The following is a 398,503-nucleotide window of genomic DNA, read 5'->3' as shown; positions in this document are numbered from 1 at the left end:
GCTCGCCCCGCGGAAAGCGAAGTGATCTGAAACGGAGATCCGAACTAGTCAAAGGTGTTTTATGTGAAATAAACAAATCTCATCAGAATTACTCATTTAGAAAACGCTTTCAAAAACATCGTTGATTTTAATGATGAAATAGCACAGACATGATAAAATGAAAGACGAAGGCTATAATCAGACATCTGTCTGCTAAATCACGAGTATGTAGCGCACAAATCAGCGGAAAATAAACTTTTTTATTTTGCTATTTTACTATATACTTTTCAAAGTGAAATTAATGAACAGAGTGGAAACCGTGAAGGGGAGAAACGATGATGAAGTATAAGTCCGTATTTGATATTATTGGGCCCGTTATGATAGGTCCTTCTAGCTCACACACTGCTGGTGCAGCACGCATCGGACGCGTAGCTAGAATCCTTTTTAATAGAGAACCGAAAAAAGTAGTCGTTTCGTTGTATGGATCATTTGCTGAAACATATAAAGGTCATGGAACAGACGTTGCGCTAATTGGAGGAATCCTAGACTTTGATACATTCGATGAACGCATTCCTCAATCGCTAAAGATGGCAGAGGAACGCGGAATGGACGTAACATTTATCGAAGAAACGGCGATAACGGATCATCCGAATACGGCTCGTTTAAAATTAATAGATGAACAGAGTGAATTAGAAGTAGTTGGAATTTCAATCGGGGGAGGAAAAATTCAAATTACCGAGCTCAACGGATTTGAACTAAAGCTCTCAGGCGTAGATCCAGCTATCTTAATTGTGCACAACGATCGATATGGTGCAATCGCTGGTGTAACGAACGTTCTTATGAAGCACCGTATTAACATCGGACATATGGAAGTATCGCGTAAAGAAAAAGGTCAGGTGGCACTAATGGCCATTGAAGTTGATCACAACATCGAAGAAAGCGTATTGGATGAACTGCGAACGCTACCAAATATTATTCAAGTAACACGTATGGTTGACTAACAAGAACGAGAAAGCGGGGAACAAATATGTTTCGTAATGTGGCTGAGGTTGTAGAATTAGCTGAATCAAAAGGCGTTAAAATAGCGGAGATTATGATTCAGCAGGAAATGGAAGTAACAGGTCGATCACGCGAGGAAATTATTACGCAAATGGATCGCAATTTAACAGTGATGGAAGAAGCGGTAGAACGTGGCTTAAACGGCGTGAAGTCTGTATCAGGACTTACAGGTGGAGACGCTGTACTTATTCAAAACTATATTAAAAGCGGAAAATCGCTTTCTGGTAATTTAATTCTAGATGCGGTAAGTAAAGCTGTAGCAACCAACGAAGTCAATGCAGCAATGGGAACGATTTGTGCAACACCAACGGCTGGATCAGCTGGAGTAGTACCTGGAACGCTGTTTGCGGTAAAGCACAAGTTGAATCCGACGCGCGAAGAAATGATTGAGTTTTTATTCACATCTGGTGCATTTGGTTTTGTGGTGGCAAACAACGCGTCTATTTCTGGAGCAGCAGGTGGCTGTCAGGCTGAAGTAGGATCTGCATCTGGTATGGCTGCGGCTGCAATTGTTGAATTAGCAGGAGGAACGCCGAGTCAAGCTGCTGAAGCGATGGCCATTACGCTTAAAAATATGCTTGGATTAGTGTGTGATCCTGTTGCAGGGCTCGTAGAGGTACCGTGTGTCAAACGTAATGCAATGGGGGCTGCAAACGCCATGATCGCGGCAGATATGGCTCTTGCAGGTGTAACAAGTCGAATTCCATGTGATGAGGTTATTGATGCGATGTATCGAATTGGTCAAACGATGCCGGTTGCTTTAAAAGAAACGGCTAAGGGAGGTTTAGCGGCAACGCCAACAGGTCGTGCGCTAGAAGCGAAGATCTTTGGTATTCCGCTAGCACAAGGTGAGTAATTTAACTCAAATACCCATTACTGAGCTAAAAGGAATCGGGAATGAAACGGCCTTAACACTGCACGAAATGGGAATTCAAAATGTGTATGACTTGTTGGAGCACTTTCCTTATCGATACGAAGATTACAAGCTAAAAGATTTAGCTGACTGCAAGCACGAAGAGAGAGTAACGGTAGAGGGAAAAGTACACGGACTCCCAACTCTTACTTATTTCGGAAAAAAACGTTCTCGCTTAACGTTCCGCCTGCTAGTTGGACGTTACCTTATTACGGTCACGTGCTTTAACCGTCCGTATTACAAGGATAAGCTGAAGCTAGATGAAACGGTGACGGTTTCTGGGAAATGGGATCAACATAGGCAAACTGTTACTCTTCAAGAGCTGCACTTTGGCCCTTTTCAGCGTAAGCAGGAAATTGAGCCTGTGTACTCTGTTAAAGGAAAAGTGACCGTAAAGGCGATGCGCCGTTATATGGCGTCTGCTCTTCACAGCTATATTGATCAGCTTGAGGAGGTACTTCCGCCGTCTCTTCAGGCCCGGTATAAACTTTTGTCTCGACAAGAGGCGCTAAAGGTCATGCATCTACCACCTGATCACGATAGTCTGAAGCAAGCAAGAAGACGTTTCGTATACGAAGAATTTTTATTGTTTCAACTAAAAATGCAGGCGCTTCGTAAAATGGAGCGGGAGCAGGCACCGGGTGTTCAGCAAGCATTTGATTCAAGTAAGCTTGTGGAATTCACGAATATGCTTCCCTTCCCCCTTACAAACGCTCAGAAGCGAGTTGTAAATGAAATTACGTATGACATGAAATCGCCCTATCGAATGAATCGACTGTTGCAAGGGGACGTAGGATCGGGGAAAACGGTCGTCGCTGCCATTTCTCTTTATGCGACCGTTCTTGCTGGTTATCAAGGAGCTTTAATGGTTCCAACTGAAATTCTCGCAGAGCAGCACGTAGATTCGCTACAGGAGATGCTCTCAAAAGTAGGAATTCACGTTGGACTGCTGACAAGCTCTGTTAAAGGAAAAGCACGCCGTGAAATGCTCGAGCGAGTAAAAAACAATGAAATACAAGTTCTTGTAGGAACACATGCGCTCATTCAAGATGAAGTCGTCTTTGAAAAGCTCGGCCTCGTTATTACAGATGAGCAGCATCGCTTCGGCGTTGAGCAACGACGTGTGCTCCGCGAAAAAGGAGAAAGCCCGGACGTTCTTTTCATGACGGCGACCCCTATTCCAAGAACCCTTGCGATTACGGTGTTCGGTGAAATGGATGTCTCCATCATTGACGAAATGCCCGCGGGACGTAAAGTCATTGAAACGTATTGGGTGAAGCATGATATGCTTGAGCGCATTCTGCAATTTATTCATAAAGAGCTTGAAGAGGGACGTCAAGCCTACGTTATTTGTCCGCTGATTGAAGAATCAGATAAGCTGGACGTGCAAAATGCCATTGATGTTCACGCGACATTGACTCACTATTTTACTGGAAAATGCAACGTTGGCCTCATGCACGGTCGTCTTCATTCTGATGAAAAAGACGAGGTGATGAAAGCTTTTAGTGACAATGAAGTACAAATCCTTGTGTCGACAACGGTCGTGGAAGTAGGGGTAAACGTACCGAATGCAACGATCATGCTTATTTACGACGCAGAGCGTTTTGGGTTGTCGCAGCTTCATCAGCTGAGAGGACGCGTTGGTCGTGGAAGTGCACAATCATATTGCGTTTTAATGGCTGATCCAAAGTCAGAGGTTGGGAAAGAGCGCATGAAGGTCATGACTGAAACAAATGATGGGTTTGTATTATCGGAAAAAGATCTTGAGCTTCGTGGGCCAGGAGACTTTTTTGGGAAAAAGCAAAGCGGGATGCCCGAATTCAAAGTAGCTGATATGGTACATGATTACAGAGCGCTAGAGACGGCGCGTGATGACGCAACAAATCTCGTGAACTCCGACGCTTTTTGGCAGAGCGATGAGTATAAGCCTTTACGCTCATATTTAAAGGAAACAGGGGCGTTAAAAGGAGAAAAGCTTGATTAAAGACAATGTAGTCGGTAGGATGTTAAAAGAGTTTCTCTCTTTAACATCCTTTTTAATTTTGCAGAGCAATTCGAGTGGGAAATAGGTAGTAGGAGAGAGCACTATTAGTGATAAAGGTGATGATAAACCCTATTGCAACGCCTTTTCTTCATAGCTATTTCTGATATAATGGTTGCAAAATATTTTTAATGATTATATACTGCTGTTAGTACCTAGTAATAAAAGTCCGGATGGTGAATAATGAAGCGAAATAAAAAAGAACGGCAGCGCTTATTGAAAATCACAATTGATGAAAACCCCTTTATTACAGATGAAGAACTAGCGGATCAATTCGAAGTAAGTATTCAAACGATTCGATTAGATCGTTTGGAACTATCAATACCTGAATTACGTGAACGAATTAAACACGTTGCATCAAAACAGCTTGAGGACGAAGTTCGATCACTGCCGATTGAAGAGGTAATTGGTGAAATTATTGATATTGAACTTGAACATTCAGCTATTTCTATCTTTGATGTTCGCGAAGAACACGTGTTTAAGCGAAATCAAATTGCACGAGGCCATCATCTCTTTGCACAAGCTAATTCGCTTGCAGTTGCACTAATTAACGATGAATTAGCACTAACAGCTGATGCGGCAGTCAAATTTCTGCGCCAAGTGAAGGTGAATGAACGAGTAATTGCCAAAGCAAAGGTAACAGAGATTGAACTCAGTGGCCGTACAACGGTAGAAGTGAACAGCTACGTGGGGCAGGAAATCGTGTTCGCAGGCATGTTCAAAATGTTTCGCTCAAATTATGATAAAAAGGATGAGGAACATCATGAAAATAGCCATTGATGCAATGGGAGGAGACAACGCGCCAAAAGCGGTGGTAGAAGGAGCCGAAAAGGCGATTAGTCATTTCCCGAATTTACATATTACCCTAATGGGAAAAGAAGAAGAAATTAACCAGTACTTAACGAATCGTGAGCGCATTACGATTGTACATACAGATGAAACAATTGACGCGATGGACGAGCCTGTTCGTGCTGTGCGTCGTAAGAAAAATGCTTCGATGGTGTTAGCGGCGAAACAAGTGGCAGACGGTGAGGCCGACGCTTGCATTTCTGCTGGAAATACAGGGGCATTAATGACAGCTGGGCTGTTTGTTGTTGGACGCATTGATGGCATTGAGCGACCAGCGCTTGCACCGACGCTTCCAACGCTTGATGGCAAAGGGTTTTTACTGTTGGATGCGGGAGCTAACGTTGACGCGAAAGCTTCTCATTTGCTGCAATATGCAATTATGGGATCTATTTACGCTGAAAAAGTTCGTAACATTGCATCTCCGCGCGTAGGATTATTGAATGTCGGAACCGAAGATAAAAAGGGAAATGAGCTTACAAAGCAAACGTTCCAATTATTAAAAGAAGCAAATCTTAATTTTATTGGAAATGTGGAATCAAGAGATCTGTTAGAAGGTGTAGCAGACGTTGTTGTGACGGATGGTTTCACGGGAAACATCGCGTTAAAAACGATCGAAGGAACGGCTCTTTCTCTATTCTCTATGCTTAAAACAGAGCTTACAAGCACGTTCAAAAGTAAAATGGCAGCAGCCGTTTTAAAGCCCCAATTAAAAGGCTTAAAATCAAAGATGGATTATGCTGAATATGGTGGAGCTGGATTATTTGGTTTAAAAGCCCCGGTTATTAAAGCACACGGTTCATCAGATGCTACCGCTATTTTCAGTGCTATTAAGCAAGCTTTCACAATGGTCGAGCATGAAGTGAGTTCAACTATTAAAGCAGCGATTGAAGAAGAACAAACCGAAACGAATTAAAAGGAGGAAACTTCTATGGGTAAAATTGCATTTGTTTTTCCAGGGCAAGGTTCACAGGCAATTGGAATGGGAAAGGATTTCTTTGAATCCTATGAACAAGCAAAAAACATCTATCAACAAGCAGATACAGCCTTAGCATTTGATTTATCAGGGCTCATCTTTGAAGGAAATCAAGAGGAGCTAACGCTCACATACAACGCTCAGCCTGCACTTTTAACGACAAGCACGGCGATGTTACGTGTTTTTGAGGAATCGGGTATTTCAGCTGACTACGTAGCAGGACATAGCCTTGGGGAATACAGCGCGCTTGTTGCCGCAAATGCGATGACGTTTGAAGATGCGGTTGTAGCCGTGCGCAAACGCGGTCAGTTTATGGACGAGGCAGTTCCTGCAGGCAAAGGGACGATGGCAGCTGTATTGGGCATGGAAGCCTCACTTTTAGAAGAAGTGACAAATGAAGTAACAGCAGAAGGACATCCTGTTCAATTGGCAAACATCAATTGCCCAGGACAAATTGTTATTTCAGGAACGGTTGAAGGCGTAGAAAAAGCATCTGCTCTAGCAAAAGAAAAGGGAGCAAAACGTGCGATTCCTTTAGTTGTAAGTGGCCCTTTCCATTCAAGCTTAATGAAACCAGCAGCAGAGAAGCTAAATGACACACTACAAACGCTCCAATTAAAAGATGCTTCTATTCCAGTCGTATCAAACGTAGTCGCACAACCGATCACGTCAAAAGAAGAGATTCAGCAAAAGCTTGTTGAACAACTTTATTCACCGGTAAGATGGCACGAATCAGTTGAAACGTTGATTGAAAACGGTGTGGACACATTCATTGAAATTGGACCAGGTAAAGTATTAGCGGGTCTAGTAAAAAAGGTGAACCGTTCGGTAACGATTCATTCTGTTTATGATCTTGAATCAATGGAAACAACTATAAAAGCGATTAAAGGGTGATTGGTATGTTGGAAAATAAAGTAGCGCTTGTAACGGGTGCTTCTCGTGGTATCGGAAAAGCGGTCGCGCTTGAGCTTGCTAAACAAGGTGCAAAAGTTGTTGTCAACTATGCAGGAAGCGAAGCAAAGGCTCTCGAAGTAGTAGATGAAATCAAAGCACTTGGAAGCGAAGCGGTCGCAATTCAAGCGAATGTAGCAGAGGCAGACGCTGTACAATCACTTGTGAAGCAAACGATTGAAACTTTCGGCTCGCTGGATATTTTAATTAATAACGCTGGGATTACGCGCGACAACTTGTTAATGCGTATGAAGGAACAAGAGTGGGATGATGTGATAAACATCAATCTAAAAGGCGTGTTCTTATGTACAAAAGCGGTAACTCGTCAAATGATGAAGCAGCGCCAAGGAAGAATTATTAACATTTCTTCAATCGTTGGTGTGAGTGGAAATCCTGGACAAGCGAACTATGTCGCAGCAAAAGCAGGTGTTATTGGTTTAACCAAAACAACGGCAAAAGAGCTTGCTGCGCGTAATATTACGGTGAATGCCATCGCACCAGGCTTTATTACAACTGATATGACGGATGAGCTTCCTGAAGAGGTAAAAGCAGAAATGCTAAAACAAATTCCACTTTCACGTTTCGGTGAGCCTGAGGACGTCGCGAAAACCGTTGTATTCCTAGCATCTGAATCTAGCCGATACATTACGGGGCAAACGATTCACGTAGATGGCGGAATGGTCATGTAATTAGAAAGATTTCTAGTATTTTTAACTAGAATACTCTATAATACCTTGAGGGGAGGTGAAAGGCAGTGGCAGAAGTAGTAGAACGTGTAACAAAAATCATCGTTGACCGTTTAGGTGTTGACGAGAGCGAAGTTAAATTAGAGTCTTCTTTCAAAGACGATCTAGGTGCAGATTCTTTAGACGTAGTTGAGCTTGTAATGGAGCTTGAAGATGAATTTGATATGGAAATTTCAGATGAAGAAGCTGAAAAAATCGCAACAGTAAATGATGCTGTTACGTACATACAGAGCAAAATCTAATCTGTATTTCCTTTTTGACAAGTCCCGTTCTTTAGCGGGGCTTTTCCTGCTTTTTCGCTTCATTATGAAGAAAAATGAGCGAAATGGTAAAAAAAACGAAAAAGATGTACATTTTTTGAAAAGATACTGTATCTTTTTTTTTATCCCGTTTTATAATGAAGTATGTTATGGTAAAAAATTAGAAAATGTATGTGGTATTATTGGAGGTACCTATGTCTAGACATTATGCAGGAAGAGAAAGACGAATTAGTAGCAAGATGAAGCAAGGATTTCAAGAGTTTCAAGAGATGATTGGCTTTCATTTTGATAATGAATCATTACTGATCCAAGCATTTACCCATTCATCTTATGTCAATGAACATCGTCGTCGTCCTCATGAGGACAATGAGCGACTTGAGTTTTTAGGTGATGCGGTATTGGAATTAACCGTATCTCAATTTTTATTTAAAAAATACCCGATGATGAGTGAGGGTGAGTTGACAAAGCTTAGAGCTGCGATTGTGTGTGAACCTTCTCTTGTAACGTTTGCCAATGAGTTGTCATTTGGGCACCTAGTGTTACTGGGCAAAGGGGAAGAAATGACGGGTGGTCGAACACGCCCTGCATTGCTTGCCGATGTGTTTGAAGCATTCATTGGAGCATTGTACCTTGACCGAGGGATAGAAGCTGTAATGCAGTTTCTCGACAGAATCGTGTTTCCTAAGATTCATGACGGTGCGTTTTCTCATGTGATGGATTTCAAGAGTCAGCTTCAGGAATTAATCCAACGAGACGGACATGGACAATTAGAATACAAGGTCTTACAGGAAAAGGGGCCGGCGCATAATCGGGAGTTTATGTCACGGGTATCGTTGAATGGTGAAGAATTAGGGGTTGGAGTTGGCCGTTCGAAAAAAGAAGCGGAGCAAAAAGCAGCACAAGTAGCGATCACAAAGCTGAAATCCAACTCGAACTTATAAAAGAAGCCTGGCTGCTTTTTCATTATGTGAGGAGGCTTGAGTAGAATCGTATGAATCTACCGAGCTGTCATGGATGAAGAGGTTGATTTATAGGCAACAAATCCCCCTTTTTCATTTAGAGGGGGATTTGCTACGAAATGAGTCAAAAAAGAATACCAGAAAGTGAGGGGATTTCTATGTTTCTCAAACGGTTAGACATTGTAGGGTTCAAATCGTTTGCTGAAAAAATGTCCATCGACTTTGTCCCCGGAGTAACGGCAGTCGTTGGTCCGAACGGCAGCGGGAAAAGTAATATAACAGAAGCTGTACGTTGGGTAATGGGAGAACAATCAGCAAAATCGCTTCGCGGTTCAAAGATGGAGGATATTATCTTTGCCGGTAGTGATACGAGACGAGCGCTGAACCTTGCTGAAGTCACCCTGACCTTAGACAATGAGGATCAGTTTTTACCACTTGATTATAATGAAATTAGTATTACAAGAAGGGTCTACCGTTCTGGAGACAGTGAATTTTTAATTAACAATCAGTCATGTCGTCTAAAGGACATCGTCGATTTGTTTATGGACTCCGGTTTGGGGAGAGAAGCTTTTTCAATTATTGGACAAGGTAAGGTTGAAGAGATCCTGAGCAGCAAAGCAGAAGAACGACGGAAAATCTTTGAAGAAGCTGCGGGCGTCTTAAAATATAAAACGCGTAAACGAAAAGCCGAGCTCCGCCTGATGGAAACACAGGAAAACTTAAATCGTGTGATGGATATTCTTCATGAAATTGAAGGGCAGCTGGAACCGCTTAAAATTCAAGCCTCTGTTGCGCGCGATTACCTTGAAAAGAAAGAAGAGCTTGAAAAGGTAGATGTCGCAGTAACCGCCTTTGAAATTGAGGAGCTTCACGAGCGCTGGGAGAAATTAAAAGCGCTTATTGCTGAACATAAAGGCTTAGAAGAAAAGCTGACGGAAAACATTCAATCTCATGAAGCAAAGATTACAGGTATTCAAGCGCAGGTAGAGGAACTAGACCGAGGCATCGAACAGCTTCATCAATCCCTTCTTACGACAAGCGAAGAGCTTGAAAAACTTGAAGGAAAAAAAGAAGTATTAAAAGAACGTAAAAAAAATGCCAAGCAGAATCAGCAGCAGATGGAGCGACTTGTATTAGAGTATCAGCACAAGCTAGAAGAGCTCTGTCTGGCAAGGGACCAAGAAGTTGGCCATTTGGTTACATACCGAGAAGAAGTAGCACGCATGAAGGAAGAGCTTAAGAAAAAGCAAGAGCTGTTTGCTATTTACAATGAAAATCTCGAAGAAAAACTTGAAGAACTGAAAAGTGAATACTTTGAGGTCGTGAATAACCAAACAACGTTTAAAAATGAACGTACTTTTTTAGAAAATCAGCTCGTACAAAATAGTGACAAACAGCGTCGTTTAGATGAGACGAATGAGCGCTATGTTCGTGAACGAGAAGAACTTGGTGTGCGAAAAGAAGCGGAAGATGAAAAGCTACAAGCATTTTCAAATGATCTTGAGAAAAAGTTACGTGCTCTTAAGGATACACAAGCATCTCTTGAGAAGCTTCGAGAAGACTATCGTAAAAAAGAGTCTACATTATATCAAGCCTATCAATACGTGCAGCAAACAAAGTCCAGAAAAGATATGCTAGAAGAGATGCAAGAAGACTATGCGGGCTATTTTCAAGGTGTAAAAGAAGTGTTAAAAGCACGTGATCAGGAACTTTCTGGTATTGAAGGCGCTGTGGCAGAATTAATCGTTGTGCCAAAGGAATACGAAACAGCGATTGAAATTGCGCTCGGAAGCGCCACTCAGCACGTTGTGATGAAGGATGAACAAAGCGCGCGTACAGCGATCAGTTTTTTAAAGCGCAATGGGCACGGGCGAGCAACGTTCTTACCGATGACCGCAATAAAAGGGAAAGAAGTTTCATCGTATCATGAGCAAACGCTACGCAATCACAGTGCGTTTGTTGGAATTGCGGCAGAGCTTCTTCAGTATGATCGAAAATATCATCATATTTTAACGAATCTTCTAGGAACAATTGTCATTGTGAAAGATTTGAAATCTGCCAATGAGCTAGCTAAGTCTGTACAGCACCGCTATCGTTTTGTCACGCTTGACGGAGACGTAGTAAATCCAGGTGGATCCATGACGGGTGGAGCTGTGAAGCAGAAAACCAATTCGCTTCTTAGCAGACAGCGTGAATTAGAAACGATCACAGCAAAACTTGCTGATATGGAAGAAAAAACGACCATTTTAGAAGAGCAGGTTAAAAAGCTAAAGCAAGCCATCGAGCGTGGAGAAGTGAAAGTAGCGGACGAGCGCACAGAGGCTGAAGCGCTTAAAGAGCAGGAGCAGGAGCTGCGAGCAACGATTCATAAACTTAGCTTAGAAGAAAAAGCACTAAATGATCGACTATCGATTTATGATCAAGATATTGCCAGCTTTGAACAGGATAAGGAAACGATGCATCAGCGCATTTCTGAGCTTAACCAATCGTTAGCTAACCACAAAGAGCAGCTTATGCTACTTGATGAGCAAATTGCTGATGTGACGGCTCGTAAAAATGAACAGAAGTCATCCAAGGAAACGGTTCAAAGTGAGCTAACCGAGATTAAAGTACAGCTTGCAGGGAAAGAACAAATTTTAACGAATCAAGAAGAAAAGCAGGAGCGCTTAACATTTGAGATCGATCAAACAACGAAGCGTCTTCAAGAAGTAAAAGAAGACCTATCTCTCTTAACAACTGAAATGACGTCTAACGACTCAGGTGAGCTCACACTTGAGGATGCGGCAAAGCAGAAGCTAGAAGAGAAAAACGAAGTGGCAAGCCTTCTGCAAAAGCAACAGGATCATCGCCTTGCTTCACAGCGTCAGCTTGATGAGGCTGAGGGTGTGCTGAGGGAGATTGAGCGTCAGTACAAGCAGGTAGCAAATTCTCTAAAAGATGAAGAAGTTCAAGTGAACCGTATGGAAGTGGAGCTTGATAACCGTCTGCATCAGCTCCGAGAGGAATACGGCTTAAGCTTTGAAGCGGCGAAAGAGAAATATCCGCTGACGATGGATATCCTAGAAGCACGTAAAAAAATTAAGCTCATAAAAATGGCACTGTCTGATTTAGGTCCTGTTAATGTGGGGGCAATTGAAGAGTATGACCGTATTCACGAACGCTATACGTTCTTAAATGAACAGCGTGAGGATTTAGACGAAGCGAAGCAAACGCTGTATCAAATCATTGAGGAAATGGACGAAGAAATGAAAAAACGTTTTTCTCAAACGTTCCAAAGTATTCGAGCTGAGTTTGATGCGGTATTTACGAGTTTATTTGGCGGAGGACGAGCTGATTTACGATTAACAAACCCAGATGATTTATTAAACACAGGGGTGGATATCGTTGCACAGCCGCCAGGTAAAAAGCTACAAAACCTAGGTCTTTTATCAGGGGGAGAGCGGTCACTAACCGCAATTGCGCTTTTATTCTCTATTCTAAAAGTACGTCCTGTTCCGTTTTGCGTACTTGATGAGGTGGAAGCAGCGCTTGATGAAGCAAACGTACAACGCTTTGCTACTTACCTGCAAACCTTCAGTGATGAAACGCAGTTTATCGTCATTACACACCGTAAAGGGACGATGGAAGAAGCGGACGTGCTGTATGGGGTGACGATGCAGGAGTCGGGCGTATCAAAACTCGTATCAGTTAAACTTGAAGAAACGAAACAACTCGTGTAAAAAAAGAAAGGAAGTTGATGAATGAGCTTTTTTAAACGTTTAAAAGAAAAAATCACTCAGCAAACGGATTCCGTAACGGAGAAGTTTCGAGATGGATTAACAAAAACAAGAACGGCATTTAGCGGCAAGATGAATGATTTGTTTGCCCGCTATCGCAAAATTGACGAAGATTTCTTTGAAGAGCTTGAAGATATTTTAATTAGCGCGGATGTTGGCGTGAACACGGTCATGGAATTAATTGATGAGCTGAAGATGGAAGTGCGTCGCCGTAATATCCAAGACCCACGTGAAGTACAGGACGTGATTTCAGAAAAGCTTGTTGAAATCTACGAAAAAGGTGAAGAAAATCTTGCAGCGCTTAATATTCAACAAGAAGGTCTAACGGTTCTTCTATTTGTCGGGGTTAATGGCGTAGGGAAAACAACGACGATTGGTAAGATCGCAAATCAGTTCAAGCAACAAGGCAAAAAAGTGGTCATGGCAGCAGGCGATACGTTCCGTGCAGGTGCGATTGAACAGCTTGAAGTATGGGGCGAGCGCGTAGATGTTGATGTCGTGAAGCAGGCGGCCGGTTCAGATCCTGCAGCGGTTATGTTTGATGCGATTCAAGCAGCGAAAGCACGCGGCGCAGACATTCTTCTTTGTGATACGGCAGGCCGTTTGCAAAATAAAGTAAATCTAATGAAAGAACTTGAAAAAGTGAAGCGTGTGATTGAACGTGAAGTTCCAAATGCACCGCATGAAGTACTGCTCGTATTAGATGCAACAACAGGTCAAAATGCTCTTAGTCAGGCAAAAACATTCTCAGAAGCAACGAATGTATCTGGAATCGTACTGACAAAGCTTGATGGTACCGCAAAGGGTGGAATTGTCATTGCAATTCGTAATGAACTAGGATTACCCGTCAAATTTATTGGCCTTGGCGAGAAAGTAGATGATCTGCAAACATTTAATACGGAACAATATATTTACGGTCTGTTTGCGAATCAAGTTGATGACGAAAGCATGGCTGAAGAAGAATAAAATAAGCTGTTAAGAAAAAAACTTGACAACCGTTGTTAGAGTCGATAAAATAGCACATGTAAAGTGATTTCACTTAACAAGGAGGAGTAGTCAGATGCTGGAAAAAACGACGAAAATAAATTTTTTATATGATTTTTATCAATCGTTGTTAACTCCAAAGCAGCGAAACTACATGTCACTCTATTACTTAGATGACTATTCCTTAGGTGAAATAGCTGAAGAGTATAATATTAGTCGTCAAGCAGTGTATGACAATATTAAACGAACAGAACAGATGCTTGAACAATATGAAGAAAAGCTATTACTGTTTCAACGGTTTCAAGAGCGACAACAATTATTCAAAAAAATTGAAGAGAAATTACGCGCTCATCATATTGAAGATGAGGAGCTATATTCTCTTTTAAAATTGCTTGAGAAATTAGATTAGGGGGCGGCGTATATGGCATTTGAAGGATTAGCCGACCGTTTGCAAAGTACCATTCAAAAGTTAAAAGGTAAAGGGAAAGTTAACGAAGCAGACGTAAAAGAAATGATGCGTGAAGTTCGATTAGCTTTACTAGAGGCAGACGTAAACTTTAAAGTAGTTAAAACGTTTGTAAACCGTGTGAGCGAGCGAGCTGTAGGACAAGAAGTGTTGAAAAGTTTAACACCAGGTCAGCAGGTTGTAAAAGTTGTTAAAGAAGAGCTCACAGAACTAATGGGTGGGGAGCAAAGTAAAATTGCGACTGCGTCAAAGCCACCAACTGTTGTAATGATGGTAGGTTTGCAAGGTGCAGGTAAAACAACCACGACAGGTAAACTAGCTAACTTCCTACGCAAAAAGCATAATCGTAAACCTCTTTTAGTTGCAGCGGATGTGTATCGTCCAGCGGCAATTAAACAGTTAGAAACGCTTGGTAAACAGTTAGATATGCCTGTGTTCTCACTTGGAGATCAGGTGAGCCCAGTGGAAATTGCAAAGCAAGCGATTGAGCATGCGAAGCAAGAACATCATGATTATGTCTTGATTGATACTGCTGGTCGACTTCATATTGATGAAAATTTAATGGATGAGTTAACGCAAATCAAGGAACTGTCGAATCCACAGGAAATTTTCCTTGTGGTAGATGCAATGACAGGACAAGACGCTGTAAATGTAGCGGATAGCTTCAACAAACAGCTAGGTCTGACTGGAGTTGTACTTACAAAATTGGACGGTGATACACGTGGTGGTGCGGCCCTATCCATTCGATCTGTAACCGATACACCAATTAAATTCATCGGGATGGGTGAAAAGCTCGATGCTTTAGAAGCATTCCATCCGGAGCGAATGGCTTCTCGTATTTTAGGAATGGGAGATGTGCTGACGCTTATTGAAAAAGCACAGGCTTCTGTTGACGAGGAGAAAGCGAAGGAACTTGAGCAAAAGATGAAGACTATGTCCTTTACGTTTGATGATTTCCTAGATCAGCTAGGTCAAGTTCGTAAAATGGGACCAATCGATGAGCTGTTAGGAATGCTTCCTGGGGCGAATAAGATTAAAGGTCTGAAAAACGTTCAAGTAGATGAAAAACAAATTGGTCACGTTGAAGCGATTATTCAATCAATGACGAAAAAAGAAAAAACAAATCCTGAAATCATCAATGCCGGTCGTCGTAAACGCATTGCAAAAGGAAGCGGTACGTCTGTTCAAGAGGTAAACCGACTGCTCAAGCAATTCGAAGACATGAAAAAGATGATGAAACAAATGTCTGGCATGGCGAAATCAGGTAAGAAAAAAGGGATGAAATTTCCGTTCCTACCGTAATAAAAACGGTGAAATTTGAAACGTGATACTTGCATTTTGGGCCTGTACAACGGCAACGGAACAGAAAAGAAGATTCTGTTAAGAAAAAAACCTTTACAGTGTCCATAATGTTTGCTAATATATTATTCTGTGTGAAACAATTTCGGAGGTGCTTTTAAATGGCAGTAAAAATTCGTTTAAAACGTATGGGAGCAAAAAAGTCTCCTTTTTATCGTATCGTAGTAGCTGATTCTCGTTCACCACGTGATGGACGTTTCATTGAAACTGTTGGAACTTACAATCCTGTAGCTCAACCAGCAGAAGTAAAAATCAACGAAGAATTAGTTCTTAAATGGCTTAAAGATGGTGCAAAACCATCTGATACAGTGCGTAACCTTTTCTCTAAAGAAGGTATCATGGAGAAATTCCATAACGCTAAACTAGGTAAATAAGTAGGACGAAATGAAAAGCCTACTTGAGACGATCGTCAAGCCACTTATTGATAATCCTCATGAACTAAGTGTTCGTGAAGTGTTAGAAGATCATAGTGTTACCTACCTTGTAACGGTTCACCCTGATGATATGGGGAAAGTAATCGGCAAGCAAGGTCGTATTGCCAAAGCGATTCGTACTGTTGCGTATGCAGCAGGATCTCAACTAGATAAGAAAGTGTATGTGAAGTTTGATCAATAAGTTGTCGAGTAAGATAACGTTATGAGGCAACGTATGATTCATTCCTCACAATTCCTCTTCTTTTATGCAAATAAAAATGAGGGGTGTGATAGGGCGACTCACAAGGAGGAATTCTTCCTTTTGGGTCGTCCTATTTTTGTCTCTTAATTGCTTTCTCGATCATTGGATAAAAGGAAAAGGCTTATGCTTGTGTGAGCGAGAAATCGATATCATATAGGTACCAACTGTCTGATGAAGGAGAAAATAGTATATACTTTGTATAGGAAGGGGAATGGTATGGAGATTATTCAAAAAGTAACGGTGAAACAAATTTTAACGGATACTAGCAGGCAGAAGCTGCTCGATCGTTTTAATGAACGAAAAAGCTTTCTTCAGCAGGAGCTCCAGCAATTGTCGTTTCAGCTTAAAAGGTTAGAAAAAAACCAAAAAAGTCATTCTGTGCTCCTTGAGCAGCAGTTTGAAAAAGAGCGTGCGGCAAGAATAGAAAAAATGAAAATACTTGATTTTCAAATTGAGCAGCTTCATACATTGCCGATTGGCAGTGAGTTAATGGAAAAAGAAATAGAGGGACTTGTACCTGTGCACGTTGGAGATGTATGGGAGAGTGTTCAGCAAGAGAAATCTATCATCGTAAAAGATGGGATTATAGTAGAGATTCGATAGAGGTGAGCGAATAATGGAAAATTGGTTTAACGTAGGAAAAATCGTCAATACACATGGTATTCGTGGAGAAGTACGCGTCATTTCCAAAACGGACTTTGCAGATGAGCGCTATGAAGTAGGGAACAAATTGTACATATTTAAACCAAACAGCACAGAGCCAATTGAAGTGACGATTTCAAGTCACCGCGAGCATAAAACTTTTAACTTACTAACATTTGAAGGCTATCATAACGTCAATCAAGTGGAGCAGTTTAAAGATAGTCTTGTGAAGGTTCCTGAGAGTGCGTTAGGTGAGCTTGAGGAAGGCGAATTTTATTTCCATGAAATTATTGACTGTGAGGTCTATACAATGGCTGGGGAGAAAATCGGTAAGATTAAAGAAGTATTAACACCGGGTGCGAACGATGTGTGGGTTGTGCAGCGTCCAAAGGGAAAAGACGCGTTAATTCCTTACATTGAATCAATTGTAAAAGAAGTGGATATTGCAAATAAAACGGTTAAAATTGACGTAATGGAAGGACTTTTAGACTGATGAGAATTGATGTGCTATCACTGTTTCCAGAGATGTTTTCAGGGGTGCTCGGAGAATCAATTGTAAAAAAGGCTCAGGAAAAAGAGGCCGTTGAAATCCATACGGTGAATTTTCGCGAGTATTCCACGAATAAGCATCAAAACGTCGATGATTATCCATATGGTGGTGGTGCAGGAATGGTCTTAACACCGCAGCCTATTTTTGATGCGATCGAAGAAGTAACAAAAGAAGCCGTTAAGCCACGCGTCGTGCTTATGTGTCCACAAGGTGAACGTTACACGCAAAAAAAGGCAGAAGAGCTCGCTAAAGAAGACCATCTTATTTTTATCTGTGGTCATTACGAAGGGTACGATGAGCGAATTCGAGAACATCTAGTAACGGACGAAATCTCCATTGGGGACTACGTGCTAACAGGGGGCGAGCTTGGGGCGATGGTCGTGATTGACAGCGTCGTACGTCTACTTCCTGAAGTGTTAGGGAACGAAGACTCTGCAATGAAGGATTCGCACAGTACAGGGCTCTTAGAGCATCCTCACTATACAAGGCCTTCGGATTTCAGAGGAATGAAAGTTCCGGACGTTTTATTATCAGGCGATCATAAGAAGATTGCCGAGTGGCGGGACAAGGAGTCTATTAGACGAACGTTTGAGCGTCGTCCAGATATGCTTGAAACGCACGAATTGACGCCGGTGCAGCAAAAGTGGCTTGCGGAAATTAAGGCAGAGAGCAACGAAAAGAAATAACGGCCTTTTTTCATGAGAGTCGTTATCCTCAATTTTACAAACCGAACGAAAGCGATGTAAAAGTATGTGATGTTTTTAAAAAATCATGTTGCATCCCATATTTATATATGCTAAGATAGTGCTTGTGGCTTGAGTTCAGAAGAACTTGGCCCTTAAAACGGTGTTCCGCTGCAATGAGCATTTATGCCGGCATGAGCATTTGTTGGAAGGAGTTGAAAGAGACGATGCAAAAACTTATTCAAGAAATTACGAAAGAACAACTAAGATCAGACCTTCCTGAGTTCCGTCCTGGTGACACTGTACGTGTACACGTAAAAGTTGTCGAGGGTACTCGTGAACGTATTCAGGTATTCGAAGGTGTTGTGATTAAGCGTCGTGGTGGTGGAATCAGCGAAACATTTACAGTACGTAAGGTATCTTACGGTGTAGGTGTTGAACGTACATTCCCTGTACACACACCAAAAATCGCGCTAATCGAAGTTATTCGCCGTGGTAAAGTACGCCGTGCGAAACTTTACTATCTACGTAACCTACGTGGTAAAGCAGCGCGTATCAAAGAAATTCGATAATAAAGCGGAAAGGAGCTTGGAGACAAGCTCCTTTTTTTCAAATTTTAATACGATTTTAATGAACATAGAATCTAGAATCCTTTACAATAAAAGAAAAAGCAGTTGGGGGATTTATAGATGGCTCGCAAAAAGAATGAATTATGGGAATGGATTAAAGCGATCGCAATTGCCGTATTGCTGGCGACTGTTATTCGCTATTTTTTGTTTGCCCCGGTTGTTGTAGACGGCTCGTCTATGATGCCTACTCTCCAGGATCAAAACCGCATGATTGTGAATCAGCTTTCGTACAAATTTAGCGAGCCCAAACGATTTGATATTTTAGTTTTTCATGCTCCAGGTGGTCAAAACTACATCAAGCGTGTAATCGGCTTACCAGGAGATCATATTGAATACAAGCGAGATGTGCTTTATGTGAACGGTCATGCTGTACCCGAACCGTACTTAGATACGTATAAAAAACAGGTGATGGATGGACATTTGACGGAAGATTTCACGCTTGAGACAATCATCGGACGCAAAACGGTTCCAAAAGGAGAGCTGTTCGTGATGGGTGATAACCGCCGCTACAGCAAAGATAGCCGTCAAATTGGTACCATTCCTCTTGCGAAAGTAGTAGGGAAAACGGGGGCTGTATATTGGCCAATCCGTGAAGCACGTTTTGTAAAATAGCGCGTAGATGAAAGGCGCAGTGAGGTTATGTGCTTTTTAATACGTCTGAATAGAATGTAAGTAGGTGAAGAATATGACGATTCAATGGTTTCCAGGGCATATGGCAAAGGCCCGTCGTCAAGTAACAGAAAAGTTAAAGCTAATTGATATTGTTTACGAGCTTGTTGATGCACGTATCCCTCAATCTTCACGCAATCCAATGATTGATGAAATTGTGACAAACAAGCCGAGAGTGGTGCTGTTAAATAAAGCAGACAAAGCGGACAAAGCGATTACGAATGAATGGCTTCGTTACTACGAAGAAAAAGGTATTGCAGCAATTGCGATTGATGCACAGTCTGGTAAAGGACTCAATCAAATTTTGACCGTTTCGAAAGAGCTGCTTAAGGAAAAATTTGATCGTATGCGTGCGAAAGGTATTAAAAATCCTCGTGCGATTCGTGCCATGATTGTAGGTATTCCAAACGTAGGGAAATCCACGTTGATTAACCGCTTGGCACACAAAAATATTGCTAAAACAGGCGACCGTCCAGGTGTTACGCAAGCACAGCAATGGATTAAAGTGGGCAAGGAGCTTGAGCTTTTGGATACGCCAGGAATTTTGTGGCCAAAGTTTGAGGACGAACTTGTGGGCTACAAGCTTGCAACCACTGGTGCAATTAAAGACACGATTCTTAACCTTCAGGACGTTGCGGTGTACGCGCTGCGCTTTTTAACAGCAAGCTATCCAAACCGTCTACAGGAGCGCTATGATCTGCCACATATTCCAGAAGAGATTGTGGATCTGTTTGATGAGATTGGAAAGCGAAGAGGCTGTCTATTATCAGGCGGGATCATCGACTATGATAAAACAGCTGAGCTTGTACTGCGCGAAATTCGTGGCGATAGACTAGGCGTCTTAACTTTTGAGAAGCCTTATGAAGAAAAGGTAGAAGCAGAGTAAAAAAGCAGGCGTTCGCGCTTGCTTTTTTCTTTAGAACCAAAAGATAAAAGCCGATATATGTGCTAGAAAGAGTGAGAAGATGTCAAAAACGATTCAAGAAATCAAACAAGAATTAACAGAGGTACGAAGCGAACACGATGCTTTTTATCAAGCATGTTTGAAAGATGAGCGAAAAGGCGTTCAAACGCTTATAAAGCAAAAGCAAAAGGAATTTGCGAAAGAGGCGCAATTAAAACAGCAATTTGATGACATGATGCGCTATGAAAATGACCTATATGCACAAGGTGTAACGCGTATTGCCGGCATTGATGAAGTAGGAAGAGGTCCTTTAGCGGGTCCTGTTGTTGCGGCGGCCGTTATATTGCCAAAAGAATTTTATTTAGCAGGATTAACGGATTCAAAAAAACTGTCCGAAGTAAAGCGTGACGCATATTATAATTATGTCATGGAGCATGCAGTAGCTGTAGGGATAGGCATTCAATCCGCTAGGGTGATTGACGAGGTTAACATTTATGAGGCCACCAAATTAGCAATGCAAGAAGCGATTGCAGAATTAGGTATGGAACCTCAACATCTATTGATTGATGCGATGAAGTTACCCATCGATATTCCGCAGCAATCCATTATCAAAGGTGATGCGACGAGCATTTCGATTGCCGCAAGTTCCGTTGTAGCAAAAGTAACGCGAGATCGCATGATGAAGCAGTTAGCAAACGAATATCCACAGTATGGCTTTGAAAAACATATGGGATATGGGACGAAGCAGCATTTAGATGCAGTGGAACAGCATGGCATTCTGGACGAGCATCGTAAATCGTTTGCGCCGATTAAACATTATGTAACACATGTTTAAACGTGTGAAGGTTTGGGAACGGATTGGTTCTCAAACCTTCATCCTATTTTTTAAAAAAGAGGTGATACGCTATGCAAATATCTGCTTTTCAACAATTGATGAAACAAATAGCGCCTTCAGCCAAAAATTTACCCTTTCATTCTGGGGATTTAGTAAAAGGAACGATTCAAAAATTGTTTCCCAATCAACTCGCTCTTGTGAATATCCATAATGTGACGGTGCTTGCAAAACTAGAAGCCCCGTTAGAAGCGTTTCAGAGCTATTGGTTTGAAGTGCAACCTAAGAACGGGGACAAACCCTACTTGAAACTTTTACAGCCTCAAACAGCCTCTCAAGGCTCACAGGACCTATTTACTCTGACCGGAATGTCTTCTTCTAAGACAAATCGGGCACTGGTGGACTTTTTTCTTGAACAAAAGCTTCCCATACCGAAAAACATTGGAGACGTTTCTGCATGGATAAAAGGAGACGCTCCTACCCCATTAGACAAACAAGTGCTTCAGCTCATTGCGCAGCGCGAGCTTCCTTTTACAAAAACGGTATTTACCTCTCTTGCAGCCGCCTTAAAAGATACCTCCATTTCAGCAGAAGCGAATCAGCTCTCAGCTCTCCTTGCTGAGGGTCCTGACGTGAAAGGAGAGCCTATCCAGCAACTGGCGAGGTTATTAACGACAATAGCTGGAAATGAAAAGGTTTTCTCCTCTGTTGAAGGGTCTCAGTCTTTAAAGGAGCTTAGTCAGCTTATGTTAACTGATATTAAGCAAAGTCGAGTAGCTCCTACATCAATCCTAGCTGATTGGCTATCAAGAGGGAACGCAGAGAGCTTGAAAAGACCGTGGACAGAGATTCTAGCGGCTTTGGAATCAGAAAGCGACCGCTCTATTTTAGAAAATCAATTAAAAACCTTAGATGAAAAAGGTCAAAATCAGGTTTTTAGGGACGTGTTATCCTCCAATAAGCCAGAATTCATAAAAGGACTCACAGAGCTGTTTCTGAATGATGTGAGTAAAAAAAGTGTTCTCTCTGCATCCATGATTTTAGATTGGGCTGAAAGTTTGCAAGGCGAGGAAGGGAAAGCGCTTCTACTTCGTTTTTTAAACGACTCTCATGCAACAGGTGATCTAGAAAAACTACATCAGCTTCAAACGTTTGTGGATCGTAAGGGAAGTTTGATTTCCGCTGATAAGCCTTTGATGGATAATAAAAATCGTACGGCTGATCTCTCGCAAGGCGCAGACACATTGAAGCCGAAAGTTATGCAACTGCTTACTGATTTACTTTCTAGACAGCAAGTGACTGCTAAAGAAATAATGGAGGTCCTAATTGGAGCAAATAAAATGAGCACTCCAAATACTGTATCTTCTCAGGATCAATCAGATGCACAAGACATTGTGAAAAATCTAAAAGCAATCATTCAGTCTCTCGGTATGAGTCATGAGCACGACGTCAAGAATGCTCTCAATATGTCTAGCTCTCCTCACCAGGTCGAGGAACTGCAAACGTTAAAGGCTCTATTAATGAAAAGCGAAGCGCTGATCCCACCTCAAGGGAAAGAAGTAGCGGAAACGCTGCTACAAAAAATTACGGGATTTCAACTCCTATCTCAAGATAACGGTCCTGTAACGTCTTTGTATATGCAACTTCCTCTTCCGCTCGGTGAAACAACAAAAGATGTAACGATTCAATGGAGCGGAAAAAAAACAAAGAACGACCAAATTGACCCGGCGTATTGTCATATTCTCTTTTATCTCCGCCTGGATCATTTAGAGGATACGATTGTCGATGTGCGGGTGCAAAATCGCGTTGTAACGATTGGAGTTATCAACGATCATCCCGCCACAGGAGCTCTCATTGGTGTAAAAAAACCAGAGCTTCAAGAGGCGCTAGCACAGCTAAATTATCGGTTGACAGAGGTAAAAACGGTCCCTAGTCACGGGAGCGCTAAAAAGCAAGGAACGCTGTTTCCGAGCGCTTCATCATCACAAAGCTATACGGGGGTGGATTTTCGAATATGAACGAACGTGATGCGAAAAAACGAAAAAACGCCGTCGCTCTTTCCTATGATACGAACGCGGACGAAGCTCCAAAAGTAGTTGCGACAGGAAAAGGGTTTGTGGCGGAGAAGATTATTGCAGAAGCGGAGAAAAATCACATTCCGATTCAACACGATGCCTCTTTAGTGGAGCTATTAGGACAGTTGAATATTAACGAGAAAATTCCGCAAGAATTATACGGCGTGGTCGCCGAAATTTTTGCTTTTATTTACCGAATCGACCAAGGCGTAACACCACCTAAAAAGGATAAATAGTTTCCTAATCTAATAAATACGGCGACTTTTGGAATAAAAAGGATAAATTATTTTTTCGAAAAAATATGACAAAAAACCCGATATATCGGGTTTTTTTGATAAAAAAATGAGGAATATTCAAATTTTTTTGTAGAATAGTAGACAACAGCATCATTACTCTTATAAAATGAAAGCGCAGTCTATTTTATTTCTTACATACGTTAGGAGGATGGGGAATGAATATTCATGAGTACCAAGGAAAAGAAATCCTCAGAAAATACGGGGTAGCAGTCCCAAATGGTCGAGTAGCATTCACAGTTGAAGAAGCGGTAGAAGCTGCGAAAGAATTGGGATCAAATATTACAGTAGTAAAGGCACAAATCCATGCAGGTGGTCGTGGTAAAGCGGGCGGCGTTAAAGTTGCCAAAAACCTTGATGAAGTGAAAGCGTACGCAGGGGAAATTTTAGGTAAGACGCTTGTAACACATCAAACAGGTCCAGAGGGGAAAGAAGTAAAACGTTTACTAATCGAAGAGGGCTGTGATATTAAAAAAGAATATTACGTAGGCCTTGTATTAGATCGTGCGTCTTCCAAAGTCGTGTTCATGGCTTCTGAAGAAGGCGGAACAGAAATTGAAGAAGTAGCAGAAAAAACGCCTGAAAAAATCTTCAAGGAATATGTTGATCCAGCTATTGGATTACAAGGCTTCCAAGCTAGAAGATTAGCATTTAATATTAACATTCCAAAAGAGCTTGTTGGTCAAGCGGTAAAATTCATGATGGGTCTTTATCAAGTGTTCACTGAAAAAGACTGCTCAATCGCTGAAATTAACCCACTTGTAACAACAGGTGACGGTAAAGTAATGGCACTTGATGCGAAGTTAAACTTCGATTCAAATGCGCTTTATCGCCATAAAGATATTCTAGAATATCGTGATCTTGAGGAAGAAGATGCAAAAGAAATCGAAGCATCTAAATACGACTTAAGCTATATTTCATTAGATGGAAACATTGGCTGTATGGTAAACGGTGCAGGGCTTGCAATGGCTACAATGGACATTATCAAGCATTACGGCGGAGATCCGGCTAACTTCCTTGACGTTGGGGGCGGTGCGACAGCTGAAAAGGTAACAGAAGCATTTAAAATCATATTATCCGACCAAAATGTAAAAGGTATTTTTGTTAACATTTTCGGTGGAATTATGAAATGTGATGTAATCGCTTCAGGTGTTGTAGAAGCAACAAAACAAGTTGGCTTAAATTTACCACTTGTCGTTCGTCTTGAAGGTACAAACGTCGACCTTGGTAAAAAGATTTTACAAGAGTCAGGCCTTAACATTACGGCAGCAGAATCTATGGCAGACGGTGCTGAAAAAATCGTTTCACTAGTGAAATAGAAAGGCAGGGGATAGGAATGAGCGTATTTATTAATAAAAACACAAAAGTCCTTGTACAAGGTATTACAGGTGGAGTAGGCCTTTTCCATACGAAGCAAATGCTTGAGTATGGCACACAAATCGTAGGTGGCGTAACGCCAGGTAAGGGCGGCACTGAAGTTGAAGGGGTTCCTGTATTCAATACGTTAGCAGAAGCAAAAGAAACAACAGGTGCAAACGCTTCAGTTGTTTACGTTCCGCCAGCATTTGCTGCAGATGCAATCATTGAGGCAGTAGATGCAGATCTAGACTTAGTTATTTGTATTACAGAAGGTATTCCAGTGTTAGACATGGTGAAAGTAAAGCGCTATATGGAAGGCAAACGTACTCGCTTAGTAGGACCTAACTGCCCAGGCGTTATTACACCAGAAGAATGTAAAATTGGAATCATGCCTGGTTACATTCACAAAAAAGGTCATGTAGGGGTTGTGTCTCGTTCAGGAACGCTTACATACGAAGCTGTTCATCAATTATCAGAAGCAGGGATCGGTCAATCAACAGCGGTTGGTATTGGTGGAGACCCTGTCAACGGTACAAACTTCATCGATGTATTAAAAGCATTTAATGAAGATGAAGACACGTATGCCGTTATTATGATCGGAGAAATCGGTGGAACGGCTGAAGAAGAAGCAGCTGAGTGGATCAAAGCAAACATGACAAAACCGGTTGTTGGCTTCATCGGTGGCCAAACAGCACCTCCAGGAAAACGTATGGGCCATGCGGGTGCCATCATTTCTGGCGGTAAAGGAACAGCTGCTGAAAAAATTAAAACAATGAACGCATGTGGGATCCAGGTAGCAGAAACACCATCTGTTATGGGTGAAACACTAATCTCTGTTTTAAAAGAAAAAGGTCTATACGAGTCTTGTAAAACGCATTAATAGAAGTAAGAGATGCCTCTGCTCTTGGAGGCATCTTTTCCATATCAATAATTAGGAGGTTTAGCAATGGATGAATACAAACAAAAACTCATTCATTTAACGCACTGTGAGCACGTAGGGCATAAGTCAATCGAACGTATGCTAAAGGTAGATCCTTCTCTTTCTTACCTCTATTCCTTTTCCTCAGCGGAATTGCAACAAATCTTTCAGCTCCCTTCCCAAAAAATAGAACGAATTAAAAATGATTTGCAAACCATTCCTATACAAGATATCCTAGAGAAATACAAAAAACAGGGCATCTCTTGTATAAGTCTGAACGAAAGAGATTATCCTATGTTATTAAAAAACATCTACGATCCGCCGTGGCTCTTATATGCATATGGACACTCAAAATTATTGCATCACGCTAAAATGCTTGGTGTAGTGGGGACACGTCAGCCAACAGAATATGGATACAAAGCTCTGCAGGCCATCTTAGAGCCACTTGTAAAGAAAAAATGGCTCGTAGTCAGCGGCCTGGCCACCGGAATTGATACGGCTGCTCACAGGCTTGCTATTGAGTGCGGAGGTCAGACAGTTGCAGTTTTAGGATCGGGCTTTTATAATATGTATCCTAAGCAGAACCAGGAATTGGCTTCTTACATCGGGAAGCATCACTTACTCCTTTCTGAATATCCACCGCCTCAAAAGCCCCATCCATGGCAATTCCCGTTTCGAAACCGAATCATTAGTGGATTGACGAGAGGGACGATTGTAGTAGAGGCAAAAACGAGAAGCGGTTCTTTTATTACCGCCGATCAGGCCCTTCATCAAGGTCGAGAGGTTTTTGCGGTGCCAGGATCCATTTTAAGTGAGCATTCAAAAGGTACACACTCACTCATTCAGCAGGGAGCGAAGCTCATTACATCTGCTGAGGATGTTGAAGTAGAGTTTTCTATGTAACCATAGGAACACTCATACTTCATACATGCAGGCGGATAAAATTAGAAAATTAGGATAACATTACAAAAAATATTAATTCTTGTTTGACAAAGTGTATATGAATATTTAATAATAATGAAGATTTTATTTTACCTCTTGAGGAGGAACAGTGGAATGTCTGACTACCTAGTTATTGTGGAATCGCCAGCAAAGGCTAAAACCATCGAAAAATACTTAGGAAAAAAATATAAAGTAAAAGCATCAATGGGACATGTTCGAGATTTACCAAGAAGTCAAATGGGTATTGACATCGAACACGAATTTGAGCCCAAATATATTACGATTCGAGGAAAAGGGCCTGTTTTGAAAGATTTAAAAACAGCGGCTAAAAAAGCGAAAAAAGTCTATCTCGCAGCCGATCCGGATCGCGAAGGAGAAGCAATCGCATGGCATTTGGCACACAGCCTTAATATAGATGTCCACTCAGATTGTCGAGTTGTATTTAACGAGATTACAAAGGATGCCATTAAAGAATCTTTTAAGTATCCCCGCCCAATTAACATGGACTTAGTAGATGCACAACAAGCGCGACGGATTCTAGATCGTCTTGTAGGTTATAACATTAGTCCATTATTATGGAAGAAAGTAAAAAAAGGGTTAAGTGCAGGTCGTGTACAATCAGTTGCAGTTCGGCTTATTATCGAGCGTGAAAAAGAAATCAACCGATTTAATCCCGAAGAATACTGGACGGTAAACGCAACGTTCCAAAAAGGCAATGACCAATTTGAAGGTAGCCTGATGGAATACAACGGCAAAAAGCTTGATCTGAAAAGCGAAGAAAATGTAAAAGAAGTACTAGCGCATATTGATGGAAATGAATTTGCCATTACAAAGGTAACGAAAAAAGAGCGCAAACGTAATCCAGCTACACCTTTTACCACGTCTTCTCTTCAACAAGAAGCGGCACGTAAGTTGAATTTCCGTGCAAAGAAAACAATGATGATCGCACAGCAATTATATGAAGGAATTGATTTAGGGAAAGAAGGCACCGTCGGTTTAATTACATATATGCGAACAGATTCAACTCGTATTTCAGATTTGGCGAAGGAAGAAGCGTTTGGATATATTAATGATTCGTATGGTGAGGAATACACGCTGAAAGAAAAGCGCAAAGAAAAGAAAAATGCGAAAGCACAAGATGCGCATGAAGCGATTCGTCCGACATCCGTTCTTCGTAAGCCAGCTGATGTAAAATCCGTATTATCTCGTGATCAGCACCGTTTGTACAAACTCATTTGGGAGCGTTTCGTAGCAAGCCAAATGGCGCCTGCTGTAATGGACACAATGGCGGTTGATTTGGTGAACTCAGGTGTGATGTTCAGAGCAAATGGATCTAAAGTGAAGTTTCCTGGGTTTATGAAGGTATACGTTGAAGGTAACGACGACCAAGTAGAAGAAAAGGAAAATATGCTTCCAGCGCTAGTAGAGGGAGAAAACGCTTTCTCTAAAGACGTAGATTCCAAGCAACATTTCACGCAGCCACCACCACGGTACACGGAGGCACGACTTGTTAAAACTCTTGAAGAGCTCGGTATTGGCCGACCTTCTACGTTTGCACCGACGCTCGATACCATCCAAAAACGCGGCTATGTTTCCTTAGATAACAAGCGATTTGTTCCAACAGAGCTTGGTGAAATCGTTTTAGAATTAATGGTGGAGTTTTTCCCTGAGATTATAAATGTGGAATTTACAGCCAATATGGAAACAAGTCTTGATGAAGTAGAAGACGGTAAAATACAATGGGTAAAGATCATTGATGATTTCTATAGTGATTTCGAACCGCGACTTGATAAGGCGGAAAAAGAAATGAAGGAAGTCGAAATCAAAGATGAGCCTGCTGGTGAAGATTGTGAACTGTGCGGCTCACCAATGGTATTTAAAATGGGCCGATATGGCAAATTTATGGCTTGCTCTAATTTTCCAGAGTGTCGTAACACAAAGCCGATCGTCAAACAAATCGGAGTGAAGTGTCCGAAATGTGAGAAGGGCAATATCGTGGAACGAAAATCAAAGAAAAAGCGCACGTTTTACGGATGTGATCAATTTCCAGAATGTGACTTCCTGTCGTGGGATAAACCAATTGCGCGTAAATGTCCAAAATGTGATAATCTCTTAGTAGAGAAAAAACAGAAAAAAGGAACACAGGTTAGCTGTATCAACTGTGATTACAAAGAAGAAACACAAGAATAAGTCGTTTGAGTGCTCATACAAATTGAGGTTGTGAGATGACATCGCCTGATGGGAATAGATGGTTAACCTATTCCGCGGGCGATGTTTGTCTGTTTGTATCCATATCAAACCAAGAAGCAGATGGAGGAAAAATAATGACTGAAAAATTTATTAATGTAATTGGAGCAGGTCTTGCTGGTAGTGAAGCAGCATGGCAAATTGCGAAACGAGGAATTAAGGTTCATCTATACGAAATGCGTCCTGTTAGACAAACAGCTGCGCATCACACAGATAAGTTTGCGGAGCTAGTTTGCAGTAACTCACTTCGAGGCAACTCGTTAACAAACGCGGTTGGTGTATTAAAAGAAGAAATGCGTCGATTGGATTCTGTTATTATTCGTTCTGCAGATGAATGTGCGGTACCGGCAGGAGGAGCACTTGCGGTTGACCGCCATGAGTTTGCGGCTCTTGTAACGGAAAGTGTTAAAAATCATCCAAACGTAACGGTATTTACAGAAGAAATTACGGAAATTCCAGAAGGACCAACAGTGATCGCAACAGGTCCCCTAACATCAAAAGATCTTTCTGAGCAACTTCGTGTTCTTACTGGCGAAGAATATCTGTATTTCTATGATGCGGCAGCGCCAATCATTGAAAAAGAAAGCATTGATATGGACAAAGTATACTTAAAGTCTCGTTATGACAAAGGAGAAGCAGCCTACCTAAACTGTCCAATGACAGAAGAGGAATTCGATCGCTTTTACGAAGCGCTTACGACAGCTGAAACGGTTCCCCTTAAAGAGTTTGAAAAAGAAATTTACTTTGAAGGCTGCATGCCGATTGAAGTAATGGGGCAGCGCGGGAAGAAAACAATGTTATTTGGCCCGATGAAACCAGTAGGATTAGAAGATCCAAAAACAAATAAGCGACCATATGCAGTTGTGCAACTTCGTCAAGATGATGCTGCAGGAACGCTTTATAATCTTGTTGGTTTCCAAACACATTTAAAATGGGGAGCACAAAAAGAGGTTCTTCGTTTAATCCCAGGCCTTGAGAACGTAGAAATTGTGCGTTACGGCGTTATGCACCGCAATACGTTCATTAATTCACCTAACTTATTAAAACCAACGTATCAGTACCGTGAACGTGAAGATCTATTCTTTGCAGGTCAAATGACAGGCGTTGAAGGGTATGTGGAATCTGCTGCAAGTGGATTAGTAGCAGGAATGAATGCGGCGAAGCAACTTCTTGGGGAGGATCTTGTTGAATTCCCGCAGGAAACAGCAATCGGTAGCATGGCGTATTACATTACCCATACAAACGCAAAAAACTTCCAGCCAATGAATGCCAACTTTGGGATTTTTAAAGAGCTTGAAGTGCGTATTAAGAACAAACAAGAACGGTATGAGGCCTACGCTAACCGAGCATTAGAAACTATTCAGAATTTTATAAAAAAATAAGATTAATTTGTTTGCAAGGGCTACTAAATTGTGATAATATTTAGTAGCCCTTGTGAGGTGATAAGAGTGCAAAATGTTAAAAGTTTTTTAAATTCCTTTCTGGAATATTTACAAATTGAAAAAAACTATTCAAAATATACAATTGTTTCTTACACAAAAGATATTGAGTTTTTTCTAGCGTTTATGGAAGCAGAAGGTATTGAAACATTAAAACAAGTTACATATGCTGATACTCGATTGTTTTTAACGAAACTTCATAAGGAGCAATATTCAAAGCGATCCATTGCTCGAAAAATTTCGAGTTTACGCAGCTTTTACAGATACTTACACCGAGAGCAACTGGTAGAACAAAATCCGTTTGCTCTAGTTTCTTTGCCTAAAAAAGAACAAAAAACACCTCGGTTTCTGTATGAAGAAGAACTACAACAAGTATTTGAAGTGTCTGATTTAACGACACCGCTTGGGCAACGAAATCAAGCCATATTAGAATTGATGTATGCAACCGGTATTCGCGTTAGTGAATGTTCAAATATTCAGCTTCAAGATTTAGAACTTTCTTTTCAGACCGTACTCATTAATGGAAAAGCCAAAAAGCAGCGCTACGTCCCGTTTGGAAAATACGCGCTGCACGCTTTAGAAGCTTATTTGGGCGACGGTCGTCTCACTTTACTTCAAAAAGGTAAAGCTGATACCAAAACACTATTTCTAAATGCAAGGGGAGGACCCCTTACGAATCGCGGCATTCGCTTAATCATCAACAAAGTGATGGAGCAGACCGCTGATCATATTCGTATTAGTCCGCACGTTTTACGTCATACTTTTGCGACGCACATGTTAAATCATGGAGCAGATTTGCGTACGATTCAAGAGCTATTAGGTCACGAAAACCTATCTACAACGCAAATCTATACCCACGTTTCAAAAGAACGATTAAAAAGTGTTTATATGGATGCACATCCCCGGGCATAAAAAGGAGGAGTTATTATGTCAACCTTTCATGCAACAACGATTTTTGCGGTTCAACATAAAGGGAACTGCGCAATGGCTGGTGACGGACAGGTAACGTTCGGTAATGCTGTTGTGATGAAACATACAGCCCGAAAAGTTAGACGACTTTATCAAGGAAAAGTGTTGGCAGGTTTTGCAGGTTCCGTAGCGGACGCATTTACGCTATTTGAAATGTTTGAAGGAAAGCTCGAGGAATACAACGGCAACCTTCAACGTGCAGCGGTAGAACTGGCAAAACAGTGGAGAAGTGATAAAGTTCTTCGGAAATTAGAAGCCATGCTCATTGTAATGAATAAAGACGTTATTCTGTTAATTTCCGGAACGGGTGAAGTCATTGAGCCTGATGACGGTATTTTAGCAATTGGTTCAGGTGGGAACTATGCCCTTTCTGCTGGTCGTGCTCTTAAGCATCATGCAGGAGATCATTTAACAGCACGTGAGATTGCAAAAGCAGCTCTAGACATTGCAAGTGATATTTGTGTTTATACAAATGGAAATATTATCGTAGAAGAGTTGTAGGAAAGGAGAGTTCATAATGAATACTCATTTAACCCCTCGTCAAATTGTTGAAAAGTTGGATCAGTATATTGTCGGTCAAACAAAAGCTAAAAAAGCAGTTGCTGTTGCTCTTCGTAATCGCTATCGTAGAGGCTTATTAGGTGAGCAGCTGCGTGATGAAGTGGTGCCTAAAAACATTCTAATGATTGGCCCAACAGGTGTCGGAAAAACGGAAATTGCGAGAAGACTTGCTAAGCTTGTCGGTGCACCATTTATTAAAGTAGAAGCAACTAAATTTACTGAGGTGGGCTACGTAGGGCGCGATGTCGAATCAATGGTTCGTGATTTAATGGAAACGTCCATCCGTCTTGTAAAAGAAGAGAAAATGGAAGCAGTACAAGAAAAAGCGAAAGAACAAGCAAACAAGCGATTAGTAGAATTACTTGTTCCATCGTTGAAAAAGCAACAGTCTTTTAAAAACCCATTCGAAATGCTCTTCCCTGGCAACAACCCTTCTGAAAGCTCTGAATCGGAGTCAGAAGATGATACAATTCGAACAAAGCGCAAGCAAATTGCCCATCAGCTCGCATTAGGAGAGTTAGAAGATCACTATGTAATGGTTGATGTACAAGAGCAACAGCCGCAAATGTTTGATATGTTGCAAGGAACGGGTATGGAACAGATGGGCATGAATCTTCAAGACGCATTAGGTGGTTTAATGCCGAAGAAGACGAAAAAACGTAAATTGACTGTAAAAGAAGCGCGAAAAGTTTTAACGAGCGAAGAAGCGCAGAAATTAATTGATATGGACGAAGTAACACAAGAGGCCATTCAGCGCGCTGAGCAGTATGGCATCATTTTTATCGATGAAATTGATAAAATTGCAAGCAAAGGTAATGGTAACGGATCAGCGGAAGTTTCACGCGAAGGTGTACAACGCGATATTTTACCAATTGTTGAAGGGTCAACGGTAGTAACAAAGTACGGATCGGTGAAAACAGATCATGTATTATTTGTTGCAGCAGGGGCATTTCACGTCTCAAAACCGTCAGATCTAATTCCTGAATTGCAAGGTCGTTTCCCAATCCGTGTCGAGCTAACAAAGTTGACGGTTGATGACTTTGTTCGCATCCTTGTTGAACCAGATAATGCCCTTTTAAAGCAGTACCAGGCCTTATTAGAAACAGAAGGTATACAAATTGAATTTTCTGACGATGCTATACGTAAGATTGCAGAAGTGGCGTTTCATGTAAACCAAGATACGGATAATATTGGCGCACGCCGTCTGCACACAATTATGGAGCGTCTGTTAGAAGATCTATCGTTTGAAGCGCCGGACGTTACGATGGAAAAAATCACAATTACTCCTCAGTATGTAGAAGAAAAGCTAGGAGAAGTTGCACGTAATAAAGATTTAAGTCAATTTATTTTGTAACATATTTAGAGAGAGATCTTATCAGGAGGCACAATAATGGATTTATTAACAAAAACAAGAAAGATTAACGCAATGCTGCAAAAGGCAGCTGGTAAACCAGTAAACTTTAAAGAAATGGCTGAAACGTTAGGTGAAGTCATCGAGGCAAACACATTTGTAGTGAGCCGTCGTGGTAAGCTATTAGGAATTGCGATTAAACAACAGATCGAAAACCAACGCATGAAAGATATGTTAGAAGAGCGTCGTTTTCCAGAAGAATACACGAAAAACCTTTTCAACATTAACGAAACATCTTCAAACCTTGACGTAGAAAGCGAGTATACGGCTTTCCCTATCGAAAACAAAGAGCTTTTCAAATCAGGTTTGACGACGATCGTACCAATTATTGGCGGAGGAGAACGCCTAGGTACACTTATTTTAGCTCGTTTGGATGAGAAGTTCCATGACGATGATTTGATTCTTGCTGAGTACGGTGCTACAGTGGTAGGAATGGAAATCTTACGTGAAAAAGCAGAAGAAATTGAAGAAGAAGCTAGAAGCAAAGCAGTTGTTCAAATGGCTATCAGCTCATTATCATATAGTGAACTTGAAGCAATTGAGCACATCTTTGAAGAGCTTAACGGCAATGAAGGCCTTCTTGTGGCAAGTAAAATTGCAGATCGTGTCGGAATTACGCGTTCTGTTATCGTAAATGCTCTTCGTAAGCTTGAAAGTGCTGGTGTTATTGAATCTCGTTCTCTAGGAATGAAAGGGACATACATTAAAGTCCTGAATGACAAATTCCTTGTTGAGCTTGCGAAACTAAAATCAAATTAATCCATAAAAAAAGCGCTACTTGTAGCGCTTTTTTTTATGGATTTTCCTCGTACAATAGTCATACATTCTCGCCTAGGAAGTATACTTTTAGAAGTGGTTTTGTGTGATAATTGTCACGATAACAGATTGCTAACATCAAAGAAATTTGTTACAAATGGTCCTCAGATAAGTCTATAATACGTCAAAATATCTTCATAATTTTGTAAAAAAAATAGGTTTAAAGTAGTGAAGTATGTAAAAAAAAACTAAAAAACATAGACATTTCCATTAACCTTCCCTAAAATGTTAGGTAGCAAGGTAAGTCGAATTTTGTCAAAACAATAATACTTTACAAATGAGGGATTTTCGTGAAGTTATTCTCAACGACATTTGATGCTCTAGAACAAGGGCTAAACTATTCTTCACTAAAGCAAAAAACGATTGCTGATAACATTGCAAACGTTGATACACCGAACTACAAAGCGAAAAACGTATCGTTCAAAGGTGAGCTAGACCGTGCCTTACATGAATCGCTAAAAGCTCATCGTACAAACCCTAGACATTTTGAATTTACTCCTTCATCCTCTTTTTCAAACTCTGCAGTTGTAAGCCAGACAAATGATTATCAACAAAATGGCAACAGTGTTGATATGGATTTGGAAATGTCAGAGCTTGCTAAAAATCAAATTTACTATCAGGCCTTGTCTGATCGATTAAGTGGGAAGTTTAGCTCAATGAAAATGGTTATAGGAGGCGGGAGATAATTATGTCGATGTTTGACAGTTTAAATAGTTCATCCTCTGCTTTGACAGCACAGCGCCTTCGAATGGACGTTATTTCATCAAATATGGCAAATGCTGATACAACAAGAGCAAAGCTTGTGAACGGAAAATGGGAGCCATACAAACGGAAAATGGTGGAGGTTCAATCTGGTAGTGATTCCTTTCATTCCGTGTTTAACAAATTTTTAGGTGGGAAGCACAATAGCATAGGCGATGGAGTAATAGCATCAAAGATCGTAGAAGATCAAACTCCGTTCAAGCTTGTCTATGATCCGACCCATCCAGACGCGGATGCCCAGGGGTATGTCAAAATGCCGAACGTAGATCCGTTAAAAGAAACGGTAGATCTGATGAGCTCTACGCGCTCATACGAAGCAAATGTAACGGTTGTAAATGCTACAAAAGGAATGCTGTTAAAAGCTTTGGAAATCGGTAAATAGGGGGAATTTCATTGATTAATTCTGTTGCAGCACAATCGCCTTTTCAGATGTTACCAGCTCAAACGAATACGCCTATAAAAAATAGCGGCAGTGAAAGCTTTGGCACTCTTTTAAAAGACGCGATTGATTCTGTGAATCAATCACAAGTAGTAGCTGATCAAGCCACACAGAAGCTCGTAAACGGAGAAGATATCGATCTACATGAAGTAATGATTACTTCTCAAAAAGCGAGCATTACGCTACAAACGGCTGTAGAAGTTCGTAACAAAATGATTGAAGCTTACCAAGAAGTTATGCGCATGCAAGTATAATGAATGAATTATGCGATTCGCGTTTAACGGTTATTAAGAGATAAGAAGAGAAAGAAATAATAACCGGAGGAGTAGAATGAACGAACGACTGTTGAAATATAGACAAAAAATCACTGAATACTGGACAAACAAATCAAAAAAACAAAAGAGCTTTTTAATAGGTGGTCTTGTTGCACTCATTCTCGCGATTGCCGCCGTTTATATATTTACAACGAGAGTCAACTATGTTCCGCTTTATAGTAATTTGTCGGCACAAGAAACAGGACAAATTAAATCAGAGCTTGACTCGAGAGGCGTGCCTTCTGAAATTTCACAGGATGGTCAGACGATCTCAGTGCCCGGCGATCAGGTTGATACACTAAAAGTGGAGCTTGCTGCACAAGGTATTCCGAAAAGTGGCACAATTGATTATTCATTCTTTAGCCAAAATGCAAGCTTTGGAATGACGGATAACGAGTTCAACGTGTTAAAAGTCGCTTCTATGCAGACGGAGATAGCGAACTTGATTAAGGGAATTAGCGGCGTGAATGATGCGAAGGTTATGATCACTCTTCCACAAGAAAGTGTATTTGCGAGCGATAAGGGAAGCGAAGCGTCAGCATCTGTCGTGCTAAACACAAAACCAGGATATGAGTTCGACGATAAGCAGATAAAAGCACTTTATCATTTAGTATCTAAAAGTGTACCGAACCTTCCTACCGATAATATCGTCATTACGAATCAATATTTTGAGTATTTCGACTTGAAAAAAGACGAAGACTCATCAAGCTATGGAACGTTTATGGCACAAAATGAAATTAAAAAGCAAATTGAACGTGATTTGCAGCGTCAAGTTCAAACGATGCTAGGGACGATGATGGGGAATGACAAAGTGATCGTTTCTGTTTCAACAGACTTGGATTTCACAAAGGAAAATCGTGATGAACAGCTTGTGGAGCCAGTTGATAAAACAAAAATGCAGGGGCTTGCTGTAAGCGCAGAACGCATTACGGAAACGTATACGGGAAAAGGTGCTAAAAATGGTGGAACAGCTGGTACTGGCCAAAGCGACGTATCAAACTACACGTCCACCACGACAAGCGATGATGGGGACTATGAAAAAACGGAAGAGCGACTGAATTATGATGTAAATCGGATTCATAAAAAAATCGTCGAAAGTCCTTATAAAGTAAAGGATATCGGTATACAGGTAATGGTCGAACCACCTAAGCCAAATAATCCATCTTCATTGTCACAGCAGAGTGTTCAAGATATTCAACAAATCCTAGGAACGATTATTCGAACAAGTATCCAGCAGGACCCAGGCACACCTGCTTTAACAACTGCGCAGGTGGACAGTAAAATTGCCCTTTCCGTGCAAAAATTTAATGGGAAACAGGCCACTGTCGCCTCTACTAGCTCAACGATTCCGCTTTGGATGTATATTGTAGGCGGAGCGCTAGTAGTCATTATCCTATTATTACTATTTTTATTGTTTAGAAGAAGAAAAAATAGAGAAGCAGAATATATTGAAAATGAAGAGGAAATCGTTGAAGAGTTTTCTCCAACTCTTGACCGAGTTCTTTCTACAGAACAGCAACGCCGTAAAAAGCTTGAGCAATTAGCCAAGGATAATCCTGAGGAATTTGCGAAATTGTTGCGAACATGGCTCGCTGAGGATTAGGGGGGAAAGCATTGGCTAAATTAGAGAAAAAAGGAGAGCTGACGGGTAGGCAAAAAGCAGCGATTTTACTTATATCGCTAGGTCCTGACGTCTCAGCCTCTGTTTACAAGCACTTAAGCGAAGAAGAAATTGAGCGATTAACGCTTGAGATCTCAAGCATGCGAAAAGTAGAAACCGATGTAAAAGAAGATATTATAGAAGAATTTGAGCAAATAGCCCTAGCGCAGGACTATATTGCTCAAGGTGGAGTGGGGTACGCCAAAACCATTTTAGAGAAGGCACTAGGAGCCGAGCAAGCATCGATGATCTTAAATCGCCTAACTTCTTCTTTACAAGTAAAACCATTTGATTTTGCTAGAAAAGCAGACCCGATGCAAATCTTGAATTTCATTCAAAATGAGCATCCGCAAACGATTGCTCTCGTCTTGTCTTATTTAGATCCTGCGCAGGCGGGGATGATTTTATCATCGCTTCCTCAAGAGCGTCAAGCAGATATTGCAAGACGTATTGCGACGATGAGTAGTACTGCACCAGAAGTCATTAACGAAATTGAGCAAATTCTGGAACGGAAGCTTTCCACAACTGTTACCCAAGATTACACGCAGACAGGTGGAGTTGAAGCGGTCGTTGAAGTGTTAAGCGGAGTGGATCGTACGACAGAAAAGCTTATTTTAGATACGCTTGAAATTCAAGATCCAGAGCTGGCAGAAGAAATCAAGAAGCGGATGTTTGTATTTGAAGACATTGTCACCCTTGACAACAGAGCTATTCAGCGCGTCATTCGTGACATCGAAAATGAAGACCTGCTGCTGAGCCTAAAGGTGGCAAGCGAAGAGGTCAAATCTGTTATTTTCCGCAATATGTCACAGCGTATGGTTCAAACATTCCAAGAAGAAATGGAGTTTATGGGACCGGTACGCTTGAAAGATGTCGAAGAGGCGCAGTCACGTATTGTGGGTGTTATTAGGCGTTTAGAGGACAGCGGGGAAATTATGGTAGCCCGCGGCGGTGGAGATGATATTATTGTCTAACGTAATTAAGCATAATCAAACAAACGAAAATGCAGCAAAAAGAACCATTGAAATTCGTTCGTTTCGTTCCTATCAAGATGTAACGTTAGAAGAAGATGAGCAGAGCGAGCATTCGTCATCAGGAATTATGCTTCAACAAGCGGCTGAACAAGCAGAAATGCTCCGAACACAAGCAGAGGATTACGTGGCTACAAGCCGTCATGCCATTGAGCAAGAGAAGCAACAATGGCTCGAGGAGCGCAGTCGTTTCGTAGAGCAGGCACGAGAAGAAGGCTTTCAGCTAGGTATAGAAGAGGGGAAGCAGGCGGGATTTGAGCAGTATCAACAACTTATTCAACAGGCGAGGGAGATCGTGGACCAAACAAAGGTAGAATATAATCGATATTTGGAATCCTCTGAAGAAGTGATTTTGAATTTAGGCTTTGCACTGGCAGAAAAGATTTTGGCACAGCAGCTTGAATTAAATCCTGATATCTTTTCATCTGTTGTAAAAAAAGCGATTAAAGAGGTTCGTGACCATAAGAATATCCAAGTCTATTTATCACCAGAGTACTATCCACTTTTGCTAGAGCGAAAAGATGAATTAACGGTGCTTTTAGCGGGTGAAGCGAGTCTATTCTTATACCCTAGCGATGATCTTCAGGCAGAGGCTTGCTACATTGAATCTTCTTTCGGGAAAATTGATATTAGTATTGATGTGCAATTGAAGGAGTTAAAGCAGCAGCTGATGGAACTTTTAAAGGATGTTGAAGGAAATGAAGGTTGAACAATTAATCAGTGAAATTCCCTATTTGTCTTCGTTCAAGCGTTACGGAAAAGTCACTAGAGTAGTCGGGCTTATGATTGAATCACGAGGACCAGCCGCATCCATTGGGGATTTGTGCTATATCTATGTCGGTGCAAGAGAGAATAAACAACAGCGTATATCAGCGGAAGTAGTCGGATTTAAGGAAGAATTTGTGTTGCTTATGCCTTACACGTCTGTTCGCGATATTGCTCCCGGCTGTATCGTAGAGGCGACTTCTAAACCTCTTCAGGTAAAAGTAGGACCGGATTTAATTGGCCATGTTTTGGATTCTCTCGGTAATTCGTTAGATGGAAAAGAACTTCCAGTTGGAATGACGCCAGTGTTGACTGATCAGAACCCTCCAAATCCTCTCGAGAGACCACCTATTGATGAACCATTAGAAGTAGGGGTGCGTACAATAGATAGTCTACTAACTGTTGGTAGAGGACAACGGATTGGTATTTTTGCAGGAAGTGGCGTTGGAAAAAGTACGCTTATGGGAATGATCGCACGTAATACGACTGCGGACTTAAATGTCATTGCGCTTATAGGAGAACGCGGACGAGAAGTGCGTGAGTTTATTGAAAGAGATCTAGGGCCTGAAGGATTAAAACGATCTATTGTTATTGTGGCGACTTCTGATCAGCCGGCTCTTTTACGTATTAAAGGCGCCTACACCGCGACAGCAATTGCCGAATATTTTCGCGATCGCGGCCTAAACGTCATGTTCATGATGGATTCTGTTACGAGGGTAGCAATGGCACAACGGGAAGTAGGATTGGCCATCGGAGAGCCTCCTACCACAAAAGGATACACACCTTCTGTCTTTTCTATTCTGCCACGCCTTCTTGAACGTACGGGAACAAATAAGCACGGCTCTATTACTGCCTTTTATACGGTTCTAGTAGATGGGGATGATTTTAATGAACCAATTGCTGATACGGTGAGGGGAATTATCGATGGCCACATTGTGTTGGATAGAGCACTTGCTAATAAAGGACAGTATCCCGCTATTAATGTATTAAAAAGCATTAGTCGGGTGATGAATCAAATCGTTACAACACCTCATAGACAAGGCGCTGATCGTTTGCGAGACTTGCTCGCAACGTATATTAATTCAGAAGATCTTATTAATATAGGAGCGTACAAAAAGGGATCTTCAAGAGAAATTGATGAAGCCATAGATTACTATCCGGCCATTCTGTCTTTTTTAAAACAAGGTACGGATGAACGTATTTCCATTCAGACGAGCGTTGAGCAACTGACTAATATAGCTGGAAAGGGTGAGTAAATATGGTGTATCAGTTTAAGTTTTCTAAAATTATGTCGATTAAAGAAAATGAAAAAGAGCGAATTTTAAACGAATACAATGAAGCAGTAGAACGATTTGAAACGGTCGGACAGCGACTTTACGATGCATTGAAACACAAAGAGCAACAAATAGAGGAATACAATCGCAAAATGATGAACGGCATGTCCATCACCGAACTGAAACAAGTGCAGGCTTTTCTAGATCGAACCGAGCGATTAATCGAAGGGCTCCAAAAAGAAGTTATTTCAGCCCGCCAGTACATGCAAACAAAGCAGTTTTTGCTACAAGAGAAAAATATTGAAATGAAGAAATATGAAAAAATGAAGGCAAACGATTTTCATATTTATCAAGAAATTCAAAAGTCAACAGAAGCAAAGCAAATGGATGAAATATCACTGCAGCAATATATGTTGAAAGAAAAATAGGTGACGAGATGAGCAAGAAAAAATCACAGGTTGTAGAAGAGGAAAACACCAAAACGAGTAAAGTTCAGCTCTTTTTCTTTGTCTTTTTGATCCCTACTATTTTTACGTTAGTTATTATGTATATTATCTTGATCGTTGCGGGTGTGGACGTGAATAAAAAAATTGGAGAAATTGCTCAAAATACTCCGATTTTAAATAAAGTGGTCGATAATAAAGGTGAATCTGCAGCACAGCTTCCGGAAGCAGAGAAACAAAAAGAGTTTGATCGCTTGAAAAAAACGTTAGACAAGCAAAATAAAAAAATGACGGAAGTGCAGCAGGCAAGCGATCAAAAAGATACAACCATCGGGCAACTGAAGGCTCAGATTGAAAAATTGCAGCAAGAGAAAGAAGATGCGGCAAAAGCGGGTCAAAAATCTTCAGCTGATGATCAAAAGCTTTTAAGTACATTTCAAGATATTACACCTAAAAAAGCTGCCCTTATTTTTGCGCAGCTGAATCAGCAGCAGGCGCTGACCCTAATGAAAAAGTTAGACAGCACTCAGCTTGCTTCCATTTTAGAAAAAATGGATCCGGCTGTTGCCGCCAAGTATGTTAATTTATTAGCTTCTTCAACTTCATAATAAGGAGGAGGTGAGTGTATGGAGATTAATGGAACAATGTCCATTTTGACAAATGGACAAATGGGAAGTTCAAACGACACGTCAAAAGCACCTTCTAATCTATTTCAAGGGCTGTTGTTGAATGCCACTTCTTCCGAACAAGATGGAAAAACGGACGCACTGGCCAAAGCAATAAAAGGATTCGTGATTCACTCAGGTCAAGCAGTAGAAGTCCCTTCTCAGGTGTTTAGTGATACCGTCACAGAGGGATTGAATATGGATTCTTTAACGGAAAAGCAACAAGTTGCAAATAGCGGAAAAGATCAGCAAGAGCTCGCTCAGTTTTTAGAGGCATTGAAAAACGAACCCGTGGAAGATGAATCTGTATCACCAACTGATAGTGCAGCCTTATTACAAATGATTAGCGTGCTTTTTTCACAGCCAGAAAGTACAAAAGAAGTATGGTCAAAGGTGGAGCAAAAGCTGAGTTCATTAAATGATAAAGAAGTTATTAAAAACGTATTGAACGTTTTACGAACATTTACAGAATCCAAAGACCCTAAGAAAATGTTAAATATTTTACAGGGAGAAGTTAAGGACTGGGTGAGTGGAAACGGAGATACGCTTTCAACAGATCAAAAGCGAGAAACAATGGCTCTCTATTCCGTTATGAAAATGATTGAAACGCCACAAGAAGCTCAGCAATTGTTAGAGAGAATAACAGCGCAACCGTTTAAACAATCTCCAACCACCGACACTACGGAACAAAGTCAAGGGACACTAAAACAGCTTTACCCGAAAAATTCAGGTTTTAAAACATGGCAAGAACAAGTCTCAAGCGCTATAAAAGTGCTAGAAGAAAAGATTATGCCAAGCAGCCCGGTTAATTCGAGTCAAGTACTACAAAATAAGCTTTTATCTAAGTCGTTTCGTATGCCAACAATTGTGACGAACATGTCAGCCAGTGAGACAAAAAATGATGTAAGCGAAACGCCTATTCTGCAAGGGGACATGAGTAAAGTGCAACAGCTCGTTCTTCACGTTGGAGCAAACGCCACTAAAAGTGAGGGAACAGTTGCGGAGTTCGTAAAAGATTTTGAAGCGATTTTATCTAAAGGTGCGTTAACAACGAATGGACAGTCTTCACGATTATTAATTAAATTGAACCCTGAACATCTTGGTAATTTACAGATTGAGCTGGTGAAGCATAATGATCAGCTAGTTGCACGCATTCTGACATCAACATCTGAAGCAAAAGAGTTAATTGAATCTCAGCTTCAGGCACTAAAGCAAACGTTTCAACATCAGCACCTAGCAGTCGATAAACTAGAAGTACAGCAACAATTCCAGCCTTTTACTTCAGACCAGACATTTAAAGAGGGGCAGAATCCTTCACAGGAAGGCAAGCATCAGCAAAGTGAACCTCAGCAAGAAGAGGAATCGCTTCTAGAAGAGTTCGAAGCGACTTTTCAGGAGGCTCTTTTAAATACGAAAGTGTAGGTGATAAACGTGGCAAATACGATTGATCCAACATCTTATCTATCAAATTACCAAAAACAAACTCCTACGACGGGGAATAGTGCGCTAGGAAAAGATGATTTCTTAAAAATTCTCATTACCCAGCTTCGAAATCAAGACCCAACAAGTCCGATGGAGGATAAAGATTTTATTGCTCAGATGGCGACTTTTTCAACGCTCGAACAGATTACCAACATGAGTAAATCATTTGATAAATTTGCCGAGCAGCAGGATCAAATCGCACTCATTCAATATCAGCAGTTTATTGGCTCAGAAATTGCTTATGAAAAAGTGACGAAAAACGATGATGGAACGACGAATTCGACAAAAGGAACGGGCGTCATCGAGGGTATTCAATATACGAGTAGCGGCGTTGTTTTTCAGCTCATGAACGGAGAGCAAATTAATGGTAATGACATTACACAAATTAATGAAAAAGCCGACGAATCGTATATGATGCAAGCGAGTCAGCTTATTGGGAAAACCGTTACGTGGAAAGACAGCGCTGATGAAGAGCATACCGCTGTCGTAGGGTCTGTATCGTTTCAAGGTGGAAAGGCCTCTTTTCACATAAACGACGGTGCTGATACGACGTTTACGGCCGCTCAAATTATAAAAATTAGTGGATAAGGATGGGTGATGTGGAAGTGGAAAAGCCTTTCATTAGACCGTTTCACACACCGCCTGCATATCTGACAGCTCAGACAAAAAAAGTAGCCACTTCTTTTAAAGAAGAGCTAGAGTCAGTGGTTCAACCAGTAAAAATTAGCAAGCACGCCGATCAGCGCATTCAAGCGCGCAATATTCAAATTCAGCCTGAAGAGTGGCAGCTTCTTGAAAAAAAGATGGCAGAAGCGAAAAAAATGGGCATTACCGATTCATTGGTTTTAATGAAGAACGCAGCGCTCATTGTTAGCACGAAAAATCATGCCGTTATAACGGCGCTGGAACGTAAAGAGGCGTCTTCTCAAATATTTACTAATATTAATGGAACAATTGTCATCGACTAATCGCTGGACCTTGTAGAGGAAAGCACGGACTGCGGACTGACAGAAGCAGTTTACTAAAACATCTATTTTATAAAAGGGGAAATGAAAGAATGTTACGTTCAATGTACTCGGGAATTAGCGGTATGAAAAACTTTCAAACAAAATTAGACGTAATCGGAAACAACATCGCCAACGTAAATACGTACGGATTTAAAAAGGGAAGAACGACGTTTAAAGACTTAGTAAGTCAACAAATCTCTGGTTCTAGTGCTCCGACAGCTACACTTGGGGGAACAAATGCCAAGCAGATCGGTTTAGGTTCACAAATTAGTACAATTGATACGGTGAATACACAAGGAAGTCTGCAAACAACAGGGAGAACGTTAGATTTAGGGATTTCTGGAGATGGATTTTTTACTTTACTAGACGGCAATGGACAAAGATATTATACGCGTTCAGGAAACTTTTATCTCGATAAAGGTGGAGACGTTGTAAATAGCGATGGTCTCCATATTCTCGATACAAATGGAAATAAAATTAATATTGATCCCAATTCCCAAAGTTTTAGTATTGGTGCAGACGGGAGTGTAACAACAGTTCCAGCGAGCACTGCAGCCGTCTCAATTGGTTTGACAAAATTCCCTAATAGTGAAGGCTTAGAAAAAGCTGGTCAAAATTTATATCGTGCTTCTAATAACTCAGGTACCCCTACTACCACTAATCCAGTTAAACCAGGAACAGGCGGAACAGGTTCACTTGTAGCAGGAGCGCTCGAAATGTCGAACGTCGACCTATCTGAGGAATTTACCGATATGATCGTTGCTCAGCGTGGTTTCCAAGCAAATACGCGTATTATTACGACATCTGATCAAATTTTAGAAGAGCTTGTAAACTTAAAACGATAGAGTAAGGAGGGAGGGTACTAAGTAGCGGACAGTTGCTTAGTACCCGCATATTGATGATCCAAGTGACAAGATTAAATGGGAAATTATTTTCATTAAATGCCTTATACATAGAACAAGTAGAGGAGTTCCCAGACACGACCATCACTCTATCAAACGGAGATAAGTTTATTGTAAAAGAAAGTTTGGAAGAAGTCGTAAAACGAATCACCAATTTTTATCGGGAGATTAATATAGTAGCAACACGGAAAGACATGGAGGGATAAGCAGTTGTTCAAAAATAAATTAGTTAATATTATGATCATTATTTTATTGTCTTTAACATTAGTAGGAACGGCAGCCGTGATCATTATTATGAAAATGTCAGGAGATGAGGGTCCAAAAGATCCAAACATTGACGAAATTGTCGATGCATCTGTTGATGTTACTGATATTACAACCAATCTATTAGATGACAGCTTTATTCGCATTTCATTCAAGATTCAAACGGATAGTAGCGATGCGAAAGATGAGCTAGCGAAGCGTGATTTTCAAGTGCGTGATATTATCATTAAAGAATTATCAAATATGAAGTCTGCTCAGTTTCAAGGAAGCCGTGGCGTTGTCCAATTAGAAGATCGTATTAAAGCAAAAGTGAATGAATTAATGCAGGATGGACGCGTGGTAAAAGTTTATACAACCTCCAAAATGTTGCAATAAAATAATGAGAAGGAAAAAAGCAGGAGGTGAACAAAATGGCGGGCGATGTTTTATCGCAAAATGAAATTGATGCTCTTTTATCCGCGCTGTCTACCGGTGAAATGAACGCAGAACAGTTAAAAAGCGAAGAGGCGCAAAAAAAGGTTCGGGTGTACGATTTTAAGAGGGCCCTCCGCTTTTCCAAAGATCAGCTTCGAAGCTTAACGCGTATTCATGAGCATTTTGGACGACTGTTAACAACGTATCTGTCTGCTCAGCTACGGACATATATTCAAATGTCTGTTGCGACAACGGATCAGCTTCCTTACGAGGAATTTATTCGCTCCGTTCCGAAAATGACGATTTTAAACGTTATTGATGTGCCACCACTTGATGGAAAGATTATTATGGAAGTCAATCCAAGTATTGCTTATGCAATGCTCGATCGCATTTTAGGTGGGCAGGGAGAATCTGGTGCGAATGTGAGTAGCTTGACGGAAATTGAAACGAGATTGCTAACGAATCTCTTTGATAAAGCCATTGATAGCTTTCAAGAAGCATGGGAAGAGATTGCTAGCATTGACCCTATCTTATCGGATCTTGAAATTAACCCTCAATTTTTACAGGTTATCTCACCGAATGAGACAGTTGTGGTGATTACGTTAAACGTTCAGATTGGTGATGTGTCAGGAATGATCAATATTTGTATTCCTCATGTCGTCCTAGAGCCAATTATTCCGAAATTATCTGTTCATTATTGGATGCAGTCGGCCAAAAAAGAACCAACTTCTGAGGAAATGGCTACGCTTGAAAAGAAAATTCGTTTCGCAACGCTCCCTCTAGTAGCAGAGCTAGGAAAGACGGATATTTCGATTGACGATTTCCTTCAGCTTGACATAGGGGATGTGATTTCGCTAAATCAAGATATTCAAAAACCGTTAACGATTAAAGTAGGGGAGACACCTAAGTTTATGGGGCAGCCAGGAATGAAGGGGAAAAAATTAGCCGTACAAGTAATAGAAGAATGGAGAAAGGGGGAATCAGATGATGAGTGAGGATAATATGTTAACACAGGATGAAATAGACGCGTTGCTAAACGGATCGGCAAACGATGATAACTCTGAGAACAGTAATGGAGAAGAGGTAAATGTGAACGAATATTTCTCCGATATGGAACTTGATACGTTGGGTGAAATTGGGAATATTTCCTTTGGTAGCTCTGCTACCGCTCTATCAGCATTACTTAATCAAAAGGTCGAGATTACGACACCAAGCGTTGACTTAATCATGCGCACGGGATTAGCTGAAGAGTTTCCCAAACCATATGTAGCTGTTGAAGTCCAGTATACGGAAGGATTCGCTGGATCAAATCTTCTTGTTATCAAGCAAAGCGATGCAGCCATTATCGCTGATTTAATGCTTGGAGGCAACGGTCTTGCCGCAGCAATGGAACTAAATGAGATTCAAATTAGTGCCGTGCAAGAGGCGATGAATCAAATGATGGGATCAGCAGCAACGTCGATGTCATCCATCTTTCAAAAGAAAATTGATATTTCGCCGCCCAATTTAGATTTGCTTAATTTATTAGAAGGAGAAGGCGCTCATATCATTCCACAGGACGATATTTTAGTTCGAATATCGTTTCGATTACGAGTTGGTGAGCTGATCGATTCGTCCATTATGCAACTTTTTTCGCTTCCATTTGCGAAAAGTCTCACAAAAGATTTGTTAAATAATGATGAAAATTCTGTCGAATCTAGTTATAATAATACAGCAGAAAGTTCCAGTTCGACTAGCAATAGCCAAAAAACAGAGCCTGAAGCTTACGTGTCTTCAATGAATGAATCTTATGATGCGCATGCGCCGGTTTCGGCACCAGTGACCTCCTATCAAGAAAAACCAAAAGCTCCACCTCGTGACGTTAGCGCTGCAACATTTTCATCTTTTGAACCAACGATGAATCTACCAGAAAAAGAATCACGTAATTTGGATATGCTGCTTGATATTCCGCTTCAGGTGACAGTAGAGCTTGGGCGAACGAAAAAGACCATTCAGGAAATTTTAGAGCTAGCGCCAGGTTCAATTATTGAATTGGATAAATTAGCGGGGGAACCTGTTGATATCTTAATTAATAACAAGCTAATTGCAAAAGGTGAAGTAGTGGTCATTGAAGAGAATTTTGGTGTTCGTGTAACGGATATTGTCAGTCGCCGCGAGCGAATAAATAAACTACGCTAGTTATAGGGGGAATTCAACATGTCAAAACGTATATTAGTTGTTGACGATGCAGCATTTATGCGCATGATGATTAAAGATATTTTAACGAAAAACGGTTACGAAGTAGTAGCTGAAGCAGCAGACGGTGCACAGGCGATTGAGAAGTATCAAGAGCACAACCCGGATCTAGTGACCATGGATATTACGATGCCAGAAATGGACGGTATCACAGCCCTAAAAGAAATTAAAAAAATGAACCCAAATGCAAAAATCATTATGTGTTCAGCAATGGGCCAACAGGCAATGGTCATTGATGCCATTCAAGCAGGTGCGAAAGACTTTATCGTGAAGCCTTTCCAAGCAGACCGTGTGCTTGAAGCAATTGGAAAAACGTTAAGCTAAGGCCAGAATAAAAGAGGGTGAGACAAGTATGCGTATAAAAAAAATAGTCATACTCATCCTCTCCTGCCTGCTTTTGATTACACCTCGGGTTGCTTTTGCGGAGGGAAATCAAACGGTGAAGGAATGTGTGGAAGCGAAAGATAAATGTCAAGATAAGAAAACTCCCGACAGAGAATCGAACGAAGTCTCATCTAACGAGATGGTCTCTGGTTGGGATTTTTTTAAGATGTTTCTCGCTTTTGCGTTTGTAATCGCGCTGCTGTATTTATTGCTTCGCTTTTTAAACAAACGTCAGCACGGGTTACGATCCAATAAACTCATTCAGAACTTGGGAGGAACGGCTCTTGGAAGCAATCGTTCCATTCAAGTGGTGAAGGTTGGTGAACGCCTTCTTGTGCTAGGTGTAGGAGAGAGTGTCCAACTTCTATCAGAGGTGACGGGCGATGAGAAAGAACAGTTGATAGAGTTACATAGTCAGCTAAATCAACAGACAATAGAGCCAAGTAAAATGTTAGGGCAGTTCAAATGGCCGTTTCTGAAAGAAAAGCCGGAACAAACGCCTAAGTTTAACCAAGTGCTCAAAAAAGAAATGAACGAGATGATCAAAAAGCGTAAGCAAACATTTGAGCATGTAGAAAAGGACGAGAACAAGTATGAATGATGTAATGCAACTTTTTAATGGAAGCGATCCAGGAAACGTATCGACAACAGTTAAGCTGCTGCTACTGCTCACCGTCTTCTCTCTTGCTCCAAGTATTTTAATTTTAATGACGTGCTTTACCCGTATCGTGATTGTTTTATCATTTGTAAGAACGTCCTTAGGGACACAGCAAATGCCGCCTAACCAAGTCATTGTAGGGCTTTCATTGTTTTTAACCTTTTTTGTGATGGCACCAACGCTCTCACAGGTGAATAAGGAGGCACTGCAGCCGTTATTCGATGAAAAAATCACGCTAAATCAGGCCTACGACCGAGCTGCTGTACCGCTCAAGGAATTTATGAGTAAAAATACAAGGCAGAAGGATTTAGCTTTATTTCTTGATTATGCAAAATTAGAGCGACCAAAGTCTGTAGAAGATATTCCGCTTACGGCTCTTGTACCGGCATTTGCGATTAGTGAGTTAAAAACCGCCTTTCAAATTGGTTTTATGATTTTTATTCCGTTTTTAGTCATCGACATGATTGTCGCAAGTGTCCTTATGTCGATGGGGATGATGATGTTACCGCCTGTTATGATTTCATTGCCTTTTAAAATACTTTTATTTGTTTTAGTGGATGGGTGGAACCTCGTAGTGAAATCACTATTACAAAGCTTTTCGTAGGTGAGATAAATGAGTGGAGAATTTGTAATTTCAATTGCCGAAAAGGGCATTTACACTGTGCTAATTGTATGTGGACCGCTATTATTGATCGCGCTTGTAGTAGGTTTGATCGTCAGTATTTTTCAGGCGACCACACAAATTCAAGAACAGACGCTTGCGTTCATTCCGAAAATCGTGGCGGTTATGCTTGGTATTGTGTTATTTGGTCCTTGGATGTTATCAAAAATGATTAGTTTCACACACGACATATTCGCCAATCTGTATCGGTATATAGGGTAGAAAATGGAGCAGATTCTACAGATTATTCCCGTCTTTCTTTTAGTATTGGTTCGAATTACGTCTTTTTTTGTGACGGTACCGCTTTTTTCGTATCGAAACATTCCCACATCGCACAAAATTGGCCTGTCTGTTTCACTATCGTTTATTGTCATTAATGTTGTAAAGCTTCCTAACATTCAGCTCGATGATCTTTTTATCATGCTTGTTGTAAAGGAATGCTTAGTTGGTCTAAGTATTGGCTTAATTGCTTACCTTGTTATGATGGCCATTCAAATTGCTGGGGGTCTTATCGACTTCCAAATGGGATTTACCATTGCCAATGTAATCGATCCTCAAAATGGAACACAGAGCCCGCTTATGGGTCAATATTTATACATCATTGCCCTTCTATTTCTATTATCGGTTAACGGTCATTATTTATTAATAGATGGGATCTATTATAGTTATCAAATGATAAAGGTAGATGAACTAAGTATTCATATAGGAAGTGGCCTTTTTGCGAAGCAATTTATCACTGCTTTTTCAACGATGTTTTTAATTGCTGTTCAGATGTCACTGCCAATTGTCGGATCCATTTTTCTCGTGGACATCGCGCTCGGCATTGTCGCTCGAACGGTACCGCAGCTTAATATCTTTGTTATTGGTTTTCCAATTAAGATCATTGCTTCTTTTGCGCTACTCACAATCGTAATGGGAAGTATGATGATGGTCGTTCAAAAGATTTTCGAGCAAATGCTAACATTCATGCAAGGCTTGATGAGGGTTTTAGGAGGAATGTGACATGAAGCAAATCAAACTTGATTTGCAGTTCTTTGCCGGAGAAAAAACAGAAAAAGCGACACCGAAAAAAAGGCAGGACTCCAGAAAAAAAGGCCAAGTAGCCAAAAGTCAGGATGTTACAACAGCGATCATTCTTCTTCTTTCCTTCCTATATTTTAGTTTTGGTGCAGGGAATCTATTTGAACAATTGCGAATGCTCCTTATTCATAGTTTACAAGAGTATCTTGCAAAAGATGTAACGGAGTCAAATGTCTTTACGATTTTAATGGAGTTGCTTCCAAAGATTGCTCTTGCAGTAGGTCCTATTTTTCTCGTTGTCATTGTAGGAGCTCTCATTGCAAACTTTATGCAAGTAGGATTTTTGATTTCAGCTGAATCGTTGAAACCAAACTTGAATAAAATTAATCCAATTAGCGGTGCCAAACGCATTTTTTCCATGCGCGCTATTGTTGAACTATTAAAGTCATTACTAAAGGTTGGTTTGATAGGTGTTGCAACCTTTTCAATTTTATGGATTAACCATACGGAAATTTTACTTTTATCACAAAAGACGGTAGGAGCAGCGCTTGTGACGATCTCGAAATTAGTGCTTCAAATGGGTTTAACAGGCTCTGCTATTCTATTATTTTTAGCATTTCTTGATTATCTATATCAGAAATTTGACTTTGAAAAAAGTATTAGAATGTCTAAGCAAGACATTAAAGATGAATACAAAAATATCGAAGGAGACCCTCATATAAAGGGGAAAATTAAGCAGAAGCAGCGCGAAATGGCCATGTCAAGAATGATGCAGGAAGTACCGAATGCAGATGTTGTCATTACAAATCCAACTCACTATGCAATTGCACTAAAATATGATGAAGCGAAGATGGATGCTCCTTATGTCATTGCAAGCGGAGTGGACTTTATGGCGCAAAAGATCAAGTCGATTGCTAAAAGTCATGAGGTCGTGATGATTGAAAATCGTCCACTTGCGCGGGCTCTCTATGATCAAACGGATGTTGGCGATGCAGTCCCCGAAGAATTTTTCAAAACGATTGCTGAAATTTTAGCGTATGTTTATCGATTAAAGAATAAAGTATAAAAAACGTTTATAGAAGGATGAATTGAAGTCTAGTGAATGTGTAAGGAGAGAATAACAGATGCAAGCAAGAGATTTTCCCGTTATTTTAGGTGTTGTATTAATCATCATTATGCTCGTCATTCCATTACCGACGTGGTTATTAAGTATTTTAATCATGTTAAATATTTCTCTTGCGCTTTTAGTATTGCTGGTCTCTATGAATATGAAGGAACCGCTTGAACTCTCCGTGTTTCCGTCACTACTATTAGTGTTAACTCTTTTTCGTCTCGGGTTAAATGTCTCTACTACTCGAGCCATTTTAGGGACGGGGGAAGGTGGAGGCGTTGTTGAAACGTTCGGTCACTTCGTTATTGGCGGCAATGCGCTCGTTGGTTTTGTTGTTTTTATCATCTTAATTATCATTCAATTTATTGTTATCACAAAAGGTGCTGAGCGCGTATCGGAAGTAGCAGCGCGCTTTACGTTGGACGCGATGCCTGGGAAACAAATGAGTATTGATGCGGATTTGAACGCTGGCGCCATTTCTGAGCACCAGGCTATTGAGCGACGGGAGAAAATTCAGCGTGAAGCAGACTTTTACGGCTCCATGGACGGAGCGAGTAAGTTTGTAAAAGGGGACGCAATTGCCGGCATCATTATTACCATTATCAACGTCTTATTTGGAATGATAATTGGAATGGTGCAAATGGATATGTCTCTAACTGAAGCTTCGCAAACTTTTACTCTCTTATCGGTAGGGGACGGTCTTGTGAGTCAAATTCCAGCCTTAATGATTTCAACCGCAACAGGAATTATTGTCACACGAGCGGCATCAAATGGAAATCTTGGCCAAGATATTACGAGCCAATTGTTTGCATTTCCAACCATGCTATATGTAACAGGTGCAACCATCATATTATTAGGTCTTGTCACACCGATTAACGATATTATTACGCTACCAATTGGTGGTCTTTTAGCTGTGGGAGGTTATTTTATCTCTAGAGCACGTAAGCCAGCTGATCCTACGGATACGGCAGAAATGGATGAAGAAATTCAAGCTGATGAAATGAAGAGTCCAGAAAGTGTAGTAAACCTCTTGAGTGTTGATCCCATTGAATTTGAATTTGGTTATGGATTAATTCCGTTGGCTGATACGAATCAAGGGGGAGACCTTTTAGACCGGATCGTCATGATTCGTAGGCAGCTCGCTCTTGAAATGGGACTGGTTATTCCGGTTGTCAGAATTCGAGATAACATTCAGCTACAGCCAAATGAATATCGCTTGAAAATTAAAGGAAGTGAGATGGCCACAGGTGAATTGTTGCTCGATCATTATTTAGCCATTAGTCCAGGAAATGATGATGATCTTATCGAGGGAATTCCAACAGTCGAACCAGCGTTTAACATGCCGGCAAAATGGATTACAGAGTCGGTGAAAGAGGAGGCTGAGATGATGGGCTACACGGTTGTCGATCCGCCGTCGGTCGTTTCGACTCATATTACCGAAATTATTAAAGCATACGCACATGAGCTACTTGGTCGTCAAGAAACGAAGCAGCTAATTGATCATATGAAAGAAACGTATCCAATTATTGTTGATGAAGTCACGCCATCGCCTCTATCGGTAGGAGAGGTTCAGCGCGTGTTAGCGAATCTTTTAAAAGAGAAGATATCGATTCGGAATTTACCGGTTATTTTTGAAACGTTAGCTGACTACGGGAAGATGACAAATGACACCGACTTACTAACGGAATATGTACGACAAGGCCTTTCACGCCAAATTACAAATCAGTATATGACAGATGAGCAATCGTTGAAGGTTGTCACACTATCGGGTCGTGCCGAAAAAATACTTGCTGAAGGTGTACAGCAAACGGAGCATGGAAATTATTTATCTCTAGATCCACAGTCGTCACAGGCGCTTCTTGAAAATATTGCGCAACAGGTAGAACAAATGGCTATTCATGCACAAACGCCGATTATTTTATGTTCGCCGGCTGTTCGGATGTACGTAAGACAGTTAATTGAACGGTATTTGCCACACGTGGCTGTTCTATCATATAACGAATTAGAAGCAACAATCGAAGTGCAAAGTGTTGGGGTGGTGAACGTAGCATGAAAATAAAACGATATGTAGCACCGTCTATGCCAGAAGCGATGAGGCTGATTCGTAATGAACTCGGTTCACAAGCCGTTATTCTAAATTCAAAACCCCTTCGTATGGGAGGGATTTTAGGATTATTTGCTAAAAAGCAGGTAGAAGTAGTAGCAGGTGTTGATGTCACACCTGCTTTTCAAAAGAAAGAAGCGATGAAAGCAGAAGTAACGCCATCGCCAATGACAGAGGCTGTGACGTCAGATGAATTAGGTATCATGAAGCAGCTAGATGAACTAAAAAGAAAGCGAGAAGCAGAGGAAGCCGAGCGAAGCAAATCTTCGCGCGCAACACCTGCTTTACAACATTTGCTTCAATCACTTCGAGAACACGAAGTGGCAGCTTCAGTTTTGCAACATCTAGAAAATGATTTAGCAGAAACAAATCCTTCAGAAGTCTATCAAAAAGCAAATGAATGGATTCAGCAGAAAATCGCGCCTTATGTAGAAGAAAGGCGATTATTTCCCAAAAAATATATTATGCTTGTTGGTCCTACAGGAGTGGGGAAAACGACAACGCTCGCTAAAATTGCCTCAAAGTACGTCATCGAGCATCAAAAAAAAATCGCGTTTATTACAACGGATACGTACCGTATTGGCGCTGTTGAACAGCTTCGGACATATGCGTATATTTTAAATGTTCCTGTAGAGGTTTGCTACAATCGCGATGATTTTAAAGAGGCGATCCGCAAATTTCAGGACTACGATTATGTGTTTATTGACACTGCTGGTCGTAACTTTAAAGAAGAAAAATACATCGATCAGTTGAAAGAAATTGTTCATTATGAAAACGAGGTTGAAAAAGTACTCGTCTTAGCGCTAACAGCTAGGTATCGAGATATGGTTCGTGTATACAAACAGTTCCAGACGATTGGCGTGGATTCTATTATTCTCACTAAATCAGAAGAGACGGATATTTTAGGAGCAGCGCTTAATTTTACGTTTCATCATCAACAACCACTTGCCTATATTACAAACGGACAAAACGTGCCGGACGATATTTTTGCACCAAGTGCTTCATACATTGCTAAAACTCTATTAGGAGAAGAGCGAGATGCATGATCAAGCGGAGCAATTAAGAATGCAAATGCAACAAATGAGTGAACGTTCCCCCCTCAAAACAATGGCTGTTGTTAGTGGAAAGGGAGGGGTAGGAAAGTCAAATTTTTTACTCAATTTTGCTTTAGCACAGTGTAAAAAAGGGAAAAAAGTGCTTCTTTTTGATTTAGATATAGGCATGGGTAACATTGACATGCTACTAGGAACCACCTCTTCAAAAACCATCGTTAACATGTTTGAAAACGGAGATCGTCTCGAGGCACTTATTCAAAAGGGACCGCATAACCTCTCGTATGTAGCAGGAGGAACGGGTCTTGTGAATATACTAGAGTTTACGGCTGAAAAAATTCATTACTTGATTCAAGAAATGGAAACAATCGCTCATGACTATGACTATTTTATGTTTGATTTAGGAGCAGGAATGTCAGAGAGTTATGTTCGTTTTTTGAAAGCTGTGAGCAAAATTGTTGTCGTAACAACTCCAGAGCCGACGGCCCTTATGGATGCCTATGCTGCAATTAAGCTTTTTTCAGCGAATAGGGTGACGGGAAAGATTGATATTATCGTCAATCGAGCCGATACAAAGCAAGAGGGCGTTCTTACATTCAACCGATTAGAAACCGTCGTGAACAAGTTTTTGGGTAAGGACATTAAATTATTGGGGATTATCCCCAATGATCGGTCGGTAAGTCAGGCGGTGATGGCTCGTACGCCTTTTATCCTTTCCAGAGTTGCTTCTCCTGCTAGCCGCTCTATTCTGAAGATGGCGTACGAGGAGGATCTACAAAGGGAAGAAGGTCTCGAAATACAGGGGGGCTTTTTAAAACGCTTAAAACAATTTTTCCTAGAAAGGTAGGAAATGATTTTGAAGAAGATTAGGGTGCTTATTGTTGATGACTCAGCATTTATGAGGAAGTTAGTAACGGATTTTTTAAGTGAAGACGAACGTATTGAAGTGGTCGGAACAGCGAGAAACGGAGAAGATGGATTAAAGAAAGTCGCCTCGTTGCACCCTGATGTTGTGACGCTTGATGTCGAGATGCCTGTTATGAATGGACTTCAGATGTTAGAAACGTTAATGAAGCATAGCCCTGTTCCCGTGATTATGCTCTCAAGCACTACATATGAAGGGGCTTATAATACGATTGTTGCGATGCAATACGGAGCGATCGAATTTATTGCCAAACCGTCAGGCTCCATTTCATTAGATCTTCACAAGATAAAAGAGGAGCTCATTTCAAAAGTAATATTGGCGAGTCGGGCGAACATCATTTCAATGAAGCAAACAATTGACCGTACACATAAACAAGATAGTGAGAAAACGGAAATTAATAGTAAAATAGAACTATCTAAAGAGTTAAAAAAGAGTACAATTAGTTTAAAGCCGATTGTGTGTATAGGCTCATCAACAGGAGGACCAAGAGCGCTTCAAGAAGTGCTAACAAAGCTTCCTCAACATTTTCAGGCACCGATTGTAATTGTGCAACATATGCCCGCTGGATTTACGAAGTCACTCGCTAATCGTTTGGATAGCCTATGTCAAATTCACGTAAAAGAAGCGGAAAATGGTGAAATTCTAAAGCCGGGGGTCGCCTATATTGCTCCGGGTGGTTTTCATACAACCGTTAAAAAGATGGGTACGACTCTTGCGATTACAACGGATGAAACCCCACCGCTAAGAGGACATCGTCCAGCTGTGGATGTCTTATTTGAAACCGTCAGCTTGATTCAAGGTTACCAGAAATTAGCGGTTATTTTAACTGGTATGGGATCAGATGGAACAGAAGGAATGAAAAAGCTAAAACAAACAGGCCATACAAAGGTGATAGCTGAGTCAGAAAAAACATCAGTTGTGTACGGCATGCCCAAAGCAGCGGTAGCAACTAATCTTGTTGATGAAATCAAAGATCTCCACGATATTGGAGAGGCAATCGTTCATACTGTCGTACAGTGGAACAGAGGGGGCAATTAAAATGGAGTTAAATCAATATCTAGAGGTATTCATTGAAGAAAGTAAGGAGCATCTGCAAAACGTTAACGATCAACTGCTAGAATTAGAAAAGCAACCCGATAATTTAACGATCGTCAATGAAATTTTCCGTTCCGCTCATACGCTAAAAGGAATGTCCGCAACGATGGGCTTTGAAGATTTAGCGAATTTGACACATAAAATGGAAAATGTATTAGACGCCATTCGAAATCACAAGCTACAGCCGTCATCGCAAATTTTAGACGTGCTGTTTGCTTCTGTGGATGATTTAGAGGCGATGGTGGAATCAATCTCATCAGGAGGCGACGGCAAGCGAGATGTAAGCATAGTAGTGGCTCAGCTTCATGCGATTGAGACGGGAGAGTCGATACCTGCCGCTAGCGCGGAAAGCCTAGAGCAGGAGGCTGTGGTTCAAGAAGGACCGATGACATACGATCCGTTCGAACGTACAGTAATGATGCAGTCAATGGAGCAGGGGTTTGTACCTTATGAAATTGTTGTCCGTCTTAGCGAAGCTTGTTTATTAAAAGCAGCCCGTGTGTACATGGTATTTGACGTACTTGAGCAGGTCGGGGAAGTTATTAAATCGGTTCCTGAGACACAAAAGCTTGAGGAAGAAAAGTTTGGGCATGAATTTACCGTAACGGTTTTAACAAAAGTAGAAAAAGAAGAACTAAAAAAACGAATTTTAAAAGTGTCCGAGGTGGAGGATGTTCGAGTTAACATCGTTCAAATCGAAACAGAAGAATTAACGTTTGTAGAAGAAGTTCAAGAACAGCTACAAGCAATTGAAGTAGAGCCGCAACACGAAGAAGCAGCGAATCCGAAAAAAACATCTGTAGGAAAGCAGCAGGGGCAAAAAACCATTCGTGTAAATATTGAGCGCTTGGATAGCTTAATGAATTTATTCGAAGAGCTCGTCATTGACCGAGGGCGTCTAGAGCAAATTTCAAAGAATCTTAACAATAGCGAACTAAATGAAACGGTTGAACGTATGTCTCGAATTTCAGGCGACCTTCAAAGTATTATTTTAAATATGCGCATGGTTCCGGTTGAAACCGTCTTTAATCGTTTCCCACGTATGGTGAGACAGCTTGCGAAAGATCTAGGCAAAAAAGTAAACCTTGAAATTGTCGGGGCAGAAACAGAGCTTGATCGCACGGTTATTGATGAGATTGGAGACCCGCTCGTCCACTTATTGCGTAACGCTATCGACCATGGGGTAGAAATGCCAGACGTTCGAAAAGAAACTGGAAAACGTGAAGAAGGCACAATTCGCCTGAAAGCCTATCATAGTGGAAATCATGTATTTATTGAAATCGAAGATGATGGTCATGGTATTGATCGTGAAAAAGTATTAAATACGGCGATTCGAAAAGGATTAGTCACCGCTCAAGCAGGAGCAGCGATGACGAACAGCCAGGTATACGATTTGATTTTAGCATCTGGTTTCTCAACGGCTGACAAAATCTCTGATATTTCAGGACGAGGCGTTGGCCTTGATGTGGTAAAAAATACGATTGAGTCGCTTGGCGGGAGCATTACGATTGAATCAACGCTCGGAAAGGGATCGGTTTTCTCTATTCAATTACCGCTTACGTTATCCATTATTTCCGTTCTTCTTGTTGAAATGGGAACAGAAAAATATGCGATTCCATTATCATCGATTATTGAAACGGCCATTGTGAAAAATGACCAAATATTATATGCGCATAATCAAAAGGTGATTGATTTCCGAGGGAAAATTGTCCCTCTCATTGATTTGAAACGAATCTTTGAAGTGCCAAATGTTGAAGAAGATGAGCTGCATTCGGTTGTCATCGTTCGCAAGGGAGATAAAATGGCTGGACTAATGGTGGACTCCTTCATCGGACAGCAAGAGGTTGTGTTGAAGTCACTAGGAGATTACTTGTCTACTGTGTTTGCCATCTCCGGTGCTACGATTTTAGGAGACGGTCAAGTGGCGTTAATTATTGACTGCAATGCACTGATTAAATAATCGCATAGATAGAGAGGAGACGATGACAAAGATGGATATGAAAGTAATTGTGTTTCAGCTTCACAATGAAGAATACGGAATCCCTGTGCAACAGGTCAGAGGAATTGAAAAGATGCAGCACATCACTCGTGTTCCCCGCACGACTTCCTATATAAAAGGAGTTATTAATTTAAGAGGAGTCGTAACGCCTATTATTGACCTTCGCGCACGATTTGACCTAGAAGAAATTCCTTATACGGATCACACGCGCATCATCATTGCAGCCGTAGGTGAAATTGAAGTGGGACTTATTGTGGAAAGTGCGAACGACGTCATTGATATTGATTCAAGTACCATTGAGCCTGCACCAGAAATTGTCGATGGCATTGAAGTGGATTATTTGAACGGCGTAGTAAAAGTTGAGCAACGTCTACTAATCCTACTAAACCTGCACAAGATTTTAGAGATTGACGCTGCAGAAGTGGAAGGATAAGCGTGATGAATTATGGGTCTCTTGAACCTCATCACATTGATTTATTAAAAGAAATTTGTAATATTGGCGCTGGTCATGCTGCAACAGCTTTATCAACGCTTTTAAGTAGACGAATTGATATGCAGGTTCCTCATGTGAAAGTCGTAACGTTTGAGGAAGGAATGAACTTAATGGGGGGCTCTGAGCAAGTTGTCTCAAGCAGTTTTTTGCGGTTTGAAGGCGATGTTTCTGGCGGGATGTTCTTTTTGCTGTCCATTGAAGATGCGACAACATTTGTGCAAGAGCTTCTGCAGGACCAGAAAATTACGTTTCAGCAATTTCCTTACAATGAAATGGCGCTTTCTGCATTAAAGGAAATGGGAAATATTTTAGCGGGTTCGTATTTGTCATCCTTCTCTGATTTTACCAAACTGCGACTTTCTCAGTCTGTTCCAAGTATAAGCATTGATATGGTAGGCGCAATTTTAAGCAACGGTCTATTACAGGCCTCCTATGAAGGCGATATGGCGATCATGATTGATACCGTTTTAACAGACGGCGATAAAAATAACGTACATGAACTGAACGGTCACTTTCTATTAATTCCAGATCCTGAATCTATCCCGAAAATCTTTTCGTCTCTTGGAGTTCAATAGAATGCTATATGACACGAACGTCATCAAAGTAGGAATTTCAGATATGAATATTGTAACCGCGCCTGACCATATTCGAACATCAGGACTAGGTTCATGTGTGGGCGTGGTGATTTATGACCTTCATAACCGAATTGCAGGCTTAGCGCACATCATGTTACCGGATTCTTCATTAGCAAAACTAAATGAGCTAAATGTTGCGAAGTACGCCGATACAGCGGTGAAGGCATTAGTAGAAGAGTTGCTTCGAAAGGGTGCAAGAAAGGCGTTCTTAAAAGCGAAATTAGCAGGAGGAGCGCAAATGTTTCAATTTCACTCCTCAAATGACTTAATGAGAATTGGTCCACGTAATGTCGAAGCGGTGGAAGCGGAGCTGATGAAGTTACATATCCCCATCCAGGCAAAAGACGTGGGCGGGAACAATGGGCGAACAATTGAATTTGACCCTGCAAGCGGAATGCTTCAAATCCGGAAGGTTCATCAAGGAACATTTGAAATTTAATGATTGTACGAATCGCCCAATGTTTATCACATTTCACTTCCTGAAATGAATGAGCAAAGGGCGATTAGTTTGTATATTTTAATTGTGTAAGCTGGTAAAAAACCATGACCAAGCGTATTTTGTCGAAAAACGCCTAGTTCTTTTGGCTCAACTATTGGAAAAAGGCTCCTCGTTTTCATAAAGAAGTTAAAAATTTGTTATAATGCAAGAACAAGCAAGTGATCGAAAGCGTACATTTTAAAGGGGGGATTATGTTGGTTAACAAGGCATCAAATGAAGAACTTATCTACTGGCAGAAATGGATTCATTCACGTGACCCTCATGCAGGTGATGTACTCGTTAAAAAATACATGCCGCTCGTGTACTATCACGTTCAGCGGATTTCCATCACATTACCGAAAAATGTGAACAGAGATGAGCTGATTAGCTTAGGTCTATTAGGTTTGTACGATGCCCTAGAAAAGTTCGACTACGAGCGAGAACTGAAATTTGATACGTACGCGTCCTTCCGAATTAGAGGTGCTATCATAGATGGCCTACGCAAGGAAGACTGGCTGTCTAGAAGTGCCAGGGAGAAATCAAAGAAAATCGAAGCAACGGTTGAAAAGCTTGAGCAAAAATATTTGCGTAACGTAACAGCAAGAGAAATCGCATCAGAACTTGAACTGCCGGAAGAGGAAGTCGTTCAAACGATGAACGAAGGATTCTTTGCGAACGTTCTATCGATGGAAGAACAACCGAAAGATTCCGAGGAAGGGGAATTTCAATCATATACGGTACGCGACGAAAAGGGCCTCTCGCCGGAGGAAGCCATTATTAAGGAAGAAGTCTACCGAGAGCTTGAAACGATGATCGGAGACCTTAATGAAAAAGAGCAGCTTGTTATCTCCCTTTTTTACAAAGAAGAGCTAACGTTTACTGAAATTGGTCAAATCCTAGGTTTATCCACGTCGAGGATTTCCCAAATCCATTCAAAAGCGATCTTTAAATTACGAACAACATTAAGTAAAGTGATGTGACACGTTCATTATGATGAGTTTTGCTCTTATAATTAGTTTTATCTTACATGCTATTACCTTCTTTATTATCGTGATCTTATATTCCCACGTCACGCGGTTAAAAGAGACGGAAATGCGTACAAAGGCGCTAGTCGAAGAAGCCGAATCATTTATGACGAGTGCGCTTGTCGAAATGAAAGAACAAAACGAACTTCTGTTAAAGCAAATAAAAGAAGAGCGTGCCAAAGTGTCACCACGCACAAAGGAAGCTGTGGTTCAGCAACGAAAAGAGATCTCACCGGTAGAACACGACAAGCAACAGAGTGAACCGGTAGAAAAACAGAATCAGCTAGGTAGTAAACAGGAAAAGCAGCAGGAAAGACCGAAAACCATTAACGTGGTCAGTGAACCCACAAAGGAAGATCTGAAGGAATTACTTCGAGTGGAGGAGAACGAATCGTCTCATACGAGAAGTTCGCTTACTCCAAAAGAAGTGGCCAAGCTTTCTGTTGAAGAGGTAGAAGAGGTAGCGATTTCGTTACAAAAGGAAGGTTTAACTTTGGATGAAATTGCTAAATACTTACATAAAGGGAAGACCGAGCTTGAATTATTGTTGAGATTTCGACAAGAAACAAGAAAATAGTCTTGCTTGTAATAGTTGATTATGCTATATTTGTTTTTGGTGTTATCACACACGTTTGTTGATTCAATCATTGGTGCTGCAATTTTGTGGTTTTGGTTGAAGATGAGACGAACGGAGGAAACTAAAAACCATTTATCTAGGAGGAAAAACACATGTCAGTAATTTCTATGAAACAATTACTTGAAGCTGGTGTTCACTTCGGTCACCAAACTCGCCGTTGGAACCCAAAAATGAAACGTTATATCTTTACAGAGCGTAACGGTATCTACATCATCGATCTTCAAAAAACAGTGAAGAAAGTTGAAGAAGCTTACCAATTCGTAAGAGAGCTAGGAGCTAACGGTGGCACAATGCTTTTCGTTGGTACAAAAAAACAAGCTCAAGATTCTGTTAAAGAAGAAGCTGAACGTTCAGGCATGTACTTCATTAACCAACGTTGGTTAGGTGGTACTTTAACAAACTTTGAAACAATCCAAAAACGTATCAAACGTCTTAAAGACATCGAAAAAATGCGTGAAGATGGTACTTTCGAAGTATTACCTAAAAAAGAAGTTGTACAACTTAACAAAGAATTAGCTCGCCTTGAAAAATTCCTAGGCGGAATCAAAGATATGAAACAACTTCCTGATGCTTTATTCATCATCGACCCTCGTAAAGAGCGTATCGCAGTGGCTGAAGCTAGAAAATTACACATCCCTATCGTAGGTATCGTTGATACAAACTGTGATCCGGATGAAATCGACTACGTAATCCCTGCAAATGATGACGCAATTCGCGCAGTTAAACTATTAACTGGTAAAATGGCGGATGCGATTCTTGAAAGCAAACAAGGTGAAGAAAACGCACCTGTTGCTGAAACAGAAACTGAAACAACAACTGCTTAATGAGCGAAAGGTGATAAGAGGGAAAGCCTTTTATCACCTTTTTTAAAAAAACGATATTTATTTTAAATATACATATCTTACTAAGGAGGATATTAACATGGCAATTACTGCTCAAATGGTTAAACAGTTACGTGAAAAAACTGGTGCTGGTATGATGGACTGTAAAAAAGCTTTAACAGAAACTGATGGGGATATGGACAAAGCAATCGACTTCCTACGTGAAAAAGGGATTGCGAAAGCTGCTAAAAAAGCTGACCGTATCGCTGCTGAAGGTTTAGCTGCAATCGAAGTACAAGGGAACGAAGCGGTTATCTTAGAAGTTAACTCTGAAACTGATTTCGTTGCAAAAAACGAAGGTTTCCAAAAGCTTACAAAAGAACTTGGTGCTTATCTTTTAGCTGCAAAACCTGCTAACGTTGAAGAAGCATTAGCTGGTAAAATGGAAAGCGGTGCTTCTGTAGAAGAGCACATCAACTCTGCAATTGCAACAATCGGAGAAAAATTATCTCTACGTCGTTTTGAAGTAGTAAGCAAAACTGATGCTGATGCATTCGGTGCTTACCTACACATGGGCGGACGTATTGGTGTATTAACAGTTGTTGAAGGTACTACTGATGAAGCAGCTGCTAAAGATGTTGCTATGCACATCGCTGCAATCAACCCTAAATACGTTTCACGTGATGCTGTATCTGCAGAAGAAACAGCTCATGAGCGTGAAGTATTAACACAACAAGCGTTAAACGAAGGCAAACCAGCTAACATCGTAGAAAAAATGGTTGAAGGTCGTCTAAGCAAGTTCTTCGAAGATATCTGCTTATTAGATCAAGCATTCGTTAAAAACCCTGACCAAAAAGTACGTCAATTTGTTGAAAGCAAAGGCGGTACTGTAAAAGGCTTCATCCGTTATGAAGTTGGGGAAGGTATTGAAAAACGCGTTGATAACTTTGCTGAAGAAGTTATGAACCAAGTTAAAAAGTAAAACCATGAATGAATAGGGAACACATTGTGTTCCCTATTTTTGAAATAAAGTTCGTAAATGCGATGATGGAGGTTTATCATGAGTAGCGCAAAATATGATCGTATCGTTTTAAAATTAAGTGGAGAAGCATTAGCAGGAGATCAGGGGTTTGGGATTAACCCAAGCGTCATCAAATCAATTGCAGAGCAAGTGAAGGGTATCCATGAGCTAGGGATTGAGATCGCGGTAGTTGTTGGTGGTGGAAACATCTGGCGTGGTAAGATCGGTAGTGAAATGGGTATGGACCGAGCTAATGCAGATTATATGGGAATGTTAGCTACAGTGATGAATTCCCTCGCGCTTCAAGATAGCTTGGAAAACTTAGGCGTAGAGACACGTGTTCAAACATCCATTGAAATGCGTCAAGTAGCAGAGCCATACATAAGACGAAAAGCAATTCGACATCTTGAGAAAAAGCGTGTGGTTATTTTTGCAGCAGGTACAGGAAATCCATATTTCTCTACAGACACAACAGCCGCGTTACGTGCAGCTGAAATTGAAGCTGACGTGATCTTAATGGCGAAAAATAATGTAGATGGCGTATACAGTGCCGACCCTACTAAATTCCCTGATGCGGTGAAGTATGAAACGTTATCTTACATCGATGTATTAAAAGACGGATTAGCTGTGATGGATTCAACAGCATCCTCTTTATGTATGGACAACGATATCCCGCTTATCGTCTTTTCCGTTATGGAAGAAGGCAATATTAAGCGAGTAGTAGAAGGCGAAAATATTGGAACAATTGTGAGGGGGAAATAATATGCCGAAACAAGTTATGCAAAGTACAAAAGAAAAAATGGAAAAAGCTGTACAAGCTTATCAACGTGAACTAGCTACAGTACGTGCAGGCCGCGCTAGTGCATCACTTTTAGACAAAGTAACGGTTGAATACTATGGTGCACCAACACCTGTTAACCAACTAGCACAAATTAGCATTCCAGAAGCTCGTATGCTTGTTATTACACCTTATGATAAGTCACAGTTAGGTGAGGTAGAAAAAGCGATCCTTAGAGCTGATTTAGGTCTTACACCAACAAACGACGGTTCAATCATTCGTCTTAGCATTCCAGCTTTAACAGAAGAACGTCGTCGCGACTTAACAAAAGTTGTTAAAAAATATGCTGAAGAAGCAAAAGTAGCGGTTCGTAACATCCGTCGTGATGGAAACGAAAACCTTAAAAAGCTTGAGAAAAACGGTGAAATCACTGAAGATGACTTAAGAAGCTACGGTGATGATATTCAAAAGTTAACAGATGAGTACATTGCTCGAGTGGAGTCCGTTACAAAAGATAAAGAAAAAGAAATTATGGAAGTATAAGCCTTTTCACTGTAAAATATATTGTAAAAGACCCTCTATGTTTACAGGGGGTTTTTTTGTTAATAATGTCTAGTAACATGGATTACTAAAGGGCACAACGGGGGACCTTTTGATGTTTAAAAAATTTCAACGTTGGAAGAAAGATCAATCTGACGCTGTACGTAACCTTTCAGAAAAAAAACGTGAGCTACTCAAATCCGAAATTCCAGATCATGTGGCCATCATTATGGATGGAAACGGACGCTGGGCTCAAAAGCGTGCCTTACCACGCATCATGGGTCACCATGAGGGAATGAAGGTAGTCCGACACATTACCAAAACAGCGAATGAGCTAGGGATAAAAGTTCTAACCCTGTATGCTTTTTCAACAGAAAATTGGAAAAGACCAAAGCCAGAAGTGGAATTTTTAATGAAGTTACCTGTGGAATTTCTCGGCACGTTTTTACCTGAACTGATTGAAGAAAATGTACAGGTGCGAATTATGGGAGATGCGACTGCTTTACCTCCTCATACATTAAAAGCTGTGAATCAAGCAATTGATGATACAAAGCACAATACCGGTCTCATTTTGAACTTTGCATTAAATTATGGAAGTCGCTATGAGATGATGGAAGCAATGAAAGCAATGATGAAAGATCATCAAGAAGGCCGTGTGAAGGAGCCTTTGTCAGAAGAACTGTTTTCGACCTATCTGATGAGTGGTGGGCTTCCAGATCCAGATTTACTCATTCGAACAAGTGGAGAATTACGCGTAAGCAATTTTATGCTTTGGCAGCTTGCCTACACAGAGTTTTGGTTTACAGATGTTTTATGGCCTGATTTTACAGATGCCCTTTTTGTTCAAGCCGTTGAAGATTATCAAAATAGAGGACGCCGCTTTGGTGGAGTATAAAAGGTGTTGAATTTATGAAACAACGAATTATTACGGCCATAATTGCCATTGCAATCTTTGTGCCAGTAGTATATTTAGGTGGAATACCATTTGCCACTGTTATCTATCTTGCAGGAACAGTCGGTTTATATGAATTATTACGAATGAAAAAAATGAGTATCGTATCAGTGCCAGGACTGCTAAGTTTTCTATTGCTGTGGCTTTTACTGGCGCCGCATACATGGCTCATTCATGCATACAAAATGGAAGGAATTGTAGTCGCTGTACTGCTGTTCCTAACTTATTCGGTTTTAACAAAAAATCGTTTTACGTTCGATGAAGTCGGATTTGCGCTCTTATCGACGGTTTATGTCGGGATGGGCTTTTGCTACATGCTTGAAATTAGAAGCGGTGGCCTCGTCTATTTATTGTTTGCCCTCTTTATTATTTGGGCAACGGACTCAGGCGCTTATTTTGTGGGACGCGCAGTTGGAAAGAAAAAGCTATGGCCGGAAATTAGTCCTAATAAGACGATTGAAGGCGCGGTAGGTGGAGTCGTATGTGCTTTAGTAGTGGCCGCATTGTTTTTCTTCTTTGCGCCGCTCGACCAATCGCTTATCTATTTACTGTTAATCGGATTGGTTATTTCCATTTTTGGACAAATTGGAGATTTAGCTCAGTCAGCCTTTAAACGTCATTACGGGGTAAAGGATTCAGGGAAAATATTACCTGGTCACGGAGGCATTCTCGATCGTTTTGACAGTTTGTTGTTTATTTTACCTATCCTGTATTTCTTAATGATGGCATAATAGAAAGATAGAAGAAACAGGAGGAATTACGATGAAGCATATTTCACTGCTCGGTGCGACAGGTTCCATTGGGATCCAAACACTAGATGTTATTCGAAACAATCCAGAAGATTTTCGTCTTGTTTCAATGTCAGTTGGTTATAATATAGTAGAAGCAAAAAAAATTATTCATGAATTCTCTCCGAAGCTAGTATCAGTCCTAAAAAAAGAGGATTGTGAGGCATTAAAAGTAGAATTCAGCAATATTAGTGTTGTATATGGTATGGAGGGCTTAATTGAGGTAGCGACGCATCCACAAGCAGATGTTGTTGTGACTGCAGTGGTAGGAAGTGTTGGTTTGATGCCAACGCTTGAAGCGATCCGAGCTCGTAAAACCATTGCCCTTGCAAACAAGGAGACGCTCGTAACGGCAGGGCATATCGTCATGAAAGAAGCAGAAAAGTATGGAGTTAGCATTCTACCGGTAGATAGCGAGCATTCGGCGATTTTTCAGAGTCTACAGGGAGAAAAGCGTGAAAGCATTGAACGCTTAATTTTAACAGCCTCTGGTGGTAGTTTCCGTGATAAAACGCGAAGTGAGCTAAGCGGCGTAACGGTGGAGGATGCTCTAAATCATCCAAACTGGTCAATGGGAGCAAAAATTACGATTGACTCAGCAACCATGATGAACAAAGGGCTTGAAGTAATTGAAGCGCACTGGTTGTTTGATCTTCCGTATGAACGAATTGATGTTCTTCTTCATAAAGAGAGCATCATTCACTCTATGGTTGAATATAAGGATACAAGCGTCATTGCTCAGCTCGGTACGCCAGATATGCGTGTACCGATTCAATACGCACTTACTTATCCGAATCGTATTCCGTTAGCTGGTTCCAAGCAGTTAAAGCTGTGGGAAATTGCCACGCTTCATTTTTCACAAATGGATTTTGAGCGCTTCCGTTGTTTAGACCTTGCTTATCATGCTGGAAAAGTCGGGGGTACGATGCCAACGGTCTTAAATGCAGCAAATGAAGAAGCAGTAGGAGCATTTTTGGCAAATAAGCTGTCGTTCCTGCAGATCGAAGACATCATTGAAGAAGCACTATCTTCTCACGATGCTATTCAACATCCAAGTTTGCCGACGATACAAGAAGTAGATTCGTTTACAAGAGATCATGTAAAATCTTTAATTACTAAAAGGGGGTAAGACCCGTTGCATCTGAATACCATTATCGCATTCATTGTTATTTTCGGAGCTTTAGTATTCTTTCACGAGCTTGGTCATCTGGTTTTCGCTAAACGTGCAGGTATCATGTGTCGAGAATTTGCTATTGGATTCGGTCCGAAAATTTTATCCTTCCGCAAAAATGAAACCGTCTATACGATTCGTCTCCTACCATTAGGAGGATTTGTGCGAATGGCGGGTGAAGATCCAGAAATGATCGAAATTAAGCCAGGACAAGTCGTTGGCTTGAAATTTGATCAGGACGGTAAAGTAAACCGCATCATTATAAATAATAAGGATCAGCATCCAGATGCGAAAAGTATTGAAGTAGAGCAATCAGATCTTGAACATCAAATGTTCATTACCGGTTATGAATCGATGATGGATGAACAGTTAGAGCGTTTTGAAATCAGCGAGGAGAGCTACTTCGTAATGGACGGCGAAGAAGTCCAGATTGCTCCGTATAACCGTCAATTTGCTTCTAAGACGCTCGGTCAACGAGCAATGGCGATTTTTGCTGGGCCGCTGATGAACTTTATTTTAGCGTTCGTCATCTTCTTAGTAATTGGGCTAGCGGCTGGCTATTCGATTGACAAACCTATTATGGGAGAACTTACGAAAGATGGCAGTGCGATAAAGTCAGGTCTCCAAACAGGTGATAAAGTTCAAACGATTGATGGCAGTGCGATGAAATCATGGACAGATGTGGTAAAAACCATTCAAAAGCATCCTGAAGAGGAGCTGTCTTTTAAAGTAGAACGCGACGGGAAAACAAAGGATATTTCTGTTACGCCAGAAAGTAAAAAAGTTGGCAATGAAACCATTGGAATTATCGGTGTCTATCAGCCTGTCGAAAAGTCAGTGCTAGGCGCAGTGAAAAATGGTTTTGTTGAGACGTATACGTTCACAAAAGAAATTATTACCGGTTTAGGGAAACTAATAACTGGCCAATTTTCAATTAAAATGCTTTCTGGTCCTGTTGGGATTTATGCATCAACGGATCAGGTCGCTCAATCAGGCATCTATTACTTAGCTAAATGGGCAGCACTTCTTAGCATCAACCTTGGAATTGTGAACTTACTTCCACTTCCAGCCCTTGACGGAGGTCGCCTTGTATTTTTCTTAGTAGAAGCAGTACGTGGCAAGCCTGTCGATCGTCAAAAAGAGGGACTTGTTCACTTTATTGGTTTTGCGTTATTAATGTTGTTAATGCTTGTTGTAACGTGGAATGATATTCAACGTTTCTTTTTACAATAGCGCTAGGTAGTAAAGTTAACAGATGGTACAAAGAAAGTGACGGAGAAGAATTTATTTTCTTTTCCGTCACTTTTCTTTTGATAGTTTTTACGATGAATTTATACTATAATAAAACTTACTGTGATAAAACAAGTACATAAATCATGACTCGTCATGATGATAATAAAGAGGTGCAAAAGAATGAAGCAAAGTGCTGTATTAATTCCAACTTTACGTGAAGTTCCAGCTGATGCGGAAGTGAAAAGTCATCAATTACTTTTACGTGCTGGTTTCATGAGACAAAATGCAAGTGGGATCTATAGCTTTTTACCACTTGGAAAACGCGTATTAAATAACATTGAGAAAATTGTACGTGAAGAAATGGAGCGTGCTGGTTCAGTTGAAATGCTTATGCCCGCTCTTCAACAAGCTGAGCTTTGGCAAGAGTCAGGTCGCTGGTATACATATGGACCTGAGCTTATGCGTATGAAAGATCGTCATAGCCGTGAGTTTGCATTAGGAGCAACACATGAAGAGGTAGTAACAAGTCTTTTACGAGACGAAGTAAAATCGTACAAGCGTCTACCATTAAACGTGTATCAAATTCAAACGAAATTCCGTGACGAAAAGCGTCCTCGCTTTGGTTTACTTCGTGGCCGTGAGTTTGTGATGAAAGATGCTTACTCTTTCCATGCAACAGCAGAAAGCTTAGATGACGTATACCAAAAGATGTATGATGCATACGGTCGTATCTTTGAGAGATGTGGCCTAAACTTCCGTGCTGTTATTGCCGATTCAGGCGCAATGGGTGGGAAGGACACGCATGAATTTATGGTATTATCGGAAATCGGTGAAGATACGATTGCTTATTCAGATACATCTTCTTATGCGGCAAACGTCGAGATGGCACCAGTTGTAGCCACATATGAAAAACCATCTGTTCAAGAGGGCAAACTTGAGAAGGTAGCTACACCAGAGCAAAAAACGATTGAAGAAGTGGCTGCTTTCTTTAACACAGAGGCGTCTCAGTGCATCAAGTCACTTTTATTTAAAGTCGATGACCGCTATGCATTAGTGTTAGCACGCGGCGATCATGAAGTAAACGACATTAAAGTGAAAAACTACTTTGAAGCTTCTACAGCAGAGCTTGCTTCTCCTCAAGAAGTCAAAGAAGTCATGAACTGTGAAGTAGGATCTCTTGGACCAATTCACTTGCCAAATACGATTGAAGTCGTAGCAGATCATGCCGTAAAAGCGGTAGCAAACGGTATTGCGGGTGCAAATGAAGAGGGACACCATTTTACAAACGTAAACCCTGAGCGTGATTTCAACGCAACGTATACAGACCTTCGTTTTATTGAAGTGGGTGATCCATCTCCAGATGGTGAAGGAACAATCAAGTTTGCAAAAGGAATTGAAGTAGGTCATGTCTTCAAACTAGGTACGCGTTATAGTGAAGCAATGGGTGCTACGTTCCTTGATGAAAACGGACGTTCACAGCCAATGATCATGGGCTGTTATGGCATCGGGGTTTCTCGAACAGTTGCTGCAGTAGCAGAACAGTTCAATGATGAAAATGGACTAGTGTGGCCAAAGAATGTTGCACCATATCACATTCACTTAATTCCAGTGAATATGAAAAACGATGACCAAAAAGAAGTAGCTGAAAAGCTGTACGAAACGCTTCTAGATAAAGGCTATCAAGTGCTAATGGACGATCGTCAGGAACGTCCTGGTGTAAAATTTGCCGATTCTGATTTAATTGGTCTTCCTGTCCGTGTAACGGTTGGAAAGCTAGCTGCAGAAGGCATAGTAGAAGTGAAAGTACGTGAAACAGGGGAATCAATGGACGTATCAATTGATGAACTTCAAGATAAATTAGCTGCATTACTCGGCTAATCACAAGCAAGGTACCTCTTTGGTTTGGGGTACCTTGCATTTATGTTACAATCAAAACCGTATTGTTAGAGGGAGGGGGATTACATGGAGCGATTTAGTCATGATCAGAAACATCGATTTCAGCTGCTTTTGCAACAGCTTGAAATGACGGATGATCAATATATGAATTACTTTGAAGGAGCAGCAATTGAAAAGCTGACCATCCGAAAAGAACAAAAGGCGTGGCATTTTCATTTATACATGCCGCGAATTTTGCCGTTTCGTGTATATGAAATCTTGCTCACGCGATTGACGACAACGTTTGCCCATATCGCACAGGTAACATTCTCAATCGAAGCAGGTGACAAGCAGTGCACAGAAGAAGACGCACAGTCTTATTGGCGTCACTGTGTAAGTGAATTGCAGGGGATTTCTCCTATGCTTCTATCACTTTTACAAAATCAGATGCCTACTTTACAAGGTGTGAAGCTACAAGTTCAAGCACGTAATGATGCAGAAGCAACGTCTGTGCGACAAAAATACGGTCAGCTCATTACGGATCAGTATATGCAGTACGGCTTCCAAGCTCTGCAGTTTTTAACCGAAGTTAAGCAATCAGAAGAAGCATATACGAAATTTTTAGAACAGAAAAAGCAAGAAGATGAAGAACGTGCATTTGCAGCCCTAACGGAAATGAAAAACAAAGAAAAAGAAGAAGCGAGTGAACTTCCTTCAGGACCGCTTACGGTTGGATATACGATCAAAGATGACGTTGTACCAATCGAGCAAATTGTGGATGAAGAAAAGCGAATTGCGATTCAAGGGTACATTTTTCATTCCGAAACGAAGGAACTTCGCAGTGGGCGCACGCTACTTACATTTAAAATTACGGACTACACAAATAGCCTTATGATAAAAATGTTTTCTCGTGATAAAGAAGATATTCCATTGCTGCAAGCTGTTAAAAAAGGCATGTGGGTAAAAGTACGAGGAAGCGTTCAAAATGACACGTTTGTTCGTGATCTCGTTATGATTGCCAATGATGTGAATGAAATTAAAGCACAAGAGCGTGTGGACGAAGCACCAGCAGATGAAAAGCGTGTCGAGTTACATCTTCATACGCCGATGAGCCAAATGGACGCCGTATCATCTGTAGCGGCATTGGTTGGTCAAGCGAAGAAGTGGGGACATCCTGCTATTGCTATTACGGATCATGCCGTGGCACAGTCATTTCCAGAGGCGTATAGTGCGGGTCAAAAAAACGGCGTGAAAATTTTATACGGACTTGAAGCGAATCTTGTCGATGACGGCGTGCCGATTGCGTATAATCCAACAGACAGATCGCTTGCGGATGCTACATACGTCGTGTTTGACGTTGAAACGACGGGTCTTTCAGCTGTTTACGATACGATTATTGAGCTTGCTGCCGTAAAAATGCGTGAAGGGGAAATTATTGACCGCTTCGAATCCTTTGCCAATCCACATCACCGATTATCAGCGACAACCATCGAGTTAACGGGTATCACCGATGATATGGTACAAACTGCTCCTGAAATTGGAGAGGTGTTACAGAAGTTCAAAGACTGGATTGGTGACGATATTTTAGTGGCCCACAATGCAAGCTTCGATATGGGGTTCTTGAATATTGGATTCCAAAAAATTGGTTTTGGAAAAGCAGAAAACCCTGTTATTGATACGCTTGAGTTAGGTCGCTTTTTATATCCAGAGATGAAAAATCATCGTTTAAATACGCTCGCGAAAAAGTTCGATATTGAGCTTGTTCAGCATCACCGAGCGATTTATGATGCGGAAGCAACGGGATATTTGCTTGCAAAAATGCTGAAAGATGCAATGGAAAAAGAGATTACCTCTCACAATCAGTTTAACGATTATATGGGGCAAGGAAACGCCTATCAGCGTGCAAGACCGTATCACGTAACGATCCTAGCAAAAAATGAGACAGGACTTAAGAATTTGTTCAAACTAGTGTCCATTTCTCATTTAAATTATTTCTACCGTGTACCGCGCATTCCGCGTTCTAAGTTGCAAAAGTACCGCGAAGGATTGTTAATTGGGACGGCTTGTGATCGGGGAGAAGTATTTGAAAACATGATGCAAAAATCAGCGGAGGAAGCGGAGAAGGTCGCAGAGTTTTATGATTACATCGAAGTCCAACCTCCTGCAAACTATCAGCATCTCATTGAAATGGAGCTTGTTCGTGACCAAGTCGCTCTTCGTGACATCTTAACAAAGATCGTTCAAATGGGAGAGAAGCTTGAAAAGCCTGTCGTTGCAACTGGAAACGTGCACTATTTAAACCCGACTGATAAAATTTATCGTCAGATTTTAGTTAGCTCACAGGGTGGGGCAAATCCGCTTAATCGTCATTCACTTCCAGACGTCCATTTCCGGACAACAAATGAAATGCTCGATTGCTTTGATTTTTTAGGTAAAGAAAAAGCAAAAGAGATTGTTGTAACGAATACACAAGGATTAGCTGATAGCGTTGAAGACGTAAAACCGATTAAGGATGATCTTTATACGCCGCGCATTGAAGGTGCGGATGATGAAATGAGAGCGATGAGCTATGCGAGAGCGCGAAGCATTTACGGTGACGATCTTCCAGAAATCGTCGAAGCGCGTTTGGAGAAAGAGCTAAAAAGTATTATCGGACACGGATTTGCCGTTATTTACTTAATTTCTCATAAGCTTGTAAAAAAATCGCTTGATGACGGCTACCTAGTAGGTTCGCGTGGATCTGTCGGTTCTTCGTTTGTTGCGACGATGACGGAGATTACAGAGGTAAATCCATTGCCGCCTCACTACGTTTGTTCAAAATGTAAGCATTCCGAGTTCTTTGATGACGGCTCGGTCGGCTCAGGATTTGACCTTCCTGATAAAAACTGTCCGAACTGTGATATTAAATATACAAAAGATGGACATGACATTCCGTTCGAGACGTTCCTTGGATTTAAAGGAGATAAAGTTCCCGATATCGATCTGAACTTCTCAGGGGAATATCAGCCCCGTGCCCATAACTATACGAAAGTACTGTTCGGTGAGGACAACGTATACCGTGCAGGAACGATTGGTACCGTAGCGGAGAAAACGGCTTATGGTTATGTGAAGGGATATGCAGGTGATCATAACTTGCATTTAAGAGGTGCAGAAGTTGATCGTCTCGTTTCAGGCTGTACAGGCGTCAAACGGACGACAGGACAGCATCCAGGGGGAATTATCGTAGTTCCAGATTATATGGACATATTTGATTTCTCACCGATTCAATTCCCTGCCGACGATCGTAATTCCGAGTGGAAAACAACGCACTTTGACTTCCATTCTATCCATGATAATCTCTTAAAACTTGATATACTTGGGCACGACGATCCGACGGTTATTCGTATGCTGCAGGATTTAAGCGGAATTGATCCAAAAACAATTCCAACCGATGATCCTGAAGTGATGAAGATTTTTAGCGGAACAGAATCGTTAGGCGTAACGCCTGAACAAATTATGTGTAAAACAGGAACGCTTGGTATCCCAGAGTTTGGTACACGATTTGTTCGTCAAATGCTAGAGGATACGAAGCCGACAACATTTTCAGAGCTCGTTCAGATTTCCGGACTTTCACATGGCACAGACGTATGGCTTGGGAATGCGCAAGAATTGATTCATAATGCGATCTGTACGCTGAGTGAAGTAATTGGTTGTCGTGATGACATTATGGTCTATTTAATTTATCAAGGGCTTGAGCCATCACTAGCGTTTAAAATTATGGAATCGGTACGTAAGGGTAAAGGGTTAACGCCAGAGTTTGAAGAAGAAATGCGTAAAAATGATGTACCGGAATGGTATATCGATTCATGTAAAAAGATTAAATACATGTTCCCAAAAGCCCATGCTGCTGCATATGTATTAATGGCGGTAAGGATCGCTTATTTCAAAGTTCATCATGCACTTATGTACTATGCCGCATACTTCACAGTTCGTGCCGATGATTTTGACATTGACACAATGGTGAAGGGCTCAACAGCTATTCGCGCAAAAATGGAAGAGATCAACGCAAAAGGTCTCGATGCATCACCAAAAGAGAAAAACTTACTAACGGTGCTAGAGCTCTCTCTAGAAATGTGCGAACGTGGATTTGGCTTTAAAAAGGTAGATCTATACCGATCTAGCGCGGATGAGTTCATTATTGATGGCACAGAGTTAATTCCGCCGTTCAACTCCATTCCAGGACTTGGAACAAATGCGGCGATTAACATCGTTAAGGCAAGACAAAACGGTGAATTTTTATCCAAGGAAGATCTTCAGCAGCGTGGGCGAGTTTCCAAAACCATTCTTGAGTATTTAGACAACCACGGATGCTTAGAATCACTGCCAGATCAAAACCAGCTATCGCTATTTTAATTTGCATAAAAAAAATGGTTATGGTATAGTAAATATGGAAACGCTAAGGATAACGGACGGAAAAGAGTGGGGAAACCCGCTCTTTTCTATTGATGGTAGGTTTACTTAGCACGTCTTTTATTTCGTAAAGTTGTAGAACCGATAGTTTTTTAGCTGATCTGACCGACTTTACATAAATACAAGGCAGTAAAGCTAAGCACTCACTTGAACAAACCTTTCCTGAGCCCTGCTAATTTAGCAGGGACTTTTTATCAGGAGAAAAAGTGAAGGTTGTACAGCTTTTATTGATTGAAGCACATGCATCATTCAAAGGACATTAGGGACTGCTATTACGCAAACGGTGAAGGTGTCGAACATGATTGAAGGAGGAATAGGATGGCTAGAAAAGTAACAGAAATCGTCGAAGAACTAGTGACGCCTATTGTAACAGAATTGGAAATTGAACTAGTTGATATTGAATATGTGAAGGAAGGAAAGGATTGGTTCCTGCGCGTATTCATCGACACAGAGAATGGCATTGACATTGAACAATGCGGAATTGTGAGCGAGCGTTTAAGCGAAATAATGGACGAAATTGATCCGATTCCTCACAATTACTTCTTAGAGGTGTCTTCACCAGGTGCGGAACGTCCACTGAAAAAGCCAGAGGATGTTGAAAAAGCAATTGGGAAAAATGTATATATTAAAACGTATGAACAAATCCAAGGTGCAAAAGAGTTTGAAGGTGAACTCGTAGCCTTTGATGGACAAACTATTACAATTACCGTGAAAATTAAAACAAGAAAAAAGGATATCGAGATTCCATACGAAAAAGTAGCGCTTGCAAGATTAGCGGTCGTTTTTTAAGTGATAACTCGTGATTTTTATTAAGGGGGACTTAGGTAGATGAGCAGCGAACTTTTAGATGCTTTGACTCTGTTAGAAAAAGAAAAAGGCATTGGAAAAGATGTAATAATTGAGGCAATTGAAGCTGCCCTTATTTCAGCATATAAACGCAACTTTAACCAAGCACAAAACGTGCGCGTGGATATGAATCTAGGAAAAGGTACAATGCGCGTATTTGCTCGTAAAGATGTGGTTGACGAAGTATACGATCCACGTTTAGAAATTTCGGTAGAAGAGGCACAAAAAGTGAACCCGAACTACCAAATTGAAGATGTGATTGAAATTGAAGTAACACCAAAAGATTTCGGTCGTATTGCGGCACAAACAGCGAAGCAAGTGGTAACACAGCGCGTGCGTGAAGCTGAGCGTGGTATCATTTACTCTGAATTTATTGACCGTGAAGAAGACATCATGACAGGGATTGTTCAGCGTCAAGATGCAAAATTCATCTACGTGAGCTTAGGTAAAATTGAAGCATTGCTTCCACAAAGTGAGCAAATGCCAAATGAACAATACAAGCCACATGATCGTATTAAGGTGTATATTACAAAAGTAGAAAAGACAACAAAAGGCCCTCAAATTTACGTATCACGTACACATCCAGGTCTGTTAAAGCGTCTTTTCGAAAAAGAAGTTCCAGAAATCTTTGATGGAACAGTTGAAGTGAAATCTGTCGCTCGCGAAGCGGGAGATCGTTCTAAAATCTCGGTTCATTCTGAATTCCCTGAAGTGGATCCAGTAGGTTCATGTGTAGGACCAAAAGGTCAGCGCGTTCAAGCAGTCGTGAATGAATTAAAAGGTGAAAAAATTGATATCGTTCGCTGGTCAAAAGATCCAGTTGAGTTTGTTGCCAATGCACTGAGCCCTTCAAAAGTAGTAGAAGTGATGGTGAACGAAGAAGCAAAAGCAACAACGGTAATTGTACCAGACTATCAATTATCACTTGCGATTGGTAAACGTGGTCAAAACGCACGTTTGGCAGCAAAATTAACAGGTTGGAAAATCGATATTAAAAGTCAATCAGAAGCAGAGCAAGAAGGCATCTATACAGGCGAAAAAGAATCATTAATCGACCGTGATGCTTTTGACTTTGATGAAGCTGATAGCGAATAAGAGGTGATACCAGGTGAACAATCAAAGAAAAGTACCGATGCGTAAATGTATCGCGACACAAGAAATGAAACCCAAAAAAGAGCTAGTGCGTGTAGTTCGCTCCAAAGAAGGAGAGGTTTCGATTGATTTAACTGGTAAAAAGTCTGGAAGAGGCGCCTATTTAAATAGAACAAAAGAGGCCATTCTTCTAGCCAAAAAGAAAAACATCTTAGCAAGTCATTTAGAAGTGGCGGTAGACGATCACATCTATGATGAGCTACTTGCACTAGTCGAAGGGGAGACAAAAGCCAATTGATGAAACAAGAAAAATGGTATTCCTTTTTAGGCTTAGCAAATCGAGCACGTAAAGTCATTTCTGGGGAAGAGCTCGTGATTAAGGAAGTGCGTAAGCAAAGCGCTAAACTAGTCATTCTTTCTCAAGATGCATCGGAAAACACCACGAAAAAGGTTCAGGACAAATGCGCTTATTACAAAGTGCCCATCAAATACGTATCGGATCGACACCGCTTAGGGGAAGCAATCGGAAAAGAAGCTCGGGTTGTGATTGCGATCGTTGACGACGGATTTGCGAAAAAGATGTCTACCATGCTCGATTAAATTTTCTTGCGGGTGGAAGTGTTGAGCAAAATTCGTGTATATGAGTATGCTAAGAAACATAATGTTTCAAGTAAAGATGTCATTACGAAATTGAACAATTTGCGTATTGAGGTTTCTAATCACATGACAGCTTAAGAAGAATTAGCTGTGAGATAGTTAGATGAACTGTTTGCGAACGAACAGTCGAAAGAAACAGTACAGGAGAGTGCTTCTTCTGTTCCGAGTAACAAAAATAAGGATTATGAAGAGGATGAATATATTAGCGTGAATAAAGATAAATCGTCAAACAAAAACCAACAAACAAAAAAAAATAATCAGCCAAATAAAAACAAACGTAACAACACTAAGCCAGCGGCTCAAAAACCGCCTGTAGCTCCGAAGAAAAAAGAGCTTCCAGAAAAAATTACGTTTGCAGGTAGCTTAACGGTTACTGAATTAGGGAAAAAATTAGGCAAAGAGCCTTCTGAAATCATTAAAAAATTATTCCTTTTAGGCGTTATGGCAACAATCAACCAAGAGCTTGACAAAGATGCTATCGAGCTAATCGCAGGCGAATATGGCGTAGAGGTTGAAGAAGAAGTCATCATCGACGAAACAGAATTTGAAACTCTTGACGTAGAAGATGATGCAGCGGATTTAGTAGAACGTCCAGCAGTCGTTACAATCATGGGACATGTTGACCATGGTAAAACAACGCTTCTTGACTCAATCCGTAACTCAAAAGTTACAGCAGGCGAAGCTGGTGGGATTACACAGCATATCGGTGCTTATCAAATTGAAGCAAACAACAAGAAAATTACGTTCTTAGACACACCAGGACATGCTGCGTTTACAACAATGCGTGCACGTGGAGCACAAGTAACGGACATTACCATTCTAGTTGTTGCAGCAGATGATGGCGTTATGCCACAAACGATTGAAGCAATTAACCATGCGAAAGCGGCAGAAGTTCCAATCATCGTTGCCGTGAATAAAATGGATAAAGAAGCAGCAAATCCAGATCGCGTGATGCAAGAATTAACAGAATATGGTCTTGTATCTGAAGACTGGGGCGGAGACACAATTTTCTGTTACCTATCTGCATTATCTGGAGATGGAATTGACAACCTATTAGAGATGATTCTACTTGTAAGTGAAGTAGAGGAATATAAAGCAAATCCTTCTCGCCGTGCACTTGGAACAGTTATTGAAGCCGAGCTTGACAAAGGACGCGGTTCTGTAGCGACTCTACTTGTACAAAACGGAACGCTTCGCGTAGGTGATCCAATTGTAGTAGGAAACACATTTGGTCGCGTACGTGCGATGGTCAACGATGTAGGTCGTCGTGTAAAAGAAGCATTGCCGTCAACACCTGTTGAAATTACAGGTCTTAACGAAGTCCCATTAGCGGGTGACCGTTTCATGGTATTTGAAGATGAGAAAAAAGCGCGCCAAGTTGGGGAAGCTCGTGCTCAAAAGCAGCTTGAAGCACAACGTGGGGAAAAAAGCCGCGTAAGCTTAGAAGACTTATTTGAGCAAATCAAACAAGGTGAAGTAAAAGATATCAATATTATCGTAAAAGCAGACGTACAAGGTTCTGTAGAAGCAATGGCTGCTTCTCTTCAAAAAATTGAAGTAGAAGGCGTGAAGGTTAAAATTATTCACACAGGCGTTGGAGCAATCACAGAATCAGATATCATCTTAGCATCTGCTTCTAATGCAATCGTAATTGGGTTCAACGTTCGTCCAGATGTGAACGCAAAACGCGTAGCAGAAGCTGAAAATGTTGATGTCCGCTTACACCGCATCATCTACAAAGCGATCGAAGAAATCGAAGCAGCGATGAAAGGGATGCTAGATCCTGAGTACGAAGAAAAAATCATCGGTCAAATGGAAGTTCGTCAAACGTTCAAAGTATCAAAAGTTGGAACGATTGCCGGAAGCTATGTAACAGATGGTAAAATAACTCGTGACAGTGGCATTCGTCTTATCCGTGACGGCATCGTTATTTTCGAAGGTGAAATCGATGCGCTTAAACGCTTCAAAGATGATGTGAAAGAAGTAGCACAAGGGTACGAATGTGGTGTAACAATTAAAAACTTTAACGATGTAAAAGAAGGTGACGTAATCGAAGCATACGTAATGGAAGAAATCACTCGTCAATGATTGGATACGTCGAATGTGAATGTATCATTTATGACGCACAGTCCTTAAAGGATAAGCGATCTGTCTTACAGCGCATTACGACAAGGGTGAAACAGCGTTATAATGTATCCATTTCGGAGATTGATTTTCAGGATCAATGGCAGCGAACCAAGTTTGGAATTGTTGCCATTTCCTCCAATTCAACGGTCACAGAAAAAGAACTGAACCGTGTTCTCGAAATGATAGATTCCTTTCCAGAAATTGAACGTACGCTTACGTCGTTTGATTGGCTATAGAGAAGAGGTGTTTCAAAGATGAAACTACGTGCAAACCGTGTGGGCGAGCAAATGAAAAAAGAACTAGGCGACATCATTGGCCGCAAAATTAAGGACCCACGCATTGGCTTCGTGACAGTAACAGATGTTCAAGTAACGGGAGACCTGCAGCAGGCAACAGTCTTTATTTCAGTGCTTGGTGATGCAGAACAACGTGAAAATACGTTAAAAGGACTAGCAAAGGCGAAAGGATTTATTCGCTCTGAAATTGGTCAACGTATTCGCTTACGTAAAACTCCAGAAATTACGTTTGAATTTGATGAATCCATTGATTATGGAAATCGAATCGAAACGTTACTGCACGAAATTAAAAAAGACGATCACGAAGAGTAAGCGAGTCTTACTTCGTTGATATAGAAAAGGCATTGCCCCAGTAGAAATGACGATGGTGAAATACCCATTAACAGGGGGAATGCCTTTTTTTGTTGCAAGTGTATTGCCAAAGCAAGATTGAAAGGAAGGAAACAGTACAATGGACGGCATCTTAGTTTTAAATAAACCAAAAGGTCTTACTTCACATGATTGTGTGTTTAAAATTAGAAAAATTTTACGAACGAAAAAAGTAGGTCATACCGGTACGTTAGATCCTGATGTAACAGGTGTGCTACCGATTTGTATCGGTCGTGGAACGAAGGTTGTTGAATATTTGACCAACCATTCCAAAACCTATGAAGGAGAAGTAACGCTAGGCCTCTCGACGACAACCGAAGATGCTTCAGGTGATGCGGTAGAGCAGAAGAAGGTAACGCACACATTCTCTCGTAAGCAGGTATTAGACATGCTCGCATCTCTTACAGGCACAATTCAGCAAACTCCACCGATGTATTCGGCTGTGAAAGTAAACGGGAAAAAGCTCTATGAATACGCACGTGCAGGAATTGAGGTCGAGCGACCAAGTCGTGACATTACAATTCATGAGCTTACGCTTTTAGATGAACGAGAAGAGTTCTCCGGTGAAACGATCTCCTTCCGATTCCGCGTTCATTGCAGCAAAGGGACATACGTTCGAACTCTCGCCGTTATGATGGGTGAACGTCTAGGTTACCCCGCGCATATGTCAGACCTTATCCGTACAGCTTCAGGTGAGTTTACACTGCAGGATTGCTTAACGTTTGAGCAAATTGAGCACTCTATGGAAGAAGGAACGATTCAAGAGCATTTGCTACCAATTGAGAAGGCGCTCAATCATTTGCCGAAATGGGTAATTAGTGATACATTAGCAGAGAAAGTGAAAAATGGCGCTGTTCTTTCAAAGCCAGATGAAATAACAGATGCCGAACAACTGATCCGAGTGATGGATGAAAGAGGACAAGTTCTTGCGATTTATCAAGTTCATCCAACGAAAGAGGATAAAATCAAGCCTGTAAAAGTATTAGCAATTCATACCGAAGATTGACATAGAAAAAGGTGAACGAACTGTGGAAGTAATTGAAATTCAACATCCGCACCATTTTCAGCAAGACGCAATGCCACAAGCCGTAATGGCACTCGGTTATTTTGATGGCGTGCACTTAGGACATCAAGAAGTAATTAAGATGGCGAAGAAAATAGCTGATGAGAAGGGAATCAAAAGTGCGGTCATGACCTTTGACCCGCACCCATCGGTCGTGCTCGGTAAAAATGTTCAGCACGTTGACATGATCACTCCTCTGCAGCAAAAAATAGAAATCATTGAACAGCTTGGAATTGATCGACTGTATTTAGTGCATTTTGATCTTGCTTTTGCTAGCCTGCTTCCGCAGGAGTTTGTCGATCAGTATATTATTGGATTACATATTAAACATGTAGTAGCGGGGTTTGATTATTCGTATGGGAAAATGGGAAAAGGGACGATGGAAACTCTCCCATTTCATTCAAGAAATCAATTCACGCAAACAATTATTGATAAGCTAACGTTAGGCGAAGAGAAAATTAGCTCTACCTTTATTAGGAAGTGTTTAAAAGAAGGGAATGTAGACGCATTGTCGGATTTATTAGGAAGAGAATATTCAATTAAAGGTCATGTTGTCCACGGTGACAAAAGGGGCAGACAAATTGGTTTCCCAACCGCAAACGTAGAGTCAGACGATGCTTACCTGATTCCATCGACAGGCGTGTATGCAGTAGAAGCACATGTTCTAGGGCAATGGTACCAAGGTGTATGCAACGTAGGCTATAAGCCCACGTTCAACAAAGAGTCGGATGGAAAACCTACGATCGAAGTTCATTTATTTCAATTTGATGAGCAAGTATATGATCAGCCAATGGAGGTTCGCTTCTATCAAAAGCTTCGCGGCGAGCAGAAATTCAATGGCATTGAGTCTCTAGTCGCTCAAATTGAAAAGGATAAACAAGAGGCAATTCGCTATTTTAATAAGAAATAATGAAATTTCCTAGAGAAAGACTTGCATTTAGTTGCTAGAAATAGTATTATAACAAATGTATTTAACCATTGCTTGGCGTTGCGCTTCACCAACGTACTGCTAGGTAACTGGGGTTTTTATTAATGAGGAGGTGACTCGGATGGCTATCACACAAGAGCGTAAAAATGAACTAATCGCTGAGTATAAAACTCACGAAAGCGACACTGGTTCTGCAGAGGTACAAATTGCTATCCTTACTGAGCAAATTAACAACCTAAACGAACATTTACGTACACACAAAAAAGATCATCATTCACGTCGTGGTCTTTTAAAGATGGTTGGTAAACGTCGTAACTTACAAACTTATCTTCGTAACAAAGATATCACTCGTTACCGTGAGTTAATCAACAAACTTGGTTTACGTCGATAATCTACAAAAAGCGGGAGCATTCCCGCTTTTTTAGTATGTTAAATTTGATACACAATTAAATTTGTACATATAATTGAAACATATATGTTTTCTTTCGTTTTCGTCTATACTAGAATTAAGTAGGCTAAGCGGGATTTTACATAATAGAGAGGGGTATTAAACTAATGGAACACAACAAACAAGTGTTTTCTATCGAATTAGCTGGTCGTGAGCTAGTTGTCGAAGTTGGGCAGTTAGCAAAGCAAGCGAACGGCGCTGCATTAATTCGTTATGGCGACACAGCAGTATTAAGTACGGCAACAGCTTCTAAAGAGCCAAAAGATGTCGACTTTTTCCCATTAACAGTTAACTATGAAGAGCGTCTATACGCAGTAGGTAAAATTCCAGGAGGATTTATCAAACGTGAGGGGCGTCCGAGTGAACGCGCAATTTTAGCAAGTCGTCTAATTGACCGTCCAATTCGTCCTCTTTTCGCAGACGGTTTCCGTAATGAAGTACAAGTAGTCAGCGTTGTAATGAGCGTAGACCAAAACTGTTCTTCAGAAATGGCTGCTATGTTCGGTTCATCATTAGCACTATCTATTTCTGATGTTCCATTCGAAGGACCAATTGCTGGTGTTACGGTTGGACGTATTGAAGGCAAATTTGTCATTAATCCGACAGTAGAAGAAATGGAAAAGAGCGATATTAACCTTGTTGTAGCAGGAACAAAAGATGCAATTAACATGGTAGAGGCTGGTGCACAAGAAGTACCAGAAGAAATTATGCTTGAAGCGATCATGTTTGGACATGACGAAATTAAGAAACTAATCGCGTTCCAAGAAGAAATTGTAGCTGCAGTTGGAAAAGAAAAAGTAGAAGTTTCTTTATATGATGTGGATGCAGATCTAAAAGCTCGCGTAACGGAAATGGCTGAAGCTGACATGAATCGTGCGGTTCAAGTACAAGAAAAGCATGCGCGTGAAAATGCAATTAGTGAAGTCAAATCTGCGATCGTAGCGAAGTTTGAAGAAGAAGAAACAGATGCTGCAACGCTTAAACAAGTGAACGAAATTTTAGGTAAGCTTGTAAAAGCAGAAGTACGTCGCCTAATTACAGAAGAAAAAGTACGTCCAGACGGTCGTAAAATCGATGAAATTCGTCCACTTTCTTCTGAAGTTGGTCTTTTATCACGTACACACGGATCTGGGTTATTCACACGTGGACAAACTCAGGCGCTAAGCATTTGTACACTAGGAGCTTTAGGCGATGTGCAAATTCTTGATGGATTAGGCGTAGAAGAATCAAAACGCTTTATGCATCATTACAACTTCCCGTCCTTCAGCGTTGGTGAAACAAGACCAATGAGAGGTCCAGGACGTCGTGAAATCGGTCACGGTGCACTAGGAGAGCGTGCTCTTGAGCCAGTTATTCCTTCTGAAAAAGACTTCCCTTATACAGTACGTCTTGTATCAGAAGTACTTGAATCAAATGGTTCTACTTCACAAGCAAGTATCTGTGCAAGTACGCTGGCAATGATGGACGCGGGTGTACCACTTAAAGCACCAGTTGCTGGTATCGCAATGGGTCTTATCAAATCTGGTGAATACTACTCTGTATTAACAGACATTCAAGGAATGGAAGATCACCTTGGAGATATGGACTTTAAAGTAGCAGGGACATCAAAAGGTGTAACGGCACTACAAATGGATATTAAAATTGACGGATTATCACGTGAAATTTTAGAAGAAGCATTAGAGCAAGCGAAAAAAGGCCGTATGCAAATTCTAGAACACATGATGACAACGATCAACCAACCGCGTACAGAGCTTTCACGCTACGCACCTAAGATTCTAACAATGTCTATTAACCCTGATAAAATTCGCGATGTTATTGGGCCAAGCGGTAAGCAAATCAATAAAATCATCGAAGAAACAGGCGTTAAAATTGATATCGAGCAAGATGGTACAATCTTCATCTCTTCTATTGAGAGCGAAATGAACCAAAAAGCGAAGAAAATCATCGAAGACCTTGTTCGTGAAGTAGAAGTTGGTCAAATGTACTTAGGGAAAGTAAAACGCATTGAGAAATTCGGAGCTTTCGTTGAATTATTCAGCGGTAAAGACGGATTAGTACACATCTCAGAACTAGCTGAAGAACGTATTGGCAAAGTAGAAGATGTTGTTTCAATGGGCGATGAGCTTCTTGTAAAAGTAATGGAAATCGACAAACAAGGCCGTGTAAACCTCTCTCGCAAAGCGATCTTAAAAGAACAGCGCGAAGCGGAGCAAAAAGAACAACAACAATAAAGCCAGAGCTGGGATGTCCCAGCTTTTTTTTTAGCCAGTCTTTTGGTTAAATGCGATGAAATGGCTTCTATTAGGGTTCTTCTAAGCTGTACAAAAAGCGTGTGAATGAAGGCTGATTTGTTTAGGGTTTTACGAGTGCCACAAAAAAAGACCGGAACGAAAGATGCGACACTCCTGCAGGATCAACAAGCCAGATGAGACCCCGCAGAAAGCGAAGCGACGAGGAGGCTCATTGCTTGTCCTGCGGAAAGGGAGCAATCTGAAGTGAAGGTCGGTCTCATTCAAGTGCCCACTTGTGCTACGAGGAAAAGACCGAAACGAAAGATGCGACACTCCTACAGGATCAACAAGCCAGATAAGACCCCGCAGAAAGCGAAGCGACGAGGAGGCTCATTGCTTGTCCTGTGGAAAGGGAGCAATCTGAAGTGAAGGTCGGTCTCATTCAAGTGTGCACTTGTGCTACGAGGAAAAGACCGAAACGGAAGATGCGACACTCCTGCAGGAGCAACAAGCCAGATGAGACCCCGCAGAAGCGAAGCGACGAGGAGGCTCATTGCTTGTCCTGCGGAAAGAGAGCAATCTGAAGTGAAGGTCGGTCTCATTCAAGTATCTACTTGTCTCAACATTTCGGTGACTTTAGTCGCAAGGCCAGTTCTACCTTGTCCTCTCTTAACATATTTTTTATGATAAGGGAGGGAATAGAATTGAAGAAATCTACGCTACAACTAATGGCATTCGTTTTTTTATTTATCTTTACATATAAGATGGTCCAAAACCCATTTACGGATGAATACATTCAAGTCATGAAATCGAAGGACACACCACATGATCGGCTTTATGAAGAGATCACTCAAAAAGCACAAAAGTATGAAATTCCACCACAAAATGCTAAAGTAGATACCGTGTGGAAGCTCATACCTGGATATAACGGTTTAAAGGTGGATATTAATGCTTCCTATCAACATATGAAAAAAACGGGTGTCTTTCAGCGTAACAAACTTGTTTATACGCAGGTACCACCAACCGTTCATTTGAATGACTTAAAACCAGCACCTATTTACCGAGGAAATCCAGAGAAGCCGATGGTCTCTCTGCTCATTAACGTTGCCTGGGGAAATGAATATATTCCGTCTATGCTTGAAACGCTCAAAAAGCAGCATGTCAAAGCAACTTTCTTTTTAGAAGGAAGATGGGTAAAAAATAATCCAGAAATGGCTAAAATGATTGTAGATGCAGGTCATGAAGTTGGAAACCACTCCTATACGCACCCTAACATGGCGGTATTAACAGCTGCGAAAATCAAAGAGCAGCTAGAGAGCACAAACCAAATCATCGAATCAACGACAGGTCAAAAGGTGAAGTGGTTTGCGCCACCAAGCGGCAGCTACCGAGATGAGGTCGTAACCATTGCAGCAACGCTTAAGCTACATACGATTATGTGGAGTGTGGATACAATTGATTGGCAAAAACCAAGTCCTGACGTTTTGCTTAACCGAGTGATGGGCAAAGTTCACCCAGGAGCGATGGTTTTGATGCATCCTACAGAATCTACTGCTGGCGCATTAGACCGTTTAATTACGCAAATAAAAGCAAAAGGATATACGCTTGGAAATGTGTCAACATTACTTAATGAAGAACGAGTGATGAAAGATCAATAGGTGATTGACAAAAGAGGAGGCAATAGCTTGATTAACAGATATACTTGCAAAAATGGAGTACGAATTGTATTAGAAAACATTCCAACGGTGCGTTCTGTCGCAATTGGTGTATGGATTGGAACAGGATCACGAAATGAAGATCCTACTATTAACGGTGTGTCTCACTTTTTAGAGCACATGTTTTTCAAAGGAACAAAAACACGCTCAGCGCGCGATATTGCGGAAAGCTTTGATCGTATCGGAGGACAAGTGAATGCGTTCACGTCAAAAGAGTATACGTGCTATTATGCAAAAGTTCTAGACGAGCATGCAGATCAAGCGCTAGATACGCTTGCAGATATGTTCTTTAACTCAACGTTTGATGAAGAAGAGTTAAAGCGCGAGAAAAATGTTGTGTACGAAGAAATTAAAATGTATGAAGATGCGCCAGATGACATTGTTCATGATCTTCTAAGCAAGGCTTCTTTTGGTAACCATCCATTAGGATATCCGATTTTAGGAACAGAAAAGACGCTTGATACATTCAACGGAGATTCAATGCGCGATTATATGAGCAAAACATATATTCCAGAAAACGTTGTGATCTCTGTGGCAGGAAACATCGATGATTCGTTTGTGCAAGAAATCGAAAAGTATTTCGGTGACTATACGTCACCACACAAACCACAGCAGGCAGAAAAGCCAGCGTTCTTTACGGAAAAACTAGCGCGCAAAAAAGATACGGAGCAAGCACATCTATGCTTAGGTTTTGAAGGTCTTGCGATCGGATCAAAAGATGTGTATAGCTTAATCGTGTTAAATAATGTGCTTGGTGGAAGCATGAGTAGCCGTTTGTTCCAGGACGTGCGTGAACAGCGTGGTCTTGCTTATTCGGTCTTCTCTTATCATTCTTCTTACCGCGACAACGGGCTTGTGACGATCTACGGAGGAACAGGAAGCAATCAGCTAGATGTTCTGTATGATACGATTCAAGACACGTTAAATGAGTTAAAAGATAAAGGAATTACCGATAAAGAGCTAAACAACAGTAAAGAACAGCTAAAAGGAAATCTAATGCTGAGCTTAGAGAGCACGAACAGCCGTATGAGCCGTAACGGTAAAAATGAGTTGATGCTTGGTGAGCATCGTTCACTAGATGAAATTATTCAGCTTGTTAGTGATGTAACAAAACCAAGCGTGGATGAATTGGCACGTCGTATTTTTAAAGACGACTTTGCGCTTTCATTAATCAGTCCATCAGGTGATCTTCCAAAAAGCTTACGAAAATAATAGGCATGTTTTTCTTTTCCCCTTTTATATATGATAGTAGAACATTGCGAAGGGGTGGAAAAGATGCGGTTAAGTGAGCTTAGTGGAAAAGAAATTGTGGATATAAAAAAAGCGGAACGCCTCGGCATTTTAGGTCAAACGGATTTGGAAATTAACGAGCAGTCAGGACAAATCAATGCATTGATCATCCCGACTGTAAAATGGTTTGGCTTTAAGCGCCAAGGAAACGAAATTCGAGTTCCGTGGAGTCATATTCAAAAGATCGGTATGGATATGATTATTGTGGATATTGCCGAGTATGAGCTAAGCGAATGAGAAACCTCTCTGACAGTTGTCAGAGAGGTTTTTTTTTATGAAAATAATCCCCTAAACGTTTAATAGGGAGATACATAGTAGATGAAGAAGTTTATATTCTAACTAATAAAACTATGTTCTAAATAATAAATAAGAAAAAAGATACAGTTTCAATAAGAAAGCGAAGAAAGATTCACCCATTACCGCCCTAGAACATAATATGTTGGAGAAAAAGGTCGTTAGGCAAAAGGTATGATTTCAATAGAATTTATGGCAGCCTTTTTTAATACCCCACAAAGCACGCATCTTAGGAAAAGAAGGTGAACTAATAAGATGTTGACTGATTTGCATATCGCTGTCATCGGTGGTGATGCGAGACAGTTGGAAGTTATTCGAAAACTAATTGAATTAGATGCCAAAGTATCATTGATAGGATTTGATCAGCTTGATCACGGGTTTGCAGGTGCAACCAAATATCAAATTACTGAAGTAAACTTTTCAGATGTGGATGCGATTATTCTTCCAGTCCCGGGCACAAACCACGAAGGGCAAGTCGATACCATTTTTTCAAATGAAAAAGTAATACTTACTCAAAAGATGGTCGAACAAACACCATCTCACTGTGTTTTATACTCAGGCATCACCAATGATTATCTAAACACGCTTGTGAAAAACACGAAGCGTCGCTTAGTACAGTTGTTTGAACGCGATGACGTGGCCATCTACAATTCAATTCCGACGGTCGAAGGAACAATCATGATGGCGATTCAGCACACGGATTTCACGATTCATGGCTCAAATATCCTCGTTTTAGGATTAGGGCGAGTCGGAATGAGTGTTGCCCGCTCCTTCGCTTCATTAGGGGCACATGTGAAAGTAGGCGCAAGAAAGTCAGAGCATATCGCTCGTATTACGGAAATGGGGCTGACTCCGTTTCAGTTAGCTGATTTGGCACAGCATGCGACGAACGTTGATATTTGCATTAATACAATTCCGTATCCAATCTTAACGACCGGTGTTATTTCGAAAATGCCGTCTCATGCATTCATTATTGATTTGGCATCCAAACCGGGCGGTACTGATTTTAGATACGCTGAGAAACGCGGTATTAAGGCAATACTCGCACCAGGGCTTCCAGGTATTGTTGCTCCTAAAACAGCGGGGAAAATTTTAGCGAACGTTTTGGCGCAGCTATTAACTGAGGAAGCAAAGAAAAGAGAGGAGAAAAAACCTTGACATCATTTAAAGGAAGACGAATTGGCTTTGGCTTGACTGGTTCTCATTGCACATATGAAGAAGTGATGCCTCAAATTGAAAAGCTCGTCTCGCTAGGTGCAGAAGTGATTCCAGTTGTGTCATATACTGTGCAAACAACGAGCACACGATTCGGAGAGAGTGAAGAATGGATTAAACGCATTGAGGATATTACAGGAAATCCGGTTGTCGATACGATCGTAAAAGCAGAGCCGTTAGGACCGAAGCTTCCACTCGATTGTATGATTATCGCACCGATGACAGGAAACAGCATGAGTAAATTTGCGAATGCAATGAACGAATCACCTGTTTTGATGGCAGCGAAAGCGACCATGCGTAATCATCGTCCAGTCGTACTTGGTATTTCAACAAACGATGCACTTGGATTAAACGGTGTGAATTTAATGAGGCTTATGGCAGCTAAAGACATTTATTTCATCCCATTTGGTCAAGACGATCCGATTGGCAAACCAAGCTCAATGGTCGCTCGGATGGAGCAACTCGTCGATACGGTGTTAGCAGCCTTAAAAGGCGAGCAATTACAGCCGGTTATTGTCGAGAAATTCCGTGATAGCGAAAAATGAGGAAAATTGATAGAATGGGGAAGAGAAGATTTTATAAAATCTTCTCTTCTTTAGCGTAATAGTATGATAAAATAATAGCTATTCATTTATCCCGCATAAGCAGGATGATGACGTCATATCAGACGCCAAAACCCTGTCAAAGCTCGATAAAACATAACAATCCTTACTTAATAATAACAAGTACAAAGATGAAATGGGAATTGTGAACCGAATTTGGAGGGAACGAATATGTCAGAGAATGGATTACACGTAGCAGTAGTTGGAGCAACAGGAGCAGTGGGGCAGCAAATGCTTGCCACACTTGAAAAACGAGATTTTCCAATTGGTAAACTTACACTTCTTTCATCTGCACGTTCAGCAGGTAAAAAAGTTTCTTTTAAAGGGCAAGAATATGAAGTGCAAGAAGCAACTCCTGAAAGCTTTGAAGGCGTTCAAATCGCACTGTTCAGCGCAGGTGGTAGCGTATCAAAGCAATTTGCACCTGAAGCAGTCAAACGTGGTGCAATTGTTGTGGACAACACAAGTGCATACCGCATGGATCCGAACGTACCTTTAGTTGTACCAGAAGTGAATGAAGAAGATATTAAGCTTCACAACGGAATCATTGCAAATCCAAACTGTTCAACGATTCAAATGGTTGTCGCACTAGAACCGATCCGTCAGGCATTTGGCTTAGATAAAGTAGTCGTATCCACTTACCAAGCGGTATCAGGTGCGGGTGCAGCTGCAATCGACGAATTAAAAACACAAGCACAGGCTATTTTAAATGGTGAAGAGTTCACACCTGAAATTCTTCCAGTGGGTGGCGATAAAAAGCATTATCAAATTGCGTTTAATGCGATCCCACAAATCGATAAATTCCAAGACAATGGATTTACGTTTGAAGAGATGAAAATGATCAATGAAACGAAGAAAATTATGCATATGCCTGAACTTTCAGTAGCAGCGACATGTGTTCGTCTTCCAGTTGTCACAGGACACTCTGAATCTGTATATATTGAAATTAACAAGCAAGGTGTTTCAGCGCAAGAAGTAAAATCACTACTTTCAACTGCACCTGGTGTAGTATTACAAGACGATCCAGAAAACCAAGTATATCCAATGCCGGCCGATGCTGTAGGGAAAAATGATACATTTGTCGGACGTATTCGTAAAGATTTAGATAAGGATACAGGTTTCCATCTATGGGTTGTTTCTGATAATCTATTAAAGGGCGCTGCATGGAACTCTGTGCAGATCGCTGAATCTTTACTGAAGCTTGGACTTGTTAAATAACAACACGATCTGAAGCAACGAACGAGGTGGAAGTATGAAGATTATAGTCCAAAAATTTGGAGGTACTTCGGTCCGCGATGAACGCGGACGCACCATGGCTTTAGAACATATCAGACATGCGTTAAACGAAGATTACAAGGTGGTTGTTGTCGTTTCAGCAATGGGACGTAAGGGAGAACCTTACGCTACTGACACACTGTTGTCCTTAGTCGATGCAAACGAAGCGCTTCTAAATAAGCGTGAACTAGATATGCTCATGTCATGCGGAGAATTAATTTCTTCCGTTGTATTTACCAACATGTTAAATACGAATGGAATGAACGCGACAGCACTTAGCGGTGCTCAAGCTGGATTCCAAACGAACAACGATTTTACAAATGCCAAAATCCTTGAGATGAACTGTGACCGCGTGCTACAAGAGCTTGAAGCGCATGATGTAGTCGTAGTTGCAGGGTTCCAGGGGGCTACCATGAGCGGTGATATTACAACACTTGGCCGTGGCGGCAGTGACACGTCTGCTTCAGCACTTGGAGCAGCGCTTGAAGCTGATTTTATTGACATTTTTACCGATGTAGAAGGGGTTATGACTGCAGATCCACGTATTGTGGAAGATGCGCGTCCTCTTTCGGTATTAACGTACAATGAAATTTGCAACATGGCTTATCAGGGAGCAAAAGTCGTTCATCCACGTGCAGTTGAAATTGCCATGCAGGCAAAAATTCCAATGCGCGTTCGCTCTACGTACTCTGAGTCTGAAGGAACACTTGTCACCTCTCTTGGTCATGCAAAAGGCCATGGTAGTGATATTCAAGAGCGTCTCGTAACAGGGATTGCCCATGTTTCAAACGTGACACAAATTAAAGTAAAAGCCAAAGAGGGTCACTATGATCTTCAATCGGAAGTGTTCCGAGCGATGGCGAATGAAGAAATTAGCGTTGATTTTATTAACATTTCTCCAAATGCCGTCGTGTATACAGTTACAAATGAAGCGACAAATCGTGCCATTGAAGTTCTGAATGAACTTGGTCATGATCCAGTCGTAACACGTCATTGTGCGAAAGTATCAACAGTAGGAGCGGGAATTGCCGGAGTACCTGGTGTAACCGCAAAAATTGTGACCGCTTTGTCACAAGAGGGAATTCAAATTCTTCAATCAGCTGATAGCCATACAACGATTTGGGTATTAGTAAAAGAAGAAGATCTAAAACAAGCGGTTAATGCACTTCATAATGCATTTGAGCTTTCAAAAATGAATGTATAAACAAGTATTAGGAGTGAAAGCATGATTGATTTTGGGAAAGTTGCAACTGCAATGGTCACCCCTTTTGATAATAAAGAAAACATTGATTTTGCCAAAACGACCGAACTGATTAATTACTTAATCGATAATGGTTCTGATTCCCTTGTTATAGCAGGGACTACTGGCGAATCACCGACTTTAACAAATGAGGAAAAGCTTGCTCTTTTCCGCCATGTGGTAGAAGTTGTCGATGGACGTGTTCCTGTTATTGCGGGGACAGGAAGCAACAATACGCGTGCATCAATTGAGATGACAAAGAAAGCAGAAGAAATTGGTGTAAATGCAGTAATGCTTGTCGCACCGTATTACAATAAGCCGAGCCAAGAGGGCTTGTATCTTCACTTCAAAACGATCGCAGAAAGCACAAAGCTCCCTGTAATGCTTTATAATGTGCCGGGGCGTTCGATTGTAAGTCTTTCAGTTGAGACGGTTGTGCGTTTGTCACAACTTCCAAATGTGGTCGCAATTAAAGATGCAGGCGGAGATCTCGATACAATGACTGAATTCATTGCCAATACACCGGATGATTTTGCTGTATATAGCGGCGATGACAGCTTAACATTACCTTCTTTAGCTATTGGAGCAAATGGAATTGTATCTGTTGCCTCACACGTAATTGGAAACGAAATGCAGGAAATGGTTCGCTTATTTGAAAGCGGCCATTATCCACAAGCAGCGAAGCAGCATCAGCGCTTAGCACCTGTCATGAAGGGGATGTTCGCAGCACCGAGTCCAACCCCAGTGAAGACAGCTCTTCAATTAAAGGGACTAGATACAGGACCTGTGCGCCTTCCATTAATTCCTTTAACAGAAACTGAGCGTACAACGCTTGTACAACTTCTTGAAACGTTATAAAAAAGGAATCCTATGTCACATCGGCATAGGATTTTTCTCTGTATGAAAAGGATAATGATGAAAGAAGGGGAATATACAATATCAAAAGGGATAGGAAAGAGGGAGGAAAAATGAAAAAGCTGTATACCGATTTCTTTTTGTTTTTTGATATTTCCGTTTTGATTTTATGTTTGGTATCAGGTGTTGTATTTTTAAGCGTACAGGGAATTACATGGTGGCTGTTGTTGCATGTTAGTATCGGACTAATTGTATTTATGTTCAGTGAATATTTCACGCACCGATTTCTGTTTCATTTAAAAGCACCGAAAAATCCTTTTTTTCTAAATATATTAAAGCGCTTACATTATGACCATCATACAAATCCAAATGATTTGCACCTGCTCTTTTTGCCTATTTGGTACAGCATTCCAAACTTTGCGATCTTAAGCAGCATTTATTATGTAGGGGTTGGGAGCTTCACATCAACGATCGCATTTGGAACGGGGCTAATCGCAATGCTTTTGGCGTATGAATGGAAACATTATGTTGCTCATCGTCCTCTTAAACCAAAGACTCGTCTAGGTAAGTGGCTAAAAAAAACCCACATTCTTCATCACTACAAAAATGAAAATTATTGGTTTGGCGTATCAAATCCGTTTATGGATGTTTTGTTTGGAACGTTAGAAAGTGAAAAGAAAGTACAAACGAGTGAAACGGCTAAAAACTTAGAAAATAGCCGCTAAAGAGAGAGCAGGAAAACTTGAAAGAAGTATTTTACGTATAACAAGAGGATGACCTAAAAAGAATTGTTCGCACGTTATTCTGTTGAAAAATGGTTTCCAGTCAAGGAAAATCATTGTACAGCATTTTCTACATCAGTTATAATACTAGTAAGTGACTTTGAGCGGCTTTATATGATGTAGGAGGAACTAGGTTGAATATGAAAAAGACAGAAAATATCAAAATCTTCGCTCTAGGAGGAGTAGGAGAAATAGGCAAAAACATGTATGTAGTAGAATTGGATGACGATATCTATGTAGTAGACGCAGGTCTTATGTCTCCAGAAACGGGAATGTTCGGTATTGATGTCGTCATTCCAGACGTTTCATACTTACTAGAAAACAAGCATCGAGTGAGAGCGATCTTCCTTACTCACGGGCACGATGAAAATATCGGCGGTTTACCATTTATTTTGCGTAAGCTAGATGCGCCAGTTTACGGAACAAAATTCACGATTGCGTTAGCGAAAGAAAAGCTCTCAGAAGTTGGCGTGAACAAAAAGCAATTATTATATGTCATTGATACGGATAAAACGATTCGCCACGAGCGAACAAACGTTACATTCTTCTCCACAAGCCATAGCATTCCAGGCTCAATTGGGATCGCATTTCACACGTCGGAAGGGGCAATCGTCCATACAGGAGATTTTAAATTTGATCAAACACCTGTTGGCAATCAGCGTGCCGATATTGGGAAGATGGCAGCGCTTGGAGAAGATGGCGTACTGTTTTTATTATCAGATAGCACGAATGCTGAGCGACCAGGTTATACGGCCTCTGAAGCTTCTGTAGCAAATGAGATGATGAAATCATTCCGTCAAGCAAAACAGCGAGTAATTGTTGCTACAACTCTCACTCACATGTACCGAATTCAGCAGGTAATTGACGCAGCCATAGAAACAAATCGGAAAGTAGTCGTGTTAGGTCGTACGCTTCAGCGCATGGTTGACATAGCAAGTGACCTCGACCAGTTGTCTGTGCCAGAGGAACTGTTTGTTTCTCCTCAGGAGATGAGCAAATATAGCGATTCAGAGATTGTCGTTTTGACAGCAGGAACGCATCAGGAACCACTTCTACCATTCGTTCGTATGCTACGTCAAAATGATAAATTTGTTGGAGTAAAGCAAACAGATACGATTATTATTTCAGTCGTTTCTGCACCACGAAATGAGCTACCTTTCTCGAAAATTATTGATCAATTGTTCCGTACGGGAGCAAAAGTAATATATGGCCGCCAGCCTGTGACGGTATCAGGAAACGGAAGTCAAGAAGAGCTAAAGTTCATGCTTAATCTTATGAAACCGACCTATTTTATACCGATTCAGGGCGAATATCGCATGCAAATGGCTCATGCAAAGCTCGCAGCAGAAGTAGGACTATCAAAAGACCGCATCTTTATCGTTGATAAAGGGGACGTAATTGATTATAAAAAAGGAACACCGTCTGTTTCCACAAAAGTACCATCTGGAAACACGCTCATTGATGGATTAGGCGTAGGAGACGTAGGAAACATCGTGTTACGTGATCGCCGTCTTCTGTCACAGGACGGAATTCTACTTGTAGTCGTTACCATTGACAAGGCAAATCGAAAAATTGTGACAGGTCCTGAAATTATTTCAAGAGGGTTCGTATATGTTCGAGAGTCTGAGCAGCTATTACGTGAGGCTACAGAACGAGTAGAGCAGCTGCTTGTAGACTCTATTCGTGAACGCACAATCGAATGGTCCTCCCTTAAATTAGGAATGAGAGAGAGCCTCAATCAATTTTTATATGAAAAAACAAAGAGACGCCCAATGATTTTACCAATTATTATGGAAATATAAGCACAACAGCTCAAAGTCAAATAGTCGTAGAAAAGCAAAAGGATGGATTAGTGCCCTCACAGGTTCTAATCCGTTCTTTTTTTTGTGAGAGAAGAATGAAGTTAAAAAAGGAAAGTAAGCATGAAAATGAACAGAGCGCTCATACTAACAATATTCCACTATCGAAAGGAGCGGGAGCGCATTGACAAATGAAAATCAATACCAGTCTGCAGAAGCAGCTCCTCAACAAGACGAACAAAAGCAAAATAAATCAGATCTAGTAAATAAAATCCAACAGCTTGGTCAAACAAATGTTGCTCAGATGACGCCAGATACGAAGATTCACTGTCTAACAATCGTCGGTCAAATTGAAGGGCATATGCAGCTTCCACCACAAAATAAAACGACAAAGTATGAGCACGTTATTCCACAAATCGTAGCAATTGAACAAAACCCAAATATTGAAGGTCTTTTAATTATTCTCAATACAGTCGGTGGAGACGTTGAGGCAGGCCTTGCGATTTCAGAAATGATTGCGTCTCTCTCCAAACCGTCCGTATCGATCGTACTAGGTGGTGGGCATTCCATTGGGGTTCCTATTGCTGTATCAACGGATTATTCGTTTATCGCGGAAACGGCTACGATGACAATTCATCCGGTACGACTAACGGGTCTTGTTATCGGGGTACCGCAAAGCTTTGAATATCTTGATAAAATGCAAGAGCGCGTCATTAATTTTGTAACGAAGCATTCAAATATTCAGGAAGAAAAATTTAAAGAGCTGATGCTTTCAAAAGGAAATTTAACGCGTGATATCGGTACAAATGTGGTCGGAGCAGACGCGGTAGAGTACGGCTTAATTGATGAAGTAGGCGGAATCGGGCAAGCTCTTCGTAAGCTAAATGAGTTGATTGGTCACGAAGATCAGTCCAATGAGGAGCATCTTCTTCAATGATTTTATACACAATGATGCCGCAAGAGCTGATTTTTCCGACTGAATCAGTTACGGAGGCAGAACAAAAGGTTGTAGAATACAACGGAATTCCGTTTGTCGTTACGCAAAATGAGAATGGACAACATCAGATTGTCCGTATGCTAAGCACAAATCCACAAGATTACCTAGATAGTCGCTATCAGCCTGGCGAAACGGTGATGTAAGGCTTAAATTCATTAGCATATCATAGAAACTGAAAGAGAATATGGTATAATAGGATACATCGAAAGCACGTCGAACGTGTTCTTGAGGCATCGCTCCTTGTCTAATTGGCGTGAGAACGCACGATCATAAAAGACAATGGAGAGGTGTCTTTTTGAAGTTTTTAAGGGAACAAGCAGGGGATTGCAAAGAAATGGTGTACTTTTTGTATAGGATCATTTTTACAGCGCAATCTGTGTCGGGTGATTGGAGTGAAAGAATGGCTAAGAAAAAACAACGAAAACGAAGTGAAGCAAAGAAAGAAGAATGGAAGAAAATTTTACAGTATGAATTAATTGGGCTGTTTCTATTTGCACTTGCATGTATTGGAATGGCTGAGCTTGGAGTAGTAGGTGAAACGCTTGTGCTGTTTATCCGATTTTTTACAGGTGAATGGTACATGCTCAACCTCATTGGCTTATTAATTGTTGCTGTGTATATTATCTGGAAGAGACAGCGTCCAAGTTTTGTCTCAAGACCGTTAATTGGTATTTATATTGTTATACTCGCCATCCTGTTATTTAGTCATGTGACCTTATTTCAAAATTTATCACGAGACGGAATGTTTCAAGATCCATCCGTCATTATGAATACGTGGGATTTATTTTGGCTTGAGGCACAAGGCAAGGCGACAGGCAGCGATCTCGGTGGTGGGATGATTGGTGCAGTGATGTTTGCCGCTTCTTATTACTTATTTGATCAGCTTGGAACGGAATTAATGGCCTCTATTTTAATCATTGTGGGAATTATTTTAATTACAGGTCGTTCGTTGCAAGAAACCTTGTTTCGTATCATTAAGCCAATTGGTTCCTTTATCGTAAATGAGGTGCAAGAAGGCATTGAGGATATGAAGGATTGGCTGAATGAAAAGAAGAGTCAGCCAAAACAAGCACGAACACCACGTCCAAAGCGTAAAAAGGTGAAAAATGTGGAGCCTCCACAGGAAGAGGAAACTAATGAGCAGCAAGAGGCACCAGCGCCGATACCAACACCACGAACAGCAGGGGGACCACAAATTATTGCACACTTTGATCAAGAGGAGGAAGACGCGGCGATTTCGGCTACTCCTCCAGTGCTAAAAGTGGAACCGCCTGTGAAAGCTTCAGCTACACCTAAGGAAAAGGCAGAGATAGAAGAGAAGCCGGCACCGATTATGAATTTTGTTGAGCAGGAAAATACATCTTATGAGCTTCCTCCTGTCACGCTTCTTGCTGTACCGAAGAAAAGTAACCAGGCGAAAGAGCATAAAAATATTTATGCAAACGCTGAAAAACTGGAAAAAACGTTTCAAAGCTTTGGCGTAAAAGCAACAGTGGAGAAAGTTCATCTCGGTCCAGCCGTTACGAAGTATGAAGTGCATCCGGATGTCGGAGTGAAGGTAAGTAAAATCGTGAACTTAAGCGATGATTTGGCGCTAGCACTTGCAGCAAAAGATATTCGAATTGAAGCGCCAATTCCTGGGAAATCAGCTGTTGGAATCGAAGTACCGAACGAAGAGGTTGCAATGGTATCAATCCGTGAGGTGCTTGAGACAAAGCAAAATAAACGACCAGACTCAAAACTTTTAGTTGGATTAGGTCGTGATATTTCTGGTGAGGCGGTTCTAGCCGAACTGAATAAAATGCCCCATCTTCTCGTTGCAGGAGCAACGGGTAGTGGGAAAAGTGTTTGTATCAACGGAATTATCGTCAGTATTTTAATGCGTGCAAAGCCTCACGAAGTAAAGCTGATGATGATCGACCCTAAAATGGTTGAGCTGAACGTGTATAATGGAATTCCTCATTTACTCGCTCCCGTTGTAACGGATCCGAAAAAAGCATCACAGGCATTGAAAAAAGTAGTAAGTGAAATGGAGCGCCGCTATGAGTTATTCTCTCATACGGGCACAAGAAATATTGAAGGTTACAATGAATACGTAACGCGACATAATGAAGAAGAAGAAGCAAAGCAGCCGCACTTGCCTTACATTGTGGTGATTGTTGATGAGCTTGCTGATTTGATGATGGTCGCTTCATCAGACGTAGAAGATGCGATCACACGATTAGCGCAGATGGCTCGTGCAGCTGGCATTCATTTAATCATTGCCACGCAGCGTCCGTCTGTTGACGTCATCACTGGGGTCATTAAAGCGAATATCCCTTCACGTATCGCGTTTAGCGTATCGTCCCAAACCGATTCAAGAACCATTTTGGATATGGGGGGAGCAGAGAAGCTACTCGGCCGTGGGGACATGCTCTTTATGCCTGTAGGGGCATCAAAGCCTGTACGTGTTCAAGGTGCATTCTTGTCAGATGATGAAGTAGAAACCGTAGTAGATTTCGTTATCTCGCAACAAAAGGCTCAATATCAGGAAAGCATGATTCCAAGCGATGAGCCTGAGCAAACAGATGACTTTGATGATGATTTATACGACGAAGCTGTGCAGCTTGTCGTTGAAATGCAGACGGCTTCTGTCTCGATGATTCAACGTCGATTCCGCGTGGGCTACAACCGTGCAGCGCGATTGATTGATGCAATGGAGCAACGCGGTGTCGTAGGACCATATGAAGGAAGCAAACCACGAGCTGTTCTCATCTCACAATACGGAAATGAAGAAGTAGGCTCATAATACAGAGAATATACAAAAAAGAAGAGTGAATTCCATTCATTCTTCTTTTTTTATCGATTGGACATGCATATTAAGGAATAAATATTAAAATGTTTGTGAGTAAATAGTAATAGTAATCGTTTACGTTTTAAAACCGATGAAAAAAGAAATGAAAATAAAGGAAACCGACAAGATTTATCTTCTTTTTAAAGTGGAGGATTTCTAGCTACAGATAGTGCAAAATAGGCTATGGAAAAGAGTACAAATAAATAAAGGAAATAAAATAGCTACTAATTTTTTCTATATAGAGATAGAAGAAATTAACTAGGTAAAATGGATTAAAGATATACAAATATAATGTAAAGTTCGGTTATTGTAGCACTTTATTAGAAAATTAATAAATTTTTAAAAGTTTTTTAATAAAATTAATATAACCTATTTATTTATTTGTCGAAAAATGATATATTATTTTCGGTTATGATAGGCGTAAAACATCAGATGTCTGATGACAGATATTTTTGTATGGGGGAACCGATATGTCTATAAAAGTAGATAGTCGACATCTGTATTTGCAAGTAATCGATAACATTAAGCAGAAGATTGCAGAAGGTGTCTACAAAGAAAAAGAGCGTCTTCCATCTGAGTTTGATTTATCGAAACAACTAGGTGTCAGTCGCGCAACGTTGCGTGAGGCTCTTCGAATTCTTGAAGAAGAGAATGTAATTATTAGACGACACGGAGTCGGTACATTTATTAACAGTAGACCGACGTTCAGTTCGGGAATTGAACAGCTAAGCAGTGTCACAGATATGATTAAGCAAGCAGGAATGAAGCCGGGAACAATCTTTTTATCCACTCAAATTCAAGAAGCAACGGAAGAGGATAGAGAGCGATTTCAATGTGAGGAAGGCGATTTAATTTTAATGATTGAGCGCGTTCGTACTGCGGATGGACAGCCCGTTGTGTACTGCGTAGACCGAGTACCGAGGAAATATCTACCAAACTATTTTTCTGGTGAATTAGAATCATTACTAGACGTATTAAACTTGCAGGCTGGGAAAAAAATCTCATATGCGATTGCTCATATAGAGCCGATCGGTTATCATGAAAAAGTGTCACCAGTCCTAGAGTGCAACCCAGAAACAGCACTTTTGACACTAAAACAAATGCACTACGACGTACAAGACGATCCTATTCTTTATTCATTGAACTATTTTAAAGCGGATCAATTCAGCTTCCACGTTTTGAGAAAAAGAACTTAATAGTTTGCGTTAAATTTTCAGAAAATTTTTTATTGGTTTTGGAAACGCTTTTGAGGAGGTGAATGTAAAAAAAGGTAATAAATAGGTTACTTTTTTTAGCATATCCATCATTCTTAGAAAAAAATTGGGGGTCATTTATCAATGAAAAAGGTTAAAGCAGGTTTAGCGTTATCATTAGTGTTAGCGGCAGGAACAATTTTGGGTGCTTGTGGTTCTGACAATGCTGAAAAAGCAGGCGGAGACGGCAAAAAATCAAACTTTAAAGTAGGTATGGTTACAGATACAGGTGGGGTTGATGATAAATCATTTAACCAATCCGCTTGGGAAGGTTTACAAGCATTTGGTAAAAAGCATGGTCTTGAAGAAGGCACAGGCTACAAATATCTTCAATCTACAAAAGCTGACGACTATCAGCCAAACTTAAGCAAATTTGTAGAGGCAAATTATGATTTAACATTCGGAATCGGCTTCTTAATGGAAGATGATATTCAAAAAGCAGCAGAGCAAAATCCGAAATCAAACTTTGCGCTAGTTGACAGCATTTTAACAGATGCAAAAGGAAATCCTGTTACATTAGATAACGTAGCGGCAATTACTTTCAAAGAAAACGTTGGTTCTTTCTTAGTAGGTGTAGCTGCAGCAAACCAGACGAAAACAAACAAAATTGGCTTCATTGGTGGAGTAGACTCTCCGTTAATTAAAAAATTCGAAAGCGGATTTAAAGCGGGTGTAAAATCAGTTAACCCTAAGGCAGAAATAATTGTTCAATACGCTGGTGATTTCAATGCGCCAGAAAAAGGTTCATCAATCGCAGCAACAATGTACGAGCAAGGCGCTGATATTATTTATCATTCAGCTGGTGGTACAGGAAACGGTGTGTTCACTGAAGCGAAAAACCGTAAGAAAAAAGGTCAAGATGTATGGGTAATCGGTGTTGACCGTGACCAACATGAAGAAGGTATGCCTGAGAACGTAACGTTAACTTCAATGATCAAACGTGTAGACGTAGCGGTTCAAGAAGTAACACAAGAAGCAATGGATGGGAAATTCCCTGGTGGTAAAGAAGTAGTATTCGGTCTTGAAGAAGATGGCGTTGGAATCGCCCCAACAAAAGACAATCTTACTGAAGAAACGTTAAAATTAGTAGACGAGTACCAACAAAAGATTCTTAAAGGCGAAATCAAAGTACCAGCAACTGACGATGAGTACAAAGAATTTGAATCAACTTTAAAATAAACGTGAGCATAGGCTCATAAAGTAATGACGTATGTAATGTTTGTATTAGGGTGACTCCTGCTCCTATGGAGTCACCCTCTTTGTGAATAAAGATAACCTTCTAGTTTCATAGAGAACGTACAGGTAGAAGGAGGGTACATTGTGGAATATGTAATTGAAATGCTAAATATCCGAAAAGAATTCCCTGGTATCGTAGCAAACGATAATATTACGCTTCAGGTACAAAAGGGTGAAATACATGCGCTTCTAGGTGAAAATGGAGCGGGGAAATCCACGCTCATGAACGTGCTATTTGGATTATATCAGCCAGAAAAAGGCGAAATTAAAGTCCGTGGTGAAGAAGTAAAGATTACGAACCCGAATGTGGCAAATGGCCTAGGGATCGGGATGGTTCACCAGCATTTTATGTTAGTTGAAAAATTCACGGTAACGGAAAACATCATTTTAGGTAGTGAGCCAACAAAGGCGGGGAAAATTCAAATTAAAGAATCCGCACAAAAAATTGAGGCGCTATCCAAACAGTATGGTTTATCCGTTGATCCTTATGCCAAAATTGAAGACATCTCTGTAGGTATGCAGCAGCGGGTTGAAATCTTAAAAACGCTGTATCGCGGTGCCGATATTTTAATTTTTGATGAGCCGACAGCGGTACTAACACCGCAGGAAATTCAGGAACTCATTCAAATCATGAAAAACTTGATTAAAGAAGGAAAATCCATCATTTTAATTACGCACAAATTAAAAGAGATTATGTCTGTTTGTGATCGCTGTACGGTTATCCGTAAAGGAAAAGGAATCGGTACTGTAACGGTAGCTGACACAAACGCGGACGAGCTTGCTTCTTTAATGGTTGGACGTGAAGTGCATTTTAAAACAACGAAAAAAGATGCCGTTCCACAAGGAATTGTGCTAGATATTCACGACTTAGTCGTGGAGGACTCTCGCGGGGTTTCCGCTGTGAATGGCCTAAATCTTGAAGTGCGTTCCGGCGAGATTGTAGGGATTGCTGGAGTGGAAGGAAACGGACAGACAGAACTTATTGAAGCCATTACAGGACTTCGTAAAGCAAAATCAGGTTCTGTTAAGTTAAAAGACCTTGATCTGACACCGCTTAGCACGAGAAAAATCACGGAAGCGGGAGTAGGACATATTCCTCAGGATCGACACAAGCATGGTCTAGTGCTTGATTATACGATCGGAGCGAATACAGCTCTTCAAACGTATTACAAAAAGCCGTTCTCAAAAGGCGGAATTTTAAACTACAAAAAAATCTACGAAAAAGCTCGAACATTAATTAAAGAATTTGACGTTCGTACACCGAGTGAATATACGCCAGCACGTGCTCTTTCAGGGGGAAATCAGCAAAAGGCGATCATCGCCCGTGAAGTGGATCGGAGCCCTGAATTACTCATTGCGGCACAGCCTACTCGTGGTCTAGATGTGGGGGCTATTGAGTTTATTCATTCTAAGCTAGTCGAAGAGCGTGACAAAGGACGCGGCGTTTTACTCATCTCACTAGAGTTAGATGAAGTGATGAACTTAAGCGATCGTATTGCGGTCATCTATGAAGGAAAAATTGTTGCCGTTGTTGATCCAAAAACAACGAACGAACAAGAGCTTGGCTTATTGATGGCTGGTGGAAAGCAAGAGAAAGTTGGTGCATCATCATGAAGATATTAAGAAATGAGCGTTTTATCAATATTCTCATTCCGATCGTAGCAGCGATCTTAGGGTTGTTAGTGGGTGGTATCATCATGCTAATCGGCGGCTATGATCCAGTGTTTGGCTACCAGTCGCTGTTTGACGGGATGGTCGGAGATCCGAAGGCGCTTGGAGAAACGGTACGTGCGATGACTCCCCTTATCTTAGCTGGGATTGCCGTGGCGTTTGCGTTTAAAACGGGGTTATTCAACATCGGAGTTGAAGGTCAGCTTCTTGTAGGCTGGTTTGCTGCCGTTTTTGTTGGATACAAATTTGATTTACCGGCGGTTATTCATATTCCGCTCTCGCTTTTAGCAGCAGCAGCTGCAGGAGCTCTTTGGGGATTTGTACCAGGCTTCTTAAAAGCACGCTTTCGCGTAAATGAAGTAATCGTTACCATTATGATGAACTACATCGCGCTATATACAACAAGCTTCTTAATTAAGACGTATATTTATGGTGGAAACGAAAAGTCATACAACATTAAAGAATCAGCTTCACTTGCATCACCGTTCTTTGCATCGATTACGGATAATTCTCGTATGCACTACGGAATCTTTGTTGCACTATTAGCTGCAATTGTCATGTGGTTTTTATTATCGAAAACGTCGAAAGGTTATGAACTAAAAGCGGTTGGTTACAACCAGCATGCTTCGCAATATGCAGGGATGAGTGTAAAAGGAAACATTATTCTTTCCATGGTTATTTCGGGTGCGTTTGCAGGTCTTGCCGGTTCAATGGAAGGGTTAGGAACATTCCAATACATGAACAGCTTATCATCCTTTACAGGAACAGGGTTCGATGGAATTGCGGTAGCTCTTTTAGGTGCAAATAGCGCCATCGGTATCGTGCTTGCTTCGTTTTTATTCGGTGGTTTAAAAACAGCGGCACCAGAAATGAACTTTATGGCGAATGTACCATCTGAGCTTGTTGGTATTATTATCGCACTGATCATTTTCTTTGTAGCATCTAGCTACGTTGTTCGCTGGTTTTTAACTCGACTCGGCAAGGAGGGAAAATAAATGAGCTTTCTTGACATTCTTGCGCTAATCACACAGGCTGCGCTTTATTCAGCGGCACCGCTCATTTTTACAGCTCTAGGAGGCGTATTTAGCGAACGATCAGGGGTTGTAAATATTGGATTAGAAGGTCTTATGCTTTTTGGTGCTTTTACAGGTATCGTTACAACACTAACGTTTCAGGATTCACTCGGTGCAGCTGCTCCTTGGTTAGGGATAGGATTAGCGGCACTTGCAAGTATGATTTTTGCACTTATTCACGCCGTTGCCACAATCACATTAAAGGCGGATCAAACCGTCAGCGGTGTGGCACTGAACTTTTTAGCAGCGGGTCTATCTGTCTTCTTAATTAAAAACATTTACGGAAAAGGTCAAACTGATTTTATCCAAGTTCGTATTGATAAAATCGATGTTCCGGTTCTATCCAAAATTCCGGTCATTGGCGATCTATTCTTCAAATCTGTACCAGTTACTTCGTACATTGCGATTGCTCTTGCGTTTTTGGTTTGGTACATCATTTATAAAACGCCGTTCGGTCTTCGTCTTCGCTCAGTTGGGGAACATCCAATGGCAGCAGATACGATGGGGATTAACGTTACGGCTATGCGCTATGTAGGAGTTATGCTTTCTGGTTTGTTTGCAGGAATTGGTGGGGCTGTGTATGCAACATCTATTGCAACAAACTTCTCAGGCACGACAATTGCTGGACAAGGTTTCTTAGCGCTAGCAGCGATGATTTTCGGAAAATGGCATCCGCTAGGAGCACTAGGTGCTGCATTATTCTTCGGTCTTGCACAGTCACTTAGTATCACGGGTGAACAAATTCCATACATTCAAGAAATTCCGAATGTGTTGCTAAAAATCGCGCCATATTTATTAACCATTTTAGCGTTAACTGGATTTGTTGGACGTGCAGATGCACCGAAAGCACTTGGTACACCGTACGAAAAAGGTAAGAGATAAAGTCACAATTTAAGCGGTGTACTCACCGCTTCATGAAAGGAAGTGCCCTTCTTCTTTATAAAAGGTGGAGGACATTTCCTTTTATTTTGTTGACAAAGGGATTTTAACATTACTATAATTAATCTCGTAAGTCGAAAAATTTTGCCAATTACATAAATTTATAGTTACCAAAAATAAAGATGCGAAATCGCTTAAAAGGGAATGTGGTGAAATTCCACAGCTGCCCCCGCAACTGTAAGTGTGGACGAAATGATGGAACCACTGTTGAAAGTAGACGGGAAGGAATCAAAGTAGGCTGATACACGAGTCAGGAGACCTGTCTTTATTTTGAATGTTTCAATTTTTCGGGGATGGAAAGTTCGAGGCGTTGGTGCGGTGAAGAAGTCTATCCTTCTTCCCTTATTAACGATGCTCGGCCAAATTCCTTGGCGGAGTTTTTTTTATGTTCACTACAAATTGAATATTCGTTATGACGGTGTGCAGCTTCAAAAAGGAGCTGCGCTTAAAAGGGAAGATGGTGAAAATCCATCACGGTACCCGCCACTGTAAACGGTGAGTTTTATTGCACAATGCCACTGAATGCTCGGGAAGGCGCAATAAAATGATGAACCAAAGTCAGGAGACCTGCCGTCACAACAACTACTTCGTCTACGGGACTATAGACAGAAGTGCAGGCGTATGCTGATGTAATCTGTCTATTATTCTGCACCTCTATCTATTGATAGAGGTGTTTTTTTGTTTTAAAGCTTCACCAGTTAAAAAATGTGCCAAAAAGAATGGAGTGTTCATATGACAACCTGGAATTTAGAAGGAATGAAAAAACACGTACTAATGTGCAATGGATCAAGCTGTATGCGTAAAGGAGGAGAAGAGGTTACGGTGGCGATCCGCGATGAAATTAAGACGCTTGGCTTGGACGAGCACGTGCATACATCTCGTACAAGATGCAACGGTCGCTGTAAGGATGCGTGTGTAGTCGTTGTCTATCCTGAAGGCGCTTGGTATGAAGGGATGACACCAGACAAAGCTCGTTTGATGGTGCAAAGTCATCTCCGTGATAACGTACCTCTGCAGGATTCTCTCGTCTACCAATTTGAAGAGGGACAGCTTGCTCGTACGAGTCATACAGAAGCCATTAAAGGAATTCAAAAAAATAAGGATGAAAAGAAAGAGTCTGTTAAGTTGTAAAACCTTAGAAAGGAGTGGAATAGGAGATGAGCGGAAAAGTACTGGTTGTAGGATTTGGACCTGGAAGCTTTGAACATATTACGGAGCGTGCAAAAGAAGCCATTCAAGAGAGCGACATGGTCATTGGATACAAAACGTACGTTGAGTTGATAAGCGGCCTGCTTGGGGATCAACAAATCATTAGCACCGGAATGACGGAAGAAGTAAGTCGGGCACAAGAAGCAGTGAAGCAGGCAGAGCAAGGTAAAACAATCGCTGTTATTTCAAGCGGAGATGCGGGCGTATATGGGATGGCTGGACTTGTCTACGAAGTATTAGTTGAAAAAGGCTGGAAACCGACTGATGGAATAAAAGTGGAGGTTGTCCCAGGAATTTCAGCCATTAATTCCTGTGCGTCACTGCTTGGGGCCCCTGTTATGCACGATTCGTGCACGATTAGTTTAAGTGATCACCTCACACCGTGGGAGCTTATTGCAAAACGGCTAGATGCTGCTGCTCAGGCAGATTTTGTCATCGCACTTTACAACCCTAAAAGTGGGAGACGAACACGTCAAATTATGGAGGCGCAGCGAATTCTACTAAACTATCGCTCCCCTGATACGCCAGTAGGACTTGTGAAGAGCGCTTATCGAGATCGTCAGGAAATCGTTAAAACAACGCTAGCTGACATGCTTCAACACGATATCGGGATGCTGACAACGGTTGTCATTGGAAACTCGTCCACGTTTATGTATGAGGACTTAATGATTACACCAAGAGGCTATCAGCGTAAATACACGCTTAATCAAACGACACAGCCATTAAAGCCTCATCAGCGATTAAAAAAAGAAGCGGAGCCGTGGGCACTCGATCAAGAGGTCGAAGTTAAATCTTCTAGAACGTGGGCAGAGGAGGCACTGCAAGCTGCAAGCGGTGAGGCGGCTTCGACCATCGTTCAACAACAGGTGGAAACGATCTTTGAAGTGGCCGTTAGTCCAGGTGTAGTAGAGAAAAAGTTTACTCCAACGCAGCTAGCGACTCTTGCTGCAATTGCGGGAGAAAAAGGAAGCATTGAATATACAACGGACCACTATATGAAGCTATCAATTCCAACTTTATCTCCTCACGAAATAACAGAAGAGCTAGAAGCGAAAGGATTTTTACTTTTTCCGGTTGGCTCGGTTGTCACCGTAAAAGCATGTGACTTTTGCGAAGGAGAAAAGGATTCTTCCATTCCCCAGGTTCAGCAGCTGCAACAGCTTCTCGGTGGGATGGATGTTCCTAAGGAATTGAAAATTGGCTTTAACGGATGTGCGATGGCTTGTTACGGCGCGGTAAACGAAGATATTGGCATTGTGTTCCGAAGAGGGAAGTTTGACTTGTTTTTAGGAGCGAAAACAGTTGGTCGAACGGCACATCCCGGCCAACCTGTTGCAGAAGGTATTTCCCAGGAAGAAATTGTAGAGATGGTGACAGGCATCGTGCACGAATACAAAGAACAAGGACATGCGAATGAGTCCTTTTATAAATTTTTTAAACGTGTCGGCGCAGTCGGAGGATTTATTCATCGTGATGTCACACCAAAAATCAAATTAGAACCTGTTCCATGTGGGGACGATTAAGAGGAGGAAACATAGATGAAGGCAGTTTTATTTATTGGCCACGGTAGTAGAGATTCAGAGGGCAATGAGCAGGTGCTCGTTGTGACAGAGCGTTTGAAGGGAAAAATGGGAGCGGACATTTTGGTTGAAACGTGTTTTTTAGAGTTCCAGCATCCAACTATTACAGAGGGAATTCAGAACTGTATTGAAAAAGGCGCAAGCCATGTTCATCTTATTCCAATCATGCTTCTACCAGCAGGGCACTCGAAAATCCATATTCCAGCTGCCATTGATGAAGCGAAAGAACAGTATCCACATATCGGTTTCACGTACGGACGTCCAATTGGCATTCATGAAGAAACGTTTGAAATTTTAAAAACGCGCCTTCATGAGCTAGGAGAAAGCACGGAATCACCAGCAGACGACACGGCTATTCTGCTTTTAGGAAGAGGTGGAAGTGATCCGGATGCAAATAGTGAACTTTACAAAATTAGCCGTCTTCTATGGGAAAAAACAAATTATAAGATGGTCGAACCTGCTTTTATGGGAGTGACGGATCCGCTTGTCGCACAAGGTATTGAACGATGTGTGAAATTAGGAGCGAAACGAATTATCATTTTACCGTATTTCCTCTTTACAGGGATCTTAATTAAGCGATTAGAGGGAATGGTCGAACAGTTTAATAATCAGTGGAATGGAACGGTGGTGTCACTTGCTGGCTACTTCGGTTTCCATGAAAAACTGGAGACGATCCTTCTTGACCGAGCACACGAGGCGTTAGAGGGAGAAGTGAAAATGAACTGTGATACGTGCGTGTATCGTAAGGAAGCTATGGAGCACATAGATCACCATCATCATCACGACCATGATCACCACCATCATGATCATAGCCACCATCACCATGAGCTTGAAAAGGCAGGGAAATAAGATGATTTTATGCTTAGCTGGTACGAGTGACGCACGTGAATTAGCACGCAAGCTAAAACAAGCCGAGCATTCCGTGCTTGCAACAGTCGTAACTGAGAATGCTGCCATTGAGTTGAAAAACGAGAAAATTCCGGTAAGAGTCGGCCGCTTAACGGCAGAAGAGATGGAGAAAATCATTCAAGACCTCAAGATTACGTTAGTAGTAGATGCGAGTCATCCGTTTGCAGAAGAAGCTTCTAAAAATGCCATTGCAGCGGCCGCCAATACGTCCATTCCGTATATCCGCTATGAGCGCGCGCACCACGTTATTGATGATCCGCTTCTGCAAGTTGTCGAAAGCTATGAAAAGGCGGCAAAGCTTGCAGCGCTTCGTGGAGGGACCGTCATGCTTACAACCGGAAGCAAAACGCTCCAGGTGTTTACAAATGAACTGCTGCATTTGCCAAATGTAAAGCTTATCGCTCGCATGCTTCCTCGTAAAGACAACATGGAAAAGTGTGAGCAGCTCGGTTTGCCACAGAAGCACATTATCGCGATTCAAGGGCCGTTTACAAAAGAATTTGATCAGGCTCTTTATAAGCAGTACGGCGTCACGACGATGATTACAAAAGAAAGCGGGAAAGTCGGATCAGTCGATCAGAAGCTTGAGGCCGCAAAGGATTTAGGGATCCATGTCATTGTCATTAAGCGTCCTGACATTTCATATGGGAACGTGCATCAAACATTTGAGGACGTGCTAACAGCCGTACATCAGTTATCTAAGGGGGAGAAGTAATGGATTTTCGTACAGAGTTTAAACCGTTAACCGTTCAGCCACAGCAAATTGAAGGGAAAAGCTTTGAAATGATTACAGAAGAAATCGGAGAGCATCCCTTTACAGACGAACAATATCGTGTTGTTCAGCGCGTTATTCACGCTTCAGCCGATTTTGAGCTTGGGCGAAGCATGGTGTTTCATCCTGATGCTATCGAAGCAGGGATCAAAGCGATCAGAAGCGGAAAACGAGTTGTGGCAGATGTGCAAATGGTACAGGTTGGCGTAAGTAAACAGCGCATCGAGCAATTTGGCGGCGACATTCGCGTGTATATTTCAGATGAGGATGTAATGGAAGAAGCAAAGAGATTGGATACGACTCGCGCCATTATTTCAATGAGAAAGGCGATAAAGGAAGCAGACGGCGGCATTTTTGCCATTGGAAATGCACCGACGGCTCTTTTAGAGTTAATTCGCCTTATTAAAGAAGGAGAAGCAAGACCAGGACTCGTCATTGGTCTTCCGGTTGGCTTTGTGTCCGCTGCGGAATCAAAAGAGGAGCTCGCAAAGCTTGATATTCCGTTCATCACAAACATCGGTCGAAAAGGTGGTAGTACGGTAACGGTTGCGGCGTTAAACGCGATTTCGCTTTTAGCAACGGCCGTTCAGTGAGATGGAAGCAAAGAAACAAACGGACGGAAAGCCGCTTCGCCAAGGGTATACGACAGGAGCATGTGCGACTGCTGTCACAAAAGCGGCTCTAACAGCGCTTATTACCGGTATCCCTCAAACAGAAGCAACCATCTATTTACCGATCAAGCAATTTGCTACGTTTCAGATGGAAAGCTGTGAATGGCTAGACGGTGCTGTCAAAACCTCGACGATTAAAGACGCTGGGGATGATCCCGATGCCACGCACGGTGCACTCATTGAAGCGACCGTAAGCTTTCAGCCTGAAGGCATTACGCTAGACGGTGGGGTAGGCGTTGGGCGTGTGACGAAGCCTGGACTACCTGTTTCGGTAGGAGAAGCGGCTATCAATCCCGTACCGAGGAAAATGATTTTACAGGTGGTCGAGGATGTACTAACGGAACACGGGATAAAAACGGGCGTTGCAGTCATTATATCGGTTCCAAGAGGAGAGGAAATGGCTGAAAAAACGCTAAACGGTCGCCTCGGTATTATTGGCGGTATATCTATTCTAGGCACAAGAGGAACCGTTGTACCGTTTTCTACTTCTGCTTATATGGCAAGTATCGTTCAAGCGATCAGCGTTGCAAGAGCGTCTAATTGTGAGCACGTTGTCATTACGACAGGTGGGAGAAGCGAAAAGTACGCAATGAAGCAGTATCCACATTTGCCAGAGGAAGCGTTTATTGAAATGGGTGATTTTGTTGGATTTACGCTAAAGCAATGCAAAAAGCAAGGTGTAAAAAAAGTATCAATGGTCGGGATGATGGGGAAATTCTCAAAGGTTGCACAGGGCGTTATGATGGTTCATTCTAAGAGCGCTCCTGTCAGTCTCACATTTTTGTCCGAAGTGGCGTCCCAATCAGGAGCCTCTGATTCACTTGTAGAAGAGATTAAGGAAGCAAATACAGCATCACAGGCAGCCGAAATCATGGCGGGAAACGCATCCTTTTTTACAAAGCTTTGTACATATTGCAATCAATCAGCGTTAAACGAAGTAAAAGGTGATCTAACGATTGAAACGACGCTGTACACGATGAAAGGTGAACAATTAGGAAAGGCGATGGTCGAGAGTGGGGATTAAGGTAATTGGAATAGGAGATAGTGGTGTAGCTAGTATTCTTCCAACCTATCAGCAGTGGATTGATGAAAGCGAACTGCTCGTTGGAGGGGAGCGGATGTTAGACTTCTTCCCAAATTTTCAAGGAGAGAAACGCATCATTACAAGTGGTTTGTCCTCTCTTGTAGAAGAATTAAAAAATGAAACGCGCCAAACGGTCGTATTGGCATCAGGTGATCCGCTTTTCTACGGAATTGGTAGCTACTTATCTAAAAAACTACCAATAGAGCTGTACCCTAGCGTGAGCTCGATTCAGCTTGCTTTCGCTAGAATAGGAGAAGGGTGGCAAGATGCAACGATGATTAGCGTACACGGTCGCTCGATGACGGGACTGGCGCAAAAGATAGATGGACAGAAGAAGGTCGTGCTTCTTACCGATCATGAGAACTCTCCTTCAGTCATTGCCAAATATCTGTTGTCATATGGGATGGACGAATATGAAATGTTTGTTGGGGAAAATCTTGGTGGAGAAGAGGAGCGCACAGGCTGGTGGACGTTAACGGATGCATGCGAACACGCCTTTTCTCCTTTAAATGTGGTCGTGTTAAAACAAGTAAAGAACGGTCCCGTTTGGTCACTTGGTATTGACGATCATGAATTTTACCAGCGTAAGCCTGAAAAGGGTCTCATTACGAAAAAAGAAGTGCGAATATTAAGCGTAAGTGCACTAGAGCTAACGGATACAAGCGTTGTGTGGGATGTTGGAACATGTACAGGCTCAGTAGCGATTGAAGCGGCACGGATTAGCCGTTACGGCAGCGTATATGCGATTGAAAAAAATGAGGGAGACCTTGCCAATTGCTACCTCAATATGCACAAGTTTCGCACCGACTTTACAGCTGTGCTTGGAAAGGCACCTGATCGTCTTCAAGAGTTTCCTGATCCTGATGCCGTATTTATTGGAGGAACCGCAGGAGATATGAACGGAATTTTGGATCAGAGCTGCGAGCGCTTAAAGCCAAACGGTCGTATCGTACTAAACGCGGTGACGATTGAAAATATGATGGACGCAGTGAGAGGATTTAAAGAGCGAGGGTTTGCTGTTGATATTATGCTCATTCAGGCCTCTAGAAGTAAGCCTATTTTAAATCTTACTCGTTTTGACGCACTAAATCCGATTTATATTATTACAGCAAGACGAGAAACGGAGGAAAAAAAATGATTGGAACGTTATACGGTCTTGGTGTTGGTCCTGGAGACCCAGAGCTTATTACCGTGAAAGCCTTCCGAAGATTGAAGGAATCTCACGTAATCGCGTACCCCAAAAAGCGTCAAGGAAGTAAAAGCTATGCCCATAAAATTATTGATGTGTACGTGAACCCGGCAGAAAAGGAGATGCTTGGTCTTGTGTTTCCGATGACAAAAGATCCTGCCATTTTAAACGAGCAGTGGATGCGAACGGTCGAGAAGGTATGGGAGAAGCTTCAGGAAGGGAAAGACGTTGCATTTGTCACTGAAGGTGATCCTCTTTTATACAGTACCTTTATTCATATGATGAAAATGATGCATGAAGAGCATCCAGAAGTAGAGGTACAGGTTGTCCCTGGTATTTCCTCCTTTAACGGTGCTGCATCACGATTAGCTCTTCCACTTGCGGATGGTGATGATCATGTAGCGATCATTCCGGCAACGGGCAATCGAAAAAAGATGAAGCAGGCACTCGAACAGCACGACTGCGTGGTCTTTATCAAAGTAGCAAAGGTGATGGATGTGATGATCGATGTCTTAAATGAGCTTGGGCTTGCAGAGAAAGCATCTGTCATTACGAAGGTTACGTCTGATGAAGAAGTCGTTTGGAACATAAATGAATTACATAACGTTGATCTCGAATATTTAACATTAATGGTGGTGAGAAAATGAAGCTATATATTGTTGGCGCAGGACCAGGAGATCCAGATTTAATTACGGTAAAAGGCTTAACACTCCTACAAGAAGCAGATGTGGTGCTTTATGCAGACTCTCTTGTCAGTGAGGAACTGATTAAAAAAGCGAAGCCGAAGGCAGAAATTCTTAAAACGGCCGGCATGCATTTGCAGGAAATGGTCGACGTAATGGTGCAACATGTAAAAGCGGGCAAAAAGGTCGTTCGTGTTCACACGGGTGACCCTGCTGTATACGGAGCGATTATGGAGCAAATGGCGTTACTTAAAAAAGAAGGCATTGAAACGAAGATTATCCCAGGTGTGAGCTCTGTATTTGCGGCTGCAGCGGCTGTTGGAGCAGAATTAACGATTCCTGACTTAACACAGACCCTTATTTTAACAAGAGCGGAAGGACGAACGCCTGTCCCAGAGTTCGAAAAACTACGTGATCTCGGAAAGCATCAATGTACCATTGCGCTCTTTCTGAGTGCGACGCTGACGAAAAAAGTGATGAAGGAATTTATAGCGGCCGGTTGGAGTAAGGATACTCCGGTTGCTGTCGTCTATAAAGCTTCATGGCCCGATGAAAAAATTGTCCGAACGACCGTTGAACACTTAGATGAAGATATGAGGAAAAATGGGATTCGAAAGCAAGCCATGATTTTAGCAGGCTGGGCACTAGACCCGGATATTCATGACAAAGAGTATCGCTCAAAGTTATATGACCAAGCCTTCACTCATGGGTATCGTAAGGGAGTGTCAACAAGATGATTTCATTGCAAGAGTCGATGATACCGGACGTTCAAGTAGACGGCGATTATGCGCTTGTTGCGATTACAAAGCATGGGGTGGAGCTTGCCAGAAAATTACGTGCCACCTTTCAACATGCCGATCTTTACTACATGAGCAAGTTTGGTAAAGGAGACGAGTCAGAAAAGCAAATTCAATTATTTGAGGGAAGCGTTCGTTTATTGCTTCCTTCTCTTTTTCAACGATATAAAGGGATTATTTTAATTATCTCGTTAGGAGCCGTTGTGCGAATGATTGCTCCCCTTTTAAAAGATAAAAAAGTGGACCCAGCGGTTGTCGTGATCGATGATAAAGGCGAGAACGTGATTAGCGTTCTTTCTGGTCACATTGGAGGAGCGAATGAGCTAACGCGGGAGGTCGCGGCTCTTTTGCAGGCACATCCGGTGATCACAACGGCATCAGACGTTCAGAAAACCATTCCCGTTGACTTATTTGGAAAGCGTTTTGGCTGGGTGTGGGAATCAGCAGAGAACCTGACTCCCGTTAGTGCGTCAGTCGTAAACGAAGAGAGAGTGGTGATTGTACAAGAGTCGGGTGAACGTAGCTGGTGGAACTATGATCATCCATTGCCTGCTCATTTTACTTATACATGCTCAGCTAGAGAAGCACTAAATGAAGATTTTCAAGCGGCACTTGTTGTCACACATCGTATCTTATCCGAAGACGAAGAGGTGCTGCTACATAATGGTGTTCTTTATCGGCCAAAAACAATTGCTCTTGGAATTGGATGTAATAGAGGAACAACGAAGGAAGAAATCGAAGCAGTAATAGAGAAAACGTTAGATGAACTCCGCTTCTCGATTAAAAGCGTCAAAGCGATTTGTACGATTGATTTGAAAAAAGACGAGCAGGGACTCATTGAGCTCGTCAATCAGCACGGATGGGAATTTGTTTATTACACGCCCGAACAGCTGAATGAAGTGGAAATCAACGAACCGTCCGATACGGTTTTTAAATATACGGGTGCTTACGGGGTAAGTGAGCCTGCCGTTCGTTTGTATAGCGGAGCAAAATCTCTTGAAGTAGAGAAAAAGAAGTCAGGAAATGTGACGATCTCTGTTGCAGTAATTCCATTTTCGTAAACGAAAGGAAGATGTTTCATGACAACACGACGTATTGTCATTGCCGGAACAGGAAGCGGCGTTGGAAAAACAACGCTGACGATCGGATTAATGTCCGCTTTTAAACAAAAAGGATACGAGGTTCAAGGATTTAAATGTGGTCCTGATTACATTGATCCGACCTACCATAGCGCAGTGACAGGAAGAAAGGCGCGTAATCTAGATACGTGGATGCTTCCTCATGAAGTCGTAAAAGAGATTGTAGGTAGAGGAAGCGTCGGAGCTGATTTGTCTATTATCGAAGGCGTGATGGGATTTTATGATGGAAAGAATCCGTTAACAGATGAAGGAACAACGGCGGAAATTAGCGTGATTACGGAAACGCCTGTTATTCTAGTGGTCAACGGAGCAAGTATGGCAAGAAGCGCAGCGGCAATCGTAAAAGGATTTCAAATGTTCTCTGATCAGCCGACGATTATCGGGGTTATCGTGAATCAGGTAGGAAGTCAAGGGCACTATGAATTAATTAAAGCGGCAGTTGAGCAGGAATGTAACCTTCCCGTTTTCGGTTATTTGCAAAAAAATGCCGTACCGTCCATTCCTGAGCGACATTTAGGGCTTGTTCCGTCTATTGAGCGCGGAGACTTAGATTCTTTTTTCGAACAGCTTGGAAAAGCGGTAAGCGAAACGGTGGAACTTGATGAAATTTATGCGCGGTCCATTGCCCCTTCGTTATCCTCTACTCAGCCGCTATTCATAAATAAAGGAGAAAACCGGGTGAGGATTGCGGTAGCGAGAGATGCGGCCTTTAATTTTTATTATGAAGAAAACTTGGAATTGTTAGAAGCATACGGAGCGGACTTAGTCTACTTTTCACCGTTAAAAGGAGAAAAGCTTCCACCTGGCGTAGATGGTTTGTACATAGGAGGCGGTTTTCCAGAAGAATTTGCACGCGAGCTTTCACAGCAAACAGAAGTCAAACAATCGATTAAAGAAGCAATTGAAGATGGACTTCCAACGCTTGCTGAATGCGGAGGGTTTATGTATCTGACCGATGCCATCGTCACAAGGGAAGGAACGTCTTATGAGATGTTAGGGCTTATTAACGGCAAAGTGAAAATGCAAGATCGCCTGGCAGCCCTCGGGTATCGTGAAATTCGCGGTGGCGAAGGGAACTACCTGTTAATGGACGGGGATGTGGCGAGAGGACACGAGTTTCACTATTCGACGTTTGAAGCAGTAAATGAACACCCACACGCTTACGAAGTAATTGCCCGCCGGAAAGTGTCCAATGAGGGGACGATTTTGCATAACGTAATTGCTGGCTATACCCATATTCATTTTGCGTCATGTCCAAAATTAATTGAAAACTGGATAAAGCGCTGTGAGGAGCGAAACGATGACTAAATCTCTTCCGTTAATGTTTCAAGGAACACACTCTGATTCTGGTAAAAGTACGCTTGTAACGGCCTTTTGTCGCATTTTCGTACAGGACGGCTATCAAACAGCTCCGTTTAAATCACAAAATATGGCGCTAAATTCGTACATTACATATGACGGCAAGGAAATTGGGCGTGCACAGGGCGTACAGGCAGAAGCAGCAAACGTTCAGGCTACGACGGATATGAACCCGATTTTAATTAAGCCCAATCGTGACAATGAATCGCATGTGATCGTTCACGGAAAATTCTATGCAAACATGCAGGCGAGTAAATATCGCAGTGATTTCTTTTATGAAGGGCTCGCACTCATTGAAAAATCGCTGAACGCATTAAGTGGATCATATGAGCGAATTGTCATCGAAGGAGCCGGAAGTCCTGCAGAGATCAATTTGAACGACCGTGAGCTAGTTAACATGCGCGTAGCGAAGCTTGCAAATGCGCCCGTTATTTTAGTAGGAGATATTGAAAAAGGCGGCGTTTTTGCTAGCTTGGTAGGAACACTTCAGCTTTTGTCAGAAGAAGAGCGTTCAAGAGTCATTGGGGTCATTATTAACAAATTTAGAGGGGACGTCGAACTGTTAAAACCGGGTCTTACTTGGTTTGAAGAGTATACGAACAAGCCTGTTCTTGGCGTTATTCCATATCTAGATCATTTGAATATTGAAGCAGAAGATTCAGTAGTGCTTCAGCAATATAAAAGTGACCATGACGGAGAAAAGGAGATTGATATTGCCGTTATTCAATATCCCCGTATTTCAAATTTTACGGACATAGATCCCTTTTTTGCCGAGCCTGACTGTGACGTACGCTTTGTCAGACAGCTGAAGCAGTTAAAAAATCCAGATGTCATTATTTTACCAGGAAGTAAAAATACGATTGAAGATCTTTTGTTTTTAAAGCAAAGCGGGTTGTATGAACAAATCTCCTCCCTATATAAAAGTGGGGAAGTAACCGTTGTAGGTATTTGCGGGGGCTATCAAATGCTCGGTGAGAACATTCAGGACCCTTACCAAATTGAATCCGAGTACGGGCAAATACAAGGTCTACAGCTTATTCCGATGCAGACGGTAATGAACAAGGAAAAAGTGACAACATGGTCAGAGGGAGAGACAACGGGAGAGAATCTGTCTGTAAAAGGGTACGAGATTCATATGGGCGAGTCCACGTTTTCAACGGAAGAACGACCTTTTATTACATTAAAAGACGGTCGTAATGAAGGGTTCATTTCTGGAAATAATGGTTTGCTAGGAACCTATTTTCACGGTATTTTCCATAACGATGCGCTTCGGGAACGCTTCTTAAATGAGGTCAGAAAAAGAAAACATTTACCGCCTATCACTGGTCGTGTAAACTTTAATGAGATGAGAGAACAGGCCTTTGATCGATTAGCAGATCATGTTCGATCTCATGTTGACGTTCAGTGGATTACGGAACAAATGGAACAGTTTCAAAAAGGAGAGACTTCATATGAGCATACGCATCGAAATACCGGAATTGAATAAAGCAGTGAAACAAGATACGTTAAAATACATAGATACATTAACAAAGCCACCTGGAAGTTTAGGGAAACTTGAAGAGCTTGCAGCCGAGATTGCGGCGATGACAGCCAAGCCATTTCCCATTGTCACGCCACCTGGAGTGCTAATTTTTGCTGGTGATCATGGAATTGTCGAAGAAGGAGTATCAGCGTTTCCGCAGGAAGTGACTGCCCAAATGGTTCAGAACTTTTTGACAGGTGGAGCGGCCATTAGCGTGTTTAGCCGCCAAATCGGAGCGAAGCTTGAGATTGTAGACGTTGGCGTAGCGGCTGAGATTGCATCACATGCAGATCTTCACGTGGAGAAAGTAGGCTTTGGAACACGGAACTTTTTAAAAGAGGATGCAATGACTGGCAGTGAGGCAGAAGCGGCAATTGCTATTGGGATGAACCGCGCGTTCGTCATGATTGATCACGGTGTGAAATGCTTGATTGTCGGTGAGATGGGGATTGGCAACACAACGCCGAGTACGGCTATTTTAGCGTCTCTCAGTGATGCGCCGATTGATAAAATTGTTGGGGCAGGAACAGGTCTTTCTAATGATGCTATTGCTGTAAAAGCTCGCGTTATTGCCGAGGCAATTTCAAAAAGACAGCCAGATCGTCATGATCCTCTAGACGTGCTTTCAAAAGTGGGAGGTTTTGAAATTGCTGCGATGGCCGGGGCAATGATGGCGGCTGCTTCGCGCCGTGTTCCGGTTTTGGTGGACGGATTCATTAGCACAGTCGCAGCACTTGTGGCAACCCGACTAGAGCCAAATTCAAATGATTACATGATTGTTGGACATGCATCGGCAGAACGAGGTCACGAAACGGCCGTTAAAATGCTGAATAAGACGCCTCTTTTACAATTAGGGTTTCGATTAGGAGAGGGAAGTGGCGCAGCCGTTGCCTTTCCAATTGTACAGGCAGCAACGCTCATGCTAAACGAAATGGCCACGTTTGAAACGGCAGGCATTGCAGAGAAAACAGTTAGAAAGGAGGAAGTACGATGACAAAAGGACACGTTTATCTAGTAGGGGCAGGGCCTGGAGATCCGAAGCTCATTACGGTATACGGACTGGAATGCATTCAAAAAGCGGACGTTATTTTATATGACCGCCTCATTAGTCAAGAGCTTTTGATGCATGCAAAAGAAGGGGCAGAGCTTATTTTTTGCGGAAAGCTTCCTGGTAAACACGAATTAATTCAGGAGGAGATCCACGCTCTTCTCGTACAAAAGGCGAATGAAGGAAAAGTGGTCACACGATTAAAGGGCGGTGATCCAGCGGTTTTTGGTCGAGTAGGAGAAGAAGCCGAAGTATTAAAAGACAATGACATTAAATATGAAATCATACCAGGTGTCACATCAGGAATTGCAGCGGCAGCTTATGCAGGAATTCCCGTTACCCATCGTGACTATGGTTCATCGTTTGCGATGGTGACCGGACATGGTCGAGCATCAAAGGGTGCTGATCACCTCAATTGGGATGCGCTCGCAAACGGAATTGATACCATTGCCTTTTATATGGGAGTTGGGAATTTAACGCATATCTGTCAGCAGCTAATTGCTCACGGTCGTTCCGCGCATACACCCGTTGCGGTTATCCACTGGGGAACAACTACAAAGCAGCGCACGGTCACTGGGACGCTTTTAACGATTGAAGAGGAAGTGAAAAAAGCAGCAATTATTCATCCCTCTATCGTATTAGTTGGGGACGTTGTAAATCTGCGTGAAAAGCTTCAGTGGTTTGAAGAAGCACAAACGCCACTTTTGCAGGAAGATTAATATGATCGCTCAGTGTTCAAAAAGCACTGGGCGATTACTGTATATAACACGACTCATGAAGGAAAGAGGAGATTGAGAAATGAAGGACAAAGGACGTCTTCTCGTCTACACAGGCGACGGAAAAGGGAAAACAACGGCCGCGATGGGGCTTGCGATTCGAGCAGCTGGAAGAGAAAAGCGTGTACTCATTATTCAATACATCAAATCCAGAACAACCGGCGAACAGGCCTCGTTAAAAAAACTAGGCATCGATATGTATCAAACAGGAATCGGCTTTACATGGACAAAAACACCCCAAGAGCACCGCGACGCTCTTCAAAAAGCATGGGCACTCACAAAAGATAAAATCATGTCGGGTGGTTATGACGTAGTCATCCTAGACGAACTAAACAACGCCCTTGCCATTGAGCGTTTTCCTATCGATGACGTGCTTTCACTGCAAGAAGTGCTGCACCTAATCAAAAATCGTCCCGAGCACATGCACCTCGTCATCACAGGCCGCTCAGCCAAACAACAACTCATCGACCTAGCAGACCTCGTCACCGAAATGAACCCAATCAAACATTACTATGATGAAGGAGTTCCGGCGATTGTGGGGATTGAGAAGTAATCATTTTAAATTACAAAGTGTAACTTTTATCTGTATGTGAGGGGAGACAATTGCATGAACTTTATTGAATTTTTGAAGAATAGGCATCTGATAATTGAGAACGCTAGAAAATTAAAAGATATTTCTGCAATTCAGTACAATAATAGGCTTGAAAGTATGATGAAGAAAAAGATTTATAATGGCGAACATCAACTAAGTGAACAGATAGAAGAGAAAATTAATGCGATATATGCAAATAAGTCTAATGAGTATGAAAGAACTCTAAAATACTACATTGAGTACAAACAATACTTAGAACAGCAATAAAATGTAATTTAATTTAAAAGAAGCTGTTTAAATAAATATCGAGATCGTCTAATATATGCATTCTAAGTGATGAAGGTTATTAATTCGTCCAATGAACATCGTCTCGAAATGAAAGACACGCTTCTCTTGAACGTTCCCATTCAATGAAAAGAGGTCTGAAGTGGAAGATGCGAGACTCCTACGGGATGAGCGAGACAGGTGAGATCCCACAGGAACGGAGTGACGAGGAAGCTCAGCGCTCGCCCCGTGGAAAGCGAAGCAATCTGAAACGAAATACCGGACTATTTGAAACAGATGATCCAGCTCGACTCAGAATCTTATTTTTCAAGTGAATCAATGAAAGACAGGAAACGGTAGTTATTTTTTATCCAATGAAAAAAAGTCTGAAATGAAAGATGCGAAGATTCCTACGGGACGAGCGAGACAGGTGAGATCCCTTATAAACCGAGTGACGAGGAAGCCAATCGCTCGCTCTAAGTAAAGCGGAGCAATCTGAAATGGAGGTCCCAATCAGTAGAAGGTTTTTCGTTCAATAGTACGTACAAAAGGAGAAATGACGCCATTTCTCCTTTTTCTTTTCTAGGTTAAGCATGCGCTGAATAGAATAAATGAATGAATAAAGTTGCATTTTCTTGAAAATCTTTCCGAACTTTCGATATAGTAGTCTTAAGACTAGAATTTTTGTAAAAGCTAACAATAAGCAGATGAACCTAATTTGAACTGTACATAAAAGGAGGGTATCCATCCCAATGAAATTGCTAAACGAAGAAAAACATTCGCTTAGTGGCGTAACCGTTCATACGATTGAAACAACAAAGTACAAAACGAATACGCTCATTTTAAAAATGACAGCTCCATTGAAAGAAGACACGTTCACACTTCGTGCACTGCTTCCTTACGTGCTTCAAAGCGCAACCGAAACACACCCGAGTGCAACGAAGCTTAGAGCTTATCTTGATGAACTCTACGGAGCTACCCTTCAAGTTGATTTAACAAAAAAGGGTGAAAATCAAGAAATTACGTTCCGTATTGACATCGCCAACGAAAAATATTTAAAAGACTCCACGCCCCTTCTTAAAAAAGCGATCACGCTTTTATCAGAAGTGTTGCTAAAACCGGCGACAGAAAACGGTGCGTTTGTGAAAAGTACCGTTGATAAAGAAAAACGTGCGCTTCGTCAACGAATTCAAGCGGTATTCGACGATAAAATGCGCTACTCAAATCTACGCCTAGTAGAAGAAATGTGTAAGGAAGAACCATACCGTTTGCACGTGAATGGTCGCATTGAAGATATCGAGGGAATTACGCCTGAGAGTCTTCATAACTACTATCAAGAAGCGCTGAACAAAGACGATATTCATCTATACATTATTGGTGACATTGATGTAAGTGACGTTGTCGCAACCGTTAAAAACGAATTTCCACTCAACGAGCGTGAGCGCCTTGCTCATGATCCACTCGTTCACAAGAAAGTATCTGACGTCAATGAAGTGATTGAAGAACAAGATATTAAACAAGGAAAACTTAATATTGGCTACCGAACAAACGTAACGTATAGCGACAAGCAATACTTTGCCCTACAAGTGTTCAATGGCATTTTTGGTGGATTCTCTCATTCGAAGCTTTTCATTAACGTTCGTGAAAAAGCAAGCCTTGCTTACTACGCGGCATCTCGTGTTGAAAGCCATAAAGGACTTTTAATGGTTATGTCAGGAATTGAAGTGAATAAATACGATCAGGCCGTAACGATTATTAAAGAGCAAATGGAAGCGATGAAAAAAGGTGACTTTACGGATGAAGAAGTTGCTCAAACGAAGGCAGTCATTCATAACCAGCTTCTTGAGACAGTTGATACAGCGCGCGGACTTGTTGAAATTATGTATCACAACGAGTTAACGAATCAAGATATTTCAATTGAAGAGTATTTGAAGCGTATTGATGCGGTATCAAAACAAGAAATCATCAAAGTAGCAGAAGGTATTGATCTAGATACCATTTATTTCTTACGTGGAACGGGCGGTGAGTAAGATGGAAAAAATCCCATTTACACAATTAAAAGAAGAGCTCTATCATGAGAAGATGGATAACGGCTTGCGCGTGTATATCTTGCCAAAGCCTGAATTCAATAAAACGTTTGCGACGTTTACAACAAACTACGGGTCCATTGACAATCAGTTTGTGCCACTTATGCAAAACGATATGATTCGCGTGCCGGACGGCGTGGCTCACTTTTTAGAGCACAAGCTGTTTGAAAAAGAAGATGGAGATGTGTTCCAAGATTTCAGTAAGCAAGGTGCTTCTGCTAATGCGTTCACATCTTTCACGCGTACAGCGTACTTGTTCTCATGTACGTCAAACTTTGAACAGAATTTAGACACGCTGATGGACTTCGTACAAACGCCTTATTTCTCTGAAAAAACGGTGGAGAAAGAAAAAGGAATTATCGGACAGGAAATTACGATGTACGATGACAATCCAGACTGGCGCTTGTATTTTGGAACGATTGAAAACATGTACCATAATCATCCAGTGAAAATTGATATTGCAGGTACAATCGACTCCATTTCAAAAATTACAAAAGACGACCTTTATACGTGCTACGACACGTTTTATCATCCGAGCAACATGCTGCTGTTTGTTGTAGGTCCTGTAGATGCTGAAAAGGTCATGAAGCAAATTCGTGACAACCAAACGAAAAAAGACTACAAGCAGCAAGATGATATTAATCGTCATTTTGACGATGAACCAACAAGCGTCGCGAAGAAAAAACAGGTTATTCCGATGACCGTTCAAACATCTAAATGTCTTGTAGGAGTAAAAGCAAAATCACCAAATCGTTCAGGTAAAGACTTACTTACGCACGAACTAGCGATGAACGTCGTACTTGATTATTTATTTGGCCGAAGCTCCGAGTACTATGAAAAATTATATGATGACGGTTTGATTGACGAGACGTTCTCGTACGACTACACGGAAGAAGGCGGATTTGGCTTTGCGATTATCGGCGGTGACACGGACCGTCCTGACGAACTAGCAGAGCGCCTGCAAAAAACGCTTTTAGAAATGAAGAGTGTAACAATGACGGATGAAGAGCTAGATCGCATTCGCAAAAAGAAAATTGGAGCCTTTTTACGCTCATTAAATTCACCTGAGTTTATTGCCAATCAGTTTACGCGCTATGCGTTTAACGATATGGATTTGTTTGGCGTGGTTGGTGCGCTTGAAGAGCTTCGAGTAGCTGATATTCAAAAAGTGGTAGAAGAAGTAATCGATGAAGAAAACTTCACTGTCTGCCAGGTTGTACCAAAAGAACAAAAGGCATAATATGAGCAAAAGCCCTCTATTCGAAACGATAGGGGGCTTTAGATATGAAAAGGAAAGTAGGAGAGCGAGTTGGAACGTTACGTACTCATTACAGGAGCAAGCGGGGGAATAGGACAGGCCGTAGCGCGTGCAATGGCTTCTGAAGGCTATTCACTTGTCCTCCATTACCATCAAAACGAAGAGGCCATTAATCAGCTAAAAACAGAGCTCAACACCCCTATATTGACTGTAAAAGCGAATTTGGCGAGCGATGAGGGAGTAGAGGAACTGATTAGTCAGCTTTCAGTTCCGATCCACACGATCGTCTATATTAGTGGAAATAGCTATGTGGGCCTTGTGACGGATATGACGGACGTTGAAACGAAAGAAATGATGAATCTTCACGTCACGTCTCCGTTTAAGTTATCGCAACGTCTGTTACCGAATATGATCAAAAATCAAAGCGGAAATATTGTAATGATGTCATCTATTTGGGGATTAACGGGAGCATCTTGTGAGGTGCTTTATTCTACCGTTAAGGGGGCGCAAATTTCGTTTGTTAAGGCGCTTGCAAAAGAAGTAGCACCAAGTCATATTCGAGTCAATGCGATTGCACCAGGTGCGATTCAAACCAACATGATGAGCCATTTTACAGAAGAGGACCTGCAAATGATAGCGGAAGAGATTCCGCTTGGGCGTATTGGGGAGCCTGAGGAAGTTGCAGATACCGTCGTTTTCATTACGTCACCGAAAGCCTCGTACATCACCGGACAAGTGATTTCCGTAAACGGCGGCTGGCATACGTAAAAAAGCACAAACATTTTTCCATTATGACGCATAAAACTGTCTGACCTGAACAAAATAAGCTATGAATCAACCTTAAGGAGGGTCATTCATGTCTGTTATTGAAAACTGGGAAAATTGGAAAGGCTTTTTAGGTGATCGTTTACACCATGCGCAAAACCAGGGCATGGATAACGGAGTAGTATCAAATCTTGCATACCAAGTAGGAGACTACTTAGCGAAGCAAGTAGAACCAAAAAACCATCAAGAGCGCGTATTAGCGGATCTTTGGAGTGTTGCATCTCCTGAAGAACAACATGCGATTGCTAACATGATGGTAAAATTGGTTCAAAACAACGGTACTGCACCTAATGGAGCACAACAACAAGCCCCAACAGAAGAAACGAAGTAATAGTGTAAAAAGCATTGTCTTATGCCTGAACCTTGTTTAGGCAGCGGACAGTGCTTTTTTATTGTGCAAAATCCTAAAAGGTATGAGGTGGTTAAAACGACTCCGTTAATATCCTTAAAAAGGAAGAAGAAAACGTATTCATTCTCATTTTTTTGCTTTCTTTTTCAAAACATAGAAATAGTTAGGTTTCAGGGTTTATTAATCCTAGCAAATCCTTTATATTTATTAAGAAGGGGAGTTCCTCTCAACAATAACTGTCTTGATAGGGAGAGGGTTTTATGTCTAAAATTGAGTGGTATCTAGAATATGAGATTCAGAAAAATCGCCCAGGTCTATTAGGAGATATCTCTTCTCTGCTTGGAATGCTATCAATAAATATTGTGACGATAAATGGAGTAGATGATCAACGTAGGGGGCTGTTATTGCGCTGTGATTCGAACGAGCAAATTGAGCGACTGGAATCGATTTTAAAAACGATGGATCATATCAAAGTAACAAAGTTGAGGGAGCCAAAGCTGCGCGATCGTTTAGCGGTAAGGCACGGACGTTATATTCAGCGTGATGCAGACGATAAAAAGACATTTCGGTTTGTGCGCAACGAATTAGGGGTATTAGTAGACTTTCTTGCGGAATTATTTAAGCAAGATGGACACAAGCTAATTGGAATTCGTGGCATGCCTCGTGTAGGAAAAACAGAGTCCATTGTTGCCTCTAGCGTATGTGCGAATAAAAGATGGCTATTTGTTTCGTCCACCCTTTTAAAACAGACGATACGCAGTCAGTTAATTGAGGAAGAATACAACGAAGATAATGTATTTATTATCGACGGCATTGTTTCAACTAGACGAGCTACGGAGAAGCACTGGCAGCTTGTAAGGGAAATTATGCGTGTTCCTGCTACAAAGGTGATTGAGCATCCTGATGTTTTCGTGCAAAACTCCGAATATACGTTAGAAGACTTTGATTACATCATTGAATTGCGAAATGATCCTGATGAAGAAATTACATATGATGCAGTAGATGGTACTCAAATCTTTCAAGACAACGGGTTTTCAATGTTTGATTTTTAAGATAATTGGTAGGTGTTTTCGTTGACAGAGTTAGGCAAACGTTTAAAAGAAGCTAGAGAGCAACAAAATATTTCATTGGAAGATTTACAAAAGTTAACGAAGATCCAAAAGCGTTACTTAACAGGTATTGAAGAAGGAAATTATGATTTAATGCCTGGAAAGTTTTATGTTCGAGCTTTTATTAAGCAGTACTGTGAAGCTGTTGGATTAAATGCAGATGAAATCTTTGAAGAATACAAAGCGGATATCCCTCGTTCTCAAAATGAAGATATCCCAGAGCAATTGTCCCGTGTAAAAACGCGTAAACAGGAAGTGACGGCAAAACAGCCATCATCGTCTAAGCTGTTGGATTTACTTCCTACAATCATTGTTGTGGTTGTTATTATCGGAATCGCAATGCTAGTCTGGTTCTTTTTACAAAATCATGATACAGACAAACAATCCGGTAGCGCCACACCGAAAACAGGTGCTGAAATCGAACAGTCTGATAACGCGAGCAAAGATGCTTCTACAAAGTCTTCTGCTACAAACACAGGCACTGATGATAAGAAAGAAAAAGCAGACAAGTCCGATGATAAGAAAAAGACGGACAAAAAAGATGATAAAAAAGATGAGCAAAAGGACGATGCGAAAAAAGAAGAGCCTGCAAAAGATCAAACGATCACAGAGGTTCAAAAGAGCGGGAAGACGGCTACGCTACAGCTGCAAAACGCAGATGCGTTTAAAGTGGAAATTACCTCTTCAAACGATACATGGCTAGGTGTTCAAAACGCGACAGGAAAGTCTTATTTCAATGCCCTTTTAGCAAAAGGTACGACGCAATCATTTGATTTTTCACAAGAAAAAGAAGTGCGATTTAACATCGGATTTTCTCCTGGCGTACAGTTGAAAGTAAACGGAAAGCCGTTAGCATTACCGTTTGACCCGAGCCAGAAAGTACAACAAAAAATAACCATTCAATATCAGCCTGCAGTAGCTCAATAAGACTGCGAAGGTAGTATATAATAGGGCTTATGCTCTTGTGAAGATGGGTGATTCGAGCGGAGATATGTTTATCTTTGAGAATCGCCCATTTTTCCTGTAAACTATGTAAGAATGGAATGTTATACATACGACACTTAGGGGATACTAATGATATCCTTTTGAGTACATATTAATTGGTTTAATGGAGGAATAAAAGTGAATATACCTAATAGAATAACGATTTCAAGGATTTTTCTTATCCCCGTTTTCCTTATTTTTATGATGGTGCCATTTGGATGGGGAGATTTGCATGCAGGTAAGACTGTTATCCCTGTCGCTCATCTTGTTGGAGCACTTATCTTTATCTTTGCCTCAACAACAGATTGGGTAGATGGTTACTATGCACGAAAATACAACATGGTAACGAATTTAGGGAAGTTTTTAGATCCGCTTGCTGACAAATTACTCGTATCTGCAGCATTAATCGTACTAGTGGAGCTACAAATAGGAGCTGGAATCGGTCTTGCTTCAATTATTATCATTAGTCGTGAGTTTGCCATTACAGGACTACGTCTAGTGTTAGCTGGGGAAGGCGAAGTAGTTGCAGCGAATATGCTTGGAAAAATTAAAACATGGACACAGATTATTGCGATCTCTGCCTTGTTACTACACAACATTCCGTTCTCTTTCATTCCATTCCCGTTTGATGATATTGCCCTGTGGGTATCAGTATTCTTTACCGTACTATCAGGATGGGATTATTTTGCTAAAAACAGCAAAGCATTTGTAAACTCTAAATAAGAACGAAAAGAGATGAGCGCTATGAACGCAGAAATTATTGCCGTTGGATCTGAGCTATTGCTCGGGCAAATTGCTAACACAAACGCCCAGTTCCTTTCCAAGCAGCTAGCTGAAATCGGAATTAACGTTTTCTATCATACAGTAGTAGGAGACAACGAACAGCGTTTAGAAGATACCATCTACCAAGCAAGTAAGCGCGCTGATTTAATTATTTTCACAGGTGGTCTTGGACCAACGAAGGATGATCTGACTAAAGAAACCATTGCAAGAGTATTAGAAAAATCGCTTGTAACAGATGAGCAGGCAATGAGAAGCATTGAGATGTATTTCGAAAAAACAGGACGAACGATGACGCCTAACAATCGCAAGCAGGCGCTTGTACTAGAAGGTGCTGCTGTTTTAACCAATGATTACGGAATGGCACCCGGAATGGCTATTGAAGTGAGTGGTAAACGCTATATGCTGTTTCCCGGACCGCCGAAAGAATTACAGCCAATGTTTTTAAATCATGGTCGTGCGTACTTACTCAACCAGCTAGCGGTTAAGGAGCGCATTGAATCACGTGTGCTTCGCTTCTTTGGAATTGGTGAGTCACAGCTAGAGACAGAAATTGAGGATCTGCTAGAGGCCCAGACGAATCCAACGATTGCTCCTCTTGCGGGGGACGGCGAAGTCACGCTACGGATTACAGCAAAGCACGAGTCACTGACAGAAGTAAACCGTTTAATCAACGAATCGGAAGCAGCGATTATGGCACGCGTGGGCGAATTTTTCTACGGATATAATGAAACAACGCTTCCCTCTGAGCTAGTAAGAGAGCTCGAAGCACAGAAGCTAACCATTGCATCTGCTGAGAGCTTAACGGGAGGTCTTTTCTCCGAACGCTTGACGGAAATCCCAGGAACATCGCAAATTGTAAAAGGAGCGATTATTTCCTATCAAACAGAAGTAAAGAATCAGGTGTTGAACGTTCGCTCAGAGACAATTGAGAAGCACGGCGTTGTAAGTGAGCAATGTGCGATTGAAATGGCTGAGCAGGTGATGAGCAAACTAGATTCCGATATCGGTGTAAGCTTCACTGGGGTTGCAGGACCAGGTACCCAAGATGAGCAACCGGTCGGGACTGTGCATATTGCCATTGCCCGAAAAAATGCGAAAACGAAGGCGTATCTGCTGCAATTATCAGGCGGTCGCCAGGCGATTAGAATGCGTTCTGTTCGCTATGCATGTCAGTATTTACTAAAAGAATTACGCGCATAAAACGAAGACCATACGAGCCTAGGGGATTTCCCTAGGCTCGTATTGTTTTGATTAAAAATGAGAAGAGGCTCATCTTTTTCAAAACAAAAAAAACGAATAAATGTTCGATTTTTTACTTGGCAAACGACTGAAAAAAAGGTATAGTATATATAGAAAGTTAGTAGCAAGTACGCAACTTAAGAACGTTTCGCGAAACGTCTTTGAAGGTATAAATAATTCATACACTTTTATAGAAATAGATAGAGGAGGAAATTGAGTGAACGATCGTCAAGCCGCATTAGATATGGCATTAAAACAAATTGAAAAGCAATTTGGTAAAGGATCAATCATGAAATTAGGTGAGCAAACAGATAGAAAGATTTCCACTGCATCAAGTGGATCTTTAGCTCTTGATATTGCTCTAGGCGTAGGTGGATACCCACGTGGCCGTATTATTGAAATCTATGGTCCAGAAAGCTCTGGTAAAACGACTGTAGCACTACATGCGATTGCTGAGGTTCAGCAAAACGGTGGACAGGCTGCATTTATCGATGCTGAGCATGCACTAGACCCTGATTATGCACAAAAGCTAGGCGTTAACATTGATGAGCTTCTATTATCTCAACCAGATACTGGTGAGCAAGCTCTTGAAATTGCTGAAGCTCTTGTTCGAAGTGGAGCTATTGACATTCTTGTTATTGACTCTGTAGCTGCATTAGTACCAAAAGCAGAGATCGAAGGAGAAATGGGTGATTCACACGTAGGTTTACAAGCCCGCCTAATGTCTCAAGCGCTTCGTAAGCTTTCTGGTGCAATCAACAAATCGAAAACGATTGCTGTCTTCATTAACCAAATTCGTGAAAAAGTTGGGATTATGTTCGGGAACCCTGAAACAACACCAGGCGGCCGTGCGCTTAAATTCTACTCGTCTGTACGTTTAGAAGTAAGACGTGCTGAACAATTGAAGCAAGGTAACGACGTTGTAGGTAATAAAACAAAAATTAAAGTCGTAAAAAATAAAGTAGCACCACCATTCCGTGCTGCTGAAGTAGATATCATGTACGGAGAAGGAATTTCAAAAGAAGGTGAAATTCTAGATATCGGTTCAGATCTTGATATCGTTCAAAAGAGTGGAGCTTGGTACTCTTACAATGATGAACGTTTAGGTCAAGGACGTGAAAACTCTAAGCAGTTCTTAAAAGAGAACAAAGACATTCGTCAAACAATCTCACAGCAAATCCGTGAGCACTATAAGCTTGATGAACCTGTCGATGCACCAGAAGAAGATGACAAAGAAGAGTTTAATCTCTAAGCCGATCTTCATCGAGTGATGTTGATGTTTTACTAGTAAAGGCGAAGCAATTCTCGATTTTTTAGAGTTGCTTCGCCTTTTTATCATGTACATAAAAGAAATGAAACCGACTCTTTTTAAGAATAATGAAGGGAAATATTGGTTTGAAATTCAGCGTTTCTGTGAACAATAGAGATGGACAGCGCAAAGCTGTTGGTTAAAACGTTTGAGAGAAGGACAAAATGCTCTTTTATCTCACTCATAACCCCATTTTTTAGGGTGAGAAATGCTTAATTGTTCGGTAGTTGATAGATATTTCTGTTTCTACAATCTGACAGGCTTGACAATAAAATTTAGCAGCCTTACAATTAGGATGTATATTTTCCCTTTTAAGTGGATTTTAACTTTAAAAGCCTTAGTGTGTATTTAAGATACTAGTATCTATGAATGCATGCCGACATGAAACTTTTACCGCAAGTATATAGCAAGGGGAGGTGAAATAATGGGAACAACTTTAACAATCATCTCCGCTTTGCTCGGCCTAATCGTCGGTGCAGTTGTTGGCTTTTTTGTTCGCAAATCGATTGCAGAGGCTCGTATCGCTGGTGCAAAGTCGATTGCAGATCAAATTGTTGATGAAGCGAAGCGTGAAGCAGAATCTTTGAAAAAAGAAGCCTTGCTAGAAGCGAAGGATGAGATTCACAAGCTTCGTACAGACGCTGAGCATGATATTCGTGATCGTCGAACTGAACTTCAAAAACAAGAGAATCGATTAATGCAAAAAGAAGAGAATCTTGATCGAAAAGATGAGACACTAGATAAGCGAGAAACAATGCTAGAGAAGAAAGAAGATTCTCTCGCTACTAGACAACAGCATATTGAAGAGATGGAAAGCAAAGTGGAAGACATGATACGTGTCCAACAAGCAGAACTTGATCGTATTTCAGGATTAAGTCGTGATGAGGCAAAACAATTTATCCTAGAACGTCTGGAGAATGAGCTTTCCCATGACTTAGCAGTGATGGTGAAGGAAGCAGAAATTCGTGCAAAAGAAGAGGCTGATAAAAAAGCGAAAGAAATTCTCTCTCTTGCAATCCAACGTTGTGCAGCGGATCACGTTGCAGAAACAACCGTTTCTGTCGTGAACCTGCCAAATGATGAAATGAAAGGTCGTATCATTGGTCGTGAAGGTCGTAATATACGTACTTTAGAAACACTAACGGGAATTGACCTCATTATCGATGATACGCCAGAAGCCGTTATTTTATCAGGATTTGATCCGATTCGCCGTGAAACGGCGAGAATCGCGCTTGATAAGCTTGTACAAGATGGACGTATCCATCCGGCTCGTATCGAGGAAATGGTAGAAAAATCTCGTCGTGAAGTAGACGAGTATATCCGCGAAGTTGGTGAACAAACTACTTTTGAAGTAGGTGTACACAGTTTACATCCGGATCTAATTAAAATCTTAGGTCGCCTTAAATTTAGAACAAGCTATGGTCAAAACGTACTGAAGCATTCAATGGAAGTAGCGTTCTTGGCTGGATTGATGGCTGCTGAATTAGGTGAAGATGAAACTATGGCTCGTCGTGCTGGTTTACTACATGATATCGGAAAAGCGATCGATCATGAAGTAGAAGGTAGCCACGTTGAAATCGGTGTTGAGCTTGCGACAAAATACAAAGAACATCCGATTGTTGTGAACGCGATTGCGTCTCACCACGGTGATACAGAACCAACATCGGTAATCGCTGTATTAGTAGCAGCAGCAGATGCCCTTTCAGCAGCGAGACCTGGAGCTCGAAGCGAAACGTTAGAAAACTACATTCGCCGCTTAGAAAAGCTAGAAGAGATTTCTGAATCCTATGAGGGTGTAGAAAAATCATTCGCAATTCAAGCTGGTCGTGAAGTTCGTATCATGGTAAAACCAGATACAATTGATGACTTAGAGGCACACCGTCTAGCTCGCGATATTCGTAAGCGAATTGAAGAAGAGCTGGATTATCCAGGACATATTAAAGTAACAGTTATTCGTGAAACACGAGCGGTAGAATATGCAAAATAAAAAGAAAGCGACGATTTCGTCGCTTTCTTTTTGTTTAAGTGGATGTAAATGACTTTGCTTTTTTTTTGTATTTATGACAAACTTATAAAGAAGTTGATTGTAGAAGGAGTTTGTAAATGAAAATTCTATTTGTTGGAGATATCGTAGGCTCTCCAGGTCGTGACATGGTTCAAGACTATTTGCCTCGACTAAAGCAGAAATATAACCCAGAAACGATAATTGTAAACGGAGAAAATGCAGCGCATGGAAAAGGAATCACAGAAAAGATTTATCGCCAGCTGCTGAATGCGGGAGCAAATGTCGTAACGCTTGGCAACCACGCGTGGGATAAAAAAGAAATCTTTGACTTTATTGATGATGCAAAACAAATGATTCGTCCGGCAAACTTCCCAGAAGGAACGCCTGGTAAAGGGATCACCTATTATACATATGGTAATCAAACCGTAGCAGTGATTAATCTTCAAGGAAGAACATTTTTACCACCTCTTGATTGCCCGTTTGAAAAAGCAGATGAGCTTGTCGAAGAGGCACGTAAGAAAACGTCCATTATCTTTGTTGATTTCCACGGTGAAGCAACAAGTGAAAAGCAAGCGATGGGCTGGTATTTAGATGGACGCGTATCAGCAGTAGTTGGAACGCATACACACGTTCAAACAGCCGATAATCGTGTTCTTCCAAAAGGAACGGCCTACATTTCAGATGTTGGAATGACAGGTCCTTACGATGGCATTTTAGGCACAGACCGTCACGCGGTTATTAAAAAGTTTAAAACATCTTTGCCTGTTCGTTTTGAAGTGGCGGAGGGACGCACACAGCTAAGTGCTGTAGTAGTGGACATTGACGCAAAAACAGGGAACGCAAAGAAGATTGAACGCATCCTTATTAATGACGATCATCCTTATTTTGATATGTAATACGCAATGTGGTAGAGCAAATGATGCTCTACCATTTTTTATTTGTTCATGATTGTGCAGAATTTGGAATATATTTCTGATAAACGGGAATGAGTTACTATACCCTCCGGTTTTGAAAATTTAGATAGACCAAGCAGGAATACCTTTACAAAATCGTGAATATAGTATCAATGAAATGAATTAGGCCATTTTTCTACTGAACTTGAACATACCTTGTAAAAGATAGGGAGGAACTAGATGTGGAAATCTTAAAAGTTTCAGCGAAATCAAATCCTAACTCTGTGGCTGGTGCCCTAGCGGGAGTTTTGCGTGAAAGAGGTGCAGCTGAAATCCAGGCAATTGGGGCTGGTGCCTTAAATCAGGCGGTAAAAGCCGTGGCAATTGCTAGAGGTTTTGTCGCTCCTAGTGGTGTTGACTTAATTTGTATTCCAGCTTTTACAGATATTCAAATAGATGGCGAAGAACGTACAGCGATCAAGCTTATTGTAGAGCCCCGATAAAAAACACCTATAAATGCTTAGTGACCTGTGTGCGACATGCGACAGGTCCTTTTTGTACATGTTGGTCAGTCAGCATGGGAAGGAGAACGTATGACTCGAATTTTTGACATGCACTGCGATGTATTAATGAAGTTATGGTGGAACCCGCACCTATCCTTCAACAACTCCAATGCGCTTCATATCAACTACAAACAGCTAAAAGAAACGGGTGCAAAGGTCCAGCTGTTTGCCATTTACATTCCTGAAGCTGTCAAAGCGTGTGACCGTTTTGACGTGGCGCTTGAAATGGTCGAGCTTTTTCACAGCCATATTTTATCAAACCCTCATATGAAAATGGTAAAAACAAAAAGGGATATAGACATGCTCAAGGCGAACGAAATTGGCGCGATGCTAACTATTGAAGGATGTGACATGATTGGCGATCAAATAGCCCGTTTAAAGACGCTTTTTCGTCTAGGCGTGCGCTCCGTTGGTTTAACATGGAATTACAGCAATGCGGTCGCAGATGGCATTTTAGAGGAACGAGGAGCAGGGCTCTCAAGCTTTGGTAAGAGAGTCGTACAGGCCAACAACGAGGCAAAGGTCTGGACAGACGTTTCGCATCTCTCAGTTAAAGGGTTTTGGGATGTAATCGAGCATGCCCGCTATCCGATTGCCTCGCATTCAAACGTGTATGATCTGTGCAAAAATCCAAGAAATCTAAACCGAGATCAAATTGAGGCGCTTCTTCAGCATGATTCCGTAATTGGCATTACGTTTGTACCAGAATTTTTATCAAAAAATCAGCCATCTATTACGGATGTAATTCGACATGTGGAATACATTTGTATGCTAGGAGGAGAGCGTAATATTGGATTTGGCTCTGACTTTGACGGCATTGATCAAACAACAAGCGGATTGGCCTCATATAAAGGATATGAAGCCCTTATTAACGAACTAGTAAAGTATTATTCTACAGAAGTCGTAGAGGGGTTTTTGTTTGGAAACTTTTATCGTGCATTACCTGTATAAAGAGCACAACACTATGCATAAATAGCGAAAAATAATCGTGAAGGTACCTAGTGATTTAAAACAATAAATGCTAAACTTATAACCGAAACGGTTGTTGATAATCGTGAGATTCGCTATTTATCTATTTAAAGGGGTGTAAGACATGACAAAACAACTTTCATGGAAAGTTGGAGGCCAACAAGGTGAAGGTATTGAAAGTACGGGGGAGATTTTTGCTACGGCCCTAAACCGACTTGGGTATTACCTCTATGGTTATCGCCATTTCTCATCACGTATTAAAGGCGGACACACTAACAATAAAATTCGTGTAAGTACAACAGAAGTACGTGCAGTATCGGATGATCTTGATATTTTAGTAGCATTTGATCAAGAGACAATCGATGTAAATGTGTCAGAACTTCACGATCAAGGAATTGTCATTGCAGATGCAAAGTTCAAACCGACGATGCCTGAAGGATCTGTCGCAAAAATGTATGCGGTCCCATTTACTGAGATTGCGACTGAGCTTGGTACGTCGCTTATGAAAAACATGGTGGCAGTAGGAGCATCTAGTGCGATTATTAACGTCAGCCTAGACGCTTTTCAAAGCGTAGTACAGGAGATATTTGGACGCAAGGGGCAGCAAGTAGTTGATAAGAATATGGAAGCTATGAAACGTGGCTTTGATTATATGCAAGAACAGCTCGGTGGGACAATTGAATCCATGAGCCTCGAGAAAGCAGACGGCAAAAAAAGAATGTTTATGATTGGAAACGATGCAATCGCCCTTGGCGCATTAGCAGGCGGTGCACGCTTCATGCCGGCATATCCGATTACCCCAGCTTCTGAAATTATGGAATATTTAATTAAAAAGCTACCGAACTTTGGTGGAACCGTTATTCAAACCGAAGATGAAATTGCTGCTTGTACGATGGCAATCGGTGCCAACTATGCAGGTGTACGTTCACTAACAGCCTCAGCTGGACCAGGTTTATCACTAATGATGGAATCAATCGGTTTAGCAGGTATTACGGAAACACCTGTTGTAATCGTAGATACACAGCGCGGAGGTCCAAGTACGGGGCTACCAACTAAGCAAGAGCAGTCAGATTTGATGGCGATGATTTACGGAACGCATGGTGAAATTCCGAAAATTGTGATGGCGCCAAGTACAGTGGAAGAAGCGTTCCACGATACGGTTGAGGCCTTTAACTTAGCGGAGGAGTATCAGTGTCCGGTTATCTTATTAACTGATCTTCAGTTATCTCTTGGGAAACAAACGGTTGATCCGCTTGATTATCAAAAAGTAGAAATCCGTCGCGGAAAACTTGCGCTTGGACAAGAGCTTCCTGAGCTTGATAGCAAAGCGTATTTTAAGCGCTATGAAGCAACAGAAGATGGTGTTTCTCCTCGTGTTGTACCAGGGATGGCGAATGGAATTCACCACGTAACAGGAGTCGAGCATGATGAAACGGGAAAACCGTCTGAAGTGGCGTCAAACCGTAAAATCCAAATGGATAAACGTATGAGAAAGTTAAACAAGATTAACTTCGAAAATCCAATACATACAAATGCTCCTCATGAAGAGTCGGATGTATTATTTGTTGGATTTAACTCAACGCGAGGTGTCATTGAGGAAGCAATGGAACGATTTGAAAAAGAGGGTGTAAAAGCCAACCATGCGCATATCCGCTTGCTTCACCCGTTCCCAGCTGATGAGCTTCTACCACTTGTGGAGAATGCCAAAAAAGTGGTTGTGGTGGAGCACAATGCGACGGGCCAACTTGCAAATATTTTAAAAATGAATGTTGGGCATGCAAAGAAAGTGAAAAACCTTCTGAAGTATGATGGAAATCCATTTTTACCACACGAAGTGCATTCCAAAAGCAAGGAGCTGTTATAAATGGCAACGTTCAAAGACTTTCGTAACAATGTAAAACCAAACTGGTGTCCAGGTTGTGGGGACTTTTCTGTGCAAGCAGCCATTCAGCGCGCTGCTGCAAATGTGGGTCTTGAACCAGAAAATTTAGCCGTTATTTCTGGGATCGGCTGTTCTGGACGTATTTCCGGCTATATCAATTCCTATGGATTCCACGGTATTCACGGACGTTCTCTTCCGATCGCTCAAGGCGTTAAAATGGCGAATCGTGATTTAACGGTCATCGCATCTGGTGGTGACGGAGACGGATTTGCGATTGGAATGGGTCACACGGTTCATGCCATTCGTCGTAATATCGACATTACGTATATTGTCATGGACAACCAAATCTACGGATTAACAAAAGGTCAAACGTCGCCTCGAAGCGACGTTGGTTTTAAAACGAAAAGTACGCCTGAAGGATCGATTGAATCAGCGCTTTCTGTGATGGAGCTAGCTCTAACAGCAGGGGCAACGTTTGTCGCTCAAAGCTTCTCAACGGATCTAAAAGAACTAACGTCACTCATTGAGCAAGGGCTTAATCATAAAGGCTTCTCCCTAATCAACGTATTCAGTCCGTGCGTAACATATAATAAAGTGAACACGTATGACTGGTTCAAAGAGAACCTAACGAGCCTATCGACGATCGAAGACTACGACGCAAGCGACCGCTCTCAGGCGATGCAAACGCTAATGTCCCACAATGGTCTTGTAACGGGGCTTATTTACCAAAACAAACAGCAGCCATCTTATCAAGAACTCGTTCACGGCTATCGTCAAGACTCGCTCACAAACGCAGACCTAACGCTAGAAGAAGAACAGTTCACTAAATTAGTATCCGAATTTATGTAAATGCAAACTCCTTTCCTTTAAACGTATGAGGAAAGGAGTTTTTTATTTAAGAGAATGAGGGGTTGTGTGTATAAACCAACCCGCTTGTAAAAGAAATGCATGGCACGAACGCACCTTATTTGGAACACGCATTCAGACAATAAGTCCCATAGTCCCTACTCCAACAACAAGAGGAAGGAAGTGAAAGATGCGGAGACTCCTACGGGTGAGCGAGTCAGGTGAGATCCCGCAGGAGAGAAACGACGAGGAAGCTCAGCGCTCGCCCCGAGGAAAGCGAAGCAATCTGGAGATGGAATCCGACTAAGTAAAGAGTGTTTCATATGGAATGAACATAGCTTATCTGAAATACACATTCCAAAAAGCAGGCTACTAAATAGTCCCTAGTCGAAAAACCAAAGGAAGGAAGTGAAAGATGAGAAGACTCCTACGGAACCAGCGAGTCAGGTGAGATCCCGCAGGAGAGAAACGACGAGGAAGTTCAGCGCTCGCCCCGAGGAAAGCGAAGCAATCTGGAACTGGAATCCGACCAAGTAAAAGGGGTTGCAAGTAGAATGAACAAAGCCAATCGAAATCACTCATTCAGAAAAGAAGGGTAATAAATGCTTCCTAGTCGAAAGACCAAAGGATGGAAGTGAAAGATGAGAAGACTCCTACGGGATGAGCGAGACAGGTGAGATCCCGCAGGAGAGAAACGACGAGGAAGCTCAGCGCTCGCCCCGAGGAAAGCGAAGCAATCTGGAGATGGAATCTGACTAAGTAAAGAGTGTTTCATATGGAATGAACATAGCTTATCTGAAATACATATTCCAAAAAGCAGGCTACTAAATAGTCCCTAGTCGAAAAACCAAAGGAAGGCAGTGAAAGATGAGAAGACTCCTACGGAACCAGCGAGCCAGCTGAGATCCCGCAGGAGAGAAACGACGAGGAAGCTCAGCGCTCGCCCCGAGGAAAGCGAAGCGATCTGGAACTGGAATCCGAACTAGTAAAAGGTGTTTCGTGTGGAATGAACATAGCTTATCTGAAATACACATTCCAAAAGGAAGGCTACTCAATAGTTCCTAGTCGAAAGACCAAAGGAAGGCAGTGAAAGATGCGAAGACTCCTACGGGATGAGCGAGACAGGTGAGATCCCGCAGGAGAGAAACGACGAGGAAGCTCAGCGCTCGCCCCGAGGAAAGCGAAGCGATCTGGAGCTGGAATCCGAACTAGTAAAACACTCCTAACAACTACCTTTACAGAGACATTCTCATCCAATAGCGTTCACATAAAACCACATCCAAAATAAGGTGATCTTGTTGTATTCTTGCTTTTTTCCTTTTATACTGAATAGGGTGCACTCCTTTATGCTGAGTTAAGCTGTACAGCATAAAACGAGTTGAAAGGAGAATGAATAGTATGAACGAAGAGCAACGCTTAGAAAACACGCAGGTAAAGTCAGCGGACAAAAAATCCGAAAAAGACTACAGCAAATATTTTCAAACGGTGTATATGCCACCTTCCTTAAAAGATGCGAAAGCACGTGGAAAAGAAACAGTCGCTTATCATAAAGATTTCGCTATTTCAGAAGAATTCCGTGGAATGGGACAAGGTCGTAAGTTCTACATTCGTACATACGGCTGTCAAATGAACGAACATGATACAGAAGTAATGGCAGGGATTTTTCTTGCGCTTGGCTATGAGCCTACAAATACAGTAGAAGATGCTAATGTGATTCTATTAAACACGTGTGCAATTCGCGAAAACGCGGAAAACAAAGTGTTTGGTGAATTAGGTCACTTAAAGCCGTTAAAACAGCGCAACCCTGACGTCTTAATCGGTGTATGTGGCTGTATGTCGCAAGAAGAATCCGTTGTAAACAAAATTCTTCAAAAACATCACCACGTAGACATGATCTTCGGTACGCACAATATCCACCGTCTGCCAAACATCTTGAACGAAGCATACTTATCAAAAGAAATGGTCATTGAAGTATGGTCAAAAGAAGGGGACGTGATTGAAAACCTTCCAAAAGTTCGTAAAGGTGAAATTAAGGCATGGGTGAACATCATGTACGGATGTGATAAATTCTGTACATACTGTATCGTCCCTTATACGCGCGGAAAAGAGCGCAGCCGTCGTCCTGAAGACATCATTCAAGAAGTTCGTCATTTAGCAGCACAAGGCTACAAAGAAATTACCCTTTTAGGTCAAAACGTGAACGCATACGGAAAAGATTTTGAAGATATAAAATATGGACTTGGCGATTTAATGGATGAAATCCGCAAAGTAGACGTGGCGCGCATTCGCTTCACAACGAGTCATCCACGTGACTTCGATGATCACTTAATTGAAGTACTTGCCAAAGGCGGAAACCTTGTCGACCACATCCATCTTCCTGTACAATCAGGTAGCAGTGACGTCTTAAAGATTATGGCGCGTAAATATACACGTGAGCAATACCTAGAGCTTGTTCGTAAAATTAAAGAAGCCATTCCAACAGCGTCACTCACGACAGATATTATCGTTGGATTCCCGAATGAAACGGAAGAACAGTTTGAAGAAACGATTTCTCTTTACAAAGAAGTTGGTTTCGACAGTGCTTACACGTTCATTTATTCTCCGCGTGAGGGAACACCAGCGGCAAAAATGCAAGATAACGTACCGATGGAAGTAAAGAAAGCTCGCTTACAGCGCTTAAATGCAGTGGTAAACGAATTTTCTGCGCAAAAAATGCAGGAGTATGTAGGGCAGGTTGTCGAAGTATTAGTAGAGGGCGAAAGTAAAAACAATCCTGACGTCCTTGCGGGATATACAGCTAAGAGCAAACTTGTTAACTTCAGAGGTCCGAAGTCCGCAACTGGCCAGCTCGTGAAAGTGAAAATTACAGCAGCGAAAACATGGTCATTAAACGGAGAAATGGTAGAAGAGGCTGCAGAGGTGAAATAATAATGACTGTTTATTCAAAAGATGACATCGTAGCACGAGCTCGTGAGCTTGGTAAAATGATGTCAGACACGGAAGAAGTCGATTTCTTTAAGCGTGCAGAAGCACAGCTTAATGGAAACGAAAAAGTAAAAGATACCATTGCGAGAATTAAAAGCTTACAAAAGCAAGCGGTTAATTTTCAGCACTATGGCAAGCACGAAGCGTTGAAAAAAGTGGAAGCACAGATTGATAAGCTTCAAGAAGAGCTTGATGAGCTTCCAATTATTCAGCAGTTTAAAGAATCACAAGTCGTTGTGAACGACTTATTACAGCTTGTAGCAAGTACGATCTCAAAGCAAGTGACTGATGAAATCATTGAGTCAACGGGCGGAGATTTGCTGCAAGGCGATACAGGCTCTAAGATGAAAGCCGATCAAAATAGTGGTATGGGCTGTCATTAAAGAGAAAAAAGAGTGTGTGATTAGAACTCCTAATCATGCACTCTTTTTACTTTTTTGAATAAATTGAAAGGATAATGGCAAATTCTTGGGCATGCGTGCATACAATGAATCATAGCAGCTTTATGTCAGCTAAGCTGTTTTTCAAGACTCATTCAGATAATATTTAACTTCCCTGTGAAGTGATCCTGGAGGAAAACAGCGGATAGTTTTTACAAATAGTTTGCAAGCGAGTGATACAACCTGCATAGGATTAAATGAAGAGAGTTTGAGGAGGGTTTGCGCGCATGTCACAACAACACTATAGAGAAATTATTACGAAAGCAGTAATAGGAAAAGGGCGTAAATTTACGCAATCGTCTCATACGATTACCCCGCCAAATCGGCCGACAAGCATTTTAGGGTGCTGGGTCATTAACCACGAGTATGATGCCAAAAAGGTAGGCAATACGGTTGAGGTTGACGGCACGTATGATATTAACATTTGGTATTCGTATAACGATAACACGAAAACAGAAGTTGTAACGGAGAAGGTGTCGTATCGAGACATTATCAAGCTTCGTTACAAAGATGATGATGCAACAGGTGAGGATTGTGAAGTGATTGTACGCGTTCTTCAACAGCCAAACTGCTTGGAAGCAACCATTTCACCAAATGGAAACCGCGTCATTGTCCAGGTAGAAAGAGAGCTTTTAGCAGAAGTTATTGGAGAAACAAAAGTATGTGTAGCCGTTAATCCAGAAGGATGCATTGATGAAAACGAGTTTGACTTAGACGTCGACGACGATGAGTTTGAGGATTTGAATCCCGACTTTATCTTAGGAGATGAAGAATAAGAGAGAACTAGGAAGAAATTCTTCCTAGTTTTTTTGCGTAAAAAGGAAAATTGTCAGTCATGAACAAATGCGCAAACAATGTTATAATAGTGAAAACAAAGAATGTGAGGAGGCATCGATGAGGTGCCTCCTTGACTATGTCCTAACCTTTAGACAGATACAGGAAATGAAAAAATAGATATTACATGCAAGATGGAGGATGAACATGGCAGGATATACGCCGATGATGCAGCAATATTTACAAATTAAATCAGACTATCAAGATGCTTTTGTGTTTTTTCGATTAGGGGATTTTTATGAAATGTTTTTTGAGGATGCGCTAAAGGCCTCTCAAGAGCTTGAAATTACGCTTACAGGTCGAGAAGGAGGCGGAAATGAACGCATTCCGATGTGTGGTGTTCCGTATCATTCCGCACAAAACTACATTGATCGTCTTGTGGAAAAAGGCTATAAGGTAGCCATTTGTGAACAAGTCGAAGATCCGCGCACGGCAAAAGGAGTCGTAAAGCGTGAAGTGGTGCAAGTCATTTCACCAGGCACGCTTATGGATCAAACGGGTCTTGAAGAAAAGGAAAACAATTTTATTAGCTCTGTGACGAACTTTGAGGATGGTACATACGGATTAGCGTTTACAGATTTATCAACAGGAGAAAGTCACGTGACGCTGATTTCGTCTTGGCAGGAAGTGATCGCAGAGGTCTATGCACGAGAATCAAAGGAAATTGTGATTGATCCTGATTTTTCACTTGAGAAGCTGAACGAAATGCAAGAACGTAGACCTATTACTGTTTCCCATCAGGTGGGCGCGGAGCTTCACGAGGAATATGAGCTACTTGTACAGGATCTACAGCAGGACAAGCTCATTACAACGTTTGCTAGACTTGCCCACTACTTAGGGGGAACGCAAAAACGTTCCCTTGATCATCTGCAGCCTGTGCAGCTTTATCAAATTAATCAATTTATGAAAATTGATTTGTTTTCAAAGCGCAATCTAGAGCTGACGGAAACGATTCGCTCAAAAGGGCGTAAAGGATCGCTTTTATGGTTACTTGACCAAACGGTGACGGCTATGGGTGGTCGTATGCTGAAACAGTGGATTGACCGACCGCTTTTAAGCAAAGAAGCAATTGAAAGCCGCTTGGACATGGTCATGACGTTCATTAATCAGTTCTTTGAACGCGAAGAGCTTCGTGAATTGTTAAAAGAAGTGTATGATCTTGAGCGTCTAGCGGGTCGAGTGGCGTTTGGAAACGTGAATGCAAGAGATTTAATTCAGCTAAAACGTTCTCTAGAGCGCGTTCCTGGAATCGTTGAGGTGGTGAACCGTTTACACCATCCGTATGCTGAAAAGCTAGTGGACCAGATTGATCCGTGTGAACGATTAACGAACCTTCTAGATCGTGGATTAAAAGAAGAAGCACCGATCTCAATTAAAGAAGGAAACATCATGAAAGATGGCTATCACGAGCAGCTTGATGTGTATCGTGACGCAAGTCGTAACGGAAAAACGTGGATTGCCGCTCTTGAAAAGCAGGAGCGTGAACGAACAGGAATTCGTTCATTAAAAGTCGGCTACAACAAAGTATTCGGCTATTATATTGAAGTAACGAAGGCGAATTTACATCTGTTGCCGGAAGGGATGTATGAGCGCAAGCAAACGCTCACGAACGCCGAACGCTACATTACGCCAGATTTAAAGGAAAAGGAAGCACTCATTTTAGAGGCAGAAGAAAAAATTGTGCAGCTTGAGTATGATTTGTTCATTCAGCTTCGTGAGGAAGTTCGTACGTATATTCCACGCTTACAGGCGCTAGCGAAAATTATTAGTGAGCTTGACGTGCTTCAATGCTTTGCGAAAATTAGTGAAGAGCGCCACTATACGCGCCCAAGCTTTTCGGATCAAGGTGAGATTAAACTTACAAACGGACGTCACCCGGTCGTTGAGAAAGTGATGAATTCACAAGAATACGTGCCGAACGATTGTCGTATGTCAGATGATCGCTCTATTCTTCTTATTACAGGGCCAAATATGTCCGGTAAAAGTACGTACATGCGCCAAGTGGCGTTAACATCCATTCTTGCGCAAATTGGCTGTTTCGTCCCAGCAGACGAAGCAACGCTACCGATTTTTGACCAAGTGTTCACGCGTATTGGCGCAGCGGATGATTTAATCTCTGGTCAAAGTACGTTCATGGTCGAGATGCTTGAAACGAAAAATGCCGTTACCAACGCAACGCAGTCAAGCTTAATTTTACTTGACGAAATTGGTCGCGGAACGTCCACGTATGATGGAATGGCGCTAGCACAGGCAATTATTGAGTACATTCATGAGCATATCGGGGCAAAAACGCTGTTTTCGACCCACTATCACGAGATGACGTCGATGGATCAGCATCTGCCAGGGGTGCACAACGTCCACGTTAGCGCAATTGAACAAAGCGGTAAGCTTGTGTTCCTTCATAAAATTAAAGAAGGAGCAGCAGATAAGAGTTATGGTATTCACGTGGCCGAGCTTGCTGACCTTCCGAAACCACTTATTGAACGAGCGCGTGTGATTTTACACGACTTAGAGCAGCCTGAAGTAGCGAAGCCTGTTCTTGCGGTGAAATATGAAGAAGAGCGTCCCGCTGTTGTAAAAGAAGAGCCTGTGAAGGTAGAACAAACAGAAGAGGTCGCGTCTGTCCCATCTTCTGATGATCAGCAGCTATCGTTCTTTACCGATGCAAAGAAAAATGATGGGCCGCTGAAAGGCAAGGAAAAGCAAATTATCGATAAGCTAAAAGGGCTTGATATTTTAGATATGACGCCGCTTGAAGCATTAAATACATTGTATGAGCTGCAAAAAACAATGAAGAAAAAATCGTAAAGAATGTGAGGTGAGTCGATGGGGAAAATTGTCCAGTTAGCCGATGATTTATCAAACAAAATAGCGGCAGGGGAAGTAGTTGAGAGACCTGCCTCTGTCGTGAAGGAACTTGTGGAAAATGCCATCGACGCAAACAGTACGGTTATTGAAGTAGAAGTAGATGAGGGTGGATTGTCCCGCATTCGCGTGTTAGACAACGGAGACGGCATTGAAAATGACGACTGTCTTACAGCGTTCCGTCGTCACGCGACGAGTAAGATTAAAACGGAAAACGACCTGTTCCGCATTCGTACGCTCGGATTTCGAGGAGAGGCACTTCCGAGTATTGCCTCTGTTTCTGAACTGGAGCTGAAGACGAGTACAGGTGAAGGGCCTGGGACTCACTTAAAGCTTAGGGGCGGCGAAATTCTGATTCATGAATATACGTCGAGCCGAAAAGGGACGGATTTGACGATTGAGAATTTATTTTTTAATACGCCCGCTCGCTTAAAGTATATGAAGACGGTCAATACCGAGCTTGGGAACGTGACTGACGTGATGAACCGCCTAGCGCTTGCTCATCCTGACGTTTCCTTTAAGCTTACACATCAAGGAAGACAGCTTCTATACACAAACGGAAAAGGCGACGTACGACAAGTTATGGCTGCGATCTATGGCATGGCCATCGCGAAAAAAATGATTCCGATTTCCATTGAGTCACTCGATTATGAGGTGACAGGATATATTTCATTGCCTGAAGTCACACGTGCGTCTCGTAACTACATGTCGACGATCATTAACGGTCGCTATGTAAAAAATTATGGCCTCGCAAAAGCTATTCAACAAGGCTATCACACGCTGCTACCGATTGGTCGTTATCCGATCGTACTATTAAACATTCAAATGGACCCACTTCTTGTCGATGTGAACGTTCATCCGGCGAAGCTTGAAGTACGTTTAAGTAAAGAGGCGGAGCTATTTGAACTGGTTGAACAAACGATTAAAGCGTCCTTTAAAAAGCAGCGCTTAATTCCAGAGGTGGAGTCGCCGTCTTATTCAGCACCCCGCGTGAAGCCTGTCGATGAGCAGCAGCAATTTTCATTCGATCATCGAAACGAACCACAGCGCTCAGTGATGACAGAGCGTGAGGAGCCCCCTCAAGATCAACGGCTTTTAAAAGAATCAAATGAACGCTTTCAAGCAGAGCAAAACGCCGTGCTTTTTTCACTCGTTGAAGGGGATGAGCAAAGAGATTGGAACGATCAGCCGTTTTCAGCTCCGTCTGTACAAGAGTCTCCTACGCCTGAGCCCGTTGATCCGATTGAGGATGCGATTCGTGATTTTGAAGAAAAAGAAGTGCCAGAGGGGGAGACGCGTGTACCAGCAATGTATCCCGTTGGTCAAATGCACGGAACGTACATTTTTGCGCAAAATGAAAAAGGGCTTTATATGATTGATCAGCATGCGGCACAGGAGCGCATTAAATATGAGTATTTCCGTGACAAGCTTGCGGAAGTTGAAACGGAGGTACAGGAGCTTTTGCTGCCAATCACGCTTGATTTTTCAACGAACGAATGCTTGCTTATTGAGGAATCACGCGAGGAGCTTGCGAGCGTTGGGGTGTTTTTAGAGCAGTTTGGTCAAAATAGCTACATCGTTCGATCGCATCCGCAGTGGTTCCCAAAAGGAGACGAACAAAAAATCATGGAAGAAATGATTGAGCAGGTGCTAAAGCAAAAGAAAATTAGCATCTTAAAGCTTCGAGAAGAAGCGGCCATTATGATGAGCTGTAAAGCGTCCATTAAAGCCAATCATCATCTGCGCAATGATGAGATATTCGTTCTTTTAGAAACATTACGTAAAACAAGTGATCCTTTTACATGTCCACACGGACGTCCGATCATTATTCACTACTCGACGTACGAGATGGAGAAGATGTTTAAGCGGATTATGTAGAGGTTATAGAACGTACAAAAAAGGGAAAGACACATGTGTCTTTCTCTTTTTTTATGCATACACATCGTTATTTTTCGATCGTTAAGAATTGTTAAGATTATTCCTCATGATCTCTTAAGATTTTCCCCATAATATAAAAACCAACAACTTACCTATAGGTGAAGGGAGTACGGACAATGAGTGCTGCTAAACATACGATATCAACGATTATATCTGTTCTTTTTATGGGAGGAGTCATTACGTTAACAAGTGGATTTATTTACATCCTAAATCTGCTAAAAGAGATAGTTGCTCCGTAAGTAATTCGTAAAATGATTTTCCCTTCGGAAAATTTCGAAAAAGGTAAAGTGAACATTCGTATGATATTTGATATAAATCACAAATAAAAATGAATCGTATTTTACAATGAGAGGACACAACAAGATCTACTGAAGGTGGAGGCAGCCTGACTAAAAAATTTATCAGAGACAAGAAGGTTAGTTTATTTATTTTAATTTTAGGAAACTTCCTGTACTTAATTAGTGAAACCTATCATGGATATGGAATTTAAACCACTAATTTCCATTATACTGTGCTAAAATAAAGCTAGCATGCAAGAATAGGAAGTGAAAAGAGATGAACGAAGCGGCAACACAGTATTGGGACGACTATTGGAAAGTAAGAGGTAAATCCAAACCCTCTAGCGTAAACGCTTGGCAATTTGGAAGCGATCCTAATTACTTGGCTCAGCTTGTCATTGACGGATTAAAAACGGCTACGTGCTCAGGGGTTGTTTTTTATGAGCACGAACAAGAGCCGTTGCCATGCGTGGGAAATTACAACATTGTGTTGAACAGTGAGGACAATCCCGTAGCAATTATTCAAACTGTTGATGTTCAGGTTTTACCTATGAACGAGGTGTCAGAGGAGTTCGCTATTGCGGAAGGAGAGGGCGATCGAACCTATCGTTATTGGTGGGATGAACACGAACGTTTTTTCAAAAAAGAACTCGCACGCCTGAAGCTTCCATACACAGAGGATATGATGCTCGTCTGTGAACGATTTACGTTAATAGATGTAAAATGATAGCCTATGCTTGGACATTGTCTGGGTATAGGTTTTTTCTAGTTTAGAGGTGGGATACTCATTCAAGTAACCGCAAGTATTTATTTGTTTTAATTTTTTGAATATATTTACTATTATGTTAAAATGAAAGCGTATAAAAGAGATGGGGGGATTATGAATGGTTACCTTTAATAAACCAGGCGTTGAACAGTTTTTTCAAACGATTGCAGTGACGAATTTTACGGTAAGTCCAGATGAAAAACAGCTGATTATGAATACAAACTTAAACGGGCAATTTAATCTTTGGGGGATGGATTTACCAAATGCGTTTCCGTATCCGCTAACGTCAAAAAATCAAAGTGCTGAGGCGTTGTCCTACGCAAAAACGGGCGAATTTGTGGTGACGGCATTTGATCATGACGGAGATGAAAATACGCAGCTTTACGCTCTTTCTCCCAGTGGTGGAGAGCTTGTCCCGCTCCGAACTAAGGAAGGAGAACGTTTTTTCTTCAGTCATTTAACGGAAGATGGAAAACGACTTTATTATTCTACAACGGACGGCAACCCTACATATTTGAATAGTTTTGTGTACGATCTTGAAACAGAAGAAGAAACGCTTCTGTTTGAAGGCGCAGGTGCCTCGACTTTTTTAGCAGGAGTGAGCCCTGACGAAGCCTCAATTATTTTACTAAAAAGCTTTGGAAATACCCATTCACTTGCATATGTGCAGCACGGAGGGGAGCGTTTCCTATTAACCCCTGAAACAACGGATCAGCACACGACAACAGACGTTGTGTACACGTCTGAAACAGATATTTACTTTTTAACAAACTATCAATCCGATTTAACGTATCTCGCAAAATTTGATCTAAACACCCAATCATTTCAAAAGGTGTTAGAGGTGGAGAATGAAGATTTCTCAAGCCTTTCTTTCTCAAAGCATGATCATACGCTCTATTTGCTGGGATCGTACGGAGTTGAAGATCGATTGTATCAATATGATTTAGAAAGCGGAGCGCATAAAAATCTCTCTATCCCAACAAGCGTTGTCGAGAAGCTTCTTGTGATGCCAAGTGGTCATCTCTATGCACAAGGCCGATCCGCAACGAAGCCAAATAACATCTTCGTTTCAAAGAACCAAGGGAAATCTTGGGAAGAACTAACGAATTTACGCGTACCGGGCGTTCGTGAAGAAGATCTTGTAGAGCCAGAGGTCGTCACATATCCATCTTATGACGGCTTGAATATTGAAGCACTCTTTTTTAAGGCCAAGCAAGAAAATGATAACGGACATGTCATTTTGTGGCCACATGGTGGGCCGCAGTCGTTAGAGCGTAAATGGTTCCGTTCAATGTTTCAAGTGCTTTTAAACCGAGGCTACTCTATTTTTGCGCCAAACTTCCGCGGTTCTTCCAATTATGGGCTAAAATTTATGAAAATGGTTGAAGGTGATTGGGGACATGGTCCACGCCTTGATAACATTGAAGGCTTAGAATGGATCATTGGAAATGGATACGCAGACCGAGAGAAGATTTTGCTGTTAGGTGGTAGCTATGGTGGGTACATGGCGCTTTTATTACACGGACGTCACGCTGACTATTTCAAAGCAGTCATTGATATTTTCGGCCCAAGCAATCTGTTTTCATTTATCGACTCGGTTCCAGAATTCTGGAAGCCATATATGAACCAGTGGGTAGGTGACCCTGTTAAAGACAAGGAACGCCTAACGAAAGACTCACCGATTACGTATTTAGACGGGATGACAAAGCCGATGGCCGTCGTACAAGGAGCGAACGATCCTCGCGTTGTTAAACAAGAGTCTGATCAAATCGTCGAAGCACTCCGAGCAAAAGGCCGTGACGTTGATTATCTAGTGTTTGAAGACGAAGGGCATGGGTTCTCGAAGAAGGAAAATGAAATTGCAGCCTATAAAAAGCTGATTGAGTTTTTTGATCAAAACCTATAAAAGAACAGCCAGCCTTGCTAACGAGGCTGGCTGTTTTCGAAGGGAGAGCGTGAAATGAAGACAATTGGACTGATTGGAGGCATGAGCTGGGAATCTTCTCTTGCTTATTATCAAACAATAAACGAGGAAGTCAAAAAGCGATTAGGTGGGCTACATTCAGCGAAGTGTATATTGCACAGCGTAGATTTTGCGGAAGTAGAGAGATTTCAAAGAGAAGGAGAGTGGGAGAAAGCGGGTGTGATATTAGGGGAAGTAGCACAGTCGCTTGAAAAGGGCCGAGCAGATTTTATTTTGCTTTGTACGAATACGATGCACAAAGTCATTCATCACATTGAAGACGCTGTTAACATTCCCGTGCTGCACATTGCAGATGCGACGGCTAACGAAATTCGAGGAGAAGGGTTAAGTAAAGTTGGTCTTCTCGGAACCACCTATACGATGGAACAGGATTTTTATAGGAAGCGATTAAATGCTCATGGCATCGATGTAATTGTGCCTCCTTCACCCCAGCGTAAAGCCATTAACCGGATTATTTACGAGGAGCTTTGCTTAGGTGTCATCCAACCTTCATCGAAACAGCAGTATGAGCTTGTTATTCAAGAGCTCGTTGATCAAGGAGCAGAAGGAATCGTATTAGGGTGTACCGAAATTGGCTTGCTCATTAAGCAGGAAGACATAGCAATTCCTCTATTTGATACGGCTTTGATTCATGCCGTTGAGGCAGTAAAAGAAGCGCTAAACGCAAACGAACGGGCATAAAAAATGTGGCTCCTAAAAGAGCCACATTTTTTATATTAATAGCTTCGACGTGAATAACTCGCTTTCGGTTTAGAAGAAGCGGGTTTTCCCATCTTTCGCTTCATGACTTCAAAGAGATAAGGCTGACCAGATGGATTTTTCTTTTGCAATAAATCAAGCGTTGCCTGCACGTCGTCAAGCGCACGATGAGCATGCTCACGGCTAATATTGTGTCCGTCTAATAAAGTCGTTAATTTTTTATTGAAAAATCCGTATTCCTTCCACTTTACAGACCGCATCGAGCAGTGCCAAGGCTTGTCCGCAAGCTCTGGATAGCGCTGAATGAGAAAACTTCTGTCGAACGAAGCGTTGTGAGCGATAATACCTGAAGCGGATCGGAAAATATCTCGTATTTTATCATCATCAAGGTGTTGATTGTGAACCATTTCATTTGTAATACCGGTTAGTCTTGTAATATGTGAGTTGATCGGTGCACTAGGCATCTGAAACCCACAATATTCATCGATAACTTGAAATACTTCTCCTGTGTTTGGGTCGTAGGAGAAGAGGATGGCGGCTAATTCAATGATGTCAGAACTATAAGCGCTTAAGCCGGTGGTTTCTACATCGACAATGGCTGCATATTTTCGGTCATTTGTCACAAAGCAACTCCCTTTCTTTCTCTCTCTAGTGAACTTTCTCCTTATAAAATAACATTCTTTTCAAGCTTACCATAGGTACGATCGAATGCACCACTCTTTCTCATCGACAAAGAGAACATACAATAGTACGAAAACACGTATGAGAGTAGGTTTTTGATTGAAAATTACTGAAAGAAATGATAGGTTTAAACAGGTTACCATTACCCAATAAATTTTTGAATATGACACCGATGAAAATTGCTTCTTTACGAAAAAGCTAGTGTACAGGCAGTTCCTTAAAAAATGTTGTACCCTCTTTTTATCAAAAGCAGCAGCGCATCCTAGAAAGCAGGAGGGGATTAGATGTTTAAAAAGATGCTGCGGTCCTATGATTATGCATTTATAATAGCCGTTTTACTATTATGCTGTTTTGGGCTTGTCATGGTATACAGCTCAAGTATGGTCGTAGCCGTTTCAGTCTATGGAAAGGCAAGTGATTTCTTTTATCAAAAGCAAAAGATTTTTTTAATCCTATCAGTAGTGGTCTTTTTTATCTTTGCTTTTTTTCCATACAAAGTCTATGCACACAAACGATTTCAGATGACCGTTATGCTTGGGGTAATCGGAAGTCTGATCTTAATTCTCATTTTCGGTCACGCTGCCAATAATGCACAGAGTTGGTTCCGTATTGGTCCGATAGCCGTGCAACCCGCTGAGTTCGCGAAACTAGGCGTTATTATGTATATGGCCGCGATGCTTGCGAGAAAGCAGCAGTATATTAATGAAGTGAAAAAGTCCATCACGAAGCCTGTTGGAATGCTCGTCATTATTATCTTTTTGATTATGATGCAGCCAGACTATGGATCGGCGATGATTATTATCGCCATTGCGATGACGATCATTTTTTCATCAGGATTATCGTTTAAAACGATTGCGAAGCTTTCACTGCTAGGGCTGATAATGATAGGGATTATATTAGGAATTCTACAGATTACCGGAAATATGGATCTGTTATTATCAAAAGGTCGATTGTCTCGTTTTACAGGATTTATGCATCCATTTGATGATGTACAGCACTCAGGCTATCAGCTCGTTAACTCCTTCATCGCCATTGCGCAAGGAGGAATGAAAGGGCTAGGTCTTGGTCACAGCATTCAAAAAACGGGTTACCTTCCGGAGCCCCATACTGATTTTATTAGTGCGATTATTTCCGAAGAACTTGGAACTGTAGGGGTATGTATCTTTTTATTCCTTTTATTCTTTATCGTTGCCAAAGGTCTTCGAATTGCTCAGCGCTGTCCAGATGCATTTGGTAGTTTACTAGCGATTGGAATTTCATCAATGATTGGGATTCAGACGGTGATTAATCTAGGAGCCGCTATTGGGTTACTCCCGATTACAGGAGTTACGCTTCCGTTCATTAGTTACGGAGGATCGTCGTTAATCTTACTGATGCTGTCCGTAGGCGTACTTGCTAATATTTCTATGGTTTCAAATATGAAGCGCAAATACGCGGCTGATATTGCGAGCTTGAAGAACAACTAAGTAGCTAACAAACAAGAGTGAATGATAAATCAAAACCATTTTAGATGAATAAATACATAGAAACGGGACAAACTGAGTAGATGTACCGAGCTATGTAAAAGCGAAAGTAGTGTTGAGAAGTGGGAGAGAAACAAAAACTAGTCGTACTAATAGGACCTACAGCAGTAGGGAAAACAAATTTGAGTATCTCGTTAGCAGAAGCGCTGAACGGAGAAATTATTTCGGGCGACTCGATGCAAATTTATCGTCAAATGGATATTGGTACAGCAAAAATTAAACGCGAAGAAATGAAGGGAATTACCCATCATTTATTAGATATTAAAGATCCTGATGAAGCATTCTCCGTGGCTGATTTTCAAACCATTGTAAGAGAGAAAATTAGCGAGATTGCGAGTAGAGGAAAAGTTCCGATGATTGTAGGCGGAACAGGATTGTATATTCAATCAGTGATTTATGACTATCAATTTGCTGAGAAGGAAGAAAATAGGGAAATAAAGCAACGTTTGGAAGCCCTTTTAGATGAAAAAGGAATTGAATATCTGTATAATAAGCTCAAAGAAGTAGATCCAGCTAGCGCCGAGCGTATTCATATCAACAATCATCGTCGCGTGATGCGTGCGCTTGAAGTATATGAAGCGACCGGAAAGCCATTTAGTGATAACGTAAGCGAGCAGTCGTATGAGCTGCTGTATGACGTTACGTTAATCGGCTTAACGATGGACCGCGATAAACTATACGAGCGCATTAACATGCGAGTAGATATGATGGTTGACGAAGGGTTGCTAGATGAGGTGAAGCGTCTTTATGATGGGGGCATCCGAGATGTCCAATCCATTCAAGCGATTGGGTACAAAGAAATCTATGAGTACCTAGATGGCCACGTCACGCTTGAGAAAGCTGTTGAACAGCTAAAGCAGAATTCGCGTCGCTACGCGAAGCGTCAGCTTACGTGGTTCCGCAATAAAATGACCGTTACGTGGTTTGATGTAACAGGTGCATCACAGCGGGAACTGTTCGACGAAATTTTTACATATGTGGCAGGAAAGCTTGAACAAGAAGCGAATAACTAGTACTAGAGAGAAATGAGGAGGCCGAATAATGAAACAATCGATTAACATTCAAGATCAGTTTTTGAACCAACTTCGTAAAGATAACGTATACGTAACGGTATACCTACTAAATGGTTTTCAATTAAGAGGCTTAGTAAAAGGCTTTGATAACTTTACGGTATTAGTTGAATCAGAAGGCAAGCAGCAGCTTATCTACAAGCATGCGATTTCAACGTTCATCCCAAATAAAAACGTGAACGTTGACTTAGAATAGAGTGGTAAAATCCCGTACATGGCGTACGGGATTTTTTTTATGCCTAAGCGAGATGTTTTCGTCTTTTTCTTGAGAAGACAACATACACTTTTATGTATAAGAAGGGTACATTTGTTTCTTATAAAAAGCATCGGATACCGAAAATAGACAAGAGGTGATCGACCTTGGATCAACCCATGACTTTAAAGAACAACGGACAAATCAATATCATACTGAATAATGAGCCCGTAAAACCAAAGCCAAAGAAATTTTCCACCACGATTCCAAACCCGGTTGTACAGCCGAAACCGGTCATTCATCACCAGCCATTAAAGGAAATTGAAGCGGAATTAAAATCGCTCGTTGGGATGGATGATCTCAAGAAAATTATAAAAGAAGTGTATGCATGGCTCTATGTAAATAAAAAACGAGAAGAGCAAGGACTAAAAGCAGGCAAACAGTCGCTGCATATGATGTTTAAAGGAAATCCAGGGACCGGGAAAACAACCGTTGCGCGTCTGATTGGAAAGCTATTTCACAGTATGAACGTATTATCAAAAGGACATCTTATCGAAGCAGAACGAGCGGATTTGGTCGGTGAATATATCGGTCATACCGCACAAAAAACAAGAGATCTGATTAAAAAGGCAATGGGCGGTATTTTGTTCATTGATGAGGCGTATTCTCTCTCAAGAGGGGGAGAAAAGGATTTCGGAAAAGAGGCAATTGATACACTTGTAAATCATATGGAAGCGAAGCGAGAGGATTTCGTGCTGATCTTAGCGGGGTATTCAAAAGAAATGGAGAATTTCCTCACGTTAAATCCAGGTCTTCGCTCACGATTTCCCTTTGTGATTGATTTTCCAGATTATGAGGTGGAGGAGCTACTAGAGATTGCAGAGCAAATGATTGCGGAGCGAGAATACCACTTGAGTAAGGACGCGTATTACAAGCTGAAGGAGCATTTTCTCGATATCAAATACAACCGCTCCTTAAAAGACTTTAGTAACGGTCGATACGTGCGAAATGTCGTTGAGAAATCAGTTCGTGCACAGGCGATGCGGTTATTAATGGAGGATCGCTATCAGCGGGAGGAATTATTGACGCTGACCATGGAAGACATTTCATTTTCATAAGAACGAACTAAGCTCTTCGTTTAGGCGGAGAGTTTTTCTTGTTTTGTTAAAGTACAGTTTAACCCTTGGAGTGCGAAAAAAGGCAACTTAACAGGTAGGTTTAAGTAGAAAAAGAATGGGTAAACATCAATCATGAGCAAAAAGAGATAAGAAAAACCGTATGTTTACAGACTTCCAGAGGAGTAGAAAAAGAAATAAAAATTTCTTTTGAAAAATCCTTGCGTTCAAGTTTACTTGAGGGATTAGTCTATTGGTGTAGCAAATAAATACACGAAAACGACGGAGCAGCTTCCGTTATTTTCGAAAAAGAAAGTAACAATGATGAATATGTCTAATACAAAAGATAAAGTAGTGATTATTACAGGTGCTTCTAGTGGAATTGAAGAAGCAACAGCAAAAAATCTAGCTGAAAAAGGTGCAAAACTTGTTTTAGCAGCACGCCGTGAGGATCGTTTAAAATCCCTGCAAGAAGAAATTACAAAGAATGGTGGACAAGCCATCTACAAAGTAGTAGATGTAACATCACATTCTCAAATGGAAGAGCTGGCGCAAGCGGCACTCGACGAATTTGGCCGTATCGATGTACTAGTAAACAACGCAGGGCTTATGCCATTATCATTACTACGTAACCAAAAAGTAGATGAGTGGAACACAATGATCGACGTAAACATCAAAGGTGTATTATACGGGATCTCTGCTGTTCTTCCAACGATGAGAGAACAAAAATCAGGTCACGTCATTAACCTTTCATCTGTTGCAGGTCATGCAGTTGGTGCTGGAAGTGCGGTATATAGCGCAACTAAATTTGCGGTAAAAGCCATCACTGAAGGTCTTCGTTTAGAAGAATCTGCAGGCGGCAGCAACATCCGTGCGACAAACATCTCACCAGGTGCTATTGCAACTGATTTAAAAGAAACGATTACAGATACAGATTTAAAATCAGGCATCGATGAGTTCTACAAAGGAGCGATCGAGGTAGAAAGCATTGCACGTGCCATTGCGTTTGCAATTGACGAGCCTGGCGATATCGCAGTGAACGAACTAATCGTTCGTCCTGTTCACCAAGAATGGTAAGAAGAACATGACGCATAAAAAGCTGTCCTTTTCAGAAGTCCACTGAAAAACTTTGGATTTTTTAGATGATCAGTAGAACGTAAGACAAAAAAGCTAGATCCATTCCGTTTTTTTGGAATGGATCTAGCTTTTTCTTTATTTTAAAGGAAAAAACAGCCAAGTTCCTTTTGAAATGGAAATTTGGCCCTTACGTCTGATGCAGTCGCTCTAGGTTGTTTGGAACGGAAGGTGCGAGACTCCTGCGGGATTAGCGTGACAGGTGAGACCCCGCAGAGGAGCGAGGAGGCTCACCGCACGCCCCGCGGAAAGCGAAGCGACCTGGAGTGGAGATCAACCGACTCCATTATGAACGCAACCCTCTAAGGACTTTTTCGTTGCCCTCCTTTTCATGGCAGCTTTTTTCTTTTTACAATGATTTAATTGGCAAACGCCAGTGATACATATACGAACAAACGCGTAGCACCACAATTCCGAAGAATAGCGTATAGAGTTCAAGAGGTGAGACGATTACTTTGAAGCCGATTAGAAGACCGGCAACAATTGCCCATACGGCATAGATTTCGTCTTTTAATACGGTTGGCTTTCGTCCTGCAAGGACATCACGGAGCATTCCACCGCCGCTCCCTGTGAGAACAGCTGCGACAATGACAGCGCTGAGCGGATGATCCATTTTGACCGCGTAGAGCGCGCCTTGAATGGCAAACGCGGACAAACCGATAGCATCAAAGAAATTCCCCCAACGCTTCCAGTGACGAAGCAGGTTATGTGGAAACACGAACACCGCCGTCATCGCTAAAAAAGCGATATAGAAGAGAATGCTTTGGTCCCACAGTGCGGATACAGGAACCCCGATTAACAGGTTTCGAATGGCACCACCACCAAACGCCGTGACGATTCCTAATATGTAAACGCCTAAAATATCGTATTTTTCTTCCATTCCAATAATGGCCCCGCTTATCGCAAAGGCAATGGTTCCAATGATGCTTAATACTTCCCATGTCATCGCTGCATTTCCTCTTTCGTCAATAATTTACAATCCTATCCTATTGTAGGAAGGGAGCGGAGAAATTTCAATCCTTTTTTTAAACTTTCACATAAAAGATGAAATGTTGTAAGAAAGCGCTATCTTGCTAGAGATATGAACGGTTTTCTGTTAGAATAAGAATGATTTTTACTAATTTCGTTCGTAAAGGAAGGAACGCTCATTGACCATTGAAATGAAGAATGAACAAGAAAAGGTTATTTTAGTCGGTTGTCAGCTACAAACAGAAGATGATGACCGCTTTCAATATTCCATGGATGAACTCATCTCTCTAACCGAAACGGCCAACGGAAAAGTTGTTGTCTCTCTTACGCAAAAAAGAGATCGCGTTCACTCAGCCACATACATTGGAAAGGGAAAGGTAGAAGAGCTTGTTCAGCTTGAAGAAGAGCTAGAGCCGGATCTTATTATCTTTAACGATGAACTATCCCCGAGCCAAATCCGCAATTTGTCTGCACAGCTAGACGCAAGAGTCATTGACCGCACACAGCTTATTCTAGACATTTTCGCACAGCGTGCACAAACAAAAGAAGGAAAGCTGCAGGTTGAACTAGCGCAGTTAGAATACCTGCTTCCACGACTAGTTGGTCAAGGAGCATCATTATCACGACTCGGCGGAGGAATTGGTACGAGGGGACCGGGTGAGACGAAGCTTGAGAGCGATCGTCGTCATATCCGCCGCAAAATTGACGACATTAAGCAACAGCTAAAAACTGTCGTCGAGCACCGCAACCGCTATCGTGAGCGCCGCAAGCGGAATCAGGCGTTACAAATTGCCATTGTTGGCTATACGAACGCTGGGAAATCCACGTTATTTAACCGTATGACGGAAGCGGGGATCTACGAAGAGAATCAGCTGTTCGCAACGCTTGATCCGACGACAAGACGTCTCGCGTTACCGTCAGGCTTTCAAGCGCTGATCACGGATACGGTAGGATTCATTCAAGACTTGCCGACAACACTCGTTGCATCATTCCGCTCAACGCTTGAAGAGGTACAGGAAGCAGACTTAATTTTACATGTCGTTGATTCCAGTAATCCAGATTACTACAACCACGAGCAAACGGTTCATGACCTGTTAAGAGAACTAGATGTATCAGGCATTCCGATGCTGACGGTTTATAATAAAAAAGATTTACAGCTTTCAGACTTCGTGCCGCACACAAACCGCTCTATGAACGTGAGTGCATTTGTAAAAGAAGACGTAAACGAACTTCTTGAAACGATTGAACGTTACGTAAGAGAAGAGATGAAGTACTACGAGCTGCACGTATCACCGAGTGAAGGAAAGCTTCTTGCCTCGTTGAAGCGCGATACGATTGTTGAAAAAATGACCTTTAACGAAGAAACGGATCTGTATGAATGCGCTGGCTATGCACCACAGCATCATCCAATTCACGTCGAAAAAAATAGTGAGAACGAGTAAGAAAGGAATTACAACATGCTAGAACAATTGCAACACGGACAGAAATTAGCACCACTTGTAGAAGAAGTAGAAAAACAAATCCGACCGATTCACGAACAGATCGATCGTAACATTGAAACGAATCAATATCGCGTATTAGAAAGCTTCCGTAAAAACCGTGTCAGTGATGCGCACTTTATTCCTTCAACAGGATACGGGTACGATGACATGGGAAGAGATACGCTTGAGACCGTATATGCAGATGTATTTGGAACGGAAGCGTGTATCGTTCGTCCGCAAATCATCTCAGGTACTCACGCCATCAGCATTGCTCTGTTCGGGGTACTTCGCCCTGGCGATGAGCTTGTCTATATTACAGGAAAACCATATGATACGCTTGAAGAAATTGTCGGCATTCGCGGTTCTGGCGTCGGATCGCTAAAAGAATTTCACATCGGTTATCAAACCGTCGATTTAACTCCGGAAGGGCAGGTAGACTTTGAAGCGGTCAAATCAACTATTTCAGAGAAAACGAAGATGGTTGGCATTCAGCGTTCAAAGGGCTACGGCGTTCGTCCGTCCTTTACAGTTGCTGAAATTAAGGAAATGATCGACTTTGTAAAAGGAGTTAATCCGGAGATTGTCGTGTTCGTTGATAACTGTTACGGTGAGTTTGTGGAGCTTCAAGAACCGAGTCATGTCGGAGCAGATCTCATTGCAGGGTCACTTATTAAAAACCCTGGTGGTGGTCTTGCGAAAATTGGCGGCTATGTAGCGGGACGTAAGGAACTTGTAGAAGCGTGCTCGTACCGTATGACTACTCCTGGTATTGGAGCAGAAGCAGGAGCATCATTGTACAGCTTGCTTGAAATGTACCAAGGCTTCTTCTTAGCGCCTCATGTTGTGGGTCAAGCGTTAAAAGGAGCGGTCTTTACGTCTGCATTGCTTGAAAAGCTCGGCATGAAAACTGAGCCAAAGTGGAATAGCACAAGAACGGACTTAATTCAGTCTGTGCAGTTTGACGATCCGAAATTAATGGTTGCGTTCTGTCAGGCGATTCAATATGCATCACCAATCAACTCACATGTGACGCCGTACCCAAACTATATGCCAGGTTATGAAGACGATGTAATTATGGCAGCAGGTACCTTTATTCAAGGTGCAAGCTTAGAACTAACGGCAGACGGTCCGATCCGACCACCTTATATCGCTTATGTGCAAGGTGGATTAACGTATTCACACGTCAAAGTTGCCGTATGCTGGGCGATTAATGACCTCATTGAGAAGAACTTTATTACCATTTGATAAATAGTGTGTAGAAGAGGCTTTTATGTCATAATAAAAATAAATTCTCCCCATTTATTTTTCATCCACTTCGCCCCTAAAAGGTGGTTTTAAGAAGGTCGGATGTATGGCATGACGTGCTTTTTTACCAAATGTTGACGTCATTTTGCCTATTTTACCTCGCTCAGTTTGGTATGACAGTAACCCTCAGCTACTGTCATATCAACGGTTTGAGGTCCTATTTTAATTCCATGTAAGAAAAACTAACATTTAGTTGACAGATAAACTAACATAGCATACAATAAAAATGTGTTAAGAAAAGGAGGAGCGAGATATGAGTGACAACATTCGACGTAATACTCCACTGTTTCCAATTAGCATTGTGATGCAGTTAACAGAGTTGTCCGCTCGTCAAATCCGTTATTACGAAGAACATGATCTAGTAACGCCTGCTCGAACAGAAGGAAAAAGACGTCTTTATTCATTCAACGATATTGATAAACTATTAGAAATTCGTGATTTGATTGAACAAGGCGTGAACCTTGCAGGAATTAAAGAACTTTTTAAAGTGAAAGAAAATGAAACAAAGCATGCGCCAAACGAGCCTGTAACCGTAAAAAAACCGGATCTTTCAGACGAAGAGCTGCGTAAAATTCTTCGTACGGAATTGATGCAAGCCGGACGTTTTAATCGTGCAGCACTTAATCAAGGTGACATGTCGCGTTTCTTTCATTAAGAACATTTCGTTTTAGGTATTTGCGTGCTTCACTAAAGAAGTAGCTTATATATACTTTTCTATTTATGTTTAGGGGAGGATTCATGATGGCAAAATTTACAAAAGAAGATATCGTATCAAAAGTACAGGAAGAGAACGTAAAGTATATTCGACTACAGTTTACGGATATTTTAGGGACAATTAAAAACGTTGAAATTCCAGTAAGCCAATTAGAAAAAGCGTTAGACAACAAAATGATGTTTGACGGCTCTTCAATCGAAGGTTTCGTTCGTATCGAAGAATCTGATATGTACTTATATCCAGATCTTGATACATTCGTTATTTTCCCTTGGACGCCAGAAAAAGGAAAAGTAGCTCGTTTCATCTGTGATATTTACAATCCAGACGGAACACCATTTGATGGAGACCCACGCAACAACTTAAAACGTGTTTTAAAAGAGATGGAAGAACTAGGATTCACAGACTTTAACCTTGGGCCTGAGCCAGAATTTTTCTTATTCAAGCTTGATGAAAAAGGTGAACCTACATTAGAACTTAACGACAAAGGTGGTTACTTCGACCTTGCCCCTACTGACCTTGGCGAAAACTGCCGTCGTGACATCGTTCTTGAGCTAGAAGAAATGGGCTTTGAAATTGAAGCATCTCACCATGAGGTAGCTCCTGGTCAACATGAGATCGACTTCAAATATGCAAGTGCTCTAAAAGCTTGTGACGATATTCAAACATTTAAATTAGTGGTTAAAACAATCGCTCGTAAGCATGGTCTTCATGCAACGTTCATGCCAAAACCATTATTCGGTGTAAATGGATCTGGAATGCACTGTAACCTTTCTTTATTTAAAGAAGGCGTTAACGCATTCTACGATACAAAAGGTGAGTTAGAGTTAAGTGAAACGGCACGTCAGTTCATCGCTGGTATCGTGAAAAACGCAACTAGCTTCACAGCTGTTACAAACCCAACAGTTAACTCTTACAAACGTCTAGTACCAGGATACGAAGCTCCTTGTTACGTAGCATGGTCTGCACGTAACCGTAGCCCATTAATCCGTATCCCAGCTTCTCGCGGCGTAAGTACACGTGTTGAAGTACGTAGCGTAGACCCAGCTGCTAACCCTTACTTAGCAATGGCTGTTCTACTTGCTGCTGGTCTTGACGGAATCAAAAACAAATTGGAAGCTCCAAAACCAATTGACCGTAACATCTATGTAATGTCGAAAGAAGAGCGCGAAGCTGAAGGAATCGTTGATTTACCAGCTACACTTGCTCAAGCATTAGTAGAGTTCAAAAAGAACGAAGTAATGGTTGGTGCACTTGGCGAGCACATCACAGAACATTTCTTAGAAGCAAAAGAAATCGAGTGGGATATGTTCCGCACACAAGTTCATCCTTGGGAACGCGACCAATACATGAGCATGTATTAATAGAAATAGCCCTTGACGCTGTAGGCGTTGAGGGCTTTTTTTGTTTAAATTAATAATTATTTCTGTGTAACTCAATAGTTTTTAAGGTTGCCTATAGAATAATTAATTTTTTATTTTTTGTTCATCTTTTTTGAAATTGGATGAAGTTCATTATTGTTGAAAAATAACAAGCATCTTTTTGGAATTATTTTGATAAAACAAAAAGGAGAGTATGAACATAAGTTATTCATTAAAGTCTAAATTGACCGGCATACTTGGCAATATACTTATTTTCTTGGAGAGATCGTTCATATCTACTTACCCAAATCTTTCCCATCCACATTAGTTGAACACCTAACAAAATCAATGAACTCTCATCAGGTATATCTGTAACAAATGAATAAGTACGCCAATCCGTTGTGGCTTTAATACCGTCTTCATGTAAGTTATTAAATGCTATCAGATCAACGTATAAATCATTAACTAGAAGCCATACTTTACACCTTGATATTTACTCTATTTTCAAATATAAAGACACTTTTATTCATCTATTATCTTCTTTCAAGATCAAGTTTAGAGTGGTGATGCAAAAGCGTTTCTTACCCCTATTTTAACAAGTTTTCCCCATGATTTTTTGATCAATCTGGCTAATGTCAAAATCTTTTTTAGAAATGTCTTCGCATACATAGAAATGAAGCCATCAAATTCCTAAACATTATCAGAATTCGATGGCTTCAAAGATATTCAAATGCTTGTCTTAAAAGTAAGGAATAACTCTTACTTTTAAACGTGTTTTATTAAATCTCAATTCTTTGGCTCTTTTTAAGAACGAGTGCAAGAAGTACGATCAGTGTAAAAAAACCTATGGCATACTGCAGAAATGTCAGTGGGTTTGAGCCGACCATAACTGGATAAAAGTATCCTGGAAAGTTTTCAATAACGTTTGAAAGGACTGTGTTATGGCTGCTCTCTAATACATTTCCTAAAATGTTATGGAAGAATAGCAATGACGCTGTTAAAATCCCATAGACGGCACCACTTCTGAAGCCAAATAGTAATAAGATATATCCGAACAAGAAAAACGTTAATACTAGCAGAAAAACGTTAGCAGAAAATCCTAGAATGAAGGAAGGCTTTAATTCTCCAGGAACTCCAAGTTGTTTGGTAATTAAAAGTAGGACAATACCAATGGCTGCATAGATCAAACTGACAACTAGTGCGATGACAACATTGGCTAATACATAGTTTTTTCTATTTTGTTTTGAGTTGTTAATCAATGAGATGGTCTTTGATGAATAATCTCTGTTTACAAAATACAGGGGGTGTAAGACAGCGGTGAGCATTCCTAACATACAGTAAAAGTTTGAGACATGTTTAATGGTAAACTCTGTTTTTCCTGAGAGAATGAAGTAACTAATAAGCAGTGCTGGTCCTAAGGCAGCTATAATTCCTATGAACAAGTAGCCTTTCTTTAACAGTTCACTTAAGTTGTAACTAACATAATTTTTAATATCAATTACCATGATATCCACCTCCAAGTTTACTCATATACACATTACGAAGCGTTCTCTTTTCTGTAGTAAAATCAATTAATTTTATATCCAATTGATTTAAAAATTGAAAAACATCAGCATTTTCTGCCTCTGTTTCAACTTCAACTGTGTTTTCACTAGAATAAATAATTGTTCCGAATTCTTGATGATGGATGAATTTTGCTAATTCGATAGGGGTATTAAAAACTAATTTTAGTATGTGGTGACGTTGATTATTAACTTGTTGTTCGTCAACAATATTGCCTTTTTCTAAAAATAAGACACGATTACAAACGTTTTCGATATCTTCTAGCTTATGACTAGAGATTAAAATGCCTACGTTTCGTTCTCTAGCCATCTTTTTTAATTGCTCCAACACCTCAAGAGATGTTTCAATATCCATACCGTTTGTTGGCTCATCTAACACAACGTAATTGGGGTTATTTAATAAACTAATTACAATCCCCAATTTCTGTTTCATCCCTAAGGAGTATTGCTTTACTTTTTTATTCAATACATCAAATAATTGCAGCCCTTTTAGCAACTGCTCATATTCACTCATTTCAAATTTATTGCCGTAAATCCTAGAGAAATAGGATAAATGCGCTAACCCCGTCTTATTACTAAATAGTTTGGGTTCCTCAATCAAGTATCCGACACGATGATTATCTTTAACAGATCCATCAAATTCCTGAATAGTTTGAGAGATTATTTTCATAAGCGTACTTTTTCCAGCACCGTTATTCCCAATTAAACCCACAATTTCCCCTTGCTTAAAATTAAAAGATAGTTTATTTAAAGCTACAGTTCCTTTGTATTTCTTAGTAATTGAGTTAATTAACATGTTCTAATCCTCCTGAGTAGGGCAGTTGTTTTAGAAGCCCTTTTTATATTGAACAGCTAGATATACTCCAGAAACCAAGAATGCTAAAGAATATTTGAACAAAAGAAAAATTTGCCACATATATCCCTTTGGGAAAATCAAGTCGAATAAAACAAAACCACCTAACATGATAAAGGCACTTTTTAAATATATTGGACTTGTTCTTTCGTCTGTTTCCCCGATCTTGTTTCGAAGCACAAATAGTAGGATTGCTCCTACTAGAAGCAAAACAAAACCACTAACAATAAGCATGTTCCAATTTCCATTTGATTTTTCCGCCCAGATCTTCAAAGGGGAAAAAATAGTATTTGATATTGATTCAGACGTCATGTTGATCAATTCCTTTCACGTAGGTAAAAATATCATTCACATCAACTTTGAAGAAATTGGCAATACGAAAAGCTAATAGCGATGAAGGGACATAATTTCCCTTCTCCATGACCAAAATCGTTTGCTTGGAAACACCAACTTCTTTTGCCAAATCTAGCTGAGTCATTTTGGCAAGAACTCGATATTCGTAAACTTTATTTGATATGGAATCGCCAAAATCCTTCTTCATAACCCTCACCTCACAAGCCGATTATAAATCAAACTTTTCTAAAGGTAAAGTAAACTTTGCATTTTTCTAATATTAGTATCCTTATATTCGGAAAATTCCGTTGACGGGGTGGTTTTGTGAGTGGTAAAAATTAGTAGAGCAATACTTTTGCTACTTTATGGAAAACGAGGGGATCGTAATGAAAAATGAAGTGAGTAAGCAAGAACAAGTTACTTGGTTTGAAGAGGTTGTAGATCAGCAATTTGATGATGACGTATTTGGAGCTTGTACGACAAACACATTTTCTCTTAGTGATTACTGGGGGAATAAGGGTGGCTGGTGTACAGCAACTCATGAATGTATGTCATGGTGTAAATAATTCTTGAAATAGTTTAATTGAATGTAAATGGATTTTAAAAACTTTTATATTGAAGAGGAGAATGGATATGAATAACAAAACGAATGCTCTTAATAAATCAGAAAAAGAATTAGAACTTGGCAAATACTTAGAATCAGATATGATCGCATTAACTGAGGACGATGTTGCTGGAGGAATTACACCAACGATTGTTATTACAGCAGTTACGGGTTACATTTCAACTAATACTTGTCCAACTACTTCTTGTACACGCGCTTGCTAATAAAGGGGAGATAATTTTATGATTACCTACAAAAAACAGTTTTATCCAGAGTTGGAACAGTCAGATTTCGACGAGCATATTGCACCACTTTTACATTATATTGATGAGCTGTCTGTGCATTCTCAAGATAATCTTAGTAATGTGGATACTTTCAAGTCCCAGGAATTTTACCCTTTTCATAACCCTTGTAGGATGATCGCGAAAAATGCCTGGGAGAAAGTATGGGACCCGAAGATAGACCAGTACCTTTTGGATTCTAAATCATTTAAACATGCTATCTGTGAGTTATTCTCACAGGTAGCTTTCTCATACTTAATCAGGTCTTTTGCGGAACATATTAAGACGTTACCTAAGCAGTCTATGAGTTCAAAAGAAATTTATGACTATTATACTCAACAATTAATGACGACCAAATTCAAGGAATTTGCAGACGCTTATTCTATTGGTTGGGGAAGATGCAATCATTTATTAGAGAACAGAGCGTTAGCCGTTAAAAATGCTATTTTATTAACTCAACAGCATCGCTCTGAAATAGAGACAAAACTTAACATTTCGTCCACGAGCCGAATTGTGTCTGTGGAGTCAGGTGGAGATACACATAATAACGGAACGTCAGTAGCAATTATTACGTTTGAACAAGGTGAAAAAATTGTATTCAAGCCACGTTCCGTATCTGGAGAGCTAGGGTACACGAATTTTATTCAAGAAATTAACACATTCATTTCCCCTAAAATGCCTTCTCTGACCGTCATTCACTGCGGAGATTACGGCTTTACAGAATTTGTAGAAATGAACGAAGAAAAGACAGACATGTTTCAGGCAGGAAGACTAGCATGCTTAATGTTTTTGTTAAATGCCACAGACATGCATTACAGCAATATACTGTGGACGGATGAGGGGCCACTTCCAATTGATCTGGAAACTCTATTCCATCCATCTAGGATTAGAAAGGGAATTCTAGAGTCTAAAAAAAGCGCTTATTACGCATTAGAAAAATCCGTATATGGGACAGGCATCCTTCCAATATCATTAGGCACTAAAGCAGGTCAAGGTTCTGTTGATGTTGGATTTACTGGCATTCGAAACGAAAAAAGCGTGAGTCCATTCAAAACTTTTGATATAAAAGATGGTTTCTCCTCGGATATACGGGTGGTTTGGAAGAAGCAAAACATTGATAATACACTATCAAATGACCCAGAATTTGAAGCATATATACATGAAAGATGTGACCAAATTATTGGTGGCTTCTCTGAATTTTTCATGCAAATTCATCCACAAAAGCATCTGTTTATTGAAGCAGCTAGAAAAGCATTCAGCAAGGTCAAATTCCGTTATATACATAATATGACATACAGGTATGAACAAATTTTGCGTATCTTATCTGATGCAGAACCTTCCAGAGATATAAATACCGCACATACTTTATTGTCGCGTACTGGAATTCTTAGTTTGACGAGTGATACAAACTTGGTTCTATCTGAATGCAGCCAACTTTGGAATGGTGACATACCGTATTTTTCCGTTAACTTTCAAGGAACAGAGGTTCTTTCTGGAGATGAGGTCGTTTCTCACATTCCAACAAGTCCTGAATCACAATTTGTGTCTAAGATGGAACAACTTACAGAGAAAGATTTGACTGTACAAACGAACCTAATAAGACTAGCTTTTGTTGCTAAGTTAGCTGATCCGCATGCAGATGGGAAGTTAAATTTGGATGAGTCAGTATTGATTAATGAAGAAACGAACAAGTTTGAGAAGCTGCATACCGTAAAAGATTACGATGATAAAAAACATAAGGAGATCATTTCATGGTTTTCTAAATCCATTAGTGAATCTGTTTTGGATGATCGATATGAACATTTACCAAAGACTTGGGTTGGTCCTGTTGCAAAATTCGGGGGTCAAGGATGGACACCTGGAGTGTTAGGGTACGACTTGTATAATGGACGAGTTGGTCCTGCACTGGCGCTAGCAGTTTCAGGTAAGCTTCTATCAGACCATGATGCGATAACAGCTTCCAATGATATCTTTGAAAAATCATCCAAAATTTTTGAGGATAAAAGTTTTGAACTTAGAAATGTCCTTCTTTCTGGAATTGGTGGATTTTCTGGAGTTTCAGGTCTTCTATGGACGTTATTTGCAGCAGGAAATTACGTTGGGAACGAAAGATGGAAAGAGGTTGCTGCCGATGCGTGGCCACTATTGCACCGTCATCTAGATGCACCGGATCATAATTTTTTCGATATGATTACGGGCAAAAGTAGTTCAATTGTGATGAGATACCGAACGCAAGAAGAGTTTAAAGTAAACGACGACATTATGAGCAGCATTCTGTCGATGGCCTATAAAAAAATGAATGCTAGTGATACTGAAGTAACGTCAGGATTAACTCACGGTTATGGTCAATTACTTTGGTTCTTTGCATTAGTCAATCAAAGACAGAAAACCAGTGAGTTAAAGAGAGTAGTAGAGGACATTGATTTGTTAATTCGCAATAAGTACACAAACAATGATGGAATTATTGAGATCTATAAAGATGGTGGAAATATGAATGTCTCATCATCTTGGTGTAACGGTTTAGCAGGGCTATTAATTGCCTATTACGAAGCATACAAATCAAACATTCTTCCGAAAGAATCTGTTCTAAATGTAATTGATCAGTTAAGAAGAATTCCGGTCTCACGTGTTCCAGTACTTTGCCATGGAAGTTTGGGAATAGTAGAGGCGCTTCAATACGTGAGTGAGTCATTTCCAGAAGAAACTTCTGACATTCTTCTAGGGATGCAAACGACTTTCTGCTCTCCAGAATATATTTTCAGCTACTATAAAAATGGAAAAGGCCGATATCCTCTAAGCCCGGGATTAATGGCAGGGAAAGCTGGAGCACTATTACACCTTTGCAAATCGCTTGATCCTACCATTAAAACTTCTCCTTTAACGTTTGGTAGTTGACGTGAAGGTATGTGAAAAATGAAAAAAATAAAACTCAAGCCAACTTTACAATTAGCACAAGCTGAATGTGGGCTATGTTGTGTCAGAACAATTCTGGAGGCTTATGATTATCAAATATCCATTACAGAACTAAGGCAAATACAAGAGCCAGGACGAGATGGTTTAGGTTTACAGAAGTTAAAAGAGCTATTTTCTCATTTCGGAATGGAAGCGAAAACATACCGAATAAAAGATCCGCAAGCCTTCACAGTAATGGACTTTCCCATCATTGCCTTTTGGAAAGGGTATCACTTCGTTTGTATTGAGTCCTATAGTGAACACGAAGTAATTATTATGGATCCTTCTATAGGTCGTGTAACTATTCCTCACTCAGAGTTTCTAGAAAATCTTGAAGAATATGTATTGGTGGCTAAACCTGGAGTAGATTTTGAAAAACGTAGCACTAGCAAGCTTTCTCAGTGGAAAAAGGAATACATTTGGCCATCTAATATGATAAATCTTTACGTGAAAATTGCTCTGTTAAGCATTTTGTTAGTGGGAATGACATTAGCCATTCCCTTGTTTACACAGCGTTTAATTGATAAGGGACTTAATGATGTTACTTCATTTGCTACTATACTTGGGGCTCTCGTAGCAGCAATGTTTGTTATGATAGCCCTTAATTATCTCAGAACATTTGTCTCAATAAAGATCATTTATCGCTTTAGCTGGCATCTTATTGGCGGTGCATTCACACGTGTTTTATCGCTGGGAGCCAAGTATTTTACTGTAAGGGCTCCTGGGGAAATTATCTATCGACTTAACTCTCTTACAAGAATACAGCATGTTTTAGGATCCACCCTGGTCCAGGCATGCTTGGACTTCATAAGTAGTATAGCCATATTAGGATATATTTTTTGGATATCACCGTTACTTGGGACAATTGTATTTTCATTTATCCTAGCAACTTTTGTTTTTCTAGTAATTGGTCAATCTTATGTAAATGCTGCTACTGACAAGGAATTACATGAGGGGACCAATGCACAGAGCATACAGTTAGATGCTGTGGTTTCCATCAACAGTGTGAAACTAGGTGGGTATGTTCAATCTTATATTAATGACTGGAAAGAGCGCTTTAAAAGATACCTGAATGCTACCAACAATAGAATGCGCATCCAACAAGGAATAATAGGATCAATATTATCTGGAATACAAGTATTTGCACCGCTAATTATTCTTGTTAGCAGTATATATATGGCGGAATTAGGTTTCTTGACTCTTGGTCAAGCAATTGCAGTTCAATCCATTGTATCTTTATTGTTTGTCTATATGAATTCAATCTTCACAACAGCATCAGAAATTATGGTAGCAATGCGGTATATCGTCTTAGCTGAGGACATATTTGAATATCCAACAGAACACTCTGTTGGACACTCACATGAAATGGAATCAGGATCAGTATCTATAAATAACCTTAGCTTTAGTTATACTTCGGATGATGTTCCTGCCATTAAAGATATTAACTTAGATATTTCCGATGGAGAAACGATTGCTCTTGTTGGTTTATCAGGATCTGGTAAAACGACACTCGGTAAAGTGATAAGTAGTTTATTTGAGTCTACTAGCGGTTCGATATATTTCGGAGGAATGGAGTATCATGAATACAACCTTGATATCCTACGAAAATCGATTAGCTATATTCCTCAGGAAGCACATTTGCACAATCGAACAATAATGGAGAATCTTAAACTGGGGTGTCAACGAACAGAAAGAGAAATACGAGAATTTTGTAATTCATTAGGGTTTCTAGATTTCATTGGAAAGTTTCCGATGGGGTATAACACCGTGATTTCAGAAACAGGAGCAAACCTATCTGGAGGACAACGCCAGCGTATTCATATCGCGCGAATTTTGCTCCAAACACCTAAATTGCTCGTGATGGATGAAGCAACTTCATCGCTGGATAATATCTCACAAACCATTGTGTATGAGGCATTATCGAGTATTAACTGTACAAAAGTTGTGATAGCACATCGACTTGCAACGATTCTAAATGCTGATCGCATTGTCGTACTTGAAAATGGATGCATTGTAGAAGTTGGATCTCATGAAGAATTAATAAATCAAGGTGGCTTATATGCAGAACTGTTTAGTGCAGAGCTTAAAAAGGAGAGTTTGGAATGCAGTTAGTAGCGGAGAAACTTGTGTATGCTGTGGAAAATTTATTTGCTGATGAAATAAACCAAACGAAAGATAAAGTAAAAGAACACCTATCTAAACAAAATTGGGTGGCTCATGCAGAAATAGCATCTATGGATTGTTTACATACATTGCTGCAATATCATGTGTGGAGACTATGTCATAAAACGTTTGTATATGAATTTCACAAATATCGAGAAAGCTTGTCTTATCCAGCAGATCCGTCATCTTCAAAGATATTTAATCAATATGTTAGTTCGATCGACAAAGAAATCATAAGTAAGTGGTTCGGAAAATATGATTTTCTGCAAAAAATGATTACACAATCCGTAAAAAATACATGTTCTTTCATTGAAAGCGTATCGAAACACTTTAGCAACGATGCTGCTTTACTCTTGTCAAAAGGTTTGATTAAATCAGGGGAAAAGTTGCAGTCTATAACACCACTTGAATCAGATCCTCATAACGGGTCAAAAGTGAATCTTTGCTTGGAGTTTGAATCATCAATTAAGCTGCTCTATAAGCCTCGCTCTTTAGAGGTGGACGTTTTAATAGATAATTTATTTTCAGAAACGTTAAAATTTGATGCTCTGCAAGGTCATTCTCCGGTTCCTAGAACCATTAATCGAGACAAGTACGGTTGGCAGGAGTTTGTGCAACATACATCGATAAATCATCTAGAGACTAGTGATGCTTATTATAATTTGGGTTTATGTGCGGCCGTGTTTAGCTGCCTTGGAGCAACAGATTTACATGATGAGAATATTATTTTTAATGGTACATTCCCTTATTTTGTTGATTTAGAAACAAGTCTGCAGCCCAAATACCATGATGGTCATGGTCATTCTCTTCCGGAACTAATGCAGGGAAGGATCATGCGCTCGATTGCTAACACATCGATTATTCCAGCTAAACAATTAACACTTCCACATGAAATATTAATCGGTGCAATTAATACACCGTATCCACAAGAAACAAACGAAATGGTTTTTACATTAAAAAATGCAGGTACAGATGCAATAGATATAGCCAAAGAAAAGATTACGGTTAAGCGAACAACTGTCCCGATTACCCTAGTCGGTAATCAGGCGCCTGATCCACTTCCATTTCAAAAAGATTTTCTTAACGGTTACTCAGATGGATATGTAAAGGTAATGGATAAACGAGAACAAATTTGTTCAACATTAACTCATATTGAATGTTTAGTTAGGGTGGTTATTAGACCTACATCTCAGTATTACTTTATGTTGGATGCCTGTTTGTTTCCAGAAAATCTAATTGATGAAACTACAATTAATAAAGTCTTACATTATTTAAAACCGCCTAAGCTAGTTCGAGATTCCGAAATAGCTAAAAAGACCTTGGAGGAAGAAATTCGGTCGATAAAAGCTGGAGATATTCCGCATTTTTCGATAAAAGCAAATGATAAGCGTTTATATTCCATGGACTTTGTTTCAAATGACATATTTGATATGTCACCCGCAAATAACGCAATAACGATGTTACAGGAGCTTTCAGAGGAAAAACTAATACATGATCAGCGCATAATTGCAGAAGGCTATTCTGAAATTAGAATACATGAATCTAAGTACAAAAACATGGAGGACTTAGGCTATCAATCACCGCTTTTTTCAAATGCCTTACAAAAAGTGACCAAAGATAATCCTGATTCTTTAGCAGAGTTAATACAGTCTTTAGCTATTACGACTAGAGGAGATAATGCTGAAACTGGATGGATTGGAGGGGTTTATGGAAATATTCCAATCTCTTATGATTCTATTTCTTTAATATCGCTTCATGACACAGGAGGCATTTTATTTCTTTTAGAGCACATGAAAGAGTACACGCAATCATCCAAAGAGTACATCCAGCTTCTAAATCAGGCTAACAAAGGACTAAGTTCTCTTCGTCACGCATTTTCCGTGCAATTAGAATCTGCGCCAAAGTCTATTATATCAGGTGCAAGTTCGTTGGATTTTGTATTTAGTCATCACTTAAATAGAGCGGAAGAAATAGAAGATGTAGCAACGGAACTTTTATTAGGAGATCCAGCAATTGGAGATGTGTTTATTGGTCTAACAGGTTTCGGGCTTATATTAGCATCCTTTTCTAATACACCAAATGAGATATTAAGAGACTTAGAATCCAAGATCTTTAGAGAAAGCCCCTCTGCAATGTTACCTAATGATGGAATAGCACATGGGAATTTAGGAACGATTTGGTCACAATTTAGGTTATCTTATGCTTTAAGGAACATGGAAAGATGTCATCAATTGTTAGAGCAGGCCCTACAAATATCCTTTCCTAATTCTGCAGGTTGGTGTAACGGAAATGCCGGGTTGTTAATGGTTCTCGCTGAAATGGCAAGTTCATTAAACCAACCAATAGATGTATATGATGTAGCAAAAAGATCCACTCAGCTATCTAAAGATAAACCTGTAGATTTATCAATATGTCACGGGGCTGCAGGAGTACTTCAATCTCTACTGTTTGCCTATCAGGCTCTAGGAGACTCATGGTATCTTTCACTTGCAAATCAGTATTGGGAAGGCGCTTTAAATTTAGCTAAGACAAATGGATTTTATACCGGGGAAAAGAATAGAGATTACCTTTTGGGATACTTCCTTGGGTGGAGTGGAGTAGCTGATTCAGCCCTTATGTTAAAGATGTATAACAACAACGTTTCTACATGGTTCCCACTCAATCTTAGTTCTGTTTCGTATCAACAAAACCATACGCACAAGCTTCATTACCCCAATAGAAATTTGGAGGAAATGTCAAAGTAAAGTATGAAATTATAAAAAAGCTCCTTTGGTACCATGGTTCATTATCGAAGGAGTGTGTATACATATATGCAGGGGATAGACAAATGAACGGATGTTAAAGGGACTTATAAAAAAATTTAGGTGTAGTGGGGAGAAGATCAAATGCGCTCATTAGTAGCAATTAACCCTAATAAAAAGGAATCAATAGAATATACAGAATTAGGAACTGTTAGGTTTGGAGAAGTAAATATACTGTTTGGTGCGATTGACTGTGATCAACCTACTTTTGATACTAAAAGTGACAAAAACAACGAATATGTCTTGGTACGCGTCACAGCATTTTCATGCAATTATCGCGATAAAGCATTATTAGTTGAAAACTACAATTCGATTATTCGATCTGACCGATTATTCGTCCCATTTGGGTCAGAATTTAGCGCAGAAGTTGTTGCTGTTGGTAAGGGTGTAGATGAGTTTGAAATTGGTGATGGTGTAATATCTGATTGTTCATACCCTTATAGCGGAAAAGAAGGGGTTTTACCTGGTGTAGCTACAAATTTTGCATCAATGGGTTGGTTGCGCCTTCATAAGAAAAAGCTCATTAAAAAACCAAATACTTTAACTGAAAGTGAAGGTGCTTGTTTTTCTCTAGGTGCTCAAACTGCAGCAGGAATGATCAGGCGGTCTGGGATTCTTGAGAATGGTGGAAATCCTTTAGTGTTAAGCGCACGTTCAAATACCTCACTCTTTATTATTAAACAATTGCTCTCCTATGGAGTTACTCCACTGTGTTTATCAACATCAGGTTGGAACGAAGAAGAAATACAGGCAATACAACCTAGTCGCGTTATGTCTTTGAGTAGCGCACTTAATAATGAAGGGAATTGTATGAGCGATCAACAAATTACACATGTTTTTGATCCGTTTTTTGATATGAATATTGGCTATGCGTTACATTTCTTACAAACAGGCGGAACCTATATTACTTGTGGGATAAGAGATCAACATCCATTGTTATCGAATGAAACTCCAAAGGATGCCGAGGCTACGGTCAGAGGAGCATTGGAAATGAGCATCGTGAAAAATGTTGCTATTTTGGGAAATTGCCTAGGTTCACGGGAAGATCTAGAAGGGGCCATTCAATTGCAAACTAAGAGTGAAATGGGAATAATTATTGATGAAGAATATAGAATAGAACAAGGTGTAGAATTCATACAGCGTTCTTTTTTTGATTCTGCACGATTTGGAAAATGTGTTCTACTATATTCAAACTAACATTCAGGAGGAGAGAGTTATCATGTCCACAACAAAATGGCTTTTACTAATTTTTTTCTCTGCATTTATTGGTACAATGGCAAATCGAATCACGGAAAGTATAAACATCTGGTTATCTAGAGGTATAGGTTGTCTGGTGGCTGTAATCGTGGCCATTCTTCTATATAGGTACTTTAATAAAAGATAAAGTGAGTCATTTCTGAATAAATACTTCCTGTAAAAATTGATAAGCTAATGAGGTAGACGTGATGGAGTTGAAACGGTGTGCTCATTTTTCTTATATAACCTACATAGATAAAGCTATTTAAAGCAAGTACAAAAAGTTAATGGGTGGAGAAGATAATTCCTTACAGTTTTACGCTACGTATTTTTAAAATAAAAATACGTTTTTTTTTATTACCTCATGTTACCTATAATTATTTCTGCAAAATTAACAGCAATCATTACGATGTAGAAAATGATTGCTGCTATGGGATGATCTCTACCTGTTAAATTGGTGGTTTAATCTTTCACTTAACAATGTGTTGACTTCATGAATTTTATTTGTAATTACCGATAAAAGCTCGTAATCGCTCACCTTTAGTTCAAAAATATCTTGAGACTTTGTTAACCATATTAATGATTCGTTATATTTTTCTAACTTCTCGTAATTTATGCCTATTTGAAAAAACAATTCACCAAGATCAGCAATAGATTCCATGTTTTTACTGTATTTTATCCCTTCTTGACAATATTCAATAGATTCTTCGTAGTAGCCTTGAATAGTAAAAACCTTTGACAGATTGTAATAAACTTTTGGTAACAAAGGTGAAAGGGACACAACATAAGGCGAGAGTTTTTTATTTGTAGCTAAAATGATCTTAAAAGTTTCAACAGATTCTTCTAATAATTTTTCTTGTGCATATAAAATACCTTGGCTATTGAGTATTTTAGCATCTTGATATGAAAAGACAAGATTGCTAGAAGCACTCAACGCTTCTTTTAAAAGGTCCATTGCTAGTACAAAGTTGTTATTTAAATAATACTGACATACACCTTCGGCCCATAAAAAGAACTGCTTGACTTTTCCATTTTTACTAGACACATTTTCTTTTTCATATTCAATCATCTCTAATGCTTGTTTGTAATTATTAGACTCAATAAGCTTTATCAATTTGGATTCAACTTCCACAAAGTGGTCAAACTTAGGGTATTCGGACATAAGTAATAAACCATCTAATGTAATCCCCAATTTCTCGGCTATCTGCTTCAGTAAAATAGAGTTGGGAATATTATTTCCACTCTCTATTTGACTTATTAGGGATTGTGTACATACTCCTTCGGAGAGTTCCTTTTGTGAGATACCTGAAGAAACCCTTAAACCTTTAATAGTACTTCCAATGGCAATATCAACATAGGGATCCATTTTGAACACCTCATATCAAAGACTTTTATGATACACATATTTTACCACACTTCATTTCCATTGATGTGAAATATATGTAAAATATCTATTGTGAAGACGATCGATCATATAAGGATTTTAATATTAATAGTTGGAAGAAATATGGTTAAAATATGGTATATTTTACTTAAGGATTAGCTGCATTGATTAGACACCTTTACGTTAATTAAAACCATAATTATTGAAGGGGCGATATTAATTGAAAAAGCTATTAGTATGTACGAACTTGTTATTGGGATTGGTGATTTTTGGTGTAGTAGACAACAGTTACAGCAAGGCTCATGAAGTAAGCACAGCTTCTACTTTTCATGAGGTAGCGTTAGGAGTAGATTTAAATGGTTCTATAACCTTACTAGGAGACGACGAACTTCCGTTTAAGCATTAATTTGTATTGTGTTTGGATAGATTATCCCCATATTACATAGTAGGAAATTTAGGTGAGATCTTTCCTAAGTACAAACGGGAGTAAGAAAGAAATATTGCTAGATATAACTCAATAGCCTTTGAACGTGAGGTTAAATAATAGATTTCTCAATGAGGCTTTAAGGTATTTTAACTAGCCTTCTGATAATAACCATCTCCCTAATAGGGGAGATGGTTATTTATTGTGAATTCGGTAATGATGCACAGAATAATTCGTCTAATATACCAACAATGATCTACCTACACCCTTGCTACATAGCTATTAACTTCTTGCCAATACTCTTCTTGTGTTTCAGGAACTCTTGCCCAGTCTTTGTCAGGATAATTAACTTGAACATCTAAAAATAGCTGTCTGTTAAGAAAGTGAGGATCAACGGTACAACCTTTTAATTTGTTTAGTGGGGAAAGGAAAAGGTAACCATCAAACAGATCTTTTAAACGAAAATCGGAGTAACCTGTTGAATAATAGCTATCATCTTTTAATTCTCCCATCACTGTATCTATTAGATCAAAGCCCATTGGAACGACGTGATCAAATTCAGTTATTAATTCTTCAATCTGGCCGTTTGCAGGGGATCGATCTTCAATAAGACTTTCTTTATCTGAAAATCGCTGATGCAATAGAATAGAAAAAACATGGCTAGGATATTTTTGATAAATTAAGTTACCTAAAAAGCCATCATTGAAACGAATAAAGTTAGAAGCTGTTTCATCATATTGAGGATAGTGATACCTTGTTAATGCATGTATGGTTCCAGTAAGAATTAATATGCGCTCATTTTTATCCATTATTTCCTTTTCGATGAGGTGAAAGCGATATTTTTCTATATTCCCCTTGTGGAAAATCTTTGAGCAACTTTGTGGTGTGCGAACGCCCGAGAACTCTTTCCAATTGTACTTATAACTTAAATTGAGAATTCGAAATTTCTGAGCACCTTTTCCAACCTTCGAGTTTAGCTCCCATGCAGCGCGGTACAACTCCCAATATTCTTTATAAGGCCATTTTACGTTATAATTAAAAATTAGCTTTTTTGCTAACTCTTCATCAAAGGTTTCCCCCGTTATCAGTTCATCTAACGCATCTTGATCTTCGCTCGCGCCGAATTCCATTCCTAAATGATAAATACCAGCATTATATAATGCTGGAATCATTTTATTTACAAAATCTAAATTCTGCTTCACGGCATGTCTTTCTGCTAATAAGACAATAGGATATTTTTTGCACTTTTTGATTACGTATTTTTCTGGAGATAACAGGTTTTCCTTTAAATGGTTCATTAATTGTGATTTCATTTCCATCCCCCTTGTAATAAGTTATTCTACTCGCGTTTACCAGCAGTTAATATTCTATTTCTTACATGTCTTGAGTCACAGGGTTTCATAAGAACACCCAGAATTGTACTAGAGAATGCAGGTTTAAGTAGACCGAAATTTACTGCTAAAAAAGTCGTTATATTAATCCATTCAAAAGATAAATAGCGGTTCCCCAGATAAAAAGGGCGGAGCATGTATTAAATATCTTCATTAAACCTCCTGTACCATCCATCTTTTTTATGATTATACCTACAAGAGTTAACCCAAAGAACCAAACCTAAGATACTGTGATACATGCGATTGTAAAAATAACGAGACAAGTTCTTTATATCGGTAGCGCATCCAACACGTTGAGACAGGGATTACGGATCGGATGGGTCGTTGTACCTGATCGATTAGCTGATATTAAAATGCAAACAGATTATGATATAGCGCCTTTTCTCAGGAAATCGTTGCATACTGGATATCATTCGGTTTATACGAAAAGCATTTGATCACACTTCGAAAGCAATCAAAATACAATTTACATAACCGAAAATCTATTCAATATTCCCTTCTGTTTCCTCCCTTAACGAAATGCCACTCTACATCTATATTTTCCCTGACGCGTTGAAGAAGTTGAAGGATTATGTCTGCTTCTTCATTTGAGAACCCAGATAGTGCAACTTTATTGGAATACTCACCCTCTCTTTTTAAAAATGAATAAACATTCTCACCCTTTTTAGTTGGAAAAAGCTTTTTTATCTTTTTATTAACATCATCATCTCTTTTTACTATAAAGCCTTGCATTTCAAGTTTTTTAACGGCCCGAGCTGCTGTTGTTCTGTCTACCTTGATCATTTCTGCTAATCTATCCTGTATAATTCCTGGATTTTCAACTATTCGTACTAAATATAAATATTGTCCTTTCGTGAGGTCATATTCTTTGAATTCAATATTACTAATAGAGTCCAATGCTCTTGCTATCATCCCGATTTCCCGTAGAATCTCCAATGATACATCCACCTTTCTTTCTTTTTTTTTGTTGTATTTACAACAAAAAAGATTTAGTTTATAATTTTTAAAAGTTGGTTTAATTATGACTGAATTGTCTACAAAAATAAATCCTAGAAAGGGCTGAAAAAATTGCTGGTAAAGAAAATCACTACTCAAAATGATTTAAGTATAGCGTTTAAAATAAGGACTCAAGTATTCGTGGAAGAGCAAGGCGTACCATTAGAAGATGAATTTGATGAGTTCGATAAGCTAGATACCCAGTGTGAGCACATATTGGTTTATTATAATGAAAAAATAGCTGGAACTGGTAGAATTAGAATTTTAAACGGGGTAGGTAAGTTAGAAAGAATTTGCATATTAAAATCCTATCGAAAATTTGGTTTGGGAAAAGAAATCATCAAATCACTTGAAGAAATTGCAAGAGAAGAGGAAGTAACATATGTGAAGTTACATGGACAAACTCAAGCAGAAGGGTTTTATCAAAAGCTAGGATATCAAGTTTCCTCAGATGTATTCGTGGAAGACGGAATTCCACATATTTTAATGTCAAAAAGCTTAGTTGACAAATGATACAATCATCACGAATCAACCAATATATAATCTATCTTTTAGGAATTGTAATCCTAGCTTTGGGCATTGCTTTAACCATACAATCAGATTTTGGAACTTCTCCATTTGATGCGCTTTTGGTGGGATTGTCTTTGAATGTCGGTCTTACTGTAGGAGCCTGGGAAATTATCATAGCTCTCATAATGATATGCTGCAATGCTTTACTACAGAAAAAAAGGCCTGAAGTTTTCGGCTTATTGACTGCATTTATAACAGGCATTTGTATTGATAGTTGGCTGTTTTTACTTCATAGCTTGGCATTTGAGCTATGGTTTTATAAAATTGGTTGTTTTGGGTGCGGGTTGGTTATAGCGATGTTAGGGACGTCTATTTATCTCCAAACGAACCTTGCACCTATTCCTATTGACCGTTTAATGATAATTTTAAAAAGATTGACTAGAACAAATATATTATTTTCGCGGACGCTCATTAACTTTTTCTTCATTTTTATGGCCCTAGTTTTTAATGGACCTATATCCGTAGGAACTTTAATGACTGTCTGCTTTGGAGGCATTATATTAAATTTCTTTATGCCATATAGTGCAAGACTAGTAACCATATTGAACACAACTAACAAAAGAAAATATAAATTGAATAAAAACCATTCTATTTAGAAGGATTTTACTGTTTATTTAGAAAGTACACTTAATGGAGAGAATAAAGGAGACTAGAGAGTGTATGAGTACGCACGAGTAAAGAAGAGGTGTACGATCGAAGACATACTTTTGATTATCCAATTTCTTGATCAGTTGTTAAATAATCTATATAAAATTACAACTACTATAAAATAAACCTCTCAGCAATATCCTTTAAGGGAAGTACTAGTTCTCCTTAATTATTCCGAATATTAAATCTATTAAGACGTGATCAACAGAAGCTATGATACAATTAGTTTAACTATATTTACTGGAATTTTCGACTTTTATTACTCTCTTCCTCTGTTAAAAATGATGAGAAGGAATATGATTCTCTCTTTTATTGAAGAAAAATTTAAAGTCCTGTGTTTATACAATACAGTAGAGATTAGTTACATATTTCAAAAAGATGGATAGGATGATTTAAAGGTCTGCTGTTTAAAAGGCAGCGATAGCATACAACTCATCTTCTTGGGGAGCAAAAGAATAGATTACTATGATGACCTCAAAAAATCCTCAGTAGCCATAAATGAACTTATAAATAAAAGTTGAATATAATAAAAACGAAAAGTGAAAAAGGCCACCTTATCTGTGTCCTCTTTCACTTTTTTTATGGCTTTCTTTTCATGTCTTTCACTATTTCCCAAACTCTAATGAATAAAGAAGTGTTATTGTTTTTTCTTTTCTAAACAATTCTTGCTTTTTAATCCAAAAGATGGATATTATATTTGTAACAAGAAAAATTTTTACTATCTAATTAAGAGGTGAGTTTGAATGAAAGTAAAGAGTTTTATAGTCGGTTTTGGGTCTTTTACAATATCAACAGCCTTCCTGTACTTGCTTGGTTCTATTTTTACTATTCCGTTATTAATGTTTCAATACGAATACACAAATAATGAAAGGGAATTTTTTCTTTCAGTAGGGGCGCTAACTCCGATCATAATTGGATTAGTAGTAAGTTTTATTGCCGAGAAGATTTATAGACGTAATTACCGACAAAAACTTGGTTGATTTATGCCGAGTTTTTTTATGTTTTTAGATTAATAACAATTGTGTAATGTACTTGCTGACTATCATTCATAAGTATCTTTCACCAATATTTTAGAGGGGCGTACTTGCTCGTTTAATCCGGTAAAGTTGAAAAAATATTTGGGGAGACGGGGAAGGGAAACGTTGGAGTAAAGATTAATTTCTTTCAAACAAGAAGTTACAGGGGGAGATAAGATGACTCAAATTAAACACATTGGGCGTTTTTGTCAGACTGATGATCATGGATTTATTATGAACGACTCAAGTACTGCAAACATTAACAATGAATTTCAACAGGTTGTTGATGCAGTTTTAGAAACATATAGACTTTACTTAGGGAATGAGCTACATAGTGTATATGTTAGAGGATCCATTCCACGTGGATTAGGAATTGTGAATGTTTCAGACATAGACACAATAGCCATCCTCAATAAAAGAGTGGAAGACATTGATTTAGGATGGAGAGACAAGGTTGAACAAGAATTAAACGATAAGTATAAATGTGTCAAAGGAGTAGAACTTAGCTTCTATTACATTGACGATATTTTACAGACCAATCGATTTTCAATTATTCCTTTTATGGTTAAAACGCACAGTATTTGTGTGTATGGAGACGATTTAAGCGTTCGCTTACCTCATTATAAAGTAGATAAAACACTCGGGAACGAACATTTATTTCACCTAAAAGATCAAATCACGCTTGCCAGAAAAGACCTTTATGATAATGAGGATCGTAACGACATTTTAGATTGCTGCGGGTGGATTATGAAAATTATCGTTAGAGCAGGTCTTGCCCTTGTGATAGAAGAAGAAAACAAATATACAAGAGATTTATTCCCAGCATATCAATTGTTCTCTCATTATTATCCCGAGCATGATTCTGAAATGAAACAAGCCGTTCAGTACGCCATTGACCCAATAAGTGATACATATAAAATCATGCGTTTCTTAAATCAATTTGGGGATTGGATGATCAATGAGGCTGAAAAGTGGTTACAGATTCATAATCCTCAAAAAATAGCTAAGATGGAAATCGAAAAAATCGCGCAATAAAAACTCAATTGTATTTTACGTGAAGAATGAATGGAAACATTGAGGGCATTGATCCTTGAACAGGTAGATAAAATAGGGAGTATAGGATGTTAGCGGTGATGCAGCATCTAGTAGTAATTAATGATGAATGTACACAGAAGAAGAACCTTTAATAGCTGATTATTCTAGAGACGCTAAACTGACAGAATCTAACCTATCTGAATGCTAGCTTTTTTTTATTTGTTCCATTTTTAAACGTTGTTGGTAGAGGGATAAGAGAATAGGAAAGAGAGGATCTTCCCACTTGTATCATACCTAATCCATTTCAAACCGTATTTTCGGTGGTATTGCGGTCAAAAATGATTTATTGAATGGTCTTCCTTGGATTGGGGATTCTGCTCTTGGGGCTTCTGTTTTTGTAATTGTTATTGACAACGTTCTAACTAAACTATCGTTTGCTTAACGATGTCGCCTTTTGTCATCATTCCATTATCCTCCGCCTCATGTGTTTTTCAATTCTTCTTTTTACTATTCTGCAACGAACATGAAAAACCTTGATGATCTCTCAAATAAAACGTGATAAAAGGCACCGTGGCTTGAGATCCGATCATCAACACAACAAAAGCGCTCATTCTCCGAAAAGGGAATGAGCGCTTTTGTGCACGACCATAAATGCCGTTAGTCTGATTTTAAGTTCTTTTTAATGTACTTAACAATCTTACGAAGCTCTGTTGTTGAAGGGCGACCGAATGGGCCTGTCTGGCGCTGCTGATATAGTAGTTTTCCTTTTTCATCAACAAGGAAGTAAGCGGGCTCTCCGTGAGCACCGTGATCCTCGTACGGCGCATCTTCACCGTGGTAATACACGTCAAATGAATTAATCGCTTCTAAGCTCTCATCTGATAGCATTGTGAACGATAAGTTTTCTTCTTCTGAAAAGCTCTTTAAGCTGTCTAACTTCTCACTAGAAATCGTAATTAAATGGACGTTTTCGCCTTCAAAGAATCCTTTGCTTTCCTCAAGGTCGTTTAGCTCACTTTTACAAACCGGACACCAAGATCCTCGGAAGAACACGATAAGGTGCCAGCTTTGATGCTTGTCCTGGTGTTCGCTAAAAGAAAACGTTTCTCCTGTTACCGTTGGAAGAGTAAAGGATGGGATTTTGTCGCCTAATTGAAATTTTGTCATGTTTAATTCACTCCTTTGTTTTAGTAGTACCCGTAATTGAACGAGGTGCAAACCATCCGATGTGCTCGAAATGATGTGGAAGACGTTTTAACAATAAGAGGTGGCAGGGAATAGGGATAAAGTTAGGTCGCTTTTAGCCTTTAATGTGCAAAAAGAACGCTTCGAATAAAGAGAGGCCTTTGCGAATGAGAATCTTTTTCAATTAATCATTGACGTCAGACATCTTCTTCTTTATACTTATAAGTGATAATAATTATCAATATCAGTACTGATTTCGTTTCATGATGGATTACGTACAACTATTTTACATACTAATAAACTTACATAAGGACTTAGGAGGACGTAGACATGAAAGTACATACATACGCAAAAAAATGGGCTATTGCAGCTGCATCAGTCGTGTTAGCAGGTGGACTCGCTGCGTGCGGAAATGGCAGTGACCAAAGTTCAGGTGATAAAAAAGAAACACATACGTTAACGATTTATAGCGGTCAGCATAAAGAAGTAACGGATGCGCTAGCGAAAGATTTTACAAAAGAAACGGGCATTAAAGTAAAAGTTCGCGAAGGGTCTAGTAATGAACTTGCTCATCAAGTAGCAGAAGAAGGGAAAAACTCACCTGCGGATATTATTTTTACAGAAGAAACGGCTCCGCTTGTGATGCTGGGTGAACAAAACTTATTAGAAAAAACGGATTCCAAAGCACTGAGTAATGTGGACAAGCAATATGAAGATCCAGACGGGAAATGGGTCGGATTACTCGCACGCTCTCGTGTTGTCGCATACAATCCGAAAGAAGTAAAAGAGAGCGAGCTTCCAAAGTCCGTATTTGATTTTGCGAAACCAGAATGGAAGCAAAAAGTGGCATTCGTTCCGACGAGTGGGGCATTCACAAATCAAATTTCTGCCATGATTAAGCTGTACGGGAAAGATAAAACAAAAGATTGGTTAGAAGGATTACAAACATACGGGAAGCAATACAAAAACAACAAAATGGCGTTAGATGCAGTTGAAAAAGGTGAGGTCGGCGTTGCGCTTATTAACAATTACTACTGGGATAATGAAGCGAAGGAAAAAGGCGCAGACAACATGAATTCCAAGCTGTACTACTTCGGTAATGGAGATATTGGCGATATGATTTCATTATCCGGAGCAGCAATCGTAAAAGCGAGTGATAATAAGAAAGACGCACAAAAATTCATGGAATTCGCGACAGATGTGAAGGGGCAGCAAGCATTAACAGAAGCGAGCTCACAGTATCCGTTAAATGCGAACGTTGATACAAAAGGAATGAAGCCTTTTTCTGAATTGAACCCGCCTAAAAATACGCTAGACTTAGGGAAATATTCTGATGGTGAACAAGCATTAGAACTTCTTCAAGAAGTCGGGTTATTATAATGAAGCTAGTCGAGCTATTTAAGGGAAAGGGGCCGCAGCGAAGAACATCGCTGTTGCTCCTTTTACCTGTTTTTTTATTTATTTTCATTGCTTGTCTACCATTCTTATACATTATCATTCGTGCACGTGAAGCAGGTTGGGAAACCGCGATACACCTTATTTTTCGCCAGCGCGTGTATGATCTCTTAAAAAATACGCTGTTGTTAGATGTTACCGTCACCATTACGTCGATGGTCATTGGCGTAGCCACCGCTTGGTTCATTGAACGCACAAACCTGTGGGGAAAACGAGTCTGGAACGTACTTATTACGCTTCCATTTGCTGTTCCAGCTTTTGTCTCGAGCTATAGCTGGGTGTCACTGAGTCCAATTTTTGAAGGGTTCTTCGGCGCATTCGTCGTCCTCACTCTATACAGTTATCCTCTCGTTCATTTACCAGTCGCAGCGGCACTACGCGGGATGAATCCTTCGTTAGAAGAAGTGGCACATTCGTTAGGATACGGGCCATGGAAAACCTTTTGGCGCGTTACCTTTCCTCAAATGCGACCTGCCTTGTTTGGGGGAGGATTATTAATTGCTCTGCACACGTTAGCGGAATTCGGGGCATTGTCATTACTACGTTTTGATACGTTTACAACCGCTATTTTTGATCAATATACGATGGCCTTTAACGGAGCTTCGGCTGCGATGTTAACGACCGTGTTGCTATTTTTATGCTTATTATTTATTGGTCTTGAGCTCTATATAAGAGGGAAAGCAAAATACACTCCCGTCGGAAGTGGCGTGTCCCGCGAGCAGGAACAGCGATCACTAGGAGCCTGGGCGCCGTTGGTGCTTGTAGGATTTTTGACGCTAACTGTAATTGCCGTAGGAATTCCACTTGGAAGACTAATCTTCTGGCTTTTAAATGGATCTTCTGCTCAATTTCCATTAGTAGAGATGGGACACAATCTGCTCACAACATTATCTTACGGTCTAGGGGGAGCTGTAGTGACAGCGCTAGTAGCCCTGCCTCTTGTGATGCTGTCGCTTCGTTACCGAGGCTCACTGTCCGTCTTGTCAGAACGCGTTCCCTATGTCGTTCATAGCTTGCCTGGTCTTGTTATTGGATTAACGCTTGTCTTTTTTGCTGTAAGATATATGAACCCTATTTATCAAACATCGATTTTACTAGTCGTTGCCTATGTACTGCTGTACGTTCCACTTGCTCAATCATCGATCCGTGCTTCCTATGAGCAGGCACCAGAGCGGATTGAAGAAGTTGCAAGAACGTTAGGGAAACGCCCTATTACGGTCTTTTTCACCGTAACACTGCCGCTCATTCTTCCGGGAATTGGTGCAGGTATGGCGCTCGTTTGCCTAAAAATTATGAATGAGCTTACGGCAACGTTGCTACTGAGACCAACAGGTGTTGATACACTCGCTATCAAGGTGTGGCAACACACATCAAACTCTGAGTTTGCAGCGGCAGCACCGTATGCAGCGCTACTTATTTTAATTTCGAGCTTACCTGTATATGTGTTAACAATGCGCTCGTTTTCAAGTAAAAGGAGAGAAACGTTATGACGGCATTATCAATTAAAAATCTTTCAAAAAGCTTTGATGGCGTAGACGTGATTAAAAACGTAGCGTTTGACTTGCCAAAGGGGAAAATGCTGGCGATTTTAGGGCCATCAGGATGTGGAAAAACAACGTTGCTACGAAGCATCGCAGGATTTGAAATTCCTCATTCAGGAGCAATTAAAATCGGTGACCAAGAAGTGTTTAACGAACGTCGTCATCTCGCAGCGGAGAAACGGAGAATTGGATACGTGCCACAAGAAGGGGCGTTATTTCCGCATTTAACAGTCGCGCAAAACGTCGCGTTCGGGTTACCACGAAACTCAAGACGAAACGAACGAGTACTCGAAATGCTTGCGCTTGTGGGAATGCAAGGGTTTGAGAAGCGCATGCCGCATGAGCTTTCCGGAGGTCAGCAGCAGCGTGTTGCCCTTGCGCGTGCACTCGCACCTGACCCTGCGCTTTTATTACTTGATGAACCGTTTAGCGCCTTGGACACAGGATTACGAGCAAAATTGCGAGAAGATATTAAGTATGCGTTAGAGAAATCGAATGCAACCTCGATTATGGTTACTCATGACCAAGAAGAGGCATTCTCAATGGCAGATATTATTGGGGTAATGAGAGATGGTGACCTTATTCAAATTGCCGAGCCAAACGATATTTATACCAATCCGAAAGACCTGAACGTTGCTACGTTTGTTGGAGATGCTATACTTGTAGACGGACATGCAGAGAATGGCTATGTCGATTGTCCGCTTGGCCGGTTGTCACATCAACAAAAATCAGTGGAAGACGCTCGTGTAACGGTTATGATTAGACCAGAGCAATTAACGATTGAAGAAGGAAGAACAGCCACAGTCCTAAAAACAACCTATTTTGGTCATGACTCCTTAATTGATATGACTATTGGAGAACAGAACGACATGTGTTCGGTTTCTATACGCGTGTTAGGAAAACCTAATGTGCAAAAAGGCGACGAAGTTGGTCTCCGAGTAAACGGTGATGTGGTGATCTACGAACAACAAAACAGCCATTAATGTATATCGAACTTGAATGTGCCTTCTTATCTCACCTGTGGCGACAACGAAGCATTTTTATAAATGGAACGGGTTTAAAAATATAAATTAGTAAAAGAAAAAGGGTTGTCCATAGTAGCTAGGACTACTATGGACAACCCTTTTTTAAAATGCTGTGCATTAGTTTTAAAACTTTATTTGTTGAAGCATTTTAATGAAGTTTGGGTCTCGATGAGAGAAGAACAAACTTTCTTTTGTATCGAGCGTTGCAATGGACTGCATGTCCTCGTGACTTAATTCGAAGTCCATAATGTCAGCATTTTCGATAATTCGTTCTTTGTGAACGGATTTTGGAATGACCACAATCCCTCGTTGATTGAGCCAACGAAGAATGACTTGTGCAACAGATTTTTGATGCTTTTCAGCTATTGAGACAAGCAATTCATTTTCAAAGATATTGTTTTTTCCTTCCGCAAATGGACCCCATGACATAATTTGTACATCGTGCTCCTTCATTACGTCATTGCTTTCGACTTGCTGGCAGAAGGGGTGCGTTTCGACCTGATTTACCGCTGGTACGATTCGATTATGCATAATCAAGTCTACTAGGCGATCTGGGTAGAAGTTGCTTACGCCGATCGCTTTAATTTTGCCCTCGTCATATAACTCTTCCATTGCACGCCAAGAGCCATACACATCTCCGAACGGCTGATGAATTAAATATAAGTCAATATAATCGACTTGTAGTTGCGTTAATGATTTCTGAAACGCTTTTTTTGCTTTTTCATACCCAGCGTCTTGAATCCAAAGCTTTGTGGTAATAAAGATTTCTTCTCGTGGAATTCCACTGCGTCTAATTGCGTTTCCTACCGCTTCCTCATTTCTATAAGCAGCAGCCGTATCAATCAGTCGATACCCAGCCATAAGCGCGTCATAGACGGATTGCTCACATTGTGTGGCATCGTCAATTTGATACACTCCAAATCCTACTGCTGGCATTTTGACGCCGTTGTTTAAAGTAACGTGTTGCATACAAAATTCCTCCTTACTTTCAGTTCCGTTGAGCAGCATCGTATTTTGATGCGCTATAAGAATCCTATCACCTTCGAGTAACACGAAGTCAACACTTTTAGTAAGATTTTATATTGATTGATCAAAAAAACTCTGGATGGCTTTAATAGTTAAATTGTCTGTTTTCGGAAAGTACTTGCTGGATTCATATTATCTGGTGTTACCCCATTTAAAATATCTTCATAATGCTTTACTTTATCGATCATAAAAGTTGCTCGATCCTGTGCTTCTTTTAACTGCTGAAGAACGTTCTCTTTTTGTTCTAATAGGATTTCGTGGCGCTGTGTAATCGTAGATGGTCCTTGTAGGCATAAATCGATATAATTTTTAATCGCTTCAATAGTCATGCCGCTTTCTTTCAGGTATTTGGCTCCTTTTAGCCAACCAATAGATTCTTCATCAAATAATCGAACGTTGTTTTTATCACGCTGTAAACTTGGAACGAGCCCCTGATCTGTATAATAGCGAATGGTGTGTTCAGTAAGATCAAGAAGCTTAGCCACTTCTTTTACGGTATACACAAGAATGCCCTCCTAAAAATAGTTGTTTTTTTTAAACGCTTACTGTATCAATAATTGGTGATTAAGAGATCTATTTACGTTTCCTGTTAAATCATAACAAAGCACATCATGACTTCAACATGATGTGCTTTTATTTAAGCATTATACGAAATAAGCTCTTTGTTTCGACGTCGGTACCACATAAGAATGATACTACCAATTAAGCAAACGGCTGATACGAGCTGCGCAATGCGAATATGTGACGTAAGCATTAGGCTATCCGTTCGCATGCCTTCTACCATAAAGCGGCCAATCGAATACCATGCAAGGTAGGTAAGGAACATCTCGCCGCGTTTCAGATTCGCTTTTCGAAGGGAAAGTAAGATAATAACGCCTACAATGCTCCATAGCGATTCATATAAAAAGGTAGGTTGATAATAGGTTCCGTCAATATACATTTGATTAATAATAAAGTTCGGTAGGTGAAGAGACTCTAAAAAACTTCTGCTTACAGCGTCGCCGTGTGCTTCTTGATTCATAAAATTTCCCCAGCGACCGATTGCTTGTCCTAGAAGGAGGCTTGGTGCTAAGACGTCAGCCATCTTCCAAAACGAAAGATTTTTCTTTCGACAAAATACAATTGCAGTCACAACGGCACCGATAATGCCCCCGTGAATAGCAATTCCTCCGTGCCACACGGCGATAATTTCGCTCGGATGCTGTTTGTAATAGCCCCACTCAAACGATACGTAATAAATACGTGCGGTAATGATAGCAATCGGAAGAGCAAACATAATAAGATCGATAATAGCATCGGGATTAATGCCCCTTTTTTTACCTTCCTTGATTGCAATTATTAATCCTAATAAAGCGCCCATGGCAATGATGACGCCGTACCAATGAATTTCTAAAGGCCCTAAATGAAGAGCAATTGGATTTAACGGTTTAATTTGATCAGACAAGTGAATACTCCTTTCTGTGTTGCAGCCACAATTGTTTCGTTGTGTATGTATTCATTATAATGAATTTTAAATAATAGCGAAACCCAAAACATAACAAGACAATTGTTTTTAGAAATAGTTAAGTATGAGATGCCAACGCTTGTGAAAGGCTCGATTTTATATCAATGCCTTCAAAAGCCATGCCAAGACGAATCGCACCTTTTGCGATTTCTTCTCGAATTCCGCAAAGAATCGTCTCAGTTCCAACTAGTCGGAGAGAATCAATTAATTGAAACAGCTGATGGCCAACTATTCGATTTACAATGACAACGCCGGATAGATCAATATACAGCTTGGAAATTTGTGTTTTTGTACATTGTTCCAATACGTTGTCTAAAATCATTTTAGCGCGTTCATCATCGATTGTTCCAACAAGGGGAAGCAGCGCATTATGCCCCTTCAAATGAATAATGGGGGTGCTTAATTCATTAATAAGTTCTTGCTGTGCCTCTAGTCTTATTTGAGCAGCCTGATGAGATTCTTGTGAGAAGGCAAAAATGATGTCATCAAATGTGGAGGTAATGACGTGCTCCCACACCCGTGCTAGTGGTTCTGTGACGTCTTCTTTATGGTTGGAAATATATTCGTCAAGAAGGGTAAAGTAGAGCTCGCGATTTTTCATGAACTCTCGAACGACGAGATGAAGAGGAGTGTGCTGGTACTTCACATCTTGGGCCACCTTTTTAATCCATGGACGAAACCTCTCGTTAAAATCACGTTGGCTGAGTAGAAACACTTCGCAAAAATGGAGCTGGAATTCATCATGCTGTTCCTTTAACTGCTTGATAACGATAGGATCAGTAGAAGAGTAAATGCCTTCATCACCACATTTGCTTAAGGAATTGTACCATTTGTCTGTGAGCTCTGGGATTTTGTCTACTAAAAAAGTATATAACGTCTGATTTCTGTGCATAGCGCCTCCGTGGTACGTAGTATTTAGTTGCTGTTCCTATTCCATCATATACTTCATGTGATCAAAGCGCCAACCGTAAGTCTTATAGATGTTGAGATAAGAGGGGAAGTTTTTCAGTGAAGATCGTTAAGAGATAAAAGAGCCTCTAGTTTCCTAGGGGCTCTTGGTTTAGTTAATTAATTAATTATAGACGGAGAAGCACTGCGAATTAGTAATTCAAACGGCTGAATGTTTTTGCTGAATGTCGGTACGTTTTGTAATTGTTCCGCTTCTTCCACTAAAGTGACAACTAAGTCATTAAAAGGTGTTTCAATTTCTTTGCCCTGTGCCATTTTTGGAACAACGCCATTAATATATTGCACCTCTGTTTTGCGTTTCTTTTCTAAATCTTGAAGCATGCTTGCTTTTAGTAGTCTAGAAGGTTCCATGACTGCACGAAGTGTTTGAACACGATCGGGGATGTCATTGTCACTTGTCAGTTCGAGTGAAGCGATATCAAATCCATTCATTTTCGCAAACGTCACGTGATTGGCATGTCCTACTTTAATCGTTTCATCTGCAATATGAACGGCACTCACAATACCTGTTTCGCTATCAAGAACATCTCCATATTCACCGTTTAGCGCAGCAGACAATCCGCTAAATGCATTGTTGATCAGAAGTTTTGACCATTTTGTTCCGACCAAGTTGTCTGAGATATGCGTACCGCCCACAAGGTCTAAAGCAGATTTAATACGCTGAATTCTTTCCGTTGTTTCTCCGTTTAACTCGCCGATTTGGAACGCATATTTTTTGAATTGCGTATATTCTGTTGTCAGTCTAGAAACACCTGGCTCGATAAATGTGGCACCAAATTCAACAGAGCCCGCAATGACGCGATCCGCTCCGACAACAGATGCAACGCTTTGCTCAGGTATACCGTTCTGTAGAGAACATACGACACTATCATCATGTAAAAATGGTAGTAGTTCTCTTAAAATCGTTTCGTTGTACAGTTGCTTTGTTAATAGTAATACCAAATCATATGTTCCAGATTTGTTTTCCGGCGTAATCGCTTTTACGTTGGAGTGAAATTCCGTTGTTCCGATCACGTTTGCGCCGCTTGTATTCAACGCTTCTACATGTGCTTCGTAGGTATCAATTAACTCGACGACCATTCCACCATCAGCTAAATACGCACCAACGATTGTTCCTAATGAACCAGCACCTAAAACAGCAATTCTCATTTTGTCTTCCTCCTTATTTTTCCTCTAGATAGTTATAAACAGGTTGTGCAGCATTTAGCGTCAAATCAGTAAGGATATGAGATGCTGAAACAACTTCTAACACGGGTAGATCGGCAAGCGGCGCTAGAGCGTGTTCAAACAGCTGAAGTCTTGCAGGACCCGTCCATGCTTCCTTGATCGTAACGTCAGTGATTTGTGTTCTTACTAAATCACAAATGCTTAAGTTACCAACATAGTCTGTCGTCATTTTGACCATAAAGGTCGGACGACAAATTTCTTTTTTCGCTTGTTCTTTATCTGTTTCAACGTGCTTATAGCCCATCGTTGCATTTGCGATGCGCATCGTTCCGTAATCAAGTGTTCCGACAAGCGTATCAGAATCGATATATAGTTTTGGTGAGCCAAGCTTTTTCGGATAGGCGGTAAGTTCACGTCCGCTCGCAATAGCAGGGAAGTTATCAACATACATTGAATGAATGTAGTCACCTTCTTCACCGTTAAAACGAACGGGAATCACTTGACCGGATTCCGTATAAGCGCCAAGCCCAGACACATCAGGCATCCACATCACTTCGAATTTGACGAGTGGCTCGATTATTTCAAGTGGTTCCGGAACAGCTTCACGAAGCGCTTTTTCATCTGTACGATATGTAATCGTCAAATACTCACGATTAATAAATTTATAGGGTGGCATCGGATAAGCAGGTGCGGTCAACGGTGTAGTTAGATTTTTGGCAATGTTGCTTACATCAATTTTCATGGTAGAACAGGACACCTTTCTCATTTGAATGAATCGTTTAATGTTTGGTAACTCTTCAGAAATAGCATACACCGAATTTTACATTTAATCTAATACATAATAAATTATATATATATTTATTAAAATAAATGAAAAGGTGAAAGCAGTGGAACTACTTCAACTAAAATACTTCCAAACGGTTGCCTACACGGAGCATATTTCAAAAGCCGCCAAACAATTAAATATCGCGCAGCCATCGCTAAGCTTAACAATTAAACGACTTGAAGATGAGCTACAGACGAATTTGTTTGATCGAAAAGGAAGAAACATTCAGTTAAGTTCATCAGGAAAAATTCTCTTAAAGCATGTGAATCGAATTTTTACAGAAATTGAAAATGCGCAAATGGAGATTAAAGCAGAAGAACATGAAAAGCTAAATAGTATTAAAATATCCATCTCTAATTCACGATTTCTCACAGGGCTGATTAGTGGATATATTAATGAGTTTCCACACTCAAAGATTCTTCAAGGGATTGGCATAAGAGATGAAATTATGACGAGCTTGAAAAAAGGGGAAATTGACCTTGGGATTACAGGTCACCCAATTGAAGATGACGAAATTGAGAGCCATGTTCTCATTGACGAAGATATTGTACTTGTCTTGCCTTATGGGCATCGATTAACAGGAAAAGCCGATATTTCACTGCGTCATGTTTCAAATGAGGTCTTTATTACACTTGCCAATAATGAAGAGTACAGCGACTTTACAACGATGCTTTGCGAAAAAGCAGGATTTACACCGACGATTGCCTTTGAGGTCGATTCGAGTCTGCTTGTGGAAATTATCAAGCTTGATCAGGGAGTGGCGCTTCTGCCTATTTCCGTTTGCAAGGCGCTCGGGTTAAATTACATTAAAATTAAGGATAGCGCTGCTACGTACTCAGTGGGGTTATCATGGTTAAAACACAAACGTTTATCTTCTGCGGTCAGCGCATTTCGGGATTTTATCGTTTCATACTACAGCGATCATCATCACTTGTTTAAAGCGTGAAGGTAAGGTGGGGTAGAAACAGATTTTGTATACGTAAACGTAAAAACTCCCTTTTTTGTAAAAGAGGGAGTTAAAGGTTAAAAGCTTCAATGGCCTATTCCACCAGGATTCTCTATCGCTCACAAAACAGAGGAGACAACTAGTTGTTAGGAGAGGTGTGGGGAAGAGGGAAATGTATAAATCGTTCTAACATTAGTTTTGTTGCTTGTTTAATCGCTCTTCTACGTCATGAATCTTTTGTTCAATACGATCTAGCTGTGTTTTTCGCTTCTTATTTGAGCGGAAAAAAGTCACGATGAAGTAGATTACAAATACGAGAAGTGCGAGAAAGACGAGCTGATAGATAGCATCTCCTACGTTAAAAGTACTCAATAATGATTCCTCCTTTTTTTGAATACATTCTTATTTTACTTTAGATAAGAAGGAAGAAAAAGATAATTGAGAAAAGAATGCAAAAAACCAAGCTTAGGAGGATCTGAGCTTGGTTTTTTTGTAGAGCGTTCAGTAGGGAAGTTACATTAACATTGAAGTTACTGGGATAACTCCTCCTATAAGTAATACGAGAACATTGCCTAAAACACCGACAAGTTGCAGCTGGCCTTTTGTGCACTTGAAAGCCAATAACACACCTGAAATTGATAAAAGAATAAGAAGAAAAACAAGCGCTTTTCCGGGTAAAAACTCAACGGTGCGTCCAAATAATGAAGCAATGTAAATGAACACGGAAAGAACGAGGATTAAAACAGAGGTTAATCCGAACTTTTGCACGTTTATCCCACCTTTCTGTTAGTTAGTAATCCAATACCCTAAGACATGGTTTCTAATACTCCTAAATGCTAGATGTGATAGAAGATTAGGTAGTGGGAAACAACAAACGAGCGACAGGAAATTTCTGTCGCTCGTTCTTTTTGGTGAGAAGAGTAGACGCTACATTTATGATGTGGGAGCAGGGTTCTGCCCAATTTTGATGCGGACAAGCGCGTAAGGTTTTTCGCGTAAATCTTTTCCGTAGTGAAATCGCGCCTGACGGTGAAGCTGATTGACGATAACGTATAAATATTGATCAGGTCCAATCGAGAGGGTATCAGGCCATAACAAAGTAGGGGTATGGACAATCGTTTCGATTTCTCCATTAGGACGTATTTTACGAATGGCGTTGTGTTCATAATCACCTGCATAAATATTGCCGCGTGCATCCGTAATCATGCCGTCTGATGCGCCTTTTTCACCCCAGTACTCCACGTGATACAGCAATTCATGATCAAGAATGCGCTGATCTCTTAGCACCTCTGTGGAAATGGCAAAAAGGTGCCTACTTGAAAGGGGACAAAAGAACAGCTTTCGACCATCGGGGGAAATAGCGATACCGTCTGATGCCATTTGCAGCGGCTCCGTCTTCCCGTCCTTGCTACGATCCATTAATAGTACTCCTTCTACTTTTGGAACAAAGTAAGGATCGGGTGAAGTTGATTTAGCTCCGTCTAAGCGGCGAAAAGCGCGCCCGTTCTCTAAATCTACGATAATAATACCCGCTGATCCTGAATCCGTGATGTACGCGTAGCCAGCTTTACCAACACGATAGTCAATACGTACGTCATTTAAATAGGTTTTATCGAGCACAACGTTTGGTTGAAACGTATACGAGCGCTTTATTTTATTTGACTTTAAGTCAATGGCAACGAGTTTTGCCCCACCTTTCATCGGCTTTGAAAAGTTCGGTGAGCCCGTGTCCAATACCCAAAGCGTGCCTCTTCCATCGGCTACAACGCTTTGAACGCTAATAAACGTAGCGGAAGGCTGAACTTTATCATTGCTCGTATTGACCTCGAGATTTGGATAGGCTTTTAGCGTTCCGTTTACAATTTCTCCGACCGTAAACGGAACATCGTCACCCCACTTTGGAAAACAGACGAACATTCTTCCCGTTTCTGATATCGTCACACCCGTTGGCATAGCGCCAGAAAACGTATGAACAACCTCAAGCTGCCCAAAAAACTTCTCGCTTGGCAACATAAAAACTCCTCCTCGATAAATGCAGATATAACTTATATATGTGAGGAGATGGATAGTGGTGCCTGGGCGACAAGATAAGGAAAATGGTTAATAAACGAGAGAAAATGATCGATAGGCAAAAAGAAATGACCGATTGAAACGAAAAAGTGATCGATAGACAAAAAGCAGTAAACGATTAATTCGAAAATATAGCAGGCAACGTTAAAAATGAGATTTAGCAATGAAATCATGTATATGAAAACTTTATCTTGACAATAATTGACGTATTATTTAAAATTTATAAAAATATCTAACAAACGTAGAGAAGGAATAGTAAAATAGTCAATTTCTTTCCAGAGAAGATGCCGTTTGGTGAGAGGCATCTAAGAAACATTATTTGAACCTGCCTTTGAGTTCTATGCAAAAAAAGCATAGCGGTTAAATACCGTTAACATGTGAGAGTGTAAAGCGTTGCTTTAAATTTAGGGTGGTACCACCGTTTTTGGTCCCTATATTAAAGCAGCGCTTTTTTTATTTTTAACTAACCGAGGTGGAAAAGATGAGTGAGAAGCAGTTTGTCAAAAGTATTACGAGTCGAGATGAGGATTTTGCGCAGTGGTATACCGATATCGTCACAAAAGCGGAGCTTGTCGATTACTCAAGCGTTCGCGGCTCAATGATTATTCGCCCATATGGCTATGCGATTTGGGAAAATATTAAAGCAGAACTTGATCATCAAATTAAAGCAACCGGGCACGAAAATGTGTATATGCCGCTTTTAATTCCAGAAAGTTCTCTTCAAATTGAAAAGGATCATATCGAAGGGTTTGCACCAGAAGTGGCATGGGTGACACACGGTGGAGACGAAGAGCTCGCAGAACGTTTGTGTATTCGCCCAACGTCTGAGGTGCTGTTCGGTGAACATTATAAAAATATCATTCACTCTTATCGTGATTTGCCAAAGCTGTATAACCAGTGGGCAAATGTTGTTCGCTGGGAAAAAACGACGCGTCCATTTTTACGCACTCTTGAGTTTCTTTGGCAGGAAGGGCATACGTGTCATGAAACGGAGGCAGATGCTGAAGCTGAGGCGCGAAAAATGCTTGAAGTGTATGCGTCCATTTGCGAAGACTTTTTAGCTATTCCAGTTTTAAAAGGCACAAAAACCGAAAAAGAAAAATTTGCAGGAGCAAAGCATACGTATACGATTGAAAGCCTGATGCCGGACGGAAAGGCGCTTCAGTCCGCTACGTCACACTATCTTGGAGACGGATTTGCGAAAGCGTTCGGCATTCAGTTTAGTGACCGTGAAGGAAAGATGCAGCACGTTCATCAAACATCATGGGGCTTTACGACGCGAATTATCGGGGCCTTAATTATGGTTCACGGAGACGATCGGGGGTTGGTGCTGCCACCAAAGGTTGCACCAACACAGGTGATCATTGTGCCTGTTGCACAGCATAAGGAAGGGGTGCTCGACTTTGCTTATAAGCTAAAGGACCAACTTGGAAGTCAATTCCGTGTCAATCTTGATGCGAGTGATAAAAAGCCAGGGTGGAAATTTAACGAGTATGAGATGAAGGGTGTACCCATTCGTTTAGAAGCTGGACCACGAGATATTGAAGCTGGTCAAGTTGTTCTTGTAAAACGTGATACGGGAGAAAAGATTCAGACGCCGATTGCGTCTGTGGAAGAAAAAATTGGGGAGCTTCTTGAGGATATTCAAGATAACTTAATGAAAAAAGCCACTGCTTATAGAGAAGACCGTACAAAAGTCATTCAAACCTATGCAGAATTCAAACGCTATTACGAAGAGGAAAATGGGTTTGCTCAAGCAATGTGGTGTGGAAAGCGCGAATGTGAAGAAAAAATTAAAGAGGAAACGAGTGTAACCTCGCGCTGTATTCCGTTCAAACAAGAACAGGTGGCTGATACGTGCGTGTATTGCGGTGAGAAAGCCAAACATCTTGTGAACTGGGCGAAAGCTTATTAATAAGGTGAAAGAAAGTGGCAATAGAAGCCTCCTTAATGTGGGGCTTCTATTTATTTAATGATAAAAGTTGCTTTTCATACGAGCGCAGTGTTAATACGATCTTTATTGGAGAAGCTATTGTGTATAAAGAAATGTTTTTGCGTAAAAATGTAGGCATTTCGATTGGAAAAAGGAACGAGACCTAGATTTGGCTCACGTATACATGTTATCCTGTAAACTGTCTGATTTTTGAACGGGCACATTTTAATAAGAGGAGGAGCAAGGCGTGTTAAAAGAGTTTAAGGAATTTGCCTTGAAGGGCAATATTTTTGATTTAGCGGTCGGTGTTGTTATTGGGGCAGCTTTTGGTAAAATCGTGACGTCACTAGTTAATGATGTGATTATGCCATTAGTTGGATTGTTGCTAGGGGGCATCAATTTTTCAGGATTGGAATTTACGGTTGAAAAAGCGACCGTTAAATACGGAGCGTTCATTCAATCGATTGTTGATTTTGTGATCGTCGCGTTTTCGATTTTCTTGTTTATCAAATTAGTAAGCAAGCTGAAACGAAAAGAAGAAGCAAAACCAGAAGAACTCGCTGAACCAACGCTTACAAAAGAAGAGGAGCTGTTGACGGAGATTCGTGATTTACTAAGAGGCGAATCGTTGAAGGAACGGTCGTAATTTTACATAGTAAGTAAATAAGAATAGATCTTCTTGTCTTTAAGAAGAAAAAAGCCGCGCTTCATTTATAGAAAAGCGCGGCTTTTTTATAACCATGTGTTTAGCTCGTACGTTTTTAACTTTCCTTTACAAGATCAGCCGTGGTTACAGAAATAACCTGTTGAAGATCAGATAACGAAAGCTCGACTTGATGCCCGACCTTACCAGCGGAAAAGAAAATGGACGTAAACGTTTCTGCCGATTCATGAATGAACGTTTTGAACGGTTTTTTCATGCCGATCGGAGAGCAGCCTCCGTGTATATAGCCTGTAAGTGGAAGAAGTGCTTTTTGAGGAATCATATCAATCGACTTCTCTTTAGCAGCCTGTGCACCTTTTTTTAAGTCTAACTCTTGATCAATTGGTACCATAAATACATAATGTTCGTTTGACTTTCCAATCGTCACAAGCGTCTTAAATACACGGTGAGGGTCTTCTCCAAGAGAACGAGCCACCTCGGCACCACTTGTAGACTTGCTGTCAAACGAATAATGATTGTAAGCAACGTTCTTTTGGTCCAGCACGCGCATGACGTTTGTTTTTTCTGTTTTTTTGCTCATTTTTATCACCTACCTGTTATAGAAACGAATGAAATGTAACAATGTCTGTTTGAGATCCGATTAGAAAAGTAGCTTCTCTCACGCATAGCTCTATTATAACCACGTTTTTCTGCTTATTGTAAAATGTTTCACTCCTAGAGGGATGCGCGTGATCATCACCGAATAATATAGAAGTATAAAGGCCAATTCGGCTACACAAAATGATAAAATACGGCGCAGAAAAAGAGGGATAAAACATGAATGAGCATACAGTGGCAATTTTAGTAAGAGATACGTTTTCTTCAACAGTAGAGGCATGTCAAAAGTTAAAGGTGCAAGGCTATGTGTTACCAGTCAATGAGCTGTGGAACAGCGTGTTGGTACACGGTGAAGAAGCAGAAATTGAAGCTTGTGCAAAACAAATTTCAAAAAAAATTGATGGTTTTGCCTTTTTTTATTTTCACGCGGAAGACTATGGTTGGTTTTATCAGCTATACAAGGACGGCGAAAAAGAAGCAGAAATGTATCTGAGCTATGATAGCGAGGGAAATGACTGCAAACGAGCAAATTTTTCATTGCTAAGAAGCATTGCGTCATTAAAAGAACCCATTCATACGTTACAAGGACTAGAAATGAAGCAGAATGAAGCGTATGCACTAAACTATTTTAAACAAGGATTTCGCTTTGAAGACGTTCGTTTTCTTTCACATGCCGTAGTGAGCGGTTGGCCTATTGAAGCCCTTGCTCAGGCAAGAGGTCAACTTATCTCGTAACCGATAAAATCCATGAAAAGAGTGTTCCTTTTTTAAAAGTGAAGACTCTTTTTGCGTCTTATCGAATATGTACGATTACGTAGAGAACAACGTTACATAGCCTAGCCCTCTTACATAGGATAACACTATACAAAGATGTAGAAGGGCAGGAAGCTTATGTATTACATTCCATATTACTATCCGTATTACACAGTCCCAACGGGTTATTATGACAGCAGGCAGTATATTCAATACGCATATCCTTATGATCCTAGAAGCAAGCAGGGGGGGCAAGATTATGGACCCTCCCCGTATGTAGTAAATATTAATAAAGCAGCGAAACAAAATCAAAATTACCGTACAACTATATGGACAGGAAATCATTTGCAAGTAACGTTAATGAGTATTAATCCTGGCGAGGACATTGGACTTGAAATTCATCCAACTGTTGACCAGTTTTTACGTATTGAGCAAGGTCAAGGAATTGTGAAAATGGGCAAAGTGAAAAATCAGCTAAACTTCCAGCGCAAGGTGTTTGACGACTCGGCGATTATGGTACCAGCAGGAACGTGGCATAATGTAGTGAATACAGGAAATGAGCCGCTGAAATTATATTCGATTTATGCGCCGCCGCAGCATGCAAAAGGAACCGTTCATAAAACAAAAGCGGATGCGATGAAAGAAGGACATTAAAAAGGAAAGGGATGGTTGGTTCAGTAAGGAGAGCCAATCATCTCTTTTATTCTTTGAGATAGGTATTTCTTGCCTGTGACAAAATACCCATGATATCCTGAGAGAAGGCGATTTACCGTTTATGTGCGTTCTATAATAGATACGACAGAACAAATCACGGTATTTTTCCAAGGAATAATTCAACATAATACAAAATCGACTACTACTTTTCTTGTGAACGAACGTTTTACATATGTCCATTTATAATCTGGTACTATTTGGTGGGATTTATTGTTGAAGTAAATAAAGGTGGAATTCTATTGGTAGCTATTCAATCAGTTAGTACTCAAAAAAGAGTTACGAAAGAAGCATTCGAAGAAGTTAAGCATCAACTATCAGATTCTTCTAAACTTATTTTGTATTTTGCAAGTACCGTGTATGATTTTAACGAATTATCATGCCTTTTTGCTCAGTATTTTCCTCGTACGGAAGTGGTAGGTCTCACGACAGTTGGAGAAATAAACAAAGACGGATTTTCTGAAAATAGTTTATCTGCTCTTTCCTTTTCAGGAAGTGAGTTTAAAGCGCAAGCAGTTTTGATGGATAATATTGAAAAATATCCAATTCTTTATCGAGAGGAACTCATTCAAGCTGCTGAGAGAGTAGGAATCGATCGAAAATCGCGATTGATCGAAAAACAAGGCCTAGGATTGGTGTTTCCGAACGGTTTAATTGCTGCTGAAGAGCGTATGCTTTCTATTGTGAATTCTATTTTTCCACATGAGGGTTTTCCTTTGTTTGGAGGTACAGCAGGGGATGATGCTAAGTTTGTGGAGACAAATGTTTCGGTGAATGGCGAGGTTTCTAGTAAAGCTGGGGCTGTGGTATTTGTCAAAACGACAGACGATATTCAAATCTATAAAGAAAACATATTTCAAAGCACAGGCAAGCAGTTAAAAATCACAAAAGCGAATACGGAAAGTCGTGTTGTGTATGAGTTTAATGGTCGTAAAGCTTCTGATGAATACGCACGTCTATTGGGTATTTCTGAAAGTCAGTTGACTCACTATTTTATGACGAATCCATTAGGGCGTAATATTGACGACCAAATTTGGATCGCTTCACCGTTTCAAGTGAATGGAGACGGTTCTATTCAATTTTATTGTCAGTTGTTTCAAGATTCTATAGTGGAGATATTGGAACCGAAAAAGGTAGTGGAAACAGTAAGGGCATCTATTCGGCACTTTAAGGAGGGATTTGCGCATTTAGAGGGTGTATTGGCTGTTAACTGTATTCTACGCAAGCTACAGTTTCAGAATCAAAAACTAACCACGGACCTAAATCGTGAAATGAGTCAATTGCCTAACCTATCTGGTTTCTCAAGTTATGGTGAGCAATTAAATAAAACGCAATTAAATCAGACAATGATTCTATTAGGCTTTGGAAAACGGAAATAGGAACGGGGAAAGAAATGGATTTACTATCGTTGTTTAAACAGAAAAATGTAGAAGAACAAATAAGAGAATCTGCCAAACGTTTAAATCAAGAGGAATACGAAATGGTTATAAAGGGCGTAGAGGATCTATTAGGGTTGTTAAAGGAGGGAAGTCATAAAAACTCACAAAAAGATAGTCAAATCACAGAATACGTTTCTAAGGTTCAGACAAGCATGGAAGAACAAAGTAAAGAACTTGAAAAAACGGCAGACAATATTCAGCAAATTATAGAAACGACACAAACGATTAATGTCATCACGAGTGAAGTAGGAGAAAAAAGTTTAAGTAATATTATATTGGTTCAAGAAGGATATGAAAGTATTCATTCTCTTACTCAACAAATGGATTACATCAAAAATGTTTTTAAGGAATTTGAGCACACGATTGTTCATTTGCAAAAGGAATCAAAAGAAATTTCTAATTTTGCTAATGTAATAGAAGCTATTGCGGAACAAACGAATCTCTTGGCTTTGAATGCTAGTATTGAAGCAGCGCGTGCGGGTGAGCATGGTCGTGGATTTGCAGTAGTGGCGGACGAAGTTCGTAAATTAGCTGATCAAAGTAAAGGGGCACTCGTTGAGATTAAGGGGAAAGTTCAGACGATTATTTCACAGGTATCCGGTTTGTCTGAGGATGTAAAAGAACGTATGGATGATATTGAGTCAACTAAATCTATGACAGATGACACTAGGAACTATTTTAGTAAAATCTATTCTTCTCAAGAAGAACTAAATGAGAAAATGCAGGAAATCAAAAAATCTACTGTTATGACCCTAGCAGAGATTACAACATATTCTCAAAAGCTAGATGTGGTGTTGGACGGGTTTTTAAGCAACAATTCCCGCATTAAAGAATTACACCTCTTTTCTCAGGATAAGTTTGTGTTCTCCACAGAAACGTTCTCATATATCACTCAATTAACGTTCCTTTTAGAAGCAATAAAAAAAGGAGAGTTATGACGATAAACAAAAAAAAGAACATACTCCAATACGGTTGTCAGAAATGTTCTTTTGCTTCTAATTTTTCGCCACCTATTTTAAAAACACCAAGATTCCTTTGGTGTTTTATTTTTATACGCAGTCATTATCCTCTTAAAACTCTTTCTTCGTAAGTACATTTTATTAATAGGTGGTAGGACTCTCATTTCTTTATTGAGGGAGTGATTTACATAAAAAAGTACACCATTCATCTTTTTTATTGTCTGAGTGGTGTACTACTAGTTGTATTACGTAACACTTTTTTAAGGATGGTGTTCTTTTAGTGGAAGGCTTATTCCACCGTCAAGGCTTGAGAAAGGCTAGCTTTTGTAATGACCTTATCAAAAGAAAGACCTAGCTGAACAGCCGTTTGCGCAATCTCAGCACGAATACCTGACAGAATCGTTTCAACGCCAATCAAGCGCAGCGCATCGATAAGCTGAAACAGTTGGTGAGCGACCATTGTGTCGATAATGATAACACCAGACAGATCAATATATAACCGTGTTACGCGCATTTTCGAACATTGCTCGAGCGTTTTTTCTAAAATCATTTTTGCACGGGCAGTGTCGATATCTCCTACAAGTGGAAGGAGAGCCGTATAATGATCTTTTAAGCTAATAACAGGAGAACTCAGCTCATTAATCATTTCCTGCTGGGCTTCAAGCTTTAAGGAAGCCATGTTATGCGTTTCTTCTGCAAAACGAAGAATCGCTTCGTCAAATGTTTGCGTAATAAGGCGCTCCCATGTTTTGAGCTGATCAGCCGTAACATCAGGATGAAGAGTAGCGAATTCTTCTAAAAAGCCAAAATATTGCTCTCTCGTTCTCATAAACTCGCGAAGAATGAAATGAATAGGCGTACTTTGATGCTCTGGATCTTTCGCTACTTTCTCTATCCACGGCTGAAATTTCTTAAAAAAAGCGTCTTTTTCTAAAATGAATATTTCGCAAAGATGCAAGTGAAATTCAAAGTTTTGCCCCTTTAAATTCTCGATAATGGCAGGGTTTGTTGAAGAATAGACACCTGTTGGGTCGTTTTTGTTTAAAGAAGCATACCATTCTTCCGTTAGCTGTTTGGCTTTACTAAGTAAAAAGGAATGCAAGGTTTTATTACGATGCATGTCGGTCTCCTCCATGAAAAAAACAATAATAGTGCTCATATTATAATTCATTAACAGGACTTTTTCACTACTATTTTTTTGGTAATGTGCCAGAGTCATGTTGTAGCCATTCATCAGGGAGAGAAGTGTGAGATCCCTGACGTGTATACATATAAATTGGGACTTCTTGTAGTGGAATCGTTTCTACTACTTGTAATTGGCGATGTTGAACGGGTAAAAATGCGACACCTTGTCCTTGTTCGACAAGTTCTTCAATGAACGAGTAGGAATCGATTTGTTTTAGTTGGGTGACGGAAATCTTCTCCTTCTGCATGTATTGAAGCGTGTGGTTCCGAAATGGACATTCGGGATCATGACTGACGAAGAAACATTCTTTAGTCACATCCACATGTTGATGTGCAGCTATTAATCCGGTTGTTAAGCTTGTTTGATGAATAATTTCTAGTGATGGATCGGTATACATACTATAGGTGATAACGAGATCAACATCACCATTTGTGAGAAGAGATTTCAGCCGTTGAGTGGGGTGCTCATAAATATCATAGTCGCTCAATTGAGCACGAATACGACTACGCAAATAGGCAGATAAAATGGATGGGGAAGTAGCAATACGGTGGATCTGTTCCTGCTGATGAATTTGATCCTTTGCTTCTTCAACCAACTGTAAAATGCGATTTGCGTACTCTAAGAGTACTTCACCAGGCGGTAAAAGTAAAACCCCTCGATTAGTTCGTTCGAAAAGTGGAGAATGAACGTCTTCTTCAAGGCGCTTAATACGATCTGTAATATGAGGCTGTACATATCCTAGTGCTTTTGCCGCTCTGCTCATCGTTCCGTGAGTGACAACGGCACGAAAAATTTCTAAATCTTGTAGTTCCATTTCATTCGCTCCTTTTATTGCTATCAGTATAAATGATAGCAGTCATCATTTACACCTATTTTATCAAAAAGCGATGCTGCATTATGCTAAAAGAGACCAAAATAGAAAGTGAGTGAATGCAATGATTGCCATGCGATATAAAATCTCTTTACCTGATGAATACGATATGCAAGAGATCGTAAAGCGAGTCGAACATAACGGACATAAAACGGATGGGTTTCCTGGATTAAAGCTGAAAGCCTATTTAACGACTGAAAAAGGAATAGACGGGAGTAAGATGAATTCCTATGCACCTTTTTATCTTTGGGAAGATCATGAAGGAATGAACACGTTTATTTATGAAGGGTTTTACGATAACATTCTAGATTCATTTGGCTGGCAGTCTATCGAGATTGGTGTGCCACTGAAGAGCGACCTGAAGCAAAATATTGCCATGAGCGGATACGTAGTGGAGTATGAAGGGGTTATTAAAGAAAGCACCTCTTTAAAGCAAGCTACATTTCCACTGGTAACCTCGTATGTGAAGAGTGGAGAAAAGGCGCTAGGAGAAATGGTCATCTACAATCCCGACAAGTGGGGGTATAGTCAATTTTGTTTTTACAAGGAAAAACCAGATATCGCTCTATCACAAGGCATAACGATGTATAAAGTGTTACATCTTTCAGACTAACAACAAATCACCCCCTAGTGAAGACTAGGGGGTGTTTCTGCAAGTAAGCATTTCATATCGATAGCGTATTCAGCTTACCAGCGGCCTCTGCGACGTTTATGGTGACAGTCTTTACAACCGTCTGGCTCGCCTGGATCGATAATTTCGTTAATGGTTTCTTCTTCGTATACGTGACGTGGTACGTAGCGAATGTGTTCTCGGTTGATGCGTTTAATAGGGTGAACATAGATAACTTCTTTCTCAGTATACGTATCACACACGATATACTCTGGATCACAATACACGACTTTTTTCTTATCGTTATCATGGCATCTTTTTCGGTTCATTTCTCTTCACCACCTTATACTCTATTAGATGCGCTAACCGTTCTTTTGGTGATAGACGAAGTGATCAATTTAGTAGATTTATCAGCACAGGATAGCTGGTAGGACAAGATATTGAACTAGGAGAAAAATAGTGGGGAAATGAATGATTAAAAAATGTTCATTCAATTTTAATGTAAAATTAGTCATTTGCTTATGGCTTTGTAAGGATAATCATTTACGGTATAAGGGTAAGAAAAGTTGTCGTGAGTAGAAGGTAGGCATAAATAATAGGAAGTGATCAATGAGGAAAGAGAAGTCATTCATTTATCAGAACATTGGTTATGAATTGCAAAAAAAACCATAGAAACGTATAATGACAACTTGAATATAAAAAATAGGTTGTATAAAAAGTGCAACAATGACGTAGGAAGCTACGTTATGACAGAGAGATTTGAAACAGAAAGAAGGCGTTATAAGTGAACTACGAGCTTTACAAATGGATTCATGGTTTTTCGGGTCATTCCGAGCTGCTAGACAACTTTATGATTTTTTGTACAAAAGGTGCCATCGCTATTTTAGCAATCATGCTTTTATTTATCTGGGTTGCAGGTAAAACAAAGCACCGGAAAAGCGTATTATACGCAGGTATAGGCGGAGTGATTGGCATTATTGTGAATATCCTCATTTCTCATATCTACTACGAGCCGCGGCCATTTGTTACCCACAATGTCCAACCGTTAATTTCTCATGCAGCAGATGCTTCATTTCCAAGTGATCATACGACAGGAGCTTTTTCAATCGCATTCATTCTTTGGCTACGCCATCGTCGCATCGGAACAGTCGCGATTATTTTTGCAGCACTTGTCGGACTCTCAAGAGTTTGGGTAGGCGTTCATTACCCATTTGATGTACTTGGCTCAATCATTGTTTCGATTCTTTTAGCGATCGTTGTCATGAAAAGCTCCAAACTGCTTGATCCATTTATTCGAAAAATCGTCTTTATTTATGAGCGAATAGTTGGAGTGAAAAAAGGAACATCACGTCATAATATGTGAAAAAAAGTCCGTAACGATACTAGTTGCGGACTTTTTTATTGAAGAATCATGTTATACAGAACATAATTAATACATATACTATGCGTTTTTGTAATTAAAAGGGGGAGACAAAATGGAATGGGAGCAGTTGGAGTATTTTCAAACGCTTGCACGAATGGAGCATATGACCAAGGCGGCAGATGTATTATCAATTTCACAGCCTGCCTTAAGTAGGTCCATTGCACGATTAGAAAGCCATCTAAACGTGCAGTTGTTTGATCGGCAAGGAAGAGTCATTAAGCTTAATAAGTATGGACAGATGTTTTTAAAAAGAGTAGACGCCATGATCAACGAATACGAAAAAGGAAAGAAGGAAATTCAGCAACTCTTGCAGCCGGATCAAGGGGAGATATCGTTTGGATTTTTACATACGCTGGGCGCTTTTTTTGTACCTGATTTACTGGCTTCTTTTCGACAGCATTATCCCAAGGTTCAGTTTCAGCTTCAGCAAAATCATTCCTATTGGCTTCTCGAAAAACTAAAGACAAATGAGCTTGATTTGTGCGTGTTCGCTGCCATTGAACCGGCTAAAATGATTCACTGGGTTAAATTGTGGAGCGAGGATCTATTTTTATTTGTTCCAAGTGGACATCCACTCGCTGAACGTGATGAGGTAGACCTAAAAGAAATTGCTGAGGAGCCGTTTATTTTGTTGAAAAGCGGCTATGCGCTCCGATTAACCGTCGATGAGCTCCTAGAAAAGGAGAACGTAAAGCCAACGATTATTTTTGAGGGAGAAGAAGTGTCAACGATTGCTGGTTTTGTTGGTGCGGGGTTAGGTGTATCGATTTTACCTGATGTGGAAGGACTTGATCATCAAAAAATAACGAAAGTAAAAATGAAAAACCATACAACACGTGAAATTGGGATGGGATGGCTCCAAGGAAAATATCTTTCACCTGTAGCGGAGAAATTTAAGGAATACATTCTGTCTTACAGCAAGCATCGTAGTGAAAACAAGGAGAAAATCTAAAAGAAAGTGAGGAAATGATCTATGAGCAAACGTCTACTGAGAAGAAGACGTTAAAATGGTATGAGCAGTCGGGGCACATCATTACTTTAGATCAGGAACGTGAGCAAGTACATGAAGAAGTCTATGAATTTTTAGAGGGATTAAAATGAGAAATGTAGGCGTTTTCTTTTGAAAAGTGTACGGATTATGCGATGATAAAGGTATTCATTCAGAGGGAGTGTGGAAACGATGAAAGCAATGGTCATTGAAGAGTTTGGAGATTCGTCTGTATTCGTAGAAAGAGAGATCGAAAAGCCGAAGGTAGAGCCTGGGTGTGTGCTCATTCATGTACAAGCAACGAGCGTAAACCCAATTGACACGAAGATTCGAAGCGGAGCGGTATCAGGGATTGCCCCTCAGTTTCCAGCCGTCCTTCACGGTGACGTAGCAGGAATTGTGGCAGAGGTCGGAGAAGGTGTCACAGCATTTCGAGTCGGTGATGAAGTATTTGGCTGTCCAGGTGGCTTCAAAGGAACAGGTGGAGCACTTGCTGAGTATATGCTGGCAGATGCTCGGCTGCTTGCTCATAAGCCGAAAAGTCTTTCAATGGAAGAGGCAGCGGCTCTACCTCTTGTCACGATTACCGCATGGGAATCGCTGTTTGATCGTGCGAAGCTGAAGAAAGATCAGCATATTTTAATTCACGGTGCAACAGGTGGGGTTGGGCACGTAGCGATTCAGCTCGCAAAATGGACAGGAGCAACCGTGTATACGACGGCATCTTCAACAGAGAAGCTAGAAATAGGTCAAAAGCTAGGTGCTGATGTAGGCATTAATTACCGCGAAGAATCCGTTTCACAGTATATGGATCAATACACAGACGGAAAAGGTTTTGAAGTGATCTTTGATACGGTAGGCGGGAAGAATTTAGACTCGTCCTTTGAAGCCGCAGCGCTGAGTGGAACGGTTGTCACCATCGCCGCTCGTTCAACGCATGACCTAACTCCTCTTCATTCAAAAGGACTATCGTTTCACGTCACGTTTATGCTGCTAAAAGTCATCGATGAAGATCAGCGTCATATTCACGGCGAAATAATTGGACAGATCGCTCAAATCGTCGAAGAAGGTAAGCTGAAGCCACTAGTTGATGCTAAAACGTTCTCCATCACCGAAGTAAGCAAAGCGCATGAACATTTGGAATCAGGAAAGGCGATCGGAAAAATAGTACTAGTGAACAACTGGTGATGAGATAGTGAATTTTATAAATAGCACGATTGATGGCTAAAAACACCTGTCTCTCAAGGGATAAACGACCTTTGGAGGCAGGTGTTTTTTTATGACGAAAGAAATATCTTCACGTATGTAATTTCAACTAAGCAGTGATGATTATTTACTTCTTTTAAATTTTGTTACAACGCTCCCAATGGCACATAGTACAAGAAACGTAAGTATCCATGTCAATACATTATCCATATTCATCCCTCCACAATCAGTACCTACACTTCTCATTTTAAAAAGACTATATGGTAAATACAAGAAAAACTTAACTTTTTATGGAAAATATACTAAAATATATTTGAGTAAAGAGGGAGGATAAACCATTATGAGTATATTAGACGTTTACCTACAACGACACAATAAAAAACGATATGACGTGTTTAAAACAACGGGATTGAGTCAGCAAACGCTATCGATTATGAGTAAAAAAGAAGTGGGCACCTATTCAATTAGGACGATTCAATCCATTGCTAAAACGGTTGGGAAAAGCGAAGGTGAAGTAGTGGATGGACTGTTACAGCTAGAGAAAGAGAACGCCTTTTTTGAAGTATTCACCACGACCGATTTGCTTCTTGCTTTTGAAAATGAAGAATCCTACATTTTGATTAAGAAGGCGTATGTAAAGGAAATGAAAGTTCACGCCGAATCACAGTTAACACCATCTGAGAGGTTAGGGTTCGAGCTAGGATCAGCAGGGATCGTGACAATAGTGGCAAATGGTATTTACAAACTTGCTAACCTATTTAGCAAACAGTCGAGTGAGCAGAAGGTAATTGAAAGCAAATTAAGGCGGTACGTTATTAAACAATATAATGAGGATGAGATTCTCCTCTACTTGCGCGAATTTGATTACTGAGGGATGAGGGGAACCTATGAAGTTCACATAGAAATGTCGGTTAAGCGGATACAAAGTCTTATTTATGAAAATACTCATTGCATAACGATAAAATACTATGCTAAAATTTGACGAGTGTACATGACATATGTACATTCTTTTTTTGTAGGTGAACACTTTTGGATACAACGAAGAGAAATTTAGAGGAGAGGATTCCTTTGCCACAGCAAGATTTAAAGAAAGAAATTGGATTTTTAGCTGCTCTTACAACGGTCATTGGAACCGTCATTGGAGCAGGTGTATTTTTTAAGCCTACCGCTGTATACGGAGTAACGGGTTCAGCGAGCCTTGGACTATTAGCATGGCTGATTGGTGGCGTGTTAACGATATGTGCTGGATTGACAGCAGCAGAGCTGTCTGCAGCTATTCCTGAAACTGGGGGAATGATGGCGTATTTAAAACGCACGTACGGAAACCTTGTGGCATTCCTTTTGGGATGGGCACAGACGGTTATTTACTTTCCAGCAAACATTGCCGCGCTCGCCATTATTTTTGGAACACAAACGATTAGTTTATTTGGGTTAACGGCTGATGATCATCATTCGCTTATCGTCATCGTCGCCGTTGCAACAGCACTATTTTTGACTTTGATGAACTTTTTAGGAGCAAAAGCAGGCGGTGCGATTCAGACCGTTTCTACTGTTTGTAAGCTCATTCCACTTGTTCTTATTATTATTTTTGGAATTTTTCATAAAGGAGATGTTCCGTTTCAGCTGTTTCCAGTCGAAGCAGGACCAGGAAAAGAATTTCTCTCTGCATTAGGATCTGGATTACTGGCAACGATGTTTGCCTACGATGGCTGGATTTTAGTTGGGAATATTGCAGGGGAAATGAAAAATCCGAAAAAAGATCTTCCAAAAGCCATTATTCTAGGCTTATCTGCCGTAATGGTCATTTATTTACTGATTAATATTGCCTTTCTTATGGTAATGTCTGCGTCGTCTCTAGCAGGAACAGACACGCCGGCATCAGAAGCAGCAGAAATTATCTTTGGTGCTTTTGGTGGTAAACTTGTGAGTATTGGTATTTTAATTTCCGTTTTTGGTTCCATTAATGGATATGTTATGACAGGCATGCGTATCCCATATGCAATGGCTACTGAAAACAAGCTCCCGTTTAGCAAATGGTTTAGTCGTCTGTCAAAGAAAAGTAAGGTCCCATACAATTCAGGTCTTTTCATTTTGCTTATTGCGATCATTATGATGATGATTGGCGGCTTTAATACCTTGACGGACATGCTCGTCTTTGTCATTTGGATTTTCTATACGATGACGTTTGCAGCTGTACTCATTTTGAGAAAGCGCGATCCACAGCTAAAGAGACCATACCGGGTGCCGCTGTACCCTGTTTTACCTATTATCTCTATTTTGGGTGGATTGTTCATTGTGATTAATACACTGTTTACACAAACAGCCCTTGCGATGTGGGGAATTGGCATTACAGCACTTGGATTACCGATTTACTTTGCGATGAAAAAAAATCATATCAAAAGTTAAAGGGAAAGAAGCCTCACTGCGAGGCTTCTTTTTGTGTTAAAAACAGAAAGACTACTGTAGTGTGCTATAATAATTCATGCTGAATTTTTGGAATCCTTCCATAATGTTAGGAGGAAAAGAAAATGAATAAAAACAGGCCATGCAGCTTTCTTTCAGCTCTCTTTTGTAGCTACCAAAGTAAGGTGTTTATAGATGAAAATCAACTTTTAGCAAAAAGAAAATAGGTGAACAAGATGGAAAATACACAGGGTAGGAGAGATTCTTCAAAACAAGCAGGCTTCGTGAGCTTGTATCAGTTAATAGAAAGCAGAGTTCCCCTTTTTGTAGGCGTATTTTTAACATGGATTTCTACGGTCATTCTTCAGACCCTCGCACATCCTCTCGTTTTTCAAAGTATTTTATTCACGTGTCTGGTTTCGGTTCATTATGTGTTGTATGCGCTTATTACCGTGCTAAAACGATCACACGTATGGCTATTTGTTGTCGGACAAGGAGCACTCATTCTTCTTTGTGGGTGGCTAATGCCGGATGGTTTTCAAGCAACAGGTATTGGCCTGTATACTATACTTATTGCACAGAGTATAGGTATTTATTATCGAGTAGGCCCTGTACTGCTTACATGTTTTTTTTCGTTTGTTATGGTGTGTAGCGGTACGGCACTTATCGGAAAACCCGAATATTCAATTTTAGAGATGCTCATTGTGATGATTCCCTTTGTCATCTGTGGAGCAGGATATTCCGTTGTTTTTTTCCGAGAAGTACACATGAGGATGAAAATTCAGGTATCTCTGAATGAATTAGAAGTTGCTCATCAACAAGTAGAGGAGTTAACCCTTGCGAATGAAAGGCAACGAATGGCACGCGATTTACATGATACACTTGCACAAGGCGTCGCCGGTATTGCACTACAATTAGAGGCGGTACAAGCTCATTTAGGTAAGGGAAATACGAAAAGGGCACAGGAAATTGTTCAGCAATCAATTGTAAGAGCGAAAGAAGCCTTAGCCGACGCTAGAGGTGTCATTGATGATTTACGTATGAGATCGGAAACGTCGTCCATTGATTTTGTGAAAAACGTTAAAGAAGACGTACAACGCTTTATCACAGCAACAGGTATCCCCTGCTCGTTGGAACTATCATCTCTCCATTCATTTCCTCTACTGGTAGTAGAGCATGGTACGAGAATGATTAGCGAATGCCTAACTAATATAGCCCGTCATTCACATGCCTCTCACGTACGAATTTCTATTCAAGAGACAACAAGTCCATCCGTCGTGTTAATCATTCAGGATAATGGAGTGGGATTTGACTTTCATTCTGTTGGCAATCAGCCAGGTCACTATGGATTACTTGGCATACAGGAGAGAGTGCGAATTTTACACGGAGATTTTAAAATAGAAAGTAAAAAAGATTACGGAACATCCATTGAAATAACAATTCCGCTAAAAGGAGAAGAAGAATGAAGGCGAAAATTTTAATTGTTGACGATCATTTTGTGGTCAGAGAAGGATTAAAACTAATTCTTGAAACAAGTGATACATATGAAGTGATAGGTGAGGCAGAAAATGGTTTTGAGGCGCTCCGTCTAGTGGAATTACAAAAGCCCGACGTCATCTTGATGGACTTGAACATGCCAGATATGAGCGGGTTGGAAACAATTAAAGAATTGAACAAACAAAATTCAAACGTTCCTGTTATTATTTTGACAACTTACAACGAAGATGAATTAATGATTCAGGGATTGTCTTTAGGTGTAAAAGGATACTTGCTAAAAGATACGGGGCGTGAAAACTTATTTCGAACCATTGAATCGGCGCTAAGAGGAGAAACACTCTTACAGTCTGAAATAACAGATCGTATTTTTGATTATAAAAAGCGAACCATGGTGGAACAAACCATTTTATCACAAAAAGAACTAACGGTTTTACAGGGCGTCGCGCAAGGAGATACAAGCAAGAAAATAGCGTTGGATATGCAAATTGCAGAGCGAACGGTGAAGGCGCATCTTACAAATATTTATGGAAAGCTACGTGTTTCATCCCGTTCTCAAGCAGTTGCTGTGGCAATTGAACAAGGAATTTTATTTAATTGATTATCGTTTTACCCGAACGTACGAACGAAATTTGCCCTTATGTACAATTTCTTTTTTAACGGTCATTGATTAAAATATAAGCATACATAATGGAAAGGAGATTTACATGGCGAAGTATTTGTATAGGCTCGGAGGTTGGATCTATCATCACCGCTTTAAAGTAATCGGCAGCTGGTTTGTAATCCTTCTAGCCTTAGGTGTAACATTAGCTAGCTTGGGCTCTTCATTTGATGAAGATATGTCCATTCCTGGCACAAAATCAGAAAAAGCAATGGATGTACTAAATAAAGAGTTTCCGCAAGGAGGAAACGGTGGTAAAATTAAGTTCATTTTTAAAGCGCCAAAAGGAGAAACGCTCGATTCTAAAGAGGTGAAGGCGAAAATTCAAGAAGCGCTGAAGAACGTTCCAAAAGATAAGGAAGTCGCGGCTGTTACGGACCCTTATCAAACGAACACAGTGAACCAAGAGCGAAAAATAGGGTACGCAGATATTACGTATAAAAAAGAAGCTGAAAAAGTAACGGAAGCATCAAAGCATGATGCCGAAAAAATTGCTACATCGCTTCGTAAAGAAGGAATCCAGACAGAGCTTGGTGGCACAGTCGTCTTATCGAAAGTAGAAGTAGGTGGTATTTCAGAAGTGGTAGGGATTATTTTCGCCTACTTTATTCTAGCCTTTACGTTTGCCTCTCTATTAACAGCAGGTCTGCCGATCATTACGTCTGTTATCGGTCTTGCTATTGGCGTATTGTGTATCGTGGTTGGAAGTAATTTCACCGCTATTCAATCCGTCAGCTTATCGCTTGCTGTTATGATTGCTTTGGCTGTTGGAATTGATTATGCACTGTTCATTTTATCAAGACATCGTCAGCACTTGGCTGAGGGGCTATCTATTAAAGAGTCCATTTCAAGAGCGACGGCTACTGCAGGCGGAGCCGTCGTGTTTGCCGGTGTGACGGTTGTAATTGCTTTATGTGGATTATCGATTGTGAACATTCCATTTTTAACGGCAATGGGATTATCAGCAGGACTCACCGTTTTTATTGTCGTGCTAGCAGCCATTACGCTTGTTCCTGCTGTGATCTCCGTCGCAGGTACGCGTGTGAGCCCAGCGAAAGCAAATCGTTTCTTAGGAAAGTTCCATTCCAAAAAAGGGCAAAAAGAGTCAAATGCATGGGGAAGAATGCTTGCTCGTTACCCGCTTCCTATTATTTTGATTTGTCTGATCCTCGGTGGAGTACTGAGTTACCCAGCGCTTCATATTGAGCTTGGTCTTCCTGACAACGGAACGAAATCGACCGATACAACAGAACGACGTGGCTATGACCTAATGGCCGAAGGGTTTGGTGAGGGAATTAACGGGCCGCTTGTTGTTGTATTAGACGCATCAACGAGTGAAAATGCTCAAACCGCCTTTGTTAAAACGGCAGAACAGCTACAGAAATTCAAGAACGTTGCTTTCATGACGCCACCGATGCCAAACCAAGACGGCATGTTTGCGATTGTCAACATTTTACCAAAAACTGGACCGAATGACCTAGAAACAAAAGAGCTCGTAAATAGCATTCGAGACAAAGCAGCTCAGGTGGAAAAAACAAACAATGTAAAAATGATGGTAACAGGCGCGACGGCTGTTAATATTGACATATCTGATAAGCTAGCAGATGCATTACCGAAGTTTGCCTCTGTCATTGTAGCTTTTGCGCTACTGCTGCTTATTATCGTGTTCCGTTCCATTCTTGTTCCGCTTAAAGCAGTGCTAGGTTTTTTATTAACCTTAACCGCAACACTAGGTTTTGTCGTCCTCATTTTGCAAGATGGACACTTCATTCACCTATTTGGTATTCCAAAAGAAGGACCGATTTTAAACTTTATGCCTGTGCTTACAACGGGTATTTTATTCGGGCTTGCGATGGATTACGAAGTATTCCTAGTCAGCCGTATGCGTGAAGATTATTTGCATTCTGGAGATGCGAAAAAATCTGTTTTGACAGGCCTCAAGCATAGCGGACCTGTTGTCACAGCAGCAGCACTCATTATGATTGCCGTATTTGCAAGCTTTATCTTTGCGAAGGACCCAATGATTAAATCAATGGGACTAGCGCTTGCCTTTGGTGTTTTATTTGACGCGTTTGTTGTCAGAATGACGCTGATTCCGGCACTTATGACGTTATTAGGACGCTCTTCCTGGTACTTTCCGAAATGGTTGGACCGAATCATTCCAAACATGGACATTGAAGGAGAAGAATTTTTAAAGGAAGAACAAAAAAAGAAAGCTTCTAAAACGAAGAACGTGCTTCAAAAATAACAAGGAAAAAAGGCGTGCAGCTCGCACGCCTTTTTTAGCGTCTATCCGTAAATAATGTTCACCAATAAAATGTGAAGAAGCAATCCACACAGGATCAGCATAATACCGCTATTTCGATAATAATTTGCAAAGCGACGAGGCTTGAATAGTATCGTCATAAGTAAAATAAACAGTCCGCTAAGCCAAACAATTTGTGCTCGAATGACGCTATGAATAGAATCAATGATTTGCTTCATCTGGTTTAAGCCATGGAAGTTATGAACAAGCATCCCATTTTCTTGGCCGAACCATGTATACTTAATGAGAACGAGATGACTTGAATAATAGGTAGGTTCTGTTTCGAAGTTTTGAAAGCCTAATACAGGTAAATGTTGAAGAGACAAATAGCTAAAAAAAATGGTACAGCATCCCATGAAAAGAACGATCAAAAACAAATAATCATACACACCTTGTTTGGTCATGGCTGCTACGTCCTTTTCTTAAAATTTATTATGTATAATTTTACCATATAGAAGGTTGTACAGGGGAGAGGAAATAAAAAAAGATGAAGCAGAAAGGCAAGGAGGTTTAAAACGTGATCCGTGTACAAAGTATGTCGCTCATGTGCATCGGTTTTAACGTAGGCTCAAATATTTTAACCTTTCTCATGAATGAAACAGGACTTGCAAATGGGGGAATCTTTGAAATGACGACGATTTTATTACTGAGTAATATTGTACTTTCTGTTATGGTCGCCTTTGGTGGAGCGCTATTAGGAATTGAAGCAATGATTTTAAAGGAAAAGCCTGCGGTAAAATCAGTCGTTGCAACTTTAGCGAATATAGTCTATATAATCGGATACTTTTCATTTTGGAAAATGGTATAAAACCAGGTCATTCCACGATTCCAAGCACATAAAAAAACATCGATCAGAAGTGAAGTAACGTTAACGTGAGAACAAAGGCTATATTCTCTCGCTACTTTTTCCCGTATCGATGTTCCTCTAATATAACCTACCTTAAAAGACAGGAATCTTATTTTTCGCTATGTAGCGTAGAAGCAACTTCTGCAATAACAAGCTGACTTCCTAACAGAGGAGACTCTTGTCCTTCTTGTCCACCGCTTGGACGACTGTGCGCTTGCTTGAACGCATCGCTTTCCTTCCAAGCTTGAAAGTCTTCTAGTGTATTCCAATACATGTTCACATTTAGTTCATCATGTTCCTCTAAATTTTGTGTCACAAGCACTTCTACTTTTTCAAAGCCGTTCATTTCTTGTAATGGGCCTGGTTTTGTGAAACGTGGTGCCATTTTTTCAGCAAATCCTTTTTTCACTTTAATTCGGTTTGAGACAACATACATAATTAGAATCCTCCTAGGTTTTCGTCTCTTATAACGTACTCTTTTTTGTGCCTTTTTGGCAAGCGATTTGAATATGGAATTCATCGTATAGGACGAGCGCATAATCAATACATGTAAAACGAAAAGGAGAAAACCATGAACATTAGAAATTTCGTAAAGGCTTAAGGGGTATCTAGTAAACGTTGTGAATGGAGAAAAAGAGTCTATCTATCTCGGAGATGTAAACTAAGCGATTTTATAAAACATAAAAAAACACACTCTACAAAGATAGAGTGTGTTTGCGCATTAATAGCCCCAATTTTTTTGGCAAGGTTTGCATGAATAAGGGGACATTTGCTGAGGGGTTGGTGCGCAAAAATGTTGGTGAGTGGTTTGGTTCACAACAGATTGAGTGTGAGGGAATGAGTGCATATACTTGTAGTTTTGTTGATTAATATGGGTTGTATGGCTCGGATGAACGACAGGAACGACAACATCTTGTTTTGTCACCGACATGTTTTGTTTGACTGGATCGAATTGAGCTGGCATCATTTGTGTCGGCATTTGCTGATAAGGACTTGTTTGAGGATACCCACAAGATCCACTTTGGCAATTCATCTTTCCATACCCCATTGGCTGCTGTTGCTGATTATAATAGTTTCTCATCTTTTTTTATAATCTCCCTTCTTGAAGCTACTTCTATCTTATACAGGACAAGCACCTACGGCTTGGACCTCTACCTATTTTTCGAAAAAATTTAGCTGTAAATAGTAAAATCAGATTATTGTGATAACTTTTTATAAGTTGTATAATGCAACTTATAAATCTTGAAATGAAAATTTTTAATGACTAAAACATCTTGGAAATCAAAAGGAGAGATAAGTGATGAGTGCAGAACGCGTAGTAAATCTAGCTCCAATCATTCCGATGAAAGAATTGAATACGAAGGAGACCTATTTTAATCCGTTTCCTGTGTATGATGTGCTACAAAAGGAATCTCCCGTTCGATTTGATATTGAACGAAATTGCTGGGACGTTTTTTTATATGAAGATGTTGATTATGTTCTTAAAAAGCACGAGTTATTTTCGTCAGAACAAAGACGAATGGTAGAAAGAGAAAATCTACTGCGTATGGACCCACCTCGTCATAAGCAAATGCGTGATCTTGTTAATAAAGCATTTACTCCGAAAGCAATCAATGATTTAGCACCGCGAATAAAGGAAATTACAGCCGAACTGCTAGATGAAGTGGGAGAGAGTGGAGAAATGAACATGATTGCGGACTTTGCTATGCCACTTCCTGTTATCGTGATTGCTGATTTGCTAGGAGTACCGCCTGAAGACCGTGAAAAATTCAAAGTTTGGTCCGATACTCTTGTAAAAGGGGTAGTAGAAAATAAACCAGAAGCGTTTGCTGCAGTAGAAAAAGAGCAGGTTCAGGCACGCGATGAGCTTCGTGATTATCTTGCAGATGTCTTAGAACTGCGACGAAAAGAACCACACGATGATATTATGTCCGCTTTGCTTGCCGCTGAAATTGACGGAACGAAGCTAACGGATTCTGAAATTTTAGAGTTTAGCATGCTCCTTCTTGCCGCTGGAAATGAAACAACGACAAACCTTATTACAAATGGTGTTCGGATTTTGACAGAGATGCCGCATTTACAGAAAGAGGTCGCAAAAAATCTAGCGCTTGTTCCAACAATGGTAGAGGAGGTGCTTCGCTACTATCCGCCTGTGCAAGCACCATCACGTATTGCAAAGGAGGACGTTATTCTTCGTGATCAACTTATTAAAAAAGGTGATGCGGTCGTTGCTTGGGTAGCCGCAGCGAACCGAGATGAAGCGAAATTTAGTGATCCTCATTCCTTTATCGTAAATCGCAAGCCGAATCAGCATCTCACGTTCGGAAAAGGCATTCACTTCTGTTTAGGCGCTCCGCTTGCCAGACTAGAAGCAAAGGTTGCGTTTGAAGAACTTCTTACCCGCTTTCATCATCTAAACGTGAAGAAAGATGCGTTAATTGAGCGCACTCAGGCGCCGCAAATGTATGGTGTTGTTGAATATCCCGTTACATTCAAACAAAGTCTTTGAATAAAAGCATCGGTTTGCCGTCATCTTTTTTCCTGAATCACTAGTTTTATTTGCGATTATTAGCGTGTTTTCAAAAAAATGGGACAGCTGTTACGAAAAAGGCCTTCTCGATCAAAGTGAGTTAATAGAACTGAAGGATTTATTTTTGTAGTTATTGGGATAAAAATTGCTTTCGGTAGTAAATAGGGAAAAGAACGCTTGCTTGATCATTTATATAGGAAGATATATAGTATTCTTATAATGGAAAATTTCGGGGGATTGGGTGTATATAACAATGAAGGAAAATACGTGTAAAAAGTGTGGAAATCAAGAATTTACAGAAGCGACCGATTATATGCCAGTAAAACCGAGTAAATTATCATTAAAGAGCGCAAATAAAATCTTTACATTTTGTCTAAAATGCGGCGAAGTTGCTTCAATTCGTATAGAAGATGTGAGCATTTTTAAAAAATGACGTTATGAAAGAAGTGCTTCAGAACGATGAAGCACTTCTTTCATATTGGTGTGTATAATCCAATTTTAACCGTTTTATTGTAAGCTTGAAATAAACAGCAAAACCCTCTCGAAGCAAATCTCCGAGAGGGTTTTCTTACTCACTATACAAATGACACTTAACGCGATGTGTCGCACTAATCACCGTATCTTCTGGTGTTTCCTTTTTGCAGCGGTCTGTAGCAAACGGACAGCGCTGATGAAAGGCACAGCCAGAAGGTGGGTTAAGTGGAGATGGAATTTCTCCCTTTGCTTCTATTGGTTCACGTGCTTCACTTTCGTGGACCGTTGGCACAGATGACAGGAGAAGCTTTGTGTATGGATGACGGGGATTCGAGAAGATCTCCTCCGTTGTTCCTTCTTCTACTAACCTACCCAAATACATAACGCCTACGCGGTCTGCAATGTGTCTTACAACGCTTAAATCATGCGAGATAAAAAGATAAGATAGCTTCATCTCGTGCTGTAGCTGGCGAAGTAAATTTAGAATTTGCGCCTGAATGGAAACGTCTAGTGCTGAGACAGGCTCGTCGCAGATAATGAGTTTGGGATTCAAAATGAGTGAGCGTGCAATGCCGATCCGCTGACGCTGACCACCTGAGAATTCATGGGGATAACGATTGTAATCTTCTTCGTTAAATCCAAGCTTTTTAAGCAAGTCGATAACAGCCTGTTTCCGTTCGCTTTTCGCGCCGATATTATGAATCGTAAGCGTCTCTTGAATGGAGGCGCCAATTTTTTTACGCGGATTTAATGACGTATGAGGATCTTGAAAGATCATCTGTAAGTCTTTACGCACCGTTTTTAGCTGTGAGGGCTTCATCGTAAAAATGTTTTCACCGTTAAAATAGGCTTCACCACCGGTTGGCTCCACCAATTTTAATAGTGATCGCCCAGCGGTACTTTTCCCACACCCTGATTCGCCTACGAGGCCGTATGTTTTCCCTTCATAAATGGAAAAGGAAACGTCATGAACCGCTTTAATTTGTCCCTTTGTTTTTCCGATTGCGGAGCGAACAGGGAAGTATTTTTGTAGATTGCGAACTTCGAGAAGAGGAGTCGCAGCTTGTTGTGTTGCTTCAGTAGACATGCTCCATCTCTCCTTTTTGAATCGTTTCATAGTGCCAGCAGCGAACGCGATGTGAATCACTTGCGTACGCAAGACTTGGCGCTTCTTTGTGACATTTTTCCGTAGCAAACGGACAGCGCGGTGCAAAGCGACATCCGTCTGGAATGTTTGAAAGTGGTGGAACCGTTCCAGGTATGGACGGAAGATCTTTCGTTTTATCACCATCTAAATGCGGGACGGATTTAATTAATCCCATTGTATACGGATGAAGTGGTTTAGAGAAAAGTGTGTCAACGTCCGTCTCTTCCATTACCTGACCTAAATACATAACCGCAACCTTCGTACAAACCGTACGTACGACGCCTAGGTCATGGGTGATAAATAAAACGCCCATGTTTAAGCGGTCCTTCAGTTCCATCATTAAATTTAGAATTTGTGCCTGAATGGTTACGTCAAGCGCAGTGGTCGGTTCGTCAGCAATTAAAAGCTTCGGCTCACAGGCTAACGCCATCGCAATCATAATCCGTTGTCTCATTCCACCTGAAATTTCATGCGGATATTCTTTTGCTCGCTGCTCTGGAGATGGAATTCCCGTTAAGCGTAACAGTTCAACCACTTTCTTTTGCGCTTCCTTTTTAGAGACACGTTGGTGAAGACGAATCACCTCTGCGATTTGTTTTCCAATGGACATGACCGGATTGAGAGAAGACATCGGGTCTTGAAAAATCATCGAAATATCGTTGCCACGAAGGCGTTGTATTTGTCTCGGTGACATGTCTAATAAATTTTTTCCTTCAAACCATATGTTTCCTTCGTAGGTTGTCAAATCCTCATCTAGTAGCTGTAAAATCGATTCCGACGTGACGCTTTTACCAGAGCCTGATTCACCCACAATTCCTAATACTTCGCCTTTGTTAAGCTGCAGTGAAACGTTATCAACTGCCGTAACGTCTCCGCCGTAGGTCGAAAAGATTACTTTTAAATCTTCAATTGTTAAGAGAGACTCTTGCGTTGCCATCTTTTCTTCCTCCTTCTGTTTAGTACGACATTTTTAGGGTTGAGCCAGTCACGTAGGCCATCACCGAATAGGTTAAGACCGAGTACAAGTAGGATAATAAAGATCCCCGGAAATACCGTCATCCACCACGCTGTGTAGATCGCAAGCTTCCCGTCGTACAGCATATTTCCCAAGCTTGGGATCGGGGCAGGAATACCAGCTCCTAAAAAGCTCAGGGAAGCTTCAGTTAAAATCGTTACGGCAAATACGTACGTTACTTGTACGATTAGAGGGGAGAGAACGTTCGGCGCAATGTGTAAAAAGAGAATGCGGACGGAACTTGCTCCCTGAGCTTTAAGTGCTTCAACGAATGTTTTTTCTTTTACCACAAGTGCCGCTGAGCGAACAATTCGGGCAATTGATGGAATGAAAACAAGGCTAAGTGCGATAATAACATTTATTGTTTTTGGCCCTAAAGCCGACATAATCGCAATGGCTAATAAAATGGACGGAAAGGCAAACAGCCCGTCACATATGCGCATTAAAATATAATCAAGTACTTTATAGTAAGCGGATAAAAGGCCAACAATTAATCCAATAACTGAAGCGATAATCGTTACAGTTGCGCCAATCATAATGGAAATTCTAACTCCGTACATCGTACGACTAAACACATCGCGTCCAAAATTGTCCGTTCCAAACCAATGAAGGGTAGAAGGGGCCGCCAGTCGATGAGCCGGATCTACTTTTAACATATCAAAAGGAGAAATCAGCGGCGCAAAGATCGCAATGATGACAGATAGTAAAATAAGAATAGCGCCTCGAACGAGTAGTCGGTTTGATAACAGCCGTACGATGGTTGGGTTTTTCTTTTTCTTCTCCGTCGTATGTGAAAGAGGCTCTGTTTGTTGTGGTGCATTCATATGTGTTCCCCCCTTTTAATCATGATAAGAATTTCGAACGCGTGGATCGATCACTGCGTAGAGCAAATCGACAACTAAATTGACAATGACGTATACAATTGTAATAAGTAATACGGCTCCTTGAATGAGCGCATAATCTCGTCGCTCAATGGAGGAGACGATGAGCTGTCCAAGTCCCGGAATATTAAATAATGCCTCTGTTACGGCAGCACCTGTCACAAGTCCTCCAAATGATTCCCCAATGACGGTTAAAATGGGTAAAAAGCCAACGCGTAGCGTATGCTTGAGCATAACGGTTCGTTCGCTTAGTCCTTTTGCCTTCGCCGTTTTGACGAAGTTCTCAGAAATCGTATCCAATAAAGAAGAACGCGTCATTCTCGTAATAAGCGCAGCTTGAATGGTACCAAGCGTAATGGCAGGTAAAATCAAATAGCGTAGATGCTCGAAGAGTCCAGCGTTTAGCGGCACATATCCTGAAACAGGGAATATGCGAAGCTGAACGGCAAAGAGTAAGATTAGCAGTGAGCCTAGAAGAAAGCTAGGAATGGAAATACCAAGCAGACTTGCTCCCATAATCGCCTCATCGCGTACTTTTCCTTTATGTTTGGCTGCGTACACCCCAAAAAGCAAAGCGAACGTTACCCCAATCACTTGAGCTAATAGTGCTAGCGAAAATGTAGGGCCAACATTGTCCCAAATGGCTCCTAGAACGGAACGGTTTAAAAAGTAGGAGTAACCAAAATCACCGTGAGCAATGTTGGAGATCCAAATAAAAAATTGTTCCATAACGGGTTTATCTAATCCCATTTTTTTACTAAGTGCGGCAATTTGATCAGCGCTTGCGCCTTGTCCTAAAATGATAGCAGCAGGATTTCCTGGTGTAAGGTGAGTAATTAAAAACACCACAATTGAGACAATTAGTAAAACAGGGATTAAGGAGAGAATTCTCTTGACTGTATAAGCGCCCATATTGAACTCCTTTCTAAAAGCAGAGGGCGTATGCTCTCTGCTTTTATGGTCATACATTATTTAGTTAATGTCATATTATAAAAGATTGGTCCAAGATTATATTGATAGCCCTTTACGTTATCGGAAACAGCGTTAATATTCATCTTGTGTCCGATTAGTGTGAATGGAAGCTCGTCCCACACATATTGCTGAATAGCATCCACTTCATCACGTGCTTCTTCAACAGAAGGAGCTGCTTTAATTTTGTTTAAGTAGTCCATTGATTTTTCTACAGATGTACCTTTTGTTGTCCAAAAACCTTGGAAAATCGTTGAACGTGCATTCCAGTCAACAGGATAGATATCCCACTGACTTGTGTCGCTCATTTTGTCACTGAACGTTGCCCAGTCATAGACTTCTAGCTTCACATTCATGCCAATGCTTTTTAATTCTTGCTGAACAACAACAGCCGTGTTGTACTGATCTTGATAGTCACGAGAAGCCATCAAGCGGATTTCTTCACCGTTATAACCAGATTTCTTCAGGTATTCTTTTGCTTTTTTCTTATCGTGCTGATTGTATTCTTTTTCTCCAGCTGTACTGTAATAGTTCGGATATTCTTTATTCACAATGGAAGAAGAAAGTGTGTAAAACTTTGAACTACCGTAAGAGCTATCTAAAATATCTTTTGAATTTAGTACCGAATTTACCGCTTTACGTGCGTTAATGTCTTTAAAGACACCTTTATCACCGTTGTAGAATAATCCCATAAATCCACCAGGGGACGTTTCTACTTTTGCATTTTGACTGCCTTCAATTTGTTTTGTGTTATCGCTTGAAATCGATAACGCCACATCAAATTGCCCAGTTGTTAAGCCAGAGATACGCGTTGATTCATCACTTACAAAGCTTAACTTGATTTCATCAGCATGAGGTGTTTTTTTCACTTCGCGACCTTTTGCTGAATAATCCTTAAACTTCTCGAGTAAAATGTACTGATTTTTCTTCCATTCTTTTAATTTATACGGACCTGTCCCGATATACTCTTTAATTCCTTCATCTGATGCACCATCAACAATTTCTTTTGGTAGAATAGCTGCGGCGGGAATCGGATCAGCTAATAGTGATAGCGTATTCACGTTCGGAGCTTGTAAAGTAAGCTTCACCGTATCGTTATTTACTTTTGTCATTTCGGCTCCAGCGAAGTTCGTTTTACCGAGGGAAGATAACTTAATCCAGCGATTAATAGAGGCGACAACATCATCTGCCGTCATTTCTTTTCCATTATGGAATTTTACACCTTTACGAAGTTGGAACGTATACGTTTTCTTATCTTCGCTAACATCGACTTTAGAGGCCAAGTCAGGCTGTGGATTTCCTTTGTCATCTAGAATCATGAGACCTTCATAAATGCTTCGTGTTGCGTCTTTTACATCTGAGTCTCCCGTAATTTGAGCATCAAGCGTTGCTGGCTCACTTTGAGACGCGACGTTTAGTGTTCCACCCTCTTTGCCTTCTTTTGCACTTGAAGGCTTGCTGCTATCGTTACTGCATCCTGCTGCAATAAGAATCACGGCAATAAGAGAGATGAAAAGTAAATATGATTTTTTCACTAAAATCACTCCTATTTCATCATGTAATGTGTTAAACCGACTATGTAAGTAAGAATAGTAGGAATGTAAAACATTGTAGCACCACAATACCTTCTTGGCAATAAATATTTTCCAAAAAAGAGGTATGCTATAATAATGATTATTATAACAATAATGGAAGAAATGTGAAGGTTGATTAAAACATGACGGATAATGTTTGAGAGATAGATTCATATAATAGGAAGAGAAAAGGCAAATCATTCTGTTTTTCTTTCTTATTAAAATAGCTGAAATGAATGTGTAGATAAAAAGATGCCTTAGAGGAGGAAGCCATAATGAATTCCTATTCGTGGAATCCTGTTTACAATCTGGTGATGAAAATGAAGCAAGATTATAAACAATTAGTTGGAGAGGTTGACACGTACGATTTTAAAACGTGGCTACAGAAATTAAATCGGAAAGAATATGACGAGGTATTCGCTTGCCTGCATGTGAATCAAAAAGGATCACTCGTTTTATTTCGCTACGATCTTTTTGAGATGAAACGTGAAATGTGGGAGGATCAAGGGTCCATTTACCGTGAATGTCGAAGTGTTGTGGTCGATCTAGAACATGAGGAAGTGGTTCTATCACCGTATCAAAAGTTTTTTAATTTAAATGAGGTAGAAGAAAATAAAGTAGACGCTATACAACAAAAAATGAGGCGTGCAAAGGTAGTAGAGATTGCTGATAAGCTGGACGGTTCGATGCAAAATGCTCGCTGGTACCGTGGAAATGTTTTTATGGCAGGAAGTATGGCGGTCTCAATGCAGGATTCATGGCGCTTAGAAGATGGACATCGCATGCTTAGCAATTCGTATGTAAGGATGTTAAAAGAGCACGATCACTATACGTTTGTATTTGAATATATCTCACAACGAGATGCACATGTCGTGAACTATACTAAAAAAGACGAAGGGGTTTATTTAATTGGTGTTCGAAATACGTATACAGGGGAGCACTTATCCTATTGTGACGTCCTACAATTAGCATCAGCATATGGAGTCAAAGCCGTGTCGCTTGAAAACAAAACGTTAGAGAATTTGCTAGAGGATATGAAGACGTATCGGTCTTATGAAAAAGAAGGATGGGTACTACATATCGATGGTCATTTTATCAAAGTAAAGTGTGATGACTATGTAAGTATGCACGGACTGTTGGACAGAATTTCATCGGTTAACGTCATCATTCAAGCCATTGCAGAAGAAACGTATGATGATATGGTCTCAAAAGTTCCTGATGCTTACCGTGCGAGAGTGGAGGAGACAGCGAGCGAGGTTTTCAAACGCTTAAAGGAAACTAAGTCCCATATTAAGCACTACTACGAGGCGGCGCCTAAAGATGATCGGAAGAAATGTATGATTTGGATCGACCAACACGTCCCAAAGGCGCTAAAATCGTTTGTTCGAAATGAATTTTTAGGAAAACGATATGACCTGTTAAAGAAGGTAGATGGTTCTTATCGTAAGCTACACCAAATTGGGATTGACGATTCGCGTGAGTTGTCATCAGTCACTAAAGAAGGTGAGCCACTTGAGTAAATTCATCATGATGGTTGGTCTTCCGGCATCAGGCAAATCAACGCTTGCACGGCAACTGAGTATGCAAGAGAACGGCGTCGTTCTTTCATCGGATGAGCTGCGTAAAGAGCTTTTTGGTAATGTGAATGATCAGTCTCAAAATGTACGTGTATTCGAAGAAATGAATAAACGTGCCAATATGCATCTTTTGCGTGGCGAGACGGTTATTTATGACGCCACAAATCTCATAAGGAAAAAACGTGTGCATCTAATTAACTACGTGATCAAAGCGAACGAAAAAGTAGCTTATTATATAAATAATCATCTGACGGATATTCAATACCAGGATGAGCATCGTACGCGAAAAGTAGGAAATTCCGTCATTGATAAAATGTATAAAGCCCTTCATATTCCTGTTATGAATGAAGGATGGGACGACGTGATTTATTTTAATGACGGCGTGGGTAGGGCGAGTGAAACAAGAAATGCGCTTGAAGCAGCCGTTACCTCTGGTGCATCTCATGACGAATTAATTCCACAACTTGCGGCGGTTATTCCGGAGTTTATGGATATATTTAATGTGTCACAAGATTCTACGTATCATTCGTTCTCCATTAGTCGCCATATTTACTATGTGTACAAGTATGTGCTAGAGAAATACGAGGGTAAGGATCGTCTCATAATGCTGTGGGCAGCGCTTTTTCATGATCTTGGAAAGGGCTATTGTAAAAGTTTTACGACTCGAAAAGGCGAGGAAACGAGATACGCTCACTTTATTGGCCATGAGTTTGTTTCGTCGCAGCTAGCCGCGTATTGGCTTACACAGCTCGGCTATGAGGACAGTATTGTGCAGCGTGTATCAACGCTCGTTCAGTTTCACATGATTCCGCTCAGTGCGAGTGAGAAAAAGATGAAGGAAATTCATGATCTGCTAGGCGCCGATTTATTTCAAAAACTTCTGTTTCTTCATGAAGCAGATATGGCAGGGAAGTAGTAAAAAGGAACACGCATACACGAGGCCACTGAAAAAGTCCTTAAAGGATTGCTTTCATAACGGAGTCGGTTGATTTCCACTCCAGGTTGCTTCGCTTTCCGCGGGGCGTGCGGTGAGCCTCCTCGCTGCTCTGCGGAGTCTCACCTGTCACGCTAATCCCTCAGGAGTCTCGCACCTTCCGTTCCAAACAACCTAGAGCGACTGCATCAGATGTAATGGCCAAGTTCCCATTTTGAAAGGAACTTGGCCGTTTTTGCTTTATAATGAAGAAAAAGCTGGATCTACTCCAAAGAACGGAATGGATCCAGCTTTTCTGTCTTACATGCTACTGATCATCTAAAAAAGCCGAAGTTTTTCAGTGGCCTCAATCGTAGCCTCTCTCCTTTGTTTACCCCATTATTTTGTTGGGCGGTTTAAAATGCTTTTGAAGTGTGAGAATGTATCAAAGCTTGCTTTACCATGATAAGCACCCATACCACTTTCACCGACACCACCAAATGGTAGATAGTGAGTTGTCATATGTGTGATTGTGTCGTTAATTGAACCGCCACCGAATGAAATGTTGTGTAAGATTTCATTTTGAACGTCTTCGTCTTCAGAGAAGATGTAAAGAGCTAGTGGTTTTGGTCGTTTTGTTACTTCATCAATCACTTCAGAAAGCTCATCATATACGATTACAGGAAGAATAGGTCCGAAGATTTCATCCTGCATAACAGCATCTTCAAAAGAAATGTTGTCTAACACAGTTGGCTCAATGAACAAACGATCACGGTCTGATTGACCACCAACTGCTAAGTCGCCATTGTCTAAGAAGCCGTGTAAGCGATCAAAGTGTCTGTCGCTCACTACGTGAGGGAAGTCAAGGTTTTTCGTTACGTCTTCACCATACGTAGCTGTGATCACTTCTTGTAATTTTTTAATGAGCTCATCTTTTACGCTGCGGTGAGCAAGAACGTAGTCAGGCGCTACGCAAGTTTGACCAGCGTTTGCGAATTTTCCGCGTGCAATGCGTGCAGCCGTTTCATCAAGATTTGCATCTTTATGAACGATTGTGGGACTTTTTCCACCTAGTTCAAGCGTTACAGGTGTTAGGTGTTTAGCAGCTGCTTGAGCAACGATTTTCCCTACGCCTGTGCTTCCTGTAAAGAACACATAGTCAAATTTTTCGTTTAATAGCGCTGTGCTTGTTTCGACTTCACCTTCAACTACGCGTAGATATTCTTCAGGGAAGTTGTCATTAATAAGCGTCGCAAGCAGGCTAGATGTGCGTGGTGTTAGCTCAGATGGTTTTAACACTGCTGTGTTACCAGCTGCAATTGCTCCTACTAATGGGTTCATCGCAAGTTGGAACGGGTAGTTCCAAGGCGCAATCACAAGTGCTGCACCGTATGGCTCTGGTAAAATGAAGCTTTTTGCACCTTCAAGCATTGCAGGTGTTTCCACTTCTTTTGGTTCTGCCCATGCAGCTAGGTTTTCAACCATATAGTCAATTTCACCGATTACAAGACCAACCTCAGCGCGTTTTGCTTCTACTTCTGGCTTGTTAAGGTCTGCTTTTACAGCATCTAATACATCTTGAGCGTGTGTTTGCACTAAGTCTTTTAATTTATTTAACGTATTAATACGAAACTGAACATCTTTTGTTTGTCCGCCTTTAAAGAAGGCATGTTGTTTTTTTAAAAGTTCATGATAGTTTTCCATCGAACATTCTCCTTTGTATGGTCTTGAACCTTTCAAGCTTTGGGGACAAGATTTAGGGATCTAAAAGCTTGAAAGGTCAAACCAGATTGATGGGTGTATAATTGGGATCATTAGCTCAATCTAAAATTACCTTATTTTTCATTGTGGGCAATTGATTGACCTATCAATTAATGTTGCAATGAGTACTATAATACAAAAAAATAAACTTTGCAACACAAAAGATTTGATGACTGAACTAAAGATACTCCTTATTAAAAAAAGGGTCAATTATTTTGTTTCGAAAACCGAAATAAGTAAGAAACTGCCGCCAGATGAGCGTTAGTTTCAAGAAAAGAAAACCCATTTCTAAGTGAAAAGAAATAGGTTTGAAAGGGAGCCTTGTATGTTGTTCCCTGATTACACGAGAACAAACGCAAATTTTTTGTTAGTTTGTTCCAAAATAATAAGAGGGATGTATACTCTTATTTTTCTTCAAAGGATTGGATAAGCGCCCAATCTACATTTCCGAGTTCTACTTCGATTGTCTCAAGTATGTCCAGTAAATGCTGCTGAAATCCTTCATCGGTCCGGTATTGCTCCGTATAGTTCTTCGTAAATAAAAGAACCCATTCGTACTGAGCATATAGTACGTCTTTTAATGTAAAAGAAGAAGTGGAGGTAATGGTATGAGCATGCTGGTGCAATAATAAACAGTAAGTGAGCAGCTTCTTTAGCTCTTTATTGTTAGGCACGGAGACCAATGAGAAATTGATCTTTAAGTCAGCGTCTAACTCTAAGCGTTGCATATCGTTTCCTCGTTTCCGTTCAGAAGTTCTTGTCTAAAAAAGACTGTAATAATATGGTACAATGAACACAAGGATGAAAGGAAGGTTTTTGAGTCGAAATGGGGGGAGAAGGATGGAAAATAAGTACAATGATTTAATTGGCGATATGTTGAAAAATTCAGGTGATCAAGGTCCTCTGAAAGGGCAAGGAAAACCGCTTAGTCAGGATTATTTTAAGCGGGACGTGTTCCAAAATTTTGAGAAAGTTGCGCGTGATGCCGGTTATTTACCACCGTGGCTTCAGCTTCAAAAGGAAATTTCAGCGCTCGTACGCACCTGCCAAACGGATGAAGAGGTCAACGTGATCAATGAAAAAATTAAGAAACATAACGTTCAATGTCCACCTCCAATGCAAAAAGGCTTCATTAGCTTACAAAACCTTGAACGAGCGAAGAAGATTTGGGAAGAGTAAATGCACGTAAATGGGCTTTGGTTCTTAAATGGAACCGAAGCTATTTTTGAGTGGAAGGAAGGAGACTAGAGGATGAAGCAAGAAGAATTAGTAGCGCTCGTAACACAGTTTGCTGCTGAACATCACTATCGTCTAGTAAATGACGCCGTGCCGTGCGAAGAGCTCGCCGTGGCTTCACAGGAATATATCGAAATGATTGGCGAGGCGAACGTATGGTGTGGGGATATTTTTACGATTTTTATGGAATCTGATCATAAAGCGGAAGTGGTATTTAAAACAGGGTTTACAAATAAGCGCGTGTTAAGGAAGCTTTCAACTATGTACAACTTATCATCAATTGACTGGGAATACGATCAACGAACGGCGCCGCACTGGCATATCGGATTTTGCATTGAAACGATTGAAGAGTTTCACAGGCTATTGGCAGATTTTCAAACGCTCGTCAAAAACGACACAGATCATCCGTCTGAAGATCATCCACAAATGATTTTTAGTGTGGAGGAAGCTTGTATTAATGAGGAAATGTGTACAGTTATTAAAGTGATGGAAAAAGAGGATTGGATTCACTTTCGCACTTTTATGAGGGAATTTGATCATGAATCTCGCATGCTTGCTATTTCTGACATCATGCGCCAATTCCACATTCAACAACATTCTTATTACGGATTGTATTCAAAGCTTCCGTTAGAAGAAGTACGTCAGCAGATCGAGTCACATCCTCATTTTACATATGAAGAAGAGTTAAAACATGCATAAAAGGGGGACTATATAACATAAGCGAAGTTTTTAATAGGCTATATAAATCAAGAAGTTCTTCACCGGGGGGATGATGAATGAAAAAAGTAATCATTGGAGCTTTTGCAATAGGAATCATGACTCTTGTTCTGCTGAAATTCGATCATATGCACGTCTCAGCAGAAGAGGCAATCTCTCACGAAAACAATGTGAAAATTATTGAATCAAAGGATATAAAGAATTACGGAAAAATTGTCTTATTTGAGGACGAAACGTTTCGCACGTTTGGTATTAGCCGCTTAGAAAGAAAGTTTGGTTTTTTGTACCAATCTGATGGGGGGACGTTCGGGTATTCGGTTGAAGCAGGAAAACCGTTCAAAGCAACGGGCATGGGAGATCATAGCCGTTTCGTTGTAGCTATTGAAACGGCACCACGCTCAAAAATTAAATACATAGCGCTTGGAAATCATTTAAAAGGAGTATCCCAGACGGCACCATATCACCTTTCATTAAACGATGTGAAATCACATTCAAAGGTGTACCACGTTCAAAAAGTGAAAAATCGATACGCGCTGTTTGTGCTAAATAAATACACGGAGAGCAACTGGAATATTCGTGCGTTTGACAAGAAAGGACGGCTAGTAGCCGATAAGCTGTTTGCAGGAGAGGCTCGATACGTAAACTGGAAGTAATAATAGAGGAAATAACAAAAACGCGTTGCTAATAAGCGACGCGTTTTTTTCAGTAAAGGTAAGGTAAAATGGTTAACGATTATTGCACAGCGTCAAATGTTGTAATTTTCCACTGTGATCCTACTGATGCAAATGTTACGTGACGTTTTACGCTATCTCCGTCTACAGTTGGAACGGTAAACTCAAATGTACGTGTGCTACCTTGTTTCTTAACAAGCTTTGCTGTTGCATGATCCCAATCAAGCATGCTGAAACCATCACCAACTGGGTGAGCAAGCTTTCCGTTGTATGTCATGTAGTCATAATCTTTTAGTCCTTGTTCAATGCTACCGTTTGTGAACGTTTCGTTTAAGTAGTTTGATAGCTTTTCTTTTGTATCAAACTCTTCACAAAGATAGACGTAATCTGCATCTTTATAGTCGAATGTACGAGGTGTACATGAATTGTCTTTTGAACCGTGTAAAGCATTCCAAAAATGTTCGCTGCCATCTGCTGCAAGAGTAATTGCGTTGTTTGTCGATAATGTTTCTGCCGTTGTTTTTGCTGTTGCTTGTGTATGTAATGTAAAAGAAAGTGCCACCACTGATAAAATAAGTCCAAATCGTTTCATGTCTCGTCCACTCCTAATCGTTATATGTCGTTATCTATGTAACAAATATTGTTTTTATATTTCTTTTGTTACATTTATGTTACAACAAAAAGTAACAATTGAAAAGTAGTTTGCCTATATTTTTTAAAAAAAATTGAGATTTTTAAACATAGATTGATATAAAGGTTGATAATAAAGGCTTTTAAAGGGTTGAGATGTAAATGAAATAACAAAATGATTGAAAAGAAGACGGGTAGAAAAGGGGAGTAATATTACAGTAATGTTACAAAGATGATACAAAACGAAAAATAAGTCTGTAATAAAAAAGAAAACGTGTAGTATTCTTCGCTAGATAGGAAGAGGACAATAACAAGAACAATTAAACGTCCGTATCCTCTATGGAATAAACTTAGTTTGCTTTAATAAAGAGAGCAGATAATAAATCTGAGCTTCCGAATAGCTTTTCTCCATCACTTACATCATTCATTGCCCGCGCATCAATTAACTGAAGTTGATTGAATATGTCTATTAAACGTTCTTTTGTATAGCCAAGCCCACCTTGAAGCGTCCGAAGTTCATAGACTTGCCAATCTGAGAGGGTTGAACCTCCAAATTTCCCTTCTGGAACAAAGCACGTAATGCCAAAATGTCCGCCGGTCTTTAACAAACGTGTAACCAATTTAGTGTATGTAATGCGTCTGTGCGGAGCGAGGTAGTGAAAACAGCCAGAATCATAGATGAAATCATATGCGTCTGTACATAGAGCGGTTTCGAACAGGTTCCCATGAACAAAGCGAATGGAAAGCTTTCGCTCATCTGCTCGTTCTTTTGCCCACTGGATAGACGTGGAGGATAAATCAATTGCATCGACTTCAAATCCCTGTGAAGCTAAAAATAGTGCATTTCGGCCAGCACCACATCCAATGTCTAATACTTTTCTTCCTGTTACGTTTAGGCTTTTCATGTAAGAAACGAGTGTTTCATCAGGATAGTCTGTAAAGATCGGAATAGGTTTCGTTCGGTCCGTATAAAAATCTTCCCGAAAAGGCTCAGGGTCTCGTAGCAGTGAATCAAGCATTTCTAGCACGTCGCTATAACAATCAATCGTATTTTTCAAGAAACCTCACTCCTAATAGTTGGTAACTTAATTGTATTAAATAGGAAGAAAGATGTGGTTACAGTTCCTTTACAGTTAGGTGATAGTTGAAGAAACTAGTAAGTGTTTATAGAGGTAAAACATACCGTTTGAGAGGTCTCTTAGGAGTTCCTGACGACAATAAAGGAAAAGGCGAAGCAATGGTTGAGGTGAAATAAATGTGGAAAACATACCTATTTAATTACCTATTACAGCAAATGAAAAATAAGTAGGTGCCTGTTTACATGACGAATGTTACAAAAATATTACATAAAAAGGATTTATAGGTTTAAATTACCTTTTTTATTTTTGGGTATAAATGGATAAAAATAGCCGTGCTATTCTTTAAAGAAATAACACAGCTACTTGGTAGGGTTTTATTTTAAGGTTATTGGCTAACATGATCGCTCTCTACAAACAGTTCAAGTCCAGGGTGAAATTCTTTTTGATAATGAAGCTCGGTGCAAAACTTTACGGTTGTAGCCTGAAGTGCGTTAGATTTTGACGTATTTAATACTTTTTTGCACTTAGGACAACGTTCGCTAAATAGTGATTGAAATAACTTCATCTCTCTCATCCCTTCTGAATTAAATTCTGATTTGATTAATAATTCATATGTGTTTAATAAGGATTATATGCAGATCAACATAAATTGTCAATAAAAAGTAAAAAATCACCTGCTCACAACAGGATTTTAAGAAAGGAGTGAGGAAGAGTTTAATGAAATTAAAGCTTCGTAATGAGGCAGAACGGGTCTGACAGATACAGTGATTTTATCACCTTATTTTGTATGTAGAGTTATGAAATATAACCAAATATAATAGAAGGTACGAATAGTGTGACGAACATCGTGATCTTGTCGCAAAGGTAACGGAAAAGAACGTGAACGCTTATGTGACAAAAGTTGAAACGAAAAGCGGTCGCCCATAGCTTCATTTAGAAGTGACGGGCGACCGTTTTTTATTTCTTATTTAAACTATCTTTCATTTGTTGTTCGATTTGCTGACGGATTTTCTCGGTTTCTTCGCATAAAACAGCTGCCGTATTTCCACCAACATAGACAGTGTCGCCAACAACTAACGTCTTTTTGAAAATATCCATTGGGTATTCAAATGGTTGACCGTTAACATCAACGACGACAAAGCCATCTTTTACAGCACTTACACTACCTTTAATCATTGTCACATAACCTCGATTTCATCATGTAGTAAAGAGAATAGCTATCATTTTAGCTTCTCTAAAGAATAGATTTGGTAAACGAACGTACTTTTAGTATATGTGGAAAAAAATCAGGTGTAACGGTCATTTTCATTAGTAAACATGCGGAATTTAGCAAAGGGTGAAAAGGAGAGAGCGATGACGCTATTATTCGGATTCAAAGAAAAAGACAGACATTATCGGGAGAGAAAAGGTGTATATGGGGTTATCGTCAATAAGGAAAAGAAAGTGTTGACGGTTAAACATAGCGGTCTTTACTTTCTACCTGGTGGTGGGGTAGAAGGAGGTGAAACGAATGAGCAGTGTTTGCAAAGAGAGATGCTTGAGGAGATCGGTTGTGAAGTCATAAGCCGTACATATATTGGACATGCAAAGCGCTATTTCTATTCTCGCAAAGGAGAGCCGCTTCTTAGTGACGGCTACTTTTACAAAACGTGGATCTCTGAAAGAGTGCAGGAGCCGCTAGAGGATGATCATGAGATATGTTGGTTAAACGTTGAGGAAGCAAAGCAATTACTCTTTCATGATCATCATTTCTGGGCGGTGAAGCACGTATTAAATTAACGGTTGACTGTGACTGCGCTCGTTAGGTAAGTAGTAGGATTCTCTATGATGAAGCGGTCTCCTTCTTGACAAAACTGCTGAAGTAAATACAGATGACCAGCCCCGTAAATAACCAATATTCGATCATCGGGATCAGTAGTAAGCCCAACAATTTTTTTGTAAATGAGCATATTTCGGTAATACCAGTAGTGCATAACCCACTTCGCTCCAATAGGTTCTCCGTTGTACTCAAGCAAGGACATATCTATGTATATTTGGTGCATGCTTTTTACGTATGCAGGTTCGTTCATAAAGGTGAGAGAATCACAAACGGTAGAAGAAAGCTTTTGATTGGCCTCTTTTAACCACTTATCAAAAAAATCCTTAATCTTTTCCGCAATGTCAGAGGAATCTTCATCAATAAATGAAAAAATATCGGGAATACCCTCTTCTTCATTCAAATCTCCTGCATAGATTGTGTCATGTCCTAGCATGTCGGCAAGCTTATAGCCGAGCTGATAGATCTCATTTTTTTGGGGCTTCAGCTCTCCTTTTCGATAGGATTCATACGTTTTAGATAATTCTTTTTGAGCTTTAGATGGATATTCCAAGATAATTTTTGTAGGAGCAAATGCGCTTAATTTTTCTAGTACTTCCTGAATTTCATTTTGTTTGGTGTCTGAAAAGATGTCCATTTCTTCCGTAACTTTGTAATCAGACACCGTAGATGTATCAAAATGATAGGTTCCTAACAGCATAATAGTAGGTTTTTTCATATGACCCCTCTTTTCTTTATTTTTCCATTTTAGTATAAAAGAAAAAGTTAGTAATTAAAAGAATAATCAAAAAAGATAGATTTCAAGTGTTAATGTTAAGGATTATCTATCGAAACCGATAAATAGAAATATTTGCTTTTTTAAGAGAGTAAATGTAATTCAGAAAAAAGAAGGTATTCGATATGAGCAGAGAAACAACATCACGATCAAGGAAAGAGAAGCGGCGTGTGTCTCTTCGAACGAAATGGGTTTTATTCATTTGTATGACAACCTTAATTGCCCTTTTAGGAACGGTGTTTTTTACACAAGTCGTCGTCAAAAACATATTAGAAACGGACAATGATAAGGCCAACAAAACGAACGCTCGAAATGTAGGTGGACAAATTGCGCTTACGCTGCAAAACTACAATCGTTCGTTAGATCAACTAGCGGGGTTAATCTCAGGAGAGTTGCAGAAAAAAGAGCCGATTGAAAAGATCGACCGAATTCTTCAATCAACGAACGAACACAATCGAGACATCATTTCGGCCTATTATATGGATGGCAAGACAGGAAAGCTTCACATTGCACCGTACATAGAATTTAAAAAAGATGTAAATGAAACGAGAACGTACAAAACGCTTGTGGAAAACCCAAAGACGACGTGGATGGATATTTATGAAGATCAAACTTCTCATAAAGTCATGACGTCGATCATTACGCCCGTCATGATAAATGGAAAAATGGTCGGGGCGCTTGGGTATGACGTCGATCTAGGAACGATTGATGCCGCCCGAGAAAATGTTGAAAAATATGCCGGGAATCATATTATCGTCTTAGACTCACAGGGGGTTGCCGTTAGCTCGTTCATTCAAAATGCCGACGGGAAAAATATGAACCCAAAAAACAGTGGGAAGGTCGAAGGAGTGCAGGACGTAATCCGCGATTCAGAGAAATTTGATCGTGCGTACAGCTGGGTGTCTACTTTGTTTGATCAGAACGATCAATCTTTGCAAAGAGTGGAAATTGCTGGTAAGGAATATACGGGACAAGTATCGACTATTCCTGATGTAAAGTGGAAAGTAATTTCACTTACGCCAACCGAAGAATTTGCCTCTAAAATGACTACTGTTCGCCTAACAGGCATTGTATCCATTATTATTGGTCTGCTGATTGGCGCGTTATGTGCCATTTATTTGTCAGGAAAACTTAAAAAGATGATTGCGCAGTTTCAGGTGGCGTTGAAAAGAACGTCAGAGGGAGATTTAATGACCGAGCTTACCGTTCATTCAAACGATGAAATTAAAGATTTGGCGACGAATTACAACGACATGATACGAAATATGCGGGAACTTATACATAAAGTGAATGACAATGTTGCTGCGGTTGATAAAACGACAAGCGGTGTTCATACCATTGCCAATGAAAATAGCAAAGCAATTGGTGAAGTAGCACAGTCCATCAGTGAAATCGCTTCAGGTGCGTCCACGCAATCAAATCAAGTCGAAAAAGGATCACTCGCTATCCAAGATTTAAGTGATGAGATTGTTTCGTTAAATGAGCAGTCAAAGGTAATCGAAGAGGAAATGTCAGGTGCTGCCACGCAAGTAAAAGCAGGAGAAGCAAAAGTTGAAGAGCTAACTAATTCCTATGATCGCCTAGAAAAGGGATTTGCGGATGTGACAAAAATGGTTGCAAACTTGAATAGTAAATCTCAGGTTATTGCGAGTGCAACAGATCATATTTCAAGCATTGCGGAGCAAACGAATTTGCTTGCATTAAACGCTTCTATTGAAGCGGCACGGGCAGGGGAACATGGAAAAGGATTTGCGGTCGTAGCAGATGAGGTGCGTCACTTGGCCGATGATTCAAAGCAAGCCACGAGAAATATCAATGAGGTAATTACGAGTATTCTAGAGGAAAACAATAAGCTAGTTGAGTTGATGAAGGAAACCACTCAAGTAAACGTAGAACAAAAAGAAGCGGTTCAAACGGTGAGTGCATCGATGACGCAAATAACGCAATCATTAAACAAAATGGTTCAGTCCATTCTAGCGGAAGCAGCCTCGATTCAAACAATTAATGAGCAGAAGGACTACGTTGTTGCGATGATCCAAGAAATTAGCGCGGTATCAGAGCAAACGACTGCTTCAGCACAGGAAATTGCCTCTATTGTAGAGGAGCAAGCTGCATCCTCTAGTGAATTAGCACGCTACACAGATCATTTATCACAAACGGTGCAAGAGCTAGACAAAGCGGTAGAAGCTTTTCAACTTCATTAATAAAGAAGCCCTGAGTATTTCTCAGGGCTTTTGTGCATGTATCGATAGTGTTTTCGTCTTCGTTTTCTTCATGCCTTTTTCATTTTTAGTAAAGACATTCCATAAAGGTATAGCGATAAGTATCCAAATCATAATGCTAATGATTCCAGATTCGCCTGTGATTAGCTCCCAACCGTCTTTTTTACTGTAAAACAGCTGCTCCAAAAGTGAACGGCTAAAATTAATAGAGGCATGAAAAATCACAAGCGGCCAAATGCTTTTCGTTTGGAGTCGTACCCACCCCATCACAATTGAAAGAGGGACGATCATGAAGCTAAATAGCATAATATTAACAGAGGTAGTGCCAGATTCGTTGTATCCATTTAAATAAAACGGTAGGTGAAATAGTAGCCACAGTAAGCTTGTAAGAAGAACCGTCATTTTGGTACTTACAACTTTCAGCAGCTGTGTGTGCAAGAGACCTCGCCAACCTATTTCTTCTCCAAATGAGAACAGAAGAAGGGAAAGAAGTGAATAAGCACTTAACGAATGTTGCAGTATGAACCAAAAACGACCTTGTTGCCCATGAAGCCAAGTCGGAAAGCGATCAACGGATGGTAGATCAATATATCCGAGTGACCAAGCAATTAAAAAGCTTATAATGATTGGTACACATGCTAGAAAACCATATAGGTAACTTTTTAAGCTACCAAGGCGAAAGATACCTATTTCCTTTATAAAATCTTTTTTCATAGTCCAAAAAATAAAGACAAAAAAAGTTGAAAAAAGTGGAGTTAGTTGACTAATCGTAACTAGGAACGGGGTATGTGTAAGATTTAATAGAGTGGTGCTGCCAAATACGAGTATGCAGTATGTAAGGACAAGCGTAAGTGGTTTTTTCATTGTTAATCTCCTTTTTCATAAATGATCTACGTTTAGTATAAAAGAATAGATTTACGCTTACCGCATGACAATTCTTACAATAAACTTACATAATTGTAAGGAGGAAATAAATGATCATCTCATGGAACTCTTTTATTCTATGTGTAATAAAGTAGTAAGGAATGATGTTATTAATTAGAGGGGGAAAACTCGTGTTTGAAGAAGTGCTATCACATATCCATCCCATTATCGTTCATTTTCCAATTGGGATTATTATCTTAGCAGTTCTTTATGATTTATATCTTATTTTTATTAAGCGGACATTTTCAGCCAAAAAGGGATATGTTTTATGGGTTATTGCGTTCGTTGCGGCTTGGATTGCCGTAGGAACTGGACCAGAAGAAGATGCGCGCGGAAATACCAATGTGTTTCATCTGCATGAAAATTTGGCGCATCTTACAACTATCGTCGCATTTTTAGTTGCAGCACTCCGCTCGTTTTTTATATGGAAGAAAAAAGAAATGACGAAACGATGGCTTGCTGTTTATTTGGTACTTTCCATTGCCGCTGCCGGTGGCATTTTAGGGGTCGGATATTATGGTGGAAAGATGGTGTATGATCAGGGGGTCAGTGTTAAAATTCATGGAAAATACGTGAATCCACCGAAAAAGGTCCCTCACGATTAAAGGAAATAAAAGGATCATAAAATGTCGATGACTTTAAATTGATATAAGAACATTTGTTCGTTATAATCATTTTAAGGAGATGATGACAGATGAAAAAAATCCTTCAACGAGCATTGGAAAGCGACGCGTCTGTTGAGATAATCTACATGGATGGAAACGGCACGATTACACAGAGAACGATTATAATTCATGACATTCATCCCACTTATATAAAAGCGCTTTGTCTCATGCGAAACCAAACGAGGGTCTTCTCTATTTCAAATATATTGGCTGCAAGCATGACGAAAGCGAAAAGAAAGCTTGCTTAACCTGTTTCTACTCATCAAGCCATGTGTTTATGGTTTGATGGTACATAATGAGGATTTACAAAATGAAGTTATACATCTAGATCACCAAAGTATTGTGTTAGGGGATAATAGTTAGAAAATTATATCTTTTTGTCATTTTGAGAAGGAGATTACCGATTTTTGTCGAATGGTTGACGATAATACGTCACATGTATACATCTTAAGAATCGAGGTAGTGAAAAATGGAAGCAGATTTAACGATCCATTTACATACAAAATATTTAGTGAATGATCAATATGAAGAAATAGACGAAGAGAACCTTACGCTTATTCAAGCAGGGTTGACGCATTTTTTAAGTCAGCTAGCTGAAATGGGTCATTTAGTTATTCAATCTCTTAAACAAGTCCACGTGCCAAATAACTTTGAAAAAGAGGTTCAGTTGTTTGGAAGAATAGTGAATATAGATGAAGAGCAGCCGATTCAAGGTATTGAACAAAGTCTTGCTGTGACCGTTTTTTATACAAACGAAGCAGGGGAAGAAGAGCAGGCGTTGTTTTTACGCTATGAGGGACTTGAGGCCTTGTTTTCACCAACCGATGAATATGCCGAAGCGAGTAAACAAGTGAAGTATGCAATTTATCATGAGCTTGCACGTATCGATCAGTATACGACTCAAAAGCTAGCTGACGATGCCAAACGCAATTTGTTGCCATCGCTTTTAGGAAAGCTGTCTCTTCATACCTGGCAGAAATACTATGCCTCACGAAAGGCCGCGTCCATGTTTGCACCAGGAGATTTGGGGATCGAGTCATTGCATGGGGTGCTGAATTGGTTTTACGACCGAACGGTTTATCATAAAAACAACCATCAAGGAAATTATCATCACTTGCTTAGAAGTATTTATGAAGACATGGGGTATGTACTTTTTATCGCCGCAGCCATTCATGGTAATATTGACGGTCTTCAAGCGAGTGAAGAAAACAAAAAAGAGCTTCGTTCCCAAATTCGTTTATTGTTTGAGGAAAGCTATTGGATGACACATTTTGAAGAGCTAGGAAATGAGCTAAGAACGCTTTTTGCTTCATATCCACATTGGCAAAACGGCAGTGAGCTAGAGAAAATAAACGAAATCATTTTACGTACAATGAATGATTTCGGTGTGTTTCCTGAGGATGCCAAGGAGCAGATATTTATCAGAGTTGAATAAAATGATAGGAAGAGCATTCACTAAGGTGAATGCTTTTTTTTGATGCATTTCGGCACTTATAGGAAGATTGTGAAAAAATAAATAGTTTATGAAGTGAATGATTATGCTTGATTGTCGAACAATTTATTACTATAATGACGTTCTTATCCTAAAGAGAACAGCAAATAAACTACATAATAAAACTAGGAGGAAACGACTTATGGAAAATTTTCAGTATAAAAATCCAACGAAACTTATTTTTGGAAAAGACCAAGTTGGAGCTTTAAAAGAAGAACTTCCTCAATATGGCCGTAACGTATTGCTCGTTTACGGTGGTGGAAGCATTAAGCGAAACGGTCTTTACGATCAAATCAACACCATTTTAGCTGAGCTAGACGTTAATGTACACGAACTGGCCGGAGTGGAACCGAACCCTCGCTTAGCAACCGTTAAAAAAGGAATTGAGATTTGTAAAAATGAACAAATCGACGTTCTACTAGCGGTTGGCGGTGGAAGCGTTATTGACTGTACAAAAGCGATTGCAGCAGGAGCGGTGTATGAAGGAGACGTTTGGGATATTATTAACAAACAGGTAGCAGCAACAAAAGCTCTTCCGTTCGGAACAGTGCTAACGCTTGCAGCAACTGGTTCAGAAATGAATCCTGATTCTGTTATTACAAACTGGGAAACTAATGAGAAATACGTATGGGGTAGCCCAGCGACACACCCAGCGTTCTCCATTCTAGATCCAACGAACACGATGTCGGTTCCGAGAGATCAAACGGTGTACGGCATGGTTGACATGATGAGCCACGTATTTGAACAATATTTCCACAACGTAACAAATACGCCTCTTCAAGACCGTATGTGCTATTCTGTTCTTCAAACAGTGATCGAAACAGCACCAAAACTGCTAGAGGATTTACAAAGCTACACGCATCGTGAAACGATTTTATATTCCGGTACGATTGCCCTTAATGGAACATTGCAAATGGGTTACTTTGGTGACTGGGCATCTCACACGATTGAACATGCTGTATCTGCAGTATACGATATTCCGCATGCAGGTGGCCTTGCGATTTTATTCCCGAACTGGATGAGACACGTGGTGGACCAAGATGTAACACGTATGAAGGGTCTAATGATGAGCATGTTTGACCTTGAAACAGAAGGAAAAAGTGATAAGGAAGTTGCATTAGAAGGAATCGATCGATTGAGTGCATTCTGGTCAAGTCTTGGGGCACCTTCACGACTTGCTGATTACGATATTGGTGAAGATCGTCTAGAGGAAATCGCTGAAATTGCGGCAAAAGAAATGAAGCACGGTGGATTTGGTAACTTCCAATCATTAAACAAAGAAGATATTTTATCTATTTTACGCGCTTCTCTATAAGTCTATACATAAGATCCCCGTATCTTTACCGGGGGTCTTTTTTATTGATAAGGCTAAAAGAGGTGAAAAAAAAGCATAGCTTGGTTTTCATAAAGCTACCAACAAGTTAAACTCCTCTACACTATTTCGTGAAAGAATAGACGGAAAAAAACTCGCATACTCTTTACTGATAATTAGGAAGGGGTGTATAAAATGTTTTTTCATATAAAAGAATTGCAGTACGAAGCAAAACCTATGAAGCCAGATCCGGTGTTCGCAGTAAAGTTGCAGGAGGTGTTAGGTGGACAATACGGGGAAATAAGCGTAATGATGCAGTATTTAATGCAGGGATTCAATTGCCGTGCAGATAAGAAATACCGAGACTTGCTGTTTGATATCGGTACAGAAGAAATTGGGCATGTGGAGATGTTAGCAACAATGATTGCAAGATTATTGGATGATGCACCATTTGAAATTCAGCAAAATGCGTACGACATGGACCCAGCGGTTGCAGCTATTTTAGGAGGAACAAACCCTCAGCATGCCATTGTAGGTGGATTAGGAGCGATGGCAGCTGATGCTCAAGGTTATCCTTGGAATGCAAAATATATTATTTCAAGTGGAAACTTATTAGCGGATTTTCGAGCCAATTTAAACGCAGAATCACAGGGAAGATTACAGGTAACACGCTTATATGGTATGACAGATGATCCTGGCGTAAGGGATCTATTATCCTTTTTAATTGCGAGGGATACATATCACCAAAATCAATGGTATGCTGCAATTAAAGAGATAGAAGAACGAGAAAAGGATATTGTCGTTCCATCCACTTTTCCAAGAGAACTTGAGAAACAAGAAGTGTCCCACACCTTATTTAATTTTTCTCGAGGTGAAGAAAGTAAAAAGGGAAGATGGGCTCACGGCCCAAGTTTTGATGGCCACGGAGAGTATAAATATGAACAGCCGTTTGCAGCTGGGGGAGCACCAATATTAAAGCCTGCGCCACCTGAGTACCATGATACCATTGCACACGATCGAAACGATGAAGATTAAGTAAATGCCTAAAAACACACTTTAAATAAAGGTGTGTTTTTTTATGTATAGAAAATGATGTTGTCGATAAACATAATTCATCCATTTGTGTAAAAAAATGCTATAATAAGTACGGTTTTTTGATCATTTACAAGGATAGGGGAATAACGGAATGTTCTTACGGAGAAAAGGAAAAGGGCAAAAGGATCATTCGCAAGAGTTATATAAAGGAACGATTAATCTTCCAGCAGATCATCCGCTTTGGAAACAGCTCAAGATGATTGAATTCACAGTGGAAGATGCAGGTGTCTTGCAAGAAATTAAACCGCTCATAGTGGAACATATAGGAGGGGTTGTGGAGCAGTTTTATCGTAATCTTGACCATGAAAAGCGCTTAAGCACGATTATTCAAACGTATAGTAGCATTGATAAGCTAAAGCAGACCCTTACAGATCATATTATTGAAATGTTCAATGGGCAAATTGACGAGGCGTTTATTAGCACAAGAATGCGCATTGCACACGTACATGTCCATATTGGTCTGGAACCAAAATGGTACTTGGCGGCTTTTCAAGACTTGTTAAGGTCATTTTTGACGATTTATAAAAGCAATACAACAACAATTGATGACTACGATCGCTACGTTGTTGCAACATCAAAAATATTAAACTTCGAACAGCAGTTGGTTCTGGAGGCGTTTGAAAAAGAAACGATTCGCATACGTAAAAAACAAGAAGAAGAAAAATTGAAGTTAGTAAGAAAGATGGAAGACACGTCCAATCATTTAGCGGATATTTCGACAGAAAACAGCGCTTCTGTCCAGCAGCTTGTAGCACAGTCACATCAGGTAGTAGAGTTTTCACAGAAAGCAACAACGTTAGCCGATGAAGTAGAAAAAAAATCACAAAAAGGAATCTCTCAGCTAAAAGAGCAGCAAAAGGAAATGGAACGGGTTCAAACGTTTATGATGACCATTCAAAAGGAAATGAGAGAACTCCATACCATTTCAGGGAAAATCACTACAATCGTTGGACTCGTTACCTCGATAGCCGACCAAACAAATTTGTTAGCACTGAACGCTGCAATTGAAGCTGCACGAGCAGGAGATGCTGGCAAAGGTTTTTCAGTCGTTGCGAGCGAAGTGCGTAAGTTAGCAGAACAAACCAAGCTGTCGGTAAACGACGTGTCTAATTTAATAGAGGATACCAATAAGCAAATCAACGAGGTGTCAGGTTATATTAAAGAAATAGATGAAACCATTAATCAAGATACAAAAAATATCCAGCATCTTCAAACATTCTTTGAAGGGATTCTCTCCACAATGAATGTTAGTAAACAACACAATGCCGTAGTAGAAAAGCAAATCCATGAATTTGATGGGGCCATTCAACAAATCAGCGCTACCGTTGATCGCGTTTCTACAATTGCACAAGAATTGGTTGATATGAGAAAGAAATAAAGGGTACTTTCACAAAAATATTCTACTAATGTTAATAAATGCTATAATAAAACCGATTTAATTATAAAATGGAATAGGGGTCTATCACATGTTTTTTAATAAGAAAGATAAAAGAGAACATTCCATTCATCAAGTGATTGAAGAAGGTACAATCACGATAAATGCAACAGACGAACTTAATCAGCAGCTGAAGCTTATTAATCTGACAACAAAGGATTTAGGGAGATTAAAAGAAATTAAACCACTTGTTCAAGAACATATCGAGTCGTTGGTGGATAAATTTTATGAGGATATTAACCATAACGGGACATTGGACGAGCTAGTTGAGAAAAATGGTGGTCCAGGCAAGCTAAAGCATTATTTAAAAGGGCATATTGAAGAAGTCTTTTCAGGGTGTATTGACAAAGACTTTGTTCAGAAGCGCCTAAACATTGCACGCTTGAATGTACAAGTCGGCTTGAAGCCAAAATGGTATTTATGTGGATTTCAAAACCTTCTCTGGTCTATTGTTCAAACGTATAAAAATCAAGTTTACCATATAGCTGACTATGAGCAATACATGAGCGCAGTGACAAAAATTCTTAGTCTTGAGCAGCAGCTGGTGCTAGAAGCATACGAGGAAGTAAGAGACAGCATGCATGGGGCAGAAAATAAAAAAAGACAACAGCTGCTTAATCAAATGGACCATACGTCTATTAATCTAGTTGATATTTCAACTGAAAATAGTGCAGCCGTGCAGCAGATTGTGTCACAGTCCACCCAAATTGTTACGTTCTCACAAAAAGCAACAGAAATGGCGAGTGAAGTAGAGATTCGATCAAATAAAGGAATGACACAGCTTCAAAAGCAGTCTGAAGAAATGGAGCAAGTGAAGTGTTTAATGAAAACCATTCAAGAGGAAATGAAAGAACTTAAAGACATTTCAACAAAAATCAACAACATTGTTGGTCTCGTCACGTCTATTGCGGATCAAACAAATCTTCTAGCGCTCAATGCGGCGATTGAGGCAGCACGAGCAGGAGAGGCTGGAAAAGGCTTCTCAGTCGTTGCGAGTGAAGTGAAAAAGTTGGCCGAACAGACCAAAATGTCTGTTAGCGATGTATCTGACCTAATCGAAGCGACAAATAAGCAAATTAGCCAAGTATCAAGTTATATTGAAGAAGTAGATGATTCAATTAGTGAGGATGCGAAGCAGCTTCAGCAACTACGAACATTTTTTGAAGAGATTGTGTCGACGATGAAAGAAACAAAAAATCAAAATGCGCTTGTTGAAGAACAGCTCAATGAATTCGATGAAGCCATTCAACAAATCAGCTCCTCTGTAGAACAAGTTTCCACCATTGCGCAGCAGTTAGTCGAAATGAGAAATGGCGAATAAGCAAAAAAACCTTAGACATGAGCTAAGGTTTTTTACTTTAACAAAATGATAACGTTACCATTTAGGCGTCATGGAAATGTGTAAGGATTTTCTATTAAACTTTTGTCAAAACATCCGAAAAATATATTGTTATCTATATAAAGAAAGAAAAAGTTAGATACATAAACAGGACATCTTAGGAGGATTTGCGTTTGAAAAAAAAATCACTAACCACAAAACTTATTACATCCTTTAGCTTAATTTTACTTGTGCCAACCATTTTAATTGGTATATTCTCTTATGAGAGTTCAAAGGGTGAGCTAGAATCACAAATTGAATCCAGCGCTAATGAAAATGTGCAGTTGCTCAGTCACATGCTAGATTCAATTTTACAGTCGAAAATAGAACAGGTGAATTTTTTAGCAAAAGAGCTCGAACCAGATATGTTCGAGGACCCAGACTATAAGGAAATACATAAGAAATTAAAGAATATACAAACTGCTATTCAAGGGCTTGACTCCGCATATATTGGAACGGAAACAGGGGATTTTATTGATGAACCTGTCAGCGATATGCCAGACGGCTACGATGCAAGGGAGCGTCCTTGGTATAAGCAGGCAATGGACAATAAAGGAAAAACAATCACCACTCCTCCTTATGTGGACGCGTCAAACGGAAACTACGTCATAACTGTTACACGTGCTCTTGATGATGGAAGTGCTGTGATAGGCTTTGATATACAGGTGGAGAATATTAAGGAAACTATTTCTTCTGTGAAAATCGGTAAGAAGGGATATCCTTTTATCACAGATGATAATGGGAAAATTGCCTTTCATCCCACGTTAAAACCTGGTCAGTCGTTAAACAACGAAATCACTAATCAGCTGAAGAGTAGCACAGCAGAAGGTGAATTAAGCTATAAACTTAAAGGGGTCGCAAAGCATATGGTATATGCGACAAACCCGACAACAGGCTGGAAAGTCGCAGGAGTGATGGATCAAAGCGAATCAAAGGAAGCGGCCTCAACTATCTTTAACATTACCTTTTGGATAACAGCCATCGTTTTTGTTATCGGAAGCTTTTGTAACTATTTTATTATTCGCTCTATTATTCTTCCTCTAAGAAGAATGATTGCTGTGACGGCAAAAGTATCCAAGGGGGACTTAAGTGAGAAAATAGATGTAACAGTACAAGATGAAATCGGGCGTCTTGCTGGAAGCTTTAATCATATGATCGATTCATTACGAACGCTTTTAACGAAAATTAACGATTCATCACAGCAACTGGCTTCCTCGACAGAGCAGCTGTTGGCAAGCAGTGAGCAAACAGCTCACACGACGGAAGAGGTAACGACCGCTATCCAAGAGGTAGCAACGGGCGCAGAGGCACAAATGACGAGTGCGGAAGAATCGGCGCGAGCGATGGAGGAAATTTCAACCGGTATTCAGCGGATTGCAGAAAGCTCTAGTGTTGTATCTGAGTCATCTCTTGGGGCCACAGAAAATGCCAAAGAGGGTGGCGATGTCATTCAAACAGCGATTGAACAAATGAAACTCATTCAAGCTTCGACACAAGAGGGCGTGTCGATTGTAAAATTACTTGGATCGCACTCAAAAGAAATTGATGGCATCTTAGCGGTTATTACACAAATATCTGATCAAACGAACCTCCTCGCTCTAAATGCAGCCATTGAGGCAGCTCGTGCCGGAGAACACGGAAAAGGCTTTGCGGTTGTAGCAGATGAGGTTCGAAAGCTTGCCGAGCAGTCTAAAACATCGGCTACACAAATTGCAAGCCTTGTATCTACAATTCAAGGGGATACGATAAAAGCAGTAGCTATCATGGAAAAAGGCCAAAAAGAGGCAGAGTTTGGTTTCGAAGCGGTAAATAATGCAGGACAATCGTTCACAAAAATAGTGCACTCGATTGAGGAAGTGACGATTCAATCTGAAAGCGTAGCGGCTATATCTCAGCAAATTTCAGCTGGCTCAGAAGAGATTACGGCCTCAGTAGAAGAGGTGGCAAGCATTGCAAGTGAAGCAGCAGCAACAACAAACGAAGTGGCAGCTTCCGCTGGAGGGCAGTTAGACGCCATTCAAGAGATTACAACTTCTGTTCAAACGTTAAGTTCACTAGCTTCAGAGCTTCAAAAAACAGTAGATGAATTTAAGATGTAACACAAGAAAAGCTCAGGGAAAATTCCCTGAGCTTTTGATTTAGGATGACTTACGTATTTCTGCTTGTGACGTTTCTTTGACTCGTAGTAACAGCCAAGAAACACCAAAGCTGAGCAGGGCTAGAATCATCGTTCCTCCGTAAATCGTGTGCACACCTGCCGATAAAATATCATGAAGCTGTGATAGCTGGTTTTGTGGAACACCGTGAGCTTCAAAGGACGAGTTAAGGTTAAGATCAGCTGACCCAACCTTTTTCGCTTCTGACAGTGTAACCAAATTAAAAATTGTGCCAAATACAGCCGAACCGAGCGTTTGACTAAACGTGTTGGTGAACGTGTTAAGAGCAACAGCAACGCCACGTTTTTTCGCCGTTACAGACGCTTGAATAATGAGCATGAAAATAGGTGTAATAATTCCCATACCGAGACCTAGCACGCCAACAGCCACGTAAATTAAAAAGGCTGGTGAATGGCTAGATACGGAAAATAACACAACGGATGCGATGCTGACAATGGCTGTTCCGAGTGTAATGATCCAGTTGGCTTTTAATCGTCCAACAAGATGACCGGAAATAATGGCACCAAACGTCCAGCAAATTGGCATCGGCATTAGGACGAATCCTGCTGCTGTAGCGCTTTTCCCCATTACGCCCTGGCTCCAAATCGGTAAATACACGGTGATACTAATTACAACAGCACCGACTAGCAAGGTCAGAATATTTACGATGAGCACACTCTTATTCGCAAATAAGTTGAGTGGAATTAATGGCTCTGGTGATTTTTTTTCGATAAAGAAAAAGCCGATATACGTTACAACGGCGACAGCAAAGAGGGCAATAATTAACGGGCTTCCCCAGTTTTGATGCTGACTTCCTGTAAGCAATGCGTATAAAAAGGCGATGGTTCCGATCGAGAATGTAACGGCTCCAATATAATCAATGTAGTGCTTTTCTTTCGTAACTTGCTCTTTGTAATTCGTTGCCAAAATAAAAAAGGCAATGAGTCCAAACGGCACGTTCAAAAAGAAAATATAGCGCCATGTTAAGGAGTCTACTAGAAACCCACCAAGAAGCGGACCAATGACGCCAGAAACTCCCCAGACCGCACTAATCCATCCTTGCGCTTTTGCGCGATCCTTTGCCTCTGAGTAAAGGTCCCCGATAATAGTCATCGTAACAGGCATGACTGCACCTGCACCAATTCCTTGAATAGCGCGGTAAAAAATTAATTGTCCCATTGAAAATGCGAGTCCACATAGAACGGAACCGACTAAGAAAATAATAATACCCGTTAAAATAACTTTTTTACGTCCGAACAAATCGGCAAGCTTTCCGTAAATGGGTGTAGAAACCGCTGTTGCAAGCATATAGATTGCATACACCCAGCTCACTAATTCAATCCCTGATAAGTCGCTTGTGATCCGCGGAACTGCTGTGCTGACAATCGTTCCTTCCATTGCTGCGAGTACCGTTACGAGCAGCAAGGCTCCCATGATTTTTTTTCTCATTGAAATAACTCCCCCTTTAGACCACAACTAGATATGTAGACATGCTCTTTGATCATGAACCATGAAAGGAATGACTCCTCATAGAACCTTGCAATTCACAATCATAGTAGGAGGTAAGCTATTCTGTGTATGTAACGAAGCTTCATCTTCTATTATTATCTGACTTGCAAACGCATGACCAAAAAAACATTTTACCATTAAATGTTTAAAAAAAGTAGAGAGCGTTTTAAAAATGTGAATTTCTATCTATTGTTTAATCATTATTAAATCGACCTGTCCTTTATTGCTTAGCAAAAGAAAGTAACCATTGTATTCAAGAACGTGCTGTGGAGCATGCTTAAGTTTTGTTTGTTGCACCAATTCTCCGTTCTCTATATCGAGCTGAATCAACAAGCCTTTTTCGCCACCAACACATAATCTGTGATTAACGACTGCGAGAGGAGAGGTGAGTCGTTGGTTCATGTCTTTCTCCCATATTATAGTGAACTGATTGGTGACTTGATCGTATGTGACTTTCCTGATGGTACCGTTCTCCGTACTAACGAATAGATCATTTCCGTCTATAATAGGTTCTGTATAAATAGAATCCCCAACGTTTAGAGAACTCACCATCTCCCCATTCTCTGCACCTAATAAATAAAGGACACCTTTTGTATGTTTTCACTTATATTCCTCCTTCATTCTTTTATTGTAGTCGATGAAAGAATTGAAATGTAATAGATAATAAGAAGGGGTTTTGAGAGAAAACCTGTTGGTCCGTGACGGGTGGCGAGCTTCCTTTCTCTACGCGATTCTACGAAAGGAATGGATTAAAAAGGGAAGTCTTGTTGAACGAAAGAACTTCCCTACATGAATTGATTCCCTTTCATCCATCTTGTGAGGAGCTTAATCACGGCTGCGATTCCCATCCCTAGACCAATGAAGATCCCAGAAATGGCGATAAGGAGCGAGATGTACTCAAAAAATGAATAATGAAGCATTCGGTGCCAATGGATACTACCTTTCCAATCATCGATCACCAAGTTCATTCCGTAAATTCCGGAAATGACGGTATAAATCGTCATAATAAATAATAGATAGTTGTGCCGCTTATCAATTAACTTCTCCTGATTTTGGTACAGGCTCAGCAGCGTTTCTTTTACTTCCATATAGATGGAGTCAATATGAAACACTTCTTTGAATTTTTCAGCAAACTCTTGGCCCTCCGTACGAGAGCTAATTTCCGAAAAGAGGTACTTTGCTGAAAACACCGAGATCGAACTAATAAGTCCTTCAATTTCATCTTCATCCTTTTGAAATCGAAGCAATGAATGTTCGTAGGAAAGCTTCAAGAGAACGACTTTGTAATAAAAGTGAAGCAACAGGTTGTAATAATGTTGCCCTAACATTCCGCTTGCGAGCACTTCCTCTTGATCGTCTTTTTCATGTGTGAGACAGCAAAAAACGTGGTCGCTCGTAACGTAATAGGTATGCGGAGCCCAGCGGTCATACACTTGTTTTTTATTTATTTTTTCAATATAAGAAGGGTTCGTTGCAGCGACATGAATCCTTCCTCTCTCATCGTAGCCATTTACATTTCCTACGCGGTACAGATGAACATCATTAATGGATTCAAAATCCTTCACTGAGATGTAGCCGATTACGTACATCCGTTCATCAACGAAGTAGGGAAGGCTACCAAAATACGCAGCGTCTTCTACTTCACGTTCATCAACAAACGATACGAGAAACGGACAGAGATGATAGAAGATCAGCTCTTGAACTTTTTCATACACCTGGTCGTCCACACAAACCTTTGAGCCTTTTTGTTCGGCTAGCTTTGGCTCAAGTACGCGAAAGTGATTCATAAAGTCAAGGGTATCTGTTAAAACCATCTTCTCTTTTGTTTGCTGAACACGGATGTTGATCATTCCAATATGGTAAGGGCAAATAAAAATATCAATCGACAAAATTTCAAACGAAATAGGATCATTGCGTGTTTCAAGAATTCCCGTGCACTGAAGGGGTTTTGAAAAACGGTGGAAGCCATCTGATTCATGAGCAGATGGAAATAAAATTTGTTCTATGTATGGTAAAAAATATTGATCCAAATCAAAATGTGAGACGTGATGATGAGGTCCATAAAATTGTGTTTCTAAATTTTGATCTTTTAGTGAAAAGTGCGTATAATGCTCCTCTTTCAATCGTTCCATGAGGTGTTTCCTACGCTCTTTTTTGAATGAAAAAGGGAAGATAAATTGAGTAATGGATTTTTCAATCTCAATTTCTTTGTTGTAATCCTCCTCATGTACCGGACACATCTTCACTCCCCCTTGCATGGATTTTATCCTTATAGACTACCCAAAGGAAACGAAAAAAAAACAGAAGCCGAGACACCTCGGCTTCTGTTTTAGTGAATAGAGCGATACACGCCAATTACTTTTCCTAAGATGGAAACATTTCGTAAAATAATCGGCTCCATCGTAGAGTTTTCAGGCTGTAAGCGGATGTAGTTTTGTTCTTTAAAGAAACGTTTGACTGTTGCCTCGTTTTCTTCTGTCATCGCAACAACGATGTCTCCGTTGTTAGCGGTTTGCTGCTGACGAACAATGACCATATCGCCATTCAAAATACCAGCTTCAATCATACTGTTCCCCATAATTTCAAGCATGAACACATGCTCATCAGGTGACACATATTTATCTGGTAAAGGGAAGTACTCTTCCACATTTTCAATGGCTGTAATGGGTTGTCCAGCTGTTACTTTACCAATAACGGGAACATTTACAACGTTACTTTGTGGAATTTTTGTTGCTTCATCTAAGTCTAAAATTTCAATTGCGCGCGGTTTGGTTGGATCTCTGCGAATAAGCCCTTTGCTTTCTAATCGTGCAAGGTGTCCGTGTACAGTTGAGCTAGACGCTAGTCCGACAGCTTCACCGATCTCACGCACAGAGGGTGGATAACCTTTTGAACGCACTTCTTCTTTTATAAAATTCAATATGTCCTGCTGACGTTTCGAAAGTTTTGTCAAGCTAAACACCTCTTTTCTACCTCTTATTAGGTAAAATTATATCACGTCATTTCATAATATACAAACATAAGTTCGAAAAAAATCGTTGACTTGAAACGTATGTTCGAATTAAAATAAGAACATATATTCTTGTCGAGGTGATGAATTTGAAGAAACATTTACAATCTATTAAGTTTTATTCATTCTTCTTTATCTTTATAGCTTTATTTACATATACAGTCACGGCTGCTGCGGGTGAGACAAACATAGAAAAATACGCTACAATTACCGTGTCCTCTGGTGATTCTTTATGGGGGTTATCCCGCGAATATAAGGACTATCATAAAATGTCTTCAACAGACTTTATTGAGTGGGTATGTTCAAACAATCAATTAAAGGGCGACACCATTCATCCTGGAGACAAAATACATATTCCGGTGTTGAAAAAGAAAATACCAGCTTCTGTTGTGCTGGCTGAATAAGAACGTCGAAAGTAGTGAGGTATGTGAAAGCTATTATTTATTGCCGCGTCAGTACGGAAAAGCAGGCGCAGGAAACATCATTGCAAAGGCAACAAGAAGAATTGCTACAACTGGCAACCGAATACAATTTTGAGGTCGTAAAAGTTATTCAAGAAAAAGCAAGCGGTTATGACATTGATCGTGAGGGAATCAATGAACTCATTCATTTAATTAGTGAGGAAAAGGTAGAAGTATTACTCGTTCAAGATGAAACGAGAATGGGAAGAGGGCATGCAAAGATTGCTCTTCTTCACTGGCTCTTACAGCAAAATGTGCAGATTTATACAATTAGCCATCAAGGCAAGCTTCAGCTGTCGGAATCCGATTCAATGGTGCTTGAGATCATTAGTATTGTGGAGGAATATCAGCGGAAGATTCATAACATGAAAATTAAGCGTGGAATGAAGCGGGCAGTTGAACGTGGCTATCGACCCGAAAAGAATTTGAAAAATCTACACGTTAACTCAGGAAGAGACAAAATAGAAGTGCCTATCGAGGAGATTGTCAGACTGCGTCAAAACAAATTAACCTTTGCCGATATTGCGGCCACATTAAGAGGGTTTGGTTACGATGTATCAAAGGCAACCGTTCATCGTCGCTATCAAGACTACGTAAATTCTCAGGGCGATGACTTGCCAAAATAATCGCCTCTATAGTAAGATGGCTACACAATCCACATGAAGGAGTAGTCAGTTATGCTTTCACAAGATAAAATTGCCCGCATTAACCTGCTAGCGAATAAGGCTAAAGCTGAAGGGTTAACACCTGCTGAAGCAAAAGAGCAAAAAAAGCTGCGTGAAGAATATATTAAGTCATTCCGTAAGTCGATGACAAACTCACTGCATTCCGTGAAGGTCGTTGATCCAAACGGGAATGATGTAACACCTAAAAAATTAAAAGAGAGTCAAAAGAGACGCAATATGCATTGATTTTGACTAAGAATGAGGATGGTTCCGTAAAAAATACTTTGCTGGAGTCATCCTTATTTGTATAATTTCTTTCTTTTTCACAAAAAATGTGTGAGTGAACTATTGTACAAATTTAAGAAACACGAGTATGATAAGAACTGTATCCTATACATAGCTATTTCGAAAGGAATGAATTACATGTTAGATCGTATCGAAGATTTATCCATTGCTACTATCCGTACTTTATCAATTGATGCAATTGAGAAAGCAAATTCAGGTCACCCTGGCTTACCAATGGGTGCAGCACCAATGACTTACGCACTTTGGACAAAGGTAATGAATCACAGCCCGAAAAATCCAAACTGGTTTAACCGCGACCGCTTTGTTTTATCTGCAGGTCATGGTTCAGCATTACTATATAGCATGCTTCATTTAGCTGGCTACGGCTTACCGATGGAAGAACTTAAGAACTTCCGTCAATGGGGAAGCAAAACTCCAGGACATCCAGAATTCGGTCATACTGCAGGGGTTGAAGCAACAACAGGTCCTTTAGGACAAGGTGTTGCAATGGCTGTTGGTATGGCAATGGCAGAGCGTCATTTAGCAGCAAAATTCAACAAAGATAACTATGATGTAGTAAATCATTTCACATATTCTTTATGTGGAGATGGGGACTTAATGGAAGGGGTTTCTGCAGAAGCAGCGTCTTTAGCAGCGCATCTTAAATTAGGTCGTTTAGTTGTTCTTTATGATTCAAACGATATTTCTCTTGATGGAGATTTAGATCGTTCATTCTCTGAAAGCGTAGAAGGTCGTTTCAAAGCATACGGATGGCAATATGTTCGTGTTGAAAACGGCAATGACGTAGACGAAATTGAAAAAGCTTTAGCGGAAGCAAAAGCAGATCTTGATCGTCCAACAATTATTGAAGTGAAAACTGTGATTGGATTTGGATCTCCAAACCGTGCAGGTACATCTTCTGTACATGGTGCACCACTTGGATCAGAAGAATCTAAATTAACAAAAGACGCTTACAGCTGGACGTTTGAAGAAGATTTCCACGTACCAAACGAAGTGTACGATCATTTCAACAAAGTAATTGTTGAAGCAGGTCAACAAAAAGAGCAAGAATGGAATGACCTATTCGCTCAATATAAAGAAGCTCATCCAGAGCTTGCAAGTGAATTTGAAGCAGCAATCAAAGGCGAGCTTCCAGAAGGTTGGGAAAAACAACTTCCAACTTATGAAGAAGGATCTTCAACAGCGACTCGTGCTTCATCTGGTGAAGTATTAAACGCTGTAGCGAAAGCTGTTCCACAAATCTTTGGTGGTTCTGCTGACTTAGCTGGTTCAAACAAAACGAACCTTAAAGATGCAGGAGACTTCACAGCTGAAGACTTCAGTGGCCGTAACATTTGGTTCGGTGTACGTGAATTCGCAATGGGTGCAGCGATGAATGGTATTGCCCTTCATGGTGGCGCAAAAGTATTTGGTGGTACGTTCTTCGTATTCTCTGATTACCTACGTCCTGCAATCCGCTTAGCTGCTTTAATGCAACTACCTGTAACATATGTATTCACACATGACAGTATTGCGGTTGGGGAAGATGGTCCAACTCATGAACCAATCGAGCAATTACCGTCATTACGTGCAATGCCTGGTTTATCTGTAGTACGTCCTGGTGATGCTAACGAAACAGCAGCTGCTTGGAGATTAGCAGTTGAATCAACTGACCGTCCAACGGCGCTTGTGTTAACTCGTCAAGACTTACCTACACTTCCTGGTACGGATAAAAACGCGTACGAAGGCGTGAAAAAAGGTGCTTATGTTGTATCAAAAGCAAGCAAAGAACAAGCGGATGTATTATTACTTGCATCTGGTTCTGAAGTAAGCTTAGCAGTAAGCGCTCAAAAAGAACTTGAAAAAGACGGCATTGCTGCTGCAGTAGTAAGTATGCCAGCTTGGGATCGTTTCGAAGAGCAATCTGCTGAATACAAAGAGTCCGTTCTTCCAAAATCAGTGAAAAAACGTTTTGCTATGGAAGTAGCAGCACCATTTGGTTGGGAGCGTTATACTGGTGATGAAGGCGAAGTGTTAGGCATTAACCACTTCGGTGCTTCAGCTCCTGGAGACGTAATCATGAAAGAATTTGGCTTCACAACTGAAAATGTAGTAGCTCGCGTAAAAGCTTTATTAAACAAATAAGCAACGCCCGCTCATAAATAAAAGGTGACTGAGAAGATTTCTTCTCGGTCACCTTTTTTATTTCGACAAAATTAGTGGTTATCTGTTCCATAAATAGACAATCATTTTAAGGTTCTCGTTTTATAATGGGTACTAAGAACGTATAAGGGGGCTATATGATGAGAAAATATGATATTTATTTAATCGAAAAAGAAGTAGCGAATCACTACTATCAGCGCGCAGGGCTTATTTTTCAATTGTTCAAAGATTTTCAGCAGCCGTCCCATATACAATATGATGAGCTAAAAAAACAGGTAGAGTATATTACGAAACCTCTTCCAATAGAAGAACTAGAAGACGCAATTGAGTCTGCTTTTTTGCATACAACGGCTTTTTTCAAAGGAGAAAAACAGTACAAGCTATCCATTTTAAAAACACAGAGTCGTGCGAGAATTAAAATGTACGATCGGCTTATTTCTCTTGAGGGCATTGGGGGAGTAGATGCGGAAACCGCTTTTTTTGAAGTGCTACGCAAGTTAAATCCTTATTTTTTGGCCATGGATTTCACAAAAGAACAATATGGCTGGCTCACGCCTATCAAAACAAAAAAATTCATATAAATATTGCAGAAATTAAGAAGTAAATATTGTATAATAACTCTTGGTTTAGTACACTGTAAGGTAGACAACACGAAGGAGGAAATAGTTTTATGTGGTTAGATATTTTAATTGGTGTTCTAGCTCTGCTTGTTGGAATAGCGCTAGGATTCTTCATTGCACGTAAATACATGATGAGCTATTTAAAGAAAAACCCGCCTATTAATGAACAAATGCTAAAAATGATGATGATGCAAATGGGAATGAAACCTTCTCAAAAGAAAATCAATCAAATGATGAAAGCAATGAGCAATCAAATCAAATAAGCGCACTAATGCATCAAGCATTGTAACGATATAACGCCATTATCATTGTTTATAATGGCATATACATATTTGATATTGTGAAGTTTCCATTGTTTACTCGATTCTCTTTCTAAAAAGACCATTTTTTCTGTTACCTAAAAACAGAGAGGATGGTCTTTTTTGCATTTAACGGATTTAGTCGAAGAATATTGTTACCATTGTATGGCTAAAGGATTCACCAAGAAGACAATGATTAATAAACGTCAGGAACTTAAACAGGTTTTAAAATTTCTTCGTGAAAAGAGAGGAATAGAAAAATTAGAGAATGTTACTACACATGACCTAAAGGCATATATCAGACAGAAACAAAGCTCTGGATTACAGGTATCCAGTATTCGCTCTATGCATAAAACAGTGGCAGCATTTTTTAACTGGTGCATGTTAGAGGAATATTCAAACGAAAACTTAATGAAAAAAGTTGAATGTCCGAAGGCTAAAGAGAAGATATTAACGGCTTTTACAGAGGATGAAGTATACAGAATGATTAATTGCTTTTCCTACGAAAATTACATTGAATCACGTAATAAAGCGATAATTGCGATGTTAGCAGATTGCGGACTTCGAGCAATGGAGATACGTACATTGAAAAACTCTGATATTAAAGAAACATCTATACATGTAAGTGGTAAAGGTGGAAAGGAACGAGTTGTATATATCTCACCAGCACTTAAGAAAATTCTTATTAAATACGAGCGTCTAAAAACAAAGTATTTTAAAGATAAAATAATTCACGATCGATACTTTTTATCTTATGCAGGTAGAGAGTTATCGCATGTGGGATTAGATAACCTAGTAAAGTTGGCAGGAAAAAGAGCTAGAGTTAATAAAGAGAGGGTAAGTCCTCACATGTTTAGGCATTTTTTTGCTGTGCAGAGCTTAGCAAGCGGCAATTTAGACGTTTATAGCCTTTCAAGACTATTAGGGCATGCTGATATATCGGTTACACAACGTTACCTACACACGTTAAGTATTGGGAAAATATTAGAAAAAGCAAAAGCATCTTCACCTTTGATGACGATGGGAAGGAAGTGACACCATGAACGAAAAAGAAGAAAAGGTAATTAGATTTTTAAAATTTCACTTTGATGATATGAAATATTTCAGATTCGAATTGCATCCCGATTACTTATTCGGAAGGAAAATCTATGACCCCGATCGTTGGGTAGCTACGGTGTATTTCGATGAAGAAGAAAATAGAGTGAAGATGCTACTGATTAATAAAGAGGGAGAAGTTTACTAAGTAATTAATTGTAAACAAAAAAGAGAAGACGCTGGCTGCAACCAAAGTCTTCTCAGGCATTTAGCATAGAAATATGCCGTTTAATTAAAGGTAAATTAATTATAATTCACTTCCAAAAAAATAACAAGTGGATTAGGTGTATTTCCTATGCTCACAAATAATACCTATGGGGGCATATAGGAATGAAACAAGGGAAAATTGAACAATTTCAACATTTATCTAATTTTAGTTCACTTAAAGACATGAACAATAATATGGAATCCTTTTTGTCTGTACATAAGTCAGCCTTTACAGCATCAGAATTAATATGTTTTAAGGTGTTGTTACGCTTTTCTTGTAAGGTTAAAGGGGTAAGTAACATTTCAGTTAATAAGCTCTTAAAATCGATTTCTGAGACGTGTAAAAAGGTGTCTGAATCAACTTTCCATCGAATGAAACGTAAAGCAATTAAATTAGGTATTTTAGCGGTTATTCCAACTGAACGTTCAAATAAATCTCAATCATCTAATTTGTGGGTATTTCATCGTTTTATAAATAATGACACCCCATATGCGAAAGACAAATCGTTGGTAAATAAACAATCTGAAGATAAGCCAATGACACCCCAAAAAACTGTTAAGCATTCTAAAACTAATAGTCATATTAATACACGTAAGGATAACGTAATTAAGAATGTTCCAGTTGAATTTCAATCTTTAGCCAAATGCTACTACTCAGTAAAAGAAGTATTAGAATTATGGAAATGTGTTAAACACTCAACAAAATATTTAACATATTACACGCAGCAGGATAGAACAGAACTATCCATTCGTGCTTTTAAGCAAATGATATGTAATATTAAATTAGGCTATAAGATCAAGAAATCAATTTTTGCTTATTATCATGGTATCTTGAATGGACTATTGGATCGTGAGTATGAAGAGATTGTTAGTTAACTATAACCATCTCTTACTAATTAGAATATAATTACTAAATTTGAGTTTGCGTTTGTAAAAGGTTAATATAATAATTGGATAATATTTCAATTATGAGGCGGAGATGAAAAGGTATGGCTGAGTTTTCCGATATAATGCGCGAATTAAACAATTCCAGGAGAAATTTGATCTTTGTGTCTTCAATCCATCAGCAATATTTTAAGGCACATAAAAGTATGCAACAAGTAGCAGATGTTTATAGAAAGAATGGTTCAACCAATTTATCTAACATGATAAGACAAGCTCATGAAAGAAATGCCTATTTAACAACTCTTAAACCATGGAACCATGTTAATAGTAATATGGTTGATGCTATTAATAAAATGAGAAGCTTTGATATTCAAACCTTGACTGTTGCGCGACAATTAAGAAGCATAATGACTAATCATGCACATTTGCAGTTCTCACAAATTGCTAAACAGGCAAATAAACTAAGGGAAGCATTATTTGAATCAAAGGATATTATAGCTAAGTTTAAGACTATAATTATTGAATTAGGTTATCCTCCACATAGAGATTTGTCTTACCAAAGGATGGCTACAATTGTAGAAGAATACGAACAATATGGATTAGACCATGTTTCTGAATATATTGATGAGGCTTTGTCTGAAGAATACAATGATAAATATTTGAGAAGTAAATTATTGAAATGGGAAGGAAACCCATTTCTTAAGAACAGAATTGGTATTTTAAGAAATGTGATTAGGTGCCATAATTTAGGAATGTATGAGGCTTCAATTCCTACTCTTATGCCTCAGTTGGAAGGACTAGTAGCTGAGAGTTTTCAGCATATTGGGAGAATGGGAGGGCCTAAATTATTGGAATTTCTTAAAGAATTGTTTAAGCCAAATCCAAATGAACAAGATGTGGAAAATTATCATCAAGCAGCATATCTATATTATCAAACGCAGGTCTTGACGGGTTTTGAACATGGGAAATCTTTGGATTCCGAAATAGGTAGAAATGCAATTCTACATGGTGGAGACGTAGAATATGGTACTAGGGCAAACTCATTAAAGCTTATCTTATTATTTGATTATTTATTGGAAACTATAATAGATTATCATCAGGAAAGCACTTCTGCTTAAAAGAAGTGCTTTCCTATCTTCCCTATTAGTTTTAGTTTTCATTTTCTTCAACAAGCTCAATTAATTCATTCGTATCAGTAATCTCCAAGGATGTAGCAATCTTTTCAAGATGATGAAGACTCACACGTTCTATGTGATTTCTTACCAGTGAACTAATTGCAGCTTCACGAATGCCCGTCATTTCTGCTAATTGTTTTTGTGTTAAGTCACGGGATAGTAGTACTTCTTTTAATTTAATTTTTGCTTTAATTGGCATACTGTAACTCTCCTAATTTAGTACTTAGTTTTATTTTACATTTTTTTAAACTTTTTTCAAATTACGTATTGACGTTATTAAGTAATTTTTGTATTATAAGTTCAAGGAAACAAATTCCATTGGACGAAGGTGAAGGAAATGAGAGAGATACTAAAAAAAGAGTTATTACATAAAGGTTATCAACGAAAGGAAATCGCTGAATCAATTGGCACGACATCAAGCACAATAACTAAATTTCTAGACGGAACTCAAGAAGTATCAATTGATACAGTTCTTCAATTTATACGATACGTAATGCCTCAGAACGAAAAAAGAATGATGATCTACTTTTGCTTAGAAGCAGAAAAACCAGCTAACCTTTCAGCGGCAATGGAATATTGTTCAACCAATCGTTTAATGAAAACTTTAGCTAAGTTAATTGATAAGGCTAAGGAGTCGTCAAATATTGAATTAAAGCAATTAGCAGCTCTATACGAAACTTTACTTAGATGGCAACATGGAATCTACAATTTCGACATTCAAGAAGAGTTAATTGCATTAAGGAAACTCAAAACAGATAGTGAAGAGTGTAAAGTTTTTTCGAAATTATTAGAAGTATGCATGTACTACTACAAAACTCAGTACACAGTAGTAAAGGATTTGACTAATGAGCTGATAAATGATTTAGATCAATTAAAAAGAACTTACTTACAAAAATCTTATAAGGCCAGATTAAATGAAATTATGAGTTATGTATTCTTAAAGTTAAATAATTTAAAACTTGCTAGAGAATACGCTCGAAAAGTTATAAAAGCTAAAATTGGTACTGCCTTCAATGCCTTCGCTTATTTTGTAATTGGTAGTAGCTATATGTTTAGTGAGTATGACAAAACACTTCATTACTTAGAAAAATCACATAAACTTTATTCTAAGTATAGTCCACATAATGCAGATGACATTTTAAACAAGATTGAGTTTACTAATGCATACTGGAATGTACATAACATTAATTACACCAACGAATTGATACTCCATTACTACAAAAAGAAAAATAACCATCACGATATCCCTCAACTAGAAGTTCCTACAAATGATTCATTTCAATTATTTTTAATTGGCAGTATTAATGCTGATAGAACTTTATTAATCAAGACCTTCACAAATTTCATCCATAAGAATGATATTTTTAACGCAACATTGGTAAAGGAAGAATTAGCTCAACTAGATGAAAATTCATACTTACTTGAACAAATGTTGCTTGTTTAAATAGAAATGTATTATCAAAATTTGAAAGGGGGTGATGAAATTTGAAAAAGGTAATCGTAGCATTATTAGCAGTAGTAGTTGTAGTAGGGGCTGGAGTAGTCAAACAAGATAAGCAGCAAGCAGATCCAACGATCGGTGGAATGAAACCGACAGGGACAGTAAAAAAAGGTTAATGGTTATAATTATGGCGTTCTCAGATGTGAGTTTCGCCATTTTATTAAAAGTTTTGCAACTTTAGATTTAAAAAATAGGAAAATAAGGGGAGAAAAACATTGAAAAGAAATTTAGTTAGCGGTTATATCAAAATGCCATTTACTTACGAAGTGGATTCACCATCTTGTGAACAAGCGTTTGGAGAAGAGCAAGGTAAATTTGAAATGCAGGATCTGTTTCTTGCTAACGGAATTGAAAAGTTCCATATTGAATTAGAGGATGGCAGCATACATACTATGAACATCGAGGACTTACTTGTGCAAATCGATAAGGCGGAAGAGATTACAAAAGAAGGAGAAAAATAAACTGGAGGAAAGTATTTACAAAACACAAATAATCACTTAATATAAAGAGACTTAAATAAAACGGAGAGTATGCACAAAACAATCGTTTTATATATGGACAAAGTATTATCTGAATATTTTGTCCTTCTCTTTCATCATGTGATTAAACCAATTTTTATATTTTAATATGATTACGAAAATAAAGTGTCAAGGTATCAATCTTTGTAATTCGCTGAAAAACCTTATACAACAACTTTTTGAATGTAAACTCTTCTATAAAAGTGTACATTGGATGCTATATTGCTAATTATATGTTCATGTCGTGCTAAAGTCAATAATTTAGTTAAATAAAAATTAAACAATTTTAAAGGAGGTGAACTGAAGTGGACAATCCATGGGCTGTTAATTATTTAGAAGTTGAAATCAAGGAAGATACTGCGGAATTAGACGTTTATGAGCAATATTTAATGCAAATTGCTTAAATGAAATTATTAATTAGAAAAGGAGAAAATGAATATGATGACAATGGAAATTACAACATATAAAGGTTGGAGCAATGTTCCAGAGGATTTTAAAACAAAAACACAACTAAAGGAAATTAAGCTGAAACCAGTAGCTGAAGAGTTACCAGATGCTTATGTTAAAGCCCAAACAAAATATGGTTGGAAAGAGTTTAACCTTTACCATATAAAAAACACTCAAGAAATTAAGTCACGGGTCATTAACGTGAGAGAATTTCCGATCACTTTAAAGAATATTGAAAATGCACTATACATTATAAATAAATCAGCTAAAAAGAGTAGAGATACAAAAGTATTAAATTATAGTATCAGAAAACACGGAATTGTATCTGTAGCTAAAAAAAGACAAATGAAATTATATGATTTGAAGAATGATGTGATTGATAAATTAATTAGTGAAAATAAACTTTCTATTAAAGGTTGGCACAAACAAAATTTAAACGGATATGATACACCCTTATTATTAATGCAAATCGTCGATATTACTTTCCATATGCCAATCAGTTTTGAAGAACTAAAAAATTCACTTGAGAAACCCCAATACTTAGGAGAAATAGGTGTAATAAGTGCTCAACCTACTAGAAAAATAGATATGAAATTTTCAGAAGCGGTATCTCTATTAGAGAAATACTTAATTCAATAAACAAAGGAGAGGTAAAAATGACAAACTTATTCGCATTCAAGCAAGAGTTCCAAGATGAATTATACGTAATCGATGCAATTAGAAGGGGGCACGTGGAACTTCAAAGGCAATACAATAAGCAATTGTTGGATCTTATGGGGAAAGTTGCTGACTCAGCTATCCACGTTGCAATTGCACGAGAGGGAATATGTTTAGAAGAAATTAAGGAGATGAACTTTAATGACGCATACGAAAGAATGTCGCAAAGAACCACCAGCAAGTATTCCAAGTACAACACGATTGTCTGGATGAAGCGATTTCTAAAGGCTAGGAAGCTATTTTCTAAAAAACTTTATCATGGTGAATCCTTGTTACGTGAATCTCTTAGTAAATTAAAAATATATAAAACTAGCATTAATGAGTTACCAAAATCGCAGCAATATTATTACCTTAAGGCAATTGAAGAAATGAGGTTGGTAATAGCTGAAACAATTAATAGCAGTTACTTAATGGAAGATAATAACATGATTGCAACAATTGAATGGGTACTTTTTGATGGTCTTGAAAATAGACCTAGAGAAATGATTACTAAAGATGATTTTTTAAGTTTACTAAATGTGAATCACAATGTCGCTGCACAAAAATACATAAATAATTATATTTCAGACGAAATGAACTTTCGAGACTTAGCGAAGGCTTTATTCCTAGAGAAAATTGAAGACGATAATCACAGTTATTTCTCAGATATGTTCGCAGATCACTTCATGAATGTGCTGCATGACAACAAAGATATTAAAGATAAATTACATAAAGATTTGGGTTTGAATCATATTCCTACATACTCAGTTAAGTTTGATGAATTTGGAGACGTAATTAATATCAAACAAAATACATACACCCTAGAGCTTATTGCTGGTGGATTAAATGAAGGGAGGTGAGTAATTTCAACAGAGAAGGATGGTTACCAAATAAAACATTATCAAAAAAAGAAAATAAGGAGCGATTTAATGGAAGACAAAAAAATTAGTGATGCAATTACTAAAAAAGAAATAGAGAACTGGAAGCCAGGAGAGATAATTTTTATTAAGGCAGGTACTGGAAAAGGGAAGAGTTATTTCATTAAAAATCGATTGTATGAGTTTGCTAAGAAAATTAATAAAAAAATACTAATGTTAGTCCATAGAAGGGATTGTGGAACTCAATTTCAAGGTGAGATAGATGCAGGTAATAAAAGTGACTTTATTCATATCAAAACTTATCAATATATAGAATTTCATGCGGAGAAATTTGACTTTTCACAATATCAATACATAGTCTGTGATGAAAGTCACTATTACATATCTGACGCAGCATTTAATAAGACAACTGATATTGGGTTAGAAGCCGTTCTTAAACAAAGAGATAAAGTGAAAATTTTTATGTCAGCAACGGGAGATAAGATTGAAAGATATTTAGCTAATAGAAAAGGGTTGAATCCGAGACATTACCCATCAAAAGAACTTGAAAAAGAATTTTTGAATTTTAACTTTATTAAAACATTGTCATTCTTCAAGAAAGATGAAACTTTAGAGGGGTTTGTACAGACGGCTATTAGAGATAAAATCAAAGCCATTTTCTTTATACATAATGCTGAAAAAGCCTATAAATTGTATTCAAAATATAAAGAGCATTGTCTTTTTAATTGTTCTAAACATAATAAGCGTTATTACCAATATGTTAATGCTGAAAAGATTGATGAAATGCTACATAATGAGCGATTTGATAGTCTAATTCTTATTACAACAACTTGCATGGATGCGGGAGTAAGTATAAAAGATAAAGAGTTAAAAGACATAGTATGTGATGTAAAAGATACGGATACATTAATTCAATGTATTGGGAGAAAAAGAATCTTGGATGAAACAGATAAATTGAATTTATACATAAAAAATATTTCTAATCAGCAGATAGGCGGCACTCAAACAAAGTTGAACAGAAAATTAAAGAAAGCAGATTTTTTTAGAGAATATGGAACAAAAAAATACATAGAAAAGTATGGTCGAGATCCTGATTCACACAGTATTGTCTACGATGAAGTAACAGATGATGAGAATAAAGGAATAAAGAAATTAAACGAATTAATGTATTACAAATGTAAATTGGATGTATTTGAAATAGAAATAATGAAAACACATAAATATTTTCATTATGCTAATTACTTAGCTTACATATTAGGGTTTTACGATAAAGAATTTGATGATTTTTCATACAATTTTATTGAGGACACAAATGACCAGATAGAATTAGAGAGTTACTTGGATTCGATGGTTGGTAGAGTGATGCTTTCGAGGAAAGATCGAACAGAGCTAATTGAGAAAATAAATGTAAGGGATGGTAATAATAATCGGTTGCTTAGAAACATCAATATTCTAAACGGTAAATTACAAGAAACGAAAATGAACTATATAATAGAGCAATTTGAGACAAGTCGAATTATTCATGATAAGAAGAGAAACTTTAAGCAAGCATGGAAAGTTAGAAGGTTATGTGATTATTAATCTTCTACCCCCCAAAAATGTATAAACCTTTATATATAGCTTTATGCAAAATTAGGGGGTAAAACAAGAAACACTACATATTATTTAAGTTTTATTGATTTATACATACATACGAGTAAATAAAAAAGAAAAATTTACCCTTCGTGAAAAGGTGAATTGCTGACGTAAGGAAGCAAGAGGAAAAACTTCGAAGAGGAATCGATCAGGAACTATAGTGGATGAGCGATGTAAGTTTTTCTTTAAAATGTTTTAAAACATATCGATTAATAAAAAAATTAAAATACTAGGAGGAAATGAACTATGGCAATCACTGAAATTAAAGAGGATTTAGTAACTGAACCAGCTAAAATGGAAAAAGGGGATACGGTATATATCAGATCACTTGAGGCAGCAGATATATATTCTTATATCTTTAGAAATAAAGAATTATCTAAGGACTATGTAGGAAGTATTCCTTATAGTTTGGAGAATTTGAAGCTGCGAGATGTAGGCATGAAAGTAAAGAAATTAGACGAATTGAAGATAATTACCGATGATATGATTAATGTTAAATTTAATATAAAAGTGCAGAGTGCTAGTTACATAATAGAAAAATTAGTTAAAATTATGAAGGGGATTTTAACTAAAATAGAAAAGGAAGAAGATGACGAGGTTAAGGAAAAATTAAACAAAAGTTTAAAGAATATTGAGTTGCGTAAAAAAGAATTAGAATCCCAAATACAAAGTGAACAATGGCAAGAGGTAAAGGTAAAAGAACTACGATATAAACTATATAAAGAAGGCTTTATCATTAACAAATATAATAAAAAAACTAAAATGATAACACCTGTACACTATGTTTTATATGGACGTACTGCTTCAAAATCCAGAAAAGGTGAATGTCTCTTCATAAATGCTAAATTGAAAGAGAAAATTGAAAAATGGTCAAATGCTGGTTTGAAATTTGACGAACATAATAAACATGATCTTGCCAGTTTAGCTGCTTATAAAAGCCTTGTATCCTCTAGTTTAGAGGGAACGATAAAAATTCACCCTAGCAACATGTTGATTGTGGATGATAAAGAATCAAGTTTTGAGGAAATCTGTTCAGTTGTTCGCAAAGATGAAAAAGTTATTGAAGATAAAATAATTCATAGTTGGTTAGTGAGGAAGAAAAAGTAACGGTAAGAAACAATTTGTTTGATGGTCAGTCAATGTTAGAGGCCAATCTTTTTCCAGATGGTAAATCCATGCTACTGCTTAGACATCACTTCTTCAAATCAGCTGCATTTGCAACTAATATTCAAAAATTCTTCAAAGATATACATAAAAGAATGATCGATGCTGAAGATTCTATGTACGATAAAGAAGTACCTCTTAACTACAATAAATGGGAAATTAGAGATATGTTTAATAATCCTATACGAGCGTCTAAAGTGAAATTTATTTTTACACCTAGTTCATTGAAAATATTAAAGTTTAGTTACATAAAGGGTAGTCAGAAAAATATGTATCTGCATTGGCAAAAACTTATCTTTGATGAATCGTTTGGCGTATGTAAAACAGAGAAATCAACTAAATTTGCGACAAAAGATAATAGAATTATGCATCAAACTTCTTACCAAATGCTAAACAGTATGCCGTTAACTGTTGCTAATATAGCAAAGCTTGCACAACCTCAAAAAGAATACCTTATGAAATTAAAAGATGATCATGATGGATTTATTGACCACATAAAGCAAAAGGCAAACGAACTAAACGGTAATGAGATGCTTGCTGCATTATATGAGCGAAATCATAATATTGTCTATACTGATTTGTTCAAGAAATTTAGACGGGAAGAAATTAGTAAGCAAAAGAAATACATTCAAAAAGGAAAGATATTGGTAAAAGGTGATTACTTAACGTTATTTGGAAATCCTTTAGAATATCTTTATCATGCAATTGGGAAATTCGATGGTCAATCCATTAGTCTACATAAAAATGAAATATATACTACATTGTTCGATGAAGATAAAGAATACGTTGGTTTCAGAAATCCCCATACAGCTCCATCTAACGTCTTTGTGGGGATTAATAAAAAAGCAGAGAATATTGATACATATTTTAATCTCAGTGACAATATCGTTTGTGTTAATGCGATCGATTACAATTTGCAAAATAAGCTTAGTGGGTGCGATTACGACTCCGATACATTACTTTTGGCTGATTTTGAAGAATCCATAGTAAAGATTGCTAAAGAATTAGATGCTGAATATAAGGTTTGCATTAACCAAATTGACTCTAACCCTAAGATGTATATTCTTGATAAGGACAACAAATCCCATGCTGAAGTTGATAACATACTTTCTTCATCTCAGAGAAATATTGGGAGGGTTGTGAATTTAGCACAATTATATATGAGCTCGTATTGGGATGAAGAATCCAAAGGTAATAAGGGAAACGAAAAGTTATTAAGAGCAATAAATATACTTACTGTGTTATCGGGAATCGCAATTGATATGAGTAAGAAATTATATAAAATTGATCTTCAAAATGAAATCAATATTATGCAAAAACAACTAAAGCTGAAAACTGTTGAAGGTAAGGATTTAAAACCTTTATTTTGGAAAGTGAACGGTAGTAAGTGGGGAGGGAAGAAGTCGGAAGAAGATGATAAAGAAATATACACTAAATATGAAACTGCTATGGACTATCTTTGCGAATACTTCGAGGAAATTCCTAACGCTAAAAAAATGAAAAAGAAAGTGGATTTCAATGAGCTGCTAGTTGATGAAAAGATTGCTGGAGCGGATCGTAAAAAAAGAGCAACTATTCTAAAACAAGTTGAAGAGTTAACTCGACAAATCAATAAAATAAATTCGGGAAATTTAGGTGAAGAAGAGAAGAAAGTAGCGGAAATTGACAAGGTTAGAAAACTAAAATTCAAGATTAATGCAAAAACAAAAATAACAGAAGAGACTATGCTATCAACGATTAAATATGCCGTGAATCCAGAGAATGAATTTAAACAGCCACTTAGATTGTTGAAAGTTTTATATGAAGCAAATAAGGAAACATTTCTAGCTGCGTTTAAAGAAACGAGTGAAAAGGAATGAAAATTGCACAGTTTTGAAGAATCTTAGGCTTATAACCATTGCGGTTGTAGGCTTTTTTCTTTTTGGAATTATTGTCTAAAGGAAAGTATAAATATTTTAATTTAAAATTTTTATACGATACCGTAATTATAATTTAACACTTATGTGAATGAAAAGCAAATATAATTTTTTGACTTAATAAATTAAATAAAAATATGAAGAAGGGAAGGGATGATTATGACAAGGGATGAAATAAATGAGCTGTTTTTTGAAAAGAGAAAAAAGCAAATTAGCAACAAGTATTTGGCGGAACAATTAAACTGCTCTAATGCTTTAATATCTCAATTTTTCAATTTCAAGTGTAGCTTATCAACTGTGAAAGAAGAGCGTCTAAAACAGATTATTAGACAAGCTAAAGAGTACAAATGGATTAAGGTGGAAATTTAATATGTCTTGACCGCATCGCCCAGCCTCCTAGAAGGGTGCCTCGTTACAGCTCGGTCGTTAAAGATAAGCGTAGCAACGATTAATGCCAACGACAAGTTTTTGCCATAGTTGAGATAATACTAACGGAATAGTATTGATTTCCTCTTAGATGCATGAGAGCTAGTGGGAGTACTTGTTACTCCCTGTTCGTGCATGAATAATATTGTTAATTAAAGGATGATAAAAGTGATTAAAATGAATGAAGACAGAGTAATTATTAGTAATGTGAATGAAATTGAAGAAGCAATTTTTAATGCCATAGTTAGAGCAAATAAACACATTCGAAAAGAAAAAGCAGATGAGATCAAAAAAACTACAGAGAGATTTAAGCCGAGCGAGAGTACAGTTAAACTCATAAATCAACCTAACTTCGATATTAAAACATATTTAAGTAATCTCAATATAGATGTAGCAAGTGTCTTTGAAACTGGGAAAAAGGCTATGATAAAGGATCGCCAAGAATGAGGATGTAAGAGATCAATAAAGAGTGTAAGTGCAGAAAGGGAGATGAGGAATTCTATGAACAAAGTTGAGGAAAATGGGGAAATATTGAAGACCGCAGCTTTAATGCAGGATGTGTTTAATATTACGGAAAAACAAGCAAAGAATTTAATTCTATATGGACTGGAAAAGGGAAGTGAAAGAAAAGAATGATTGAATACGGCTTTGTTTCAAAGTATGAAGATGAAGAAGAACATTGGTTAAATGCCAATTCAGAAGAAGAAGCAATTAATAAATTTATAGACATGTATTATGAAAAATACCCGTACATAGAAGATTACATAAATGATATTTGTATTAACGGCTCTGCTGCCGAACGGTTTTATCGAGATGATGAAGGACACATGTTTGAATTTGATGAAACTGCTAAGAAAGTTTTTATTCGCAAGGATATTCGATATAAATACAATAATAATCTTATAATGTGCTATGAATATATTGATGAGGTATTTATTCGAAATGTTAAGGAGTTTTTCAAATATGATGAATTGCTATCTGAGCAGTATTTGATTAAAGGTTTGGAAGATAAGGATTTCGAGTTTAGTGAGCGAATGTACAAATACTTTATTAAGCATTTAATTTTACATGATTATGAGATTGTAAGTGCAGGAGTAATATAATGTATAGTTGCAAGTTATGTGATTTACATATAAGCTTTGATGACCTAATTGATGAAGAATTTTGTTGCGGTAGATGTACCATTGATGATTGGGCGAAGTGGGAAGTAAGTAATGATGAAATTAACAGAGCAGCTAAAAAGTTGGCTCGATATGCAGATATTACATATGAGGAAGCACTTGCTGAGTTAGAGAAAGATCGAGATGAGTTAAGTATTTAATACATAATGAATATTAATTGATTTTATATTGGGGACTTATAGCTCAAAGGTAGAGCGGCCAGTATTATAAAACTGCGCATTTTGTTGGTTCGAGTCCAACTAAGTCCATTAAAAACCTATCTAAAATTAGATAGGTCATTCACTACATATTAGGTCTAGAAATAAATACTAGCGTTTGTCTGTTATAGGCGTAATCATTAATTTTTACGTACTCTTCAGTAAACTCTTGGATAATTCCGGTAGTAAGTACTCCCGTGTCGTTAGTGTACTCTACATCTACAGGAACGTTTAAATGCATATGATTCTGAAACTCTTCATTCGTTTTAAGTATATAGCCATCTTGAGTTATGTGCATTATTACACCTCCTTTTTTTACAATATTCTACATATTGGCTTTAAATACCTTTAATTTACAGTTTCATAGTCTTATTATAAAGAAGAGGAGGAATGATTAAATGAATATTAAGAAAATGGTTACAATAAGTATATTGGGTGAATTATTAGATGGTAAAGAACCTATAACAGACGATTATGAAAAAGGTGGCTTACTTAAGGAAGGGGAATTTATTCAATTAGTTAAAGAAATGCAAGATAAAGGGTTAATTAAAGGAGTAGGCTTTGCACAAGCTGGATCTAGATTAATTATTGCATTTTTTAATACTGCAGAAATAACTGAGTATGGTAAAGGGTATTATGATAGGGAAATTAGTAAGCTTTAATAGTTATTTGAGACACTTAAATTTATAAGTGTCTTTTCTTTATGGAAATAATCGTGTAAAAAAGTGTACGTAACATGTCAATTTGTAAAGAGGTGAGAGTATGGAAATTTTGAATGATAAAAAGATTATGGCTATCCAATTATTAGTTGATGGGGAGCTTAATAAGACTGATATTGCTAAGCGTTGTGAGATAAGTAGGCAGTCGTTATATGATTGGTTGGACAATGAAGAATTTAAGAAAGAATTGGACAGACGTATACAGCAACGAAAAGGTCTTGTTGAGAAGATTATTGATAGTAAATTAGAGGGTGCGGTTGATCAACTGTTCCGTTTAGCTGATACAACAGAGAATGCACGTGTTAAAGCACAGGTTCTCCAGTATATTATCGATCGTGGGTTAGGTAAGCCAACTACAAAGTTAGATGTGGCAGCAGAAATGAAACCTAATCAGTCAGTGACCAAGGATGTGCTGGAAGCAGAGTTTGATGAAGAAGAATAAATTAATGGTGTCATAACTTAAAAGTATTGACACCTATTTGACGACGCAGTATTATCAGTATATATAAAGGTGTCATATCTTAGTGTCATAAATATATACTGATAAGGAGCGTTAATATGATCTATGGATATAGTCGTGTAAGTACAGCATCACAGGAACTAGAAGCACAAGTACAAACTTTGAAGTCTGTTGGATGTGAGATAATCTATTCAGAAAAGTTTACAGGAACTAAAGCAGATCGACCACAATTTAAAGAGTTATTATCTAAATTAAAAGAGGGCGATACACTTGTTGTTACTAAGTTAGACCGTTTTGCTCGTTCTACCAGTGATGCTATAGATACTATTAAAGATTTATTTAAGCGTGGAGTAAAAGTACATGTTCTTAATATGGGACTTGTAGAAGACACACCTACTGGAAGATTAATCTTTAACATAATGAGTTCATTTGCTGAGTTTGAAAGAGATATGATTGTTGAACGTACTCAAGAAGGAAAAGCCATAGCTAGGCAAAGAGATGACTTTAGAGAAGGTAGACCTAACAAATATAGTAAGAAGCAAGTAGAACATGCAATAAAGTTATTAGAAACACATTCTTATAAAGAAGTTGAGAATATGACGGGAATTAGTAAGAGTACATTAATTCGAGCTAAGAAAAAGAATGAAAGTTAAGGCAGTCACATTAATGTGAGTGTCTTTTTATTTTGTACCCCCCCCACCATTCTTTCTGGGAATTTTCGCAAAAACACGTAGCAGGCTACACAATTTTTTATATAATTTTTACAGGTTCGGAGGTGAGTCATATAACAAATATCGATATTATTAATACAAAAGATAACCGCAGTCTTTTACGTAAATATTTAATTAAACTCTATGGAAAAGAAAAAGCAAAACAACTTATGATTAAAAATAAGGACAACTTATTTGATTCGAACGGATTAGCATATGCGTTAGGTAAGAGATCAATCGAGTTTTTCTGTGTATATTTCCTTCAGGATTTCTTCCTTCCTAAGCCAACTAACCAAGCACGTAACTTAGCTCCTGTACATTACGAAGTGTGGGAAGAATTAGAGAAGATGTTCATACATAATCAACACGATAAGCAGGAGTTTATCCTTCCACGTGGCTTAGGAAAAACCTCCATTATCGACGTTGCAGGAAGTTGCTTTTTGCACTGTTATAAATACAGCATGTTTACCATTGTATTAGCAAACCGTGAATTAGACGCTGTTAACTTTGTGGATCAAACTAAAAAAGCTCTCCAAACCTCGTATATTACACATACCTTTGGGAACTTGGTTAATCCTAGAACTCGTGTGGTAAATAAATTGGAACTCGAATTAGATAACGATACAAAAATTCAGGCTTATAGTTCAGGCTCTTCAGTTCGCGGTGCAAGTTATATCAGCGGTAGTGGAATTTTCCGTCCTATGGCTTATATCGCAGATGATTATATTTCTGAAGCTGATATTTTAACTAATGAGAGTAAACAAAAGAAGTACCAGAAATGGCTGAAGGAAGTGGAAGAAGGCGGGGATGAAGCTGTTATTCGTAACGGAAAAATCATAAAACCAGCCACTAAGTTTCTTGTCTTAGGAACACCATTAGCTGCAGGTGATTTTATCGATGAGATTAGAAAGAATCCTGAATATAAGGTATTTCATCGAAGTGTTGTTGATTTCGATGTTGATGAATACTTTGATAATCATACGTACTGGCAACAATTTAGACGGATTTTATTTGATGATAAAATACAAGATCCTTTAATGGACTCAAAGAAATATTATGAAGCTAACAAAGAACACATGGAATTCCCCACTATATGGGAAAAATATAATTGTTACAAGTTAGCACTCAAATATTTCAATAAGCGTTTAGCATTTATGCAAGAATTAATGTGTAATTGTGAAAACATTGGAGACAAATGGTTTCGTTCGAATAGGACGCAGTCTAGAGAAGAGGTTGAAGAGCATACTTTCATTAAGACGATGTTATGCATTGATACAGCAGGAGTAAAAAGTAAGGATAAAAGGCGTTCTGATTACTTTGCATTTACTCTCGGATCTTTATCAGACAATGATTTTAAGTACATACGCAAAGGTGAATTGAGGAAGTTTAATGAATTCGAACATTACATAAATCATGTTATAAAGCTACTCAAAGAGTTTGAAGATGTTACACATGTTTTTGTTGAAAAGAATACATATAACGGTTTGGATGTCGAGCAAATTCAGCAAGCAATTAACAAAGATGAAGAACTCATACATAGAGATATCAATTTTATTAACGAAATGCAGAAGAAAAATAAAGATGAAAAAATATCTACAATTGTTTCAGATGTTGATAATGGAAGAGTTATTTTCTGTGAAGAACGTGTAGAGAAAGATTACTTGGATCAGGTAATGGAATTTAGCGGGCAGCGGTTCAGCCTACATGATGATGCAGTCGATAGCTTAGCAGAATTTGTTAATCGAGTTGATGAAATAGAAATAGTAAAAGAGATTGAGTCAGTTCCTCGTAGCTGGCTTCTTTAAATGAGGTGAAACATGGATCAGGAAAAACTAATTTTGAAATTATTAGATGAGTTGAAACTAACAAGTCCTAAGTATGCTTTATTGAAAAATTATCATGAAGGAAATCATAAAATTCTGAGTGAGAAAAGCAAAGTGGATCAATCTAGAGCCGACATGAGAGTGTATTTTAACTATTGCAGAAAGACTGTACAGAACTTTGTTGGTTATTTATTAGGTAAGCCTTTATCATATAGCTCAAAAACAAATAACAAAGAATTTCTTGAACAAATCGATTATTACTTTGGTAATTGGGAAAAGGAGCACAATATTAACTTAAAGATTGCTTCTGAGGTTTATGGAAGAGCTTATGAAGTGTCTTTTATTAATACTGAGGGTGAATTTCAATGTGCAGTATACGATCCCTTAGAGATGATTGTTCTATACGATGGGTCGATCAATGCGAATATCAGTCTAGCCGTTAGGAAGTATCAGAGACAGTTTGATGATAGTACATACATTGAGGTGTGGGACGAAAAAAATTATATACTTTATAAATCAAGTGGAGACGGTCTAGTGCAACTTGACCTAAAACCGCATCGGTTTTCACGCTGTCCAGTCAGAGAATTGAAGAATAATGACCTTAAAAAGTCAGCTTTTGAGGATATTATTAGAATCGTAGATGTGTATAATTCAATTCATTCAACCTCAGCGAATGAAATTCTCGACCATCGCAATGCTTATTTGGCGATTGAAGATGCAAAGTTAACCAAAGAAAAAGCGCAAGAAATGAAGGAGAATGGGATTCTTCTATTACCAAAAGGCGCAAAAGCCTATTGGATTGTCAAAGACATTAATGCTACGTTCGTAAAAGATATGCTAAAACAGTGGAAAGATGAAATTTATACTCAAACGGGACAAATTGACTTAGTTGATAATCCTCAATCAAACACTTCTGGAATTAGCTTACGGCTAAGAATGCAGGAACTAGAGAACATTTCAGCGATTAAAGAATCTCTATTTGAGAAGACATTAAAGGATCGATTAAAGTTCTTCTGTGAATGGCTTTCGTTGGCATTTAATAAAGACTTTGACTATCGAGATATCAATATTTCCTTTACTCGCAACGTACCAGTCGATGAAGCATCTATTGTGACTATGGTAAGAGATTTACAAGGAATTGTTCCTAATGAAGAATTGATTTCGTGGCTACCACGTATTTCTAATCCTTCAGCTATTGTAGATAAACTCAAACAGGAACAAGACTCGATGAATCTAGATGAAATTGGGAATGACCTAAATGAGCAAATTTGAGGATGATTTTTTAAAGTTCATTGATAGCTTGTATAATTTAACAGATGTTCAACATAAAGAAGTTTTGATTGCATATCGTAATTCCCTTGATAATATACGACAATTAATTGCTCAACTCTATGTGCAATACGCAGTCGATGGAAAGCTTAATATGGTCGAATTAAATAAGTATAATCGTTTAATGGCAATTGAGAAAAAGATAATGGAAGAGGTTAAAAACTTGGGTACAATCGAGCTAAAACAAGTTAATTTAATCTTACCTGAAATCTATAAACAAGCTTATTATCAATCAGCGTATATAATTGAATCGACTGCTCAAACAGCTATTTCCTTTACCTTGTTAAAACCAGAGTTTGTTAAAGAGGCGGTTACATATAATTGGAGTGGCGTTCCTTTTTCAGAAAGAATATGGTCAAACCACGACTCATTGGTTAGATCGCTGAGAACTGAGTTGACCAGGGGAATTATAGAAGGGGAAAGTATTGATAAAGTGGCTAGACGTATGAAGAAAACTTTCGACAGTAAAGCTTATGAATCAAGAAGACTTATCCGAACAGAATCATCAAGAGTCATTTCAGCAGCGCAGGATAAAATTTATAATGATAGTGCAGTTGTAGAAGAATTAATTTTTACAGCAACCCTTGATAGTCAGACTACTTATGGGTGTAGGAAACTAGATGGTAAAAGGTTCAAGAAAGATGATCCAAATAAACCTACGTTGCCTAGACATGTTAATTGTCGCTCTTGTTATATTCCGTATATAGAAGGATTAACTTATACGACTAGAAAAGATAATGAGTCTAAGAAACTCACTACATATAAAAATTACGATGAATGGTACAACAATAAAGTGAAAAAATAGTCAGCTCAGTTATGAGGTGGCTTATTTTTATTGAATAAAAATGATGTACTTAATGGCTGAGTGACATTGAGGACAAAAGGAGATTAAAGAAGAATGAATCTAGAAGAAGTAAAGAAATTTTTAGACGAACAAAAAGAAAATGAAGAAGTAAAAAGCTACTTACAAGGGTTATCTGAAGTGACACTTGATGGAGCAACGAACTTCTTGGAATCAGATGAAGGAAAGAAACTATTGCAACCTAAGTTAGACAGCTATTTTACAAAAGGGTTAGATAGCTGGAAAGCTAATAATTTAGAAAAACTAATTGATGCTGAAGTGAAAAAACGTTTTCCAGAAACTGATCCAAAAGATATTGAATTACAAGAAGTGAAAAATCAGCTTAAACAAATACAGCAGGATAAACTTCGTGAATCACTAAAAAATAAAGCTCTTACAGTTGCAACAGAAAAGAAATTACCAGTTGCGTTAATTGATTATTTAATTGGTGATTCGGAGGAGACGACTCTCGATAATGTAGGACAGTTTGAAGAAGTCTGGAATAGTCAGCTACAGGTTCTGGTAAGTGAAAAGCTAAAAGAAGGTGGGATTACTCCAGAAAAGAAAGAACACACAGCTACGTTTACAATTGATCAAATTAAGAATATGAGTCCTGAAGAGATTAATAAGAACTGGGAAGCAGTTCAACAAGTAATGGCCAGCAATAATTAAAAACATATGTGTCTTGTTTTCGGCTTTTAGACGTTAAAGATGAAAGTACTAATCATAATATCCAATTTTGAAAGGAAACGGTGAATTACATAATGAGTACAGCAAATTTTATCCCTACTATCTGGAGCGCACGTCTATTGGAAAGTTTAAAAAAGACTTTGGTTTACGGTGGCTTAGTTAATACAGATTATGAAGGTGAAATTAAAGGTAAGGGTTCCACAGTTAAGATCAACAGTATTGGAGCAGTAACGATCGGTGATTATACAAAGGAAAATGGTGTAGGTGCGCCTGAAGAGTTAAATTCTACACAAACCACTTTAACCATTGATACTGCAAAGTTCTTTAATTTCCAAGTGCACGATATTGATCAAGCGCAAGCAAACGTAAAGTTAATTGATGGAGCAATGAAAGAAGCATCATACGGTTTATCAAATGCCATGGATCGCTATATTGCTAGTCTGTATACAGGAACCGTGGCTACGAATATGATTGGAAGCGATGCTTCCCCAGTGGTTCCAACAGTAGCAAATGCATACGATTATTTAGTAGATTTAGGTGTTAAATTAGATGAAGCAAATGTTCCTGAAGTAGATCGCTTCGTTGTAGTTCCTGCATGGTTTCACGGACTATTACAGAAAGATCCACGTTATACTAAGGATTCTAATGTAATGGCAACCGGGTACATTGGCAATGTGGACGGAATGACCGTGTTCAAATCTAACAATGTTCCAAATACAGCAGGTACTAAATACAAAATTATTGCAGGTTATAAGGGTGCGATTTCCTTTGCGTCTCAAGTTGACCAAGTTGAAGCGTATCGTCCTGAAGCAGGATTCTCTGATGCTGTTAAGGGATTACAGGTGTATGGTGCGAAATTAGTTCGTCCAGAAGGTTTAGCGGTTTTAACTGTAAACAAAGCATAATATAACTTTTGGAGAGAGAAGATCTGAATGAACTTCTCTCTTTTTTTATAGGTAGGTGATGTAATGTACGGGAAATTTGTCTCATCAAATGGAGTTATGTTTATAGAGAAAAATGAGGTTGAAAAAGTAATTAAATTTACACAGCCTTTATCAGTTTTTTCAATAGGAGTGTCTGAGGATGTACTAATGTATCTGAATGATGACCCTAATGGTATTTATGTTTGTGGAAACAGTGGAGCCAGTCCCTTTGATAATCATTTTAAAGATATTCCAGTATGGAAGATTGGTATAAAACGATATTCAAAGTTTACAGGTTCACTTATTACTACAACGGACAATAAAACTAATCCTGTGATGTACAGTTATTATGGTGTTTATTAGGCGGTGAAAATAAATGTTTTTATTAAATAAAAAGACAGGTGTCCAATGGGATGTTGAAGGTGAGTTAATGGAACGTTTACTCAAGGATGATGATTATGAACTTGTAAAGGAAGAAAAGAAAGCATCAAAGAAAAAAGTTTCATCATCTAAAGAAGGTGAATAGAGATGTCCTCACTTGAAAATGTAAAGTTAATTCTTGATTTGTTTAATTGCAACGAAACAGAAGAACAATTAATTAATTTGTATCTTTCAAGAGCTGCTAATTTCGTCAAAAATTATTGTCAGATCATTGATATTCCTGAAAATTTAACATCTGTAATTGAGGATATTGCAGTAATTAAGTACCAACTTAGAGGTGTAGAGGGAATTAAAAGTGAAGGTAAAGGCTCACTGAGTGAAAGTTATATTGATTCTCTACCGTTGGATATTATTCAACAACTAGATGCGCACAAAGACGATCGAATGGTTGATATTGTATGAGGCTTCCTAAAAAGGTTTATTTTATTGAGAAGGTTGAAGTGGTAATTCAAGATCCCGATTGGGGAGAATCTGTGTATACTGATTGGCAGGTTACGGATGATTATTTTAAAGCTGAAATTGAACCATTTAGTCAGAAACTTGCCTTAGACCGATACGGCATTGCTGTAGATGCTACTAATCGTATTTTCTGTAAACATCATCAAAAATTCGATGGTAACTTAGAAGATATTCAGCTTTCTTATGAGAATAAATGGTACGACCTTAAAGAGATGACGACTTATGATCGACATTGTGAATTGTTAGTAAAGCGAAACTTCAATGAAAGGAGTGATGAAGATTGAATAAATTTGATTTTGCGATGATTCAAATGAGACAGAAGATGGATAGGGCTGCTCAGAAAGTTGGTATGTTTGTAGAAGGTCAAGCCAAGTTAAATGCTCCAGTTGATACAGGGGATCTTCGTAACTCCATTTCACATGAAGTAGAATCAACAGAAACAAATAGCAAGGTTTATGTAGGAAGTAATAAGGAATATGCTGCAACTGTAGAATTTGGATTTTCACCAAAAGGTATTCCAGCTCAACCCTATTTGCGACCTTCAGTTGAAAATAATCTTGACCAGATTGAAGCATTAATTACACGAGAGTTGAAGTTATGAATAGTACTATATCTAGATATTTAAAACGAGATGAGAAATTAAAGCAACTAGTAGGAAATAAAATCGATCCTTTTATTCCTTCAAATGCAAAGACTTATCCATACATAGTATTTGAAACATCACCTTTTCTAAGTGCTGAAGTAACTAATACATATAGATGTGACATACGTGTTCTGACTCAGGGTGGGAAAGAATCTTTACTTCAATGTGAGACTATTTCTAACCGGCTAACTGAGTTATTACATTTCAGAAACAACTTCAAGGTAATGGTTGATGAAACACCTATTTATCATTCAAAGCATGTAGGTGGAGGATTAATTTATGATGATGAATTAAAGATTTATCAACAATTACTAATCTTCAATATAAAAACAAGCATATAAAGGAGAATGAATAATGGCAGTTAAAGAAGATAATTTTTTATTAGGTAGTGGAGATTTATTTATTGGACAGGTAGATGATCCAGCAACTGCAACAGAAGAAGAGATTGTAGAAGCATTAGAAAATGTAGGTGCAATTTCAGGTGGGGCAATCCTAACCTATAAGCCTTCGTTTCAAGAAGTAAAATCAGCTAACAGAGGTACATTATTTACTATGTTAACAGAAGAAGAAATTACATTTAAATCAGGATTGTTAACTTGGGATTTAGCTAACTTAGAGAAGTTGAGTGCAGCTCACTATTCAGAAGATACAACTAAAGGTGAACGTAGAATTGGTCTTGGAGGACTAAAGCAAGTTCCAGTTAACTACCTTCGATTTGTTCATAAGAAAGTAGATGGCAAGAAGTTAACAGTTAATCTATTCCGTGCGCAAAATCAAAGTGGATTTGAATTAACTTTTGACGGTGAAAAGGAAACAGTATTAGATGCAGAGTTTAAGGCTCTAGCTTGTCCAGGGAAAGAGCAAGGTAACGCTGTAGAAATTATTGAAGAAATCTAAATGTGAGGAGGGAGAAATCCCTTCTTTTTTATTTTAGAACAAATTAACTACTAAAGGAGAAATGTTATATGAGTCAAATTATCGATTTAAACTTACTAGTTCCAGAGGATTTACAATTTAAAATTGGAAATGATATTTACAAAATTCCTACTCAACCTAAATATCAGAAGGTTCTTGAGTTTTCAGTCATGCAACAAAAATATGCAAAAACAAGAAATGCACAGGAGTTAGAAAAAGCTTTACCTGAAATGGTTGCATTCATCTTAAATTTAGATGAAGAGAAAAGTAAAATGACGGCAGAGTCTGTAACACAGAACTTAATTCTTCCGCAGATGAAAATTATTATGGAAAAATTCACAGAAGAACTACAAAAAACTGCTAATGACCCAAACTAAAATTGCCGTCTCTCCCTGTAAGTAATAATCAGGATGAGGCGGCTTTTTTTGCGAAAGGAACTGAACTAATGAACGATATTGCATTTTTGAATAGAAAAAGTGGTATGTCTCATCAAGAAATTATGAGTCTACCCTATGGAATTTATCTGTCTTATATAAAACAGAACACGATTGCTGAATTAATGGAAACTCAAGAAGGACGAGAGTATTTAGCAACATGTCAACGTGTACAACAGAAAACACCTGACTTGGCTAAGTTGCGTGGAAACACAGGATATAAAGAAGCAGGTGATAATGAATAATGGGAATTATTGATTTAGGTGTATATAAATATCAAATTGAGTTAGATTCAGCTAAATTTAAACGAGCTATGGAAGATGCACAACGAGGGTTAGCAAATTTCCACGCTAAAACAGCAGGAGTAACTAAAGTTATTGGTGGTGTAGCGGTAGGAGCAGTCGCAGGGTTAGGAGTTGCTCTTGCTGGTGCAGGTGTAGCAGGAGTGAAATCAGCTCTAGATATGGACAATGCCTTTCGTAAGTTACAGGCTTCTACAGGTGCAACAGATAAGGAAATGCAGGGACTAAAAGAGACTGCTACTAATCTCTATAATGCTGGACTAGGTGAGTCAATGGAGGATGTAGCGAATGCCTTGGCTACTGTAAAACAAAATACAGGTCTAACAGGAAAATCCCTAGAATCCTTGACTCAAGATGCTATGAATTTAGGTGAGACATTTGATCTGGATGTAACCGAATCATCTAGAACAGCAAAAGCGATGATGGAACAGTTTGGAATATCCGGTCATGATGCCATGAATTTAGTTGCTCAAGGTGCTCAAAACGGAGCAAATAAGAATGGCGATTTGCTAGATACATTCAATGAATACGCTCCTCAATTTGCTGCAATGGGGTTTTCTGCAAGTGAGTTCACTAATGTATTAATTGATGGTGCTAAGAACGGTCAGTTCTCTATTGATAAGGTTGCTGACGCTATGAAAGAATTAAATATTCGAACTAAAAATGGTTCTAAAGCAAGTATTGATGCATTCAAGTCATTGGGATTTAATGCTAACGAAATGACAAATAACTTTGCCAAAGGTGGAGATACTGCACAACAGTCATTTGGCAAGGTCATTACTGCATTAAATAATGTTAAAGATCCAGTAGAGAAAAATCGAATCGGAGTGGAATTATTCGGAGCTCATTTCGAGGATCTTGAAGCAAAAGGAATAGCAGCCTTTGCGAATATTGGTAACAATGCTAATTTATCGAAAGATGCTATTGGTAAGATAAATGAGATACGCTTCAATTCATTTGGAGAAGCTTTTCAAGTCATTGGGCGAAACATGCAAACGGCTTTCATACAACCTTTGCAACAACATCTTTTACCCTTACTTAGCAATTTTTCTTCCTATATAATTTCGAATATGCCACAGATTAAACAAGCAATTTCTTCAGCTTTTAGTGGAATTGGAAAAATAATTGATACAACTGTCACTGTATTTAGTAGCTTAAAGAAAACTTTTACAGAAACAAATGCTTCTACTTCATCAAACTTCAACAAAGTGAAAAGTACCATCTCCTCAATATTTAATACGATTAAAGGTATCTTCAAGGACTTTACTTCGTTTGCGACTACCATTTGGAAGAAGTACGGTAGTGATCTTGTTAAATATGCTTCAACCTCGTTTAAAGCACTGTCTCAAACAATTTCAGGAGTTTTAAAGGTAGTGCGTGGAGTCATAAAAACAGTTTTATCTCTTATTACTGGAGATTGGAGAGGGGCATGGACAGGGTTAAAAACGCTGACTAGTGGACTATTACAGACCATTACTGGATTAGTGAGAACTGCCGTAAATACCATTAAAGCAGTATTTAAAGCAGGATGGGCTGTTGTAAATAATATTTTCTCAGTTGTTTTAAAAGGACTTGGGGCATTAGTGAAAAGTATCTTTGGTGGTATGGGTACTTCTATTTCTAGTACCATGACGAAAATTGGTTCATCAATCAAGACAGGTTGGAACAATGCCAAAACAGCCGTAAGCACTGCGATTACCAACATGAAGACTTCTGTTTCGACAGGGTTTAATAATATTATAACGTCTGCAAAAACAATATTCTCTAAGGTGAAATCAACTGTTTCGAAGCCTTTTGAAGATGCTAAAACAGCTATTATATCTACTATGAAGAAAATTGATCTAAAATCAATTGGAAAGAATATTGTTCAAGGTTTAATCAATGGTATTTCTGGGATGGTTGGTTCTGTAAAGAAAAAGGCTAAGGAAATTGCTGACTCAGTCAAGAATACAATTAAATCGGCTTTAGATATTCACTCTCCTTCAAGAGACACTAAGAAGTTGGGGGTGTATGCTGGTCAAGGTTTGGCAATTGGTATAGCATCAACTAAAAAGCAAAATGAGAAAGAATCTAAGAAAATAGCGGACTCGGTGAAGAAGAAATTTGATGAGGCTTTTAAGAACGCGGATTACAAATTTGATATGAAGAAAATCAATGCCACACAATACATAGCAGAGCTACAACGAATTGCAAAGGCTTATGCAAAAACAGCCGACCAAAGAAGAAAAGTGAATTTGGAAATTAAGAAAGTTGAAGACCAAATCACTAAGGATAAAGCAAAGAAAGAAAAAGCAGAGGCTGATGCAAAAGCTAAAAAGCAAAAAGAGGCTGAAGAAAAACGAAAAGCTCAGCATGAAAAAGAGAAGAAGATGATCAGTGATAAGAAAGATTTAGGTTTACTAAGCCTCACTCAAGAACTAAAAGCTTGGGAAGCCATCCAAAGAAAATATAAGAAGGGGTCAGAAGAGCGACTAGAAGCTGAAAAGGAAATCCTGCGCATCAAAAAAGAACTTATTCAGGCTCAATTTCAAGCTGAAAAAGATCGAATTGATAAACGTAAGTATTACGATAATCTTTCGCTTCCACAAGAGTTGAAATTACTTGAACAATATGCAAAAGAATACAAGGCAGGTTCAGAGGAGAGAGAATATTATGAACGAGAAGCTTATCGAGTAAAGAAAGAAATTCTCGCTCAATTGGACTCACTAAATGAAAATTACACAAATAAGATTCAAGAGACAAATGATAAATTACGTGAAGATGAAATAAAGGCTGAAGAAGACTATAACAACAAGATTTCCGATATTAAGCAACGATTAATTGACGATGAATTAAAGGCAAAAGAAGACTATGAGAAAGAAGTTCAGTCAATAAATCAAAAATTAATTGATGAAGAAAAACGATTAACTGACGAATATGAAAAGACTGTTGAAGATCGAACTAAATCCATTTATAGCTTTGTAGGCTTATTTGATGAGGTTAAACATAAAGAAGTTACAGGTGAACAATTACTTGCCAACCTAGACGATCAAGTACGTGCTGTAGGTCAATGGAGAGGTAATATCAGAGACTTGAGAGATCGTGGATTGAATGAGGAATTACTTCAAGAGTTGCAAAGTATGGGGCCGCAAGCAGCAGATGAAATAAAAGCATTAACAACTCTGAGTGATAAAGAATTAGATAGATACGTGAATCTATGGCAAGCTAAAAATTCTCAGGCTCGACTAATTGCAAACGTTGAAAACATTGGACTTCGAAAAGATACTCAAAATCAAATTGACCAACTTAGAGAGCAGACATCTCAGCAACTAGATCAAGCTAATCAAGAATACATAAATAAGGTTAATCAGTTACGGACAGATGCTAATAATGAGATGGAAAAACATAAAAATGAATTTGTGGCTACTGTCACACGACTAAGAATTGAAGCTACTGATCAAATTTCCAAGTTGAAAACAGAATGGCAAGCTAAGTTAAAAGAGATTAGCGAGGGTACTAAGCCGCAGTTTGATAATCTTCCTGTAGATATGAATAAAGTAGGGCAAGATACCATTAAAGGTTTAATAGAAGGTATGAAAGCCATGATTCCTACTTTAACGACCACTACTGAGAATATTAGTAAAGTTATTGAAGGAACAGTGAAGAAAGCCTTGAAAATCAAATCTCCTAGCCGTGTCATGAAGGTATTAGGTGGTTATGTAGGAGAAGGTTTTGCATGGGGGATTGAGGATGAGGCTGACAATGTGGAAGGATCTGCAAATCTTTTGATAAGCAAATTGTTAAATATGCAAGACAGTTTATCAAACCTATTTAGTCCGACTTCTTATACATTTGGTGCTTCTAGTGCTCGTATGGCGGTAGCCACAGCAACTCCATCAAACACAGTGACAACCAATAACCATCAGACAATCCATGTCAATCCTACTGTAAACTTTAATGTGAATGGACAATTGACTAAACGTGAAATTGAAGAAGCAGGTAATAAAACAATCAATGCTATTACGAAAAATTTACGAAAACGTGGCATTAGGTAGATAAACACTTACCCCCTAATTTTGCATAAAGCTATATATAAAGGTTTATACATTTTTAGGGGGTAGGATATAAAAAATACAATTAACTTACATTGATTTTCTTCTTGAGAACCAAGAAGCCTTATTGGTTCTATTGTTAAGAGATTTGCTGTATTCTTTCAACATAAGACATAGCTCTTCACGGTCAATTAGCTTCACTTTATTTCTATGAGCACAAATAACTGCGGGCTCTGTAAAATAACTATTCGTTATAATCCATTTTTCGTTACATCCCCAATAACCAGCCCCACCAACGATTTCATTGACTACAGATACTCCAACTTTATTGTTTTCTCCATACCTTTTTGCTTGCACAGCGATTTTTCTTTTACCTTGTTGAAGGATTAAATCAACACCATAATCCCCAGATTTACTTGTAAGCGTACAGTCGAAATCCTTAAAATTAAGCAACTTATGTAGAAATTCTTCAAATTCATGACCAGTCATTAAATCAATCTCGTTAATAGCTTGAGTGTAAGAATGGTTGGGAACTTGTCCAAAAAAAGATTTGATATATAAATATATATTTTGAGTTGTTACAAGCATTGTGTACGCAATTATTAATAATAAGATCACTCCACTTATACCGGCTAAAGGGTAATTATTGAAGAATAAAGAAATACCAGATAATACAATCCATAAGAACAATCCAGTAAACAACTTATCCCTAACGCTCCAATTTTTAAAATTAAGTGTACGGGGAAAGAATGTGTAAATTTTTGAAAATACAATAGCTTCCACAATTACTAATGGTATGAGCCAAGGGAAATGTAAGGCATATGTAAATGTGAACATGAAAATTGCAGCTTTTATTTTGAACTGGTAACTTATTTGTTGCTTCTTTTTTCTTCTACTCATAAAATAACCTCTTTCTGCTTTGTATTTAATTAATATTTGCAGAAAGAGGTTATTTTATATATCAAAGAAATCCTCAGCTTTAACATTGGAATCTAATTTCCTTAACGCCTTCATTAACTTACTCAAAGTTTTCACGGTAGGTGAATAATCAGGATCACTACATGCCTTACTAACAGTCTCTTTATTTACGCCAGCAGCCTTTGCTAACTCCTGTTGTGTTCGTCCGTGCTTATCTAAAAACTTACCTAACTTCGTCCTTTTTTTACCCAAACCCCACACTTTCAAAAACCTCCTAATGCCCGTTATATATCACAAGGATTGTCCTTTTTTACGGAATTTATTCAGAAAATCAAAAATAACCGTAAACATAGACAAACAGCCCATCATATCATTAAACATAACCATTAATACGGAAGTTGGTTCGGTTAATCAGTTCTTTTCAAAGTTCATGTTACAGAACAATAAAACCGAACTTAGATTTCTAGTTATATCAATTCTTTTTCCAACATTCTTTTATTCGTTTTAATAGGGACTATACTACGTATACAAAATGAAACGAGGTGTGTGCAGTGCTTGCTGAAATTGCTACATCATTAACGCTGGCTAGTGTGTACGGATTAGCTCAAATGAAGAAAGATGGAGGTGTGGGGGATGACGTTAAAAAGATTAGACAAATTGCAGATGCAATTGGATTGAAGAAAAATGGTCAATCCATAATTATACGTAGACGAGATCCAGCAGATAAAGAGAAAAACAAATTTTACAGCGAGTACATTTTTCAGATTCCGCTAGGCTTAGCCTTTTCAGATTTTGAGACTAAGTTAAATGTATTTCAAGATGGACTAAATATCAAAAAAACACTATATTCTTTTAGCTTGTCAGATATCAAAAAAATTAACATTAAAAAATTGATGAAGTTAAAATCCTTAAAAGCAAAAATCAATTATATTAAGAAATTTATTAAAGATAAAAATTCAATTAGGAAAAGTATTGAGATGAGCTACGATGGAATGATTCATTTTAAAGTGTACGATCAAGATATTCCTAATCAAGTAGACTTCAATGTTGAAAAATGGGATGAGTGTAACGGTTGGAAGCTGCCACTCGGAGAGAACAGGGAAGGTACAGTGTTTTTAGACTTGGCTTCTGGTCATTTTGTAATTGCAGGGGCTACTACCTTTGGGAAAAGTCAGTTGTTAAAGTTAATGATATCAACGTTACTTACTAACAAACCTAACGAAACAGAAATGACATTGGTTGATTTAAAAGGCGGGCTTGAAATGCAGTATTTTGAAGACTGTAAACAAACTATTAACTTTGCAGATGATATTGAAACTGCTGTTGCCTCTTTGAAACATATTGTAGCTGATATTCAGCAACGTCAGAAAATGTTAAGAGTGAAGAAGGTAAATAATGTTAAGAAAGCAGGAATTAATAAGCGTCACTTTATTATTGTGGATGAAGCAAGTCAATTAGCTCCTTCTCAAGTACCTTCTAAGTACAAGGAGTTGGCAAAAGAAGCACAGGCCTACATGTCTTATATTACTCGTATCGGTCACTCAATGGGTTATACCCTTGTTTATGCAACACAATACCCTGTAGGTGATGTGATGCCCAATCAAATTAAAGCGAATAGTAATACGACCATTTGCTTCAGATTGGAAACAGATACGCAGTCTGAAACTGTGTTGGATCAAAAAGGAGCTGAACAAATCCAATTACAAGGACGATGTATTTTATCTGTACCTAGCGGAAGACAACAAGTTCAGACCTACTTAATTGATGACAAAACTATAAAGACCGTAGTCACTCCTAACATCGTTATTAAGTCTAGAAAGGATGATACCCTTGCAGAAGTACGCAAAGAGGGAACAACGAATAGACGATATACTCTTGAGCTTGAAGAAACTGAAGTACTTAACTAGGTCGCAACTTCAAACGATCCATAATTTAGGCGGAGAACGTAACGCTCAAAAGGTATTAAAGTCTATGGAGGAATACCTAAATTCATTTCGAGAAGGTGAAACAGTTTATTATTTATCGAAGGCTGGGGCTGAACGAGTCGATTTTAAAGGTAACGTTAAGAAAACAACAACAGCTAGACATTACATCATGAGAAACGCTTTATATATTGCATTTAATCAACCTGATACATGGAAAAATGAAGTGAAAATGCGTGTTAAAGAAGTTGCCACAATCATATGCGATGCCACTTTTACAATAGGTAAGCAACGATATATTGTTGAAATTGATCATGAGCAGAAAATGGTTGCCAACAGAAAGAAACTTGAAAAGTACTGTAGATTAGTTGATGCTGGAGTATTTGAGATTCCACCAATATTTTTATGGATGACTACGACTGAATATCGGCAAAAGCAGCTTATCAAAATGCATGAAGGATTAGATTCGCAAATTTTCATTTTGTCAGATTTTCAATAAACTTTAGGAGATGATTAGTATGTTTACATCTAAGAAAGTTCAAACAGTTGGAACGATTAGCGAATTTATGACCAAAACTAAAAAGGAACATAAAGAAATTTCAAAGCCTCTCACTATACCTTCAATATTACCAATCACATTCCCACTATTGGCTACTCCAGTATTTTTTAATACATTTGCTTCATCCACATACGCAGCAACCTCAGAGGGGATTAAACAACATACAACTCAACAAATTATGCACGCTTTCGACCCGATTACATCATTAATACAAGGGTTAGCGTATCCTATCACGTTTCTTTCACTTTCTTATGCTGGTATCTTATGGATCATCAATCGTAAAGAACAGGCATTATTAACTCTGCAAGGAAGTGCTATTGGCTTCATTTTAGTCTCTTTAGCTCCAATGATTATGAAGTTATTAGTATCCGTCACTGCTGGATTCTAAGGAGGGATAACATGTGGGATAAGATTGAGACTGTAGGGACAATAGGACAATTCTTAAAGAACGATAGTAATGTAGGATCAGCAGTTATCTTGCAACCTGTTTTGGATTGGATTGCTCATCCTGTCGAACACATGAAGCAGCTAGGTGGAGAAACCATTTATAATTATACATCTCCTGTATTTGATATACTCTCTGTCCTTGCATATCCAGTAGCTAATATTATTATTTGTGTGGCAGGTTTACTCTACATTCTTAATATGAAAGAAAGAGCTATTACATGGATTACGAAAACATCAATTATTTACATTTTAATCCAACTGCTTCCACTGCTAACTAGAACAGTTATAACGCTGCTGGCTATTTAGTAATTGATAATATTTTATTTAATAAACCGCCTCTAAATTACCTTCTATTAGGTGTTTTAGGGGCTTTTTTTGTCCCAAAAAGCCTTTTTTAATTAAATGAAATTTATATAATTGTGTGTAAAAAGTAAACAATAAAAAATATTTTGACAATTAATCGAAGACAACCTATAATGTAATCTTTGCGACACAAATACATCAAAGAGAGGACATAAGGAATGCCTAAGAAGAGTACTGAAATTAAAAACATCTACATGACATTTGTAGGAAGACCATCTGAAGAAGCAATTGAGAATTTTGTAAAACAAATATTTGAATTAGATGAGATGATTAAAGAAAAAAGGAGACAAAGAGAAAGGGAGAACTCATTAAACAGTAATAAGGGTGATAACAAAAATGCCTAGAAAACCAAAAGAATATAAGGTAAATGTATACGATGAAAAATTAGAAACACAAGAAGAAATCGATAGGCAGTATGAACAACTTAAGGACTGGTTTTATAAAGTTTTATTTACCAAAGAGTATAGAAAATCGTATAAAGGTGAAGAAAATGCCAAGAAAAACTAAGGAATATAAGGTAAATGTGTATGATGAAGAGTTGGAAACGTATGAGGAAAAACTAGAAAAATACGAGAAATTAAAAGAGTGGATTTATAAATTTTTATTTACTGGTGAGTATAGAGTTAGAGAAACCGACAAGGAAAGTAGCACAAGGAGATAACAAATAATGGGTAGAAAATCGACAGCATGGAAATTTACTTGCAGAATCGGCAAGAGCGAAAATAACTACACCAAAGAATATGCGTTAGATGTAAAACGAAAGATTTTCCAAATGTTATTAGATGACATAGATTTACGAAATGCTAGAAAGAAAAATGAAGAGAACGACAAGTAAGGGGCTTATATAAGCCTCTTTTTTTATTTGTATTACAAATTTTGTAATTTTATAGTAAGATTAATAGGTAAAAATTTCTATTTGGAGAGAAGGGGAATATTTGAAAAAGGTTATAATGATTCTAGTTTTAATGTGTATGGTGATACTGCTACCATTGCAATCGTTCGGAGCTTCCAAGTTAAAAGATGTACCTAATAATTACTGGGCTATAAAGGAAATTAATTATGTGATTAGTAAAGGAGTTATGACAAATTTCTCTGATGGAACATTTAAACCAAATGATAAATTAACAAATGCTCAAGCTTCTATCATGTTAACTAAAGCGTTAAGATTAGATACTAAAAAAGCACCTAATTTAACATTTAAAGATGTTCCTAAAAGTCATCCAGCTTATAAATACATATGTACTGTAGTTGGAGCGAATTTAATTTCAAAGAATGCAACTTTTAATCCTGACAAATACATCTCTAGACAAACTCTAGCAAAAGCAATTTCCGTAGGGTTTAAATTGAAATCTAAAAATACAATGACTTTTAAAGATGTTCCAGTTTCATATTGGTCTTACCCATACGTTAACAATGTGTACACAAATCAAATTATAGTAGATTTAAAATCAGGGAATTTTAGAATAGATGAAAACGTGACTCGAGCACAATTTGCAGTTTATATTGCAAGATCAATGAATAAAGATTTTAGACCCAAGACTCCTGTAATTAAAAAGCCCATTGTCGTAAGAAATGTGTATTGGGGAATGAGTTACAGTGATGTTAAGAAAGTGGAAAAGGCTCCTCTTATTTCAGATTTTCCATCATCTAGTGGTAACAGTATGCTAGTTTATTCTTCAAGTAAGTACAGTGTGCCAATGGATATAGTATATAGCTTCAGCAGAAATAAGTTAGATTTTGTTATGTGCAAAATGAACCCTGACAGTCAGGAATACTATAGCTTTAATGAAATGGGATACATTCATGATTATTATTCTCAAAAATTATCACGTGAGTTAGGCAAGACATCTGAATACTTCAATAATGACATAGATAGCCATACTACTATATGGAGATTAAGTAATTTCGATGTCGTTTTGACTACAGACAGTAAAGATATATATACCAAAGTTATTTTTGCATATATGCCTAAAAATTAAAAGAGGTAAGTCACAATTAACTTTTAATAACGAAGGAATATAAATGCTCTATATCTCATAATGTCAATTATTAATTATGAGGAGGAATGACATGAATTATCAAGGAAAACCAGATGTTGATAAATATATTGAACGAATTTTCGATAAATCAGATAGGAATAAATTAATGAGTAAGAATAATCGTGACGTTGATGAATTCCTAGATCAAATTTTCGATAAATCAGTTAAGAATAAAACTCAGGATGAAAACCAGTAATTTTTAAGACGTTCCTTACAATAAAGGAGCGTTTTTATTTATATTAATGCATAAGAAAAATACATTAATTGCTCGTTAAATAATTAACCATGTATTTAAAAGTATCGTAAAAAAACAGTGGATATTCAAATAGAAGAAACACGTCATTTTGTATAGACAAGAAGGAAGATATGGGGTATATTTTTCTTAATAGAAAAAATGGAATTGAGATGTCGATACTTCCTTTCTGCAAAATGATGATGATGCAAATGGGAATGAAACCTTCTCAAAAGAAAATCAATCAAATGATGAAAGCAATGAGCAATCAAATCAAATAAGCGCACTAATGCATTAAGCATTGTAACGATATAACGCCATTATCATTGTTTATAATGGCATATACATATTTGATCAAATCAAGCTTTTGTTATTCATATGATTTTCATACGAAAGAGACTACTACTTCTGTAGATAAAACAGAGAGAGTGGTCTTTTTTGTGTTTCTGTGCGTTTTCAACAAATTTTAACATTATTTGTAAAGAAGATATCGTAGAATATAAAGAGAGAGGTGAATAGTTGAGGAGGAGGAGATGTTTTGAAAAAGCTTTTATATACAGTAGTCTTGGCGTCCGTTCTTGGAGCTTGTTCCTATGAAACAGAGGGAGCAAAAACGGATAAAGTAGAGAGTAAAGTAGAGAAAGAGGAGCATACCCTATCAAAAGAAGAGAGTCGATATGTAGATCTTATTAAAAAGGGTGACTATCAGACGGTTATTGCCGAGTGTGAAAAGTTAAAGGACGAAAATCACCAAACGTTTCGTAATATCGCAGCGGCGTTTAAAACATATAACGAGTTGAAGGATGAACGTTTTAGTGACCATACGGGTGAACTAAATTACAATGCCATTCGAATATACCTGAATAGTGCCACATTCACACCAGCAGAATTAACGGGAGATATGAACGAATTACGCCGAAATGTAAATAAAAAACTTAGCTTTTATGCAACTAATGCAAAGAAAGATACGAACAAGAAAATTGAGATTGGAATGACTAAGAAAGAAGTACTCGATCGTTGGGGAAGGCCAGAGGTTATTCATAATAAGAGTGAGATCAATGGAGAGAGTGAAGCGTGGACCTACATGCAGGGCATTATCTCTTTTAAAGGCGAAACCGTAGAGTCAGTGCAAGAAATTAGAGGGATATAGGTCATGTCTAACTACGAGGAGAGATTGATCTATTCTCGATGCGATGGATCAGTGAACGAAAAAATCGTGACACAAAAAGGAATGTAAAGCATATAGACAAAAAGGAAGATATAGGGTATATTTTTCATGTTAGCAGAGGCTATACGCACGTTTGGCGTTACAAAAGCAGCGTGTACGCTAACCTACATACGGTGCAACGATTAAGGCACTCTTATACTCAGGGGGTGTCTTTTCTTGTAGCGGCAATAAACAGAATATTTTTAAAAGAAAAACAAAAGTGAGGTCACAAAATGAAAATATTCAAGAATTTATGGTGGTTTTTTAAGCAGGAGAGGCGCTCCTATTTGATGGGCATTTTGCTGTTAGGTTTTGTCGCCTTGCTTCAACTTGTCCCACCTAAAATGATCGGGTATGTCGTAGATGACATGCAGCGAGATGTACTTACAGGTAAGCGGCTTGTCGTAATGATGGCGATTCTACTCGTCGTAGCGCTGCTGTGTTATGTAACTCGTTATTTCTGGCGCATTATGATCTTTGGATCATCCATTAAACTAGCGCGTCAGCTTCGTAACAATTTGTACAGTCATTTCACAAAAATGTCGCCGTCCTTTTATCAGCGAAAGCGTATCGGGGACTTAATGGCACACGCCACAAATGATCTTCAAGCGATTCAGCAAACAGCAGGCTCAGGAGTGCTCACACTCGTTGACTCCCTTACGACAGGGGGATTTGTGCTCATCATGATGGCGACAACAATTAGCTGGAAGCTCACGTTAATTAGCTTAATTCCGATGCCGTTTATGGCGCTGTCGACGAGCTATTACGGATCACTTTTACATAAGCGATTTCATAAAGCACAGCAAGCATTCTCAAGCTTAAATGATAAAGTGCAAGAAAGCGTGAGCGGAGTGAAAGTAATCAAAACCTTCGGCGAAGAAAAAGAAGACGTTGAGGAATTCATTCAGTCGTCAAAAGACGTTGTGAAAAAGAACATGGCCGTTGCAAAAATTGATGCGCTCTTTGACCCAACCATTTCGTTAATTGTCGGCTTCTCCTTTATTTTATCGATTGTTTTTGGATCACGTATGGTCATTCATAATGAGTTAACAATTGGAGACCTAGTTGCCTTTACGACTTATTTAGGATTGCTAATTTGGCCAATGCTTGCCTTTGGGTGGCTGTTTAATATTGTGGAAAGAGGAAGCGCATCTTATGACCGAGTCGCTTCGTTACTAAGTGAAAAAGAAGATATTATTGAAGTGAAAGAAGCGCTCACAGAGCCTCCACAGGGAGATTTAGAAGTAAACATTCAGTCGTTTTCATATCCTCAATACGAGAAAAAGGTATTAGCAGATATTCAATTTTCTCTGCGAAAAGGCCAAACGCTGGGGATCGTTGGGAAAACAGGTTCAGGAAAAACAACCCTTTTAAAGCTTTTAATTCGAGAATTTGATCAATACGAAGGAAGCATTCAGTTTGGTAAGGGCGAGTTAAAAAACTATACGCTACACGCTCTGCGCTCTTCCATCGGTTATGTACCGCAAGATCACTTTTTATTCTCGGCAACGGTTGGGGAAAACATTGCGTTTGCTATGCCATATGCAACGCAGGAGGAAATTGAAGAAGCCGCTTCCATTGCGAACGTTCATAGGGATATTCAAGATTTTACGGAAGGCTACCATACGGTTGTAGGGGAGCGAGGGGTTTCACTTTCAGGTGGACAAAAGCAAAGACTCTCGATCGCACGAGCACTCCTATTAAATCCTGAATTGCTTATTTTAGACGATTCGTTATCAGCGGTAGATGCGCGAACAGAAGAAAATATTTTAGCATCGCTTCGTGAAAATCGCCAGTCAAAAACAACGATCATCACAACTCATCGACTGAGTGCCGTAGCACATGCAGACTTAATACTTGTGTTAGAAGAAGGGCGCATTGCACAGATGGGCACACATGAATGGTTAACCAAACAGAAGGGTTGGTACAAAGACATGTACGAACGTCAGCAACTAGAAAGCTTAGTGGAGTTAGGAGGGTAATAATGGACGTAAATCAGCATATGACAGGAAAAGAACAGCGAACGGTTTTAAAGCGTCTTTTGAGCTACACGGTTCCTTATAAAAAGCAGTTCATTCTAACTTTTTTTCTACTATTAATTGTAACAGTGGCGGATATATTAGGGCCCATTATTGTTAAGGTGTTTATCGACGACTATTTAACACCTCGGTACATGCCAACAAATCCCTTACTATTATTAGGAATTGCGTATTTGGGGCTGCATATCATTAAGGTCGTCATTCAATATTTTCAGCTACTTCGATTTCAGGAGCTTGCGTTAAATATTATTCAAAAGCTTCGAATTGACGTTTTTTCAAAGGTTCATAAGCTTGGATTAAAGTATTTCGATCAAACGCCTACCGGAAGCATTGTCTCCCGCATTACCAATGATACGGAATCGATTAAAGATATGTTTGTGGAAGTTATTGTTTCTTTTATTCAAAACGGTGTGATGCTAGTGGGGATTTTTATTGCGATGTTTATTTTAAATGTAAAGCTTGCTGCATTTTGCTTAGTGCTGCTCCCCGCTTTGTATGTGTTGATGAAGACTTATCGCAAGGTTAGCTCCGTTTTTTATCAACAAATGAGAGAAAAGCTCAGTCAGCTGAACGCCTCATTAAATGAATCTCTTCAAGGAATGGCGATTGTGCAAGTATTCCGTCAAGAAGATCGAATGAAAAAAGAGTTTGCTAAAATCAATGAAGAACATTACGAAGCAGGATTAAAGAACATTAAGCTTGATGGTTTGTTGCTTCGACCTGCTGTAGATGTCATTTATATTGTGTCTCTGATGATCGTTCTTAGCTACTTCGGCATCTCATCATTTGGAAATGTTGTTGAAATTGGTGTTTTATATGCATTTATTAATTACCTTGATCGATTTTTTGAACCGATCAACCAGCTAATGATGCGACTTTCATTATTTCAGCAGGCGATCGTTTCCGCTTCACGCGTGTTTGCTCTCCTTGATGACAAAACGTATGCTCCGTCTAGTAGTCATACGGAAACAAACAAGGTGACGGAGGGCGAAATTCGTTTTGAGAACGTAACATTCTCTTATGATGGAAAGCGAGATGTATTAAAAAATATTTCGTTTACCGCCAAGCCAGGCGAAACTGTCGCATTAGTAGGGCACACCGGAAGTGGAAAAAGCTCCATTATTAATCTATTAATGCATTTTTATCACCTCGAAAAAGGCAACATTCTCCTTGATGGAGTGCCCATTCGAGACTATACAAACGATGAGCTGAGAAGCAAAGTAGGGCTTGTCCTTCAAGATCCGTTTTTGTTCGCCAACGATATTAAGCACAATATTGCTCTTCATAATCAACGTATTACGATCGATCAAGTAAAGGAAGCGGCGAAGTTTGTCCAGGCCGATTCATTTATTGAACGATTTGAGGATCAATATGATGAAAAAGTCGTAGAGCGCGGAGCTACTCTTTCAAGCGGTCAGCGCCAGCTAGTGGCCTTTGCAAGAACCATTGTACGCGACCCGAAAGTGTTGGTGTTAGACGAAGCAACGGCGAATATTGATACGGAAACAGAAGAAGCCATCCAATTAGCACTTGAGCGCATGAGAAAGGGACGTACAACCATTGCGATTGCGCATCGTTTATCAACTATTCAAAATGCCGACCTTATTTTAGTTCTTCATAAAGGTGAAACTGTTGAGCGCGGAACGCATCAAGAGTTGTTGAGTTTAAAAGGGCTCTATTACAAGATGTATCTGCTGCAAAACGGATTATCGTACGAAGAAAATAATCAAGAGGGCGCATAATTTTTCATAGAAGAAGATGGAAAATTATGATAAACTAAAAAAGACAACCTCCTTATGAGAGGTTGTTTAATTTGCTTGTATAAGTTTGATCGTATAAGTTCAACAGGTGATCAAGCTCTTGACTATACTGGACAGTTAATGCAGAGGTAAGTCCCTTGATTTTTACAATATGTACTAACTCTTCGCGCTTTTTCTCAATTTGAAGTAGAATGTCTTGTTTGTGCACTGCTACGGTCCTTTCTTCACCTATCTTTTCCCTGATTATACTAGATTATGGAACTTTTTAAAAGCAAAAGGACATGAAATGATTCATTGATAATAAAATGATTATGAAGGGAAGTGCAGATGAGAATGGCAGATTTGAACTTGGTCATTGCAGTAGGCGGAGGCTTTCTATCCTTTATTTCTCCTTGTTGCTTACCGTTATATCCTGCTTTTTTATCCTATATTACGGGCATGAGCGTAAACGATCTAAAAGAAGAGAACGGCATGCTAAAAAGAAAAAGCATGCTTCATACGTTGTTCTTTCTAATTGGCTTTTCCATCATTTTCGTGGCACTCGGTTTTGGAAGCTCTTTTATCGGGAAGATATTTCAAAACTATGACGGCTTAATTCGTCAATTGGGAGCTATTTTAATCATCTTTTTTGGACTTGTCGTAGTTGGTATTTTTAAGCCATCTTTCCTGATGAAAGATCGCAGATTGTCCTTTACGCAACGTCCAAGCGGTTTTTTAGGCTCTATCTTAATTGGCATGGCTTTTGCAGCCGGTTGGATGCCTTGTACAGGCCCCATTCTTGCGTCTGTTATTGCTCTTTCTGCTATTCATCCAGGCTCAGGCATGACCTATATGATTGCCTATGCGCTAGGGTTTGCGATTCCGTTTTTTATCCTATCATTTTTCATTGGTCATTTAAAATGGATTAAACGCAACAGTTCTCTTTTTGTAAAAGGTGGAGGCTATCTTATGGTTGCAATGGGGATTGTTCTTTACTTCGACTGGATGACAAAAATTATTGCGTATTCTTCTAGCTTATTAGGCGGATTTAGAGGTTTTTAAAACAATATAGTAAAATAGCATTGAAAAAAATGTGTAAAATTGGTAAAGTGAAATTTAGTTGAAAAATGAAATAATTCCTAATACAAAATTGGTTATATGGTTTGTTTCAATGAACGGAGGATTTGGAGTGGCGAAGATATTAATAGTAGATGATGCTCGGTTTATGAGAAAAACGCTAACAGCGATCCTAGAAAATTCTCACTATGAAGTAGTAGGTGAGGCTGAAAATGGGCGTCAAGCTGTTGAAATGTATCGGGAATTACAGCCTGCTCTCGTAATGATGGATATTACGATGCCAGAAATGAGCGGGATGGAAGCGCTGCGGATCATAAAAAAAGAATTTTCAGATTCTAAGGTTATTATGTGTTCAGCAATGGGCCAACAGAAGATGGTCGTGGATGCGATTGAAGCAGGAGCAAAGGACTTTATTGTAAAACCGTTCGATGAATCACGGGTAATTGATGCAGTGAGTAGAGTGCTCGCTTAGAGCGGGTAGTTTTAAAAATAGAACAGGGAGAAAAGGAGCTATAAAGTGAATGCTCTTTTTTTTGTTTTCATTTAAAATTCACTCTTTAAACAACGAAATGGTAGTGATAAAATGAAAACATTGTGTAGGGATAAACGGTTACTTGAGTTACAACGTTCTCATCAACTGGTTTGATCTATGCTCGGTTGACCGCTTAGGCGGAAGAAAATCATAAGGGGTGTAAAGAGTGAAGGACATTTTACTAATCTTGCTACTTCAACTTATTTATGTGCCTGTCTTAACTTTACGTACCATTTTCTTAGTGAAAGGCATGAGTACTTATGCGTCACTATTTGGTGTGATTGAGTCCCTCATTTATGTCTTTGGATTGTCCATTGTGTTTTCTGGAGAACAAAGCGTCGTACAAATGGTTGTATACGCAGTAGGATTTGGACTAGGTATCGTTGTAGGAAGCTTTATTGAGCGAAAATTAGCGATCGGATTTACGACATTTATGGTAAATCTCCCTGCTAAAAATGAGAGCTTAATTGCCGATCTCCGTCAAGGAGGTTTCGGAGTAACTGTTTTCCACGGTGAAGGAAGAGATAGCATTCGCTACCAGCTAGAGATTTTAACAAAGAGAAACAGAGAAGATGAGCTGTTTCGAATTATTGAAGATCACGAACCAAGAGCATTCATCATTTCGTATGAACCGCGTAAATTTAAAGGTGGTTTCTTGCTAAAGACGTTAAAAAAAGCAAAGAAAACGTCGTAAACCATTAGAAAACGGTCGTCCATGTTTTCTTTTCTCCTTTTTTGGCTTATAATAGAAATACTGAAGATTATGTAGAAAAGGAAGGATTACCGTGATTGTTGCTTCAACTTTAGTTGCGCTTGCGATGGCAATGCTTGTGTTAATGGTGCGTGTGAAGGCATCGAAAAAGCCGACAAATGCGAAAAAAATTATTTTACCACCGTTCTTTATGAGTACAGGTGCGTTAATGTTCATTTTCCCATATTTTCGCGTAACCGGTACAGAATTCTTGGAAGCGATTCTGTTGGGTATGTTCTTTTCTATCTTTTTAATCAAAACATCAAAGTTCGAGATAAAAGATGATCAAGTATATTTGAAGCGCTCAAAGGCTTTTGTCTTTATTTTAATTGCCTTAGTCGCAATTCGCACAGCACTCAAACTATACTTTAGTCAAACGATTGAGGTAGGAGCGCTTGGTGGGATGTTTTGGATTCTAGCCTTCGGAATGATTGTACCGTGGCGTGTGGCGATGTATATCTCATACAAACGCATTTCAAAGCAAATTCCAACGCGTCCGATCGATCAAACCGTCTAAAAAGAAGCCTGATATCAGGCTTCTTTTTAATTTGCTTCAAGATACGCGATGTTTATTCACGAGCTTTTAAACAAGTGTTGATATGGGGTGACGGAAATTTTCTTTTCTTGTAACGTTTTTAATAAAAATTTGTGGTCGCGCTTTGGTGTTGCTACGATATATCCTCTCACAATTAAATCCTCAGTAATGGCGTTTGCTTGTTCTTGGAGCGCAAGCTCACCAATTTTACCCGCAATTTTTTGTTTGGCTACATCTCGAAAAAGTTCAGGAACCGGCTTGACCAAATCTTCAAGAAGCTGTTTTTGTGGCGAACTCCACAAATGCAATGTTTCGCGAATGTAATGTTCCTCCCAGTCAATAATGGATTTTCCATCCTCTTTAGGAAGCCGCTTTAAAAACTTTCGAAACATAAAGAATCCGCCGATGGCAAACATACTAATAAGGAACACAATCCAAAATAGAATAAACCATAAAAACCATCCAGTTAGCATGAGTTCACCTCAACTTTGTTCATTTATACATTTATTGTAACGAAATGGAAGTGTAATGAAAAGACTGTATTTTTAGAAAACATTATATTGTTTACGATAAGAAAAAGAGTGTAAATAAACAAAAAGGATCTAACGATGGGGAGTGATTGAATGAAACATATTATTTTTTATGATGCGCAGTGTCCGCTTTGCGCCAATGTTAAAAAAGTGTTAATCAAACTCGATTGGTTTCAGAGACTAGAATGGGTTCCTGTACAAAAGGCAGAAGATGAGGCGCAATATCATTATTTGAAAGAGCGAGATGTGTATGATCGCATCCACATGATGTCGGCTTCTGGCAGGCTTTATGCAGGCTTCTACTCGGTTCGCAGAATTTTACGTGCGCTTCCAGCTACTGCTATATTAGGATGGCTATTGTATGTTCCAAAAGTGGATCGTTTAGGCGTACCACTTTATAACTGGATTTCAGCAAATCGTCATGACTGGTTTGGAAGATATGCAGCACCTGTTTACTAAAATATTGAATAATAAAAAGGATCGTTCAATGATGAACGATCCTTTTTTTACTGACGAGAAGCAGGTTTTACCTGTGTGCGGCTAACCATGATTCCTGCAGCGCTAAAGATGATTAAAAATAGGCCAATGAAGCCATATGAAGCACCTTCAAAGCCTCGTATAAATGCGATACTAACATAAAAGAAAACAATTCCTGTTAACATGAGTACGAAGCTAGGTAATAAAAGTAGCCATGTACGTACCCGTCTTTTTCGAAGCCGTATGGACAAAACAATAACGATCAGACCAAGAAGGAGAGATGCGAGCAAAGGCGCAGCTACCATCATATTTCCAACACCTCTTTATCTCTTTTACCTATAAGGTAGCATAATTTCTAATATATGTAAAAAGAAAAAAGGAATGTCTTTTTTTATAAAAATGTTTTAAAACTAACGATAGGGGCTATATACCAAATAAGAAATTGATAGCAAGTTAAATTAGAGGAGGAACTTATAATGGTAGATGTAAAAGTCGTTGAAAATGGTGTACAAGCAAAAGAAATTGTAGAGACGTTAGTACGAAATGGTTTTACAATGGATGAAATTTACTTACTAGCACACGATAAAAACCGCTCCCAGGATTTAGCTGATGCGATCGATACAAACAACATCGGATTAAAAGAGCAAGGGGTAGGAAGTGCGATAGCAAATGTTTTCCGCTCACGTGGAGACGAACTTCGTTCGAAAATGACTTCATTAGGACTATCACAACCAGAAGCTGAGCGATATGAAGAAGAGCTAGACAGAGGAAAAGTACTTGTCATTGCGTCCAAAGTAGCCTAAGCGTTGCGGACATAAAAAAAAGAGACTCCAACTAGAGTCTCTTTTTTTGGGGGGCATACTCATAACAGGCAATCTATCATGAAAAACGCCATTTATCGCTCGTGCAAGGAGTTTTTTTCTACGTGAGGTTGTGCTACTATTAAGAAAAAAGCTTATTTGGAGGCACGACATGTTTGTATACATCACGATGCTAGGATTTTTAGGGCTGCTGATCTACGCTAGCACATTTGCTTATTCGGTTATCAAACGAGATGAGAACCGTAAGCGAAATGGAAAAGGCGCATTAATTAGTTTTATCATTATGATTGTCGGTGTAGTTGGCGCACAGTTTTCATAAATTTTTAGATGAGAAGGCATAGCGCCTTCTTTTTTAATGGATTAATCGAAAGAACGATCACCTCGCCTAATTGTTCGTAACCACAGCAAGTGCATACATCTTTACTCCTATAGCGGGAGCTCATTCCGCTCAAACGCAGCTTGAAACACTTTATACTGATAATAGAACGCTTCAAATGACATCTCATCGATCGCCTCGATTTGTTCTAGAAATGTACGGATCGTTCGACGGTTCATTGTATGATAAAGACCGGAAAGTTCTAAAGGATAAGATAAGTGAAAGGATATCCCATACTCATTAAACAATTCTTCAACTTCAGCTATTTTCATCTTAATCTACCTCTTTTCATTAAAACCTCTTTAACAGTATGGACGAAGGTTCATCAGTTTATAGTAGATCAGCTGAAAAATTCTTTGACACAGTGACAAACTTCACTTATAGTAGAGAGGAACTTTATGGGAACATATGTACTTTAAGGAAGGCAGGAGCAGGTTTGAGATATCAGACACATATTATTACATCCGTTGCGGCGGGAGCCTATTTAACGACTGTCACCGATGCTCCTTTTACGTTTACATTTGTAGGAGGAATCATAGTAGGAAGCCTTATTCCTGATATTGATGAGCCCAATTCGTATATTGGCAGACGTTCGTTTGGAATTGCAAAGCTCATTAAAAAAGCATTTGGTCATCGAGGATTAACCCATTCTCTTCTTGCTTGGATGTGCTTTAGTTTAATTTACTATTTCTACCCTAATCATTTTACATATGGTCTTTGTGCTGGCTATTTGTTTCATATAGCAGGGGACTTTTTCTCAAAACGCGGTGTGCCGTTATTTTCGCCGATTTGGAAAAAGAAGTTCAAATTTCTTATCACTTATGAAACAGGTAAGATCGGTGAAAAGTTAATCATGCTAGCAGCTATTTTCGCTATCGGATATCTTGTGTACACCAATCAGCTTTACACACAGCTTTTTGTACAAGCACCATAAAAAAAAGCCCCAGTACGGGGCTTTTTTATTTTTGCGTCACGATGCCAGAAGCACTAACGGATGCATTGTATGATAGTCGATTAAGCTTAGAGATGATGGTTTTGTTATAAGCTGCATTCATTAACGTTGGTTTTCCGTTTATAATCTTAGCGGGAATAATTTGTGGATAGGTTTTTCCGCCTGTAATCTTTAGCTTTACAATCATGGTTTCGGCCCCTTTTGGACTTTTAGAAGGGGTGAATACAAAGTTTCCTAGACTATAAAAAATAGGGACCTGTTTGTAATACTCCATTCCCATCAACGTGTGACTGTGACTGCCAATGACTGCATCTACACCTTGATCCACGAGCTGTTTTCCTAGCGCGCGCGCATAGCTTTCTGGATAATCCGTACTTTCCTTATTCCAATGAATCATGACGACCGTGTAATCAGAATTTCGTACAGCTTGTTTTACATAGCTCATTAATGTACTTGTTTGATAGGCGCTTGCAATTCCGGGCTTGGTTTTTCCAGAGAACCAGCTAGCGTCAGGAAGGACACGGCTGACCGCCAAAATCGCAATTTTCTTACCTTTTACCGTTTTATAATAAGCTTTAAACGCCTCTTGCTCATTTTTACCGCCGCCGCTGTGCCCAATACCGTAGCGATTTAAGTATGTTATCGTATCGTATAATCCTTGCAGACCATAGTCCATCGTATGATTGTTTGCGATACTCACCATATCAAAGCCGTTATTTTTCAAGCCTTGAAGCGTTGTGGGCTTGGAACGAAACGTAAATTGTTTGGCTTGTGCGCTTCCTCGTGTTGTAACGGCTGTTTCTAAGTTTCCGGCGGTTAAATCGGTGCTTTTTAAAATAGACCCCACGCTTGTGAACGGATAGTTAACACCGTATTTGGTCACTTGTTCGCCTACATTTTTATCCAATAAGATATCTCCAGTAAACGACATCGTAATGGCAGGTGCTGTAGCAGCTTCAATGCTAGGAGTAATCGTGACGAGCGGTATGAACAGAGCGACAGCTATTCCCGCTGTTTTTAAGGCATGTTTGAACATTTTTCTTCCTCCAACCAGTAAAATAACTGCTTTACTAGTAATCTAGTAAAAGCAGCCATTCATATTATAGGCGAGAGTGATGGGAAAGTTAAGAAAAATTTATTAATAATTGTCAATTCTAGAGGACGTTTATTTAATTTCGTCGTAGTGCTCAAGCGCTCGTTCCCGTGCTGATTTATGATCCACAATTGGTTTTGGATAATTCTTTCCAAGTGATACTTCAGCCTTCTTGAGTATTTCATCAGAAGCTTCCCAAGGTTTGTGAATGTATTTTGTTGGGAGCTTCGCCAGTTCAGGTATCCACTTTTTAATATACTCGCCGTCTTCATCAAATCGTTCCGCTTGAGTGGTAGGATTAAATATTCGAAAATAAGGAGCTGCATCAGCACCGCTTCCGGCAACCCATTGCCAGCCCATCGTATTGTTAGCAAGATCTGCATCCACGAGCGTATCCCAAAACCATTCCGAACCCTTTTGCCATGGAAGAAGGAGATGCTTGACTAAAAAGGATGCCGCCACCATTCGTACGCGGTTATGCATGACACCTGTTTCCCACAGTTCTCTCATTCCTGCATCAACAAGAGGATAGCCGGTTTTTCCTTTTGTCCATGCCTTAAAATCTTTCTTGCTTTGCTTCCATTTAAAATGAGTGAACTTTTCATTCAAAGGCTTTCGAACGGTATGTGGGAAGAAGTAAAGCAGGTGATAAGAGAATTCTCTCCACACAAGCTGGCGTAGAAAGGCGGAAATTTGTTTCTCAACGTTCGCTGATTGCAGTGACTCGCTTTTCTCTAACAAGTACTGATAAATATAGCGGCTAGAGATCTGACCGAATGCAAGATAGGGCGATAGATTTGAAATACTTTCTTCAGCAGGCACGTCGCGACCATCCTCGTAATTACGCAGGCGATGTTTGACAAAGTGCTTAAAGGTTTCCCATGCGCCTTTTTCAGACACGTCCCACTTCTTTTCCATTCCGCTTGTCCAATCAATCGTTGGAAGAAGGGAAAGCTCATCAATTTTCAGAGAATCCTTATCCATCTGAAAACTTTTAAGGCTCCGTATTTTTTTAGTCGCTTTCGGCACTTCTTTTTGACGAAAAGATTTATAAAAAGGGGTAAATACTTTGTAGGGATCACCGTTTTCTTTTGTTGTCTCCTGTGGAGGAAGGATTAGGTGACCTTCAAATGTTTGAACGTCGATGCCCAATTCCTTCATTTTTTTTATTAGTTGCTCATCTTGCTCCATTACATGTGGTTCGTAGCGCTTATTGAAGTAAAGAGCGTCAATTTCTTCTGACTGAACCATTTTCTTCAGGATATCAATTGTATTTCCTTTATAAATATGAAGGGGAGCTTCAAGATTTTGCAGACTGTTTGTTAAATCTTCAAGAGCATAGTGAAGCCACCACTTGCTAGCGCCGCCGAGTGACCAGTCGCCGTGCTCATCGTAAATATAAATAGGGGCAACCGTCCCGTCATGATGAGCCTGGGTAAGGGCAGGGTTGTCGGTAATGCGAAAGTCTTTTCGAAACAGAACCATAATTTTTTTCATCATTGGCTCCTTTCCTCTTTTATTTCCTATTAGTATGAGCCTCATGATATGAAAAATAAAAAGGAAAGACAACGTTTAATGTGCTACTGAAGAAAGCGCCTAATTTCGGTTGGACTAATTCCTAATGAAGGACACGGTGAATAGGCTACAGTGTAGTACAGTACTGGAAGGGGTCTAATAATGAGACGTAAAAAAAACAAACAAAATCAAAATCAAATGATGCAGGGAAATCCTTACTACGGATATCCTGATCAGTCGTCTATGTTTCCGGGCTCTTGCTCAACGGGAACATGTCAAACAAATCCGATGGGTGGATATCCAGGCATGATGCCAGGGATGGAACATGGAATGGGCGGACAGCCGATGTCAGGAATGGGTCAAGGAATGGGCGGATACCCAGGCATGATGCCAGGGATGGAACATGGAATGGGCGGATATCCAGGCATGATGCCAGGGATGGAACATGGAATGGGCGGACAGCCGATGATGCCAGGAATGGGTCAAGGAATGGGCGGATACCCAGGTATGATGCCAGGGATGGAACACGGAATGGGCGGATACCCAGGTATGATGCCAGGGATGGAACACGGAATGGGCGGATACCCAGGTATGATGCCAGGGATGGAACATGGAATGGGCGGATACCCAGGTATGATGCCAGGGATGGAACATGGAATGGGCGGATACCCAGGTATGATGCCAGGGATGGAACACGGAATGGGCGGCCAGCCAATGATGCCAGGAATGGGTCAAGGAATGAGCGGCCAGCCAATGATGCCAGGAATGGGTCAAGGAATGAGCGGCCAGCCAATGATGCCAGGAATGGGTCAAGGAATGAGCGGCCAGCCAATGATGCCAGGAATGGGTCAAGGAATGAGCGGCCAGCCAATGATGCCAGGAATGGGTCAAGGAATGAGCGGCCAGCCAATGATGCCAGGAATGGGTCAAGGAATGAGCGGCCAGCCAATGATGCCAGGAATGGGTCAAGGAATGAGCGGCCAGCCAATGATGCCAGGAATGGGTCAAGGAATGAGCGGCCAGCCAATGATGCCAGGAATGGGTCAAGGCATGGGTGGCCAGCCGATGATGCCAGGAATGGATCAGGGAATGAGCGGCCAGCCAATGATGCCAGGAATGGGTCAAGGCATGGGTGGCCAGCCAATGATGCCAGGAATGGGTCAAGGCATGGGTGGCCAGCCAATGATGAATCAAGGAATGCCAAGCGGTTCTACCGGCCAAATGTCCAATTATCCTTCTCAAGGAACGCCGAATACCAATAGATGGTATTAATGCAAACGTCACAAAACAGAACATAATGACGAAAGATATGACCATGAACGTGTTTCAATGTTGAAACACGTTTTTAGTGATCATACATCCTCGAAAATATATGGAGCAATATGTTCGTTTAAAAAACAGAGAGAGAATTAGTTCAAGAAAGGGTGATAGCATGATTTTAGAAATTGGCGCAACAACGTTATTGGATGCCATTTTAGCTGAAGAAAATGGTGCAGATCGCATCGAATTATCATCTGGTATGGTAGATGGAGGGTATACCCCTAGTTACGGATTAATGGAAAAAGTGATGGAACAGGTGAAAATCCCTGTACATATCGTGGTTCGTCCGCACAACCAAACATTTGTATATAATAAAGACGATCTTGATACGATGCGAAGAGATATACAATTGGCGAAAGAGCTCGGAGTAAAGGGAATCATTATCGGGTGTCTAACAGAAGAAAAAGAAATTGATGTTCATGTCCTAAGTCAGCTTCTTTCGGAAGCAGATGGCCTAGACGTAACATTTAGTCACGCATTTGACCAAGTGCGCGATCAAGAAGAAGCCTTAGAAGCGCTTCAGCACTTTCCGCAAATCAAACGAGTAACAACATCAGGATCGGATAAAACGGCGCTAGCGGGAATTCCGCAGATTAAAAAATTATTACGACGACTACAAGGTCAACCGTTGACTCTTGTGGGAAGCAAGGGATTAAAGCCAGAAAACATGAAGCCGTTTTTAGAGGTCACAAAATTAACAGAAGTACGCTTAGGTGCAGGAGTACGCGTGAATTGTCAATATACCCAGCCGATTAACCCTAAAAGTGTACAAGCTGCTAGACAGCTATGTGATAAGCTCAAATAAAAGCACGTGGCCTGCGCGCCACGTGCTTTTATTTAATAAGAGGACAAAACGGCATCCTTCGCCATCATCACTTTTGTATAAAGTGTGTGAACAAGACATAGCTGTGAGATTTGCGTCGTCCATTCTTCATGAACACCTTGATTCCCAACAGGTGACGTAAACAACGAAACAGTGGCGCATTGACTTAAGTTGTTTTTTCCATATTCGGTTATGCTTAAAATTGGCACACGGCGTTCGCGTAAAATGCTGGTAATACTCATTAGCTGGTCGTCAATCGGACCTGCTGAGATAACACAAGCAACGTCCGTTTCCTTTAGCTGAAAGGCAGCTCGGTGCTGTACTTGAAAATCCAAGTAAGCGTTAGAAGAGATTCCCGTATTTAAAAATTTGTGATGCGCGTCAAGTGCAATAACGGATGAAGCGCCATTTCCATAAAACGCAATATGTGTTGAATCTGCTAATAGAGACACGGCTGTTAAAATCTTGTTCTCATCCATCATAGTGAGCGTATTTTGGAGTTGCTGAATACTTGAAGAAAAAATTTGCGTCACTGAGGCATCTTCAGCAATCTGTTCCTCTTCCTGATGAGAGAGTTTGCGAATGTCTGAGGCAAGCGCAATTTTTAATGCTTGATATCCTTTAAAGCCAATATGTTTTGTAAAGCGGGTAATTGTTGCTTCAGATATAAATAGTCGCTCTGCTAGCTGACTAATCGAATCGTGAATCATTTGATCAGGTGCTTGAATTAAATAATTCGCGACCTTTTTTTCCTTTTCACTAAAACCAGGAAACATTACTTTCACTTTTTGAATAACAGACTGCGTATAATCCATGCTCATCCATCCCCCATGAAATCTCTTACTTATAACCATACCATATTTTGAAAGCGTTTTCCTTATTTGGTTTCACGGGGATTTATTGTGAACGAAGCAGGATCATCATTTCCTGTTCAGTTTTTACACTTTCTAGCATCGATAAGGAGAAGAGTGCGACAACACTTTAAGAGGGCATATCGGTTGTGTTCGGTGAAGATTAAGCGTAGGGTTTTAACTAGACGTTTTTATCCCGACGCATAAAGGGGATAGAGTTCAATAAATAACAAATTCTAAACGTAACAATGAAATCGTAAAGGGTTGGTGAGAAGAATGAATCAATATATGATCGGAGTGGATATTGGGACAACCAGTACAAAGGCTGTTCTGTTTACAACAAAAGGGGAAGTGTTGAATGTTCATCACGTCGAGTACCCCATGCATACGCCCACACCACATGTGGCAGAGCAAAATCCAAACGAAATATATGAAGCCGTCATCACATCGATTAATAACGTGATCGATCAATCACAGGTTAATCGAAGCCAGGTAGAGTTGGTTTCTTTCAGTTCCGCGATGCACAGCTTGATTGCTGTGGATCGCCATGGTAAACCGCTCACAAACTGCATCACGTGGGCGGATAACCGAGCTGCTAGTTATGCCGAACAGTTAAAAAGCACAGAGCAAGGACACGGAATTTATATGCGTACAGGAACGCCTATTCACCCTATGTCGCCGCTTTGCAAGCTCATGTGGCTAAAAGAAGAACAGCCTGAATTGCTTCAAAGTGAAAACAAGTTTATTTCGATTAAGGAATACGTGTTTTATCAATTGTTTGGGGAATACGTCATTGATTATTCTATTGCATCAGCTACAGGTATGTTTAATTTAGAACAGCTTGATTGGGATGAAGAAGCTCTTGCAGTAGCAGGAGTGTCTCGTGAACAGCTGTCTAACATTGTCCCGACAACACACTATTTAAAACTCCCAAATGATCCGCACGAATCTCCTCTTAATTTGCTGTCAGGGACACCGGTTGTTGTAGGCGCAAGCGATGGAGTACTATCTAATTTGGGGCTCGCAGCTCTGGATCCTGGTGTCGTTGCTGCGACCATTGGGACGAGCGGAGCGATCCGAACGGTTGTCGACAAGCCAGTTGTTGATCCGAAAGGACGCATGTTTTGCTATGCGCTGACAGATAAAAAATGGGTAATAGGAGGTCCTGTTAATAACGGTGGGATGATTTTACGCTGGGTGATGGAGGAGTTTGCAGCATCAGAAGTCGAAGCAGCCAATCGACTTGGCGTTAGTCCATATGAATTATTAATGGACATTGCTGAAAAAGTACCCGCTGGTTCAGACGGACTAATTTTTCATCCTTATTTATCAGGAGAACGTGCTCCTCTTTGGAACGCGAATGCAAGGGGCTCATTCTTTGGCCTTTCCTTGCATCATAAAAAAGAGCATTTCATTCGAGCTGCGCTAGAAGGAGTCATGTACAATTTGTATAGCGTTCTTCTTGCGCTTAAAGAACTTATTGGCACGCCTGGAGAAATTAAAGCCACAGGAGGATTTGCACGATCAAAATTGTGGCGACAAATTATGGCGGACGTTTTTAATACAAAGGTGGTCATTCCTGAAAGCTTTGAAAGCTCGTGCCTCGGTGCGACAATTTTAGGGTTATACGGATTAGGGAAAGTAGATTCGTTAGATGTAGTGAAAGAGATGGTCGGTCATACAAACGAGCACGTTCCGAACAAAGATAACGTTGATCTCTACCAAGAGCTTATGCCCATCTATATCCGCGTGGCAAGAGCCTTAGAAGACGAGTATACAAATATTACGGCGTTTCAAAAGAAGCATAGCAAAGAAAAAGACTATTAAGAAGCAGGCATTGACCTGTTTCTTTTTTTGGTTGCGATTAGGAACGTTTGTTCTTTTTTTATCATACCAAGGAATAAGGCAAATACCAATGAGTTCTCCCTCAACTTTTAAATGAAAAGGAAAAAAATACAATTCATACTCTTGACATTAACGTCAACGTTAAGTTAGAATAAGTATTATGAAGTTGACGTTAACGTAAAGGTCATTTAAATAGAGGAGGAGTGTGCATGACTCTGATTATGATTGATGAAGTAATGAAGCTAACAGGTTTGACGAAGCGTGCCATTCGTTATTACGAAGAAATTGGACTGATTAAACCACCGCAGCGGACAAAAGGTAACATCCGTCAATATACGGAAGAAGAAGTATCAGCTTTAAAAAAAGTTGTGGAAGCAAAAGAAGTGCTAGGTTTTTCCTTACAGGAGTTACAGCACTTTATGGAACTAAAAGAAACGATTGAACGTGATCAAGCACAAGGTCGTCTAGAGCTAAAAGAGCTTGAGCATTTTGAAGAAGCTGTGGAAGAACAGCTGGATATGATTCATAAGAAAATCAAAAGCATGATGCTATTTCAACAAGAGCTTCAAGAACTTCTCGAGAAAACGAAAAGAGTTAAAACTGAGCAATATTAAGGGGAGGAACTAAAGTGGGAGACATTAGCCCAACAAGTAAACGTGCCAAATGGATTACGGTTTTTGCGACATTTCTAGCTTTTATGGGAATCGGAGTGGTAGACCCTATTTTACCAGAGATCGCAAAGCAAATTGGAGCTACACATTGGCAGGTCGAAATGCTGTTTACGGCCTACATATTTACGATGGCGATTATGATGATACCAGCAGGATTACTTGCAGCTAAGTTTGGGGATAAAAAATTAATGGTGGTCGGATTGGCGATCGTATCAGTGTTCGCTATTTCATGCGGATTATCAAATACGATACCAGAACTATCCATTTTCCGTGCAGGCTGGGGACTTGGAAACTCTTTATTCTTCGCCACTGCGATGACGCTTCTAATTGCGCTTAGTGGGGAAGTGAAATCAGCCGTTGGTTTGTACGAAGCGGCTATTGGTCTTGGAATGGCCGGTGGACCTTTATTAGGAGGCGTACTTGGGGCTCATTCTTGGCGCTTTCCGTTTTTTGCAACAGGCGTTTTAATTGTACTGGCCTTTATTCTTGTGACGGTGTTTGTCAAACAACCGCAGAGTGCTGAAAAACGAAAACCAGCAACGATTAAGGACATGGGTCAACTGTTTAAATACAAGCCCTTCTTATCTGGTGCGCTTTCAGGAATGTTTTATTACTACGGTTTTTTCACAGTGCTTGCGTATTCACCACTTGTGCTACCGTTATCAGCTTATGAAATTGGATTTGTTTTCTTTGCGTGGGGTCTTTGCCTTGCTTACGGCTCGGCTGGATTATCACATCAGCTTGAAAAACGTTTTCAACCGCGTCAATTACTCTATGGAAGCTTACTCATTTTTGGTCTTATTTTAGTTCTCCTATTTGCAATCCATATTGTATGGCTACAGGTTGTGTTAATTGTCGCATCTGGTCTTCTATGCGGATTAAACAATGCGCTATTTACAAGCTATGTAATGGGCATCTCTCCGTATCCACGACCAATCACTTCAGGTGGCTATAATTTCGTCCGCTGGTTAGGGGCAGCGTTTGCACCTTTATTATCAGGGATTATTGGACATAATGCACCACAATTACCGTTTTTAGTAGGCGGTGTAATCGTGGTAGTAGGGATTGTTTTCCTTCTACTACCTGTTAAACATCAAAAGGAATTGTTGCATCAAGCATAAGAAGCGGGGCCATATGGCCTCGCTTTTTTACGTTTTGTCCATTCTAATACGAAAAGTAGTGAATGTTTGTGTATTGCAGGAGGGCCTTCGTTTCGTCAAGATAGAACTATAAACGTAGTGAATGGAGGTAAATGGAATGTTAGTGAACCAAAATCGAATTCAAAATAGACTTGAACAGCTTGCTGTAATTGGGAAAATTGGCGAGACGGGTGTATGCAGGCTTGCCCATTCGAAGGAAGATCGTGAGGCGGTCGATTTATTTCGCACGTGGATGGATGAGGCAGGCTTTGAAACGGAAATTGACTGCTTTGGAAACCTTGTTGGAAAGCTTCAGGGAACGGATCCAAGTGCGCCTCTCCTCGTAATAGGATCGCATCTAGATTCACAGCCGTACGGTGGAAGATTTGACGGGGCGGCAGGGTGTGTGGCAGCCTTAGAAGTTGCTCAAACGTTAAAAGAAAACGATCAGCGCTTGGTTCACGGTTTTCATCTCATTTGCTTTTCTGATGAAGAAGGATCGCGCTTTGCGAAAGGATTATTTGGTTCAAAGGGCTTGCTTGGAATGCTTAAAAAAGATGACTTGGAGCGGCAGGATAAAAACGGTATGACGAGAAGAGAAGCGCTACAAGAGTTTGGGGTTAATCCTTTAGACATTTCGTATGAAGGGGTATATAAAGCACAAGACCTACTCGCCTTTTTAGAGTTACATATTGAACAGGGACCCATTTTAGATAAGTCAAATGAACCGATTGGGATCGTAACAGGAATTTCTGGGCCGCTATGGCTTACCGTTACGTTAGAAGGGAAAGCAGGGCATACGGGTTCCGTTCCGATGTCTCTTCGTCAAGATGCGCTAGTAGGAGCTGCTGAAATCGTCGGAGCTATTCGTGAAACGGTCACACGAGACCCTGAGGCTAAAACGATTGGCTCTGTTGGGAGTCTGAGGGTATTTCCAGACTCACGAAACATCATTCCGGAAAAAGTAACGTTCACGGTGGATTTGCGGGATATTGACCTCGAACGCCGAAATGAGTGTGAAGAAATCATCATGGCAAAAATAAAAGACGTCTGTCAAAAGCATCATCTCACTTATGATGTTTCAGAAGATACGCGCAGCGATCCGAAATATTGTGCCGATTGGATTAAAGATGCAATGCGTGAAGAAGCGAAGAAAATGAACGTGACAGCACCTGAGATTATGAGCGGCCCGTTTCATGATGCGATCACCTTTTCAGAGGTATGTGACTACGGCATGATTTTTATTCGCTGCAAGGACGGTATTAGTCATCATCCAGATGAATTTTCTACCTATGCCGATATTGCCCTTGGAACAGAGCTTTTGTATCATACAGCATTAAAAATCGGCAGCGGTGCGTATAAAAAAGCAGCTGAGACCACGATAAAATAGCGAGCGATAAGCGGCTTACGACTCTTTTTCGTAAAAAACGAAGAAGAGTCGTAAGTCTTTTTGTATTCTTTCGGTTTTTTTGAGCAAATTTGCCCAATCTATACCGCTTTTCTTGTATAATCGCAAGTAGAAGAATGACGAGGAGGATTTTACATGAAACAAATTACAGCAGAATCTGAATTTCGCGAGCAAATCCAAAAGGACGAGCTTAGCGTAGGAATTTTTACAACAACATGGTGCCCAGATTGCAAACGTTTGGACATGTTCATTGACGAAGTGCTAGAAGAAAACAAAGACAAAGCTTGGTTCAAAGTCGATAAGGACGAATTCGAAGCTCTATCAGAGGAAAATCAAGTAATGGGAATTCCATCACTACTTGTGTACCGAAACGGTGAGAAGCTTGCACACCTACACAGTGCAAACGCAAAAACACCTGAAGCAATAAAAGAATTTTTAAATACAGTGAAGTAATCGTGAAAAGCCTGCTTTCTCTTTAAAGAGAAAGCAGGCTTTTTTTATGTTCTAGCGAATTGGGTATGTAAAACGTTGAGAAGAGGTTGAACGGTGAAAAAAGAAATTATCATGACTGCTGAACATCCAGATGATTTTGCGCAGCTTGAAAAATTATATGAAGATTTAGGCTGGAATTCTTTGCATCTGACCGTAGCAGAGCTAGAAGCAATGTGCAAGCAAAGCTGGTATGTCGTCTATGCCTTTGATGAAGGGGTGTTAGTAGGGACAGGTAGAGTCATCTCAGACGGTGTTATTACAGGAACAATCTGTGGAGTAGGAGTCGCACCTGCCTATCAAAAAAGAGGGATTGGTCAAAAGATCATGGAAAAAATCGTTACGTACTGCGAACAACATAGGGTCATTCCGCAACTCTTTTGTGACGAAAAGCTTGAATCCTATTATCAAAAGCATGGTTTTCATACTTTTACTATTGGCATGAAGAAAGATCGATCGTTGTTAGGACTATAAAGTATAGGTGGAAGATTCGTCAACGGATAAGAAAATTGATCGAGTCGAAAAACTCATTCAGAGTAATAAAAAAGATTTAAACAGCGCCATGAACGTGTACAACAATAAAATCGCAAAACAGGAAAAGGTACTAACAGAAGCCAAGAAAGCGCGAGAACAAGCGAAGCAGGTAAGCGATACGACACAATGACAAAATAAAAAAATAGGCCTCTATTTGAACGCTATGGACAAACAGAGACGCTTCATAAGTTGTGGCACCATATATTTGGAAGGGACATATGATGCATTCACTGTATCATACGCTTCTTTTCTTCTCTACTTCTTTGTAAGAAGGGCTGACTTTCTATTTTGGTTGTAATCACATATTCCCATTTTCCTTCATATGAGCTATACTGAGAAAGGAAATTACATACATAGTCGATAAGGTCCTCAATCAAGTTTGAGGTGAAAAGGGAAGCTTGGTGAAATTCCAGCACGGTCCCGCCACTGTAAGCATATATACACTGCAAAAGCCACTGTCCAAAAAGATGGGAAGGCGTAGTGTTGAAATTGTATGCGAGTCAGGAGACCTGCCTTATTGAAATCTGTGTAGCCTTCGAGGAAAGGTGAAGCGGTATTGAGACGTCTTTGTGTTAACCGTAACAAAATAAGATGATGTTTCACGCCGACTTTGCTTTTATTGAAGCAAAGTTTTTTTATGTTGAGGAGGAAACCGAATGTTCAAGAAGTTCAAAGTGTATGCTCTTGCTCTATTCCTCGTCGCGTTTTTAGCGGCATGTGGAAATAGTGGACAAGATGCATCACCGAAGAAAGACAGTGGAGATCAAAAACAGGAGCAAGCCTTTCCACTTACAAAAAAGGATGCTGCTGGAAATGAAATCACGTTAAAGAAGAAGCCGACGAAAATTATATCGCTAATGCCAAGTAATACGGAGATTTTATTTGCTCTTGGTTTAGATAAAGAAGTAGCTGGTGTAACAACAAATGATACATATCCAGAAGCGGCAACAAAGAAAGAAAAAGTAGGGGACATGAACGTCAACGTCGAGAAAATCATTTCTATGCAGCCTGACCTCGTTCTTGCACAAGGTTCTAGCATGGGGATGTCTGGTGAAGCCTACAAGCAGCTTGGGGATGCAGGTGTTCCTGTATTTGTCGTGGAAGAAGCGAAAAGCTTTGATCAAGTGTACGATACAATCGAAACGGTTGGTGAGCTGACAGGGAAAGAAAAAGAAGCAAGTAACATTGTGGATGATATGAAGCAAGATGTGAAGGATGTTAAAGACAAAGCGTCATCGATTAAAAAAGAAGATCGTAAAAAAGTGTGGGTAGAAGTTTCAGGTCCACCTGAAATCTACACAACTGGTAAAGGAACATTCATGGATGAAATGCTGTCTACGATTGGTGCTGATAACGTAGCCGGTGATCAAGAGGGCTGGGTCAAGCTATCCGAAGAAAAAGCCGTTCAGCTTAATCCAGATGCGATTATTACGACTTATGGCGCTAATACAAAAGGGGCAGTTGAGCAGCTGTTGAGTCGTCCGGCATGGAAGAACGTAACGGCTGTTAAAGATAAAGCCGTTACGGATGTAGACGGTGACCTTGTAACGAGACCAGGACCTCGTTTAGCAGAAGGGCTAAAGGAAATTGCGAAAGCCGTCTATCCAGATGTATATAAATGAGATGAATGAACAAAAAGAAACGGCTACAATCCGAAAAGGAGGTAGCCCCTTTTTGTATATAAAGGAAGATGAAGCGGCTTCCTTATTAGTGATGAAAACACCGCACCTCTTCAAAAGCTACAGTTCTGGCGTGCTGGGCGGTGGGATGACGGTAACAGATACGTTTTATAATCGATATGTCGATAAGAAGTACCGCTGTGACGATCCTTCTATTGAATATCAAACATTCTTACAAGAAAATAAGTACAGTTATGATGAAGTGGTCGGGCTTATGACGTCCGTCTTTCTTTGTGACAGAGCTGTTTATACATACAATGATCATGGATTAACCATCACGGCTGTTATAACTGCAGGGGTGGGAAACGCAGTAGATATCGTATCTGGCATGCGGACACCTTACGATGCAGCGCCAGGAACGATTAATATGTTCTTTTATGTAGATGGAAACTTAACAGACTCAGCCTTTTTACACGGCATTCAGGCAGCGACGGAAGCAAAAACAAAAACGCTCGGCGATTTGAGTGTTCTTGATGCGGTTTCAAAAACGAAGGCGACAGGGACGTCTACAGATAGCATTTGTATTGCGGCAAGTCAAACAGGGAAGCACTGTGAATACGGAGGATCATTGACAGCTCTTGGTCAGGGTATCGGAAAGCTTGTGCAAGTGAGCTTACTTGATGCTCTTCAAAAGTACGAGCGAAGAAAGGAAGAGCGTCGATGGATGTAACACAGATTAGTATGTTCATCATTTATCATCTTGTGGCCATGACAGGCGCACTCGTGCTGGATATGATCATCGGAGATCCCGAACATTGGCCGCATCCTGTTCGATGGTTTGGCAATTGGATTGCGTTTCTCGAGAAGCGTTTAAATAGAGGAAACGGTAGGCAAAGAAAAGGATTTGTCGTCGTACTATCGATGCTTGTTTGGACGATTGGGATAGGGGGCATGGTCGTTTATACCGCTTATCATGTTCATCCCTATATCGGAGTTGCAGTGGAGGCGTTGCTTATCGCCCCAACAATTGCAACTAAGTCGTTAGCGGATGCAGCGATTAAGGTATTACGTCCGCTGACAGAGGGAGAAATAGAGCGTGCTAGGTACGAAGTCGGAATGATTGTGGGACGGGATACGGATCAGCTTAACGAAGGTGAAATTGCCCGGGCAACGGTTGAAACAGTTGCTGAAAATACAAGCGATGGGATTACCGCTCCTTTACTGTTTGCCTTGATAGGAGGCGCTCCGCTCGCACTTTTTTACCGAGCCATTAATACGTGTGACTCGATGGTTGGATATAAAAACGATTGTTACGGAGAATTTGGCTATGCAAGCGCAAAAACAGATGATCTTTTAAACTATGTACCTAGTAGACTGACTGCGTTTGCTATGCTAATCGCAAATCGGTCGTATGATCATCTGTCGTTTCGAGCGCTTTGGCAATTAATGAAACGAGATGCAAGAAAACACCCAAGCCCAAATAGCGGCTACGGAGAAAGTGCCATGGCGGCTCTTCTTGGTATTCGTCTTGGTGGCCTAAATATGTATAAAGGCATACCGTCTCATCGTCCAGAAATCGGTGATGCAAAACAGCCGTTAACAAGTGCACACATCAAACAATCGGTAGCTGTGATGAGGAGAACGGTTTTTGCGTATTGGTTTTTATTATGTGTTATAGGAGGCGTCATTATTGTCATTACCTACCCATGGGGCTAATCCTCATTACTTTTTAGAAAAATTAGGCGTTCGTACCGAAAAAGATGTAGTGGACTTTAGCGTGAACACAAATCCGCTTGGAAGTATTTTAGATCAGCATAGCCTTCAGCTTCAGAATCTGATGATGAATTATCCGGATCCAAACGTAACCGCTCTTCGGCAAAAGCTTGGGGAAGCGTATGGCGTTTCGTCCCGTCAAGTCCTCGTTACAAACGGAGCGGCGGAAGCTTTTTTTCTCATCGCCGCGCATTTTGCTGGGAAAAAAGCTTTGCTGCTTCAGCCTACGTTTGTTGAATACCAAGAGGCTTGTGAGGCGTTTCAATGTGAGGTGCACTCTTTGCAGCTAAAAGAAGAGGGAAATTGGACGTGGCCATTTGAGGAATTAATGGATCTGATGCCGTCTATGGACATCGTCTGGATCTGCCACCCTAATAATCCAACCGGAATGCTGTACCCAAACGAGCAGTGGGAGCTTCTGCTTCAAAAAGCCAAGCAACACGACGTTACGGTTGTGATTGACGAAGCGTTTTTTGATTTTACAGAGAGAGCGATGCGCTTTGAGCCTTACGTAAACGATTATCCCGTCATTATTGTTCGCTCCATGACCAAAATGTTTCATATCGCAGGCATTCGCTTAGGCTATATTCTTGCGGCACCTTCTCTTATCACAGCTCTTTCTATGAAACAACCACCGTGGAGCGTAAACGGTGTTGCCCAACAGGTTGGTGAAGTTTGCTTAGAAAATGACGAATTTGTTCGCGAAACCGTCCAATTTGTTGGTCAGGAGCGGGAGTGGGTGCAAAAGGAGCTTCATGCACTAGGCTTGAGAACCTATCCATCGTTCACAAACTATTATTTATGTGAAATTCCAAAAGGATGGAACGGACGGGAGTGGATTTCTTATCTCGCAGCAGCAGGTGTGATTGTTCGTCATACGGAAAACTTTCAAGGGTTAGACGGGCGCTACATGCGTCTGGCTGTCAAAACGAGAAATGAGAATGAGAGATTACTTGCGGTATTTCGCGAAGGGATGGCACAGCGTGATCTTTGTTAGTGGAGGAGTACGCAGCGGAAAGTCCAAAAAAGCGGAAGAACTTGTTCAAAGATCGGAAGGTGAACGACACGTCTATATTGCGACAAGTCGTATAACCGACGGTGAAATGAGAGAGCGTGTTAATCTACATCAAAAAGCGAGAAGGGGTGCAAAACAACCGTGGGTGACAGTTGAACAAGTAAACAACTTTCATACGCTTCTCCCAAAGCTAAAGAAGACGGATGTCGTCTTAGTAGACTGTGCAACGAACTGGATGGCGAATGAGCTGTTTATTGATGCACAAAGCTGGGAGGATCATCAATTATGTCAGTCAATCGTAGAAAAAATGAAGCAGGATCTTCTCGCAATAAAATCGTCTGTAAAAGAGGTGGTGGTTGTTTCGAATGAATTATTTGAAGGAGACGTACCGGACGAAGCGACAGAGGTATACATGAGACTACTAGGTTCCTTTCATCAATTTCTCGTAGAGGAGTCTAGTACAGCAGGGGTGATGGAGTACGGTCTATTTAAGGTAAAAAAAGGGGATGTCGTGCTGTGAGGGAACTAGTAAACGTCATTCGTATTTCACTACAGTTCTTTACGATTCTCCCTGTTGCTAAAACAGTCGAATGGACCGAACGCCGTGTTGCCTCTTCGATTCTCGTCTTTCCATTTATCGGACTTGTAATCGGATTGTGTGAGTACGGTCTTTTCAGAGGAATGAGTGAGCTTTCGATTAGTGTAGCTGTACAGTCGATGCTGCTTGTTCTGTTGCCAATTGCTTTGACGGGTGGTCTCCATTTAGACGGGTGGATGGATGTAAGCGATGCGTATTTTTCAAGACGGCCAAAGGAGAAGCGCTTAGAAATTTTAAGTGACCCAAACATAGGGGCCTTCGCGGTTCTTTCGCTTCTCTTTTTACTGAGCTTGAGGTGGATGGCCATTCATGAACTGCTCCTTATCAAAGAGGTGCCGATCTCTATGTGGATGGTCGTTTCTTCTCTGCCGCGTTTATCTGCTGGATGGGTGCTAAGGGTGTCGCCGCTTGCAAAAGATACGGGGCTTGCTGCGTATTTTAAACAAGGATTTACGAAGCGAATTTCGGTCATATACATCGTTATTACCGTTCTCTTTACTGTGTACGCTTGTGTCGTTCATTTATGGCTGTCAGTCGTTATAACGCTTATTTTATGGACCATTACATTCATCTCCTGGTGCCGTAAGCAGTTTGGGGGGATCACGGGGGATATGATTGGTACGACCGTGGAAGGAGGGGTCACACTCACATGGATCAGCCTATGGTTATTACACTTATTCGTCACGGCTTAACCGAAAATAATCAAAAAAAACAGTACATTGGGTGGTCGGACCCTCCGCTATTAATATCGGAAGAAAAGCGAATTCGTCCCTATACGGAAAAAGTTGACTTGGTAGTTGGGAGCGATCTAACACGCTGCAAAGAGACGTCCAAGCTATTGCTTCCAAACCATTTGTACGTAGCGTCTGAAAAATGGCGCGAAATGAATTTTGGCGCTTGGGAAGAAAAAACGTATAATGAATTAAAAGAGCAAACGGCTTATCAAAACTGGTTGAATGATCCTTTTCACGCACCGGTTGAAGACGGTGAGTTATTTAGCACATTTAGCGAGCGAATTTGGCGCGCCTTTCATGAAAGTGTGGCAAAATTGAAAATGAATGGCGGAAGAAATTTAGTCATCGTTACGCACGGAGGGCCGATTCGCCTCGTTGCCTCAACATGTTCGGGTACCGCATTTTTTGATTGGAATGTCGCTCCCGGTGATGGGATCAGGCTGATTGGACAGGAAACAGATGAAAACACGTTTTCTGTTGAACCGTTTTTTGTACATAGTGAGGAGTGAACGCAGTGCATTTTATTTTAGGTGGAGCATTTAATGGAAAGCATGAATGGGTCAAAAAAGAATATGACCATTTGACCTGGTATTCAGCGTATAAAAAGGATTCGCTACCGGAGAAGCTACCTGGTGACAAAGTCATTGCAATAGAAGGAATTGAACGGTGGATCAGAGAATATATTCTTGAAAACGAACAGATCGACGCCGTGTGCGAACGATTTCAAAAGCGTATTGACACATGGATGGAATGGGAACAGGAAACAAATGGAACCGTTGTCGTCATTGGAACAGAGGTAGGAAAAGGAATCGTTCCAATGAATGAACAAGACCGTTCTTTTCGCGATGCGTGTGGATATATTTATCAATACTTAACAGAAAAAGCGGCGATTGTTGATCAAATCTGGTATGGCATTCCGCAACGATTAAAGGAGGAGTTAACATGAACATTTATACAAAAACAGGTGACAAAGGACAGACGAGCTTAATTGGAGGTCGTGTCTATAAAGATGATGTGCGTGTAGACGCATACGGCTCTATTGATGAATTGAATAGTTTTGTTGGGCAAGCCGTTCAGCAATTAGCAAACCAAAACGAACTAGCGGAGGAACTCTTGAACATTCAGCATGAGCTGTTCGACTGTGGAAGTGATCTCGCTTTTGCAAGAGAAGATCATCCTTACAAAGTAAATGAAGACATGGTAAAAGCATTAGAAAAAAGCATTGATGCTTATATGAAAGAAGCGCCAGAGATTGAACGCTTCATTTTACCTGGAGGGACAGGGGCAGCTGCGTCCTTACATATTTGTCGAACGATTGCGAGACGATGTGAGCGTCTTGTTGTGACGGTTCAAAAAGAGCATAAAATTAATGAGCAGGTTCTTCATTATTTAAATCGCTTATCTGACTATTTCTTTGCAGCGGCACGCGTCGTGAATGCACGAGAAGGCGTAAAAGATGTTGAGTACATTCGCAGTGCGAAAGTGTTTCGTACAGGTAAAAAAGCAGACGCATAACCGAGTGAAATAAATTTTTTAGTCACTTAATAGTTCATGTAAGAAAACATCTTGTGAAGACAAGGTGTTTTCTTGTATGATAAGGGAAGTTCTTAATAGATAGCGAGGAAACAAAATGAAAAAAGGAAGCGATCAAAGCGCTGGAGTAATTTATACAGCCATCGCGTATTTACTATGGGGGATTTTCCCTCTTTATTGGAAGTTGCTTTCAGGTGTGCCTTCTGGAGAAATTTTAGCACACCGTGTTATTTGGTCATTTGTATTCATGATTGTTCTCTTATTGGTGAATCGTAAAGTACGCGCCTTTTTTACAACCTTTAAGCAGTTGTTACATAAACCAAAGCAGTTCGTGATGCTTGTGGTAGCTTCGCTGCTTATTAGCGCTAACTGGGGCATCTACATCTGGGCTGTTAATCAAAATCACATTATTGAAGCGAGTCTTGGCTACTATATCAATCCGCTTATTAGTATTTTACTAGGCATTATTGTGTTAAAAGAGAAGCTGAATTTTTGGCAAGGGGCGGCGGTCCTTGTAGCGGCTGCAGGCGTTGTTTTCCTAACGTTTAACTACGGTCATTTCCCATGGGTTTCACTGGCACTAGCGTTTAGCTTTGGATTGTATGGACTAGCGAAAAAAATGATCTCGTTTGAAGCGGAAATTGGTCTGACGCTAGAAACAATGATGGTGACACCGCTTGCTCTTGTTTATATTGTTGTTTTGAGTGTACAAGGTCACTCAAGCTTTGGAACAACGGATTCCATCGTAACAAGCTTGCTTATGGTAGGAGGAGGAGTAGCGACGGCCATTCCGTTACTTTATTTTGCAAAGGGAGCCAAGCTGATTCCACTTTCGATGATTGGGTTTTTACAGTATATCGCTCCAACGCTTTCCTTGTTGCTAGGTGTTTTTGTTTATCATGAGCATTTCACGTACGTTCATATGATTGCTTTTTCATGCATTTGGATTGGATCGGTGATTTTCTCCTTGTCTCACACGAAGTTTATGGTGAATCATCAGCCTAAGTGGAGCAAACGATCGGTTGGAATGTAAGAAATGGAGGTTCAACATGTTTGTTGAACCCCTTTTTTTATTTTTCTGAAAATTTCTAATGGAATTTTAATCTTTCTTACATGTCGTTTTAACCATTGGTTTGTAGAATGGAGTTACATTCATTCTTGTAAGGAAAGGTCTGAACGAAAAATGGGATATTATGATGATCATTCAAGCAAAAAAAGAAGCGTAGCCAAAAAAATTCTTCCTGCATTTTTAGGGGCATGTTTCGGCGCTGCTTCAGTAGGAGGAACGCTTGTCTATTTATCAAAACCAAACGTTCTATCCGTCAAGGAACACTCCGTATCGGCAGCCACGACGAAGTCTGTAGAAGTTCACGAGTCATCTGATGTGACGAATGCAGTGAACAAAGCAGCTGATGCAGTCGTAGGTGTCTCGAATTATCAAACAGCTGATTTAAGCAATGAGCTTAGTGAGGCAAGTAGCGGTTCCGGCGTCATTTATAAAAAAAGCGGAAGCTATGCATACGTCATCACAAACAATCATGTTGTATCTGGTGCGAAGAAATTAGAGATCAGCTTGCGAAACGGAAAAAAAATTCCCGTCAAGCTGCTAGGAACAGATCCTTTTATGGATTTAGCCGTTCTGAGAGTAGATGGAAGTCAGATTCATAAAGTGGCGGAATTAGGACATTCAGATTCGCTCAAGCTTGGAGAGCCTGTTGTTGCGATCGGAAACCCGCTTGGGGCAGAGTTTTCAGGGTCTGTGACAAAAGGGATCGTAAGCGGGTTGAAACGAACCGTTCCTGTTGATATTAACGGTGATGGTCAAGACGATTGGGAAGCAGATGTGATTCAAACGGATGCGGCGATTAACCCGGGAAACAGTGGTGGTGCGCTCATTAACATCGAGGGTCAGGTAGTTGGGATCAATTCCATGAAAATTGCTCAAGCGGAAGTAGAAGGGATTGGCTTTTCCATTCCCATTTCATCTGCGGTACCGGTTGTTGAGGATTTAGAAAAGTACGGAAAAGTGAAACGCCCATATATTGGGATTGCGTCACGATCGCTCGATGAAATTTCGCTTGATCAAGCGGAGTCGGCCTTAAAACTTCCTGAAAGTGTACGAAAAGGAATCGTCATTGAAACGGTAGAAGACGGATCACCTGCTTCACGTGCAGGACTCAAACCGTATGACGTGGTCACGAAGGTCGATAATGAAGCAATTAGTAGCGTAGCTGATTTACGCAGCTACTTGTATGAACACAAGCAAGTGGGTGAAAAGGCTGAAGTTACTTACTATAGAGATGGACATAAGCATCATACGTACTTGACGTTACAAGAACAGCACTAAACAAAGTACTGATAAGGAGGAGATCAAGATGCTTTTTTGGATTCGGTTAGTACCTGTTGCATTTTTCTCTATTACAGCTCTTTCATTAATTGCGTTCCAGTCAGTCGAAATTGTGCATGCTTTTTTGAACCTATTTTCACATAAACAATAAGGGAAAAAACCGTCACGATCGCTGACGGTTTTCTTTTCGATCTAGAAGGGGAAGATGAAATAGAGTCATATAATCAAAAAAAGTAGATGATATACCTAAAGCTATTGTTCGATGATTTTTATCGCAGTCTGTCGCTCATGTATACGGTATTCCGCTCATTTTGTTTATAATAGAGGAAAGAATCGAATATAGCAGGTGATAAGGATGAAAAAGATTTTAATAATTGAAGATGAAAAAAATTTAGCGCGCTTCATTGAGCTTGAATGTAAATACGAGGGCTATGATGTTTCTGTAGAATACGATGGCAGAACAGGTGTAGAGGTCGCCCTCAATAACGAGTGGGATTTAATTTTACTTGATATTATGCTTCCAGGTTTAAATGGACTTGAAGTTTGTAGACGAGTTCGTGCGTTGAAGGATACGCCCATTATTATGCTAACTGCACGTGATAGCGTGATTGATCGCGTTTCAGGACTAGATAGCGGTGCAGATGACTACTTGGTAAAGCCGTTTGCGATTGAGGAACTGCTCGCACGCATCCGCTCTTTGTTTCGACGATTAGAGCATCAGGATCATGGAAAGAGCGGTCATCGCTATCAGTATAAAGATCTAGTCGTAGAGGAAGATTCGCGGTTAGTGAAGAGAGACGGTGAAATTATCAACGTGACGAAGCGAGAATATGATTTGCTCGTGACGTTTATGGAAAACAAAAACGTTGTGCTCACAAGAGACCTACTGCTTGAACGCGTGTGGGGATACGATACAGAGGTGGAAACAAACGTTGTAGACGTATACGTAAAATATTTACGAAACAAAGTAGATCGAAAAGGTGAGCCAAGTCATATTGAAACGGTGAGAGGAATGGGTTATGTGATGAGAGAATGAACAGATATAAGCAGTTATCATTAAGATGGAAACTTGTCCTCATTTCATCTCTGTTAATTTTTGTCGCCTTCTTTTTGTTTACGATTTCACAGTATCACCTTGTATCAAAGTGGCTTTACCGGGAAGAGCAAGAGTCCATGAGCCACACGTATAAGGAGATTAAAAGCTATTATGCTGCTGGAAAGAAGAAAGATGTTCAAGCTGAAATTACGCGTAATAAAGGTGTTTTGGAGAATTTTAATCAAGAGCATCAGCGCATTCGGATTATGGACGAGGACGGGCGTAAAATTGCTGATGTTAACAATCAGTTTACGCCTGTTATTGAAGTTCCTGCTTCTAGTGAAAAGAAACAAACGTGGCAAAAATACGAAGAAGACAATCGGGAAATTGTGTCACTTAAAGGGCCGATTACGATTGGGGACTTCAGAGGAACAGTTGAAATTACACGCGAATTAAATCGCTTTAATCGAATGACAGAAGCACTGTTCGTGATGATGACGTTTTTTGGCATTGGCGCGATTATTGTTAGTGCGATTTTAGGAATGGTGATTTCAAAGCAACTTTTACAGCCCGTGAAAGAATTATCAGAAACGATGCGGGGGATCAAACAAAAAGGATTTCAGCAGCGGATGAAGCCGGCACGGTCTGGTGACGAGATAACGGAGCTTACGAATATTTTTAACGAAATGATGGACGATATTGAATCATCTTTTACACAGCAAAAGCAGTTTGTTGAGGATGCCTCACACGAGCTTCGAACGCCTATTGCTGTATTAGAAGGGCATTTACGCCTATTAAAGCGATGGGGGAAAAATGATCCTACCATATTAGAAGAGTCACTGGATGCGGCTCTTTCAGAAACAGCTCGTCTGAAACACTTGGTTGTGGAGCTGTTAGAGCTTTCGAGAGCCGAACAAACTCGTACGCCAAAGGAAGAAATGGTGGATATTTTTGAAGTCTCCGAGCAGGTTGTGCAGCGATTTGCGACCATTCATCCGCGATTTTTTATCCATCTTGAGGCGCAAGATCAAGGAACGATTTTTGCCGCAATTTCTGAGCATCACTACACGCAGCTGCTGCTTATCCTGCTTGATAATGCGGTTAAGTACACGAGCGATCATCGTGAAATTGAAGTACATCTCTTTAAAGGAACATACGATGTCCGAGTGGAGGTAAAAGATTACGGAGTTGGAATACCAGCTGATGAGATCGCTCACGTTTTTCAGCGCTTTTACCGTGTCGATAAGGCAAGAAGCAGAGAGCTTGGAGGAAGTGGTCTTGGACTTGCGATCGCAAAACGCTTAATCGAGCGGTATGAGGGCACCATTGAATTAAAAAGTGAAGAAGGTAGGGGAACGACGGTGATTTTGACACTACCTTTACTAATACAATAGCCATGAGGAGAACATTTGTGAAAAAATGTTCTCTTTTTTTGTGGTATAATGAAGGACAATTTCACCATTTCAAAAAAGGGAAATTAGGAGCAAAACGGTAAAATTCTTACATACAAGCTCAAGAAAAGAGGCATACATTTGGAAGCGATTAGTACAATTCTCATCTTACTAGGAATGGTGGGCGGTCTGCTAGGGATTATGGGCGTCATTAAGGGAAACGTCCGGTTATTACGCCTTTCTAGTCGGAAAGCGAGTGCTCTTTCTATTTTAGTTGCGTTCATTATGATGATGATCGGGGCAGCGCTGTCGCCATCAGTCGATCAGCCTTCTTCAACAGAAGGGCATACGAAAGTAAAGGTAGAGAAAAAAGAAGCAAGCGTGAGTAAAACAGAGGATAGCCACAAGGTGGCAGAAAAAGACGCACCCGTGTCGGTTGCGCCTAAATCATCCACGAAAAATAACTTAGAGGTTCATTTTGTAGACGTCGGTCAAGGTGCCGCACAGGTGATTGTTATGCCAAATAAAAAGGTAATGGTCATTGATGGGGGCAATAACGATGTCGAAGAGACGATGGTGGCCTACTTACAAAAGCTCGGTGTGAAAAAAGTGGATGTGGTCATCGGAACACATCCTGATGCCGATCACATTGGCGGAATCGACGCCGTGATTGATTCGTTTGATATTGGGAAGGTGTATATGCCGAAAATTCAAAGCAACACCCAAACGTTTCAATCTGTCTTAACATCCATTAAAAATAAAGGGTTAAAAGTCACCACTGCAAAATCAGGTCTCGCTTTAAGTCTTGATCCGAATATGAAGGTTGATATGATCTCTCCAATGGAAGAGGATTCTCATACGAATGAAATGAGTGCGGTCGTGCACATGCAATACGGCACGAAGTCGTTCCTATTAACGGGTGACGCAGGGATTCCGACTGAGAAAAAGTGGATACAGTCAGGCGTTAATTTAAATTCAACGGTTCTTTTAACGGGGCATCATGGAAGCAATCATTCGACTAGTGAAGAACTGGTAAATGCTGTTCAACCAACATATGCAGTCATTCAGGTCGGGAAAAACTCCTACGGTCATCCAACAAGCGAAGTGCTTGATCGCCTTCATCGCAACGGTGTAAAAATCTATCGCAACGATACGGATGGAACGATTGTGTTTAAAACGGACGGCACAAACATGGAAGTCAACAAGCATGAGTGGGCATATACAGGTAAGAAGGCGGCAGTGGTTGCAGTACCGAAGCTTGCACCGAAAGCACCACCTGTTTCTTCAGTACCTGCATCTTCTTCTCATGCTGAAAAACTAACGGCAACGGCCCGTATTGATGATAATCATCCGCATCAGAATGAAGAGGTAACCGTAACGGTGACCGTTAAAAATGAGACGGGGCAGCCTGTAGGCGGAGCAGATGTAACGCTTAACCTAGCCTACAAATCAACGGATACAACGTATACGGCCGTTACGAACGCACAGGGAGTCGCGATGCTGCCGTTTCGAATCGGAAGAGCAGCCGCTGGATACACCGTTAACGGAGATATTTCGATCGCCGCACAAGGAATCTCCACAACGGCTCATACAGATTTTACGCCTAACTAAAGGAAGTGAACGAGATGAAAGGGATCGTTGATCGTTTTGAAGATGATTTTGTTGTAATTGAAATTCACGGTCAAACAGAGGACGTTTCAAAAGACATCGTTCACGCTGACGTTCGTGTGGGAGATGTGGTTCTCCTTGTGAATGGAAAATGGGTGAGAGATGAGGAAGAGACAAAAAAACGCGAACGTGAGATTCAAACCTTGATGGACGACGTTTGGGAAAAATAATTGTCATAAAAGAAACGCAGCGCCACTGGCACTGCGTTTCTTTTATTTAATCGAGTTAAAATAGTTCGTAATGCCTTCAACAATTCCTTTTGCTGCATTTTGCTGAAAGGAATTCGTTAGGATTTTATCTTCTTCATTTGGATTCGATAAAAATCCTAACTCTAGTAAAGTAGCTGGATCTTGATTTTCACGAATCACGTGAAAATCACCTTTTGCTACGCCTAAATCCTTCATGCCCGTATATTTCACAAGACCTTTTTGAATATAGGTTGCTAGATTTTTATCTTTTGATTCCGTGTAGTAATAGCTTTCAATACCGCTTGCGCTTTTTCCAGCAGAATTATAGTGCATGCTGATGAATGCGTCCGCGTGGTACTTATGACTGATAGCAACGCGATCTGAAAGAGTTGGATATGTATCACCGTCTCTTGTCATCACTACTTTTGCACCAGTGCTTTCAAGGCGTGATTCAACTAGCTTTGCTGTTCGAAGCGCTACTGTCTTCTCGTATGTACCGTCTGCTCCAATGGTGCCTGAATCCTTTCCACCATGTCCAGGATCGAGCACAAGCACTTTTCCTTTTAGGACACTAGGATCGGCAGACAGTGACGTCAACCATGACGCGACCCAAGCGGTTTTACTAGCAGAAAGCTGAATTTTAACCCAGTCATTCTGTTTCGTCACGATTGAATACGTGTCATTCTTTTTCCCTTGCTTTACAATGGGATAATTTGTTCCTGGACCTTGACGTAAATTTGCATTTGCTGTGAGCGTTAACTTAGAAGTTGGCTGGGTGCTTGTATACTGTTTAGCGACCCATCCTGTTTTTCCACTAGGCGTTTTAATTTGCAACCAGGAGCCAGACGTTTTTAAAACGGTTATTGCTTGCCCTTTTTTTAAGGTAGCTACAATGGCGCTGCTCGTGCTAGGTGTGCTACGCACGTTTAATGTTGTAGCGTTCACGTAGGCGTTTGTAGTCGGCGACGCAACTTTTTTTACATAGCGAACGGCAATCCAACCGCTCTTTTGCCCAACCATTACTTTGCCCCATCCGTTTTGTTCTGCAAGCACATTAATTCGCTGATTGTGCTTGAAAGAACCGATAATACTACCCGATGTAGACGGGGTAGAGCGGACGTTTAACGTTGTTGCAGTAACGGTTGCGCTATAAGTAGATGGAGTAGAAGCGTACGTCGAGTGCTGTGTACCAAAAAAACAGGTCACCAATAGGATTCCAATCAAACATTTGGATAAAATCTTGTTTGCCAAAACTTCCCCTCATTTCTAACTTATTCACATAGCTGATTATATCGTCAAAGTTTAGCGCATTCCTATAGTGATTAAAGATCATTTTTAGTAGCGAAACATACGCAATATACGTTAAGGTGCATCAAAGGATATACTTTTTTGAGAAATGAATAAAAAAGAGAGGGAACGTGGGGCGTAAGATCGAATCTTAGATAGGACATCTGATTGAGAAGGTAAGGGAAATTTGAAACGGATGGGAATTAAAGGGGTTATATTATGCATAAAGAGGTTCACTAAAGAAGAGCCGCTTTTTAGTGAACCTAGGTCCTTATGTAGGAAGCAATAGGTCGTTACATAGTGTTAAAGTTTTTGATGAAAATGTGCATTAATTTGACCGCGTATCATTTGATCTCGAACGTCTTTTGCTTTTTTCTCATCTTTTTTCGCAAGCTCGGTTCTGATTTCGTGGGTTTGAACACCTTCTTCAATACGATCTGCAATTTCCATTAACCGTTCAACATCAGAAAATGAATATTTGCGAATGCCTGTATCCGTTCGTTCTGGAAAAAGGAGCTGTCGTTTTTCATAGTAACGGATTTGACGCTCGGATAAACCGGTTAATTCTTTGACAATGCCAATAGACATTACTTTTTTGTCTCGGTAGGAAGATTCATTCGTATTCAAGCTTTTCACCTCTTCAAATTTTAAGTGTGTTGTAGACTGAATGTGTATGGTCTAGGGTGAAGGACGGATTTTTGCTTTGCTAGAACCCGCGTGGTGGCTCATCTTATTCTTCATGTTAAATATTCTAACATGTTTATGTAAGAAAAGAGAATAAATATGTAAGGAAATCTAACATAAATAATGTCACGATTGAAGAAAATACGTATGATGTAGATATCATATACGATAAGGGGCAGAGCGATGGAACCTCAAAAAGTGGATTACTCGAAAGTTGTTGAGCTTGCAAAGCAAATTATTGAACTAGATTTAAAACGAGATGAAAAGTGGGAAGTGCTCACTCAATTAGCTGGAAATCGAGCGTTTGAAGTACTAAGGCGCGTTCAAAATAGTTAAAAAGCCGGTCAAAGCCGGCTTTTCTTATTGTGTTGAGGAAGCTTCAAGCTGTTGAAGCTCTTGCTGTAGTTTTTGATGATCCAGATTTTCACCGATAAAAACAAGGGTAGAAGGAAGCTTCATTAATTCTTTCATATAAATAGGCATCCCGTAGGAATATTGAAACATGTATACTTCATCAGAGTGAGTGAAGCGAAGATAACCCTTAATTCGGTAGATCGTATCAGGCATTTCGCGCAGCCATTGCTCAAACTGATCAACGTCAATTTTACTTGTAAACGTATGAACATACGTTTTTAAATGCAGGTAATCGTGGACATGAGCCTGTTCATGATTTCCTTTTCGCTTGTTTTGACCACTTTGAAGGAATTTTAAATCAACCTTTGAAAACTGTGTAAGAAACGTTTTCGCCGTAGCGTTAATAGATTGAATTTCATATAAAATCGCCGCTTGTTCCGCCTCAGAAAGTTGATCCACTTTGTTAATTAAAATCGTATCCGCGTGATGAACCTGCTCATGAAGCAAACGCTGAAGCTGAATGCTTAAGCTGTCCCTAGAACGCCAGCGGGCAGCGTCAATGGTTGTAATAATTCCTTTAATCGTAATTTGCTCAGCGAATAAGGGAGACATACAGGCATCAAGCACCTCAACAGGGTGAGCAACACCGGTCGTTTCTAGATAAATCGCGTCAAGCTCGTACTCCTGGAGCATGGAATGAAGCTGTGTTTCGAGCTGACCTTGAATTGTGCAACATACGCAGCCGTTTAATAGCTCCTTCAAAGGTGTTTCGCCCGGTACGGCGTTTGAATCAATCGACGTTTCGCCGAGCTCGTTCATAATGACCGCTACTTTACGACCTTTTGACTGTTCTTCTTGTAGAGCTCTTTGTAAAAGCGTCGTTTTTCCGCTTCCTAAAAAGCCTGACAAAATATAAATTTCTACTTTTTTCATTATGCATCTCCAACCTTTGTGCTTTCTTCTATCAAGATTCTGTCTTTCATTATAACAAGTTTTGATGCGTAGAGCTTTATTTCCTTCTTTATTTATGATGTGATAAACTATTAAAGGAATATTCTGAATTTAGGAGGAGAACTATGAGAATTTTAGTAGTGGGAGCAGGAGGGATTGGCGGTTATTTTGGCGGTCGATTGCAAGAGGATGGGCATGACGTAACGTTTTTAGTTCGAAAGAAACGTAGAGCACAACTAGAGAAGACGGGACTCGTCATTGAAAGTTATCACGGAGATGCTCATTTAATTCCAACCCTTTTAGTATCTTGGGAAGAAGCAGAGCCATTTGACATAGTGATGCTTTCGACAAAGGCGTATCATCTTGCTCAAGCGATCGAAGATATTAAGCCCTACATAAGTGAAAATACATATATTTGGCCATTGTTAAATGGATTTCAACACCTAGACGTATTAAAAGAAGCGTTTGGAGCGGAAAAAGTGCTAGGTGGACTGTGCTTTATTGAAACAACGTTAAATGCAGAAGGGCATATTATCCAAACAAGTCCTTCTCACAATGCCCTGTTTGGTGCGTTGCACGACGATCAAGTCCATATTGTCCGTGAAATGTCATCCGCCTTTACGAGCACAAAGGCATCCTTCTTATACAAGGAGAACATTCTACAGGAAATTTGGCATAAGTATTTATTTATTACCGTACTATCAGGCGTCACAACGTTAATGCGAGCACCAGTCGGTCCGATTCTAGAGGTAAAGGGTGGAGACGCGCTGACAAGGCAATTGTTTCAAGAGGTAGAAGGTGTGATGAAGGCGATTGATGCCCCGCTAGCAGATGAGATTATAGATACACAGATGAAGACGATGAAGAGCATGACGTATGAGATGAAATCATCGATGCTACGGGATATGGAGAAAGGGTATGCAACTGAAGTAGAGCATCTGCAGGGCTATCTTCTTACCATCGCAAAGGAAAAGAATCAACATACTCCTCTTCTTGAAGCGGTCTATCACAACGTCAAAACGTATGAACTTATGAATCGTTTAGGATAGGAAATAAAAAAAGAAGTTCCGCTGAACTTCTTTTTTATTTGAGCTCATTCATGAGATAAGGCAGCAGGACAATCGATAATGCACAAATCGAGCTAATAATCTCATGCATTTCAATTACTGCTACGATAAAAAACATAATTGAAATATACAGCTGTAACCCTTTTAATAACCATGGCTTTATCTCAAAGAAAAAATCACTCAGTACAAAAATAACAAAAATAATGCTTGCTGATACAACATTAACGGTTAACGAAACATCTCCGTCTTCAAAATCAAAGAAAATCAGCCCGAATAATAAAATAAGTGCGAAAAGCTTCATAATAAGAATAAGACGTGCTTTTTTCATTTTTACACCTTCAATACAATATGCATGGTTATTTCCTATCCTCTATCATTGTAATAGATTATGTTAAAAAGGCAAATAACTACTAGGAAAACATTAACAAAAAATTAATAATTCACCTGTCGTGACTATTTTTTAGAAACACATCGCCATTTGCGAAAAATCTTTAAATATGTGACGTATTCTGACAACAATGCCTAATAAATAGTACACACTAAACCTCAATTTGTAGCGCTCTGGGGTAAAATGAAGATTTCTATCTATCTCTGCGAAAAATAAAAAGCATCAGGAGAAATTGACGTTAAAAATTAGAAAATGATATAGTGGATAAGCTATTTTGCGCCAATAGAAAAGAGAAAAGATGCAGAACAGAGAGGGATAGATACGATGAACAAATTGTTGTTAATTGATGGATTTAACTTATTAAGCAGGTGCTATTTTGCAACATCCTATGGAAGAGATGAGGAGCAGCTCCGCCGTAATAGCCAAGGGTTATGTATTAGCGCTTTGCCCGTTGTTTTTCGAAAGTTGTTAGATCTCATTCATACATACCGTCCAACTCATTTACTAGTCGCTTGGGACGTCAAGCGCGAGGATACGTCACGAAAGCAGTTGTTTGATGGATACAAAAATACAAGAAATGAGCTTCCGAGTCCTCTCATTGATCAGTACGAGGCCCTTACGCACATCTTCCGTGAAATTGGGGTGGCACAGCTTGCGCTCCCACCTTACGAAGCCGATGACTTACTAGGAGCGCTCGCAACAAAATGGTCGAGGGAACAAAATAGCGACTGTTTTATTTACAGCAATGACAAAGACCTTTTTCAATTAATTGATGAAAACGTCTCTCAAATCATCGCTGTTCCAAAACGTGGCGATAAAGTGTATACAAAAGCAGATTTTGAAGCCGAATATGGCATTTCACCAACTCAGTGGGTGGATGTAAAGTCGCTTCTTGGGGACCGATCTGATAACATCCCAGGTGTTCCGGGTGTGGGAGAAAAAGCGGCGCTTCCGCTCATTCAGGAATATAAGACGCTAGAAGGAATTTATGAGGACGTTGACAAGCTCGATACGCGCTTTAATCGTTACAAAAAGAAGCTAACAGAAGGAAAGGAATTCGCCTTTTTGAGCAGAGAACTCGCACAAATTATTGTGGATATTCCGGAGATCACAGAACGCTCATTTGAAACGCTTTCATTTGAACTTAACCCCACTGCTTGGAATGAGCAGTTAAAAAAAGTCGAGCTAAACATTATCATTCCGTAAAACTTTTTAGTACAATACTCTATAAGTGAACATGGAAGGGAGCTAGTAAGCTTGAAACCGATAGATAAAGTTAAACTACAAGAGCAACTCACGAACTATTTTACTGATGATGTGTACGTGCACTTAGAAACAACAAATGGTGCATATGCGTCACATTTTAACGATAAAGTAATGACAGTTGGTGCTTTTATCCGCAACGGAAAAGTGCAAATCAAACAAGGTAAAATTACAGGTGATCGTCCTTACCGCGTAGGTTTGGAAATGAATGATGGCTGGATTTATGCTGAAGGTCTTACAGATTGGGAAATCGATGAGGAAGGCCGCCTATTAATGGCAGGTCACGACTTCGATGGCCGTCTAGCAATTGCCCTACAGTTAAGTCATACGCCATTCGCGTAAGGAAGGAGAGTATTAACATGGAAGAACGTATTTTAGTTGTATTTCCTCATCCCGATGATGAGGCATTCGGAGCAGCAGGAACAATTGCGCTAGCTAAGCAACGCGGCGCATCAGTGACATATGCATGTATTACACTTGGAGAAATGGGGCGCAATATGGGAAGACCCCTATTTGCAAACCGCGAAACGCTCCCAAAAATCCGTAAGCACGAACTACAAGAAGTAAGCAAGGTGCTTCAATTAGATGAGCTTCGTATGCTTGGCTTACGCGATAAAACGCTAGAATTCCTTGATGAAGATGAATTTTCAGGCAAAATTAAAGCGATTATCGATGAGGTTAAACCAACGCTTATCATTACACACTACCCTGGATATGCGGTTCACCCTGACCATAACGCGACAGGCGCAGCGACGCTTCGCGCTGTTGCAAGTATGAAAGAAGAAGATCGCCCAGTCGTTTGGTGTCATGCATTCTCTCGTGATCGAATTGAGCATATCGGACACCCTGATGTGCGAATTGACGTATCACCGGTAAAAGAAATTAAAATTGAGGCTATTAAAGCACATCGTTCTCAAACAGAAGGAATGATGGGCAACATGGACCTTACGAAAATTGAAACAGATCCGCAAGCCGCTCGTCTGTTGAAAAACGAAGAGTTTTGGACATACAAATTTTCGTGATCACAGGGGAGACAACCATATGAACACACAGCGTATTTTATTCATTGGGGCAGGAAGAATGGCTGAGGCTATTTTTTCTGGCCTCCTTACAATGAGCAAGGAACACATCGAGAGCATTACGGTATCGAATCGGAGCGATGAGGCACGTCTTGACTACTTGAAATCAACGTACGACCTTCAGGTAACGACAGATTGGAAAAGCGCTGTTGCACACGCTAACGTCATTGTGCTTGCGATGCCTCCACAGGCTCATGAGCCGCTTCTCAAAGAATTAGCAGCACTTACAGCAGGACAACTAGTAGTAACGGTCGCTGCAGGAATCGGGCCTTCGTACTTAGAAGCGAATCTTCCTGCCAACACGCCAGCAGCATGGATTATGCCTAATACAGCTGCTACAATTGGTGAGTCAATGTCTTTATATGCGGTCGGACAGCACGTAACTGATGAGCATGAAGAAGTACTTGAGATGATTTTAAAAGGCATGGGTGAAGCACAAAAATGTACGGAAGAAGAAGTACATAACTTAACCGCCGTAACGGGAAGCGCACCAGCTTTTCTTTACTATTTCGCCGAAAGCCTCATTGATGTAACGAAGAAATTCAACATTGATGATGAAACAGCGAAACAATTAGTCGTGCAGATGCTGTACGGATCTGTGGCGATGTTAAAAGGCGGTACAGAACCATCTGACCTTCGCGAGCAGGTGACAACGCCTGGTGGAGCGACGGCAGAAGGGCTGAAGGTGCTTCAGAATCACGATTTTGCTACTATTATCGATGAAGCCATCGCCGCAACGAATAAAAAAGCTAGAGGAAATTAAGGAAAGAGCTTGGACAGGTATTAAACTGTTCAAGCTTTTTTTATGTTCTTACCCCTATTTTCGCTGAAAAACGACATTTTACAAATAAAGGGAAAAGGGATTCCTATCCAAGAGTAGAATTTATAGGATGTTTGAACTACAACAAAAGGGATGGGGAAGATGAGAAAGTTTGGATGGTTGCTTGGAGGAAGTTTGGCCTTGGGGATTATTCTTTCAATGTATTCGATTTATTCGGCAGCGGACATTAGGGTACAGGCGTTGCCAACACCATATAAGTATCGCATTATGTTCATTTCGCCGGAGCTTGGGAACCCTTACTGGAATCCGCTCATTAATGCCGTGAAAAGCGAAGCGAAAAAGGAGCATATTAGCATTGAAATAAGTGGATCGAACCGAATGAACGCAGAGGAGATGCAGGAGGCGATGAACATGGCGATTGCTTCCCGAGTAGAAGGCATTATTTTGCTACCGATCAACGATTCTCATATAACGGAGATGGCTAATAAAGCGACGGTCAGCGGGATTCCCGTTTTTACGGTTATTAATGACATTCCAACAAGCTTACGAAAGTCATATATAGGTACAGATCATATCCAATCAGGCGTGAAGGTAGGGAAAGACATCGCGGCTTATTTAAATGGTAAAGGGAACATTGGGGTCGTAAAGGACAGTAATTTTTTGTCCCTGCAAGAGTTAAGATTAGCCGGGATAAAGCAGGCTTTGAAGGTCTATCAAAATATTCATCTCATTGAACTATCCCAAGATCAGGTGATGAGTCGAAATGCGAGTCAGCAGACCGATCTGTTATTAAATGAACACCCTGACCTGTCCGCTTTTATTGGGTTAGGACAGAACGACAGCTCAGGGATTGTTGCGTCTATTGAACATCGCTCAACGGTTGAAAATTATGCAATTTATTCCTTCGACTATACGGAAGAAGCTGCAAATTTAATGAGAAGACGTGCCATCGTTGAAAGCGTGGAACATGATTTACACCGCATCGGCTTAAAAAGCGTTCAGCAACTGTCCGCCTGGCTCGAAGGAAAACAATTGCCGCTACCAACTCATTCCTACACAAATACGCACGTCATTTCCTCTGGGATAGGAGGAAACTAACATGATGACGATACAGCGCAAAATTATTTTACTTTCGATTACCATTTTGCTGATCATGGGCTCCTTTTGGGCAGTTATTGGCTATTTTAATCAAAAAACGAACGCACAGTATAATGAAATTTTAGAACGATACCTACTTTTACACCAAACGTCTGCAAGAAGTGAACAGTCACTGTTGTACTTAAGTAATGTGCTAAATAATCAAGGTGAAAAATATAATGATGATTACAAAAAAGAACGTCAGCAGCTAACGGGAATGAGAAAAAAGCTCACGTCCTTAAAAAACGCAGATAATCAGGCAGTACTGATGAATTATACGAATATGATTTCGAGTCAGGTAGAAGCAATGGATTTATCTTTGCGAGCGTTCAAGCTCGGGCAGCTTGAGGAAATGACGTATCAGTATAACGAGGCGACGAAAATCTCGCAGTATGTAGCGAACACGACGCTTACACTTATGAAAAAGGAAATTACCTTTCAAAAACAATTTTATTTGTCTGTCATCGATGTAAGTCGGAAGCTTCAGAGTCTAGGCATATGGACGCTCGGAGGAGTGTTCCTCATTTTAATTGGCTTTTCTTATATGTTCTCAAAAGGGATTACCCGCTCAATTAATGAGTTAACAATGGCAGCGAAGGAATTGTCGTCTGGGCTTTTTGACCGGCCCATTCATATTACGTCCAATGACGAAGTGTTCTTTCTTGCTAAAACGTTTGAGCATATGAGGCAAAACATCCGTACCCTGATTGAGGAAATCCGTCAAAAGGCACAGGTGGAAAAAGAATTGCAGGAGTATCAGCTTCTATTAAAAGAAAGCGAACTGAAAAGACTACAGCATCAGATTAATCCTCATTTCTTGTACAATACGCTCAACACGTTAGCGAAAAAAGCGTATTTAGAAGAGTCATATGAAACGAGTGATTTAATTACAACCGTCGCAAATTTACTTCGCTATAACTTAAAAAAGGTGAATACGCCGGTTACGTTAAGAGAAGAAATGGAGCTTATAAACGATTATTTAACGATTTTAAAAGCGCGGTTTACGAATCGAATTACGTTTTTTCTGCAGATTTCACCAGATTGCTTAGACTTTAAAATGCCGCATTTCGTTCTACAGCCCATTGTGGAAAATGCCTTTAATCATGGAATCGAACCGTACGAAAAAGGGGGAACAATCTTTATCGGAGTGAATCGTGTTGAAGAAGGAATTCTCATCCAAGTCAAAGATGACGGAGCAGGTATGAGCAAAGAGCAGGAGCAGCTTTTACAAAACTATGAGTTTGATCGGCCACAAAACGAGAGTTCAACGGGAATTGGGTTGAAAAATGTCGTGAAACGACTGTCTTTATTTTACGGAAAACATGACATTTTCTCTGTTTCTAGTCGAAAAAATGAAGGTACAACGGTTAGTCTTCTATTACCATTTGAACGAAAGGATGAAATCATATGATTACAATTTTAATTGTGGATGATGAAGAGATTGAACGTATTGCGCTTCAGAAAATTATTGAGCGCAACCTTCCAAATACAAGCGTCGTCGCAAGTGCTGAAAACGGTCGGGAAGCAATTGAATTTGCGATGCGCTACAAACCAGACTTAATTTTAATGGATATTAAAATGCCAGGAATTAATGGATTAGAGGCGATTAAAAAGATTAAGCAAGAAGTGAGGAATGCCCGTATAGTCATTGTTTCGTCCTATGACACGTTTGATTATGCGCAAAGTGCCATTCGCTTAGGTGTAAAAGATTATTTGCTGAAACCAAGCAAACCAGACGTAATTGTCGAAACACTTCAAGGAGTGATTGATGAAATTCTTGTCGCCAATCACGCTCAGAAAGAACAAGAAAAAGTATCAAATAAGTTAAAGAAAATGCTTCCGATTATGGAAACGGACCTTGTATCGCAGTTGCTTTTTGACCAAGTTCATGACGTTCACCTAGAGGAAATGCTTGATCTATTGGAAGTTTCAACAACGACCAATGCCTTTGTTTGTTTGCTCACCCTTTCAGAAGATACGTCTGAGGAGCAGTATAAGCTTTACAAAAAGGTAAAAGAAATGTTTTATTTGCATGCAAAAGGGTGGATCGGTGCCCTTTCAAATCGTCAAATTCCGCTCATTATTTTTATTGAGGAAGGAAGCTTTCGCTCGAATGCTCTGGCTGTGACGAAAAAACTCATTGATGGTGTCAAAGGGGATCTATCGGTCGGAATTGGCAACCCGTACGTATCACTTCACGATATTCATCATTCGTATCATGAAGCAATTAGGAGCTCAGTCCGAAATTACCCTTCTAAAAAATATCATTTTTATCAGGACATGAAAGAAGAAGAATCCGTATTTGACGATCTTTATGCCAATATTGAAAAACAGATGTTTGAGAAAATGAAAGATAACCAATGGAGTGATAGCAAGCAGTTAATTGAAGAAGCCATTTCACTTTGTCGAAAACACGCATGCTCAATTTTGGAAACACAGCAGCGCATTTGCAGTACGATGATGGCAATGAAGCGCTATATGACGGAAATCGGCTATCCTTTTACGGCACCAATCGTATTAACTGGAATGAGCTACGAACAAATTGCACGGGAGGCTTCACATTTAATGGATTTACTGACGCAGTCACATCATATTCTGAATCAGCAGCAAGAACACGATATTGCACAGCGAATGAAGAACTATATTCAAGAACATTATTATACGATGATTTCACTTGAAACGATGGCAGATAAGTTTGATCTGACGCCGCATTATTTAAGCAAAATTTTTAAAGACAGCTTTCAGATTAGTTACATCGACTACTTAACGAAGTTTCGAATTGAGAAAGCAAAGGAGCTTATGCGCAAAACGGATCAAAGCGTGAAAGAAATTGCGATTGACATTGGATATACGGACCCCAATTATTTCAGTCGTGTGTTTAAAAAGGTGTGTAAAATGTCGCCTTCTCAATACCGCGAGCAGCTTCTTAAATCACAGCATTGATGTAAGCGCTTTAAAAATGTGCTAGTCATTGTAAAAAAGTGAAGGAGAACGCTTTCAAAAAGATGGCGAGTGTAAGGTACAGTTAAGATGTAGTTAAAATCAGATAGAAAAAAGGGGTTGTAGGAGAAAATGTTGAAAAAATTGGGGATGCTGGGGGCATTATTAGTATTAGTTTTCTCACTTGTTGCGTGTAGCTCAGGTGCAACAAAGCCTGAAGATAGTAGTAAATCAAGCGGTGGGAAAAAGAATGGCAAGTTAGTTATTGGCTTCTCGATGGATACGCTTGAAGAAGAGCGCTGGCAAAAAGACCGTGACCTGTTTGTAGAAAAAGCAGAGTCACTTGGTGCAACGGTAAACGTGCAAGCAGCGAACGGAGACGATGCAAAGCAAATTTCACAGGCAGAAAATTTAATTAGCCAAGGTGTCGATGTATTAGTTGTCGTACCGCATAATGCAGAAGTAGCGGCTTCAATCGTTGAGATGGCGCATAAAGAAGGCATTAAAGTTATTTCGTATGACCGCTTAATTAAAAATTCCGATGTTGATTTATATGTATCCTTCGACAATGAACGCGTAGGAGAGATGCAGGCAAAAGCAATTACAGAGCTTAAACCAAAAGGAAATTATGTATTGATTGAAGGAGCAGACACAGATAACAACGCTCATTTATTTAAACAAGGACAAATGAACGTTCTTCAACCGTTGATTGATAAAGGTGATATTAAAGTGGTGTACGATCAATGGACAGACGAATGGGATCCAGCAAATGCGTTAACAAACATGGAAAATGCGTTAACGGCAAATAAAAACAAAGTAGATGCTGTTGTAGCTGCAAATGATGGAACAGCAGGCGGTGTTATTCAAGCACTAGCAGCACAAAAATTAGACGGAAAAGTACCAGTTTCAGGGCAAGATGCGGAATTAGCAGCAGTTCGCCGTCTTGTAGATGGAACACAAACGATGACCGTGTACAAACCAATTAAATTAATCGCTGAAACGGTAGCAGACGCTGCAGTGAAAATGGCGAAAGATGAAGATGTAACAACGGATGATAAAGTAAATAACGGAAAAATTGATGTTCCGTCTATCTTGCTTGATCCAGTAGCAGTAACGAAGGAAAACCTTGATGACACGATCATTAAAGACGGCTTCCATAAAAAAGAGGACGTATACAAATAAGCGTAGCACAAAGGGCGACTCAGTGGAGGGGATTAAGCCGCCTCTAACGGAGTCGCTTTCTATTTGAACGCTGAAGGGAGAAGACATATGGCTGTTCTTGAGATGGAAGGAATCGTCAAGGAGTTTCCAGGCGTAAAGGCACTCGATAACGTTTCTTTTTCTGTACAAAGAGGAGAAATACACGCGCTGTGTGGAGAAAACGGGGCCGGAAAATCAACGCTTATGAAGGTATTAAGCGGGTTATATGCACACGGATCGTACGAAGGAAAGATTATGATGGAGCAAGGAGAGCAGATGTTTAAAACGATCAAAGATGCCGAGCATGCTGGGATCGCGATTATTTATCAAGAGCTTGCTCTCGTGAAGCATATGACGGTCGCAGAGAATTTAATTTTAGGTAATGAACCTGCTCGTTTTGGCGTTATTAATCGTCATGAAATGTACCGCGAAACTGAAAAATGGCTTAGTCGAGTGGGACTAAAAGGAGTAAGCCCTGAAACCATTACAGGGACACTAGGAATTGGACAACAGCAGTTAATTGAGATCGCAAAAGCACTCTCAAAGAATGCTAAAATTCTCATTTTAGATGAGCCGACCGCTGCTTTAACCGAGCAGGAAGTAGACATTCTTCTAGCGATTTTAAAAGAGTTTCGGAACCAAGGCGTGACGTGTATCTATATCTCGCACAAACTAAATGAAGTATTTGATATCGCAGATAAAATTACGATTTTACGTGATGGAAAGACGATTGGTACGTACCAAACGAGTACGATTACGGAAGATCAGGTGATTGCATACATGGTCGGAAGAGAAATGACCAATCGTTATCCAGACATCCAGTTTAATCCAAAGGAAGTCGTTTTATCGCTAAAAGACTACAGCGTGTATCATCCGGACTTTCATCATAAAAAGGTGATAAACAATGTGTCGCTTGAAGTTCGTAAGGGAGAAATCCTTGGTATTGCGGGCCTCATGGGGTCAGGACGAACGGAGCTTGCGATGAGCTTATTTGGGGCCTATGGTGGAAAAACAGAGGGTGACGTGTACATTGAAGGTGAGTATGCGCGCATTAAAACGACTCAAGGGGCGATTCGAAAAGGGATTGCGCTTGTGTCAGAGGATCGCAAAAAATATGGACTTGTCCTAAATATGGATATTAAAAAGAACGTTACGCTTCCAAGCTTAAAAGCGATTACGTCATTTGGCTCCATCAATCAAAACGAAGAAGTTCGCTACGGAACCGATTATTTACGAAAGCTTCGTATTAAAGCAAAGTCTGTTGAAACGGTTGTTGGAACGCTTAGCGGTGGAAATCAACAGAAGGTTGTCATCGGAAAGTGGCTTATGACAAATCCAAAGGTGCTAATTTTAGATGAACCTACTCGTGGAATTGATATTGGGGCCAAGTTAGAAATCTATCAAATTATGCATGAGCTTTTAAATGAGGGAGTGGCCATTATTATGATTTCCTCGGAGCTTCCTGAAATCTTAGGAATGAGTCACCGTGTGGCCGTCCTCTGTGAGGGAAGACTTGCGGCGACACTGCCGATTAAAGAAGCAACGCAGGAAAATATTATGAAAGCTGCGACAGGAGGAGTATAAAATGGAGGCTGGACGTGTAACAGATCTTGAGGTCAAACCGGGAGCGGGAAAACGAAAAGTAAGCTTTCAATTCGACATGCGTGCTTATTCCATGATTGGAGCACTCATCGTCATTTGGGTCTTCTTTGCCATTATGAATGAAACATTTTTAACGCCAAGGAACTTATCAAATCTATTTTTACAAATGTCGGTTACGTCTGTACTTGCGATTGGGATGGTACTTGTCATCGTATCAGGACAAATTGATCTATCCATTGGTTCTCTTGTTGGACTAACGGGCGGGGTTGCCGCTGTTTTAAATGTATGGTTTCATTGGAGCGCGATTCCCGTTATTATTGCAACGATCATTTTAGGAGCATTAATTGGCCTATGGCAGGGCTGGTGGGTAGCATACCGGGCCGTTCCTGCCTTTATCGTAACGCTTGGTGGAATGCTTATTTTCCGGGGAATCTTAACCGGTATGACGGATAGTCAAACCGTGGCACCGCTAACAGTTGACTTCAAAGCAATTGGTCAAGGATATATCCTTCCTTGGTTCGGGTACGCAATGGCAGCAGTCGGGGTGCTGATTATGGCATTTTTAACGATTCGACAGCGTCAAGCACGGATCAAATATGGCTTTGAAGTGGCGGGAATGGGATTAACGAGTGTGAAGCTTATTGGATATACGGTACTGATCATGGGCTTTGCTTATGTGATGAATCAGTATCAAGGAATTCCGATTCCGATTATTATCGTGATTGTGTTAGCACTAGTGTTTACGTTTATTGCTAAAAACACGGTGTTTGGTCGTCAAGTATATGCCATTGGTGGAAATACAGAAGCGGCGGTCTTATCAGGGATTAATAGTAAAAAACGCATTTTGTTTGTCTTTGTCCTATGTAATACGCTAGCAGCAGTAGCTGGATTAATTTTAACGGCACGCGTAAATGCGGCGACTGTTGGCGCAGGAAACATGTACGAATTGGATGCAATCGCAGCATGTGTAATCGGTGGAACAAGCTTAATGGGCGGGATTGGAACTATTCCTGGAGCACTAATTGGGGGACTTGTAATGGCAAGTCTTGATAACGGAATGAGTATCATGAACATTGATTCCTTCTGGCAGCTGATCGTAAAAGGAAGCATCTTAATTATTGCTGTTTGGTTCGATATTTACAGCAGAAGTCAAAAGAAACTTGGATAGATAAAAAAGGAATGAGGCACTGCTCCTCATTCCTTTTTATATTTGAACAACTATTTTCCTTGCAGTCAATGACTACGAGTGGCTCAGTAGAAGAAGCACGTAAACCATTCGACTGTTTGGTATAATGGATTAGCATCATGTCTTTATGGATACGAAACGTTCTTTAGACCATTAGGATAGACGTGATGTGAAAATAAGAACGGACACCCTACTGTTCAACATTAGTTCAAAAATCGCTTTCGAACATCAGGGGTAGGAATCATGCAGGCATCGCGTTTTCCGAACCACTTGTAGCGATTTTTCGCTATAATGGAGTAGATATAATCACGGATGGGCCTTGGGACAATGATGGCGGCATAAAATAGTTTCCATCCTCCGTCAAGTCGCCGTGCAATTTTCAGGGCGGCAGTTGACTTTACATAGCAGCGATTGTTTTCAATGTATACGAGGCTATCTAAATAATGATCGGGAATAGAAAAGCTTTTGAGGATGCGTTCTCCCGCTTCCGATTGCAAAGGGGCGAATTGAAATATACCTTTTTGGTCATGCTTAATGATAAAATTAATACTGCCGTTGCAAAAATTACATACGCCATCAAATAAAACGAGAGGGCTTGTTTCCATTGTGGTTCACCTCTACTTATTTTCGCTATTTCTATTGTATAAAGATTTCCATTCCGTTGCAAAACAAATGATGAGGATTGAAAATGAAAAAAGACGGGTATGGTTAACAAGTTAGTGAAAAATACCTATTTTGCTGTTTTGGTGATCCATTTTACTATTTCTTCCGTTAGAATAATGACAGCAGTCATCACAGCAAACGGATCAAAAGGAGAATTATATGGAAAAGTTGAACGATGCTGTTCTGTATGACAGGATAAAGCAAGGTGATCAATCCGCGCTCGAACTGTTATACGATCGATACGAAAAGATATTATATTCATTCGCGTTTAAATTGACGAGTAACATAGATGTAGCAGAAGAAGTTGTTCAGGAAGTATTCATCAAGCTATGGAAAGGTGGAGGTGTCTATGATGAGACAAAAGGGAAATTCTCATCGTGGATCCTAACCATTGCTCGAAACACAGCTATCGACTTAATTCGTAAACGAAAAGACCAGCCGTTTCAAGATGCGGAAGTATTAAATCTACTAGCGGACGAAAACACGCATGTCGAAGGAGAAGTAGAGTGGCAGGAGGAACGAGAGCGAATCAAGCGAGCTGTATCACAGCTTTCAACCGAACAACAAGAAGTAATTGATTATGTTTATTTTAAAGGATTCACACAGCAAAAAATTGCGGAATCACGGCAAATTCCGCTCGGAACAGTAAAAGGAAGGATACGATTAGCCTTGAAAAATTTACGACAGTACCTAGTAGCGGACCACGGAAGGAGGGGAGATGCATGAACAACGATTATTGCCACTTAGTGATTGACTACTTTAATGGAGCGTTATCTGATGAGGAACGTATGCAATTTGAACAGCACTTAAAAGAGTGCCACAGCTGTCAAGAAGAGCTTCGGGAGCTTCAAGAAGTGGTCGGTGATCTTGCTTTTTTAGCAGAACCAAAGTCTCCCCCATCTGACATGAAAGCACGTGTACTAGCGAATGTATTTGCAGAGGAGCAAGAGAAACCTGTTCAGCCCGTAGATCGTTCAGAAGTTAAAAAGCCGTCCGTTGTAGAGAAGCCACGACCAAAAAGACGAGGCCAGACGCGGTGGTTAATGCCTCTTTTAGCAGCTGGTTTATTGTTATCACTCATTGGAAATGGATATGCCGTTGTGAACTGGGACAAAGAAAATGAAAGCGCCGAGCCGCTAAGAGCAACGAGCACAGATTCCATCAGTAAAACTCTAAGCTTGCAGGCAGCGTCGACAAAGCCAGCTACTGCCACAGCTTCAATGGTCAACACGACGAATAACAGCACAAACATGGTCATTCAAGCACAGGGTCTTTCATCTCTAAAAGGAAATGAAGTCTATCAAGTTTGGCTGATCAAAGATAATAAACCTCAGCCAGCCGGTTCGTTCGTAACAGATAGCCAAGGAAATGGTGTAATGGTATATACGCTAAAACCACAGGAAGCAAAAAAACAGTGGGATACCATTGCGATTACGCTTGAAAATCAACCAAACCGAAAGCTACCACAGGGCGATATTGTACTGAGCTCGAAATATGATTAACGAAAAGACTCCTTTTGCAGAAGGAGTCTTTTTTTAGGTTGAATAAATGGATTTTCTTTATTATTAAAGCAAAAAACACCCAAGTTCCTTTCGAAATGGAAATTTGGCCCTTGCATATGATGCAGTCGCTCTAGGTTGTTTGGAACGGAAGGTGCGAGACTTCTGCGGGATTAGCGTGACAGGTGAGACCCTGCAGAGCAACGAGGAGGCTCACCGCACGCCCCGCGGAAAGCGAAGCGACCTGGAGTGGAAATCAACCGACTCCGTTATGAACGCAATCCTTTAGGGACTTTTTCAGTGGCCTCAGCAGTTCTGCGTGTTCTTTTATAATGTCATTTCTTTTCTGGAGCCATACTTCCTAAAATCATGGCAAAAAAATGAACGTAGGTGCTTTTTCTAGAAAAGGGCAGTATGACTGGGGTTCGAAAATTAAGGAAATTATTGTAAACTTTTAATATATGCATAGTGTTAAATGAAAGCCATTCGTAACGACTCTCATTTTTATAATAGAGCTACTTTTAGTTTTAGAAAAGGCTTTTAGTATAAAAAGGCTGAAGCGATACTTGTTTTCGATCATCAATACTAGAAATAGATTGTATAAAGGGATAAAATAGACTAAGAGAATATGGAATTAAATGAAAAATAAGTAAAAAAATGCAGAGCGATCTTTCTGGTCATTTTATTGTTTTGTAAACCATTTTTTATTTTTCTCTACTCATTACCTAAAATGACAGGATATGTAGAAGTGGTATGCATCCATCCAATGGCGAATGAAAAATCTATAGTTATCGTTAAAAACCTTTCTCAGTTTAAGAAGGAAATTAGGTAAAATGATTTTTTGAAAAAATTAGAAGAAAACGTACTTTTACAATAAACGTTTTTACTTTGAGAGGAGTACGGCGACTTTTCGTACTCAAATACGATAGATGGGGGAATAAAAATGAATGCAGTTGATATTATACTAGTGAATGCCAAAGAGATTAGGAGACGAAGCGTAAAGGTTTGGGAAGCCATCCCTGAAAATAAGCTTCATTGGAAACCGGACAGTGAAGCGATGAGCGCTTTAGAAATGGTGCGCCATGTATTAGAGTCTGAATATTATTATCACTTGGCGATTGTAAACAGAGGAAGCTTAACGGAATTCCATTCTCCTTTTGAAAATAGACCGTTTCGTTCGGTTCAAGATGAATTAGCATTTGCAGACTCATATCATCAAGAGTTTCTAAATATGATTGGTGGATTTTCTGAAGAGGAGCTAACCACTATTCAAATTGATCGGTCAGATGTAGGTTATGTTCGGTCACTTGGTGATATGTTAATGCGAATTGGTTATCATGAATCTGTACATACGGGGCAACTTTTACAGTATCTACGAAGTATGGACGCTAATCGACCACGAGTTTGGGATTGAATACGAGTTTTAAGGGCTATGTGACTGTGTATAGTCCTTTTTATCACGTAAAAAAAAGACTTCTTCCGAAGAAGGAGTCTTTTCTCTTCTATTAGATGAAAAATAAGCTAGCGATTGCAATGCCCGCGATAAAGCCGATAGCTAAACTGTAAGCACCGCCGTAGAAGTAGCCTCCACCGCCGCCATAGTAACCTCCGCCACCGCCGCAGCCTCCACCGCCGCAGCCTCCACCGCAACCACAGCCACATCCGCCACCGAAGAACCCGTATCCGTAGCCTCTTCTTGATCTTAATGGCTCAATGTAAACCTTCTCACCTGATACTTTTGAAATGCGTCCGACGTGAACTTTTCCGTTACGATCGGTGATTTTAACGGTTTTACCTGTATAACGACGACATAATGAATGATAATCTCTAGTAGACAATAGCACTTACCCCTTTCGTGTTTCTACTATAAGGTATGAAAGATACTAGAAAGGGTTCTGTGCAAATCTCCCAATTTTCTCGTATTAATAGAGAAAGTTAGGAGATTTTCTTATTTAACCGCACGAAAGATTGAAAATGAAAGGTGGGGAGCTAGCTCTTCGTGTCGTGCTAGAATGTCATAGATGGCTTGTGGAATGGGGTGAGTAAGTGAAAAGTCTGTTCCGTTTTCGATTTGTTCTTCAAGGTCCTCTTCATACGAAGGAGGGGTGAGGCTAGATGTTTTACGGAAGCCTGCTATTTGTAGCGCATCAATCCATTCTTGTTCGGTCAGCATACGAGGAAAACGATAAAAGGCTCGAAGTTCCTCAGCCGTTTCATCTGTTAAAGAGGGGTTTTTGGTTGTTTCAATTGCAAGAAGCACCCCTCCAGGCTTTAAAACTCGGTGATATTCAGCAAGCGAATAGTCCGTGCGAGTAAACGTTGAGACGGATTCTGACAGCACGAGATGAAAGGATTCGTCTGGAAAGGAAAGGAGTTCCGCATTCTCAACGGTTGCCTTAAGCGGAAGTCTGTGATGATGGAAACGCTGATTCGCTTTTTTCACCATCATTTCGTTCGCATCACAGGCAGAAAGCTGTGAGGGGAAGTTTGAATAGATATAAGCGGCCGTTTGCCCTGTGCCGCAGCCAATATCTAAGATGGCCGTTTGATCTGTAATCGTTTCCTGTGCTAGTAAATAGGAAGTTAATGAAAGGCCTCCAGGGTGAGCACCGCCAACCCCCATTTGAGCAAGAAAATCTAAATAACCGAATTGTGTCATACATATACTCCTTTATTGTCGAGATGTCTTTGTAGTATATGAAGAGGGGTTGCAAAGGGAGATTTTCTGAATTTTTCTTTTTATATAGGAATGAAATATACGTTTTTTTTCTGAAAGTAAAAGTAAAAAATAATGGTTTTTATATACTGATAAAGTTTACAGAAAACGCGAAATCCTTTTTCTTCTTAATAAAATTAATTTTTCCATGTGAAAAACTTCAAAAAAAGTAATCCAAATGTTATATTAGAAAAGTTATAAAAAACCTCAGGAGGGAAACACATGAAGAAAATGAAATACTTGATAGTAGCTTTGGGACTAATGTTTGCATTAGCTGCTTGTTCAGGAGAGCAAGAAAAAGCATCAGAAAAAAAGACTGATTCAAAGAATGCTGTAAATGTTCATAAAGGACTATTTAACGTTGAGATTACAATTCCTGCCTCAACGTTTGAAGGACAAGATATTAATAAAGTAATAGACGAGGCGAAAAAAGAAGGTATTAAAAAAGTCACTAAAAATTCCGATGGATCGCTTACATACAAAATGACTAAATCTCAGCATGAAAAACTATTGAAGAGTCTAAATACTCACATTGAGAGTTCTCTTGGCGAAATGAAAACGAGTAAGGATTATACATCTATTCATGATGTAACCCACAATCAAAATTATACTGAATTAACGCTTTTGGTAGATAAACAAAAATATGAAAATAGTATGGATGGATTTTCATTAGTAGCTCTTGGAATGAGTGGGATGATGTATCAACTGTATGACGGGAAAAATGACAAGGACATTCAAGTGAAGATTCATGTAAAAGACAAAAATACTAACGATGTATTTAAGACAGTCGTGTACCCTAATGATTTTGATAAAACGGAATAACGAGGAAGTATAAAATAAAAAGACGAGGAGCATTACAAGAATGATACTAAAAAAAACAATAGGATTACTAATAAGTAGTGTTGTTAGTATTGGATTATTAGCTGCGTGTAGCCAAGAGACAGAAAAAGTTTTCGTAAAAGAAGAAGGTACTAAGCAAAAAGAAGAAAAGCAAACGCCAAAACCTGTGGCGAAAAAGGAATCACCGCTTGGAACTAGAAGTAATCCAATCCCCTTTCAAAAAACGGCTACGATAGAAGATGATATTTACGATGACAACGGAGATTCGTATCCGATAAAATTTGATCTTACGATGGAGGAAATTATACGAGGTGAACAAGCATATCAAATGTTGAAAAAAATGAATGAATTTAATGAAGCACCTCCAGAAGGATATGAATATATGATCGTAAAATCAAAAGTGAAATTTGTTGAGTCTGAAACAAAGGATTTGGCTTTTAATATTGATGGGATTGTTAATTTTGCAGTGGTAAGTGAAAGTGGAGACATATATAGTGGAGACATTACGCCATCCACAGAACCTGAATTCAGCTTCGAAATGTATGTTGGGAACGAAAAAGAAGGATACATAGCGGGACTAGTAAAGAAAGATGAAAAAGCACAGCTTCGATATCAAAAAAATCTTGATGGAGAAGTTTTCTTCAACTTACAGTAACACCTATATACAGATCAAAAAAAACGAAGCGCTCTAATGTCGCGCTTCGTTTTTTTCTATCCTCTATGAAACAGTCCTACTACCTCGACCGTTTCAGTAATATTTACAAAAGCCTGTGGGTCGACGTCCTGAATAAGTCCTTTAATGTTTGTCAGCTCGTATCGTGAAATAACCGTCATAAGAATTTTACGCTCGGTTTTTGAGTAGGCACCTTCACCATCCATCACCGTAATGCCTCGGTATACGCTGTCTAGAAGACGCTGTTTCATGTCTTCACCTTTGCTTGTAATAATCATCAGCGTTAGTTTAATGTGACGCGTGTGCACAGCATCGACTACTTTACCAGTTACAAAGATGGACACAAGCGTGTAAAGTGCTGCGTCCCAGCCAAGGAAAAATCCTGAGATGATGACGACAATTCCATTCATTGCACTTAAAATCGTTCCAATTGGCATATCACGCTTCACCGTTAAGAGAAGGCTCACAATATCAAATCCACCTGTACAAGCAGAGCTTCGTAGCACGATTCCTACACCAATACCGGTTAGGACACCGCCGAATACGCTTGAAATAATAACGTCGTGTGCAACAGCCTGAATCGGAATAACATAAAGGGCAACAGAGAGCACCACAACAGACAATATACTATATAAAATGAAGTCTCTTCCTAATTTAATGTAGCCAATAATCAAAAGAGGCAGGTTAAGTAAAAAGTTCATCAGTCCTGTATCAAGAGGAGAGAGAATTCCAATAATCATCGCAATCCCACTAATTCCACTACTTAAAATGTTATGAGGGATTAAAAACCAGTTGTATGCGACTGCAATGATAAGAGACCCTACTGTAACGCTAAAAAATCGAAGCATTTCCATCCATCCTTTACATCAATTTCAAGTGTTGTTTTCGGGAAGTCCTGCTTACATCTTTGTGATATTGTGAGCAATAAGTCCCGATTTTTAAACCATATTTTTTTGTCATCATGACTCTTTTCATACAAAATCGTGTTCGTTTGTCGGATAAATATAATTATATTCGTTTTTATACAAAAACAAGAAAAAAAGATTATTCAGATTTTTTCTGAGATTTTATGAAATAATCTGAATAATAAAAAAGTCGTATAAACCTTGATATGAAAGGGATATTGTTCAACATTTTTAAAAATAAAGAGTGTAGTTTTGAAGGTGAAAATACGAAGAAAACGCCTGAATAAACCTTCCGATAAAAGAATTTAAATGCATTTATTTGGATTTAAATTCACAAGGGCGTAACATAAGGCAGACAGATTAAAGAATTAAGAGAAGGATTCAACAACGCACTGACGAATTTTAAAAAGAGTTTACGACAGGAAGGATGAATTTTGCTCGCACACTGTACTTTCGGTTACGTTTCTACGGAAAAGGGGAAGGCGCACAGTATCAAATTGAGCAACAAATCAATAATTGGTACAACAAAGAGGCCTAAATTTCTAGGCCTCTTTGTCATTTACGCGTGAATGCGAGTGGAAGCGGAATCTGCTTTTTCTACTTCTTTGATTTTGGCTGCTCGTTTTCCCCACCATGTGGCGAGCAGTGGACCGGAGATATTGTGCCATACGCTAAAGATCGCGCTTGGAACGGCGGCGGCCGGTGAGAAATGAGCGAGCGCAAGGGCAGCACCAAGGCCTGAATTTTGCATCCCCACCTCAATCGAGATTGCTTTCTGACTAGGATAATCAAGGCGAAGAAATTTCGCTGCTAAAAAGCCGAGTAATAATCCAAAACCGTTATGTAGGATGACAATCAGCATAATGAGTAACCCTGTTTTGGCGATTTGCGCAGAGTTAAGGGCAACAACAGCGCCTGCAACCGCAACAATTCCGACAACAGATACGAGTGGAAGGACGGTGACGCTCTTTTCCACCTGCTTTTTAAACAGCGCCTTGACTACAAGACCAAGGACAATCGGAACAAGGACAATTTGCAGAATGGATTGAAACATGGAGCTCGTTGAGACCGGCAACCATTTGCTAGCTAAAAGCAACGTTAGAGTCGGGGTTAAAAAAGGCGCAAGCAGTGTCGAAATTGATGTGACGGCAACGGACAGCGCTGTGTTTCCTTTGGCTAAAAAAGTCATCACGTTTGATGCAGTACCTCCAGGACAACAGCCGACTAAAATAACGCCAACGGCAGCTTGAGGCGGCAGGTTAAAAAGATTCGCCAGTGCGTACGCCACGAGCGGCATAATAATAAATTGAGCCAGAACGCCGATCATCACGCTCTTTGGTGTTTTTAGCAGTGCTTTAAAATCAGATAGTGATAGTGTAAGCCCCATGCCAAACATAATGATGCCCAACAAGATGGAGATGTAAGGAGCAATCCATGTAAAAGCACTTGGGACAAAAAAACTGATGGTCGCAACCACTACGACCCAGATCGCAAACGTGTCTCCTGCAAATTTGCTTATTCTCTCTACTGTTTTCATTTCGTATAACTCCTTTAAAAAAGATGATGTTTCTCATTATAATAAAAATTCTAAATATTTCAATAATTATTTAGTCACTAAATCATTTGTTTTGGAACAAATTCACCAAAAATGATGCACTTGAATAGCCTATAAATTAGTACAGGTGCACTAAAAAAAGGGAGGATACTTACATGCCAATATCTTTAATTTTTAACCAAATTAACGTGAACAGCATAGGAGTAACGTCGTCGGTTTCAACTGGTCAAAACAGTCAGTCAGACTGGACAACGCAAGCGAAGAGCAACTTTGGAAACGGGCAAGAGATTGGAATGGTTTACTCGCAGGGCATTGTTAATATTATCAACGACTGCGATGTTGTTGATGGCACAATGGCTCAACCGGAACTATTTAAACCACAGCCGACTATTCAATACTAAACGATGAAAAAAAATAATCGTGTGATTAACATTTGTTTTGACAATATGAACGTTAATTCAGTCATGAACAGCTCGGGTATTTTCACAGGTTCAAACGTCCAGTTATATTGGAAAACCTTTCTAAAAAATAACTTTGGTTTTGGAAACACCATCGGGATCAAAAATGATTCAACGGGTATTATTAATATTGTGAATGATCATGATGTAATCGACGGACCAATGTTTTTAAATAAAACATGTAAATCAGAATAGAAAAAGACGATTGTAGCATCCAGGTAAGGAGGATTCTCACAATCGTCTTTTTGTATTCAACATACCTAGGTACCAGTTGAATCATCATCTTCTGCGAAACGTTCTGCTAGAATGGTTCGTAGCCATTCCGGAACGGCTTGCTCATCTGGGTCATTAATCATGTCAATAATATCTGAGTCGTTTAATAAAGAGCGAAGCCCCTGAATATCATTATGATCACCGCTAATATTTCCGAGCCCTTGATTATGTTTTTTATAGCTCGTGAAGTCTGTTAGCCAGTTGTTTCCAAAATTTACCGATGAGGCTCCTTCTACACTATTAATTCGTATGGAACCAATAAAAAATGTAGGAGTAGGGACGCTCATATTATTCCTCCTTCTTTTTTGGATTAAATGAGACGTTAAACCCTTTCTCATGAGGCTGGACTTGACGTAGCGCCTCGTCGGTATTTTCTTGTTTTTCCTCTTTCTTTTTATTCACGCTCACACCAAAATTGTTGCCCACATTTAAGGCACCGCTCACTTCTTCAATGTCAATTTCGTCTAAATGAAAGGACAGCTCTTTTAAGACAGGTTGATGAATGTCCACATTTTGAATGTGAAAATGGTATTCGACCGGTCTTTTCTCTAACTGCTTTAGAAGCGATTCGAGATTTTCGAGCTTTTGATCGAGTGAGTGCTGCATTTCTTCTAGTTCAATGGACCGCTGTTTTTTTCGACGTCTAAACAAATAGAATCACTCAGTTCTACGTTTTCTTCTTTTGATAGAACTCAATTTGATCATCATCTACGACCATGTGCTTTCCTTTTGTAATCGGATTGTGATTTCCGAGAATGGCACCATATCCTTGATTTACTTTATGAGTGGCCTTGATACCAGTATGAATATTTTCCCCAGAAAAGATGCCGGAGTTGTTCATAACGCTTTCTACTTTAAAGTCGTTGAAGCGAATGTTAACCATTTGTCATCACCTCACATTCTGATGGGGTGTTATAGATGACGAGAGCCGCTCCGTTATTAGAGGACTCTCGTCACCTTATTATCTTTTAATCTAAATCCTCATCTTCTATGTCTGCTTCAAACGAAATCGGGATGGTTTGTTTTTGGGGATCTTTTTGAACGCGAACCTCCAGTAAACCCGCTCTATACTTGGCAGTTACGCTACTTTCTAGATAGTGAAAAGGGAGGCGGATGGAGCGTTCGAATTTCCCTGTGTAGCGTTCTTGCATTGGTAGCTGTTTCTTTGGATAAGGATATGGATACGGAATTTCCCCTTGAATAATCAGGTTATTGGATTCTAAGCGAATTTGAACATCCGTTGAAGACACCAGACCAGGAATTTCCATAACGACAATGCCTTCCGTATCCGTTTGATACAGATCAATATTCGGAAAACGTTTTGGTAAAATATCGTGCAAGTCGTTCCAAAAGTGGCGTCCGAGAATATCCTCTACCTTGTCATTGAGAGAGCTCCAATCAAAGTTTTTATCATTTTTCACAGCTTTACCTCCTTCAAATACACCTTGTTACAGCATATGTATGAGCCCAAGCAGTTTTAACCTAAAAAGAAAGAAAGTTCATGTGGAAGCAAAAGTCTGAATGCATACGTCTTGTCTTTATAGGTGAGTACAAACGGGCAGTTGTCATCCTCAAACAGGAAAGAGAGTGTTGACTATATGTTCAAATTAAAAATAGTTAAAATAAGAATATGTTTATGATTATTTTTTAAGAACAACGGGTAAAGTGGGAAAAAAGGAGTTTTTTCGGGCTTATGGCAGGAGAAATATATGAGAATACAGTATAATTATAGAAAATAATAAATGATTAATTAGAAAAGAAAGGAAGGACATATCAATGGGTGATAAACGAACGTCAAGTGGATTTCTATTAAAACAGCGTGCATTTCTAAAACTTTATATGATTACAATGACAGAGCAGGATAGACTGTATGGATTGAAGCTTTTAGACGCGTTACGCGATGAGTTTCGACCATTTGGCTACAAGCCTAATCATTCCGAAGTGTATAAAGCGCTGCATGATTTAATTGAAGATGGTGTTCTACAGCAGGTAAAGCGTAAGAAAGAAGGAATGAAGCTTCAAGAGGTTGTCTATTATCGCTTCCCTGACGGCGGATACGAAAAAGCACAGCTTTACAAGCGACAGCTAAAAGTAGAACTTGAGCGCTGCGAATCAATGATTAAAAAAGCGATCAGGGACAACTATGGCTATGTAGAAAGCGCCACAAATCCTTAATACATAAATAGCGATGACCGATCTTCATGATGCGCTCGTCTCTTTAAGACGTTTAAACACGCGAGTCATGAAAGATACCAACCGTATGTGTAATATCACGTACGGTTTTTTCTATGTGTGCTGAAAATAATTGTATAATTATCCCATTTTAGATAAAATGAGAAAAGAAGAGTAAGGGGGGATTTTTTTGAAAAGAATTAGCCTGTTTGCTGCTTTATTTGCTGCTACTGGCACTGTTCTGATGGGGATTGCTTACGCTTATCCATATCCGTCATTTTTAGAGCCCGGAATGCTGTTCGGATTTGCGTCTTTAGTACTTGGAGCATGTTTAAGTTTTTGGGCCTTTATCAAAAAAGAACAGGGAACGATGAAGTTGTTTCCTGTTCTCGCACTCGCAGTTGTTGGATTTGCCATTACGTGGTTTGATCCATTCTCCATTTTTCGTATGCTTACGTGGCTAAAAAACTAGCGAACGAGATGAGAAAAGAAGTTCCAGAGAGAATTATCTTTTCTCATCTAACCGTTTGTCATAGCAATAAAAAGGATGGTTCTTTCCGTGAAAGGACATCTCGCCTCTTAGCTCATATCCATTTCGCTCAAAAAACCGCTGCATCCCTTTATTCAGAGAATATGTATCAGCCTTCATGTAAGGAACGTTATGAGAGAGCGCCAATTGCTCAGCGAACGCTAAAAGAGAGGACGCCGTACCTACACGACGCTCTTTCGGATCAACGAGCAGGCGATGAAATACATAAGCTGAATCTTTACTCTGCCAAGCAATCGGCTTGTACTCAGCAGCTTCCTGTTGATCGATTGTAATCGACCCAATCACCTGACCGTTTTTCTCCTCCACGTACAACGCTCCATTTTGGACATCTTGCTCAAATACTTGTTTCTGTGGATATTCGTCTGTCCATTGATCATTATGTTGCTCCTTCATAATGGAGAGGGTTTCTGTGACGATCTTCATTATGCGTTCGAGATCATGCGTGGTTCCTTTGCGAATCATTTGTGTTTCCTCCAATCCATTGTTTTTTTTGTGCCCATCTAAGGCGGTATGAAAGGCCAATCGCTCCAGCCGCCAGACCAGAAATTAAGCCAATCCAATAGCCGAAAGCGGAAAGATCCGTATAGTTAGCAAGTAAATAGCCAGCCGGCAGGCCAATCACCCAGTACGAAATGAGGGCCATAATAAAGGTGAAGTTCACATCTTTATAGCCTCGTAAAATCCCTTGAATTGGAGCCTGAACCGCATCAGAAAGCTGGAAAAATAGGGCGTAAATTAAGAAATGAGCAGTTAACTTCAGCACGCCCCTATCATTTGTATAAATGCCTGCCACCTGCTCTCGGAAGAAAAAGAGAATAAGCGCGCACACGAGTGACATCGTAACAGCAAATGAAATACCTAGCTTGCTATATCTTCTCGCATCTTCTTTACGTTTTGCACCTGTCTCAAATCCGATGACGATCGTTAGTGCCATTGAAATGCTTAGTGGAATCATGTACAGAAACGAAGCAAAATTCATGGCAGCTTGATGAGAGGCAATCGTATTCGTATCATACGCGCTCATAAACAGTGTAACCGCCGCAAAAATGCTCGTTTCAAAAAAGATGGAAAGGCCAATGGGAACGCCAATTTTTAATATTTCCTTCCATGTAGAAAAAGCGATGGAAGAGAATGATCTGAACAGGTGATAATGGGAAAACGGGCTCTTTTTCCAAATAATAAAAGCAGCCAGAGCTAAAATACACCAATAGGTAATAGCTGTTGCGTAACCAGATCCAACGCCGCCTAGCTTTGGAAATCCGAAATTACCGAATATAAGCAAATAGTTCAAAGCAATATTAATAGGCAGCGCAAAAAGCGTAATAAGCATCGTCGTTCTCGTTTGCCCAAGCGCATCAATGAAATTGCGAAGAACCGTGTAAATAAATAATGGGAAAATACCAAATGATAAAGCAATTAAGTACTCTTTGGCGATCCGCTGCACCTCGTGATCAAGCTTCATGCCAGCTAGAATGGGATCGAGTACAAAAAAGCCAATGACCACGATTAGAGCGGCCATCCCAACCGCCACATAGATACCTTGTATCACGGTAAAGGGAACCTTTTTCTTTTCGTTACTTCCTACAAGCTGAGCGATAATAGGCGTGATTCCCATTAAAATACCACTTAATCCTGTAAAAACAGGAATCCATAGACTAGACCCAATAGCAACGCCTGCTAAGTCATGCTTATTAAAGTGCCCAGACATCGTCGTGTCAAAAAAGTTCATCGAGAACATGGCTAGCTGCGTAATTAAAATGGGAATTAAAATCATAAAAAGCTGTTTGATTTTTTGTGCGTTCGAAAACGTTTGCTTCATTGTTATCCCTCAATATGTGTTAGACTTTATAACAAAAGCGATTATACCATGCTAAAATATGAAAAACTTACAAATTCGTTATTTTTTTGTACATAAGGAGCGAGATGAGATGGAATTAGAACTTCAAGGTAAAAGCGTATTAATTACAGGTGGATCAAAAGGGATTGGAAAATCGATTACAGAGAGCTTTTTAGCAGAAGGTGCGAACGTAGGAATTGCGGCACGCGGACAAGAATCGCTCGATGAGATGAAAAAGCAGTATCCAAACATAAAAGCGTATCAAGTCGACGTTTCCAAAAAAGCAGAGCGTGAGCAGCTTATTCAGCAATTTGTGCAAGATTTCGGACGCATTGATGTGCTTGTAAACAACGCAGGCGGAAGTAATGGTAGTACGGCAATGGAAACGGATCTTGATACATTTGTAGAAGCGATGGAGCTGAACTACGTATCAGGCGTTCACCTCAGTCAGCTAGCGGTGAACGAAATGAAAGCTGCAGGAAGCGGAAGTATTATTAATATCACCTCTATTTTTGGTCGTGAGAGCGGCGGGAAAGTGACGTATAACAACGCAAAAGCTGCGATGATTAGCTTCACAAAATCGTTGGCAGATGAAGTGATTAAAGATGGAATTCGTGTCAACGGCGTCGCACCAGGAAGCATTCTTCATCCAACAGGTAACTGGATCAAGCGTGTCGAGGAGAATCCAGAAAAAATGAAGCAATTTGTGGCGGAGCAAATTCCTGCTGGACGTTTTGGCAAGCCAGAAGAAGTGGCAAACGTTGTGACGTTTTTAGCTTCTGACAAGGCGTCTTGGGTAGTAGGCGCTACATTGAACGTTGACGGTGGCCAATCACGCATGAATTTTTAAGACTAAAGGAGCTCGTTAGTAGAGCTTCTTTTTCTGTCACAGTAGGCAATAAGACATTCCGTTTATGCGTATGATAAGGGTGAAAAACAGAAAATTTCCAAAATAGTTTATTTTTTTGCTTTGTGCCAAACTAGGAAATACGAGGGTCTTGGAGTAGTGAGAAGCATAAAGACTATGATATAGTTTGTGTAGCAAGGTGAAAGTGAAAGGAAGGATTTAATTTGATTACGTTAAAAACCGAGCGCGAAATTGCGCTAATGCATGAAGCAGGAAAAGTACTCGCTGCTTGTCACCGTGAAATTGCAAAAATGATTGCACCAGGTGTGACAACAATGGAAATCGAGAAATTTGTGGAGAAATTTTTAAAAGAGCACGGAGCTACGCCTGAACAAAAAGGCTATCAGGGCTACAAATATGCAACTTGTGCATCCATTAATGATGAAGTATGCCACGGATTCCCTCGTAAAAAGCCGTTACAAGAGGGTGACATGGTAACGATCGATATGGTTGTAAACTTAAACGGCGCACTTGCTGATTCGGCATGGACGTATGCGGTTGGAAAGGTTTCAGACGAAACGCAGCGTTTAATGGACGTAACGAAAGAAGCGCTATACAAAGGAATTGAAGCATCTGTAGTTGGAAATCGCGTTGGTGACATTGGTCACGTTATTCAGAAGTATGCTGAAGGTGAAGGCTATTCTGTTGTACGTGATTTTACGGGCCACGGCATTGGCTCCTCTATCCATGAAGATCCATACGTACCTCACTACGGGCTTCCTGGAAAAGGCGCGCGTTTAAAAGAGGGAATGGTCTTTACAATTGAACCGATGATCAACACGGGATCATATAAAAGTAAAATGGACAAAAACGGTTGGACAGCTCGTACTATTGATGGCGGCTGGTCTGCACAGTATGAGCACACGATTGCGATTACAAAAGAAGGTCCAATCATTTTAACAGCGCAATAATCCAAAAAGGCACTGCTTATTTTTTAAGCAGCGCCTTTTTTATTACCCAATATTCTTCTTTACAGTACGCTTGATTCCTGTATCTTCCACAATCGCATCCGCTGTTAGCTGTCCTGATAGTGTAACCATTGGGACACCTCCGCCTGGGTGAGTAGAGCCGCCAACAAAGTACAAGTTGTTCAGTAATTTACTTCTGTTTGCGATGCGGAAACCGCCGTTTTTCTTGCGATCTGCTGCGACACCGTAAATGGAACCACCGTTAGCTCCGTACAAATCTTTGAGCGTATTCGGGGTGAATTGATGCTCAAATTCAATGCTAGACGATAAGTTTGTCACGCCCATTCGCTCAAGCTTCGCTAAAACAAGCTCGCGGTAGCCTTCCGTAAACTGTGACCAGTCCTGTCCTTCTTTTAAAGGTGGAACGTGTGTTAAAACGAATAGATTTTCTTTTCCGACCGGTGAGTGTGTTCCGTCCGATTTTGCCGAAATGCCGATATAAATCGTTGGATCATCCGCGGGTTTTCCTTCGTTAAAGATTTGATGGAACTCGCGCTCTGGATCACGTGAGAAGAAAAAGTTATGGTGAGCCAAATGATCGTAGGTACGATTAACACCAAGTAGTAGCACTAATCCAGAAACAGATGGGATGAATTTTTCCATTTCGTTGACGGTTTTATGTGCACCGACAATTTTGTTTAATAATGTTTTATGTGCAGGAATGGCTTCTAGATTCGATACGATAATATCGGCATGAAGCACATCACCAGACTCTAATACAACGCCTGTTGCTTTTTTCTCTGTGGCTAAAATTTCTTTTACTGGTGTATTCAGACGAACTTCAACTCCAAGCTCATCTAATAATTGGCCAATACCTTCTGCAATCTTGTACATCCCGCCGTCTACATAGTAAATGCCAAGACCAAGCTGTACGTGTGCAAGCTGCGATAAAATTGCTGGCGCATGATATGGTGATGAACCAACATACATTACAAGGAAATTAAACAGCTGGCGAAGGTGCTTGCTTTCAAAGAACTTTCGAGTCGCCATGTCCATTGATTTCGTTGGGTCCATCGCGAGAAGTTCCTTTAAGGAATGCATCGTGCGCAGGTCATTTAGACCGCTAATGCTTTTACTATAAAAGCTCTTCATGCTGTATTCGTACATGCGGCTGCAGTACGCTAAATAATCGAAGAAGCCGTTCGCATCCTTTTCAGAAAGACCGCGAATTTCATCAAGCATGGTCGGGAGATCGCTGCTCACATCAATTACTTTTCCGTCTTCAAAAAACGTTCTCCACTGCGGCTCAATGCGCTCGATCGTCATATAGTTGTTAATGTTTCGTCCCGCACTATCAAACAGCTTTTCTAGTACCCATGGCATCGTTAAAATGGATGGTCCTGTATCAAACGTAAATCCATTTCCTTTGCGGATATTCAATTTCCCGCCAATACGTTCACCTTTTTCTAATACGGTTACATCAAATCCGTCTACGGCAAGACGAACTGCCGTTGACAAACCTCCTAAACCAGCTCCGATAATAATAACTTTCTTTGACATACCATCTCTCCTTATGAAATTCATATTTTTTGACTACACTAGTCCAGAAGACTAACACCGTTAATAGGGAAGGAACCGATGAGCGTGAATAACGATCAAAGTACAGCAGAAATTATGATGAAAAGGGCTCGACAGGCACACACCGGATGGAAAATGTCCACATTAGCTACGCGCTTACGCTATGTAAAAAAACTGCGAGAGCGGCTTTTAAAGGACATTGACGAATGGGTAGAAGCCATACATGAAGCAACGTTTCGTCATAAGGTAGATATTTTAACAGGCGATGTCTTAGCCACAATTGATGCGCTCTCGTATTACGAGAAAAATGCTGAAGCTATGTTAGCACCTAAAAAACGATCTACTCCGCTTACTTTTTGGGGTAATCATTCCTATATTCAATACGATTCCTTAGGCGTAGTCTTACTATTTGCGCCTTGGAATTACCCGCTTCAGCTTTCCATTCTTCCCCTTATTTCAGCTTTCATAACCGGGAATACAATTATTTTAAAGATGAGTGAGCGGCTTCCGAAGATAGCTGAAAAGGTTGCGACGCTTCTTTCTGAGCTAGGTCTTCCAGAAGGAGTGATTCAAGTCACATGGGGTGATAAAGGAATAGGAGAGCAGCTTATTGAGCAGGGACCCAATAAAATCTTTTTTACAGGTAGCGAAGGAGTAGGTAAGGAGATTTTAAAACGAGCGGCTCCGCTGCTCATTCCGTGTGATCTAGAGCTCAGTGGAAAAGATCCAATGATTGTGCTAGCAGATGCCAATATTGAGCGTGCGGCGAGGGCTGCTGTCTGGGGAAGCTTTATGAACAGTGGACAAGTGTGTGTCAGCATTGAGCGTGTGTATGTCCACGAGTCGATTCTTGCGACGTTTGTTGAAAAGGTGAAGACGTATACCGAAGAAATGGAAGAGTTCATGGGAGGAATGACGACGATTGAAGGCTTTAACGAAGCGTTGCGACAGGTGAGGCAAGCGCTTGATCAAGGAGCTAAGCTCGTTTGTGGAACGCTTGATCAGCTGTATCCGCACTGGTCACCCGTTGTTTTAACAAACGCCAATCATACGATGACGATTATGAAAAGTGAAACATTTGCGCCTGTTATGCCGATCATGACGTTCTCAACGGTCGAAGAAGCTATTCGACTAGCGAACGACTCGAAATATGGACTGAATGCTAGCATATTTACTCGAAATATTAAAGCCGCAGAAGACATTGTGTTTGCTCTTGAGACCGGAAATTGTTTCATTAACGACGTGGTCCGTAATATCTCAAACATGCATCTTCCGTTTGGTGGTAGCAAAAAAAGTGGTTTCGGTCGTTATCACGGACCGGAGGGGTTATATACGTTTTGTAATGTAAAAGCCATCATGTCAGGGAAAGGGAGCCGCAACCGAGAAATGAACTGGTATCCCTATAAAAAAGACACGATTTCGATTTTGTCTACCTATATGAAATGGTTTCATCGATAAGGAAGGTGTAAACAGTGAACTGGATTATAAGTGGTTTAGCCGTCGTATTAGGAATGAGCTTGATCTGGAGAATTTCGTACATTAAGCGAACAACTTCCGAGAAAAGGCGAAATCCCGTTTCTGTTATTATTCCCGCACGTAACGAGGAGAAAAACATCGAGCAGCTGCTACAATCGCTCCTTCCTCAGTGGTCAGACGCACTTGAGATCATTGTAATGGATGATCACTCGGATGACAGAACAGCAGAGGTTGCCAATTATTACGGAGCAAGAGTGATATCCGTACCTGATTTACCGGACGGATGGCTTGGGAAGTCATGGGCGTGCTGGAACGGGGCGCTAGCGGCACAGGGAGAACATCTTCTCTTTTTAGACGCAGATATTATCGTCGATGAAGGAGGACTTCAAAAGCTTCTTAACGCCTATTCCACCGAAAAAGGGTGGCTGTCGGTACAGCCCTATCACCGTGTGGAAAAGTGGTATGAATATGGATCAGCGTTTTTTAATTTAATTACGATGATTTCGATGCGTCCAAAATTCATGCCAAACGGGGAGTCGTCGATGGGAGCATTCGGTCAGTGTCTGCTTTGCTCTAAATCTGCCTACTTTTACTATGGTGGTCATAACATCATTAAGCAGGAAATTGTGGAAAACATGGCGCTCGGGCAGCACGTTGTTCGTCACGGCGGGAAAATTCGCTGTATCAGTGGAAAAGGAACCATTTCAATGAGAATGTATCCAGGTGGCCTTCGTACGTTAGTAAACGGGTGGGCGAAGAGCTTTGCTTCTGGCGCAGCGGCGACGAATCCTTATGATTTGTTGTTAATCAGTACGTGGATTACGGGTAGTATGACCATTGCGATTAAGCTGTTTCAAGCATCAGGAGAAGGGCTGTATGTGTTACTGGCACTATACGGATTGCTGTTTCTGCAGTTTCGCTGGTCCCTCAGCAAGATCGGAAGCTTCGGCTGGATCACCGCTTTTTTATTTCCCGTCCACATTCTCTTTTTTACGATCGTTTTTACATACTCGCTGTTTTGTACGACGATTTTAAAAAAGGTCTCGTGGAAGGGGAGAGATATTGCGGTAAAAGGAGGGAAAGATTCTTGATTGAATTCTCCCCGATTTGGAGCATTATCGTCAATGCAGGAACGTGGCTTTTTGTGCACATTGGCATTTCCTATGGGTGTGCAAAGCTTCCGATCCGCTTTTTTATGAGAAACGGGTCGGTATATAAAGAGAGAGGCTGGGAACAAAGTGGTCGCTTATACGACAAGCTACGTATAAAAAAGTGGAAGGATCGTCTTCCAGAAGCAGGTGCCTTATTTAAAGGAGGGAAAGCCAAACGTTCCCTCGGTGATATGGATCGTAACCTACTGCTATTTTTATACGAAACAAGGCGCGCAGAATTCGCTCACCTTCTATGTATCCCACCTAGTTTTCTCTTTTTTCTATGGAATCCAGCTTTTATCGGCATGATGATGGTGGTGTATGCACTGATTGCTAACGTCCCTTTTATTATGGTTCAGCGATACAATCGCATTCGCTTACACCGAATCATTGGAGACAGCGCAACTTCTAGCGAAAAACAGGTGACGCCTCTTATAAGAGTGGACGAATAACGGCGCGAACCGGGCTTCCGTCAGCATCGATAATGTTTAACGGCAGCGCAATCAGCTCATAATCACCAGGCGCCACATGATCAAGCCAGGCATTTTCTAAAATATGTACACCGTTATCAAACAGAGCGTAGTGAACAAGCATCTCTTTGCTCTCTAAATGATCAACGGACGCGGTATCAATTCCTAACAGTACAACGCCCTGCTCCTTCAACCACGGACCAATTCGTGGATCAAGCTCAGTGACGTGATCGGGAAAGCGATTGGGGTCCGTTTGCTGTTTCGTTTTCAGTAAAAGGCGCGGTGGAAGTGGTAGATAGTCAGCTAGCAGCTCTTGTGTCACACAGCTTACTTCTGACACGTCGATCACTTTTGAAGTTCCGATATAAACCGAGACATCGAGCGCTCCGACACGTTTGCCCTCTGAATCAAAATGAAACGGCGCATCAATATGCGTACCCGTATGAATGCTCATTGAAATTTTTCCGACGTTTACCGATCCGCTTTCCTCTTTTGGCCAAACGACCTCGTATGAAAACGGGGTATCACCTGACCACGTGGCCACTTTTTCAGTAAGCGGATGTGAAATATCAATCCATGTCATAACAAATTCCTCCATGTTTTTCTTCATTTTAACATAGCGGATATTTGAAATTTAAAAATAATCAAAAAAATGTTTGCATAATTTTTGAAACACCGTATAATAGTAAAAAAACATAGTGATCGGTGAAGAAGAGAGTAGTACAGGTGACTTTAAAAGCGAGTTGGGGATGGTGAAAGCCCAATGAAAAAATCTTGTACGAAGCGCACTTCTGAGATGTTACCTGAAAAAAGTAGGGCTAACCGGAAAAGATTCCGTTATCAGATGAGTGGTTCAAATATGAACAACTAGAGTGGTACCGCGGAAAAAAAGCATTTCGTCTCTAACGTAGAGATGAAGTGCTTTTTTTATTGATCTCTAGCCAATACACATAAAAAGGATGAGATGAACGTGGATCAATTTGCTGTTGTGGACTATTTATCGAAGGCACTAAACGGAACGGTCGAAAAGGAACAAATAATCAAACTGCTTGAAATACCAAAGCATGCCTCTTTAGGAGATTACGCCTTCCCGTGCTTTCAGTTAGCGAAGGTGCTACGAAAGTCACCTACGCTGATTGCAAAAGATCTAGAAGGAGAACATGAGTCATTTGAACGAATTGAAGCAAACGGTCCGTATGTAAATTTCTTCTTTCAAAAAGAAAAAGCAAGCGGACAAATTATTCAAACCGTGCTAGAAGAAGGATCACAATATGGCAGTCTCGATATTGGAAAGAATGAAACAATCGTGCTCGATATGTCTTCACCCAATATCGCCAAGCCTTTTTCAATGGGGCATTTACGCTCTACCGTTATTGGAAATTCGCTCTCCAACATTGTGGAGAAATGTGGCTACCGAGCGGTGAAGATTAATTACATTGGGGACTGGGGAACACAGTTTGGGAAGCTGATCGTTGCATATAAAAAATGGGGATCAGAAGAAAATGTACGAAAAGCGCCGATACAAGAACTATTTAAGCTGTACGTTCAATTTCATGATGAAGCAGAGAACGATAAATCGCTAAATGAACAAGCGCGGGAGACCTTCTTAAAACTTGAACAAGGAGACGATGAGATAACAGCTCTTTGGAAATGGTTCCGTGAAGAGTCACTCAGCGAGTTTGAAAAAATTTATGACCTGCTTGGCGTGGCGTTTGATTCGTACAACGGAGAGTCTTACTACAACGATAAAATGCAGGCCATCATTACAAAGCTAGAAGAAAAAGAGCTGCTTGTGAAATCAGACGGTGCAGATGTGGTTGAAGTGGACGGCTTACCTCCTTGCCTCATTCGTAAATCAGACGGTGCTACGCTATATGCAACCCGTGATTTAACCGCTGCGCTTGATCGGTACGAAACGTATCACTTTGCAAAAGCCCTTTATGTTGTTGGATACGAGCAAAGCGTCCATTTTACGCAGGTGTTCAACGTGCTCGATCAGCTTGGGTACGAGTGGGCAAAAGAGCTTACGCACGTTCCGTTTGGCTTGATTTTAAAAGACGGCACAAAAATGTCTACACGTAAAGGAAAGGTCGTTTTATTAGAGGAAGTATTGAAGCAATCCATTGAGCTGGCAAAACAAAATATCAATGAGAAAAATCCTGATCTTCCAAATAAAGAAGAGGTTGCAACGCAGGTAGGCGTAGGGGCCATCATTTTTCATGACTTAAAAAATGATCGTAAAAACAGCATTGAATTTTCCTTAGATGACATGCTTCGAATTGAAGGTGAAACAGGACCTTACGTGCAATACACGCATGCTCGTGCCTGCTCATTATTAACGAAAGCTGGAGTTGATGTAACAGCTAGTACGGAACAGGGAGTAGAAGACGAAGAGGGATGGGAAGTGGCCAAACTGATTTCACAATTTCCATCGGTGATCGAACGATCCTTTTCGTACTATGATCCATCACAAATTGGAAAATACGTACTTGATTTGTCACAAGCATTCAACAAATATTACGGTAAAGTGAAAATTTTAGAAGAGAATGAAGGGAAAATCGCTCGTCTTACGCTCGTAAAAGCAGTTACGATCGTATTAAAAGAAGGGTTGCGTCTGCTAGGTGTCCAGGCACCAGAAGCGATGTGAATGTCGTACCTTTTTCTAGGCCTTTGCATATAGTGATTAAAAACCTAGAAGGAGAGAGCGATATGCCAGCGATCGTAGGAGCCGTAACGATTCAAAGTATTGATGCAGGAACAGCAGGAGCACAGTTCGGAGATATTTTTAAATTATCACCAAAGGTTTCAGCTAAAACTCACGCAGGATCAGGGTCCTTTAACACCGGAAACTTTATGGATATTACGACAAAGCGAAGCAATACAAATACGCTTGATATGGATGTAAACGACCAAGGCAATTTCTTAAACGCGTAAAAGGCTGTCCTATTTTAAAGGGACCATGCATAAAGTAAATACAGTCACCGACGAACGAATGTCTTCTTCAACTAGACATTCGTTTTTCTATCGCCTTATTACAAGCGGAGAACATGCGCAAAGCACCGAAGTTTCTCTCGTTCATAGTGCCTAAGGTTTTGTTTTGCTACAGAGAGGGTATTGGGTAAAGGGAAGTAGAAAAGAACCGCTTGAGAAAGTGAACATTTTGTGAAAAGACGTCGCTATTTAAAATAGGTAAATAGTTACATTTTGAAGAGCCGTATACAAAAAAAAGGCAATAAAACACCCGGCGCGCATATACTGCGAAGGTGTCATTCTCTAGGCCTTGCTTGGTCTAGACACTGTATCACAACACGTAAAAATGAGAAGCAATCATCAATCAAACGCCTCACCAGAAAATATTTGACTTTTAATTTTATAGAGTTAAAATGTGAAAGTAACATGTTGATGTGCTTCTCAATCGTAATCATTTGGTTGAGAAGTTTTCTTTATTCAGAGACCATTTAAAACTATATATTCGTTATATTAAGAGGTGAAAACATGAAACAAGTGTCATCAAAAGGCCGAGCTCTGCTTGGTTCAAGCATAGGCTTTTTCATACTTGCAGTTGTGTTATTCTGGATCAAAACGTATACTGCTTATCGAATTGAATTTAACTTAGGTATTGAAAATTTCATGCAGAAGTTTTTACTATTTCTTAATCCACTCAGCTCCGCTATCTTTTTCTTAGCGTTTGCGCTATTAGCAAAAGGAAGAAAGCAGCTTGGATTACTAGTAGGAATTAACTTTGTACTATCATTTGTTCTATATTCAAACATCGTTTATTACCGATTCTTTAATGATTTCATTACCCTGCCGACGTTAACACAAACAGATAACTTCGGTAAAATGGGTGACAGTGTGTTAGCACTGATGCATTTATCTGACGTATTCTACTTCTCAGATACGATTATCTTACTTGCACTTATTTTACTTAAAGTGGCAAAACCGAAAGAGAAAAAACTTAACCGACGTGCCATTGTTACTGTATTTACAACAGCCGTTTTAGTATTCAGCGTTAACCTTGCGTTAGCGGAAACGGATCGTCCACAGTTATTAACACGTACGTTTGACCGTAACTACTTAGTGAAATATCTAGGTGCCTATAACTATACGGTCTATGATGCGATTCAAAGCTCTAAATCGTCTGCACAGCGTGCGCTTGCAGATAGCAGTGATGTGGCTGAAGTGAAGAACTATACGCGTGGTAACTACGCGAAGCCAAACCCTGAGTATTTTGGAAAAGAAAAAGGGAAAAACGTTATTTTTGTATCGTTAGAGTCTCTGCAAAACTTTATGATTAACTATAAGCTGAATGGTCAGGAAGTTACGCCATTCTTAAATTCACTGACAAAAGACAAAAATACGATGTATTTTGATAACTTCTACCATCAAACAGGTCAAGGGAAAACATCTGACGCTGAGTTCATGATGGAAAATTCAATGTTCCCTCTACCACAAGGGTCTGTTTTCTCAACGAAAGGTCAAAATACGTACCAAGCATCACCAGGTATTTTGAAAACAAAGGGATACACATCAGCAGTATTCCACGGGAATTACAAAACATTCTGGAATCGTGACGAAATGTACAAACAATTTGGTTATGACAAGTTCTTTGATGCGAACTATTACGACATGAACTCAAAGGATACGCTGAACTACGGGTTAAAAGATAAGCCGTTCTTTAAAGAGTCAATGCCGTATCTAAAAGATCTGAAGCAGCCGTTCTATACGAAGTTCATTTCGTTATCTAACCATTTCCCATATCCGTTAGATGAAGAAGATAAAACGATTCAACCAGCCAATACAGGCGATACGTCTGTCGATCAGTATTTCCAAACAGCGCGTTATATGGACGAAGCGTTGAAACAGTTCTTCGATGATCTGAAAAAATCTGGTTTATATGACAACAGTGTAATTGTCATGTACGGTGACCATTATGGTATCTCTGAAAACCATAAAAAAGCGATGGCGCAAATCCTAGGCAAAGATAAAATCACGCCTTACGATCAAGCTCAGCTACAAAAAGTACCATTGTTTATCACTGGACCTGGCCTAAAAGGTGGAGTAAACCACACGTATGGTGGTCAAGTAGACGTTCGACCAACGCTCATGCACTTATTAGGTGTTGATACGAAGGATTACATCCAGTTTGGTACAGACTTATTATCAAAAGAACATCAACAAATTGTTCCGTTCCGTAATGGTGATGTAATGACACCAGAAGCTTCAATTATTGGAAGCAAGTACTACAATACAAAAACGGGCGAACAAATTCCTGAGAAGGAAGCAGGTCAATATAAGAAATATGAAAACATTGCGGAGAAGAAATTAAATCTATCAGACAAAGTGGTTTATGGCGATCTACTGCGCTTTTACAAGCCAGACGGATTCAAAAAAATCAACCCATCTGACTATGACTACAATTTCAACAAAGCAGACAAAAAGTAAGGAGGGGGGAGTGATCCCTTCCTTACTTTTTTTGTTGTCTAGAAGGCTAAACAATTATCTTGCATACTATAGGGGGGTATGGTAAATTGAAAACAAGGAGGGCTGCTGCGATGTCAGAGAAACACGAAGAAGTGATGAATGCAGGAGAAAGCTGTCATTCTGCGCGTAAAAGTCATCATTCAGAAGAAACGAAAAAAAATCTTGTGACGCGTTTAAATCGAATTGAAGGACAAATCCGAGGAGTGAAAGGTTTAATTGAGCGAGATACGTACTGTGATGATGTGATCACACAGATCTCAGCCATTCAATCTGCGCTAAACGGAGTATCCAAAATTCTGTTAGAAGGTCATATGAAGAATTGCGTGGTTGAACGTATTCAAGACGGGGAATTAGAAGTTGTAGACGAATTACTTGTCACAATGCAGCGCCTTATGAAAAAATAAAAGAAGCCATCATTTTTGATCATAAAAGGAGAGAGTGAAATGGAAAACGTAACGTTACAAGTACAAGGAATGTCTTGTGGTCATTGTGTAAAAGCTGTAGAAGGTAGTGTAGGAGAGCTAGCAGGCGTGTCGAATGTCACTGTACACCTTGAATCAGGTAAAGTGGATGTAGCATACGACGCAGCAAAAGTGAGTCTTGATACAATCAAAGAAACGATTGATGATCAAGGCTATGATGTAGCATGAATGAAAAGGCGTGCTAACTGGTTAGCACGCTCTCTTTAACGAATAAATATACCCTACATAGGTATGAGGAGGAGAGGTCATGTCACAGACAAAAGAAACTACTTTTCAAGTAACAGGGATGACGTGTGCCGCTTGTTCGAACCGAATTGAACGAGGTCTAAACAAAATGGACGGAGTGGAAGAGGCAAACGTAAATTTAGCTTTAGAAAGATCCACGGTCAAGTATGACCCGTCTGTCACGAACCCAAAAGCTTTCGAGGAAAAAATAGAAAAGCTTGGATATGGTGTAGTAAGAGAGAAAGCTGACTTCGTCATTACGGGTATGACGTGTGCCGCTTGTTCAAACCGAATTGAAAAGGGTCTGAACAAAATGGAAGGCGTATTTAAAGCAAACGTGAACTTAGCGCTAGAATCTGCAACCGTCGAATACAATCCATCCGTTATGAGCGAAGCAGATGTGATTGAGAAGGTAGGTAAGCTTGGTTATGGTGCTTCGACTAAAAGAGAGAAGTCAGAAGTGGACCACCGTGAAAAAGCGATTAAAAAGCAGCAGTGGAAGTTTTTCGTGTCCCTTTTATTGTCACTTCCTCTTTTATGGGCGATGGTTGGTCACTTTTCCTTTACATCGTTCATTTATGTTCCGGAGATTTTTATGAATCCGTGGTTTCAGCTGACGCTTGCTACGCCGGTACAGCTCATCATTGGGATGCAGTTTTATGTAGGAGCATTCAAAGCGCTTCGCAATAAAAGTGCCAACATGGATGTACTCGTAGCACTCGGAACATCCGCCGCTTATTTTTACAGTCTTTATTTATCCTTTCAATCGCTCGGTCATCACGGAGCCACACAGCTTTATTATGAGACGAGTGCTATTTTAATTACGCTTATTTTACTTGGCAAGTTGTTTGAGGCGAAAGCAAAGGGTCGTTCATCCGAAGCGATTAAGAAGCTCATGGGACTTCAAGCAAAAACTGCTCTTGTTGTAAGAAACGGTGAGGAAACGGAAGTACCGATTGAAGAGATTACGCGTGGGGATCTTATCTCTGTGCGTCCAGGTGAAAAGATCCCAGTAGACGGTCGAATTATCGACGGACGTTCCGCGGTTGATGAGTCAATGCTGACAGGTGAAAGTATCCCAGTGGATAAATTCCCTGGTGATGAGGTGATTGGCGCAACGATAAATAAAAACGGCTTTCTAAAAGTGGAAGCAACGAAGGTAGGAAAAGAGACGGCGCTTGCGCAAATTATAAAAGTCGTCGAAGAAGCACAGGGATCAAAAGCGCCAATTCAGCGCATGGCCGACAAAATTTCCGGCATCTTCGTACCCATTGTGGTTGGTCTTGCCGTGTTAACCTTTATCATCTGGTACTTCGTCGTACAGCCAGGTGACTTCGCAGGTGCTCTAGAAAAACTCATCGCGGTTCTCGTTATTGCGTGTCCGTGTGCGCTTGGACTTGCAACACCGACATCCATTATGGCTGGTTCAGGACGAGCGGCTGAGAAGGGGATTCTTTTTAAGGGTGGCGAACATTTAGAAGCTACGCAGGGCATTACGACGATTGTGCTCGATAAAACGGGTACCATTACAAAAGGAGAACCCGAAGTAACGGATATTATCGGAGACAAATCGTTTCTTCCGTATGTACGTGCTGCGGAAAAGCAATCCGAACATCCGCTTGCAGCAGCGATTGTGCGTGGTCTAGAAGTCGACATGGAACTTTCGGTTTCGAACTTTGAAACGATTCCCGGGTACGGAATCAAAGCAGATGTGCAGGGAGAGAACGTGCTTGTTGGGACGGTTCGACTCATGAACGATCATGGAATTGCGATTGAGCCGATTCTAGAAGAAAAAAACAGGCTTGAAGCAGAGGGAAAAACGGTCATGCTTGCGGCAGTCGGGGGTCAATATGCAGGCATGATCGCAGTCGCAGATACGATGAAAGAATCATCAAAAGAAGGCATTCGTCGACTACAGCAGCTAGGTCTTGATGTGTTAATGATTACAGGTGATAACAGGCTTACTGCAGAAGCGATTGCCAAACAAGCTGGCATTAAGCACGTCATTGCGGAAGTTTTACCTGAGCAAAAAGCAAATGAAGTAAAAGCACTGCAAGCACAAGGTAAAAAAGTCGCGATGGTAGGCGATGGCATTAATGATGCTCCTGCTCTTGCCACAGCTGATATTGGCATGGCAATTGGTACAGGAGCAGATGTGGCGATGGAAGCAGCGGATATTACGTTAATGCGCGGTGATTTGAACGGAATTGCTGATGCCGTGCATATGAGTAAGCTAACCATCCGGAACATTAAGCAAAACCTCTTCTGGGCGATGGGGTATAATACGCTTGGTATTCCGATCGCAGCCATTGGTCTTTTAGCACCGTGGGTAGCAGGAGCCGCAATGGCGTTCAGTTCTGTATCGGTTGTACTTAATGCGCTAAGACTACAGCGCGTAAAATAAGTTTGTTAGAAGCACGTCGAGTTTTCGACGTGCTTCTTTTTTGACTTGAGAACCACTATACCGATCAGTATAGTAATTATTTTATGAACGCTTCCATTTTTGAGGAGGAAAATGATCATAAAAAGTCGAAAAAGGGTATAGAGAGAATATAGGCTTCAACTTACATAAGCATTTTGTTTGAATGAGAAGGGTCATAAATGACAAAATACGAGTTGTACCTATTAAAAAATTTATGATGTTAGGTGGGAACCATGATGAAAAACGAACAAATACTTTTAGCAGAACGTCCAAAAGGAATGCCAACAACAGACACATTCAAGTACGAGGAAACAGAAGTAAAAGCACCGAAAGAAGGAGAAGTGCTTCTTCAAACGCTATACCTATCAGTTGATCCGTATATGCGCTCTCGTATGAATGATGCCAAATCATATGTACCACCATTTCAAGTAAACGAACCATTAAACGGTGGCATTGTCGGTCGTGTGGAAGAGTCTACGGTCGATCACTTGCAAAAAGGTGACTATGTAGTGGGATACCTACCATGGAAACGCCACATCACTGTAAAAGCAAAACACCTTCAAAAAATTGATCCAAACGTCGCACCAATTTCTACAGCACTTGGCGTACTAGGAATGCCAGGATTAACAGCTTATTTCGGGCTGTTAGACATCGGTCAGCCTAAAGAGGGGGAAACGGTTGTCGTATCAGGAGCAGCTGGTGCAGTAGGAATGGTCGTAGGACAAATCGCAAAAATCAAAGGTGCTCGCGTTGTCGGAATTGCGGGATCTGAAGAGAAAATTCAATATTTAAAAGAAGAGCTTGGCTTTGATGAAGTCATTAACTACAAAACAACGGAAAACATTCGCGCTGACTTGAAAAAAGCATGTCCAGACGGTGTGGACGTATACTTTGAAAACGTTGGTGGCGAAATTTCAGATGCGGTCGCATCGTTGTTCAACAAAGGTGCACGTATCCCATTATGTGGCCAAATCTCAATGTACAACCTTGAAAAGGTGGACGTAGGACCACGTATCCAAACGCGTCTTCTCATGAACAGTGCCCTAATGAAAGGGTTCATCGTAAATGATTATGCAGAGCATTTCGGAGAAGGCATGAAGCAATTAGGCGAGTGGGTGTCACAAGGGAAAATCAAATACGCAGAGAACATCGTAGACGGATTTGAAAATGTACCGGATGCATTCCTTGGTCTATTTAAAGGCGAAAACCTTGGGAAGCAAATTGTAAAAGTAGCTGAATAAGATTCTTTCCAAAAAAAGGACGTGATGTGCTCACGTTCTTTTTTTGTTTTTCTGAAACCTATTTCTGTTCTATTCGTATAAGTAAGAGGAATACTCACAACCTTTGAGGTTTCATGTGAAGGTGTGATAAAATGGATACAATTAGAAGAAAATGGTTGATAGAATTAGGAGGAACGTGCATATGAAAGTTTCTCAAATGATAAAATGGAGCAGTTCGGCAGGTGGAATCGGGCTTTTATCGATCCCCGCTTTTCACTACGGTTTAGATATGAATATGTGGCTATCGGCCGTTTCAGGTGTAGGCGTGTCAGGAGCACTGATGACGACAACAGGAGGGGCGCTCGTGATTAAGAAATTAACGAAACGAGATCCATATAAAGAAGAAATTGCGTATATCAAACATCAAGTACGTGAAGCAAAGAAGCATTTAAAAATGATTGGCAGCAGTCGTTTTAAAGTACGGTCTGTCACGATGTGGATGCAGCTGACAAAGCTATATAAAGTGGCAAAAAGCATCATTGATATGGTGGATAAAGAGCCTATCCGGTACGTAGATACTCAGCCATTTTTTCAAACGTATTTACCCTCTACCGTGACCGTCATTGAGCGCTACTTATTTTTAGCGACAAAACCAACGAAAAACATAGAAGTACGTGATGCGCTTCGAGACGCCGAAGAGATGATTGATGAAATGGTTAATAAATACGATCGTTTGTTAAAAAAGGCGCTTGAAAGTGATATGGAAAACTTAAATATAGAATTGAAGATTTTAAAAGATGCGTTTGAGGACGAGAAGCGATGGAGACCAACTTCTACAAAAAAGATTGAGTAATAGGACAGGAGGGAATAAGCATGAAGGAATTTGAGTCAAAACACAGCCTTGATGAATTATTGGATGATCCGTTTGCGATGCCGACGATCCAAGAAGAGAAGGAAACCTCTTTACAACAGGAAAAACCGAAGAAGTCGTTTGCTTATTTAACACCTGAGCATCAGGAAAAGGCGAAAAAAATTGCCGAACAAATTGATTATAAAAATCAGCAGGCCATCTTGCAATACGGAACCGCTGCACAGTCAGAGCTTTCTCATTTCTCACAGTCTGTCTTAAAGCACGTGCAAACAAAGGATGCAGGTCCCGTCGGTGATGTCATTACCGAGCTGATGCTGAAAATTAATCAAGTGAACCCAGATGAGTTCGGGATGAAGCGAAAAGGTGTGATCGGCAAACTCTTTTCCGGTGTGTCAAAGCCTGTTCAAAGCATTTTGTCAAAATATCAAAGCATTAACGTAGAGATCGACAAAATTTCCGACAAGCTAGAAGGGTCGCGTCAGCTATTGTACCGCGACATTATGATGTTAGAAAATTTATATGAGAAAAACAAACAATACTATGAAGCGTTAAATATTTATATCGCCGGGGCTGAGTATAAGCTTGAACAGTTGCAGAGCGAAACGCTTCCAGCCTTACAGTCTCAGGCGAAGGACGGCCAAGATTATTTAAAAGTGCAGGAAGTAAACGATTTAAATCAGTTTATGAATCGTCTGGATAAGCGAATTCATGACTTGAAGCTAAGTCGTCAAATTGCAATTCAAAGCGCACCCCAAATTCGTCTCATTCAAGAAGTGAACCAGACGTTAGTAGAGAAAATTCAAAGCTCCATTCTAACAGCGGTGCCGCTGTGGAAAAACCAAATCGTCATCTCGATGACGCTACTGCGTCAAAAGCGAGCGATGGAAGCGCAGCGCCAAGTGTCAAAAACGACAAATGAGCTTCTCACGCGAAATTCGGAAATGTTAAAGCAGAATACGGTCGAAGTTGCAAAAGAGAATGAGCGCGGAGTAGTAGATATTGAAACGTTGAAAAAGACGCAGGAAAACTTGCTAACAACGCTTGAGGAAGTGCTACAAATTCAGCAAGAAGGTCGCTCAAAGCGTCACAGTGCTGAACAAGAGCTTCATCAGATGGAAATCGACTTGAAGCAAAAACTTCTCGATTTAAAATAAAAAAATGCCCCTTCCAAGTGGAAGAGGCATTTTTTTATTATTTACCGTCTTTTAAAACGCGAATAAATTGTTTTGCTAAGCTAATCGTAGACTGTGGATTTTGACCTGTAAGAAGCTTGCCGTCAACTTCAATATGATCTGTCCAGTTATCCTTTGCTACAAACTCTGCACCAAGTTCACGAAGCTTTGTTTCAAGTAAGAAAGGCATATATTTATCAAGCTTCGTATCTGCCTCTTCAGCGTCTGTGAATGACGTAACTTTTTTACCTTTTACGATTGGTTCGCCGTTTGCACGTTTCCCACCAACAAGAGCCGCCGGCCCGTGACATACCGCCGCAATTAGTTTGTCGTCTTCCGCAAACTCTGTTAGGAGACGCTGTAAGTGTGCGTCTTCTGGGAAATCAAACATTGTACCGTGTCCACCTGGGACAAAAATACCTGCGAATTCTTGAGAACTTACGTCAGACAAGCGTTTTGTTTCTTCTAACAGTTTACCTGCCTCTTTATCTTCAGCTGTTACATCATCCGTTAAGCTGTTTGGGTCCACAGGAGACTTGCCGCCTTTTGGACTTGCTACCTCAACTTCATAACCAGCGTTTTTAAATTCTAGATATGCTTCAGAGAACTCAGTTAACCAAATACCAGCAAGCTCTCCGTTTTCCATTGTATGTCCGTTCGTTACAACCATTAAGATTTTTTCGTTTGTACTCATCGTGTTAAGTCATCCTTTCATCTTGTAAATTCTAGATAAAGTGTTCCCTCTGTGAATGAAGTCAAACATGTAACCGGGATTTTTTTAGAGAGGGAATTTTTCCCTCTATTCGTAGAGGGCTTCTGCACGTAAGAATGGAGCTCGTGAAAAAGGAGAAGCGCTCCTCGTTCAAACAAAAATCTTTTATCTTAGTAAACTTATCGGTATAATAAATAAAAAGGAGGGTCGTCCATGGGAATTCCAAAACCGCTTGTTCAGACGAACCAGCTTTTTATCGTTTTAACGACTTTAGCTGGACTTTTGTTTTCATCTTGGATTTTGCTGCTTCCGATTCTGATTGGAGTGACGACGCTAATTAGCAAACGAAATCCGCTTATTGTGGCAGGACGCCGATTGTTACCGAAGCGCTCTTATCAAATGGAGGATGCTGCACAGCAATTATTTAATCAATGGATTGCAACGATTTGCTTAGTTATTTCGTTTCTTTCCTTTCGACTTGATTTATCAGTGCTTGGTTATACATTCGGTATCATGGTCATTCTAGCAGCAGGAGTGGCTTTAATGGGCTACTGTATCGGCTGTACCATTCGTTATAGATATATGATGTGGAAGTATAAGCGCAAGCAGGCAGCATAAAAAAGGCATCTCGAACACGAGACGCCTTTTTTGTTATTGAATTTGAATCGTGCGTGCCATTTCTAAAAATGGCTCAAAGCTTTCGGTTTCGAGAGGAGCAAACATCGTAAGGCGAAGCGCAGGGTGATCTTCTGTTTCTTTCAACAGATAGACAGCGCCTTTTTCTGTTTTACTTTCTCCAGTAAATACGCTGTCAATATCGTTTTTATCGTTTGAGAAATCCGTTACTTCCTTTGCGTTTCCGTATCCTGCTTTTAACGTCTCCAGCGAATTTGCTTTTACATCACTTAAATCTTGGCCCTTTTCTAGCACTTCTACTCTCATCCATAGTTTGTCATTTTCGTCATACGCAATCACATCTTTGCCTGGCTCTTCTTCTGTAAGATCATAGCCATCTATAACATAGAGCGTATAGTTCTGATTTTTGCTTGTCTTTAAGAAGGCTGTCTTTTGCTCTTTCATGCCTTCCATTTCATACGTCAATTTTTTTTCAGGAAGGCGAACTTTGTTATTTTTATCTGGAGTAGACGCATTGTCCTTCGGTGCTTCTGTTTTTTCAGCAGGTTTCTTTTCACTTGTAGGGGCGGATTGAGGGTTAGACTGACTTTCTGTTCCGCAGGCTGCTAATGTTAAAAAAGTGCTTGCTACTAGGAGTAGCGGTATTGATCGTTTCATTTTCATCCCATCTCCTTTTCATTGTTGCTTACTAATTAGACGGGATGGTGATGGAAAAAGTTACATCATATGTGTAAGAAAGCGAATATTTTTAAGAAATAGGAGAATTGGGGCATGATAAAAAAAAGGAGGTGGGTGCGGTGAACAGACGCGAAGAAGAAAGCACGGAAATGACAGAGCTCTTGCAAATCATTAACGCTAAGGGAGACGTAGGAGAGATAGAAGAAATTTTAAAGGAGCATGAACAGAAAAAAGAGGCTGAGTGATCATGTATCACTTAGCCTCTGCAAGGATCTTCTGTTGCGTATAAGAACAAGAAGAGAAAAATATTACCAAGCTTACTGCGTACCTAAGTCCTTTATATTCACAGTAATGACCTTGCTACCTACTTGGATATGAGCGATATCGTTGAAAATCGCTTTGATCATACCTTTTACGCTAATTTCTTTTCCGATTTGAGCTTGCTGATTATTCTGTTGTTCACTCATTCTTATTTCTCCCTTCACAATCAATCGTGTTTTTATCATTATATTATAGAATGCATGGCACTTATAATACTAATTTGTTGCTTGTATACCCAATTCCTCTAAAATGAAAACTTTTTCCAAAAAATCTCCAAAAGACGGGCATGAGAGACGTTTCTCTATACTTTTAGTATAATAAATATGGATGAGAAAGAAAAACAAAAAGGAGCAATAAAATGGAACAAGTTTGGAAGCGACACGGTAAAAAATTGACCGTTATCATAGGTGCTATTTTTATTTTAGCGATTACACTTATTCAGCTAGTCTTTCCATGGCCCACTCTTCCTTTAATGATTGCAGCGATCATCGTCACCGACTATGTGCTGTTTTTAGTGATACGCTGGGCATATCGCGTAATGGACAAAGCTTTTCGTGAAGGAAGCAACTAGATTAAGTGTTTAATTTATGAAATAGAAGCAGCAGGTGGGAATTTTCACGAACTTAAGACCCCTAGAAAAAAGTCTCTTTTCACTTCGTAACAGTTCTTGTACACTGTAACTAATCAAGAAGTTTGCGAATGTCTGAAGGAAAGGGGATTGTGATGACAATGAACGCGCGAAATAAAAGTGTTATTCAAGCACCGTACACCGTTGAACAGCTAATGAGCTTATTAAGTGATGTGTGTGATGGACAAAATATGTTTTCACATCAAGACTTCGTCTACTGGTGCGAAAAGTATACGCTGTTTCACTATAAATACGAGATGGACGAGTCTCAGTGGCTAGCTGATTTAGAAAGTGAAGAACGTGCTCATTTTGCAAAAGCATTTTTGGTTGCAAAAGACGTACCGGCTAAATGGCAGCATTATTTAATGCAACAGTTTTCTTTTCAAGATTTGAAGGATCAGCCCCTACAAGACATTTTAATTCCTCAGGCTTATTTTGTACAATGGCTGACGGAGCTATATTCCTACGATCATGTGAACTAATTAGGATTGCTTTTCCTTTTGAATGAGTTTTCGAACATGCTCTTTTGGATCCCAGCAGGTAAACTGGTAGGTCGGTTTGGTCTCATACTGAAGACGTGTACAGAAATAGTTCATGCCACTGGCGGTTTTTTCTGCTTTAAAATGTTGACAAGTAGCACAGCAATGGTAACGATTCATGATATCTCACCTTACATACAGCATTTTTTAGAACGAGACTAATTAAAGTCTCGTTTTTTATTTTACGCGATTTAAGCCGCTAATGGTAGTTTGAAAATAGCCATATAGTATAATGAATGTAGCTAATAGAAATAAGGTGATAGATTGAAATCCATGTATCCAAAAAACGGGCGCGTGATCTTACATGTTGACGCAAATGCTTTTTATGCCTCTGTCGAAACGGCGCATGATCCATCACTAGAAGGAAAGGCTCTTGCGATTGCCGTAGACCCAAAGGAACGTCGCGGAATCATTGTGACGTGTAACTATCAGGCACGAAGCAGAGGTGTCTATACGACTATGACAGTATGGGAAGCAAAACGAAAGTGCCCAGAGCTCATTGTACGTAAGCCGAACTTTCCGCTTTATCGCGAAGTATCGGCGCAAATGTTTGAGTTTTTATCGACGATTTCTCCGCTGATTGAACCGGCATCAATTGATGAAGGGTATGTTGATATTACGGATTGCTACGAAATGGGCGCTCCGCTTGATATGGCTACTTATATACAAAGAGAACTGTTGGAACAGTATAAAATTCCCGTGTCGATTGGCATCGCGCCAAATAAGTTCTTAGCGAAAACGGCTAGTGACATGAAAAAACCACTCGGGATTACGGTATTACGTAAACGTGATATTCCAAGTCTTCTCTGGGCTCGTCCGGTTTCAGATATGCATGGAATTGGCGAGAAAACGGCAGAAAAATTAAGCGGGATTCATATTTATACGATTGAGGATTTAGCAAAGGCAGACGATGCCGCACTAAAAAGCACGCTTGGTGTGAACGGCATTCGTTTGAAGAATCGAGCCAATGGAATTGATGATCGGCAGGTCGATCCGGAGTCTATTAACCAATTTAAAAGCATTGGAAACTCCACTACGCTACCTGCAGATGTCACGGATGAGCATGCGGCATTAGAAATTATTCAACGATTGTCTGAGACTGTCAGCGCACGCATGAAGCGAAAAGAAGTTGTATCATCAACGATTCAAATTATGCTGAAATATTCGGATCGTAAGCTCATTACGAGGAGCCGTTCACTTCATAATCCAATCGTCGAGTCGAGTGCGATTTTTCAAAGCGCTGCTCAATTGTTTACGAAAAATTGGAACGGTGACCCGCTTCGCCTTATTGGCGTAACCGCTATGAACGTAGAGGTTAGAAACGATGCTTTAAAGCAGTTAGATCTTTTTTCGTTTGAAGAAGAGGCAAAACAAGAGCCGCTTATCCAAACGATGGAGAAACTAAACGAAAAGTATGGGGATAATTTTATTCGCAGGGGATTTGATCGGAACACGAGTCGCTCTAAAGGCATTCGTGACGATATTGAAAATAGATTTAATAAAGGAAAATAATTCGTACAATTGTCGAAAGGGATTCGGTACTCAAAAGGAGAATAAGGAAGAGAGTAAAAGTTGTATACAATATGCATCCAAAGTATGACGGAAAAGCCGATAATAAGATAGGAAGCGTACAAGTCAGAGATAATGGAGGTGTAAATCATGAAGGAATATAACATCGGAGAAAAAATAAAAGAATTAAGGCTGTCTCTAGAAATATCTCAAAACGACTTAGCAAAACAAATATGCGAACCACAAGACCTAGAAAAAATCGAAAAAGGGGACGAATACCCGACGCTTCCACAGCTACATACCCTAGCAAAACGCTTAGGCATCCCCATTACCTATTTTTTCGAAACAAACTGGAATCAAAACATTGATTATATTAATAGCGTGAAGACGCTTATGAGGAACTACGTACGCGATCGTGAATACAAAGCGCTGTATGAAATTGTGAAGCGTGAAGAGGAAAGCGAACTATTTCAAGACAAGCTAAACAAGCAGTTTTTAATGTGGCATGAGGGGATTTGTATTCATTATCTATTTAATAATAAAAATGAAGCTTTAACTTTATTACACGAAGCTATAAACCTCACAAATAGAGACTTGAGGGATTTAAAAGAAGAAGAGATAAAAATCTATTATAGTATAGGTGTTATTCATTACGATAATAAGGAATACGACAAATCTTTAGATATTCATAAGCAAATCTTGTCCTTTCTGCAAGATAAATATGAAATTCAAGATCGAAAGCTTTACTTGAGAGTGCTCTTCGCGTTGGCTCAAACTTTAATTAAGTTAAAAGACTTTGAAAATGCACTAAGATACAGCAATTTAGGAATAGGCGTGTGTATAAGTGAGGATATGCTATATCTCTTTGGAGAGTTTTATTATCAATCAGGTTTGAGTTTGGTAAAGCTTGACTCTTTAGGAGACGGAATGGAGCTTCTCAATAAATCAATGAATATCTTTAGTGCACAAAGAAATAGAAAAATGGAAGAATTGGTAAAAGAAGATACTTTGAAACTTCTAGAACCTACAGATTACTAAAAATCTACCAAAATAGGTCTAAAGTATCGGTAAAATAGTTTAGTTATATGGTAATATATTGTTCAAGTAGTTAAAAAAGGAATAAAGGAGGAATTCTTATGAAAAAGTTTTTATTCTCAGCAATGTACGTAGCTGTTCTAGCTATCGGGGTTGTTTCTACTCTAGACTTACCAAGCATCCATTAATCAAAAAAAAAGAATGGTCCTCGGACCATTCTTTTTTTCACCCCTCAACCGGAAACTCTGTCTCTTTCCCTATGTAGGTCAAACGCTGCTTGTCCGAGTTGATTTTAAGCTGGTAGCGCCATGTTTCAACTTTTTCGATGATTAGTTCTTCGCGCTTAAAGGCGAAAATTAATACAACCTCTTTATTCGTATCTAACAGTAGGTACTGTTCATCCTTTTTCCATAACGTAAGGTGATTGTCAAAAAATAGATTCCATCCGTTTGTTAAACGCTGACCTTGTGCGTTGTTTACGTGATTAATAACCATTACCAATAAACCCTCCTGTGCTGTGTAAAATGACACAGGTATAATTATACCGAATTGCGTGTTTATTTGGAACGGTTCAATAGTTGTATTTTGGGAAATCTTTCTGTTTAAAGAAAAATATGATTGGGAACAACAAACATATAACGCTATGCAGAGGAGGATTTTCTTTGTTTGAAAAACGTACAGGTGAAGTAATCATTAATCAATTACTTGAGTGGGGAGTCGACCATATATACGGACTGCCTGGCGATTCTATCAATGAGTTTATTGAAGATCTGCGCAAAAATCAGAAATACATAAAATTTATTCAAGTACGTCACGAAGAGGTTGCAGCGCTTTCAGCAGCAAGCTATGCAAAGCTTACGGGGAAGATTGGGGTTTGTACAGCGATTGCTGGTCCCGGAGCCATTCATTTATTGAACGGCATGTATGATGCAAAAGAAGACGGTGTTCCGATGCTCGTTATTGCGGGACAAGTACACTCAGAAGAATTAGGTACGGAGTCGTTTCAAGAAATTAATCTGGAGCGTATGTTTGATGATGTGGCCGTGTTTAATAAAACGGTCACATCTGAAACACACTTGCCTGACTTATTAAACCAGGCCATTCGTACCGCTTATGCAGAAAAAGGAGTAGCTGTACTTACAATTCCTGATAACATTGTCGCACGAAAGTACAAAAATAATAAATCAGAGCTCAGTTCGTCTGTTCGCACACACCCTAAAATCTTTCCTGGTGAAACTGACTTAATGGGTGCCCTTGACTTGATTCATGAAGCGAAAAAACCTGTTATTCTAGCTGGAAAGGGAGCGCTTTTTGCACGTGAAGAATTGCTGACGTTTGCGGAGCAAATTGCTGCGCCGATTATTTTAACCCTAGCAGGAAAAGGCGTCATTCCAGACGAACATCCGTACTGCATGGGGCAACTTGGACAAATTGGAACCAAGCCTGCTTATCAGGCGGCACACGAATCAGACTTATTAATTCTTATTGGAACGTCCTTTCCATATCGTCAATACTTGCCAAACAGCGTAAAAGCACTGCAAATTGACATTGATCCGACCAAAATATCGAAGCGTTATCCGATCGATGTGGGGCTAGTAGGAGATACGAAGGAAGTTTTAGGATGGCTAAATCAGCGCGTAAAGCGAAATGAAAACCGCTTTTTACTCGAAAAGAGCCAGGAACGTATGAGTAAATGGTGGCATGATATGAATGAGGATCAGGAAAAGGAAAGCCAACATCTGAAGGGATCACAGGTAGTAGGGGAGCTTCAGAATTTTGTAAAAGATGATGCTATTTTATCCGTTGATATCGGAAACGTGACGGTATGGATGGCGCGCTATTTCCGAATGACTAATCAAAAATTTATCACTTCCTGTTGGCTAGCAACAATGGGCTGTGGGTTACCAGGTGCCATTGCGGCTAAAATGGCATTTCCAGAACGTCAGGCGTTAGCCGTTTGTGGAGACGGTGGGTTTACAATGGTCATGCATGATTTTGTAACGGCCGTTCGTTACAAATTGCCGATTGTCGTGGTGGTACTGAATAATGAAAAACTGGGCATGATCAAGTACGAACAAGAATCGCTGGGGCATCAGGATTATGTGGTAGACCTAGCCGAAATGAATTTTGCCGCATTTGCAGAGGCGTGTGGTGGCGTAGGGTATCGTGTCACAAATCGTGCAGAGCTGCGAGAGGCGCTCGGAAAAGCTGCGCTTGATGAGAAACCGGTTATCATTGACTGCGTGACGGATATTGAACCGCCGCTTCCTGGGAAAATTACGTATCAGCAAGCCGTGCATTATTCCGAGTACTTAATTAAAAGCTTCTTCTCGGAAGGAAAGCTTGAACTACCACCGATTAAAAAAGGAATTAAAGGTCTCTTTTAAGCGAAGAAAAGCCACTCCGATTTGGGGTGGCTTTTTCTCGCGTATTGTTTTCTATATCATTAATCCGGTTTTAAGCGGTAAAGAATTAAGCACGTACAAAACATAACTACGCTCGCAAGATATAAAATTGCAAAAATGACCGCCAGTTGTGACGATCCTCCTACTACGAATAAAAACAGAAGCCCTACTATGAATATACCGATGCCAGCGAAAAACCCTTTTACAGCACCCATCAATCTATTTCCCCTCTCGATTATTATGCATGGAGTTTATTTCCTTTTTAAAGGTATAGTTTTTTTGTAATGTGGCAACAAAGAAAAACATATACCGAGGGAGGAACGAGCATGGAAAAATTAATGAACCCCGTTGATTTTATTGAACATTTAACCTACATACTTCAAGAAAATGAGCATATTCATCTGTCTACCAAATCTCTATATGACATTGAGCAAACGATCAAAGGAGCGGTTATATCCGCAACTTCAGGACAAAAGGAAGTCATTCAGCGAATGAGGCAGCAATATTTTGATCTTAAAAAACAAGCAAACAACTAATGTAGCGGTCGTTTTTAGTGAAATGGTTACGAATATTTCCTAAAAAACGATCGCTTTTTGGTATAAACAAAAATGAGGCGCATAGATTTAATAAAAAGTGGACAGGCACAAGGGAGAGGGAGAAATGAAGGAAATACGTCTAATCGAATGGCTAGAAGAATATCGTAATGTCGTACAGTTTGTCGATATTACATTTACCGGCGCCCGCTTAGATCAGTTTGTGATCACCATCCCAAGAGAGCTTTGGAACAATACGTCAATAAAGGGTGTTGAAGAGAAGGTGAGAACCTCTTATCCGCTATTTGATGATACGTTTTCCCTGCTCACAAAACCGATGAAAAAACACGTGGACAAGCTTCGAGCAGATTATACGCGCTCAGTACCACACTATGGTCGTGTCATCCTTGTCGAGGACAAAAAACGGTTTGAAGAAGAGTATCAGAAAGTAAAAGAATTAATCGAGACGTATAGCAAAGAGCTTGAGGATAAGGTAAAAGAACACATTTTAAAAACGAAAACGGAGCTAATGAATCATTTTGTACCAATTGTGAAAAATAAGCCGCCACAGGAGCTGCAGTCGCTGCTATCGTTAGACGATCAGGTGGTTCATTACGTGGAGTGGATGCTTAGTAAGTCATTGCCCACATCAACGGAAATTATCGAACGCTTGGAGCTTTGCCGCGTGTATAAAGACATTAGTCGAGAAACCATTTTAGATTCAGCGTTTCATCATCATATCGAAAAAGTATACAAAGACCGAAAATCCCACTGGCCGCACCATGGATACAAGCAAGAAGAGCTAGTGTTCATATAAGAAAAAGCCGCAGCTGCGGCTTTTTTTGTAATTTCTTATTGTTGTTCTTCAGCTTCTGACGTACGTTCCTTACAAAACGCGAGCACCATTTGCTCCTCATCTTCTTCTAACGAAAAGTCGATGTATTTGTCTGTGCTGCGATCATAAAAATGGTATTGAACGATTTTTGCTTCCTCGTCCGTAACACTTAAAATAACCTTCAAGCGGAGTCCGTTCTCGTTGTAAAGCTCATCGTCTTCTGGAACGTCTACATCTAAAAAGAATTCATAACGATCTCCGCTTAAAATACCAAACGGATCTTTTAATTTTTCTACTGTATAACTTGTGATTTCTAACATCGTATCCCTCACTTCTTTTGAAAGCATATGTATCCACTTACTCACTAAGCGGAAGCTGTCTTCATTATACTTGAATAACGACCAACATGCTAGAGTAGCGAACAAGGACATAATGAGCAGATGACTGGTTTATACTAACTTCGATTGATATACTCGACAAATCAATTTACATAGAAAAGGATGATAGACAAATGGAATTAAATCTTCAGCAGAAATTAGTCGTAGTAACAGGATCAACAGCAGGAATTGGAAAGGCTGTTGCTGAGCACTTTTTACAAGAAGGGGCACATGTTGTCGTCAATGGTCGTACACAGGAGAAGGTCGATAAAGTAGTGAAAGAGCTTTCTGCTCATGGGACGGTTCACGGTGTGGCAGCAGACCTTTCTAAGCCGGAGCAAAGCAAACAATTCCTTGAGCAGGTTGATGCCATTGGAGAAGTGGACGTGCTTGTGAACAACCTCGCGTTCTTTGAGGTGAAAAGCTTTGAAGAAGTAACAGACGAAGAGTGGATGGAGTATTTTGAAGTGAATGTAATGACGGCTGTACGTACGTCACGTCATTATCTTCCTAAAATGCTGAAACGAAATCAAGGTCGAATTTTAAATCTAGCTAGTGAGGCGGGAGTAAAGCCTCTTCCGCAAATGCTTCCATACTCAGTGACGAAAACATCGCTTATCAGTTTATCAAGAGGAATGGCTGAGATGACGAAAGGAACAAAAGTGACAGTCAATGCGGTCTTACCTGGTCCAACGTGGACAGAAGGTGTAGAAAACTTTATTGAAGGAGCTGCCAAAGCTGAAAATAAAGAGCTAGGCGCCTTTACAAGAGATTACTTTAAAGACAATGAGCCAACATCGCTTATTCAACGCTTTGCAACAGTAGAAGAAGTGGCAAGCACAATTGTCTTTCTTGCGTCTCATAAAGCATCAGCAATTAACGGCGCAACACAGCGCGTTGAAGGTGGAATTATTCGTTCAATTTAACATGAGAGGATCTGCACAAACAGCAGATCCTTTTTTTGTTTCCTAAATAAAGTGTTTAACAATCAGAGAGGCTGGGAATTACATAACCAACAGTAACGATCATACTTATTTAGGAGGAATAATCATGGTACAAACAAACGAAGGTATCCAAACAACAGGTAACATCGGAAGCATCCCAACAGCTCAGCATACAAATTCAACAAACGACTTTCAAATGGATGAGAAAAATAGCAAGCTGCTAAAAGGGATTATCATCGGAGGCGTTGTTGGGGGAGTGTTAACTTTACTAGACTCTACTACTCGCAACCAAGTAAAAGGAAAAGCGGTGGATTTAAAAAATTCATCTGTTGACATGTGGGGGCAAATTCGCGAAAATCCACAGGACGTTAAGAACCAAATGATTCAACAGTTTAAAAGCGCAACAAACTCTTTAAAAGATGCGATCAGCGAGGCACAAGGCTTGTACGAACGTGTAAATGATGAAGTGCTAGGTAAAGTATCTGATACAACAAACGATACGATCTCGACGTTAAAAGACTCCAAAGCAGACTTAAAAAGCATCGGCTCAAAGGTAGCCGAGGCAGGAAGTGAATTGAAAGGAGTAGTTGACTTAGAAGGGACAAACAGCCTAGATAGCTCTGACGATACATCCACATCACGCGTTGGTACGGTTCGAACAGCAGTACCTGAAAACGTAGAACGTCCAACACCAGCACCAGTGATTCAAAACAACGACCATACAAAAGAATAAAACGTTACCCTTAATCAAACACCCCGAAAGCGAATGTTGCTTTTGGGGTGTTTTTACGTAATTAAACACGTAGGATAGGCTTTACACATATCGTAAAGGTAGAGACAACATTTCAAGTAGCAGGGAGGTTTTTTTATGTATGATTGGAGGCAACAATCCAAGTTTCCTTTCTCGGTCGTAATTCCGGGCTTTCCAGGCGGATCGGGCTCATCACCACAAGGAGGGTTTTTCCCAGGTCCACCTCCACAGCAGGGCTTTTTTCCACCCTCACCAAACCAAGGACAGGGTTTCTTTCCACCGCCACCACCACCGGGCCCACCTTCAGGAGGCTGGAATCAAGACGGACCGCCATCTTCACCTCCACCGTCGTTTGTCCCTCAGTTAAATCAGGGCCCGAGCTTAAAAGCTGTCGATCCGGGAGCAATTGCAGGGTGTCGATATAAATATACGTATGTATGGTTAAATAGCGGGCAATCATTTTGGTTTTATCCTACATTTGTAGGGCGTCGTTCAGTATCAGGCTATCGCTGGACAGGATTTAACTGGGTTTACTTTGGGATTGATACGAATCGTATCTCGTCCTTTCAATGCTATTAATCGTTTCTACTCGCTGAAGAGACTCAATCTCTTCAGCTTTTCTTTTAGTGAAAAACGTATTAAGATGGGAAAGACGTTTGCATAAGGAGGAGATGAGTGCATGATTATTGAACATGCCGTTTTTTACATTCACAAAGAAAAACAAAGCGAGTTTGAAATAGCATTTAAAGAAGCGGCAGCACTTATTGCAGCGACAGCGGGCTATCGTTCTCACACGCTAAATAAATCCATCGAAAATGACGGGAAATACTTTATTTTTGTAGAGTGGGATACGGTTGAAAGTCATATGGAGGGCTTCATGCAATCACCAAGGTTTCAGCAATTTGTCGCGCTTATGGACCCGTTTCTTGAAAAAGCAGAGATGGAACATTTGGAGACAAAGCAACGCTCATAAGTACATAGAAAAAGACTGTGCTCACTCGCACAGTCTTTTTTCGTTAAGACGATAAATGATGCGCATTTTTACGAAGCAGCGGATAGAAGATAATCCCGCTTGCTAGGAGCGCAACGCCAAATAAAAATGTTTTTAAATCAGATGTTCCAGCTACAATAACCCACAGTGAGTAAATCGTGGCACCCGCAGCGATCATACCGTCCACAACACGCTGTCTGCTGTGTAAATAAGTTTCACCTGTAATGGTCAACCTCATTTGATACAGAGCTGAAATAAGATAAGGAACCAAGTAGGCGAGAGTAGCAATATAAATCACAAAGTCAAATGCACTTGAGATAGAACTAGAGACCGTCGAAAAAATAAATAGCTGTGCAAGCGCATTTGAAACCCATAGTGAAAAGACAGGCATTGATTGCTTATTTTCCTTTGCAAAGGCTGGTAAGAACAATCCTTGACGAGCCGCTTGGTAAGGGACTTCTGCACTGAGGAGCACCCAGCCGATTGTTGATCCTAGTAAGCTAACAAGCCCGAGACCCGCAATTAAGTAAGCGCCAATCGGACCAACGATTTGCTCTGTTGCATCGACAAGAGGCTTCTCTGAATGAATGAGCTCACTTTGCGAAAGAACGCCCATCGTGAGAAAGCTAATTCCTAGATAAATGGCTAGAGCAATACATAATCCAACAATTGTTGCCCATTTAACGTCCCGCGTTCGTTTGGCTCTTGAAGCAAAAACGACCGCCGACTCAATGCCGATAAACGCCCATAGGGTAGACAGCGCTGCACCGTTTACTTGTGACAGTAGCCCAACCGTATGCCCAGCTGCATCTTCTTTAGGAGCGACAAACGGTAAAATGTTGCTTTTATCAAAAGCAAAAAGCGCTAGGATAATAAATAGGGCAAAACCAATGACTTTTGCGACAGTTGCCACAAAATTGATTTTCCCTGCCCCTTTCATCCCTTTTAAAATGATGAAATGAGCACCCCACAGCATAAGTGTACAAATGATAAATGTTAAAGCATTCCCAACCTTTAGATCAAAGCTTCCAATTGTCCAAATGACGGCTTTGCTATTTAAAATCGGGAAAAAGGTAGAAAGATAGCTTGTGAACGTTGAGATAATTGCAACGTTCCCTGCGAAGTTTCCGATCCAATACCCCCATGAAGACATAAAGCCTGAGAGGAGAGACGCAACGGGCTTTTCTTTTAATAGCTCCTTTGCATAAATCTGAGGACCTCCGCTTAACTCAGGCTTTCGAATAGCCAAATTCCCAAATACAAGAGCTGTCAGCATAACGCCAGCACCAGTTAGTAGCCATGCAAGCGTAACGCCCGCAGGACTAGCAGATTCTGAAAGGGAGCGAGGTAACATGAAGATACCAGAGCCCACCATATTTCCGACTACTAATGCAGTTAATAACCAAAAACCTAATTTTTGTTGAGACATTCTAAACTCCTTTTGACTTTCTAAGTTGTGTAACGTTTATTCAGCAGATAGCGTTCGATCGTTAATGTTCAATGGAGCTAGGCGTGCTAAATAAATTGATATCTATGCGAATATGTTTATAACTATACTATTTTTCGACAAAATTCGTCAATGGGAGTATGTGCATTGTTTATCGCTCGTTTGAAGCTTATGGACCTTATCGAAAGAAAATTTCGACAAGATAAGTTTGTTCACAAAAAATGAAGGGAAATATGGATATTATTCCATCATCTTTTATTGTTTTCCATTAAGGAAGAAGGTAAATCGTTGCATGAGGAGGTGCATCGAGACGGGTCTTTTTAAGTTTCCCCTCGGAAACGAGCTCCCCTAAAGCCGTCTCAATTTCTTGAGCAGTCGTTCCGAACATGTCCGCAAGCTTGACAGCAGATAATGCCGAATATTTTGGTTTTTTTGTTGCAGACGTAATCATACTTACCACGCGCTCGTGCAATAGTTGTTTGTTCATTGTATTTCTTCCTTTCGTTAGTTGAATGAGTTTCATAATAGAATACCCGATATCATCGTAAAACAAGCACTTTTCCATTATTTTAACGAAGAAAATATGATGCTAGCGCCAACAGCTGTATGTACAGAGTACTGTGTTCGTTGCGATCTAGGCGGTAAGGGTAGGCAATTGCTTTTACAGGGGGCTAAACAAAAGGTGTGAATTTATATAAATCCATCATTATGCAAATAGTAAAAGAAAGACTCGACTAGGAGGAATAGAAGATGGCGTTTTATAACTCGAAGCAAATTGCCAAGCTCTCCGTGGAAGCTGGGGTTAGCAAAGTGCACTTACCAATGAGCAGTTTACTCCCGCTCGGATTTTTGGGAGGCGCATTTATTTCGCTAGGTTTCCTGCTTGATATACGGGTAAGCGCTAATTTACCGGCTGACTGGGGAACGTTTGGGGCCTTTTTAGGTGCTTCTGTGTTCCCACTCGGACTCATTCTCATCTTAATTGCAGGTGGAGAACTATTAACTGGCAACATGATGACGATCTCACTTGCTTGCTTTAGCCGAAAAGTTACGTTCGGGCAGCTGGTGAAAAACTGGGTGCTGATTACGCTCAGTAACTTTGTCGGGGCACTGTTCGTTGCTTATTGCTTTGGACATCTAGCGGGCTTAACCGATTCAGGCCCTTTTTTAGCAAAAACCGTCGCAATCGCAAAAGCAAAGTTGGATGAAGGATTTGTTGCCTCCTTCTTCTCAGCTATTGGCTGTAACTGGCTTGTAGGTCTAGCGGTATGGTTGGCATACGGTGCTCAATCCGTGGGAGGAAAGATTTTAGGTATTTGGTTTCCGATTATGGGCTTCGTTGCAATTGGCTTTCAGCACGTGGTTGCCAATATGTTTTTAATTCCCGCAGCTATTTTTTCAGGATACTTCGGATGGGGCGATTACATAATGAATTTTATCCCCGTTTTTTTAGGCAACGCGGTAGGAGGAAGTATTTTTGTCGCAATGATGTATTGGATTGCGTATAAAAATGAGTTAGACACCATTAAGATTACGGAAAAGTAATGAGGAGGAATGGAAAATGAGTGAATCTACTTTTCACATTAATATTAACGGCAAACAGTATCATGCAAAAGAAGGGCAAACAATCCTAGAAGTAGCCAATGAACATAATTACAGCATTCCGAGCATTTGCTATCACCCTGATCTTGGCTCGATTCAAACATGTGACACGTGTTTTGTAGAAGTAAATGGGGAACTCGTTCGTTCCTGTGCGACAAAAGCGGTGCCAAATATGGACGTTAATGCAGTTTCGAAGCAGGTAAAAGACGCTCAGTACGAGGCGATGTCGCGCATCTTAAAAAATCATGAGCTGTACTGTACCGTTTGTGACAACAACAACGGCAACTGCGTGGTGCATAATACAGCTGAATTACTAGAAATTGAGCATCAAAAATATGAATTTAAAGAAAAACCGTATGCAGCTGATAATTCACATCCATTTTATCGCTACGAGCCGGATCAATGTATTCTGTGCGGCCGCTGCGTAGAGGCGTGTCAAGACCTTCAGGTAAACGAAACGCTCACAATTGACTGGGATCGTGAAGCGCCTCGTGTTATTTGGGATAACGACGTCCCGATCGATCAATCTTCCTGCGTAAGCTGTGGTCACTGTGTAACGGTCTGTCCGTGTAACGCCTTAATGGAGAAACCGATGCTCGGTGAAGCTGGATTCTTAACAGGAATCATGCCGAAAACGCTAGATCCGATGATTCACTTAACAAAAGAAGTAGAGCCAGGATACAAAGAAATTTTTGCGATCTCAGAAGTTGAAGCAAGCATGCGTGAGGCGCGTATCAAACGCACGAAAACGGTTTGTACGTACTGTGGGGTAGGCTGTAGTTTTGAAATTTGGACGAAAGACCGAAAAATTTTAAAAGTAGAGCCAAGCGTAGATGCACCAGTGAACGGAATTTCAACGTGTGTAAAAGGAAAATGGGGCTGGGATTACGTTAATAGTGAAGAACGTCTTACAAAGCCGTTGATTCGTCAAGGCGATGAGTTCATTGAAGCAAGCTGGGAAGAGGCGCTTAACGTCATTGCAACAAAACTGACAGAAATTAAAGAGAAGCACGGTCCAGATTCAATTGGGTACATCGCATCTTCTAAATGTTCAAACGAAGAAAACTTTATGTTCCAAAAATTTGCTCGTGCGATTATGGGAACGAACAACGTGGACAACTGCTCACGCTATTGTCAGTCACCGGCAACGGCAGGACTTCTTCGTACGGTCGGAATTGGCGGTGATGCAGGAAGCATTACAGACATCGGAAGCTCTGATTTAGTATTTGTAATCGGTGCAAACCCTGCTGAATCGCATCCTGTACTCGCTACTCGCGTGAAGCGTGCTCACAAGCTTCATGGACAAAAGCTAATCGTAGCGGATTTACGTAAAAACGAACTAGCAGAACGTGCCGATCTTCACATTCATCCGAAGCCAAGTACAGATCTTATCTGGATTTCTGCTGTAACGAAATACATCGTTGACCAAGGCTGGGAAGCTCGTGAGTTTTTAGCAAATCGCGTAAACGGATTAGACGAGTACATTGCTTCTCTTGAGATCTATACGCTTGAGTATGCAGAAGAAATGACGGGTCTTTCAAAAGAAGAGCTTATTCAAGTAGCAACGATGATTCACGAAGCCAAATCGGTTTGTGCACTATGGGCGATGGGCGTCACACAACATATGGATGGGACGGAAACAAGTACGGCTATCTCAAACCTATTGTTAATTACAGGAAACTATGGTCGTCCAGGTACAGGTGCGTATCCACTGCGTGGTCATAACAACGTACAGGGAGCATGTGATTTCGGAACGATGCCAACATGGTTCCCAGGCTATGAAAAAGTAGCAGACGACAGCGTTCGAGCACGCTATGAAAAGGCATGGGGTGTATCGCTTCCTACTTCAACAGGCCTTGATAATCATCAAATGGTCGAAGAGATGAACGAAGGAAACTTAAAAGCACTTTACCTGTTCGGAGAAGATATGGCGATTGTCGATTCCAACTCGAACCATGTGGATACAGGATTTGAAAAGCTAGAATTTATGGTGGTCCAAGACGTATTCTTTACAAAAACAGCTCAATTTGCGGATGTTATTTTACCTGCTGCTCCTAGTCTCGAAAAAGATGGCACGTTTACCAATACAGAACGTCGCATTCAGCGTTTCCACCGTGTATTTGAACCAGTTGGTGATTCAAAGCCAGATTGGCAAATCTTCCAGGAAGTTGCGAACCGTCTAGGTGCGAACTGGAACTATACGCATCCAAGTGAAATTATGGACGAGGCAGCTTCTCTTGCACCGCTATTTGCAGGCGTGACGTATGAACGA

The 398,503-nt window shown here is 40.0% G+C and carries 418 protein-coding genes, 1 tRNA gene, 5 pseudogenes, 3 riboswitches and 2 other annotated features (1 of these 429 running past the window's edge); of the genes and pseudogenes, 344 read left to right on the top strand and 80 right to left on the bottom strand.

Going from position 1 to position 398,503, the window contains the following annotated elements; all coding sequences use genetic code 11:
• The first annotated feature begins 317 nt into the window (after positions 1–317).
• The 146 genes and pseudogenes from sdaAB to AMD01_RS11860 all read left to right on the top strand — a co-directional run bounded on the left by sdaAB (position 318) and on the right by AMD01_RS11860 (position 152,084).
• Complete coding sequence (gene sdaAB / locus AMD01_RS12580) at positions 318–980, top strand: L-serine ammonia-lyase, iron-sulfur-dependent subunit beta (protein WP_053401783.1); 663 nt, start codon at positions 318–320, stop codon at positions 978–980.
• A 26-nt stretch (positions 981–1,006) separates the two neighbouring features.
• Complete coding sequence (sdaAA, locus tag AMD01_RS12575; protein ID WP_053401741.1) at positions 1,007–1,894, top strand: L-serine ammonia-lyase, iron-sulfur-dependent, subunit alpha; 888 nt, start codon at positions 1,007–1,009, stop codon at positions 1,892–1,894.
• Positions 1,887–3,935, top strand: coding sequence for an ATP-dependent DNA helicase RecG (recG, locus tag AMD01_RS12570; protein ID WP_053401740.1), 2,049 nt, complete (start codon positions 1,887–1,889; stop codon positions 3,933–3,935). The genes sdaAA and recG overlap by 8 nt, the downstream gene beginning before the upstream one ends.
• Positions 3,936–4,175: 240 nt before the next feature.
• Positions 4,176–4,772 carry a transcription factor FapR gene (gene fapR / locus AMD01_RS12565; RefSeq protein WP_053401739.1) on the top strand — a complete coding sequence of 199 codons (597 nt, stop codon included), beginning with the start codon at positions 4,176–4,178 and terminating at the stop codon, positions 4,770–4,772.
• The gene (gene plsX / locus AMD01_RS12560) at positions 4,756–5,754 is read left to right on the top strand and encodes a phosphate acyltransferase PlsX (RefSeq protein WP_053401738.1); all 999 of its coding nucleotides are present in this window, start codon (positions 4,756–4,758) and stop codon (positions 5,752–5,754) included. The genes fapR and plsX overlap by 17 nt, the downstream gene beginning before the upstream one ends.
• A gap of 15 nt (positions 5,755–5,769) precedes the next feature.
• Positions 5,770–6,708 carry an ACP S-malonyltransferase gene (gene fabD / locus AMD01_RS12555; protein WP_053401737.1) on the top strand — a complete coding sequence of 313 codons (939 nt, stop codon included), beginning with the start codon at positions 5,770–5,772 and terminating at the stop codon, positions 6,706–6,708.
• A 5-nt stretch (positions 6,709–6,713) separates the two neighbouring features.
• Complete coding sequence (gene fabG / locus AMD01_RS12550) at positions 6,714–7,454, top strand: 3-oxoacyl-[acyl-carrier-protein] reductase (protein ID WP_053401736.1); 741 nt, start codon at positions 6,714–6,716, stop codon at positions 7,452–7,454.
• 65 nt (positions 7,455–7,519) lie between these two features.
• Positions 7,520–7,753, top strand: coding sequence for an acyl carrier protein (gene acpP / locus AMD01_RS12545; RefSeq protein ID WP_053401735.1), 234 nt, complete (start codon positions 7,520–7,522; stop codon positions 7,751–7,753).
• A gap of 212 nt (positions 7,754–7,965) precedes the next feature.
• Positions 7,966–8,712: a ribonuclease III gene (gene rnc / locus AMD01_RS12540; RefSeq protein ID WP_053401734.1), complete on the top strand. Its 747-nt coding sequence runs from the start codon at positions 7,966–7,968 to the stop codon at positions 8,710–8,712.
• Positions 8,713–8,888: 176 nt separating this feature from the next.
• Positions 8,889–12,449 carry a chromosome segregation protein SMC gene (gene smc / locus AMD01_RS12535; protein ID WP_053401782.1) on the top strand — a complete coding sequence of 1,187 codons (3,561 nt, stop codon included), beginning with the start codon at positions 8,889–8,891 and terminating at the stop codon, positions 12,447–12,449.
• A 21-nt stretch (positions 12,450–12,470) separates the two neighbouring features.
• Positions 12,471–13,472, top strand: a complete 1,002-nt coding sequence (gene ftsY / locus AMD01_RS12530; RefSeq protein ID WP_053401733.1) for a signal recognition particle-docking protein FtsY — start codon at positions 12,471–12,473, stop codon at positions 13,470–13,472.
• A 94-nt stretch (positions 13,473–13,566) separates the two neighbouring features.
• Positions 13,567–13,899, top strand: coding sequence for a putative DNA-binding protein (locus AMD01_RS12525; protein ID WP_053401732.1), 333 nt, complete (start codon positions 13,567–13,569; stop codon positions 13,897–13,899).
• Between the two features lie 12 nt (positions 13,900–13,911).
• The gene (gene ffh, locus AMD01_RS12520; protein ID WP_053401731.1) at positions 13,912–15,258 is read left to right on the top strand and encodes a signal recognition particle protein; all 1,347 of its coding nucleotides are present in this window, start codon (positions 13,912–13,914) and stop codon (positions 15,256–15,258) included.
• A 158-nt stretch (positions 15,259–15,416) separates the two neighbouring features.
• Positions 15,417–15,689 (top strand): 30S ribosomal protein S16, encoded by a 273-nt coding sequence (gene rpsP / locus AMD01_RS12515; protein WP_053401730.1) that lies wholly within the window; start codon positions 15,417–15,419, stop codon positions 15,687–15,689.
• 10 nt (positions 15,690–15,699) lie between these two features.
• The gene (locus tag AMD01_RS12510; protein ID WP_053401729.1) at positions 15,700–15,930 is read left to right on the top strand and encodes a KH domain-containing protein; all 231 of its coding nucleotides are present in this window, start codon (positions 15,700–15,702) and stop codon (positions 15,928–15,930) included.
• A 276-nt stretch (positions 15,931–16,206) separates the two neighbouring features.
• Positions 16,207–16,593: a YlqD family protein gene (locus AMD01_RS12505; RefSeq protein WP_053401728.1), complete on the top strand. Its 387-nt coding sequence runs from the start codon at positions 16,207–16,209 to the stop codon at positions 16,591–16,593.
• A 13-nt stretch (positions 16,594–16,606) separates the two neighbouring features.
• Positions 16,607–17,125 carry a ribosome maturation factor RimM gene (gene rimM / locus AMD01_RS12500; protein WP_053401727.1) on the top strand — a complete coding sequence of 173 codons (519 nt, stop codon included), beginning with the start codon at positions 16,607–16,609 and terminating at the stop codon, positions 17,123–17,125.
• Entirely contained in the window at positions 17,125–17,868 is a 744-nt protein-coding gene (gene trmD / locus AMD01_RS12495; RefSeq protein ID WP_053401726.1) for a tRNA (guanosine(37)-N1)-methyltransferase TrmD, read from the top strand. Before rimM ends, trmD begins: the two co-directional genes overlap by 1 nt.
• Before the next feature lie 224 nt (positions 17,869–18,092).
• On the top strand, positions 18,093–18,437 hold the full coding sequence (gene rplS / locus AMD01_RS12490) for a 50S ribosomal protein L19 (protein WP_053401725.1): 345 nt from the start codon (positions 18,093–18,095) through the stop codon (positions 18,435–18,437).
• Between the two features lie 117 nt (positions 18,438–18,554).
• A complete protein-coding gene (gene lepB / locus AMD01_RS12485; RefSeq protein ID WP_053401724.1) occupies positions 18,555–19,106 on the top strand; it encodes a signal peptidase I in 552 nt (183 codons plus the stop codon).
• 73 nt (positions 19,107–19,179) lie between these two features.
• Positions 19,180–20,049 (top strand): ribosome biogenesis GTPase YlqF, encoded by an 870-nt coding sequence (gene ylqF / locus AMD01_RS12480; RefSeq protein ID WP_053401723.1) that lies wholly within the window; start codon positions 19,180–19,182, stop codon positions 20,047–20,049.
• A gap of 79 nt (positions 20,050–20,128) precedes the next feature.
• Entirely contained in the window at positions 20,129–20,902 is a 774-nt protein-coding gene (locus AMD01_RS12475; protein ID WP_053401722.1) for a ribonuclease HII, read from the top strand.
• Between the two features lie 71 nt (positions 20,903–20,973).
• The gene (locus AMD01_RS12470; RefSeq protein WP_053401721.1) at positions 20,974–22,917 is read left to right on the top strand and encodes a hypothetical protein; all 1,944 of its coding nucleotides are present in this window, start codon (positions 20,974–20,976) and stop codon (positions 22,915–22,917) included.
• Positions 22,914–23,210: an EscU/YscU/HrcU family type III secretion system export apparatus switch protein gene (locus AMD01_RS12465; RefSeq protein WP_053401720.1), complete on the top strand. Its 297-nt coding sequence runs from the start codon at positions 22,914–22,916 to the stop codon at positions 23,208–23,210. The genes AMD01_RS12470 and AMD01_RS12465 overlap by 4 nt, the downstream gene beginning before the upstream one ends.
• A gap of 215 nt (positions 23,211–23,425) precedes the next feature.
• Positions 23,426–24,586, top strand: coding sequence for an ADP-forming succinate--CoA ligase subunit beta (gene sucC, locus AMD01_RS12460; protein WP_053401719.1), 1,161 nt, complete (start codon positions 23,426–23,428; stop codon positions 24,584–24,586).
• A gap of 17 nt (positions 24,587–24,603) precedes the next feature.
• The gene (sucD, locus tag AMD01_RS12455) at positions 24,604–25,506 is read left to right on the top strand and encodes a succinate--CoA ligase subunit alpha (protein WP_053401718.1); all 903 of its coding nucleotides are present in this window, start codon (positions 24,604–24,606) and stop codon (positions 25,504–25,506) included.
• 66 nt (positions 25,507–25,572) lie between these two features.
• Positions 25,573–26,448 carry a DNA-processing protein DprA gene (dprA, locus tag AMD01_RS12450; protein ID WP_053401717.1) on the top strand — a complete coding sequence of 292 codons (876 nt, stop codon included), beginning with the start codon at positions 25,573–25,575 and terminating at the stop codon, positions 26,446–26,448.
• 153 nt (positions 26,449–26,601) lie between these two features.
• The gene (topA, locus tag AMD01_RS12445) at positions 26,602–28,677 is read left to right on the top strand and encodes a type I DNA topoisomerase (protein ID WP_053401716.1); all 2,076 of its coding nucleotides are present in this window, start codon (positions 26,602–26,604) and stop codon (positions 28,675–28,677) included.
• Between the two features lie 134 nt (positions 28,678–28,811).
• The gene (gene trmFO / locus AMD01_RS12440; RefSeq protein WP_053401715.1) at positions 28,812–30,116 is read left to right on the top strand and encodes an FADH(2)-oxidizing methylenetetrahydrofolate--tRNA-(uracil(54)-C(5))-methyltransferase TrmFO; all 1,305 of its coding nucleotides are present in this window, start codon (positions 28,812–28,814) and stop codon (positions 30,114–30,116) included.
• A 66-nt stretch (positions 30,117–30,182) separates the two neighbouring features.
• The gene (gene xerC, locus AMD01_RS12435; protein ID WP_053401714.1) at positions 30,183–31,085 is read left to right on the top strand and encodes a tyrosine recombinase XerC; all 903 of its coding nucleotides are present in this window, start codon (positions 30,183–30,185) and stop codon (positions 31,083–31,085) included.
• 15 nt (positions 31,086–31,100) lie between these two features.
• Positions 31,101–31,643, top strand: a complete 543-nt coding sequence (gene hslV / locus AMD01_RS12430; RefSeq protein WP_053401713.1) for an ATP-dependent protease subunit HslV — start codon at positions 31,101–31,103, stop codon at positions 31,641–31,643.
• Between the two features lie 16 nt (positions 31,644–31,659).
• Positions 31,660–33,057 carry an ATP-dependent protease ATPase subunit HslU gene (hslU, locus tag AMD01_RS12425; protein WP_053401712.1) on the top strand — a complete coding sequence of 466 codons (1,398 nt, stop codon included), beginning with the start codon at positions 31,660–31,662 and terminating at the stop codon, positions 33,055–33,057.
• Positions 33,058–33,093: 36 nt separating this feature from the next.
• Positions 33,094–33,873 carry a GTP-sensing pleiotropic transcriptional regulator CodY gene (codY, locus tag AMD01_RS12420; RefSeq protein WP_053401711.1) on the top strand — a complete coding sequence of 260 codons (780 nt, stop codon included), beginning with the start codon at positions 33,094–33,096 and terminating at the stop codon, positions 33,871–33,873.
• Positions 33,874–34,220: 347 nt separating this feature from the next.
• Complete coding sequence (gene flgB, locus AMD01_RS12415; RefSeq protein WP_053401710.1) at positions 34,221–34,616, top strand: flagellar basal body rod protein FlgB; 396 nt, start codon at positions 34,221–34,223, stop codon at positions 34,614–34,616.
• 2 nt (positions 34,617–34,618) lie between these two features.
• A complete protein-coding gene (flgC, locus tag AMD01_RS12410; protein WP_053401709.1) occupies positions 34,619–35,074 on the top strand; it encodes a flagellar basal body rod protein FlgC in 456 nt (151 codons plus the stop codon).
• Positions 35,075–35,121: 47 nt separating this feature from the next.
• Complete coding sequence (fliE, locus tag AMD01_RS12405) at positions 35,122–35,385, top strand: flagellar hook-basal body complex protein FliE (protein ID WP_053401781.1); 264 nt, start codon at positions 35,122–35,124, stop codon at positions 35,383–35,385.
• Positions 35,386–35,461: 76 nt separating this feature from the next.
• The gene (gene fliF / locus AMD01_RS12400; protein ID WP_053401708.1) at positions 35,462–37,048 is read left to right on the top strand and encodes a flagellar basal-body MS-ring/collar protein FliF; all 1,587 of its coding nucleotides are present in this window, start codon (positions 35,462–35,464) and stop codon (positions 37,046–37,048) included.
• 11 nt (positions 37,049–37,059) lie between these two features.
• Positions 37,060–38,079, top strand: a complete 1,020-nt coding sequence (gene fliG / locus AMD01_RS12395) for a flagellar motor switch protein FliG (protein WP_053401707.1) — start codon at positions 37,060–37,062, stop codon at positions 38,077–38,079.
• On the top strand, positions 38,072–38,845 hold the full coding sequence (gene fliH / locus AMD01_RS12390) for a flagellar assembly protein FliH (protein ID WP_053401706.1): 774 nt from the start codon (positions 38,072–38,074) through the stop codon (positions 38,843–38,845). The genes fliG and fliH overlap by 8 nt, the downstream gene beginning before the upstream one ends.
• The gene (gene fliI, locus AMD01_RS12385) at positions 38,835–40,157 is read left to right on the top strand and encodes a flagellar protein export ATPase FliI (protein ID WP_053401705.1); all 1,323 of its coding nucleotides are present in this window, start codon (positions 38,835–38,837) and stop codon (positions 40,155–40,157) included. The genes fliH and fliI overlap by 11 nt, the downstream gene beginning before the upstream one ends.
• Before the next feature lie 2 nt (positions 40,158–40,159).
• On the top strand, positions 40,160–40,603 hold the full coding sequence (fliJ, locus tag AMD01_RS12380) for a flagellar export protein FliJ (protein WP_053401704.1): 444 nt from the start codon (positions 40,160–40,162) through the stop codon (positions 40,601–40,603).
• An 8-nt stretch (positions 40,604–40,611) separates the two neighbouring features.
• Positions 40,612–41,226 carry a MotE family protein gene (locus tag AMD01_RS12375; RefSeq protein ID WP_053401703.1) on the top strand — a complete coding sequence of 205 codons (615 nt, stop codon included), beginning with the start codon at positions 40,612–40,614 and terminating at the stop codon, positions 41,224–41,226.
• An 18-nt stretch (positions 41,227–41,244) separates the two neighbouring features.
• Complete coding sequence (locus AMD01_RS12370; protein WP_053401702.1) at positions 41,245–42,705, top strand: flagellar hook-length control protein FliK; 1,461 nt, start codon at positions 41,245–41,247, stop codon at positions 42,703–42,705.
• Positions 42,706–42,714: 9 nt separating this feature from the next.
• Entirely contained in the window at positions 42,715–43,353 is a 639-nt protein-coding gene (gene flgD, locus AMD01_RS12365) for a flagellar hook assembly protein FlgD (protein WP_169775960.1), read from the top strand.
• A 17-nt stretch (positions 43,354–43,370) separates the two neighbouring features.
• On the top strand, positions 43,371–43,733 hold the full coding sequence (locus tag AMD01_RS12360) for a TIGR02530 family flagellar biosynthesis protein (protein ID WP_245638935.1): 363 nt from the start codon (positions 43,371–43,373) through the stop codon (positions 43,731–43,733).
• Positions 43,734–43,822: 89 nt separating this feature from the next.
• Positions 43,823–44,617 carry a flagellar basal body rod protein FlgG gene (gene flgG / locus AMD01_RS12355; protein ID WP_053401699.1) on the top strand — a complete coding sequence of 265 codons (795 nt, stop codon included), beginning with the start codon at positions 43,823–43,825 and terminating at the stop codon, positions 44,615–44,617.
• Between the two features lie 53 nt (positions 44,618–44,670).
• Positions 44,671–44,880, top strand: coding sequence for a flagellar FlbD family protein (locus AMD01_RS12350; RefSeq protein ID WP_053401780.1), 210 nt, complete (start codon positions 44,671–44,673; stop codon positions 44,878–44,880).
• A 4-nt stretch (positions 44,881–44,884) separates the two neighbouring features.
• Entirely contained in the window at positions 44,885–45,313 is a 429-nt protein-coding gene (gene fliL, locus AMD01_RS12345) for a flagellar basal body-associated protein FliL (protein ID WP_053401698.1), read from the top strand.
• A 35-nt stretch (positions 45,314–45,348) separates the two neighbouring features.
• Positions 45,349–46,347: a flagellar motor switch protein FliM gene (gene fliM, locus AMD01_RS12340; protein WP_053401697.1), complete on the top strand. Its 999-nt coding sequence runs from the start codon at positions 45,349–45,351 to the stop codon at positions 46,345–46,347.
• The gene (gene fliY / locus AMD01_RS12335; RefSeq protein ID WP_053401779.1) at positions 46,340–47,530 is read left to right on the top strand and encodes a flagellar motor switch phosphatase FliY; all 1,191 of its coding nucleotides are present in this window, start codon (positions 46,340–46,342) and stop codon (positions 47,528–47,530) included. Before fliM ends, fliY begins: the two co-directional genes overlap by 8 nt.
• 18 nt (positions 47,531–47,548) lie before the next feature.
• Positions 47,549–47,911, top strand: coding sequence for a response regulator (locus AMD01_RS12330; protein ID WP_053401696.1), 363 nt, complete (start codon positions 47,549–47,551; stop codon positions 47,909–47,911).
• Positions 47,912–48,110: 199 nt separating this feature from the next.
• Positions 48,111–48,572 carry a flagellar biosynthetic protein FliO gene (locus AMD01_RS12325; protein WP_169775959.1) on the top strand — a complete coding sequence of 154 codons (462 nt, stop codon included), beginning with the start codon at positions 48,111–48,113 and terminating at the stop codon, positions 48,570–48,572.
• On the top strand, positions 48,565–49,233 hold the full coding sequence (gene fliP / locus AMD01_RS12320; protein ID WP_053401694.1) for a flagellar type III secretion system pore protein FliP: 669 nt from the start codon (positions 48,565–48,567) through the stop codon (positions 49,231–49,233). The genes AMD01_RS12325 and fliP overlap by 8 nt, the downstream gene beginning before the upstream one ends.
• Positions 49,234–49,242: 9 nt before the next feature.
• The gene (gene fliQ / locus AMD01_RS12315; RefSeq protein WP_053401693.1) at positions 49,243–49,512 is read left to right on the top strand and encodes a flagellar biosynthesis protein FliQ; all 270 of its coding nucleotides are present in this window, start codon (positions 49,243–49,245) and stop codon (positions 49,510–49,512) included.
• A 3-nt stretch (positions 49,513–49,515) separates the two neighbouring features.
• Positions 49,516–50,292, top strand: a complete 777-nt coding sequence (fliR, locus tag AMD01_RS12310; RefSeq protein ID WP_053401692.1) for a flagellar biosynthetic protein FliR — start codon at positions 49,516–49,518, stop codon at positions 50,290–50,292.
• A 1-nt stretch (position 50,293) separates the two neighbouring features.
• Positions 50,294–51,376: a flagellar biosynthesis protein FlhB gene (gene flhB / locus AMD01_RS12305; protein ID WP_053401691.1), complete on the top strand. Its 1,083-nt coding sequence runs from the start codon at positions 50,294–50,296 to the stop codon at positions 51,374–51,376.
• A 58-nt stretch (positions 51,377–51,434) separates the two neighbouring features.
• Positions 51,435–53,474, top strand: coding sequence for a flagellar biosynthesis protein FlhA (gene flhA / locus AMD01_RS12300; protein WP_053401690.1), 2,040 nt, complete (start codon positions 51,435–51,437; stop codon positions 53,472–53,474).
• Positions 53,471–54,571: a flagellar biosynthesis GTPase FlhF gene (flhF, locus tag AMD01_RS12295; protein ID WP_053401689.1), complete on the top strand. Its 1,101-nt coding sequence runs from the start codon at positions 53,471–53,473 to the stop codon at positions 54,569–54,571. Before flhA ends, flhF begins: the two co-directional genes overlap by 4 nt.
• A complete protein-coding gene (locus AMD01_RS12290) occupies positions 54,564–55,424 on the top strand; it encodes a MinD/ParA family protein (protein WP_053401688.1) in 861 nt (286 codons plus the stop codon). The genes flhF and AMD01_RS12290 overlap by 8 nt, the downstream gene beginning before the upstream one ends.
• A gap of 9 nt (positions 55,425–55,433) precedes the next feature.
• Complete coding sequence (locus AMD01_RS12285; protein ID WP_053401778.1) at positions 55,434–56,540, top strand: protein-glutamate methylesterase/protein-glutamine glutaminase; 1,107 nt, start codon at positions 55,434–55,436, stop codon at positions 56,538–56,540.
• A gap of 1 nt (position 56,541) precedes the next feature.
• A complete protein-coding gene (locus AMD01_RS12280; RefSeq protein WP_053401687.1) occupies positions 56,542–58,557 on the top strand; it encodes a chemotaxis protein CheA in 2,016 nt (671 codons plus the stop codon).
• Between the two features lie 22 nt (positions 58,558–58,579).
• On the top strand, positions 58,580–59,029 hold the full coding sequence (locus tag AMD01_RS12275) for a chemotaxis protein CheW (RefSeq protein ID WP_053401686.1): 450 nt from the start codon (positions 58,580–58,582) through the stop codon (positions 59,027–59,029).
• A gap of 5 nt (positions 59,030–59,034) precedes the next feature.
• Positions 59,035–59,664: a chemotaxis protein CheC gene (locus tag AMD01_RS12270; RefSeq protein WP_053401777.1), complete on the top strand. Its 630-nt coding sequence runs from the start codon at positions 59,035–59,037 to the stop codon at positions 59,662–59,664.
• 1 nt (position 59,665) lies between these two features.
• The gene (locus tag AMD01_RS12265; RefSeq protein WP_053401685.1) at positions 59,666–60,163 is read left to right on the top strand and encodes a chemotaxis protein CheD; all 498 of its coding nucleotides are present in this window, start codon (positions 59,666–59,668) and stop codon (positions 60,161–60,163) included.
• A 251-nt stretch (positions 60,164–60,414) separates the two neighbouring features.
• Positions 60,415–61,182 carry a FliA/WhiG family RNA polymerase sigma factor gene (locus AMD01_RS12260; protein WP_083446529.1) on the top strand — a complete coding sequence of 256 codons (768 nt, stop codon included), beginning with the start codon at positions 60,415–60,417 and terminating at the stop codon, positions 61,180–61,182.
• A 10-nt stretch (positions 61,183–61,192) separates the two neighbouring features.
• Positions 61,193–61,804 carry a hypothetical protein gene (locus AMD01_RS12255; RefSeq protein WP_169775958.1) on the top strand — a complete coding sequence of 204 codons (612 nt, stop codon included), beginning with the start codon at positions 61,193–61,195 and terminating at the stop codon, positions 61,802–61,804.
• 152 nt (positions 61,805–61,956) lie between these two features.
• Positions 61,957–62,688 (top strand): 30S ribosomal protein S2, encoded by a 732-nt coding sequence (gene rpsB / locus AMD01_RS12250; RefSeq protein WP_053401682.1) that lies wholly within the window; start codon positions 61,957–61,959, stop codon positions 62,686–62,688.
• Positions 62,689–62,785: 97 nt separating this feature from the next.
• Complete coding sequence (gene tsf / locus AMD01_RS12245; protein ID WP_053401681.1) at positions 62,786–63,667, top strand: translation elongation factor Ts; 882 nt, start codon at positions 62,786–62,788, stop codon at positions 63,665–63,667.
• A gap of 78 nt (positions 63,668–63,745) precedes the next feature.
• A complete protein-coding gene (pyrH, locus tag AMD01_RS12240; protein ID WP_053401680.1) occupies positions 63,746–64,468 on the top strand; it encodes a UMP kinase in 723 nt (240 codons plus the stop codon).
• Between the two features lies 1 nt (position 64,469).
• Positions 64,470–65,027 (top strand): ribosome recycling factor, encoded by a 558-nt coding sequence (gene frr / locus AMD01_RS12235; RefSeq protein WP_053401679.1) that lies wholly within the window; start codon positions 64,470–64,472, stop codon positions 65,025–65,027.
• 112 nt (positions 65,028–65,139) lie between these two features.
• Positions 65,140–65,919 carry an undecaprenyl pyrophosphate synthase gene (locus tag AMD01_RS12230; protein WP_053401678.1) on the top strand — a complete coding sequence of 260 codons (780 nt, stop codon included), beginning with the start codon at positions 65,140–65,142 and terminating at the stop codon, positions 65,917–65,919.
• A gap of 14 nt (positions 65,920–65,933) precedes the next feature.
• Positions 65,934–66,707 carry a phosphatidate cytidylyltransferase gene (locus AMD01_RS12225; protein ID WP_053401677.1) on the top strand — a complete coding sequence of 258 codons (774 nt, stop codon included), beginning with the start codon at positions 65,934–65,936 and terminating at the stop codon, positions 66,705–66,707.
• A gap of 31 nt (positions 66,708–66,738) precedes the next feature.
• Positions 66,739–67,893, top strand: a complete 1,155-nt coding sequence (dxr, locus tag AMD01_RS12220) for a 1-deoxy-D-xylulose-5-phosphate reductoisomerase (RefSeq protein WP_053401676.1) — start codon at positions 66,739–66,741, stop codon at positions 67,891–67,893.
• A 12-nt stretch (positions 67,894–67,905) separates the two neighbouring features.
• Positions 67,906–69,168 carry an RIP metalloprotease RseP gene (rseP, locus tag AMD01_RS12215; protein ID WP_053401776.1) on the top strand — a complete coding sequence of 421 codons (1,263 nt, stop codon included), beginning with the start codon at positions 67,906–67,908 and terminating at the stop codon, positions 69,166–69,168.
• 180 nt (positions 69,169–69,348) lie between these two features.
• Complete coding sequence (locus tag AMD01_RS12210) at positions 69,349–71,046, top strand: proline--tRNA ligase (RefSeq protein WP_053401675.1); 1,698 nt, start codon at positions 69,349–69,351, stop codon at positions 71,044–71,046.
• A gap of 84 nt (positions 71,047–71,130) precedes the next feature.
• Positions 71,131–75,435, top strand: coding sequence for a PolC-type DNA polymerase III (locus AMD01_RS12205; protein WP_053401674.1), 4,305 nt, complete (start codon positions 71,131–71,133; stop codon positions 75,433–75,435).
• A gap of 375 nt (positions 75,436–75,810) precedes the next feature.
• Positions 75,811–76,281 (top strand): ribosome maturation factor RimP, encoded by a 471-nt coding sequence (rimP, locus tag AMD01_RS12200; RefSeq protein ID WP_053401673.1) that lies wholly within the window; start codon positions 75,811–75,813, stop codon positions 76,279–76,281.
• Positions 76,282–76,320: 39 nt separating this feature from the next.
• Entirely contained in the window at positions 76,321–77,433 is a 1,113-nt protein-coding gene (gene nusA / locus AMD01_RS12195) for a transcription termination factor NusA (protein WP_053401672.1), read from the top strand.
• A 13-nt stretch (positions 77,434–77,446) separates the two neighbouring features.
• Positions 77,447–77,728: an RNase P modulator RnpM gene (gene rnpM, locus AMD01_RS12190; RefSeq protein ID WP_053401671.1), complete on the top strand. Its 282-nt coding sequence runs from the start codon at positions 77,447–77,449 to the stop codon at positions 77,726–77,728.
• Positions 77,728–78,030 carry a YlxQ family RNA-binding protein gene (locus AMD01_RS12185; RefSeq protein WP_053401775.1) on the top strand — a complete coding sequence of 101 codons (303 nt, stop codon included), beginning with the start codon at positions 77,728–77,730 and terminating at the stop codon, positions 78,028–78,030. The genes rnpM and AMD01_RS12185 overlap by 1 nt, the downstream gene beginning before the upstream one ends.
• Positions 78,031–78,051: 21 nt before the next feature.
• Positions 78,052–80,175, top strand: a pseudogene (gene infB, locus AMD01_RS12180) (translation initiation factor IF-2).
• Entirely contained in the window at positions 80,172–80,450 is a 279-nt protein-coding gene (locus tag AMD01_RS12175) for a DUF503 domain-containing protein (protein ID WP_053401669.1), read from the top strand. Before infB ends, AMD01_RS12175 begins: the two are co-directional and overlap by 4 nt.
• 18 nt (positions 80,451–80,468) lie before the next feature.
• Positions 80,469–80,822 carry a 30S ribosome-binding factor RbfA gene (gene rbfA / locus AMD01_RS12170; RefSeq protein WP_053401668.1) on the top strand — a complete coding sequence of 118 codons (354 nt, stop codon included), beginning with the start codon at positions 80,469–80,471 and terminating at the stop codon, positions 80,820–80,822.
• 139 nt (positions 80,823–80,961) lie between these two features.
• Positions 80,962–81,885: a tRNA pseudouridine(55) synthase TruB gene (truB, locus tag AMD01_RS12165; RefSeq protein ID WP_053401667.1), complete on the top strand. Its 924-nt coding sequence runs from the start codon at positions 80,962–80,964 to the stop codon at positions 81,883–81,885.
• Positions 81,886–81,907: 22 nt separating this feature from the next.
• On the top strand, positions 81,908–82,852 hold the full coding sequence (gene ribF / locus AMD01_RS12160) for a bifunctional riboflavin kinase/FAD synthetase (RefSeq protein ID WP_053401666.1): 945 nt from the start codon (positions 81,908–81,910) through the stop codon (positions 82,850–82,852).
• A gap of 139 nt (positions 82,853–82,991) precedes the next feature.
• A complete protein-coding gene (gene rpsO, locus AMD01_RS12155) occupies positions 82,992–83,261 on the top strand; it encodes a 30S ribosomal protein S15 (protein WP_053401665.1) in 270 nt (89 codons plus the stop codon).
• Between the two features lie 164 nt (positions 83,262–83,425).
• Positions 83,426–85,549 carry a polyribonucleotide nucleotidyltransferase gene (gene pnp / locus AMD01_RS12150; RefSeq protein ID WP_053401664.1) on the top strand — a complete coding sequence of 708 codons (2,124 nt, stop codon included), beginning with the start codon at positions 83,426–83,428 and terminating at the stop codon, positions 85,547–85,549.
• A gap of 704 nt (positions 85,550–86,253) precedes the next feature.
• Positions 86,254–87,207 (top strand): polysaccharide deacetylase family protein, encoded by a 954-nt coding sequence (locus AMD01_RS12145; RefSeq protein WP_053401663.1) that lies wholly within the window; start codon positions 86,254–86,256, stop codon positions 87,205–87,207.
• 27 nt (positions 87,208–87,234) lie between these two features.
• Positions 87,235–88,476, top strand: a complete 1,242-nt coding sequence (locus AMD01_RS12140; protein WP_053401662.1) for a M16 family metallopeptidase — start codon at positions 87,235–87,237, stop codon at positions 88,474–88,476.
• 63 nt (positions 88,477–88,539) lie between these two features.
• A complete protein-coding gene (locus AMD01_RS12135) occupies positions 88,540–88,791 on the top strand; it encodes a YlmC/YmxH family sporulation protein (protein ID WP_053401661.1) in 252 nt (83 codons plus the stop codon).
• 312 nt (positions 88,792–89,103) lie between these two features.
• Positions 89,104–90,006 (top strand): dipicolinic acid synthetase subunit A, encoded by a 903-nt coding sequence (dpaA, locus tag AMD01_RS12130; RefSeq protein ID WP_053401660.1) that lies wholly within the window; start codon positions 89,104–89,106, stop codon positions 90,004–90,006.
• Positions 90,003–90,608, top strand: a complete 606-nt coding sequence (gene dpaB, locus AMD01_RS12125) for a dipicolinate synthase subunit B (RefSeq protein WP_053401659.1) — start codon at positions 90,003–90,005, stop codon at positions 90,606–90,608. Before dpaA ends, dpaB begins: the two co-directional genes overlap by 4 nt.
• A gap of 228 nt (positions 90,609–90,836) precedes the next feature.
• Positions 90,837–91,883, top strand: coding sequence for an aspartate-semialdehyde dehydrogenase (gene asd / locus AMD01_RS12120; RefSeq protein ID WP_053401658.1), 1,047 nt, complete (start codon positions 90,837–90,839; stop codon positions 91,881–91,883).
• Positions 91,884–91,917: 34 nt separating this feature from the next.
• A complete protein-coding gene (gene dapG, locus AMD01_RS12115) occupies positions 91,918–93,144 on the top strand; it encodes an aspartate kinase (protein WP_053401657.1) in 1,227 nt (408 codons plus the stop codon).
• A gap of 21 nt (positions 93,145–93,165) precedes the next feature.
• Positions 93,166–94,038: a 4-hydroxy-tetrahydrodipicolinate synthase gene (gene dapA, locus AMD01_RS12110; protein ID WP_053401656.1), complete on the top strand. Its 873-nt coding sequence runs from the start codon at positions 93,166–93,168 to the stop codon at positions 94,036–94,038.
• A gap of 110 nt (positions 94,039–94,148) precedes the next feature.
• The gene (locus AMD01_RS12105; protein WP_053401655.1) at positions 94,149–94,760 is read left to right on the top strand and encodes a sterol desaturase family protein; all 612 of its coding nucleotides are present in this window, start codon (positions 94,149–94,151) and stop codon (positions 94,758–94,760) included.
• Positions 94,761–94,951: 191 nt separating this feature from the next.
• Complete coding sequence (locus AMD01_RS12100; RefSeq protein ID WP_157052716.1) at positions 94,952–96,619, top strand: ribonuclease J; 1,668 nt, start codon at positions 94,952–94,954, stop codon at positions 96,617–96,619.
• A 181-nt stretch (positions 96,620–96,800) separates the two neighbouring features.
• Positions 96,801–97,553 (top strand): ClpP family protease, encoded by a 753-nt coding sequence (locus tag AMD01_RS12095; RefSeq protein ID WP_053401654.1) that lies wholly within the window; start codon positions 96,801–96,803, stop codon positions 97,551–97,553.
• Positions 97,550–97,756, top strand: a complete 207-nt coding sequence (locus tag AMD01_RS12090) for a YlzJ-like family protein (RefSeq protein WP_053401653.1) — start codon at positions 97,550–97,552, stop codon at positions 97,754–97,756. The genes AMD01_RS12095 and AMD01_RS12090 overlap by 4 nt, the downstream gene beginning before the upstream one ends.
• Before the next feature lie 257 nt (positions 97,757–98,013).
• Positions 98,014–100,401, top strand: a complete 2,388-nt coding sequence (locus tag AMD01_RS12085) for a DNA translocase FtsK (protein ID WP_053401773.1) — start codon at positions 98,014–98,016, stop codon at positions 100,399–100,401.
• A gap of 515 nt (positions 100,402–100,916) precedes the next feature.
• Complete coding sequence (locus AMD01_RS12080; RefSeq protein ID WP_053401652.1) at positions 100,917–101,642, top strand: GntR family transcriptional regulator; 726 nt, start codon at positions 100,917–100,919, stop codon at positions 101,640–101,642.
• Positions 101,643–101,783: 141 nt separating this feature from the next.
• Complete coding sequence (locus tag AMD01_RS12075) at positions 101,784–102,878, top strand: BMP family lipoprotein (RefSeq protein ID WP_053401651.1); 1,095 nt, start codon at positions 101,784–101,786, stop codon at positions 102,876–102,878.
• Positions 102,879–103,019: 141 nt separating this feature from the next.
• Positions 103,020–104,549, top strand: coding sequence for an ABC transporter ATP-binding protein (locus tag AMD01_RS12070; RefSeq protein ID WP_053401650.1), 1,530 nt, complete (start codon positions 103,020–103,022; stop codon positions 104,547–104,549).
• On the top strand, positions 104,546–105,601 hold the full coding sequence (locus tag AMD01_RS12065) for an ABC transporter permease (RefSeq protein ID WP_053401649.1): 1,056 nt from the start codon (positions 104,546–104,548) through the stop codon (positions 105,599–105,601). Before AMD01_RS12070 ends, AMD01_RS12065 begins: the two co-directional genes overlap by 4 nt.
• A complete protein-coding gene (locus AMD01_RS12060; protein ID WP_053401648.1) occupies positions 105,602–106,561 on the top strand; it encodes an ABC transporter permease in 960 nt (319 codons plus the stop codon).
• Positions 106,562–106,721: 160 nt separating this feature from the next.
• A riboswitch (cobalamin riboswitch) is annotated at positions 106,722–106,899 on the top strand.
• A 118-nt stretch (positions 106,900–107,017) separates the two neighbouring features.
• Positions 107,018–107,207: riboswitch (cobalamin riboswitch) on the top strand.
• Positions 107,208–107,350: 143 nt separating this feature from the next.
• Entirely contained in the window at positions 107,351–107,749 is a 399-nt protein-coding gene (locus AMD01_RS12050; RefSeq protein WP_053401646.1) for a (2Fe-2S) ferredoxin domain-containing protein, read from the top strand.
• Between the two features lie 26 nt (positions 107,750–107,775).
• Entirely contained in the window at positions 107,776–109,350 is a 1,575-nt protein-coding gene (gene cobJ, locus AMD01_RS12045; RefSeq protein WP_053401645.1) for a precorrin-3B C(17)-methyltransferase, read from the top strand.
• A gap of 15 nt (positions 109,351–109,365) precedes the next feature.
• Positions 109,366–110,256 carry a sirohydrochlorin chelatase gene (locus AMD01_RS12040; RefSeq protein WP_053401644.1) on the top strand — a complete coding sequence of 297 codons (891 nt, stop codon included), beginning with the start codon at positions 109,366–109,368 and terminating at the stop codon, positions 110,254–110,256.
• Between the two features lies 1 nt (position 110,257).
• Positions 110,258–111,031 carry a precorrin-6A reductase gene (gene cobK, locus AMD01_RS12035; RefSeq protein ID WP_053401643.1) on the top strand — a complete coding sequence of 258 codons (774 nt, stop codon included), beginning with the start codon at positions 110,258–110,260 and terminating at the stop codon, positions 111,029–111,031.
• Positions 111,031–111,681, top strand: a complete 651-nt coding sequence (locus AMD01_RS12030) for a precorrin-8X methylmutase (protein WP_053401642.1) — start codon at positions 111,031–111,033, stop codon at positions 111,679–111,681. Before cobK ends, AMD01_RS12030 begins: the two co-directional genes overlap by 1 nt.
• A 1-nt stretch (position 111,682) precedes the next feature.
• Positions 111,683–112,783, top strand: a complete 1,101-nt coding sequence (locus AMD01_RS12025) for a cobalt-precorrin-5B (C(1))-methyltransferase (protein WP_053401641.1) — start codon at positions 111,683–111,685, stop codon at positions 112,781–112,783.
• Positions 112,773–113,981, top strand: a complete 1,209-nt coding sequence (locus tag AMD01_RS12020; RefSeq protein WP_053401640.1) for a bifunctional cobalt-precorrin-7 (C(5))-methyltransferase/cobalt-precorrin-6B (C(15))-methyltransferase — start codon at positions 112,773–112,775, stop codon at positions 113,979–113,981. The genes AMD01_RS12025 and AMD01_RS12020 overlap by 11 nt, the downstream gene beginning before the upstream one ends.
• On the top strand, positions 113,978–114,679 hold the full coding sequence (gene cobI / locus AMD01_RS12015; RefSeq protein WP_053401639.1) for a precorrin-2 C(20)-methyltransferase: 702 nt from the start codon (positions 113,978–113,980) through the stop codon (positions 114,677–114,679). The genes AMD01_RS12020 and cobI overlap by 4 nt, the downstream gene beginning before the upstream one ends.
• A complete protein-coding gene (cobM, locus tag AMD01_RS12010) occupies positions 114,676–115,452 on the top strand; it encodes a precorrin-4 C(11)-methyltransferase (RefSeq protein ID WP_053401638.1) in 777 nt (258 codons plus the stop codon). Before cobI ends, cobM begins: the two co-directional genes overlap by 4 nt.
• Positions 115,449–116,573, top strand: coding sequence for a cobalt-precorrin 5A hydrolase (locus AMD01_RS12005; protein ID WP_053401637.1), 1,125 nt, complete (start codon positions 115,449–115,451; stop codon positions 116,571–116,573). Before cobM ends, AMD01_RS12005 begins: the two co-directional genes overlap by 4 nt.
• 18 nt (positions 116,574–116,591) lie before the next feature.
• Positions 116,592–117,959: a cobyrinic acid a,c-diamide synthase CobB gene (locus AMD01_RS12000; RefSeq protein ID WP_053401636.1), complete on the top strand. Its 1,368-nt coding sequence runs from the start codon at positions 116,592–116,594 to the stop codon at positions 117,957–117,959.
• Positions 117,952–119,496 carry a cobyric acid synthase gene (locus AMD01_RS11995; RefSeq protein ID WP_053401635.1) on the top strand — a complete coding sequence of 515 codons (1,545 nt, stop codon included), beginning with the start codon at positions 117,952–117,954 and terminating at the stop codon, positions 119,494–119,496. The genes AMD01_RS12000 and AMD01_RS11995 overlap by 8 nt, the downstream gene beginning before the upstream one ends.
• Positions 119,462–120,526 (top strand): nicotinate-nucleotide--dimethylbenzimidazole phosphoribosyltransferase, encoded by a 1,065-nt coding sequence (cobT, locus tag AMD01_RS11990; protein WP_053401634.1) that lies wholly within the window; start codon positions 119,462–119,464, stop codon positions 120,524–120,526. Before AMD01_RS11995 ends, cobT begins: the two co-directional genes overlap by 35 nt.
• Positions 120,523–121,299: a uroporphyrinogen-III C-methyltransferase gene (gene cobA / locus AMD01_RS11985; RefSeq protein ID WP_053401633.1), complete on the top strand. Its 777-nt coding sequence runs from the start codon at positions 120,523–120,525 to the stop codon at positions 121,297–121,299. The genes cobT and cobA overlap by 4 nt, the downstream gene beginning before the upstream one ends.
• A 79-nt stretch (positions 121,300–121,378) precedes the next feature.
• A complete protein-coding gene (locus AMD01_RS11980) occupies positions 121,379–121,909 on the top strand; it encodes a cob(I)yrinic acid a,c-diamide adenosyltransferase (RefSeq protein ID WP_053401632.1) in 531 nt (176 codons plus the stop codon).
• A 54-nt stretch (positions 121,910–121,963) separates the two neighbouring features.
• A complete protein-coding gene (locus AMD01_RS11975; RefSeq protein WP_053401631.1) occupies positions 121,964–122,215 on the top strand; it encodes a hypothetical protein in 252 nt (83 codons plus the stop codon).
• A 143-nt stretch (positions 122,216–122,358) separates the two neighbouring features.
• Positions 122,359–122,547 carry a hypothetical protein gene (locus AMD01_RS24140; RefSeq protein WP_157052715.1) on the top strand — a complete coding sequence of 63 codons (189 nt, stop codon included), beginning with the start codon at positions 122,359–122,361 and terminating at the stop codon, positions 122,545–122,547.
• Positions 122,548–122,964: 417 nt separating this feature from the next.
• Positions 122,965–124,242 (top strand): EF-P 5-aminopentanol modification-associated protein YfmF, encoded by a 1,278-nt coding sequence (gene yfmF / locus AMD01_RS11970; protein WP_053401630.1) that lies wholly within the window; start codon positions 122,965–122,967, stop codon positions 124,240–124,242.
• Between the two features lies 1 nt (position 124,243).
• Positions 124,244–125,539: an EF-P 5-aminopentanol modification-associated protein YfmH gene (yfmH, locus tag AMD01_RS11965; RefSeq protein ID WP_053401629.1), complete on the top strand. Its 1,296-nt coding sequence runs from the start codon at positions 124,244–124,246 to the stop codon at positions 125,537–125,539.
• Between the two features lie 69 nt (positions 125,540–125,608).
• The gene (gene ymfI, locus AMD01_RS11960; RefSeq protein ID WP_083446528.1) at positions 125,609–126,325 is read left to right on the top strand and encodes an elongation factor P 5-aminopentanone reductase; all 717 of its coding nucleotides are present in this window, start codon (positions 125,609–125,611) and stop codon (positions 126,323–126,325) included.
• A gap of 88 nt (positions 126,326–126,413) precedes the next feature.
• Complete coding sequence (locus AMD01_RS11955; RefSeq protein WP_053401628.1) at positions 126,414–126,713, top strand: DUF3243 domain-containing protein; 300 nt, start codon at positions 126,414–126,416, stop codon at positions 126,711–126,713.
• Between the two features lie 278 nt (positions 126,714–126,991).
• Complete coding sequence (locus tag AMD01_RS11950) at positions 126,992–127,783, top strand: DUF3388 domain-containing protein (protein ID WP_053401627.1); 792 nt, start codon at positions 126,992–126,994, stop codon at positions 127,781–127,783.
• Positions 127,784–127,795: 12 nt separating this feature from the next.
• Entirely contained in the window at positions 127,796–128,767 is a 972-nt protein-coding gene (locus AMD01_RS11945; RefSeq protein WP_342666985.1) for a helix-turn-helix domain-containing protein, read from the top strand.
• Between the two features lie 195 nt (positions 128,768–128,962).
• The gene (gene pgsA, locus AMD01_RS11940; RefSeq protein ID WP_053401625.1) at positions 128,963–129,547 is read left to right on the top strand and encodes a CDP-diacylglycerol--glycerol-3-phosphate 3-phosphatidyltransferase; all 585 of its coding nucleotides are present in this window, start codon (positions 128,963–128,965) and stop codon (positions 129,545–129,547) included.
• Between the two features lie 21 nt (positions 129,548–129,568).
• A complete protein-coding gene (locus AMD01_RS11935) occupies positions 129,569–130,807 on the top strand; it encodes a competence/damage-inducible protein A (protein WP_053401624.1) in 1,239 nt (412 codons plus the stop codon).
• Positions 130,808–131,063: 256 nt separating this feature from the next.
• Complete coding sequence (gene recA, locus AMD01_RS11930; protein WP_053401623.1) at positions 131,064–132,098, top strand: recombinase RecA; 1,035 nt, start codon at positions 131,064–131,066, stop codon at positions 132,096–132,098.
• A 481-nt stretch (positions 132,099–132,579) separates the two neighbouring features.
• Positions 132,580–134,142: a ribonuclease Y gene (gene rny, locus AMD01_RS11925; protein WP_053401622.1), complete on the top strand. Its 1,563-nt coding sequence runs from the start codon at positions 132,580–132,582 to the stop codon at positions 134,140–134,142.
• A 116-nt stretch (positions 134,143–134,258) separates the two neighbouring features.
• The gene (locus AMD01_RS11920) at positions 134,259–135,056 is read left to right on the top strand and encodes a TIGR00282 family metallophosphoesterase (RefSeq protein ID WP_053401621.1); all 798 of its coding nucleotides are present in this window, start codon (positions 134,259–134,261) and stop codon (positions 135,054–135,056) included.
• 239 nt (positions 135,057–135,295) lie between these two features.
• Positions 135,296–135,556: a stage V sporulation protein SpoVS gene (gene spoVS, locus AMD01_RS11915; protein WP_003181955.1), complete on the top strand. Its 261-nt coding sequence runs from the start codon at positions 135,296–135,298 to the stop codon at positions 135,554–135,556.
• A gap of 90 nt (positions 135,557–135,646) precedes the next feature.
• The gene (locus tag AMD01_RS11910; protein WP_053401620.1) at positions 135,647–136,567 is read left to right on the top strand and encodes a dipeptidase; all 921 of its coding nucleotides are present in this window, start codon (positions 135,647–135,649) and stop codon (positions 136,565–136,567) included.
• A 142-nt stretch (positions 136,568–136,709) separates the two neighbouring features.
• Positions 136,710–138,449: a 2-oxoacid:acceptor oxidoreductase subunit alpha gene (locus AMD01_RS11905; protein ID WP_083446527.1), complete on the top strand. Its 1,740-nt coding sequence runs from the start codon at positions 136,710–136,712 to the stop codon at positions 138,447–138,449.
• Positions 138,450–139,316, top strand: coding sequence for a 2-oxoacid:ferredoxin oxidoreductase subunit beta (locus AMD01_RS11900; protein ID WP_053401619.1), 867 nt, complete (start codon positions 138,450–138,452; stop codon positions 139,314–139,316).
• Between the two features lie 1,395 nt (positions 139,317–140,711).
• Positions 140,712–142,241, top strand: a complete 1,530-nt coding sequence (gene miaB, locus AMD01_RS11895; RefSeq protein ID WP_053401618.1) for a tRNA (N6-isopentenyl adenosine(37)-C2)-methylthiotransferase MiaB — start codon at positions 140,712–140,714, stop codon at positions 142,239–142,241.
• 2 nt (positions 142,242–142,243) lie between these two features.
• Positions 142,244–142,681, top strand: a complete 438-nt coding sequence (gene ricA, locus AMD01_RS11890) for a regulatory iron-sulfur-containing complex subunit RicA (RefSeq protein ID WP_053401617.1) — start codon at positions 142,244–142,246, stop codon at positions 142,679–142,681.
• Positions 142,682–142,965: 284 nt separating this feature from the next.
• The gene (locus AMD01_RS11885) at positions 142,966–143,514 is read left to right on the top strand and encodes an outer spore coat protein CotE (protein ID WP_053401616.1); all 549 of its coding nucleotides are present in this window, start codon (positions 142,966–142,968) and stop codon (positions 143,512–143,514) included.
• 205 nt (positions 143,515–143,719) lie between these two features.
• The gene (mutS, locus tag AMD01_RS11880) at positions 143,720–146,380 is read left to right on the top strand and encodes a DNA mismatch repair protein MutS (RefSeq protein ID WP_053401615.1); all 2,661 of its coding nucleotides are present in this window, start codon (positions 143,720–143,722) and stop codon (positions 146,378–146,380) included.
• An 18-nt stretch (positions 146,381–146,398) separates the two neighbouring features.
• Complete coding sequence (gene mutL / locus AMD01_RS11875) at positions 146,399–148,315, top strand: DNA mismatch repair endonuclease MutL (RefSeq protein ID WP_053401614.1); 1,917 nt, start codon at positions 146,399–146,401, stop codon at positions 148,313–148,315.
• 176 nt (positions 148,316–148,491) lie between these two features.
• Positions 148,492–148,614, top strand: coding sequence for a hypothetical protein (locus tag AMD01_RS24940; RefSeq protein ID WP_281176871.1), 123 nt, complete (start codon positions 148,492–148,494; stop codon positions 148,612–148,614).
• Between the two features lie 316 nt (positions 148,615–148,930).
• Positions 148,931–149,380: an ASCH domain-containing protein gene (locus tag AMD01_RS11870; RefSeq protein WP_053401613.1), complete on the top strand. Its 450-nt coding sequence runs from the start codon at positions 148,931–148,933 to the stop codon at positions 149,378–149,380.
• A 157-nt stretch (positions 149,381–149,537) separates the two neighbouring features.
• Positions 149,538–151,325, top strand: a complete 1,788-nt coding sequence (locus AMD01_RS11865; RefSeq protein ID WP_053401612.1) for a S9 family peptidase — start codon at positions 149,538–149,540, stop codon at positions 151,323–151,325.
• A 54-nt stretch (positions 151,326–151,379) separates the two neighbouring features.
• On the top strand, positions 151,380–152,084 hold the full coding sequence (locus tag AMD01_RS11860) for an aspartate/glutamate racemase family protein (protein ID WP_053401611.1): 705 nt from the start codon (positions 151,380–151,382) through the stop codon (positions 152,082–152,084).
• A gap of 35 nt (positions 152,085–152,119) precedes the next feature.
• Here AMD01_RS11860 and AMD01_RS11855 read toward each other — a convergent pair whose 3' ends face one another.
• Positions 152,120–152,725 carry an exonuclease domain-containing protein gene (locus AMD01_RS11855; protein ID WP_053401610.1) on the bottom strand — a complete coding sequence of 202 codons (606 nt, stop codon included), beginning with the start codon at positions 152,723–152,725 and terminating at the stop codon, positions 152,120–152,122.
• 342 nt (positions 152,726–153,067) lie between these two features.
• On the opposite strand from AMD01_RS11855, the gene AMD01_RS11850 reads away from it, so the two are divergent.
• The 6 genes from AMD01_RS11850 (at position 153,068) to AMD01_RS24135 (ending at position 158,124) form a co-directional block, all read left to right on the top strand.
• Positions 153,068–154,249 (top strand): FtsW/RodA/SpoVE family cell cycle protein, encoded by a 1,182-nt coding sequence (locus tag AMD01_RS11850; protein WP_053401609.1) that lies wholly within the window; start codon positions 153,068–153,070, stop codon positions 154,247–154,249.
• Positions 154,250–154,368: 119 nt separating this feature from the next.
• On the top strand, positions 154,369–155,319 hold the full coding sequence (gene miaA, locus AMD01_RS11845) for a tRNA (adenosine(37)-N6)-dimethylallyltransferase MiaA (RefSeq protein ID WP_053401608.1): 951 nt from the start codon (positions 154,369–154,371) through the stop codon (positions 155,317–155,319).
• Between the two features lie 28 nt (positions 155,320–155,347).
• Positions 155,348–155,572 carry an RNA chaperone Hfq gene (hfq, locus tag AMD01_RS11840; RefSeq protein ID WP_053401607.1) on the top strand — a complete coding sequence of 75 codons (225 nt, stop codon included), beginning with the start codon at positions 155,348–155,350 and terminating at the stop codon, positions 155,570–155,572.
• Between the two features lie 164 nt (positions 155,573–155,736).
• Positions 155,737–156,687 carry a stage V sporulation protein K gene (gene spoVK, locus AMD01_RS11835; protein WP_053401606.1) on the top strand — a complete coding sequence of 317 codons (951 nt, stop codon included), beginning with the start codon at positions 155,737–155,739 and terminating at the stop codon, positions 156,685–156,687.
• Between the two features lie 327 nt (positions 156,688–157,014).
• Positions 157,015–157,761 (top strand): SDR family oxidoreductase, encoded by a 747-nt coding sequence (locus AMD01_RS11830; protein WP_053401771.1) that lies wholly within the window; start codon positions 157,015–157,017, stop codon positions 157,759–157,761.
• 180 nt (positions 157,762–157,941) lie between these two features.
• Positions 157,942–158,124 carry a hypothetical protein gene (locus tag AMD01_RS24135; protein WP_157052714.1) on the top strand — a complete coding sequence of 61 codons (183 nt, stop codon included), beginning with the start codon at positions 157,942–157,944 and terminating at the stop codon, positions 158,122–158,124.
• A 43-nt stretch (positions 158,125–158,167) separates the two neighbouring features.
• On the opposite strand, the gene AMD01_RS11825 is transcribed toward AMD01_RS24135, so the two are convergent.
• On the bottom strand, positions 158,168–158,764 hold the full coding sequence (locus AMD01_RS11825; RefSeq protein WP_053401605.1) for a trimeric intracellular cation channel family protein: 597 nt from the start codon (positions 158,762–158,764) through the stop codon (positions 158,168–158,170).
• 214 nt (positions 158,765–158,978) lie between these two features.
• Here AMD01_RS11825 and hflX point away from each other — a divergent pair, with 214 nt between their 5' ends.
• The 4 genes from hflX (at position 158,979) to glnA (ending at position 163,649) form a co-directional block, all read left to right on the top strand.
• On the top strand, positions 158,979–160,229 hold the full coding sequence (hflX, locus tag AMD01_RS11820) for a GTPase HflX (RefSeq protein ID WP_053401770.1): 1,251 nt from the start codon (positions 158,979–158,981) through the stop codon (positions 160,227–160,229).
• 15 nt (positions 160,230–160,244) lie between these two features.
• Entirely contained in the window at positions 160,245–161,513 is a 1,269-nt protein-coding gene (locus AMD01_RS11815; protein WP_053401604.1) for a methionine gamma-lyase family protein, read from the top strand.
• Between the two features lie 313 nt (positions 161,514–161,826).
• The gene (locus AMD01_RS11810) at positions 161,827–162,228 is read left to right on the top strand and encodes a MerR family transcriptional regulator (RefSeq protein WP_053401603.1); all 402 of its coding nucleotides are present in this window, start codon (positions 161,827–161,829) and stop codon (positions 162,226–162,228) included.
• Between the two features lie 86 nt (positions 162,229–162,314).
• A complete protein-coding gene (gene glnA / locus AMD01_RS11805) occupies positions 162,315–163,649 on the top strand; it encodes a type I glutamate--ammonia ligase (protein WP_053401602.1) in 1,335 nt (444 codons plus the stop codon).
• Positions 163,650–164,425: 776 nt separating this feature from the next.
• On the opposite strand, the gene AMD01_RS11800 is transcribed toward glnA, so the two are convergent.
• Genes AMD01_RS11800 through AMD01_RS11785 form a run of 4 tightly spaced genes read right to left on the bottom strand, consistent with a single transcriptional unit; the run spans position 164,426 to position 166,602 of the window.
• Complete coding sequence (locus tag AMD01_RS11800) at positions 164,426–165,151, bottom strand: hypothetical protein (RefSeq protein ID WP_053401601.1); 726 nt, start codon at positions 165,149–165,151, stop codon at positions 164,426–164,428.
• Positions 165,141–166,004 carry an ABC transporter ATP-binding protein gene (locus tag AMD01_RS11795; protein WP_053401600.1) on the bottom strand — a complete coding sequence of 288 codons (864 nt, stop codon included), beginning with the start codon at positions 166,002–166,004 and terminating at the stop codon, positions 165,141–165,143. The genes AMD01_RS11800 and AMD01_RS11795 overlap by 11 nt, the downstream gene beginning before the upstream one ends.
• A 30-nt stretch (positions 166,005–166,034) precedes the next feature.
• On the bottom strand, positions 166,035–166,373 hold the full coding sequence (locus AMD01_RS11790; protein ID WP_053401599.1) for a hypothetical protein: 339 nt from the start codon (positions 166,371–166,373) through the stop codon (positions 166,035–166,037).
• Entirely contained in the window at positions 166,363–166,602 is a 240-nt protein-coding gene (locus AMD01_RS11785) for a helix-turn-helix transcriptional regulator (protein ID WP_053401598.1), read from the bottom strand. The genes AMD01_RS11790 and AMD01_RS11785 overlap by 11 nt, the downstream gene beginning before the upstream one ends.
• Before the next feature lie 157 nt (positions 166,603–166,759).
• On the opposite strand from AMD01_RS11785, the gene AMD01_RS11780 reads away from it, so the two are divergent.
• The 6 genes from AMD01_RS11780 to AMD01_RS11755 all read left to right on the top strand — a co-directional run bounded on the left by AMD01_RS11780 (position 166,760) and on the right by AMD01_RS11755 (position 176,392).
• Positions 166,760–166,960 carry a plantaricin C family lantibiotic gene (locus tag AMD01_RS11780; RefSeq protein WP_211263393.1) on the top strand — a complete coding sequence of 67 codons (201 nt, stop codon included), beginning with the start codon at positions 166,760–166,762 and terminating at the stop codon, positions 166,958–166,960.
• A 49-nt stretch (positions 166,961–167,009) separates the two neighbouring features.
• A complete protein-coding gene (locus tag AMD01_RS11775; protein WP_281176869.1) occupies positions 167,010–167,222 on the top strand; it encodes a class II lanthipeptide, LchA2/BrtA2 family in 213 nt (70 codons plus the stop codon).
• An 18-nt stretch (positions 167,223–167,240) separates the two neighbouring features.
• Entirely contained in the window at positions 167,241–170,174 is a 2,934-nt protein-coding gene (gene lanM, locus AMD01_RS11770; RefSeq protein WP_053401595.1) for a type 2 lanthipeptide synthetase LanM, read from the top strand.
• Positions 170,175–170,192: 18 nt separating this feature from the next.
• Complete coding sequence (locus AMD01_RS11765; RefSeq protein WP_053401594.1) at positions 170,193–172,343, top strand: peptidase domain-containing ABC transporter; 2,151 nt, start codon at positions 170,193–170,195, stop codon at positions 172,341–172,343.
• Positions 172,334–175,138, top strand: a complete 2,805-nt coding sequence (lanM, locus tag AMD01_RS11760; RefSeq protein ID WP_053401593.1) for a type 2 lanthipeptide synthetase LanM — start codon at positions 172,334–172,336, stop codon at positions 175,136–175,138. Before AMD01_RS11765 ends, lanM (AMD01_RS11760) begins: the two co-directional genes overlap by 10 nt.
• 141 nt (positions 175,139–175,279) lie before the next feature.
• The gene (locus tag AMD01_RS11755) at positions 175,280–176,392 is read left to right on the top strand and encodes an alcohol dehydrogenase catalytic domain-containing protein (protein WP_053401592.1); all 1,113 of its coding nucleotides are present in this window, start codon (positions 175,280–175,282) and stop codon (positions 176,390–176,392) included.
• A gap of 481 nt (positions 176,393–176,873) precedes the next feature.
• On the opposite strand, the gene AMD01_RS11750 is transcribed toward AMD01_RS11755, so the two are convergent.
• The gene (locus AMD01_RS11750; protein ID WP_053401591.1) at positions 176,874–177,797 is read right to left on the bottom strand and encodes a helix-turn-helix domain-containing protein; all 924 of its coding nucleotides are present in this window, start codon (positions 177,795–177,797) and stop codon (positions 176,874–176,876) included.
• Positions 177,798–178,035: 238 nt separating this feature from the next.
• Between AMD01_RS11750 and AMD01_RS11745 the strand changes: the two genes are divergently transcribed.
• Positions 178,036–178,221: a hypothetical protein gene (locus AMD01_RS11745; RefSeq protein WP_053401590.1), complete on the top strand. Its 186-nt coding sequence runs from the start codon at positions 178,036–178,038 to the stop codon at positions 178,219–178,221.
• 278 nt (positions 178,222–178,499) lie between these two features.
• Here the strand turns inward: AMD01_RS11745 and AMD01_RS11740 are convergent, their stop codons facing one another.
• Complete coding sequence (locus tag AMD01_RS11740; protein ID WP_053401589.1) at positions 178,500–179,552, bottom strand: ChaN family lipoprotein; 1,053 nt, start codon at positions 179,550–179,552, stop codon at positions 178,500–178,502.
• Between the two features lie 157 nt (positions 179,553–179,709).
• Positions 179,710–179,886 (bottom strand): annotated as a pseudogene (locus AMD01_RS25030) (LysE/ArgO family amino acid transporter); the annotation flags it as partial.
• Positions 179,887–179,890: 4 nt separating this feature from the next.
• Here AMD01_RS25030 and AMD01_RS24495 point away from each other — a divergent pair.
• Positions 179,891–180,090: pseudogene (locus AMD01_RS24495) on the top strand (PLP-dependent aminotransferase family protein); the annotation flags it as partial.
• 26 nt (positions 180,091–180,116) lie between these two features.
• Here the strand turns inward: AMD01_RS24495 and AMD01_RS11735 are convergent.
• Positions 180,117–180,542: a MarR family winged helix-turn-helix transcriptional regulator gene (locus tag AMD01_RS11735; protein ID WP_053401769.1), complete on the bottom strand. Its 426-nt coding sequence runs from the start codon at positions 180,540–180,542 to the stop codon at positions 180,117–180,119.
• Positions 180,543–180,698: 156 nt separating this feature from the next.
• On the opposite strand from AMD01_RS11735, the gene AMD01_RS11730 reads away from it, so the two are divergent.
• The 3 genes from AMD01_RS11730 to AMD01_RS11715 all read left to right on the top strand — a co-directional run bounded on the left by AMD01_RS11730 (position 180,699) and on the right by AMD01_RS11715 (position 183,895).
• A complete protein-coding gene (locus tag AMD01_RS11730; protein ID WP_053401588.1) occupies positions 180,699–181,139 on the top strand; it encodes a GNAT family N-acetyltransferase in 441 nt (146 codons plus the stop codon).
• Entirely contained in the window at positions 181,136–181,792 is a 657-nt protein-coding gene (locus tag AMD01_RS11725; RefSeq protein ID WP_053401587.1) for a YczE/YyaS/YitT family protein, read from the top strand. The genes AMD01_RS11730 and AMD01_RS11725 overlap by 4 nt, the downstream gene beginning before the upstream one ends.
• A 1,245-nt stretch (positions 181,793–183,037) precedes the next feature.
• Complete coding sequence (locus AMD01_RS11715) at positions 183,038–183,895, top strand: hypothetical protein (protein WP_053401585.1); 858 nt, start codon at positions 183,038–183,040, stop codon at positions 183,893–183,895.
• A 657-nt stretch (positions 183,896–184,552) separates the two neighbouring features.
• Here AMD01_RS11715 and AMD01_RS11710 read toward each other — a convergent pair.
• The gene (locus AMD01_RS11710) at positions 184,553–185,062 is read right to left on the bottom strand and encodes a peroxiredoxin family protein (protein ID WP_053401584.1); all 510 of its coding nucleotides are present in this window, start codon (positions 185,060–185,062) and stop codon (positions 184,553–184,555) included.
• Positions 185,063–185,410: 348 nt separating this feature from the next.
• Between AMD01_RS11710 and AMD01_RS11705 the strand changes: the two genes are divergently transcribed.
• Genes AMD01_RS11705 through AMD01_RS11695 form a run of 3 tightly spaced genes read left to right on the top strand, consistent with a single transcriptional unit; the run spans position 185,411 to position 189,059 of the window.
• A complete protein-coding gene (locus AMD01_RS11705) occupies positions 185,411–186,460 on the top strand; it encodes an extracellular solute-binding protein (RefSeq protein WP_053401583.1) in 1,050 nt (349 codons plus the stop codon).
• Positions 186,460–188,025 carry an ABC transporter permease gene (locus AMD01_RS11700; RefSeq protein ID WP_053401582.1) on the top strand — a complete coding sequence of 522 codons (1,566 nt, stop codon included), beginning with the start codon at positions 186,460–186,462 and terminating at the stop codon, positions 188,023–188,025. The genes AMD01_RS11705 and AMD01_RS11700 overlap by 1 nt, the downstream gene beginning before the upstream one ends.
• Positions 188,022–189,059: an ABC transporter ATP-binding protein gene (locus tag AMD01_RS11695; RefSeq protein ID WP_083446525.1), complete on the top strand. Its 1,038-nt coding sequence runs from the start codon at positions 188,022–188,024 to the stop codon at positions 189,057–189,059. The genes AMD01_RS11700 and AMD01_RS11695 overlap by 4 nt, the downstream gene beginning before the upstream one ends.
• Before the next feature lie 165 nt (positions 189,060–189,224).
• Here the strand turns inward: AMD01_RS11695 and AMD01_RS11690 are convergent, their stop codons facing one another.
• The 6 genes from AMD01_RS11690 to AMD01_RS11665 form a co-directional block, all read right to left on the bottom strand.
• Positions 189,225–190,070: an aldo/keto reductase gene (locus AMD01_RS11690; RefSeq protein WP_053401581.1), complete on the bottom strand. Its 846-nt coding sequence runs from the start codon at positions 190,068–190,070 to the stop codon at positions 189,225–189,227.
• Between the two features lie 149 nt (positions 190,071–190,219).
• Positions 190,220–190,630, bottom strand: a complete 411-nt coding sequence (locus AMD01_RS11685; protein ID WP_053401580.1) for a MerR family transcriptional regulator — start codon at positions 190,628–190,630, stop codon at positions 190,220–190,222.
• A gap of 134 nt (positions 190,631–190,764) precedes the next feature.
• Complete coding sequence (gene lgt / locus AMD01_RS11680) at positions 190,765–191,571, bottom strand: prolipoprotein diacylglyceryl transferase (RefSeq protein WP_053401579.1); 807 nt, start codon at positions 191,569–191,571, stop codon at positions 190,765–190,767.
• A 118-nt stretch (positions 191,572–191,689) separates the two neighbouring features.
• The gene (locus AMD01_RS11675; RefSeq protein ID WP_053401578.1) at positions 191,690–192,523 is read right to left on the bottom strand and encodes an STAS domain-containing protein; all 834 of its coding nucleotides are present in this window, start codon (positions 192,521–192,523) and stop codon (positions 191,690–191,692) included.
• A gap of 176 nt (positions 192,524–192,699) precedes the next feature.
• Positions 192,700–193,749: a ketopantoate reductase family protein gene (locus AMD01_RS11670; RefSeq protein ID WP_053401577.1), complete on the bottom strand. Its 1,050-nt coding sequence runs from the start codon at positions 193,747–193,749 to the stop codon at positions 192,700–192,702.
• 13 nt (positions 193,750–193,762) lie between these two features.
• Positions 193,763–194,509, bottom strand: coding sequence for an acetoacetate decarboxylase (locus AMD01_RS11665; RefSeq protein ID WP_053401576.1), 747 nt, complete (start codon positions 194,507–194,509; stop codon positions 193,763–193,765).
• 145 nt (positions 194,510–194,654) lie between these two features.
• Here AMD01_RS11665 and AMD01_RS11660 point away from each other — a divergent pair, with 145 nt between their 5' ends.
• Entirely contained in the window at positions 194,655–195,539 is an 885-nt protein-coding gene (locus tag AMD01_RS11660) for a LysR family transcriptional regulator (protein WP_053401575.1), read from the top strand.
• Positions 195,540–195,731: 192 nt separating this feature from the next.
• On the opposite strand, the gene AMD01_RS11655 is transcribed toward AMD01_RS11660, so the two are convergent.
• The 3 genes from AMD01_RS11655 to AMD01_RS11645 form a co-directional block, all read right to left on the bottom strand.
• On the bottom strand, positions 195,732–195,911 hold the full coding sequence (locus tag AMD01_RS11655; RefSeq protein ID WP_053401574.1) for a hypothetical protein: 180 nt from the start codon (positions 195,909–195,911) through the stop codon (positions 195,732–195,734).
• Between the two features lie 141 nt (positions 195,912–196,052).
• Positions 196,053–196,307, bottom strand: a complete 255-nt coding sequence (locus AMD01_RS11650) for a hypothetical protein (protein WP_053401573.1) — start codon at positions 196,305–196,307, stop codon at positions 196,053–196,055.
• A 165-nt stretch (positions 196,308–196,472) separates the two neighbouring features.
• Positions 196,473–197,552 carry an L-dopachrome tautomerase-related protein gene (locus AMD01_RS11645; RefSeq protein ID WP_053401572.1) on the bottom strand — a complete coding sequence of 360 codons (1,080 nt, stop codon included), beginning with the start codon at positions 197,550–197,552 and terminating at the stop codon, positions 196,473–196,475.
• A gap of 290 nt (positions 197,553–197,842) precedes the next feature.
• Positions 197,843–198,045, top strand: a binding site (T-box leader).
• Between the two features lie 45 nt (positions 198,046–198,090).
• On the opposite strand from AMD01_RS11645, the gene proS reads away from it, so the two are divergent.
• A complete protein-coding gene (proS, locus tag AMD01_RS11640; protein WP_053401571.1) occupies positions 198,091–199,524 on the top strand; it encodes a proline--tRNA ligase in 1,434 nt (477 codons plus the stop codon).
• A gap of 265 nt (positions 199,525–199,789) precedes the next feature.
• Positions 199,790–200,188 carry a large conductance mechanosensitive channel protein MscL gene (mscL, locus tag AMD01_RS11635; protein WP_053401570.1) on the top strand — a complete coding sequence of 133 codons (399 nt, stop codon included), beginning with the start codon at positions 199,790–199,792 and terminating at the stop codon, positions 200,186–200,188.
• A 115-nt stretch (positions 200,189–200,303) separates the two neighbouring features.
• On the opposite strand, the gene ybaK is transcribed toward mscL, so the two are convergent.
• The gene (ybaK, locus tag AMD01_RS11630; protein ID WP_053401569.1) at positions 200,304–200,786 is read right to left on the bottom strand and encodes a Cys-tRNA(Pro) deacylase; all 483 of its coding nucleotides are present in this window, start codon (positions 200,784–200,786) and stop codon (positions 200,304–200,306) included.
• 236 nt (positions 200,787–201,022) lie between these two features.
• Between ybaK and AMD01_RS11625 the strand changes: the two genes are divergently transcribed.
• The 4 genes from AMD01_RS11625 (at position 201,023) to AMD01_RS11610 (ending at position 204,644) form a co-directional block, all read left to right on the top strand.
• Entirely contained in the window at positions 201,023–201,538 is a 516-nt protein-coding gene (locus AMD01_RS11625) for a hypothetical protein (RefSeq protein WP_053401568.1), read from the top strand.
• Positions 201,539–201,694: 156 nt separating this feature from the next.
• Positions 201,695–202,210 (top strand): cupin domain-containing protein, encoded by a 516-nt coding sequence (locus AMD01_RS11620; protein WP_053401567.1) that lies wholly within the window; start codon positions 201,695–201,697, stop codon positions 202,208–202,210.
• Positions 202,211–202,509: 299 nt separating this feature from the next.
• On the top strand, positions 202,510–203,646 hold the full coding sequence (locus tag AMD01_RS11615) for an FIST signal transduction protein (protein WP_053401566.1): 1,137 nt from the start codon (positions 202,510–202,512) through the stop codon (positions 203,644–203,646).
• 14 nt (positions 203,647–203,660) lie between these two features.
• Positions 203,661–204,644 (top strand): methyl-accepting chemotaxis protein, encoded by a 984-nt coding sequence (locus AMD01_RS11610; protein WP_053401565.1) that lies wholly within the window; start codon positions 203,661–203,663, stop codon positions 204,642–204,644.
• 310 nt (positions 204,645–204,954) lie between these two features.
• Here AMD01_RS11610 and AMD01_RS11605 read toward each other — a convergent pair whose 3' ends face one another.
• Together AMD01_RS11605 and AMD01_RS11600 are read right to left on the bottom strand one after the other, a co-directional pair.
• Positions 204,955–205,785 (bottom strand): STAS domain-containing protein, encoded by an 831-nt coding sequence (locus AMD01_RS11605; protein WP_053401564.1) that lies wholly within the window; start codon positions 205,783–205,785, stop codon positions 204,955–204,957.
• Between the two features lie 70 nt (positions 205,786–205,855).
• Positions 205,856–206,665 carry a LysR family transcriptional regulator gene (locus AMD01_RS11600; RefSeq protein WP_053401563.1) on the bottom strand — a complete coding sequence of 270 codons (810 nt, stop codon included), beginning with the start codon at positions 206,663–206,665 and terminating at the stop codon, positions 205,856–205,858.
• A 121-nt stretch (positions 206,666–206,786) separates the two neighbouring features.
• On the opposite strand from AMD01_RS11600, the gene AMD01_RS11595 reads away from it, so the two are divergent.
• Complete coding sequence (locus AMD01_RS11595) at positions 206,787–207,335, top strand: DUF4865 family protein (protein WP_053401562.1); 549 nt, start codon at positions 206,787–206,789, stop codon at positions 207,333–207,335.
• Between the two features lie 74 nt (positions 207,336–207,409).
• Here the strand turns inward: AMD01_RS11595 and AMD01_RS11590 are convergent, their stop codons facing one another.
• Positions 207,410–207,661: a hypothetical protein gene (locus AMD01_RS11590; protein ID WP_053401561.1), complete on the bottom strand. Its 252-nt coding sequence runs from the start codon at positions 207,659–207,661 to the stop codon at positions 207,410–207,412.
• A 455-nt stretch (positions 207,662–208,116) separates the two neighbouring features.
• On the opposite strand from AMD01_RS11590, the gene AMD01_RS11585 reads away from it, so the two are divergent.
• The 9 genes and pseudogenes from AMD01_RS11585 (at position 208,117) to AMD01_RS11550 (ending at position 217,755) form a co-directional block, all read left to right on the top strand.
• Positions 208,117–208,695 (top strand): undecaprenyl-diphosphatase, encoded by a 579-nt coding sequence (locus tag AMD01_RS11585; RefSeq protein ID WP_053401560.1) that lies wholly within the window; start codon positions 208,117–208,119, stop codon positions 208,693–208,695.
• Between the two features lie 112 nt (positions 208,696–208,807).
• Entirely contained in the window at positions 208,808–209,707 is a 900-nt protein-coding gene (locus tag AMD01_RS11580) for a LysR family transcriptional regulator (RefSeq protein WP_053401559.1), read from the top strand.
• Between the two features lie 2 nt (positions 209,708–209,709).
• Positions 209,710–209,856 (top strand): annotated as a pseudogene (locus AMD01_RS24730) (carboxylesterase); the annotation flags it as partial.
• Between the two features lie 79 nt (positions 209,857–209,935).
• Positions 209,936–210,931 carry a zinc-dependent alcohol dehydrogenase family protein gene (locus AMD01_RS11575; protein WP_053401558.1) on the top strand — a complete coding sequence of 332 codons (996 nt, stop codon included), beginning with the start codon at positions 209,936–209,938 and terminating at the stop codon, positions 210,929–210,931.
• A gap of 358 nt (positions 210,932–211,289) precedes the next feature.
• Positions 211,290–211,820 (top strand): helix-turn-helix domain-containing protein, encoded by a 531-nt coding sequence (locus AMD01_RS11570; RefSeq protein ID WP_053401557.1) that lies wholly within the window; start codon positions 211,290–211,292, stop codon positions 211,818–211,820.
• Between the two features lie 197 nt (positions 211,821–212,017).
• Entirely contained in the window at positions 212,018–213,355 is a 1,338-nt protein-coding gene (locus tag AMD01_RS11565; protein WP_053401556.1) for an APC family permease, read from the top strand.
• Between the two features lie 233 nt (positions 213,356–213,588).
• Positions 213,589–214,818, top strand: coding sequence for a sensor histidine kinase (locus AMD01_RS11560; RefSeq protein ID WP_053401555.1), 1,230 nt, complete (start codon positions 213,589–213,591; stop codon positions 214,816–214,818).
• Positions 214,815–215,447, top strand: a complete 633-nt coding sequence (locus AMD01_RS11555) for a response regulator transcription factor (protein ID WP_053401554.1) — start codon at positions 214,815–214,817, stop codon at positions 215,445–215,447. The genes AMD01_RS11560 and AMD01_RS11555 overlap by 4 nt, the downstream gene beginning before the upstream one ends.
• A 106-nt stretch (positions 215,448–215,553) precedes the next feature.
• On the top strand, positions 215,554–217,755 hold the full coding sequence (locus tag AMD01_RS11550; protein ID WP_053401553.1) for an MMPL family transporter: 2,202 nt from the start codon (positions 215,554–215,556) through the stop codon (positions 217,753–217,755).
• 41 nt (positions 217,756–217,796) lie between these two features.
• Here the strand turns inward: AMD01_RS11550 and AMD01_RS11545 are convergent, their stop codons facing one another.
• Entirely contained in the window at positions 217,797–218,216 is a 420-nt protein-coding gene (locus AMD01_RS11545) for a hypothetical protein (protein WP_053401552.1), read from the bottom strand.
• A gap of 113 nt (positions 218,217–218,329) precedes the next feature.
• Here AMD01_RS11545 and AMD01_RS11540 point away from each other — a divergent pair, with 113 nt between their 5' ends.
• Positions 218,330–218,620, top strand: coding sequence for a hypothetical protein (locus AMD01_RS11540; protein ID WP_053401551.1), 291 nt, complete (start codon positions 218,330–218,332; stop codon positions 218,618–218,620).
• A 148-nt stretch (positions 218,621–218,768) separates the two neighbouring features.
• Here AMD01_RS11540 and AMD01_RS11535 read toward each other — a convergent pair whose 3' ends face one another.
• Both AMD01_RS11535 and AMD01_RS11530 read right to left on the bottom strand, forming a co-directional pair.
• Positions 218,769–219,095, bottom strand: a complete 327-nt coding sequence (locus AMD01_RS11535; RefSeq protein WP_053401550.1) for a heme oxygenase — start codon at positions 219,093–219,095, stop codon at positions 218,769–218,771.
• Positions 219,096–219,380: 285 nt separating this feature from the next.
• Positions 219,381–219,740: a CotD family spore coat protein gene (locus AMD01_RS11530; protein WP_053401549.1), complete on the bottom strand. Its 360-nt coding sequence runs from the start codon at positions 219,738–219,740 to the stop codon at positions 219,381–219,383.
• 219 nt (positions 219,741–219,959) lie between these two features.
• Here AMD01_RS11530 and AMD01_RS11525 point away from each other — a divergent pair, with 219 nt between their 5' ends.
• Positions 219,960–221,168 (top strand): cytochrome P450, encoded by a 1,209-nt coding sequence (locus AMD01_RS11525; RefSeq protein WP_053401548.1) that lies wholly within the window; start codon positions 219,960–219,962, stop codon positions 221,166–221,168.
• 589 nt (positions 221,169–221,757) lie between these two features.
• Here the strand turns inward: AMD01_RS11525 and AMD01_RS11515 are convergent.
• The 5 genes from AMD01_RS11515 to AMD01_RS11495 are packed head-to-tail and all read right to left on the bottom strand — an operon-like array spanning position 221,758 to position 227,210.
• Entirely contained in the window at positions 221,758–222,750 is a 993-nt protein-coding gene (locus AMD01_RS11515) for an ABC transporter ATP-binding protein (RefSeq protein WP_053401546.1), read from the bottom strand.
• A complete protein-coding gene (locus AMD01_RS11510) occupies positions 222,740–223,747 on the bottom strand; it encodes an ABC transporter ATP-binding protein (RefSeq protein WP_053401545.1) in 1,008 nt (335 codons plus the stop codon). The genes AMD01_RS11515 and AMD01_RS11510 overlap by 11 nt, the downstream gene beginning before the upstream one ends.
• Positions 223,723–224,649, bottom strand: a complete 927-nt coding sequence (locus AMD01_RS11505; protein ID WP_053401544.1) for an ABC transporter permease — start codon at positions 224,647–224,649, stop codon at positions 223,723–223,725. The genes AMD01_RS11510 and AMD01_RS11505 overlap by 25 nt, the downstream gene beginning before the upstream one ends.
• 15 nt (positions 224,650–224,664) lie before the next feature.
• The gene (locus tag AMD01_RS11500) at positions 224,665–225,618 is read right to left on the bottom strand and encodes an ABC transporter permease (protein ID WP_053401543.1); all 954 of its coding nucleotides are present in this window, start codon (positions 225,616–225,618) and stop codon (positions 224,665–224,667) included.
• Between the two features lie 56 nt (positions 225,619–225,674).
• Positions 225,675–227,210, bottom strand: coding sequence for an ABC transporter substrate-binding protein (locus AMD01_RS11495; RefSeq protein WP_053401542.1), 1,536 nt, complete (start codon positions 227,208–227,210; stop codon positions 225,675–225,677).
• Positions 227,211–227,524: 314 nt separating this feature from the next.
• Here AMD01_RS11495 and AMD01_RS11490 point away from each other — a divergent pair, with 314 nt between their 5' ends.
• Together AMD01_RS11490 and AMD01_RS11485 are read left to right on the top strand one after the other, a co-directional pair.
• Positions 227,525–228,769: a T4 RnlA family RNA ligase gene (locus AMD01_RS11490; protein WP_053401541.1), complete on the top strand. Its 1,245-nt coding sequence runs from the start codon at positions 227,525–227,527 to the stop codon at positions 228,767–228,769.
• Positions 228,762–229,742 (top strand): ATP-binding protein, encoded by a 981-nt coding sequence (locus tag AMD01_RS11485; protein ID WP_053401540.1) that lies wholly within the window; start codon positions 228,762–228,764, stop codon positions 229,740–229,742. The genes AMD01_RS11490 and AMD01_RS11485 overlap by 8 nt, the downstream gene beginning before the upstream one ends.
• A 396-nt stretch (positions 229,743–230,138) precedes the next feature.
• Here AMD01_RS11485 and AMD01_RS11480 read toward each other — a convergent pair whose 3' ends face one another.
• Both AMD01_RS11480 and AMD01_RS11475 read right to left on the bottom strand, forming a co-directional pair.
• Positions 230,139–231,443 carry an aldehyde dehydrogenase gene (locus AMD01_RS11480; protein WP_053401539.1) on the bottom strand — a complete coding sequence of 435 codons (1,305 nt, stop codon included), beginning with the start codon at positions 231,441–231,443 and terminating at the stop codon, positions 230,139–230,141.
• Between the two features lie 461 nt (positions 231,444–231,904).
• Positions 231,905–232,228: a hypothetical protein gene (locus AMD01_RS11475; protein ID WP_053401538.1), complete on the bottom strand. Its 324-nt coding sequence runs from the start codon at positions 232,226–232,228 to the stop codon at positions 231,905–231,907.
• Positions 232,229–232,340: 112 nt separating this feature from the next.
• Here AMD01_RS11475 and AMD01_RS11470 point away from each other — a divergent pair, with 112 nt between their 5' ends.
• The 3 genes from AMD01_RS11470 to AMD01_RS11460 all read left to right on the top strand — a co-directional run bounded on the left by AMD01_RS11470 (position 232,341) and on the right by AMD01_RS11460 (position 234,106).
• Positions 232,341–232,679 (top strand): DnaJ family domain-containing protein, encoded by a 339-nt coding sequence (locus tag AMD01_RS11470; protein WP_053401537.1) that lies wholly within the window; start codon positions 232,341–232,343, stop codon positions 232,677–232,679.
• Positions 232,680–232,751: 72 nt separating this feature from the next.
• The gene (locus tag AMD01_RS11465) at positions 232,752–233,435 is read left to right on the top strand and encodes a hypothetical protein (RefSeq protein ID WP_053401536.1); all 684 of its coding nucleotides are present in this window, start codon (positions 232,752–232,754) and stop codon (positions 233,433–233,435) included.
• A 77-nt stretch (positions 233,436–233,512) separates the two neighbouring features.
• On the top strand, positions 233,513–234,106 hold the full coding sequence (locus AMD01_RS11460) for a hypothetical protein (RefSeq protein WP_053401535.1): 594 nt from the start codon (positions 233,513–233,515) through the stop codon (positions 234,104–234,106).
• Between the two features lie 79 nt (positions 234,107–234,185).
• Here the strand turns inward: AMD01_RS11460 and AMD01_RS11455 are convergent, their stop codons facing one another.
• The 4 genes from AMD01_RS11455 to AMD01_RS11440 all read right to left on the bottom strand — a co-directional run bounded on the left by AMD01_RS11455 (position 234,186) and on the right by AMD01_RS11440 (position 237,009).
• Complete coding sequence (locus AMD01_RS11455) at positions 234,186–234,716, bottom strand: IseA DL-endopeptidase inhibitor family protein (RefSeq protein WP_053401534.1); 531 nt, start codon at positions 234,714–234,716, stop codon at positions 234,186–234,188.
• 388 nt (positions 234,717–235,104) lie between these two features.
• Positions 235,105–235,812: a class I SAM-dependent methyltransferase gene (locus tag AMD01_RS11450; protein ID WP_053401533.1), complete on the bottom strand. Its 708-nt coding sequence runs from the start codon at positions 235,810–235,812 to the stop codon at positions 235,105–235,107.
• A 406-nt stretch (positions 235,813–236,218) separates the two neighbouring features.
• Positions 236,219–236,398, bottom strand: a complete 180-nt coding sequence (locus AMD01_RS11445) for a hypothetical protein (RefSeq protein WP_053401532.1) — start codon at positions 236,396–236,398, stop codon at positions 236,219–236,221.
• A 392-nt stretch (positions 236,399–236,790) separates the two neighbouring features.
• The gene (locus AMD01_RS11440; protein ID WP_053401531.1) at positions 236,791–237,009 is read right to left on the bottom strand and encodes a hypothetical protein; all 219 of its coding nucleotides are present in this window, start codon (positions 237,007–237,009) and stop codon (positions 236,791–236,793) included.
• A gap of 141 nt (positions 237,010–237,150) precedes the next feature.
• Between AMD01_RS11440 and AMD01_RS11435 the strand changes: the two genes are divergently transcribed.
• Complete coding sequence (locus AMD01_RS11435) at positions 237,151–237,612, top strand: NUDIX hydrolase (RefSeq protein ID WP_245638932.1); 462 nt, start codon at positions 237,151–237,153, stop codon at positions 237,610–237,612.
• On the opposite strand, the gene AMD01_RS11430 is transcribed toward AMD01_RS11435, so the two are convergent.
• Positions 237,609–238,367, bottom strand: coding sequence for a DUF5694 domain-containing protein (locus AMD01_RS11430; RefSeq protein ID WP_053401529.1), 759 nt, complete (start codon positions 238,365–238,367; stop codon positions 237,609–237,611). The two genes, AMD01_RS11435 and AMD01_RS11430, sit on opposite strands and share 4 nt — an antisense overlap.
• A 182-nt stretch (positions 238,368–238,549) precedes the next feature.
• On the opposite strand from AMD01_RS11430, the gene AMD01_RS11425 reads away from it, so the two are divergent.
• Positions 238,550–240,628, top strand: a complete 2,079-nt coding sequence (locus AMD01_RS11425) for a methyl-accepting chemotaxis protein (RefSeq protein ID WP_053401528.1) — start codon at positions 238,550–238,552, stop codon at positions 240,626–240,628.
• Between the two features lie 21 nt (positions 240,629–240,649).
• Here the strand turns inward: AMD01_RS11425 and AMD01_RS11420 are convergent, their stop codons facing one another.
• Positions 240,650–241,510 carry a CPBP family intramembrane glutamic endopeptidase gene (locus tag AMD01_RS11420; protein ID WP_053401527.1) on the bottom strand — a complete coding sequence of 287 codons (861 nt, stop codon included), beginning with the start codon at positions 241,508–241,510 and terminating at the stop codon, positions 240,650–240,652.
• Positions 241,511–241,701: 191 nt separating this feature from the next.
• Here AMD01_RS11420 and AMD01_RS11415 point away from each other — a divergent pair, with 191 nt between their 5' ends.
• The 8 genes from AMD01_RS11415 (at position 241,702) to AMD01_RS11380 (ending at position 251,046) form a co-directional block, all read left to right on the top strand.
• Entirely contained in the window at positions 241,702–242,175 is a 474-nt protein-coding gene (locus AMD01_RS11415) for a DUF2231 domain-containing protein (RefSeq protein ID WP_053401526.1), read from the top strand.
• 89 nt (positions 242,176–242,264) lie between these two features.
• The gene (locus AMD01_RS11410; RefSeq protein WP_053401525.1) at positions 242,265–242,483 is read left to right on the top strand and encodes a hypothetical protein; all 219 of its coding nucleotides are present in this window, start codon (positions 242,265–242,267) and stop codon (positions 242,481–242,483) included.
• A gap of 221 nt (positions 242,484–242,704) precedes the next feature.
• Positions 242,705–243,670 (top strand): hypothetical protein, encoded by a 966-nt coding sequence (locus AMD01_RS11405; protein WP_053401524.1) that lies wholly within the window; start codon positions 242,705–242,707, stop codon positions 243,668–243,670.
• Positions 243,671–243,869: 199 nt separating this feature from the next.
• The gene (locus AMD01_RS11400) at positions 243,870–245,042 is read left to right on the top strand and encodes an iron-containing alcohol dehydrogenase (protein WP_053401523.1); all 1,173 of its coding nucleotides are present in this window, start codon (positions 243,870–243,872) and stop codon (positions 245,040–245,042) included.
• A 192-nt stretch (positions 245,043–245,234) separates the two neighbouring features.
• Complete coding sequence (locus AMD01_RS11395; protein ID WP_053401522.1) at positions 245,235–246,074, top strand: manganese catalase; 840 nt, start codon at positions 245,235–245,237, stop codon at positions 246,072–246,074.
• A 151-nt stretch (positions 246,075–246,225) separates the two neighbouring features.
• Positions 246,226–247,512 carry a globin-coupled sensor protein gene (locus AMD01_RS25085; RefSeq protein ID WP_053401521.1) on the top strand — a complete coding sequence of 429 codons (1,287 nt, stop codon included), beginning with the start codon at positions 246,226–246,228 and terminating at the stop codon, positions 247,510–247,512.
• Between the two features lie 88 nt (positions 247,513–247,600).
• Positions 247,601–248,890 carry a globin-coupled sensor protein gene (locus AMD01_RS11385; RefSeq protein WP_053401520.1) on the top strand — a complete coding sequence of 430 codons (1,290 nt, stop codon included), beginning with the start codon at positions 247,601–247,603 and terminating at the stop codon, positions 248,888–248,890.
• A gap of 191 nt (positions 248,891–249,081) precedes the next feature.
• Positions 249,082–251,046 (top strand): methyl-accepting chemotaxis protein, encoded by a 1,965-nt coding sequence (locus AMD01_RS11380; RefSeq protein ID WP_053401519.1) that lies wholly within the window; start codon positions 249,082–249,084, stop codon positions 251,044–251,046.
• A gap of 39 nt (positions 251,047–251,085) precedes the next feature.
• Here the strand turns inward: AMD01_RS11380 and AMD01_RS11375 are convergent, their stop codons facing one another.
• The 4 genes from AMD01_RS11375 to lexA form a co-directional block, all read right to left on the bottom strand.
• Complete coding sequence (locus AMD01_RS11375) at positions 251,086–252,552, bottom strand: MDR family MFS transporter (protein ID WP_053401518.1); 1,467 nt, start codon at positions 252,550–252,552, stop codon at positions 251,086–251,088.
• Positions 252,553–252,798: 246 nt separating this feature from the next.
• Positions 252,799–253,164 (bottom strand): outer membrane protein assembly factor BamB family protein, encoded by a 366-nt coding sequence (locus tag AMD01_RS11370; protein ID WP_053401517.1) that lies wholly within the window; start codon positions 253,162–253,164, stop codon positions 252,799–252,801.
• A 233-nt stretch (positions 253,165–253,397) separates the two neighbouring features.
• On the bottom strand, positions 253,398–254,852 hold the full coding sequence (locus AMD01_RS11365; RefSeq protein WP_053401516.1) for a magnesium transporter CorA family protein: 1,455 nt from the start codon (positions 254,850–254,852) through the stop codon (positions 253,398–253,400).
• A gap of 89 nt (positions 254,853–254,941) precedes the next feature.
• Entirely contained in the window at positions 254,942–255,565 is a 624-nt protein-coding gene (lexA, locus tag AMD01_RS11360; RefSeq protein ID WP_053401515.1) for a transcriptional repressor LexA, read from the bottom strand.
• 140 nt (positions 255,566–255,705) lie between these two features.
• Between lexA and yneA the strand changes: the two genes are divergently transcribed.
• From yneA to AMD01_RS11310, 10 genes are all read left to right on the top strand, one after another.
• The gene (gene yneA, locus AMD01_RS11355; protein WP_083446522.1) at positions 255,706–256,026 is read left to right on the top strand and encodes a cell division suppressor protein YneA; all 321 of its coding nucleotides are present in this window, start codon (positions 255,706–255,708) and stop codon (positions 256,024–256,026) included.
• Between the two features lie 23 nt (positions 256,027–256,049).
• Positions 256,050–256,709, top strand: coding sequence for a YneB family resolvase-like protein (locus tag AMD01_RS11350; RefSeq protein WP_053401513.1), 660 nt, complete (start codon positions 256,050–256,052; stop codon positions 256,707–256,709).
• 51 nt (positions 256,710–256,760) lie between these two features.
• The gene (locus AMD01_RS11345) at positions 256,761–256,994 is read left to right on the top strand and encodes a DUF896 domain-containing protein (protein ID WP_053401512.1); all 234 of its coding nucleotides are present in this window, start codon (positions 256,761–256,763) and stop codon (positions 256,992–256,994) included.
• A 177-nt stretch (positions 256,995–257,171) separates the two neighbouring features.
• Complete coding sequence (tkt, locus tag AMD01_RS11340) at positions 257,172–259,178, top strand: transketolase (RefSeq protein WP_053401511.1); 2,007 nt, start codon at positions 257,172–257,174, stop codon at positions 259,176–259,178.
• Between the two features lie 155 nt (positions 259,179–259,333).
• Entirely contained in the window at positions 259,334–259,777 is a 444-nt protein-coding gene (sirA, locus tag AMD01_RS11335) for a sporulation inhibitor of replication protein SirA (protein WP_083446521.1), read from the top strand.
• Positions 259,778–259,866: 89 nt separating this feature from the next.
• Complete coding sequence (locus AMD01_RS11330) at positions 259,867–260,079, top strand: YneF family protein (RefSeq protein ID WP_053401509.1); 213 nt, start codon at positions 259,867–259,869, stop codon at positions 260,077–260,079.
• A gap of 159 nt (positions 260,080–260,238) precedes the next feature.
• Positions 260,239–261,150, top strand: coding sequence for a tyrosine-type recombinase/integrase (locus tag AMD01_RS11325; protein WP_053401508.1), 912 nt, complete (start codon positions 260,239–260,241; stop codon positions 261,148–261,150).
• Between the two features lie 4 nt (positions 261,151–261,154).
• Complete coding sequence (locus tag AMD01_RS11320; RefSeq protein WP_053401507.1) at positions 261,155–261,358, top strand: hypothetical protein; 204 nt, start codon at positions 261,155–261,157, stop codon at positions 261,356–261,358.
• Between the two features lie 182 nt (positions 261,359–261,540).
• Complete coding sequence (locus AMD01_RS11315) at positions 261,541–262,293, top strand: hypothetical protein (RefSeq protein WP_053401506.1); 753 nt, start codon at positions 261,541–261,543, stop codon at positions 262,291–262,293.
• 113 nt (positions 262,294–262,406) lie between these two features.
• Positions 262,407–263,420, top strand: coding sequence for a hypothetical protein (locus AMD01_RS11310; RefSeq protein ID WP_053401505.1), 1,014 nt, complete (start codon positions 262,407–262,409; stop codon positions 263,418–263,420).
• Positions 263,421–263,451: 31 nt separating this feature from the next.
• Here AMD01_RS11310 and AMD01_RS11305 read toward each other — a convergent pair whose 3' ends face one another.
• Positions 263,452–263,676 carry a helix-turn-helix domain-containing protein gene (locus AMD01_RS11305; RefSeq protein ID WP_053401504.1) on the bottom strand — a complete coding sequence of 75 codons (225 nt, stop codon included), beginning with the start codon at positions 263,674–263,676 and terminating at the stop codon, positions 263,452–263,454.
• Positions 263,677–263,814: 138 nt separating this feature from the next.
• Here AMD01_RS11305 and AMD01_RS11300 point away from each other — a divergent pair, with 138 nt between their 5' ends.
• The 14 genes from AMD01_RS11300 (at position 263,815) to AMD01_RS11245 (ending at position 274,087) form a co-directional block, all read left to right on the top strand.
• Positions 263,815–264,921: an AimR family lysis-lysogeny pheromone receptor gene (locus tag AMD01_RS11300; RefSeq protein ID WP_053401503.1), complete on the top strand. Its 1,107-nt coding sequence runs from the start codon at positions 263,815–263,817 to the stop codon at positions 264,919–264,921.
• A gap of 41 nt (positions 264,922–264,962) precedes the next feature.
• A complete protein-coding gene (locus tag AMD01_RS24935; protein ID WP_281176867.1) occupies positions 264,963–265,094 on the top strand; it encodes a hypothetical protein in 132 nt (43 codons plus the stop codon).
• A gap of 99 nt (positions 265,095–265,193) precedes the next feature.
• On the top strand, positions 265,194–265,439 hold the full coding sequence (locus AMD01_RS11295) for a hypothetical protein (protein WP_053401502.1): 246 nt from the start codon (positions 265,194–265,196) through the stop codon (positions 265,437–265,439).
• 495 nt (positions 265,440–265,934) lie between these two features.
• Complete coding sequence (locus AMD01_RS11290) at positions 265,935–266,582, top strand: YkyB family protein (protein WP_053401501.1); 648 nt, start codon at positions 265,935–265,937, stop codon at positions 266,580–266,582.
• A gap of 17 nt (positions 266,583–266,599) precedes the next feature.
• The gene (locus AMD01_RS11285) at positions 266,600–267,499 is read left to right on the top strand and encodes a hypothetical protein (protein WP_053401500.1); all 900 of its coding nucleotides are present in this window, start codon (positions 266,600–266,602) and stop codon (positions 267,497–267,499) included.
• Between the two features lie 69 nt (positions 267,500–267,568).
• Positions 267,569–269,098, top strand: a complete 1,530-nt coding sequence (locus tag AMD01_RS11280; protein WP_053401499.1) for a DEAD/DEAH box helicase family protein — start codon at positions 267,569–267,571, stop codon at positions 269,096–269,098.
• A gap of 300 nt (positions 269,099–269,398) precedes the next feature.
• Entirely contained in the window at positions 269,399–270,259 is an 861-nt protein-coding gene (locus AMD01_RS11275; protein ID WP_053401498.1) for a hypothetical protein, read from the top strand.
• Positions 270,235–272,175, top strand: a complete 1,941-nt coding sequence (locus tag AMD01_RS11270) for a hypothetical protein (RefSeq protein ID WP_157052713.1) — start codon at positions 270,235–270,237, stop codon at positions 272,173–272,175. The genes AMD01_RS11275 and AMD01_RS11270 overlap by 25 nt, the downstream gene beginning before the upstream one ends.
• 216 nt (positions 272,176–272,391) lie before the next feature.
• Complete coding sequence (locus AMD01_RS11265) at positions 272,392–272,601, top strand: hypothetical protein (RefSeq protein ID WP_157052712.1); 210 nt, start codon at positions 272,392–272,394, stop codon at positions 272,599–272,601.
• A 225-nt stretch (positions 272,602–272,826) separates the two neighbouring features.
• Positions 272,827–273,105, top strand: coding sequence for a hypothetical protein (locus tag AMD01_RS11260; protein ID WP_053401495.1), 279 nt, complete (start codon positions 272,827–272,829; stop codon positions 273,103–273,105).
• A 54-nt stretch (positions 273,106–273,159) separates the two neighbouring features.
• Positions 273,160–273,294 carry a hypothetical protein gene (locus tag AMD01_RS24930; protein WP_281176866.1) on the top strand — a complete coding sequence of 45 codons (135 nt, stop codon included), beginning with the start codon at positions 273,160–273,162 and terminating at the stop codon, positions 273,292–273,294.
• Positions 273,291–273,761 carry a hypothetical protein gene (locus AMD01_RS11255; protein ID WP_053401494.1) on the top strand — a complete coding sequence of 157 codons (471 nt, stop codon included), beginning with the start codon at positions 273,291–273,293 and terminating at the stop codon, positions 273,759–273,761. Before AMD01_RS24930 ends, AMD01_RS11255 begins: the two co-directional genes overlap by 4 nt.
• Positions 273,761–273,979 carry a hypothetical protein gene (locus AMD01_RS11250; protein ID WP_053401493.1) on the top strand — a complete coding sequence of 73 codons (219 nt, stop codon included), beginning with the start codon at positions 273,761–273,763 and terminating at the stop codon, positions 273,977–273,979. The genes AMD01_RS11255 and AMD01_RS11250 overlap by 1 nt, the downstream gene beginning before the upstream one ends.
• Before the next feature lie 32 nt (positions 273,980–274,011).
• A tRNA-OTHER gene (locus AMD01_RS11245) sits at positions 274,012–274,087 on the top strand.
• A 34-nt stretch (positions 274,088–274,121) separates the two neighbouring features.
• Here the strand turns inward: AMD01_RS11245 and AMD01_RS11240 are convergent.
• Positions 274,122–274,334, bottom strand: a complete 213-nt coding sequence (locus AMD01_RS11240) for a hypothetical protein (RefSeq protein ID WP_053401492.1) — start codon at positions 274,332–274,334, stop codon at positions 274,122–274,124.
• A gap of 100 nt (positions 274,335–274,434) precedes the next feature.
• Between AMD01_RS11240 and AMD01_RS11235 the strand changes: the two genes are divergently transcribed.
• From AMD01_RS11235 to AMD01_RS11155, 18 genes are all read left to right on the top strand, one after another.
• Positions 274,435–274,698, top strand: a complete 264-nt coding sequence (locus AMD01_RS11235; RefSeq protein WP_053401491.1) for a YjcQ family protein — start codon at positions 274,435–274,437, stop codon at positions 274,696–274,698.
• Between the two features lie 100 nt (positions 274,699–274,798).
• A complete protein-coding gene (locus tag AMD01_RS11230; protein WP_053401490.1) occupies positions 274,799–275,197 on the top strand; it encodes a phBC6A51 family helix-turn-helix protein in 399 nt (132 codons plus the stop codon).
• A 116-nt stretch (positions 275,198–275,313) separates the two neighbouring features.
• On the top strand, positions 275,314–275,868 hold the full coding sequence (locus tag AMD01_RS11225; RefSeq protein WP_053401489.1) for a recombinase family protein: 555 nt from the start codon (positions 275,314–275,316) through the stop codon (positions 275,866–275,868).
• Positions 275,869–275,990: 122 nt separating this feature from the next.
• Positions 275,991–277,730, top strand: a complete 1,740-nt coding sequence (locus AMD01_RS11220) for a terminase large subunit (RefSeq protein WP_157052711.1) — start codon at positions 275,991–275,993, stop codon at positions 277,728–277,730.
• A gap of 12 nt (positions 277,731–277,742) precedes the next feature.
• A complete protein-coding gene (locus AMD01_RS11215) occupies positions 277,743–279,020 on the top strand; it encodes a phage portal protein (RefSeq protein WP_053401488.1) in 1,278 nt (425 codons plus the stop codon).
• Positions 279,007–279,882 (top strand): minor capsid protein, encoded by an 876-nt coding sequence (locus AMD01_RS11210; RefSeq protein WP_053401487.1) that lies wholly within the window; start codon positions 279,007–279,009, stop codon positions 279,880–279,882. Before AMD01_RS11215 ends, AMD01_RS11210 begins: the two co-directional genes overlap by 14 nt.
• A 93-nt stretch (positions 279,883–279,975) precedes the next feature.
• The gene (locus AMD01_RS11205) at positions 279,976–280,590 is read left to right on the top strand and encodes a DUF4355 domain-containing protein (RefSeq protein ID WP_083446519.1); all 615 of its coding nucleotides are present in this window, start codon (positions 279,976–279,978) and stop codon (positions 280,588–280,590) included.
• A 92-nt stretch (positions 280,591–280,682) separates the two neighbouring features.
• Positions 280,683–281,513 carry a phage major capsid protein gene (locus tag AMD01_RS11200; RefSeq protein WP_053401486.1) on the top strand — a complete coding sequence of 277 codons (831 nt, stop codon included), beginning with the start codon at positions 280,683–280,685 and terminating at the stop codon, positions 281,511–281,513.
• Between the two features lie 63 nt (positions 281,514–281,576).
• Positions 281,577–281,894 (top strand): hypothetical protein, encoded by a 318-nt coding sequence (locus AMD01_RS11195; RefSeq protein ID WP_053401485.1) that lies wholly within the window; start codon positions 281,577–281,579, stop codon positions 281,892–281,894.
• 13 nt (positions 281,895–281,907) lie between these two features.
• The gene (locus AMD01_RS24490; protein WP_169775955.1) at positions 281,908–282,057 is read left to right on the top strand and encodes a hypothetical protein; all 150 of its coding nucleotides are present in this window, start codon (positions 281,908–281,910) and stop codon (positions 282,055–282,057) included.
• A gap of 2 nt (positions 282,058–282,059) precedes the next feature.
• On the top strand, positions 282,060–282,374 hold the full coding sequence (locus tag AMD01_RS11190; protein WP_053401484.1) for a phage head-tail connector protein: 315 nt from the start codon (positions 282,060–282,062) through the stop codon (positions 282,372–282,374).
• Complete coding sequence (locus AMD01_RS11185; protein WP_053401483.1) at positions 282,371–282,715, top strand: hypothetical protein; 345 nt, start codon at positions 282,371–282,373, stop codon at positions 282,713–282,715. Before AMD01_RS11190 ends, AMD01_RS11185 begins: the two co-directional genes overlap by 4 nt.
• Positions 282,712–283,032 (top strand): HK97-gp10 family putative phage morphogenesis protein, encoded by a 321-nt coding sequence (locus tag AMD01_RS11180; RefSeq protein WP_053401482.1) that lies wholly within the window; start codon positions 282,712–282,714, stop codon positions 283,030–283,032. Before AMD01_RS11185 ends, AMD01_RS11180 begins: the two co-directional genes overlap by 4 nt.
• Entirely contained in the window at positions 283,029–283,415 is a 387-nt protein-coding gene (locus AMD01_RS11175) for a hypothetical protein (protein ID WP_053401481.1), read from the top strand. Before AMD01_RS11180 ends, AMD01_RS11175 begins: the two co-directional genes overlap by 4 nt.
• A gap of 13 nt (positions 283,416–283,428) precedes the next feature.
• Positions 283,429–283,971 (top strand): hypothetical protein, encoded by a 543-nt coding sequence (locus tag AMD01_RS11170; protein ID WP_053401480.1) that lies wholly within the window; start codon positions 283,429–283,431, stop codon positions 283,969–283,971.
• Between the two features lie 68 nt (positions 283,972–284,039).
• The gene (locus AMD01_RS11165; protein ID WP_053401479.1) at positions 284,040–284,366 is read left to right on the top strand and encodes a hypothetical protein; all 327 of its coding nucleotides are present in this window, start codon (positions 284,040–284,042) and stop codon (positions 284,364–284,366) included.
• A 68-nt stretch (positions 284,367–284,434) separates the two neighbouring features.
• Positions 284,435–284,668, top strand: coding sequence for a hypothetical protein (locus AMD01_RS11160; RefSeq protein ID WP_157052710.1), 234 nt, complete (start codon positions 284,435–284,437; stop codon positions 284,666–284,668).
• A complete protein-coding gene (locus tag AMD01_RS11155; protein ID WP_053401477.1) occupies positions 284,668–288,759 on the top strand; it encodes a phage tail tape measure protein in 4,092 nt (1,363 codons plus the stop codon). Before AMD01_RS11160 ends, AMD01_RS11155 begins: the two co-directional genes overlap by 1 nt.
• A gap of 87 nt (positions 288,760–288,846) precedes the next feature.
• Here AMD01_RS11155 and AMD01_RS11150 read toward each other — a convergent pair whose 3' ends face one another.
• Positions 288,847–289,656, bottom strand: coding sequence for a restriction endonuclease (locus AMD01_RS11150; protein WP_053401476.1), 810 nt, complete (start codon positions 289,654–289,656; stop codon positions 288,847–288,849).
• Between the two features lie 54 nt (positions 289,657–289,710).
• Positions 289,711–289,935 carry a helix-turn-helix transcriptional regulator gene (locus tag AMD01_RS11145; RefSeq protein ID WP_053401475.1) on the bottom strand — a complete coding sequence of 75 codons (225 nt, stop codon included), beginning with the start codon at positions 289,933–289,935 and terminating at the stop codon, positions 289,711–289,713.
• A gap of 290 nt (positions 289,936–290,225) precedes the next feature.
• Between AMD01_RS11145 and AMD01_RS11140 the strand changes: the two genes are divergently transcribed.
• The 14 genes and pseudogenes from AMD01_RS11140 (at position 290,226) to AMD01_RS11095 (ending at position 300,224) form a co-directional block, all read left to right on the top strand.
• Positions 290,226–291,581 (top strand): FtsK/SpoIIIE domain-containing protein, encoded by a 1,356-nt coding sequence (locus tag AMD01_RS11140; RefSeq protein ID WP_053401474.1) that lies wholly within the window; start codon positions 290,226–290,228, stop codon positions 291,579–291,581.
• Positions 291,556–292,095: a replication-relaxation family protein gene (locus AMD01_RS11135; protein ID WP_342666981.1), complete on the top strand. Its 540-nt coding sequence runs from the start codon at positions 291,556–291,558 to the stop codon at positions 292,093–292,095. The genes AMD01_RS11140 and AMD01_RS11135 overlap by 26 nt, the downstream gene beginning before the upstream one ends.
• Before the next feature lie 19 nt (positions 292,096–292,114).
• Positions 292,115–292,543: a hypothetical protein gene (locus AMD01_RS11130; RefSeq protein ID WP_053401472.1), complete on the top strand. Its 429-nt coding sequence runs from the start codon at positions 292,115–292,117 to the stop codon at positions 292,541–292,543.
• A gap of 11 nt (positions 292,544–292,554) precedes the next feature.
• Positions 292,555–292,908, top strand: a complete 354-nt coding sequence (locus tag AMD01_RS11125) for a hypothetical protein (protein WP_053401471.1) — start codon at positions 292,555–292,557, stop codon at positions 292,906–292,908.
• A gap of 215 nt (positions 292,909–293,123) precedes the next feature.
• Positions 293,124–293,309: a hypothetical protein gene (locus tag AMD01_RS11120; protein ID WP_053401470.1), complete on the top strand. Its 186-nt coding sequence runs from the start codon at positions 293,124–293,126 to the stop codon at positions 293,307–293,309.
• Positions 293,302–293,472, top strand: coding sequence for a hypothetical protein (locus AMD01_RS24130; protein WP_157052709.1), 171 nt, complete (start codon positions 293,302–293,304; stop codon positions 293,470–293,472). Before AMD01_RS11120 ends, AMD01_RS24130 begins: the two co-directional genes overlap by 8 nt.
• Entirely contained in the window at positions 293,456–293,626 is a 171-nt protein-coding gene (locus AMD01_RS24125; RefSeq protein WP_157052708.1) for a hypothetical protein, read from the top strand. The genes AMD01_RS24130 and AMD01_RS24125 overlap by 17 nt, the downstream gene beginning before the upstream one ends.
• A 6-nt stretch (positions 293,627–293,632) precedes the next feature.
• Positions 293,633–293,800 (top strand): hypothetical protein, encoded by a 168-nt coding sequence (locus AMD01_RS24120; RefSeq protein ID WP_157052707.1) that lies wholly within the window; start codon positions 293,633–293,635, stop codon positions 293,798–293,800.
• Positions 293,801–293,900: 100 nt separating this feature from the next.
• Positions 293,901–294,944 carry an S-layer homology domain-containing protein gene (locus AMD01_RS11115; RefSeq protein ID WP_053401469.1) on the top strand — a complete coding sequence of 348 codons (1,044 nt, stop codon included), beginning with the start codon at positions 293,901–293,903 and terminating at the stop codon, positions 294,942–294,944.
• 91 nt (positions 294,945–295,035) lie between these two features.
• Positions 295,036–295,200, top strand: coding sequence for a hypothetical protein (locus AMD01_RS24115; RefSeq protein WP_157052706.1), 165 nt, complete (start codon positions 295,036–295,038; stop codon positions 295,198–295,200).
• Between the two features lie 146 nt (positions 295,201–295,346).
• Positions 295,347–295,517 (top strand): annotated as a pseudogene (locus AMD01_RS25080) (YneF family protein); the annotation flags it as partial.
• 257 nt (positions 295,518–295,774) lie between these two features.
• Entirely contained in the window at positions 295,775–296,386 is a 612-nt protein-coding gene (locus tag AMD01_RS11110; RefSeq protein WP_053401468.1) for a hypothetical protein, read from the top strand.
• Between the two features lie 290 nt (positions 296,387–296,676).
• Positions 296,677–298,425: an ABC transporter transmembrane domain-containing protein gene (locus AMD01_RS11100; RefSeq protein ID WP_053401466.1), complete on the top strand. Its 1,749-nt coding sequence runs from the start codon at positions 296,677–296,679 to the stop codon at positions 298,423–298,425.
• 2 nt (positions 298,426–298,427) lie between these two features.
• A complete protein-coding gene (locus AMD01_RS11095) occupies positions 298,428–300,224 on the top strand; it encodes an ABC transporter ATP-binding protein (RefSeq protein ID WP_053401465.1) in 1,797 nt (598 codons plus the stop codon).
• Between the two features lie 52 nt (positions 300,225–300,276).
• Here the strand turns inward: AMD01_RS11095 and AMD01_RS23510 are convergent, their stop codons facing one another.
• Complete coding sequence (locus AMD01_RS23510) at positions 300,277–300,450, bottom strand: aspartyl-phosphate phosphatase Spo0E family protein (protein ID WP_083446517.1); 174 nt, start codon at positions 300,448–300,450, stop codon at positions 300,277–300,279.
• A gap of 125 nt (positions 300,451–300,575) precedes the next feature.
• Here AMD01_RS23510 and AMD01_RS11090 point away from each other — a divergent pair, with 125 nt between their 5' ends.
• The 4 genes from AMD01_RS11090 (at position 300,576) to AMD01_RS11075 (ending at position 303,098) form a co-directional block, all read left to right on the top strand.
• On the top strand, positions 300,576–301,283 hold the full coding sequence (locus AMD01_RS11090; protein ID WP_053401766.1) for a cytochrome c biogenesis CcdA family protein: 708 nt from the start codon (positions 300,576–300,578) through the stop codon (positions 301,281–301,283).
• A 127-nt stretch (positions 301,284–301,410) separates the two neighbouring features.
• Entirely contained in the window at positions 301,411–301,770 is a 360-nt protein-coding gene (locus AMD01_RS11085) for a response regulator (protein WP_053401464.1), read from the top strand.
• Between the two features lie 226 nt (positions 301,771–301,996).
• Positions 301,997–302,524 carry a DUF2179 domain-containing protein gene (locus AMD01_RS11080; RefSeq protein ID WP_053401463.1) on the top strand — a complete coding sequence of 176 codons (528 nt, stop codon included), beginning with the start codon at positions 301,997–301,999 and terminating at the stop codon, positions 302,522–302,524.
• A 91-nt stretch (positions 302,525–302,615) separates the two neighbouring features.
• The gene (locus tag AMD01_RS11075) at positions 302,616–303,098 is read left to right on the top strand and encodes a CcdC family protein (RefSeq protein ID WP_083446516.1); all 483 of its coding nucleotides are present in this window, start codon (positions 302,616–302,618) and stop codon (positions 303,096–303,098) included.
• A gap of 56 nt (positions 303,099–303,154) precedes the next feature.
• On the opposite strand, the gene AMD01_RS11070 is transcribed toward AMD01_RS11075, so the two are convergent.
• Positions 303,155–303,589 carry a DUF2621 domain-containing protein gene (locus AMD01_RS11070; protein WP_053401462.1) on the bottom strand — a complete coding sequence of 145 codons (435 nt, stop codon included), beginning with the start codon at positions 303,587–303,589 and terminating at the stop codon, positions 303,155–303,157.
• Positions 303,590–303,739: 150 nt separating this feature from the next.
• Between AMD01_RS11070 and AMD01_RS11065 the strand changes: the two genes are divergently transcribed.
• A complete protein-coding gene (locus AMD01_RS11065; RefSeq protein WP_053401461.1) occupies positions 303,740–304,105 on the top strand; it encodes a thiol-disulfide oxidoreductase DCC family protein in 366 nt (121 codons plus the stop codon).
• A 47-nt stretch (positions 304,106–304,152) separates the two neighbouring features.
• Here the strand turns inward: AMD01_RS11065 and AMD01_RS11060 are convergent, their stop codons facing one another.
• Entirely contained in the window at positions 304,153–304,431 is a 279-nt protein-coding gene (locus AMD01_RS11060) for a YesK family protein (RefSeq protein WP_053401460.1), read from the bottom strand.
• A gap of 168 nt (positions 304,432–304,599) precedes the next feature.
• Between AMD01_RS11060 and AMD01_RS11055 the strand changes: the two genes are divergently transcribed.
• Together AMD01_RS11055 and AMD01_RS24485 are read left to right on the top strand one after the other, a co-directional pair.
• Complete coding sequence (locus AMD01_RS11055) at positions 304,600–304,926, top strand: YflT domain-containing protein (protein WP_053401459.1); 327 nt, start codon at positions 304,600–304,602, stop codon at positions 304,924–304,926.
• 169 nt (positions 304,927–305,095) lie between these two features.
• On the top strand, positions 305,096–305,263 hold the full coding sequence (locus tag AMD01_RS24485; protein WP_169775954.1) for a hypothetical protein: 168 nt from the start codon (positions 305,096–305,098) through the stop codon (positions 305,261–305,263).
• Between the two features lie 107 nt (positions 305,264–305,370).
• Here AMD01_RS24485 and AMD01_RS11050 read toward each other — a convergent pair whose 3' ends face one another.
• Positions 305,371–305,592 carry a hypothetical protein gene (locus AMD01_RS11050; RefSeq protein ID WP_053401458.1) on the bottom strand — a complete coding sequence of 74 codons (222 nt, stop codon included), beginning with the start codon at positions 305,590–305,592 and terminating at the stop codon, positions 305,371–305,373.
• Positions 305,593–305,756: 164 nt separating this feature from the next.
• Here AMD01_RS11050 and AMD01_RS11045 point away from each other — a divergent pair, with 164 nt between their 5' ends.
• Entirely contained in the window at positions 305,757–306,254 is a 498-nt protein-coding gene (locus AMD01_RS11045) for a metal-dependent hydrolase (RefSeq protein ID WP_053401457.1), read from the top strand.
• A 25-nt stretch (positions 306,255–306,279) separates the two neighbouring features.
• Here AMD01_RS11045 and AMD01_RS11040 read toward each other — a convergent pair whose 3' ends face one another.
• Positions 306,280–307,308, bottom strand: coding sequence for a CapA family protein (locus AMD01_RS11040; RefSeq protein ID WP_083446515.1), 1,029 nt, complete (start codon positions 307,306–307,308; stop codon positions 306,280–306,282).
• A gap of 129 nt (positions 307,309–307,437) precedes the next feature.
• On the bottom strand, positions 307,438–308,865 hold the full coding sequence (locus tag AMD01_RS11035; RefSeq protein ID WP_053401456.1) for a cryptochrome/photolyase family protein: 1,428 nt from the start codon (positions 308,863–308,865) through the stop codon (positions 307,438–307,440).
• Positions 308,866–309,042: 177 nt separating this feature from the next.
• Here AMD01_RS11035 and AMD01_RS24105 point away from each other — a divergent pair, with 177 nt between their 5' ends.
• Both AMD01_RS24105 and AMD01_RS11025 read left to right on the top strand, forming a co-directional pair.
• Positions 309,043–310,152: a mediator complex subunit 15 domain-containing protein gene (locus AMD01_RS24105; protein WP_053401455.1), complete on the top strand. Its 1,110-nt coding sequence runs from the start codon at positions 309,043–309,045 to the stop codon at positions 310,150–310,152.
• A 160-nt stretch (positions 310,153–310,312) separates the two neighbouring features.
• A complete protein-coding gene (locus AMD01_RS11025; RefSeq protein ID WP_053401454.1) occupies positions 310,313–311,005 on the top strand; it encodes a copper homeostasis protein CutC in 693 nt (230 codons plus the stop codon).
• 32 nt (positions 311,006–311,037) lie between these two features.
• Here AMD01_RS11025 and AMD01_RS11020 read toward each other — a convergent pair whose 3' ends face one another.
• Positions 311,038–311,838 (bottom strand): MurR/RpiR family transcriptional regulator, encoded by an 801-nt coding sequence (locus tag AMD01_RS11020; RefSeq protein WP_053401453.1) that lies wholly within the window; start codon positions 311,836–311,838, stop codon positions 311,038–311,040.
• Between the two features lie 312 nt (positions 311,839–312,150).
• Between AMD01_RS11020 and gntK the strand changes: the two genes are divergently transcribed.
• The 23 genes from gntK (at position 312,151) to AMD01_RS10910 (ending at position 331,844) form a co-directional block, all read left to right on the top strand.
• Positions 312,151–313,701, top strand: coding sequence for a gluconokinase (gntK, locus tag AMD01_RS11015; protein WP_342666980.1), 1,551 nt, complete (start codon positions 312,151–312,153; stop codon positions 313,699–313,701).
• A gap of 227 nt (positions 313,702–313,928) precedes the next feature.
• Complete coding sequence (locus AMD01_RS11010) at positions 313,929–314,333, top strand: MerR family transcriptional regulator (RefSeq protein ID WP_053401452.1); 405 nt, start codon at positions 313,929–313,931, stop codon at positions 314,331–314,333.
• A 23-nt stretch (positions 314,334–314,356) separates the two neighbouring features.
• The gene (locus AMD01_RS11005) at positions 314,357–315,511 is read left to right on the top strand and encodes an MFS transporter (protein ID WP_281176877.1); all 1,155 of its coding nucleotides are present in this window, start codon (positions 314,357–314,359) and stop codon (positions 315,509–315,511) included.
• Positions 315,512–315,647: 136 nt separating this feature from the next.
• A complete protein-coding gene (locus AMD01_RS11000) occupies positions 315,648–316,919 on the top strand; it encodes a M20 family metallo-hydrolase (protein WP_245638931.1) in 1,272 nt (423 codons plus the stop codon).
• Between the two features lie 153 nt (positions 316,920–317,072).
• Positions 317,073–317,390: a thioredoxin family protein gene (locus tag AMD01_RS10995; RefSeq protein WP_053401449.1), complete on the top strand. Its 318-nt coding sequence runs from the start codon at positions 317,073–317,075 to the stop codon at positions 317,388–317,390.
• Positions 317,391–317,501: 111 nt separating this feature from the next.
• The gene (locus AMD01_RS10990; protein WP_157052722.1) at positions 317,502–317,900 is read left to right on the top strand and encodes a GNAT family N-acetyltransferase; all 399 of its coding nucleotides are present in this window, start codon (positions 317,502–317,504) and stop codon (positions 317,898–317,900) included.
• Between the two features lie 7 nt (positions 317,901–317,907).
• Positions 317,908–318,090, top strand: coding sequence for a hypothetical protein (locus tag AMD01_RS10985; RefSeq protein WP_053401447.1), 183 nt, complete (start codon positions 317,908–317,910; stop codon positions 318,088–318,090).
• Between the two features lie 216 nt (positions 318,091–318,306).
• A riboswitch (cobalamin riboswitch) is annotated at positions 318,307–318,491 on the top strand.
• A 125-nt stretch (positions 318,492–318,616) separates the two neighbouring features.
• On the top strand, positions 318,617–319,582 hold the full coding sequence (locus AMD01_RS10980; protein WP_053401446.1) for an ABC transporter substrate-binding protein: 966 nt from the start codon (positions 318,617–318,619) through the stop codon (positions 319,580–319,582).
• A 1-nt stretch (position 319,583) separates the two neighbouring features.
• Positions 319,584–320,309, top strand: coding sequence for an adenosylcobinamide amidohydrolase (locus tag AMD01_RS10975; RefSeq protein ID WP_245638930.1), 726 nt, complete (start codon positions 319,584–319,586; stop codon positions 320,307–320,309).
• On the top strand, positions 320,300–321,295 hold the full coding sequence (cbiB, locus tag AMD01_RS10970; protein WP_053401445.1) for an adenosylcobinamide-phosphate synthase CbiB: 996 nt from the start codon (positions 320,300–320,302) through the stop codon (positions 321,293–321,295). Before AMD01_RS10975 ends, cbiB begins: the two co-directional genes overlap by 10 nt.
• On the top strand, positions 321,270–322,349 hold the full coding sequence (cobD, locus tag AMD01_RS10965; protein WP_053401444.1) for a threonine-phosphate decarboxylase CobD: 1,080 nt from the start codon (positions 321,270–321,272) through the stop codon (positions 322,347–322,349). The genes cbiB and cobD overlap by 26 nt, the downstream gene beginning before the upstream one ends.
• A complete protein-coding gene (locus AMD01_RS10960; protein WP_053401443.1) occupies positions 322,336–322,887 on the top strand; it encodes a bifunctional adenosylcobinamide kinase/adenosylcobinamide-phosphate guanylyltransferase in 552 nt (183 codons plus the stop codon). Before cobD ends, AMD01_RS10960 begins: the two co-directional genes overlap by 14 nt.
• Positions 322,884–323,657 carry an adenosylcobinamide-GDP ribazoletransferase gene (gene cobS, locus AMD01_RS10955; protein WP_053401442.1) on the top strand — a complete coding sequence of 258 codons (774 nt, stop codon included), beginning with the start codon at positions 322,884–322,886 and terminating at the stop codon, positions 323,655–323,657. The genes AMD01_RS10960 and cobS overlap by 4 nt, the downstream gene beginning before the upstream one ends.
• Positions 323,615–324,208 carry a histidine phosphatase family protein gene (locus tag AMD01_RS10950; RefSeq protein WP_053401441.1) on the top strand — a complete coding sequence of 198 codons (594 nt, stop codon included), beginning with the start codon at positions 323,615–323,617 and terminating at the stop codon, positions 324,206–324,208. The genes cobS and AMD01_RS10950 overlap by 43 nt, the downstream gene beginning before the upstream one ends.
• Positions 324,209–324,213: 5 nt before the next feature.
• Positions 324,214–324,645, top strand: a complete 432-nt coding sequence (locus AMD01_RS10945) for a bifunctional adenosylcobinamide kinase/adenosylcobinamide-phosphate guanylyltransferase (protein WP_053401440.1) — start codon at positions 324,214–324,216, stop codon at positions 324,643–324,645.
• On the top strand, positions 324,642–325,214 hold the full coding sequence (locus AMD01_RS10940) for a cob(I)yrinic acid a,c-diamide adenosyltransferase (RefSeq protein ID WP_053401439.1): 573 nt from the start codon (positions 324,642–324,644) through the stop codon (positions 325,212–325,214). The genes AMD01_RS10945 and AMD01_RS10940 overlap by 4 nt, the downstream gene beginning before the upstream one ends.
• Positions 325,215–325,329: 115 nt before the next feature.
• The gene (rarD, locus tag AMD01_RS10935; protein ID WP_053401438.1) at positions 325,330–326,265 is read left to right on the top strand and encodes an EamA family transporter RarD; all 936 of its coding nucleotides are present in this window, start codon (positions 325,330–325,332) and stop codon (positions 326,263–326,265) included.
• Between the two features lie 150 nt (positions 326,266–326,415).
• Positions 326,416–327,579 (top strand): S1C family serine protease, encoded by a 1,164-nt coding sequence (locus AMD01_RS10930; RefSeq protein ID WP_053401437.1) that lies wholly within the window; start codon positions 326,416–326,418, stop codon positions 327,577–327,579.
• Between the two features lie 28 nt (positions 327,580–327,607).
• Positions 327,608–327,730 carry a hypothetical protein gene (locus AMD01_RS24925; RefSeq protein ID WP_277933914.1) on the top strand — a complete coding sequence of 41 codons (123 nt, stop codon included), beginning with the start codon at positions 327,608–327,610 and terminating at the stop codon, positions 327,728–327,730.
• 204 nt (positions 327,731–327,934) lie between these two features.
• On the top strand, positions 327,935–328,615 hold the full coding sequence (locus AMD01_RS10925; RefSeq protein WP_053401436.1) for a response regulator transcription factor: 681 nt from the start codon (positions 327,935–327,937) through the stop codon (positions 328,613–328,615).
• On the top strand, positions 328,612–330,009 hold the full coding sequence (locus AMD01_RS10920; RefSeq protein ID WP_053401435.1) for a HAMP domain-containing sensor histidine kinase: 1,398 nt from the start codon (positions 328,612–328,614) through the stop codon (positions 330,007–330,009). Before AMD01_RS10925 ends, AMD01_RS10920 begins: the two co-directional genes overlap by 4 nt.
• A 138-nt stretch (positions 330,010–330,147) precedes the next feature.
• A complete protein-coding gene (locus tag AMD01_RS10915) occupies positions 330,148–331,617 on the top strand; it encodes an MBL fold metallo-hydrolase (RefSeq protein WP_053401434.1) in 1,470 nt (489 codons plus the stop codon).
• 14 nt (positions 331,618–331,631) lie between these two features.
• Positions 331,632–331,844, top strand: coding sequence for a DUF3006 domain-containing protein (locus AMD01_RS10910; RefSeq protein WP_053401433.1), 213 nt, complete (start codon positions 331,632–331,634; stop codon positions 331,842–331,844).
• A gap of 42 nt (positions 331,845–331,886) precedes the next feature.
• Here AMD01_RS10910 and AMD01_RS10905 read toward each other — a convergent pair whose 3' ends face one another.
• On the bottom strand, positions 331,887–333,113 hold the full coding sequence (locus AMD01_RS10905) for an N-acetylmuramoyl-L-alanine amidase family protein (protein WP_053401432.1): 1,227 nt from the start codon (positions 333,111–333,113) through the stop codon (positions 331,887–331,889).
• A gap of 339 nt (positions 333,114–333,452) precedes the next feature.
• A complete protein-coding gene (locus AMD01_RS10900) occupies positions 333,453–333,776 on the bottom strand; it encodes a MerR family transcriptional regulator (RefSeq protein WP_053401431.1) in 324 nt (107 codons plus the stop codon).
• Positions 333,777–334,016: 240 nt separating this feature from the next.
• On the opposite strand from AMD01_RS10900, the gene AMD01_RS24480 reads away from it, so the two are divergent.
• A complete protein-coding gene (locus tag AMD01_RS24480) occupies positions 334,017–334,169 on the top strand; it encodes a hypothetical protein (RefSeq protein WP_169775953.1) in 153 nt (50 codons plus the stop codon).
• A gap of 24 nt (positions 334,170–334,193) precedes the next feature.
• On the opposite strand, the gene AMD01_RS10895 is transcribed toward AMD01_RS24480, so the two are convergent.
• On the bottom strand, positions 334,194–335,120 hold the full coding sequence (locus AMD01_RS10895) for a CobW family GTP-binding protein (RefSeq protein WP_053401430.1): 927 nt from the start codon (positions 335,118–335,120) through the stop codon (positions 334,194–334,196).
• Between the two features lie 143 nt (positions 335,121–335,263).
• Between AMD01_RS10895 and AMD01_RS10890 the strand changes: the two genes are divergently transcribed.
• Positions 335,264–336,187: a ketopantoate reductase family protein gene (locus AMD01_RS10890; protein ID WP_053401429.1), complete on the top strand. Its 924-nt coding sequence runs from the start codon at positions 335,264–335,266 to the stop codon at positions 336,185–336,187.
• A gap of 34 nt (positions 336,188–336,221) precedes the next feature.
• On the opposite strand, the gene AMD01_RS10885 is transcribed toward AMD01_RS10890, so the two are convergent.
• On the bottom strand, positions 336,222–336,533 hold the full coding sequence (locus tag AMD01_RS10885) for a hypothetical protein (protein WP_053401428.1): 312 nt from the start codon (positions 336,531–336,533) through the stop codon (positions 336,222–336,224).
• A gap of 384 nt (positions 336,534–336,917) precedes the next feature.
• On the opposite strand from AMD01_RS10885, the gene AMD01_RS10880 reads away from it, so the two are divergent.
• From AMD01_RS10880 to AMD01_RS10835, 10 genes are all read left to right on the top strand, one after another.
• Positions 336,918–337,799, top strand: a complete 882-nt coding sequence (locus tag AMD01_RS10880) for a 5'-3' exonuclease (RefSeq protein ID WP_053401427.1) — start codon at positions 336,918–336,920, stop codon at positions 337,797–337,799.
• Positions 337,800–337,850: 51 nt separating this feature from the next.
• Entirely contained in the window at positions 337,851–338,198 is a 348-nt protein-coding gene (locus AMD01_RS10875; protein ID WP_053401426.1) for a YojF family protein, read from the top strand.
• A gap of 17 nt (positions 338,199–338,215) precedes the next feature.
• On the top strand, positions 338,216–338,878 hold the full coding sequence (gene bshB2 / locus AMD01_RS10870) for a bacillithiol biosynthesis deacetylase BshB2 (protein ID WP_053401425.1): 663 nt from the start codon (positions 338,216–338,218) through the stop codon (positions 338,876–338,878).
• A gap of 19 nt (positions 338,879–338,897) precedes the next feature.
• Positions 338,898–339,698, top strand: coding sequence for a pyrroline-5-carboxylate reductase (proC, locus tag AMD01_RS10865; RefSeq protein ID WP_053401424.1), 801 nt, complete (start codon positions 338,898–338,900; stop codon positions 339,696–339,698).
• Positions 339,699–339,857: 159 nt separating this feature from the next.
• Positions 339,858–340,814, top strand: a complete 957-nt coding sequence (locus AMD01_RS10860; protein ID WP_053401423.1) for a sugar ABC transporter substrate-binding protein — start codon at positions 339,858–339,860, stop codon at positions 340,812–340,814.
• 1 nt (position 340,815) lies between these two features.
• Complete coding sequence (locus AMD01_RS10855) at positions 340,816–342,264, top strand: sensor histidine kinase (RefSeq protein WP_053401422.1); 1,449 nt, start codon at positions 340,816–340,818, stop codon at positions 342,262–342,264.
• The gene (locus tag AMD01_RS10850) at positions 342,261–343,796 is read left to right on the top strand and encodes a response regulator (RefSeq protein WP_053401421.1); all 1,536 of its coding nucleotides are present in this window, start codon (positions 342,261–342,263) and stop codon (positions 343,794–343,796) included. The genes AMD01_RS10855 and AMD01_RS10850 overlap by 4 nt, the downstream gene beginning before the upstream one ends.
• A gap of 129 nt (positions 343,797–343,925) precedes the next feature.
• Positions 343,926–344,975, top strand: coding sequence for a D-xylose ABC transporter substrate-binding protein (gene xylF / locus AMD01_RS10845; protein ID WP_053401420.1), 1,050 nt, complete (start codon positions 343,926–343,928; stop codon positions 344,973–344,975).
• Positions 344,976–345,062: 87 nt separating this feature from the next.
• Positions 345,063–346,577 carry a xylose ABC transporter ATP-binding protein gene (locus AMD01_RS10840; protein ID WP_053401419.1) on the top strand — a complete coding sequence of 505 codons (1,515 nt, stop codon included), beginning with the start codon at positions 345,063–345,065 and terminating at the stop codon, positions 346,575–346,577.
• 1 nt (position 346,578) lies between these two features.
• Positions 346,579–347,763 carry a sugar ABC transporter permease gene (locus tag AMD01_RS10835; RefSeq protein ID WP_053401418.1) on the top strand — a complete coding sequence of 395 codons (1,185 nt, stop codon included), beginning with the start codon at positions 346,579–346,581 and terminating at the stop codon, positions 347,761–347,763.
• Positions 347,764–347,984: 221 nt separating this feature from the next.
• Here the strand turns inward: AMD01_RS10835 and AMD01_RS10830 are convergent, their stop codons facing one another.
• Positions 347,985–348,386, bottom strand: coding sequence for a thiol-disulfide oxidoreductase DCC family protein (locus tag AMD01_RS10830; protein WP_053401417.1), 402 nt, complete (start codon positions 348,384–348,386; stop codon positions 347,985–347,987).
• A gap of 217 nt (positions 348,387–348,603) precedes the next feature.
• Between AMD01_RS10830 and AMD01_RS10825 the strand changes: the two genes are divergently transcribed.
• The 4 genes from AMD01_RS10825 (at position 348,604) to AMD01_RS10815 (ending at position 351,357) form a co-directional block, all read left to right on the top strand.
• Positions 348,604–349,170 (top strand): RNA polymerase sigma factor, encoded by a 567-nt coding sequence (locus tag AMD01_RS10825; protein WP_053401416.1) that lies wholly within the window; start codon positions 348,604–348,606, stop codon positions 349,168–349,170.
• Entirely contained in the window at positions 349,167–349,946 is a 780-nt protein-coding gene (locus tag AMD01_RS10820) for an anti-sigma factor (RefSeq protein WP_053401415.1), read from the top strand. The genes AMD01_RS10825 and AMD01_RS10820 overlap by 4 nt, the downstream gene beginning before the upstream one ends.
• A gap of 103 nt (positions 349,947–350,049) precedes the next feature.
• Complete coding sequence (locus tag AMD01_RS24100; protein WP_157052705.1) at positions 350,050–350,232, top strand: hypothetical protein; 183 nt, start codon at positions 350,050–350,052, stop codon at positions 350,230–350,232.
• A 654-nt stretch (positions 350,233–350,886) separates the two neighbouring features.
• The gene (locus AMD01_RS10815; RefSeq protein ID WP_053401414.1) at positions 350,887–351,357 is read left to right on the top strand and encodes a DinB family protein; all 471 of its coding nucleotides are present in this window, start codon (positions 350,887–350,889) and stop codon (positions 351,355–351,357) included.
• A gap of 91 nt (positions 351,358–351,448) precedes the next feature.
• Here the strand turns inward: AMD01_RS10815 and AMD01_RS24600 are convergent, their stop codons facing one another.
• Positions 351,449–351,781 carry a hypothetical protein gene (locus AMD01_RS24600; protein ID WP_053401413.1) on the bottom strand — a complete coding sequence of 111 codons (333 nt, stop codon included), beginning with the start codon at positions 351,779–351,781 and terminating at the stop codon, positions 351,449–351,451.
• A gap of 110 nt (positions 351,782–351,891) precedes the next feature.
• Complete coding sequence (locus AMD01_RS10805; RefSeq protein ID WP_053401412.1) at positions 351,892–352,602, bottom strand: class I SAM-dependent methyltransferase; 711 nt, start codon at positions 352,600–352,602, stop codon at positions 351,892–351,894.
• A 279-nt stretch (positions 352,603–352,881) separates the two neighbouring features.
• On the opposite strand from AMD01_RS10805, the gene AMD01_RS10800 reads away from it, so the two are divergent.
• Positions 352,882–353,481 (top strand): hypothetical protein, encoded by a 600-nt coding sequence (locus AMD01_RS10800; protein ID WP_053401411.1) that lies wholly within the window; start codon positions 352,882–352,884, stop codon positions 353,479–353,481.
• A 40-nt stretch (positions 353,482–353,521) separates the two neighbouring features.
• Complete coding sequence (locus AMD01_RS10795; protein ID WP_053401410.1) at positions 353,522–354,154, top strand: hypothetical protein; 633 nt, start codon at positions 353,522–353,524, stop codon at positions 354,152–354,154.
• A 56-nt stretch (positions 354,155–354,210) separates the two neighbouring features.
• Here the strand turns inward: AMD01_RS10795 and AMD01_RS10790 are convergent, their stop codons facing one another.
• Both AMD01_RS10790 and AMD01_RS10785 read right to left on the bottom strand, forming a co-directional pair.
• Complete coding sequence (locus AMD01_RS10790; protein ID WP_053401409.1) at positions 354,211–355,020, bottom strand: YitT family protein; 810 nt, start codon at positions 355,018–355,020, stop codon at positions 354,211–354,213.
• A gap of 616 nt (positions 355,021–355,636) precedes the next feature.
• Positions 355,637–356,614 carry a bile acid:sodium symporter family protein gene (locus AMD01_RS10785; RefSeq protein ID WP_053401408.1) on the bottom strand — a complete coding sequence of 326 codons (978 nt, stop codon included), beginning with the start codon at positions 356,612–356,614 and terminating at the stop codon, positions 355,637–355,639.
• A gap of 173 nt (positions 356,615–356,787) precedes the next feature.
• Between AMD01_RS10785 and AMD01_RS10780 the strand changes: the two genes are divergently transcribed.
• Both AMD01_RS10780 and AMD01_RS10775 read left to right on the top strand, forming a co-directional pair.
• Positions 356,788–357,033 (top strand): hypothetical protein, encoded by a 246-nt coding sequence (locus AMD01_RS10780; RefSeq protein WP_053401407.1) that lies wholly within the window; start codon positions 356,788–356,790, stop codon positions 357,031–357,033.
• A gap of 45 nt (positions 357,034–357,078) precedes the next feature.
• Positions 357,079–357,285 carry a hypothetical protein gene (locus AMD01_RS10775; RefSeq protein ID WP_157052704.1) on the top strand — a complete coding sequence of 69 codons (207 nt, stop codon included), beginning with the start codon at positions 357,079–357,081 and terminating at the stop codon, positions 357,283–357,285.
• A 65-nt stretch (positions 357,286–357,350) separates the two neighbouring features.
• On the opposite strand, the gene AMD01_RS10770 is transcribed toward AMD01_RS10775, so the two are convergent.
• The 4 genes from AMD01_RS10770 to AMD01_RS10755 form a co-directional block, all read right to left on the bottom strand.
• Positions 357,351–357,650 (bottom strand): hypothetical protein, encoded by a 300-nt coding sequence (locus tag AMD01_RS10770; RefSeq protein ID WP_053401405.1) that lies wholly within the window; start codon positions 357,648–357,650, stop codon positions 357,351–357,353.
• Between the two features lies 1 nt (position 357,651).
• Positions 357,652–358,014: a hypothetical protein gene (locus tag AMD01_RS10765; RefSeq protein ID WP_053401404.1), complete on the bottom strand. Its 363-nt coding sequence runs from the start codon at positions 358,012–358,014 to the stop codon at positions 357,652–357,654.
• Positions 358,015–358,030: 16 nt separating this feature from the next.
• Entirely contained in the window at positions 358,031–358,246 is a 216-nt protein-coding gene (locus AMD01_RS10760) for a hypothetical protein (RefSeq protein WP_053401403.1), read from the bottom strand.
• Between the two features lie 85 nt (positions 358,247–358,331).
• Positions 358,332–358,784 carry an Hsp20/alpha crystallin family protein gene (locus AMD01_RS10755; RefSeq protein WP_053401402.1) on the bottom strand — a complete coding sequence of 151 codons (453 nt, stop codon included), beginning with the start codon at positions 358,782–358,784 and terminating at the stop codon, positions 358,332–358,334.
• Positions 358,785–359,139: 355 nt separating this feature from the next.
• Here AMD01_RS10755 and AMD01_RS10750 point away from each other — a divergent pair, with 355 nt between their 5' ends.
• Together AMD01_RS10750 and AMD01_RS10745 are read left to right on the top strand one after the other, a co-directional pair.
• On the top strand, positions 359,140–359,538 hold the full coding sequence (locus AMD01_RS10750; protein WP_053401401.1) for a replication termination protein: 399 nt from the start codon (positions 359,140–359,142) through the stop codon (positions 359,536–359,538).
• A 187-nt stretch (positions 359,539–359,725) separates the two neighbouring features.
• Positions 359,726–360,007, top strand: a complete 282-nt coding sequence (locus AMD01_RS10745; protein ID WP_053401400.1) for a hypothetical protein — start codon at positions 359,726–359,728, stop codon at positions 360,005–360,007.
• Positions 360,008–360,040: 33 nt separating this feature from the next.
• Here AMD01_RS10745 and AMD01_RS10740 read toward each other — a convergent pair whose 3' ends face one another.
• The gene (locus tag AMD01_RS10740; protein WP_245638929.1) at positions 360,041–360,508 is read right to left on the bottom strand and encodes a GNAT family N-acetyltransferase; all 468 of its coding nucleotides are present in this window, start codon (positions 360,506–360,508) and stop codon (positions 360,041–360,043) included.
• Between the two features lie 13 nt (positions 360,509–360,521).
• Positions 360,522–361,904: an MATE family efflux transporter gene (locus tag AMD01_RS10735; protein ID WP_053401398.1), complete on the bottom strand. Its 1,383-nt coding sequence runs from the start codon at positions 361,902–361,904 to the stop codon at positions 360,522–360,524.
• A 109-nt stretch (positions 361,905–362,013) separates the two neighbouring features.
• Here AMD01_RS10735 and AMD01_RS10730 point away from each other — a divergent pair, with 109 nt between their 5' ends.
• Positions 362,014–362,772 (top strand): SDR family NAD(P)-dependent oxidoreductase, encoded by a 759-nt coding sequence (locus AMD01_RS10730; protein WP_053401397.1) that lies wholly within the window; start codon positions 362,014–362,016, stop codon positions 362,770–362,772.
• Between the two features lie 221 nt (positions 362,773–362,993).
• Positions 362,994–363,740, top strand: a complete 747-nt coding sequence (gene map / locus AMD01_RS10725) for a type I methionyl aminopeptidase (protein WP_053401396.1) — start codon at positions 362,994–362,996, stop codon at positions 363,738–363,740.
• Positions 363,741–363,782: 42 nt separating this feature from the next.
• Here the strand turns inward: map and AMD01_RS10720 are convergent, their stop codons facing one another.
• Positions 363,783–365,297: a phytoene desaturase family protein gene (locus AMD01_RS10720; protein ID WP_053401395.1), complete on the bottom strand. Its 1,515-nt coding sequence runs from the start codon at positions 365,295–365,297 to the stop codon at positions 363,783–363,785.
• A 78-nt stretch (positions 365,298–365,375) separates the two neighbouring features.
• On the opposite strand from AMD01_RS10720, the gene AMD01_RS10715 reads away from it, so the two are divergent.
• Genes AMD01_RS10715 through AMD01_RS10705 form a run of 3 tightly spaced genes read left to right on the top strand, consistent with a single transcriptional unit; the run spans position 365,376 to position 368,394 of the window.
• Complete coding sequence (locus AMD01_RS10715) at positions 365,376–366,773, top strand: aldehyde dehydrogenase family protein (protein ID WP_053401394.1); 1,398 nt, start codon at positions 365,376–365,378, stop codon at positions 366,771–366,773.
• A gap of 14 nt (positions 366,774–366,787) precedes the next feature.
• Positions 366,788–367,882 (top strand): glycosyltransferase family 2 protein, encoded by a 1,095-nt coding sequence (locus AMD01_RS10710; protein WP_053401393.1) that lies wholly within the window; start codon positions 366,788–366,790, stop codon positions 367,880–367,882.
• Positions 367,879–368,394 carry a glycosyl-4,4'-diaponeurosporenoate acyltransferase CrtO family protein gene (locus AMD01_RS10705; RefSeq protein ID WP_053401392.1) on the top strand — a complete coding sequence of 172 codons (516 nt, stop codon included), beginning with the start codon at positions 367,879–367,881 and terminating at the stop codon, positions 368,392–368,394. Before AMD01_RS10710 ends, AMD01_RS10705 begins: the two co-directional genes overlap by 4 nt.
• On the opposite strand, the gene kynB is transcribed toward AMD01_RS10705, so the two are convergent.
• Positions 368,375–368,995, bottom strand: coding sequence for an arylformamidase (gene kynB, locus AMD01_RS10700; RefSeq protein WP_425415132.1), 621 nt, complete (start codon positions 368,993–368,995; stop codon positions 368,375–368,377). The two genes, AMD01_RS10705 and kynB, sit on opposite strands and share 20 nt — an antisense overlap.
• Before the next feature lie 113 nt (positions 368,996–369,108).
• Positions 369,109–369,319, top strand: a binding site (T-box leader).
• 57 nt (positions 369,320–369,376) lie between these two features.
• Between kynB and argS the strand changes: the two genes are divergently transcribed.
• From argS to AMD01_RS10655, 9 genes are all read left to right on the top strand, one after another.
• Positions 369,377–371,059 (top strand): arginine--tRNA ligase, encoded by a 1,683-nt coding sequence (gene argS / locus AMD01_RS10695; protein WP_053401390.1) that lies wholly within the window; start codon positions 369,377–369,379, stop codon positions 371,057–371,059.
• Positions 371,060–371,121: 62 nt separating this feature from the next.
• Positions 371,122–371,346 carry a spore germination protein gene (locus AMD01_RS10690; RefSeq protein WP_053401389.1) on the top strand — a complete coding sequence of 75 codons (225 nt, stop codon included), beginning with the start codon at positions 371,122–371,124 and terminating at the stop codon, positions 371,344–371,346.
• A gap of 561 nt (positions 371,347–371,907) precedes the next feature.
• Complete coding sequence (gene ltaS / locus AMD01_RS10685) at positions 371,908–373,857, top strand: lipoteichoic acid synthase (protein WP_053401388.1); 1,950 nt, start codon at positions 371,908–371,910, stop codon at positions 373,855–373,857.
• Positions 373,858–373,967: 110 nt separating this feature from the next.
• Positions 373,968–374,300, top strand: a complete 333-nt coding sequence (locus AMD01_RS10680) for a metal-sensitive transcriptional regulator (protein WP_053401387.1) — start codon at positions 373,968–373,970, stop codon at positions 374,298–374,300.
• Positions 374,301–374,339: 39 nt separating this feature from the next.
• The gene (gene copZ / locus AMD01_RS10675) at positions 374,340–374,546 is read left to right on the top strand and encodes a copper chaperone CopZ (RefSeq protein WP_053401386.1); all 207 of its coding nucleotides are present in this window, start codon (positions 374,340–374,342) and stop codon (positions 374,544–374,546) included.
• 79 nt (positions 374,547–374,625) lie between these two features.
• Positions 374,626–377,007, top strand: coding sequence for a heavy metal translocating P-type ATPase (locus AMD01_RS10670; RefSeq protein ID WP_053401385.1), 2,382 nt, complete (start codon positions 374,626–374,628; stop codon positions 377,005–377,007).
• Between the two features lie 254 nt (positions 377,008–377,261).
• Positions 377,262–378,266, top strand: a complete 1,005-nt coding sequence (locus AMD01_RS10665) for an NADP-dependent oxidoreductase (RefSeq protein WP_053401384.1) — start codon at positions 377,262–377,264, stop codon at positions 378,264–378,266.
• A gap of 181 nt (positions 378,267–378,447) precedes the next feature.
• Positions 378,448–379,098, top strand: coding sequence for a 5-bromo-4-chloroindolyl phosphate hydrolysis family protein (locus AMD01_RS10660; protein ID WP_053401383.1), 651 nt, complete (start codon positions 378,448–378,450; stop codon positions 379,096–379,098).
• 20 nt (positions 379,099–379,118) lie between these two features.
• Positions 379,119–380,270, top strand: a complete 1,152-nt coding sequence (locus AMD01_RS10655; RefSeq protein WP_053401382.1) for a toxic anion resistance protein — start codon at positions 379,119–379,121, stop codon at positions 380,268–380,270.
• Between the two features lie 37 nt (positions 380,271–380,307).
• Here AMD01_RS10655 and AMD01_RS10650 read toward each other — a convergent pair whose 3' ends face one another.
• Positions 380,308–380,982: a type 1 glutamine amidotransferase domain-containing protein gene (locus tag AMD01_RS10650; protein WP_053401381.1), complete on the bottom strand. Its 675-nt coding sequence runs from the start codon at positions 380,980–380,982 to the stop codon at positions 380,308–380,310.
• A 231-nt stretch (positions 380,983–381,213) separates the two neighbouring features.
• Between AMD01_RS10650 and AMD01_RS10645 the strand changes: the two genes are divergently transcribed.
• Positions 381,214–381,618 carry a DUF4395 domain-containing protein gene (locus AMD01_RS10645; protein ID WP_053401380.1) on the top strand — a complete coding sequence of 135 codons (405 nt, stop codon included), beginning with the start codon at positions 381,214–381,216 and terminating at the stop codon, positions 381,616–381,618.
• A gap of 33 nt (positions 381,619–381,651) precedes the next feature.
• Here AMD01_RS10645 and AMD01_RS10640 read toward each other — a convergent pair whose 3' ends face one another.
• A complete protein-coding gene (locus tag AMD01_RS10640) occupies positions 381,652–382,293 on the bottom strand; it encodes a hypothetical protein (RefSeq protein ID WP_053401379.1) in 642 nt (213 codons plus the stop codon).
• 140 nt (positions 382,294–382,433) lie between these two features.
• Here AMD01_RS10640 and AMD01_RS24920 point away from each other — a divergent pair, with 140 nt between their 5' ends.
• The gene (locus AMD01_RS24920) at positions 382,434–382,559 is read left to right on the top strand and encodes a hypothetical protein (protein WP_281176865.1); all 126 of its coding nucleotides are present in this window, start codon (positions 382,434–382,436) and stop codon (positions 382,557–382,559) included.
• A gap of 72 nt (positions 382,560–382,631) precedes the next feature.
• On the opposite strand, the gene AMD01_RS24095 is transcribed toward AMD01_RS24920, so the two are convergent.
• Positions 382,632–382,781: a hypothetical protein gene (locus AMD01_RS24095; RefSeq protein ID WP_157052703.1), complete on the bottom strand. Its 150-nt coding sequence runs from the start codon at positions 382,779–382,781 to the stop codon at positions 382,632–382,634.
• Positions 382,782–382,993: 212 nt separating this feature from the next.
• Here AMD01_RS24095 and AMD01_RS10635 point away from each other — a divergent pair, with 212 nt between their 5' ends.
• From AMD01_RS10635 to AMD01_RS10620, 4 genes are all read left to right on the top strand, one after another.
• Entirely contained in the window at positions 382,994–383,206 is a 213-nt protein-coding gene (locus AMD01_RS10635; protein ID WP_053401378.1) for a hypothetical protein, read from the top strand.
• Positions 383,207–383,334: 128 nt separating this feature from the next.
• The gene (locus AMD01_RS10630; protein WP_053401377.1) at positions 383,335–383,745 is read left to right on the top strand and encodes a hypothetical protein; all 411 of its coding nucleotides are present in this window, start codon (positions 383,335–383,337) and stop codon (positions 383,743–383,745) included.
• Between the two features lie 321 nt (positions 383,746–384,066).
• Positions 384,067–385,314, top strand: coding sequence for a DNA polymerase IV (locus AMD01_RS10625; protein WP_053401376.1), 1,248 nt, complete (start codon positions 384,067–384,069; stop codon positions 385,312–385,314).
• Positions 385,315–385,461: 147 nt separating this feature from the next.
• Positions 385,462–386,349 (top strand): helix-turn-helix domain-containing protein, encoded by an 888-nt coding sequence (locus tag AMD01_RS10620; RefSeq protein ID WP_053401375.1) that lies wholly within the window; start codon positions 385,462–385,464, stop codon positions 386,347–386,349.
• 222 nt (positions 386,350–386,571) lie between these two features.
• Here the strand turns inward: AMD01_RS10620 and AMD01_RS10615 are convergent, their stop codons facing one another.
• Entirely contained in the window at positions 386,572–386,841 is a 270-nt protein-coding gene (locus AMD01_RS10615; protein ID WP_053401374.1) for a hypothetical protein, read from the bottom strand.
• Between the two features lie 167 nt (positions 386,842–387,008).
• Between AMD01_RS10615 and AMD01_RS10610 the strand changes: the two genes are divergently transcribed.
• A complete protein-coding gene (locus tag AMD01_RS10610; RefSeq protein ID WP_053401373.1) occupies positions 387,009–388,733 on the top strand; it encodes a pyruvate oxidase in 1,725 nt (574 codons plus the stop codon).
• 59 nt (positions 388,734–388,792) lie between these two features.
• Here the strand turns inward: AMD01_RS10610 and AMD01_RS24090 are convergent, their stop codons facing one another.
• Entirely contained in the window at positions 388,793–388,966 is a 174-nt protein-coding gene (locus AMD01_RS24090; protein ID WP_157052702.1) for a hypothetical protein, read from the bottom strand.
• Between the two features lie 111 nt (positions 388,967–389,077).
• On the opposite strand from AMD01_RS24090, the gene AMD01_RS10605 reads away from it, so the two are divergent.
• Together AMD01_RS10605 and AMD01_RS10600 are read left to right on the top strand one after the other, a co-directional pair.
• Positions 389,078–389,287, top strand: a complete 210-nt coding sequence (locus AMD01_RS10605) for a hypothetical protein (protein ID WP_053401372.1) — start codon at positions 389,078–389,080, stop codon at positions 389,285–389,287.
• Between the two features lie 124 nt (positions 389,288–389,411).
• On the top strand, positions 389,412–390,101 hold the full coding sequence (locus AMD01_RS10600) for a hypothetical protein (protein WP_053401371.1): 690 nt from the start codon (positions 389,412–389,414) through the stop codon (positions 390,099–390,101).
• Between the two features lie 35 nt (positions 390,102–390,136).
• Here the strand turns inward: AMD01_RS10600 and AMD01_RS10595 are convergent, their stop codons facing one another.
• Entirely contained in the window at positions 390,137–390,439 is a 303-nt protein-coding gene (locus tag AMD01_RS10595) for a DUF6509 family protein (RefSeq protein ID WP_053401761.1), read from the bottom strand.
• Positions 390,440–390,630: 191 nt separating this feature from the next.
• Between AMD01_RS10595 and AMD01_RS10590 the strand changes: the two genes are divergently transcribed.
• The 4 genes from AMD01_RS10590 (at position 390,631) to AMD01_RS10575 (ending at position 393,164) form a co-directional block, all read left to right on the top strand.
• Entirely contained in the window at positions 390,631–391,422 is a 792-nt protein-coding gene (locus tag AMD01_RS10590; protein WP_053401370.1) for an SDR family NAD(P)-dependent oxidoreductase, read from the top strand.
• Positions 391,423–391,546: 124 nt separating this feature from the next.
• Positions 391,547–392,173 carry a hypothetical protein gene (locus AMD01_RS10585; RefSeq protein WP_053401369.1) on the top strand — a complete coding sequence of 209 codons (627 nt, stop codon included), beginning with the start codon at positions 391,547–391,549 and terminating at the stop codon, positions 392,171–392,173.
• Positions 392,174–392,308: 135 nt separating this feature from the next.
• Positions 392,309–392,770 (top strand): hypothetical protein, encoded by a 462-nt coding sequence (locus AMD01_RS10580; RefSeq protein ID WP_053401368.1) that lies wholly within the window; start codon positions 392,309–392,311, stop codon positions 392,768–392,770.
• Positions 392,771–392,870: 100 nt separating this feature from the next.
• Positions 392,871–393,164 carry an antibiotic biosynthesis monooxygenase family protein gene (locus tag AMD01_RS10575; protein WP_053401367.1) on the top strand — a complete coding sequence of 98 codons (294 nt, stop codon included), beginning with the start codon at positions 392,871–392,873 and terminating at the stop codon, positions 393,162–393,164.
• 43 nt (positions 393,165–393,207) lie between these two features.
• Here the strand turns inward: AMD01_RS10575 and AMD01_RS10570 are convergent, their stop codons facing one another.
• Together AMD01_RS10570 and AMD01_RS10565 are read right to left on the bottom strand one after the other, a co-directional pair.
• Positions 393,208–394,611 (bottom strand): amino acid permease, encoded by a 1,404-nt coding sequence (locus tag AMD01_RS10570; protein ID WP_053401366.1) that lies wholly within the window; start codon positions 394,609–394,611, stop codon positions 393,208–393,210.
• A 286-nt stretch (positions 394,612–394,897) separates the two neighbouring features.
• Positions 394,898–395,116, bottom strand: coding sequence for a hypothetical protein (locus AMD01_RS10565; protein ID WP_053401365.1), 219 nt, complete (start codon positions 395,114–395,116; stop codon positions 394,898–394,900).
• A 263-nt stretch (positions 395,117–395,379) separates the two neighbouring features.
• On the opposite strand from AMD01_RS10565, the gene AMD01_RS10560 reads away from it, so the two are divergent.
• Positions 395,380–396,174, top strand: a complete 795-nt coding sequence (locus tag AMD01_RS10560) for a formate/nitrite transporter family protein (protein ID WP_053401364.1) — start codon at positions 395,380–395,382, stop codon at positions 396,172–396,174.
• Between the two features lie 16 nt (positions 396,175–396,190).
• Positions 396,191–398,503, top strand: the 5' portion of a protein-coding gene (fdhF, locus tag AMD01_RS10555) for a formate dehydrogenase subunit alpha (RefSeq protein WP_053401363.1). Its footprint extends 642 nt past the window's final position; only the first 2,313 of its 2,955 coding nucleotides appear in the window; its start codon is at positions 396,191–396,193; its stop codon lies beyond the right edge, outside the window.

Source organism: Priestia koreensis (assembly GCF_001274935.1).
Classification (GTDB): domain Bacteria; phylum Bacillota; class Bacilli; order Bacillales; family Bacillaceae_H; genus Bacillus_AG; species Bacillus_AG koreensis.
The sequence above is the reverse complement of the archived record's forward strand: the minus strand, read 5'-3'. Positions and strand labels throughout refer to the sequence as shown.

Excerpts from the sequence above, each read along its gene's own strand:
- AMD01_RS11920 (WP_053401621.1), top strand. The coding sequence starts at position 134,259 with ATGAAAATTCTATTTGTTGGAGATATCGTAGGCTCTCCAGGTCGTGAC.
- gntK (WP_342666980.1), top strand. The coding sequence starts at position 312,151 with ATGAATCAATATATGATCGGAGTGGATATTGGGACAACCAGTACAAAG.
- AMD01_RS10930 (WP_053401437.1), top strand. The coding sequence starts at position 326,416 with ATGGGATATTATGATGATCATTCAAGCAAAAAAAGAAGCGTAGCCAAA.
- AMD01_RS11715 (WP_053401585.1), top strand. The coding sequence starts at position 183,038 with ATGACTCAAATTAAACACATTGGGCGTTTTTGTCAGACTGATGATCAT.
- AMD01_RS24930 (WP_281176866.1), top strand. The coding sequence starts at position 273,160 with ATGAACAAAGTTGAGGAAAATGGGGAAATATTGAAGACCGCAGCTTTA.
- AMD01_RS10750 (WP_053401401.1), top strand. The coding sequence starts at position 359,140 with ATGGGTGATAAACGAACGTCAAGTGGATTTCTATTAAAACAGCGTGCA.
- AMD01_RS12265 (WP_053401685.1), top strand. The coding sequence starts at position 59,666 with ATGCTATATGACACGAACGTCATCAAAGTAGGAATTTCAGATATGAAT.
- AMD01_RS11810 (WP_053401603.1), top strand. The coding sequence starts at position 161,827 with ATGAGTGACAACATTCGACGTAATACTCCACTGTTTCCAATTAGCATT.
- AMD01_RS10690 (WP_053401389.1), top strand. The coding sequence starts at position 371,122 with ATGCCAGCGATCGTAGGAGCCGTAACGATTCAAAGTATTGATGCAGGA.
- AMD01_RS12280 (WP_053401687.1), top strand. The coding sequence starts at position 56,542 with ATGGAGTTAAATCAATATCTAGAGGTATTCATTGAAGAAAGTAAGGAG.
- AMD01_RS11425 (WP_053401528.1), top strand. The coding sequence starts at position 238,550 with ATGAGCAGAGAAACAACATCACGATCAAGGAAAGAGAAGCGGCGTGTG.
- AMD01_RS11395 (WP_053401522.1), top strand. The coding sequence starts at position 245,235 with ATGTTTTTTCATATAAAAGAATTGCAGTACGAAGCAAAACCTATGAAG.
- AMD01_RS11165 (WP_053401479.1), top strand. The coding sequence starts at position 284,040 with ATGAGTCAAATTATCGATTTAAACTTACTAGTTCCAGAGGATTTACAA.
- flgG (WP_053401699.1), top strand. The coding sequence starts at position 43,823 with ATGTTACGTTCAATGTACTCGGGAATTAGCGGTATGAAAAACTTTCAA.
- AMD01_RS12185 (WP_053401775.1), top strand. The coding sequence starts at position 77,728 with ATGAAACAAGAAAAATGGTATTCCTTTTTAGGCTTAGCAAATCGAGCA.
- rnc (WP_053401734.1), top strand. The coding sequence starts at position 7,966 with ATGTCTAGACATTATGCAGGAAGAGAAAGACGAATTAGTAGCAAGATG.
- AMD01_RS10795 (WP_053401410.1), top strand. The coding sequence starts at position 353,522 with ATGATACTAAAAAAAACAATAGGATTACTAATAAGTAGTGTTGTTAGT.
- AMD01_RS12260 (WP_083446529.1), top strand. The coding sequence starts at position 60,415 with ATGTTGGTTAACAAGGCATCAAATGAAGAACTTATCTACTGGCAGAAA.
- AMD01_RS24095 (WP_157052703.1), bottom strand. The coding sequence starts at position 382,781 with ATGAGTGAACAACAGAATAATCAGCAAGCTCAAATCGGAAAAGAAATT.
- yneA (WP_083446522.1), top strand. The coding sequence starts at position 255,706 with ATGAATTTGAAGAAACATTTACAATCTATTAAGTTTTATTCATTCTTC.
- AMD01_RS11590 (WP_053401561.1), bottom strand. The coding sequence starts at position 207,661 with ATGAACCGAAAAAGATGCCATGATAACGATAAGAAAAAAGTCGTGTAT.
- argS (WP_053401390.1), top strand. The coding sequence starts at position 369,377 with ATGAACGTGGATCAATTTGCTGTTGTGGACTATTTATCGAAGGCACTA.
- AMD01_RS11595 (WP_053401562.1), top strand. The coding sequence starts at position 206,787 with ATGATTGCCATGCGATATAAAATCTCTTTACCTGATGAATACGATATG.
- fliM (WP_053401697.1), top strand. The coding sequence starts at position 45,349 with ATGGCGGGCGATGTTTTATCGCAAAATGAAATTGATGCTCTTTTATCC.
- sdaAA (WP_053401741.1), top strand. The coding sequence starts at position 1,007 with ATGTTTCGTAATGTGGCTGAGGTTGTAGAATTAGCTGAATCAAAAGGC.
- AMD01_RS11190 (WP_053401484.1), top strand. The coding sequence starts at position 282,060 with ATGTCCTCACTTGAAAATGTAAAGTTAATTCTTGATTTGTTTAATTGC.
- AMD01_RS11935 (WP_053401624.1), top strand. The coding sequence starts at position 129,569 with ATGAACGCAGAAATTATTGCCGTTGGATCTGAGCTATTGCTCGGGCAA.
- AMD01_RS11055 (WP_053401459.1), top strand. The coding sequence starts at position 304,600 with ATGGTAGATGTAAAAGTCGTTGAAAATGGTGTACAAGCAAAAGAAATT.
- AMD01_RS11815 (WP_053401604.1), top strand. The coding sequence starts at position 160,245 with ATGCTAGAACAATTGCAACACGGACAGAAATTAGCACCACTTGTAGAA.
- AMD01_RS10910 (WP_053401433.1), top strand. The coding sequence starts at position 331,632 with ATGAAAGGGATCGTTGATCGTTTTGAAGATGATTTTGTTGTAATTGAA.
- AMD01_RS11780 (WP_211263393.1), top strand. The coding sequence starts at position 166,760 with ATGGAAAACGAGGGGATCGTAATGAAAAATGAAGTGAGTAAGCAAGAA.
- AMD01_RS24125 (WP_157052708.1), top strand. The coding sequence starts at position 293,456 with ATGCCAAGAAAAACTAAGGAATATAAGGTAAATGTGTATGATGAAGAG.
- AMD01_RS11095 (WP_053401465.1), top strand. The coding sequence starts at position 298,428 with ATGGACGTAAATCAGCATATGACAGGAAAAGAACAGCGAACGGTTTTA.
- ylqF (WP_053401723.1), top strand. The coding sequence starts at position 19,180 with ATGACGATTCAATGGTTTCCAGGGCATATGGCAAAGGCCCGTCGTCAA.
- AMD01_RS12290 (WP_053401688.1), top strand. The coding sequence starts at position 54,564 with ATGCATGATCAAGCGGAGCAATTAAGAATGCAAATGCAACAAATGAGT.
- AMD01_RS12050 (WP_053401646.1), top strand. The coding sequence starts at position 107,351 with ATGACAACCTGGAATTTAGAAGGAATGAAAAAACACGTACTAATGTGC.
- AMD01_RS11265 (WP_157052712.1), top strand. The coding sequence starts at position 272,392 with ATGACAAGGGATGAAATAAATGAGCTGTTTTTTGAAAAGAGAAAAAAG.
- AMD01_RS24120 (WP_157052707.1), top strand. The coding sequence starts at position 293,633 with ATGGGTAGAAAATCGACAGCATGGAAATTTACTTGCAGAATCGGCAAG.
- AMD01_RS11455 (WP_053401534.1), bottom strand. The coding sequence starts at position 234,716 with ATGAAACGATTTGGACTTATTTTATCAGTGGTGGCACTTTCTTTTACA.
- AMD01_RS10715 (WP_053401394.1), top strand. The coding sequence starts at position 365,376 with ATGAGCGTGAATAACGATCAAAGTACAGCAGAAATTATGATGAAAAGG.
- flgC (WP_053401709.1), top strand. The coding sequence starts at position 34,619 with ATGTCGATGTTTGACAGTTTAAATAGTTCATCCTCTGCTTTGACAGCA.
- cobM (WP_053401638.1), top strand. The coding sequence starts at position 114,676 with ATGAAGCTATATATTGTTGGCGCAGGACCAGGAGATCCAGATTTAATT.
- AMD01_RS10570 (WP_053401366.1), bottom strand. The coding sequence starts at position 394,611 with ATGTCTCAACAAAAATTAGGTTTTTGGTTATTAACTGCATTAGTAGTC.
- AMD01_RS11530 (WP_053401549.1), bottom strand. The coding sequence starts at position 219,740 with ATGAGAAACTATTATAATCAGCAACAGCAGCCAATGGGGTATGGAAAG.
- AMD01_RS10805 (WP_053401412.1), bottom strand. The coding sequence starts at position 352,602 with ATGACACAATTCGGTTATTTAGATTTTCTTGCTCAAATGGGGGTTGGC.
- AMD01_RS11050 (WP_053401458.1), bottom strand. The coding sequence starts at position 305,592 with ATGAAAATAGCTGAAGTTGAAGAATTGTTTAATGAGTATGGGATATCC.
- glnA (WP_053401602.1), top strand. The coding sequence starts at position 162,315 with ATGGCAAAATTTACAAAAGAAGATATCGTATCAAAAGTACAGGAAGAG.
- rimP (WP_053401673.1), top strand. The coding sequence starts at position 75,811 with ATGGCTAGAAAAGTAACAGAAATCGTCGAAGAACTAGTGACGCCTATT.
- AMD01_RS10575 (WP_053401367.1), top strand. The coding sequence starts at position 392,871 with ATGATTATTGAACATGCCGTTTTTTACATTCACAAAGAAAAACAAAGC.
- fliY (WP_053401779.1), top strand. The coding sequence starts at position 46,340 with ATGAGTGAGGATAATATGTTAACACAGGATGAAATAGACGCGTTGCTA.
- cobJ (WP_053401645.1), top strand. The coding sequence starts at position 107,776 with ATGAGCGGAAAAGTACTGGTTGTAGGATTTGGACCTGGAAGCTTTGAA.
- AMD01_RS10975 (WP_245638930.1), top strand. The coding sequence starts at position 319,584 with ATGAATGAACAAAAAGAAACGGCTACAATCCGAAAAGGAGGTAGCCCC.
- AMD01_RS11130 (WP_053401472.1), top strand. The coding sequence starts at position 292,115 with ATGTTTACATCTAAGAAAGTTCAAACAGTTGGAACGATTAGCGAATTT.
- pnp (WP_053401664.1), top strand. The coding sequence starts at position 83,426 with ATGGAACACAACAAACAAGTGTTTTCTATCGAATTAGCTGGTCGTGAG.
- AMD01_RS24485 (WP_169775954.1), top strand. The coding sequence starts at position 305,096 with ATGTTTGTATACATCACGATGCTAGGATTTTTAGGGCTGCTGATCTAC.
- AMD01_RS11560 (WP_053401555.1), top strand. The coding sequence starts at position 213,589 with ATGGAAAATACACAGGGTAGGAGAGATTCTTCAAAACAAGCAGGCTTC.
- AMD01_RS10585 (WP_053401369.1), top strand. The coding sequence starts at position 391,547 with ATGGTACAAACAAACGAAGGTATCCAAACAACAGGTAACATCGGAAGC.
- AMD01_RS12030 (WP_053401642.1), top strand. The coding sequence starts at position 111,031 with ATGGATTTTCGTACAGAGTTTAAACCGTTAACCGTTCAGCCACAGCAA.
- cobT (WP_053401634.1), top strand. The coding sequence starts at position 119,462 with ATGAGCATACGCATCGAAATACCGGAATTGAATAAAGCAGTGAAACAA.
- AMD01_RS10800 (WP_053401411.1), top strand. The coding sequence starts at position 352,882 with ATGAAGAAAATGAAATACTTGATAGTAGCTTTGGGACTAATGTTTGCA.
- AMD01_RS11695 (WP_083446525.1), top strand. The coding sequence starts at position 188,022 with ATGACGGCATTATCAATTAAAAATCTTTCAAAAAGCTTTGATGGCGTA.
- AMD01_RS10740 (WP_245638929.1), bottom strand. The coding sequence starts at position 360,508 with ATGAAGATCGTCACAGAAACCCTCTCCATTATGAAGGAGCAACATAAT.
- AMD01_RS11900 (WP_053401619.1), top strand. The coding sequence starts at position 138,450 with ATGGCAACGTTCAAAGACTTTCGTAACAATGTAAAACCAAACTGGTGT.
- kynB (WP_425415132.1), bottom strand. The coding sequence starts at position 368,995 with ATGACATGGATTGATATTTCACATCCGCTTACTGAAAAAGTGGCCACG.
- AMD01_RS10995 (WP_053401449.1), top strand. The coding sequence starts at position 317,073 with ATGAAACAAATTACAGCAGAATCTGAATTTCGCGAGCAAATCCAAAAG.
- AMD01_RS10885 (WP_053401428.1), bottom strand. The coding sequence starts at position 336,533 with ATGAAAAAAGCACGTCTTATTCTTATTATGAAGCTTTTCGCACTTATT.
- cobA (WP_053401633.1), top strand. The coding sequence starts at position 120,523 with ATGACAAAAGGACACGTTTATCTAGTAGGGGCAGGGCCTGGAGATCCG.
- ricA (WP_053401617.1), top strand. The coding sequence starts at position 142,244 with ATGACTGTTTATTCAAAAGATGACATCGTAGCACGAGCTCGTGAGCTT.
- AMD01_RS11740 (WP_053401589.1), bottom strand. The coding sequence starts at position 179,552 with ATGAAATCACAATTAATGAACCATTTAAAGGAAAACCTGTTATCTCCA.
- miaB (WP_053401618.1), top strand. The coding sequence starts at position 140,712 with ATGAACGAAGAGCAACGCTTAGAAAACACGCAGGTAAAGTCAGCGGAC.
- AMD01_RS11905 (WP_083446527.1), top strand. The coding sequence starts at position 136,710 with ATGACAAAACAACTTTCATGGAAAGTTGGAGGCCAACAAGGTGAAGGT.
- AMD01_RS11710 (WP_053401584.1), bottom strand. The coding sequence starts at position 185,062 with ATGACAAAATTTCAATTAGGCGACAAAATCCCATCCTTTACTCTTCCA.
- AMD01_RS11480 (WP_053401539.1), bottom strand. The coding sequence starts at position 231,443 with ATGGAAAACTATCATGAACTTTTAAAAAAACAACATGCCTTCTTTAAA.
- AMD01_RS10825 (WP_053401416.1), top strand. The coding sequence starts at position 348,604 with ATGGAAAAGTTGAACGATGCTGTTCTGTATGACAGGATAAAGCAAGGT.
- AMD01_RS11865 (WP_053401612.1), top strand. The coding sequence starts at position 149,538 with ATGGTTACCTTTAATAAACCAGGCGTTGAACAGTTTTTTCAAACGATT.
- AMD01_RS10720 (WP_053401395.1), bottom strand. The coding sequence starts at position 365,297 with ATGTCAAAGAAAGTTATTATTATCGGAGCTGGTTTAGGAGGTTTGTCA.
- AMD01_RS10630 (WP_053401377.1), top strand. The coding sequence starts at position 383,335 with ATGTCTGAAGGAAAGGGGATTGTGATGACAATGAACGCGCGAAATAAA.
- AMD01_RS11825 (WP_053401605.1), bottom strand. The coding sequence starts at position 158,764 with ATGACATGGGAAGTATTAAGCATCATTGGAACCATTGCCTTTGCGATA.
- AMD01_RS11185 (WP_053401483.1), top strand. The coding sequence starts at position 282,371 with ATGAGGCTTCCTAAAAAGGTTTATTTTATTGAGAAGGTTGAAGTGGTA.
- AMD01_RS10660 (WP_053401383.1), top strand. The coding sequence starts at position 378,448 with ATGAAAGTTTCTCAAATGATAAAATGGAGCAGTTCGGCAGGTGGAATC.
- cobI (WP_053401639.1), top strand. The coding sequence starts at position 113,978 with ATGATTGGAACGTTATACGGTCTTGGTGTTGGTCCTGGAGACCCAGAG.
- fapR (WP_053401739.1), top strand. The coding sequence starts at position 4,176 with ATGAAGCGAAATAAAAAAGAACGGCAGCGCTTATTGAAAATCACAATT.
- tsf (WP_053401681.1), top strand. The coding sequence starts at position 62,786 with ATGGCAATTACTGCTCAAATGGTTAAACAGTTACGTGAAAAAACTGGT.
- AMD01_RS12255 (WP_169775958.1), top strand. The coding sequence starts at position 61,193 with ATGATGAGTTTTGCTCTTATAATTAGTTTTATCTTACATGCTATTACC.
- AMD01_RS11975 (WP_053401631.1), top strand. The coding sequence starts at position 121,964 with ATGAACTTTATTGAATTTTTGAAGAATAGGCATCTGATAATTGAGAAC.
- AMD01_RS12470 (WP_053401721.1), top strand. The coding sequence starts at position 20,974 with ATGCAAATATCTGCTTTTCAACAATTGATGAAACAAATAGCGCCTTCA.
- AMD01_RS12025 (WP_053401641.1), top strand. The coding sequence starts at position 111,683 with ATGGAAGCAAAGAAACAAACGGACGGAAAGCCGCTTCGCCAAGGGTAT.
- AMD01_RS11580 (WP_053401559.1), top strand. The coding sequence starts at position 208,808 with ATGGAATGGGAGCAGTTGGAGTATTTTCAAACGCTTGCACGAATGGAG.
- hfq (WP_053401607.1), top strand. The coding sequence starts at position 155,348 with ATGAAACAATCGATTAACATTCAAGATCAGTTTTTGAACCAACTTCGT.
- AMD01_RS11470 (WP_053401537.1), top strand. The coding sequence starts at position 232,341 with ATGGAAAATAAGTACAATGATTTAATTGGCGATATGTTGAAAAATTCA.
- AMD01_RS12075 (WP_053401651.1), top strand. The coding sequence starts at position 101,784 with ATGAAAAAGGTTAAAGCAGGTTTAGCGTTATCATTAGTGTTAGCGGCA.
- AMD01_RS12065 (WP_053401649.1), top strand. The coding sequence starts at position 104,546 with ATGAAGATATTAAGAAATGAGCGTTTTATCAATATTCTCATTCCGATC.
- AMD01_RS11515 (WP_053401546.1), bottom strand. The coding sequence starts at position 222,750 with ATGTCTACTGAAGCAACACAACAAGCTGCGACTCCTCTTCTCGAAGTT.
- AMD01_RS12210 (WP_053401675.1), top strand. The coding sequence starts at position 69,349 with ATGAAGCAAAGTGCTGTATTAATTCCAACTTTACGTGAAGTTCCAGCT.
- plsX (WP_053401738.1), top strand. The coding sequence starts at position 4,756 with ATGAAAATAGCCATTGATGCAATGGGAGGAGACAACGCGCCAAAAGCG.
- AMD01_RS12105 (WP_053401655.1), top strand. The coding sequence starts at position 94,149 with ATGAAAAAGCTGTATACCGATTTCTTTTTGTTTTTTGATATTTCCGTT.
- AMD01_RS11155 (WP_053401477.1), top strand. The coding sequence starts at position 284,668 with ATGGGAATTATTGATTTAGGTGTATATAAATATCAAATTGAGTTAGAT.
- AMD01_RS11950 (WP_053401627.1), top strand. The coding sequence starts at position 126,992 with ATGTCTAAAATTGAGTGGTATCTAGAATATGAGATTCAGAAAAATCGC.
- AMD01_RS11225 (WP_053401489.1), top strand. The coding sequence starts at position 275,314 with ATGATCTATGGATATAGTCGTGTAAGTACAGCATCACAGGAACTAGAA.
- copZ (WP_053401386.1), top strand. The coding sequence starts at position 374,340 with ATGGAAAACGTAACGTTACAAGTACAAGGAATGTCTTGTGGTCATTGT.
- ltaS (WP_053401388.1), top strand. The coding sequence starts at position 371,908 with ATGAAACAAGTGTCATCAAAAGGCCGAGCTCTGCTTGGTTCAAGCATA.
- AMD01_RS11490 (WP_053401541.1), top strand. The coding sequence starts at position 227,525 with ATGAATTCCTATTCGTGGAATCCTGTTTACAATCTGGTGATGAAAATG.
- AMD01_RS10770 (WP_053401405.1), bottom strand. The coding sequence starts at position 357,650 with ATGAGCGTCCCTACTCCTACATTTTTTATTGGTTCCATACGAATTAAT.
- AMD01_RS24105 (WP_053401455.1), top strand. The coding sequence starts at position 309,043 with ATGAGACGTAAAAAAAACAAACAAAATCAAAATCAAATGATGCAGGGA.
- AMD01_RS11175 (WP_053401481.1), top strand. The coding sequence starts at position 283,029 with ATGAATAGTACTATATCTAGATATTTAAAACGAGATGAGAAATTAAAG.
- AMD01_RS10780 (WP_053401407.1), top strand. The coding sequence starts at position 356,788 with ATGCCAATATCTTTAATTTTTAACCAAATTAACGTGAACAGCATAGGA.
- cbiB (WP_053401445.1), top strand. The coding sequence starts at position 320,300 with ATGGATGTAACACAGATTAGTATGTTCATCATTTATCATCTTGTGGCC.
- AMD01_RS10640 (WP_053401379.1), bottom strand. The coding sequence starts at position 382,293 with ATGAAACGATCAATACCGCTACTCCTAGTAGCAAGCACTTTTTTAACA.
- sirA (WP_083446521.1), top strand. The coding sequence starts at position 259,334 with ATGATGAGAAAATATGATATTTATTTAATCGAAAAAGAAGTAGCGAAT.
- frr (WP_053401679.1), top strand. The coding sequence starts at position 64,470 with ATGCCGAAACAAGTTATGCAAAGTACAAAAGAAAAAATGGAAAAAGCT.
- AMD01_RS11430 (WP_053401529.1), bottom strand. The coding sequence starts at position 238,367 with ATGAAAAAACCTACTATTATGCTGTTAGGAACCTATCATTTTGATACA.
- AMD01_RS11440 (WP_053401531.1), bottom strand. The coding sequence starts at position 237,009 with ATGATTAAAGGTAGTGTAAGTGCTGTAAAAGATGGCTTTGTCGTCGTT.
- truB (WP_053401667.1), top strand. The coding sequence starts at position 80,962 with ATGGACGGCATCTTAGTTTTAAATAAACCAAAAGGTCTTACTTCACAT.
- AMD01_RS12175 (WP_053401669.1), top strand. The coding sequence starts at position 80,172 with ATGATTGGATACGTCGAATGTGAATGTATCATTTATGACGCACAGTCC.
- AMD01_RS12135 (WP_053401661.1), top strand. The coding sequence starts at position 88,540 with ATGCGGTTAAGTGAGCTTAGTGGAAAAGAAATTGTGGATATAAAAAAA.
- AMD01_RS11735 (WP_053401769.1), bottom strand. The coding sequence starts at position 180,542 with ATGATAGCAAGAGCATTGGACTCTATTAGTAATATTGAATTCAAAGAA.
- AMD01_RS11240 (WP_053401492.1), bottom strand. The coding sequence starts at position 274,334 with ATGCACATAACTCAAGATGGCTATATACTTAAAACGAATGAAGAGTTT.
- bshB2 (WP_053401425.1), top strand. The coding sequence starts at position 338,216 with ATGGAAGAACGTATTTTAGTTGTATTTCCTCATCCCGATGATGAGGCA.
- AMD01_RS12330 (WP_053401696.1), top strand. The coding sequence starts at position 47,549 with ATGTCAAAACGTATATTAGTTGTTGACGATGCAGCATTTATGCGCATG.
- AMD01_RS11405 (WP_053401524.1), top strand. The coding sequence starts at position 242,705 with ATGGAAGCAGATTTAACGATCCATTTACATACAAAATATTTAGTGAAT.
- AMD01_RS12230 (WP_053401678.1), top strand. The coding sequence starts at position 65,140 with ATGTTTAAAAAATTTCAACGTTGGAAGAAAGATCAATCTGACGCTGTA.
- AMD01_RS10785 (WP_053401408.1), bottom strand. The coding sequence starts at position 356,614 with ATGAAAACAGTAGAGAGAATAAGCAAATTTGCAGGAGACACGTTTGCG.
- AMD01_RS10950 (WP_053401441.1), top strand. The coding sequence starts at position 323,615 with ATGGATCAGCCTATGGTTATTACACTTATTCGTCACGGCTTAACCGAA.
- AMD01_RS11320 (WP_053401507.1), top strand. The coding sequence starts at position 261,155 with ATGAACGAAAAAGAAGAAAAGGTAATTAGATTTTTAAAATTTCACTTT.
- pyrH (WP_053401680.1), top strand. The coding sequence starts at position 63,746 with ATGAGTAGCGCAAAATATGATCGTATCGTTTTAAAATTAAGTGGAGAA.
- AMD01_RS10645 (WP_053401380.1), top strand. The coding sequence starts at position 381,214 with ATGGGAATTCCAAAACCGCTTGTTCAGACGAACCAGCTTTTTATCGTT.
- topA (WP_053401716.1), top strand. The coding sequence starts at position 26,602 with ATGTCTGACTACCTAGTTATTGTGGAATCGCCAGCAAAGGCTAAAACC.
- AMD01_RS11230 (WP_053401490.1), top strand. The coding sequence starts at position 274,799 with ATGGAAATTTTGAATGATAAAAAGATTATGGCTATCCAATTATTAGTT.
- AMD01_RS10670 (WP_053401385.1), top strand. The coding sequence starts at position 374,626 with ATGTCACAGACAAAAGAAACTACTTTTCAAGTAACAGGGATGACGTGT.
- AMD01_RS11750 (WP_053401591.1), bottom strand. The coding sequence starts at position 177,797 with ATGGATCCCTATGTTGATATTGCCATTGGAAGTACTATTAAAGGTTTA.
- AMD01_RS11535 (WP_053401550.1), bottom strand. The coding sequence starts at position 219,095 with ATGTATGTTGTCTCAAACCGAATTAAAGTGAAAAAAGGATTTGCTGAA.
- AMD01_RS11645 (WP_053401572.1), bottom strand. The coding sequence starts at position 197,552 with ATGTTGCCAAGCGAGAAGTTTTTTGGGCAGCTTGAGGTTGTTCATACG.
- AMD01_RS11160 (WP_157052710.1), top strand. The coding sequence starts at position 284,435 with ATGAACGATATTGCATTTTTGAATAGAAAAAGTGGTATGTCTCATCAA.
- rpsB (WP_053401682.1), top strand. The coding sequence starts at position 61,957 with ATGTCAGTAATTTCTATGAAACAATTACTTGAAGCTGGTGTTCACTTC.
- hflX (WP_053401770.1), top strand. The coding sequence starts at position 158,979 with ATGAAGAATGAACAAGAAAAGGTTATTTTAGTCGGTTGTCAGCTACAA.
- smc (WP_053401782.1), top strand. The coding sequence starts at position 8,889 with ATGTTTCTCAAACGGTTAGACATTGTAGGGTTCAAATCGTTTGCTGAA.
- AMD01_RS11215 (WP_053401488.1), top strand. The coding sequence starts at position 277,743 with ATGGATCAGGAAAAACTAATTTTGAAATTATTAGATGAGTTGAAACTA.
- AMD01_RS11690 (WP_053401581.1), bottom strand. The coding sequence starts at position 190,070 with ATGCAACACGTTACTTTAAACAACGGCGTCAAAATGCCAGCAGTAGGA.
- AMD01_RS10760 (WP_053401403.1), bottom strand. The coding sequence starts at position 358,246 with ATGGTTAACATTCGCTTCAACGACTTTAAAGTAGAAAGCGTTATGAAC.
- AMD01_RS11705 (WP_053401583.1), top strand. The coding sequence starts at position 185,411 with ATGAAAGTACATACATACGCAAAAAAATGGGCTATTGCAGCTGCATCA.
- AMD01_RS11850 (WP_053401609.1), top strand. The coding sequence starts at position 153,068 with ATGTTTAAAAAGATGCTGCGGTCCTATGATTATGCATTTATAATAGCC.
- mutS (WP_053401615.1), top strand. The coding sequence starts at position 143,720 with ATGGCAGGATATACGCCGATGATGCAGCAATATTTACAAATTAAATCA.
- AMD01_RS11785 (WP_053401598.1), bottom strand. The coding sequence starts at position 166,602 with ATGAAGAAGGATTTTGGCGATTCCATATCAAATAAAGTTTACGAATAT.
- rplS (WP_053401725.1), top strand. The coding sequence starts at position 18,093 with ATGCAAAAACTTATTCAAGAAATTACGAAAGAACAACTAAGATCAGAC.
- ftsY (WP_053401733.1), top strand. The coding sequence starts at position 12,471 with ATGAGCTTTTTTAAACGTTTAAAAGAAAAAATCACTCAGCAAACGGAT.
- AMD01_RS12090 (WP_053401653.1), top strand. The coding sequence starts at position 97,550 with ATGATTTTATACACAATGATGCCGCAAGAGCTGATTTTTCCGACTGAA.
- AMD01_RS11040 (WP_083446515.1), bottom strand. The coding sequence starts at position 307,308 with ATGTTCAAACATGCCTTAAAAACAGCGGGAATAGCTGTCGCTCTGTTC.
- ybaK (WP_053401569.1), bottom strand. The coding sequence starts at position 200,786 with ATGAGCAAAAAAACAGAAAAAACAAACGTCATGCGCGTGCTGGACCAA.
- AMD01_RS12370 (WP_053401702.1), top strand. The coding sequence starts at position 41,245 with ATGGAGATTAATGGAACAATGTCCATTTTGACAAATGGACAAATGGGA.
- AMD01_RS11310 (WP_053401505.1), top strand. The coding sequence starts at position 262,407 with ATGGCTGAGTTTTCCGATATAATGCGCGAATTAAACAATTCCAGGAGA.
- AMD01_RS11860 (WP_053401611.1), top strand. The coding sequence starts at position 151,380 with ATGAAGACAATTGGACTGATTGGAGGCATGAGCTGGGAATCTTCTCTT.
- AMD01_RS12275 (WP_053401686.1), top strand. The coding sequence starts at position 58,580 with ATGACAAAGATGGATATGAAAGTAATTGTGTTTCAGCTTCACAATGAA.
- AMD01_RS10940 (WP_053401439.1), top strand. The coding sequence starts at position 324,642 with ATGAACATTTATACAAAAACAGGTGACAAAGGACAGACGAGCTTAATT.
- AMD01_RS10815 (WP_053401414.1), top strand. The coding sequence starts at position 350,887 with ATGAATGCAGTTGATATTATACTAGTGAATGCCAAAGAGATTAGGAGA.
- AMD01_RS11475 (WP_053401538.1), bottom strand. The coding sequence starts at position 232,228 with ATGCAACGCTTAGAGTTAGACGCTGACTTAAAGATCAATTTCTCATTG.
- AMD01_RS11870 (WP_053401613.1), top strand. The coding sequence starts at position 148,931 with ATGAACGAAGCGGCAACACAGTATTGGGACGACTATTGGAAAGTAAGA.
- AMD01_RS11290 (WP_053401501.1), top strand. The coding sequence starts at position 265,935 with ATGATGACAATGGAAATTACAACATATAAAGGTTGGAGCAATGTTCCA.
- AMD01_RS12080 (WP_053401652.1), top strand. The coding sequence starts at position 100,917 with ATGTCTATAAAAGTAGATAGTCGACATCTGTATTTGCAAGTAATCGAT.
- AMD01_RS10560 (WP_053401364.1), top strand. The coding sequence starts at position 395,380 with ATGGCGTTTTATAACTCGAAGCAAATTGCCAAGCTCTCCGTGGAAGCT.
- AMD01_RS11385 (WP_053401520.1), top strand. The coding sequence starts at position 247,601 with ATGTTTTTTAATAAGAAAGATAAAAGAGAACATTCCATTCATCAAGTG.
- proS (WP_053401571.1), top strand. The coding sequence starts at position 198,091 with ATGAGTGAGAAGCAGTTTGTCAAAAGTATTACGAGTCGAGATGAGGAT.
- AMD01_RS12475 (WP_053401722.1), top strand. The coding sequence starts at position 20,129 with ATGTCAAAAACGATTCAAGAAATCAAACAAGAATTAACAGAGGTACGA.
- AMD01_RS10880 (WP_053401427.1), top strand. The coding sequence starts at position 336,918 with ATGAACAAATTGTTGTTAATTGATGGATTTAACTTATTAAGCAGGTGC.
- AMD01_RS11675 (WP_053401578.1), bottom strand. The coding sequence starts at position 192,523 with ATGCACAGAAATCAGACGTTATATACTTTTTTAGTAGACAAAATCCCA.
- tkt (WP_053401511.1), top strand. The coding sequence starts at position 257,172 with ATGTTAGATCGTATCGAAGATTTATCCATTGCTACTATCCGTACTTTA.
- AMD01_RS11555 (WP_053401554.1), top strand. The coding sequence starts at position 214,815 with ATGAAGGCGAAAATTTTAATTGTTGACGATCATTTTGTGGTCAGAGAA.
- AMD01_RS11300 (WP_053401503.1), top strand. The coding sequence starts at position 263,815 with ATGAGAGAGATACTAAAAAAAGAGTTATTACATAAAGGTTATCAACGA.
- AMD01_RS12325 (WP_169775959.1), top strand. The coding sequence starts at position 48,111 with ATGGTCTCTGGTTGGGATTTTTTTAAGATGTTTCTCGCTTTTGCGTTT.
- fabG (WP_053401736.1), top strand. The coding sequence starts at position 6,714 with ATGTTGGAAAATAAAGTAGCGCTTGTAACGGGTGCTTCTCGTGGTATC.
- AMD01_RS10850 (WP_053401421.1), top strand. The coding sequence starts at position 342,261 with ATGATTACAATTTTAATTGTGGATGATGAAGAGATTGAACGTATTGCG.
- AMD01_RS11200 (WP_053401486.1), top strand. The coding sequence starts at position 280,683 with ATGAGTACAGCAAATTTTATCCCTACTATCTGGAGCGCACGTCTATTG.
- rpsO (WP_053401665.1), top strand. The coding sequence starts at position 82,992 with ATGGCTATCACACAAGAGCGTAAAAATGAACTAATCGCTGAGTATAAA.
- AMD01_RS10735 (WP_053401398.1), bottom strand. The coding sequence starts at position 361,904 with ATGAAGCAAACGTTTTCGAACGCACAAAAAATCAAACAGCTTTTTATG.
- AMD01_RS11195 (WP_053401485.1), top strand. The coding sequence starts at position 281,577 with ATGTACGGGAAATTTGTCTCATCAAATGGAGTTATGTTTATAGAGAAA.
- AMD01_RS10820 (WP_053401415.1), top strand. The coding sequence starts at position 349,167 with ATGAACAACGATTATTGCCACTTAGTGATTGACTACTTTAATGGAGCG.
- AMD01_RS11170 (WP_053401480.1), top strand. The coding sequence starts at position 283,429 with ATGGCAGTTAAAGAAGATAATTTTTTATTAGGTAGTGGAGATTTATTT.
- AMD01_RS10895 (WP_053401430.1), bottom strand. The coding sequence starts at position 335,120 with ATGAAAAAAGTAGAAATTTATATTTTGTCAGGCTTTTTAGGAAGCGGA.
- AMD01_RS24090 (WP_157052702.1), bottom strand. The coding sequence starts at position 388,966 with ATGGGTGCTGTAAAAGGGTTTTTCGCTGGCATCGGTATATTCATAGTA.
- AMD01_RS11255 (WP_053401494.1), top strand. The coding sequence starts at position 273,291 with ATGATTGAATACGGCTTTGTTTCAAAGTATGAAGATGAAGAAGAACAT.
- lanM (WP_053401593.1), top strand. The coding sequence starts at position 172,334 with ATGCAGTTAGTAGCGGAGAAACTTGTGTATGCTGTGGAAAATTTATTT.
- AMD01_RS10730 (WP_053401397.1), top strand. The coding sequence starts at position 362,014 with ATGGAATTAGAACTTCAAGGTAAAAGCGTATTAATTACAGGTGGATCA.
- AMD01_RS10890 (WP_053401429.1), top strand. The coding sequence starts at position 335,264 with ATGAGAATTTTAGTAGTGGGAGCAGGAGGGATTGGCGGTTATTTTGGC.
- AMD01_RS12270 (WP_053401777.1), top strand. The coding sequence starts at position 59,035 with ATGAATTATGGGTCTCTTGAACCTCATCACATTGATTTATTAAAAGAA.
- AMD01_RS11885 (WP_053401616.1), top strand. The coding sequence starts at position 142,966 with ATGTCACAACAACACTATAGAGAAATTATTACGAAAGCAGTAATAGGA.
- AMD01_RS11275 (WP_053401498.1), top strand. The coding sequence starts at position 269,399 with ATGGCAATCACTGAAATTAAAGAGGATTTAGTAACTGAACCAGCTAAA.
- AMD01_RS12465 (WP_053401720.1), top strand. The coding sequence starts at position 22,914 with ATGAACGAACGTGATGCGAAAAAACGAAAAAACGCCGTCGCTCTTTCC.
- codY (WP_053401711.1), top strand. The coding sequence starts at position 33,094 with ATGGATTTATTAACAAAAACAAGAAAGATTAACGCAATGCTGCAAAAG.
- AMD01_RS11525 (WP_053401548.1), top strand. The coding sequence starts at position 219,960 with ATGAGTGCAGAACGCGTAGTAAATCTAGCTCCAATCATTCCGATGAAA.
- AMD01_RS11365 (WP_053401516.1), bottom strand. The coding sequence starts at position 254,852 with ATGTGTCCGGTACATGAGGAGGATTACAACAAAGAAATTGAGATTGAA.
- flhB (WP_053401691.1), top strand. The coding sequence starts at position 50,294 with ATGAAGCAAATCAAACTTGATTTGCAGTTCTTTGCCGGAGAAAAAACA.
- AMD01_RS11955 (WP_053401628.1), top strand. The coding sequence starts at position 126,414 with ATGTCTGTTATTGAAAACTGGGAAAATTGGAAAGGCTTTTTAGGTGAT.
- AMD01_RS11150 (WP_053401476.1), bottom strand. The coding sequence starts at position 289,656 with ATGAGTAGAAGAAAAAAGAAGCAACAAATAAGTTACCAGTTCAAAATA.
- AMD01_RS10925 (WP_053401436.1), top strand. The coding sequence starts at position 327,935 with ATGAAAAAGATTTTAATAATTGAAGATGAAAAAAATTTAGCGCGCTTC.
- AMD01_RS11570 (WP_053401557.1), top strand. The coding sequence starts at position 211,290 with ATGAGTATATTAGACGTTTACCTACAACGACACAATAAAAAACGATAT.
- AMD01_RS10990 (WP_157052722.1), top strand. The coding sequence starts at position 317,502 with ATGACTGCTGAACATCCAGATGATTTTGCGCAGCTTGAAAAATTATAT.
- AMD01_RS11285 (WP_053401500.1), top strand. The coding sequence starts at position 266,600 with ATGACAAACTTATTCGCATTCAAGCAAGAGTTCCAAGATGAATTATAC.
- AMD01_RS11035 (WP_053401456.1), bottom strand. The coding sequence starts at position 308,865 with ATGATGAAAAAAATTATGGTTCTGTTTCGAAAAGACTTTCGCATTACC.
- dpaA (WP_053401660.1), top strand. The coding sequence starts at position 89,104 with ATGTTGACTGATTTGCATATCGCTGTCATCGGTGGTGATGCGAGACAG.
- AMD01_RS10860 (WP_053401423.1), top strand. The coding sequence starts at position 339,858 with ATGAGAAAGTTTGGATGGTTGCTTGGAGGAAGTTTGGCCTTGGGGATT.
- AMD01_RS12205 (WP_053401674.1), top strand. The coding sequence starts at position 71,131 with ATGGAGCGATTTAGTCATGATCAGAAACATCGATTTCAGCTGCTTTTG.
- AMD01_RS12505 (WP_053401728.1), top strand. The coding sequence starts at position 16,207 with ATGGAGATTATTCAAAAAGTAACGGTGAAACAAATTTTAACGGATACT.
- AMD01_RS11700 (WP_053401582.1), top strand. The coding sequence starts at position 186,460 with ATGAAGCTAGTCGAGCTATTTAAGGGAAAGGGGCCGCAGCGAAGAACA.
- AMD01_RS11025 (WP_053401454.1), top strand. The coding sequence starts at position 310,313 with ATGATTTTAGAAATTGGCGCAACAACGTTATTGGATGCCATTTTAGCT.
- AMD01_RS12060 (WP_053401648.1), top strand. The coding sequence starts at position 105,602 with ATGAGCTTTCTTGACATTCTTGCGCTAATCACACAGGCTGCGCTTTAT.
- fliJ (WP_053401704.1), top strand. The coding sequence starts at position 40,160 with ATGGTGTATCAGTTTAAGTTTTCTAAAATTATGTCGATTAAAGAAAAT.
- AMD01_RS11620 (WP_053401567.1), top strand. The coding sequence starts at position 201,695 with ATGTATTACATTCCATATTACTATCCGTATTACACAGTCCCAACGGGT.
- yfmF (WP_053401630.1), top strand. The coding sequence starts at position 122,965 with ATGAAATTGCTAAACGAAGAAAAACATTCGCTTAGTGGCGTAACCGTT.
- AMD01_RS10665 (WP_053401384.1), top strand. The coding sequence starts at position 377,262 with ATGAAAAACGAACAAATACTTTTAGCAGAACGTCCAAAAGGAATGCCA.
- trmFO (WP_053401715.1), top strand. The coding sequence starts at position 28,812 with ATGACTGAAAAATTTATTAATGTAATTGGAGCAGGTCTTGCTGGTAGT.
- dapA (WP_053401656.1), top strand. The coding sequence starts at position 93,166 with ATGATTGATTTTGGGAAAGTTGCAACTGCAATGGTCACCCCTTTTGAT.
- AMD01_RS12005 (WP_053401637.1), top strand. The coding sequence starts at position 115,449 with ATGATTTCATTGCAAGAGTCGATGATACCGGACGTTCAAGTAGACGGC.
- lepB (WP_053401724.1), top strand. The coding sequence starts at position 18,555 with ATGGCTCGCAAAAAGAATGAATTATGGGAATGGATTAAAGCGATCGCA.
- AMD01_RS10635 (WP_053401378.1), top strand. The coding sequence starts at position 382,994 with ATGGAACAAGTTTGGAAGCGACACGGTAAAAAATTGACCGTTATCATA.
- AMD01_RS12040 (WP_053401644.1), top strand. The coding sequence starts at position 109,366 with ATGAAGGCAGTTTTATTTATTGGCCACGGTAGTAGAGATTCAGAGGGC.
- AMD01_RS10840 (WP_053401419.1), top strand. The coding sequence starts at position 345,063 with ATGGCTGTTCTTGAGATGGAAGGAATCGTCAAGGAGTTTCCAGGCGTA.
- AMD01_RS10835 (WP_053401418.1), top strand. The coding sequence starts at position 346,579 with ATGGAGGCTGGACGTGTAACAGATCTTGAGGTCAAACCGGGAGCGGGA.
- fliE (WP_053401781.1), top strand. The coding sequence starts at position 35,122 with ATGTTACCAGCTCAAACGAATACGCCTATAAAAAATAGCGGCAGTGAA.
- AMD01_RS11445 (WP_053401532.1), bottom strand. The coding sequence starts at position 236,398 with ATGAAGTTATTTCAATCACTATTTAGCGAACGTTGTCCTAAGTGCAAA.
- AMD01_RS11790 (WP_053401599.1), bottom strand. The coding sequence starts at position 166,373 with ATGACGTCTGAATCAATATCAAATACTATTTTTTCCCCTTTGAAGATC.
- AMD01_RS11670 (WP_053401577.1), bottom strand. The coding sequence starts at position 193,749 with ATGAGAATTGCTGTTTTAGGTGCTGGTTCATTAGGAACAATCGTTGGT.
- fliR (WP_053401692.1), top strand. The coding sequence starts at position 49,516 with ATGGAGCAGATTCTACAGATTATTCCCGTCTTTCTTTTAGTATTGGTT.
- sucC (WP_053401719.1), top strand. The coding sequence starts at position 23,426 with ATGAATATTCATGAGTACCAAGGAAAAGAAATCCTCAGAAAATACGGG.
- AMD01_RS11100 (WP_053401466.1), top strand. The coding sequence starts at position 296,677 with ATGAAAATATTCAAGAATTTATGGTGGTTTTTTAAGCAGGAGAGGCGC.
- AMD01_RS11330 (WP_053401509.1), top strand. The coding sequence starts at position 259,867 with ATGTGGTTAGATATTTTAATTGGTGTTCTAGCTCTGCTTGTTGGAATA.
- nusA (WP_053401672.1), top strand. The coding sequence starts at position 76,321 with ATGAGCAGCGAACTTTTAGATGCTTTGACTCTGTTAGAAAAAGAAAAA.
- AMD01_RS24925 (WP_277933914.1), top strand. The coding sequence starts at position 327,608 with ATGCTTTTTTGGATTCGGTTAGTACCTGTTGCATTTTTCTCTATTACA.
- AMD01_RS10600 (WP_053401371.1), top strand. The coding sequence starts at position 389,412 with ATGAAGGAAATACGTCTAATCGAATGGCTAGAAGAATATCGTAATGTC.
- AMD01_RS11010 (WP_053401452.1), top strand. The coding sequence starts at position 313,929 with ATGACTCTGATTATGATTGATGAAGTAATGAAGCTAACAGGTTTGACG.
- rimM (WP_053401727.1), top strand. The coding sequence starts at position 16,607 with ATGGAAAATTGGTTTAACGTAGGAAAAATCGTCAATACACATGGTATT.
- AMD01_RS10655 (WP_053401382.1), top strand. The coding sequence starts at position 379,119 with ATGAAGGAATTTGAGTCAAAACACAGCCTTGATGAATTATTGGATGAT.
- AMD01_RS10580 (WP_053401368.1), top strand. The coding sequence starts at position 392,309 with ATGTATGATTGGAGGCAACAATCCAAGTTTCCTTTCTCGGTCGTAATT.
- hslV (WP_053401713.1), top strand. The coding sequence starts at position 31,101 with ATGTCAACCTTTCATGCAACAACGATTTTTGCGGTTCAACATAAAGGG.
- dprA (WP_053401717.1), top strand. The coding sequence starts at position 25,573 with ATGGATGAATACAAACAAAAACTCATTCATTTAACGCACTGTGAGCAC.
- AMD01_RS11505 (WP_053401544.1), bottom strand. The coding sequence starts at position 224,649 with ATGAATGCACCACAACAAACAGAGCCTCTTTCACATACGACGGAGAAG.
- AMD01_RS11500 (WP_053401543.1), bottom strand. The coding sequence starts at position 225,618 with ATGGGCGCTTATACAGTCAAGAGAATTCTCTCCTTAATCCCTGTTTTA.
- AMD01_RS11250 (WP_053401493.1), top strand. The coding sequence starts at position 273,761 with ATGTATAGTTGCAAGTTATGTGATTTACATATAAGCTTTGATGACCTA.
- AMD01_RS10980 (WP_053401446.1), top strand. The coding sequence starts at position 318,617 with ATGTTCAAGAAGTTCAAAGTGTATGCTCTTGCTCTATTCCTCGTCGCG.
- AMD01_RS11375 (WP_053401518.1), bottom strand. The coding sequence starts at position 252,552 with ATGAGAAAAAAAATCATGGGAGCCTTGCTGCTCGTAACGGTACTCGCA.
- AMD01_RS11665 (WP_053401576.1), bottom strand. The coding sequence starts at position 194,509 with ATGAAAATTGATGTAAGCAACATTGCCAAAAATCTAACTACACCGTTG.
- AMD01_RS10830 (WP_053401417.1), bottom strand. The coding sequence starts at position 348,386 with ATGGAAACAAGCCCTCTCGTTTTATTTGATGGCGTATGTAATTTTTGC.
- AMD01_RS10620 (WP_053401375.1), top strand. The coding sequence starts at position 385,462 with ATGAAGGAATATAACATCGGAGAAAAAATAAAAGAATTAAGGCTGTCT.
- AMD01_RS11370 (WP_053401517.1), bottom strand. The coding sequence starts at position 253,164 with ATGGTGAGTTCTCTAAACGTTGGGGATTCTATTTATACAGAACCTATT.
- AMD01_RS11725 (WP_053401587.1), top strand. The coding sequence starts at position 181,136 with ATGATACAATCATCACGAATCAACCAATATATAATCTATCTTTTAGGA.
- AMD01_RS10855 (WP_053401422.1), top strand. The coding sequence starts at position 340,816 with ATGATGACGATACAGCGCAAAATTATTTTACTTTCGATTACCATTTTG.
- AMD01_RS11000 (WP_245638931.1), top strand. The coding sequence starts at position 315,648 with ATGTTAGTGAACCAAAATCGAATTCAAAATAGACTTGAACAGCTTGCT.
- dxr (WP_053401676.1), top strand. The coding sequence starts at position 66,739 with ATGAAGCATATTTCACTGCTCGGTGCGACAGGTTCCATTGGGATCCAA.
- AMD01_RS11410 (WP_053401525.1), top strand. The coding sequence starts at position 242,265 with ATGAAAAAAATCCTTCAACGAGCATTGGAAAGCGACGCGTCTGTTGAG.
- AMD01_RS24490 (WP_169775955.1), top strand. The coding sequence starts at position 281,908 with ATGTTTTTATTAAATAAAAAGACAGGTGTCCAATGGGATGTTGAAGGT.
- AMD01_RS25085 (WP_053401521.1), top strand. The coding sequence starts at position 246,226 with ATGTTCTTACGGAGAAAAGGAAAAGGGCAAAAGGATCATTCGCAAGAG.
- AMD01_RS11120 (WP_053401470.1), top strand. The coding sequence starts at position 293,124 with ATGCCTAAGAAGAGTACTGAAATTAAAAACATCTACATGACATTTGTA.
- fliQ (WP_053401693.1), top strand. The coding sequence starts at position 49,243 with ATGAGTGGAGAATTTGTAATTTCAATTGCCGAAAAGGGCATTTACACT.
- AMD01_RS11065 (WP_053401461.1), top strand. The coding sequence starts at position 303,740 with ATGAAACATATTATTTTTTATGATGCGCAGTGTCCGCTTTGCGCCAAT.
- AMD01_RS12225 (WP_053401677.1), top strand. The coding sequence starts at position 65,934 with ATGAAACAACGAATTATTACGGCCATAATTGCCATTGCAATCTTTGTG.
- AMD01_RS11305 (WP_053401504.1), bottom strand. The coding sequence starts at position 263,676 with ATGCCAATTAAAGCAAAAATTAAATTAAAAGAAGTACTACTATCCCGT.
- AMD01_RS11460 (WP_053401535.1), top strand. The coding sequence starts at position 233,513 with ATGAAAAAAGTAATCATTGGAGCTTTTGCAATAGGAATCATGACTCTT.
- AMD01_RS10790 (WP_053401409.1), bottom strand. The coding sequence starts at position 355,020 with ATGCTTCGATTTTTTAGCGTTACAGTAGGGTCTCTTATCATTGCAGTC.
- asd (WP_053401658.1), top strand. The coding sequence starts at position 90,837 with ATGTCAGAGAATGGATTACACGTAGCAGTAGTTGGAGCAACAGGAGCA.
- AMD01_RS11510 (WP_053401545.1), bottom strand. The coding sequence starts at position 223,747 with ATGGCAACGCAAGAGTCTCTCTTAACAATTGAAGATTTAAAAGTAATC.
- AMD01_RS11020 (WP_053401453.1), bottom strand. The coding sequence starts at position 311,838 with ATGGATTATACGCAGTCTGTTATTCAAAAAGTGAAAGTAATGTTTCCT.
- AMD01_RS12510 (WP_053401729.1), top strand. The coding sequence starts at position 15,700 with ATGAAAAGCCTACTTGAGACGATCGTCAAGCCACTTATTGATAATCCT.
- AMD01_RS10920 (WP_053401435.1), top strand. The coding sequence starts at position 328,612 with ATGAACAGATATAAGCAGTTATCATTAAGATGGAAACTTGTCCTCATT.
- AMD01_RS11235 (WP_053401491.1), top strand. The coding sequence starts at position 274,435 with ATGAATATTAAGAAAATGGTTACAATAAGTATATTGGGTGAATTATTA.
- AMD01_RS12350 (WP_053401780.1), top strand. The coding sequence starts at position 44,671 with ATGATCCAAGTGACAAGATTAAATGGGAAATTATTTTCATTAAATGCC.
- AMD01_RS10680 (WP_053401387.1), top strand. The coding sequence starts at position 373,968 with ATGTCAGAGAAACACGAAGAAGTGATGAATGCAGGAGAAAGCTGTCAT.
- AMD01_RS11980 (WP_053401632.1), top strand. The coding sequence starts at position 121,379 with ATGAAGGACAAAGGACGTCTTCTCGTCTACACAGGCGACGGAAAAGGG.
- AMD01_RS12085 (WP_053401773.1), top strand. The coding sequence starts at position 98,014 with ATGGCTAAGAAAAAACAACGAAAACGAAGTGAAGCAAAGAAAGAAGAA.
- sucD (WP_053401718.1), top strand. The coding sequence starts at position 24,604 with ATGAGCGTATTTATTAATAAAAACACAAAAGTCCTTGTACAAGGTATT.
- AMD01_RS11765 (WP_053401594.1), top strand. The coding sequence starts at position 170,193 with ATGAAAAAAATAAAACTCAAGCCAACTTTACAATTAGCACAAGCTGAA.
- AMD01_RS11280 (WP_053401499.1), top strand. The coding sequence starts at position 267,569 with ATGGAAGACAAAAAAATTAGTGATGCAATTACTAAAAAAGAAATAGAG.
- AMD01_RS11830 (WP_053401771.1), top strand. The coding sequence starts at position 157,015 with ATGTCTAATACAAAAGATAAAGTAGTGATTATTACAGGTGCTTCTAGT.
- fliP (WP_053401694.1), top strand. The coding sequence starts at position 48,565 with ATGAATGATGTAATGCAACTTTTTAATGGAAGCGATCCAGGAAACGTA.
- AMD01_RS11315 (WP_053401506.1), top strand. The coding sequence starts at position 261,541 with ATGAAACAAGGGAAAATTGAACAATTTCAACATTTATCTAATTTTAGT.
- cobK (WP_053401643.1), top strand. The coding sequence starts at position 110,258 with ATGATTTTATGCTTAGCTGGTACGAGTGACGCACGTGAATTAGCACGC.
- AMD01_RS24940 (WP_281176871.1), top strand. The coding sequence starts at position 148,492 with ATGAGTGCTGCTAAACATACGATATCAACGATTATATCTGTTCTTTTT.
- AMD01_RS11125 (WP_053401471.1), top strand. The coding sequence starts at position 292,555 with ATGTGGGATAAGATTGAGACTGTAGGGACAATAGGACAATTCTTAAAG.
- flhF (WP_053401689.1), top strand. The coding sequence starts at position 53,471 with ATGAAAATAAAACGATATGTAGCACCGTCTATGCCAGAAGCGATGAGG.
- AMD01_RS11060 (WP_053401460.1), bottom strand. The coding sequence starts at position 304,431 with ATGATGGTAGCTGCGCCTTTGCTCGCATCTCTCCTTCTTGGTCTGATC.
- AMD01_RS10595 (WP_053401761.1), bottom strand. The coding sequence starts at position 390,439 with ATGTTAGAAATCACAAGTTATACAGTAGAAAAATTAAAAGATCCGTTT.
- trmD (WP_053401726.1), top strand. The coding sequence starts at position 17,125 with ATGAGAATTGATGTGCTATCACTGTTTCCAGAGATGTTTTCAGGGGTG.
- AMD01_RS11345 (WP_053401512.1), top strand. The coding sequence starts at position 256,761 with ATGCTTTCACAAGATAAAATTGCCCGCATTAACCTGCTAGCGAATAAG.
- flhA (WP_053401690.1), top strand. The coding sequence starts at position 51,435 with ATGCAAGCAAGAGATTTTCCCGTTATTTTAGGTGTTGTATTAATCATC.
- AMD01_RS10590 (WP_053401370.1), top strand. The coding sequence starts at position 390,631 with ATGGAATTAAATCTTCAGCAGAAATTAGTCGTAGTAACAGGATCAACA.
- AMD01_RS11600 (WP_053401563.1), bottom strand. The coding sequence starts at position 206,665 with ATGGAACTACAAGATTTAGAAATTTTTCGTGCCGTTGTCACTCACGGA.
- AMD01_RS12000 (WP_053401636.1), top strand. The coding sequence starts at position 116,592 with ATGACAACACGACGTATTGTCATTGCCGGAACAGGAAGCGGCGTTGGA.
- fliF (WP_053401708.1), top strand. The coding sequence starts at position 35,462 with ATGAACGAACGACTGTTGAAATATAGACAAAAAATCACTGAATACTGG.
- mutL (WP_053401614.1), top strand. The coding sequence starts at position 146,399 with ATGGGGAAAATTGTCCAGTTAGCCGATGATTTATCAAACAAAATAGCG.
- sdaAB (WP_053401783.1), top strand. The coding sequence starts at position 318 with ATGAAGTATAAGTCCGTATTTGATATTATTGGGCCCGTTATGATAGGT.
- AMD01_RS24115 (WP_157052706.1), top strand. The coding sequence starts at position 295,036 with ATGAATTATCAAGGAAAACCAGATGTTGATAAATATATTGAACGAATT.
- AMD01_RS10615 (WP_053401374.1), bottom strand. The coding sequence starts at position 386,841 with ATGGTTATTAATCACGTAAACAACGCACAAGGTCAGCGTTTAACAAAC.
- ffh (WP_053401731.1), top strand. The coding sequence starts at position 13,912 with ATGGCATTTGAAGGATTAGCCGACCGTTTGCAAAGTACCATTCAAAAG.
- AMD01_RS24130 (WP_157052709.1), top strand. The coding sequence starts at position 293,302 with ATGCCTAGAAAACCAAAAGAATATAAGGTAAATGTATACGATGAAAAA.
- hslU (WP_053401712.1), top strand. The coding sequence starts at position 31,660 with ATGAATACTCATTTAACCCCTCGTCAAATTGTTGAAAAGTTGGATCAG.
- proC (WP_053401424.1), top strand. The coding sequence starts at position 338,898 with ATGAACACACAGCGTATTTTATTCATTGGGGCAGGAAGAATGGCTGAG.
- fabD (WP_053401737.1), top strand. The coding sequence starts at position 5,770 with ATGGGTAAAATTGCATTTGTTTTTCCAGGGCAAGGTTCACAGGCAATT.
- fliI (WP_053401705.1), top strand. The coding sequence starts at position 38,835 with ATGAAGGTTGAACAATTAATCAGTGAAATTCCCTATTTGTCTTCGTTC.
- AMD01_RS12375 (WP_053401703.1), top strand. The coding sequence starts at position 40,612 with ATGAGCAAGAAAAAATCACAGGTTGTAGAAGAGGAAAACACCAAAACG.
- AMD01_RS11400 (WP_053401523.1), top strand. The coding sequence starts at position 243,870 with ATGGAAAATTTTCAGTATAAAAATCCAACGAAACTTATTTTTGGAAAA.
- AMD01_RS11435 (WP_245638932.1), top strand. The coding sequence starts at position 237,151 with ATGCGGAATTTAGCAAAGGGTGAAAAGGAGAGAGCGATGACGCTATTA.
- AMD01_RS11610 (WP_053401565.1), top strand. The coding sequence starts at position 203,661 with ATGGATTTACTATCGTTGTTTAAACAGAAAAATGTAGAAGAACAAATA.
- AMD01_RS10605 (WP_053401372.1), top strand. The coding sequence starts at position 389,078 with ATGGAAAAATTAATGAACCCCGTTGATTTTATTGAACATTTAACCTAC.
- dapG (WP_053401657.1), top strand. The coding sequence starts at position 91,918 with ATGAAGATTATAGTCCAAAAATTTGGAGGTACTTCGGTCCGCGATGAA.
- AMD01_RS11090 (WP_053401766.1), top strand. The coding sequence starts at position 300,576 with ATGGCAGATTTGAACTTGGTCATTGCAGTAGGCGGAGGCTTTCTATCC.
- AMD01_RS11995 (WP_053401635.1), top strand. The coding sequence starts at position 117,952 with ATGACTAAATCTCTTCCGTTAATGTTTCAAGGAACACACTCTGATTCT.
- AMD01_RS11205 (WP_083446519.1), top strand. The coding sequence starts at position 279,976 with ATGAATCTAGAAGAAGTAAAGAAATTTTTAGACGAACAAAAAGAAAAT.
- AMD01_RS24140 (WP_157052715.1), top strand. The coding sequence starts at position 122,359 with ATGAAAAGAGGTCTGAAGTGGAAGATGCGAGACTCCTACGGGATGAGC.
- yfmH (WP_053401629.1), top strand. The coding sequence starts at position 124,244 with ATGGAAAAAATCCCATTTACACAATTAAAAGAAGAGCTCTATCATGAG.
- AMD01_RS24480 (WP_169775953.1), top strand. The coding sequence starts at position 334,017 with ATGGAACCTCAAAAAGTGGATTACTCGAAAGTTGTTGAGCTTGCAAAG.
- AMD01_RS11545 (WP_053401552.1), bottom strand. The coding sequence starts at position 218,216 with ATGACCAAACAAGGTGTGTATGATTATTTGTTTTTGATCGTTCTTTTC.
- AMD01_RS11210 (WP_053401487.1), top strand. The coding sequence starts at position 279,007 with ATGAGCAAATTTGAGGATGATTTTTTAAAGTTCATTGATAGCTTGTAT.
- AMD01_RS12525 (WP_053401732.1), top strand. The coding sequence starts at position 13,567 with ATGCTGGAAAAAACGACGAAAATAAATTTTTTATATGATTTTTATCAA.
- lanM (WP_053401595.1), top strand. The coding sequence starts at position 167,241 with ATGATTACCTACAAAAAACAGTTTTATCCAGAGTTGGAACAGTCAGAT.
- AMD01_RS10650 (WP_053401381.1), bottom strand. The coding sequence starts at position 380,982 with ATGAGTACAAACGAAAAAATCTTAATGGTTGTAACGAACGGACATACA.
- AMD01_RS11625 (WP_053401568.1), top strand. The coding sequence starts at position 201,023 with ATGAATGAGCATACAGTGGCAATTTTAGTAAGAGATACGTTTTCTTCA.
- rny (WP_053401622.1), top strand. The coding sequence starts at position 132,580 with ATGGGAACAACTTTAACAATCATCTCCGCTTTGCTCGGCCTAATCGTC.
- AMD01_RS10565 (WP_053401365.1), bottom strand. The coding sequence starts at position 395,116 with ATGAACAAACAACTATTGCACGAGCGCGTGGTAAGTATGATTACGTCT.
- AMD01_RS11420 (WP_053401527.1), bottom strand. The coding sequence starts at position 241,510 with ATGAAAAAACCACTTACGCTTGTCCTTACATACTGCATACTCGTATTT.
- AMD01_RS11605 (WP_053401564.1), bottom strand. The coding sequence starts at position 205,785 with ATGCATCGTAATAAAACCTTGCATTCCTTTTTACTTAGTAAAGCCAAA.
- rarD (WP_053401438.1), top strand. The coding sequence starts at position 325,330 with ATGAAAAAAGGAAGCGATCAAAGCGCTGGAGTAATTTATACAGCCATC.
- xylF (WP_053401420.1), top strand. The coding sequence starts at position 343,926 with ATGTTGAAAAAATTGGGGATGCTGGGGGCATTATTAGTATTAGTTTTC.
- AMD01_RS11070 (WP_053401462.1), bottom strand. The coding sequence starts at position 303,589 with ATGCTAACTGGATGGTTTTTATGGTTTATTCTATTTTGGATTGTGTTC.
- AMD01_RS11465 (WP_053401536.1), top strand. The coding sequence starts at position 232,752 with ATGAAGCAAGAAGAATTAGTAGCGCTCGTAACACAGTTTGCTGCTGAA.
- AMD01_RS11550 (WP_053401553.1), top strand. The coding sequence starts at position 215,554 with ATGGCGAAGTATTTGTATAGGCTCGGAGGTTGGATCTATCATCACCGC.
- AMD01_RS11910 (WP_053401620.1), top strand. The coding sequence starts at position 135,647 with ATGACTCGAATTTTTGACATGCACTGCGATGTATTAATGAAGTTATGG.
- rpsP (WP_053401730.1), top strand. The coding sequence starts at position 15,417 with ATGGCAGTAAAAATTCGTTTAAAACGTATGGGAGCAAAAAAGTCTCCT.
- AMD01_RS11575 (WP_053401558.1), top strand. The coding sequence starts at position 209,936 with ATGAAAGCAATGGTCATTGAAGAGTTTGGAGATTCGTCTGTATTCGTA.
- AMD01_RS11755 (WP_053401592.1), top strand. The coding sequence starts at position 175,280 with ATGCGCTCATTAGTAGCAATTAACCCTAATAAAAAGGAATCAATAGAA.
- AMD01_RS11795 (WP_053401600.1), bottom strand. The coding sequence starts at position 166,004 with ATGTTAATTAACTCAATTACTAAGAAATACAAAGGAACTGTAGCTTTA.
- AMD01_RS10775 (WP_157052704.1), top strand. The coding sequence starts at position 357,079 with ATGAACGTTAATTCAGTCATGAACAGCTCGGGTATTTTCACAGGTTCA.
- rbfA (WP_053401668.1), top strand. The coding sequence starts at position 80,469 with ATGAAACTACGTGCAAACCGTGTGGGCGAGCAAATGAAAAAAGAACTA.
- AMD01_RS11800 (WP_053401601.1), bottom strand. The coding sequence starts at position 165,151 with ATGGTAATTGATATTAAAAATTATGTTAGTTACAACTTAAGTGAACTG.